The organism is Bradyrhizobium sp. CIR48, assembly GCF_014198315.1.
Taxonomy (GTDB): domain Bacteria; phylum Pseudomonadota; class Alphaproteobacteria; order Rhizobiales; family Xanthobacteraceae; genus Bradyrhizobium.
Genome location: NZ_JACIHG010000001.1, coordinates 55695 through 503270 on the forward strand (window position 1 = coordinate 55695; position 447576 = coordinate 503270).

General features: G+C 64.4%; 448 protein-coding genes, 1 tRNA gene and 7 pseudogenes (2 of these 456 running past the window's edge). 268 read left to right on the forward strand and 188 right to left on the reverse strand.

Annotated elements, in window-relative coordinates:
- The 3 genes from GGD66_RS00275 to GGD66_RS00285 form a co-directional block, all read left to right on the forward strand.
- Positions 1-388, forward strand: partial view of a phosphatidylserine decarboxylase gene (locus GGD66_RS00275; RefSeq protein ID WP_256375108.1) — the 3' portion only. Its footprint begins 335 nt before the window's first position; only the last 388 of its 723 coding nucleotides appear in the window; its start codon lies beyond the left edge, outside the window; it ends in the stop codon at positions 386-388.
- A gap of 87 nt (positions 389-475) precedes the next feature.
- Complete coding sequence (locus GGD66_RS00280; RefSeq protein ID WP_018320936.1) at positions 476-1360, forward strand: phosphatidylcholine/phosphatidylserine synthase; 885 nt, start codon at positions 476-478, stop codon at positions 1358-1360.
- A gap of 122 nt (positions 1361-1482) precedes the next feature.
- Positions 1483-2202 (forward strand): RraA family protein, encoded by a 720-nt coding sequence (locus tag GGD66_RS00285; protein ID WP_028145264.1) that lies wholly within the window; start codon positions 1483-1485, stop codon positions 2200-2202.
- A 16-nt stretch (positions 2203-2218) separates the two neighbouring features.
- Here GGD66_RS00285 and GGD66_RS00290 read toward each other — a convergent pair whose 3' ends face one another.
- Entirely contained in the window at positions 2219-2512 is a 294-nt protein-coding gene (locus GGD66_RS00290; RefSeq protein ID WP_018320938.1) for a hypothetical protein, read from the reverse strand.
- A 99-nt stretch (positions 2513-2611) separates the two neighbouring features.
- On the opposite strand from GGD66_RS00290, the gene GGD66_RS00295 reads away from it, so the two are divergent.
- The 8 genes from GGD66_RS00295 to GGD66_RS00330 all read left to right on the forward strand — a co-directional run bounded on the left by GGD66_RS00295 (position 2612) and on the right by GGD66_RS00330 (position 12207).
- The gene (locus GGD66_RS00295; RefSeq protein ID WP_092252437.1) at positions 2612-3436 is read left to right on the forward strand and encodes an SDR family NAD(P)-dependent oxidoreductase; all 825 of its coding nucleotides are present in this window, start codon (positions 2612-2614) and stop codon (positions 3434-3436) included.
- Positions 3437-3649: 213 nt separating this feature from the next.
- Positions 3650-4423, forward strand: coding sequence for a motility protein A (locus GGD66_RS00300; protein ID WP_018320941.1), 774 nt, complete (start codon positions 3650-3652; stop codon positions 4421-4423).
- 23 nt (positions 4424-4446) lie between these two features.
- On the forward strand, positions 4447-5277 hold the full coding sequence (locus tag GGD66_RS00305) for a flagellar motor protein MotB (RefSeq protein ID WP_018320942.1): 831 nt from the start codon (positions 4447-4449) through the stop codon (positions 5275-5277).
- A gap of 173 nt (positions 5278-5450) precedes the next feature.
- On the forward strand, positions 5451-7349 hold the full coding sequence (locus tag GGD66_RS00310) for a potassium transporter Kup (RefSeq protein ID WP_183256577.1): 1899 nt from the start codon (positions 5451-5453) through the stop codon (positions 7347-7349).
- A 140-nt stretch (positions 7350-7489) separates the two neighbouring features.
- A complete protein-coding gene (locus tag GGD66_RS00315; RefSeq protein ID WP_018320944.1) occupies positions 7490-9418 on the forward strand; it encodes a potassium transporter Kup in 1929 nt (642 codons plus the stop codon).
- Positions 9419-9576: 158 nt separating this feature from the next.
- Positions 9577-9903, forward strand: a complete 327-nt coding sequence (locus GGD66_RS00320; RefSeq protein ID WP_183256578.1) for a rhodanese-like domain-containing protein — start codon at positions 9577-9579, stop codon at positions 9901-9903.
- A gap of 7 nt (positions 9904-9910) precedes the next feature.
- A complete protein-coding gene (locus GGD66_RS00325) occupies positions 9911-11092 on the forward strand; it encodes an aminotransferase (RefSeq protein ID WP_092253042.1) in 1182 nt (393 codons plus the stop codon).
- A 2-nt stretch (positions 11093-11094) separates the two neighbouring features.
- Positions 11095-12207 (forward strand): polyamine ABC transporter substrate-binding protein, encoded by a 1113-nt coding sequence (locus GGD66_RS00330; RefSeq protein ID WP_183256579.1) that lies wholly within the window; start codon positions 11095-11097, stop codon positions 12205-12207.
- A 39-nt stretch (positions 12208-12246) separates the two neighbouring features.
- Here GGD66_RS00330 and GGD66_RS00335 read toward each other — a convergent pair whose 3' ends face one another.
- The 6 genes from GGD66_RS00335 to GGD66_RS00360 all read right to left on the reverse strand — a co-directional run bounded on the left by GGD66_RS00335 (position 12247) and on the right by GGD66_RS00360 (position 17019).
- Entirely contained in the window at positions 12247-13179 is a 933-nt protein-coding gene (locus GGD66_RS00335; RefSeq protein ID WP_183256580.1) for a lipid A biosynthesis lauroyl acyltransferase, read from the reverse strand.
- Between the two features lie 8 nt (positions 13180-13187).
- Positions 13188-14465, reverse strand: coding sequence for a beta-ketoacyl-ACP synthase (locus GGD66_RS00340; protein WP_018320949.1), 1278 nt, complete (start codon positions 14463-14465; stop codon positions 13188-13190).
- An 18-nt stretch (positions 14466-14483) separates the two neighbouring features.
- Positions 14484-15689 carry a beta-ketoacyl-ACP synthase gene (locus GGD66_RS00345; protein WP_183256581.1) on the reverse strand — a complete coding sequence of 402 codons (1206 nt, stop codon included), beginning with the start codon at positions 15687-15689 and terminating at the stop codon, positions 14484-14486.
- Positions 15686-16156 carry a 3-hydroxyacyl-ACP dehydratase FabZ family protein gene (locus GGD66_RS00350; RefSeq protein WP_183256582.1) on the reverse strand — a complete coding sequence of 157 codons (471 nt, stop codon included), beginning with the start codon at positions 16154-16156 and terminating at the stop codon, positions 15686-15688. The genes GGD66_RS00345 and GGD66_RS00350 overlap by 4 nt, the downstream gene beginning before the upstream one ends.
- A gap of 10 nt (positions 16157-16166) precedes the next feature.
- Complete coding sequence (locus GGD66_RS00355) at positions 16167-16454, reverse strand: acyl carrier protein (RefSeq protein ID WP_007592476.1); 288 nt, start codon at positions 16452-16454, stop codon at positions 16167-16169.
- A 223-nt stretch (positions 16455-16677) separates the two neighbouring features.
- On the reverse strand, positions 16678-17019 hold the full coding sequence (locus GGD66_RS00360; RefSeq protein WP_018320952.1) for a hypothetical protein: 342 nt from the start codon (positions 17017-17019) through the stop codon (positions 16678-16680).
- 339 nt (positions 17020-17358) lie between these two features.
- Between GGD66_RS00360 and GGD66_RS00365 the strand changes: the two genes are divergently transcribed.
- Both GGD66_RS00365 and GGD66_RS00370 read left to right on the forward strand, forming a co-directional pair.
- Positions 17359-17988 carry a ParB-like protein gene (locus GGD66_RS00365; protein WP_092252451.1) on the forward strand — a complete coding sequence of 210 codons (630 nt, stop codon included), beginning with the start codon at positions 17359-17361 and terminating at the stop codon, positions 17986-17988.
- Between the two features lie 11 nt (positions 17989-17999).
- Positions 18000-18698, forward strand: a complete 699-nt coding sequence (locus tag GGD66_RS00370; RefSeq protein WP_183256583.1) for a hypothetical protein — start codon at positions 18000-18002, stop codon at positions 18696-18698.
- 24 nt (positions 18699-18722) lie between these two features.
- Here the strand turns inward: GGD66_RS00370 and GGD66_RS00375 are convergent, their stop codons facing one another.
- A complete protein-coding gene (locus GGD66_RS00375; protein ID WP_183256584.1) occupies positions 18723-18878 on the reverse strand; it encodes a hypothetical protein in 156 nt (51 codons plus the stop codon).
- A gap of 266 nt (positions 18879-19144) precedes the next feature.
- On the opposite strand from GGD66_RS00375, the gene GGD66_RS00380 reads away from it, so the two are divergent.
- The 6 genes from GGD66_RS00380 to GGD66_RS00405 all read left to right on the forward strand — a co-directional run bounded on the left by GGD66_RS00380 (position 19145) and on the right by GGD66_RS00405 (position 26112).
- A complete protein-coding gene (locus tag GGD66_RS00380) occupies positions 19145-19288 on the forward strand; it encodes a hypothetical protein (RefSeq protein ID WP_162832236.1) in 144 nt (47 codons plus the stop codon).
- 197 nt (positions 19289-19485) lie between these two features.
- Positions 19486-19653, forward strand: a complete 168-nt coding sequence (locus GGD66_RS00385) for a hypothetical protein (protein WP_177236920.1) — start codon at positions 19486-19488, stop codon at positions 19651-19653.
- Entirely contained in the window at positions 19650-22226 is a 2577-nt protein-coding gene (locus GGD66_RS00390; RefSeq protein WP_183256585.1) for an HAD-IC family P-type ATPase, read from the forward strand. The genes GGD66_RS00385 and GGD66_RS00390 overlap by 4 nt, the downstream gene beginning before the upstream one ends.
- Positions 22227-22678: 452 nt before the next feature.
- A complete protein-coding gene (locus GGD66_RS00395; protein ID WP_312014028.1) occupies positions 22679-24748 on the forward strand; it encodes a TonB-dependent siderophore receptor in 2070 nt (689 codons plus the stop codon).
- Positions 24749-24753: 5 nt separating this feature from the next.
- Positions 24754-25899, forward strand: a complete 1146-nt coding sequence (locus tag GGD66_RS00400; protein ID WP_183256586.1) for a PepSY domain-containing protein — start codon at positions 24754-24756, stop codon at positions 25897-25899.
- Between the two features lie 3 nt (positions 25900-25902).
- The gene (locus GGD66_RS00405; protein WP_183235889.1) at positions 25903-26112 is read left to right on the forward strand and encodes a hypothetical protein; all 210 of its coding nucleotides are present in this window, start codon (positions 25903-25905) and stop codon (positions 26110-26112) included.
- A 3-nt stretch (positions 26113-26115) separates the two neighbouring features.
- Here the strand turns inward: GGD66_RS00405 and GGD66_RS00410 are convergent, their stop codons facing one another.
- Both GGD66_RS00410 and GGD66_RS00415 read right to left on the reverse strand, forming a co-directional pair.
- Entirely contained in the window at positions 26116-26631 is a 516-nt protein-coding gene (locus tag GGD66_RS00410; protein ID WP_183235888.1) for an MgtC/SapB family protein, read from the reverse strand.
- Between the two features lie 291 nt (positions 26632-26922).
- Complete coding sequence (locus GGD66_RS00415) at positions 26923-28662, reverse strand: ATP-binding protein (RefSeq protein WP_026202466.1); 1740 nt, start codon at positions 28660-28662, stop codon at positions 26923-26925.
- A 416-nt stretch (positions 28663-29078) separates the two neighbouring features.
- On the opposite strand from GGD66_RS00415, the gene GGD66_RS00420 reads away from it, so the two are divergent.
- A complete protein-coding gene (locus tag GGD66_RS00420; RefSeq protein ID WP_183256587.1) occupies positions 29079-30047 on the forward strand; it encodes a catechol 2,3-dioxygenase in 969 nt (322 codons plus the stop codon).
- Here the strand turns inward: GGD66_RS00420 and GGD66_RS00425 are convergent.
- Together GGD66_RS00425 and GGD66_RS00430 are read right to left on the reverse strand one after the other, a co-directional pair.
- Positions 30044-33565, reverse strand: a complete 3522-nt coding sequence (locus tag GGD66_RS00425; protein ID WP_183256588.1) for a molybdopterin cofactor-binding domain-containing protein — start codon at positions 33563-33565, stop codon at positions 30044-30046. The two genes, GGD66_RS00420 and GGD66_RS00425, sit on opposite strands and share 4 nt — an antisense overlap.
- Positions 33565-34047, reverse strand: a complete 483-nt coding sequence (locus GGD66_RS00430) for a (2Fe-2S)-binding protein (protein WP_183256589.1) — start codon at positions 34045-34047, stop codon at positions 33565-33567. The genes GGD66_RS00425 and GGD66_RS00430 overlap by 1 nt, the downstream gene beginning before the upstream one ends.
- Before the next feature lie 250 nt (positions 34048-34297).
- Here GGD66_RS00430 and GGD66_RS00435 point away from each other — a divergent pair, with 250 nt between their 5' ends.
- The 9 genes from GGD66_RS00435 to GGD66_RS00475 all read left to right on the forward strand — a co-directional run bounded on the left by GGD66_RS00435 (position 34298) and on the right by GGD66_RS00475 (position 43118).
- Positions 34298-35755: a 6-hydroxynicotinate reductase gene (locus GGD66_RS00435; RefSeq protein ID WP_183256590.1), complete on the forward strand. Its 1458-nt coding sequence runs from the start codon at positions 34298-34300 to the stop codon at positions 35753-35755.
- On the forward strand, positions 35752-36648 hold the full coding sequence (locus GGD66_RS00440) for a UPF0280 family protein (protein ID WP_183256591.1): 897 nt from the start codon (positions 35752-35754) through the stop codon (positions 36646-36648). The genes GGD66_RS00435 and GGD66_RS00440 overlap by 4 nt, the downstream gene beginning before the upstream one ends.
- A 15-nt stretch (positions 36649-36663) precedes the next feature.
- Positions 36664-37248, forward strand: a complete 585-nt coding sequence (locus GGD66_RS00445; RefSeq protein ID WP_018320970.1) for an amino acid synthesis family protein — start codon at positions 36664-36666, stop codon at positions 37246-37248.
- 79 nt (positions 37249-37327) lie between these two features.
- Positions 37328-38530 carry an ABC transporter substrate-binding protein gene (locus tag GGD66_RS00450; RefSeq protein ID WP_183256592.1) on the forward strand — a complete coding sequence of 401 codons (1203 nt, stop codon included), beginning with the start codon at positions 37328-37330 and terminating at the stop codon, positions 38528-38530.
- 189 nt (positions 38531-38719) lie between these two features.
- Positions 38720-40609 carry an ABC transporter permease gene (locus GGD66_RS00455; protein WP_092252474.1) on the forward strand — a complete coding sequence of 630 codons (1890 nt, stop codon included), beginning with the start codon at positions 38720-38722 and terminating at the stop codon, positions 40607-40609.
- Positions 40606-41397: an ABC transporter ATP-binding protein gene (locus tag GGD66_RS00460; protein WP_018320973.1), complete on the forward strand. Its 792-nt coding sequence runs from the start codon at positions 40606-40608 to the stop codon at positions 41395-41397. Before GGD66_RS00455 ends, GGD66_RS00460 begins: the two co-directional genes overlap by 4 nt.
- Entirely contained in the window at positions 41394-42098 is a 705-nt protein-coding gene (locus GGD66_RS00465; protein ID WP_183256593.1) for an ABC transporter ATP-binding protein, read from the forward strand. The genes GGD66_RS00460 and GGD66_RS00465 overlap by 4 nt, the downstream gene beginning before the upstream one ends.
- A 14-nt stretch (positions 42099-42112) precedes the next feature.
- Positions 42113-42568 carry a MarR family winged helix-turn-helix transcriptional regulator gene (locus tag GGD66_RS00470; protein ID WP_018320975.1) on the forward strand — a complete coding sequence of 152 codons (456 nt, stop codon included), beginning with the start codon at positions 42113-42115 and terminating at the stop codon, positions 42566-42568.
- Between the two features lie 160 nt (positions 42569-42728).
- Positions 42729-43118, forward strand: coding sequence for a hypothetical protein (locus tag GGD66_RS00475; protein WP_018320976.1), 390 nt, complete (start codon positions 42729-42731; stop codon positions 43116-43118).
- Positions 43119-43128: 10 nt separating this feature from the next.
- Here the strand turns inward: GGD66_RS00475 and GGD66_RS00480 are convergent, their stop codons facing one another.
- Positions 43129-43818 carry a hypothetical protein gene (locus tag GGD66_RS00480; RefSeq protein WP_183256594.1) on the reverse strand — a complete coding sequence of 230 codons (690 nt, stop codon included), beginning with the start codon at positions 43816-43818 and terminating at the stop codon, positions 43129-43131.
- A gap of 125 nt (positions 43819-43943) precedes the next feature.
- Positions 43944-45140, reverse strand: a complete 1197-nt coding sequence (locus GGD66_RS00485; protein ID WP_183256595.1) for an amidohydrolase family protein — start codon at positions 45138-45140, stop codon at positions 43944-43946.
- Positions 45141-45297: 157 nt separating this feature from the next.
- Here GGD66_RS00485 and GGD66_RS00490 point away from each other — a divergent pair, with 157 nt between their 5' ends.
- The 7 genes from GGD66_RS00490 (at position 45298) to GGD66_RS00520 (ending at position 48950) form a co-directional block, all read left to right on the forward strand.
- On the forward strand, positions 45298-46071 hold the full coding sequence (locus GGD66_RS00490) for a ferredoxin--NADP reductase (RefSeq protein WP_018320979.1): 774 nt from the start codon (positions 45298-45300) through the stop codon (positions 46069-46071).
- Positions 46072-46176: 105 nt separating this feature from the next.
- Positions 46177-46503, forward strand: coding sequence for a hypothetical protein (locus GGD66_RS00495; RefSeq protein ID WP_018320980.1), 327 nt, complete (start codon positions 46177-46179; stop codon positions 46501-46503).
- A gap of 88 nt (positions 46504-46591) precedes the next feature.
- Positions 46592-47860, forward strand: coding sequence for a cytochrome P450 (locus GGD66_RS00500; protein ID WP_183256596.1), 1269 nt, complete (start codon positions 46592-46594; stop codon positions 47858-47860).
- A gap of 140 nt (positions 47861-48000) precedes the next feature.
- Positions 48001-48186 (forward strand): hypothetical protein, encoded by a 186-nt coding sequence (locus tag GGD66_RS00505; protein ID WP_092252488.1) that lies wholly within the window; start codon positions 48001-48003, stop codon positions 48184-48186.
- 13 nt (positions 48187-48199) lie between these two features.
- Complete coding sequence (locus GGD66_RS00510; protein WP_018320983.1) at positions 48200-48400, forward strand: hypothetical protein; 201 nt, start codon at positions 48200-48202, stop codon at positions 48398-48400.
- A gap of 15 nt (positions 48401-48415) precedes the next feature.
- On the forward strand, positions 48416-48679 hold the full coding sequence (locus GGD66_RS00515) for a hypothetical protein (RefSeq protein ID WP_183256597.1): 264 nt from the start codon (positions 48416-48418) through the stop codon (positions 48677-48679).
- Between the two features lie 28 nt (positions 48680-48707).
- Entirely contained in the window at positions 48708-48950 is a 243-nt protein-coding gene (locus tag GGD66_RS00520) for a hypothetical protein (RefSeq protein WP_018320985.1), read from the forward strand.
- Positions 48951-48987: 37 nt separating this feature from the next.
- Here GGD66_RS00520 and GGD66_RS00525 read toward each other — a convergent pair whose 3' ends face one another.
- Positions 48988-50238 carry a DUF763 domain-containing protein gene (locus GGD66_RS00525; RefSeq protein WP_183256598.1) on the reverse strand — a complete coding sequence of 417 codons (1251 nt, stop codon included), beginning with the start codon at positions 50236-50238 and terminating at the stop codon, positions 48988-48990.
- A gap of 128 nt (positions 50239-50366) precedes the next feature.
- On the opposite strand from GGD66_RS00525, the gene GGD66_RS00530 reads away from it, so the two are divergent.
- Entirely contained in the window at positions 50367-51509 is a 1143-nt protein-coding gene (locus GGD66_RS00530; protein WP_092252494.1) for a mechanosensitive ion channel family protein, read from the forward strand.
- 12 nt (positions 51510-51521) lie between these two features.
- Here GGD66_RS00530 and GGD66_RS00535 read toward each other — a convergent pair whose 3' ends face one another.
- The 3 genes from GGD66_RS00535 to GGD66_RS00545 all read right to left on the reverse strand — a co-directional run bounded on the left by GGD66_RS00535 (position 51522) and on the right by GGD66_RS00545 (position 54426).
- On the reverse strand, positions 51522-52445 hold the full coding sequence (locus GGD66_RS00535; protein WP_183256599.1) for a PepSY domain-containing protein: 924 nt from the start codon (positions 52443-52445) through the stop codon (positions 51522-51524).
- Between the two features lie 189 nt (positions 52446-52634).
- A complete protein-coding gene (locus tag GGD66_RS00540; RefSeq protein WP_183256600.1) occupies positions 52635-53435 on the reverse strand; it encodes an ABC transporter substrate-binding protein in 801 nt (266 codons plus the stop codon).
- A gap of 10 nt (positions 53436-53445) precedes the next feature.
- Complete coding sequence (locus GGD66_RS00545) at positions 53446-54426, reverse strand: tripartite tricarboxylate transporter substrate binding protein (RefSeq protein WP_183256601.1); 981 nt, start codon at positions 54424-54426, stop codon at positions 53446-53448.
- Between the two features lie 116 nt (positions 54427-54542).
- Here GGD66_RS00545 and GGD66_RS00550 point away from each other — a divergent pair, with 116 nt between their 5' ends.
- The 8 genes and pseudogenes from GGD66_RS00550 (at position 54543) to GGD66_RS00585 (ending at position 61732) form a co-directional block, all read left to right on the forward strand.
- Positions 54543-55253: a TetR/AcrR family transcriptional regulator gene (locus GGD66_RS00550; RefSeq protein ID WP_183256602.1), complete on the forward strand. Its 711-nt coding sequence runs from the start codon at positions 54543-54545 to the stop codon at positions 55251-55253.
- A 74-nt stretch (positions 55254-55327) separates the two neighbouring features.
- Positions 55328-56287 (forward strand): amidohydrolase, encoded by a 960-nt coding sequence (locus tag GGD66_RS00555; protein WP_183256603.1) that lies wholly within the window; start codon positions 55328-55330, stop codon positions 56285-56287.
- The gene (locus GGD66_RS00560) at positions 56287-57171 is read left to right on the forward strand and encodes an amidohydrolase (protein WP_183257125.1); all 885 of its coding nucleotides are present in this window, start codon (positions 56287-56289) and stop codon (positions 57169-57171) included. The genes GGD66_RS00555 and GGD66_RS00560 overlap by 1 nt, the downstream gene beginning before the upstream one ends.
- The gene (gene dctA / locus GGD66_RS00565; RefSeq protein ID WP_183256604.1) at positions 57168-58472 is read left to right on the forward strand and encodes a C4-dicarboxylate transporter DctA; all 1305 of its coding nucleotides are present in this window, start codon (positions 57168-57170) and stop codon (positions 58470-58472) included. The genes GGD66_RS00560 and dctA overlap by 4 nt, the downstream gene beginning before the upstream one ends.
- Before the next feature lie 64 nt (positions 58473-58536).
- Positions 58537-59250, forward strand: coding sequence for a PIG-L deacetylase family protein (locus GGD66_RS00570; RefSeq protein ID WP_183256605.1), 714 nt, complete (start codon positions 58537-58539; stop codon positions 59248-59250).
- Positions 59247-59929: pseudogene (locus GGD66_RS00575) on the forward strand (4-carboxy-4-hydroxy-2-oxoadipate aldolase/oxaloacetate decarboxylase). The gene GGD66_RS00570 and the pseudogene GGD66_RS00575 overlap by 4 nt, the downstream one beginning before the upstream one ends.
- 19 nt (positions 59930-59948) lie before the next feature.
- On the forward strand, positions 59949-60818 hold the full coding sequence (locus tag GGD66_RS00580) for a hypothetical protein (protein ID WP_183256606.1): 870 nt from the start codon (positions 59949-59951) through the stop codon (positions 60816-60818).
- Complete coding sequence (locus tag GGD66_RS00585) at positions 60815-61732, forward strand: DUF1932 domain-containing protein (RefSeq protein WP_183257126.1); 918 nt, start codon at positions 60815-60817, stop codon at positions 61730-61732. Before GGD66_RS00580 ends, GGD66_RS00585 begins: the two co-directional genes overlap by 4 nt.
- On the opposite strand, the gene GGD66_RS00590 is transcribed toward GGD66_RS00585, so the two are convergent.
- Together GGD66_RS00590 and GGD66_RS00595 are read right to left on the reverse strand one after the other, a co-directional pair.
- On the reverse strand, positions 61722-62069 hold the full coding sequence (locus GGD66_RS00590) for a hypothetical protein (RefSeq protein ID WP_183256607.1): 348 nt from the start codon (positions 62067-62069) through the stop codon (positions 61722-61724). The two genes, GGD66_RS00585 and GGD66_RS00590, sit on opposite strands and share 11 nt — an antisense overlap.
- A gap of 207 nt (positions 62070-62276) precedes the next feature.
- Complete coding sequence (locus GGD66_RS00595; RefSeq protein WP_183256608.1) at positions 62277-63518, reverse strand: amidohydrolase family protein; 1242 nt, start codon at positions 63516-63518, stop codon at positions 62277-62279.
- 143 nt (positions 63519-63661) lie between these two features.
- Here GGD66_RS00595 and GGD66_RS00600 point away from each other — a divergent pair, with 143 nt between their 5' ends.
- From GGD66_RS00600 to GGD66_RS00610, 3 genes are all read left to right on the forward strand, one after another.
- Complete coding sequence (locus tag GGD66_RS00600; protein WP_183256609.1) at positions 63662-64081, forward strand: nuclear transport factor 2 family protein; 420 nt, start codon at positions 63662-63664, stop codon at positions 64079-64081.
- A 160-nt stretch (positions 64082-64241) separates the two neighbouring features.
- Positions 64242-65150: an amino acid ABC transporter substrate-binding protein gene (locus tag GGD66_RS00605; RefSeq protein WP_018321001.1), complete on the forward strand. Its 909-nt coding sequence runs from the start codon at positions 64242-64244 to the stop codon at positions 65148-65150.
- Between the two features lie 127 nt (positions 65151-65277).
- Positions 65278-66237: an IS5 family transposase gene (locus GGD66_RS00610; protein WP_183256610.1), complete on the forward strand. Its 960-nt coding sequence runs from the start codon at positions 65278-65280 to the stop codon at positions 66235-66237.
- A gap of 257 nt (positions 66238-66494) precedes the next feature.
- Here GGD66_RS00610 and GGD66_RS00615 read toward each other — a convergent pair whose 3' ends face one another.
- The 3 genes from GGD66_RS00615 to GGD66_RS00625 form a co-directional block, all read right to left on the reverse strand.
- On the reverse strand, positions 66495-67706 hold the full coding sequence (locus GGD66_RS00615) for an acyl-CoA dehydrogenase family protein (protein ID WP_183256611.1): 1212 nt from the start codon (positions 67704-67706) through the stop codon (positions 66495-66497).
- Positions 67707-67737: 31 nt separating this feature from the next.
- Complete coding sequence (locus GGD66_RS00620) at positions 67738-68850, reverse strand: glycoside hydrolase family 172 protein (protein WP_092252524.1); 1113 nt, start codon at positions 68848-68850, stop codon at positions 67738-67740.
- 106 nt (positions 68851-68956) lie between these two features.
- Positions 68957-70582 carry a long-chain fatty acid--CoA ligase gene (locus tag GGD66_RS00625; protein WP_183256612.1) on the reverse strand — a complete coding sequence of 542 codons (1626 nt, stop codon included), beginning with the start codon at positions 70580-70582 and terminating at the stop codon, positions 68957-68959.
- Between the two features lie 176 nt (positions 70583-70758).
- Between GGD66_RS00625 and GGD66_RS00630 the strand changes: the two genes are divergently transcribed.
- The 15 genes from GGD66_RS00630 to GGD66_RS00700 all read left to right on the forward strand — a co-directional run bounded on the left by GGD66_RS00630 (position 70759) and on the right by GGD66_RS00700 (position 83695).
- Positions 70759-72618, forward strand: a complete 1860-nt coding sequence (locus GGD66_RS00630; RefSeq protein WP_183256613.1) for an NAD(P)/FAD-dependent oxidoreductase — start codon at positions 70759-70761, stop codon at positions 72616-72618.
- A gap of 5 nt (positions 72619-72623) precedes the next feature.
- Complete coding sequence (locus GGD66_RS00635) at positions 72624-73373, forward strand: shikimate dehydrogenase (protein WP_183256614.1); 750 nt, start codon at positions 72624-72626, stop codon at positions 73371-73373.
- Between the two features lie 171 nt (positions 73374-73544).
- Positions 73545-74363 (forward strand): lytic transglycosylase domain-containing protein, encoded by an 819-nt coding sequence (locus GGD66_RS00640; protein WP_018319782.1) that lies wholly within the window; start codon positions 73545-73547, stop codon positions 74361-74363.
- 141 nt (positions 74364-74504) lie between these two features.
- Complete coding sequence (locus GGD66_RS00645) at positions 74505-74726, forward strand: hypothetical protein (RefSeq protein WP_018319783.1); 222 nt, start codon at positions 74505-74507, stop codon at positions 74724-74726.
- Positions 74727-74738: 12 nt separating this feature from the next.
- Positions 74739-75161 carry a hypothetical protein gene (locus GGD66_RS00650; protein ID WP_018319784.1) on the forward strand — a complete coding sequence of 141 codons (423 nt, stop codon included), beginning with the start codon at positions 74739-74741 and terminating at the stop codon, positions 75159-75161.
- A 387-nt stretch (positions 75162-75548) separates the two neighbouring features.
- Complete coding sequence (locus tag GGD66_RS00655; protein ID WP_018319786.1) at positions 75549-75995, forward strand: MaoC family dehydratase; 447 nt, start codon at positions 75549-75551, stop codon at positions 75993-75995.
- Between the two features lie 91 nt (positions 75996-76086).
- Positions 76087-76587 carry a hypothetical protein gene (locus GGD66_RS00660; RefSeq protein ID WP_183231885.1) on the forward strand — a complete coding sequence of 167 codons (501 nt, stop codon included), beginning with the start codon at positions 76087-76089 and terminating at the stop codon, positions 76585-76587.
- Positions 76588-76891: 304 nt separating this feature from the next.
- A complete protein-coding gene (locus GGD66_RS00665) occupies positions 76892-78043 on the forward strand; it encodes a LuxR C-terminal-related transcriptional regulator (RefSeq protein ID WP_183256615.1) in 1152 nt (383 codons plus the stop codon).
- A 237-nt stretch (positions 78044-78280) separates the two neighbouring features.
- Positions 78281-79246: an AraC family transcriptional regulator gene (locus GGD66_RS00670; RefSeq protein WP_177236939.1), complete on the forward strand. Its 966-nt coding sequence runs from the start codon at positions 78281-78283 to the stop codon at positions 79244-79246.
- A gap of 122 nt (positions 79247-79368) precedes the next feature.
- Positions 79369-79617, forward strand: coding sequence for a DUF6894 family protein (locus GGD66_RS00675; RefSeq protein ID WP_092252538.1), 249 nt, complete (start codon positions 79369-79371; stop codon positions 79615-79617).
- Positions 79614-79805, forward strand: coding sequence for a hypothetical protein (locus tag GGD66_RS00680; protein WP_183256616.1), 192 nt, complete (start codon positions 79614-79616; stop codon positions 79803-79805). Before GGD66_RS00675 ends, GGD66_RS00680 begins: the two co-directional genes overlap by 4 nt.
- A 145-nt stretch (positions 79806-79950) precedes the next feature.
- Complete coding sequence (locus GGD66_RS00685; protein WP_183256617.1) at positions 79951-81069, forward strand: helix-turn-helix transcriptional regulator; 1119 nt, start codon at positions 79951-79953, stop codon at positions 81067-81069.
- A 104-nt stretch (positions 81070-81173) separates the two neighbouring features.
- The gene (locus tag GGD66_RS00690) at positions 81174-82292 is read left to right on the forward strand and encodes a helix-turn-helix transcriptional regulator (RefSeq protein ID WP_179730883.1); all 1119 of its coding nucleotides are present in this window, start codon (positions 81174-81176) and stop codon (positions 82290-82292) included.
- A 251-nt stretch (positions 82293-82543) separates the two neighbouring features.
- Positions 82544-82780 (forward strand): hypothetical protein, encoded by a 237-nt coding sequence (locus GGD66_RS00695; RefSeq protein ID WP_246788749.1) that lies wholly within the window; start codon positions 82544-82546, stop codon positions 82778-82780.
- 186 nt (positions 82781-82966) lie between these two features.
- Complete coding sequence (locus GGD66_RS00700) at positions 82967-83695, forward strand: sulfite exporter TauE/SafE family protein (RefSeq protein ID WP_018319795.1); 729 nt, start codon at positions 82967-82969, stop codon at positions 83693-83695.
- Here the strand turns inward: GGD66_RS00700 and GGD66_RS00705 are convergent.
- Both GGD66_RS00705 and GGD66_RS00710 read right to left on the reverse strand, forming a co-directional pair.
- On the reverse strand, positions 83692-86892 hold the full coding sequence (locus tag GGD66_RS00705; protein ID WP_183256619.1) for an efflux RND transporter permease subunit: 3201 nt from the start codon (positions 86890-86892) through the stop codon (positions 83692-83694). The two genes, GGD66_RS00700 and GGD66_RS00705, sit on opposite strands and share 4 nt — an antisense overlap.
- 166 nt (positions 86893-87058) lie before the next feature.
- Positions 87059-88300, reverse strand: a complete 1242-nt coding sequence (locus GGD66_RS00710; RefSeq protein ID WP_092252551.1) for an efflux RND transporter periplasmic adaptor subunit — start codon at positions 88298-88300, stop codon at positions 87059-87061.
- A 198-nt stretch (positions 88301-88498) separates the two neighbouring features.
- Here GGD66_RS00710 and GGD66_RS00715 point away from each other — a divergent pair, with 198 nt between their 5' ends.
- Positions 88499-89104 carry a TetR/AcrR family transcriptional regulator gene (locus GGD66_RS00715; protein ID WP_092252553.1) on the forward strand — a complete coding sequence of 202 codons (606 nt, stop codon included), beginning with the start codon at positions 88499-88501 and terminating at the stop codon, positions 89102-89104.
- Positions 89105-89138: 34 nt separating this feature from the next.
- Here GGD66_RS00715 and GGD66_RS00720 read toward each other — a convergent pair whose 3' ends face one another.
- The gene (locus GGD66_RS00720; RefSeq protein ID WP_183256620.1) at positions 89139-90620 is read right to left on the reverse strand and encodes an amidase; all 1482 of its coding nucleotides are present in this window, start codon (positions 90618-90620) and stop codon (positions 89139-89141) included.
- A 520-nt stretch (positions 90621-91140) separates the two neighbouring features.
- Here GGD66_RS00720 and GGD66_RS00725 point away from each other — a divergent pair.
- The 4 genes from GGD66_RS00725 to rnz are packed head-to-tail and all read left to right on the forward strand — an operon-like array spanning position 91141 to position 95726.
- Positions 91141-92376: a multidrug effflux MFS transporter gene (locus GGD66_RS00725; RefSeq protein ID WP_183256621.1), complete on the forward strand. Its 1236-nt coding sequence runs from the start codon at positions 91141-91143 to the stop codon at positions 92374-92376.
- Positions 92373-93770, forward strand: coding sequence for a guanine deaminase (gene guaD, locus GGD66_RS00730; RefSeq protein WP_183256622.1), 1398 nt, complete (start codon positions 92373-92375; stop codon positions 93768-93770). The genes GGD66_RS00725 and guaD overlap by 4 nt, the downstream gene beginning before the upstream one ends.
- A gap of 14 nt (positions 93771-93784) precedes the next feature.
- The gene (locus GGD66_RS00735) at positions 93785-94768 is read left to right on the forward strand and encodes an antibiotic biosynthesis monooxygenase (protein WP_183256623.1); all 984 of its coding nucleotides are present in this window, start codon (positions 93785-93787) and stop codon (positions 94766-94768) included.
- 52 nt (positions 94769-94820) lie between these two features.
- Positions 94821-95726 (forward strand): ribonuclease Z, encoded by a 906-nt coding sequence (gene rnz / locus GGD66_RS00740; RefSeq protein ID WP_183256624.1) that lies wholly within the window; start codon positions 94821-94823, stop codon positions 95724-95726.
- A 41-nt stretch (positions 95727-95767) separates the two neighbouring features.
- On the opposite strand, the gene GGD66_RS00745 is transcribed toward rnz, so the two are convergent.
- The gene (locus GGD66_RS00745) at positions 95768-96499 is read right to left on the reverse strand and encodes a DUF3750 domain-containing protein (RefSeq protein WP_183256625.1); all 732 of its coding nucleotides are present in this window, start codon (positions 96497-96499) and stop codon (positions 95768-95770) included.
- A 134-nt stretch (positions 96500-96633) separates the two neighbouring features.
- Complete coding sequence (locus GGD66_RS00750; RefSeq protein WP_246788750.1) at positions 96634-97485, reverse strand: IclR family transcriptional regulator; 852 nt, start codon at positions 97483-97485, stop codon at positions 96634-96636.
- A 103-nt stretch (positions 97486-97588) separates the two neighbouring features.
- Here GGD66_RS00750 and GGD66_RS00755 point away from each other — a divergent pair, with 103 nt between their 5' ends.
- From GGD66_RS00755 to GGD66_RS00795, 9 genes are all read left to right on the forward strand, one after another.
- Positions 97589-98509: a dihydrodipicolinate synthase family protein gene (locus tag GGD66_RS00755; protein WP_177236923.1), complete on the forward strand. Its 921-nt coding sequence runs from the start codon at positions 97589-97591 to the stop codon at positions 98507-98509.
- Positions 98510-98533: 24 nt separating this feature from the next.
- Entirely contained in the window at positions 98534-99973 is a 1440-nt protein-coding gene (locus tag GGD66_RS00760; RefSeq protein ID WP_183256626.1) for an FAD-binding oxidoreductase, read from the forward strand.
- A gap of 2 nt (positions 99974-99975) precedes the next feature.
- The gene (locus tag GGD66_RS00765) at positions 99976-101082 is read left to right on the forward strand and encodes a four-carbon acid sugar kinase family protein (protein WP_183256627.1); all 1107 of its coding nucleotides are present in this window, start codon (positions 99976-99978) and stop codon (positions 101080-101082) included.
- Entirely contained in the window at positions 101079-102116 is a 1038-nt protein-coding gene (pdxA, locus tag GGD66_RS00770) for a 4-hydroxythreonine-4-phosphate dehydrogenase PdxA (RefSeq protein ID WP_092252572.1), read from the forward strand. The genes GGD66_RS00765 and pdxA (GGD66_RS00770) overlap by 4 nt, the downstream gene beginning before the upstream one ends.
- Complete coding sequence (locus GGD66_RS00775) at positions 102073-103260, forward strand: iron-containing alcohol dehydrogenase (protein WP_183256628.1); 1188 nt, start codon at positions 102073-102075, stop codon at positions 103258-103260. Before pdxA (GGD66_RS00770) ends, GGD66_RS00775 begins: the two co-directional genes overlap by 44 nt.
- Before the next feature lie 60 nt (positions 103261-103320).
- Positions 103321-104292 carry a tripartite tricarboxylate transporter substrate binding protein gene (locus GGD66_RS00780; protein WP_183256629.1) on the forward strand — a complete coding sequence of 324 codons (972 nt, stop codon included), beginning with the start codon at positions 103321-103323 and terminating at the stop codon, positions 104290-104292.
- Positions 104293-104397: 105 nt separating this feature from the next.
- Positions 104398-105441, forward strand: a complete 1044-nt coding sequence (locus tag GGD66_RS00785) for an acyltransferase (protein WP_183256630.1) — start codon at positions 104398-104400, stop codon at positions 105439-105441.
- A gap of 175 nt (positions 105442-105616) precedes the next feature.
- Positions 105617-105690, forward strand: a tRNA-Gln gene (locus tag GGD66_RS00790).
- A gap of 168 nt (positions 105691-105858) precedes the next feature.
- Positions 105859-106221: a DUF1428 domain-containing protein gene (locus GGD66_RS00795; RefSeq protein WP_026202257.1), complete on the forward strand. Its 363-nt coding sequence runs from the start codon at positions 105859-105861 to the stop codon at positions 106219-106221.
- A 210-nt stretch (positions 106222-106431) separates the two neighbouring features.
- Here the strand turns inward: GGD66_RS00795 and GGD66_RS00800 are convergent, their stop codons facing one another.
- The 3 genes from GGD66_RS00800 to GGD66_RS00810 all read right to left on the reverse strand — a co-directional run bounded on the left by GGD66_RS00800 (position 106432) and on the right by GGD66_RS00810 (position 111388).
- Positions 106432-106998: an invasion associated locus B family protein gene (locus GGD66_RS00800; protein WP_018319814.1), complete on the reverse strand. Its 567-nt coding sequence runs from the start codon at positions 106996-106998 to the stop codon at positions 106432-106434.
- A gap of 65 nt (positions 106999-107063) precedes the next feature.
- Entirely contained in the window at positions 107064-110210 is a 3147-nt protein-coding gene (locus GGD66_RS00805) for a multidrug efflux RND transporter permease subunit (protein WP_092252580.1), read from the reverse strand.
- Positions 110207-111388 (reverse strand): efflux RND transporter periplasmic adaptor subunit, encoded by a 1182-nt coding sequence (locus GGD66_RS00810; RefSeq protein WP_183256631.1) that lies wholly within the window; start codon positions 111386-111388, stop codon positions 110207-110209. The genes GGD66_RS00805 and GGD66_RS00810 overlap by 4 nt, the downstream gene beginning before the upstream one ends.
- Before the next feature lie 377 nt (positions 111389-111765).
- Between GGD66_RS00810 and GGD66_RS00815 the strand changes: the two genes are divergently transcribed.
- The 6 genes from GGD66_RS00815 to GGD66_RS00840 all read left to right on the forward strand — a co-directional run bounded on the left by GGD66_RS00815 (position 111766) and on the right by GGD66_RS00840 (position 117593).
- Positions 111766-112005, forward strand: a complete 240-nt coding sequence (locus tag GGD66_RS00815; protein ID WP_018319817.1) for a hypothetical protein — start codon at positions 111766-111768, stop codon at positions 112003-112005.
- 226 nt (positions 112006-112231) lie between these two features.
- Positions 112232-114631 (forward strand): TonB-dependent siderophore receptor, encoded by a 2400-nt coding sequence (locus GGD66_RS00820; RefSeq protein WP_183257128.1) that lies wholly within the window; start codon positions 112232-112234, stop codon positions 114629-114631.
- Between the two features lie 2 nt (positions 114632-114633).
- The gene (locus GGD66_RS00825; RefSeq protein WP_183256632.1) at positions 114634-115323 is read left to right on the forward strand and encodes a Fe2+-dependent dioxygenase; all 690 of its coding nucleotides are present in this window, start codon (positions 114634-114636) and stop codon (positions 115321-115323) included.
- Complete coding sequence (gene exbB / locus GGD66_RS00830) at positions 115320-116309, forward strand: tonB-system energizer ExbB (protein WP_183256633.1); 990 nt, start codon at positions 115320-115322, stop codon at positions 116307-116309. Before GGD66_RS00825 ends, exbB begins: the two co-directional genes overlap by 4 nt.
- 3 nt (positions 116310-116312) lie before the next feature.
- Positions 116313-116771, forward strand: a complete 459-nt coding sequence (gene exbD / locus GGD66_RS00835) for a TonB system transport protein ExbD (protein ID WP_092252590.1) — start codon at positions 116313-116315, stop codon at positions 116769-116771.
- A 9-nt stretch (positions 116772-116780) separates the two neighbouring features.
- Positions 116781-117593: an energy transducer TonB gene (locus GGD66_RS00840; RefSeq protein WP_028145170.1), complete on the forward strand. Its 813-nt coding sequence runs from the start codon at positions 116781-116783 to the stop codon at positions 117591-117593.
- Here the strand turns inward: GGD66_RS00840 and GGD66_RS00845 are convergent.
- The 3 genes from GGD66_RS00845 to GGD66_RS00855 all read right to left on the reverse strand — a co-directional run bounded on the left by GGD66_RS00845 (position 117581) and on the right by GGD66_RS00855 (position 119687).
- Positions 117581-118003, reverse strand: a complete 423-nt coding sequence (locus GGD66_RS00845) for a hypothetical protein (protein WP_183257129.1) — start codon at positions 118001-118003, stop codon at positions 117581-117583. The genes GGD66_RS00840 and GGD66_RS00845 overlap by 13 nt on opposite strands.
- 64 nt (positions 118004-118067) lie before the next feature.
- Positions 118068-118748: a site-2 protease family protein gene (locus GGD66_RS00850; protein ID WP_026202259.1), complete on the reverse strand. Its 681-nt coding sequence runs from the start codon at positions 118746-118748 to the stop codon at positions 118068-118070.
- Between the two features lie 75 nt (positions 118749-118823).
- Positions 118824-119687 (reverse strand): LysR family transcriptional regulator, encoded by an 864-nt coding sequence (locus GGD66_RS00855; RefSeq protein ID WP_092252594.1) that lies wholly within the window; start codon positions 119685-119687, stop codon positions 118824-118826.
- Positions 119688-119776: 89 nt separating this feature from the next.
- Here GGD66_RS00855 and GGD66_RS00860 point away from each other — a divergent pair, with 89 nt between their 5' ends.
- A complete protein-coding gene (locus tag GGD66_RS00860; RefSeq protein WP_183231873.1) occupies positions 119777-120688 on the forward strand; it encodes a DMT family transporter in 912 nt (303 codons plus the stop codon).
- 2 nt (positions 120689-120690) lie between these two features.
- Here GGD66_RS00860 and GGD66_RS00865 read toward each other — a convergent pair whose 3' ends face one another.
- The 5 genes from GGD66_RS00865 to GGD66_RS00885 form a co-directional block, all read right to left on the reverse strand.
- On the reverse strand, positions 120691-121083 hold the full coding sequence (locus tag GGD66_RS00865) for a GFA family protein (RefSeq protein ID WP_092252598.1): 393 nt from the start codon (positions 121081-121083) through the stop codon (positions 120691-120693).
- Between the two features lie 7 nt (positions 121084-121090).
- Positions 121091-121837, reverse strand: a complete 747-nt coding sequence (locus GGD66_RS00870; RefSeq protein WP_183256634.1) for an SDR family NAD(P)-dependent oxidoreductase — start codon at positions 121835-121837, stop codon at positions 121091-121093.
- A gap of 17 nt (positions 121838-121854) precedes the next feature.
- Positions 121855-122586 carry an SDR family oxidoreductase gene (locus GGD66_RS00875; protein ID WP_018319829.1) on the reverse strand — a complete coding sequence of 244 codons (732 nt, stop codon included), beginning with the start codon at positions 122584-122586 and terminating at the stop codon, positions 121855-121857.
- 135 nt (positions 122587-122721) lie between these two features.
- The gene (locus tag GGD66_RS00880; protein WP_018319830.1) at positions 122722-124551 is read right to left on the reverse strand and encodes an IlvD/Edd family dehydratase; all 1830 of its coding nucleotides are present in this window, start codon (positions 124549-124551) and stop codon (positions 122722-122724) included.
- A gap of 122 nt (positions 124552-124673) precedes the next feature.
- Complete coding sequence (locus GGD66_RS00885; protein WP_092252602.1) at positions 124674-125774, reverse strand: LacI family DNA-binding transcriptional regulator; 1101 nt, start codon at positions 125772-125774, stop codon at positions 124674-124676.
- A 202-nt stretch (positions 125775-125976) separates the two neighbouring features.
- Here GGD66_RS00885 and GGD66_RS00890 point away from each other — a divergent pair, with 202 nt between their 5' ends.
- From GGD66_RS00890 to GGD66_RS00955, 14 genes are all read left to right on the forward strand, one after another.
- Complete coding sequence (locus tag GGD66_RS00890; protein ID WP_091954325.1) at positions 125977-127044, forward strand: ABC transporter ATP-binding protein; 1068 nt, start codon at positions 125977-125979, stop codon at positions 127042-127044.
- A gap of 46 nt (positions 127045-127090) precedes the next feature.
- Positions 127091-128410, forward strand: a complete 1320-nt coding sequence (locus GGD66_RS00895) for an ABC transporter substrate-binding protein (protein ID WP_018319833.1) — start codon at positions 127091-127093, stop codon at positions 128408-128410.
- A 100-nt stretch (positions 128411-128510) separates the two neighbouring features.
- A complete protein-coding gene (locus GGD66_RS00900) occupies positions 128511-129428 on the forward strand; it encodes a carbohydrate ABC transporter permease (protein WP_177236940.1) in 918 nt (305 codons plus the stop codon).
- Positions 129421-130356, forward strand: coding sequence for a carbohydrate ABC transporter permease (locus tag GGD66_RS00905; RefSeq protein WP_018319835.1), 936 nt, complete (start codon positions 129421-129423; stop codon positions 130354-130356). Before GGD66_RS00900 ends, GGD66_RS00905 begins: the two co-directional genes overlap by 8 nt.
- 67 nt (positions 130357-130423) lie before the next feature.
- Entirely contained in the window at positions 130424-131410 is a 987-nt protein-coding gene (gene denD, locus GGD66_RS00910; RefSeq protein WP_092252606.1) for a D-erythronate dehydrogenase, read from the forward strand.
- Between the two features lie 24 nt (positions 131411-131434).
- Complete coding sequence (locus GGD66_RS00915) at positions 131435-132409, forward strand: sugar kinase (RefSeq protein WP_183256635.1); 975 nt, start codon at positions 131435-131437, stop codon at positions 132407-132409.
- A 26-nt stretch (positions 132410-132435) separates the two neighbouring features.
- On the forward strand, positions 132436-133086 hold the full coding sequence (gene eda / locus GGD66_RS00920) for a bifunctional 4-hydroxy-2-oxoglutarate aldolase/2-dehydro-3-deoxy-phosphogluconate aldolase (protein WP_092252610.1): 651 nt from the start codon (positions 132436-132438) through the stop codon (positions 133084-133086).
- A gap of 61 nt (positions 133087-133147) precedes the next feature.
- Positions 133148-134317, forward strand: a complete 1170-nt coding sequence (locus GGD66_RS00925) for an acetyl-CoA acetyltransferase (protein WP_092253057.1) — start codon at positions 133148-133150, stop codon at positions 134315-134317.
- A gap of 123 nt (positions 134318-134440) precedes the next feature.
- Positions 134441-134647: a hypothetical protein gene (locus tag GGD66_RS00930; RefSeq protein WP_018319840.1), complete on the forward strand. Its 207-nt coding sequence runs from the start codon at positions 134441-134443 to the stop codon at positions 134645-134647.
- 126 nt (positions 134648-134773) lie between these two features.
- Complete coding sequence (locus GGD66_RS00935; protein WP_183256636.1) at positions 134774-135988, forward strand: CaiB/BaiF CoA-transferase family protein; 1215 nt, start codon at positions 134774-134776, stop codon at positions 135986-135988.
- On the forward strand, positions 135985-137121 hold the full coding sequence (locus tag GGD66_RS00940) for a thiolase family protein (protein WP_183256637.1): 1137 nt from the start codon (positions 135985-135987) through the stop codon (positions 137119-137121). The genes GGD66_RS00935 and GGD66_RS00940 overlap by 4 nt, the downstream gene beginning before the upstream one ends.
- Entirely contained in the window at positions 137118-137477 is a 360-nt protein-coding gene (locus GGD66_RS00945; RefSeq protein ID WP_183256638.1) for a Zn-ribbon domain-containing OB-fold protein, read from the forward strand. The genes GGD66_RS00940 and GGD66_RS00945 overlap by 4 nt, the downstream gene beginning before the upstream one ends.
- A gap of 481 nt (positions 137478-137958) precedes the next feature.
- Complete coding sequence (locus tag GGD66_RS00950; protein ID WP_183256639.1) at positions 137959-138486, forward strand: carboxymuconolactone decarboxylase family protein; 528 nt, start codon at positions 137959-137961, stop codon at positions 138484-138486.
- Between the two features lie 26 nt (positions 138487-138512).
- Complete coding sequence (locus GGD66_RS00955) at positions 138513-138815, forward strand: nucleoside triphosphate pyrophosphohydrolase family protein (protein ID WP_028145149.1); 303 nt, start codon at positions 138513-138515, stop codon at positions 138813-138815.
- A gap of 6 nt (positions 138816-138821) precedes the next feature.
- Here the strand turns inward: GGD66_RS00955 and glsA are convergent, their stop codons facing one another.
- The 4 genes from glsA to GGD66_RS00975 form a co-directional block, all read right to left on the reverse strand.
- Positions 138822-140669, reverse strand: coding sequence for a glutaminase A (gene glsA / locus GGD66_RS00960; RefSeq protein WP_183256640.1), 1848 nt, complete (start codon positions 140667-140669; stop codon positions 138822-138824).
- A 21-nt stretch (positions 140670-140690) separates the two neighbouring features.
- The gene (locus tag GGD66_RS00965; RefSeq protein WP_183256641.1) at positions 140691-142766 is read right to left on the reverse strand and encodes a TRAP transporter permease; all 2076 of its coding nucleotides are present in this window, start codon (positions 142764-142766) and stop codon (positions 140691-140693) included.
- Positions 142767-143006: 240 nt separating this feature from the next.
- On the reverse strand, positions 143007-144173 hold the full coding sequence (locus tag GGD66_RS00970) for a TAXI family TRAP transporter solute-binding subunit (RefSeq protein WP_183256642.1): 1167 nt from the start codon (positions 144171-144173) through the stop codon (positions 143007-143009).
- 168 nt (positions 144174-144341) lie between these two features.
- Positions 144342-144563: an acetyl-CoA carboxylase biotin carboxyl carrier protein subunit gene (locus GGD66_RS00975; protein ID WP_091954359.1), complete on the reverse strand. Its 222-nt coding sequence runs from the start codon at positions 144561-144563 to the stop codon at positions 144342-144344.
- A 94-nt stretch (positions 144564-144657) separates the two neighbouring features.
- On the opposite strand from GGD66_RS00975, the gene GGD66_RS00980 reads away from it, so the two are divergent.
- From GGD66_RS00980 to GGD66_RS00995, 4 genes are all read left to right on the forward strand, one after another.
- The gene (locus tag GGD66_RS00980; protein WP_092252623.1) at positions 144658-145632 is read left to right on the forward strand and encodes an IclR family transcriptional regulator; all 975 of its coding nucleotides are present in this window, start codon (positions 144658-144660) and stop codon (positions 145630-145632) included.
- Positions 145562-147121, forward strand: a complete 1560-nt coding sequence (locus GGD66_RS00985) for an acyl-CoA carboxylase subunit beta (protein ID WP_183256643.1) — start codon at positions 145562-145564, stop codon at positions 147119-147121. Before GGD66_RS00980 ends, GGD66_RS00985 begins: the two co-directional genes overlap by 71 nt.
- 107 nt (positions 147122-147228) lie before the next feature.
- Positions 147229-148926: a GMC oxidoreductase gene (locus GGD66_RS00990; RefSeq protein ID WP_183256644.1), complete on the forward strand. Its 1698-nt coding sequence runs from the start codon at positions 147229-147231 to the stop codon at positions 148924-148926.
- A 287-nt stretch (positions 148927-149213) separates the two neighbouring features.
- Positions 149214-149807: a hypothetical protein gene (locus GGD66_RS00995; RefSeq protein ID WP_183256645.1), complete on the forward strand. Its 594-nt coding sequence runs from the start codon at positions 149214-149216 to the stop codon at positions 149805-149807.
- Between the two features lie 99 nt (positions 149808-149906).
- Here GGD66_RS00995 and GGD66_RS01000 read toward each other — a convergent pair whose 3' ends face one another.
- Positions 149907-151382: an FAD-binding oxidoreductase gene (locus GGD66_RS01000; RefSeq protein ID WP_183256646.1), complete on the reverse strand. Its 1476-nt coding sequence runs from the start codon at positions 151380-151382 to the stop codon at positions 149907-149909.
- Between the two features lie 191 nt (positions 151383-151573).
- On the opposite strand from GGD66_RS01000, the gene GGD66_RS01005 reads away from it, so the two are divergent.
- The 6 genes from GGD66_RS01005 to GGD66_RS01030 all read left to right on the forward strand — a co-directional run bounded on the left by GGD66_RS01005 (position 151574) and on the right by GGD66_RS01030 (position 156567).
- Positions 151574-152260, forward strand: a complete 687-nt coding sequence (locus GGD66_RS01005) for a TetR/AcrR family transcriptional regulator (RefSeq protein WP_183256647.1) — start codon at positions 151574-151576, stop codon at positions 152258-152260.
- 4 nt (positions 152261-152264) lie between these two features.
- A complete protein-coding gene (locus tag GGD66_RS01010; RefSeq protein WP_092252634.1) occupies positions 152265-152840 on the forward strand; it encodes a peroxidase-related enzyme in 576 nt (191 codons plus the stop codon).
- Between the two features lie 56 nt (positions 152841-152896).
- Positions 152897-154111 carry a 3-sulfinopropanoyl-CoA desulfinase gene (gene acdA, locus GGD66_RS01015; protein ID WP_183256648.1) on the forward strand — a complete coding sequence of 405 codons (1215 nt, stop codon included), beginning with the start codon at positions 152897-152899 and terminating at the stop codon, positions 154109-154111.
- Positions 154112-154166: 55 nt separating this feature from the next.
- Positions 154167-154973, forward strand: a complete 807-nt coding sequence (locus tag GGD66_RS01020; RefSeq protein ID WP_183256649.1) for a CoA transferase subunit A — start codon at positions 154167-154169, stop codon at positions 154971-154973.
- Positions 154970-155716: a CoA-transferase gene (locus tag GGD66_RS01025; protein WP_183256650.1), complete on the forward strand. Its 747-nt coding sequence runs from the start codon at positions 154970-154972 to the stop codon at positions 155714-155716. Before GGD66_RS01020 ends, GGD66_RS01025 begins: the two co-directional genes overlap by 4 nt.
- A gap of 356 nt (positions 155717-156072) precedes the next feature.
- Positions 156073-156567: a hypothetical protein gene (locus GGD66_RS01030; RefSeq protein ID WP_183256651.1), complete on the forward strand. Its 495-nt coding sequence runs from the start codon at positions 156073-156075 to the stop codon at positions 156565-156567.
- A 52-nt stretch (positions 156568-156619) separates the two neighbouring features.
- Here the strand turns inward: GGD66_RS01030 and GGD66_RS01035 are convergent, their stop codons facing one another.
- From GGD66_RS01035 to GGD66_RS01055, 5 genes are all read right to left on the reverse strand, one after another.
- Positions 156620-157387, reverse strand: coding sequence for an amino acid ABC transporter ATP-binding protein (locus GGD66_RS01035; RefSeq protein ID WP_210321456.1), 768 nt, complete (start codon positions 157385-157387; stop codon positions 156620-156622).
- Positions 157388-157410: 23 nt separating this feature from the next.
- The gene (locus GGD66_RS01040; RefSeq protein WP_018319862.1) at positions 157411-158103 is read right to left on the reverse strand and encodes an amino acid ABC transporter permease; all 693 of its coding nucleotides are present in this window, start codon (positions 158101-158103) and stop codon (positions 157411-157413) included.
- A complete protein-coding gene (locus tag GGD66_RS01045; protein WP_183256652.1) occupies positions 158100-158894 on the reverse strand; it encodes an amino acid ABC transporter permease in 795 nt (264 codons plus the stop codon). Before GGD66_RS01045 ends, GGD66_RS01040 begins: the two co-directional genes overlap by 4 nt.
- Positions 158895-158956: 62 nt before the next feature.
- Positions 158957-159853 (reverse strand): amino acid ABC transporter substrate-binding protein, encoded by an 897-nt coding sequence (locus GGD66_RS01050; RefSeq protein ID WP_183256653.1) that lies wholly within the window; start codon positions 159851-159853, stop codon positions 158957-158959.
- Positions 159854-159882: 29 nt separating this feature from the next.
- Positions 159883-161043, reverse strand: coding sequence for an aminotransferase class V-fold PLP-dependent enzyme (locus GGD66_RS01055; protein ID WP_183256654.1), 1161 nt, complete (start codon positions 161041-161043; stop codon positions 159883-159885).
- A 234-nt stretch (positions 161044-161277) separates the two neighbouring features.
- Here GGD66_RS01055 and GGD66_RS01060 point away from each other — a divergent pair, with 234 nt between their 5' ends.
- Positions 161278-162072 (forward strand): IclR family transcriptional regulator, encoded by a 795-nt coding sequence (locus GGD66_RS01060; protein ID WP_183256655.1) that lies wholly within the window; start codon positions 161278-161280, stop codon positions 162070-162072.
- A gap of 293 nt (positions 162073-162365) precedes the next feature.
- On the opposite strand, the gene GGD66_RS01065 is transcribed toward GGD66_RS01060, so the two are convergent.
- The 3 genes and pseudogenes from GGD66_RS01065 to GGD66_RS01075 all read right to left on the reverse strand — a co-directional run bounded on the left by GGD66_RS01065 (position 162366) and on the right by GGD66_RS01075 (position 165458).
- The gene (locus GGD66_RS01065; RefSeq protein WP_018319867.1) at positions 162366-162641 is read right to left on the reverse strand and encodes a DUF3303 domain-containing protein; all 276 of its coding nucleotides are present in this window, start codon (positions 162639-162641) and stop codon (positions 162366-162368) included.
- Between the two features lie 265 nt (positions 162642-162906).
- A pseudogene (locus tag GGD66_RS42150) lies at positions 162907-163302 on the reverse strand (YybH family protein); the annotation flags it as partial.
- Between the two features lie 980 nt (positions 163303-164282).
- Positions 164283-165458, reverse strand: coding sequence for a patatin-like phospholipase family protein (locus tag GGD66_RS01075; RefSeq protein WP_018319870.1), 1176 nt, complete (start codon positions 165456-165458; stop codon positions 164283-164285).
- A 198-nt stretch (positions 165459-165656) separates the two neighbouring features.
- On the opposite strand from GGD66_RS01075, the gene GGD66_RS01080 reads away from it, so the two are divergent.
- The 3 genes from GGD66_RS01080 to GGD66_RS01090 all read left to right on the forward strand — a co-directional run bounded on the left by GGD66_RS01080 (position 165657) and on the right by GGD66_RS01090 (position 168963).
- The gene (locus GGD66_RS01080; RefSeq protein ID WP_092252657.1) at positions 165657-166436 is read left to right on the forward strand and encodes an acetoacetate decarboxylase; all 780 of its coding nucleotides are present in this window, start codon (positions 165657-165659) and stop codon (positions 166434-166436) included.
- Positions 166437-166545: 109 nt separating this feature from the next.
- Complete coding sequence (locus GGD66_RS01085; RefSeq protein WP_092252659.1) at positions 166546-167562, forward strand: transporter; 1017 nt, start codon at positions 166546-166548, stop codon at positions 167560-167562.
- A 54-nt stretch (positions 167563-167616) separates the two neighbouring features.
- Positions 167617-168963 (forward strand): carbohydrate porin, encoded by a 1347-nt coding sequence (locus tag GGD66_RS01090; RefSeq protein ID WP_246788751.1) that lies wholly within the window; start codon positions 167617-167619, stop codon positions 168961-168963.
- Here the strand turns inward: GGD66_RS01090 and GGD66_RS01095 are convergent.
- The 3 genes from GGD66_RS01095 to GGD66_RS01105 all read right to left on the reverse strand — a co-directional run bounded on the left by GGD66_RS01095 (position 168960) and on the right by GGD66_RS01105 (position 172656).
- On the reverse strand, positions 168960-170255 hold the full coding sequence (locus tag GGD66_RS01095) for an MFS transporter (protein WP_092252663.1): 1296 nt from the start codon (positions 170253-170255) through the stop codon (positions 168960-168962). The two genes, GGD66_RS01090 and GGD66_RS01095, sit on opposite strands and share 4 nt — an antisense overlap.
- A gap of 114 nt (positions 170256-170369) precedes the next feature.
- On the reverse strand, positions 170370-171566 hold the full coding sequence (locus GGD66_RS01100; protein WP_183256656.1) for an acetyl-CoA C-acyltransferase: 1197 nt from the start codon (positions 171564-171566) through the stop codon (positions 170370-170372).
- 319 nt (positions 171567-171885) lie between these two features.
- Positions 171886-172656 carry an enoyl-CoA hydratase gene (locus GGD66_RS01105; protein WP_183256657.1) on the reverse strand — a complete coding sequence of 257 codons (771 nt, stop codon included), beginning with the start codon at positions 172654-172656 and terminating at the stop codon, positions 171886-171888.
- A gap of 154 nt (positions 172657-172810) precedes the next feature.
- Between GGD66_RS01105 and GGD66_RS01110 the strand changes: the two genes are divergently transcribed.
- Both GGD66_RS01110 and GGD66_RS01115 read left to right on the forward strand, forming a co-directional pair.
- A complete protein-coding gene (locus tag GGD66_RS01110; RefSeq protein ID WP_183256658.1) occupies positions 172811-173344 on the forward strand; it encodes a PaaI family thioesterase in 534 nt (177 codons plus the stop codon).
- A 64-nt stretch (positions 173345-173408) separates the two neighbouring features.
- Positions 173409-174029: a TetR/AcrR family transcriptional regulator gene (locus tag GGD66_RS01115; RefSeq protein ID WP_183256659.1), complete on the forward strand. Its 621-nt coding sequence runs from the start codon at positions 173409-173411 to the stop codon at positions 174027-174029.
- Between the two features lie 110 nt (positions 174030-174139).
- Here the strand turns inward: GGD66_RS01115 and GGD66_RS01120 are convergent, their stop codons facing one another.
- Positions 174140-175048: a LysR family transcriptional regulator gene (locus GGD66_RS01120; protein WP_018319879.1), complete on the reverse strand. Its 909-nt coding sequence runs from the start codon at positions 175046-175048 to the stop codon at positions 174140-174142.
- A gap of 102 nt (positions 175049-175150) precedes the next feature.
- Between GGD66_RS01120 and GGD66_RS01125 the strand changes: the two genes are divergently transcribed.
- The 8 genes from GGD66_RS01125 to GGD66_RS01160 all read left to right on the forward strand — a co-directional run bounded on the left by GGD66_RS01125 (position 175151) and on the right by GGD66_RS01160 (position 184474).
- On the forward strand, positions 175151-176647 hold the full coding sequence (locus tag GGD66_RS01125; RefSeq protein WP_183256660.1) for a CoA-acylating methylmalonate-semialdehyde dehydrogenase: 1497 nt from the start codon (positions 175151-175153) through the stop codon (positions 176645-176647).
- A 22-nt stretch (positions 176648-176669) separates the two neighbouring features.
- Positions 176670-177815 carry an isobutyryl-CoA dehydrogenase gene (locus tag GGD66_RS01130; protein ID WP_183256661.1) on the forward strand — a complete coding sequence of 382 codons (1146 nt, stop codon included), beginning with the start codon at positions 176670-176672 and terminating at the stop codon, positions 177813-177815.
- A complete protein-coding gene (locus GGD66_RS01135) occupies positions 177812-178879 on the forward strand; it encodes an enoyl-CoA hydratase/isomerase family protein (RefSeq protein WP_183256662.1) in 1068 nt (355 codons plus the stop codon). The genes GGD66_RS01130 and GGD66_RS01135 overlap by 4 nt, the downstream gene beginning before the upstream one ends.
- A gap of 6 nt (positions 178880-178885) precedes the next feature.
- Positions 178886-179794, forward strand: coding sequence for a 3-hydroxyisobutyrate dehydrogenase (mmsB, locus tag GGD66_RS01140; RefSeq protein ID WP_304489545.1), 909 nt, complete (start codon positions 178886-178888; stop codon positions 179792-179794).
- 128 nt (positions 179795-179922) lie between these two features.
- The gene (locus GGD66_RS01145; protein ID WP_183256663.1) at positions 179923-181638 is read left to right on the forward strand and encodes an AMP-binding protein; all 1716 of its coding nucleotides are present in this window, start codon (positions 179923-179925) and stop codon (positions 181636-181638) included.
- Complete coding sequence (locus GGD66_RS01150) at positions 181639-182118, forward strand: MaoC family dehydratase (protein WP_028145119.1); 480 nt, start codon at positions 181639-181641, stop codon at positions 182116-182118.
- Between the two features lie 221 nt (positions 182119-182339).
- Positions 182340-183257, forward strand: a complete 918-nt coding sequence (locus GGD66_RS01155) for an SDR family NAD(P)-dependent oxidoreductase (RefSeq protein WP_018319886.1) — start codon at positions 182340-182342, stop codon at positions 183255-183257.
- The gene (locus GGD66_RS01160) at positions 183254-184474 is read left to right on the forward strand and encodes a TIGR03862 family flavoprotein (protein WP_183257132.1); all 1221 of its coding nucleotides are present in this window, start codon (positions 183254-183256) and stop codon (positions 184472-184474) included. The genes GGD66_RS01155 and GGD66_RS01160 overlap by 4 nt, the downstream gene beginning before the upstream one ends.
- Before the next feature lie 97 nt (positions 184475-184571).
- On the opposite strand, the gene GGD66_RS01165 is transcribed toward GGD66_RS01160, so the two are convergent.
- From GGD66_RS01165 to GGD66_RS01175, 3 genes are all read right to left on the reverse strand, one after another.
- On the reverse strand, positions 184572-185651 hold the full coding sequence (locus tag GGD66_RS01165) for a D-TA family PLP-dependent enzyme (RefSeq protein WP_092252684.1): 1080 nt from the start codon (positions 185649-185651) through the stop codon (positions 184572-184574).
- A 67-nt stretch (positions 185652-185718) separates the two neighbouring features.
- Complete coding sequence (locus GGD66_RS01170; RefSeq protein ID WP_183256664.1) at positions 185719-187530, reverse strand: ABC-F family ATP-binding cassette domain-containing protein; 1812 nt, start codon at positions 187528-187530, stop codon at positions 185719-185721.
- Position 187531: 1 nt separating this feature from the next.
- The gene (locus tag GGD66_RS01175) at positions 187532-188035 is read right to left on the reverse strand and encodes a YaiI/YqxD family protein (protein ID WP_018319890.1); all 504 of its coding nucleotides are present in this window, start codon (positions 188033-188035) and stop codon (positions 187532-187534) included.
- 104 nt (positions 188036-188139) lie between these two features.
- On the opposite strand from GGD66_RS01175, the gene GGD66_RS01180 reads away from it, so the two are divergent.
- Positions 188140-188937 (forward strand): hypothetical protein, encoded by a 798-nt coding sequence (locus GGD66_RS01180; protein ID WP_183256665.1) that lies wholly within the window; start codon positions 188140-188142, stop codon positions 188935-188937.
- Positions 188938-189101: 164 nt separating this feature from the next.
- On the opposite strand, the gene GGD66_RS01185 is transcribed toward GGD66_RS01180, so the two are convergent.
- On the reverse strand, positions 189102-191474 hold the full coding sequence (locus tag GGD66_RS01185; protein WP_183256666.1) for a xanthine dehydrogenase family protein molybdopterin-binding subunit: 2373 nt from the start codon (positions 191472-191474) through the stop codon (positions 189102-189104).
- Positions 191475-191684: 210 nt separating this feature from the next.
- On the opposite strand from GGD66_RS01185, the gene GGD66_RS01190 reads away from it, so the two are divergent.
- The 3 genes from GGD66_RS01190 to GGD66_RS01200 all read left to right on the forward strand — a co-directional run bounded on the left by GGD66_RS01190 (position 191685) and on the right by GGD66_RS01200 (position 194613).
- Positions 191685-192758, forward strand: coding sequence for a Ppx/GppA phosphatase family protein (locus GGD66_RS01190; RefSeq protein WP_183256667.1), 1074 nt, complete (start codon positions 191685-191687; stop codon positions 192756-192758).
- A 1-nt stretch (position 192759) separates the two neighbouring features.
- Complete coding sequence (locus GGD66_RS01195) at positions 192760-193440, forward strand: RlmE family RNA methyltransferase (protein WP_183256668.1); 681 nt, start codon at positions 192760-192762, stop codon at positions 193438-193440.
- A gap of 84 nt (positions 193441-193524) precedes the next feature.
- The gene (locus GGD66_RS01200; RefSeq protein WP_183256669.1) at positions 193525-194613 is read left to right on the forward strand and encodes a hypothetical protein; all 1089 of its coding nucleotides are present in this window, start codon (positions 193525-193527) and stop codon (positions 194611-194613) included.
- Positions 194614-195108: 495 nt separating this feature from the next.
- Here GGD66_RS01200 and GGD66_RS01205 read toward each other — a convergent pair whose 3' ends face one another.
- Complete coding sequence (locus tag GGD66_RS01205; protein ID WP_183256670.1) at positions 195109-196599, reverse strand: MFS transporter; 1491 nt, start codon at positions 196597-196599, stop codon at positions 195109-195111.
- 450 nt (positions 196600-197049) lie between these two features.
- On the opposite strand from GGD66_RS01205, the gene guaB reads away from it, so the two are divergent.
- The 3 genes from guaB to GGD66_RS01220 all read left to right on the forward strand — a co-directional run bounded on the left by guaB (position 197050) and on the right by GGD66_RS01220 (position 200280).
- Positions 197050-198543: an IMP dehydrogenase gene (guaB, locus tag GGD66_RS01210; RefSeq protein WP_018317668.1), complete on the forward strand. Its 1494-nt coding sequence runs from the start codon at positions 197050-197052 to the stop codon at positions 198541-198543.
- A gap of 244 nt (positions 198544-198787) precedes the next feature.
- Entirely contained in the window at positions 198788-199810 is a 1023-nt protein-coding gene (locus GGD66_RS01215) for an NADP-dependent oxidoreductase (protein ID WP_092252698.1), read from the forward strand.
- Positions 199811-199980: 170 nt separating this feature from the next.
- Positions 199981-200280: a hypothetical protein gene (locus tag GGD66_RS01220; RefSeq protein WP_092252700.1), complete on the forward strand. Its 300-nt coding sequence runs from the start codon at positions 199981-199983 to the stop codon at positions 200278-200280.
- Positions 200281-200295: 15 nt separating this feature from the next.
- Here GGD66_RS01220 and GGD66_RS01225 read toward each other — a convergent pair whose 3' ends face one another.
- Both GGD66_RS01225 and GGD66_RS01230 read right to left on the reverse strand, forming a co-directional pair.
- On the reverse strand, positions 200296-201138 hold the full coding sequence (locus GGD66_RS01225) for a metallophosphoesterase (RefSeq protein WP_092252703.1): 843 nt from the start codon (positions 201136-201138) through the stop codon (positions 200296-200298).
- A gap of 69 nt (positions 201139-201207) precedes the next feature.
- Positions 201208-201822, reverse strand: coding sequence for an acriflavin resistance protein (locus GGD66_RS01230; RefSeq protein ID WP_177236928.1), 615 nt, complete (start codon positions 201820-201822; stop codon positions 201208-201210).
- 170 nt (positions 201823-201992) lie between these two features.
- On the opposite strand from GGD66_RS01230, the gene GGD66_RS01235 reads away from it, so the two are divergent.
- Positions 201993-202415 (forward strand): MAPEG family protein, encoded by a 423-nt coding sequence (locus GGD66_RS01235; RefSeq protein ID WP_092252705.1) that lies wholly within the window; start codon positions 201993-201995, stop codon positions 202413-202415.
- A gap of 32 nt (positions 202416-202447) precedes the next feature.
- The gene (locus GGD66_RS01240) at positions 202448-203749 is read left to right on the forward strand and encodes an RsmB/NOP family class I SAM-dependent RNA methyltransferase (protein ID WP_183256671.1); all 1302 of its coding nucleotides are present in this window, start codon (positions 202448-202450) and stop codon (positions 203747-203749) included.
- Between the two features lie 212 nt (positions 203750-203961).
- On the opposite strand, the gene GGD66_RS01245 is transcribed toward GGD66_RS01240, so the two are convergent.
- From GGD66_RS01245 to GGD66_RS01255, 3 genes are all read right to left on the reverse strand, one after another.
- On the reverse strand, positions 203962-204171 hold the full coding sequence (locus GGD66_RS01245) for a cold-shock protein (protein ID WP_008141931.1): 210 nt from the start codon (positions 204169-204171) through the stop codon (positions 203962-203964).
- 266 nt (positions 204172-204437) lie between these two features.
- Positions 204438-204770 carry a DHCW motif cupin fold protein gene (locus GGD66_RS01250; protein WP_183256672.1) on the reverse strand — a complete coding sequence of 111 codons (333 nt, stop codon included), beginning with the start codon at positions 204768-204770 and terminating at the stop codon, positions 204438-204440.
- A 174-nt stretch (positions 204771-204944) separates the two neighbouring features.
- On the reverse strand, positions 204945-205316 hold the full coding sequence (locus GGD66_RS01255) for a nuclear transport factor 2 family protein (RefSeq protein WP_183256673.1): 372 nt from the start codon (positions 205314-205316) through the stop codon (positions 204945-204947).
- Between the two features lie 147 nt (positions 205317-205463).
- On the opposite strand from GGD66_RS01255, the gene guaA reads away from it, so the two are divergent.
- On the forward strand, positions 205464-207062 hold the full coding sequence (gene guaA, locus GGD66_RS01260; protein ID WP_092253065.1) for a glutamine-hydrolyzing GMP synthase: 1599 nt from the start codon (positions 205464-205466) through the stop codon (positions 207060-207062).
- Positions 207063-207099: 37 nt separating this feature from the next.
- On the opposite strand, the gene GGD66_RS01265 is transcribed toward guaA, so the two are convergent.
- Complete coding sequence (locus GGD66_RS01265) at positions 207100-208134, reverse strand: hypothetical protein (RefSeq protein WP_183256674.1); 1035 nt, start codon at positions 208132-208134, stop codon at positions 207100-207102.
- A gap of 171 nt (positions 208135-208305) precedes the next feature.
- On the opposite strand from GGD66_RS01265, the pseudogene GGD66_RS41245 reads away from it, so the two are divergent.
- Positions 208306-208601: pseudogene (locus GGD66_RS41245) on the forward strand (6-aminohexanoate hydrolase); the annotation flags it as partial.
- A 16-nt stretch (positions 208602-208617) separates the two neighbouring features.
- Here GGD66_RS41245 and GGD66_RS01275 read toward each other — a convergent pair.
- On the reverse strand, positions 208618-209172 hold the full coding sequence (locus GGD66_RS01275) for a YdeI family protein (RefSeq protein WP_183256676.1): 555 nt from the start codon (positions 209170-209172) through the stop codon (positions 208618-208620).
- A 75-nt stretch (positions 209173-209247) separates the two neighbouring features.
- On the opposite strand from GGD66_RS01275, the gene GGD66_RS01280 reads away from it, so the two are divergent.
- The 3 genes from GGD66_RS01280 to GGD66_RS01290 all read left to right on the forward strand — a co-directional run bounded on the left by GGD66_RS01280 (position 209248) and on the right by GGD66_RS01290 (position 211624).
- Positions 209248-210501, forward strand: a complete 1254-nt coding sequence (locus GGD66_RS01280) for a serine hydrolase (RefSeq protein ID WP_183256677.1) — start codon at positions 209248-209250, stop codon at positions 210499-210501.
- A gap of 98 nt (positions 210502-210599) precedes the next feature.
- Positions 210600-211262, forward strand: a complete 663-nt coding sequence (locus GGD66_RS01285; RefSeq protein ID WP_183256678.1) for an SRPBCC family protein — start codon at positions 210600-210602, stop codon at positions 211260-211262.
- Complete coding sequence (locus tag GGD66_RS01290; protein WP_183256679.1) at positions 211262-211624, forward strand: helix-turn-helix transcriptional regulator; 363 nt, start codon at positions 211262-211264, stop codon at positions 211622-211624. Before GGD66_RS01285 ends, GGD66_RS01290 begins: the two co-directional genes overlap by 1 nt.
- Before the next feature lie 273 nt (positions 211625-211897).
- Here the strand turns inward: GGD66_RS01290 and GGD66_RS01295 are convergent, their stop codons facing one another.
- Together GGD66_RS01295 and GGD66_RS42335 are read right to left on the reverse strand one after the other, a co-directional pair.
- Positions 211898-212398, reverse strand: a complete 501-nt coding sequence (locus GGD66_RS01295; RefSeq protein ID WP_092253067.1) for a peptide deformylase — start codon at positions 212396-212398, stop codon at positions 211898-211900.
- 17 nt (positions 212399-212415) lie between these two features.
- Positions 212416-212852, reverse strand: a pseudogene (locus GGD66_RS42335) (MAPEG family protein).
- Between the two features lie 240 nt (positions 212853-213092).
- Here GGD66_RS42335 and GGD66_RS01305 point away from each other — a divergent pair.
- Positions 213093-214313, forward strand: coding sequence for an MFS transporter (locus GGD66_RS01305; protein ID WP_183256680.1), 1221 nt, complete (start codon positions 213093-213095; stop codon positions 214311-214313).
- 24 nt (positions 214314-214337) lie between these two features.
- Here GGD66_RS01305 and GGD66_RS01310 read toward each other — a convergent pair whose 3' ends face one another.
- Positions 214338-214724: an ester cyclase gene (locus GGD66_RS01310; RefSeq protein ID WP_183256681.1), complete on the reverse strand. Its 387-nt coding sequence runs from the start codon at positions 214722-214724 to the stop codon at positions 214338-214340.
- A gap of 16 nt (positions 214725-214740) precedes the next feature.
- Complete coding sequence (locus tag GGD66_RS01315; protein ID WP_183256682.1) at positions 214741-215631, reverse strand: LysR family transcriptional regulator; 891 nt, start codon at positions 215629-215631, stop codon at positions 214741-214743.
- 104 nt (positions 215632-215735) lie between these two features.
- On the opposite strand from GGD66_RS01315, the gene GGD66_RS01320 reads away from it, so the two are divergent.
- Positions 215736-216461, forward strand: coding sequence for an SDR family oxidoreductase (locus GGD66_RS01320; RefSeq protein WP_183256683.1), 726 nt, complete (start codon positions 215736-215738; stop codon positions 216459-216461).
- 15 nt (positions 216462-216476) lie between these two features.
- Here GGD66_RS01320 and GGD66_RS01325 read toward each other — a convergent pair whose 3' ends face one another.
- From GGD66_RS01325 to GGD66_RS01355, 7 genes are all read right to left on the reverse strand, one after another.
- Complete coding sequence (locus tag GGD66_RS01325; protein WP_183237200.1) at positions 216477-217349, reverse strand: bifunctional helix-turn-helix transcriptional regulator/GNAT family N-acetyltransferase; 873 nt, start codon at positions 217347-217349, stop codon at positions 216477-216479.
- Positions 217350-217414: 65 nt separating this feature from the next.
- Complete coding sequence (locus GGD66_RS01330; protein WP_183237199.1) at positions 217415-218596, reverse strand: VWA domain-containing protein; 1182 nt, start codon at positions 218594-218596, stop codon at positions 217415-217417.
- Positions 218593-220818 carry a DUF5682 family protein gene (locus GGD66_RS01335; RefSeq protein ID WP_183256684.1) on the reverse strand — a complete coding sequence of 742 codons (2226 nt, stop codon included), beginning with the start codon at positions 220816-220818 and terminating at the stop codon, positions 218593-218595. The genes GGD66_RS01330 and GGD66_RS01335 overlap by 4 nt, the downstream gene beginning before the upstream one ends.
- 14 nt (positions 220819-220832) lie before the next feature.
- A complete protein-coding gene (locus GGD66_RS01340) occupies positions 220833-221909 on the reverse strand; it encodes an AAA family ATPase (RefSeq protein ID WP_018317638.1) in 1077 nt (358 codons plus the stop codon).
- Positions 221906-223270, reverse strand: a complete 1365-nt coding sequence (locus tag GGD66_RS01345; RefSeq protein WP_246788754.1) for a DUF5691 domain-containing protein — start codon at positions 223268-223270, stop codon at positions 221906-221908. The genes GGD66_RS01340 and GGD66_RS01345 overlap by 4 nt, the downstream gene beginning before the upstream one ends.
- A 58-nt stretch (positions 223271-223328) precedes the next feature.
- Positions 223329-224717: an SWIM zinc finger family protein gene (locus tag GGD66_RS01350; RefSeq protein ID WP_183256686.1), complete on the reverse strand. Its 1389-nt coding sequence runs from the start codon at positions 224715-224717 to the stop codon at positions 223329-223331.
- A gap of 101 nt (positions 224718-224818) precedes the next feature.
- Entirely contained in the window at positions 224819-225184 is a 366-nt protein-coding gene (locus GGD66_RS01355) for an MmcQ/YjbR family DNA-binding protein (protein ID WP_183256687.1), read from the reverse strand.
- 203 nt (positions 225185-225387) lie between these two features.
- Here GGD66_RS01355 and GGD66_RS01360 point away from each other — a divergent pair, with 203 nt between their 5' ends.
- The 7 genes and pseudogenes from GGD66_RS01360 (at position 225388) to GGD66_RS01390 (ending at position 232135) form a co-directional block, all read left to right on the forward strand.
- Positions 225388-227043 (forward strand): acetolactate synthase large subunit, encoded by a 1656-nt coding sequence (locus GGD66_RS01360; RefSeq protein WP_183256688.1) that lies wholly within the window; start codon positions 225388-225390, stop codon positions 227041-227043.
- Between the two features lie 119 nt (positions 227044-227162).
- Entirely contained in the window at positions 227163-228965 is a 1803-nt protein-coding gene (locus GGD66_RS01365) for a chloride channel protein (protein ID WP_183256689.1), read from the forward strand.
- A 48-nt stretch (positions 228966-229013) separates the two neighbouring features.
- Entirely contained in the window at positions 229014-229361 is a 348-nt protein-coding gene (locus tag GGD66_RS01370; RefSeq protein ID WP_092253069.1) for a Lin0512 family protein, read from the forward strand.
- Positions 229362-229365: 4 nt separating this feature from the next.
- Positions 229366-230058 carry a GNAT family N-acetyltransferase gene (locus tag GGD66_RS01375; protein WP_183256690.1) on the forward strand — a complete coding sequence of 231 codons (693 nt, stop codon included), beginning with the start codon at positions 229366-229368 and terminating at the stop codon, positions 230056-230058.
- A gap of 66 nt (positions 230059-230124) precedes the next feature.
- Positions 230125-231311, forward strand: a pseudogene (locus tag GGD66_RS01380) (serine hydrolase domain-containing protein).
- A gap of 96 nt (positions 231312-231407) precedes the next feature.
- Complete coding sequence (locus GGD66_RS01385; RefSeq protein ID WP_183256691.1) at positions 231408-231617, forward strand: DUF2892 domain-containing protein; 210 nt, start codon at positions 231408-231410, stop codon at positions 231615-231617.
- Positions 231614-232135 (forward strand): RNA polymerase sigma factor, encoded by a 522-nt coding sequence (locus GGD66_RS01390; protein WP_092252748.1) that lies wholly within the window; start codon positions 231614-231616, stop codon positions 232133-232135. The genes GGD66_RS01385 and GGD66_RS01390 overlap by 4 nt, the downstream gene beginning before the upstream one ends.
- Before the next feature lie 73 nt (positions 232136-232208).
- Here GGD66_RS01390 and GGD66_RS01395 read toward each other — a convergent pair whose 3' ends face one another.
- Entirely contained in the window at positions 232209-233549 is a 1341-nt protein-coding gene (locus GGD66_RS01395; RefSeq protein ID WP_183256692.1) for an RtcB family protein, read from the reverse strand.
- Between the two features lie 116 nt (positions 233550-233665).
- Positions 233666-234991 carry a TROVE domain-containing protein gene (locus tag GGD66_RS01400; RefSeq protein WP_183256693.1) on the reverse strand — a complete coding sequence of 442 codons (1326 nt, stop codon included), beginning with the start codon at positions 234989-234991 and terminating at the stop codon, positions 233666-233668.
- A 1172-nt stretch (positions 234992-236163) separates the two neighbouring features.
- Here GGD66_RS01400 and GGD66_RS01405 point away from each other — a divergent pair.
- From GGD66_RS01405 to GGD66_RS01415, 3 genes are all read left to right on the forward strand, one after another.
- A complete protein-coding gene (locus GGD66_RS01405) occupies positions 236164-236829 on the forward strand; it encodes a DUF429 domain-containing protein (protein WP_183256694.1) in 666 nt (221 codons plus the stop codon).
- A 369-nt stretch (positions 236830-237198) separates the two neighbouring features.
- Positions 237199-237345 (forward strand): hypothetical protein, encoded by a 147-nt coding sequence (locus GGD66_RS01410; RefSeq protein ID WP_183256695.1) that lies wholly within the window; start codon positions 237199-237201, stop codon positions 237343-237345.
- Between the two features lie 125 nt (positions 237346-237470).
- Positions 237471-238175 (forward strand): glutathione S-transferase family protein, encoded by a 705-nt coding sequence (locus GGD66_RS01415; protein ID WP_018317625.1) that lies wholly within the window; start codon positions 237471-237473, stop codon positions 238173-238175.
- 2 nt (positions 238176-238177) lie between these two features.
- Here the strand turns inward: GGD66_RS01415 and GGD66_RS01420 are convergent.
- The 3 genes and pseudogenes from GGD66_RS01420 to GGD66_RS01430 all read right to left on the reverse strand — a co-directional run bounded on the left by GGD66_RS01420 (position 238178) and on the right by GGD66_RS01430 (position 240181).
- A pseudogene (locus GGD66_RS01420) lies at positions 238178-238959 on the reverse strand (sulfite exporter TauE/SafE family protein).
- A gap of 3 nt (positions 238960-238962) precedes the next feature.
- The gene (locus GGD66_RS01425; RefSeq protein WP_183256696.1) at positions 238963-239595 is read right to left on the reverse strand and encodes a TetR/AcrR family transcriptional regulator; all 633 of its coding nucleotides are present in this window, start codon (positions 239593-239595) and stop codon (positions 238963-238965) included.
- A gap of 214 nt (positions 239596-239809) precedes the next feature.
- Positions 239810-240181 carry a tRNA-binding protein gene (locus tag GGD66_RS01430; protein ID WP_183237186.1) on the reverse strand — a complete coding sequence of 124 codons (372 nt, stop codon included), beginning with the start codon at positions 240179-240181 and terminating at the stop codon, positions 239810-239812.
- Between the two features lie 104 nt (positions 240182-240285).
- Between GGD66_RS01430 and GGD66_RS01435 the strand changes: the two genes are divergently transcribed.
- Positions 240286-240645, forward strand: coding sequence for an ArsC family reductase (locus GGD66_RS01435; RefSeq protein WP_018317620.1), 360 nt, complete (start codon positions 240286-240288; stop codon positions 240643-240645).
- A 3-nt stretch (positions 240646-240648) separates the two neighbouring features.
- Here GGD66_RS01435 and GGD66_RS01440 read toward each other — a convergent pair whose 3' ends face one another.
- Entirely contained in the window at positions 240649-241296 is a 648-nt protein-coding gene (locus tag GGD66_RS01440; RefSeq protein WP_183256697.1) for a hypothetical protein, read from the reverse strand.
- A 355-nt stretch (positions 241297-241651) separates the two neighbouring features.
- On the opposite strand from GGD66_RS01440, the gene GGD66_RS01445 reads away from it, so the two are divergent.
- From GGD66_RS01445 to GGD66_RS01480, 8 genes are all read left to right on the forward strand, one after another.
- Positions 241652-242407, forward strand: a complete 756-nt coding sequence (locus GGD66_RS01445; protein WP_018317619.1) for an ABC transporter ATP-binding protein — start codon at positions 241652-241654, stop codon at positions 242405-242407.
- The gene (locus tag GGD66_RS01450; protein ID WP_018317618.1) at positions 242400-243146 is read left to right on the forward strand and encodes an ABC transporter ATP-binding protein; all 747 of its coding nucleotides are present in this window, start codon (positions 242400-242402) and stop codon (positions 243144-243146) included. The genes GGD66_RS01445 and GGD66_RS01450 overlap by 8 nt, the downstream gene beginning before the upstream one ends.
- Positions 243147-243201: 55 nt before the next feature.
- Positions 243202-244422, forward strand: coding sequence for an ABC transporter substrate-binding protein (locus GGD66_RS01455; RefSeq protein ID WP_092252766.1), 1221 nt, complete (start codon positions 243202-243204; stop codon positions 244420-244422).
- A 76-nt stretch (positions 244423-244498) separates the two neighbouring features.
- Positions 244499-245362 (forward strand): branched-chain amino acid ABC transporter permease, encoded by an 864-nt coding sequence (locus tag GGD66_RS01460; RefSeq protein WP_018317616.1) that lies wholly within the window; start codon positions 244499-244501, stop codon positions 245360-245362.
- 1 nt (position 245363) lies between these two features.
- Entirely contained in the window at positions 245364-246332 is a 969-nt protein-coding gene (locus tag GGD66_RS01465) for a branched-chain amino acid ABC transporter permease (protein ID WP_092252768.1), read from the forward strand.
- Positions 246333-246488: 156 nt separating this feature from the next.
- Positions 246489-247133, forward strand: coding sequence for a DUF47 domain-containing protein (locus GGD66_RS01470; protein ID WP_018317614.1), 645 nt, complete (start codon positions 246489-246491; stop codon positions 247131-247133).
- 11 nt (positions 247134-247144) lie between these two features.
- Entirely contained in the window at positions 247145-248149 is a 1005-nt protein-coding gene (locus GGD66_RS01475; protein WP_183256698.1) for an inorganic phosphate transporter, read from the forward strand.
- Positions 248150-248230: 81 nt separating this feature from the next.
- Entirely contained in the window at positions 248231-249265 is a 1035-nt protein-coding gene (locus GGD66_RS01480) for a restriction endonuclease (RefSeq protein ID WP_183256699.1), read from the forward strand.
- A 36-nt stretch (positions 249266-249301) separates the two neighbouring features.
- On the opposite strand, the gene sugE is transcribed toward GGD66_RS01480, so the two are convergent.
- Positions 249302-249616: a quaternary ammonium compound efflux SMR transporter SugE gene (sugE, locus tag GGD66_RS01485; RefSeq protein WP_183256700.1), complete on the reverse strand. Its 315-nt coding sequence runs from the start codon at positions 249614-249616 to the stop codon at positions 249302-249304.
- Positions 249617-249781: 165 nt separating this feature from the next.
- Between sugE and GGD66_RS01490 the strand changes: the two genes are divergently transcribed.
- From GGD66_RS01490 to GGD66_RS01525, 8 genes are all read left to right on the forward strand, one after another.
- The gene (locus GGD66_RS01490) at positions 249782-251404 is read left to right on the forward strand and encodes a peptide chain release factor 3 (protein WP_018317611.1); all 1623 of its coding nucleotides are present in this window, start codon (positions 249782-249784) and stop codon (positions 251402-251404) included.
- A 98-nt stretch (positions 251405-251502) separates the two neighbouring features.
- Positions 251503-252081 carry a hypothetical protein gene (locus GGD66_RS01495; protein ID WP_183256701.1) on the forward strand — a complete coding sequence of 193 codons (579 nt, stop codon included), beginning with the start codon at positions 251503-251505 and terminating at the stop codon, positions 252079-252081.
- Between the two features lie 70 nt (positions 252082-252151).
- Positions 252152-252736 (forward strand): NnrU family protein, encoded by a 585-nt coding sequence (locus tag GGD66_RS01500; protein ID WP_092252774.1) that lies wholly within the window; start codon positions 252152-252154, stop codon positions 252734-252736.
- A 73-nt stretch (positions 252737-252809) separates the two neighbouring features.
- Positions 252810-254402 carry a class I adenylate-forming enzyme family protein gene (locus tag GGD66_RS01505; RefSeq protein WP_183256702.1) on the forward strand — a complete coding sequence of 531 codons (1593 nt, stop codon included), beginning with the start codon at positions 252810-252812 and terminating at the stop codon, positions 254400-254402.
- 168 nt (positions 254403-254570) lie between these two features.
- Complete coding sequence (locus GGD66_RS01510) at positions 254571-255224, forward strand: tetratricopeptide repeat protein (RefSeq protein WP_183256703.1); 654 nt, start codon at positions 254571-254573, stop codon at positions 255222-255224.
- 59 nt (positions 255225-255283) lie between these two features.
- Entirely contained in the window at positions 255284-255835 is a 552-nt protein-coding gene (locus GGD66_RS01515) for a hypothetical protein (protein WP_183256704.1), read from the forward strand.
- Between the two features lie 49 nt (positions 255836-255884).
- Entirely contained in the window at positions 255885-257267 is a 1383-nt protein-coding gene (der, locus tag GGD66_RS01520) for a ribosome biogenesis GTPase Der (RefSeq protein WP_018317605.1), read from the forward strand.
- Complete coding sequence (locus GGD66_RS01525) at positions 257264-258520, forward strand: TCR/Tet family MFS transporter (protein WP_183256705.1); 1257 nt, start codon at positions 257264-257266, stop codon at positions 258518-258520. Before der ends, GGD66_RS01525 begins: the two co-directional genes overlap by 4 nt.
- Before the next feature lie 154 nt (positions 258521-258674).
- Here GGD66_RS01525 and GGD66_RS01530 read toward each other — a convergent pair whose 3' ends face one another.
- The 15 genes and pseudogenes from GGD66_RS01530 to GGD66_RS01600 all read right to left on the reverse strand — a co-directional run bounded on the left by GGD66_RS01530 (position 258675) and on the right by GGD66_RS01600 (position 272868).
- The gene (locus GGD66_RS01530; protein WP_018317603.1) at positions 258675-259901 is read right to left on the reverse strand and encodes an ABC transporter substrate-binding protein; all 1227 of its coding nucleotides are present in this window, start codon (positions 259899-259901) and stop codon (positions 258675-258677) included.
- 169 nt (positions 259902-260070) lie between these two features.
- Positions 260071-261213, reverse strand: a complete 1143-nt coding sequence (locus GGD66_RS01535) for a hypothetical protein (protein ID WP_183256706.1) — start codon at positions 261211-261213, stop codon at positions 260071-260073.
- A 79-nt stretch (positions 261214-261292) separates the two neighbouring features.
- Positions 261293-262033: an SDR family NAD(P)-dependent oxidoreductase gene (locus tag GGD66_RS01540; RefSeq protein WP_183256707.1), complete on the reverse strand. Its 741-nt coding sequence runs from the start codon at positions 262031-262033 to the stop codon at positions 261293-261295.
- A 154-nt stretch (positions 262034-262187) separates the two neighbouring features.
- The gene (purF, locus tag GGD66_RS01545; RefSeq protein ID WP_018317600.1) at positions 262188-263711 is read right to left on the reverse strand and encodes an amidophosphoribosyltransferase; all 1524 of its coding nucleotides are present in this window, start codon (positions 263709-263711) and stop codon (positions 262188-262190) included.
- Between the two features lie 27 nt (positions 263712-263738).
- Positions 263739-264368, reverse strand: coding sequence for a CvpA family protein (locus GGD66_RS01550; protein WP_018317599.1), 630 nt, complete (start codon positions 264366-264368; stop codon positions 263739-263741).
- A 167-nt stretch (positions 264369-264535) separates the two neighbouring features.
- A complete protein-coding gene (radA, locus tag GGD66_RS01555; RefSeq protein ID WP_183256708.1) occupies positions 264536-265984 on the reverse strand; it encodes a DNA repair protein RadA in 1449 nt (482 codons plus the stop codon).
- Positions 265985-266000: 16 nt separating this feature from the next.
- The gene (locus tag GGD66_RS01560; protein ID WP_183256709.1) at positions 266001-266729 is read right to left on the reverse strand and encodes a sulfite exporter TauE/SafE family protein; all 729 of its coding nucleotides are present in this window, start codon (positions 266727-266729) and stop codon (positions 266001-266003) included.
- A gap of 57 nt (positions 266730-266786) precedes the next feature.
- On the reverse strand, positions 266787-267704 hold the full coding sequence (locus tag GGD66_RS01565; protein WP_183256710.1) for a ribokinase: 918 nt from the start codon (positions 267702-267704) through the stop codon (positions 266787-266789).
- 13 nt (positions 267705-267717) lie between these two features.
- Positions 267718-268164 (reverse strand): ribose 5-phosphate isomerase B, encoded by a 447-nt coding sequence (rpiB, locus tag GGD66_RS01570; protein ID WP_018317596.1) that lies wholly within the window; start codon positions 268162-268164, stop codon positions 267718-267720.
- A 67-nt stretch (positions 268165-268231) separates the two neighbouring features.
- Positions 268232-269026 carry a transporter substrate-binding domain-containing protein gene (locus GGD66_RS01575; RefSeq protein ID WP_183256711.1) on the reverse strand — a complete coding sequence of 265 codons (795 nt, stop codon included), beginning with the start codon at positions 269024-269026 and terminating at the stop codon, positions 268232-268234.
- A gap of 20 nt (positions 269027-269046) precedes the next feature.
- Positions 269047-269802, reverse strand: a complete 756-nt coding sequence (locus tag GGD66_RS01580) for an amino acid ABC transporter ATP-binding protein (protein ID WP_092252798.1) — start codon at positions 269800-269802, stop codon at positions 269047-269049.
- Position 269803: 1 nt separating this feature from the next.
- Positions 269804-270472 (reverse strand): amino acid ABC transporter permease, encoded by a 669-nt coding sequence (locus GGD66_RS01585; protein WP_026201880.1) that lies wholly within the window; start codon positions 270470-270472, stop codon positions 269804-269806.
- Positions 270473-270479: 7 nt separating this feature from the next.
- Positions 270480-271163: an amino acid ABC transporter permease gene (locus tag GGD66_RS01590; RefSeq protein WP_018317592.1), complete on the reverse strand. Its 684-nt coding sequence runs from the start codon at positions 271161-271163 to the stop codon at positions 270480-270482.
- A 10-nt stretch (positions 271164-271173) separates the two neighbouring features.
- A pseudogene (locus tag GGD66_RS01595) lies at positions 271174-272076 on the reverse strand (NAD(P)-dependent oxidoreductase); the annotation flags it as partial.
- A 51-nt stretch (positions 272077-272127) separates the two neighbouring features.
- Entirely contained in the window at positions 272128-272868 is a 741-nt protein-coding gene (locus GGD66_RS01600; protein ID WP_018317590.1) for a FadR/GntR family transcriptional regulator, read from the reverse strand.
- A 462-nt stretch (positions 272869-273330) separates the two neighbouring features.
- On the opposite strand from GGD66_RS01600, the gene GGD66_RS01605 reads away from it, so the two are divergent.
- On the forward strand, positions 273331-274107 hold the full coding sequence (locus GGD66_RS01605; protein WP_092253073.1) for a potassium channel family protein: 777 nt from the start codon (positions 273331-273333) through the stop codon (positions 274105-274107).
- Between the two features lie 203 nt (positions 274108-274310).
- Positions 274311-274679: a GFA family protein gene (locus tag GGD66_RS01610; protein WP_038946492.1), complete on the forward strand. Its 369-nt coding sequence runs from the start codon at positions 274311-274313 to the stop codon at positions 274677-274679.
- A 277-nt stretch (positions 274680-274956) separates the two neighbouring features.
- On the opposite strand, the gene GGD66_RS01615 is transcribed toward GGD66_RS01610, so the two are convergent.
- Positions 274957-275727 carry an exodeoxyribonuclease III gene (locus GGD66_RS01615; protein ID WP_092252806.1) on the reverse strand — a complete coding sequence of 257 codons (771 nt, stop codon included), beginning with the start codon at positions 275725-275727 and terminating at the stop codon, positions 274957-274959.
- Positions 275728-275767: 40 nt separating this feature from the next.
- On the opposite strand from GGD66_RS01615, the gene GGD66_RS01620 reads away from it, so the two are divergent.
- On the forward strand, positions 275768-275989 hold the full coding sequence (locus GGD66_RS01620; protein ID WP_092252808.1) for a cysteine rich repeat-containing protein: 222 nt from the start codon (positions 275768-275770) through the stop codon (positions 275987-275989).
- Positions 275990-276127: 138 nt separating this feature from the next.
- Here the strand turns inward: GGD66_RS01620 and alr are convergent, their stop codons facing one another.
- From alr to GGD66_RS01635, 3 genes are all read right to left on the reverse strand, one after another.
- Positions 276128-277411: an alanine racemase gene (gene alr / locus GGD66_RS01625; RefSeq protein ID WP_409362354.1), complete on the reverse strand. Its 1284-nt coding sequence runs from the start codon at positions 277409-277411 to the stop codon at positions 276128-276130.
- 40 nt (positions 277412-277451) lie between these two features.
- Positions 277452-278960 carry a replicative DNA helicase gene (locus GGD66_RS01630; protein ID WP_018317583.1) on the reverse strand — a complete coding sequence of 503 codons (1509 nt, stop codon included), beginning with the start codon at positions 278958-278960 and terminating at the stop codon, positions 277452-277454.
- Positions 278961-279752: 792 nt separating this feature from the next.
- Complete coding sequence (locus GGD66_RS01635; RefSeq protein WP_183256713.1) at positions 279753-281003, reverse strand: cyclopropane-fatty-acyl-phospholipid synthase family protein; 1251 nt, start codon at positions 281001-281003, stop codon at positions 279753-279755.
- 278 nt (positions 281004-281281) lie between these two features.
- Between GGD66_RS01635 and GGD66_RS01640 the strand changes: the two genes are divergently transcribed.
- From GGD66_RS01640 to GGD66_RS01650, 3 genes are all read left to right on the forward strand, one after another.
- Entirely contained in the window at positions 281282-282253 is a 972-nt protein-coding gene (locus tag GGD66_RS01640; RefSeq protein ID WP_183256714.1) for a hypothetical protein, read from the forward strand.
- A gap of 108 nt (positions 282254-282361) precedes the next feature.
- Positions 282362-282958 (forward strand): TetR/AcrR family transcriptional regulator, encoded by a 597-nt coding sequence (locus GGD66_RS01645; protein ID WP_183256715.1) that lies wholly within the window; start codon positions 282362-282364, stop codon positions 282956-282958.
- Between the two features lie 11 nt (positions 282959-282969).
- Positions 282970-283437, forward strand: coding sequence for a PaaI family thioesterase (locus tag GGD66_RS01650; protein WP_018317578.1), 468 nt, complete (start codon positions 282970-282972; stop codon positions 283435-283437).
- 111 nt (positions 283438-283548) lie between these two features.
- Here the strand turns inward: GGD66_RS01650 and rplI are convergent, their stop codons facing one another.
- The 4 genes from rplI to rpsF all read right to left on the reverse strand — a co-directional run bounded on the left by rplI (position 283549) and on the right by rpsF (position 286072).
- Positions 283549-284148 (reverse strand): 50S ribosomal protein L9, encoded by a 600-nt coding sequence (gene rplI, locus GGD66_RS01655; protein ID WP_183256716.1) that lies wholly within the window; start codon positions 284146-284148, stop codon positions 283549-283551.
- Positions 284149-284204: 56 nt separating this feature from the next.
- Positions 284205-285191, reverse strand: a complete 987-nt coding sequence (locus GGD66_RS01660) for a hypothetical protein (protein WP_183256717.1) — start codon at positions 285189-285191, stop codon at positions 284205-284207.
- A 132-nt stretch (positions 285192-285323) separates the two neighbouring features.
- Positions 285324-285563, reverse strand: coding sequence for a 30S ribosomal protein S18 (gene rpsR / locus GGD66_RS01665; protein ID WP_007592020.1), 240 nt, complete (start codon positions 285561-285563; stop codon positions 285324-285326).
- 5 nt (positions 285564-285568) lie between these two features.
- Positions 285569-286072, reverse strand: coding sequence for a 30S ribosomal protein S6 (gene rpsF / locus GGD66_RS01670; RefSeq protein ID WP_026201876.1), 504 nt, complete (start codon positions 286070-286072; stop codon positions 285569-285571).
- Positions 286073-286408: 336 nt separating this feature from the next.
- On the opposite strand from rpsF, the gene GGD66_RS01675 reads away from it, so the two are divergent.
- The 9 genes from GGD66_RS01675 to gmk all read left to right on the forward strand — a co-directional run bounded on the left by GGD66_RS01675 (position 286409) and on the right by gmk (position 295102).
- The gene (locus tag GGD66_RS01675; protein WP_092253091.1) at positions 286409-287113 is read left to right on the forward strand and encodes a TetR/AcrR family transcriptional regulator C-terminal domain-containing protein; all 705 of its coding nucleotides are present in this window, start codon (positions 286409-286411) and stop codon (positions 287111-287113) included.
- A gap of 3 nt (positions 287114-287116) precedes the next feature.
- Positions 287117-288142 (forward strand): fatty acid desaturase family protein, encoded by a 1026-nt coding sequence (locus GGD66_RS01680; RefSeq protein WP_183256718.1) that lies wholly within the window; start codon positions 287117-287119, stop codon positions 288140-288142.
- 173 nt (positions 288143-288315) lie between these two features.
- Entirely contained in the window at positions 288316-289275 is a 960-nt protein-coding gene (fabD, locus tag GGD66_RS01685) for an ACP S-malonyltransferase (RefSeq protein ID WP_026201874.1), read from the forward strand.
- A gap of 97 nt (positions 289276-289372) precedes the next feature.
- Positions 289373-290110 carry a 3-oxoacyl-[acyl-carrier-protein] reductase gene (gene fabG, locus GGD66_RS01690; RefSeq protein ID WP_026201873.1) on the forward strand — a complete coding sequence of 246 codons (738 nt, stop codon included), beginning with the start codon at positions 289373-289375 and terminating at the stop codon, positions 290108-290110.
- A gap of 313 nt (positions 290111-290423) precedes the next feature.
- On the forward strand, positions 290424-290663 hold the full coding sequence (locus tag GGD66_RS01695; RefSeq protein WP_008130699.1) for an acyl carrier protein: 240 nt from the start codon (positions 290424-290426) through the stop codon (positions 290661-290663).
- Positions 290664-290771: 108 nt separating this feature from the next.
- Complete coding sequence (gene fabF, locus GGD66_RS01700) at positions 290772-292037, forward strand: beta-ketoacyl-ACP synthase II (protein WP_183256719.1); 1266 nt, start codon at positions 290772-290774, stop codon at positions 292035-292037.
- A gap of 125 nt (positions 292038-292162) precedes the next feature.
- On the forward strand, positions 292163-293437 hold the full coding sequence (gene mltG / locus GGD66_RS01705; protein WP_018317569.1) for an endolytic transglycosylase MltG: 1275 nt from the start codon (positions 292163-292165) through the stop codon (positions 293435-293437).
- A 114-nt stretch (positions 293438-293551) separates the two neighbouring features.
- Positions 293552-294439: a YicC/YloC family endoribonuclease gene (locus GGD66_RS01710; RefSeq protein WP_183256720.1), complete on the forward strand. Its 888-nt coding sequence runs from the start codon at positions 293552-293554 to the stop codon at positions 294437-294439.
- A 3-nt stretch (positions 294440-294442) separates the two neighbouring features.
- Entirely contained in the window at positions 294443-295102 is a 660-nt protein-coding gene (gene gmk, locus GGD66_RS01715) for a guanylate kinase (protein ID WP_183256721.1), read from the forward strand.
- Here the strand turns inward: gmk and GGD66_RS01720 are convergent.
- A complete protein-coding gene (locus GGD66_RS01720) occupies positions 295035-296267 on the reverse strand; it encodes a hypothetical protein (protein ID WP_183256722.1) in 1233 nt (410 codons plus the stop codon). The genes gmk and GGD66_RS01720 overlap by 68 nt on opposite strands.
- A 1351-nt stretch (positions 296268-297618) precedes the next feature.
- Between GGD66_RS01720 and GGD66_RS01725 the strand changes: the two genes are divergently transcribed.
- Together GGD66_RS01725 and GGD66_RS01730 are read left to right on the forward strand one after the other, a co-directional pair.
- Entirely contained in the window at positions 297619-299241 is a 1623-nt protein-coding gene (locus GGD66_RS01725) for a hypothetical protein (RefSeq protein WP_246788755.1), read from the forward strand.
- A gap of 129 nt (positions 299242-299370) precedes the next feature.
- Positions 299371-299985: a cupin domain-containing protein gene (locus GGD66_RS01730; protein WP_183256723.1), complete on the forward strand. Its 615-nt coding sequence runs from the start codon at positions 299371-299373 to the stop codon at positions 299983-299985.
- Between the two features lie 51 nt (positions 299986-300036).
- On the opposite strand, the gene GGD66_RS01735 is transcribed toward GGD66_RS01730, so the two are convergent.
- Complete coding sequence (locus GGD66_RS01735) at positions 300037-300738, reverse strand: Crp/Fnr family transcriptional regulator (protein WP_183256724.1); 702 nt, start codon at positions 300736-300738, stop codon at positions 300037-300039.
- A gap of 17 nt (positions 300739-300755) precedes the next feature.
- On the reverse strand, positions 300756-300989 hold the full coding sequence (locus GGD66_RS01740; protein ID WP_183256725.1) for a hypothetical protein: 234 nt from the start codon (positions 300987-300989) through the stop codon (positions 300756-300758).
- A gap of 159 nt (positions 300990-301148) precedes the next feature.
- On the opposite strand from GGD66_RS01740, the gene GGD66_RS01745 reads away from it, so the two are divergent.
- Positions 301149-301886 carry a Crp/Fnr family transcriptional regulator gene (locus GGD66_RS01745; protein ID WP_018317561.1) on the forward strand — a complete coding sequence of 246 codons (738 nt, stop codon included), beginning with the start codon at positions 301149-301151 and terminating at the stop codon, positions 301884-301886.
- Positions 301887-302000: 114 nt separating this feature from the next.
- On the opposite strand, the gene GGD66_RS01750 is transcribed toward GGD66_RS01745, so the two are convergent.
- The 9 genes from GGD66_RS01750 to lptF form a co-directional block, all read right to left on the reverse strand.
- The gene (locus GGD66_RS01750; RefSeq protein ID WP_092252913.1) at positions 302001-302720 is read right to left on the reverse strand and encodes a Crp/Fnr family transcriptional regulator; all 720 of its coding nucleotides are present in this window, start codon (positions 302718-302720) and stop codon (positions 302001-302003) included.
- A 342-nt stretch (positions 302721-303062) separates the two neighbouring features.
- The gene (locus GGD66_RS01755) at positions 303063-303299 is read right to left on the reverse strand and encodes a hypothetical protein (protein WP_018317559.1); all 237 of its coding nucleotides are present in this window, start codon (positions 303297-303299) and stop codon (positions 303063-303065) included.
- A gap of 69 nt (positions 303300-303368) precedes the next feature.
- The gene (locus GGD66_RS01760) at positions 303369-304427 is read right to left on the reverse strand and encodes an alcohol dehydrogenase (protein ID WP_183256726.1); all 1059 of its coding nucleotides are present in this window, start codon (positions 304425-304427) and stop codon (positions 303369-303371) included.
- Between the two features lie 72 nt (positions 304428-304499).
- Positions 304500-305357: a 16S rRNA (adenine(1518)-N(6)/adenine(1519)-N(6))-dimethyltransferase RsmA gene (gene rsmA / locus GGD66_RS01765; protein ID WP_183256727.1), complete on the reverse strand. Its 858-nt coding sequence runs from the start codon at positions 305355-305357 to the stop codon at positions 304500-304502.
- Positions 305354-306394 (reverse strand): 4-hydroxythreonine-4-phosphate dehydrogenase PdxA, encoded by a 1041-nt coding sequence (gene pdxA / locus GGD66_RS01770; RefSeq protein WP_183256728.1) that lies wholly within the window; start codon positions 306392-306394, stop codon positions 305354-305356. The genes rsmA and pdxA (GGD66_RS01770) overlap by 4 nt, the downstream gene beginning before the upstream one ends.
- Positions 306394-307329: a SurA N-terminal domain-containing protein gene (locus tag GGD66_RS01775; protein ID WP_177236934.1), complete on the reverse strand. Its 936-nt coding sequence runs from the start codon at positions 307327-307329 to the stop codon at positions 306394-306396. Before GGD66_RS01775 ends, pdxA (GGD66_RS01770) begins: the two co-directional genes overlap by 1 nt.
- Positions 307330-307398: 69 nt before the next feature.
- On the reverse strand, positions 307399-309888 hold the full coding sequence (locus GGD66_RS01780) for an LPS-assembly protein LptD (RefSeq protein WP_183256729.1): 2490 nt from the start codon (positions 309886-309888) through the stop codon (positions 307399-307401).
- The gene (gene lptG / locus GGD66_RS01785) at positions 309888-310985 is read right to left on the reverse strand and encodes an LPS export ABC transporter permease LptG (protein ID WP_018317553.1); all 1098 of its coding nucleotides are present in this window, start codon (positions 310983-310985) and stop codon (positions 309888-309890) included. The genes GGD66_RS01780 and lptG overlap by 1 nt, the downstream gene beginning before the upstream one ends.
- Positions 310982-312151: an LPS export ABC transporter permease LptF gene (gene lptF, locus GGD66_RS01790; protein WP_092252926.1), complete on the reverse strand. Its 1170-nt coding sequence runs from the start codon at positions 312149-312151 to the stop codon at positions 310982-310984. The genes lptG and lptF overlap by 4 nt, the downstream gene beginning before the upstream one ends.
- A 338-nt stretch (positions 312152-312489) precedes the next feature.
- Here lptF and GGD66_RS01795 point away from each other — a divergent pair, with 338 nt between their 5' ends.
- The 3 genes from GGD66_RS01795 (at position 312490) to GGD66_RS01805 (ending at position 315100) form a co-directional block, all read left to right on the forward strand.
- Positions 312490-313989, forward strand: a complete 1500-nt coding sequence (locus tag GGD66_RS01795) for a leucyl aminopeptidase (RefSeq protein ID WP_183256730.1) — start codon at positions 312490-312492, stop codon at positions 313987-313989.
- A 6-nt stretch (positions 313990-313995) separates the two neighbouring features.
- Complete coding sequence (locus GGD66_RS01800; RefSeq protein ID WP_018317550.1) at positions 313996-314448, forward strand: DNA polymerase III subunit chi; 453 nt, start codon at positions 313996-313998, stop codon at positions 314446-314448.
- A 166-nt stretch (positions 314449-314614) separates the two neighbouring features.
- Positions 314615-315100 carry a hypothetical protein gene (locus tag GGD66_RS01805; RefSeq protein WP_018317549.1) on the forward strand — a complete coding sequence of 162 codons (486 nt, stop codon included), beginning with the start codon at positions 314615-314617 and terminating at the stop codon, positions 315098-315100.
- A 56-nt stretch (positions 315101-315156) separates the two neighbouring features.
- Here the strand turns inward: GGD66_RS01805 and GGD66_RS01810 are convergent, their stop codons facing one another.
- Positions 315157-315621, reverse strand: coding sequence for a hypothetical protein (locus GGD66_RS01810; RefSeq protein WP_183256731.1), 465 nt, complete (start codon positions 315619-315621; stop codon positions 315157-315159).
- A gap of 25 nt (positions 315622-315646) precedes the next feature.
- Positions 315647-316015 (reverse strand): antibiotic biosynthesis monooxygenase, encoded by a 369-nt coding sequence (locus GGD66_RS01815; protein ID WP_092252934.1) that lies wholly within the window; start codon positions 316013-316015, stop codon positions 315647-315649.
- A 99-nt stretch (positions 316016-316114) separates the two neighbouring features.
- Between GGD66_RS01815 and GGD66_RS01820 the strand changes: the two genes are divergently transcribed.
- Together GGD66_RS01820 and GGD66_RS01825 are read left to right on the forward strand one after the other, a co-directional pair.
- On the forward strand, positions 316115-316585 hold the full coding sequence (locus tag GGD66_RS01820) for a MarR family winged helix-turn-helix transcriptional regulator (protein WP_183256732.1): 471 nt from the start codon (positions 316115-316117) through the stop codon (positions 316583-316585).
- A 160-nt stretch (positions 316586-316745) separates the two neighbouring features.
- Positions 316746-317714 (forward strand): tripartite tricarboxylate transporter substrate-binding protein, encoded by a 969-nt coding sequence (locus GGD66_RS01825; protein WP_018317545.1) that lies wholly within the window; start codon positions 316746-316748, stop codon positions 317712-317714.
- Positions 317715-317809: 95 nt separating this feature from the next.
- Here the strand turns inward: GGD66_RS01825 and GGD66_RS01830 are convergent, their stop codons facing one another.
- The 3 genes from GGD66_RS01830 to GGD66_RS01840 all read right to left on the reverse strand — a co-directional run bounded on the left by GGD66_RS01830 (position 317810) and on the right by GGD66_RS01840 (position 320375).
- On the reverse strand, positions 317810-319672 hold the full coding sequence (locus GGD66_RS01830; RefSeq protein ID WP_183256733.1) for an ABC-F family ATP-binding cassette domain-containing protein: 1863 nt from the start codon (positions 319670-319672) through the stop codon (positions 317810-317812).
- Positions 319673-319724: 52 nt separating this feature from the next.
- On the reverse strand, positions 319725-319898 hold the full coding sequence (locus tag GGD66_RS01835; protein WP_018317543.1) for a hypothetical protein: 174 nt from the start codon (positions 319896-319898) through the stop codon (positions 319725-319727).
- Positions 319899-320117: 219 nt separating this feature from the next.
- A complete protein-coding gene (locus tag GGD66_RS01840; protein ID WP_018317542.1) occupies positions 320118-320375 on the reverse strand; it encodes a hypothetical protein in 258 nt (85 codons plus the stop codon).
- A gap of 313 nt (positions 320376-320688) precedes the next feature.
- Here GGD66_RS01840 and ndk point away from each other — a divergent pair, with 313 nt between their 5' ends.
- Both ndk and GGD66_RS01850 read left to right on the forward strand, forming a co-directional pair.
- Positions 320689-321111 (forward strand): nucleoside-diphosphate kinase, encoded by a 423-nt coding sequence (ndk, locus tag GGD66_RS01845; protein ID WP_018317541.1) that lies wholly within the window; start codon positions 320689-320691, stop codon positions 321109-321111.
- A gap of 41 nt (positions 321112-321152) precedes the next feature.
- On the forward strand, positions 321153-322013 hold the full coding sequence (locus GGD66_RS01850) for a TerC family protein (RefSeq protein WP_092252940.1): 861 nt from the start codon (positions 321153-321155) through the stop codon (positions 322011-322013).
- A 44-nt stretch (positions 322014-322057) separates the two neighbouring features.
- On the opposite strand, the gene ppx is transcribed toward GGD66_RS01850, so the two are convergent.
- The 4 genes from ppx to GGD66_RS01870 all read right to left on the reverse strand — a co-directional run bounded on the left by ppx (position 322058) and on the right by GGD66_RS01870 (position 327238).
- Positions 322058-323560 carry an exopolyphosphatase gene (ppx, locus tag GGD66_RS01855; RefSeq protein WP_092253093.1) on the reverse strand — a complete coding sequence of 501 codons (1503 nt, stop codon included), beginning with the start codon at positions 323558-323560 and terminating at the stop codon, positions 322058-322060.
- A gap of 15 nt (positions 323561-323575) precedes the next feature.
- Positions 323576-325768, reverse strand: coding sequence for an RNA degradosome polyphosphate kinase (locus tag GGD66_RS01860; RefSeq protein ID WP_018317534.1), 2193 nt, complete (start codon positions 325766-325768; stop codon positions 323576-323578).
- Between the two features lie 157 nt (positions 325769-325925).
- Positions 325926-326603, reverse strand: coding sequence for a DnaA ATPase domain-containing protein (locus GGD66_RS01865; RefSeq protein ID WP_183256734.1), 678 nt, complete (start codon positions 326601-326603; stop codon positions 325926-325928).
- A gap of 92 nt (positions 326604-326695) precedes the next feature.
- On the reverse strand, positions 326696-327238 hold the full coding sequence (locus GGD66_RS01870; protein WP_025035876.1) for a CDP-alcohol phosphatidyltransferase family protein: 543 nt from the start codon (positions 327236-327238) through the stop codon (positions 326696-326698).
- Positions 327239-327395: 157 nt separating this feature from the next.
- Between GGD66_RS01870 and purM the strand changes: the two genes are divergently transcribed.
- Complete coding sequence (gene purM, locus GGD66_RS01875; protein ID WP_179730688.1) at positions 327396-328469, forward strand: phosphoribosylformylglycinamidine cyclo-ligase; 1074 nt, start codon at positions 327396-327398, stop codon at positions 328467-328469.
- Between the two features lie 14 nt (positions 328470-328483).
- A complete protein-coding gene (gene purN, locus GGD66_RS01880; protein WP_183257135.1) occupies positions 328484-329137 on the forward strand; it encodes a phosphoribosylglycinamide formyltransferase in 654 nt (217 codons plus the stop codon).
- Between the two features lie 92 nt (positions 329138-329229).
- Here the strand turns inward: purN and GGD66_RS01885 are convergent, their stop codons facing one another.
- Entirely contained in the window at positions 329230-329436 is a 207-nt protein-coding gene (locus GGD66_RS01885) for a cold-shock protein (protein WP_007591938.1), read from the reverse strand.
- Positions 329437-329815: 379 nt separating this feature from the next.
- Between GGD66_RS01885 and GGD66_RS01890 the strand changes: the two genes are divergently transcribed.
- On the forward strand, positions 329816-330958 hold the full coding sequence (locus GGD66_RS01890; RefSeq protein WP_183256735.1) for an autotransporter outer membrane beta-barrel domain-containing protein: 1143 nt from the start codon (positions 329816-329818) through the stop codon (positions 330956-330958).
- Between the two features lie 111 nt (positions 330959-331069).
- Here GGD66_RS01890 and GGD66_RS01895 read toward each other — a convergent pair whose 3' ends face one another.
- Entirely contained in the window at positions 331070-332110 is a 1041-nt protein-coding gene (locus GGD66_RS01895; protein WP_018317524.1) for a LysR family transcriptional regulator, read from the reverse strand.
- A 71-nt stretch (positions 332111-332181) separates the two neighbouring features.
- On the opposite strand from GGD66_RS01895, the gene GGD66_RS01900 reads away from it, so the two are divergent.
- The 5 genes from GGD66_RS01900 to GGD66_RS01920 all read left to right on the forward strand — a co-directional run bounded on the left by GGD66_RS01900 (position 332182) and on the right by GGD66_RS01920 (position 335797).
- Positions 332182-332799 (forward strand): hypothetical protein, encoded by a 618-nt coding sequence (locus GGD66_RS01900; RefSeq protein ID WP_018317523.1) that lies wholly within the window; start codon positions 332182-332184, stop codon positions 332797-332799.
- The gene (locus GGD66_RS01905) at positions 332786-333406 is read left to right on the forward strand and encodes a GNAT family N-acetyltransferase (protein WP_183256736.1); all 621 of its coding nucleotides are present in this window, start codon (positions 332786-332788) and stop codon (positions 333404-333406) included. The genes GGD66_RS01900 and GGD66_RS01905 overlap by 14 nt, the downstream gene beginning before the upstream one ends.
- A gap of 25 nt (positions 333407-333431) precedes the next feature.
- The gene (locus tag GGD66_RS01910) at positions 333432-333995 is read left to right on the forward strand and encodes an isochorismatase family protein (RefSeq protein WP_183256737.1); all 564 of its coding nucleotides are present in this window, start codon (positions 333432-333434) and stop codon (positions 333993-333995) included.
- A gap of 30 nt (positions 333996-334025) precedes the next feature.
- Entirely contained in the window at positions 334026-334196 is a 171-nt protein-coding gene (locus GGD66_RS01915; protein WP_162832232.1) for a hypothetical protein, read from the forward strand.
- 218 nt (positions 334197-334414) lie between these two features.
- The gene (locus GGD66_RS01920) at positions 334415-335797 is read left to right on the forward strand and encodes an aspartate aminotransferase family protein (protein WP_183256738.1); all 1383 of its coding nucleotides are present in this window, start codon (positions 334415-334417) and stop codon (positions 335795-335797) included.
- Between the two features lie 185 nt (positions 335798-335982).
- On the opposite strand, the gene rnd is transcribed toward GGD66_RS01920, so the two are convergent.
- Positions 335983-337131 carry a ribonuclease D gene (gene rnd, locus GGD66_RS01925; protein WP_183256739.1) on the reverse strand — a complete coding sequence of 383 codons (1149 nt, stop codon included), beginning with the start codon at positions 337129-337131 and terminating at the stop codon, positions 335983-335985.
- A 473-nt stretch (positions 337132-337604) separates the two neighbouring features.
- Between rnd and GGD66_RS01930 the strand changes: the two genes are divergently transcribed.
- On the forward strand, positions 337605-338021 hold the full coding sequence (locus tag GGD66_RS01930) for a hypothetical protein (RefSeq protein WP_183256740.1): 417 nt from the start codon (positions 337605-337607) through the stop codon (positions 338019-338021).
- Positions 338022-339784: 1763 nt separating this feature from the next.
- Here the strand turns inward: GGD66_RS01930 and GGD66_RS01935 are convergent.
- From GGD66_RS01935 to GGD66_RS01960, 6 genes are all read right to left on the reverse strand, one after another.
- Complete coding sequence (locus tag GGD66_RS01935; protein ID WP_183256741.1) at positions 339785-341119, reverse strand: ABC transporter substrate-binding protein; 1335 nt, start codon at positions 341117-341119, stop codon at positions 339785-339787.
- Between the two features lie 11 nt (positions 341120-341130).
- On the reverse strand, positions 341131-342000 hold the full coding sequence (locus tag GGD66_RS01940; protein ID WP_092252965.1) for a carbohydrate ABC transporter permease: 870 nt from the start codon (positions 341998-342000) through the stop codon (positions 341131-341133).
- Positions 341997-342947 (reverse strand): carbohydrate ABC transporter permease, encoded by a 951-nt coding sequence (locus GGD66_RS01945; protein ID WP_018317512.1) that lies wholly within the window; start codon positions 342945-342947, stop codon positions 341997-341999. The genes GGD66_RS01940 and GGD66_RS01945 overlap by 4 nt, the downstream gene beginning before the upstream one ends.
- 1 nt (position 342948) lies before the next feature.
- Positions 342949-343797, reverse strand: a complete 849-nt coding sequence (locus GGD66_RS01950; protein ID WP_092252967.1) for a phosphodiesterase — start codon at positions 343795-343797, stop codon at positions 342949-342951.
- 238 nt (positions 343798-344035) lie between these two features.
- Positions 344036-344293, reverse strand: a complete 258-nt coding sequence (locus tag GGD66_RS01955; RefSeq protein ID WP_092252969.1) for a hypothetical protein — start codon at positions 344291-344293, stop codon at positions 344036-344038.
- A gap of 19 nt (positions 344294-344312) precedes the next feature.
- Positions 344313-345785, reverse strand: coding sequence for a YdiU family protein (locus GGD66_RS01960; protein ID WP_092252971.1), 1473 nt, complete (start codon positions 345783-345785; stop codon positions 344313-344315).
- 196 nt (positions 345786-345981) lie between these two features.
- On the opposite strand from GGD66_RS01960, the gene aspS reads away from it, so the two are divergent.
- Positions 345982-347754 (forward strand): aspartate--tRNA ligase, encoded by a 1773-nt coding sequence (aspS, locus tag GGD66_RS01965; protein ID WP_183256742.1) that lies wholly within the window; start codon positions 345982-345984, stop codon positions 347752-347754.
- A 170-nt stretch (positions 347755-347924) separates the two neighbouring features.
- Here aspS and GGD66_RS01970 read toward each other — a convergent pair whose 3' ends face one another.
- Complete coding sequence (locus GGD66_RS01970; RefSeq protein ID WP_183256743.1) at positions 347925-349895, reverse strand: hypothetical protein; 1971 nt, start codon at positions 349893-349895, stop codon at positions 347925-347927.
- Positions 349896-350142: 247 nt separating this feature from the next.
- Between GGD66_RS01970 and GGD66_RS01975 the strand changes: the two genes are divergently transcribed.
- Both GGD66_RS01975 and GGD66_RS01980 read left to right on the forward strand, forming a co-directional pair.
- On the forward strand, positions 350143-352449 hold the full coding sequence (locus GGD66_RS01975) for an NADP-dependent malic enzyme (RefSeq protein ID WP_183256744.1): 2307 nt from the start codon (positions 350143-350145) through the stop codon (positions 352447-352449).
- A 294-nt stretch (positions 352450-352743) separates the two neighbouring features.
- Positions 352744-353196: a DoxX family protein gene (locus tag GGD66_RS01980; protein ID WP_018317505.1), complete on the forward strand. Its 453-nt coding sequence runs from the start codon at positions 352744-352746 to the stop codon at positions 353194-353196.
- Between the two features lie 4 nt (positions 353197-353200).
- Here the strand turns inward: GGD66_RS01980 and GGD66_RS01985 are convergent, their stop codons facing one another.
- From GGD66_RS01985 to GGD66_RS02000, 4 genes are all read right to left on the reverse strand, one after another.
- Positions 353201-353752 carry a dihydrofolate reductase gene (locus tag GGD66_RS01985; RefSeq protein WP_183256745.1) on the reverse strand — a complete coding sequence of 184 codons (552 nt, stop codon included), beginning with the start codon at positions 353750-353752 and terminating at the stop codon, positions 353201-353203.
- Positions 353753-353759: 7 nt separating this feature from the next.
- Positions 353760-354785, reverse strand: coding sequence for a polysaccharide deacetylase family protein (locus tag GGD66_RS01990; protein ID WP_183256746.1), 1026 nt, complete (start codon positions 354783-354785; stop codon positions 353760-353762).
- 166 nt (positions 354786-354951) lie between these two features.
- Positions 354952-355521 carry a glutathione peroxidase gene (locus GGD66_RS01995; protein WP_183256747.1) on the reverse strand — a complete coding sequence of 190 codons (570 nt, stop codon included), beginning with the start codon at positions 355519-355521 and terminating at the stop codon, positions 354952-354954.
- Between the two features lie 93 nt (positions 355522-355614).
- Positions 355615-357198: a L,D-transpeptidase gene (locus GGD66_RS02000; RefSeq protein ID WP_183256748.1), complete on the reverse strand. Its 1584-nt coding sequence runs from the start codon at positions 357196-357198 to the stop codon at positions 355615-355617.
- A 208-nt stretch (positions 357199-357406) separates the two neighbouring features.
- Here GGD66_RS02000 and GGD66_RS02005 point away from each other — a divergent pair, with 208 nt between their 5' ends.
- The 3 genes from GGD66_RS02005 (at position 357407) to GGD66_RS02015 (ending at position 359140) form a co-directional block, all read left to right on the forward strand.
- Complete coding sequence (locus GGD66_RS02005) at positions 357407-357955, forward strand: CreA family protein (protein ID WP_179730672.1); 549 nt, start codon at positions 357407-357409, stop codon at positions 357953-357955.
- 524 nt (positions 357956-358479) lie between these two features.
- Complete coding sequence (locus GGD66_RS02010; RefSeq protein ID WP_018317499.1) at positions 358480-358740, forward strand: hypothetical protein; 261 nt, start codon at positions 358480-358482, stop codon at positions 358738-358740.
- A gap of 34 nt (positions 358741-358774) precedes the next feature.
- Positions 358775-359140 carry a hypothetical protein gene (locus GGD66_RS02015; RefSeq protein ID WP_183256749.1) on the forward strand — a complete coding sequence of 122 codons (366 nt, stop codon included), beginning with the start codon at positions 358775-358777 and terminating at the stop codon, positions 359138-359140.
- On the opposite strand, the gene GGD66_RS02020 is transcribed toward GGD66_RS02015, so the two are convergent.
- Positions 359141-359386, reverse strand: a complete 246-nt coding sequence (locus GGD66_RS02020; protein ID WP_183256750.1) for a DUF6719 family protein — start codon at positions 359384-359386, stop codon at positions 359141-359143.
- Positions 359387-359453: 67 nt separating this feature from the next.
- Positions 359454-360944 (reverse strand): PLP-dependent aminotransferase family protein, encoded by a 1491-nt coding sequence (locus GGD66_RS02025; RefSeq protein WP_183256751.1) that lies wholly within the window; start codon positions 360942-360944, stop codon positions 359454-359456.
- Positions 360945-361020: 76 nt separating this feature from the next.
- Here GGD66_RS02025 and GGD66_RS02030 point away from each other — a divergent pair, with 76 nt between their 5' ends.
- The 5 genes from GGD66_RS02030 (at position 361021) to kynU (ending at position 366235) form a co-directional block, all read left to right on the forward strand.
- A complete protein-coding gene (locus tag GGD66_RS02030) occupies positions 361021-361746 on the forward strand; it encodes a pyridoxamine 5'-phosphate oxidase family protein (RefSeq protein ID WP_183256752.1) in 726 nt (241 codons plus the stop codon).
- Between the two features lie 54 nt (positions 361747-361800).
- Entirely contained in the window at positions 361801-363078 is a 1278-nt protein-coding gene (locus GGD66_RS02035) for an ArgE/DapE family deacylase (RefSeq protein ID WP_092262999.1), read from the forward strand.
- A gap of 248 nt (positions 363079-363326) precedes the next feature.
- Positions 363327-364136 carry an alpha/beta hydrolase gene (locus tag GGD66_RS02040; protein WP_183256753.1) on the forward strand — a complete coding sequence of 270 codons (810 nt, stop codon included), beginning with the start codon at positions 363327-363329 and terminating at the stop codon, positions 364134-364136.
- A gap of 36 nt (positions 364137-364172) precedes the next feature.
- Positions 364173-365012 (forward strand): tryptophan 2,3-dioxygenase, encoded by an 840-nt coding sequence (gene kynA, locus GGD66_RS02045; protein WP_018317492.1) that lies wholly within the window; start codon positions 364173-364175, stop codon positions 365010-365012.
- Positions 365013-365032: 20 nt separating this feature from the next.
- Positions 365033-366235, forward strand: a complete 1203-nt coding sequence (gene kynU / locus GGD66_RS02050) for a kynureninase (RefSeq protein WP_177237532.1) — start codon at positions 365033-365035, stop codon at positions 366233-366235.
- 141 nt (positions 366236-366376) lie between these two features.
- On the opposite strand, the gene GGD66_RS02055 is transcribed toward kynU, so the two are convergent.
- Positions 366377-367186 (reverse strand): cobalamin-binding protein, encoded by an 810-nt coding sequence (locus GGD66_RS02055; protein WP_183256754.1) that lies wholly within the window; start codon positions 367184-367186, stop codon positions 366377-366379.
- 116 nt (positions 367187-367302) lie between these two features.
- Here GGD66_RS02055 and GGD66_RS02060 point away from each other — a divergent pair, with 116 nt between their 5' ends.
- Positions 367303-367701, forward strand: coding sequence for a PaaI family thioesterase (locus tag GGD66_RS02060; RefSeq protein ID WP_092263008.1), 399 nt, complete (start codon positions 367303-367305; stop codon positions 367699-367701).
- 152 nt (positions 367702-367853) lie between these two features.
- Positions 367854-368465 (forward strand): GNAT family N-acetyltransferase, encoded by a 612-nt coding sequence (locus GGD66_RS02065; protein ID WP_018317489.1) that lies wholly within the window; start codon positions 367854-367856, stop codon positions 368463-368465.
- A 78-nt stretch (positions 368466-368543) separates the two neighbouring features.
- Here GGD66_RS02065 and GGD66_RS02070 read toward each other — a convergent pair whose 3' ends face one another.
- The 4 genes from GGD66_RS02070 to GGD66_RS02085 form a co-directional block, all read right to left on the reverse strand.
- Positions 368544-368849, reverse strand: a complete 306-nt coding sequence (locus GGD66_RS02070; RefSeq protein WP_018317488.1) for a hypothetical protein — start codon at positions 368847-368849, stop codon at positions 368544-368546.
- Between the two features lie 96 nt (positions 368850-368945).
- The gene (locus GGD66_RS02075; protein ID WP_092263010.1) at positions 368946-369632 is read right to left on the reverse strand and encodes a DUF2161 domain-containing phosphodiesterase; all 687 of its coding nucleotides are present in this window, start codon (positions 369630-369632) and stop codon (positions 368946-368948) included.
- A 99-nt stretch (positions 369633-369731) separates the two neighbouring features.
- Positions 369732-370412 carry an SDR family oxidoreductase gene (locus tag GGD66_RS02080; protein WP_092263038.1) on the reverse strand — a complete coding sequence of 227 codons (681 nt, stop codon included), beginning with the start codon at positions 370410-370412 and terminating at the stop codon, positions 369732-369734.
- Between the two features lie 23 nt (positions 370413-370435).
- Positions 370436-371179 (reverse strand): tyrosine-protein phosphatase, encoded by a 744-nt coding sequence (locus GGD66_RS02085; protein ID WP_092263013.1) that lies wholly within the window; start codon positions 371177-371179, stop codon positions 370436-370438.
- 71 nt (positions 371180-371250) lie between these two features.
- Between GGD66_RS02085 and GGD66_RS02090 the strand changes: the two genes are divergently transcribed.
- Entirely contained in the window at positions 371251-371562 is a 312-nt protein-coding gene (locus GGD66_RS02090; protein WP_092263016.1) for an MliC family protein, read from the forward strand.
- A gap of 113 nt (positions 371563-371675) precedes the next feature.
- Here the strand turns inward: GGD66_RS02090 and GGD66_RS02095 are convergent, their stop codons facing one another.
- Positions 371676-371879, reverse strand: a complete 204-nt coding sequence (locus GGD66_RS02095) for a DUF2735 domain-containing protein (RefSeq protein WP_018317483.1) — start codon at positions 371877-371879, stop codon at positions 371676-371678.
- A 540-nt stretch (positions 371880-372419) separates the two neighbouring features.
- Between GGD66_RS02095 and GGD66_RS02100 the strand changes: the two genes are divergently transcribed.
- The 11 genes from GGD66_RS02100 (at position 372420) to GGD66_RS02150 (ending at position 382641) form a co-directional block, all read left to right on the forward strand.
- On the forward strand, positions 372420-373454 hold the full coding sequence (locus GGD66_RS02100) for a glutamine synthetase beta-grasp domain-containing protein (protein WP_018317482.1): 1035 nt from the start codon (positions 372420-372422) through the stop codon (positions 373452-373454).
- Positions 373455-373651: 197 nt separating this feature from the next.
- The gene (locus GGD66_RS02105) at positions 373652-374353 is read left to right on the forward strand and encodes a GrlR family regulatory protein (protein ID WP_092263019.1); all 702 of its coding nucleotides are present in this window, start codon (positions 373652-373654) and stop codon (positions 374351-374353) included.
- 18 nt (positions 374354-374371) lie between these two features.
- On the forward strand, positions 374372-375055 hold the full coding sequence (locus GGD66_RS02110) for a substrate-binding domain-containing protein (RefSeq protein WP_092263022.1): 684 nt from the start codon (positions 374372-374374) through the stop codon (positions 375053-375055).
- 32 nt (positions 375056-375087) lie between these two features.
- Positions 375088-375909, forward strand: coding sequence for a tetratricopeptide repeat protein (locus GGD66_RS02115; RefSeq protein ID WP_177237533.1), 822 nt, complete (start codon positions 375088-375090; stop codon positions 375907-375909).
- A 70-nt stretch (positions 375910-375979) separates the two neighbouring features.
- Positions 375980-376129, forward strand: a complete 150-nt coding sequence (locus GGD66_RS02120; RefSeq protein ID WP_007591825.1) for a hypothetical protein — start codon at positions 375980-375982, stop codon at positions 376127-376129.
- 262 nt (positions 376130-376391) lie between these two features.
- A complete protein-coding gene (locus GGD66_RS02125; protein WP_092263027.1) occupies positions 376392-377096 on the forward strand; it encodes a hypothetical protein in 705 nt (234 codons plus the stop codon).
- A gap of 220 nt (positions 377097-377316) precedes the next feature.
- Positions 377317-377703 carry a nuclear transport factor 2 family protein gene (locus tag GGD66_RS02130; RefSeq protein ID WP_092262065.1) on the forward strand — a complete coding sequence of 129 codons (387 nt, stop codon included), beginning with the start codon at positions 377317-377319 and terminating at the stop codon, positions 377701-377703.
- Positions 377704-377984: 281 nt separating this feature from the next.
- Positions 377985-378959 (forward strand): ABC transporter substrate-binding protein, encoded by a 975-nt coding sequence (locus tag GGD66_RS02135; RefSeq protein WP_183256755.1) that lies wholly within the window; start codon positions 377985-377987, stop codon positions 378957-378959.
- 282 nt (positions 378960-379241) lie between these two features.
- Complete coding sequence (locus GGD66_RS02140; protein WP_183256756.1) at positions 379242-379928, forward strand: hypothetical protein; 687 nt, start codon at positions 379242-379244, stop codon at positions 379926-379928.
- 467 nt (positions 379929-380395) lie between these two features.
- Positions 380396-381475 (forward strand): glycosyltransferase, encoded by a 1080-nt coding sequence (locus GGD66_RS02145; RefSeq protein WP_246788756.1) that lies wholly within the window; start codon positions 380396-380398, stop codon positions 381473-381475.
- 206 nt (positions 381476-381681) lie between these two features.
- Positions 381682-382641 carry an ABC transporter substrate-binding protein gene (locus GGD66_RS02150; protein ID WP_092261974.1) on the forward strand — a complete coding sequence of 320 codons (960 nt, stop codon included), beginning with the start codon at positions 381682-381684 and terminating at the stop codon, positions 382639-382641.
- A gap of 722 nt (positions 382642-383363) precedes the next feature.
- Here GGD66_RS02150 and GGD66_RS02155 read toward each other — a convergent pair.
- Positions 383364-383606: a hypothetical protein gene (locus tag GGD66_RS02155; RefSeq protein ID WP_051056887.1), complete on the reverse strand. Its 243-nt coding sequence runs from the start codon at positions 383604-383606 to the stop codon at positions 383364-383366.
- Between the two features lie 505 nt (positions 383607-384111).
- On the opposite strand from GGD66_RS02155, the gene GGD66_RS02160 reads away from it, so the two are divergent.
- Positions 384112-384507, forward strand: a complete 396-nt coding sequence (locus GGD66_RS02160; protein ID WP_177237470.1) for a cupin domain-containing protein — start codon at positions 384112-384114, stop codon at positions 384505-384507.
- A gap of 308 nt (positions 384508-384815) precedes the next feature.
- Positions 384816-385112, forward strand: a complete 297-nt coding sequence (locus GGD66_RS02165; RefSeq protein ID WP_092261977.1) for a hypothetical protein — start codon at positions 384816-384818, stop codon at positions 385110-385112.
- Between the two features lie 187 nt (positions 385113-385299).
- Here the strand turns inward: GGD66_RS02165 and GGD66_RS02170 are convergent, their stop codons facing one another.
- The gene (locus tag GGD66_RS02170; protein WP_183256757.1) at positions 385300-385716 is read right to left on the reverse strand and encodes an SRPBCC family protein; all 417 of its coding nucleotides are present in this window, start codon (positions 385714-385716) and stop codon (positions 385300-385302) included.
- 278 nt (positions 385717-385994) lie between these two features.
- On the opposite strand from GGD66_RS02170, the gene GGD66_RS02175 reads away from it, so the two are divergent.
- The 5 genes from GGD66_RS02175 to GGD66_RS02195 all read left to right on the forward strand — a co-directional run bounded on the left by GGD66_RS02175 (position 385995) and on the right by GGD66_RS02195 (position 392126).
- Positions 385995-386261: a hypothetical protein gene (locus GGD66_RS02175; protein ID WP_018317469.1), complete on the forward strand. Its 267-nt coding sequence runs from the start codon at positions 385995-385997 to the stop codon at positions 386259-386261.
- A gap of 199 nt (positions 386262-386460) precedes the next feature.
- Positions 386461-386844 carry a hypothetical protein gene (locus tag GGD66_RS02180; RefSeq protein WP_183256758.1) on the forward strand — a complete coding sequence of 128 codons (384 nt, stop codon included), beginning with the start codon at positions 386461-386463 and terminating at the stop codon, positions 386842-386844.
- A gap of 49 nt (positions 386845-386893) precedes the next feature.
- Positions 386894-388600 carry an efflux RND transporter periplasmic adaptor subunit gene (locus GGD66_RS02185; protein ID WP_246788757.1) on the forward strand — a complete coding sequence of 569 codons (1707 nt, stop codon included), beginning with the start codon at positions 386894-386896 and terminating at the stop codon, positions 388598-388600.
- Positions 388601-388606: 6 nt separating this feature from the next.
- Positions 388607-391726, forward strand: coding sequence for an efflux RND transporter permease subunit (locus GGD66_RS02190; protein ID WP_183256759.1), 3120 nt, complete (start codon positions 388607-388609; stop codon positions 391724-391726).
- A 28-nt stretch (positions 391727-391754) separates the two neighbouring features.
- On the forward strand, positions 391755-392126 hold the full coding sequence (locus GGD66_RS02195) for a hypothetical protein (RefSeq protein WP_246788758.1): 372 nt from the start codon (positions 391755-391757) through the stop codon (positions 392124-392126).
- Positions 392127-392225: 99 nt separating this feature from the next.
- Here the strand turns inward: GGD66_RS02195 and GGD66_RS02200 are convergent, their stop codons facing one another.
- From GGD66_RS02200 to GGD66_RS02220, 5 genes are all read right to left on the reverse strand, one after another.
- Positions 392226-392396 carry a hypothetical protein gene (locus tag GGD66_RS02200; RefSeq protein WP_018322909.1) on the reverse strand — a complete coding sequence of 57 codons (171 nt, stop codon included), beginning with the start codon at positions 392394-392396 and terminating at the stop codon, positions 392226-392228.
- Positions 392393-393790, reverse strand: a complete 1398-nt coding sequence (locus tag GGD66_RS02205; protein ID WP_183256760.1) for an amidase — start codon at positions 393788-393790, stop codon at positions 392393-392395. The genes GGD66_RS02200 and GGD66_RS02205 overlap by 4 nt, the downstream gene beginning before the upstream one ends.
- Before the next feature lie 31 nt (positions 393791-393821).
- The gene (locus GGD66_RS02210; protein WP_092261981.1) at positions 393822-395171 is read right to left on the reverse strand and encodes a TRAP transporter large permease subunit; all 1350 of its coding nucleotides are present in this window, start codon (positions 395169-395171) and stop codon (positions 393822-393824) included.
- Positions 395168-395770 carry a TRAP transporter small permease subunit gene (locus tag GGD66_RS02215; RefSeq protein ID WP_183256761.1) on the reverse strand — a complete coding sequence of 201 codons (603 nt, stop codon included), beginning with the start codon at positions 395768-395770 and terminating at the stop codon, positions 395168-395170. The genes GGD66_RS02210 and GGD66_RS02215 overlap by 4 nt, the downstream gene beginning before the upstream one ends.
- A gap of 111 nt (positions 395771-395881) precedes the next feature.
- A complete protein-coding gene (locus tag GGD66_RS02220; protein ID WP_018322913.1) occupies positions 395882-397009 on the reverse strand; it encodes a TRAP transporter substrate-binding protein in 1128 nt (375 codons plus the stop codon).
- A gap of 619 nt (positions 397010-397628) precedes the next feature.
- Between GGD66_RS02220 and GGD66_RS02225 the strand changes: the two genes are divergently transcribed.
- The gene (locus GGD66_RS02225) at positions 397629-399251 is read left to right on the forward strand and encodes an ABC-F family ATP-binding cassette domain-containing protein (protein WP_028144936.1); all 1623 of its coding nucleotides are present in this window, start codon (positions 397629-397631) and stop codon (positions 399249-399251) included.
- A 295-nt stretch (positions 399252-399546) separates the two neighbouring features.
- On the opposite strand, the gene GGD66_RS02230 is transcribed toward GGD66_RS02225, so the two are convergent.
- Positions 399547-400074: an REP-associated tyrosine transposase gene (locus tag GGD66_RS02230; protein ID WP_183256762.1), complete on the reverse strand. Its 528-nt coding sequence runs from the start codon at positions 400072-400074 to the stop codon at positions 399547-399549.
- A 130-nt stretch (positions 400075-400204) separates the two neighbouring features.
- On the opposite strand from GGD66_RS02230, the gene GGD66_RS02235 reads away from it, so the two are divergent.
- Complete coding sequence (locus GGD66_RS02235) at positions 400205-401080, forward strand: MBL fold metallo-hydrolase (RefSeq protein ID WP_183256763.1); 876 nt, start codon at positions 400205-400207, stop codon at positions 401078-401080.
- 166 nt (positions 401081-401246) lie between these two features.
- On the opposite strand, the gene GGD66_RS02240 is transcribed toward GGD66_RS02235, so the two are convergent.
- Entirely contained in the window at positions 401247-401495 is a 249-nt protein-coding gene (locus tag GGD66_RS02240; protein WP_183256764.1) for a hypothetical protein, read from the reverse strand.
- A gap of 205 nt (positions 401496-401700) precedes the next feature.
- Here GGD66_RS02240 and GGD66_RS02245 point away from each other — a divergent pair, with 205 nt between their 5' ends.
- Entirely contained in the window at positions 401701-402168 is a 468-nt protein-coding gene (locus GGD66_RS02245) for a cupin domain-containing protein (RefSeq protein ID WP_092261985.1), read from the forward strand.
- Positions 402169-402183: 15 nt separating this feature from the next.
- Here the strand turns inward: GGD66_RS02245 and GGD66_RS02250 are convergent, their stop codons facing one another.
- Positions 402184-402747, reverse strand: a complete 564-nt coding sequence (locus GGD66_RS02250; RefSeq protein WP_183256765.1) for a TetR/AcrR family transcriptional regulator — start codon at positions 402745-402747, stop codon at positions 402184-402186.
- An 87-nt stretch (positions 402748-402834) separates the two neighbouring features.
- On the opposite strand from GGD66_RS02250, the gene GGD66_RS02255 reads away from it, so the two are divergent.
- On the forward strand, positions 402835-403206 hold the full coding sequence (locus GGD66_RS02255; RefSeq protein ID WP_183256766.1) for a nuclear transport factor 2 family protein: 372 nt from the start codon (positions 402835-402837) through the stop codon (positions 403204-403206).
- Positions 403207-403253: 47 nt separating this feature from the next.
- Here the strand turns inward: GGD66_RS02255 and GGD66_RS02260 are convergent, their stop codons facing one another.
- Entirely contained in the window at positions 403254-404216 is a 963-nt protein-coding gene (locus GGD66_RS02260) for an alpha/beta hydrolase (RefSeq protein WP_183256767.1), read from the reverse strand.
- A 266-nt stretch (positions 404217-404482) separates the two neighbouring features.
- Between GGD66_RS02260 and GGD66_RS02265 the strand changes: the two genes are divergently transcribed.
- Positions 404483-404647, forward strand: coding sequence for a hypothetical protein (locus tag GGD66_RS02265; RefSeq protein WP_246788759.1), 165 nt, complete (start codon positions 404483-404485; stop codon positions 404645-404647).
- 133 nt (positions 404648-404780) lie between these two features.
- Positions 404781-404984, forward strand: coding sequence for a hypothetical protein (locus GGD66_RS02270; RefSeq protein WP_018322924.1), 204 nt, complete (start codon positions 404781-404783; stop codon positions 404982-404984).
- A 27-nt stretch (positions 404985-405011) separates the two neighbouring features.
- Here GGD66_RS02270 and GGD66_RS02275 read toward each other — a convergent pair whose 3' ends face one another.
- The 3 genes from GGD66_RS02275 to GGD66_RS02285 are packed head-to-tail and all read right to left on the reverse strand — an operon-like array spanning position 405012 to position 407621.
- Complete coding sequence (locus tag GGD66_RS02275) at positions 405012-406130, reverse strand: HD-GYP domain-containing protein (RefSeq protein WP_183256768.1); 1119 nt, start codon at positions 406128-406130, stop codon at positions 405012-405014.
- A 51-nt stretch (positions 406131-406181) separates the two neighbouring features.
- Entirely contained in the window at positions 406182-406514 is a 333-nt protein-coding gene (locus tag GGD66_RS02280; protein ID WP_028144927.1) for a PilZ domain-containing protein, read from the reverse strand.
- Between the two features lie 3 nt (positions 406515-406517).
- Positions 406518-407621, reverse strand: coding sequence for a DUF2336 domain-containing protein (locus GGD66_RS02285; RefSeq protein ID WP_183256769.1), 1104 nt, complete (start codon positions 407619-407621; stop codon positions 406518-406520).
- 297 nt (positions 407622-407918) lie between these two features.
- Here GGD66_RS02285 and GGD66_RS02290 point away from each other — a divergent pair, with 297 nt between their 5' ends.
- On the forward strand, positions 407919-408866 hold the full coding sequence (locus tag GGD66_RS02290; protein ID WP_183256770.1) for an AraC family transcriptional regulator: 948 nt from the start codon (positions 407919-407921) through the stop codon (positions 408864-408866).
- A gap of 49 nt (positions 408867-408915) precedes the next feature.
- The gene (locus GGD66_RS02295) at positions 408916-409506 is read left to right on the forward strand and encodes an NADPH-dependent FMN reductase (RefSeq protein WP_092261990.1); all 591 of its coding nucleotides are present in this window, start codon (positions 408916-408918) and stop codon (positions 409504-409506) included.
- A gap of 6 nt (positions 409507-409512) precedes the next feature.
- Here the strand turns inward: GGD66_RS02295 and GGD66_RS02300 are convergent, their stop codons facing one another.
- Positions 409513-411594, reverse strand: a complete 2082-nt coding sequence (locus tag GGD66_RS02300) for a methyl-accepting chemotaxis protein (RefSeq protein ID WP_183256771.1) — start codon at positions 411592-411594, stop codon at positions 409513-409515.
- Between the two features lie 105 nt (positions 411595-411699).
- On the reverse strand, positions 411700-412131 hold the full coding sequence (locus GGD66_RS02305) for a DUF1810 domain-containing protein (RefSeq protein ID WP_018322931.1): 432 nt from the start codon (positions 412129-412131) through the stop codon (positions 411700-411702).
- Positions 412132-412320: 189 nt separating this feature from the next.
- Here GGD66_RS02305 and GGD66_RS02310 point away from each other — a divergent pair, with 189 nt between their 5' ends.
- The 3 genes from GGD66_RS02310 (at position 412321) to GGD66_RS02320 (ending at position 414918) form a co-directional block, all read left to right on the forward strand.
- Positions 412321-413286: a DUF2778 domain-containing protein gene (locus tag GGD66_RS02310; protein WP_092262069.1), complete on the forward strand. Its 966-nt coding sequence runs from the start codon at positions 412321-412323 to the stop codon at positions 413284-413286.
- A 67-nt stretch (positions 413287-413353) separates the two neighbouring features.
- Positions 413354-413611: a hypothetical protein gene (locus tag GGD66_RS02315; protein WP_018322933.1), complete on the forward strand. Its 258-nt coding sequence runs from the start codon at positions 413354-413356 to the stop codon at positions 413609-413611.
- Positions 413612-413826: 215 nt separating this feature from the next.
- On the forward strand, positions 413827-414918 hold the full coding sequence (locus tag GGD66_RS02320; RefSeq protein WP_183256772.1) for a TRAP transporter substrate-binding protein: 1092 nt from the start codon (positions 413827-413829) through the stop codon (positions 414916-414918).
- A 147-nt stretch (positions 414919-415065) separates the two neighbouring features.
- Here the strand turns inward: GGD66_RS02320 and GGD66_RS02325 are convergent, their stop codons facing one another.
- From GGD66_RS02325 to GGD66_RS02350, 6 genes are all read right to left on the reverse strand, one after another.
- Positions 415066-415839, reverse strand: a complete 774-nt coding sequence (locus GGD66_RS02325; protein ID WP_183256773.1) for an ABC transporter ATP-binding protein — start codon at positions 415837-415839, stop codon at positions 415066-415068.
- Entirely contained in the window at positions 415836-416891 is a 1056-nt protein-coding gene (locus tag GGD66_RS02330; protein WP_183256774.1) for a dihydrodipicolinate synthase family protein, read from the reverse strand. The genes GGD66_RS02325 and GGD66_RS02330 overlap by 4 nt, the downstream gene beginning before the upstream one ends.
- A 6-nt stretch (positions 416892-416897) precedes the next feature.
- A complete protein-coding gene (locus GGD66_RS02335) occupies positions 416898-417719 on the reverse strand; it encodes a GNAT family N-acetyltransferase (RefSeq protein WP_183256775.1) in 822 nt (273 codons plus the stop codon).
- Positions 417706-418743 carry an NAD(P)-dependent oxidoreductase gene (locus tag GGD66_RS02340; protein ID WP_183256776.1) on the reverse strand — a complete coding sequence of 346 codons (1038 nt, stop codon included), beginning with the start codon at positions 418741-418743 and terminating at the stop codon, positions 417706-417708. The genes GGD66_RS02335 and GGD66_RS02340 overlap by 14 nt, the downstream gene beginning before the upstream one ends.
- A gap of 26 nt (positions 418744-418769) precedes the next feature.
- Positions 418770-419540, reverse strand: a complete 771-nt coding sequence (locus tag GGD66_RS02345) for an ABC transporter permease (protein WP_091956929.1) — start codon at positions 419538-419540, stop codon at positions 418770-418772.
- Between the two features lie 83 nt (positions 419541-419623).
- Positions 419624-420271, reverse strand: a complete 648-nt coding sequence (locus tag GGD66_RS02350) for a TetR/AcrR family transcriptional regulator (RefSeq protein WP_018322940.1) — start codon at positions 420269-420271, stop codon at positions 419624-419626.
- Positions 420272-420371: 100 nt separating this feature from the next.
- On the opposite strand from GGD66_RS02350, the gene GGD66_RS02355 reads away from it, so the two are divergent.
- The 5 genes from GGD66_RS02355 (at position 420372) to GGD66_RS02375 (ending at position 423787) form a co-directional block, all read left to right on the forward strand.
- Positions 420372-421388 carry an ABC transporter substrate-binding protein gene (locus GGD66_RS02355; RefSeq protein WP_179730631.1) on the forward strand — a complete coding sequence of 339 codons (1017 nt, stop codon included), beginning with the start codon at positions 420372-420374 and terminating at the stop codon, positions 421386-421388.
- 224 nt (positions 421389-421612) lie between these two features.
- Positions 421613-422311, forward strand: a complete 699-nt coding sequence (gene minC / locus GGD66_RS02360; RefSeq protein ID WP_183256777.1) for a septum site-determining protein MinC — start codon at positions 421613-421615, stop codon at positions 422309-422311.
- A gap of 19 nt (positions 422312-422330) precedes the next feature.
- Positions 422331-423146, forward strand: coding sequence for a septum site-determining protein MinD (minD, locus tag GGD66_RS02365; protein WP_018322943.1), 816 nt, complete (start codon positions 422331-422333; stop codon positions 423144-423146).
- Positions 423143-423424 (forward strand): cell division topological specificity factor MinE, encoded by a 282-nt coding sequence (gene minE / locus GGD66_RS02370; protein ID WP_018322944.1) that lies wholly within the window; start codon positions 423143-423145, stop codon positions 423422-423424. The genes minD and minE overlap by 4 nt, the downstream gene beginning before the upstream one ends.
- 177 nt (positions 423425-423601) lie before the next feature.
- Complete coding sequence (locus GGD66_RS02375; protein WP_091956924.1) at positions 423602-423787, forward strand: hypothetical protein; 186 nt, start codon at positions 423602-423604, stop codon at positions 423785-423787.
- A 19-nt stretch (positions 423788-423806) separates the two neighbouring features.
- On the opposite strand, the gene GGD66_RS02380 is transcribed toward GGD66_RS02375, so the two are convergent.
- Entirely contained in the window at positions 423807-424058 is a 252-nt protein-coding gene (locus tag GGD66_RS02380; RefSeq protein WP_092261999.1) for a hypothetical protein, read from the reverse strand.
- Positions 424059-424165: 107 nt separating this feature from the next.
- Complete coding sequence (locus GGD66_RS02385) at positions 424166-424555, reverse strand: hypothetical protein (RefSeq protein WP_092262000.1); 390 nt, start codon at positions 424553-424555, stop codon at positions 424166-424168.
- A 129-nt stretch (positions 424556-424684) separates the two neighbouring features.
- Here GGD66_RS02385 and GGD66_RS02390 point away from each other — a divergent pair, with 129 nt between their 5' ends.
- A complete protein-coding gene (locus tag GGD66_RS02390) occupies positions 424685-425470 on the forward strand; it encodes an SDR family NAD(P)-dependent oxidoreductase (protein ID WP_183256778.1) in 786 nt (261 codons plus the stop codon).
- Here GGD66_RS02390 and GGD66_RS02395 read toward each other — a convergent pair whose 3' ends face one another.
- Both GGD66_RS02395 and GGD66_RS02400 read right to left on the reverse strand, forming a co-directional pair.
- A complete protein-coding gene (locus GGD66_RS02395; protein WP_183256779.1) occupies positions 425471-425701 on the reverse strand; it encodes a DUF6894 family protein in 231 nt (76 codons plus the stop codon).
- Positions 425702-426075: 374 nt separating this feature from the next.
- Positions 426076-427119 (reverse strand): hypothetical protein, encoded by a 1044-nt coding sequence (locus GGD66_RS02400; protein WP_183256780.1) that lies wholly within the window; start codon positions 427117-427119, stop codon positions 426076-426078.
- 370 nt (positions 427120-427489) lie between these two features.
- On the opposite strand from GGD66_RS02400, the gene GGD66_RS02405 reads away from it, so the two are divergent.
- The 3 genes from GGD66_RS02405 to GGD66_RS02415 all read left to right on the forward strand — a co-directional run bounded on the left by GGD66_RS02405 (position 427490) and on the right by GGD66_RS02415 (position 429384).
- Positions 427490-428086, forward strand: coding sequence for a L,D-transpeptidase (locus tag GGD66_RS02405; RefSeq protein ID WP_177237477.1), 597 nt, complete (start codon positions 427490-427492; stop codon positions 428084-428086).
- A gap of 111 nt (positions 428087-428197) precedes the next feature.
- Positions 428198-429184, forward strand: coding sequence for a hypothetical protein (locus GGD66_RS02410; protein ID WP_183256781.1), 987 nt, complete (start codon positions 428198-428200; stop codon positions 429182-429184).
- A 17-nt stretch (positions 429185-429201) separates the two neighbouring features.
- Positions 429202-429384 (forward strand): hypothetical protein, encoded by a 183-nt coding sequence (locus GGD66_RS02415; RefSeq protein ID WP_018322952.1) that lies wholly within the window; start codon positions 429202-429204, stop codon positions 429382-429384.
- Positions 429385-429394: 10 nt separating this feature from the next.
- Here GGD66_RS02415 and GGD66_RS02420 read toward each other — a convergent pair whose 3' ends face one another.
- The gene (locus GGD66_RS02420; RefSeq protein WP_018322953.1) at positions 429395-429826 is read right to left on the reverse strand and encodes a hypothetical protein; all 432 of its coding nucleotides are present in this window, start codon (positions 429824-429826) and stop codon (positions 429395-429397) included.
- Between the two features lie 119 nt (positions 429827-429945).
- Complete coding sequence (locus GGD66_RS02425; protein ID WP_183256782.1) at positions 429946-430410, reverse strand: MarR family winged helix-turn-helix transcriptional regulator; 465 nt, start codon at positions 430408-430410, stop codon at positions 429946-429948.
- Between the two features lie 98 nt (positions 430411-430508).
- On the opposite strand from GGD66_RS02425, the gene GGD66_RS02430 reads away from it, so the two are divergent.
- From GGD66_RS02430 to GGD66_RS02450, 5 genes are all read left to right on the forward strand, one after another.
- Complete coding sequence (locus tag GGD66_RS02430; protein ID WP_183256783.1) at positions 430509-432431, forward strand: FAD-binding monooxygenase; 1923 nt, start codon at positions 430509-430511, stop codon at positions 432429-432431.
- 170 nt (positions 432432-432601) lie between these two features.
- Positions 432602-433618 carry an SH3 domain-containing protein gene (locus tag GGD66_RS02435; RefSeq protein WP_183256784.1) on the forward strand — a complete coding sequence of 339 codons (1017 nt, stop codon included), beginning with the start codon at positions 432602-432604 and terminating at the stop codon, positions 433616-433618.
- 212 nt (positions 433619-433830) lie between these two features.
- Positions 433831-434058 (forward strand): hypothetical protein, encoded by a 228-nt coding sequence (locus tag GGD66_RS02440; protein WP_244550826.1) that lies wholly within the window; start codon positions 433831-433833, stop codon positions 434056-434058.
- Positions 434059-434325: 267 nt separating this feature from the next.
- Positions 434326-434532 (forward strand): hypothetical protein, encoded by a 207-nt coding sequence (locus GGD66_RS02445; protein ID WP_018322958.1) that lies wholly within the window; start codon positions 434326-434328, stop codon positions 434530-434532.
- Between the two features lie 71 nt (positions 434533-434603).
- A complete protein-coding gene (locus tag GGD66_RS02450; RefSeq protein ID WP_092262007.1) occupies positions 434604-434924 on the forward strand; it encodes a hypothetical protein in 321 nt (106 codons plus the stop codon).
- A gap of 14 nt (positions 434925-434938) precedes the next feature.
- On the opposite strand, the gene GGD66_RS02455 is transcribed toward GGD66_RS02450, so the two are convergent.
- The 3 genes from GGD66_RS02455 to GGD66_RS02465 form a co-directional block, all read right to left on the reverse strand.
- A complete protein-coding gene (locus GGD66_RS02455; RefSeq protein WP_183256785.1) occupies positions 434939-435508 on the reverse strand; it encodes a TetR family transcriptional regulator in 570 nt (189 codons plus the stop codon).
- Positions 435508-435852 (reverse strand): multidrug efflux SMR transporter, encoded by a 345-nt coding sequence (locus tag GGD66_RS02460; RefSeq protein WP_183256786.1) that lies wholly within the window; start codon positions 435850-435852, stop codon positions 435508-435510. Before GGD66_RS02460 ends, GGD66_RS02455 begins: the two co-directional genes overlap by 1 nt.
- A 187-nt stretch (positions 435853-436039) precedes the next feature.
- On the reverse strand, positions 436040-436705 hold the full coding sequence (locus GGD66_RS02465) for an O-methyltransferase (RefSeq protein ID WP_183256787.1): 666 nt from the start codon (positions 436703-436705) through the stop codon (positions 436040-436042).
- A 97-nt stretch (positions 436706-436802) separates the two neighbouring features.
- On the opposite strand from GGD66_RS02465, the gene GGD66_RS02470 reads away from it, so the two are divergent.
- Complete coding sequence (locus GGD66_RS02470; protein WP_183256788.1) at positions 436803-437435, forward strand: TetR family transcriptional regulator; 633 nt, start codon at positions 436803-436805, stop codon at positions 437433-437435.
- Positions 437436-437480: 45 nt separating this feature from the next.
- Complete coding sequence (pdxY, locus tag GGD66_RS02475) at positions 437481-438299, forward strand: pyridoxal kinase (protein ID WP_183256789.1); 819 nt, start codon at positions 437481-437483, stop codon at positions 438297-438299.
- A 5-nt stretch (positions 438300-438304) separates the two neighbouring features.
- Here pdxY and GGD66_RS02480 read toward each other — a convergent pair whose 3' ends face one another.
- Positions 438305-439609 carry a hypothetical protein gene (locus GGD66_RS02480; RefSeq protein ID WP_183256790.1) on the reverse strand — a complete coding sequence of 435 codons (1305 nt, stop codon included), beginning with the start codon at positions 439607-439609 and terminating at the stop codon, positions 438305-438307.
- Between the two features lie 333 nt (positions 439610-439942).
- Between GGD66_RS02480 and GGD66_RS02485 the strand changes: the two genes are divergently transcribed.
- The 4 genes from GGD66_RS02485 to GGD66_RS02500 all read left to right on the forward strand — a co-directional run bounded on the left by GGD66_RS02485 (position 439943) and on the right by GGD66_RS02500 (position 441285).
- Positions 439943-440107: a Flp family type IVb pilin gene (locus tag GGD66_RS02485; protein WP_028144887.1), complete on the forward strand. Its 165-nt coding sequence runs from the start codon at positions 439943-439945 to the stop codon at positions 440105-440107.
- A 63-nt stretch (positions 440108-440170) separates the two neighbouring features.
- Positions 440171-440425: a hypothetical protein gene (locus GGD66_RS02490; RefSeq protein WP_246784235.1), complete on the forward strand. Its 255-nt coding sequence runs from the start codon at positions 440171-440173 to the stop codon at positions 440423-440425.
- Positions 440426-440597: 172 nt separating this feature from the next.
- A complete protein-coding gene (locus GGD66_RS02495) occupies positions 440598-440846 on the forward strand; it encodes a hypothetical protein (protein ID WP_179730619.1) in 249 nt (82 codons plus the stop codon).
- 292 nt (positions 440847-441138) lie between these two features.
- Entirely contained in the window at positions 441139-441285 is a 147-nt protein-coding gene (locus GGD66_RS02500) for a hypothetical protein (protein ID WP_183256791.1), read from the forward strand.
- An 18-nt stretch (positions 441286-441303) separates the two neighbouring features.
- On the opposite strand, the gene GGD66_RS02505 is transcribed toward GGD66_RS02500, so the two are convergent.
- Complete coding sequence (locus GGD66_RS02505) at positions 441304-441864, reverse strand: bifunctional transcriptional activator/DNA repair enzyme AdaA (RefSeq protein WP_092262073.1); 561 nt, start codon at positions 441862-441864, stop codon at positions 441304-441306.
- A gap of 125 nt (positions 441865-441989) precedes the next feature.
- Here GGD66_RS02505 and GGD66_RS02510 point away from each other — a divergent pair, with 125 nt between their 5' ends.
- Both GGD66_RS02510 and GGD66_RS02515 read left to right on the forward strand, forming a co-directional pair.
- Positions 441990-442412 carry a nuclear transport factor 2 family protein gene (locus tag GGD66_RS02510; RefSeq protein ID WP_183256792.1) on the forward strand — a complete coding sequence of 141 codons (423 nt, stop codon included), beginning with the start codon at positions 441990-441992 and terminating at the stop codon, positions 442410-442412.
- Positions 442413-442492: 80 nt separating this feature from the next.
- Positions 442493-443413: a DMT family transporter gene (locus GGD66_RS02515; protein WP_183256793.1), complete on the forward strand. Its 921-nt coding sequence runs from the start codon at positions 442493-442495 to the stop codon at positions 443411-443413.
- A 7-nt stretch (positions 443414-443420) separates the two neighbouring features.
- Here the strand turns inward: GGD66_RS02515 and GGD66_RS02520 are convergent, their stop codons facing one another.
- Entirely contained in the window at positions 443421-443771 is a 351-nt protein-coding gene (locus tag GGD66_RS02520; RefSeq protein ID WP_183256794.1) for a zinc ribbon domain-containing protein YjdM, read from the reverse strand.
- Between the two features lie 115 nt (positions 443772-443886).
- Positions 443887-444060, reverse strand: coding sequence for a hypothetical protein (locus GGD66_RS02525; RefSeq protein ID WP_177237474.1), 174 nt, complete (start codon positions 444058-444060; stop codon positions 443887-443889).
- 390 nt (positions 444061-444450) lie between these two features.
- Here GGD66_RS02525 and GGD66_RS02530 point away from each other — a divergent pair, with 390 nt between their 5' ends.
- The 4 genes from GGD66_RS02530 to GGD66_RS02545 all read left to right on the forward strand — a co-directional run bounded on the left by GGD66_RS02530 (position 444451) and on the right by GGD66_RS02545 (position 447285).
- Complete coding sequence (locus GGD66_RS02530; RefSeq protein WP_183256795.1) at positions 444451-445098, forward strand: cell envelope biogenesis protein TolA; 648 nt, start codon at positions 444451-444453, stop codon at positions 445096-445098.
- Between the two features lie 162 nt (positions 445099-445260).
- Positions 445261-445797 carry a helix-turn-helix domain-containing protein gene (locus tag GGD66_RS02535; protein ID WP_183256796.1) on the forward strand — a complete coding sequence of 179 codons (537 nt, stop codon included), beginning with the start codon at positions 445261-445263 and terminating at the stop codon, positions 445795-445797.
- Positions 445798-446047: 250 nt separating this feature from the next.
- On the forward strand, positions 446048-446329 hold the full coding sequence (locus tag GGD66_RS02540) for a hypothetical protein (RefSeq protein ID WP_018322975.1): 282 nt from the start codon (positions 446048-446050) through the stop codon (positions 446327-446329).
- Between the two features lie 410 nt (positions 446330-446739).
- Positions 446740-447285: a hypothetical protein gene (locus GGD66_RS02545; RefSeq protein ID WP_018322976.1), complete on the forward strand. Its 546-nt coding sequence runs from the start codon at positions 446740-446742 to the stop codon at positions 447283-447285.
- Positions 447286-447442: 157 nt separating this feature from the next.
- Here the strand turns inward: GGD66_RS02545 and GGD66_RS02550 are convergent, their stop codons facing one another.
- A protein-coding gene (locus GGD66_RS02550) for a hypothetical protein (RefSeq protein WP_183257139.1) crosses the window boundary here: on the reverse strand, positions 447443-447576 show its end. Its footprint extends 868 nt past the window's final position; only the last 134 of its 1002 coding nucleotides appear in the window; its start codon lies beyond the right edge, outside the window; it ends in the stop codon at positions 447443-447445.

Below are 447576 nucleotides of genomic sequence, written 5' to 3' on the forward strand. Positions count from 1 at the left end.
GTTCAACTGCCACGTGAACCGCGCTCCCGTAGCGGGCAGGGTGGACCGCATCGCCTACCGGCCCGGCCTTTTCATCAATGCCGAGCTCGACAAGGCCAGCGAGGACAATGAGCGCAACTCGCTGGTCATCTCGACAGCGACGGCGCGGATCGGCGTGGTGCAGATCGCAGGGCTCGTCGCCAAGCGCATCGTCTGCTTCGTCAGGGAGGGCCAGGCGATCGGCGCCGGCGAGCGCTTCGGCCTGATCCGCTTCGGCTCCCGGCTCGATGTCTATCTGCCTGTGGGGAGCAAGGCGCTGGTCTCGGAAGGGCAGACCGCGATCGCCGGCGAGACGATTTTGGCCGACCTTTCCGGAGACGACCCCAGCCGCGCCTTCCGCGCCAATTAACCAATAAGTCGGTCTGTGGGGGCCTTCCGCCGCAATGGCGGAGGGGGACGCGGCTTGCTATATCTCGCCTTGAGGTGAGGACCCGCGATGACGCCCTATGACTTCAAATACCCCGATACGCGCCGCCGGCGGTTCCGCCCGATTCCGGTGCGGATGCTGGTGCCCAACGTCATCACGCTGCTGGCGATCTGCGCCGGCCTGACCTCCATCCGGCTGTCGATCGAGGGGCGGATGTCGCTCGCGGTCTATGCCATCGTGTTCGCGGCCGCGCTCGACGGTATCGACGGGCGCATCGCGCGCATGATCAAGGGCCAGTCCAAGTTCGGCGCCGAGCTCGACAGCCTCGCCGATTTCGTCAATTTCGGCGTCGCGCCAGGGTTGATGCTGTATTTCTGGCAGCTGCACGAGCTCGGCAATGCCGGCTGGATCGCTGCCATGGTGTTCGCGATTTCCGGCGGCCTGCGCCTGGCGCGCTTCAATGCCACCATGGACGACCCGAACAAGCCGGCCTTCGCTGCCAATTTCTTCACCGGCGTGCCGGCGCCGGCCGGCGCGATCACCGTGCTGCTGCCGATCTATGTCGCGTTCCTCGATCTCGGCCGCTGGCCCGCAGGGTTGACTGCCGCCTACACACTGCTGATCGCCTTCCTGATGGTGTCGCGCCTGCCGGTGTTCTCCGGGAAGACCAAGCGCATGCGCGTGCCGCCGGAGCTGGTGCTGCCGGCGTTCGTCGCGGTGATCGTCTTCATCGCGCTGCTGATCGCCTATCCCTGGCACGTGCTATCGATTGGCACGGTGCTGTATCTTCTCGCTTTGCCGCTCGGCTACAAATCCTATCGCGACCAGGCCCGCGCGATGGACGCCACCGCGCCGTCGGGAGGCGAGGTCACGTCACCGCCGTCGGCGCCGACGCTGGCGAATTTGTCGGAGCCGCCCAACGACGACGACGACCGGCCCGGACGGCTGCACTGAGCGGCCACGCGCGGATATCTGCCATGAGGCCCCCCGAGTTGGGTTGAGGCCTGATCTCGGCTATATCGCCCTGTGCCGGCGGCATCGCGCCAACAGCGACCGCCAATCTGGGAGAGAACGCCGTGACTGATAAAGCGACCGGGCCGCTGCCCGCTTCCGTCCTCGAAGCGCTGGGCCGCTATGACACGCCGACGATCTGCAATGCCATGGAGATCGTGGCGCCCGAGCGCCGACTGATCGGCTACACCACCAAGCAACTGGTCTGCCCGTTTCCCGACCTGCCGCCGATCGTCGGCTATGCCCGCACGGTCGCGATCCGCTCGGTGCTGAAATCCTCGCTTCCGGCCGAAGAGCAGTCCAGGCGCCGCATCGAGTATTACGAATATGTCGGCACCGGCCATGGTCCGCGCATCTCGGTGATCCAGGACATCGACGGTCCCGACGTCGGCTACGGCGCGTTCTGGGGCGAAGTGCAGAGCAACGTGCACAAGGCGCTCGGTTGTCTCGGCGTCATCACCGACGGCTCGATCCGCGACATTCCGCAATGGGCACCGGGCTTCCAGGCGCTGGCCGGCTCGATCGGCCCGTCGCATGCCTGGGTGCATGCGGAAAGCTTTGGCGGCGAGGTTCGCGTTGCCGGCATGACCGTGAAGTCCGACGACCTGATCCACGCCGACCAGCACGGTGCGATCGTGATCCCGCTCGACATCGCCGCAAAGCTGCCGGAGGCCGCCGAGCTCTGCGGCCGCCGCGAGACGCCGATCCTGGAGATCGCCCGCAGTCCCGACTTCTCGCTCGAGAAGCTGAAGGCCGCGCTGAAGCGCTCGGCGGAGATTCACTGAGGGGTGATGGGGCGGCCTAAGGCTGCGACACCGGCCGTGGGCCCCCCTGTTCCGTCAGAAACAGGGCGGCCTGATCCGGCTCGCCGAACACTGCAGCGGCGCACCCGATCAGGGTGAAGCCGCCTGCAAGGTCCCAGAGCGTGATGTCCTCCGCATTGTCCGGAAGGTGGATCAAGCGCGCTGCGATCACCGCGAAGGCGGCCTCGGCAAAGAGCACGAGGCTGAAGGCCGGTAGAACGAGTTCCGGCTCGAGCAGGTGGAGCGCCAACACCGCAGGCAGCGCGGTGAGAAGACTGAACAGCGTCAACATTGCAAAACGGCTCCCGCGATGGAGCATGCTGCAGGGCTAGAATAGCAGTCATCCCTGGTTCCGCCCCCGTGGCGCAGGGCCGCAGCCGGAGGACGCACGATGAAGATGAATGGCAAGACGATCCTGGTAACCGGCTCGACCGACGGCGTCGGCCGCTACGTCGCGCGCCGGCTGGCCGAAGACGGTGCAAGGGTCCTGATCCATGGCCGCGATGCGGCGCGTGCGAAGGTGTTGAGCGACGAGATCGCGAAAGCCGGCGGTGCCGCGCCGACCTTCTATCAGGCCGATCTGTCGTCGATGTCGGGTACGCGTGCGCTCGCCGAAGCGCTCATCCGCGATCACCAGCGTCTCGACGTCTTCGTCAGCAACGCCGGCATCGGTTCGCAGAACGACGGCCCGCAGCGGCAAGTTAGCGCCGACGGTCACGAGCTGCGGTTTGCCGTAAACTATCTCTCGGGTTTCTTGCTGGCCCATCTGTTGCTGCCGCTGCTGAAGTCCGCGGCGCCGTCGCGGATCGTCAACGTCGCCTCCCTCGGCCAGCATCCGATCGATTTCGATGACGTCATGATCACGCAGGGCTACAGCGGTTCGCGTGCCTATGCACAGAGCAAGCTCTCCCAGATCATGTTCACCATCGATCTCGCGGACGAACTGAAGGGCGCGGGCATCACCGTGAATGCGCTGCATCCGGCGACCTACATGAACACCACGATGGTGCGCGCCGGCGGCGTCACGCCGATCTCGACGGTGGAGCAGGGCGGCGCGGCGATCCTGCGCCTCGTCGAGGGTGACGATGTCGCAGGCAAGAGCGGGCTGTTCTTCAACGGCATGAACGAGGCGCGTGCCAATCCGCAGGCCTACGATGCAGCTGCCCGCAAGCGCCTGCGCGAACTGAGCCTGAAGCTGACGGGCCTGGCACGCTAGCGCGCCGCAATCATGGTTAGCAAAGTGTTGAAATTCGTGTCGGCCATCGGCAAAGCCGGCCTCATCCCGATGCGCTACGCCGGTCTGGCGCGCCGGCTCAACTTAACCTTTACGCGGCTTTAAGGGCGGCACTCTAGGGTTTCCGATGCGGTTCGGGGTTGGGCCGCGCCAGCGGCCAGGACGGCCGTTGTTGCGTACGCGTTGGAGTATCCCATGGATATCATGACGAGCGTCGGGCTCATTGCGGGCATCATCGTCATCACGATGATGATCTTCATGGGCGGCGACCTTCACATGTTCATCTCCGAACATGCCATGATCATCATCTTCGGCGGCTCGATCTCCGCCACCATGATCCGCTTTCCGCTCTCGGCGCTCCTGCACGGCCTTCCGCTCGGCGCCAAGTTCGCCTTCACCATGAGCCGCCTGTCGGCGCACGACCTCGTCGACGAGCTCGCCCGCATCGCCGAGATCGCCCGCAAGCAGGGCCCGGTGGGTCTGGAAAAGGTCGAGACCGACGAGCCCTTCCTCGCCAAGGGCATCCGCTACGTCGCCGACGGCTACGACCTCGACTTCATCCGCGACAATCTCGAGCGCGACCGCGACAACTTCCTCATGCACCTCGACGAGGGCAGCAAGATCTATCGCGCCATCGGCGACTGCGCTCCGGCCTTCGGCATGATCGGCACCCTGATCGGCATGGTGCAGATGTTCGCCAACATGACCGACCCTTCCAAGCTCGGCCCGTTCATGGCGACCGCGCTGCTCGCCACGCTCTACGGCGCGCTGGTTGCGAACCTGTTCTGTCTGCCGATCGCCGACAAGCTGCACGGCAAGCTGCTGGACGAGGAGACCAACCGCACGCTGATCATCGACGGCATCCTGATGATCCGCGACTCCAAGAGCCCGACCCTGGTGCGCGAAATGCTGCTGGCCTACCTGCCGGAGAAGCACCGCCACGCCGAGGGCGAGCCGGTGCCGGCGTAAGTCCGCCCGCCGGGATTTGAGACATGGCCAAGAAGAAACGCGGCGATGCCCATGGAGGCGGTCACGGCTGGTTCGTGACCTTCGCCGACCTCATGGGCCTGATGATGAGCTTCTTCGTGATGCTCGTGGCGTTCTCGACGCAGGACGCCAACAAGCTGAAGATCGTCGCGGGATCGATGCGCGACGCCTTCGGCGTGCAGAGCGAAGCGCGCTATGCCGGTATCGTCGAGTCCGACGGTTTGCCGACCCGCCCGCGGCTGAAGAACGTCGACCATATCCAGCCCGAGGATGCCTCCAACACGCCGACGCCGGACCAGGAGGATCGCGACCGCACGTCGGGCGCGAAGATCAAGGTCGACCGCAATTTCGCGCTCGCCGCAGCCTCGCTGCGCCAGGCGTTGCAGGACATGCCGGAGCTGACCGAGATGTCCAAGCACATCATGTTCGAGGAGACCAAGCAGGGTCTCAATCTGGAGATTGTCGACCAGGACGGCCGTTCGATGTTCGCCGACGGCTCCAAGGTGCCCTATGATCGCACCCGCCGTCTGGTCGAGAAGCTCGCGATCCCGCTCAAGGCCACGCCGCTGCGCGTCTCCATCGCCGGCCACACTGCGGCCGGCTTCGTGCCGACCCGCAGCGACTACGGCGCCTTCGATCTGTCGGCCGATCGCGCCAATGCCGTGCGCCAGATCCTCGAACGCGAGGGCCTGCCGCCGTCGCACATCTTCGCCGTCTCCGGCAAGGCGGACACCCAGCCGCTGTTTCCGGACGATCCTTCGCTCGCGGCCAACCGGCGGGTGACCATCACCCTGATGCGCGAAGATCCGCCGCTGCCGCCGAATCTGAAGCCCTAACCCCCTTGCGCTACCATCTTACCTGAGGCATGTCGTCGCGCTGGCGATGAGCGTGGCTGCGGCGTCACAGCATCCAGCTCGGCGCCTGCTATGGTGGTGCGCCGATTGACAGGCGCGCCGGAAGAGTCAAAAGGCGCCGGATCAATTCCAGGGAAGAAGCGTTTTCCACCCTCATGACGGCGAGCATCACACAGGCCGAGACCCAGGACGGGCCGGTCACTTCAGGCTTTTGGTCCCTTACGCTCGGGAGCATCGGCGTCGTCTTCGGCGATATCGGCACTTCGCCGCTCTACGCATTCCACGAGGCTGTCAGGGGCGCCGCCCATGGCGAGCCGGTCTCGCGGGTCATGGTTCTCGGCGTGCTCTCCCTGATCCTGTGGGCGCTGCTGATCGTCGTCACCGCCAAATACGTGCTGCTGCTGCTGCGCGCCGACAACAACGGGGAGGGCGGCACGCTCTCGCTGATGGCGCTCGGGCAGCGCGCGCTCGGGCGGCGGAGCTGGTTCCTGCTCGCCCTCGGCGTGGTCGGCGCTTCCATGTTCATCGGCGATTCCATGATCACGCCGGCGATCTCAGTGCTATCGGCGGTCGAAGGCCTGAAGCTCGCAACCCCTGCGTTCGAGCATTACGTCGTGCCGCTCACGGTCCTTATTCTGGCGTTGCTGTTCGCGGTCCAGAGCAAGGGGACCGCGCTGGTCGCCTCGGCCTTCGGGCCGGTGATGGTGATCTGGTTCACCGTCATCGCCGTGATGGGAGCCGTCCACATCGCCGACGATCCGTCCGTGCTGGCGGCGATCAATCCCTATTACGCCGTGCAGTTCGTGCTGTCGCACGGCACGATTGGCCTTGTCACCCTCGGCGCCGTGTTCCTGGCGGTGACCGGGGGCGAGGCGCTCTATGCCGATCTCGGCCATTTCGGCCGCAAGCCGATCCAGTCGGCCTGGATGTTCTTCGTGCTGCCTGCGCTCTTGATCAATTATTTCGGGCAGGGCGCGCTGGTGCTGTCCGATCCCAGCGCGATCGAGCACTCGTTCTATCGCATGGTGCCCGAGAGCCTGGTGCTGCCGCTGGTCGGGCTTGCGACCGCCGCGACCGTGATCGCGAGCCAGGCGGTGATCACCGGCGCCTATTCGCTGGTCTATCAGGCGGTGCAGCTCGGCCTCTTGCCGCGCTTCGAGGTCCGCTACACCTCCGAGACTCACGCCGGTCAGATCTACCTGCCACGGGTGAACCGGCTACTGCTGATCGGCGTGATGCTGCTGGTGCTATTGTTCCACACCCCCAGCAATCTGGCCTCGGCCTACGGCATCGCAGTCTCCACCACCATGGTCGCCGACGGCATCATGGGCTTCATCGTGATCTGGAAATTGTGGAATTGGCGCGCTGCCACGGCTGCGGCCGTGATCATGCCCTTCGTCATCGTCGATCTGAGCTTCTTCAGCGCCAATCTCTTGAAGCTGCTTGAGGGCGCCTGGGTGCCGCTGCTGTTCGGCGTGGCCATGGCGGGAACGATCTGGACCTGGCGGAAGGGCTCCGGAATCCTGATCCAGAAGACGCGCCGGATCGAGGTGCCGCTGGACGATCTGATCCGCAGCCTGGAGAAGCGGCCCCCGCACATCGTCAAGGGCACCGCGGTGTTCCTGACCAGCGATCCCTCCTTTGTGCCGACCGCGCTGCTGCACAATCTCAAGCACAACAAGGTGCTGCACGAGCACAACGTGATCCTGACCATCGAGACCGCGCATACGCCCCGGGTCGATCTGGCGGAGCGTTTCCGCATGGAGAAGATCAGCGACAAGTTCTCGAAAGTCCGCCTGCGCTTCGGCTACATGGAGCAGCCGAACGTGCCCAAGGCACTTGCGATCGCGCGCAAGCAGGGATGGCAGTTCGACATCATGTCGACGTCGTTCTTCGTGTCCCGGAGGTCGCTGAAGGCGTCGGCGCAGTCGGGCATGCCGCTCTGGCAGGACCATTTGTTCATTGCGCTGAGCCGGTCCGCCAACGACGCCACGGACTACTTCCAGATCCCCACGGGACGGGTGGTTGAAGTCGGAACTCAAGTCATCATCTAGAACGCAACTGCCTTAGTCATGCAAATTTGCATGGCTAAGCCCCGGAATCGGGCTAGGCTATGCCGATAGCGCAGGACTATAAGCCGCGCGCTCTTCCGCCGTTGTGCAGTGAAGCATTTTAGAGGCCACTGGGCTCTCCCATGACAAGCGATGTAGTGATTTCCGCCCCGGAAACGGCGGCGGCCAATGGCCATGGCGAGGCCCACACCACCGCCCGTTTCGGTGCGCTGACCCTCGGCAGCATCGGCGTCGTCTACGGCGACATCGGCACCAGCCCGCTCTACGCGTTCCGCGAGGCGGTGACGGCGGCCTCGGGCACCGAAGGGCTCGCGACGCCCGCGGCCGTGCTGGGCGTGCTCTCGCTGATCCTGTGGGCGCTCATCGTCGTGGTGACGCTCAAATATGTCGTGATCCTGCTCCGCGCCGACAACAACGGCGAGGGCGGCACGCTGGCGCTGATGGCGCTGGCCCAGCGCGCGGTCGGCACGGGCGGCACCACCATCGTCCTGCTCGGCATCATTTCCGGCGCCCTGTTCTACGGCGACGCCGTGATCACGCCGGCGCAATCGGTGCTGTCGGCCGTCGAAGGCATGAAGGACATCACGCTCACATTCGAGCCTTACATTGTTCCGCTGACTTTGGTGATCCTTGTCTGCCTGTTCGCCGTGCAATCGCGCGGCACGGCGAGCGTCGCGGCGTTCTTCGGTCCGGTCATGTGCGTCTGGTTCGCGGCGATCGCGATCGCCGCGGTCGGTCCGATCATGCGGCAGCCGCAGGTGCTGCTGGCGCTGAACCCGCTCTACGCCGTGTCGTTCATGATCCACCACGGCATCATCGGCTTCGTAACGCTGGGCGCGGTGTTCCTGGCGGTGACCGGCGCCGAGGCGCTCTATGCCGACCTCGGCCATTTCGGCAAGCGGCCGATCCAGACCGCCTGGCTGTTCGTCGTGCTGCCGTCGCTGGCGCTGAACTATCTGGGGCAGGGGGCACTCGTCCTGGATGATCCCGGCGCGATCGTGAGCCCGTTCTTCCAGTTGTTTCCGCAAGGCTGGATCCGGGGCGCAATGGTCCTGCTTGCTATCATGGCCACCGTGATCGCGAGCCAGGCGGTCATTACCGGCGCCTATTCGCTGACGCGCCAAGCGATCCAGCTCGGGCTGCTGCCGCGCTTTGAAATTCGCCATACATCCGAAGCCCATTCCGGCCAGATCTTCATCCCGCGCATCAACCAGCTGCTGCTGGTCGCCGTGATACTGATGGTGCTCTTGTTCCGTTCCTCCAGTGCGCTGGCGTCCGCATATGGCATCGCCGTCACGGGGACCATGGTGGTGACGGCGATGATGGGCTTCGTCGTGATCTGGAAGGTCTGGCGATGGTCGCCGTTCACCGCGGCCGCTCTGATTGCGCCGTTCCTGTTCCTCGACCTGACCTTCCTCGCCGCCAATTTGCTGAAGGTATTCGAGGGCGGATGGGTGCCGCTCGCGCTCGGCACGCTCATGATCATCCTGATGTACACGTGGCGGCGCGGCAGCCGGCTCTTGTTCGAGAAGTCGCGCAAGCTCGAATTCCCGCTGGCCGACCTCGTCGCGATGCTGGAGAAGCGGCCGCCGCAGCGGGTGCCGGGAACCGCCGTGTTCCTGACCTCCGACCCGCTCAGCGCGCCGACGGCGCTGATGCATAGTCTGAAGCACTACAAGGTGCTCCATGAGAAGAACGTCATTCTCACCATCGAAACCGCGCAGACCCCCCGCATCGATCCGGCCGAGCGGGTCAAGCTGGAGCAGATCTCGCCGACCTTCTCCAAGGTGACGCTGAAGTTCGGCTTCATGGAATCGCCCAACGTGCCGAAGGCGCTGGCGATCGCCCGCAAGCTCGGCTGGCAGTTCGACATCATGTCGACCTCGTTCTTCCTGTCGCGCAGAGCGCTGAAGCCTGCCGTCCATTCCGGAATGCCGCGCTGGCAGGACCGGCTGTTCATCTCGCTCAGCCGCTCGGCCAACGACGCCACCGACTATTTCCAGATCCCCTCTGGCCGCGTGGTCGAGGTCGGAACGCAGGTGACGATCTAGGCGGCCGAACCAACGCCGCACTTCAAGTCGCTGCGATTTAGCTTTAACTTGCGCCGCGCGGCTCAAGCCTTTGTAGCGCTTGATTTTCGTGAGCCGAGAGGCGAGGTTGCCGCCGGCCGGGATAGGTCCGGCTGGCACGCGCGACGTTGGAGGATGATGTGGCAAACCAGGTGCAGGATCTGACCCCGGACGAGGTTTCCAAGGGTGTCGCGGACGGCCGCTATCTCCTCGTCGATGTGCGCGAGCCGAACGAGGTCGAGGCCGAGGCCTACCCTTACGGCGTCGTGGTTCCGCTCTCGACCTTCGATCCCAAGGCGATCCCCGATCCCCAAGGCAAGCAGGTCGTGTTCGCCTGCCGCTCGGGCAAGCGCTCGGTGACCGCCTCCCTCGCGGCGCAGGCGGCGGGCCTGCCTTACGACAAGCATCTGGCCGGCGGCATGCTCGGCTGGAAGGCGGCGGGGCTTCCCAGCAAGGTCGGTGGCTGACCTCGCGATGACGTCCAAGAGCTCCTCGCTGAACAAGGTCTTCGCCGACCTTCCCGTCACCATCTTTGAGGCGATGTCGCAGGCCGCGCGCGACAATGCTGCCATCAATCTCGGCCAGGGCTTTCCTGACGATCCGGGCCCCGAGGACATCCGCCGCGCCGCGGCCGAGGCCTCGCTGAACGGCTACAACCAGTACCCCTCGATGATGGGCCTGCCGGAACTGCGCCAGGCGATCGCGACCCATTACGGCCATTGGCACGGCCTCAAGCTCGATCCGATGAGCGAGGTGATGGTGACCTCCGGCGGCACCGAGGCGCTGACCTCGGCCATCCTCGCGGTGGTCCAGCCCGGCGACGAGGTGGTCTGCTTCCAGCCGGTCTACGATTCCTATCTGCCGATCATCCGCCAGGCCGGTGGCATTCCGCGCCTCGTACGGCTCGAGCCGCCGCACTGGCGGCTGAATGAGGACATGCTGAAAAGCGTCTTCAATTCAAAGACCAAGGCGGTGCTGTTCAACAACCCCTTGAATCCTAGCGCGGTGGTTTTTCCGCGCGAGGACCTCGAGCTGCTCGCACGCTACTGTCAGGAGTTCGACGTCATCGCGATCTGCGACGAGGTCTGGGAGCACGTCACCTTCGACGAGCACAAGCACATCCCGCTGATCACCATTCCCGGCATGCGCGAGCGCACCATCAAGGTCGGCTCGGCCGGCAAGATCTTCTCGCTGACGGGCTGGAAGATCGGCTTCGTCTGCGCCGCGCCGCCGCTCTTGCGCGTCGCAGCCAAGGTGCACCAGTTCCTGACCTTCACCACGGCGCCGAACCTGCAGGCCGCCGTCGCCTACGGCCTCGGCAAGCCGGACGAATATTTCCTGTCGATGCGGAAAGACCTGACGCGGAGCAGGGACCGCCTGACCAAGGGTCTCGAAAGCCTCGGCTTCCCCGTGCTGAAGTCGCAAGGCACCTACTTCCTCACCGTGGACCTGTCGCCGCTCGGGCTCAACGAGAGCGACACCGAATTCTGCTGGCGGATCGTGAAGGACTACAAGGTGGCGGCGATCCCGGTGTCGGCCTTCTACGAGCAGGACCCCGTGACCTCAGTGGTGCGCTTCTGCTTTGCCAAGAAGGACGAGACGCTCGACACCGCGCTGGAGCGGCTGTCGGACGCGGTGCGTGGACGCAAGAGGTAGAGATGACCAATGTCGGCCGCTCCGGGCTTTGCCGTGCTTTTGCAATCGCCGCCGCGCTGACGTTGCTTTCCGCTCCCGTCAGGGCCGAGGAGCGGGTCGTCAACTTCTACAACTGGTCCAACTATATGGCGCCGGATGTCCTCGAGGCCTTCACCAAGGAGACCGGCATCAAGGTCGTCTACGACACGTTCGATGCCAACGAGACGCTGGAGACGCGCCTGATGGCCGGCAAGTCCGGCTACGACGTCGTGGTGCCCACGGCCTATTTCCTGCAGCGCCAGATCAAGGCCAACATCTTCCAGAAGCTCGACAAGGCGAAGCTGCCGAACCTGGAAAATGCCTGGCCGATGGTGACCAAGAACCTTGCGACCTACGATCCCGGCAACAACTACGCCGCCAACTACATGTGGGGCACGACGGGCATCGGCTACAACGTCGCCAAGGTGAAGCAGATCCTGGGGCCGGATGCCAAGATCGACAGCTGGGACATCGTCTTCAAGCCGGAGAACCTCGCCAAGTTCAAAGACTGCGGCGTGCACATGCTCGACTCCGCCGACGACATCTTCCCGGCGGCGCTGAATTATCTCGGGCTCGATCCGAACTCGACCAAGCAGGCGGACCTCGATAAGGCCGCCGATATCGTCGCAAAAGTCCGCCCCTTCGTGCGCAAGTTCCACTCGTCCGAATATCTCAGCGCGCTCGCGACCGGCGAGATCTGCTTCGTGGTCGGCTGGTCCGGCGACATCATGCAGGCCCGCGCGCGTGCTGCCGAGGCGAAGAGTGGCATCGAGATCGGCTACGCCATTCCGAAGGAGGGCGCACAGATGTTCTTCGACAATCTCGCGATCCCCGCGGATGCGAAGAACGTGAGGGAAGCCTACGAGCTGATCAACTATCTCTATCGGCCCGATGTCGCCGCCAAGAACTCGGACTTCCTGTCCTACGCGAGCGGCAACCTCGCCAGCCAGAAGCTGGTCGATCCGAAGATTTTGAACGACAAGAACATCTATCCGGACGAGGCGACGCTCGCAAAACTGTTCGTCATCACGGCGCGCGAGCCGGCGACCCAGCGCATCATCAACCGGCTCTGGACCAAGGTGAAGACGGGGCGGTGAGGGGCATTCGTCGCTCCGCTCTTCGCAATGACGGCGTAACTACCGCCACCTGCGATGCAGCCAGAGCCACTGCTCGGGATGCTCGCGCACCCAGCCTTCCACGACGCTGGTGATTGCCTGGGTCGTGCCCTGGATGTCGATCTTGCCGTCGGCGTCGCGCACCGGCTGGACTTCCTCGGTGAGCTCGCCGCGAAAGCGGCCATCGGGCAGGCGGATGATGCGGACGCCGTGGATCGGGCATTCGACCTGGCGCAAGAGGCGCGCCAGCATCGGGTTGGCGCGGGTCTTGCGGCCGAAGAAGGTGACCTCGACGCCGGCGGTCAGATACTGGTCGATCAGCATGGCGACATGCTTGCCGTCCTTGAGCGCCTGCGCGAGCCGCAGCGGCGCGTCGCGGCCCGCCGGGATCAGCGTGCCCATGTTGACCTGGCGCATCTCCTGGATGATGCGGTCGGCGGAGGCGATGTTCGGCCGGCGATAGAGGATCGCGGTATCCAGCTCATGCGCGACGGCAGCGAGCGCTGGCAGCTCCCAATTGGCGAGATGCGCGGCAAAGATCAGCGCCGGCTTGCCGTCGTCGCGAATCTGGTCGAACAGCTCGATGCTGCGCGGCGACAATTCGATCCGGCTTTTTTCCGGATGGTCGCGATCGTAATCCCAGACATGGTCGATATGGGCGAATTCGGCGCCGACGCGGCCGAGATTGTCCCAGACGCCCATCAGGATCTGTTCGATCTCCTCGGGCGACTTCTCGGGAAACGCCGCGGTGAGGTTGGCGCGGCCGATGCGGTGCTCGCGCAGGCGCGGTCCGATCTTCTTCACGACGCGCGCGAAGAAGTCCGAGGTCTTGGCCGGATCGAAATAGCGCGTGGTGCGCAGCATGCCCACGGTGGCGGCGCCGATCAGGCTGCCGCCGATCGATTTTGCAGCCTCCCGCGCGCGGGCCTTCGTCCTCGCAGGAAGCAGCGCCATGCGTCCGGTCAGGCCGGTTCGCGGGTCAGGATCAGCGAGGCGTTCTGGCCGCCGAAGCCGAACGAGTTCGACATCACCGCGGTGACACGGGCGTCGCGCGCCTTGTTGCCGACGACGTTGAACAGGATCGTGGGATCCGGCGTCTCGTAATTGATCGTCGGCGGGATGCGCTGATGCTCGAGCGTCAGCAGCGAGAAGATCGCCTCGACCGCGCCGGCCGCCGAGATGGTGTGGCCGACCATCGACTTGTTGGAGGTGACCGGAATCTTCTGCGCGAGCTCGCCGAACACGGCCGATGTCGTGTTGAACTCCATCTTGTCGTTCTCGGGCGTCGCAGTGCCGTGCGCGTTGATGTGGTCGATCTGGTCCGGCGTCATGCCGGCATCGGCCAGCGTCTTGTTCATGCAGCCAATGATCGGCTTGCCGTCGGGCGAAGAGCGGGTGCGATGGAAGGAATCGGTGAGCTCGCCGCAGCCGGCGATCACGCCGAGGATCTTCGCGCCGCGCGCGGTGGCGGCCTCAAAGCTTTCCAGCACGAGCGCGCCGGCGCCTTCGGCCATGACGAAGCCGTCGCGGTTCTTGGAGAAGGGGCGGGAGGCCGCCTGCGGCGGATCGTTCTGGGTCGACAGCGCCGAAAGCAGCGAGAAGCGTACCAGGGCTTCCGGATTCACGGTGCCGTCGGTCGCGACGCACAGCGCAGCGTCGGTCTCGCCGCGGCGGATCGCCTCGACGCCGAGCTGGATCGAGGTGGCTCCGGACGCGCAGGCCGTCGACAGCGAGATCGGCGAGCCCTTGGTGCCGAAGGTCTCGGCGAGATGTGCGGCTACCGAGCCGAACATGAAGCGGTGATGATAGGCGCTGTACTTGCCGCCGCCGGAGATGCGCAAGAGATCGTCATAGTTGAAGTCGAGCGCGCCGACGGCGCGGCCGAGCTCGCGGCGCTGCGGCCATTCGACCTCGACCGGCGCAACCGCGAGGAAGAGGGGTCCCGGGAAATCGGCCTTGGCGCCGATGCCGGCCTGCTCGAGCGCTTCCTCCGTCACGAGCTCAGCCATCCGCTCGGACAGGCCGGTGGAGGAGAACGGATCGACGCTGACGAAATCGACGGTGCCGGCCATCGTGGTCTTCAGTCCGTCGACCGGAAAGCGCGTGATGGTGCGGATGCCGGATTCACCAGCAACGAGCTTGGCCCAATTGTCGGCCTTGCCGGCACCGAGCGAGGTCATGATTCCCATGCCGGTGACGACGACGACGGGGCGCCCGAGTTTGTCGCGTGGTGCAGTCATGTCGATCCCCCGGGTGAGCTAGCTAACTGCCTCGACCAGCGCCATGCCTTCGCCGCGCCAGTGTCCGGCTCCCACCACCACAATCTGGGTGGGAGCTCCCTGCATTTCAATCTCGGTGCCGGTGGAATCGTTCGGCGGGAACAGCGCACCGCGCGAGATCGACAGCGCGGCGAGCGCGATGCCGAGCGGGAATTGCGTCTCCATGGTGTGGCCGAACATCGTGCCGGTCGAACGCACCGGAAAGTCGGCATGGCCTTTCAGGAAGTCGCGCTCTTCGCTTGTCGCGGGCTCTGCACCGGTCGCGCCTGAAATGATCGCGCCTTTGCCTTCGCGCCTGGGCAGCTTGGTCCACAGCTGCTCCAGCGTCGCGGCCATGTCGCCGGCCTGCTTGCGCCGGGCGAGGTCGGCGACCACGCTCGACAGTCTTGCGAACGGCTTTGCGCCGCGCGCTTGCGCGTGCGCTTTCGACTCCAGCACCAGGAAGGCGCCGGCAGACCCCAGCGCGAAGCCGGCGTGGTCCTTGCGCGCCCAGACCGGAGCGAACTTGTCCTTGAGGTTGAAATCGCCGAATTCGTAGAGGACGAGCAAATCCTTGCGCTCGCCATTATGCGAGCCGCCGACCAGCGCGATGTCGCTCTCGCCCGAGGCGATGCGGGCCAGCGCGATGCGGGCGGCATCGGCGCCGGCGACCTCTTCGCCCATGAAGGTGCGCGAGGTGCCGCCAAGTCCGTGCACGATGGCGATGTTGCCTGCGAGCAGGTTGGAGAGCTGCGCCAGGAACAGCGTCGGCCTGAGATCGCTCATCAGGCGCTCGTTGAGGAAGCCGGGCGCGTTCGCCCCCTTGGCCTCGGCCGTCAAGACGCCGGTGTCGACGTTGAGATCGCGCTCGCCGCCGCCGGCGGCCACCACCATGTCGATCTTCGACAGGATGTCCTTGTTGCCCTTGATCCCGGCGGAATCGAGCGCAAGGCCGGCGGCATAGGTGCCGATGCGCTGCCAGGCTTCCATCTGGCGCTGGTCGCCCTTCTTCGGGATCTGGCTGTCGAAGCTAACAGGCGTCAAGGGATGCACGACGTAGGGCGCAAAGCCCTTCTCGTCGACATTGATGCGCTTCTCGGCAAGCGCGGCCCAGTTGGCGTCCAGGCCCTCGCCGAGCGAGGTCGCGAGTCCAATGCCGGTGATCCAGACTTCGGTCTGGCCGGGCTTCGAAGCAGTGTCAGTCATGGCGATACGGCCTGTTGCGGAAAGCCGACGCGCTCGGCGACTTTCGTCATGTAGCCGCGCATATCCGCATTGGGGAAGGGGATCAGCGTGAAGGTCAGCGCCGAGTTCGCGCGCAGCTTGCCGCCGACCCTGATCTTGGCTTCGGTCATGGCATAGCCGGAGCCTTCATGGACGAGGCTCGCCTCGATGCTCATGAGATCGCCTGGGAAGACCGAGCCGCGGACCTTGGCCTCCTTCACGGCGGCAAGGATCGGCATGCGCTCGAACTTGAACACGCCGAGCTGAAGCCAGCCCGAGGCCTGCGCCATCGATTCGATCAGGAGCACGCCGGGCATCAAGGGGTAACCCGGGAAGTGCCCCTCGAAGATGGTGCTCTCCTTCGGGACCTGCGCTTCGACGACGATCGTCTTCTCGTCGACCTTGAGGTCGACGATGCGATCGATCAAGTGGAAGTATTCGAGTTGCATGACCGCGCGCTTAGGCGCTCGCGCCCTTGGCCGCAACCAGTTCGTCGATGCGGGCGCACAGATTCTTCAGCACGAAATACTGCTCGGTGGTCGCCTTGCCGTCGTTGACCTCCTGGGTCCACTTTTCCAGCGGGAGCTTGATGCCGAACTGCTTGTCGATCGCAAACGCGATATCAAGGAAATCGAGGCTGTCGATGCCGAGATCGTCAATGGCATGACTATCCGGCGTGATCGTGTCGCGCGGGATGTCGCAGGTTTCAGCGATGATCGTGGCGACCTGATCGAATGTGGAAGACATCACTAAGCCTTTGATATATTGCGGATATTTGTCAGATTATCCAGAGTGGCACGGTGGGTGGGCATCGCGCCCCTGATGACGCCCTCAAACCCCCCTCTGGCCGGGTCGAAAGCCCGTATATCGGAGCGCCGCCCTGAGTTCAATGGAGCCGGGCAGGCGGCGAGAGAGGGCTGGGGATGCCCCACTGGAGTCCCTTGCCCGCCGGGGCCGGGGCGAGGCGGGCCTAGATATGTGGCGTCGTGATCTTGACGCAGTCGCGACGGCCCATCAGCACGCAATCCTGGGTCCGGCGCAGGTCGGCGATGCTGACCGCGAGCCAAATTCCGATTGCGGTCAGCGCGATGGTAAAGGCCAGCGCCGCGATGTTGGCGAGCATGCGATGGCGGAAATCGTCCGGCTCGGCGCGGGGCTTCTCGTAGCGCGACAGGTCGAGTGGTTCGGGGGCGACTCGCAACGGCTGCACGGTGCCGCTACCGCGGTGGACCGTCGGGGAAGGCGAGGTGCGCGGCCTGAACTGGAGCACCCGGTGCTCGTCGTCAGAGCTTATGGGCCGCTGGGTAGTCATGGGGCGGGGATCACTCCGAAGCAGCGATTTTAGATAGCACACGGGATGAACGTGTTGCAGAAAATCTTCGCAATGCCAGCGTGCATTTGTGCGCTCGCACTATTTGTGCATGGACGGTGGGGAGCGACCGCGGAACCGGCCGTCGTGTCGGCGGCAGGGATGCAAGGGTTGCGTTGCAAAAACGGAGGTAGCAAGGGCCAAGGGCTTCACGCCTTCGTTCCCCTCTACATCGGCTTGTGATCTCCGTGTCCTTCCGAACACGTTTTGCCGCCGCAAGGCCCATGTCATAGTCGGGGGAACCTGAACCGTCAGCTGCATCCATGCGAGGGGCCTTCGACCATGACCACGACCAACGCGCGTGAGCCGAGAGTGCACCCGGTCCCGATCCTGTCGCTCCGGCCGACGCAGATGACGGTCGGCATGCGCGAGGTCAAGGAGAAGCGCAAGCGCTGGCGCGAGCATGACAAGAAGAAGCAGGCCGATCTTCTCGGCAAGCACATGATCCCCGTCGTCTACGGCCCCGACGCGCGGTACTATGTGATCGACCATCATCATCTCGGCCGCGCACTGCACGACGAAGGCGTCAAGGAGGTGCTGGTGACCATCGTCGGCGACCTCCGCATGGTCGAGCGCGAGGCTTTCTGGGGCGTGATGGACAACAAGCGTTGGGTCTATCCTTACGACGCCAAGGGCGAACGGCGACAGTTCCGCGACCTGCCGAAATCGGTTGCCGATCTCAAGGACGATCCGTTCCGCAGCCTTGCCGGCGAATTGCGCCGCCTGGGCGGCTTCGCCAAGGACACCACGCCGTTCTCCGAATTCCTCTGGGCCGATTTCCTGCGCCGAAAAGTCTCGCGCAAGGCGGTGGAGGCAGATTTCGACAAGGCGATCGAGAAGGCGATGTCGGCGGCCAAGAGCAAGGATGCGATTTACCTGCCCGGCTGGTGCGGTCCGGAGGACGATGATTAGGGCAGCGGGAATTGCGTGCTGTAATGCCTCAGCAGGGCGTTTTCATCTTCACGATGATGGCGGCAATCGCGCCGCTCATTGCCCTTCTCCGTCGGGATGGGCGGGCGCTGGGCTGGAGCTTGCTGGCCGTCGTTCTGGTGTGCTGGCTGGCCAGCTATCCATACTTGGTGCCCGTTGCGATCCTGCTCATCATTGCGTCGTTCGGATTGGCGTGCGGAGGATTGAGCTTGCGCCTGCCGGCCGTCTCAGCGGAGACGTCTCTCTGGATACGGACCATAGCGCTCTATTCGCTGTTCTTCGCCATCACCGGATATGCGCTGAATCTATTCCTCAGCTACAACTGGGCGCCTCCAAGAATCCTGGCGGAGCCGCTTGCCTCGCCTCTGAATGACCGTGACGGTCCAATGACGGCGACCCTGAATGCGCAGTTCCCAGAAGGGACCGACGAGGCAGTGTTGAGAGCATCCTTGCTGAAAGATGGTTTTTCGGACGTCGCGCAGCCGCGCCCGTTGTGCAGGTTGCCGGAGATACGGCCGGGATCGATGCGCCGCTACGGATCATGCCCTGCGGGTTCACGGGAGATGACTTACGAGTACCGCGGGCCGGTCAATTTCGTCTGCGGATCTATGCACGTCTCGGTGAAATGGTCGGCCAATCCAGATGGAAAGATCGTGGGGCTCCAGGCGACCGGATATACCCCGTGCCTCTGAACGGAATAGGCGCCTGCGCTCCCGTCAGTCGCGCTGGAAGATCCTGGCGCCGGGATAGGCGCGGCGGGCGTAAGTCACCACCAGCGCGCGGTCCTGGGTGTCCAGGAAGGGCGTTCGGATCTGGCACGACCCGACGATGAGGTGCCACAGGCCATTGAGTTTCTGGATCACGATATTCATTTGAATAGTCCTTGATGACTCCCATTCCAGCGAATGCTGCTGGTCGCCGCAGTGCTTAGGATCGTGTCCGCGGATGTAGAATTCCCAACACGGCCGCGCTCCTCTGCAAAATACGTCGACCATTGTTAGTTGGTTACGGAATGCGTCCAGATAAGCCGGGCCCATCACAGGCGCTTGAGTGAAATCAATTTCCGCGCCCACGAAACCGTCCTGAAACAGAGCCGTCCCATCTCTATGGGGTAGTCGAGCTCACACAGGAGGCGAACATGCGCCGTCTGGCTTTCGTAATTGCGTTGCTCGCGGTCGCTTCGGCAGGAATTTCGGCATCGTTTGCCGCAGTTCACCACGCCAAGTCGTTGACGTTCGCGGAGCGCTTTGCTCCGGCGCTCGAGTTGATGGCGAAGCGTTAGCGGCTGATCACTTCGACGCGGACATCAGGTCGCACCCGTCGACCGGCCGGGTGCGGCGATGGCCGAGTGAGGTTTGACCTGCCGCAAATCTGCGTCGCTCCGACCGGCTAAAGTCTGCCTGCATGGTTGCAGAAGCAGCGTTGTGCCCCGACGTCGCGGGCCCGGGCTCCAAGTCATGCAAGACTGGAGGCACGGCCGTGAGCATCATCTTTCGCATCGTCTTTATCGTCGCCGGCGCGGTCACCGCGCTGTTCGTCGCGCGAGATGCCCTGAACTTCACCATCATCCAGACCTTCGTCGCCGTCCTGCTGGTGACAGCCGTCGTGGGGGCTGGAAGTCTCTGGAGCATGCGGCGGAAGACGTGAGCAAGACAGAAAGCGGCGGTTCGCCCGGGCTCAGCGAAACCGAGGCCGGGCTGCGGCTGCAGCAGGAAGGTTACAACGAACTGCCTCGGCCCGAACGGCGCACGCCGCTGCGCATCGTGCTCGAGGTGCTGCGCGAGCCGATGCTCGCCCTCCTTCTGTGCGGCGGGCTGGTCTACCTGCTGCTAGGTGACCTCCGCGAGGCGCTGCTTCTGCTGGCATTCGGCGCCATCTCCGTCGTGATCACGATCGTGCAGGAAACCCGCACCGAGCGCGTGCTGGAGGCGTTGCGAGAGTTGACCAGTCCGCGAGCGCTCGTGGTCAGGGACGGGGAGCGCCGGCGCATCGCCGGCCGGGACGTCGTCCGCGGCGATCTCCTCGTCCTGGCCGAGGGCGATCGGATTCCGGCGGATGCGGTGCTCGTCAGCGCGCGTGATCTGGCGGTCGATGAGTCCCTGCTGACCGGAGAATCGTTCCCGGTTCGCAAGCAGGCCCTCAACGCGCCGGTCGCCAAAGCTTCCTTGACTGAAAAGGCCGGCTTGGCTGAGCATCGCCCGGGCGGCGATGATTTGCCTTTCGTGTATTCGGGCTCGCTGGTCGTGCGAGGCGAGGGCCTCGCCGAGGTCAAGGCCACCGGCCCTCGCAGCGAGATCGGGAAGATCGGACTGTCGCTGCATGGCTTGCAGCCGGAGCCGCCGCGGCTGCAGCAGCAGACCGCACGGCTCGTCCGGCTTTGCTTTCTCGGCGGCGCGATGATCAGCCTGGCGGCCGTCCTGCTTTACGGAACGCTGCGCGGGGATTGGCTGCAGGCGATGCTCGGAGGCATCGCGATCGGCATGTCCATGCTGCCTGAGGAGTTCGCCGTCGTCCTCACGGTGTTCATGGCCATGGGCGCCTGGCGGATCTCGAAGGCGCGGGTGCTGACGCGGCGCGCGGCCGCGATCGAGGTGCTCGGCTCCGCTACAGTGCTGTGCACCGACAAGACCGGCACGCTGACGCAGAACCGGATGTCGGTTGCGGAGCTGAGGCTACGCGACGGGACGAGCGTGCGCCTCGTGTCTTCGCAGCCGGCGTCCGTCGGAGCGGAGTTTTTCGAGCTGGCGCGTTGCAGTGCTCTGGCGAGCTCGCCCCAACCATTCGATCCAATGGAGAAGGCCCTGCACGCGTTCGCGCAGGCGAGCCTGCCGGAGGGTGATGAATTCCCGGGTGCTCGAACCTTGATCCGCACCTACGGCCTGCGTCCCGAGCTGCTGGCGATGACCGAGGTTTGGCAATCGTCCCAGGGATTGTTCGCCTCGGCCAAAGGTGCTCCCGAAGCGATTGCGCGCCTCTGTAAATTGGACGGTGCGGACCAGGACGCGCTGCGGGATGCGGTCGCGGCGATGGCGAAGGACGGTCTTCGCGTGCTGGGCGTGGCCGCCGCGACCTGCGAGGCTGAGATCCTGCCGAGCTCGCAGGAAGGTTTTTCGTTTCGCTTCCTCGGTCTGGTCGGGTTGGCCGATCCGCTGCGTCCGCACGTCCCCGAGGCGGTGGCCGAATGTCGTTCGGCCGGCATCCGCGTCGTCATGATCACGGGCGACTATCCGGCGACCGCCATGGCGATCGCCGGGCAAGCCGGGCTCGACGTCAATGAGGTCACGACCGGCGAGCAGATCAGGCTCGCGGACGAGAGCGGGCTGGAGGCCCTCGTCAGGAACGTGAACGTGTTCGCGCGGGTCCTGCCGGAGCAGAAGCTGCGGATCGTTCAGGCGATGAAGCGCAACGGCGAGATCGTCGCGATGACCGGCGACGGCGTCAACGACGCGCCGTCCCTGAAGGCGGCCCATATCGGGATCGCGATGGGCGGCCGCGGCACCGATGTCGCCCGCGAGGCATCCTCGATCGTCCTGCTCGACGACGATTTCGGCTCCATCGTCGCATCGATCCGGCTGGGGCGCCGGATCTACGACAATCTCCGCAAGGCGATGGCCTTCATTTTCGCCGTCCACGTTCCGATCGCGGGGCTCGCCCTGCTTCCGCTGGTTTTCGGGCTGCCTCTGATTCTCGGACCCGTTCACATTGCGTTTCTGGAGCTGATCATCGATCCGGTCTGCTCGCTCGTGTTCGAAGCCGAGCGGGAGGAGCGCGATGTCATGACGCGCCCGCCACGGCGTGCCGATGCGGAATTGTTCTCGTGGGCCTTGGTCGGCTGGAGCATCCTTCAAGGCGTCATGGCATTTGCCTTGATCGCCATGATCTTCGTCGTTGCGCTTCGTACCGGTATTCCACCCGACGAGGCGCGCACGCTGGCTTTCATCGCGCTGGTCGTCTGCATCGTCGCGCTGGTGCTGGTCAACCGGTCCTTCAGCGCGTCGTTCTTGTCAGCCTTCTTCCGTCCGAACCCGGCATTGCTCTGGATATTCCTGTCGATCGCGCTCGTTCTCGCCACGGCTTTGTTCTGGCCGCCAGCGTCCAGCCTGTTTCGTTTCGGTCCCCTGCACCTCGACGATCTCATGGTCACGCTCGGCGCGGGATTGCTGGTGCTCACGGTGCTCGAACTGCTGAAACCCATATGGGCACGACGCTTGCGATTCTAGATCGTGACGCGGCAGGTCGATCGCTCATCGCGGCGCGCGGCGGAATTCGTTCAGCGTCGGGAATTCGTGCAGCCAACGGAAGACGCCTGCGAGATGCTGACGTCGTTTCATTAGAACAGGTCTAGTCTACATAGATTCTACGACCTGAATGTCCGAAAGACTTTGATTGTGCGTTCGGAGTCTTTGCATGGTCGTCCCCGTAAATTCGGGGACTGGGAATGCTGGAATTTGTGTTTCACGCACGCGCAACGAAGCGCGGATGCGTGTCGACGTTGTGCGGTCTTTTCGTGCTTCCTCCGGCCATCGCCTTTGGCGGCAACGCGCAAGCCCAGGGCGTGAGTGGAGCATCGGATCTTCCGCCCGTCGTGGTCGAGCAAGGCCGCGCGAACAAGCGTCAGGTCACGACATCGCGCAGCTCGCGATCTGCGAGTGTCCGACGTGCGCGATCACACGTGGCAGGACAGGCTGCCGAGGCCGGTTCTCAGCCGGCCTCCGCTGCGGTGGAACGCGGTACGGATCCGGTGAAGGGGTTTGTGCCCGTCGTCAGCTCGGCTGCAATGAAGTCCGACACACCTATTCTTGAGACACCTCAATCCGTTTCGGTGGTCAGCCGCGATCAGCTCGATGCGCGCTCGGCCACGACGCTTGTGGAAGGATTGCAGTATGTCGCAGGTCTCGCCATCCAGCCGGGCGGCAAAGACCCGCGCTTCGACAACGTCTTCATCCGCGGCTTCGACAACAATGGCTACGGTGCCTATCGCGACGGGCTTCGTGAGGTCGGCGATCCCAACTTCTTGTCGCTGTTCCGCAACGAGCCCTACGGCTTCGAACGCATCGACGTCATCAAGGGACCGAGCTCGGTCATGTATGGGCAGGGCGCGCCGGGCGGCCTCGTTGACGTCATCAGCAAGCGGCCGCCCGAACGGGCCTTCGGCGAGATCGTCGGCCAGTTCGGCAATTACGACCGCTTCCAGGGCGCTTTCGATTTCGGCGGTCCCGCGACCAAGGACGGCACGCTGCTCTATCGGCTGACCGGCGTGTTCAGGGATTCCGATGCGCAGATCGCGAACTTCTCGAATTTCGTGAAGGACAACCGGACCTATATCGCTCCGGCCGTGACCTGGAAGCCGACCAACGATACGACGCTGACCATTCTCGCCGACTACACGCACGATGTGACTGGAAATGCCTTTCCGCTGTCGATGGTCCATGTGACGGGCGGGAAGGTCACCGGCATCACGGCGTTGCCGGTGTTTCTCGGCGACCCCAGCTTCAACAAATTCGACCAGGAGCAGGAGCGCGTCGGCTACCAGCTCGAGCACCGCTTCAGCAACAACCTGATCTTCGAATCCAAGGCTCGTTATGGTCACACCGAACTCGACTATCGGTATCTGACGTTCATCGGAACTCCGCTCGATACGACCGCGGTTTTTCCGCGACGTTCGATGCGTATCCAGGAGCAGATCGACACACTGTCGACCGACAACCACCTGATCAGCAAGTTCAGCACCGGGCCGCTCCAACATACGGTGGTCTCCGGCGTCGACTATCTGACGTTCAACATGACGGACCGGACCTATTTCGGAGTTGCACCGCCGCTGAGCAAGATCAATCCCGTCTATGACCAGGCCATTGCGGTTCCGACTGCGCTCACTGCCCCCTCAGCGAACCAGACGATCGACCAAGTTGGCGTCTATGCGCAGGACCAGATGAAGATCCAGAACTGGATCTTCACGTTGGGCGGACGTTACGACGCCTCGGAACAGAACACCTACGTCTTGGCGACCAACAAGACCACCGATACCAAGGACACGGCCTTCACCAAGCGAGGAGCCGTCTCCTACGTGTTCGATTCCGGAGTGGCGCCTTACTACAGCTATTCGGAATCGTTTCTGCCGACGCCGGGCACGGACTTTGCGGGCAGCCCGTTCAAGCCGACGAGGGCGCAGCAGCATGAGGTCGGCGTCAAGTACCAACCGTCGCGGACCTTGTTGATGACGGTGGCGCTGTATGACTTGACGCGTCAAAACTCGCTCACGAGCGATCCATCGCATCTCGGCTTCTCGGTCCAGCTCGGCGAGGTGAATTCGCGCGGCTTCGAGTTCGAGACGCTGGCGCAGATCATTCCCGGGCTGAACCTGGTGGCGACCTACACCAACCAGGATGTGAAGGTGACGCAGAGCACTGGCACCGACCTCGGCAAGGTGCCGACGCTGGTCGCCCGCCAGCTGGCGTCGGCCTATCTCGACTACACTGTTCAGGGCGGCACATGGGACGGCTGGGGTCTTGGCGGCGGCGTCCGCTACAACGGGCCGACCTTCGCCGATATCACCAACACCATCGTCAACGAGGGCTACGTCGTGTTCGATGCCGGCCTGCATTATCGCCAGCCGAAGGGCGTCAACCTGGCGCTCAACGTGAAGAACATCGCCGATCGCGTCACGCTTGCCTGCACGGCGAACGGCGGCTGCCAATATACCAGCCCGCGCACCATCACGGGCACCGTCAGCTATCGCTGGTAGAGATCATGGTTCAGGCACGCACGATCCGGCTATGGTCGCGCATTCACACCTGGACGTCGCTGGTGTGCATGCTGTTCCTGCTGATGCTGTGCGTGACCGGGCTTCCGCTGGTCTTCCACGACGAGATCGACGATCTGCTCGAGGATGAGATCGCGGCGCCCGCCATGCCGGAGGGAACGCCGCGTCTCTCGCTCGACCGGATGATCGCTGCGGCTCAAGCGCGCTTTCCGGGGCACTACGTCCTGCTTCTCAATCTCAAGCAGACGGATCCGCTGGTGACGGTCGCGGTGTCTCCGACCGCTGTCCCGGCGCCGGGTAACTTCCATCGTCTAACGTTCGATGCGCGGACGGCCGAAATGCTCGGGGAGGAGGCTCCACATCAGAGCGTCATGGATTTCGTGTTGCGGATTCACAAGGACATGTTCGCAGGCCTGCCCGGCGAATTGTTTCTCGGCGCGATGGGTCTCGTGTTCGCCGCGTCGATCATGTCCGGTGTGGTCGTCTATTGGCCGTTCATGCGGCGGCTCGATTTCGGCACGATCCGCCGGCGATCGTCTCCGCGCGCCAAATGGCTCGATACCCATAATCTCTTCGGCATCGTCACCGTGACCTGGGCGATGGTTGTGGGTCTCACCGGCATGATCAACACGCTGGCGACGCCGCTGTTCGACCTGTGGCGCGCGCAGTTGATCCCGGTCTTGCTGGCGCCTCATCTCGGCAAGCCCGTGGCTCCGATCCCGTCGGTTCAGACTGCCGTCGAGCTCGTCCGCGCAAGATTTCCGGATCGTCTGGTCACCTCGGTGACGATGCCGACATCGGCACGCTTCGGCAGCCCGCAGCATCTGGTCGTCTGGACCAAGGGCGCGACGCCCTTCACGGCGCGCATGCTCCAGCCGATGCTCGTCGACGCCAATGACGGCAAGACCATCGTGGCCCCCGAGGTGCCCTGGTATTTGAAGACGCTTCAGGTCTCCCGCCCGCTGCATTTCGGCGACTATGGTGGGCTTCCGCTGAAGATCATCTGGGCGCTGCTGGACATCATCACGATCATCATTCTCGTCAGCGGGATCTATCTCTGGGCGGCGCGGCGAAAGTCACCGGCCCGCCGCAAGTCGCTCGACGCGGGCCGCACCGCGGCAGTCGGCACATAGCCCATGGTCACTCCCGTCTCGAACCAGCCTCGGGTTCACAGAAGCGTGTGGGACGTCTTCCGCTGGCCTCTCCTCGTCGGCATCGTCTGCGGCGCAGGGCTCGGCCTTGCGCTGGTCGGAGACGATGTCTGGGACGCGCTTTCGTGGCTGGCGTTGTCGCTGCCGGTCGTTCTGGCGATTGTCTGCTGGCGCCGCGCAGGTGAGCCGCGCTGAGAATTATGGACGACGATCGGCCTCTGACGGATGGCGCGCTTCGATATCGTGGCCGATGTCATGTCTCTCATCCTTGCCGCCAAGCATCCGATGCAGCCAGCGTTCGACGCGGCGGCCGATCGTGAGCAGAACGAAAGTGAACGCCAGCGCGACCATGACGATCTTCCATTGCCCGGCGCCGCACGCAATGCCGAGACAGGCGGCGAGGAAGGTGCAGGCCGCGCTGGTCAGGCCGCGCACGCGAAAACGGTCGCTCTCGTGGACGATGACGCCGGCTCCGAGGAAGCCGATGCCGGTCAGGATGCCCTGGATCACACGGCTCGTCGCATCGGTGATCTTGCCGGGCTCGGCGAACTGGACCGCGAGCAGCACGACGGCCGCGGTGGAGAGCCCGACGATGCCGAGCGTCTTCAGCCCGATCGGCTTGCCGTGCAGGTCGCGGTTCAAGCCGATCGCGCTACCGGCGAGCGTCGCGGTGCCGAGGCGCAGCAGGATTTCGGGCCAGTCCATTTCGGTCATCTAGTCACTTCTTCGGCACGCGTCCCATGCGTTCGAGCGAGGGTTCGTCATGTGTAGAACGCCGGCTTCGTACCGGCAAAACATAGTCGATGCGGGCGAGAGGCTCCAGAGGAGTCGCTACGTCTCGTGCCCCGGACGCAGCGCGGCGCTCCCGGCGATGCGAAGCATCGTCCGTTGCAGTGCGCTGCTGAGCCGGGGCCCAGAATGTCGGAGAGGAGGGTGTGCGCGGCGTGGGTCCCGGCTGTGCGCAGCAGCGTTTCACGCTGCAGCGCGCCCGGGACAGGAGAGTCCTTACCGCAGCGGCTTCTTCAGCAGCGAGAAGCGGTCCGGATCGAGCCCCATCGAGGGCTGCAGCATCGGGGCCTCGACATTGGAGAGCGTCTTGGCGGGCGGAGCCGAGAACACAGGGTCATTCGGCACGTCGCGCTGCGAGGTGGCGCCGCGCCAGCGTTCGAGTACGGCGCTGACGAAATGCATGTCGTGGCCGGAGGTGACCGAAGGCACGCTGCTGATGGTAGCCTCGCCGCGCGGCAATTGGTGCGGTGGCACCTCCTTGAAGCGCAACCGGGTCGGTAGTGCGACGCCTTCGCCGAAGGCCAGCACTTCACGCGTGCCGAGCGAGGGCACGAAGGAGAGCAGGTTCGCGGCGGCGTCCGACACAGCGGCGCGCAGCAGCGCCTGGTCGCGCTCGTTGGCAAGACGCATCGTGAACAGCGTATTGCACTGGGAGATGATGGTGGCGTCGAGCTCGGCCGGACGCTGGGTGATAAGGCCGAGATAGACGCCGTATTTGCGGCCTTCCTTGGCGATGCGCGACACCGCCTTGCGGGTCGGGCCGAAGCCGATATTGCGGTCGGCGGAGGCGTAGCGATGCGCTTCCTCGCAGACGAACAGCAGTGGCGAGACGCCGTCGCTCCACAGGCCGAAATCGAAGGCCATGCGGCACAGCACCGAGACGACGGAATCGATGACCTCGGCGGGGAAGCCCGCGAGCTGCATCACCGTCATCGGCTTGCCATTCGCCGGCAGGCGGAACAGATGGCTGATGACCTCGGCCATGGTGTCGCCGCCGACATTGGCGTTGTCGAACATGAAGGCGTAGCGGGGGTCGTTGCGCACCGCTTCGATGCGCGAGATCAGCTTGTGATAGATGATGCGCGAGGAGCGGTTCTCGAGCTTGCCCATGCGCTCGTCGATCAGCGACATCAGGTCGACCAGGCGGTACGGCACCGGGGTGTCGACGGTGTAGCCGATCTGCTTGGGATCGATGCGCTTGAGGCCGATGCGGTCGGCGTTCTGATATTGGGTGTAGACGCCCTTGGCGAGCGGGATCACCTCGGCCAGGATGTCGAGCTCCTCGGGCACGCCGGCGCGGCCGCCGAACAGCACGTCGACGATTTCCTCGAAATTGAACAGCCAGAACGGCAGCTTCAGGTTTCGCGGGTTGAGCACCAGCGCCCGGTCGCCGAAGCAGCGACCGTATTCGTTGTGCACGTCCAGCAGGAAGATGCGCAGGTTCGGGCGCGCCTTCAGGATCTCGTTGAGCAGCAGCGACACGCCGGTGGATTTGCCGACGCCGGTCGATCCCAGCACTGCAAAATGCTTGGACAGCATTTCCTCGACATCGACATAGGCGACGACCGAGCGATCCTGCTGGAGGAAGCCGACATTGATCTGGTCCGAGCCGGTCGGCGCGTAGATCGTGCGCAGCTCCTGGCTGGTAATCAGATCGACGGAATCGCCGATGGTCGGATAGTTAGTGACGCCGCGCTGGAATTTCGGCTTGTCGCTGGCGTTGAGGATCTCGCCGAGCAGGTCGACCGAGGCAACCGCGATATAACTGTCGCTGCTCGACAGGTTCTCGCAGGACACCTCGGTGATCATCGCGACGATGACCGAGCTGGCGCTGCGAATACTGACGAAGCGGCCGACGGTCGCCCGAACTTCCGAGATCGGCATCTGGCTTTCTGCCAGCAGCCCGACCCGGGCCAGCGATCCGCGAACCGAAATCACGCGTCCAAAGGATGTCACGATGAATGAACCTGGCGAGAGCGAGGGATTTGCCCGGACTATGCGCGGCCGTGGCTGCACAAACGGTTAAGCGCCAGGCGCGGGCACTTCGTTAAATCCACGACAATTCGGCCGGGAGGTTTGTTCCGATTGCATACTTGCGGGCGGAAACGGCGGGAAATCAGCGCTATTTCAGGCCGTTGGAGCCGAATGGCAATTAAGGAACATTTTACCATCCGGCCAGTCAGTCCACCCTTCGGGGGAACGTTCTCCTTCGATCCAGGGTGTTTGATTTGTTGACGGGACCTAATCATTTGTACATTAGTACAAATAGGCCAGGGGCCTCGTGACCGTCTCCCGGGGGCTGAGCGCGTTGCGCCTTGCTCCCGATGATGCGATCCGGTCGACGGATCGCCAGCTGTGCCCCGGAGGAAAGCATGCAACCCGAACCGATCCTCGATCTCGCTCATCTCGGCCATATGGAGCTGCTGACGCCCAAGCCCGATGAGAGCCTGAAATTCTTCGTCGACGTCATGGGCATGACTGTCAGCGGCCAGAAGGGTGAGTCGGTCTACTTGCGCGGCTGGGACGATTACGAACGCTATTCGCTCAAGCTGACGGCATCGAAGACTTCGGGCATGGAACACATGGCACTGCGCGCGCGCAGCCAGCAGGCGCTGGAGCGCCGCGTCGCCGCGCTCAAGGGTTCCGGTTTCGACATCGGCTGGATCGACGGCGACATGGGGCAGGGGCCGACCTTCCGCTGCCGCGATCCCGACGGTCACATCGTCGAGCTCTATTACGAGACCGAGTGGTATCAGGCGCCGCCCGAGCTGAAGCCGGCGCTGAAGAACCAGGCGCAGCGCTTTCCCGCGCGCGGCGTCAATGTCCGCCGGCTCGATCATCTCAACTGCCTCGCCGTCGACATCAAGGCCAACCGCGAGTTCTTCGAGAATTACCTCGGCTGCCGCCTCACCGAGCAGATCGTGCTCAATGACGGCCGGGAAGCTGCGATGTGGTTGACGATGTCGAACAAGAGCTACGACTTCGCCTATTCGCTCGACCATTCAGGCGTGCCGGGCCGCTTCCACCACGTCACCTACGCGCTCGACAGCCGCGAGGAGATTCTGCGCGCTGCCGACGTCTTCCTGGAGAACGGCATCCACATCGAGACCGGCCCGCACAAGCACGCGATCCAGCAGACCTTCTTCCTCTACGTCTACGAGCCCGGCGGCAACCGCGTCGAAGTCGCCAATGCCGGCGCACGCCTGATCCTCGCGCCGGACTGGAAGCCGATCGTGTGGACCGAGGAGGAGCGCAAGAAGGGCCAGGCGTGGGGGCTGAAGACGATCGAGTCCTTCCACACCCACGGCACGCCGCCGGTGGAGGCGAAGAAGCACGGTTAGTGGATTGAATTGCGCACCCGCGCGATCGTCTCGCGGACGCCTGACCATGCCGGCTTGCCCGGCGCGAATTGCTGGCGCAGGAAGTTGACGAGCTCCTCCACCTGTGCGTCGCTCATGCTGTTCCGGAACGCCGGCATGTAGCCCAGATCGCTCGACACGGGCTCGGCGATGCCGTGGAGGATCACCTGCACGAGATTGTCCGATGTGGCGCTGTGCAGATTGCTGTTGAGCGCGAGCGAGGGCCGGCTGCCGAACAACGGCAGGCCGCCGACCTCGTGGCAGACGGCGCAGGCTCCCTGATAGAGCCGCGCGCCGGTGGACGAGGCGACGGTGACTTGCGTTGCGCCCTCGAGTTTTACCGCGAGCGCAGGCGCATCGACCGCGGCATCGTTGAACGAATTGAGATAGACCGCCATCGCGCGGATGTCCTGGTCGGGCAGGGCCTTGAGATCCCTGACAACGGGTGCCATCGGGCCGGCGGCGACGCCGTGATAGCGTGAATGGCCGGTGCGCAAATAGGCGAACAGCTCATCCTCGCTCCACGCGATCGGGGCGTGAGAGAGCGAGGTCAGCGGCGGCGCCTCCCAGCCTTCGGCGAAGCCACCGGCGAGATAGGCATTGCGCTGCTCGGCGCCGAGCGCATTGCGCGGCGAGTGGCAGCCGCTGCAATGGCCGAGGCCCTCGACGAGATAGGCGCCGCGATTCCAGGCCTCGGACTTGGTGGGGTCGGGCTTGAATTCCTTTGCCTGGTGGAAGAGCGCATTCCAACCCGCGAGCAGCGGGCGCAGGTTGAACGGGAAGGCGAGCGTGTTCGCCGGCGCCGTCGCGCGCACTGCAGGCTGCGCCATCAGATAGGCATAGAGCGCCTGAAGGTCGGCTTCGCTGGTCCTGGTAAAATGCGTGTAGGGGAAGGCGGGATAGAGCTGCCGGCCGTCGCGATGCAAGCCATCGCGCATCGCGCGCTCGAAGGCGGGATAGGACCAGGCGCCGATGCCGGTCTCGACATCGGGCGTGATGTTGGTTGAATAGATCGTGCCGAATGGCGTCTCCAATGCGCGGCCGCCGGCATTGAGTACGCCGCCGATATTGGTGTGGCACTCCGCGCAATTGCCGAGCGCAGCAAGCTGCTCTCCCCGTGCGATCGTCGCGGCGGAATAGACCGATGCGTCGGGCCGGGCGATCGGCGCAATCGCGCGCCCCGGCAGCAGCCCCGCGCCGATGCCGATTGCGGCAGTGCAGACCGCCGCAATCGTCGCGTAGATGCCGGCGCGTTTGGCGAACGGATTCTCCCAGATGCGCGACGGCGGCGGCGCGGCGGGCGCGGGCAAGGCCCGCGGCATGGGCGATGTTTCACCGTGCAATCCCCTCAGGATGCGTTCGGGCGTAAAGGGCGGCTCGCGAAAGCGCACACCGGTGGCATCGAAGATCGCGTTCGCTATCGCCGCCGCGCTCGGGACCGAGGCGGATTCGCCGACGCCGAGCGGCGGGTGATCCTGTCGCGGCAGCATCAGCACGTCGATCTTGGGCACGTCGGGGAACGGGATGATGGGATAGGCGCCCCATTCCCGTGCCGCGACCGCGCCGCGCTCGAACGAGACTTCCTCCATCAGCGCGCGGCTGGTGGACTGGATGACGTTGCCGTGGATCTGGTGGCGGACGCCGTCCGGATTGATCATCAATCCGGAATCCTGTCCCGCAACCACGCGCGTCACGCTGACATCGCCGGTCGATTTGTTCACCGCGACGTCGGCGATCCACGCCGACCACGCCGCGCCGTAGCCGGGAAACTTGCTGTGGACGTAGAGCGCATAGGCAAAGCCGCGGCCGTGCACGATCTCGCCGTCCTTCTCTTCGCGCACCGGTCGCGGCGCCCAGCCCGCGCGTTCGGCCACGGCATTGACGAGATCGACGGCGCGCTGGTCCTTGAGGTAGCGCAGGCGGTATTCGATCGGATCGACGCCGGCCTCGGTCGCGGCTTCGTCGATGTAGGATTCGTGCGCAAACGTGTTCGGCAGCGCGGAGACGCCGCGGAACCAGGAGGCGCGCACGATCGGCGGCATGTCATGGGCGACGACGCGCATGTGGTCGTAATCGTAGGGCGGGATCGCCGTGCGGTCGCCCATCTGCAGCACGGCGGGCTCGGATGGAATGCGACCGGTGAGCAGCAGCGCCAGCGTCGGCGCAGCGTTCGAGGGATAACGCGTGGCGAGATCATACGCCGCGATACCGCCGTCCGCATCCAGACCGCCATTGACGTCGATGAGCTGCGCGGTGCCCTTGGGCTCCCAGGCGTGCTCCTGCTCGCGTGTCAGCTGCACGCGGACGGGCCGGCCGACGGCGCGCGACAGCAGTAGTGCATCCGCGGTGACATCGTCAGCGCAATTGCGTCCGTAGCAGCCGGCGGCCTCCAGCCGGATCACCTCGACCTCGCTCTCGGGGCGCTCGACCAACAATGCGAGGTCGCTGCGCAGCACGTGCGGATTTTGCGTGCCCGACCAGACCCGGATGTTGCCGTCCTGAAAATCCGCGACGGCGCAGGATGGGCCGATCGAGGCGTGCATCTGATACGGCCACACGTAAGTGCGCTGCATCGGCTTGGCCGCGCCTGATATCGCCGCATCGACGTCGCCCTTGTCGATCAGCGTGCGCGGCGTCGATGGATTGGCGCGCAGCGCGGTCTCGACGTCGGCGAGATCGGTGAGGGTAGGCGTCGGCTTCCAGCTCACCTTGAGCTGCTCCGCCGCGCGGATCGCATTTTCCTCACGTTCGGCGACGATTCCGACGAAGTCGCCGATGCGCACCACAGCCACGAGGCCAGGAATGTCGCGTACTGACGCTTCATCGACCGCGATCAGGCTGGTGCCGACGAACGGCCCGGCATCGACACCGGCATAGGGCGGTCGCACCACGCGGCCGTGCAGCATGCCGGGGACGCGGATATCGTGCACGAAGGTCAATTCGCCCGTGGCCTTGGCGGGTAGGTCGACGCGCGGCGTCGACCGACCGACGATGGCATAATCGCCGACCGCTTTGACGGTGACGTCGTCGGCCAACTCCAGGCGGATCGTCTCGTCGCCGATCAATTCGCCGTAGCTGACGCTGCGGTTGTCGTGCCCGCGCACCAGGCCGTCTTCGATTCTGAGGCCTGCCGCCGGCAGCTCCAGCCGCTCGGCCGCGCGCGCGATCAGGAAGTGACGTGCTTGCGCCGCGGCCTTGCGCAGGGGCACGGCGGTGATCTGGATGGTCTCGCTCGCGATCGTCGCGCCCTGGTTCGGCACCACCGCAGTGTCGCCGAGCACCACGACGACGCGCGCAAAGGACACATCCAGCTCTTCGGCGACGATCTGGCCGAGCGCGGTGCGGATGCCGGTGCCGAGATCGACATGGCCGTTATACGCGCTGACCGATCCATCCGCGGTGATGCGGATGAAAGTCTCGGACGTGAGTTCATCCACGGTGCGGACGACGACGAGCGAACCGGATTGGCGCTCAGCTCCATCAGGGGCAGGGGAGGCCATCAATCAACGGCCTCGGTGAGCTGGCCTGAAGCGCGCATCACGGCGCGCAGGATTTCGACATGCGTGCCGCAGCGGCAGAGATTGTAGCGCAGCGCCGCCAGCGCTTCCTGCTCGGTCGGCCGCGGGTTGATCGCGAGCAGCGCCTTGGTGGTCATGATCATGCCGTTGAGGCAATAGCCGCATTGCGCGGCCTGCTCGTCGATGAAGGCCTGCTGCACGAGGTCAGACTTGTCGCGCGTGCCGAGCCCTTCGAGCGTCACGATGTCGCGGCCGGCGCAGCCACCGACGGGAATCACGCAGGAGCGGGCCGCCGTCCCGTCGATCAGGACAGTGCAGGTGCCGCATTCGCCGAGGCCGCATCCATATTTCGGGCCGTTGAGCGCGAGATCGTTGCGCAGCACGTAGAGCAGCGGCGTCTCCGGCGCTGCAGCGACCTCGTGGATCCCCCCGTTCACGGTGAGGCGGATCGGTGTCTGCGTCATCCTCGTTTCCAAGCGCTCGGCCAAGTCATGGCGAAAATCTACGTCGCGACGATACCGTTTGTACACAAACGTGCAAGCCATGCATGCCGCACTGCAGCGCGACTGCCTTCTTTGTGGACAGAGCGGATAGGCAAATGAGGTTTTATGCAGCAGCCGCATCTTTTGCGCTGCACCGCCGCTTGACAGCCATCCGGGGCGCGCGCACCATCGTTCGTATACGAATGATAACCGCGGTCTCGCTGGCTCTGACATGGTGATGGAAACGACGAGCGCTGCTATCGACAAGATCCGCTGCGATGCTTGTCCGGTGATGTGCTACATCAAGCCGGGCGCGGCGGGCGCCTGCGATCGCTACGCCAACCACGACGGCAAGCTCGTCCGCGTCGATCCGCATGTGATCCTGGAGCGCACGGTCTCGCATGGCGGCAAGCTGGTCCCGTTCAGCCGCACCGAAGACTGGGACGGCAAGATCGTCCACGAACCTTCGACCTTTGTGACTGCGATCGGTGCGGGCACGACCTATCCCGATTACAAGCCGGCGCCGTTCATCGTCTCCGCGGAGGTCGACGGCGTCGACATGGTGACTGTCGTCACCGAAGGCATCTTCTCCTATTGCGGCATCAAGGTGAAGATCGACACCGACCGCTATCTGGGGCCGGAGACCGCGACCGTGCGCGCGCAGGGCGAGGCGGTCGGCCATGTCACCACGAGCGAATACGGCTCGCAGATGCTGTCGCTGGGCGGCGTGCATCATCTCACCGGCGGCTCCAAGAAGGAGGGCCGCATCACCTGTGACACGCTGATGGATCTGGCCAATTGTAAGGCGGTCGAGCTGACCATCGACGGCGGCGCGAGCGTCGTCGTCCAGGCCGGCCAACCGCCGATCGTCAACGGCATGAAAGAAGAGCGCATGCGCGTCGGCTGCGGCTCGGCGACGATCGGCATGTTCGCCAAGCAATGGCACGGCAAGGTCGACGAAGTCGTCGTGGTCGACGACCACATCACCGGCGTGCTCTCGGAGCATCAGGCTGGCAAGCTGCTCGACATCGCCGACACCGGCATCAAGATGAAGGGCCGCCGCTCGACGCCCGGCCGCTATTTCCAGGTCGCAGATCCCGGCACGGGGTGGGGTGGCACCAACATCTCCGATCCGCTGGCCATCCTTGGGCCGTTCGATGCCAAGGAGGCAAAACCGGGTCTCTCGATGCTGATGGTCTCCACGACCGGCGAGCATTCGTCTTACTACGTGCTCGACGAGTCCCTGAAGCCGGTCGAGACCGAGATGCCGGATGATCTGAAATTCTCGGTCGAGCGCATCCAGGAGAATTGCGAGCCGGCGCTGTGCACGGTGCTGTTCATGGCCGGTGCCGGCGGCTCGCTGCGCGCCGGTGTCACCGACAATCCGGTGCGGCTGACGCGCTCGGTGAAGGACGCGCTGACGCGCGTCACCAGCGGCGGCGCACCGGTCTATGTCTGGCCGGGGGGCGGCATCACCTACATGGTCGATGTGACGCAGATGCCGGCGGGTGCGTTCGGCTACGTGCCGACGCCGGCGCTGGTCGCGCCGATCGAGTTCACGATGAAGCTGTCCGACTACGCCGCGCTCGGCGGGCACATGGATTATGTGAAGCCGCTCTCCGAGGTCCAGAACGGCGACGACGTCCGCCAGCTGCCCTGGCAGAACCCGATCCCGGGGCCTCGGGCATGACAAGGCTCCCGCAAATCGCATGGCTGTCTGATGGCCGGCGGCTGCATTTGCAGGATGGACCGATTGATCTGGTCGTTGAGGCGAGGGGGCGCACGGACGATGTGCGTGCAGCCTATGAGGCGGCTGTGCGCCGCTTCACCGGACTGCTCGACGAGCTCTGCGCCGAATTGCCGGAGCTGCGCACGGCCGCCGGGAATCGGACTTCGCTGACGGGCGTGGTCGCGCGCCGTATGCACACTGCGGTCGCGCCTTACGCCGCTGATTGCTTCATCACGCCGATGGCGGCCGTTGCCGGCAGCGTAGCCGAGGAGATCCTGGGCGCCATGCTGGGCGCTGCGACGCTGGATCAGGCCTATGTCAACAATGGCGGCGATATCGCGCTTCATCTCGGCAAGGGCGAGCATTTTTCGGTCGGCCTGATGGACCGGCCCGATCGCGCCGGCGTGATGCGGACGATGAGGGTTGACGCGGATGACCCCGTGCGGGGCATCGCGACAAGCGGCCGGCACGGCCGCAGCTTTTCGCTCGGCATTGCCGATGCCGTGACGGTGCTGGCGGCAACGGCGTCGCAGGCCGATGCGGCTGCCACGATCATCGGCAACGCTGTCGATCTGCCCGGGCATCCCGCCATTATCCGGACGCCTGCAAACGAGCTGCAGCCCGACAGCGATCTCGGCGAACGTCTTGTGACGCGCGACGTCGGCGAGTTGTCGCAGGACGAGATCGCCGTCGCGCTCGAATCTGGCGCGGAATGTGCACGCCAATTGTTCGATCGCGGATTGATCGAGGGTGCCGTGGTGCGGCTTTGTGGTGATATGCTTGTCATCGGACCTAAGGATATAGAAGAGCAACGAACGCGCCCGCTTGTGCTGGAGAACGCGGTCTGTGCCTGAACGGGGAAGCGAAACATGAGCGCGATCATCCGCAAGATCGTCACCGTCGTCGAAGAGACGCAGATGGAGATGGGCCGCCAGGTCTCGCCGCCGACCCGGCGTGCCGCGGCGATCGCAGTCATCGAAAATCCTTTTGCCGGACAGTATGTCGAGGATCTCTCGCCGCTGATCGCGATCGGCGAGGAGCTGGGCGAGCTGCTGTCGAAGCGCGCCGTGGCGGCGCTCGGCATCGATGGCGCGAAGGCGCAGAGCTATGGCAAGGCCGCCGCCGTCGGCGAGAATGGTGAGCTGGAACATGCCGCCGCGATCCTTCACCCCAAGATGGGCGCGCCGGTTCGCAAGGTGCTGAGCAAGGGCGCAGCATTGATCCCGTCGTCGAAAAAGCGCAGCGGGCCGGGCACGACGCTCGACATCCCGCTGGGGCACAAGGACGCCGCGTTCGTGCGCAGCCATTTCGACGGCATGGAAGTGCAGATCAACGACGCGCCGCGTGCCAACGAGATCATGGTCGCGGTCGCCGTTACCGACAGCGGCCGTCCGCTGCCGCGCGTCGGCGGGCTCACGGTTGCGGAAGTGAAGGGCGAGGACGGTCTGAGATAGGGCTCGAAGCGGGAGGCGGGCACAGCCTCTCGGATGAGATCACGCAGAAGACGTAAAGAGTTCAAAACTGGAGGTTGGGATGCGAGCAAGAAATTACTTCGTCGGCGCGGCCTTCGCGCTTCTGGCGGGCGGCATGGCTCATTCGGCCCTGGCGCAGGACATCAAGATAGGCGAGATCAACAGCTATTCGCTGCTGCCGGCGTTCACCGAACCCTATCGCAAGGGCTGGCAGCTTGCGGTCGAAGAGATCAACGCGGCCGGCGGCATCAACGGCAAGAAGCTGGTTGTGGTCTCGAAGGACGACGGCGGCAAGCCGGCGGACGCGCAGACTGCGGCGAATGAGCTGGTGTCGAGCGAGGGCGTCGCGATGCTGACGGGTACGTTCCTGTCGAACATCGGCCTCGCCGTCAGCGATTTCGCCAACCAGAAGAAGGTGTTTTTCCTCGCGGCCGAGCCGCTGACGGATGCCGTGACCTGGTCCAAGGGCAACAAATACACCTTCCGCCTGCGTCCCTCCAACTACATGCAGGCGGCGATGCTGGTGGAAGCAGCCGCAAAGCTGCCGGCCAAGCGCTGGGCGACGATCGCGCCAAACTATGAGTATGGCCAGTCCGCCGTTGCCGTGTTCAAGAAGCTGATGTCGGAGAAGCGCCCTGACATCCAGTGGGTCGACGAGCAGTGGCCGCCGCAGGGCAAGATCGACGCGGGCCCCGTGGTGCAGGCGGTTGCCGCCGCCAATCCCGAAGCGATCCTCAACGTCACCTTCGGTGCCGACCTCGTCAAGCTCGTGCGCGAAGGCAACACCCGCGGCCTGTTCAAGGGGCGCGAGGTCGTCTCCTTCCTGACCGGCGAGCCGGAGTATCTTGATCCGCTCAAGGATGAGACGCCCGAGGGCTGGATCGTCACCGGGTATCCCTGGTACTCGATCAAGACGCCCGAGCATGACGCGTTCCTGAAGGCGTACCAGGCCAAGTACAACGACTATCCGCGCCTCGGCTCCATCGTCGGTTACCAAACCATCAAGGCGGCCGCCGCGATCCTGGCGAAGGCGGGCTCGACCGATCCGGAGAAGCTGATCGCTGCCGCGGAGGGCTTGTCGATGCCTTCGCCATTCGGCGAGATCACCTTCCGCAAGATCGACCATCAGTCGACGCTCGGTGCCTTCGTCGGCAAGACCGCACTGAAGGACGGCAAGGGCGTGATGGTGGATTCGGCTTACAAGAAGGGCGCGGACTATCTGCCCAGCGATGCCGAAGTCGAGAAGCTGCGTCCGAAGGATTGATGTCTTCCTTCTCCCTCGCCCCGCTTGCGGGGAGAGGGGGAGCCTCCGCGAGGGAGGTGACAGCGAGCCTTGCGGAGACTCCCCCTCACCCGAACTTGCGCATCGCGCAAATTCGACCTCTCCCCGCAAGCGGGGAGAGGTGAACCAAGACCCGCGTGCCGCGGCATGCAACCCCAACCCGGACCGCCGATGGCCTTTTACGTCGTACAGTTTCTGACCGGTCTCGCCAGCGCGGCGTCGCTGTTCCTGGTGGCCTCGGGCCTGTCGATCATCTTCGGCGTGACGCGGATCGTGAATTTCGCGCATGGCGCCTTCTACATGATCGGCGCCTACATCGCCTTCACGCTGACGGAGCGCCTGTCGGGTGCCTTCGGCTTCTGGGGCGGCATCGTGCTCGCGGCGATTGCCGTGGCGCTGATCGGTGTGCTGGTCGAGATGGTGCTGCTCCGGCGCATCTATCACGCGCCGGAGCTGTTCCAGCTGCTCGCAACCTTCGGCCTGACCTTGATGGTCGAGGATCTCGTGGTGCTGATCTGGGGGCCTGACGATCTCGTCGGCCGTCGTGCGCCCGGATTCAAGGGGGCGATCGATTTCTTCGGCCAGAACATCCCGAGCTACGACCTGTTCCTGATCGTGCTGGGCCCCGTCGTGCTCGGCATTCTCTGGCTGCTGTTCCAGCGCACGCGCTGGGGCGTTTTGGTGCGCGCGGCGACGCAGGACCGCGACATGGTCGCAGCCCTCGGCGTCAATCAGAAATGGCTGTTCACGTCCGTGTTCGCGGTCGGTGTCTTCCTCGCCGCGCTGGGCGGCGCGCTTCAGATCCCGCGCGATGCCGTGCATCACGCGATGGATCTGCGCATCATCGTCGAAGTCTTCGTCGTGGTCGTGATCGGCGGCCTCGGCAGCATCGTCGGCGCGTTCGTCGCGGCGGTGCTGGTCTCCGAGCTCAATGCCTTCGGCATCCTGATCTTCCCGAAGATCTCCATCATCCTGGTCTTCCTGGTGATGGCGGTGGTGCTGATCGTGCGCCCCTGGGGCCTATTCGGCAAGCCGGAGGCGCCCGCGCGCAAGACGCCCGGTCTCACCGTCAATCCGTGGCGGCCGCTGACGCAGAACGAGCGGCTGATGGCGCTTGCCGCGCTCGTGATTGCAGCGACGCTGCCGCTGTTCGCCGGTAACTACGCGCTGACCGTCGGCTCGGAGATCGCGATCTTCGTCATCTTCGCCGTCAGCCTGCACTTCCTGATGTCGGTCGGCGGGCTCGCGTCCTTCGGCCATGCTGCTTATTTCGGGCTCGGTGCCTATGGCGTCGCTTTCCTCGCCAAGATGGCGGGGTTGCCGATGATCGTGTGCCTGTTGCTCGGGCCGCTGCTCGGCTGCATGGGCGCCGCCGTGTTCGGCTTCTTCGCCGTGCAGCTCTCCGGCGTCTACTTCGCCATGCTGACGCTCGCCTTCGCGCAGATCGTCTGGTCGATCGCGTTCCAATGGGTGAGCGTCACCGGCGGCGACAACGGCATATTGGGCGTCTGGCCGGAAAAATGGGCGGCGAGCCCGTCGCACTTCTACTGGTTGGCGCTCGGCGTTGCTACGCTGGTGACCATCGCGCTGCGGGCGATGGTGTTCTCGCCATTCGGCTACGCGCTAAGGGCGACGCGCGACTCTTTACTGCGTACCGAGGCGATCGGCATCAATGCCAAGCGCATCCAGTGGACGGCCTTCGTGATCGCAGGGACGACCGCCGGCATCGGCGGCGCGCTGTTTGCCTACCTCAAGGGCAGTGTCTTCCCAGACAATCTCGGCATTTCGCTCTCGGTCGATGCGCTGGTGATGGTGTTGCTCGGCGGTGTCGAGACGGTGTCCGGCGCGGTGATCGGCGCCATCGTCTACAAGGCCTTGAACATCTGGCTGGTCAGCCAGACCGATTTGTCGAAGCTCGTGCTCGGCGGCTTCATCATGTTGATCGTCGTCGTCTTCCCCAAGGGCATTGTCGGCATGCTGGAGATGCTGGCGCAGCGCCGCAGGAAGGCATCGCCGCCGGGGTCTCCCTTGCTTGCCAAGCCGATCGAGTCTGCCGAATGAGTGTTGCACCTCCACTTCTCGCCGTTGAAGGCTTGACCAAATCGTATGGCGGCATCCACGCCGTGCGCGGCGTGTCGTTCTCGCTGCGCGCCGGCGAGATTCTGGCGCTGATCGGGCCGAACGGCGCGGGAAAAAGCACCTGCTTCGACATGCTCAACGGCCAGAACAAGCCCGATACCGGCCATGTTCGCCTGCTCGGTGAAGAGATCACGGGCAGGAAGCCGCGGGAGGTCTGGCGGCTCGGCGTCGGGCGCACCTTCCAGATCACCGCGACCTTCGCCACCATGACCGTGCGCGAGAACGTGCAGGTCGCACTAATTTCGCACGGGAAGCAGCTGTTCAATCTGTTCGGTTCGGCACCGAAGTTCGACCGCGGCGAGGCCGGCCGCCTGCTCGAATTGGTCGGCATGGGCGGCTATGCCGATCGGCCCTGCGGTGAGCTTGCCTATGGCGACCTCAAGCGGCTCGAGCTTGCGGTGGCGCTCGCCAACCAGCCCAAGCTGCTGTTGATGGACGAGCCGACCGCCGGCATGGCGCCGCGCGAACGGGTCGACCTGATGCGGCTGACCGCGAGCATTGCGCGGGAGAAATCGATCGGCGTGCTCTTCACCGAGCACGACATGGACGTGGTGTTCGAGCACGCCGACCGCATCATCGTGTTGAATCGAGGGACGTTGATCGCCGAGGGCACGCCAGCCGAGGTGCGCGGCAATCCGCAGGTGCAGGCGGTCTATCTCGGCGAGGGCCTGGTCTACGATGCCCGCCATCGCGAGGGAGCATCAACATGAAGCTCACCGTCGAGGGCCTCAACAGCCATTATGGCCCGGCGCATATCCTGTTCGACATCGGCTTCGAGGTCGGCGAGGGCGAGGTGGTGGCGCTGCTCGGGCGCAACGGTGCCGGCAAGTCGACGACGTTCCGCTCGATCGTCGGCCTGGTCGCGCAACGAACCGGCCGCATCATGTTCGAGGGCAAGGACGTCTCGGCCAAGCCGACCCACGAGATCGTGCGCGAGGGGCTCGGCTATGTGCCGGAGGAGCGCCGGATATTCACTGACCTGACCGTCGAGGAAAATCTCGAAGTGGGCAAGCAGCCCAAGCGTCCGAACGCGCCGCATTGGACGCGCGAAAAGCTAATCGCGCTGTTTCCAAATCTCGGCGAGATGAAGAACCGTCCCGGCGGCCGCATGAGCGGCGGCGAGCAGCAGATGCTGACGATTGCGCGCACGCTGATGGGCAATCCGTCGCTGGTGCTGCTGGACGAGCCCTCGGAGGGCCTGTCGCCGAAGATCGTGGAGCAGATGGTCGACGCCATCCTGACCATGAAGAAGGAGGGCGTCAGCATCGTCGTCTCCGAGCAAAATCTGCATTTCGCGCGGTTGATTTCCGATCGCGCCTACATCATCGAGCGCGGCCGCATCTGCTTCGGCGGCACCATGGCCGAGCTCGATGCGCGTCCGGATATCCGCGACGCGCATCTGTCGTTGTGAGAGGCGGGGGACGGATGGCGAGAAGTGTCGCGGTGAAGAAGGGCGTCAAACCGGCAAAACCGCCTTATGTGCTCGACGAGCAGGTCGGTTTCATCCTGCGCCAGGTCTGGCAGCGCCACAGCTCGATCTTCTCCCGCGATATCGGCACCAATTTGACGCCGACGCAGTGGGCGGCATTGTCGAAGCTCGCCGAGACCGGGCCGTGCTCGCAGAACCAGCTCGGCCGGCTGACGGCGATGGACGTCGCGACGATCAAGGGCGTGATCGATCGGCTCACGGCGCGCGGGTTGACGGAAACCAGCCAGGATCCCGAGGACGGTCGGCGGCTGCTGGTCAGCCTGACGCGCGCCGGTCAGCAGCTTTCGGAGAAGGTCGCGCCGAACGCGCTCGCCATCACCCGCGAGACGCTGGCACCGCTCGACACGAAAGAGCGCGAGATGCTGATGGCGCTGTTGAACAAGCTGCGGTGAGGGTGCCGTAGAAGGTCTCGTAGGGTGGGCAAAGGCGCGAAGCGCCGTGCCCACCACTTCTCAATGGTGGGCACGCTTCGCTTTGCCCACCCTACGGCAGTTGAACAAGGTGCGGGGACGGGCGACTAACCTCGATGAGGGACTTGTCGAGGTATTAGTCATGAGAGTCGCGGCGAAGTTTACGATGCTCCTCACTCTCGGTGCGGTGCTGGCGGGCAGTTGCGCGCCTGCCTTTGCCGCGCAGCCCTACGAGGGCTTCTGGGCGTCCACCAAAAAGGACTGCCGCGATGACGACAGCCCCAACCGCATGAGCATCGAAGGCGGCAACCGCCTCTACTGGTACGAGACGCGCTGCCGCGCCGGCGAGATCACCGCTGACGGAAAGCTTGGCTGGAAAATGAAGCTCGCCTGCGAAGGCGAGGGCGAGAAGTTTCGCTCCAATCCCCGGGTCTCCATCGCTGTGGACGGCAAGCTGGTGATGGACAACGGACCGGTCGGGCAGGCCAAGCGCCAGACCTATGTGCGATGTGAGATCGCGAAGAAGCGCTGATCTCGAACGCTTACGTCTTGCCCGGCCATTTGGCGCGGTAGCGAATTTCGCTACCGTCGGCGAGCCGCCGCCAGGTCCCGAACTCCGGCGTATGCGGCGCCCGGGCCGTCAAGTCGATCGGGTAGATGCGGCTCGGCTGGCCCTGGATATTGATGGCGAGCTGCCGGTGCGAGGTTCGAAACGCGAGCTCGACTTCGCCTGCGATGACGGGCTGGTCGCCGTCACGATAGAAGGCGGCCGGGGTCACTTCGCCCGGCATCGTGTTGAGGTCGGTCTGCAATTCGATGGTGATGCCCTGGGCCGATGTCGGCACCGCGACCCCGGCCGGAAAACGGACCTCAAATACGAGCAGGGGATTGCCGCCGTTCCGGTTGAGCCATGGCGTCGCAGTCGCATAGGCGTAAGCGATGTAGATGCCGATCCCGGCGACGCAGAGCAGGACGACGACGCCGAGAGACTTCAGGCTGTTGCGCGCGATGCTGCCATTGCCCGCGTCCCGGCCTGAACGCCTCACCAGCCAGTTGGCAACCACCGCGCCGGCGATCGCGCCGATGGGGGAGTAAACGAACAGTCCCAATAGACCCGAGGTGATCGGGTCCGCGCGGTTGCCGAAATCGAACAGGGAAAACAGCACAAAGATCGCGACATAGCCCGCCACCGCGCCAGCAACGCCGACGGCTATTCGCGATGAGTTCTTCATGTTTCCCTCGATGGTCCAGCAATGAAATGCCGCCGCCGGGGGCTGCCTGCGTTAGACGCAGCAGGTCGCAGACTTGTTCAACGCCATCGAGGGGCGATGCCGAGCGGTGTGCCGCTCCGGCTGCGTCACTTCGCCACCACCTCCGGCACTTTCCCCGCGGGCGGCGTGTTCCGGCTGCGCTGGGTGCGCACGATGCCGTCGATGATGGTCATGCCGATGCCCGGGAGGTCGCCGAGCTGGACGCTCTCCAGGATGTTCTTGCCGGGCGAGTGCTGGGCCTTGTCCATGATGACGAAGTCGGCGGATCGCCCCACTTCAATGAGGCCGCAATCGAGCTCGCGCATCCGGGCGGTGTTGCCGGTGGCGAGACAAAACGCGATCTCGGCCGGCAGCTCGCCGAGCGAAGACAGCATCGAGACCATGCGCAAAATGCCGAGCGGCTGCACGCCGGAGCCGGCGGGCGCGTCGGTGCCGAGGATGACCCGGTGCAGATCGCCCATCTCGCGCGCGGTGCGCAGCGTGAACAGAGCGGAGCGCTCGTTGCCGTTATGCACGAGCTCGAGGCCGCGTTTGCAGCCCTCGCAGATGCAGCGGATCTGATCGTCGGGCAGGGCGGTGTGGCCGCCATTGATGTGGCCGACCACGTCGGTATCGGCCTCCAGCACCACGTCCTTGTCGATCAGACCGGAGCCGGGGATCGAGGGGCCGCCGGTGTGGATGGTGCTCTGAATGCCGTATTTGCGCGCCCAGCCGACCATCTTGCGTGCAGTGGGACCGTCCTTGACGCCGCCGAGGCCGACCTCGCCGAGCAGCTTGACGCCGGCGGCGGCCAGCTCCTTGAAGTCCTCCTCGACCATCTCGCATTCGATCACCGGCGCACCGGCGTGAACCTTCACGCCGCCGGGGCGCAAATTCCAGAATGCGCGCTGCGCAAAGATCGCCATCGCCTTCAGTCCGACGACGTCGCGGGGGCGGCCGGGCATGTGCACCTCTCCGGCGGAGATCATGGTGGTAACGCCGCCGTGGAGGTTGCTGTCGATCCACCCGATCTGGTTCTGACGCGGCGTCCAGTCGCCCGCAACGGGGTGGACGTGGCTGTCGATCAGGCCCGGCGCGACCGTGGTCCCGTTGGCCTCGACGATCGTGGTCGCGCCTTCGATGTCGATGTCCTTGAAGCGGCCGATCGCGGTGATCTTGCCGTTCTCGGCGACGATGGTGTCGCCATCCAGGATCGGCTTTTCCAGGGCGCCGGACAGGATCAGGCCGATATTCCGGATCACGAGCTTCGAGGGTCCGGTGGCCTGGGGTGCGTCATGCGCCATGGAAGGGGCTCCTTATTCCTAACTGCAACGCTTTCGATCTTGGGCAGCCTTGACCGCGGGATCAAGCAGGATTATTCATTAGTATACGAATGATCGTGTACAAACGACGCATAGCTGCCCGCCTCGGAACCGCATTGGAAGCGACAGGGAAGGTGAGATGAGCAATTTCAATCAGGAAAGCGTTTTGAGCGTCCACCACTGGACCGATACGCTGTTCTCCTTCAAGACCACGCGCAGCCCGACCTTCCGCTTCCGCAACGGCGAATTCACCATGATCGGGCTCAAGGTCGGCGAGAAGCCGCTGCTGCGGGCCTATAGCGTCGCCAGCGCCAATTACGAGGACACGCTGGAGTTCTTCTCGATCAAGGTGCCGGACGGTCCGCTGACCTCGCGGCTCCAGCATTTGAGGGAAGGCGACGAGATCATCGTCAGCCGCAAGGCCACCGGCACGCTGGTGATCGACAATTTGGAGGAGGGGCGCAACCTCTACCTCATCGGCACCGGCACGGGCCTTGCGCCGTTCCTGAGCGTGATCAAGGACCCCGAGACCTATGAGCGGTTCGAGAAGGTCGTGCTGTTGCATGGCTGCCGGCACGTCAAGGAGCTCGCCTATGGCGAGATGATCACCGAGACGCTGCCGAAGGACGAACTGATCGGCGAGTACATTCAGAATCAGCTGATCTATTATCCGACCGTGACGCGTGATCCCTTCCGCAACCGCGGCCGCATCACCGACCTCATCACCACAGGCAAGCTGTTCGCCGATATTGGCCTGCCGGCGCTGGAGGCCGCCCACGACCGCGTCATGATTTGCGGCAGCCCGGCACTGGTCGCTGATACCCGCGTGCTCCTGGGAGAGCGCGGCTTTGTCGAGGGCAATCACGGCGAGCCGGCCCAATTCGTGGTCGAAAAGGCCTTTGCCGAGCGCTAACGCGCAATTCTAGCTTGAGAAGACCGCATTTTCGCCGCGTGGGGCCCGTTGCGGCGCCGATTCGGCGCTTGATACACTGTGGGAACGAATCAGCGGAGTTCCCACATGGTTGCGGACAGCGACAGCAACATCGCCTGGCACCGGGTCCAGTTGAAGAAGAATCGCGCCGAGTTGAAGGCGCTGGAGACCGCGCGCTTCACGATGGGCGAGATCGCCTCCTCGAAGCGGAACGGCCAGACCCAGAAGGCGATCGCGGAACTCAAGCGCAAGATCGCCCAGTCCGAGCGCGTGATCGCCGATCACGACAAGCGCACGCGCCGTCCGCTCGGCACCGACATGCAGAGCCTCAGCAACGGCAGCTGGAGCCATTGGGACGCCTATACCAACCAGCAGCAGCGCAAGACCGGCCAGCGCTCGCCGGGGCGTGGATAGATCGCCGTCTCCTCGCGCGGGTTCCGACTTGCGGGTTGGCCCGCGCATACCATCTGGGTGAGACGCCAACAATCACTCCGGTGATCCCATGACAGCGCGCCTCGATTTTACCAGCGAGGCCTTCTTTCGCGATCCGCCCAAGGCGATCGCGGCGTTGCGCATGTCCGGTCCTCTCGTCGCGACGCGATTTCCTCTGGTCGGCGATGTCTGGATCACCACGACCCATGACGCGACGGCTCAGGTGCTGAAGGACGGCGCTACCTTCACGCTGCGCAAGGAGGATGGTGACGTCGCGGGTCTGCGCTGGTGGATGCCGAGCTTCGTCAGGACCATCGCCAACAACATGCTGACGATGGACGAGCCTGACCATACCAGGCTCCGCAGCATCGTGGACGAGGCCTTTCGCCGTCGTGCCATCGTCGCGATGGAGCCGCGCATCCGTGCCATTGCCGACGGCTTGGCCGACGAGCTGTTCGCGGAGGGACGGCCAGCCGATCTGGTCCAGCGCTACGCGCGCATCCTGCCGCTCGCAGTGATCTCCGAGCTTCTGGGATTGCCTCTGGCCGACCGGCCCAAATTCATCGCCTGGGGCAACGCGATGTCCTCGCTGACGAATGTCGTCAGCTTCTTCCGCTTGCTGTGGGCGTTCCGAAAGATGCGGAGCTACCTGGAGCAGCAATTGCAGGCCGCGCGCGTGCAGGGCGGCGAAGGCCTGATCGCCGAACTGGTCCAGGTCGAGCGCGAGGGTGCCCGGATCACGCCGGATGAAATGGTCTCGATGGTGTTTCTGCTGCTTGCAGCCGGCTCTGAGACGACCACGCATCTCATCAGCGGTTCCGCCTACGAGCTGCTCAGAAGTCCTGGCCTCCGCAATTGGCTGGAGCAGGATTGGAGCCGCGCCGGTCTCGCCGTCGAGGAGTTCCTGCGTTTCGTCTCCCCGGTGCAATTTTCAAAACCGCGCTATGTGCGGCGGGACGTCGAGGTCGAAGGCGTGCGTCTGAAGAAGGGCGACCGTGTCATGGTGATGCTCGCCGCCGCCAATATGGATCCGGCGATGCATGATCGTCCCGAAAGCCTCGATCTCGAGCGCAAGCCGAACCGTCACCTCTCGTTCGGGACGGGAATCCATTTCTGCCTCGGCCATCAGCTTGCGCGGATCGAGGCGGCCTGCGCGCTGGAAGCGCTGTTCGTGCGCTGGCCGAAACTTGGTCTGGCCGTCGACCCCTCGCAGATCCATTGGCGCAAGCGCCCGGGGATTCGCATGATTGCGAAGCTTCCCGTCACGGCCGAGATCCACGGAACATTTGCCGCTGCGGCGCCAGCGATGGCTGATCGTTCTCCCGTGCGGGCGGAGTGAAGCTCTCTCCTTCGGCAAATCGTCGCTGACCATGATCCGCTCGGAACGGCCTGCGGCGCTTGCTGTTGTCCACCGGGACCTGAGGCACGGGACGGAACAGTTCCGGGCCCAGAAGTCCCATCTCTCGAAGAGGTTGGATCATGACCAGCAAAATGCCGAATGTTCCGCCGGCCAATCAGAGCCGGAAGGGAACTGGCGACACCAAGCAAACATCGGCCGATCAGACTCCGCGCGGTCAGCAGCGCGCGGAAAATCCGGACCAACAGGGACAGCAAGGCAACATCAGGCAGAACACGACCAATCAGGGATACCAGCAAGACCGTTGAGGAGGCGACATTCATGTCGACATCCACCAAGACACCCAACAGTATTCGCCAGGGCGGCCCCGGCGCATCGCATGAGAACGCGAAGGCGCCGCTGGAAGTGAAGAAGCCGCCTGCGGACGATGAGCAGCGAAGCCACAGCCGCGTCTCCGGTGGTGGAGGCGAGCAGGATTCCCATCACCGCCACGACGCGGCCGGCAAGGGCGGCGGCAGGTGACGATTGGAGATCAGAATGCAAGGCAGAAAGACCCACGAACAGCAGGTTCGCATTCTCGAGCGCAAGCCTGACGTTCCCGATGCGAGGGAGCTCGATCAGGCATCCGGCCGCAACGTCGAGGGTACCGCTGCTCATCGCGCGCGGCCGGAAGCTCGACACAGCGAATTTCCGGTGAGCCGCGGCGGTCTCAACCAGGAAAGCGACCACAACAAGCACAACGACTCCGGCCAGAGCGGCCACAAGCAGCCGAAACCGACAGCGGCGCAACAGAAGCACTAGAGAAGATCACGGCCAAGAGGAGAGACTGATGCCAGGTGGGCACGGCAGCAAGACGCACTTCAGATCCGGCATGCATGGCAAGGGCGACGGCACCGGTGCATTGACCGATGTGCCCAAGGAGAAGATCGGCGATAACATGGTCCTGTCCAACCGCGACAAGGCCCAGCATTCGGACATTCGCGGCATGGACGGCAAGTCCATTCAGACCGAACAGTATCAGGATCACGCAGCCAACCGGCTCGACGAGACGCCGGAGACTGACGAGACCTGAGAGGGGCGTTCCTCCCGCTGAACTCGCGGACCGGTCTTCAGCCGGTCCGCTTTTTTGTCGGCACGAGGTCGCGCTCCCAGCCGAACACGGAGCGGCCGTCGAGGTCGGGTGAGGCCGCGCGCTCGCCGGCGATATAGGTCTCGACCGACGGGCCGCGCGCGGTGCGTTCCAGCCGACGCGCCTGGTCGTCGAGGCGCCTGATCGCCTGCATCTCTTCGTCACGTCCGAGCTTGGCGCTCTGGATCGCGCCCTTCAGCACGCGAATGGTCTCGTCGTAGACCTTGATCGGGACGGGGTAAGGATGCCGGTCCTTGCCGCCATGGGCGAGCGAGAAGCGCGCGGGATCCTTGAAGCGATAGGGCGCGCCGTGCACGACCTCGGCGACCATCGCCAGTGAGCGCACGGTGCGCGCGCCGACGCCGGGCGTCAGCAGCAGCTCCGGAAAATCGATCGGGCCGCGTTCGGCGGCTGCGGCGAGGGTGCCGTGCAGGCGCCGCGCGAACACATCCTTCGGCCGGACATCATGATGCGCGGGCATGATCAGATGCGGCAGCATGGCCTGCGCAGGCTCAGGCGCAGTCCCGGTGAGCCGCTCGAATTCAGTGAGGATGCGATCGGGGCCGAGATAGCTGAGGAGCTCGAGCTGCGCGTTGCGCGAGACATCGGCGCGGTGGTCGGTCAGATTGAGGATCTCGCCTTGTTGCGGACCGTCGATCGCGCTGTGCGGCGTATCGACGAAGCTCTTCAGCGCCTCGGAATGCCAGTGATAGCGGCGGGCCTGCCGCTTGTCGCCGTTCATTCCTTGTTGCACCACCGTCCATTTGCCGTCGGCGGTCACGAAGAAGCCGTGGAGATAGAGATCGAAGCCGTCCTGCACGGCCGCGCTGTCGACCTTCGCCACCAGGCGGCTGGCGCGGGTGAGCCTTGCGCCGTCGAAGCCGACGCGGTCGCCGAGCTGCATCAACTCGTCCGGCGTCTTGCGCGAATGCTGGCCGCGGCCGCCGCAGACATAAATGCCGAGCTCATCCTGGAGCGGCCCGAGCCCGCGCTTCAGCGCGCCGATCACGGACGTGGTGATGCCGGAGGAGTGCCAATCCATTCCCATCACGGCGCCGAACGACTGGAACCAGAACGGATGCGACAGCCGCTGGAGAAACGCATCGCGGCCGTAATGATGCACGATCGCCTGCGTGACGATCGATCCGAGCGAAGCCATGCGGCTCGCAAGCCACGGCGGAACCCGCCCGTTGTGCAAGGGAAGATCGGCGCTGCCGGTACGTCTGGTCATCGTGCCCCCAAATTAGCGCAGTTCGGCGACGGTTGCATCTGCGGAATGCTGCGTTGCACGAGAGAGGGGAGCCAAGCCGGCCGGGAGGCGTTGAGCGGGCTACGCGAATGCAATGACGGGGACAATCGATGAATCTGCAGGCCCTGATGGCCGACATCGACAGGATGTTCGGCTGGATACCGTCGTGGTTTGTCGGCCTCGGTCTGGTTCTCGGCGCGATCTTGCTTGCGCTGTTCGTCTATCGGGTCGCCGTATGGCTGCTCGCGCGCGCCTTCGGAACCCGCCTTCCGCTGCTGAGCGTGTTCATTGACCGCACCGCGGGGCCGGCCCAGCTGGCGCTTTGCCTGGCGGCCGTCGCATTGGTCCTGCCGCTTGCCCCGCTCGACGACATGATCCGCACGCCACTGATGCGCCTGTTCGTCGTGGCCGTCATTGCCCTGATCGGCTGGATCTCGATCCGGGTCGTTGACATGAGCGCGGCGCGGTACTTGCAGAATTTCCGCGATGTCACCGAGAATTTCGTCGCGCGCAAGCACGTCACGCAAGTTCGCGTGTTCAAGCGCGTCACCGATACCATCATCGTCGTCATTACGGTGTCCACCGCGCTGATGACGTTCGATTCGGTGAGGCAATACGGCGTCAGCCTGTTCGCCTCCGCCGGCGCGGCCGGCATCATCGTCGGTCTTGCCGCACGGCCGCTGCTCAGCAACCTGATCGCCGGCCTGCAGATTGCGATCACGCAGCCGATCCGCATCGAGGATGCCGTGATCATCGAGAACGAATGGGGCTGGGTGGAGGACATCGCCTCGACCTATGTCGTGATCCGGCTGTGGGACTGGCGCCGCATGGTGGTACCGCTGTCCTACTTCATCGAAAAGCCGTTCCAGAACTGGACCCGCGACACCGCCTCCCTGATCGGCGTGATCGCGCTGCACGTCGATTATCGCGCCGACGTGCCGCGCATCCGGCGTTGGCTGGAGGATGCCGTGAAGCAGTCCAAGCTCTGGGATGGCGCGGTGGTCAATCTCCAGGTGATCGACGCGGACTCCCGGACCATCGAGCTACGTGCGCTGGTCAGCGCAAGAAACGCGCCGCAATCCTGGGACCTGCGCTGCGAGATCAGGGAAAAGCTCGTCGCCTTCATCCGCGACGAGATGCCGGAGGCGCTGCCGCGCGAGCGCGCGATCCTGATCCCGTCGGCCGACGATGATGCCGATCTCCTGCGGCCCGTCGCGCGGCCGGAGAAGATGCGGGCGAGCGCGCATAATTGACCGTCCGAGCGATCAGCGGGCGCCGACCACGGCCGCGCCAGCCTGGCGGTCGGAGCGCGGTCGCCGCTTGCGCAGTTTACGTCGGGCCCAGATCAGGAGACCGGTCGACAGCAGCGTGAGCAGCGCGATCGACGTCACCACATTGAGCGACGAGGCGATCAGGGCCGACCAGTTTCCCTCATGGATCAGGCGCGGCCAATTGCGTGGCAGTGGCGTGACCTCCGATGAATTGACGGCATAGGCGCGTAGTTCTCCTCCGTCATAGATTCGCGCCATCATGTGGCCACCGCGCATACCGATCGAGATCACGTGCGTGAGATCGTGGGAGGCCGCGACCATGCGTATCGCGTCGGGCAGGGCGAGGGGACGGCCGCTGCCGGCCGGAACGCCTCCGCTCTGAAACGTCAGGCCGAACGCCATGCAGAGGCCGGTCAGCGGGCTCAACAGGACGAGCGGCAGCGCGAACCAGGCCGTGCCCTTGTGCCATCCGGAGAGCGTGTTGCGCAGCCGCGGCAGTCCCATGAGGCTGCCGAGCAGGATCAGGATGACCATGGCGATGGTCGAGCTTGTCACCAGCCACGCCTGGCCGAGCAGCCGTTCATGCGTGATCCGCGCCCACCGGAAGAGATCGGTCGGGCCGGAGCTGGCCGCAGCGGGTGCGCCGGTCACGAGGTCGATGGCCGGCGCGCCGGAGCCTAGCAGCGTCATCCGCTGGCTAGCCGCATTGATCGAAAGCCCGCGCGCCTTGTTGTGTGCATCGTACGTCTTCACCAGCTCGACGACGCGCGCGGCATCGATCGCCGGACCGCCGATGCCATTGACTTGCATCAGCGGCTCGAACGCCAGGATCAGGCCGGTGGTGATGATCGCGAACAGGGGAAGCGCAAAGACCAGCGTGATCCAGCGATGGAGTGTCAACAACAGGGGTTTGTTCATTCTTCGGTCTCCGGCGATCTTGGCACTGGTCGCCTAGCGCAGCCCCGAAGACAAATGACGCTTTGTCCACCTTGCCGCGTTGATTTGCAGCAAATGGACGCGAGGCTATCGCGATGCTGCGATCGCCAATCGTTCGCAGGTTTTCGAGAGACTGCAGCAGCTGCGTCGTGCGGTCTCGCTCGGCGAGACCTACTCGCGCGTTACCTTCATCGCGCCGCGCAAGCCAGCCTGACGTTGGATCGTCTCCAACGCGCCGGACGACTGTTTCTCCGCAACGAAGCTGTTGAGCAGGGACAGCGCCTCTTCGCGTCCTCTGGGGATCGCGATGGCCATGTGCTCCAGGCCCCAATTGCCGTCGAGAATCCTTGCGCCCGGCATCTGGTCGGACATTTCGAACAGCGTCGGCTTGTTGGTCGCGTAGAGATCGATCTCACTGCTCCCGAACATCGCGATGGCGGCCTTGACGCTTGCGGCGGGAACGATGGTCGCGTTCTTGAATTTTGTCGGCAGCGTGCGCTCGGAGGTCGAGCCTTTGGTGACGCCGATCTTCACACCGGGCTTGTCGATGTCCTCGACCTCTCTGATCGGCGAATTCGCCGGGACGAGAAAGCCGAGCTCGATTGCCAGCACGGGCCGGCTGAAGCTCACCTCGTTGGCGCGGGCCGGCGTGGCGTTGGTCACGGTGAAGTCGATCTTGCCATCGTGGATCGCGCTGACGATGTCGGCAACGCGCTCGAACCTGACATAATCGACGCCAACGCCGAGCCGCTGGGCGAGCTCGGCGCCGAGATCATAGGCGAGGCCGTGCGGCTTGCCGACGGCATCCGTCACCATCGAGGTCGGGCTGCCCGGATAGATGCCGACGCGCAAGCTGCCGCTCGGCGCCAGCAGCTTTGCCTCGCCGTCGGCGCGCGCGGACGCGCCGAACAGGCTGATGAGTGCAACGGCGAGCAAGGCGGTGCGCGCAAGGCACCGGGAAAAGGTCCTCATCTGAAGAGCCTCACTGCGCGCGGATGTTGGCCGCCTTCAGCACCGGCTCCCATTTGGTCGCCTCGGCGTGCATATAGGCGTCAAACTCCTTGGCGGAGGAGCCGACCGGAGCGGCGCCGATCTTGCCGAGCGTCGACAGCACGTTCGGATCCTGCAGCGCCGCCTTGAGATCGGTTTCGAGCTTCGCCACGATCTCCGGCGGCATTTTTGCCGGACCAAGTACGCCCCACCAGACCGAGACGTCATAGCCGGAGACGCCGGACTCGGCGACGGTCGGGACGTCAGGCAGCGCCTTGGAGCGTTCAGCCGAGGTCACCGCGAGCGCGCGCACCGGACCGCCTTCGAGCTGACCGATCGCTTCCGCAAGCGGATTGATGCTGAGCGGGATCTCGCCGGCGATGACAGCGGTCAATGCCGGCGCGCCGCCCTTATAGGGGATCGCGACGATCTTGCTGCCGGACATGTGTTTCAGCAGTTCGCCGGCCAGATGCGCCGAGGTACCGTTTCCGGACATGCCGTAAGATAGCTTGTCCGGATCTTTCTTCGCCGCAGCCAGGAGATCGCTGAGCGTCTTGTAGGGACTGTCCTTGGCCACCACGATCGCGAGCGGTGAGGAGGCGACTTCGGTGATTGCGGTAAAATCCCTGAACGTGTCGTAGGGCACGCTCGGATAGATGAACTGGTTGAGCGGATGGCCGCTCGCGACCAGGATCAGCGTGTAGCCGTCGGGCGCGGCCTGCGTCAGCGCCTGCGAGGCAACGATGCCGCCGGCGCCGGGACGATTGTCGACTACCGGCTGCTGACCCCAGGACTTGGCCAGCGCCTGGCTCAACGTGCGCGCGAGCACGTCGACCGCGCCACCGGCCGCGTAAGGTACGAGGATGTGAACCGGCTTGCTCGGATAAGTGTCGGCGGCCTGCGCGGCGCTGCCCGCGAGCAGCAAACCGGCGCCCAGCATCAATCCGCCGATTGTCTTGTTCAAACCCAGCATTTTCCCAGCACTCCTTGCGGGCGCACGCATCCTTGCATCGGTCTTCCAGGCCGTCCGGATGCCGCCCATGGTTTTTGTTGACGAGACCTGATCTTTTGTACGATAGTACAAATCACATGGTACGCAAGCCCACCAGCAAGGAAACGGCCCGCAAGCCGAACATGCGCGAGGCAATCCTCGCCGCGGCCGAGGAGCTGTTCGCCACCAACGGCTTCAACGCCGTCTCGGTGCGCGACATCGCGCAGGCTGCCGGAGCCAATCCCGGCAGCGTGACCTATCATTTCAAGACCAAGGACGGCCTGCTGCTGGAGATCTACCGGCGCCATTGCGGGCCGATGAATTTGCGCCGTTCGGAGCTGCTCGCCGCCGCCAGGCGGGTGCGCGATCTCCAGGACCGGCTGGAGGCTGTGGTGCGGGCCTACGTCGTGCCGGCTTTCACCTCGGGCAGCGACCTTGCCGGCGGCGGTGCGCGCTTCACGCGGCTGCGCGCCGTGATGTCGGCCGAGGGCAACGAGGTCGCGCGAAAAATCATCGCGCAGACTTTTGACGACACCAGTCACGCCTTCATCGATGCGATCCACGAGAGCCTGCCGCACATTCCGCGCACCGACATCGTCTGGCGCAGTCACTTCCTGCTCGGCGCACTCTATTACTCGCTGGTGACGCCGGATCGCGTCTCGCGCCTGTCGCGCGGCGAGGCCGATGGCGGCGATGCCGCCAGCGCTATCGAGCAGCTGGTGCAGGCCACGGTCGCCTCATTCCAGGCGCCGCCGCTCGATCATGCCGCGCCGGCGCGGCGGCGGCCGGTCGTCAGCAGCAAGACTTGAAAGAAGCCACCCGAGGGGAGGCGCGTAACAGCGCTTCCGCTCGCAGGCGGACGATGTGACGGGGTGTTGGGAACATGAACAGGCGGGAGTGCTTGCATCTCTTGACCGGACTGGCCGGTACGGCGCTTGCGAGCGAGGCGTGTGCGCAAGGCGCAGAGCCGAAAGCGATGTCGACGATCACGCCGCCGGACCCAAATCCCACGACGCCGTCGTTCAAGCTGCCGGCAAAATCCTGCGACAGCCATACCCACATCTTCGGGCCGGCGTCGCGTTACCCCTTCGCGGAAAAGCGTCCCTACAACACGGCTGATGCGCCACTGGAGGCGTTCCGCCGCGTCCACGAGACGATCGGCGTCGAGCGCTGCGTCATCGTGAATGCGACCGTGCACGGCACCGACAATCGCGTCGTCACCGACGCCATCGCCCAGAGCGAGGGGGCCTATAGGGGCATCGCCAACGTCAATGACGAGATGACCGAGAAGGAGCTGGCGGCGCTCGACAAGGCCGGCATCTGCGGCTGCCGTTTTGCCTTCCTCAGGCGTCTCGGCGGCGTCGGCGATATGGGTAAGTTCCAGCGCATCGTGCACCGCGTTGCCGAGCTCGGCTGGCACATCGACGTCTATCTTGAGCCGGGCACGATCGCCGAGTTCGCAGGCCTCCTGACTGCGCTGCCGACGCCTTATGTGATCGATCACATGGGCACGGTGCAGGCCGGGAAGGGGCATGACGATCCCGGCTTCACCGCGCTGCTCGACCTTCAGAAAAAGGACGAGAAGTGCTGGGTCAAGATCACCGGCCTCGAGCGCGCCTCCGCCGTCGGCAAGCCGTTCCACGATGCGGTGCCGTTTGCCAAGGCGCTGATCGACAACGCGCCCGATCGCGTGCTCTGGGGCACCGATTGGCCGCACCCTAACGTCAAGGTCATGCCGAACGACGGCGAGATCGTTGACCTGATTCCCCTCTACGCGCCCGACGCAAAGGTCCGGCAAAAGCTGCTGGTCGACAATCCCGCATGCCTGTTCAAGTTCACCTGATGACGATGATGTACACACCCACCATTCCGCCGCCCGATCCGAACACGCGCACGCCGAAGTTCAAGCTGCCAAAACTGTCCTGCGATGCGCACTGCCACATCTTCGGGCCCGGTGCGAAATACCCTTATGCGCCGGACCGATCCTACACGCCGCCGGATGCGCCGCTGGAGGATTTCCGCACGCTGCATGCCAAGATCAGTGTCGAGCGCGCCGTCATCGTCAATGCCAGCGTGCACGGCACTGACAACAGTGTGGCGCTCGATGCCATCGCGCAGAGTAGCGGCGCCTACCGCGCCGTCGCCAATATCGACGACACCATCACCGAAAGCGGGCTTCGTGCGCTGCACGAGGGCGGTTTTCGCGGCTGCCGCTTCAATTTCGTCCGCCATCTCGGTGGCGTCCCTGACAAGGGCGTGTTCGATCGCGTCATCGCCATGGTCGCGCCGCTCGGCTGGCACATCGACCTGCATTTCGATGCGATCGACCTGCCTGATTATGCCGACATGCTGGCAAGGCTGCCGCTGAGCTACACCATCGATCATATGGGACGGGTGAAGGCCTCCGAGGGGCTCGACCAGTTGCCGTTCAAGATTTTGATCGAGCTGATGCAGCGCGACGAAAAATGCTGGGTCAAGATTTGTGGCTCGGAGCGGGTGTCCTCCAGCGGTCCGCCCTTTACCGACGCGGTGCCGTTCGCGCGAAAGATCGTCGAGACCGCGCCCGACCGCGTCATCTGGGGCACCGACTGGCCGCATCCCAACGTCAAGGTGATGCCGAATGACGGCGACCTTGTCGATCTGATCCCGTTGTTCGCGCCGGAGCCGGAGTTCCAGCAGAAGATCCTCGTCGACAATCCGGCGCGCCTGTTCGAGTTCGACCGATGACGGCGATCGCGATCGACAAGCCGCGCGGGCGGCCCTGGTGGAGGGAGCTCTGGATCCAGGTGCTCATCGCCATGGCGGCCGGCATCGCGCTTGGGATCGCCAGTCCGGAGGCGGGCGCCAAGATGCAGCCGCTCGGGGATGCCTTCATCAAGGCGATCCGGATGCTGATCGCGCCGATCATCTTCTGCACCGTCGTGCACGGCATCGCGCACATGGCCGACATGGCGCGGGTCGGGCGCGTCGCGGTGAAGGCGATAGTTTATTTCGAGATCATGACCACGATCGCGCTGATCATCGGCCTCATTGCGATCAATTTTCTCAAGCCCGGCGTCGGCATGAACATCGATCCCGCCAGCATCAATGCCAGCGCGATCGAGCCTTACGTCAAGCAGACCAGCGTCATCGGCTTCGTGCCATTCCTGATGAACATCGTGCCCGCGACGTTCATCGGCGCCTTCGCCGAAGGCAACATCCTCCAGGTGCTGTTCATCTCGGTCCTTTGCGGCTTTGCGCTGGTGCAGCTCGGCGAACGGGCCGCGCCGCTGGTCCATCTGATCGATATCGCCGCCAAGATGGTGTTCGCCGTCGTCGGCTTCGTGATGTGGGCGGCGCCGATCGGTGCATTCGGCGCCATCGCCTTCACGGTCGGCAAGTTCGGCGTGGGATCGCTGGCCTCGCTCGGCAAGCTCCTCGGCGGCTTCTATCTCACCTGCCTGGTCTTCATCGTCGTGGCGCTCGGCCCGGTCGCGCGGCTCTGCGGCTTCTCGCTGCTCAAGCTGATCCGTTACATCTGGGAAGAGCTGCTGATCTGCATCGCTACGACGTCGTCGGAGACGGTGCTGCCGCGGATGCTGACTAAGCTGGAGAAGGCGGGCTGCGAGAAGAGCGTGGTCGGGCTCGTGATCCCGACCGGCTACTCCTTCAATCTCGACGGCACCTGCCTCTACCTTGCCGCCGCCTCGGTGTTCCTGGCGCAGGCGACCAACACGCCGTTCGGGCTTGCCGAGCAGATCGAGCTCTTGCTGATCCTGCTGGTGACCTCCAAGGGCGCGGCGGGGATCGCGGGCGCCGCCTTCGTCGTGCTGGCGGCGACGCTGTCGGCGACCGGTACCATCCCGGTGACGAGCGTGGCACTGGTGCTCGGCATCCATCGCCTGATGTCGCAGGGGCTGACGCCGACCAATCTGATCGGGAACGCGGTCGCGACCATCGCGATTGCCAAATGGGAAGGCGCGCTCGACGGCGAACGGCTGAGGCGCGTGCTCGACGGCGAGGAACACGTGGCCGCTGCGATCCGATGAATTGGCTTCCGGCGCGACGCAGGCGGCTTATGATGCTTACGAACAAGAGAGGGGAGTTTCTCCCATGAAGACAGGTCTCGTCATCACCGCCCATCCCGGCGATTTCGTCTGGCGCGCCGGCGGCGCGATCGCGCTGCATGCGAAGAAGGGCCATCGCATGAAGATCGTCTGCCTGTCCTTTGGCGAGCGCGGCGAGAGCCAGTTTGCCTGGAAGGAAAAGGGCGCGACGCTGGAATCGGTCAAGGCCGGCCGCAAGGACGAGGCGGAGCGGGCGGCAAAGCTGCTAGGCGCGGAGATCGAGTTCTTCGACTGCGGCGACTATCCGCTGAAGCTCACCGAGGCGCATTTCGACCGCATGGTCGACATCTACCGCGAGCTCAATCCCAGCTTCGTGCTGACCCACGCGCTGGAAGACCCTTATAATTTCGACCACCCGAACGCAGCGCATTTCGCCCAGGAGACGCGTGTGGTCGCGCAGGCGATGGGTCACAAGCCCGGCGCGCAGTACAAATATTCGGCGCCGCCGGTGTTCCTGTTCGAGCCGCATCAGCCTGAGCAGTGCAACTACAAGCCGGATCTGCTCCTCAAGATCGATGAGGTCTGGAAGGAGAAGTACGAGGCATTCCAGATCCTCGCCGCGCAAAAACATCTCTGGGGTTATTACGAGCGCGTCGCGCTCAACCGCGGCATTCAGGGCAGCCGCAACACCGGCGTGCCCATGACCTATGGCGAGGCCTATCAGCGCCTGTTCCCGACGGTTGCGGAGGAGCTGGCATGAAGCCGGTCGTCGTTCGCAATATCAAGCGTGCCGATCCCGCCGGAATGGCGGCGTACGGCGTCTCGACCGTGCACGAGGCTTACGGGCGCGTGGGTCTGATGAAGCCCTATTTGCGCCCGGTCTGGGCGGGCGCGTCGATCGCCGGGCCCGCCGTCACCGTGCTGGCGCAGCCCGGCGACAATTGGATGATCCATGTCGCCGTCGAGCAGTGCAAAAAGGGCGACATCCTCGTCGTCGGCTGCACCACCGACAATACCGATGGCATGTTCGGCGAATTGCTGGCGACCTCGCTGCAGGCACGCGGCGTGCAGGGGCTGATCATCGATGCCGGATGCCGCGACGTCAATGCGCTGCATGAGATGAATTTCCGGTATGGTCGCGCGCTGTCTCGGCCAAGGGCACAGTCAAGGCAACGCTCGGCTCGGTCAACATTCCCGTGGTCTGTGCCGGCGTCAATGTCGATCCCGGCGACATCGTCGTCGCCGATGACGATGGCGTCGTCGTGGTCCCGAAGCGCTACGCCGCCGAGGTTGCCGAGAAGGCGAGGAAGCGCAACGCTGACGAAGGCGGCAAGCGCAAGCGCCTTGCCTCGGGCGAACTGGGTCTCGACATGTACGGCATGCGCGAGGCGCTGGCGAAGGCCGGGCTCGTCTATGTCGACAATCCCGAGGACGTCTGAAGATTAGCGGAGCGGGCGGATGGATCGTCTCAAGCTGAAGGCCGTGCTCGGCAATCATCCCCACGTGCAGGCGGTGAAGAGCGGCGCGCTCCGCTCCGATCTTTTCGATCTCGACTTCATCACGTACACGCCGACCAACACCGCGTTCAAGCCGATGGTCCGGGAGCAGGCCTTCGATGTCTGCGAGATGGCGATTGTCACCTACCTGATGGCGAAAGCCCACGGCAAGCCGCTGGTGCTGCTGCCGGCGACCATGCTCGGCCGCTTCCAGCATTCCTATGCGCTCTACAATCCCACGAAGGGAACGCTCGGGCCGTCCGATCTCGAAGGCAAGCGCGTCGGCATCCGCTCGTTCACGACGACGACCGGCGCTTGGATCAGGGGCATTCTCGCCAACGATTACGGCGTCAATCTCGACAAGATCCGCTGGGTCACCTTCGAGGATCCGCACGTGGCCGAATATGTCGACACCACCGAACGCGCCCCGAAGGACAAGAAGATTCTGCAGATGCTGCTCGACGGTGAGCTCGACGCAGTCCTCGGCGAGACCTCTGATAGTCCCAGGTTGAAGCCTCTATTCCCGGATCCGGCCGCGGAGGCCGCCAGATGGTACGCCCGGCGCGGTGTCGTACCGGTCAATCATCTCGTGGTCGTGACCGAGCAACTGGCGAGAACGCGTCCCGAGATCGTTGCGGGTGTCTATGATCTCCTCAAGCAGGACAAGGTGCAGGTGGGGCCTGCGGCAGCGCCCGACCTTGTCCCGTTCGGGATCGAGGCCAACCGGAAGCCGCTGGAGTTGATCGTCGACTACGCATTCCAGCAGGCGCTGATCCCGCGCCGCTATGCGATCGAGGAGCTGTTCGACGAGACGACACGAGGATTGAACTGATGGTGGATCCGAAACGATGGCAGATCGGGCTTATCGGCTATGGCGAAGTCGGCAGGATCCTGGCCGAGGATTTGCGCCAGCAGGATATCAAGGTCTCGGCCTATGACATCAAGCTCGGTGGCGAGCAGGGCGCGCCGCTGAAGGAGCATGCGGCGAAACACGGTGTGACGCTGGCAGTATCTCATGCTGAGCTGACCGCGAAATCAGATTTCATTATCTCCGCTGTCACCGCCAGCCAGGCCGTGCCGGTGGCGAAGGCCTGCGCCGCTGCGATCAACCAGGGCACCTGGTTCCTCGATTTCAATTCGGCCTCTCCGGGCGCCAAGCAGCGCGCCGCGGCGCTGATCGACGGCGCCGCCGGCCGCTATGTCGAAGGTGCCGTGATGACCTCGGTTCCGCCCTATCGCATCAAGGTGCCGCTGCTGCTTGGCGGGCCCGGCGCCAGGGAGATCGAGCCGCTGCTGAACGCGATCGGCTTTGCCGCCAAGGTTGCGAGCGACGAACTCGGCGTGTCCTCGGCGGTGAAGATGTGCCGCAGCATCATGATCAAGGGCCTGGAGGCCATGGTCATCGAGAGTTTTACGACCGCGCGGGCCTATGGGGTCGAGGATGCCGTGCTGGCCTCGCTCGCGGAAACCTTTCCCGCGATCAACTGGGAGAAGCAGGGCACCTATTTCTTCCAGCGCGTCATCGAGCACGGTCGCCGACGCGCCGAGGAGGTGCGTGAGGTCGCCGAGACCGTGCGTGAGGCGGGACTGACACCATGGTCCGCGCAGGGCACAGCCGAGCGTCAGGCCTGGGTCGCTGATCTCGCCGATGAAGGGCTGTTCGGCGCCAGGGGCACCAAGGAGTTTGCGCGCAGCGCTGATTGGCGTACCGAGGCAGACCGAATCCTGAGCAAGATCAAACGCTGACGCCGAACGCGTAGGTTGAGCTCAAAACCCTGCCGCGGTCGCGATAGTTCGAGATTTCGTCACGGGCGAGCTCGATCAGGTCGACCAGGCGCTTGGCCTCGCGGACGACTTGCTCCTGGGCGGGCGCGGTGCGGAACTCGGTGAGAATCATGCGGATGCACTTGTCGGCAGTATCCAGCGTCCAGAGCGCGCGGGTCATGTCGTCCTGCGTCTGGATCGCCGAGATATCGAGGCCAGATAGGACTTCGCCGATTCCCTTTAGGCGCTTGACGGCCGTTTCCGCCGGCGAGTCGGCCCGAATGGAGCGATAATCCATGCTACTGAATGCGCTGAACATATACATGCTTCCCCACTGAACGCAGATCGTTCAGTGCGCCCCTTTAATATGATCCGGGCGGCCTGTTGTGCAATGCGCACAGCTACGGTCCGGGATTCTACCGGGCTCGGATCTGAGGACGGATCGGCCGCAAATTGGTACGAAACGGTCCGACGATCAATCGTGTTCCCGACGATTTTACCGTTGGAGCTTCGACCGGAAACGCGTTCAGGCCCCAGGCCGGAACAGCGCGGGCCGCTGCCGTGCGAACGTCTGCCGGCCATCCTTGAAGCCCATCATGACGTCGGGCAGCTCGGCGATGGCGAAGCGGCTGTCTTGCGTATCAAGCACGATGAGATCGGCGGGATTGCCGACCTTGATGCCGTAATCGTCGAGGTTCATCAGCCGCGCCGGCAGCTCGGTCACGAGATCGAGGCAGGTGTCGAAATCCCCCACCGAGGCGTGCGCGACATTGGCGTAGAAGTTCGCCATCCGCAGCAGCGAGGCATCGCCGAACGGCGTGAAGGGATTGAGGACGTTGTTGGTGGCGACCGAGCAAACCACGCCGCCGCCCGCGAGCTTGTGGGCGAGGGTCAGCCCGCGTGGCGCGTTGTGGGTGGCGTCGCGTCCCATCAGATAGAGATCGGTCGCGGGCAGCACGGTGACGGCGACGCCGGCTTTCGCCAGTTGCGCGGTGGCAGCCTTCATCCGCTCCGGCGGCAATGCCGAGAGCTTTGTCGCATGGCCGATCGCGACCCGTCCATGATAGTTGCGCCGCTCGGTCTGGCGGCAGACCTCATCGAGATGCCACCAGGAAGGATCGAGATCAAAGTCGAGATGGAGATCGACGTCGACGTCGAACTCCTGGGCGAGATCGAAGATGCGCGCAAGATGCGCGGTCGGATCGGTGTCGGTATAGGGACAGCCGCCGATCGTCTCGCCGCCGTCGCGCAGCGCCTGGACCAGCAGCTCCTCAGCTCCGGGATCGTTGGTTAGCCCCTCCTGCGGGAACACGCAGAGCGACAGGTCGAGCGCCCATGCATAGTTGCGCTTCAGCGCCTTCACCGCCTCGAAGCTTCGCAGACCAATCCGCGGATCGATTTCCACATGCGTGCGCATGCGCGTCGTGCCGTTCACGATCGCACGTTCGAGCACCTTGGCGCCGCGTGCGTAAACATCCTCGACTGTGAAGTCGCGTTTCATGGCTGACACAGCCCGGATGGCGTCACCGAGACTGCCGCGATCGTGGCCACAGCGGTCGAGCAGACAGGCCTTGTCGAGATGGATGTGGGTGTCGACGAAACCGGGCAGGGCGAGGTGACCGCCGATATCGACCTCGACCGCTTCGCAGGCGAGCTTTGGCTCGATCGCGGCGATCCGGCCGGCTTTCACGCCGATGTCGACAGGCGCGGCGGATGATCGCAACAGTGCGTTACGGAAGATCAGGTCGAAGGCGGGCTGGGTGATCATGGCTCTTGCGGACGGAATTTAGAGCAATCAGCCGGGATCGGCGGCTCCAGATTGTCGGCAGTGTAGCGAGGCAGATGTTCAAAATATATGCATGGATTCGGCGACAGTGGCGGTAATATTCCGCGAATCCGGGAGAGCCTGCCATGTCCGTTGCCGCCAAAGCCGAAACTGCTCAATTGTCCGATGCCGCGATCGTGGAGGCCTATCTCACGGCATCGATGATCCCCGATCCCGACGCTGCGGCCGCCTATATGGCGCCGGGCACCGTGATCACCTTCACCGGCGGGCGCGAGTTCGATCATCCGCGCGGCCCGACCGGATTCAACGCCAAGCGCTACCGCTGGGTCAAGAAGAGGATGGACCGGTTCGATGTCTGCCCCGGCGACGGCGAGACCGTGGTTTACAGCGTCGGCACCCTCTACGGCGAATGGAAGGACGGCACTTCGTTCGAGGGCAACCGTTACGTCGACCGCTTCGTGGTGCGCAACGGCAAGATCACCAAGATGGATGTCTGGAACGATAGCGCCGAACGCATCCTGGTCCAACGCGGCATCGACGCGTAATATTCGTCTCGGCAAAGGCGGAGCCGAACGGCCGCTCGTCATATCGAAAGCTGCGATAGCTGATAGGCGCGAGCCCGTCTGGCGGCTGGCCTGCGCCTGCGCTATCAAATCCCGCGATTGCGCCCGGGATGGAGGCGCGAGCCCCCTTTAGGAGCAGCCGATGCGTCTACCCACCGTTATCCTGGCCCTGACATGTCTTGCGGGCGCAGCTTCAGCCGAAGATCTGTCGGGCACGCTCCAGAAGGTCAAGGAGACCAAAAAGATCACCCTGGGCTATCAGGAAGCCTCGGTCCCGTTCAGCTATCTTGACGGCAACCAGAAGCCGGTCGGCTTCGCCATGGACATCTGCCTCAAGATCGTCGACGTCGTGAAGAAACAGCTGGGCATGCCCGACATCGTCGTCGACACGCTCGCCGTGACCTCGTCGAACCGGATCCCCTTGATGGTGAACGGCACGCTCGACCTGCACTGCTCGGCGACCACCAACAACGCCGACCGCCAGAAGCAGGTCGCCTTCACCAACACGCATTTCCTCAGTGCGACGCGGTTCGCCGCCAAGAAGGCCGCAAAGATCAACACCATCGACGATCTCAAGGGCAAGGCGGTCACGGCGGTCGCCGGCTCGGTCAACCTGACGCAGCTCGCCAAGGTCAATACGGAACGCAATCTCGGCATCAGTCTGATGCCGGCGAAGGATCAGGCCGAAGCCTTCCTGCTCTTGGAAACCGACCGCGCCCAGGCCTACGCACTCGACGACGTGCAGCTCGCGGTCGCGATCGCGCGCTCGAAGGAGCCGCAAGCCTTCATGATCAGCGAGGAGGCGTTCTCCAAGCCGGAGCCTTACGGCATCATGCTGCGGCGGGAGGATGCGCCGTTCAAGGCGCTCGCCGACCGCGCGACTGCGGAGCTCTATGCAAGCCCGGAGATCGAGGTGCTCTACAAGAAATGGCTGCAGTCCCCGACGCCGCCGAACGGCCTCAACTACAACGTCCCGATGTCGCCTGCCCTGCGCAACGCCTTCAAGAAGCCGAGCTGGAGCGCCGATCCGGACGTGTATCTGGCGAACTGAGGCGAGGGCGCCGAGGCGCCAGCAGATCGCGGGCTTCGCGCTGCCCATTATTGTGCCCTCTCCCCTTGTGGGCCTGTTGCGTAATCCGCCAGTTGTGATTCCCTAGGGCAAAGCCTTGGAGGTATCGATGGCGGTGAAGCGGACAGGACAGCCGAGCTTTGTAGAAGCGCTGATGCCGAAGGGCGCCGGCGCCAATGCGGCGCTGGATCGGTTGGCTGGCCTGGTCAAGTGGTACCGGTTCGAGAAGCTGATCGGCCATTTGCGGGATGAAGGGAGCCCCGGTCGTCCAGGCTATCCGGTGCTGGTGCTGTTTCGCGCGGTGCTGCTGCAGTCGCTCTACGGTCTTTCGGAGCGCGAACTGGAGGAGGCGCTGGGCGACCGGTTGTCATTCAAGCGCTTCGTTGGTTTGAGCCTCGAGGATGCCGCGCCCGATCATACGGTCCTGAACCGCTTCCGGAACCAGCTCGTTGAACAAGGCCTGCTGGAGAAGCTGTTTGGCGAACTGGATCGCCAGCTTGAGAATGCCGGCGTCATCCTCAAGCGCGGCACGATGCTGGATGCAACCTTGATCCAGGCGGTGTCAGCTCCTCCGAGGGAGGATCGCCCCTCAAACGATCCCGACGCCCGCTTCACCAAGCGGCAGGGCAAGAGCGGCTCGACCTTCGGTTACAAGGCGCATGTGGGGGTCGACGAGGGGTCCGGCCTGATCCGCGCGGTGTTGACCACGCCTGCCAACATCAACGACACCACACCAGCCGATGCTTTGATCCGCGGCGACGAAGCCGCGGTGTGGGCCGATGCGGCCTACGACACCCATGCCAGACGGGCCCGGTTGAAAGCGGAAGGCAAAAAGCCCCGCATCGCGTTCCGTCCCAACAGACATCATCCGGAACTGCCGCCAAGGCTCAAACGCTACAACCGCCTCATCGCGCGCCGGCGAGCCCAGGTCGAGACCACCTTCGCCACTCTCAAACGCCGCATGCGACTGACCTGCATCCGCTACGTTGGTCTGATGAAGGCAAGCGGGCAGGTCCTGCTCGCCTCGATCGCCTTCAACATGAGGCGGTGGGCCACGATCGCGGCCTGAACCGCCCGCCGAGGGCGAACACTACAGACTTGGCTGGCAATTGCCGTAACCACGGCCCTTCTCCTGCTGTCCTCAACCACAAAAGCCGATAACGCAACAGGCCCCTTGTGGGAGAGGGCATCTCCGCTGTTGAGGCGCGTTCATTCGGGTGAGGGGTCTGTCTCCATGGATGCAGACCCCTCATCCGGCGCTTCGCGCCACCTTCTCCCACAAGGGGAGAAGGGAAGATCGCACCGTGCTCTCGGTGAGTAAGCGCTCTAAGCGTTCGAATATTTCTTCAGCTCGAACCGGGCGATCTGGTTCCGGTGGACCTCATCCGGTCCATCGGCAAGCCGCAGCAAACGCGCGGTGGCATAGGCCTGGGTCAAGCCGAAATCGTTCGAGGTGCCGCCGCCGCCATGGGCCTGGATCGCCCAGTCGATGATCTGGCAGGCCATGTTGGGCACGGCGACCTTGATCATCGCGATCTCGGCCTTCGCGACCTTGTTGCCGACCGTGTCCATCGCGTAGGCCGCGTTCAGCGTGAGCAGCCGGGCCTGCTCGATCATGATGCGGGATTCTGCAATGCGCTCTTGCGTCACCGTCTGTTCGGAGACCGGCTTGCCGAAGGCGACGCGGCTGCGCACGCGGCGGCACATCTTCTCCAGCGTGCGTTCGGCAAGGCCGATCAGCCGCATGCAGTGATGGATGCGGCCGGGCCCCAGGCGGCCCTGTGCGATCTCGAAGCCACGGCCTTCGCCGAGCAGCATGTTCTCCTTGGGGACCCGCACATTGGTGAAGATGACTTCGGACGCCCGGTCAGGCACGCCGTAGAAGCCGAACACGGGCAGGGGACGTTTCACCTCGATGCCAGGCGTGTCCATCGGCACCAGGATCATCGATTGCTGCTTGTGGCGGTCCGGATTGTCGGGATCGGTCTTGCCCATGAAGATGCAGATCTTGCAGCGCGGGTCGGTCGCATTGGTCGTATACCATTTACGGCCGTTGATGACGTAATGGTCGCCATCGCGCAGGATCGAACTCTCGATGTTGGTCGCATCGGATGAGGCGACCGCAGGCTCCGTCATGGCGAAGCAGGAGCGGATTTCACCTGCGAGCAGCGGCTTCAGCCAGCGCTCCTTGTCCTTCTCCGAACCGTAGCGCTCCAGCACTTCCATGTTGCCGGTATCGGGCGCCGAGCAGTTGAACACTTCGGGCGCCAGATGCGATCGGCCCATCACCTCGCAGAGCGGGGCATATTCGAGATTGGTCAGGCCTGCGCCATGGCCGGACTCCGGCAGGAACAGATTCCAGAGACCTTCCGCACGCGCGAGCGGCTTCAACTCCTCGACGACCGGATAGACCTTCCAGGGTCCCAGCTCTTCCGCCTCGCGATAGAAGCGCTCCTCGTTCGGGTAGATGTGCCGGTCCATGAAGCTCTTGAGCTTGCGCTTGAGCTCGACGACTTTTGGCGACATCGGGTAGAGCATCTCTGGTCTCCTTGATTGATCGGCGGCAGGATCAGCCGATTTCGAGATAATCCGGGCCGGGCAGTTTCGGGAAAGGCGCCGTCGGCAGGGTCTGATACCAGAACGCGACGGAGGCGATATCGTCCTGCAGCGGAAGGTATTTGGCTTCCTTGGTGCCCGGCAACCAGCCCAGCGCCTGGATCGTCACGCGCAGATCGGAGCGGAAGCGCACGGGATCGGGGATGTGCCAGCGATACATGCCGAAGCGTTGCTGCGATTTGTAGACGCCGTCGGGGCGGATCACCTGGGGCAGGCCGGCATAGGGCGTGGTGAATTCCTGGTAGCGCGATTGCTGGCCCTGGCCGGAATGGGCGACATAGGGATCGAAATTATAGGCACCGCAGAAATAGTCCTCGGTGCCGGTGCCGCAGATCGTCGGGAAGTCACCGTCGCCGTCGATGTAGAACTTGATTTCGCCTTCTCCCCACCAGCCGTTGTTGTTGACGCCCCAGGCCATGTAGGTGCCGACATAGTGGCCCGCGCCGCTGATGCCGTCGAGGATGGTATAGACCGCCTTGTAAGGCAGCGGGTTGGTGCGGCGGAACTGGGCATGGAAGTAGGCGCAATCCTCCGGCACGTCGGTCAGGGTGTAGTTGATCTGGTAGTAGACGGTGAGTTGCTCCTCGCTGCGGTTCTCCAGCGTGACGCGCGCGCGCTTGCGAAACGGCATCTCCCAATAGCAGTTGAAGGCGCGGCCGGGATTGACGCAGACCGCGAGGGAGGACACCTGCGCGAACTCCTCCCATCCGCAGGCGAAGAAATCGCCGGCCGGGCACTCGACGCTCGGCAGCGTTTGGTCGTCCCAGTAGATGCGCAGGATCGAATGCCGCAGCCGTCCGCGCGCCAGCGTCATCCAGATCTGCTGGATCGCGCCTTGCCCGGCGATGTCGCCGAGCGCGAAGGTCGTGCCCGGTTCGATGACGACATAGGGCGAGACCTTCCAGCCCTGTCCGAGATCGCGCGCCTGGCGGGCGGCGGGGCCATCGACGGACATGCCGCCCTTGCCCTTCTCGCCGGTGAAGTTCTCGGGGCTGATCGAACGCGTCTGCGCGTTCGACAGGCGCGACAGATTGCCGAGATGCAGGCCCAATCCGGAAAACGCCATGATGTCCTCGATGAGCGATTAGCGACGTTTCGCTATATCGCCCCCAAATCCACCAAAAGATGAAGACGATCGGATACGGAACGGCCCGCATGTGATCGCGTGCCGTTCATGCGACGCGATACTCCCTGAACTTCTCGCGCAGAGCCGATTTCAACACCTTGCCGGTCCCCGTCATCGGGAATTCGTCGAGGAATTCGACGGCGTCCGGCATCCACCAGCTCGCGACCTTCGGGCGCATGTGGTCGAGCAGCGTCTTGCCGTCGACGGTCGCGCCCTTCTTGCGGACGACGAGGAGGAGGGGACGCTCCTGCCATTTCTCATGGTTGATCGCGACCACGGCTGCCTGAAGCACATCGGGGTGAGACAAGGCGACGTCCTCGAGCTGGATCGAGGAGATCCATTCGCCGCCGGACTTGATCACGTCCTTGGAGCGGTCGGTGAGCGTGACGTGGCCCTGCGGGTCGATCACCGCCATGTCGCCGGTGATCAGCCAGCCGTCGCGGTCGAGGCCTTCCTCCAACTTCATGTAGCCGGAGGCGACCCAGGGACCGCGGGCGCGCAAATGGCCGACGGACTTGCCGTCGCGTGGCAGCTCGACGCCGCTGTCGTCGACGATGCGAAGAGCTGTACCGAAACAGGCGCGGCCGGAGACCTGGCGCCGGTCGAACTTCTCCTTCTCGGTGAGGTGCTCCGAGCCCGGCCGCAAGCCCGGCATGGAGCAGCCCAGGGCCTCGGTCATGCCCCAGGCCTGGATGTAGTCGATATTGTAGTCGCGCTTCAGCTTCTCGACCATCGCGCGCGGCGGCGCCGAGCCCGACGACAGCGTTGCCCGCAGCGTGGAGAATTTGTTGCCGGTGCGCCCCAGCCAGTCGAGCAGGATCAGCCAGAAGCTCGGCACGCCCGCCGACAGCGTCACCTTCTCGCCTTCGAGCAATTCGTAGAGCTTGTCGGGCTCGTAGTTGCGGCCGGGCAGCACCAGCTTCGAGCCGGTATAGGGGGCGGTGAACGGCATGTTCCAGCCATTGCCGTGGAACAGCGGCGCCATCGGCATCATCACCTCGCGCACGCCTTCGACATGCCCCGGCAGGAAGTCGAAATTGCAGCACGTCATGGTCTGCAGGATCGCGGCGCGGTGCGAATAGATCACGCCCTTGGGATTGCCCGTCGTGCCTGAGGTGTAGCAGATGGTCGAGGCGGACTTTTCGTCGAACTCCGGCCAGACGAAGCCGGCGTCGTTCTCTTTTTCCAGAAGCTCCTCGTAGCAATGCACGTTGGCGAGCTTGGTTTCGGGCATCCGCTCGCGCGACGACATCACGACATAGGCTTCGATCGTCTTGAGCTGCGGCGCGATCGCCTCGACCAGCGGCAGCGTGGCGCGGTCGATGAACAGCAGGCGGTCTTCGGCGTGGTTGATGATGTAGATGAGCTGCTCGGGAAACAGTCGCGGGTTGACGGTGTGCAGCACATAGCCCATGCCCGGCGCGGCATAGAACATCTCGAAATGACGATGCGTATTCCAGGCCAGCGTGCCGACGCGATCGCCGGGATTCATGCCGAGCCGCTTCAGCGCCAGCGCCATGCGCTTGATGCGCGGATGGGCGTCGGCATAGGTGTAGCGATGGATGTCGCCTTCGATCTCGCGCGCGACGATCTCGGCCTCGCCGTGATAGTCCGCGGCATACTGGATCAGGCCGCTGATCAGAAGCGGCATGTCCATCATCAATCCCTGCATGGTCTCCTCCACGGCCACGTCGTTGCGTGGCGTTGTGCTTGTGATTTGCGCGTGAGGTTAGCGGAACGTCGCGCGGCGTTCACGCAAAAAACATTGGACGCGATTGCATGCGTCACTTTTTCAGGGCTAACTGATCCGAGCTGCCGGCGAAGCAGCGTTCTCCGTGGAGGAAATGCATGTCAGCGGAAAGACACAAGACCGGTGCAGCCGGCGAACCTACCGTCGATATTGCAGCCCTCCGCGCGCGCTATCGCGACGAGCGCGACCGCCGTTTGCGTGCCGAGGGCAAGGCCCAGTATGTCGAGGTAACAGGGGAATTCGGCCGCTACCTCGACGACCCCTGGGCCGATCCCGGATTTGCGCGCGCAGCTGTCAGTGAAGAGACTGAAGTGCTCGTCGTTGGTGGCGGCTTTGGCGGGCTTCTCTGTGCCGCGCGTTTGCGCGAAGCCGGCATCGATGATTTCCGCATCGTGGAAAAGGCTGCCGACTTCGGCGGCACCTGGTACTGGAATCGCTATCCTGGCGCCGCCTGCGATACCGAGAGCTACATCTATCTGCCGCTGCTGGAAGAGACCGGCTACATGCCGGTGCGCAAATATGCGCGCGCGCCGGAAATCTACGAGCACTCCCGCCGCATCGGCCGCCATTTCGGCCTCTACGACCGCGCGCTGTTTCAGACCGTCATCTCGCGGATGGCATGGCAGGAGCAGGAGGCGCGTTGGCTGGTCGAGACCGATCGGGGCGATCGCATCCGTGCGCGCTTCGTCATTCTCGCCGGAGGTCCGCTCAGCAGACCGAAGCTGCCGGGCATTCCAGGCATCGAGACCTTCAAGGGTCACAGCTTCCATACCAGTCGTTGGGACTACGGCTACACTGGCGGCAATGCGGATGGTGGACTAACCGGCCTTGCCGACAAGCGCGTCGGCATCATCGGCACCGGTGCCACCGCCGTGCAATGCGTGCCGGATCTCGGCCGCGCTGCGAAGGAGCTCTACGTCTTCCAGCGCACACCGTCGGCGATCGGCGTGCGCGACGACCGGTCGACGGATCAAGACTGGGCGCAGAGCCTCAGGCCCGGCTGGCAGCGCGAGCGCATGGACAATTTCACCGCCGTGATCTCCGGCGAGCCGGTCGAACGGGACCTGGTGCAGGACGGCTGGACCGGCCTGCTCGGCGAGATCCTGCTGGCGCCGCGCCGTCAGCCGCAGCCGGTGACCTCGATGGAAGAGGCGCTGAAAGTCATCGAGCAGGCCGATTACCGCAAGATGGAGGAGATCCGCGCCCGCGTCGATGCGGTGGTCAAGGACACGGCGACCGCGGACGCGCTCAAGCCCTGGTACAAGGCGTTCTGCAAGCGGCCGTGCTTCCACGACGAATATCTCGATGTCTTCAATCGTCCCAGTGTGCATCTCGTCGACACCAAAGGGCAGGGCGTCGAGCGCATCACCGAGAACGCCGTCGTGGCTGGCGGCAAGGCTTACGAGCTCGACTGCCTGATCTATGCCAGCGGCTTCGAGGTCGGCACCGATTACGCCCGCCGCATGGGCTTCGAGGTCTACGGCCGCGACGGCATGAGCCTGACCGAGCGCTGGCAGGGCGGCGTCAAGACGATGCATGGATTCTACAGCCGCGGCTTTCCGAACTGCTTCCTGATCGTTACGGTGCAGGCTGGCCAGAGCGCCAACTTCCCGCACATCATCGACGAGCAGTCGCAGCACATCGCCTATGTGATCGCCGAAGCGCGCAAGCGCAAAGCCCGAACGCTGGAGCCGACGCTGGCCGCGGAAAACGCCTGGGTCGAGGAGGTCGTCAAGGCCGCGCTCGGCCGCCAGACCTATCTCGCCGAATGCACGCCCGGTTACTACAACAACGAGGGCGTGTTCGATCCGATCGCGGCAAGAAACAGCCAATATTGGCGCGGGCCGGTGGCGTTCCTGCGGCTGCTCGACAAATGGCGGAAGGAGGGCAATCTGGACGGACTGGAGTTGACCTATGGGACCGCGGCGGAGGCAGGCGGCTCTCCGTTGTCGGCTTGAGCGGCATGATCCCGCCACCCACGGGCGCCACGCGCCTCTATGTCATCGTCGGCGATCCCATCGCCCAGGTGCGCTCGCCCGCAGGCGCGACCGCAGCCTTCGCGGCCCGCGGCCATGACGGCATTCTCGTTCCGGTTCAGGTCTCGGTCGCGGATCTGCCGGATTTCCTCTCATTGGCACCGCGCCTGAAGAATCTCGACGGCCTCGTCGTGACCATCCCGCACAAATTCACCTGCTACCAGGCTTGCACGAGTGCGACGGAGCGCGCTCACTTCCTGCGCAGCGTCAACCTCATGCGCCGGCGCGCCGACGGCGCATGGCATGGCGACATGGTCGACGGCCTTGGCTTCGTCGGTGCCGCGCGGGCGAAAGGGGTCAACCCTGCGGGCCTGCGGGCGCTGCTCATCGGCGCTGGCGGCGCGGGCTCGGCCATCGCGCTCGCGCTCGTGGAGGCCGGCGTGAGCGAGCTCGCCATTCACGATAGCGCAACTGAGCGCCGCGACGCGCTGATCGGGCAACTCAACGGGCTCGGCAAGGCGCTAGTGCGGGCCGGCACCACGGATCCCACCGGCTTTGAATTTGTCGCCAATGCGACACCGGCAGGGATGAAAGAAGGCGATCCGCCGCCGGTCGATGTCGCTCGGCTTGCGCCCTCGGCCTATTGCGGCTGCGTCATCACCAAGCCCGAAATCTCGCCCTTTATCGCGGCGGCCCGAAAGGCCGGCTGCGTGACCGGGACCGGCACGGACATGTAGGAGCAGCACCAGGGGATCATGGTGGATTTCCTGCTCGGCCGTGGCGAAGGGCGGTGATCCGCCCGGATGTCAAGGCGCCCGTTGCGCTCCGCAGGGCTTGAGCGATCAAAGCCGACGTAGGATCATGCGCTCGCGCGAGCCGGTCGCGTATTTGAGGAGAGGATAAGAGGAATGACCAAGGGCAGGACCGTTGCGACGGCCATGATCGGCGCCACAGCGCTGGTGCTCTCTCTGGCGCCCCGCGCCGAGGCCGCCACCTGCGGCAACGGGCCGGGCGGGTTCGAGGCCTGGAAGCGCGAGTTCAGCGCGGAGGCGCAAGGCAAGGGCATCGGCCAGACCGCGCTCTCGGCGCTGATGCAGACCAACTACGCCAGTGCCACCATCGCGGCCGACCGCGGCCAGCGCAGCTTTTCGCTGACGCTCGACCAGTTTCTCGCCAAGCGCGGCGCCACCACTATCGTCGCCAAGGGGCGCCAGCTCAAGCAGTCGCAGGCTGCCTTGTTCGCCTCCATCCAGCAACGCTATGGCGTCCCGCCCGGCCCGCTGATCGCGATCTGGGGCATGGAGACCGGTTTCGGCAGCCAGCGCGGCAACCAGAACATGCTGTCGTCGATCGCAACCCTGGCCTATGACTGCCGGCGTCCTGAATTCTTCACCGACCAGCTCTACGCGGCCTTGAAGCTGGTCGACCGCGGCACGCTGTCGGGGGCGACCCGCGGCTCCATGCATGGCGAGGTCGGCCAGACCCAGTTCATGCCCAAGAACATCCTGGCCTATGGCACCGGCAACCTCGAGGTGGCCGCCAACGCGCTGAACTCGACGGCGAATTTCCTCAAAGGTCATGGCTGGAAAGCAGGAGCCGGTTACCAGCCGGGCGAGCCGAATTTCGCCGCCATCGAGGCCTGGAATGCGGCCGGTGTTTATCAGAAGGCGATCGCGCTGATGGGCCGGCAGATCGACGAGGGCGGCGGAGCGGCGGCCTCGCGCTGACGAAAACCCGTCCACTTCGCTCGAAAACGCTCTTGCTCAGCAAGGCGTGATGGGCCGGCATGAGAAAGTTGTTGCCATCAGGAACCGAGGGCACGAGGTTTGCTTTGATCAGATTCAGGGCTGGGCATGAGGAGACTCAACATGGCAACCCAGATCGTGATGGACCAGACTGGCGATACGCGCCACGAGTTTGATCCTGGCAATGCCGAAGCGCTGGCGCGAGCCGAACGGCGCTTTCGGGAGCTGACCGGAGCCGGCTTCACCGCGGCCCTTCGCAACGGACCCGGCGAAGTCACTCGTATCAGATCGTTCGACCCGACCGCGCAGGAAACGCTGTTCTATCCCCGCCTGGTCGGCGGTTGATCTGAGCTGCTCATGATTACGGCGGTTTGGCTCCGCGCGCCGGCGCGTGCGCGTCTGCATGCGCTGCGTGAACTGTACCGGCGCTTCTTCGGCGAGAACACGCCGGATGCCCGTGGTCGCCGGCTGCTCTTCGATTGGCTCTCGCCCGCACAGCGCGCCCAATTCGAAGAGCACCGGTATTTCGACGTCATCGGATGCGACACCGGCAAGACCTACCGCATTCACTACGGCACCGCCGCCAATGTCCACGAAATCGACGGCGAAGGCCGCGCGACGATGGGATGGTGCTTCGTCCCGTCAGGCTTCCTGGTGCCGGGCGACGTCATGCTGGCGCAGAAGATCGCGCTCGAGACGGATGAGACAGGCGCGCTCTCTCTCGCCAACCGGTTTCCGCCGGCAACGCATTCGGAGCACTTCTACCGGCGGCCTTTCTAGCGGCTGAAACAGCGAAGCGGTCGGTGGTTAGTGGTGCGTGGTGCGGTAGGCGTCCAGCGCGTGCGCCGCGAAGACACCGGCGCTGCAAAGGGCGAGCAGGCCCGAGATCAGCTCGATCATAGCTCGTCCTCCCGTAGTGAATGGGCAACGAGGTTGCGGCAGCAGGAATAGTCGTAGATCAGGTTGAGAAGGAATTGCATGGTAGCCGTCCCTGTATTTATTTTGACAACGACTTAAGCGGCGATCTGTTTCAGCGGTGTTTCGTCGCCTCGGGAAAGGGGTTTCGCGGGGAACCTCGGGGCCGGTTTTGTGCGCTGCGGTCCCGCTATTGCTGGAGCCCTTTGGCCGCCTCTTCGAAGGCGGCGCAAGACATTGCGAGGCAAAATCATGGCGCAGGTCGAATGGTTCGATGATCTGGCGATCGGAATGCGGTTTAGGTCCCCCGAGGTCGTGGTCACCGAAGCCGACATCAAGCGCTTCGCGGCCGAGTTCGATCCCCAGCCGATGCATCTCGACCACGAGGCGGCCAAGGCGACCCTGTTCAAGGGCCTTGCTGCATCGGGATGGCACACCGCGGCGATTGCCATGAACCTCGCGATCCAGACCCGCCCATTCGGCCCGCACCCGCTGATCGGCGCCGGCGTCGACGGCCTGCGCTGGACGATGCCGGTACGGCCCAATGACCGCCTGCATCTGGTTGGGGAGGTCATGAGCCTGACGCCCTCGAAGTCGAAGCCGCAGGGTATCGCGCTGGTGAAATGGACCATGTTCAACCAGAGCGGCGAGGAGGTTTACACCTTCACCCCCATCGCGATCGTGCCGCGACGAGGATAGGCACAGGCGCCGCCGTTCTGTCCCGGGTAAGCCCTTGCGGCCCTCCCGCGGAGGTGGTCATCTCGGCCCGGGGAACGCGCTGGAGGCTGACATGAAACGATTCCTTCTTGCCGCTTTGCTGATCGCGACGGGCGCCTTAAGCGCCGGGCCGGCGCATGCGCAACAATCCAGGGTCGGCGACTGGACCATCGAAAAGCGCACGCAGGACACGCATTGCAATGCAAGCCGCGGCTACAAGGACAAGGATGACGAGAACCGCGACTACGTCATCGTGATCACCTATTCCGAGAAGGCGATCGTGATCGTGATGATCTACGATGGCTGGGAATGGGAGAATGTCGGCGAGATCCTTCGGGCCGATGTCGGCACTGATGATGCGGACATCATGAAGAAGGCGAAGTGGGAGGTCATGGACAAGACCACCGTGCGCGGCATCTTCGAGTACGACCAGTCGATGATGGACCGCCTGTCGAAGGCGAGGCGCCTGACGCTCGATTTCGAGGACGATGACGACGACAGTATCGAGATGCAGGTACCGCGTGCCGGCGAAGCGCTGGCGGCGTTGAAGTTCTGCGAGGAGAACCGGAAATAAGTTGCCGCTGCCGGCCGTGAAAGCGGCAGGACGTCGGCAACGAAGTGGGTGGCAGCGAACCGGCGCGTGACTCATCGCACACAGTCCGCGCGCTGTTCGCATTTATCCTAGTCTTTGGCGAAACAGTCCAAGCCGCACCCTGCGGTTGACGTTACGCAAGGACGATGTTCGATATTCCAGCATCTGGCTGCAAAGTTTTTTCCTCGTCGAAGGCGGCAATTGACCGGCCCGTCTTCTCCGTCAGTTCCCGGATCGCGGGCTCTCCGTCCCGGACGGGCCGCACGCTGATGGCGTCGTCCGTCCGATGACGACCCATCAGGCAAATCGGTTCTCGTCTCTGATCGGCGAGATCTACGACGCGGCGGTTGACCCCGCCTTGCGCAGCGGCGCGTTGGAGCAGGTTTCGCAGTTCGTCGGTGGTTGCGCCGCGATGATCCTGTCCAGGGACTCAGCGCGGCTTTCGATCGAGATTCACCAGCATTTTGGAACCGACGCCCGCTTCCGTCAGCTTTATCGCGACCGGTATGTGGAGCTCGATCCTCTGCTCGACCGTCATCTCACCCTCGCGCCCGAACAGACGATCGGCGTGACCGACATCATGCCCCATGCGGACTTCCTCGAGACGAGCTTCCACCGCGAGTGGGTGGAGCCGCAAGGGGCGATAGACCTTGCGACCGTCGCGCTCGAGAAGACGGCCGCGCGCACCACGATCCTGCAGGTGTTGCGCCATCGCTCCCGCGGAACCGTCGACGAGGCGATGCGCGAGCGCATGCGGCTGCTTGCTCCGCACATCCATCGGTCGCAGATCATGGGCCGGCAGATCAGGGCGCGCTCGCACACGGTGGACGACCTTGCCGACGTCCTCGACGGATTGAACACGGCGATCTGCCTGCTCGACGCGGACGGCCGGGTCGTCCATGCCAATGCGGCATGCCGTCAGTTGTTCGCCGATGCCAATCTGCTTGCGATCGTCGGCGACCGGATCGTGGCCCGCAACACCCGAACCGACAAAATATTCCGCGGCCTGTGCGAATTCGATGAAGGCACACATTCCGCGGCTCGTCGTCAGATCGAACTTGCGACGTCGGCCGATGGGCAGCATTATTTGCTCCATGCTTTTCCGCTGAAGCGGGATCGCAGCCTGCCGCGGGACATTGCAGCCACGATGCTCTTCGTTCAAAGAGCTTCCATGCTGCCGCTGCTCGCAGTCGACGCGATCGCCGCAGCCTTCAGGCTGACGCCGTCCGAATTGCGCGTGCTGATGGCGATCATCGAGATCGGCGGTGTCCCCGACATCGCCGCAAAACTCGGCATCGCCGAGACGACGGTGAAGACGCATCTCGGTCGCCTGTTCGAGAAGACGGGCGCCGGCAGGCAGGCTGATCTGGTGAAGATCGCCGCCGGCTTTGCCGTGCCGTTCGCGCGGCGAACGAGCGGCGATGACGGCGCCGCGTGATTCATTTCACATGCCTCGATGTTACGTGCCGCGTTCTCAATCCATTGTGATGATCGGCGCTCGCGGGTCATCCGAATGCAGGACGCGAGTCATTCAGGACTTTCGTATATCGCGCTTCGGATGATTGAAGAGCAGCGAGCGCCGCGAAGCTTGCCACAACGGCACCGAACGCGCGTCTGAGGAAACGACAGCGTGTGGCCGGTCTGCTCGTCGGCTGGAGAGATTGCAGTGAGCAGCATGGTTGATTTTTCCGTTCTCAATGTTTCAACGAACGAAATTCCCGAAAACGAGCGCATCCCGTTGCTCCGCGATTTCTATTGCCGCGGGGTGCTGAAGGCGGAGGTCGAGGCAAGGGATGGAAAGCCGGCCGCGGCGAGCTTCACCTCTCATGTCTTGCCCGAAGCCCAGTTGTTGATCGGGGGCCTGTGCGGAGCGCGGGTCATTCGCACCAAGCAACTGGTGGCCGATGGCGACGACAGCCTCGCCCTGATCGTGAACAGGTCCGGCGTTCTCGGCATATCCGAGCGGGGGCACGATCTGAGGCTTCATGCAGGGGAGGCGGTGCTGACGAGCGCGGAGGACGTCACGACGTTCGAGCGGCTGTCGCTGGGAAGCTGCTTCTCGCTGCGCGTGCCGAGGCGCGTGCTGGCGCCGATGATCGTGGACGTCGACGATGCCGTAATGCGCGTCATGCCGGAAAGCTCCGCCGGATTGAGGCTGCTGGTCGACTACGCGGTAACGCTGGTGCGGGAGAAGGCGTTCGTGACGCCTTTGCTGCGGCAGCTCGGGGTCGGGCATCTGCACGATCTACTGGCGCTCGTCCTCGGTGCCACCGGTGAAGCGCGGGAGCTGGCCGGACGGCGTGGCGTCAAGGCGGCGCGGCTCCAGAAGGCGAAAGTCTCCATCGCCAACAATTGCTGGCGGCAGGATCTGTCGGTGGCCTCGGTCGCCCAGGAACTCGGCGTGACGCCGCGCTATCTGCAGCGCCTGTTCGAGGCCGACGGCAAGACGTTCTCCTCATTCCTGATCGAACAACGCGTCAAGCGCGCGCATCGCATGCTGCGGGAGCCCGGATACGCCGAGCGAACGGTGAGCTCGATCGCCTACGACGTCGGCTTCGGCGATCTCTCTTATTTCAACCGCTGTTTCCGGCGGACCTATAACGCGACGCCGAGCGACATCAGGAGCGGCGAAATGTCGTGACCGCGCGCGACTGAATTGCAGCCAACTGCCGATTTCAGCCAGCAGACAGGGGTCCGACATGATCCTTGATTGCGAAGCCATGACCCAAGCGTTGCGTGCGGCATCCGCAGCCGGAGTATTGAATGCGCCGTTTCTTTTTCGACCTCCTGGTCGGCAACATCGTGAAGATCGACCCGGGCGGCATGGTGTTCGAATGTGCGGAAGCGACATTCGTGGTGGCCAACGAGATGGCAAACCATCTGTTCGTCTGGCGTGATGATCTGCGTGACCGCGACGCCTGGATCCGCGTCAGGGACAACAGCGGCCGCGAAATCTATCGCGCCCCGGTCTGGTCGGAATGCGCGGAGAAGCGGGGCTGGGACCAGGCGTGAGCGCCGCTTCGGTGCAGCAACTCTGCACCGGTGCGACGCGAGGCGCATTCATCGGCGCGGTGGCCGGCCTCGGCTTCGACTACCGCACCGGGGCCAATTTGTCCGTGTTCGGCGCGGTCGAGGGCATGATGATGTCCGACCAGAGCCGCACCGGCACCGCCAAGGGTGGCGTTCGCGTCGCGTTCTGAGCCGGCATCAGCCCTGGCGGCTCGAACGCGATGCCCGCCGGCCGGGCTCCATCCGCCCGGCCGGCGCCTCCTCCGATCGGAGGATGTCGCATGCTACGGTTGTGTTAGGCTCGCCGGCATTGATCATTCAGTGCCATTTTGAGCCATGCACGGATCGCAAAAGCTGCCAGATCTCGTCGAGTCCATCTACGATGCCGGGCTCGATCCCTCGCTGTGGAATAACGCGGTGGCCGGCATCCGGGATTTCGTCGGCGGCCAGGCCTGCGGGCTGTTCTCGAAGGATTCGATCAGCAAATCCGGTGTCACGCATTACTATTGCGGAGCGGACCCGCACTACATCCAGCTCTATGCCGAGACCCATTCGAAGTTCGATCCGCTGACGGTGCTGCCGCCACACGGCAAGATTGTGAGCATTCCGGATCTCGTCAATTTCGAAGAGTACCGGCGCGGGCGCTTCTACCAGGAATGGATGCAGCCGCAGGGGTGCAGCGATGCGGCCAATGTCGTGCTCGAGATATCGAATGCGAGCTGCCCGGTGATGATGACCGTGCTGTCGGGCCGCCGCATGGTCGATCGGGGCATGAAGCAGCGCCTCTCGCTGCTGGTGCCGCACGCCAGCCGCGCGCTGCTGATCAACCGCGCCATGACCGCGCAATTGACGCTGGCGACGGCACTGGCTGATGTCCTCGACAGTTTGACGGTCGGGATCTTCCTGCTCGATGGCTTCTGCCGTCTGGTGCATGCGAATTCGGCCGGTCAGATCCTGCTCGCGGCCGATGACGTGGTCCGGTCCGTTGCCGGGCAACTCGTGACCGGCAGCGCTGAAGCCAATCAGACCCTTCGCAAGGCGTTTGCGGACCATCGCGACGGTGCAGTGCGTGCCGCAGGCGGCCATGCGATTCCACTGTTGTCCGCCACCGGCGAGCGTTACGTCGCTCACATGCTGCCGTTGTTGTCCTTGCTGCGCAACGGCAGCGAGCGCGTGGCCGACGCCGCCGGTGCGCTGCTTGTGCGCAAGGTATCGCTCGGCGGACAGTCCTGTGGCGAATTGATCGCGCGGACTTTCGAGCTGACGCCGGCGGAGCTCCGTGTGTTCCTGTCGATCGTCGACGTCGGCGGCATTCCCGAGACGGCAGCAGCGCTCGGTATCGCAGAGACGACGGCGAAAACGCATCTGCATCGCGTCTTTGCCAAGACTGGCGTGTCCCGGCAGGCCGATCTCGTCAAGCTCGCCGCGGGTTTTGCAAATCCGCTCGTCCACTGAAGATCGCCGTCGGCGTTGAACCTTTTTCTCCCGCGACAGACTCACAGGAGCCGCCGGGCACGAAGAAATCCGCAAATCTTCGAATTTGACCATTGGCTCTTCCGATGCCCCGACTTCCAAGACATTCCGAGCTGATCGAGAGCATCTATGATGCCGGGCTCCACCCTGAGTTGTGGACCGAGGTCGTCGTCATGCTCAATGCCTTCATCGGCAGCCAGGCCTGCGGCCTGATTTCGAAGGATACGGTCAGCAAGTCCGGAGCGACCCATTATTATTGCGGGGTCGATCCGCACTACATCCAGCTCTATTCAGAAACCTACTCCCGGTACGATCCACTCGCCCGGCTTCCTGGGTATGGCGAGGTGCGCAACATCCCGGACCTCGTGAATTTCGACGAGTACCGCCGCGGGCGATTCTACCAGGAATGGCTGCAGCCCCAGGGCTGCGTCGACGTCGCCAACGTGGTGCTGGAGCAATCGAAGTCGCCGTGCCCGATGTTGCTGACCGTCATCCCGGGCAGGGAGATGCTCGATGCCGAGCAGCGCGCGCGAATGCAGTTCCTGGTCCCGCATGCGAGCCGGGCGCTGATGATCAACCGCGCGATCGAGCGGAAGCAGCAACGCGCGACCGCACTGGCCGACGTCGTGGATCGCCTGAATGCCGGCGTCATCCTGCTCGATGCAGCCTGTCGGATCGTCCACAGCAATCCGGCGGCCGAGACGATCCTGGCCGCAGACGATGTCCTGCGCTCCATCTCGGGCCGGCTGGTGACGAGATCCTCCGAGGCCAATCTGGCCCTCCGCAATATCTTCCGCGATCCGGGAGAGGTGGCTCTGGCTGCGGCCGAAGGTCGAAAGATCCCTCTGACGTCGCACGACGGTTCGCACTACGTCGCGCACGTGATTGCGCTGCCCTCGCTGCTGCGTGATGGCGCGGCCGAGCGCACCTCAGCCGTTGGAGCCTTGCTGGTCTGGAAGGCGGAACTCGACAGCCGCTCATGTGCCGGCCTGATCGACCGCACGTTCGAACTGACGCCCGCGGAACTGAGGGTTCTGCAATCGATCGTCGAGGTCGGCGGTGTGCCGGAGACCGCGGCCGCCCTCGGGATCGCCGAGACCACGGTGAAGACGCATCTGCATCGTGTCTTCGCCAAGACCGGCGTGTCCCGTCAGGCCGATCTGGTCAAGCTTGCGGCGGGATTCTCCAATCCGCTTCTGCACTGACAGGCATGCGCGTCGCGGGCTCTTCGCTGTAGCACGCCGACAGGTTCAAACAGAGACATCATTAGAAAGTTATCGCGCGTCATTCGATCGAATGACGCGTTTTTTTGCGTTTCCTTCTACAGACGCGTCACACGATTTCTTGTTCGACGTATCAGGCTTCTTTGTGAAGCAACTCACAGCAGGCTGGGTGAATCTCACCATTCTCGCGCACAGGTTGAGAGGAGGTCGTCATGCGAAGGACGTCACTTGCGATGGCCGATAGGTTCCGCGACATCGTCGCTCGCGTCGGCGCCGTTTTCCGTGAGCAGCGCAAGATCGACGCGCAACGCGCATTGCAACGCTATCACCACTTGCTGTCCCAGCCCGGCGAAACATTGCCTTTGAACGAAATCATTCCGGTCAGCAAGCAAGAGGATGTTTCAGGAAATGCCCACGGATTTGATGCGCGCGAGCGCGCCGCCGGCGAGCCCGCCTACGAGCGCGCGTAATTTCAACATCGTCGCGATCGCGCTGACCGGGGCGCTCGTCGCTCTTCAGCTGGTCGGGCTGGCGCTTCTGGAACGATCCCACGCTCATGCGATGCAAATGTCGTTTCAGCGCGAGGCGGCCGCCTGCACCGAGAACCCGGATGCTGTCGTTCCGCAGATCCCCTATGATTGACCGGAGGACGGTCCGTGCCTGACGTCACGACTCTGATTCTGCTTAGCGTTGCCGTCTTCGCCGGCGCCTTCGTATCAGGACTCTCGGGTTTCGCGTTTTCGGCCGTCGCGGGCGCGATCCTGCTGCGGGTGTTTCAGCCGCTCGAAGCCGTGCCGCTGATGATGGCGTGCAGCATCGGCGTGCAGGCGACCAATCTGTGGGCGCTCCGGCGCAGCATCCGCTGGGAAGGCAGTCTGCTGCTGATCGTCGGCGGATTGATCGGTGTGCCCATCGCGGTGTCGCTGTTGCAGAGCGCGGATACGCATCTGCTCAGGCGCGGCTTCGGCATCATCGTCGCGCTCTATGCGGCCTATATGCTGCTGCGGCCGACGCTGGTGACGGCAGGCGAGGCGGTCGGCCGGCACTGGGTGGCGCTGATCGGATTTGGGGGAGGGCTCGTCGGCGGGCTCACCGCGATGCCGGGCGCGATCCCGACGATCTGGTGCGACATGCGCGGCATGCCCAAGAGCGAGCAGCGCGGCCTGGTGCAGCCCTTCATCGCGGCAATGCAGCTATTTGCCATCGCGCTGCTGGTCGGGCATCAGGACCTGTCGTCAAAGGTCTTCGTCGACCTTGCCGTCAGCCTGCCGGCGTTGTTCGCCGGCTCGGCGCTCGGCGTGATCGCTTTCCACCGGGTCAACGAGACGGTCTTTCGCAAGACCGTGCTCGTTCTGTTGCTCGTGTCGGGGATATCCCTGATCTAGTGTCCTTGGACTTCGTGAAGTCCCTGGACCGGCGCCGCGCTGATGTCGCTGCCGTGATGCACCAGCGGCTTGTTACCGGTCACGGTCCGCAGCAGCACATAGAACACCGGCGTCAGGAACAGGCCGAAAACGGTGACGCCGATCATGCCGGAGAACACGGCCACGCCCATGGCTCGCCGCATCTCCGAGCCCGCGCCGGTCGACAGCACCAGCGGCAGCACGCCCATGATGAAGGCCATCGACGTCATCAGGATCGGGCGAAGCCTTAAGCGGCTCGCCTCGATCGCGGCGCGGATCGGCGTGCGCCCGGCGAATTCGAGCTCACGCGCGAACTCGACGATCAGGATCGCGTTCTTGGCCGAGAGTCCCACGAGAACGATCAGGCCGATCTGGGTGAAGACGTTGTTGTCGCCCTTGGAGATCCAGACGCCGAACATGGCGGCAAGCAGGCCCATCGGCACGATCATGATGATCGAAAGCGGCAGGGTCAGGCTCTCGTAGAGCGCGGCCAGCACCAGGAACACCAGCAGGATCGCCAGCGGAAACACCCAGAGACCGGAATTGCCCGCGATGAACTCCTGATAGGTCAGGTCGGTCCACTCGAAGGCAAAGCCGGGTGGCAACGTCTCCGCCGCGATCCGGGTTGCTGCCTCCTGCGCTTGGCCCGACGAGAAGCCGGGCGCGGCGGCGGCGTTGATGTCGGACGACAGGAATCCGTTGTAGCGGATCGCGCGCTCCGGTCCCGCGCTCTGGCGGATATTGAGCAGCGCCGACAACGGCACCATGTCGCCCGAGGACGAGCGCACCTTCAACTGCCTGATGTCATCGGCGCGTGCACGGAACGGCGCGTCGGCCTGCACATAGACCGAATAGGTGCGGCCGAACTTGTTGAAGTCGTTGACGTAGTAGGACCCCAGATAAATCTGCAGCGTGTTGAACACCTCAGTCACCGGCACGCCAAGCTGCAGCGCCTTGGTGCGGTCGATGTCGGCGAAGAGCTGGGGCACGTTGACCTGGAAGCTCGAGAACACGCCGGCGATCTCCGGCGCCTTCTGCATCGCCGCCATGAACGCTTTCGTCGCTTCGTTCAGCGCCTCATAGCCGAGGCCGGCACGGTCCTCGATCTGGAGCTTGAAGCCGCCGATGGTGCCGAGGCCGTTGACCGGCGGCGGCGGGAACATGGCGATGAAGGCCTCCTGGATGCCGGCATATTTCTTGTTCAGGTCGGCCGCGATGGCATTCCCGCTCAGGGCCGGGCCCTTGCGCTCGTCGAATGGCTTCAGCGTCGAGAACACGATGCCGGCATTGGACGAGTTGGTGAATCCGGAGATCGACAGGCCAGGGAAGGCCACGGAGCTCTCGACGCCAGGCTGGGTCAGCGCGACGTCGCTCATCTTGCGGATGACCTCTTCGGTGCGGTCGAGCGTTGCGCCATCGGGCAGGCGCGCAAAGCCGACCAGATATTGCTTGTCCTGGCCCGGCACGAAGCCGCTCGGCACCTGCTGGAACAAGAGGGCGGTGAGGCCGACCAGGACCACGTAGAGCCCCATCACCGCGGCCTTGCCCGAGATCACCTTGGTGACGGTGCCGCTGTAATTGTCCGAGGAGCGCGTGAAGGCCTTGTTGAAGCCGCGGAAGAACCAGCCAAGGCTCTTTTCCATGATGAGCGTCAGCCGGTCCTTCGGCTCGTTGTGGCCCTTGAGCAGCAGCGCTGACAGCGCCGGCGACAGTGTCAGCGAGTTGACCGCCGAGATCACGGTCGAGATCGCGATCGTCAGTGCGAACTGCTTGTAGAACTGCCCGGTGAGGCCGGAGATGAAGGCCAGCGGCACGAACACCGCGATCAGCACCATGGCGATGGCGATGATCGGACCCGATACCTCGCGCATGGCCTGATAGGTGGCGTCGCGCGGCGACAGCCCGGCCTCGATGTTGCGCTCGACATTCTCGACCACGACGATGGCGTCGTCGACGACGATGCCGATGGCGAGTACGAGGCCGAACAGGCTGAGCGCGTTGATGGAGAAGCCGAACACGTGCATCACCGCGAACGTGCCGACGATTGACACCGGCACGGCCAGTAGCGGGATGATCGAGGCCCGCCAGGTCTGGAGGAACAGGATCACCACCAGCACCACCAGCGCGATCGCTTCGAGCAGCGTGTGGATGACGGCCTCGATCGAGGAGCGTACGAACTGGGTGGGGTCGTAGACGATCTGGTAGGACACGCCTTCCGGCATGTTCTTCTTGATCTCGGCCATGGTGGCGCGGACGTTGTCGGAAATCTGCAGCGCATTGGAGCCCGGCGCCTGGAAGATCGGAATCGCGACCGCCTGCTTGTTGTCGAGCAGCGAGCGCAGGCCATATTGCGAGGCGCCGAGCTCGATCCGCGCGACGTCGCGCAGCCGCACGACCTCGCCGCGCGTGCCGGTCTTGACCACGATGTCGCCGAACTGCTCTTCGCTGGACAGCCGGCCTTCCGCATTGACGGACAGTTGCAGGTCGATGCCCTGCACGTTCGGGGAGGAGCCGACAACTCCGGCGGCGGCCTCGACGTTCTGCGCCTGGATCGATTTGACGATGTCGCTCGCGGTCAGGCCGTGCTCGGCCGCCTTCTGCGGATCAACCCAGACCCGCATCGAATAGTCGCCGGCGCCGTAGAGCTGGACGTCGCCGACGCCGTCGATCCGCGCCAGCCGGTCCTTGACGTTGAGTACCGCGTAGTTGCGCAAATACGTCATGTCGTAGCGGCCGTTGGGCGACAACAGATGCACGACCATGGTGAGGTCGGGCGAGGACTTCTTGGTGACGATGCCGAGCTGACGCACCACGGCGGGCAGGCGCGGCTCGGCCTGCTGCACGCGGTTCTGCACCAGCTGCGTCGCCTTGTCGGGGTCGGTGCCAAGCCGGAACGTCACCGTCAGCGTCATCGCGCCGTCGGTGGTCGCCTGGCTCGACATGTAAAGCATGTTCTCGACGCCGTTGATCTGCTCCTCGATCGGGGTCGCGACCGTCTCCGCGATCACCTTGGGATTGGCGCCGGGATAGGTGGCGCGCACCACGACGGAGGGCGGCACCACGTCCGGATATTCCGAGATCGGCATCGCGAACAGCGAGATCAGGCCGGCAAGGAAAATCAGGACCGACAGCACGCCGGCAAAAATTGGACGATCGATGAAGAACTTTGAGAGATTCATGGCTTTGCCCCTGGGCAATATCCTGCGTGTCTCCGCCAACTCACCCCGTCATTCCGAGGCGCGCGCTCAGCGCGCGAACCCGGAATTCGGAGGTGAGATGGATCGGAGTTTCCAAACTGCTGGATTCCGGGTTCGCGCTACGCGCGCCCCGGAATGACAGAGAACACTAGCGTTGCACGACGTCCTGGTTGCTGTGGTTCGAAGCCTGCTGCCCACGCGCGCCCATCGCTGCGACCTCCGTCTTGAGGAGGGCGCCGGGACGCACGCGCTGCAGGCCGTTGACGACGATACGATCGCCGGACTTCAGGCCCGAGGTGACGATGCGAAGCCCGTCGACGGCGCTGCCGAGCGTGATCGGACGGTAGACCGCGCGGCTGTCGTCGCCGACCGCCATCACGAACTTCTTGTCCTGATCGGTCCCGATCGCGCGCTCGTCGATCATCACCAGCGTCTGTTGCTTCGGCTGGCCCATGCGCACGCGGGCGAACTGGCCGGGGATCAGACGCCCGTCCTCGTTCCGGAACACCGCACGCACCCGGATGGTGCCGCTCTGGCCGTTGACCTGGTTGTCGATGAGCTGGATGTGGCCTTTTGCCGAGAGGCCGCCGGAGGTCGCCATCTCAACCGGGATCTGGTCGAGCTTGCCGCGTCCGCCCTTGGCGTCCGCGATCGAGTTCAGCGCACGCAGCACGACCTCTTCGTCCGCATCGAATGACGCATAGATCGGATTGACCGAGACCAGCGAGGTCAGCACCGGGGAGGCGGTGCCCGCAGCGACGAGATTGCCGACGGTGATCTCGATCTTGCCGACGCGACCGTCCACGGGCGCGCGCACCTCGGTGTAGTCGAGATTGAGCTTTGCAGTCTGGAGCGTTGCCTCGGCCGCCTTCACGCTGGCGATCGCTTCGCGGTTGGCGTTCTCGCGCTGGTCGAAATCGCGGCGTGTCACGACGGCGTTGCCGACCAGCTGCGCGCCGCGTTCGACCTCGCTGGTGGTGAATACCACGCGCGCCTTTGCGGCCTCGAGTTGGGCGTTGGCCTTGTCGACCTCGGCGGCGTAAGGCGCCGGATCGATCTTGAACAGCACGTCGCCAGCCTTCACCAGCGCGCCTTCGGTGAAGTTGGTGGAAAGGATCGCACCGGCAACGCGCGGGCGGAGCTCGACACGGTGGATGGCTTCCAGCCGGCCGGAGAAATCGTCCCACAGCGCGGTCTGCCGCGGCTCGATCATGGCGACGGTGACGGGCACCGCCTGTTCAGCCGCGACGGCCGTTGCAGTTGCCTGGGCGGAACGAAGATAGTGGCCGGTCGCAATTGTACCGGCTACGGCGAGGGCGCCCACGATGGCGACGCCGCCAAGAAGGCGGCGAAGGCGGCCGGCACGGGAGGTATTTTGGGAGGGGGGCATTTGCGCGCTCCAGATATGTAGTGTTCACTACAGATGTGGAGCTGGATCTCGCAGTGCAAGATACTTATGTACCATTCACTAAGAAAAATGTACGCCGATACCGCGACGATTGAAAGACACAAGAAAAAGAAAGCCAGAACAAATAGATAGGACCGGCGTTAAGCTGATACAGGCCGCCGATTCCGAGGAGACAGGCACATGCGCATGGGACGCCCCCGCGAATTCAACGCCGAAACGGCGTTGGACCAGGCGATGGAAGTGTTTTGGCGCCATGGCTATGAGGGCGCCACGATCGCGCAGCTGACCGAGGCCATGGGCATCAATCCGCCCAGCCTCTATGCCTGTTTTGGCAACAAGGAAGGTCTGCTGAAGGCTGCGCTCGATCGCTACACCAAGCTGCGCGGCGTCTGGATGGACGAGGTGGTGGCCGCGTCCACCGCCCGCGACGTCGCCGAACGGATGCTGATGGGCATCGCCGAGAAGCAGACCGATCCCGCCAATCCGCCCGGCTGCCTGCTCGTGCAGGGCGGCATCGCCTGCGGCACCGGCTCCGAAAACGTCCCGTTCGAGCTCGCCGCCCGCCGCGCCCAGAACGAGGACCAACTCCGGGACCGTTTTGTCCGTGCCAAGGCCGATGGCGATCTCAAGGAGAGCGCCGATCCCGCCGCGCTCGCGCGCTACGTCTCGGCCGTCGCGGTCGGCATGGGCGTGATGGCATCCTCGGGCGCAGATCGCGAAGCGCTGCGGCAGGTGGCGAGCGTCGCCGTGCAGGCGGTCGAGGCGCAGTCGGCCGACCGAGCGTGATGGCCGTAAGCGCCGGCGGCTGTCATCCCGCAGCTTATGCAGACAGCGCCGGCGGCGGCACGAAGCCGCCGAACTCGCGTTCGATCAAGTCGGCCAGCGCAATCGTCGTACGATCCTCCAGATAGGGCCCGATGATCTGGACGCCGACCGGGAGACCCGTCGCTGTGCGCTCGATCGGAACGGCGGTTGCCGGCAAACCGCAGGTCGACGCGGGGTCGGCCCAGATGAAGCACGCATCGGAGTAGTTGTAGAGCTTGCCATCGATGTCGAGCTGCCGTGCGTCGAACGGTTCGGAATGGTCATGCGGAAAGGCCGGCACGGCGGCGGCCGGGTAGATCACGGCGTCGAACTCACGGAATAGCTGCTGCCACCGTCGTTGCAGCTGCAAGCGCGCCGCATCGGTCGCGAGCCATTCGCGATGGATCATGCCCCAGCCGCGGGCGCGCTCGGCCTGCAGGCTGCGGTCGTCGGGGGAGAGTGCGGCGGCAGCTTCTTGCGCCTTGGCGAGGGCGATCGCTGTCAGGCGCGGGCTTCGCGCGGCGTTGAGCAGCTTCATGTAGAGCCGCGCAGACTCGGCGAGATCGGGCAGCAGCGTGCTCGAGCGTCCCACCTGCGCGCCCGAACTGCCGAGCCGCTCGGCCAATCGTCCAATGGCTGAACGCACGGCCTCGCCCGTCGGCATCAACGGGTGCGTGTCGACCACGAGGATCCTGAAATCCCCGAGATGATCATGGCGCGGGGCGGGCAGCGCAAGCCGATAGCCGATCCCGTCGCGCGTCTCGTCCGGGCCGGCGATCACGTCGAGTGCCAGTGCAAGGTCCGAAGCTGTACGCGCCATCGGTCCAACGACCGCGAGATCGCCCTGGCTGGGGACGGGCGGTGCCGGCGGCAGGCCGTATCCGCGGAGCGGGACCAGGCCGAGGCTCGGCTTGTGTCCGAACACGCCGCAGAAATGCGAGGGGACCCGGATCGAGCCGCCGATATCCGAGCCGATCGAGAGCGGACCGAAGCCTGCGGCCAGCGCCGCGCCGCATCCGCCGGAGGAGCCGCCGGGCGACCGGCCGAGGTCCCACGGGTTGTTAGTCGTCCCGTAGATCTCGTTGTAGCTCTGGAAATCCCTGAGGCCGATCGGGATATTGGTCTTGCCGATGACGATGGCGCCGGCCGCCTTCAACCGCGAGACGACGAGGGCATCCTCCGCCGGCTGGAAATCCCTGAAATGCGGAAAGCCCCAATTCGTCGGCAGGCCCGCGACGTTGAAGGGCTCTTTCAAGGTCACGGGGATGCCGAGCAACGGCCGTTGCTCGCCGCCGCCAAGCGCGGCATCGGCAGCGCGCGCCGCCGCTCTCGCGCGGTCGAAATCGCGCACGATGACCGCGTTGATCTGACCGTCGAGTGCCTCGATGCGCGCGATCGTGTGTTCGAGCAGTTCCAACGCAGATATCTTGCGCGCGTGCAGGGCGCTCGCCAGTGCTCTGATCGAGCCGTAGTTCAAGTCAGCAGCATCTGCGGTCATCACGAACTCCAATGTACCTCATCGCGGCATCCACACTATCTCCGCCGCAGATCGTTCGGGGCACCGAACATGCGATTTTGAAAGGGGGATGAGGAGGCGGCGCAACGGGCACCAGATCTGCTTGCCGGGGGCACCGGTTCGGAGGCCGGGCTTCGAAACGCTATGCCTTCCGACCCGTTAACGGACTGGCGCGCTGGCGGGATTCACAATCGGCCATCAGGCGAGTCAGCGCCTGCTTTGCCCGACGTGTCAAACGTCCGCGCGGGCAGGCCTTCGACGTGCGGTGCGAAATTCTTCAATGATTTGTACTTTGCATGGGGTTGTTTTCGCGTTTTTTGTTTGGGCGTCCCCCGGGCCAGGGCATCAGCCGTCAAAGGCCGTATCGATACGGGCGCTCCTAAGAATTCTTACACACAGTTCTGGCACGCTCCCGCGCGTCAAAGTTCCCGCAACCTGCATCGTCGCGTCTCATTGCGCGCACGAAAAGATGGGGCCCGCGGAGATCAAAGGGGCGTTGCTCATGACCGCATTTGCTTCGGACGCCGGTTGCGCGAAGCGGGGGATCGTGCCGATCCTGCTGTGCGTCGTGCCGTTTAGCCAAATTCCGCTCGATGCCTATACGCCCGGCCTGCCGCAGATGGTGGTGGATCTCGCCGCCGATCCCGCCTCGATGCAGAACACCGTCACCGCCTACATGCTCGGCATGAGTCTGGCGCTGGTGCCGGTCGGCATCGCCTCCGACACGCTGGGCCGCCGCAACGTCCTGCTCGCAGGCCTTTCGGTGCTGATCGCGATGAGCATCGCCTGCGCGCTCGCCACCAGCGCCTCGCTGCTGCTCGGCTTGCGTTTCCTGCAAGGGATCGGCGGCTGCACCTGCCTCGTCGTCGCCTATGCGGTTGCGGCCGATTGCTATCGCGGCCGTGAGCTCACCGCGATCTCCGGCCTGCTGGGCGCTGCCTGGGGACTCGCGCCGGTGCTAGCGCCCGCGGCCGGCGGCTTCATCGTCGAGTTGACGTCATGGCGTGGTGTCTTCGTCATCATTGCGATTGCTGCGGTCATCGTTGCTGCGATCGTCGTGTTTCTTCTGCCCGAGACGTTGCCGGCCGAGCGGCGCGCGCCGTTCGATCCGCGCCGCACGGCGGGTATCTTGCGCGAGGCGGTGGTCCGTCCGGGCTTCCTGGCTTTCGTGCTGGTGTTCGCTGCGGCCGCGAGCGCGCAGCTGGCATTCGGCGTCGTCGCACCGTTCTTCTACCAGACCGGCCTCGGTTACTCGGCGGCGATCTACGGCCTCGTCGCGCTCGGCCTCGGCGGGGTCAACCTCGCCGGCGAGCTCGGCTGCGCGCATTTTGCGCGCTTCATGCCGGCCCGCATGCTGGGCTTCGGCGCCTTCGCGCTGTTTCTCGCCGGCTCCGCGGTGCTGACCGTGACAGGCATGGCCGTCGGTCTCGATTTCGCGTCGATCACGATCGGCGGCGCGCTGGTGCTCGGCGGCTGCGGCGTGCTGTGTCCGATGATGTACGGCATGGCGCTCGGCCTGTTCGAACGCGACCACGGCCTGATCGGCGGCCTCATCAGCGCGCTCTGCTATCTCGCCGTGAGCGGCGCCATGGCGATCGCGGCGGTGTTGCCTGAAGCAACGCAGGCGCCGATCGGATGGCTCTATCTCGGCCTCTGCGCCATCGCGGGCACGCTGCTCGCGATCTCCTTGCCGTCAGTGCGCCAGCCAAACAGTCTTAAGGAAGGGACCCAATCATGACCACGGTCGGTATTCGCGGCACGTTCTTCGACTTCGTCGACGATCCCTGGAAGCACGTCGGCAACGAGCAGGCCGCCGCGCGCTTTCATCACGACGGCCTCATGATCGTCACGGACGGCGTCATCAAGGCATTCGGTCCTTACGAGACGATCGCCGCCCGCCATCCGGGCGTTGAGATCACCCGTATCAAGGACCGGATCATCGTCCCCGGCTTCATCGACGGCCACATCCATCTGCCGCAGACCCGCGTGCTCGGGGCCTATGGCGAGCAGCTGTTGCCGTGGCTGCAGAAATGGGTCTATCCGGAAGAGTTCAAATACCGGGATCGCAACTACGCGCGCGAGGGCGTCAAGCGTTTCCTCGACGCGCTGCTGGCCTCCGGCACCACCACCTGCCAGGCCTTCACGAGCTCCTCGCCAGTTTCAACCGAGGAGTTGTTCGAGGAAGCGGCCCGCCGCAACATGCGCGTGATCGCGGGCCTCACCGGCATCGATCGCAACGCGCCGGCGGACTTCATTGATACCCCGGAGAATTTCTATCGCGACAGCAAGCGGCTGATCGCAGAGTATCACAACAAGGGCCGCAACCTCTACGCCATCACGCCGCGCTTCGCCTTCGGCGCCTCACCGGAATTGCTCAAGGCCTGCCAGCGCCTCAAGCACGAGCATCCGGATTGCTGGGTCAATACCCACATCTCCGAGAACCCGGCTGAATGCAGTGGCGTGCTGGTCGAGCACCCGGACTGCCAGGACTATCTTGGCGTCTACGAGAAGTTCGATCTGGTCGGGCCGAAGTTCTCAGGCGGTCACGGCGTCTATCTCTCGAACAACGAATTCCGGCGCATGTCGAAGAAGGGCGCGGCGGTGGTGTTCTGCCCGTGTTCCAACCTGTTCCTCGGCAGCGGTCTGTTCCGCCTCGGCCGCGCCACCGATCCCGAGCATCGCGTGAAGATGTCGTTCGGTACCGACGTCGGCGGCGGCAACCGCTTCTCGATGATCTCCGTGCTCGACGACGCCTACAAGGTCGGCATGTGCAACAACACGCTGCTCGACGGAAGCATCGATCCCACGCGGAAGGACCTTGCGGAAGCCGAGCGCAACAAGCTCTCGCCCTATCGCGGCTTCTGGTCGATCACGCTCGGCGGCGCCGAGGGCCTCTACATCGACGACAAGCTCGGCAATTTCGAGCCCGGCAAGGAAGCTGATTTCGTCGCGCTTGATCCGAACGGCGGGCAGATCGCCCAAGCGTGGCACCAATCGCTGATCGCCGAGGGCGCCGGCCCGCGCACGATGGACGAGGCCGCGAGCATGCTGTTCGCGGTGATGATGGTCGGCGACGATCGCTGCGTCGACGAGACCTGGGTGATGGGCAAGCGGCTCTACAAGAAGAGCTGAAGCGGACCGCGACGATGAGCACGTCTCCGGATACAGCCGGCAAGCCGGTCGCCCTCGTCATCCAGCGTCGCATCGCTGACGAGGGCTTTGCCGCGTTCGCGCGATGGAACGGCGAGGTGGGCGAGGCGCTCAAGGCCTGGCCCGGTTTCCTGGGGCAGGAGGTGGTGCCGCCACAGCCGCCGGCGCATGTCGACTGGGTGACGATCCTGCGCTTCGCCAGCCCGGCCGCGGCGCGCGCCTGGCTCCAGAGCGAGGTGCGGGCGAAGCTGATCGGAGAGGTGCAGCGCTTCTTCGTCGGTTCGGAGGATGTTCATATCCTGCCCGACACCGGCGTCCAGCGCGACAGCGCGGTGTCGGCCGTCATCTCCTTCAAGGTGCCGGATGGACTCGAGGACGCGTTTCTGAAATGGCAGCAGCGCATCCAGGCTGCCGAGGCCGAGTTCAAGGGGTTCTTGCGCCACAAGATCGAGCGGCCGATTCCGGGCTTGCGCGACGAATGGATCGTCATCCTGTCGTTCGACAGCGATGCCAACCTCAATGCATGGCTGGGCTCGCCCGTCCGGCAGACCCTGCTGAAGGAGGGCGAGCGCTTTAACGCGGGCATGAACGTGAAGCGCGCAAGCTACGGCTTCAATTTTTGGTTTCCCGCCGGCAAAGCCCAGGCGCCGGAGCAGGGCCCGGCCCTGATCTGGAAGAGCAACCTCATCGTCCTCTTGGTGCTCTATCCCGTGGTTTATCTCTGGGGCACTTTCATCAGCCGACCGCTGATCGACAGTCATGGCGTGCCGATCTGGCTGTCGCTGTTCGTCGGCAATCTCGTCAGCACCCAGTTGCTCGGCTGGTGGCTGGTGCCCGCCGCCTTCAAGGCACTCGACTGGTGGGTCGCGCCGAAGGCGGCGATCAGTCGCCAAATCGCGGGCTACGCACTTCTTGCCGCACTCTACGCCGCGTCGATGGGGCTGTACGCGCTGTTGCTCGCGTGGCATTGGGGACGGTGAGACCGTTCACCGTACCGTCGCGGAGAGGGGCGGTCGCTGGACATCGACGACCATGTTTGCCCTGACATTCCTCGGCACCTCGGCGAGCGTTCCTTCCGCGGAGCGCAACCATCCGGCCCTGCTGATCGAGGCCGCCGGACATCGCATGCTGGTCGATTGCGGCGAGGGCACGCAGCGCCAGTTACTGCGCAGTGGCGCAGGTTTTCGACGGCTCGACCGCATTCTGCTGACGCATGCGCATCTCGATCATGTGCTCGGCATCCCCGGCCTGTTCTCGACGCTGCGCTTGCGGCAGAGCGCCGAGGTGATGATGGTTCATGGCGGTCCAGCGACGCTCGAGACGGTCATTCAGATGCTTGCCGGCTTGTGGGGTGCGGGCAGGGCGCCGCTTCCGGTGGAGTTCGCCTCGTTGGCCGCAGGACGGTTCGTCGACGCCGGCGACTTCACCATCGACTGCTTTCCGGTCCGCCACCGCGACACCGACAGTTTTGGCTTCGTCTTCCAAAGCCCCGCTCGTCGCCACCTTCAGCCGGATCGGCTGGCGGCGCTGGGCGTTCCCGACGGTCCCTTGCGCGGCGAGCTGGCCGCAGGCCGGTCAGTCGTGATCGACGGCGATCGAACGATCGATCCGGAAGATGTCCTGGGACCGCCGAGCGGCGGCAGGAAACTTGTCGTGATCGGCGACACCGAAACCACCGAGGGGCTGGCGCAACACGTCGTTGATGCCGACATGCTGGTGATCGAGGCAACGTTCCTCGATCGTGACGCCTCGACCGCGCGGGATTACGGCCATCTCACCGCGGCAGAAGCGGCGTCGTTTGCGGCAGCGAGCAATGTGAAGCAGCTCGTGCTGACCCATATGTCGGGACGCTATGAGGACGAAGAGATTCTCGCCGAGGCGGCGAGGATCTTTCCGAACACCCGGATCGCCGCCGACTTCGATCACATCGTGGTCTAGCCGTCGCGACGAAACATCGCCAGTCGCGGTCTCGTCCGGCTCTACAGACCGGCGGCAACACCGAGGCGGCCGATGCCCGGCAGCTTGACGGCGGGCCGGCGGATGTCGAGGCCGAGCACGGCGCCGAAGAAGTTGATCTCGAGGCCTTCGACCCAGCCGAGGGTCAGGCCGAGATAGCCGAAGAGCGAGGCATAGAAGCCGGTGCGCGAGGCGGTCAGCCCAATCCATTCCCCGGAATAGGGATAATCCTTGCCGATCGCGGTCGGCGGCAGAACCGCGCGAAGTTCCGGCACGGCATCAAGAGCGGCTTGAACGAAGGTGTTTGAATTCGGTCCCGGCCAGGCGCTGTAGTCGCCGTAGGTTCGAAACTTGTAGGTCTCGATCACAGTCCGAATCCTGGGAATGAGGAACTCGGCCCGTGACCCATCTACGGCGACGACGGTTTTCGGCAGGGCGCCGAACCACCTTCCATCGGGGGCGAAGCCGTTGCTCCGGATCGGTTCGCCCCAGGCGGTGTAGTCGTATCGGCTGTAGCTGGTCGCATCCTTTTCCTTGACGACGATCCACGTGTGGACGGCGAAGATGCTTCGCCATCGGACCGTTCGGGCCGCATAAACCCGGATCAGGGCATCGGGATGGGAAGAAGCCGGCGGCAGCAGGCCTGCGCTGGAACGGTCAGCCGTCTGCCAATTGCCGCGGCTATCTCCAAGCCAATAGTACCGCGCGGCCGATAGGCCGATCGGCACGAACAGGAGCAGGAAGAAAATGAGCACGGCTCTTCGCAAGGGGAAATCGGGTTTCGGAAGGAAGCCTTGACGATATAGGTCGCGAAAGCGTTTTCACAATGATCTTCGAATGCAGATCGTCAGCTGTGACGTCGCACGGGACACGCCCGCGAAGAGATCGCTCAGCTCGTCAATCCCGACTTGATCGCGAGATCCTGTACCTGGCTGGTCAGCTCCATCAGCCGCGGCAGCGCCTGGTCGTGGAAGGCTGCCATGTCCATGCGCATGGCATCGACCGTGATGCTCAATCCCCCGATCACCGAGCCCTGGGCGTCGAAGATCGGCGTTGCCAGCGTGCGCAGGCCATAGGCGTTCTCGCCGTCGGAGACGGCATGGCCTTTTCTCTTCACCTGATCGAGCCGGGCGAGCAAGGCATCGAGATCGGTCAGCGTCCGCTCCGACAGTTTGACGCGAGGGCGCGATTCCAGTCGCTCGATCTGCTCGTCCCGCGCCAGATGCGCCAGCATGACGTGACCGAGCGCGGCGCTGTAGGCTGGAATGCGCGTGCCGGGCCGGCGATCCATCTTGTGGCGGTCGAGGCCGGCGCCGACGCGCGCGAGATAGACCACGTCACCGCCGTCGAGGATGCCGAGCGAAGCCGCATCGCCGACATCGGGCACGAGATCGCGCAGCAACGGCTCGACCATTGGGCGCAACGATCCATGCGATAGCACGGTGTAACCGAGGTCGAGGCAGGCAACGCCGAGGCGGAACCGGCGGCTCTGCGGCACCGCCTGGAGATAGCCGAGTTCGGTCAGGGTCTGGATCAGCCGAAACGCCGTTCCGCGATCGAGATCGGCCCGTGCGGCAATCTCACTCAGGGTGAGCTCGAAGGCCTCGCTGCTGAAACTCTTGAGCACGGCAAAGGCCTTGCCGACGGACGCCACATGATTCTTGGGGTTTTTCGGGGGCGATTCCGATTTGCGCTTTGTGGCCTTCTTTTCGACCTTGGCCATGCCCGAATGCCTTGCCATGACAGCCACCGCCCTTGACGCGGCGGCAAGCTGATTTTACGACTGGTCAAGCCAATAACAAATGTTCGCATTCCGAACAACTGATTTGACGATCGGAGGAAGTTTGTCGACACCATCGCTGCACCCTCATGGCGTGTTTTCCGCCGCGCTGACCCCGCTCGACGCCCAGCTCGCTCCCGATCATGCGCGCTTCATCGCGCATTGCCGCTATCTCCTCGATGAGGGCTGCGACGGTATCGCGCTGCTCGGCACGACGGGCGAGGCGAACTCCTTCTCCGCGGCGGAGCGCATGGCGCTGCTCGAGGCGGTGGTGGCTGCCGGCATCGCGCCGCAACGTCTTCTGCCGGGCACCGGCGTGGCCGCGCTCAGCGAGACCATTGTCCTGACGCGCCACGCACTCTCGGTCGGCGTCGACACCGTCGTGATGCTGCCGCCGTTCTATTACAAGGGTGTCACGGACGACGGCGTTTACGCGTCCTATAGCGAAATCGTGCAGCGCATTGGCGATGCCAGGCTCAAGGTCGTGCTCTATCACATCCCGCAGATGTCGGCGCAGCCGATCTCGCATGCGCTGATCGAGCGGCTGCGAACGGCTTATCCGGCAACGTTCGTGGGTATCAAGGATTCCTCCGGTGACTTCGCGAACATGACCGCGATGGTCGAGCGCTTCCCCGGCTTTTCGGTTCTGGTCGGAGCCGATCCGTTGCTGCTGCCGCTGCTGCGCAAGGGCGGCGCCGGCTGCATCACGGCGTCCTCCAATCTGGTCGCGCGGGACCTTGCCTATGTCTACAAGCATTTTCGCGATAGCGACGACGACGCGGCGCTCAAGACGGCGCAGGCGCGCATCGTGAAAGCGCGCGAGCTGGTCTCGCGCTTCCCGCAGATGGCCTCGCTGAAGACATTGGTGGCAGAGCGCACTGGCCACGCAGGATGGCAGCGCCTGCGACCGCCGCTGGAGTCGTTGCCGCCCGAGCAGGTGAAAGAGCTGCTCGCGAATGCTGCGGCATTCGCAGCCGCTTTGTAGCCGGCGCGACGACGAGGCGATCCGATGTCGGACTCCTTCCAGGACGCGCTTTCCGGGCTTGCCGCGATCGTCGGCGACGAGCAAATCATCGCGTCCGGACCCGACCAGGAGCCTTATGTGGTGGACTGGCGCGGGCGTTATCACGGCCGCGCGGTTGCGGTGGTGAAGCCCGGCTCCACCGCCGAGGTCGCCGCAGTCGTCAAATTCTGTGCGGCACGGCAGCTCGCAATTGTGCCGCAGGGCGGCAACACCGGCATGTGCGGGGCGGCAACGCCGGACGATCGGGCCGGCAATGTGGTGATCCGGCTCGACCGGATGCGTGGCGTGCGCGATGTCAGTCCGCTCGCCAACACGATCACAGTCGAGGCCGGCTGCATCCTCGCGGAGGTGCAGAATGCGGCGCGCGAGGTCGATCGCTACTTTCCCTTGAGCCTGGGTGCCGAAGGCTCCTGCCAGATCGGCGGCAATATCTCGACGAATGCCGGCGGCACGGCGGTGCTGCGTTACGGGCCGACGCGCGATCTCGTGCTCGGGCTGGAGGTCGTGCTGCCCGACGGGCGAATCTTCAACGGCCTACGCGCACTGCGTAAGGACAACACGGGTTATGCGCTGAAGCAGCTCTTCATCGGGGCGGAGGGGACGCTCGGCATCGTCACCGCGGCGGTGTTGAAGCTGTTCGCGCCGCCGCGCAGCTCGGCGCTGGCGCTGCTGAAATTGCAGGGTGTGGAGCAGGCGCTTGAGATCATGCAGCGCCTGCGCGGCGCGGTCGGCGACCGGCTCGGCAGCCTCGAGATCATGTCGCGCGCGCAGATCGAGGCGATCGCAGAGTCCGTGCCGCATGTCACGATCCCCTTCGAGCTGACGACGCCGTGGTATCTGATCGTCGAACTGACCGACACGTTCGCCGGCGTCGACCTCGATGAGCCGCTCGCCACGGTGCTGGCGGATGCGATGGAGGCCGGCCTTGCCGACGACGTGATCCTGGCCTCCAACCTCGCACAGGCCAAGGCGATCTGGGCTGTCAGGCACAGCGTGTCCGAAGGCAACAAGCGCAGCGGCTATGTCGTGTCGCATGACAGCGTGGTGCCGCTTGAGCGTCAGGCCGCCTTCGTCACGAATGTCGAGGCCCGGATCAACGCCGCGGTGCCGCACGCGCGGGTCGTGATGCATGGCCATATCGGCGACGGCAACATCCACGTCATCGCCCTGATCGACCGCGCGCGTTGCCAGGACCCGGCGGCGACCGCTGCGCTCGTGGCTGAAATCAACGAGATCGTTGACGACGAGACCGCAGCGCAGGGCGGTGCGATCAGTGCCGAGCACGGCATCGGCATCACCAATCGCGGCCGGCTTGCCCGTGTGGCCGATCCTCTCGACATCGAGCTGATGCGCGATATCAAGAAATTGCTCGATCCGAAGGGCTTGATGAATCCCGGCAAGATTTTTGGTGCGGGAGCGGCATAACCATGACGAGCGTCCGCCTGCTTGCCGACGATCTCACCGGTGCGCTCGACACCGCGGCGGAATTCGTCGGCCTGTGCGGTCCGTTCGATGTCGTCTGGTCGGGCGCGCTTGCGCCGCTGGAGTCCGGGAGCCTGGCAATCGATAGCGGCACCCGTGAGCGGTCGAAGGCCGAGAGCGTCGAAATCGTTGGGCGACTGGCGCCCCACCTTCAGGGCGGGACGATCGCCTACAAGAAGGTCGATAGCCTCCTTCGGGGCGCGTGGGCGGCTGAGCTCGACGCCTGCCTGCGCAGCGGCCATTGGGCTTCTTGCGTGGTCGCGCCGGCGTTCGATTATCAGGGACGCCGCACCGTCGGTGGCCAGCAATTCGCCCGCACCGTGCATGGCGATTGGCACAGGGTCGGCGACAATTTGCTGGATCAGTTGCGGCAAGACGGCATCGAAGCACGACAGGGCACGGCCGAAACGCTCTCGCAAGGCGGCGTTCAGGTGTTCGATGCGGAGAGCGACCTCGACCTCGATCGCGTCGTCGAAATGGCGCGGCGCATGCCGGGGCCCGTGTTGTGGTGTGGCAGCGGCGGCCTGGCCGGTGCGCTTGCCCGCGGTCAGGGCGCCGCTGCGCCGTCGCAACTGAAGCGGCCGGTGCTGGGGCTGTTCGGCTCCGACCAGGCTGCCACCGCATCCCAGCTCGCGGCATGTGGTCACGCCACCATCGCGCTGGCCGAGGGGGAGGGTGGCGCGGGCGTTCGGCGCAAGCTGGCCGACGACGGCGTGGCGCTGGTCAAATTCGCCCTCGCTGACGGCTTGACGCGGGCCGAGGCGGCGCGGCGGATCGCGCACGAGATGACGCGGCTGATCGCAGCACTCGAACCACCGGGCACGCTGGTTGTTGCCGGTGGAGAAACACTGAAGGCCGCTTGCGTTGCCCTCGGCGCGCATGCGCTCGAGGTGACAGGACGTATCGTGCCCGGATTGCCGCGCTCGACCTTGCAAGGCGGCCGCTGGGCCGGCGTCGATGTCATCTCGAAGTCCGGCGCGTTCGGTCCCAGCGAGCTGTGGCGCGACCTGCTTCGGGATAATCATTTGCTCAGCAAGGGGAGTCCGACATGACCTCTCGTCATCTTGCCATCACCATGGGCGATCCCGCCGGGATCGGGCCGGAGATCATCGTCAAGGCCTGCGTCGGGCTGAAGGACCGGATCGCGAAAGGCGATCTGCGGATCCTCATCATCGGCAACGGCGCGGCGCTCGATGGCGCGAAAGCCGCGCTCGGTGCCGGCATTGCGATTCCCGAAGTGCGCGCCGAGGATCGCGACTGGCCGAACCTCTGCTTCCTCCAGGCCGACATCGAGGGCGACCCGATCAAGCCCGGAGTGCTCAGCGCCGATGGCGGCCGCTTTGCCTACAAGGCGATCGAGCAGGGCGTGCGCCTGACGCAGGCGGGCCGGACCGCGGCGATCGTCACGGCGCCGCTCAACAAGGAAGCGCTCAACAAGGCTGGCTATCATTTCCCTGGTCATACCGAGATGCTGGCGCATCTCACCGGCGTGCGCGGCTCGGTGATGCTGCTCGCCCATGGCAACATGCGTGTCAGCCATGTTTCGACCCATGTGGCGCTGGAGGACGTGCCGAAGCGCCTGACGCCGGAGCGTCTGCGCATGGTGATCGACCTCACCAACGATGCCCTGCTGCGGCTCGGAATCGCCAAACCGAAGATCGCGATCGCGGCGCTCAATCCGCATGCCGGCGAGGGCGGCCTGTTCGGCCGGCAGGACATCGACGTGTCTGCACCGACGATCGCGAAAGCCGTTGCCGACGGCCTCGACGTCGTCGGGCCCGTGCCGGGCGATACCATCTTCGTCAAGCTGCGCGCCGGCCAGTACGATGCCGCGGTCGCGATGTATCACGACCAGGGGCACATTCCGGTCAAGCTGCTCGGCTTCCAGGTCGATCCCGCGACCGGCCGCTGGCAGGAATTGTCCGGCGTCAACATCACGCTGGGCTTGCCGATCATCCGCACTTCCGTCGATCACGGCACCGCTTTCGACATTGCGGGCAAGGGCATCGCCAACGAGCACAGCCTGATCGAGGCCATCGACTATGCCGAGCGGCTCGCCGCTGGCGCCTCCGTATCCAAATCATGAGTTCGAACGCACGATGACCAACGCCTTCACGCCCATCGAAATCCAGCGTCCCACCATCCTCGAGTTCGGCAATGGCACGATCGGCGCTGCGGCGCGCTACGCCGAGCGGATCGGCGCCAGGCGGCCGCTGGTGATCTCCGATCCGTTCAACGCACGCCGGGTCGACATGCTGGCGCTGCCGGGTGCGGTGAAGGTGTTCGGCGACGTCAAGCCCGAGCCGGACCTGCCTAATCTCGAGAAGGCGGTGGCGATGGCGAAGGACGTCAAGCCCGATCTCGTCGTCGGCTTCGGCGGCGGCAGCGCGATGGATCTCGCCAAGCTGGTCGCGGTGATGTGCACGAGCGACGTGCCCTTTGCCGACATCGTCGGGCCGGAGAAGGTGGCCGGCCGCAGCGTCGCGCTGATGCAGATTCCGACGACGTCGGGCACCGGCAGCGAAGCGGGCACCCGTGCGCTCGTCACCGATCCCGTCAGCCAGAACAAGCAGGCGGTGCAGAGCCGCTTCATGCTGGCCGACATCGCCATCGTCGATCCGGATCTGACGATGACCGTGCCGAAGGAGGTCACCGCGGCGACCGGGGTCGATGCACTGGCGCATTGCGTCGAGGCCTATACCAGCCGCAAGGCGCATCCGACGATCGACCTCTACGCGCTTGAAGGCGCGCGGCTGGTCGGACGTTATCTCAAACGCGCGGTGGCCGATGGCGGCGATCGCGAGGCGCGTGCGGGCCTCGCGCTGGCCTCGCTCTATGGCGGCTATTGCCTGGGACCGGTGAACACGACAGCCGGCCACGCGGTGGCGTATCCGCTCGGCACGCGGCACCACGTGGCACATGGCCTCGCCTGTGCGGTGATCTTCCCGCATACGCTGGCGTTCAACATGCCGGCGGTGGAAGCGAAGACGATCGCGGTGCTCCAGGCGCTCGGCCTGCCGGAGCAGGGCGATCCGAAGCTCGCGTTCGAGGCAAGCTACAAGTTCTGCAGCGATCTCGGCATCGACATGCGGCTGTCCGCGCTCGGCGTGCCTCGGGACGATTTCGGCGTGATGGCCGACGAGGCGCACGCCATTCGCCGCCTGCTCGACAACAATCCGCGCGACCTCGGCCGGGATGCGATCCTGAACATGTACGAGGTCGCGTTCTGACCGTCTCCGCGGCTCGCGCGCGGCAACCAATCAACAACACGGAAAACAGAGGAAACTTCTATGAGATCGATGTGGCTTGTCCTTGCCTCAGCCTTGGTGCTGGCGGCCTCACCCGCAAAGGCGCAGGACGGCTATCCGTCCAAGCAGGTGACGGTGGTCGTTCCCTTCGCCGCCGGCGGCACCGCGGACATCTTCGCGCGGATGGTCTCCAACCATTTGCAGGCGAAGTTCGGCAAGCCCTTCGTAGTCGAGAATGTCGGCGGTGCCGGCTCGATCCTCGGCGTGACGCGGGTGGCGAAATCGACGCCGGATGGCATCACGCTCGGCCTTGCCAGCACGTCCGCGCTTGCGATCAACCCGTCGCTCTACGGGCCGAAGCTCAGCTACCAGCCGGACAAGGATCTGGTGCCGGTCGCCCAGATCAGCGTCGTGCCCAATGTTCTCGTCGTCAATCCCAACAAGATCAAGGCGCGTACCGTGCCGGAGCTGATTGCCTATCTGAAGGCGAATCCGGACAAGGTCTCGTTCGGCTCGGCCGGCGTCGGCACCTCGCAGCACCTTGCCAGCGAGCTATTCCAGCAGATGACGGGCACCAAGATGGTGCACGTGCCCTACAAGGGCTCCAGCCAGATGCTGACGGATCTGCTGAGCGGACAGATTGATCTCGCCTTCGACAACGTCCCGCTGCTGCTGCCGCAGGTGAAGACCGGCCAGCTCGCGCTGCTCGCGACCGCAACGCCGAAGCGCGCCGCCTTCGATCCGGAGGCGCCGGCCGTGGCCGAATTCCTGCCCGGCTTCGAGGCGGTGGCCTGGCACGGTTTCATTGTGCCCGCGGGCACGCCCAAGCCGATCGTCGAAAAGCTCTCGGCCGAGATTCGCGCCTTCATGGCGCAGCCGGAGACGGTGCAGAAGATGGCCGAACTCGGTGCCACCGCGGTCGCCGTGGATTCCGAACCGTTCGCGGCCTACATCAACGCCGAGACGGCGCGCTGGAAGAAGGTGATCGAGGCCGCCAACATCAAGCTGGAGTAGGGCGGCACGCGAAGAGATGAGCGGCCGCCGCATGCAGATGGGGCGGCCGCTTGTTCAGCGCCGGTCGCCGGTCTAAGTTCGCATCAGCCAACGGGTGCGGGGCTGATGGGGACTGTTCGTTTTCTGCTGGCGGCGATCGTCGTTGGATTTCATTGCCAATTTGGCGTCATTCACCAGACAATCGGAGGTTTGGCCGCTGTAGAAGTCTTCTACATCATCAGTGGCTTCTACATGGCCGCCGCCTATGAGCGGCACTATCCGGGACGGCCTGCTGCATTCTTCGCCAGCCGCTTCGCGAGGCTTTATCCGTTCTACCTAGCTGTTCTGGTAGCTACGTTCGCGCTACACCTGTGGAACCCGGCGAACGAGAGCGGCATCTTCAATTCCCTCCGAACGGAAGAGCGGCCCTATGTGATCAACCTGTCGCTGCTGGGTCTCGATCTCTATTCGGCCATGCACAGCACCACGTATCTCCTGGTTCCGCAGGCGTGGTCGATCAGCGCGGAGATCGTCTTCTACGCGTTGCTGCCTGCCTTGCTTCTCCTGAACAGAAAATGGCTCGCCGGGTTGGTGGTCGCCGCCTTCGCGATCAAGATGACCATTCTGCACGTCTACGAATGGAAATGGGCTTACTTCCCGTTTTACAGCCAGATCGGCTATTTCGGCACCGGCGTTGTGCTCTTCTCGTTGCGAGATCGCCTGACATGGTCGACGCGTGCGGGCTACTGGCTCGCGGCTCTCTACTGCCTCTATCTCCTCGCCGACGTCTATGCCGACGTCGACTATCACGGGGGCATCGTTCAGGGCGTGCCGCTGGTTATCGCAACCTGCATCGTTATTCCGACGCTCTTCTCAAGGATCAACGGACCCCTGTCGACCGCGTTGGGCGATGCCTCCTATGGCGTCTATCTCTCGCATTTTCTCTTCATCCAGATCGCGATCAATCTGCAGGTCTTTGATCCGATCACGCTGACCAATCCGCACATTGTGAGCCATTGGCGAATTCTGTTTCAGACCTTGGGCATCCTGCTCGCATCCACGGTCGTCGCGCTCGCCTTCGAGTTCACGGTGCAGCGATGGATCGATCGGGCGCGCCGATCGCTGTTCTACAACCGCAAAGGGCCGCAGGATTCCTTCGGGAAGGCTTGAGACAGTCCGTCTGTCGGTGCGAACGCAGCCAGAACAAGCCGAGATGTTCACAGAAGGGCTGGACCGCGAAGGTCAGCGCGGCTATATGAGCGGCCTGCGAGCCGCTGATTTGCAAAGCTGTCAGCCCGCCCTCGCAGAACTTCCGAAGAAAGCTTAGCGATTTCAAGCGCTTCGGTGGGGAATGGTGTAACGGTAGCACAACAGACTCTGACTCTGTTTGTCTTGGTTCGAATCCAGGTTCCCCAGCCAGTTCCGGGCATGCTCAAAGGTCCAGAGCTTCAGGTCCTTCGGTGACAGTGACGGTCCACGGGCCGCGCCGCCGGTCGCGACCGTTTGCCTCATCTGAAATCGCATTTCCCCGGTCGGATCGCCGTGCTCTGCATCGTCCTTGGGTCACGCAACTCAAGGAGATTCCTGATGCCCTATGTCGATGGTTTCGTTCTGGCCGTGCCGAAGGACAAGATCGAGGCCTACAAGACGCTGTCGACGACCGCCTGCGCGCTCTGGATGGAGCACGGCGCGCTCGACTATGTCGAATGCGTCGCTGACGATGTCCCCTATGGCGAGCTCACCTCGTTTCCGCGCGCGGTGATGGCGAAGGAGGACGAGGTCGTGGTGTTCGCCTGGATCGTCTACCGCGACCGGGAGACCCGCGATGCCGTCAACAAGAAGGTGATGGAGGACCCGCGGCTGAAGATGGAGGGCATGCCGTTCGACGGCAAGCGCATGATCTATGGCGGCTTCACGACCTTGCTCCGGGCGAGCGACGTCGTCAGCTGACAGGCGGGGGAGAAAGCCTATCTCGGAGGCGCGCGGTCGACTTCGGCCTGCAGCAGCAGCAACAGGCAGCCGGCGAGCTGCGCCTCCATCACCGAATACACGCTGCTGATCGACGGGGCTGCTGCACGCCGTCACCATCACAATGACCAGCGGCTCGATGGCGATGCCGTCGGCAACGCGCAGATGGCGAGGCAGTAACGGGGACTTGCGTTACTTGATCTTGTCGTAAGCGGAAGCGAAATCGCCCAGCGGCATCGGAATCGCGATCGTCTCCTTGGCCATGTTCTGGAAGGAGACTTTGAGCTGCTTGCCCGACCGCAACGCGGCAAGCAGATCCGGCGCGATCGGCGCCGAGGCGTAGCAGCCGCGGTTCTCGCAGGTCTGGATCTGGAGATCGACCGTCTTGCCCTCGTCGACCTGGAGCTTGGCGCCGATGGGAAGGTTGAGGCCGAGCGGCAATTGCAGCAGCGCCACCGGCGTGCGGGTGTCGGGCGCGATGCGGATGTTGATCAGCACGATGGTCTGGCCGGTCTTTGTCAGCACCGCGTTCTGCTCCATCGCACATTCGAGCGGCGCGTCACGGCTGGCGCTGGTGCAGCGCACGATCCAACCGGGCTGTTGCGCCGGCGCGCCGTCAGCCTGTGGCTGCGTCGGAGCCGGTGCCGGCTGCGCCGCCGGAGCGGGGGCGTTCTTCTTGGCGGCCTGTTGGGCATACGCGGCGCCCAAGGGCAACAGGACAGCTGCGGCGAGGGCGACAAGTCTGGATTGCATGAGCATGGCGAAACCGCGTTGGCGTGAACCGGGGCCTCGCTGTAGCGTCGCCGGAAGCGCCGTGCAAGCCGCTACTCGGCAGCTTCCTTAACGGTGCCGTGCTCCACCGCCTCGCCGCCTTCGCCGTCACCCGAACGGCCCCAGCCCGAGAACCAGTTGTTGAGCTCGTCGAGATAGAGATAGACCACCGGCGTGGTGAACAGCGTCAGCGCCTGGCTGACGATCAGGCCGCCGACCATGGCGTAGCCGAGCGGCTGGCGGATCTCGGCGCCGGTGCCGTGACCGAGCATCAGCGGCACGCCGCCGAGCAGCGCGGCCATCGTCGTCATCATGATCGGGCGGAAGCGGAGCAGGGCGGCCTGGCGGATCGATTCCGCCGGCGTCTTGTGCTCGTCGCGTTCGGCGGCGATGGCGAAGTCGACCATCATGATGCCGTTCTTCTTCACGATGCCGATCAGGAGAATGATTCCGATCAAGGCAATCAGGCTGAAGTCGAACCCGGCCGCCATCAGGATCGCGAGCGCGCCGACGCCGGCCGAGGGCAGCGTCGACAGAATCGTGATCGGATGGATATAGCTCTCGTAGAGGATGCCGAGGATCAGGTAGACCACGACGAGCGCGGCAAGGATCAGCAGCGGCACGGTGCCGAGCGATTGCTGGAACGCCTGCGCCGTGCCCTGGAAGCTCGAGTTCAGCGTCGGCGGCGCGCCGAGCTCGGCCATCGCCTTCTGCACGGCTTCCGTCGCCTGGCCGAGCGCGACGCCCTGGCCGAGGTTGAAGCTGATGGTGATCGCCGGGAATTGGCCCTGGTGGCTGATCGAAAGCGGACGGACCGGATCGGTGGTCCAGGTCGCGAAGGTCGACAGCGGCACCTGGTCGCCGGTCAGCGGCGACTTCAGATAGAGCTTGTTCAGGCTGTCGAGATTGCCCTGCATCTCCGGCAGGATCTCCAGGATCACCTTGTAGGTGTTGAGCTGGGTGAAATACTGCGTGACCTGCCGCTGGCCGAAGGCGTCATACAGCGTGTCGTCGATCAGCTGCGGCTGGATGCCGTAGCGCGCGGCGGTGTCGCGGTTGATCTTGAGCTGGACCGTGGTGCCCTGGGTCTGCTGGTCGGTCGCGACGTCGCGCAGCTCCGGCAGCGTCTGCATCTTGGCGAGGATTTTCGGCGCCCACTCGTTGAGCTCGGCGAGGTCGGCGTCCTGCAAGGTGAACTCGAATTGGGTGCGCGTCGGCCGGCCGCCGAGCCGGACGTCCTGGGCCGCCTGCATGTAGACGCGGGCGCCCTCGACCTTGTCGAACTGCGGACGCAGTCGCGCGATGATCTGCTGAGCCGAGGCATCGCGCTTGTCGCGAGCCTTCAGCGTGATGAATATGTTGCCGTTGTTGCCGGCGCGGCCGCTGCCGCCGATCGACATGGCGACGCTGGCAACATCGGGATCGGCGAGGATGATCTTGCCGAGCTGTTCCTGACGCCGGGTCATCTCCTTGAACGAAATGTCCTGCGAGGCTTCGGAGGTGGCGGTGATCAGGCCGACATCCTGCTGCGGGAAGAAACCCTTCGGGATCAGGACGAACAAATAGATCGACAGTCCGAGCGTGGCGAAGAAGATCGCCAGCGTGGTGCGCCGCCAAGCCAGGGCGTGATCGAGAACGTATTCGTAGCCGCGCAGCATCGCATCGAAGGCGCGCTCGCTCCATTGATAGAAGCGGCCGTGGCGCACCTCGCCATGGGCGCGCAGGAAGCGCGAAGCCATCATCGGCGTCAGGGTCAGCGACACGAACATCGAGACGAAGATGGTCATCGCCAGCACGACGGCGAATTCGCGGAACAGGCGTCCGATGATGCCGCCCATCAAGAGCAGCGGGATCAGCACCGCGACCAGCGAGATGCTGATCGACACGATGGTGAAGCCGATTTCCTTCGAGCCACGGAAGGCAGCCGCCATCGGCGATTCGCCTTCCTCGATGTAGCGCGTGATGTTCTCGAGCATCACGATGGCATCGTCGACGACGAATCCGACCGCGATGGTGAGCGCCATCAGCGACAGATTGTCGAGCGAATAGCCGACGACCCACATCAGCGCGCAGGCGCCGAGCAGCGCCAGCGGAACCGTGATGGCGGGAATGACGGTGGCCCAGAAGCTGCGCAGGAAGATGAAGATGACCATGACCACGAGCGCGATGGTCAGCAGCAAGGTGAACTGGACGTCCTCGACCGCGGCGCGGATGGTCGTGGTACGGTCGCTGATGAGCTCGATCTTGATGGCGGGCGGGATCGCCGCCACGAGGCGGGGCAGGGTCGCCTTGATCCGATCGACGGTCTCGATGACGTTGGCGCCCGGCTGCTTGAAGATCACCAGGAACACGCCGCGCTTGCCGTTGGCCCAGGCCGCCTGCTTGGCGTCTTCAGCGGCGCTGACCGCCTGGCCGATGTCGCGGATTCGCAACGGAGCGCCGTTGCGATAGGCGATGATGACGTCGTTCCAGTCCTTCGCGTGCGTGAGCTGGTCGTTGGCGTAGATCGTGTAGGCGCGCTTCTCGCCGTCGATATTGCCCTTCGGACTGTCGACCGTGGTGATCGCGATCTGGCTGCGTACGTCCTCCATCGACAGGCCCTTGGCGACCAGCTTCGCGGGATCGACCTGAACGCGGATGGAGGGTTTCTGCTGGCCGCCGATGAAGACCTGGGCGACGCCGGAGAGCTGGCTGATCTGCTGGGCGAGCTGGGCGTCGACCGCGTCGCTGACGCTGGTCAGAGGTAACGTCTCCGATGTCGCCGACAGCAGCAGGATCGGCGCATCGGCCGGGTTGACCTTGCGGTAGGTCGGCGGCGAGGGAAGATTCTTCGGCAACTGGCCGCTGGCGGCGTTGATGGCGCCCTGCACGTCATTGGCAGCGCCATCGATGCTGCGGTTGAGATCGAACTGGATGGTGATCGACGCGGTGCCCAGATAGCTCGTCGAGGTCATCTGCGCGATGCCGGGAATCTGGGCGAACTGCCGCTCCAGCGGCTGCGCCACCGACGAAGCCATCGTCTCCGGGCTGCCGCCCGGCAAATTGGCGGTGATCTGGATGGTCGGGAAGTCGACCTGCGGCAGCGGTGCGACCGGGAGCAGGGGATAGGCGACGAGACCGACGAAGAGGATGCCGGCCATCAGCAGCGAGGTGCCGATGGGATAACGGATGAAAGGTGCCGAAATCCCGCCCTCGGTCATTCCTGTCGTACCTTGTTCTGGGCGTTCTGGGCCGGGTTCGAACTCGCCACCGCCGTCGAGACGAGGCTTCCGGGCTGCACCTTGAACTGGCCGCCGGTGATCACCTGCTGACCGGGGCTCAGCCCTTCTTCGATGACCGAATGTCCATCGATAGCGTAGGTGACCTTGACCTTGTGCACCTCGGCCTTGTTGTCCTGATTGACGGTATAAGCGTAGAGGCCGTTGGTCGAATGCTGGACCGCGTCATCCGGAACCACGGTCGCATCCTTCAGCGTCCGCACCAGAAGCCGCGTCGAGACCGACTGGCCCGGCCACAGCGTGTGGTCCTTGTTGTCGAACACCGCCTTGAGCCGGATCGTTCCGCTGCTGGTATCGACCTGGTTGTTGATGACCGCAAGCTTGCCCTCGGCCAGCGTCTTCTTGCCGTCGGTGGTGAAGGCGATCACCTTGAGCGCGCCGCTCCTCTGGCCTTCGGTGATATAGGGCAGCTGGTCCTCCGGCGCGGTGAAGATCACGGAGATCGGCTCGACTTGCGAGATCGTGACGATGCCCGTTTGCGTCGAGGCGTTGACGATGTTGCCGATGTCGACCTGGCGCAGGCCGGCGACGCCGGTGATCGGCGCCTTGACCTGGGTGTAGTCGAGCTGGGTCTGGGCGTTGGCGATCGCGGCGTCATCGGCGGCGATCTGGGCGGTGAGCTGGGCGACGGTCGTGCGCTGGGTGTCGACCCGCTGGGCGGTCGCGAATTCGCCGAGCTTCGTGGCGCGCTGAAGTTCGAGATTGGCGTTGGCCAGACTAGCCTCGTCTTGCGCCTTCTTGGCCTTGGCTTGGTCGAGCGTGGCTTGATAGGGACGGGGATCGATCGAGACCAGAAGCTCGCCCTGCTGGACGATCTGGCCTTCGCGGAAGGCGAGCTTGTCGATCTGGCCATCCACGCGGGTGCGGACTTGCACGGTGTTGAACCCCTGAACCGTGCCGAGACCGGTCAGATAGACCGGGAAATCGACCTTCTGGACCGGGGCAACGCTGACGGGGACGGCGGGCGGGCGGGGTGGACCCTTCTGGGCGGTCTGGGTTTTTCCAGCCTGGGAGGCGTCGAATTTCTGCCAACCATAGTAACCCGCGGAGGCCACGGCCGCGATGATCAGAATCCAGAGGATCGGCCGGGACTTTTTCATATCGTCTCGTGTCGGCTCTTGTGCCCTCAGCTACGAATTATGGGGCAATCGTAGGGTTCCAGAGCGTTTGTATAATACACGCCAAGTTCCAGTGTAAACAGCACTATCAGTTGAGAATCCTAAACAATTGGAAAGCTTTGCACCGTCTGGGCAGTGGTCTGGCGCGGCGGTGTGCAGTGTTGCATTTTCCCGGCAGGCGCGATCGGCGAACACACCTCAAGCAGCACTCCCGGACGGTGTGCTCGGGCCGAATGGCGCCGGGTCGAGCCGCCGGTCGGTATCGGTAACAAGAATGGTTCTAAGTCGGGCGGAAGCCGTTTCGGTTGTCAGGAATTTCAGCATCGTCCATATCGGCGCCGCCACAACGGGAGCGCAGGATGGACGAGCTGAACGGCAAGCTGATCGCGTGTCAGATTCTGATCACGGGATTGATCGCGCGTGTCGCCAATGAGCAGCGTGATCCCTTGCGCTTCCTCACCGACTTCCGGGACGAGATCAAAGCGGTCGTGAACGGCGTCAACATCGCCGGCATGGACTCAACCGATCGCGTGCGCGCTGTTGCGCTGAAAACCGTCGACGAATTGTTTTCGCTGATGAAGCCGCCGAGCAGCGATTGATGCTGTGAGCGAGCCATCGATTGCCCGGCATTCGGCGCGCTGTCTTTTAGAACGAGTCCAATATCAGTTTAGAACGATTTCAAACTGTAGTTTAGAATTGTTTTGAACTGGACCGATTCAAGGGTTCTTGCGAGGCGCTCGCATTGACCCGCTATTTTGCGGCCGATACCAACAACTCATCGTTCGTCAAAGTGAGTGAGCGAACAGGAAGATGGGGCGTTTGGTAATGGGGCAGGTGGTCGCACCGAAGTCGTTGCGTTCGGTCGCAGCATTCGGTCTGGTGGATGAAAAGTTCGCAGGTGTTTCCGGCAAGAAGGTCTCGGCAGTTGCGAGCTTGATCGCGGTGGCGTCGGTGTCGAGTGGCGCGCAGGCGCAGCAGTCCAACCTGCCGCCGGTAACGGTCGATGCTCCCGTCGAACGTCCGCGTCCAACGTCGTCGAAGCCTTCGCCGGAGCAGGTCCGCGCCCGCAATGCGATTCGCCGCGCCGCGCAGCGCGAGCAGGCGGCACAGCAGACGGCGCCGACCACGCCGTCAGGCGCTCCCGACGGCAATCCCTATGCCGATCCGGCCGCGCCCTACAAGGTCGACCACGTCCAGGCCAGCGGCAAGTTTCCCGAGAAGATGCTGAACACGCCCAAGTCGATCACGGTGCTCAGCAAGGAAGTGCTCGAAGACAAGAACGCGACGACGTTGAAGGAGATCGGGCGCTCGACCGCGGGCGTGACGCTCGGCTCGGGCGAGGGCGGCAACGCGTTCGGCGACCGTTTCTTCATCCGCGGCTTCGACGCGCGCAACGACGTGTTCATCGACGGCATCCGCGATCCCGCGGTTTCCATCCGCGAGAACTTCTTCACCGAGCAGATCGAGATCCTGCGCGGGCCGGCATCCTCCTACGCCGGCCGCGGCACTGCCGGCGGTGCCATCAACATCGTCACCAAGCAGGCTGGCGACGTCAACTTCAAGCGCATGGACTCCGAGTTCGGCACCGATCAGACCAAGCGCGTCACGCTCGACGTCAACCAGGTCATCGACCCGACCTTCTCGGTGCGCACCGGCGGCCTGTTCCAGGATGCCAATGTCGCCGGCCGCGATTATGTGACCGACAATCGCTGGGGCACCTTCATCTCGACCAAGTACACCCCGACCAACGACATCAAGATCACCACGAACTACGTCCACACCGATCTCAGCGGCCTGCCGGATTTCGGCGTACCCTATTACAAGCAGGGCAACGTGCCGGTGACCTCGGCCGGCATTCCGCGCGGCAACTGGTACGGCTTCCTCAATCGCGACTTCCAGACGGCGCGGCAGGATTTCGGTACCGGCACGATCGAGTACAAGGTCAACGAGGCCATCACGCTGACCAGCAAGGTGCGCGGCGAGCACTCGGTGCTCAACTATATCGGCACGCTGCCGCAGAATCCGAATACGACCAGCCCCAATCCGCTGCTCTGGACCACGACGGCGAGCGCGCAGAGCCGCTACCAGACCGTGGACGTGTGGGCCAACCAGAACGAGGCCACGTTCAAGCTCGACACCGGCGGGGTCAAGCACACCGCCGTGTTCGGCGTCGAATATTCGAACGAGAACATCTCGATCGACCGCTACGCCGGCCTCGCGTCGGAGCTGTCCGGCTCGCCCTTCACGAGCAACGGTGCCGTGACAGGGGTCAATCTCTACTCCCCGCAATACACCAACATTCCCTTCGGCATTCCGTCACTCCTCGGAAACCCGACGCGCTACGGCGTCAACACCAGCAGCGTCTATGTCATGGACACCGCGAACTGGCAGGACACGATCATCGTCAATGGCGGCGTGCGCTACGACGGCTACAGCCAGAGCGCGTCGAACAATTCGAGCTTCGTGAAGCAGAACGCGGATCTCGTGAATTACAACGTCGGCCTGGTCTACAAGCCGATGTCGATCGGCAGCATCTATGCAGCCTATGCGACCTCGGCCAATCCGTTCGGTTCGGAGCTTGACGCGACCGGCACCGATTACGGCGGCGTTCCGCCCAACTCGACCCTCTTGCTCGGGCCCGAGCGCAACAAGGCGGTCGAGCTCGGCACCAAATGGGAACTCGCCGACCGCCACCTGCTGGTGACCGGCGCGCTGTTCCAGACCACCAAGGACAACGCGCGCGAGACCGTCAACGGCCTGCTGACCTCGGGCGCTGCCTACAGGATCCAGGGCATCGACATCGAAGCCGAGGGCAAGATCACCGATCGTTGGAGCATCTTCGGCGGCCTGGTGCTGATGCAGTCCAAGGTCACCCAGAGCGGGGTTGCCTCCAATCTCGGCCTGCAGCTCGCCAACATTGCCCACCAGTCGTTCAGCATGCTGACCAAGTACAAGTTCGATGACGGCTGGGAGCTCGGCGGGCAGGCGGTGTACCGCTCGAAGGTTTACGGCGGCACGTTCGCGGCCAACACCAACGAGCTGCCGAGCTATTGGCGCTTCGATGCCTTCGTCGAGAAGAAGATCGACAAGAACTGGACCATGAAGTTCTACGCTCAGAACCTGACCAACAAGCTCTATTACGACTCGTTCTATCGCAGCAACGTACCGTTCGTAGCGGTCGCGCCCGGGCGCGCGTTCTATGTCGTGACGACAGCGAAGTTCTGATCATGTTGACGTGCCTGCCAGGCGTTCTCAGCAAGGATGATGTGGCGGATTTCCGCCGCATCATGGACGCCAGCGAATGGGAGGATGGCCGGTCCACCGCCGGCGCGCAGTCGGCGATGGTCAAGCGCAACGAGCAATTGCCGCCCGATAGCGAAGTCGCGCGAAAACTCGGCAACCGCATCATCTCGGCGCTGACATCGAACCCGCGCTTCATCGCGGCGGCTATACCGCTCCAGATCTTCCCGCCGCTGTTCAACCGCTATGCGGCGGATAGCGGCCACCATTTCGGCCTGCATGTCGACAATGCGATCCGCGGCGACCGTCTGACCGGCCTTCGCATCCGCACGGACCTCTCGGTGACGCTGTTCCTCGCCGAGCCGGAAGAGTACGACGGTGGCGAACTTGTGATCGAGGACACTTACGGCTCGCACGAAGTCAAGTTGCCAGCCGGCGACTGCGTGCTCTACCCCTCGACCAGCCTCCACCTCGTCACGCCGGTGACCAGGGGAACACGGGTTGCGTCTTTCTTCTGGCTTCAGAGCATGATACGGGACGGTCAAGCCCGGAGCATGATCTTCGACCTCGACACCGCGATTCAGGCGCTGGTGGACCGGCTCGGGCGTGACGATCCCGAAACGGTCAAATTGACGGGTATCTATCACAACCTCATTCGCTACTGGGCCGAAGTATGAAGACCATGACCTTCCAAGCAAGCCTTGCCGCAGCCTTGATGCTGGCGGCCGCCTGGCTCGCATCCCCCGTTTCCGCCCAGACACAACCCCCCTCGGCACCGGCGCAGTCGACGGCTCAGCCGGCCCCGGTCGCTCCGGCTCCGGCGGCGCCCGCGGCGACCACGCCTGCGGTCCCGGCGCCTTCGGCTTCGACGGCAGCCACCCCGGTCCCTCCGACGGCGCCCTCCGCGGCCGCCGTTTCGACCACCGCCAAGCCTGATGCCAGGTCCGATGCCGCGGCCGGCATCGCGCCGGCGATGAAGGAATTGTCGCCCTGGGTGATGTTCATGTCGGCGGACGTCATCGTGAAGGCGGTGATGATCGGGCTCGCCTTCGCATCGCTGATGACATGGACCGTCTTCATCGCCAAGTCGATCGAGCTGTCGGTCGCATCCTCCAAGCTTCGTTCTGCGCTGAAGAAGGTTGCGGAGACGCGCTCCCTCGCCGAAGCGCAGATGGCGCTCGGAGCCAAGGAGGGTATCCTGCCGTCGTTCCTGACGGCGGCCCTGCGTGAGGCGCGGATGTCGGCCGGCCTGTCCAGCGACGCCGGTATCAAGGAGCGCGCAGCCTCCAGCTTTTCCGAGATCGTGCGCGCCGAGGCGCGGCGGATCCGCATCGGCATGGGCGTGCTTGCGACCATCGGCTCGACCTCGCCCTTCGTCGGCCTGTTCGGCACGGTCTGGGGCATCATGAACAGCTTCATCGGCATCTCGAAGTCGCAGACCACGAACCTTGCCGTCGTCGCGCCCGGCATCGCCGAAGCGCTGCTCGCCACGGCGATCGGCCTCGTCGCCGCCATTCCCGCCGTCATCATCTACAATCACTTCTCGCGCGTGACGAAGGGCTATCTCGAGCTCGTCAGCCGCGCCTCGGGTGCGGCGGCGCGGCTGCTCTCGCGCGATCTCGACCGCAGCCACGGCAGCGTGCATTCGCGCGCAGCGGAGTGAGCCATGGGCGTTTCGCTCGCAGACAACGACGGCGACGACGACGATTTCTCGGAAACGCATGACATCAACGTCACGCCGTTCATCGACGTCATCCTGGTGCTGCTGATCATCTTCATGGTCGCAGCGCCGCTCTCCACGGTCGACCTGCCGATCGATTTGCCGACGTCGAGCGCGACGCCGCAGAAGAAGCCGGACAAGCCGACCTATCTCAGCATCAAGCCCGATCTGACGCTTGCCCTCGGGGAGAACCCCGTTCACCGGGCCGAGCTGATCGGGACGCTCGACGGACTGTCCGACATGAGCAAGGACAAGTACGTCTTCCTGCGCGCCGATCGTTCGGTGCCGTACGGGGAGTTGATGGGCGTCATGGAGCTCCTGCGCTCAGGCGGCTATACGCGGGTGAAACTGGTGGCGCTGGAAGGCGCACCGGGAGCGCCTGCGGCAGGCACCGCTCAGCCTTAGAGGCCCGCTATGTCGGACGAACACAGACCATCCCGGAAGCTCTGGATCCTGGCGGCGGTGGCCGCGCTCGTGCTCCATCTGGGCGGTGCTGCGCTCGCGCTGGCTCATTTGCGTGCTGACGACGACGGCGATGGCCTCGGTGCGAACGGTGCGGAATTCGCCGTGGAGATGGCATCGCCCAAGGCGCCCGAAACCGATCTGCCGCCCGGGCCCGACAGCGAAGCGATGCAGGAGCAGCAGGCGCTTCCCGAGCAAAAGGCCGAGACCAAGGAGACGGAGCTTCCGAAGGACCAGTCGCAGCAGGTCGAGGATCCCGATCGCGTCGTGACCGAGAACAACGCGAAGAAGCCGACGGAAGACGATCCGAAGATTCAGGCGGTCGAAACGCCGGCCGCCGAGGCCTCGCCGAAATCGGTTGCGACGGCACGGCAGACGCTCGAGGAGGACGCGCGCGAGGCCGAGAAGGCGCTGGCGCCCGTCATCGGCATCGGCAAGGACATCCTGAAGCTGACCGCCGACTGGAACCGCAAGATCAGCGCGCATTTGTCGCTGCACAAGATCAATCCGGAAGGCAAGCAGCCCAATAACCAGAAGGTCAAGGTGAGCTTCGCGATCAACCGGAAGGGCAACGTGCTGTCGGTGGATGTCGTGGAGTCATCCGGGGATTCAGCCTACGACGCGGCCGCGGTCTCGATTGTCCGCAAGTCCGATCCGATCCCGCAGCCGCCTGCCGGGCTGACCGAGGATCGGTTCGAGCGGACCGTCGATATCATCTTCACGCCGGCCGACGCGAAAAAGAAGAAGACGGCTCAGCGCCAGTAGAGCCGGATCCCGACATAGACGACGACGAGGCAGGCGAAGATCAGCGCCACCGGAAGCGGCCGTTTCTGGGTTCCAGCTGCCGCGCCAGCCCCGAAAAAGCTGGTCGTCTTTGGCTTCGGCGCCGGGCGGCGGAAAGCGGTAACATTGTCCGCCGCTGCTTCAGGCGGGCGAGGGCGGACGTCGGGTGCCGTTCCCGCGCCGCCCATCTCGGCATAATAGGCATTGTAGATCGCACCGATGGTCGCCTCGGTGGCCTCGCCCTCGCTCATCTGCGCCAGCAGGTTCTGGTAGCTCGCCAGAAACTCCTGGGCCTCCGGTGGGAGCGCGGACGCCCCATTGAGCTTGGCCATCATCTTCCAGGTGGCAAAATCGGCGCGGGCGCGGGTGTCCGCGCGTCGCGCGATCAGCATATCGGCAGCTTTGACCAAGTCGGCCTCTGGCCCTTCGGCTTAAAGTTCGGGTGCGGTTGTTCAACTACGCATTGCCGGTCAGGAAGAGAACAGCCTGAATCACATAACCGGTCAACGTTCGCAGTATTACTGAAATAACATCAAGATTTAGACCGAACTGGGAACCTGCAAGGGGCAGCAGGATCAACAGGCCGATCAGGATCAGCATCCCGAACGGCTCGAGCCGGGCCAGCGGCATGGCGAGCGGGCGCGGCAACAGCCCGACCGCGACGCGCCCGCCATCGAGCGGCGGGATCGGCATCATGTTGAAGACCGCGAGGATGGCGTTGATGATGAGCGCATTCTTGAGGTTGTCGGCGACCCATTTCGCCGAGCTTGCGGGGACAAGGGGCAGGGCGTGGAAGGCGAGGGCCACTGCAAGCGCCAGCAGTATGTTGGTGACAGGCCCCGCCAATGCCACCCAGACCATGTCCAGTTTGGGGTTGTTCAGCTTGCGGAAGTTGACCGGCACCGGCTTGGCATAGCCGAACAGGAACGGCGAGTGCGCGAACAGCAGCATCGCCGGCAGGATCAGGGTGCCGAACGGGTCAATATGCCTGATGGGGTTGAAGCTGACGCGGCCGAGCTGTGCGGCTGTGTTGTCGCCAAGCCGGTCGGCGACGAAGGCGTGCGCGGCCTCGTGGAAGGTGATGGCAAGCACCAGCGGCAGCACCCAGACGGAAAGGTCATAAAAGGAAATGTTCACGGCTCGTCCGTCCTGGTTTGCCTGCGCGCTTCGCAAAGCAGGCCGTATAGGGCCACAATCCTTCACGATCTAGCGTTATATGGCGCCCAATTCCGAAATTGCCCGTTGCAAATGATCTGCAAGGAGGGCGCCTGCGGTCGACAGGTCGTTCGCGCGGTGGAGGCGGATCTCCGCCGCCGGCAACGGCGGCATGCCGTCACGATCGGACAGCGCACGAAGGCTCGGCGGCAAGGTCCCGGCCTTTACCACCGTCACTGCGAGACCTTGAGCCGCGATCGTCTCGACCGCAGCGAGCGTCCGGCTGACATAGGCGAGACGCCAGGGCAGGTCCGCGGCGTCGAGCGCTTCCGCAGCCCACTGGCGAAACAGACAGCCCGGCGGGTAGAGCGCCATGGGAAGGGGACACTGCGCCGCTGTCCGATAGGATGGGGCGGCGGCCCAGACCGCCTGTTCGCGCCTCAATAACTCGCCATCGCCGCATCCTTGTGGATGCATGGCGATGACGAGGTCGTAGGCCTCGCCGAGCCGCGCCGGCATCGTCGCGGTCAATCCCGTCTCGATCTCGACCCTGACCAGTGGATGGTGCCTGGCAAAGCTCGCCAGCAGGGGCGGAATGACGATGGTGCCGTAATCGTCCATCACGCCGAGACGGACGACGGCGTCGGCCTTGCGTGCGCGGAGCGCCCCGACGGCCTCCGCGTTGAGTGCGAGAATGCGCCGCGCATAAGCGCGCAACTCTTCGCCCGTCGCGGTCGGCACGACCCCAGCCCTGGTGCGCTGAAACAGCTTGGTGCCAAGCCGCTCCTCCAGCCGCCTGATCTGGACGCTCACCGCCGATTGCGTGCGATTGAGCACATCGGCCGCGCGCGTGAACGAACGATGCTCGTCGACCGCGAGAAACGCCTTCAGCAGCTCGGGATCGAGATCGGGTGCGCTCATGACGAAAACTTATCCCAGCATCACGGAAATTCCATTCCCTGTTTCGGCGTGCCTCGTATGCTGCCTTCGAAGTATCGACGGGAGGAAGCGTGGGCGAAATCTCCGGCGTTCTGGCCGCCATGCTGTCGAGCGGTCTTGGCGGCACCTCGATCGGCGCCACGCGCTATCTCGTGAGCAACCTCGACCCGCTGGCGATCGGTTCGTTCCGCTTCGGCATCGGCTTTCTCCTGCTGTTACCACTGACGCTGCTGCGCGCAGATCGCTGGCCACTGCGAGGGGACTGGGCCGCCGCAATCGGGCTCGGCATGCTGTTCTTCGTTTTGTTTCCGATCCTGTTCAATGCATCGTTGATCTTCACGACTGCCGCGCGCGGGGCGCTCGCCTTATCCACGCTGCCGCTGTTATCCCTCGTGATCGGCGCCGCGCTCGGTGCCGAAGCGCTGACCTGGCGCAAATCGATCGGCGTGGTGATTGCGACATTGGGTGTTGCTGTAGCGCTTCTCTCCGACCTGACCTCGGCACCGCCGGGCGCCTGGCGCGGTGATCTCCTGATGATGGCGGCCGCACTGTGCATGGCACTGTATGGTATCTGGTCGAAGCCACTGATCCGGCGCTCCAGCCCGATCGCCTTCACCACCATGAGCATGGCGGCGGGCGCTGCCTGCCTCATCCTGCTCTCTTGGATCCGCGGTAGCTTTGCGCCGGTCGCGGGCTTCGGCGCGCCGCAATGGCTGGCGGCTCTCTATCTCGGTGCATTCGGCGCGGCGCTGACCTTCTATCTCTGGGCTTTCGCGCTGGAGCGGACGACGCCGACGCGTGTCGCGATCTCGGTGACGGTCAACCCGATCACGGCGTCGCTGGTCGGCGCTTGGCTGCTGAACGAGCCGTTGCGCTGGAATCTGGCGGCCGGCATCGTCGCGGTGTTTGGCGGGATCTGGATCGCGACGACAACGGGCCGGCGGGCGCCGGCGGCAAGCGCGTCTGCGTCAGGCCAAGCCTGACATCACGCCGGGATCGTTCCCGGATATTGCACCAGGCCGTCGTCGAGCTTCAGCCAGATCGGCTTCTCCGAGACCCAGATGTGCTCGGTCGGCGCGAAGGCATTGCGATCATCGAACACGGAGAGGGCGACGCCCGCGAGCGTGCCGTTGCGCCGCCAGGCGAACAGGCGGGTGCCGCAGCGTTTGCAGAACACGCGGTCGATCGCCTCGGACGATGCATAGCGCTCGGTCTCGCCTTCGACGCTCAGCGCGCGCTGGTCGAACTGCGCGCGGGCGAAGAAGGGCGAGCCCATCGCCTTCTGACAGTTGCGGCAATGGCAGACGCGAACGTTGAGCGGCTCGCCCTCCGCCTTGAACCGGACCGCGCCGCACAGGCATCCGCCTTCCCGGATCATGCTGCCCTCAATAGGTTGCGCGTCCGCCCGAGATGTCGAACACCGCGCCGGTCGAGAAGGCGCAGTCCTCGGACGCGAGCCAGGCCACCATCGCGGCGAGCTCTTCGACCAGCACGAAGCGCCCCTTCGGGATCTTCGACAGCATGAAGTCGATATGCTGCTGCGTCATCTGGTCGAAGATCGCGGTCTTGGCCGCGGCCGGCGTCACCGCGTTGACGAGGATGTCATGCGCGGCGAGCTCCTTGCCGAGCGACTTTGTCAGCGCGATCAGGCCGGCCTTGGACGCCGAATAGTGCGAGGCGTTCGGGTTGCCTTCCTTGCCGGCGATCGAGGCGATGTTCACGATGCGCCCGTATTTCTGCTTGAGCATCGCGGGCACGATGGCCTTGCAGACGATGAAGGGACCGTCGAGGTTGATGCGCAGCACCTTGCGCCATTCCTCGAGGTCGGTTTCCCAGACCGGCTTGTTGACGCCGGCGATGCCGGCATTGTTGACGAGGATGTCGATCTTGCCGAACGCGGCGAGCGTCGCATCGCGCGCCTGCTCGACGGCCGCGGTGTCGGTGACATCGACCTTGAAGACCTTGGTCTTGCCGCCGATCTCTTTCGCCGTCTTCTCGGCCAGCGCGGAGTCAAAATCCCAGATCGCGACCTTGGCGCCGGAGGCGGTGAGGCGCTCGGTGATGGCGCGGCCAAAGCCCTGCGCGCCGCCGGTGACGATGGCGACGCGGCCGTTGAGGTCGATCTTGTTCATGCCGGGTGCCTCTGGGATCAGAGCATGTAGCCGCCGTCGACGACGAGGTCGACGCCGGTGGTGAAGGCGCTCTCGTCGCTGCCGAGATAGACCGCCATGGATGCGATCTCGTCGGCGGTGCCGAGCCGGCCCATCTTCTGGCGGGAGATGAACATCTCCTTGCCTTGCGGTCCCTGCGCGGCGGCGCGGTCGAGCATCGAGGGCGTCTCGACGGTGCCGGGGCAGATCGAGTTGCAGCGGATGCCCTTGGTGATGAAATCGAGCGCGACCGCACGCGATAGCAGCGACACTGCCGCCTTCGACGAGCTGTAGACGTAGCGGTTCGCCGGCGGCCTCAAGGCCGCGCAGGAGGAGATGTTGACGATGCTGCCGCCGCCGCCCGCGATCATGTCGGGCAGGAAGGCCCTGATGGTCCGGTGCATCGATTTGACGTTGAGGTCGAACGAGAAATCGAAATCCTCTTCCGAGCATTCCAGGATGGTGCCGTGATGCACGAAGCCGGCCGCGTTGAGCAGGATGTCGATTTTGCCGATACGCTTGGCGAAGGCGTTGACGTCGGCGGTGTTGCGGACGTCGAGCTTTGCGACCTCGGCGATGCCTTCCTTGGTCAGGCCGGCGATGCCGGCTTCATTGATGTCGGTGGCGATGACGGTTGCGCCTTCACGCGCGAATGCGAGGGCGCATGCGCGCCCGATGCCGGCGGCCGCAGCCGTGACGACGGCGCGTTTGCCCTTGAGGCGGTCTGCCATTTTCTTGTTCTCCTCGATTTCTTCATTGCCGTGACGCCGTAGCCCGGATGGAGCGCCAGCGTAATCCGGGATCCTGCGTTCGCGGATGGTGAACCCGGATTTCGCTACGCTCCATCCGGGCTACGGGTGCCCAGTTCAGTGATTATCCCGCGCCACACCAAACGTGCCGGCGACGTTCTGGTAGCGTGTGGCGAGTTCCATGCAGGCGCCGGTCGATTGCTGGCCGACAGTGTTGCGATAGATCTCCTGCCACGGCGTCTGGTTCTGCGGATGCTTGAAGCCGCCATTGGCCTTGAGCTCGGCGTGACGCTTCTTCAGCTCCTCGTCCGAGATCAGGATGTTGGCGCTGCCCTTGTTGAGGTCGACGCGGACCTTGTCGCCGGTCTTGAGGACCGCAAGCCCGCCATTGGCGGCAGCTTCCGGCGAGGCGTTCAGGATCGAGGGCGAGCCCGAGGTGCCGGACTGGCGGCCGTCGCCTATGCAGGGCAGGGACAGGATACCGCGTTTGATCAGCGCTGCCGGGGGCTGCATGTTCACGACCTCGGCTCCACCAGGATAGCCGATCGGCCCGGTGCCGCGGATGAACAACACGCAGTGCTCGTCGATATCGAGCGAGGCGTCGTCGATCCGCTCGTGATAGTCCTCCGGACCCTCGAACACGATGGCGCGGCCCTCGAATGCGTTGGGGTCTTTCGGATTGCTGAGATAGCGATCGCGGAATTCCTTGGAGATCACTGAGGTCTTCATGATCGCGGAATCGAACAGATTGCCCTTCAGCACCAGGAAGCCGGCGTCCTTCACCAGCGGCTTGTCGTAAGCCCAGATCACGTCGTTGTCGGGGACCGGCGCGTCCTTGCAGTTCTCGCCGATGCCGCGGCCGTTGACGGTGACGGCGTCCTCATGGATGCGCTTGTGCTTCATCAACTCGCGCACCACCGCAGGTACGCCGCCGGCACGGTGGAATTCCTCGCCGAGATAGAAGCCGGCCGGCTGCATGTTGACCAGGAGCGGCACGTCGTGGCCGACCTTCTGCCAGTCCTCGATGGTGAGCTCGACGCCGATGTGGCGGGCCAGCGCGTTGATGTGGATCGGCGCGTTGGTCGAGCCGCCGATCGCCGAATTGATCACGATGCAGTTCTCGAACGCCTTGCGGGTCAGGATGTCCGAGGGCTTGAGGTCTTCCCAGACCATCTCGACGGCGCGCTTGCCGGTTTCGTAGGCGATCTGGCCGCGCTCGCGGTAGGGGGCGGGGATCGCCGCGCACCCCGGCAGCGAGAAGCCGAGCGCTTCGGCAAGACCGTTCATGGTCGAGGCGGTGCCCATGGTGTTGCAATGGCCGACCGAGGGTGCCGACGAGGCCACGATCTCCATGAACTCTTCATAGTCGATCTCGCCCGCGGCGAGCCGCTCGCGCGACTTCCAGACGATGGTGCCCGAGCCGGTGCGTTCGCCGGCATGCCAGCCGTTGAGCATCGGGCCGCCCGACAGCACGATCGCGGGCAGGTTGACGGTCGCAGCCGCCATCATGCAGGCCGGCGTGGTCTTGTCGCAGCCGGTGGTGAGCACGACGCCGTCGAGCGGATAGCCGTAGAGGATCTCGACCAGGCCGAGATAGGCGAGGTTGCGGTCGAGCGCGGCGGTCGGGCGCTTGCCGGTCTCCTGGATCGGATGGGTCGGGAATTCCATCGCGATGCCGCCGGCCTCGCGGATGCCCTCGCGGACGCGGTGGGCCAGCTCGATATGGTGGCGGTTGCAGGGAGAGAGGTCGTTGCCGGTCTGGGCGATGCCGATGATCGGCTTGCCGGATTGCAGCTCGGCACGGGTGAGGCCGTAATTGAGGTAGCGCTCCATGTAGAGCGCCGTCATGCCCGGATTATGCGGGTTGTTGAACCATTCCTGGGAGCGAAGGTGGCGTCGGGAGCCGTTGCCGGCGGGCGCATGCCCATTGGTCGGTTTTTTTGTCATTGGTTTCTCCTGCAATGCAAACGCACTGGCGTCCGTCCTAGGGTGTCGGCTTGTGCGATGCCCAACGGCGCGAATGACGGATCGCTGGCCCGCTGGCGGGTCGTTTCCTCACAAATGCGATACTAGTCATGGCTACTTGGTAACGCTACCATTTTGTTCGCCGTGCCCACGCCCGAGACAGTCGGCCGGCTGTCTGAATGGCGCGGCGACGAGCTTTGCCGCTCGATCACCCGGAAGCCGAGATCGAGCACCGGCTGCTCCGGGCGCCGTCCGTCGATCGCCTCGATCAGCATGGTGGCGGCCGTTTTGCCCATCTCGTAGCGGTTGGTGCGCACGCTGGTAAGGGTGGGGACGGCGGAGGCCATGAATTCGAGGTCGTTGAAGCCGACGATCGCGATCTGCTCGGGGACAGCGATCTCCCGGCGCCGGCATTCGAACAGCACGCCGAGCGCAAGGTCGTCATTGGCACAGAACACCGCATCGAGATTCGGCTCGCGCGCCAGGAGATCGGTGAACAGCGCGCCGCCCAGCGTCACCGAGGTCGGTGTCGCCGTGGTGACGACGAGGCGCTGCTCGAACAGTGCGGCATCCTTCATCGCCGAGACATATCCGTCCAGCCGCCGCTGCACCCGCGGGTCCATGCGCGCACCGACGAAGCCGATCTTGCGGCGGCCCTGCTCGAACAGGTGCGCAACCGCTGCGCGGGCTGCATCATAGTGCGAAAAGCCGATCATCATGTCGACCGGGTCGGGGCCGATCTCCATGATCTGCACGATCGGGCAATCGGCGGCCTCCAGCATGGCGCGCGATTCCGTGGTCTGGTCGATGCCGGTGACGATCAGCCCGGCCGGCTTCTGCGCCAGAAACAGTCGCAGCAGCTTCTCTTCCTGGAGGATGCTGTAGCGCGTGTTGGACAGCTGGATCGAGTAACGGCTGCCTTCGGACGCGTCGTAGATGCCGCGCAGCACGTCCGAGAACACGTTGTTGGTGAGGGAGGGGATCAAGACACCGATCACCTCGGTGCGTTGCGAGGCCAGCGCGCGGGCCGCAAGGTTCGGCACATAGCCGAGCTCCTTGGCGGCGCTCTCGACCCGTGTCCGCTTGGCAACCGAGAGGGCCTCCGGATTACGGAAGAAGCGGGACGCCGTAATCGGGCTGACGCCGGCAAGCTCGGCGACTTCCGCCAGCCGGATCTTGCCTGACTTGGTGCGTTTTCGACCCATTTGCTGCTCTTAACACAGTCAGTCCCGCAAACAAAGGAACGTTGACAGCGCTACCAGCAACGACTAACCAAAGACAAATTGCCAAAACCGCACAAACTGCCGACAATGTTGCCCGCTAAGATCGGGCCGAGTTCGGTGAAGTCTGAAAAAACAAGACGGTCGCGGCGCTAGAGGCGCCGTGGACTTTCGAGGAGGGAGCTAGATGTCGTCTGTGCAAATCCGCGACGTGCGGAAATCGTTCGGCAATTTTGAAGTCCTGCACGGCGTGACTGTACCGATTGAGGACGGCCAGTTCGTCGTTCTGGTCGGCCCCTCCGGCTGCGGCAAGTCGACGCTTCTGCGCATGCTCGCCGGTCTCGAGAACATCACCTCCGGCACGATCTCGATCGGCGACCGCGTCGTCAACAATGTCCAGCCCAAGGAGCGGGACATTGCGATGGTGTTCCAGAACTACGCGCTCTATCCGCACATGACGGTCGCCGACAACATGGGCTTCTCGCTGAAGCTGCGGAATGCGGGCGCCGACGAGATCAACAAGCGCGTCAAGCGCGCCGCCGAGATCCTCGCGCTGTCGCCGCTGCTCGATCGCTATCCGCGCCAGCTCTCCGGCGGCCAGCGGCAGCGCGTCGCGATGGGCCGCGCCATCGTGCGCGACCCGCAGGTCTTCCTGTTCGACGAGCCCTTGTCCAACCTCGACGCCAAGCTGCGCGTCGCCATGCGCACCGAGATCAAGGAGCTGCACCAGCGGCTGAAGACGACGACCGTCTACGTCACCCACGACCAGATCGAAGCCATGACCATGGCCGACAAGATCGTCGTCATGCATGACGGCATCGTCGAGCAGATGGGCACGCCGCTCGAGCTCTATGACAAGCCCGACAACCAGTTCGTCGCCGGCTTCATCGGCTCGCCCGCGATGAACTTCCTGAAGGGACATGTGCGCGTCAACGGCGTTGCGACCTTCGAGGGGCCGAACGGCGTCAAGCTGCCGCTCAAGACCGCGCCCGCGGCCTCCGACGGCCGTCCCGCTGTCTACGGCGTGCGGCCCGAACATTTCACCATTGCCGACGACGGCGCCGAAGCCGAGATCATCGTGGTCGAGCCGACCGGCTCGGAGACGCAGGTGTTCGCCAAGATCGGCGGCGAGCAGGTCGTCGCGGTCTTCCGCGAACGCCACCAGTTCAATCCGGGCGACAAGGTCCGGCTGAAGCCGGACCCGTCACTGGTGCATCTGTTCGACGAGGCGACGGGCAAGCGCCTGAACGCGTAGCGTAAGTTTAAGTCAAGACAATAAAAAGCATCACAGGGAGGACGACATGCAAGACTTTACCCGCCGGACTCTGCTTCAAGGCGGAACGGCACTGGCTGCGACCGGCATGCTGACCGGGCCGGCACTGTTCGATTTCGCCAAGGCCTGGGCGCAGAGCGCGCCCTGGAAGGCGGAGCCTGGCGCCAAGCTGACCGTGATGCGGTGGAAGCGCTTCGTGCCGGCTGAGGACGATGCGTTCAACGCAATGGTCGCGGCGTTCAAGGCGGCCACCGGCACCGAGATGAACGTGTTCAGCGAATCCTTCGAGGATGTGCAGCCGAAGGCTTCGGTTGCGGCCAATACCGGCTCCGGGCTCGATCTCGCCTGGGGCCTGCACACGCTGCCGCAGCTGTTCCCCACCAAAGTGCTGAAGATGAACGACGTCGCCGATTATCTCGGCAAGAAATACGGCGGCTGGACCGATGCGGCCGCCAAGACCTGCAAGCAAGGCAATGACTGGCTCGGCATTCCCGTCGCCACCAACGGCGGTTACATGACGTACCGCAAGTCGGCGCTCGACAAGGCGGGGTTCAAGGAATTCCCGAAGGACTTCCCCAGCTTCCTCGAGATGTGCAAGGCGCTGAAGGCGAACAACACGCCGGCCGGCTTCGCTCTCGGGCACGCCTCGGGCGACGGCAATTCGTGGCTGCACTGGGTGCTGTGGGGCCACGGCGCCTACACGGTCGACCAGAACGACAAGATCATCATCAATTCGCCGGAGACGGCAAAGGCGCTTGAATATTGCAAGTCGCTGTACGATGCCTTCATCCCGGGCACCGCGTCCTGGAACGATTCCTCCAACAACAAGGCGTTCCTCGCCGGCGAGCTCTATTGCACGGCGAACGGCATCTCGATCTACGTCGCCGCCAAGACCGATGCGAGCAAGAAGGAGCTCGCCGAGGACACCTATCACGCGCTCTGGCCGGTCGGACCGGTCGGCAAGCCGACCGAGCTGCAGCTTGCGCTGCCGATCCTCGCCTTCAACTTCACCAAATATCCGAATGCGGCGAAGGCCTTCGTCGCCTTCATGCTGGAGAAGGAGAACTACGAGAAGTGGCTGGACGGCGCGCAGGGCTATCTCACGCAGACCTTGAACGCTTATGAGTCGGCGCCGATCTGGACGGCGGATCCCAAGAATGCCGTGTTCTCGCAGGCCTCCAAGCGCACTCTCCCGGCGGCCGGTATCGGTTCGGTCGGCGAAAAGGCGGCGACGGCCATCGCCGACTTCATCGTCGTCGACATGTTCGCCAACTACTGCACCGGCACCAAGGATGCGAAGGGCGCGATGGCGGAAGCCGAGCGCCAGCTGAAGCGCATCTACCGCTGAGCGTCACGGGGCGGGCGGCCATTCGGCCGCCCGCTCGTCAACATTTCGATCAGGGATATCGGGCATGGCTGATGTCGCAATTCCCCGGGCCAAGCCTCAGATGAGCGAGGACAGCGCCTGGACCCAGCTCAAACACAATCGCAACTGGCTCGGCTTCTGGTTCATGGTGCCGGCCATGGCCTTCCTGATCTTTTTCCTGGCTTATCCGCTGGGCCTAGGCATCTGGTTGTCCTTCACCGACACCCGCATCGGCAGGGTCGGGCACTTCGTCGCCACCGAGAACTATGAGTGGTTGTGGGATGATTCCATCTTCTGGCTGTCGGTGTTCAACACGCTGCTCTACACCTTCATCGCCAGCGCTCTCAAATTCGCGATCGGACTTTATCTCGCGCTGCTGCTGAACGAGAACATGCCGTTCAAGGCGATGTTGCGCGCGATGGTCCTGATCCCCTTCATCGTGCCGACGGTGCTCTCGGCGCTGGCGTTCTGGTGGATCTTCGATTCGCAATTCTCCATCATCTCCTGGTCGCTGAGGCATCTCGGCCTGATCGACCAGAACATCAACTTCCTCGGCGACACGACCTGGGCACGCATTTGCGTGATATTCGCCAATATCTGGCGCGGCGTGCCGTTCGTCGCGATCACGCTGCTGGCCGGCTTGCAGACGGTGTCGCCCTCGCTCTATGAAGCCGCAACGCTCGACGGCGCCACGCGCTGGCAGAATTTCCGCTTCATCACCTATCCGCTGCTGACGCCGATCATCGCCGTCGTGATGACCTTCTCGGTGCTGTTCACCTTCACCGACTTCCAGCTGATCTGGGCGATGACGCGCGGCGGACCGGTCAACGCCACCCATCTGATGGCGACGCTGTCCTACCAGCGCGCGATCATCGCCGGGCAGCTGGGCGAGGGCGCCGCGATCTCGAGCGCCATGATCCCGTTCCTGCTCGCCGCAATCATGGTCTCGTGGTTCGGCCTCCAGCGCAGGAAATGGCAGCAGGGAGAGAACAATGACTGATCTGCCCACCAGGTCCGTTGATCTCAAGGCCGTGCTATCGGGATCCTCTCCCACGGTGGCGAAGGACGATCACAGCGAGGGCATGAGCTATCTGCAGTCGGTGCCGCGCCGGATGGTGACGCTGTACCTGCCGCTCGCGATCATCGTCATCGTTCTGCTGTTCCCGTTCTACTGGATGGCGCTGACCTCGGTGAAGCCGGACGAGCAGTTGCTCGATCTCGACAGGTACAACCCGTTCTGGACCTGGAATCCGACCTTCAAGCATTTCCACAAGCTGCTGTTCGAGAGCTACTACCCGTACTGGCTCTGGAACACGATGTACGTGGCCGTCTGCGCGACGGTGCTTTCGATCATCGCGTCGGTGTTGGCTGCCTACGCCATCGTGCGCTTGCGCTACAAGGGCGCCAATCTCGTCGGCGGGCTGATCTTCCTCGCTTATCTGGTGCCGCCGTCGATCCTGTTCATCCCGCTCGCCACCGTCGTGTTCCAGTACGGGCTGTTCGACTCGCCGCTGGCGTTGATCCTGACCTATCCGACCATCCTGATCCCGTTCTCGACCTGGCTGCTGATGGGCTATTTCAAGACCATCCCGTTCGAGCTCGAGGAATGCGCGCTGATCGACGGGGCGAGCCGCTGGCAGATCCTGGTCAAGATCGTTCTGCCGCTCGCAATCCCCGGCCTGATCTCGGCCTTCATCTTCTGCTTCACGCTGTGCTGGAACGAGTTCATCTACGCGTTGACCTTCCTGCAGTCGACCAGCAACAAGACGGTGCCGGTCGCGATCGTCAACGAGTTCGTGGACGGTGACATCTACCGCTGGGGTTCGCTGATGGCCGGAGCCTTGGCCGGCTCGCTGCCGCTCGTCATCCTTTACGCCTTCTTCGTGGAGCATTATGTGTCCGCGATGACCGGCGCCGTGAAGGAATAATCGCGGGGTCTGCCACGGAGCGCGCCGGAGGCTGCGCGCTCCGGCCAATAACCAAGGAGTTAAGCTCTTGCACGTTCTGGTTCTGGGCGCCGCCGGCATGGTCGGCCGCAAATTGTGTGAACGGCTGTTGCGTGACGGCCGGCTGGGCAAGAGCGACATCACCAAGCTCACCATGCATGACGTGGTCGAGCCGAAGAAGCCGGAGAAGGCCGGTTTTCCCGTCGAGACGGTGTCGGGCGATTTCGCGGTGCCGGGCGCTGCCGAAAAGCTGATCGCCGGCCGCCCGGACGTGATCTTCCATCTCGCCGCGATCGTCTCGGGCGAGGCCGAGCTCGATTTCGACAAGGGTTACCGCATCAATCTCGATGGCACGCGAATGCTGCTCGATGCCATTCGGTTGGTCGGTGGCGGCTACAAGCCGCGCGTGGTGTTCACGTCCTCGATCGCGGTGTTCGGCGCGCCGTTCCCGGATGCGATTGGCGACGAGTTCTTCCACACCCCGCTGCTCAGCTACGGCGCTCAGAAGGCGATCGGCGAATTGCTGCTGGCCGACTATTCGCGCCGCGGCTTCCTCGACGGCATCGGCATCCGGCTGCCGACCATCTGCATCCGGCCCGGCCTGCCCAACAAGGCGGCATCAGGCTTCTTCTCCAGCATCCTGCGCGAGCCGCTGGCCGGCAAGGACGTGATCCTCCCGGTGTCCGAGGACGTCCGCCACTGGCACGCCACGCCGCGCTCGGCCGTCGGCTTCCTGCTCCATGCCGGCACCATGGATCTTGCCGCGGTGGGCCCGCGACGCAATCTGACCATGCCGGGACTTTCGGCAACGGTCGGCGAGCAGATCGCCGCCCTGAAGCGGGTTGCGGGCGAGAAGGTCGCCGCGCGCATCAAGCGCGAGCCCGATCCCTTCATCGTCGGCATCGTCGGCGGTTGGCCGCGCAATTTCAATGCGAAGCGGTCGCTCGAGCTCGGCTTCACCACTGCCGAGAAGACCTTCGACGACATCATCCGCATTCACATCGAAGACGAGCTCGGCGGCAACTTCGTCGCATGATCTCCGACTGAGCGGGCCCTGGTGATGGCGAGCGTTGCTTGCATCGGCGAATGCATGGTCGAGCTCAGGCAGGCGCAAGGCGGCGCGTCTGCCGGGCAAGGGCAGGGCGGCGGGCTGTATTCGCGCGGCTTCGGCGGTGACACCCTCAACACCGCCGTCTATTTGGCGCGGCTCGAGGTCAAGGTCGATTATTTCACCGCGCTCGGCGATGACGGCCTCAGCGACGAGATGATCGCGGCCTGGAACGCGGAGAATGTCGGCACGAGGCGTGTCATGCGGCTGGCCGGCAAGCTGCCCGGCCTCTACATGATCCAGCTGGATGCGAAGGGCGAGCGTCAGTTTTTTCACTGGCGCGACAGCGCGGCGGCGCGCCAGCTGATGAACCTGCCAGAGACCGACGAGCTGCTCAACTCGCTGATGAGCTACGACATCGTCTATCTCTCCGCGATCACGCTCTCGATCTACGATGCGCCCGGCCGCGAGCGGCTGTTCGCGGCAATCAAGCGCGCACGCCTGCTCGGCACTCGCTTCGTGTTCGACACCAATTTTCGCGCGCGGGGGTGGCCGGACCGCGACGTCGCGCGCGAGGTATTTGCGGCTGCTTTCACCGCCGCCGACATCGTGCTGACCTCCACCGAGGATCTGCTCGCGCTCTATCCCGACGAGAGCAACGATCAGCTGATGGCACGTATCCCGACGCCCGAGCTGGTGTTCCGGCTCGCCGAGCCCGTGAGCCTGCTGCGCTTCCCCGGCGGAACGAGCGAGGTCCGTGCCGAACCGATGACCAAGCCCGTCGTCGACACCACGGCGGCCGGAGACAGCTTTGCCGCGGCCTATATCGCGGCCCGGCTCGCCGGTTCCGATCCGGTCGAGGCCGCCCAGGCCGGGCATCGCCTCGCCAGCCTCGTGATCTGCTATTCCGGTGCCATTATTCCGGGCTATGCCATGCCGCCGAAGAAACGACACCGGCCGGCGACCTCCCGCCAGGCGACCAAGTAGAAGCGACCAAGTAAAGATCGAGACCTATGACCACGACCGCCCAACAGAACCATCTCGCCGCGCTGTTCAAGGCAGCGACCGTCATTCCCGTGCTCACCATCGAGCGCATCCAGGATGCCGTGCCGCTGGCGCGCGCGCTGGTTGCCGGCGGCGTCCGCACGCTGGAGGTGACCATGCGCACCCCGGTTGCGATCGAGGCGGCGAGGGCGATGATGGCCGAAGTCCCGGAGGCGGTCGTCGGCATCGGCACGATCCTCAATCCGGCCGACTTCACCCGTGTCGAGAAGCTCGGCGTCGCCTTCGGCATCAGCCCCGGCCTGACCCCCGATCTCCTGAAGGCCGCCGCCCACAGCTCCCTGCCGTTCGCGCCGGGCATCGCCACGGCGTCCGAGCTGATGCTGGCGCTGTCGCACGGCCTCGACGTCGCAAAATTCTTCCCGGCCGAGCAGGCCGGCGGCATCAAGGGCCTGCGTTCGCTCGGCGGACCGTTCCCGAACGTGCGGTTCTGCCCGACCGGCGGCATCGGTGAGGCCAACGCGGCGAGCTGGCTCGCCGAGCCCAACGTGGTCGCGGTCGGCGGTTCCTGGCTGTGCCCGACGGCCGAGATCAGGGCCGGGAACTGGGCCGGCATAACTGCCATCTGCCAGCGCACCCTCAAGGCCCTGAAACCTGCGTGAAGTCTTGCCATCCCTGCGCTAAGACTTAGCTCAGGAAGAGAGACCCCAGGGAGACATGACCATGACCGCCAGCATCGTCGGATGGGCGCATACGCCGTTCGGCAAGTTCGACACCGAAACCGTCGAAAGCCTCGTCACCCGCGTCGCCAATGAGGCGATGGCCGATGCCGGCATTTCGGCCGGCGATGTCGACGAGATCGTGCTCGGCCATTTCAACGCCGGCTTCTCGGCGCAGGATTTTACCGCCTCGCTGGTGCTCCAGGCCGACCCGAAGCTGCGCTTCAAGCCGGCGACCCGTGTCGAGAACGCCTGCGCCACCGGTTCTGCCGCCGTGCACCAGGGCCTGCGCGCGATTGCCGCAGGCGCCGCCAAGATCGTCCTGGTCGTCGGCGTCGAGCAGATGACCCGCACCCCGGGCGCCGAGATCGGCAAGAACCTGCTGAAGGCGTCCTACCTGCCCGAGGACGGCGACACCGTCGGCGGCTTTGCCGGTGTGTTCGGCAAGATCGCCAGCTCCTATTTCCAGAAATACGGCGACCAGTCCGACGCTCTGGCGCTGATCGCGGCCAAGAACCACAAGAACGGCGTCGCTAATCCCTTCGCCCAGATGCGCAAGGATTTCGGTTTCGACTTCTGCCGCGCCGAGAGCGAGAAGAACCCCTACGTCGCCGGCCCCCTGAAGCGCACCGATTGCTCGTTGGTCTCCGACGGCGCCGCCGCGCTGGTGCTGGCCGACGCCGAGACCGCCAAGGGCATGGCCAAGTCGATCGGCTTCCGCGCCACCGCGCACGCCCAGGATTTCCTGCCCATGAGCAAGCGCGACATCCTCCAGTTCGAGGGCTGCACCGTCGCCTGGCAGCGTGCGCTGGAGAAGGCGGGGGTCACGCTGTCCGATCTCTCCTTCGTCGAGACCCATGACTGCTTCACCGTGGCCGAGCTGATCGAATACGAAGCGATGGGCCTGACGCCGCGGGGGCAGGGCGCCCGCGCCATCAAGGAAGGCTGGACGCTGAAGGACGGCAAGCTGCCGGTCAATCCGTCCGGCGGCCTCAAGGCCAAGGGCCATCCGATCGGCGCCACCGGCGTCTCCATGCACGTGATGACCGCGATGCAGCTCGCAGGCCAGGCGCCCGAGGGCATGCAGCTCAAGAACGCCAAGCTCGGCGGCATCTTCAACATGGGCGGCGCCGCTGTCGCCAACTACGTCTCGGTGCTGGAGCCGCTGAAGTAGGCTCTCGTAGGGTGGGCAAAGGCGCGAAGGCGCCGTGCCCACCATCTTCCTTGCGTTAGATCATGGTGGGCCCGCTTCGCCTGGCCCACCCTATGGCTCCTGATTGATTGGCGGAAGAGCATCATGAGCACTGACTACGAAGACTCGCTGTCGATGGACGCACTCAACGGTCGGATTGCGATCCTCGAGGACAATATAAGGCAGCTTATCGAACAGGCCGCGGCCGCCTCAGGCGAGCAGAACGAGTCGCGCATCGCCGATCGGATCAACCAGCAGAACGAAGAGCTCGACCGGCTCCTCAAGATCCGCGAATCCCGCCAGAAGAAATAGCCGTCGATATCACCGCACGGCGCATGCGGCCATACGCCGGCCGCCCTTGTGCGCGCGGCTTTGCTGCCTTTAGCTGGACCGAAATCGCGGGGCCGCGCCTGGCCCCCGCGCAATCGGGAGCGAATGATGGGGCCGCTGAAGGGCATCAAGGTCATCGACATGACCACCGTGCTGATGGGGCCTTATGCGACCCAGATGCTCGGTGATTACGGCGCCGACGTCATCAAGGTGGAATCGCTCGATGGTGACGTCACCCGCCTGATCGGCCCGATGCGCCATGCCGGCATGGGGCCGGTGTTCCTCAACACCAACCGCAGCAAGCGCTCGATCTGCCTGGATCTGAAAAAGCCGGCGGGCCGCGAGGCCGTGTTGCGGCTGCTGAAGGACGCCGACGTTCTCGTCTACAACGTCCGCCCGCAGGCGATGGCGCGGCTGCAGCTCGGCTACGACGTCGTCTCGAAAATCAATCCGCGCCTGGTCTATGCCGGCGTGTTCGGCTTTGGCCAGGATGGCCCGTATGCCGCAAAGCCCGCCTATGACGATCTGATCCAGGGCGCCACCGCGCTGCCGGCGCTGATGGCGCAGACCGGCGACGGTGTGCCGCGCTATGTGCCGAACGCGCTGGTCGACCGCATCGTCGGCCTTACCGCCGTCGGCGCGATCTGCGCCAGTCTCGTGCATCGCGACCGCACCGGACGCGGCCAGCGGGTCGATATCCCGATGTTCGAGACCATGGCCGGCTTCGTCATGGGCGATCACATGGGCGGGCTCACCTATGAGCCGCCGCTCGACAAGGGCGGCTATGCCCGCCACCTCTCGCGCGATCGCAGGCCCTACAAGACCTCGGACGGCTATCTCAGCGTCATCGTCTACAACGACAAGCAGTGGGACAATTTCTTCAAGGCGACCGCGCGCGACGATCTGCGCGCCGATCCCAAATTCGCGACTTTCGCGGGGCGCGCCGCCAATATCGATGTGGTCTATGCCGAGCTCGCGCGCATCTTCGAGACGCGCACGACCGCCGAATGGATCGATCTGCTGACCAAGGCCGATGTTCCCGTGATGCCGATGCACGACCTCGCCTCGATCCTGCACGACGAGCATCTGGCGGCTACGAATTTCTTCCCCGTCGTGACCCATCCGACCGAGGGGCCGATCCGCAGTATGAAGGTGACGGCGACCTGGTCGGAGACGGAGGCCGAGCCGGTGCGGCTGGCCCCGCGTCTCAACGAGCACGGCGCGGAGATTCTTCGCGAGATCGGATACGCCGCCGACGACATCGCCGCCATGGTGCGAGACGGCGTCACGCGCTCGGCGCCGGAGTGGGGAGAGGCACCATGAGCTTCATCACCGGCGTCGGCCTCACGCCCTTCGGCAAGCATGAAGGCTCGTCCTCGCTCGACCTGATGAGCCAGGCCGCGCAAGCCGCGCTCGACGATGCCGGGCTGAAGCGTGCGGACATCGACGGCATCCTCTGCGGCTATTCCACCGTCTCGCCGCACATCATGCTGGCGACCGTGTTCGCCGAGCACTTTGGCATTCGCCCGTCTTACGCCCACGCCGTGCAGGTCGGCGGCGCCACGGGGCTGGCGATGACGATGCTGGCGCATCACCTCGTCACCTCGGGCGTCGCGCGCAATGTGCTCGTCGTCGCCGGCGAGAACCGCCTCACCGGGCAGAGCCGCGATGCCTCGATCCAGGCGCTGGCGCAGGTCGGCCATCCCGATTACGAGGTGCCGCTGGGGCCGACCATTCCCGCCTATTACGGCCTCGTCGCCAACAGGTACATGCACGAATACGGCGTCACCGAAGAGGATCTCGCCGAATTCGCCGTGCTGATGCGCAGCCACGCCTGCACCCATCCCGGCGCGCAATTCCACGAGCCCATCACGGTTGCCGACGTCATGGCCTCGAAGCCGGTGGCGATGCCGCTCAAGCTGCTCGACTGCTGCCCGGTGTCCGACGGCGGCGCCGCCTTCGTCATCAGCCGCGAGCGGACCGGGGAGGCGGGCGTGCGCATCCGCGGCTGCGCGCAGGCGCATACCCATCAGCATGTCACGGCCGCGCCCGCGCTCAGTGAACTCGGCGCCGAGATCTCCATCGCCCGCGCCAAGAAGGCCACGGGCCTTGCGATCTCCGACGTGCGCTACGCCGCGATCTACGACAGTTTTACCATCACGCTCGCGATGCTGCTGGAAGACCTCGGCCTTGTCGGCCGCGGTGAGGCCGCAGCCCGCGTGCGATCAGGCCATTTCAGCCGCGACGGCGCGATGCCGCTGAACACGCATGGCGGCCTGCTCAGCTACGGTCATTGCGGCGTTGGCGGCGCCATGGCGCATCTGGTCGAGGCGCATTTGCAGATGACGGGGCGGGCGGCGAGCCGCCAGGTGCGCGACGCCTCGATTGCGCTGCTGCATGGCGACGGCGGCGTGCTGTCGTCGCATGTGAGCATGTTCCTGGAGCGAGTGCGATGAGTGGGCGTCTGGCAGACTGGACCAAGGGCGAAGCGGCCATCACCTACCAGACCTGCAACTCATGCGGGCATGTGCAGTACTTCCACCGCGCCTTCTGCGCGGCTTGTGGCGAATCGGATCCGCGCGAACAGCGCGCCAGCGGCAAGGGCAGGGTCTATGCCACCTCGCTGGTCTGCCGCGCCGCGACGCCCGAGACGAGCGCGCACGTGCCCTACAACATCTTGCTGGTCGATTGCGCCGAGGGCTTTCGCATGATGGCGCATGGCGACAACGGACTCGCGATCGGCGATTCGGTCGTCGCGAGCTTCAAGCCGTTCGCCGGGAAGCTCGTGCCGTTCTTCACGAAGGAAACGTAACGGGATTCGTCATTCGGGGGCGGTCATGGACCGAGCCTGGAACGGGTATTCTGGGCCTGGCCTGTGCGAGGGGCCACCCCGGAATGACGAAAACTCTAGAACTCCAACTAACGCCCGTAGAACAAGATGCTGGCGATGACGAGCATCGCCGTCACCGCCAGCATATGCGCGAGCGCTCCCGAGGCCGCCCCCTTGGTGGCTTCCTTCATGCCTTTTTCTCCCTAGACTTGGGCGTGACTCATCATTGTGCGGCTAGCGCACCCGATGGCCAATTGTTTTACTCGGAACACCCCATTTGCGAGTACTCACCGCGATTTGTCCCCACGCGGCGAATATCGACTGTGTCAGGGTCGATCAGCAATGCGGCGGCAATTTGACTCGATAATGTTGCTCCTGCGTCCTCGCGCGAATAGAGTCTTTGGGAACTTGCGCGGACGACGACAAAAAGCATCAAAAAATCAGGGAAAACTTCAGGAAAATCATGGCCCGCATCAGCTACAGCGACCCGTCCAAGGCATCCGACCGCACCCGCGAAATTCTCGACAAGAACCGCAACGCCAACATCTTCCGCATGATGGCGCACTCGCCGAGCTATTTCGAGCAGTACTGCCGCTTGGGGGGCGCCATCCGTCACAAGGGCGAGCTCGATCCGGTCGTGCGCGAGCTTGCGATCACCCGCACCGGAATCTTGTGCGAGGCGCCGTACGAGATCGTCGCGCACAAGCGGATCGGCAAGAATGTCGGCGTCACCGACGCGCAGAACGAGGCGCTGGAAAACTGGCAGGCGGCGCCGTGCTTCAACGAGGTGCAGCGCGCCGCGCTCGCCTTCACCGACGAGATCGTGAAGCTCAGGAAGCCGACGGATGCGACCTTCAAGGCGATCGCAGCGAAGCTGACGCCGGCCGCGCTGGTCGAGCTCCAGCTCTCGGTCGGCTTCTACATCATGACCTCGAAATTCCTGGAGACGTTCGAGATCGATCTCCAGCCCGTCACCGAAGTGGTGGGCTGATCGAAGCACCGCGGCGAGGGATGCCAATGACGATCGATGAATATGCGGCCTGGGCCGCGAGCGTTGCGAAAGTCGATGAACATCCGTCCAACGAGCGGCTCTCCTATCTCGGTCTCGGCCTCGCGGGCGAGGCCGGCGAGGTGGCCGAGCACATCAAGAAGCTGTTGCGCGATGACTGGCTCGACAAGGCTGGCCTCGTCGATGAGCTCGGCGACGTCATCTATTATTGGGCCTGCCTCTGCGCGACGACCGGCCAGAAACCGTCCGAGCTGCTCGAAAGGAGCGCGGCAAAGATCAAGCGGCGGCTGAGCGAGGCGGCGAGCCGGTAGGCTCGCTCACGTCGACGTCAAAATATCCACCTTCGCGTTCGCCACGATCAGGCGATCGGCGAGGAGCTGGGCGAGGTTGCGCATGATGCGCTCGCTGGCGTGCGGGTGCTGCTGGCGGAAGCGTTCGAAATCCTGCAGTGGAGCCTCATAGGCGGTCGCCGCCATGTCGGCGAAGACGTCGGCCGAGCGCGTGGACTCCAGCAGCGCCATCTCGCCGAACGCCATGCCCGCGGTCAGCGTCGCGAGCCGCACGCCGTCAGGCAGCGTGACGTGCACGGCGCCGCTGCGCAGGAAGAACAGGGAATCGGCGCGATCGCCCGTGGTGAGAATCTTCGCGCCGGACTGATAGGTGCGGATGGTGCAGATCGAGGCGAGATCCGCCAGCTCGTTCTCGCCGAGGCCCTCGAGCAGCGGCTGCTCGGCAAGCTCGGTGGTCTCGTGGAAGTCGATCGAGCCGCCGTAGCGGTAGACGATCTGATCTTCGGCCCATTCGATCGCGGTGTCGAGCAGGTAGAAGTCGCGGACGTTCTTCAGCTCGGCCGTCCATTCCCGCAACGTGTCCCACTCCCTGGATGCGCGCTTGACGCCCGACAGCACCACCGTGACATTCAGTGCTGCGAGCTCCTCGAACGCTTCGGCGACCAGCCGCGCGCCGGCGCGCGTGGTGGAGGTGACGCGGTGCAGATCGAAGATCACGAATTGGGGGCGGGGCCGCCCCGCGAGCCGCCGGGAGACGTAGTCGACCGCGGACAGCGACAGCGTGCCGACCAGCTCGATGATCCGCACCTCCTGCTCATGCGCGGCGAGAATCTCGCGCTCCTGCGGCCGGCGCACGCGGCGTGACGGGCTCTTGCCGATATCGTAGTCGGCGATGACGGCGTTGCGGGCATCGTCGCTGCGGTTGAGCATGTGCAGATCGTAGTGCGAGGACAGCGCCTCGCAAACCTTGATGCCGCGCACGCTGTTGCCGTGCTTGTCGAGCTTCGGCGAATAGCTGCCGAGCCCGAGGCGGGCGGGGAGCGCGGCGAGGATGCCGCCGCCGACGCCGCTCTTGGCGGGAATGCCGATCCGGTAGATCCATTCGCCGGCATAGTCGTACATGCCCGACGAGGTCATCACCGACAGCGTGCGGGAGATGGCGTAAGGCGTCAGCACCTGCTCGCCCGTGACCGGATTGACGCCGCGATTGGCGAGGGTCGCCGCCATCACCGCGATGTCGCGCGCGGTGACCAGCACGGCGCATTGCCGGAAATAGACGTCGAGCACGGCTGCGACATTGTCCGAGATCACGGCGTTGGTCTTGAGCAGATAACCGATCGCGCGGTTGCGGTCGCCGGTCTGGCTCTCCGAGCCGTAGACAGCCTCGTCCACGGCGAGATCGCGGCCCGCGAAGCGGCTCAGCGCGAGCCGAATTTGCTCGAAGGCATCTGCGCCCTTGCTGTCGTAAATCAGCCCGGTGCAGGCGATCGCGCCGGCATTGACCATCGGGTTGAACGGGTGGTTCTCGGAATTGAGCCGGATCGAGTTGAAGGGATCGCCCGACGGTTCGACGCCGATCGCGCTCTCGACCCGGCCTGCGCCCAGAAGGTCCAGCGCCAGCGCGAACACGAACGGTTTTGACATCGACTGGATGGTGAAGGGCACCCTGGAGTCGCCGACCTCGTAGACGTGGCCATCCAGTGTCGCGAGGCTGATGCCAAAATAGGCAGGATCAGCCTTGCTCAGTTCGGGAATGTAGTCGGCGACGCTGCCCGAGGTTTCGGCGGAGAATTCGTTGAGGCAATTGTCCAGAAACCGCAGCAAGGGCGGCTTCGAGCGGGTCCAGGCGGCGGCGAGAGGCGAGAGCGGAGTCATCGCCTCTCTTGTGCAACGCAATCAGGGCACGCGCAACCCGTTCGGAACCACGGTCTGCCGCCGGACCAGCAGCAGGGCGAGCAAAGCCGTGGGCACAAGGATGGCAAGGCCCAGCAGCGTCACCTGCATCTGCGACAGCGGCATGATCCCGCCGCCCGGTGTCGCCACCACGAAGCCGCCGATCACCAGAAGCACGCGGATCGGCCATTCCAGCGCGCCGGCGCGGCGGAGGTCACCGACGAAGGGCTGATAGCCCTGGATGCCGCCGCAGATGAAGAGCGTGCCGAACGCCGCAAGTCCCATCAGGCCGAGACCGGCGAGATACGGGCTCGGCCCTTGCAGCACCAGCGCCGGATTGAGCACGAAGAAGAACGGGATGAAATAGATGATGCTGCCGACCCACATCGACTCCCAGCCCGTCTTCATCGCCGGCGAGCCGGCAATGCCTGCGGCCGCGAAGGACGCGATCGCGACCGGCGGGGTGATCGACGACAGCATGCCCCAATAGAAGATGAACATATGCACGGCCATCTTGTTCAGCCCGAGCTTCTCCAGCGCGGGCGCGACTAGGATGGCGAGGAAGATGTAGCAGGCCGTCGTCGTCAGCCCGAGGCCGAGGATCAGGCTGGTGAGGGCGCACATGCCGAGCAGCAGGAAGGGATTGTCGCCGGCAATATGCAGGAGGTCGTTGGCAAGGCTCGACACCACGCCGGTCATCGAGAACGCGCCGATCAGGAGACCGCAGCCGGCGAGGATGCCGACCAGCTCGACGAAGGTGCGGCCGTTGACCTCCAGGAATTTGCCGATCGTCGCAAAGGTCCAGCGCGTGTCCTTGGAGAAGAACTGGTTGAGCACCAGCAGCAGCGCGGTGGCGTAGAACGGCGCGTGGCTCTCGCGCTTGAAGTAGAGCAGCATCACGATCAAGAGCGCGATCACGAAGACGTAATACCAGCCGTCCTTGATCGTATCCATGATGCGCGGCAGCTCGGCGCGCGGGATGCCTTTCAGCTTGTGGCGGGCAGCATAGGCGTCGACCTGCATGAACAGGCCGATGTAGTAGAGCACAGCCGGAATGATCGCGGCGAGGGCGACGTCGGCGTAGCTGACATTGAGGAACTGCGCGATCACGAACGCGGTCGCGCCCATCACCGGCGGCGCCAGCACCGCACCTGTCGAGGCGCAGGCTTCGATCGCGCCGGCATAGGAGGCGCGGAAGCCGCTCTTCTTCATCACGGGGATGGTCATGGTGCCGGCGGTCAGCACGTTGGAGATGATCGAGCCCGACATCATGCCGAGCAAGCCGCTGGCGAAGATGCAGACCTTGGCGGCGCCGCCGCGGAAGGTGCCGCACAGCGCGAAGGCAAGGTTGATGAAGAATTTTCCGGCGCCGGTCATCATCAGCGCGGTGCCGAACACGAGGAAGCCGATCACGGTGTCGGCGAAGGCCTGGATCGGAATACCGAGCAGGCTCTCGCCCGACAGCACGTGATAGGCGGTCGCCTGCTCCAGCGTCGATTGCGTGCCGCGGAACGGGCCGAGCCAGCTGGATTCGGCGAACAGCGGATAGACGGTGAAGGGAAGCACGCTCAACAGCAGGCTCCAGCCGCCGGTGCGGCGCAGTGCCTCCATCAGCATCGCCCACATCACGAGGCCCGCCGCGATCACGTTGTTCGGCGCGCCGCCGAACTCCCAGCCGGCCTCCGCCGCCTTGCGCACGTTCGACATCAGCAGCAGCGCTGCGGCGAAAGTCGCGACGAACAAGACGAGGTCGTACCAGGGAATCCGGTCGAGCGGGGCGCGCTCCGTGCCGGGAAAGATCAGGAAGGTGAAGGGCAGCATCAACGCGATCAGGAGATAGAAATACTCCGTGTTGAGCTGCGTGTAGCCGATGAAGAAGCGCAGCGAGAACTGCTGGTTGATGCAGAGCAGGATCGTTGCCGCGGTCGCTGCGACCAGCGTCCAGCGCCAGGCGCCGCGCAAGGTGCGCACGCGCGTTACTTCGGCCTCCTGCATGTTGCCGGCCGCGCCAAGGGGATCGTCGAACACGATCCGCTTGGTCTCGTCTTGCGGGGCAGTGGAGGTGGAAACAGAAGACATCGTCGACCCCGCGCGTGGGCTGGTAACTAACTAAGCGAACGGCCGTTGGTTGAATCGATCAAGCCGCGGGCTCCTCAACCTCTCCCGCTTGTGGGAGAGGTCGGCGCGCAGCGCCGGGTGAGGGCTGTCTCCTCTGGGGGAATCCCACTGCGGAGATACCCTCTCCCCAACCCTCTCCCGCAAGCGGGAGAGGGAGCGCACTTCTCGCGCGGCGGCCATCAAGCCCAACAACATCGTGCTCTAATCCTCGAACCCGTTCGGCATGTCGGCTTTCGCAAGCGCTGTTGCGCGAGCCTTCATCCAGCCATCGAGGAACGCCTTGTCGTCCGACGGCGGGTTGGACTTGCCGTAATCGGCCCACGCGGCTGCCAGCACCTCCTGCCGCTTGATCAGCTTGTTGTTGTGCGCCTCCTGCGCGTCGCTCCATTGCCCGGCTTCCTTCAGCGCCTTCACCGAGCCGGGATGCACCGGCACCACCCAGTTCTTGGTCTGGCGGTCGGCCGCGAGCCCGCCGGCACCGGGCGCCGAATCCTTGTAGGCGTCGTAATTCGTGATCATCGCCTTGGTGATCGCATAGACCTGGTCGGCCGGCTGCGAGGCATAGGCGACGAAGATCGGGTAGGGGTAGTTGCCGAGCTCGACCGGCTTGTCCGGCGAGATGCCGGCCCCGCAGGTCGCCACTTGCGGGAAGAAGAACGATCCGACCTTCTGCATTCGCGCCCAGCCTTCCTTGTCCTTGGCAGGCAGCGGCGGCCAGATCAGGCCGCGCGGCGAGGTCTCGGCTTCCTTGGCGGGGCCGGTGATGGTGGTGCCGAATGCGGCATCGACGTCGTTGTTGATCAGCCCTTTCCACATCGCGCCGTAGCTTGCGAATTCGACGGCCTTGATGTCTTTTTGCGTCAGCCCGGCGAAGGCGAGCACGGCGAGCGAGTTCTGGTTCAGCGCGGGTGAGCCGACCACGAAGCCGACACGCTTGCCCTTGAGGTCCTTCAACTCCTTCACGCCGGTGTCGGCGGCAACGCCGAGCGAACCGCAATTGCAGTCGACGCTCGAAAGCAGGATCTGGAGCGGCTGCGGACCCCATTCCTTCGCGCCGAACTCGAACATGCCTTCCTGCGCGAAGTAGGTGCCGGATCCCATCGCCGAGGACGCCGCGCGCTTGGCGCGCAGCGGCGCGAGACGGGCAACGTCGTTGCCTGCGGGCAGCACGCGCACGTCGGTGCCGTATTTGTCCTTCATCATCTTGCCGACGCCGACCGCGATGTTGAAGCCGGCGGTTCCGGTGTCATAGGCGGTGAACGTCAACGTCGCCGGCAGCTTGATGTCTTCGGCGAACGAATAGCGTGTAGACGCAAAAGAGATGCCCGCCACCAAGGCAGGCGCGAGCACGAGCAGCCCACGAAGCATGTTTCCCTCCAATGATCTTTCGCGTTTGCCGCGAAGATTTTCGTTCTTTGTTTGAAACAGAGTTTTGTTTGCGACGGATCATGTCACCCGCGTCGGGCGATGGCAACGCCGTACCGCGCATGCGGGAACGAGACTGACAGATTGCCGCGGAAGCGACGGATAACGCCGTCAGCACGCGACAATCGCGACCGCCTGTCCCTCCGCAACGACGTCGTCGAGCTTGACGAGAAGCGATGTGATCGTGCCGCTTGCAGGCGAGAGCACCGGTATTTCCATCTTCATGGCTTCCACGATTACAATTTCATCGCCATCCGCAATGGTTCCTCCAACTTGCACGGGAGTTGCGCAGACGCGCCCGGCGACCTCCGTGACGATCTTAATTTCTGGCATGCCATCCCTTTTTGTTGTCGTCGCAAAATGCCTGAGGTAGCGTCGTCTGCAAGTGGAATTTAATTCCGCAGAGCGGAACAACGGTAGGGAACACATGGGACGACGATCGGAGCGGTTGAGTAGGCAAGGCGTGCTCGCTGGCGATGCCGGTGAGGGTGATGTCATCCAGGTGGTCTCGCGCGCGTTCGACGTGTTGCGATGCTTCGAGGGCCACGAGGCAAGGCTCGGCAATCTCGAGATTTCAAATCGCTGCGGCCTGCCGCGCTCGACGGTGTCGCGGCTCACGCATACGCTGACGCGGATGGGCCAGCTCGTCTATCTGCCGCGCGATCAGAAATATCGCATCGGCCCGAGCGCGGTTGCGATGAGCGCTTCGATGATGAAGGGCGCGCAGCTGCGCAGCATGATCCGCCAGCGGCTCCAGGAAGTCGCCGAGCAGCTGCCGGGCACGGTGGGGTTCGTCGTGCCCGACCGCTTTCATCTGGTCTATCTCCAGTTCGCACGCTCACCCTCTGCGCTGGGCCTGCATGAGGGCACCGGCAGTCGCATCTCGATGGCCTCGACCGCCGCGGGCGCGGCCTACACCGCAGCGCTCGCGCCGGAGATCGGCGATGCCTTCATCGCGGACTTCGAACGGGAGGCGCCCGAGGCCGCGAAGATCCTGAAGCCCCGCATCGAGGCCAACCGGCAGATGTTGCGAGAGCGCGGCTATGTCGTGGCCTGCGGCTTGTGGAGCCCGCACATCAACGGCCTCGCGGTGCCGATCTGGTCGCCGCAGTACCAGACCTTCGTGGTCATCACGATCGGCCTGCTCTCGGCGATGTATGACGAGCAGCGTCTGCATGACGAAGTCGCGCCGCTGATGCTTACGCTCGGTCGCTCGCTCGGCAGCCTGATGGAAGGCTCCGAGGGCGATGCCTTCGCCAACCGTATCCCGCGTAAACCGGTCGCAATGGCCGTGCATAACAATAACAAGCCGATCCATTCGGAGGGAGTGAATGAACTGGAAGCCGGAACTCGACGAGCTCGCCCGGCGCGAAGCCTTCGCGCGGGAGATGGGCGGCGTTGACAAGGTCAAGCGACAGCATGACCAGGGCCGGCTGACTGTTCGGGAGCGTATCGACAAGCTGATCGACAAAGGCAGCTTTCACGAGATCGGTGCCGTCTCCGGCATCGGAGAGTACGATTCCAGCGGCGATTTGAAAAAGCTCACGCCGGCGAATTGCGTGTTCGGCCGTGCGCGCGTCGACGGCCGCACCGTGGTCGTGGTCGGCGATGATTTCACGGTGCGCGGCGGTTCGGCTGATGCGTCGATCTCGGCAAAGCCGTTGATGGCGGAGGAGATGGCGCACGATTTCCGTCTGCCCATCGTCCGCATCATCGAAGGCTCCGGCGGCGGCGGCTCGGTCAAGACCATCGAGACCAAGGGCGCGGCGAATCTGCCTGGAGGCATCGGCGGCACGCGCTGGTATCGGTTCACGACGGAGAATTTGTCGCGCGTGCCGGTGGTCGCACTCGGCCTCGGCTCGGTCGCAGGCCTTGGCGCCGCCCGCCTTGCCGCCAGCCACTATTCCATCATGACCCGGAAGTCCGCGATGTTCGTCGCGGGGCCGCCGGTGGTGAAGGCGCTGGGGCAGGACCTCTCGAAGGAGGAGCTCGGCGGCGCCGACATCCAGACCCGCGCCGGCGCGGTCGATCATGCCGTCGACACGGAAGAAGAGGCCTTTGCCTGCGCGCGGCGTTTCCTGTCTTATCTGCCGTCGTCGGTCTACGAGCTGCCGCCGACCTTGCCCTGCACCGACAATCCGGAGCGGAGCGAAGAGGCGCTGATGAATGCGGTGCCGCGCAACCGCAAGCAGGTCTACAAGATGCGCCCCATTATCGAGTCCGTCGTGGACAAGGGCTCGTTCTTCGAGATCGGCAAGAATTTCGGCAAGCCTGTCATCGTCGGCCTTGCGCGGCTGGAGGGCAGGGCGGTGCTGCTGCTCGCCAGCGACAGCTTTCACTATGGCGGCTCCTGGACCGCGGATGCCTGCCAGAAGGTGGTGCGCTGGGTCGACTTCGCCGAGACCTTCCATCTGCCGGTCGTCTATCTCATGGATTGCCCGGGCTTCATGATCGGTCTCGATGCCGAGAAGGCGGCCACGATCCGCCACGGCGTTCGCGCCATGGCTGCGGTGAACCAGACCACCGTGCCCTGGTGTACCGTGATCCTGCGCAACGCGTTTGGTGTTGCAGGTGTCGTGCATCAGCCGGCCGACCGCTTCTCGATCCGCTACGCTTGGCCGTCGGCCTATTGGGGCTCGCTGCCGCTCGAAGGCGGCATCGAGGCCGCCTATCGCGCCGACATCGACGCGGCCGAGGACAAGGCGGAGAAGCTCAAGGAGATCGAGGCGCGCCTCAACAAGCTGCGCTCTCCGTTCCGCTCGGCCGAAAAGTTCTGGGTCGAGGAGATCATCGATCCCCGGAAGACGAGGTCGCTGCTGTGCGAGTTCGCGCGCCTCGCCGAGCCGCTGCGAAAGCCGGGGCCGCCGGAGAACTTTTCGATCAGGCCTTGATATTGGCCATCGCTGCCGCGCGACAAGCTTGTCGCGGCTGCGATGGCGTGACCTCAAAACAATTACGCGCTACGTTCCCCGAACAAGAACAAGAGGACGCGCCAATCGTGTATGACTTCATTATCGTGGGCGGCGGCTCGGCGGGGTCCGTGCTGGCCCACCGGCTCTCCGCGAAGAGTGCCAACAAGGTCCTGTTGTGCGAAGCCGGCCAGGACACGCCGCCCGGTAACGAGCCGGCCGAGATCAGGGACAGCTATCCGGGCACGGCCTATTTCGATCCGCGCTTCCACTGGACCGAGCTCAAGGTCACGACGCAGGTCGTCAGCCACAACAACCCACACGTGGGCCGGCCTCCCTTGCGCAAATACGAGCAGGCGCGCGTGCTCGGTGGCGGCTCGTCGATCAACGGCCAGATGGCCAACCGCGGCGCTCCCACCGATTACGACGAATGGGACGCGCGCGGCGCCGAAGGGTGGACGTGGAACGACGTGCTGCCCTTCTTCAAAAAGGTCGAGCGCGATCTCGATTTCGACGGACCGTACCATGGCAAGGATGGCCGGATCCCGGTCCGCCGCATCCCCAGGGAGCACTGGACGCGGCATTCGCAGGCGTTCGCCGAGGCCTTCCAGCAGGCCGGCCACCGATTCCTGCCGGACCAGAACGGCGAGTTCGTCGACGGCTTCTTCCCGGTGACGCATTCCAACCAGGCCGAGCAACGCGTCTCGGCCGCGATGGGCTATCTCGATCGCGACACCCGCCAGCGCGCCAATCTCACCATCTCCACCAACACGCAAGTGCGCGAGCTGCTGTTCGAGGGCACGCGCTGCGTCGGCGTCAAAGCGATGGTTGACGGACGCGAGCAGGAATTCCGCGGACGCGAGATCATTCTGTCCAGCGGCGCCATCCATTCGCCGGCGCATCTGTTGCGCGCCGGGATCGGGCCGGTCGGCCACCTCAAGGATCTCGGCATTCCTGTGCTGATGGGACTGCCGGGCGTCGGCCAGCGCCTGATGGATCATCCCTCGATCTCGCTGTCGTCCTTTGTCCGCCGCGGCGCGCGCATGAACGAGCACACCAGGCGCCACATGCAGCTGGGCCTGCGCTATTCCTCCGATCTCGCAGGCGTGCCGAAGGGCGACATGTTCGTCGTCCTGCTCTCCAAGTCGGCCTGGCATGCGGTCGGCGAGCAGATCGGCTCGCTGCTGACCTTCGTCAACAAGACCTATTCGGAGACGGGACAGGTCAAGCTCGCCTCGCGCGATCCCTCGGCAGAGCCGGTCGTGGAGTTCAATCTGTTGTCCGACCGGCGCGATCTCGATCGCCTGATGAGCGGCTTCCGCAAGATGGCGGCGGTGCAGATGAGCGACGTGGTGAGGGCGGTGACGGACAAGCCGTTCCCGGCTGCTTACACGGACAAGGTCCGCAAGATCGGCGTGGTCAACACCAAGAACAGGATCTTGACCAAGATCGCCGCGACGCTGATGGACGGGCCGGCGGCGCTGCGCCACTACATGATCGACAATTTCGTGGTCGAAGGTTTCACCTTCGATCAGGTGATGAACGACGACGAGGCGCTGGAGGCCTTCGTGCGCAAGGCGACGATCGGCGTGTGGCACGCCTCCTGCTCATGCCGCATGGGCCGCGCCGACGATCCGATGGCGGTGGTCGACAATCAGGGCCGCGTCAAGGGCATCCAGGGCCTGCGCGTCGTCGACGCCTCGATCTTTCCGGTGGTGCCATGCGCCAACACCAACTTTCCCGTGTTGATGTCGGCGGAGAAGATCGCAGCAGCGATGATGCAGTGAATAGCGGCGTCGCGCCGATCAGGGGCAGCGCAGTGACGAGGAGAGCTTGCCGCAGAAGCCACGACCAATGCGAACCGGACTTGATTGCATGCAGTGCGTTGGACCCGCGGAGCGCTCATTCGTTCTCTGCGAGTTAATCATTTCGCTCGCTATTTGTAGGCTATGATGATTGCAGACAGCGTCGCGCAGATGCAGCCATTTTCAGCCGCTCTTTAGGCCCATTTCAGCCAAACTGTTATTGGTTTCTCGTTGCCTGGGGCAGGACCACTCTATTTTGGAGTCCTGCAATGTACAGGCTAGTAATTTCTGCGTACCTCTTCGTTGCCTTGAGCTCTATCCCTTCGGAAGCGCGACCTTATCGCATTCATCATGCTTCCGAATGCAATGTCACCATGCCCTGCGACTTCTCGTATTCGCAGATGCAGCGCGAGCGGACTTTCAAGTCTTCACTTACTTCCCGATCCTCACTGAATTCCAGGCCATCACTGCAAGCGTACCGCTCGACGCAGCTGACAGTGACTGATGCTGGGGGCGCCGCCACGCCGGCGACCGTCTCCGGTGTTTCCGGGGCTCGCGTTGTCGGCGGTCGTCCGGCAGGCTGCCCTTCGTCCTTCTGCGGCTGCGGCGCGGCTCTGCGCGTGTTCGGTCGTATCGTGCCGGAATTGAATCTTGCGGCCAATTGGCTGCGCTTTCCGCGGACGTCACCCGCGCCGGGAATGGTTGCTGCGCGCCGAGGACACGTTTTCGTTCTGGAGCAGCACCTCGGAGGCGATGTCTGGATGGCCTATGACGCCAACTCGGGCGGACACGCTACGCGAATCCACGCACGTTCATTGCGAGGGTACGCGATCGTGAATCCGCGCGGCGGTTCGGCGGCTTGAGGGTCGCGGACACCACTCTCGACAAGACCGCGGACGGGTCGCAACTTCGTTGCGACCTGCCCACGCTCGATCGATCGTTGACGCGGGGCGCAGCGTCGGTCACAGCCGCAGCACCTTGCCGGGATTCATGATGTTCTGCGGATCGAGTGCGCGCTTGATGGTTCGCATGATGTCGAGCTCGGTCTTCGAGCGGTAATGGCTGAGCTCGTCGAGCTTGTCGATGCCGATGCCGTGTTCCGCCGAGATCGAGCCGCCCATCGAGGTGACGAGATCGTTCACGGCCCGCGTGATGGCGCCCTTGTATTGGGTCAGCGTCTGCTGATCCATACCGGTCGGCCCCATGAACGAAAAATGCAGATTGCCATCGCCGATGTGCCCCAAAGGATAGGGCCGGATGGTCGGGAGAATGTCGAGCACCGCCGTGGTGCCCTTGGCGATGAACTCCGGAATCCCTGAGATCGCCACCGACACATCGAAGCTGAGCCCCGGACCTTCGGCCCGGGAGGCCTCGGCGACACTTTCGCGGATGCGCCACATGTTGCGCGATTGACTGACCGTGTGGGCGATCACCGCATCGAGCACGCGGCCGGCCTCGAGTTGATCGGCGAGAAACTGCTCCATTTTCTCGGACATGCCCTCAGTGCCGTCCTGGCGCGCCCGCGAGGACGACCATTCCAGCAGCAGGTACCACGGCGTGTCGGCCTTGAGAGGATCCTGGGTGCCGGGAATATGGCGCAGCACCATGTCGATCGCGCTGCGGCTCATCAGCTCGCAAGAGCCGACATTGTCTCCGGATGCCGCGTGCGCTTCCGACAGGATCTCAAGGGCCGCGCGTGGATCGCGGATCGCGAGCCATGATGTAGAGACGTCCTTCGGCGCCGGCCACAGCTTGAGCACGGCCTTGGTGATGATGCCCAGCGTGCCTTCGGCACCCATGAAGAGGTGCTTGAGGTCATAGCCGGTGTTGTCCTTCTTGAGCGCGCGCAATCCGTCCCAGACCTCGCCGTTCGGCAGCACCACCTCGAGCCCGAGCACGAGATTGCGGGCATTGCCGTAGCGCAGCACCTGCACGCCGCCGGCGTTGGTCGACAGATTGCCGCCGATCATGCACGAGCCCTGGGCGCCGAGGCTGAGCGGCAGGAACCTGTCGTGCTGGCTTGCCGTCTCCTGAAGCGTCTGCAGCACGCAGCCGGCCTCGACCGTCATCGCGTAGCCGACGGGATCGACGTCCAGCACGCGGTTCATGCGGCCGAGCGACAACACGATGCCGGTGTGTGCAGGCCAGGGCGTCGCCCCACCCATCAGGCCGGTGTTGCCGCCCTGCGGCACGATGGCGACGCCGTGCTCATGGCAAAGCCGGACTACTTTCGAAACTTCCGCGGTGCTGCCAGGACGGACGACGGCGCCGGCACCGCCAACCAGCAATCCCCGCCAATCCGTCACGAACGGTTGCTTGCCGTGCTCATCTTCGATGAGGCCCTTGCCACCCACGATCGCGCGCAACGCATCGCGCATCTCGGCAGTCAAGGGAGCGGTTGGAATAGCGGGTTCGGACGACGGGAAGGCAGCCGGCATTTTCGTTTCCCCTGGCGCATCTTGGTGTGCACTGCGCACGTGACGTGCCCGGGTATTGTCCACGTTTGGCGCAGGGAGTCTAACGGCAAGATGTCTCGAACTGCAGCCGGTGACGAAGGCGGTCCGCGAGAGATCTGAGCCTTGGGAGGAAGAGGGTTGATTTGACAAGACGATCGGTCTAATAAACATTCATGAACAGAGCAGCCTCGGTATCAGAGCCGCGCCGACGGGGCCGTCCTCCCAGGGACCAGTCGCAGCCGAATGCGCCGCGCGCGCGTCTGTTGCGCACGGGCGTTGCGATTCTGACCGAAAAGGGATTCAGCGCCGTCGGCGTCGAGGAGATCCTGGACTCCGCCGACGTGCCGAAGGGTTCGTTCTATCACTACTTCGGCAGCAAGGAGGCTTTCGGCCTCGAACTGATCGATGCTTACGCCGCCTATTTCGCCCGCAAGCTGGATCGATGGTTCGACGATGCAGCGCGGGCTCCGCTGGACCGCCTGCGCGATTTCATCGCGGACGCGCGGTCGGGCATGGCGCGCTACGGCTATCGACGCGGCTGTCTCGTCGGCAATCTCGGGCAGGAGATGGGAGCGCTGCCGGAGCCGTTTCGAAAGCGCCTCGCTGCCGTTCTCAGGGATTGGGAAGCCCGGACCGCCCGCTGCCTCCACGCGGCGCAGCAGGCGGGCCACATTCCGAAAGACGCCGATTGCGACAGCCTCGCGCATTTCTTCTGGATCGGCTGGGAGGGCGCGGTGCTGCGGGCGAAGCTGGAAAGACGCCCCGACGCACTCGACGTCTTCGCGCGAGGATTTATCGCGATGATCCAGGCCAAGGAACGCGTGATCGTACCAACTTCCATCGACGAGTACCGAGGATAACGCCATGACCCAGGCACTTGCAGTCAGCCGCTTCCCTGTCCCTGATCTGGCCGACATGCCAGACGACATCCGCGCCCGCATCGTGGCGGTCCAGGAGAAGTCCGGCTTCATTCCGAACGTCTTTCTCGTGCTGGCGCACCGGCCGGACGAGTTTCGCGCGTTCTTTGCCTATCACGACGCGCTGATGGACAAGCCCGGCAACCTCAGCAAGGCCGAGCGGGAAATGATCGTGGTTGCGACCAGCAACCTAAATCAATGCCAGTATTGCGTTATCGCGCATGGCGCGATCCTGCGCATCCGCGCCAAGGATCCGCTGATTGCCGATCAGGTCGCGGTCAATTACCGCAAGGCGGATATCACCGACCGGCAGAAGGCGATGCTCGACTTCGCCGTGCGCGTTTCGACCGAGGCCTACAAGGTTTCCGAATCCGATTTCGCCACGCTGAAATCGCACGGGTTCACGGAAGACGACATCTGGGACATTGCCGCGATCTCGGCCTTCTTCGGTCTTTCCAACCGGCTTGCCAACGTCACCAGCATGCGTCCGAACCCGGAATTCTATAACATGGGACGCGGCTGATCGGGCTGACTGACCTGTTCGGCAAGCACGCTCGTCCGCGGACATGGAGAACGGACATGGAGCTCTCATCCCAGCAGCTGGCGCTGAAGGAGAGGGCTGCTGCGCTCTCCAACGAGACGATCCGCAAACGCGCCGCCGACATCGACCGGTCGCGTGAATATCCATGGGACGTCGTCGAGGCGCTGAAGGTCGAGCGCTTCATGGGAATGACCATTCCGGTCGAATATGGCGGCCAGGGTCGGAGCTTCCTCGACACGGTGCTGGTCATCGAGGAGATCGCCCGGTCCTGCACCGTGTCTGCGCGCATCGTGGTCGAGGCCAACATGGGCGCCATCTCGACCGTGATGGCCTACGGGACCGACGCGCAGAAAAAGCGCGCGGCCGATCTCGTCCTGGATGGCGACAAGCCGGCCATCTGCATCACGGAGCCGGATGCGGGGAGCGACGCGAGCGGAATGACGACGCGAGCCGACAAGCGCGGCAACCGCTATGTGCTCAACGGCAGGAAGCATTGGATCACCGGCGCCGGGGTGTCTCGTCTCCATTTGATCTTTGCGCGCGTGTTCGACGAGAGCGGAGAGGAGCTGGGCGTCGGCGGCTTCCTGGCGGTGCGCGGCGAGGTGGAAGGGCTCCGCGTCAGCAAGCGCGAGACGACGATGGGGCTGTGCGGCATGCCCGAGGGCGAGCTCGTGTTCGAGGACCTCGAGATCACGCCGGACATGGTGCTGCTGCCGCCGTCGGGCTTCAAGCGGGGCTTCGCCGACCTCATCAATGCCTACAACAGCCAGCGCGTCGGCGCCGGCACGGTTGCCATGGGGATTGCGGCCGGCGCACTCGAGCACGCCATCGCATGGGCCAAGACGCGCGAGCAGTTCGGCCGGCCGATCGGCGAATTTCAGGGGCTGCACTGGATGCTCGCCGATATGCAGACGCAACTGACCGCATCGCGCCTGATGCTGCACGCGGCGGCGGCTTCACGGGGGCCGGGCGGCAGCGCATTCCCCGATCCCATGCTTGCCGCTCAGGCGAAGATCTTTGCCTCGGAAGCCGCCATCAAGATCGTCAACGACGCCCTGCAGGTGTTCGGCGCCCGCGGCTATTCGCGCGACTTTCCGCTCGAACGAATGGTGCGCGATGTCCGCATGTTCACGATCGGCGGCGGCACGGCCCAGGTGCTGCGCACATTGGTTGCCAGCAAGGTCCTGGGCTGGAAGCTGCCGCAGACGCGCGATGGCTACGTCGTATCAAGGGACCTTGCGGCAAAGGACTAGGGCGCTATCGTGCGCGACGCGGTTGTTGATGGGAACCCGAGGAAGAGGTGAAGACATGACAGACTTCGTAACGCCGCGAGAGATGGCGGAGATGATACCCTCCGGGTGTAAACTCGGCCTGGCGCCGGACGACTACGCCGCGGCCCCGGGACTGGTTCGGATGCTGATCGATCGCGGCATTCGCGATCTTCATGTGGTCTGCGCGCCGATCGGCGGCATGCAGGTCGATATGCTCATCGGCGCTGGTGCCGTGGCGACGCTGGAGACGAGCGCCGTCAGTCTCGGCGAAGCGGGCGGCGCGCCTTGTTTCAGCCGGGCTGTGCGCGACGGATCCATTCGCCTGCGTGATGCCACTTGTCCGGCGGTGTTCGCAGGGTTAACGGCCGCGGAGAAGGGGGTGCCGTTCATGCCGATTCGCGGCATCATCGGCAGCGACGTCTTGGAGAAGCGCGACGATTGGAAGGTGACGTCCAATCCGTTCGATGACGCTGAGAAGATCGTCGTGGTCTCGGCGATCCAGCCCGACATCGCCTTGTTTCACGCGCCTGAAGCGGACCGGTTCGGCAATGTCCGGCTGGGGCGCCGGCGCGAAACGATGCTGCTGGCCCATGCGTCGAAGAAGGCCTTTGTGACCGTCGAGCGCATCTCCGACGTGTCGCTGCTCGACGACGAGAAAATGGCCGCGGGCGTGCTGCCCGCAATCTATGTGAGCGCGGTGGCGCAGCTCGAGAAGGGTGGGTGGCCGACGGGGCTTTACGCCGAATATCCCAGGGATGGGCAGGAAATCGAGAAATACGCGCGCGCGGCGCGCTCGCCGGAAGGCTTCCAGGCTTACGTTCGGGGCGCAGGGAGCGCGGCATGAGCGAGGCGTGCACCAGCCGTGAGTTGATGATCTATACGATCTCGCGGCTGCTGAAGGGCGTGCGGCATGTTGCGGTCGGTCAATCCTCGCCGATGCCGGCGGCGGGAGCGATGCTGTTGCGTGCGCTCAACCAGCGTGACGGATTGGAGCACGTGCAGGTCTCGATCCTCGGGTCGGTCAAGCACAATTCCTTCACTGGCGGTGCCGAGGAGCTGTTCGACTGCGCCGCGCAGGGGCGCCTCGACGCCTTCTTTCTCGGTGGCGGCCAGATCGACGGCCGGGGCAACGTCAACCTTGTCGGCACCGGCGACTATCCGAACAATCCGGTCAGATGGCCCGGCTCGTTCGGCTCCGCCTATCTGTATTTCCTGGTGCCGCGGGTCATTCTGTTCCGTGAGGAGCACAGCTTGCGATCCCTGGTGGAGCGCGTGGACTTCGTCTCCGCGCCTGGAGTTACCGACGAGACGGTCTATCGGCGAGGCGGTCCTCATGCGCTGCTGACCAATGCGGCGCTGTTTTCCTTTGACCGGGAGGCGGGACGTTTTCGCCTCGAGAGCAGCCATCCGGGATATGGTTGGCGGGACATTCGAGGCACGACGGGCTTCTCGTATGACAACGAGCAATGCGAGGTCACGACGCCGTTGCCGGACGAGGCAACGCTGTCCTTGATCCGGGGCCGAATTCGCGAGGAGTTGCGGGAGTGCTATCCCCAGTTCGCGGGCAATATGCCCGGTCCGGGGTGAGGCGGGTTTCGCTCCGATCTGCCGCGGCTCTCTCCCGCTTGCGGGCAGGGCAAGCGCCTTTGGCGACTTCTCTGTGGCCATCCTTCGAGACGCCCGCCGTTGGCGGGCCCTCAGGATGAGGACGGAGTGTGCGGCAGCACTCTTAACGAGCTCCGATGCCGCTTAGCCTCATCCTGAGGAGACCGCTGAAAGCGGTCGTCTCGAAGGACGAGCCGCGCGCTCAGGTCGCCAAGTACCAAAATGCGATTGCGGCAACGTTCGGACAATCTCTGCAACGTTTCTATACATCTTCGACAACTTCCCGTGACTGTTCGGGCGTAGAACGCGCTCGGACTTTTCAGATCGGGATTGATGGAATGCGATTGAAGTTTTCGGCGGCGCGCATGGGCATCGGCGCGGCCTGCCTCGTGCTTGGCGGCGTCAGCCCATTGTGCGCAGAGCCGGTGTTCGACAGCTTGGCCGGTGCCTGGTCGGGCATCGGCACCATGAAGCCGTCGGACGGTCCGCGTGAGAAAGTTCGCTGCAAGGTGGCGTACAACGTGACCAGGCCGGGGCGGTCGTTGACACTCGACCTGCGCTGCGCGAGCGATGCGTACAAGATGGTCCTGTCCGCGAACATCGAGCAGAGCGGGACGGAGCTTTCCGGCAACTGGTTCGAGAGCGAGTACCGGCAGGGCGGCAAGGTCTACGGCACCAACAAGGACGGCCTCATCGAGGCGCGAATAGAGGGAAATACGGTGGCCGCGCTGGTGACGATCCAGACCAGGAGCAACCATCAGTCCTTCCTGATGGAGGCACCGGGCTCCTGGATGGCGGAAGTCGCGATCGAATTGAACAGGGATGTGAAGTAGCCAAACACCAAATCAAAGCGCGATGACGATTCATCCTGATCTCATCGCGCCTTTAGTGGATGATCTGGTTCAGAAAGCCCTTCGCTCGTTCCGTGCGAGGGGCCCGAAAGAAGGTTTCTGGATCTGCCTCCTCGACGATGCTTCCGCGATCCATGAAGACCACGCGGTCGGCAACCTCGCGGGCGAAGCCCATCTCGTGTGTCACGCAGACCATTGTCATTCCGTCCCGCGCCAACTCGACCATGGTGTCCAGCACTTCCTTGACCATCTCGGGATCGAGCGCGGATGTCGGTTCGTCGAAAAGCATGATCTTGGGCTGCATGCACAGCGCTCGGGCGATGGCAACGCGTTGCTGCTGGCCGCCTGACAATTGTGCAGGATATTTGTCCGCCTGATCCTGAATGCGAACCTTCCGCAGCAAGCCCAGTGCGCGATCGCGGGCTTCTGCTTGCGAAATGCCGCGAACCTTCATCGGGGCCAGCATGCAGTTCTCGGCGACCGTGAGGTGCGGAAACAGGTTGAAACTCTGAAACACCATCCCGGTTTCGCAGCGCACGCTGTTGATGTCGGCGAGGCGGTTGCTCAGTTCGACGCCGTCCACGATGATCCGGCCTCCGTCGTGCTTCTCGATATGGTTGATGCAGCGGATCAGCGTCGACTTGCCGGAGCCCGAAGGTCCGCACAGCACGATCTTCTCGCCTTTGCCGACCCTGAGATTGACGTCGTTCAGCGCGGTGAATGCGCCGAACCGCTTCACCAAGCTCTCGACGACGACGATCGCACCGGGCTGTGCGGCATTGCTGGAGGTCTCTCGATGCATGTTCGTCTCCCGGATTCGAGGCGTTATCGCGATGTGGCGAGTGCGTATCGTTTGCGAAGGACAGCGACACACTGGGAAGCTGCCGAACTGATGGCGAGATAGGCCACTGCGACGACGAGGTACATTTCGACGAGGCGGCCGTTGAGCTGTGCAAGCTTGGAAGCGGCGCCCAGAAGATCCGTCAGGGAAAGGACGTAAACGAGTGAGGTGTCCTGAAAGAGGATGATCGTCTGGCTGAGGATGATCGGACTGGCCACGCGCAGGACCTGCGGGAGGACGATATGGCGGTAGGTGTCGTAGGTGGACAGCGCGAGCGCCTGGCAGGCCTCGAACTGGCCCTTGTTCACCGCTCGCAGCCCGACACGGATGATCTCGGAGTAGTAGGCGGCCTCGAACAGGCCGAAGGTGATGAAGGCCGTATAGGTGGCGCCGATCGGAATCGGGCGGCCGTTGCCGCTGAGGTGCCCAAGCACGATCGGCACCAGGAAGAAGAACCAGAACAGGACGAGGATCAGCGGAATCGATCGGATGACCGCAACGTAGCCGCGGATGATCTGGGCGAACACTGGAATCTCGAAATGCTGAACGAGCGCCAGGCAGGTTCCGAGAACCATGCCGATGACGAATGCGGCGGCCGTGAGCGCAAGCGAGAAGAGCAGGCCCGACCAGAGATAGGGCCACGATTGCGTTACAATCGAGAAATCGAGGGTGTTCATTTCACGACCTCCATGGCGTTGGGCAGGGCGCCGCCTTGCCGCATCTCAGTGGCCAGATCCTCGTCAGTCCCGGGCTTGACGGGAGCGCTGCCCGGAATGCGGACGGCTTTGTCGATGAGGGTCATGGCCTGATAGGCAAGCAGCGCCAGACAAAGGTAGATGATCGTCGCTGCGCCAAATGCCGTAAATGTCTGGAACGTGGCCTCGCTGATCTGGCGCGCCTGGGCGGTCAGCTCCATCAAGCCGATCGTGAGGGCGACGGAGGTGTTCTTGTAGATGCCCATCACCTCGCTGGTGAGGCTCGGCACGATGAGGCGCAAGGCCTGCGGCACGATGACGTATCGATAAGTGAGATAGCCATTGAGGCCGAGAGCGTTGGCCGCTTCGATCTGTCCCCTTGGGAGCGCTTCGATGCCCGCCCGGACCTGCTCGGCTATTCGGGACGCGGTGTAGAGTCCGAGGCAGAGGAGCGCCGGGAAAAACGACGCCCAGGGTGGCGGGATCTGCTTGATGGCATCGCCCAGCGCGCTGGGCACGACCTCCGGGAAGACGAAGTACCAGAGGAACATCTGCACCAGGACAGGGATGTTCCGGAATATCTCGACATAGAGCCGGGCCGGGACGGAGAAGAAGCGATTCTGCATCGTGCGGCCCACGCCGACGACCACACCGATGCCGAAGGCGATCCACCAACCGAAGAAGGCCAGGGCCAACGTCCAACCGAGACCCGACAGAAGCCAGTCGATATAGCGCTGGCCGTCCGCCGTCTGTTCAAAAAGCACTCCGAACATCGCGAGCCCTCAGGTTGCAGGTGCGAACGAGGATTTCCGTGCGGGACGGTCAGCTCCGTCAATCAGTCGACGGCATCGCTGGGATGCGCGATCCGCGCCATCAACTCGTCCGTGAGCGGGAATGCGAGGTTCTCACCCTTGGGCGGAATCGGCTTGGTGAACCATTTCGCGTAGGTCTTCTCGAACTGGCCGGATGCCATTTGCTTGGAGAGGACGTCGTCGACGAGGCCCTTGAAGCCGGCATCACCCTTCGTGAACATCAATCCATAGTAGATCTTTGCGTAGCCCTCGGGAAGGAACAGGAGCGCGTCCGGATTTGGCGCGGCAGCCTTGAGCCCGGCGAGGAGGATATCGTCCTCCATGAAGGCGGCCGCACGGCCGGTGTTCAACATCAGGAAGGATTCCGCATGGTCCTTGGCCTGGACGATGTTGAGGCCGAGTTGCTCCCTAGCGTTGACGCTCTGCGCGAAACCGACTGCGTTGGAGCCTTGGGTGACGACAATCGTCTTGCCTTTCAGGTCGCCGGCGGTCTTCACGCCGCTGGTGGCCTTGACGAGCCATCGCGGTTGGCTGACGAACGTCGCGACCGAAAACGAGACCTGTTCCTGCCGCTTCTTGTCGTTCGCGGTGCCGCCGCACTCGATGTCGACGGTCCCGCTCTGGATCAGCGGAATCCGGTTCGAGGAGTTCACTGGCGTGTAGTTGACTTTGAGGTTGGGCAACTTCAGCTCCTCCTTGATGCGATCGACGATCGCCGCGCAGAGATCGAGCGAGAAGCCGATGGGCTTCTGATCGGGCCCGAGGTACGAGAACGGTATGGAAGCCTCGCGGTGGCCGATCGTGATTGCGCCGCTGGATTTGATCTTATCGAGCGTCGGGCTGTCGGCTGCCGCGGAGGGACTTGGGCTGACGGCCAGGAGTACTGAGAGGCGTCCGAGCATCTGAACAAGCGTCTTCATGGTTTTTCCCTTCCCATCGGTTCTCGACGTCAAGCTGCGGCGGAAGGGCGTCCGAGCCCTCGCCGGCGGATGACGTCGATCAGGCGATCGATGTCGGTGGCGGTGTTGAACATGCCGAGTGAGACGCGAATGCCATCCCGTTCGGGCGACACGCGCACACCGTTCTCCTCGAAATGGCCAAGCCAGTCCGATGCCGGCAGGGCGATGACGTAGATGTGCGGAGCGCGATGCTTGCGCTCGCGCGGGCCAACGAGACGGACGCCCAACTCGTCCAGGCGCGTGATCAGGTGATCGCCGAGGTCAAAGCAGTGGTTCTGGATGTTCTTGACCCCGATCTGCTCGATCATGTCGAGCGAAGCACTCAGCGCATGGACCGCGGGCAGATTGAAGTTGCCGAGCTCAAAGCGCCTGGCGGCGGGCGAGGGCGCCATTCTGTCGGCACGCGCGATGAGATCATCAGGGACCTCGGCGAGGCTCGCGGCCGCCAGATAGGCCGGCTCCAGCTCTTTGAGCGTCTTGTCCCAATAGAGAAGCCCGAGTCCTTGCGGAACCAGCAATCCCTTATGGCTGCCGGAGCCGATGAAGCTGGCGCCAATCGCCGCCGCGTTGATCGGCACCACGCCGATTGCCTGCATCACGTCCACCACGAAATAGAGCTTCTTCCTGCTGCACATCGCGCCAACGCTCTCGATGTCAAAGCGGTGACCGGCGTGGAAGGTCACGTGCGACATCGAGATCGCACGCGTGTTCTCGTCGATGAAAGGCGCAAAGCTGTCGGCATCGACGACGTCAGTCATCGGGATGAAGCGGACCTCGACGCCCTTCCGTTGCAGATGGAGGAATGCGTAGGCGTTGTTCGGATGATCGCCGTGGATCATCAGGACATTGTCACCGGCCCGGAGCGGCAGTGCGTTTGCCGCGACGTTCATGCTTTCCGACGTGTTTTTCGTGAAGGCGATTTCATCCGCCGTCACGCCGAGGAAGCGAGCGACCTTGGCGCGGGTCTGCTCCACCCGGTCGAGCCAGACGCTCTTCGGTCCGGCCGTCTCGAAGCCCTCGCGAAGGAAGAGCTCGATCGCGGCCTTCACCGGGCGTGCAAGCGGGGTTTGAAACCCGGAGTCCAGATAGACCATCCGCTCGACAGCGGGGAATTCCTTCCTCACGGCGTCCACGTCGTAGTGACGAGACATGCACATCTCCTGTTGGCGCCCCGCCAGCGACTTGGCTCTCGGCTAAGCGGCGGAGCGAGATTCTGGGAACGGCGAGACTGCGTTGCACAATTTCTGGTCAGTCACCGGCCGCGCCGAGAATATGAGCTTTAGGAGTTTCGACAAACTTATTTTTCGATTTTCAATATCTTTCATTCCGAAAAATGATAATATCGCGCGGAATCCTGATTTCGCTAGCTAATTTGGCCGGGGGCAATGACGAAGCGCATTCAGAAGGACGGGCCATTGGATCGTGCTTTCGCGATCGTTCGGCACGTCGCCGACCAGCGCAAAGCCGTCTCGGCGGCCGAGATCGCAAAGGCTCTCTCGCTGCCGCTGCCGACGGCGCACAGGTTGATCGGAAATCTCGAGGACCGCGGACTGCTTCAGAAGGCGTTGGGGACCAAGCGTTACGTTGTCGGAAACCAGCTCGTCACACTGTCCGCGACCGTCATCGGAGCGGCCTTCCGCACCGCGCGACGGCACGCGGTGCTTCGGGCGGTTGCGGGAGAGATCGGCGAACAGTGCGAGATTGGCGTCGTCCGCGACAATGTCGTTGCCTATGTCGACAGCGTTCGCGTTTCGGAGCCGCAAGGCCTTCAGTTCAATCCGGGAGAAGCGGCGCCGCTACACTGCACGTCGACCGGAAAGATCTACATGAGCAGACTGCCTGAGCGGGCGAGGGCGAATTTGTGCCGCGCACTCCCTCTGACCAGATACACGGACACGACGATCGTCGATGTCCACGGACTGATGAAGACCCTCGAGGACACGCGGCAGAAGGGCTGGGCCAAGACAAACGAAGAATACGTCAAGGGCGTTGTGGGGTGCGCCGTCCCCATTCTGTCCCCCGATCGAGAATTGATCGCTTGCCTGGGCGTCTCAGTGCCGGTGGCGCGCGTGAGCTTCGTCGAACTGGACCGGTTCATCGCGCCGCTTCAAAAGGCAGCCGCCCTGCTGTCGGAGACCATTCTGCAGGTTGAGGACGACGATGGCGCAAGTGCCCAATGATGGTTCAGCGGTCTCGCTGGCGCGCTGGTTCTCCTCATGATCTGGCTGGGCCAGCACGAACGGCCGCGCGCCAATCGACCGCCTCGATCAACGGGAGATTCAGCCCCTCTCTAAGCGCTAAAGCATGAGCCGGAAAAGTGCGCAGCGGCTTTTCGAAAAGATCATGCTTAAACAACAACCTAAAGCGCGATGACGATTCACCCATTCGCATCGCGCTTTAGCGGCGACTTCACCACGGTTGAACACGTCACCACCGCCGGTTTCAGCGGCGGCAGCGACGTGAGTATTGATGATCAACGCTTGGGGAGCGACGCCATCACCTCGCCCGCGTCTCCGTCCTCGAGGCAGGGCGTGACGGTCAACGGGAGCAGGTCAGACCATTGCGCGAGCCAACGATACATGGCTTTTGGATCACTCGATTCAGAGATCGCAAATCCCTGTCCGTTCATGCCATGCCAGCGACCCAGCATCTTGACGCCCTCGGGTGGTGCGCCACCGGTCTCGAGAAAGCGGGCGACGGCTGCATTGAAGGTGCCTTGAGGTACGCTCCAGGTGGTTATGAATTTCATGCGATTCTCCCATGACTAGAATTATCGGATGAATGTCGCGGCTGCGCCGCATGCGCACGATAGCGCCTGCGTATCGAATGACAACGGCGAATGAACACGCGCGTCGGTTTGATCCCTCCTGCTTCTGCGCAAGCGCTGGTTTGGAGGTAAGACGGCTACTTGCCGTCGTTCCAGATGTCGGTGGCGAGCTTCCAGTCGTCTCCGAGACCTTCTCCCAGACGACGACATACTTTCCGGTCACGTCCTGCGGTGTCGATCCCTTGGTCTTCAGGACGAACGTGCCGATCTCACGGGCCGCGGAAGAACCGAGTGGCTTGACATCCACCGTTGTGAGCTTCGGATCGGTCACTTGTTCAGCCATGCTTTTCCACATGACCTCGATGGCTGGTCGGCCCTGCACCATCGCGGAGCCGGGCGGGAGCGCGGTCGCATCGGCACTGTAGAGGGACGCAATCCCGGAAAAATCTCCCTTGTTGAACATCTCTATCCATTTCGCGTTGTTTGCTTCGATCTCGGCCTTCTGAGCCAAAGCCGGCGCGCTCAACGAGATCACGATTGCAATCGCCGATGCAATGTTGCGCATGATCATCTCCAGACTCAATGTACGATACAGATACAGGGGCAGTCGTCTGTCTCGAAGTGGATGCATTGAATGGTCCATCCCAGACCGGGGAAGACGCAACAGCAATTCCGGAGAATTACCGTCAGCACCGTTGACGAAGCTGCGCAGTGGAAATTGACGGGCAATTGACCTGACGAGTACTCCATGTCGCGGCTCGAACGCTTGACCAGGCGCGCGCTCGCCGCCCGTCGGGCAAAACACCCCTGTCAATCCCTCGACGCAAAAACATTCCTATTTACCGAATTTCGGATATGTCGTATCAATGGCCCATCCCGCCCGTCGCAAGGGGCGTTTCGCGATCGTCACGAGACGCGGGCCGGGAGGCGGTGGCCGCGACGGCGTCGGCGCGCTGGGCTGGCTGCAGGGCGGGAATCCCGTGAGCAGCAGCACGCGCGATACGACACGGCGCTGACGGCGTCCTCGGTTCGGCCTCGATGGTGAGCGCACGCAAGCCATCGGGGACAGGAACGGGGATGTGCGCGGACGGCAAAATCGTGTGGTCCTGACGCCCGGGGTCTGTGCGTCAAGTGTTGCGGTGATGTTGCGGCCCAACCGGGTTCGTACATCAGTCATCCGCAAGGCGACGGGGGCAATAGTGCATCGCTCCCCGGGGAGAGCGCGACATAAGCCGTAAAGCCATTCGCGCAGGGAAGGCCGGTCGCACGGCTACACCTGTAGTCCACCCCGTGCGCGTCTTGTTCGCACACGGGACCGCGGGTGCCAGCCGGCGCCCGGCCTTCCCTGCGCCCTTTCTGAACAAGAAGGGCAACGAAGAGAGCAAAGCTCAGGCGAAATGAGCCGCGAGATTGCGACAGTGTGTCTTCTGAATGGATCATGTTTTATGGGCAGTTTCGTGCCCCGGACGTAGCGCGGCGTTCCCCTGGCGATGCAAAGCATCGTCCAGAACGACGATGCGGCTGCAGAGCCGGGGCCTATGTTGCGACGGATCGCGCAGTGTCTGGGTCCCGGCTCTGCGCAGCAATGCTACGCATTGCAGCGCGTCCGGGACACGAGCGCTCCTACGCGCTCTCCGTCTCCCGGTGCACGTCGTGCACCACGAGGCCCATGCCTTCCTCCGGCATCTTGATCCAGTCGCGGCGCTTCAGGGTGCGCTTGGTGTCCTCATAGCCGCTGGTCCAGTGCTCGCGCATCGAGGTGCCCGAGAATTCGTGGTCCTTGGCGTCGCCCTCATAGGCCTTCTGCTGGTAGATCAGATGCAGGATCGCGATCTCCGGCATGTGGCACAGGCTCGCCTTCAGCTTGCGCTCCTCGTCGGACAGCTGCTCGTCCGGCAGCTTCGCCAGCGCCTTGTGGAGCAGGACCTTGAGATTGTGGGTGCGGCGATAGACGTCCGTGTTGTGGCGCGTGCGCGAGGAATACATGATGTCCTTGTGGCGGGCCATCACGTCCTGGATCGAGCGCGGCAGCACGCCGCGCGCGCTGAACAGGTCGACCTGGAACACCAGCGAGTTGAGCGCATCCTCCTGGTCGAGCAGATGCTGCAGCGGTGTGTTGGAGACGATGCCGCCGTCCCAGAAATGATCGGTGCCGATCCGCACCATCGGCAGCGCCGGGGGCAGGGCGCCGGAGGCCATGATGTGCTCCGGCTCGATCTCGTCATGGGAATTGTCGAAATAGATGAAATTGCCCGAGAGCACGTTGACTGCGCCGACCGCGAAGCGGACCCTTTTTTCGTTGATGAGATCGAAGTCGACCAGCTCGAGCAGGCTCTCCTTCAGCGGCATCGTGTCGTAATAGCTGGTCGCGGTGCGCGCGCCGACCGGACTGAACCAGGGATTGACCTGGTGCGGGGTGAAGAAGCCGGGCTGGCCCATCGCCGAGGTCATCCAGGCGCTGGTGAGGTTGCGCCACTGGCGGAAGACGTCGCCATCAGGGGTGTAGTGCCAGATCTTGCGGTTGGTGATGCGCTCCCAGAAGATGCGCAGCGCCTCGAGCCGCTTCTCCGGCTTGTTGCCGGCGATGATGGCGGAGTTGATCGCGCCGATCGAGACGCCGCAGACCCAGTCGGGCTCGATGCCGGCCTCGTGCAGCGCCTGATAGACGCCGGCCTGGTAGGCGCCGAGCGCGCCGCCGCCCTGCAGCACCAGCGCGACGCGATCGCAGCGCTCGGGCCGCCAGCCCCGCGAGGGCGCCTGATGTGTCTGATATGTCGGTTGCGACGTGCGGGCGTCCATGGCGATGCCTCCTGCTTGCGCCAGACGATTGCGTCCCGTGGTGACGGCGTGATGACAAGGCGGCACCGATGCAGCGCCGGCAACGCAGACCGACCACGCTGCAACGGCAGGGGTCGTGCGGCTGACGGAAAAGCTTCACATCGCAGTCAATGAGGATCGCTAGCAATTGCCGCCGATCAGGATCACAGGAGACCTGCGATGCGTAGCGAAGACGTGCTGAGACTTCCGTCCATGCCGGCGGCGGGGCCGAGCTATCCGGCCGGGCCGTATCGGTTCGTCAACCGCGAATTCCTCGTCATCACCTACGAGACCGATCCGGAGCTGATCCGCGCCGGCCTGCCCGAGCCGCTGCAGCCGATCGACCAGCCGATCGTGCATTACGAATGGATCAGGATGCCTGACTCCTCCGGCTTCGGCAGCTACACCGAATCCGGCCTCGTCATCCCCGCGCGCCTCAATGGCGAGGAGGTCAATTTCGTCTCGCAGATGTATCTCGACGACGATCCGCCGATCGCCGCCGGCCGCGAGATCTGGGGCTTTCCCAAGAAGTACGCACATCCCAAGCTCGAGATCGTCAAGGACACGCTGACGGGCACGCTGGAATATGCCGGCCAGCTCGTCGCCATGGGCACCATGGGCTACAAGCACGAGAGCATGGCCGGCAACGGCGATCTCACCCGCGCCACGCTGTCGAAGACGCAGATCAATCTGAAGATGATCCCGGGCGTCGACGGCCGTCTCGAGGTCTGCCAGCTGGTCGCGATCAACCTCGTCGACATCGTGCCGAAGGGCTCCTGGATGGGGCCGGGACGGCTGCATCTGGTGCCGCATGTCAACGCGCCGGTCGCGGATTTCCCGGTGCGCCGCTGCCTCGGCGCGCATCACTACATCGCCGATCTGACGCTGCCGTTCGGCCGCGTCGTGCACGACTACATCAGGCAAGCCGAGGCGGCCGCGACCGGGCTGGCGGCGGAATAGGGCGGCATCATCAAACTGTAACACTGGCGTAATTGAGTACCGCCTGGGTCCGGAAGATGCCGTCAGCCATCGTCCGGAATGGGGCAGTTGTTGGCGGTTGGGGTTGGCCATGGCTGAGCCGGCAAAGCTTGTCAGCGCCTTATCGAGCACTGATCCCGCCATTCCCGGCCTGGTCTGGGCCTTTCGCCTGCACAGCGACGGCAGTGCCGAGGCGCTGCCGATCGACCAGCCGATCGAGTTCAGCCATGACGGCCGGCTCTGGCTGCATTTCAACCTGACTGACGCGCGGGCACGGCCTTGGATCGGAGCGTCGCAGCTGCCGCCGCTGGCGCGCGAGCTGCTGCTGTCGAGCGACACCTTCCAGCAGCTTCACGTCATCGACCACTGTGTCTACGGCGTATTCTCCGACCTCGTACGCGAGATCGACAGCGCGACGGAGGAGACCGCGTTCCTCCGCTTTGCCATGACCGAGCGGCTGCTGGTCTCCGGCCGCCACCAGGCACTGTGCTCGGCGGACGCCACGCGGCGGGTGCTCGAAGGCGGCTACCGCGTCGACAACGTCGCTCATCTGCTCGAAAAGATCGTCGACGAGGTCGCCGACACGCTGGACCGGATGGCCGACAAGCTCGGCCAGGAGATCGACGATATCGAGGAGCGCATCCTCGCCGATGACGCCAGGCCCGAGATGCGCCGCAACCTCGGCCGGCTCCGCCGCACCTGCGTGCGGCTGCATCGGCAGCTCACGGGATTGCGCACGCTGTTTCACCGTCTCGATCAGAAGAACACCGATCATTTGTCGCCGGCGTTGCGGATCCAGGCCGGCAAGCTCGCGCAGCGGCTCGATGGCCTCGATCACGACATCGTCGAGCTGCGCGAACGCAGCCGCCTGCTCGAGGAGGAGCTGCGGTTCAAGAACGAGGAGGAGAGCAATCGCCATCTCCACACCCTCTCGATCGTGACCTCGCTGTTGCTGCCGCCGACGCTGATCACCGGCATCTTCGGCATGAACACCAAGGGCCTGCCGTTGACCGAGGTCGAGAGCGGATTCCTCTGGGCAGCGGTGCTGATGGCCTCCTCGGTTGCTGCGGCCTATCTCTTCATGAGGCGCACCGGTATCTTCAAGTAGCGTGTGTCGATGGTGAGTTGGGCGACCCAAATATCCGTAGCGGCCGCGATTGCGATGGCCTGCACGGCGACGAGCGCGCGCGCCGGCGCCAAGGACGAGAGCGCGGCCGCATGGCTGTTTCCCAAATGGTTCAACGCGTGGCATGACGGCCTTGCCGGCAAGGGCCTGAATTTTGGCGCCACCTATATCGCAGACAATATCGCCAATGCCGCCGGCGGCGTGAAGCGCGGCGCCATCCATTTCGGCCGGCTCGATCTGTCGGTCGATGCCGACCTCGACAAGCTGGTCGGCTGGACCGGTGGCCGCTTTTACGCCAATGCCTTCATCATCTACGGCCAGGGCCTTTCCCGCAACTACGTGATGAACCTCGCCACCATCAGCGAGATCGAGGCGCTGCCGGACCAGCGGCTCTACAATGCCTATTTCGAGCAGAGCTTTTTCAATGACCGCCTGAACATCCGGGCCGGCCAGCAGGCCGCCGATGTCGAGTTCTTCGACAGCCAGACCGACGACCTCTTCGTCAACGGCACCTTCGGCTGGCCGGCGATCAAGGCCAGCAACCTTCCGGCCGGCGGCCCGGCGCCGCCGATCGCGGTGCCCGGCATTCGCATCAAGGCCGCGCTGACCGACAAGATCACCGCTTATGGTGCGGTGTTCAACGGCGATCCGTCAGGGCCCGGCGATGTCGATCCGCAGCTGCGCGATCATCATGGCCTGGCATTCCGCATCAACGATCCGCCGTGGGTGATCGGGCAGGTCCGCTTCAACTACGCCATCGATATCGGCGGCCGCCCGCTCGCCGGCAATTTCACGCCGGGTGCGTGGAAGCATTACGGCTCGTTCGACAGCCAGCGCTTGACGGCGGAGGGGATGTCGATCGCCGATCCCGGCGGCAGCGGTATTCCTGCAAGGCTCAAAGGCAATTACGGCATCTTCGCCGTGATCGAGCAGGTGCTCTATCGCCCGCCTGAGGTCACCGAGACCAGCACGTCGGCCTCGCTCCCCGGCATCACCGCGTTCGGCCGCATCGCCTACAGCCCGCCGGACCGCAATCTGATCGATCTCTATATGGACGGCGGCATCGGCTTCGTCGGCTTCACGCCGGGCCGTCCGCTCGACCGGTTCGGCGTGGCGATGGCCTACATGCGGATCTCGAACACTGCGCGCAATCTCGACGTCGATACGCAGGCCTTCACCGGCATCCGCAGCCCGGTGCGCAGCAACGAGACACTGATCGAGATGATCTACGAGGCGCACGTCAAGCCGGGCTGGTTGATCGCGCCATACTTCCAATATGTGTTCCGCCCCTCGGGCGGAATTCAGAACCCGAACGATCCCAGCGGTGTTTCGCGGATCGGTGACGCCGCGGTGTTCGGCGTCACCTCCACGATCCGGTACTAGGCCGAGGCCGCCGCCGGCTGTAGTTTCGGCTGCCGCGACAGCGCCAGCACGATCAGCGAGGCGAACACGCAGAGCGCGCCGGCGATGAAGAACGCGGGCAGGTAGCTCTCATAGACCGTCCGCGAGAGACCAGCGCCGAAGGCGGCGGTCCCGGCGCCGAGCTGGTGGCCCGCAAAGATCCAGCCGAACACCAGATTGGCGCGCTCGGGCCCGAACTTTTGCGCGGTGAGGCGCACCGTCGGCGGTACGGTTGCGATCCAGTCGAGACCGTAGAACATCGCGAAGATTGACAGGCCGTAGAACGAGAAGTCGCTGAAGGGAAGGAAGATCAGCGAGAGCCCGCGCAGGCCGTAATACCAGAACAGGAGATAGCGATTGTCATAGCGGTCCGACAGCCAGCCCGACATGATGGTGCCGAAGAAGTCGAAGATGCCCATGGCCGCAAGCAGGCTCGCGGCCTGCACTTGCGGGATGCCGAAATCGAGGCACATCGGGATCAGGTGCACCTGGACGAGGCCGTTGGTGGAAGCGCCGCACACGAAGAAGGTCGCAAACAGGATCCAGAATGCAGTCGACTTCGAGGCGTCGCGCAGCGTGCCGAGCGCCACGCCCGTGATCGAGCCGTGGCTCACAGGCGGGGCGGGCAGGGGCTCGGTGCCCTCATCGCCGAACGGACGCAGACCGACATCGCTCGGCCGGTCGCGCATCGCGAGCAGGACGGCCAGCGCGGAGACGGCGAGCATGATGCAGACGAAGCCGAGCGCGAGCCGCCAGCCATAGCGTTCGGTGAGGCTTGCGAGCAGCGGCAGGAACACGAGCTGGCCGGTGGCGACGCTCGCGGTCATGATGCCGACGACGAGGCCGCGCCGTGCCGCGAACCAGCGCGTGGCAATGGTTGCGCCGAGCACCAGCGCGGTCATGCCGGTGCCGATGCCGATCACCACGCCCCACAGCGCGACGAGCTGCCAGACCTCGGTCATGCCGAGCGAGAGCACGAGCGCCGAGACAACGATTAGCTGTGCCGCCAGCGTGACGTTGCGCAGGCCGTAGCGGTTGAGCAGGGCGGCCGCGAATGGCGCCATCAGTCCGAATAGGATGAAACGGATCGACAGTGCGGAGGAGATCTGCGCCGTGCTCCAGCCGAACTCCTTTTGAAGCGGAACGATGAACACCCCGGGCGCGCCGACCGTGCCGGCGCTGATCAGCGCGGCGAGGAAGGTCACGCCGACCATCACCCAGCCATAATGAATGTTGCGGCGGGACAATGCTGCCGCGAGCCAGTTCGAGATCATTGGGCCTCAATGTGGTTTGGCGAGCCCGGGTCGGACTCGCGTCATGGTTCCAGTCTGGCATGGGGAAGGGAAGTCTGAAATGACAGACTTCCCTCTATTTCGGACACCCGCGCGTCAGCGCGCCAGCCGCTCCACCGCGATCGCCGTGGCTTCGCCGCCGCCGATGCAGAGCGCGGCGATACCGCGCTTGAGGTTGTTCGCCTCGAGCGCATGCAGCAGCGTCACGATCAGCCGCGCGCCGGTGGCGCCGATGGGATGCCCGAGCGCGCAGGCGCCGCCATTGATGTTCAGCTTATCTCGGGGAATGCCGAGATCGCGCTGTGCCGCCATCGCCACCACGGCAAAGGCCTCGTTGATCTCGAACAGATCGACGTCGGAGGCAGCCCAACCGACCTTGTCGAGCAGCTTGCGGATCGCCGGGATCGGCGCCGTGGTGAACCATTGCGGCTCCTGGCTGTGGGTGGCGTGGCCCTTGATCTCCGCGAGAACGGGCAAGCCGCCCCGATCGGCGAGCGAGCGCTTCGCCAGCACCAGCGCCGCGGCGCCGTCAGCATTGGCGGAGGAGGCGGCCGGCGTGATGGTGCCGTTGGCGCGGAACGCCGGCTTCAGGCCTGGGATCTTGGCCGGATCGACCTTCAGCGGATGCTCATCATTGGCGACGATGCGGGGACCGGCCCTTTCCGCGAGCGTGATCGGCGCAATCTCAGCCTTGAACGCGCCGCCCTCGACCGCCTTGCGGGCGCGGCTCAGCGTCTCCATCGCATAGGCGTCCTGGTCCTTGCGGGTGAACTGGTACGTCTCCGCGGTGGCCTCGCCGAAATCGCCCATGGAACGGCCGGTCTCGTAGGCGTCCTCAAGGCCATCCATCATCATGTGGTCGATGATGCGGTCGTGGCCGACGCGGTAGCCGCCGCGCGCCTTGGCGAGGAGATAGGGCGCGTTGCTCATGCTCTCCATGCCGCCGGAGACGACGATGTCGGCCGAGCCGGCGCGAATGATGTCGTGCGCCAGCATGGTTGCCTTCATGCCGGAACCGCAGACCTTGTTGACCGTGGTCGCGCCGGTGGCGTCGGGCAGCCCGGCCGCGCGCGCCGCCTGCCGCGCGGGTGCCTGGCCCTGGCCGGCCGGCAGCACGCAGCCCATGAAGACCTCGTCGACTTTCTCGGGTGCGAGTCTTGCGCGCTCCAGCGCCGCGCCGATCACGTGTGACCCGAGCTCGTGCGCGGGAAGAGGCGAGAGCTCGCCCATGAAGCGGCCCAGCGGGGTGCGGGCGGCGGAGACGATGACGACGGGATCGGCGGCTTCGGCCATGATGGGACTCCCTGGCGATGATGTGTAGGATTATGATCATCATATGATGCGCCGCAAAAAATGCAACCGCGACAGGGATGAGAAAATCTTGCGGTTCGCATGAGATTTGGTCGTGTGAGACGGGCAGGGAGGTTGGGCCGGGTGCGGATGAAGCTTGGTCGTTCCACACACACCGCTGTCATCGCCCGGCTTGACCGGGCGATCCAGTATTCCAGAGGCGGCTATGATTGAGCCGAGAGGCTGCGGCGTACTGGATGCCCCGGTCAAGCCGGGGCATGACGCCTTTAAAATGGAGAGAGTCTAACCCATCACAGCGCGCCTACCGCTTCCTGTTCACGAACGCCTGCATCAGCCGCGTCGGCTCGTCCGTGAGGAACGACTCGCCGAACACCTTCACGCTCAAATTCACCGACTCCGTCAGCGGCAGTTCCTCCCACTGTCGCAGCAGCGCCTTCTGCGAGCGCAACGCTTCGGGGCCGCATGCGAGCAGTGCGTTCACGAGATGCTCGATCTCGGCATCCAGTCCGCCCTCAAGTGCCACCTTGTCGACCAGCCCCCAGGCGAGCGCGGTGGCTGCGTCGATGTTCTCCGCCGTCATCACCAGCCAGCGCGCCCGGGCCCAGCCGATCAGGCGCGGCAAGAGCGCTGCGTGGATCACCGAGGGGATGCCGACGCGTACCTCCGGCATGCCGAAATGCGCATCATGCGCGGCAATCCGGAAATCGCAGGCGGCCGCCACTTCGAGGCCGCCGCCGAGGCACCAGCCGGGCATGCGGGCGATCACCGGTGCCGGGAATTGGCGCACCGCTTCGCAGAGATCGCGCAGGCGGCTGATGAAGGCCTCCGCCGATTTCTGCTCGAGCTTGGCCATCTCCTTGATGTCGGCGCCGCCGATCATGCTCTTCTCGCTCTGGCCGCGCAGCACCACGACGCGGATGCTGCGGTCGGATGCAAGCCGCTGCAGGCCTTCGCGTACGGCGTCGGTCACCGGCGAGCCGAGAATATTGAGCGGGCCGGCGTTGCAGATCGCGACATGAACGACCCCGCGCGTATCGCGCGTCACGCTGCAGTGGTGGTTGAGCATTTCCATCGTGGCATCTCGAAGGTTTCGTGGACCGGCGCGAGGCGCGCGGGTAGGTGCCACTTCCGGGCCGAAACGTCCTTGTTGTCAAGCGGGGGTGGGGGCGAGTTGCAAGTGCGAAGTCCGTCGCATAGTATGACATATATCATACAAAAGGGATCCCATGACTGAAGCCGACCAACTCGAACTGTTTTCGCCCGCGCAGCGGCGCGAGCGCGTGGTGGACTGGCAGGTGCCGGCGCCGGTCGCGAAAGTCGCGATGGGCCTGTCGGGCATGGACGCCATGCTGGGCATTCGCGACGGCCGGCTGCCGCCGCCGCCTTTTGCAAAACTGATCGGCTTCAATGTGGGGGTGGTCGAGCCGGGTCGGATCGTCCTGGAACTGGAGCCGCGCGAGGATCTCGAAAACACCATCGGACTGATCCACGGCGCGACCGCAGCTGCGCTGCTCGATACCGCGATGGGATGCGCGATCTCGACCCGGTTGGAAGCCGGGCAGAGCTCCGTGACGCTCGACCTGAAAATGACCTTCCTGCGTCCGCTCTCGGTTCGCTCGGGCCTGATCTCGGCCGAAGGCAGGGTGATCAAGCTGGGGCGGCAGACCAGCTACACCGAAGGCTTCGTCCGGGACGGCAAGGGCGCCCTTGCGGTGCACGCAACTGCAACGTTTTCCATGATCGGAAGCAACTTAACATGAATTAATGCACCCTTTTCGTCATTTGCGTGTTATGAGATGACCATCGACATTCAATGAGAACCGCATGCGCTACTCCCGGGAACACAAGCAGGAAACCCACGACCGCATCGTGAGGAAGGCCTCCGTGCGGCTGCGCGAAAAGGGCGCCCATGGCATCGGCGTCGCCGACCTCATGAAGGAGGCAGGTCTGACCCATGGCGGCTTCTACGCGCATTTCGATTCCCGCGAGGCGCTGGTGATCGAGGCGTTCGGTTATGCGATGGACCGCTCGATGGAGCACTGGCGCAAGATCACCGACGAGGTTTCGCCGGACAAGCGGCTGGCGATAATCGCGGAGGCCTACCTGTCGGCGCTGCATCGCGACAATCCCGGCCATGGCTGCTCGATTCCCGCTCTCGGTGCCGAGATCGCCCGCGAGAGCCCGAAGGCGCGAAAGGCATTTGCCGGCAAGCTCGACGAGATGATCGAGCAGCTGGCGGACAACATTCCGAACATGCCGCGCAAGGCCGCACGCAAGCAGGCGGTCGCGACGCTGGCGACGATGGCCGGCACCATGCTGCTGGCCCGCATTGCCGGGTCGAGCGAGCTGTCCGACGAGGTGTTGAAGGTGGGCCGGGACAGTGCGCTGGAGGGCACGAAGCGCGAGCCGAAGGCGGCGGCGGCGGTGAAGAAGGTGAAGACCTAGGCGAGGTGCCGTAGGGTGGGCAAAGCGAAGCGTGCCCACGACTTCGTCGCTATCGAAGAGAGATGATGGGCACGGCGCTTTGCGCCTTTGCCCACCCTACGGGACCGTCGCTACCGCCCCGCAAACAGCGCCCGTTCGCGCTCGACGATCTCGCCGATGTAATCCGCCACCGCTCTGATCCGCGCCAGATCCTTGCTGTCGGCGTGCATCAGCATCCAGAATGTCCGCGTGATCGAGATCTCCTCGGGCAGCACCGGAACGAGTTGCGGATAATCGCTCGCCATGAAGTGCGGCAGCACCGCGATGCCGAAGCCCGAGAGCGTGGCGTTGAGCTGCGCGATCAGATTGGCGCTGCGGAAGCGCGCGGAGATCCGTGGCGACACCTGCGGCAGATAATCGAGTTCCGGCGTGAACAAGAGCTCTTCGATGTAGCCGACGAAGCGGTGCTGCGGCAGATCCTGCCGCGAGGTGATCGCAGGGAAGCGGTCGAGATAGGCGGGTGCGGCGTAGAGGCCGAGGCGGTAGTCGAGCAGCTTGCGGCCGACGATGCGGCCTTCTTTCGGCATGGTCAGGCTGATGGCGATGTCGGCCTCGCGCTTGGAGAGACTGAACAGCCGCGCGGTGGCCACAAGTTGCAGATCGAGATCGGGATACCGGTCGGCGAAGGGGGCCAGCCGCGGTGCCAGGAAGGCCGTGCCGAACCCGTCGGGCGCGCCGATCCGCACCGTCCCCGTCAGACGCGCCACCGAGCCGCCGACCTGCTCCTGGTTGGCGACGATGGTCGATTCCATGGCTTCCGCGCTGTCGGCAACGCGCTGGCCGGCCTCGGTGAGGAGGTAGCCGGTCTTGCGCCGGTCGAACAGCTTGGCCGACAGGTGCTTTTCCAGCCGGTCGACGCGGCGGATCACCGTGGCATGGTCCACTCCGAGCTGTTTTGCCGCAGCCGACACCGAGCCGCCCCGCACGATGGCCAGCACGAAGCGAAAGTCGTCCCAATCGATAGCGCCTTGATCCAGCATTTTCGCACATCTATGGTGCATTATCTCAGACTTGAATCCTATAAAATGCAGGTCGATAGGATTTGTCAAAGCGTTCAAGCTCGGCCTCAAGGAGATCATTCCATGCGTTCAGTCGGACATTTCATCGGTGGCAAGGAAGTAAAGGGCACCTCTGGCCGCACCGCCGACGTTTTCGAGCCGATGACCGGTGACGTCCAGGCCAAGGTGGCGCTGGCGTCCAAGGCGGAGGTCCGCGCCGCCGTCGAGAACGCCCGCGCGGCACAGCCCGAATGGGCCGCGACCAACCCGCAGCGCCGCGCCCGTGTCATGATGAGATTCGTCGAGCTGGTGCAGCGCGACTACGACAAGCTGGCCGAGCTGCTGGCCCGCGAGCACGGCAAGACCGTGCCGGACGCCAAGGGCGACATCCAGCGCGGCCTCGAGGTCGCCGAGTTCGCCTGCGGCATCCCGCATCTGATGAAGGGCGAATACACCGAAGGCGCCGGCCCCGGGATCGACATCTATTCGATGCGCCAGGCACTCGGTGTCGTCGCCGGTATCACGCCGTTCAACTTCCCGGCAATGATCCCGATGTGGAAGTTCGCGCCCGCGATCGCCTGCGGCAACGCCTTCATCCTCAAGCCCTCCGAGCGCGATCCCGGCGTGCCGATGCTGCTCGCCGAGCTCATGATCGAGGCAGGCCTGCCGGCCGGCATCCTCAACGTCGTCAACGGGGACAAGGAGGCGGTCGACGCCATCCTCGACGATCCCGATATCAAAGCCGTCGGCTTCGTCGGCTCCACGCCGATCGCGCAGTACATCTATGAGCGCGCCGCCCAAACCGGCAAGCGCTGCCAGTGCTTTGGCGGCGCCAAGAACCACGCCATCATCATGCCGGATGCCGACATGGACCAGGCGGTCGACGCGCTGATCGGTGCGGGCTATGGCTCGGCGGGCGAGCGCTGCATGGCCGTCTCGGTCGCGGTCCCCGTCGGCAAGTCCACCGCCGACCGTCTCATGGAAAAGCTGATCCCGCGGGTCGAGAGCCTCAAGATCGGCACCTCGATCGATCCGTCCGCCGATTACGGTCCGCTGGTCACGCGCGAGGCGGTCGAGAAGGTCAAGGGCTACATCGACATCGGCATCAAGGAAGGCGCGACGCTCGCAGTCGATGGCCGCGGCTTCAAGATGCAGGGCTACGAGAACGGCTTTTATCTCGGCGGCTCGCTGTTCGACAACGTCACCAAGGACATGCGGATCTACAAGGAAGAGATCTTCGGCCCCGTGCTCTCGGTCGTCCGCGCGCACGACTACAAGGAAGCGCTGGCACTGCCGTCCGAGCACGACTACGGCAACGGCGTTGCGATCTTCACCCGCGACGGCGACGCCGCCCGCGACTTCGCGGCCAAGGTCAATGTCGGCATGGTCGGCATCAACGTGCCGATCCCGGTGCCGATCGCCTATTACACCTTCGGCGGCTGGAAGAAGTCGGGTTTTGGCGATCTCAACCAGCATGGCCCGGATTCGGTCCGCTTCTACACCAAGACCAAGACGGTGACTTCGCGCTGGCCGTCCGGCGTCAAGGAAGGTGCGGAGTTCTCGATCCCGCTGATGAAGTGATCCCCTTGAGAGCGAGGCTCATATGCAGTTCGCTCTGAACGAGGATCAGATCGCGGTTCGCGACATGGCGTTGGCGTTTGCGGCGGAGAAGATCGCGCCGCATGCGTTGCGCTGGGACGAGGAGAAGCATTTCCCCGTCGACGTGATGCGCGAGGCCGCGACGCTGGGCATGGGCGGCATCTACATTCGCGAGGATGTCGGGGGATCCGCAATGACACGGTTCGACGCGGCGCTGATCTTCGAGGCGCTGGCGACGGGCTGTCCGACCACCTCCGCCTTCATCTCGATCCACAACATGGCGAGCTGGATGATCGATGCCTTCGGCAGCGACACCCAGCGCCACACATGGCTGCCAAAACTCTGCACCATGGAGCTGATCGCCAGCTACTGCCTGACCGAGCCGGGCGCGGGCTCGGATGCCGCGGCGCTGCGTACGCGCGCCGTGCGCGATGGCGATCACTACGTGCTCAACGGCCAGAAGCAGTTCATCTCCGGCGCCGGCGGCACCGATCTCCTGGTCGCGATGGTGCGCACCGGCGGCGATGGCCCGGGCGGCATCTCGACCCTCGTCATCGACGGCAAGACGCCGGGCGTCTCCTTCGGCGTCAATGAGCGCAAGATGGGGTGGAACGCGCAGCCGACCCGCGCCGTGACGTTCGAGAATGCCCGCGTGCCAGTCGCCAATCGCCTCGGCGAGGAGGGCATCGGCTTCAAGATCGCGATGGCGGGCCTCGATGGCGGCCGCCTCAACATCACCGCATGCTCGCTCGGTGGCGCGCAGACTGCGCTCGACAAGGCGCGCGCCTACATGAAGGAGCGCAAGGCGTTCGGAAAGCGTCTCGACGAATTCCAGGCGCTGCAATTCCGTCTCGCCGACATGGCGATCGAGCTGGAGGCCGCGCGTACCTTCCTGTGGCGTGCCGCCGCGGCGCTGGACCGCAAGGACCCTGATGCCACCATGCTGTGTGCGATGGCAAAACGCTTCGGCACAGATGTCGGCTTCGAGGTCGCCAACCATGCGCTGCAGCTTCACGGCGGCTACGGGTACTTGAGCGAATATGGGATCGAGAAGATCGTGCGCGATCTGCGCGTGCATCAAATCCTCGAAGGGACTAATGAAATCATGCGGCTCATCGTGGCGCGCAAACTGATCGAGGGTGCGCGATGAGTTCAGTGGAAGAGGGCGATCTCGTTGCCCGCGTCGAGGGCGCAGCCGGAATCATCAGGCTCAATCGTCCGAAGGCCATCAACGCCGTCACGCTGGAGATGTTTCGCGACATCGACAAGGCGCTCGACCGCTTCGAGGTCGATCCGGCCGTCGCCGTGATCGTGCTGGAAGGCTCCGGCGAGCGCGGCCTCTGTGCCGGCGGCGACATCCGCACGCTCTGGGAGAGCTCGAAGGTCAACGGCGACCTCGGCAAGATCCTCTGGCGCGAGGAATACATCCTCAACGCCCGGATCAAGAAATTCCCAAAGCCGTATATCGCTTTCATGGACGGCATCGTGATGGGGGGCGGCGTCGGACTCTCCGCACATGCCAGCCATCGCATCGTCACTGATCGCACGAAGCTGGCGATGCCCGAAGTCGGGCTCGGCTTCTTCCCCGACGTTGGCGGCACCTATCTGTTGTCGCGCTCGCCGGGCGAGGTCGGCACTTACTTCGGCCTGACCGGCCAGACCATGAACGGGCCCGACGCGATCCACGCGAAATTCGCCGACGCCGTGGTGCCGGCGGCCAAATGGCCGGCGCTGCGCGAGACGCTGACCATGCTCCGTCAGGGCGTGGCCGCGGCTGAGGTGACCAAGCTCATCAACAGTTTTGCGACTGGTGAGAGTGCGGGCCCGGTGGCCGCAAAAGAGCCTGCTATCGACGCATTGTTCGGCTTCGACCGGATGGAAGATATCTTTGCTGCCCTGAAACGGGACGGCTCCGAATTCGCGCTGGCGACGCTGAAGACGCTCAACGAGAAATCGCCGCGCGGCATGGTGGTGACGCTGAAACTGTTGCGACTGGCGCGCACCGCGTCGAGCCTGGAGGAATGCCTGGTGCGCGAATACCGCGCCGCGCTGGAGGTGTTTCGCAGCGATGATTTTCGCGAGGGCGTGCGCGCGGCCGTGATCGACAAAGACCGCAACCCGATCTGGTCGCCGCCACGAATTGAGGATGTGACGCCGCAAATGCTTGCACCGTATCTCGCCGAGATCGGCGCCGACGAGCTGAAGTTCAACTAATCAACGATTGAAGCGGAGGAAACGACAATGGCCACGATCGCATTCATCGGTCTCGGCAACATGGGCGGCCCTATGGCGGCCAACCTCGTCAAGGCCGGCCACAAGGTCGTCGCGTTCGACCTCGTCGAAGCCTCGCGCAATCAGGCCAAGGCCGACGGCGCCGGCATCGCCGACAGCGCCGCGGGTGCAGTGAAGGGCGCCGATGTCGTCGTCACCATGTTGCCGGCCGGCAAGCATGTGCTCGGCGTCTGGAATGAAATCCTTCCCGCAATGACCAAGGGCGCGCTGGTCATCGACAGCTCCACCATCGACGTCGAGAGTGCGCGGCAGGCGCATGCGCTCGCCGGCAAGCACGGCGTGCTCTCGGTGGATGCGCCGGTCTCCGGCGGCACCGGCGGCGCCAAGGGCGCGACGCTCACCTTCATGTGCGGCGGCGAGGAGAGCGCATTCGCGGCGGCAAAGCCCGTGCTGGAGAACATGGGCAAGAAGATCGTGCATTGCGGCGGCGCCGGCGCAGGGCAGGCGGCCAAGATCTGCAACAACATGATCCTCGGCATTTCCATGATCGCGGTGAGCGAAGCTTTCGCGCTCGGCGAGAAGCTCGGCCTCTCGCACCAGGCGCTGTTCGACGTCGCCTCGACCTCGTCGGGCCAGTGCTGGTCGCTGACGACCTATTGCCCGGTGCCGGGTCCGGTGCCGACCTCGCCGGCCAACAACGACTACAAGCCGGGATTCGCCTCGGCGCTGATGGTGAAGGATCTGACGCTGGCGCAGGACGCCGCGAAGGCTGCGGGCGCGGCCACCCCGCTCGGCAAGCATGCGCAGGAGATCTATCAGTCTTTCGACGCAGCCGGGCAAGGCGGGGTGGATTTTTCCGGAATTATCAAGCACGTTCGCAGCCTCGCTGGAAAATAGCGAGGCTTCGTAGCCCGGATGGAGCGAAGCGACATCCGGGACAGCTGCTTCCAATGGCGTAGCCGGCCCCGGATTGCGCTTCGCTCCATCCGGGCTACGTTCGAAGATCAATTCGACGGGCCCGGAACATGACGACATTTCAGGACGCGCGCGCGTTTCTGCTCAAGCACCGCACGGATTACGAGAAGGCGGTCAAGGGATTCCGTTGGCCGGATCCGGTTCCCTTCAACTGGGCGCTCGACTGGTTCGACGAGCTGGCGAAGGACGCCGAAGCCAAGGACCGGCCCGCGCTCTGGATCGTCGACGCCGCGCAGGATCGCCAGACAAAACTGTCCTTTGCGGCGCTCTCCAAGCGCTCGAACCAGGTCGCGAATTTTCTCCGCGCGCAGGGCCTCAAGCGCGGCGATCATCTCCTGTTGCTGCTCGGCAATGTGGTTCCGCTGTGGGAGACGATGCTGGCGGCGATGAAGCTCGGCGTCGTCGTGATCCCCGCGACCACGCTGCTCACCGCGGATGAGCTGCGCGATCGCCTCGATCGCGGCAAGGCGAGGGCGGTGGTGGCCGCCGAGGACCAGGTCGCGAAATTCGCAAGCCTTGGTGCCGAGAACATCGTTCGCATCGTGGTCGGCACGGCTCACGACGGATGGCTCTCCTATGATGAGGCCGCAAAGGCCCCGGAGAGTTTTAGCGCCGATGGGCCGACTAATGCCGACGACCCGATGCTGCTCTATTTCACCTCGGGGACCACTGCAAAACCAAAACTTGTCCGGCACAGCCAGCGCAGCTATCCGGTCGGGCATCTGTCGACCATGTACTGGATCGGGCTGCAGCCCGGTGACGTCCATCTCAACATCTCCTCGCCCGGCTGGGCCAAGCATGCCTGGAGCTGTTTCTTCGCGCCGTGGAACGCGGGCGCCACCGTGTTCGTGGTCAACCAGCCGCGCTTCGACGCCAAGAGCCTGCTTGCCACCATCGGCCGCTGCGGCGTCACCACGCTGTGCGCGCCGCCGACGGTGTGGCGGCTGTTCATCCAGGAGGACCTGGCGTCCTTCAAGGTGAGCTTGCGCGAGGTCTGCGGCGCCGGCGAGCCGCTCAATCCTGAAGTGATTGACCAGGTGCGGGCGGCCTGGGGGCTCACCATCCGTGACGGATACGGCCAGACCGAAACCACGGCGCTGGCCGGCAACTCGCCGGGCCAGAACATCAAGATCGGCTCGATGGGCCGGCCGCTGCCTGGCTATCGCGTGCAGATCAGCGATGCCGACGGCAACAAGGCGAAGGAAGGCGAGGTCACGCTGGTGCTCGGCGCCGAGCGGCCCGCCGGCCTGATGCAGGGTTATCAGAGCGACGACGGCAAGCTCGCCGGTGCCGAAGGCGAGCTCTATCGCAGCGGCGATGTCGTGTTCGAAGACGACGAGGGCTATCTTACCTTTGTCGGCCGCTCCGACGACGTGTTCAAGTCGTCGGATTACCGCATCAGCCCGTTCGAGCTGGAGAGCGTGCTGCTCGAGCACGAGCTGGTGGCCGAAGCCGCGGTGGTGCCGAGCCCGGACCCGATCCGGCTCGCGATCCCCAAGGCGTTCGTCCTGCTGACCTCGGGCGCGGAGCGGACGCCGGAGACCGCGCTGTCGATCTTCCAGCACCTGCACACGCGGCTCGCCCCGTTCAAGCGCATCCGTCGCCTCGAAATCGTCACCGAGCTGCCGAAGACGATCTCTGGCAAAATCCGCCGGGTGCAGCTACGCAGGCTGGAGCGGGACGATGATCGCAACGATCCGCTGCGCGGCCGGGAATTCCGTGAGGAGGATTTTCCGGAACTGCCGAAAACACGGAGTGAGACCTAAGTGAACGAAGTCTGGAAGAAGCCGCCGATTTCCTTGGAAGCCTATCAGGCCATGGTCGGCAAGGAGATCGGCGTGTCGTCGTGGCACCTGATCGATCAGCCGCGCATCGACACCTACGCCGACGTGATCGAGGATCACCAGTTCATCCACGTCGATCCTGAACGTGCCAAGAAGGAGACCGCCTTCGGCACCACCATCGCGCACGGCTTCCTGACGATGTCGCTGCTGTCGATCATGTCCTATGAGGTGATGCCCGTGATCGCGGGGACCACGATGGGCGTCAATTATGGCTTCGACAAGCTGCGCTTCATCTCGCCGGTCCGCTCGGGCAAGCGCGTCCGCGGCCGTTTCGTGCTGGCCGAAGCCAAGCTCCGTAAGCCCAACGAACTGCAGTCCCGCACCAATGTCACCGTGGAGATCGAAGGCGAGGACAAGCCGGCGCTGGTCGCGGAGTGGCTGGGTCTGATCTATTTCGCGTAGGCCGGGCCGGGCTTGACCCGGCCAGCCATCGCTGCTCAAAAAGGCAACCCAGAGCGGGGTTTTACCCTCTCTCCTTGTGGGAGAGGGTGCCTCGCGGAACGCGAGGCGGGTGAGGGGTCTCTCTCCGCGAGCGCATCTGTCGAGAGAGACCCCTCATCCGGCGCTGCGCGCCACCTTCTCCCACAAGGGGAGAAGGGAAGAAGAAATAGAGACCTTCACTCATGGCAATCAGGTTCGACGGACGCGTCGCCATCGTCACCGGCGCGGGCAATGGTCTGGGGCGCGCGCATGCGCTGGGGCTGGCCAGCCGCGGCGCGAAAGTGGTCGTCAACGATTTCGGCGGCGCGCGTGACGGCACCGGTGGCTCGCTGTCGCCGGCCGAGACCGTGGTCGAGGAAATCCGCAAGGCCGGCGGCACCGCGATGGCGGATGGCGCCGACGTCTCCAATTTCGAGCAGGTCACCGCCATGGTCGAGCGCGCCACCAAGGAGTGGGGCAGCGTCGACCTCTTGTGCGCCAATGCGGGCATTTTGCGCGACAAGTCGTTCGGCAAGATGGAAGCGGCCGACTTCCAAAAGGTGCTCGACGTGCATCTCGTCGGCACCTTCTATTGCTGCAAGGCGGCCTGGGCCGGCATGCGCGACCGCAACTATGGCCGCATCGTGCTGACGACGTCGTCCTCCGGCCTCTACGGCAATTTCGGCCAGGCCAATTACGGCGCGGCCAAGTCCGGCATGGTCGGCTTGATGAACGTGCTCGCCGAGGAAGGCCGCAAGTCCGACATCCGCGTCAACATCATCTCGCCGACGGCCGCTACCCGCATGACGGAAGAGCTGTTGCCGCCGCAGGCGCTGCAACTGATGAAGCCGAACGCGATCACGCCCGCGGTCGAGTACATGCTCAGCGAGGACGCGCCGACCCGCACCATCATGGGCGCCGGCGCAGGATCGTTCGCCGTGATCAAGATCGTGGAGAGCGAGGGCATCAACCTGCCGGAATCCGAATGGACGCCGGACGCCGTCGCCGCGCATTTCGCCGAGATCAGCGACATGTCGAAAGCCAAGGCGCTGACCGGGGCGTTCGAGCAGACCCAGAAATACGTGGCGCAGGCCGCGGCGCGGGCGGGGATCAAGCTCTGACTGACATCGCCGTCATCGGGGCCGGTCCCGCCGGGCTGATGGCGGCGGAGATGCTGGCGCAGGGCGGCGCGCGCGTCACCGTGTACGACGCGATGCCGTCCGCGGGCCGAAAATTCCTGATGGCCGGCCGCGGCGGGCTCAACCTCACCCACAGCGAGCCGCTGCTGGATTTCATGGCGCGCTATCGCGAGGCCGCACCGAAGCTGCAGGCGGCGGTCGAGGCGTTTTCGCCTGAGGCGTTGCGCGCGTGGAGCGAAGCGCTGGGCGAGCCGACCTTCGTCGGCAGCAGCGGGCGGGTGTTTCCAAAGGCGTTCAAGGCTTCGCCCTTGCTGCGCGCCTGGTTGCGGCGCCTCGATGCCAGCGGCGTGCGGTTTGCGTTTCGTCATCGCTGGACCGGCTGGGACGGTGAGGGGCGGCTGGTGTTTCGAGCGCCCGATGGCGCAGCGGCCGTCACTGCCAGCGCCACCGTGCTCGCGCTTGGCGGCGCCAGCTGGCCGCGGCTGGGGTCGGATGGCAGTTGGGCCGACATCCTTGCCGCGAAGGGTGTTGCCATCTCAAAGCTGCGGCCAGCCAATTCCGGCTTCACGGTCGCCTGGTCCGATGTGTTCCGCGATCGTTTCGAGGGCCAGCCGCTCAAGGGCGTGGCGCTGACGATCGGCGCGCATACGGTGCGGGGCGAAGCCATGATCACGCGGAGCGGCATCGAAGGCGGCGCGATCTACGCGCTGTCGGCGGAGTTGCGGGAGGAGGTGCTCAGTCTCGGGCAGGCGACGCTTTCGATCGCATTGCGGCCCGACCTCGACGCCGCCGCTCTGACCACGCGGCTGTCAGGGACACGCGGCAAGCAATCGCTCGCGAACTTCCTGCGCAAGGCGGCGCAATTGTCGCCGGTCGGCATCGGCCTGATGCAGGAGGCCGCCATTGCGTCCGGCCGGCCGCTGGCCGCGTTCTCGCCGGCCGAGCTTGCGCATCTGATCAACACCATTCCGGTGCAGCTCACGGGCGTTGCACCGATCGATCGCGCGATCTCGACTGCGGGCGGTATCACCTTCGACGAGATCGACAACTACTTCATGCTGCGCAAGCTGCCCGCCGTGTTTGCCGCGGGCGAGATGCTAGATTGGGAGGCGCCCACGGGCGGATATCTGCTGCAGGCGTCGTTTGCCACCGGCGCTGCGGCGGGCAGGGGCGTGCTGACCTGGCTCAAGAAATCGTAGGGTGGGCAAAGGCGCGAAGCGCCGTGCCCACGATCTTTCGCAGTTACGACGAGAAGTCGTGGGCACGCTTCGCTTTGCCCACCTTACGGCAGCTCGTCTACCGCAGCTTGCCCCGTGCCGCCACCGGCAGCGTGCCGATGATCTCCTCGCCGCGGACCATCACCACCTCGTCCATCATGTTGACGACGACGCAAACGTGGTTCGGCACGATGCGGACGACGTCGCCGACGTTCGGGCGCGTGTTGCTGCGGGACAGATCGAGGAAGCCGTGCTCCTCGGCGAAGCGCGCGATCTTGGCTTCGGGATGCTCCAGGATCAGGCCGTGTCCGTCGAGACCGCCGGTATCAGTGGTGAGCGTCTTCGAGCCGGCATCGAGGATGCCGCGCTCGGGCGCGGCGCGGCTCACCACGGTCGAATAGATGTGCAGCGCGCAGTCGTCCCAGGTCGCGGAGCCCGCCGCGACCTGCATGCGGTCGTTGTAGATGTAGGTGCCGAAGCGATGCTCGGTGCCGCCCTTGAGCTTGCCGATGTTCTTCAGGTTCGGCGTGCCGCCGGTCGAGACGATTTTTGCGTCCAGCCCGTGCGCGCGCACGCCGACCAGCGCCTCGTCGTAGAATTTCTGCGCGTCCGCCCAGCCGGTCTCGGTCGGATACAGCATGAAGCCGGCGAACCGCAGCCCCTTGGATGCGGCGATCTCGCGCGCCAGCGCGATCGCCTCCGCCGGGGTCTCGACGCCGGCGCGCTTGCGCCCCGTATCGCATTCGACCACGACCGAGAGCGGACGGCCCGACGCCGCAGCAGCCTTGGGCAGGCCGGCGACGACGGTCGAATTGTCGGCGGCCACCGTCATGTTGGCCTTCGCCTGCAGCGCGCCGAGCCGCGCCATCTTCTCTTCGCCGAGGAGGTTGTAGCTGATCAGGATGTCGTCGATGCCGGCGTTGGCCATGATCTCGGCTTCGCCGAGCTTCTGGCAGGTGATGCCTTTGGCGCCGGCCGCAACCTGCATCTTGGCGATGGTCGGGTTCTTGTGGGTCTTGATGTGCGGACGGTTGGCGACACCGGCCTCGTCGCAGGCTTTCTGGATCCGCGCGATGTTGCGCTCGACCCTGTCCATGTCGATGACGGCGCAGGGTGTGCCGTATTCGCGGGCGATTTTTGCAGCGAGGGGAGTTGTCATGGGAGTCGTCTCTTAGTTGGCGCGCATTCTGGTCGCAAAACCGGTGCCCACTTTTGCGGAATGCGCGCTAGGCCTGCTCTATTTCTTCCCGAAGCATTTCAAGTTCGAGCCAGCGCTCTTCAGCGGCAGACAGTTCATCGTGCGCCTTGGCGATAGCGGCGGAGGTGTCGTCGAATTTCTTGCGATCTTTCGCATAGAGATTGGGATCGTCGAGCACGCGCTGCAGTTTTGCAATATCGGCCTGCAGCGTTTCCATTTTCTTCGGCAGCGTTTCCAGCGCGTGTTTCTCGTTAAAGCTCAGCTTGCGTTTCGGTGCGGAGGCGGGAGCAGCGGCGCGCTCTTCCCGCTTCTCCGCAACCGGCTGGGCCTTCGTCGTCTCGCGCTTCAGATCCGCACCGCGCTGGGTCAGCATGTCGCTGTAGCCGCCGGCATATTCGGTCCACTTGCCGTTGCCCTCAGGCGCGATCACCGAGGTGACGACGCGGTCGAGGAAGTCGCGGTCATGGCTGATCAGGATGACGGTGCCCTCGTAGTCGCCGAGCATATCCTCGAGGACGTCGAGGGTTTCGAGATCGAGGTCGTTGGTCGGCTCGTCCAGCACCAGCAGGTTCGAGGGTTTTGCCAGCGCGCGCGCCAGCATCAGCCGACCGCGCTCACCGCCCGAGAGCACTTCCACCGGCGTGCCCCGCTGCTCCTGCGCGAACAGAAAGTCCTTCATGTAGCCGACGACGTGCTTCGGCTTGCCGCCGACCATGATCTGGTCGCCACGACCGCCGGTCAGTGCTTCGGCCAGCGTCGATTTGGGATCGAGGCTTTCGCGGTGCTGATCGAGGGTCGCTATCTCCAAATTGGCCCCGAGGCGCACCGTTCCGGAATCCGGCTCTGCGCCGCCGGTGAGCAGATTGACCAGCGTGGTCTTGCCGGCGCCATTGGGGCCGATGATGCCGAGCCGGTCGCCGCGCTGGATGCGGGTCGAGAAATTCTCGACGATCTTGCGCTCGCCATAGGCCTTGGTGACGCCCTTGGCCTCGATCACCAGCTTGCCCGACTGCTCCGCTTCGGCCGCCGCGAGGCTGGCGGTGCCGGCCGTGCCGCGGTAGTTGCGGCGCTGGTCGCGCAGCGTATGCAGATTGGCGAGGCGCTTGACGTTGCGCTTGCGCCGGCCGGAGACGCCGTGGCGCAGCCAGTGCTCTTCGTCGACGATCTTGCGGTCGAGCTTGTGCTGGTCGCGCTCTTCTTCCGCCAGCACCTCGTCGCGCCAGCTCTCGAACGAGGCAAAGCCGCGGTCGATCTGCTTGATCTTGCCGCGGTCGAGCCACGCGGTGGCGCGCGAGAGATTGGTGAGGAAGCGGCGGTCGTGGCTGATGATCACCAGTGCGCTGCGCCTGGAGTCGAGCTCCTGCTCCAGCCATTCGATGGTGGCGAGATCGAGATGGTTGGTCGGCTCGTCCAGCAGCAAAATGTCCGGCGAGGGCGCCAGCACATAGGCCAGCGCCGCGCGGCGGGCCTCGCCGCCGGAGAGATTATGCGGGTTCTCGTCACCGGTCAGGCCAAGCTGCTCCAGCAGGTAGCGCGCCTGGTGCTGATCGTCGCCGGGCGCGAGACCGGACTCGACATAGGCCAGCGTGGTCTTGTGCTCGCCGAAGTCGGGCTCCTGCGGCAGGTAACGCACGGTGGCGCCGGGCTGCACGAAGCGCGTGCCGCCGTCGGGCTCCACCAGGCCGGCCGCGATCTTCAGCAGGGTCGACTTGCCCGAGCCGTTGCGACCGATCAGGCAGACGCGCTCGGATGGCGCGACGTTGAGCTCGACGCCCGACAACAGCGGCGTGCCGCCAAAGGTCAGCCTGATGTCTTTCAGTTGGATCAGCGGCGGCGCCATGTCAGCCCTGACTCAAATTCTGGCTCGTTGCGGCCTGATCGGCGCGGCGGCGCTGGATCCGGCGCAGCGTTTGGTCGAGCGCCGAGAGGAAGGCGGAGCGGTCGCGCGGCGCGAATGATCGCGGGCCGCCGGTGACTTCGCCGGCCGAGCGCAGATCCGTCATCAGATTGCGCACCGCCAGCGTCATGCCGATCGACTCCTCCGTGAACGGCTTGCCGTTCGGCGCGATTACGTCGGCGCCAGCCTTGACGCAGCGGCTGGCCAGCGGAATGTCGGAGGTCACGACGACGTCGCCGGGCTTGACGCGTTCGACGATCCAGTCGTCGGCGGCGTCCATGCCGGCGCCTGCGGCGATGCGCTCGATCAGCGGATCGTGCGGCACGCGGATGAAATTGCCGGCGACCACGCTCACGGGCACGCCGTGCCGGAGCGCGACGCGATAGATCTCGTCCTTTACCGGGCAGGCGTCGGCGTCGACATAGATGCGGGTGGGGGTGTCAGTCATTCGCCGCGTGGTACCCCATTCGGGCTGCAAAGGCGAGGGGATTGACCGGTGTTCCCTGGGGCCTACGATCCGTCCGAAACAACAAGAACAGGGAAGATGACCCCATGCCGAACCGGCTCGAAACCTGGCGCGTCGAGGCCTACAACACCGCCAAGCAATCCGAAAACAAGATGCATGACGACACGGTGGCGCGCCGCTTCGGCTTTTCCGGCGGGCTGGTCCCGGGCGTCGATGTCTTCGCCTACATGATGCACGTGCCGGTGGCGCGCTGGGGCCGCGATTTCCTGTCCCGCGGGCTGGTTGAGGCCCGCTTCATCAAGCCGGTCTATGATGGCGAGACCGCCGATGTCGATGCGACCGAGCACAACGGCTTGCTGACGATCGAGGTGTTCAGCCGTACCGAGCTCTGCGCGACAGGCACGGCCTCGCTGCCGGCGGCCGCGCCTGTGGTGTCGCCGAGCGACTATGTCGCGATGCCCGTGGTGGCCGAGCGCAAGCCGGTCAGTCCCGCGACGTTCGAGACCGGCAAATGGCTGGGCACGACGCCCCGGCGCTGGGCCGGGCAGGATGCGGCTGACTATCTCGCCGACATCAGGGAAACCGATCCGATCTTCGCGCGCGAAGGACTCGGCCATCCCGGCCTGATCCAGCGCGTCATGAACCGCGTGCTGGTCGACAACACCATTCTCGGCCCGTGGATCCATGTCGGCAGCCGCATGCAATTGCTGTCGGCGGTACGCACCGGCGACGAGATCACCGCGCGGGCGAAGGTCACGGCCAATTACGAGAAGAAGGGCCACCGCTTCGTCGAGCTCGACGCGCTCGTCGTCGCCAACGGCACCACGCCGCTCGCCCACTGCCAGCACATTGCGATCTACCAGCCGCGCGAGCAGGCGGTGTAGGGCGGGAAGGGCGAAGCTGCCGCTCCGAAAATGCTGTCATGCCCCGCGGAGGCGGGGCATCCAGTACGCCGCGGCCTCTCGGTCGACAACTACTGTCTCGGAGTACTGGATCACCCGCTTTCGCGGGTGATGACAGTTGTATGTGGAGAAGCAGTGTGTACCCCTTACGCCGCCTTCGCCTTACCATCCTGGATCGCCCGCCACACGCGCTCCGGGGTCAGCGGCATGTCGATGTGCTTGACGCCGTAATCCGAGAGCGCGTCGAGCACCGCGTTCACCACCGTCGACAGGCTGCCGGCGCATCCCGCTTCGCCGCAGCCCTTGCTGCCGAGCGGATTGGTCGTGGCAGGCACTGGGTGATCGCCAACCGTCATGTTGGGAACGTCCTCGGCGCGGGGCAGGGCGTAGTCCATCAGCGAGCCCGTGATCGGCTGGCCGCTCTCGTCGTAGCGGATGTGCTCCATCAGGGCTTGCCCGATGCCCTGGACGACGCCGCCATGGAGCTGGCCTGCGACCAGCAGCGGGTTGATCACCGTGCCGAAATCGTTGACCGCGCTGTAGCGCACGATCTGCACCACGCCAGTCTCAGGATCGATCTCGACCTCGGCGACGTGACAGCCGTTCGGGAACGCCGAGGCGACCGGTTCGCTGGTGTGATCGACGTCGAGGCTATCGGGCACGCCTTCCGGCGTCTTGCCGTCGTGCAGCTTCTTGGCGAGCTCCATGATGTCGATGCTGCGGTCGGTGCCGGCGATGGTGAAGCTGCCGCCTTCGAATTCGATGTCCGCTTCGGACGCCTCCAGCATATGCGCCGCTGCGCGCTTGCCTTTCTCGATGACGAGCTTGGCAGCCCCCACGATGGCCTGGCCGGTTGCCGTGATCGAGCGCGAACCGCCGGTGCCGTTGCCGGTGTGGACGATGTCGCTGTCGCCCTGCACCAGCTTGACGCTCTCGAAGGGAACACCGAGCTGCTCGCTCAGCACCTGCGCGAACGGGGTGGCATGGCCCTGGCCGTAATCGAGCGTGCCGGTGATGAGCTGCACGGAGCCGTCAGCGTCGAACACGATCTTGCCGAGCTCGGGGCTCGGCGGCGCGGTGACCTCGAGATAGGAGCCGACCGCGATGCCGCGCAGCTTGCCGGCCTTCTTGCTCTCTTTCTTGCGCTTGGCGAAATTCTCGTGGTCGGAGATCTCGAGCGCCTTGTTGAACACGGCCTGGAAGTCGCCGCTGTCATAGGTGACGCCGGAGGAGGCCGCGAACGGGATCTGGTTCGGCTTGATGAAGTTGCGCTTGCGCAAGGTCAGCCGGTTGACGCCCATCTCGTCGGCGGCGCGATCGATCAACCGCTCCATGTAGTAGTTCGCCTCCGGCCGGCCGGCGCCGCGATAGGCGCCCATCAGCGTGGTGTTGGTCAGCACCACCTTGATGTCGACGGCCATCAGCGGCGTGCGGTAGACGCTGGAAAAATTCTTGCCGGTGTTGAGCGAGAGCGGCCCCGGCGCGACGCCGGTGATGTAGGCGCCGAGATTGCCGTAGCCGGACAGCTTGGCCGCGAGGAAATGCCCCTCGGCGTCGAGCGCGAGCTCGGCATGGATCTTTTGCGCACGTCCATGGCTGTCGGAGAGGAAGGCAGTCGAGCGCTCGTCGAGCCATTTCACCGGGCGGCCCAGCACTTTCGCCGCGTACAGGATGCACATGTACTCGGGATAGTTGATGTTCTTCATGCCGAAGGAGCCGCCGACATTGGCGGTGAGGATGCGCACCTTCTCGTTCGGCACTTTCAGGTTCTTGGCGAGGTTGGCGCGGTTGCCGGCGACGCCCTGCGTCGGCACCTGAAGCGTGTAGCGCTCGGTTGTCTTGTCGTAGGAGGCAAGGCCGACGCGCGGCTCCATCGAGACCACGGCGACGCGGGTGTTCTCGATGTCCATCCTGGTGACATGGGCGGCGCTGGCAAAGGCCGCGTTGACCTTGTCCATGTCGCCGTAATGGTAGTCGAGCGCCACGTTGTGGGGAATGTGCTCATAGAGCTGCGGCGCGCCGGGCTTGGCAGCTTCTTCAGGGTCGGTCACAGCCGGCAGCGGCTCGATATCGAGCTCGACCGCCTCGGCCGCGTCGCGCGCCTGCGCCAGCGTCTCGGCCACGACGAAGGCGACGGGATCGCCGACGAAGCGGACCTTGTCGGTCGCCAGCGGCTGGCGGTTGGTCTGGAGCAAAGGCGAGCCGTCGCGGCTCTTCAGCGGCAGGCCGCAGGTGAAGGGGCCATAGCCGGCGGCATCGAGATCCCTGCCGGTCCACACGCCGAGCACGCCCGGCATCGCCTTGGCGGCATCAATGCCGATGCCGCGGATGGTGCCATGGGCGTGGGTGGAACGGATGACCACGGCATAGGCCTGGCCGGGCAGGTTGAAATCGTCGGTATAGCGGCCCTTGCCGCGCACCAGCGTGTCGTCCTCCTTGCGGCGGACGGGCTGTCCGACGCCATATTTTTGCAGTGCAATAGCGTTTTCGAGCGTGGACGATTTGGTGTGTTCTTGCATGGGAAATGACCTGAAAAGCCGGCATTTGCGCATTTTCGCGGCAGCGGGGCACCGGACCCCATTGAGATAACCCACCACCCCGTTCACGACAACGCACGAATGGGCATGGTCCCATGTGATGCGTTGTTGCGCAGGCCGGCTGCGCTGCTAATGTTTCAGGCGAAAAATCAATTCCAGACCGGCCCGACCGGCCGCGGAAAGACAGTTTGTATGAATGACCACACGCGGCTCCGCGACGGCCATGCGCCGCACGGTGAGCTGGAGGGGTCGATGGCGGCGGTGGCGTTGGCCACCGAACCGGCTGTCGGCGCGCAGGCGTCGGGAACCGGCGTCTATGCGGCGCTGGACCTCGGCACCAACAATTGCAGGCTGCTGATCGCCTGTCCGACCCAGGACGGCTTTCGCGTCGTCGATTCCTTCTCGCGCATCATCCGGCTCGGGGAGGGGGTCTCGGCGACCGGCTGTATCAGCGAGGCCGCGATCGAGCGTGCCATCGCCGCGCTCAGCATCTGCCGTGACAAGATCAATTTGCGCAAAGCGCGCCGGTTGCGGCTGATCGCGACCGAAGCTTGCCGAGCCGCGTCGAATGCGGAGGGGTTCCGCAGCCGCGTCGCGGCCGAAACTGGCATCGAGCTCGAAGTGATCGACCGCGAGACCGAGGCCGCGCTCGCCGTGCTCGGCTGCTCGCCGCTGGTCGATCCCAGGGGCCGCGGTGCGATCCTGTTCGACATCGGCGGCGGCTCGACCGAGCTGGTGCGGATCGAGCGCGACGCGGACAATCCGGAGCCGCGGATCAAGGCCTGGATGTCGATCCCGTACGGTGTGGTCACGCTCGCCGAGCAGTTCGGCGGCCGTGACGTGACGCCGGAGATCTACGCCGCGATGGAGCACGAGGTCGCGAACCACGTCGCGCCGTTCGCCGAAGTCCACGGCGGCGATCTCGCCGACATGCATCTGCTCGGCACGTCAGGCACGGTGACGACACTCGCCGGCATCCATCTCAACCTCGCGCGCTATGACCGCCGCCGCATCGACAGCATCTGGATGAACGATTCCGACATCACCGCGACCATCAACAAGCTGCTCGGCATGAGCTACGAGGAGCGCGCCGGCAACAGCTGCATCAGCGTCGAGCGCGCCGATCTCGTGCTCGCCGGCTGCGCCATCCTCGATGCTATCAGGCGCGCCTTTCCGCTGCCGCGCCTGCGCGTCGCCGACCGGGGCCTGCGCGAGGGCATGCTGGTCGAGATGATGCGCGAGGACGGCGCGCTCAGGAGCTGGTGAGATGGCCAAGGACACCACCGGCCGCTTGCACGTCCAGGTCAAGACCGGCGGCAAGCGCAAATTGTCGTCGAAGCTGTGGCTGGAACGTCAGCTCAACGATCCCTATGTCGTGAAGGCCAAGGCGGCGGGCTATCGCTCGCGCGCCGCGTTCAAGCTTCTGGAGATCGACGACAAATTCCGGCTCTTGAAGCCCGGCATGGCCGTGGTCGACCTTGGCGCGGCGCCCGGCGGCTGGAGCCAGATCGCGGCCAAGCGCGTCGGATCGGTAGAGGGCAAGGGCAAGGTCGTCGCCATCGACCTGTTGGAAATGCCCGAGATTCCCGGCGTCGATTTCGCGCAGCTCGACTTCATGGCCAACGATGCGCCGGACAAGCTGACCGCGATGCTGGGCGGCGGCGCCGATTTCGTGATGTCCGACATGGCCGCCAACACCACCGGCCACCGCAAGACCGACCAGCTCCGTATCGTCGGCCTGGTCGAGACCGCCGCGGCGTTTGCCTGCGACGTGCTCAAACCCGGCGGCGCGTTTCTGGCCAAGACGTTCCAGAGCGGCGCCGACGCCGATCTGCTCGCCCAGCTCAAGCGCGATTTCGCGACGGTGCGCCATGTCAAGCCGGCAGCCAGTCGGCAGGATTCGTCGGAGCGTTATGTGCTGGCGACGGGATTTCGGGGCGGGTTGTAACGGGTTGCAACGTCCCGTTTTGCTCTAGTGCTGCAGTGCATTGTTCGGCTAGTTTCATCGCGGGATTCCCGGGGTGGGGCCAAAATGAAGTGTCGAGCATTTTCGAGCGTTGCGGCAGCAGCTTTCACACTGATGGTGGCGCAGCCGGCCGCAGCGCAGTCCGGCGGCATCAGCATCTATCAGGAAATCAACAACAACGTAGTGCAGAACATTCTGCAGAACGTTCGTGACCAGTTGCGCCGGCGAGACATTGTTCTGCCGTCCTCCGGCAGACTCGCGTTCGGTGTAGGCGGATCGGATTTCGACAACCGTGATCCGTTCGCTGCCCGTGGCGTCGATGATCCCTTCCGGGCTCTTGCTTACGCGAAAGCGCCGGGCGCGGTCCCTGCTGTCGCTTCAGGCTGGCTCTACAGCGGCAATTTGATCGGCGGCGTAGACCGCTCCATGACCGCTGGTATCGTGGCCGACACCTCGTCAGTCACCGGAGCATTCGATGTGACGAAGATCGGGATTTTCGCCGGTGACGACGCGCTTACGTTCATCGGGACGGGGGGTGGCTCCTGGTCCCACCAGGGCGGTCTGTTGACGGTCGACACCACCGCACCTTCGACCTCGGTCACGGTCGCATATCTGAGGGGAGGCCTTTCCGCCGATCTGACCAGCTTCGTCGGCTGGACTAGAAGCACGCTGTCAGGCTCCGGATTCGCCCCAGCGGTCATTGAGGGTAACTCGCTCGGCTTCACCGGAAACGTGCAATACCGGTTTGATTTTCCCTTTTCGGTGTTCATCGAGCCCGGGATCGGAATGACCTACTCCGAAGGCTACTCGGAGAACTTCGGGACCAAAATTTCCGATACGACGGAGGTGCACGGCGGGGCCCGGTTTGGTACCCAAATGAGATGGATGGATTATACGGTTCAGCCATCCGTCTCCTTGTTCGCCTATCAGATCACCGACTCGAGCGCGCTCGGAGTTGTCGGGCCAATCATTCCCACAAGTGCAATCGGCTATCGCGGGTCCGGCAAGATTGCCGTTGTCTGGAGCCCGAGTTTCACCTCCTATATCGAGGTGCACGCGATCGGACCGGCCGGCGGTCCCAGCAAGCCGCTCGCAGGATACAGCCCGACCCAGACCACGGGAGTTCAAGCCGGCCTCCGCTACACGTGGAATTGAGCAGCCATCGCGTCTGGAGCACGGCCCCAAGCCCTTGATCGGCCTCGAGGGGTGTGCTCCACTTTAGGTCGAATATTTTGAGGATAGCCACAATGCATATCGGAACGCTTTCCGGCGTAGCTGCGACGCTTGTACTCGGCACCGTCCTGATGCCCGCCTTGGCAAATGCCCAGAATGTACAGAGGCCCAACGTCGGGACCGGCGTGACGTCCCGCACATTGCCCAACTCCAATACGCCAAGGGTTCAGCCTCAGGGATTGCAGACCGGAAGCTACGCCAATCCTGCCGCAAACCGTTTCAACACTCCTCCGTCGCAACCGGACTTTGCCTTGTCCGGTCCTTATGTGGGAATGAAGTATATCGGGAATGTCCGGTAGAGGTTTGTTCTCCGGCTTCTGAACCTGGCGTCCGCGCTGTTCTCGCCGCCGCGGCGAATGCTGACGCGCGGGCGCAGTTAGAAGTCACGATGCTGTGCATGACATCGCGAGCCTCTGATTATCCAAGCCGCTGATCCCGCACGTCCTGCGTATCCTCGCTCGCCGCCTTGACCGCCGCCTTCTCCGCACCCTTGCCGGCGCCCCTGCGGCTTGCGATCTCCACCGCCTTGCGGCCGGATATCTCGTGGCCGGCGTCGACGGGCATCTGCCAGAAGAACCAGCTCGATGCCGCCGAGGTCAGCGCGACCACGAGGAAGGCGGGGGCGAACACGGTGGCGTCGATTTCGCTGACATGGTTGAACCACATCGTCGTTTCCACGCAGGCCGCGCCGACGGCGACGCCGGCGGAGACCGCGAGTTGCTGGTTGACGCTGACGAGGGTGGTGGCGCGGCTCATCTGCGCGGTCTCGACGTCGGCATAGGCGACGGTGTTGATCGCGGTGAACTCGAGCGAGCGGAAGAAGCCGCCGACGACCAGGATGACCATGATGATGAGCAGCGGCGTCGTCACCGTGAACAGCGCGCAGACGGCGAGGAAGAACGCGCTGACGATCGCGTTCACCGTCATCAGGTTGCGAAAGCCGAAGGTGCGGATGATGCGCGCGGCAAGCGTCTTCATGCCCATGGCGCCGAGCGAGGAGGCGAAGGTGACGAGGCCGGAATGGAACGGCGACAGGCCGAAGCCGATCTGCATCAGGAGCGGCAGCAGGAACGGCAGCGCGCCGATGCCGAGCCGGAACAGGAAGCCGCCGAACACGGCCGCGCGCAGCGTCGGCAGCTTCAGGAGCGAGAAATCGAGCACCGGCGAGCCCGTGCGCCGGGCGTGAATGGCGTAGAGCGTCATCGAGATCGCGCCGCCCGCGATCAGTGCGGCGACGGTGCTCCACGGCAGCAGGTTGAGACCGGCAACCGACAGGCCGAAGGCGATGCCGGCAAGGCCAATGCCCGCCAGCACCATGCCGTAGAGGTCGAACGGCTCGCGTTCCTCGCTCTTGATCGGGTCGATGAACTTCAGCGCCATGAAGATGCCGAGCAGCCCGATCGGAATGTTGATCAGGAAGATCCAGTGCCACGACGCGTAGGTGGTGATGAAGCCGCCGAGCGGTGGTCCGATCACAGGACCTATGAGGGCAGGGACCGTTACCCACGCCATGGCGTTGACCAGAGCGCTCTTGTCCACTGACCGCAGCAGCACGAGGCGCCCGACCGGTGTCATCATCGCGCCGCCCATGCCTTGCAGGATGCGCGCGAACACGAAATCGGTGACCGAGGAGGAGAGCGCGCAGCCGACCGAGCCCACCATGAACACGCCGACCGCGATCGCAAATACCATTCGCGCGCCGAACCGGTCGGCGGTCCATCCGCTCGCCGGGATGAACACCGCGAGCGACAGCAGATAGGATGTGATCGCGAGCTTCAGCGTCAGCGGGCTGGTGCCGATGTCGGCCGCTATCGCCGGCAGCGAGGTGGCGATCACCGTCGAGTCCATGTTCTCCATGAAAAGCGCGGTGGCCACGATCAGCGGAATGATGCGTTGCTTGTCGACCATGACGGATTGGTAATGAAAATCGGAAGTGGGTGGAGTTGCGGCTTATCACCGCCACTGGTCCCCGACCATTGCGGATCGACGCATAGCACCTAAGTCCCGCGTAACAACGGTGTGACCCTCCGCCACCGTCGTTCCGGGGCGCGCCCTTGGCGCGAACCCGAGATCCATTGGGCCGCAGGGCCGGCTGCGTGATGGATTCCGGGTTCGCGACTTTGCCGCGCCCGGGGAATGACAGTGGGAGGGTGGGCTGCCGCTCGGCTGAATCGGCCAAAAAAGCCTGTGCATGGCTGGCCAGCGGTCCGAATTGCTTTGATTCGTCACGCGGCCGTGCTATCGACCCGCGTCAACCCCACCGATGGGCTCCGATTCTCAAGGCGATGCCGCAAGGTACGCCGAGGGCGGCGCTCATCCATTAGCATTTGCGGCAAGGCCGCAGGAAGGAGTTGGCAAATGGCCACGGTGCAACTTCAGGGCATCCGCGAAGCCTTTACGTTCGACGACGTGTTGCTGAAGCCGGGCCTGTCGGACGTCATGCCGGGCGAGGTCGACATCCGCTCGCGCGTCACCCGCGCCATTCCGCTCAACATCCCGATCATGGCCTCGGCCATGGACACCGTCACCGAGGCCCGCATGGCGATCGCCATGGCGCAGGCCGGCGGCCTCGGCGTCATCCACCGCAATTTCGACCCCGAAGGGCAGGCCGCCCAGGTGCGGCAGGTCAAGCGCTACGAGTCGGGCATGGTGGTGAACCCGCTCACCATCAGCCCCGAGGCCACGCTCGACGACGCGCTCAAGCTGATGAGCGATCACGGCATCTCCGGCATTCCCGTCGTCACCGGCGCCGGCAAGAATACGCCGGGCAAGCTGGTCGGTATCCTCACCAACCGCGACGTGCGCTTTGCCACCGACCGCCGGCAAAAAGTCTCCGAGCTGATGACGCATGAAGGCCTCGTCACGGTGCGCGAGAATGTCAGCCAGGACGAGGCGCGGCGGATGCTGCATCAGCATCGCATCGAGAAGCTGCTCGTGGTCGACGAGCAATATCGCTGCGTCGGCCTCATCACCGTCAAGGACATGGAGAAGGCGGTCGCCCATCCGCTCGCCTGCAAGGACGCGCAGGGGCGCCTGCGCGTCGCCGCCGCCACCACGGTCGGCGACACCGGCTTCGAGCGCACCGAGCGGCTGATCGATGCCGGCGTCGATCTCGTCGTCGTCGACACCGCGCACGGCCATTCCCGTCACGTGCTGCACGCCGTCAACCGCATCAAGCGACTGTCCAACTCCGTGCAGGTCGTCGCGGGCAACGTCGCCACCACCGAGGGCACGCAGGCTTTGATCGACGCGGGCGCGGACTGCATCAAGGTCGGCATTGGCCCGGGCTCGATCTGCACCACGCGCATCGTCGCCGGCGTCGGCGTGCCCCAGCTCACCGCGATCATGGATGCGGTGGAAGCTGCAAAGAAGGCCGACATCCCCGTCATCGCCGACGGCGGCATCAAGTTCTCCGGCGACCTCGCCAAGGCGCTCGCCGCCGGCGCCGACATCGCGATGGTCGGCTCGCTGCTCGCCGGCACCGACGAGACACCAGGCGAAGTGTTCCTGTGGCAGGGCCGTTCCTACAAGGCCTATCGCGGTATGGGCTCGGTCGGCGCGATGGCGCGCGGCTCGGCCGATCGCTACTTCCAGCAGGACATCAAGGACACGCTCAAGCTCGTGCCTGAGGGCATCGAGGGCCAGGTGCCCTACAAGGGCCCGGTCGGCAACGTCATGCACCAGCTCGCCGGCGGCCTTCGCGCCGCGATGGGCTATGTCGGCGCACGCGACATGAAGGAACTGCACGACAAGGCCCAGTTCGTCCGCATCACCGGTGCAGGCCTGCGCGAAAGCCACGTCCACGACGTCACCATTACGCGCGAGAGCCCGAACTATCCGGGCGGGGGTTAGTCTCGCTCCGATCTCGCGAGCGCGTGAGTTTCGACGCGCTTGCCTCAACGACGGTGTCATGCCCCGGCTTGACCGGGGCATCCAGTACGCCGCGGCTTCTCGGCTCAATTACGACCGTCTCTGGAATACTGGATCGCCCGATCAAGTCGGGCGATGACAGCGAGTGTGTGGCTCGGCCGCTTTTGTATTGACGCGCCTCGCTCCCTCCGCTTCCGTTCATGTCGAAAAACAATCGGAGGAAGCCATGTCCCAAGCCAAGCGCATCGTTCTCGCCGCGCGTCCCGTCGGCGAACCCAAAGCATCTGATTTTCGCCTGGAGGAATTCGCGGTCCCGACGCCTGCGGCAGGCGAGGTCCTGCTGCGCACGATCTGGCTGTCGCTCGATCCCTATATGCGCGGGCGCATGAGTGATGGTCCGTCTTATGCCGCGCCGGTGCCGGTTGGCGGCGTGATGGAAGGCGAGGCGGTTAGCGAGGTCGCGGTCTCCGACAATCCGGATTTCGCCAAGGGCGACATCGTCCGTGCACGAACCGGTTGGCAGTCTCACGCGATCTCGAACGGCAAGGGCCTGATCAAGGTCGATCCGAAGCTCGGTCCGATCTCGACCTCGATCGGCGTGCTCGGCATGCCCGGCATGACGGCGTATACGGGCCTCCTCGACATCGGCAAGCCGCAAGCAGGCGAGACCGTCGTCGTTGCCGGCGCCTCCGGTGCGGTCGGCTCGGCCGTGGGGCAGATCGCCAAGATCAAGGGCGCACGCGCGGTCGGCATCGCCGGAGGCAAGGACAAGTGCGCCTACGTGGTGAAGGAACTCGGCTTCGATGAGTGTCTCGATCATCGCGAAACTGATTTTCCGGCCAAGCTAAAATTCGCCTGCCCGAAGGGAATCGACGTGTATTTCGAGAATGTCGGCGGCGCCGTGTTCGAGGCGGTGTTCCCGTTGCTCAATCCGTTCGCGCGCGTGCCGGTTTGCGGCCTGATCGCGCACTACAACGACACCGAAGCCAAGGCGCCGAAATGGGCGGCCAGCATGATGCGCGCGACGCTGACCAAGCGGCTGACCTTCCGCGGCTTCATCGTCTCCGACTTCGCCTCCCGCCATGGCGACTTCCTGCGCGACATGTCGGGATGGGTCCGCGACGGCAAGGTCAAGTACAAGGAGTTCGTCACCGAGGGCCTGGACAGCGCGCCCGGCGCCTTCATGGGCCTCTTGAAGGGCGCCAATTTCGGCAAGCAGCTGGTCCGCGTCGGGCCGGACAAGGCCTAGCGCGACAGAGACTTGGACTCACGTGGTTACAGAGCCACAGGCCTCGTGGGGATAGTTAAGAAAGAGTCACCAAATGGTCACACCTGCCCGCAAAAGCCGCAGGTGTGACCGGCTGTTCATTGACGGGATCGCGAAGGCATTGAATCATCGGGCATATTTTAGGTGCTGCGATGTTAGAGATCAGTGTTTTCTGCGTTATCCTGCTTGCTGCCGGCTATTGGCTGGCCATGTTCGTCATGGGCCGCCACGACGACGTCATCCATGGCAAGTTCGTCCATGTCGACGAGGAGGGCGATCTTGCTCGCCCCTCGATGCCGGCGCCGCCCCCGCCGTTCCCGAAGCGCCCGGTCAAGGCCGCGCAGCCTGTCAGGCAGCCGCCTGCCAATGATCTCGCGGCCAAGCCGGTGAACAGCGAGGCGCTGCAATCCTTGCTCGCCGCGATCCAGCAGGACCTCAAGAGCGTCGCCTGAGCCGATCGGCGCGCCTTAATGCTCGCCGCCCATCTGGGCGAGCAACTCCTCGATGTCGACATCGACCTGGCCCGCGGCCCTGACGTGGCGGACTTCAAAACTGTCGGGCCGGAAGCGGTATTCCACCAGCCCGACCTCCTTGATCGCGATCCGGTCCTGGCGCTGATCGTTGATGACGAAGCCGGCCGACGGCGCCCAGACATGGCGGGTATGGCAATAGGTGAAGTCGCGCCGCTGGTGCACGTGGCCACTGGCGATGAGGCGCAGATCGATCGTCCCGAGCATCTCGATCAGCCGGGCCCGGGCCGGCTGCGGCACGTAGCGGATCGCGGTCTCCGGCGTTTCGGGATCGTCAGGCAGGTTGAGAAATAGCGGCTTGTGCAGGAACAGCGCGACCGGTCTGCCCTTCGTGCGAGATATCTCCTGCGACAGCCAGTCGAACTGCTCGGCCTCGAAGGCGAGCCCGGAGTTCATCACCAGCGAGTTGAGGCCAATGAAGCGCCAGCCTCCAGCCTCGAACGCCCAATGGTCTTCGCCGATCAGGTCACAGAATTGCCGGCGATGCGCTTCCGTGACCGGCGGCTTCGGCGCCGGGCCGACCGCGGTCGGATTATCGCCGATGTCGTGATTGCCGGGGAGGTAGCGGCAGGCGACGGGCAGGGCGTCGTGCAGGTCTTTTGCGAAGACGACATCGTCGCGGCCGGTCGGCCCGTCGAAGGCGACATCGCCGGTGTTGATCACGAGGTCGGGCCGGTTGCCGTCGATATGCTCGCTGATCGCCTGGAAGTTGGCGATCAGGCCGGGGAAGCGCCGGCCGAGATGGGTGTCGGAAATCTGCGTCAGGCGAAATTCGGGCATGCGATCATCGTACCCGTGCTCGCGCGTCGGAACGATGACGGCGCGGGCATAGATCGCAACGAACAAAGTTTAAAGCACGCGGTAGCGGATCGTGTAGGCGTCCTGCGGCGCGACGGTGTCGGCGAGCGGCGAGGCGATGCGGTCGGCGAGGTGCCAGGGGCCGAACTCTTGGGAGCGATGCGGCTCGGCGGGCAGACGGAGGCGGAACTCGAAAATGCCCTTGCCGGGCAGGTTCACGACCAGCACGCGATCCGCGGTGCGGTGGTTGAGCGCGACCGCGCCGCGCAGCAGCGCGCGGCCGCCCGAGAGGTCGCGCACGCCCTCGACCAGCGCCAGCGTCTGGTTGCGGTCGGTATGCAGCTCGATCTGGCTGTCGGTCACCGCCGTCAGCATCGCCCGGGGCATGCGGATTTCGAACTCGACGGCGGGCTTGGACGGATTGAGACCGAGATAGGCGAGCGCGGCGTGGCGCATGTCGTAGGCGGCAAAGGCGAACAAAGCCGTCGCGGCCAGAGCGGCGAGGCCATGCCTGACGACATCGCGCCAGGTTCGGTAGCTCAGGCGAAAGTAAACCGTCATCGCCAGCGCGACCGCAAGCGCCATCGCGATACCCGAGAGGGCCGACATCAGGATACCGAGCCGGCCGTCGGCGGATTCGCTCCAAAGGCTGGACAGGGTGGTCATGGCGCCATCTCGCCTCGATCTCGCCTTGGGCCCGAAAAGGGGCCGAAATCGCTTTAACTATCGGTGGTTGGTCGCGAGAGCGGGAACGCCGGTTCAACTCGTTGATTGTCAGGACGAGGAGCGGCAGCTAATGGACGGTCCGGCGCCGCCCGCCGGATGGGAAAGTTCCGATGTCCGTTCAAATGGTCTTGCTGCCGGTCTTCGTCCAGATCGGCCTCACCTTCGCGCTGCTGATCGGCATGGTTTTCGCGCGCCGCAAGACGCTGGTCTCCGGCGAGACCAAGATCCGCGACATTGCGCTCGGCGAGCCGAACTGGCCGAAGGGCGCCACGCAGATCGCCAATTGCTACCGCAACCAGTTCGAGCTGCCGGTCCTGCTCTACGTTCTGATCGCGCTGGCGCTGCCCCTGCGCCATGCCGATCTCTTCATCGTGCTGATGTCCTGGGTGTTCGTGGTGACGCGCTTTGTCCATGCCGGCGTGTTCGTCTCCTCGAACGATCTCGGCCGGCGCTCCACGGTCTGGCTCGCCGGCGTGCTGGTGCTGCTGGCGATGTGGATCTACTTCGCGCTGAAAATGCTGTTGCTGATCTAGGCGCATCCGCCAATGCCATCTGAAAGATTCAAATGACTCCCGCTGCCCGGCTCTCCGCAGCCATCGAACTGATCGACACCATCGAGAAAGACCGCGTGCCCGCGGCCAAGGCGCTGAAGGAGTGGGGTACCGCGCACCGCTTTGCCGGCTCGGGCGACCGCGCCGCCATCGCCGGCCTCGTCTGGGACGTGCTGCGCCGCTACGCCTCGAGCGCGTTCCTGATGGATTCCGATACCGCGCGTGCCAGGCTGATCGGCATGCTCCGGCTCGAGCGCGACATGGACACGGCCACCATGGGCGCCTTGTTCGACGGCAGCCGCTTTGCGCCGGCGCCGCTGACCGAGGCTGAGCAGGCGGCGCTCAGCCAGCGGTCCCTGAAGGACGCGCCGGCCGCGATCGCCGGCGACTATCCCGAATGGCTGGATCCGCACCTGGCCAAAGTTTTCGGCGAGGACCGCGCCGCGGAGGCCGCCGCAATGGCGAGCCGGGCGCCGCTCGACCTGCGCGTCAACACGCTAAAGTCCAATCGCGACAAGGCGCTGCAGTCGCTTGCTCATCTTCATGCGAAACCGACGCCTTGGTCGGCAACCGGCCTGCGCATCGCGCTTTCGGCCGATGCGCGCAACCCCGGGATCCAGGCCGAAGAGGATTTCATCAAGGGCGGGATTGAAGTGCAGGATGAGGGATCGCAGCTGGCGGCCCAATTCACCGCGGCAAAGCCCGGCGAGCAGGTGATCGACCTCTGCGCCGGCGCCGGCGGCAAGACCCTGGCGCTCGCCGCCCTGATGCAGGGCAAGGGCCGGCTGATCGCGACCGACAGCGACAAGCGCCAGCTCGCGCCGATCCACGAACGGCTGTCGCGCGCGGGCGTGCACAATGCCGATGTCCGCACGCCCAAGGGCGAGGCCGATCCGCTGGCCGATATCCGCAGCACCGCCGACCTCGTCGTGATCGATGCGCCCTGCACGGGAACCGGAACCTGGCGCCGTAACCCCGACGCGAAATGGCGCATGCGTCCGGGCGCGCTGGAGATTCGCCTGCGCGACCAGGCCGAGGTGCTGGAGCGCGCGGTGCCGCTGGTGAAGCCGGGCGGCCGCATCGCCTACATCACCTGCTCGGTGCTGTCGGAAGAAAACGGCGAACAGGTGAGGGCGTTCGTCGCGCGCCACCCCGAGTTCGCGCCCGTGCCACCCGAGCAGACCGCGAGCGCGCTGTGGGACAAGGCGGAGGCGTTTGGCGAGGCCGCGCTGCAATCGCCCGAGGGCTTGCTGATGACGCCGCGGCGGACCGGGACGGATGGGTTCTTCGTCTCGATCCTGAAAAAAGTCTCGTAGGGTGGGCAAAGGCGCGAAAGCGCCGTGCCCACGACCTCTCCGTGGTTGCGATTGAAATGGTGGGCACGCTTCGCTTTGCCCACCCTACGGCACCGCATCTGCCGCGCCACAGTTCCCCCCAAAACAAAAACCCCGCAGACCGGATCCCGGTCGCGGGGTTTTCTAACTTGACGTTCTGCCGGTACGTCCGTGGTCAGAACGGTGCGCGGGCGTTAGCCGACGCGGAGATTGTCAGCCGAGGACTTGCCGCTGCGACGATCGGCGACGATGTCGAACGAGACCTTCTGACCCTCGTTGAGGGAAGAGAGGCCAGCGCGCTCGACGGCGCTGATGTGCACGAACACGTCCTTCTGGCCGTCATCCGGCTGGATGAAACCATAACCCTTTTGGGTGTTGAACCACTTCACGGTGCCCATAGCCATGGGAATTTCCTTTAGTTAGTTAGATTGAGTACGCACGCGGACCGGTACGCAGCATTGCGCCCATAGTCCCTGATGAGTCGATGTTTGGAGAATTCATCTGAAGCGTGCGCGCCCGTCAGCAACGAAGCGAAGCGGCCCAGTCGTTCGGCCAAGTATCGATGATCACAATATAGCGAGAATTTGGGGCCAGTTCAAGGCACCACCCGTGACCCGGCGCGTCGCGCGACTTTGCTATTTTGCGGTGCAAATTAACCGCCCGGCGGATCTCAGTCCACGATGAAAAGGGTCGCCCCGGTCGCGGTCGAGGACCGGTGCGCGGCGTCGCCGTAGTCCGAGACCTGGTAGCTCATCCCCGCCGTGAGCTTGAATTTGCGCCCGTCGCGCAGCTCACTGTCGAGCTCGCCCTTGAGCACGTAGAGCACGTGGCCGCGATCGCACCAATGGTCGGCCAAATAGCCCGGCGAATATTCCACCATCCGCACCCGGAGCTCGCCGATATCGAGCGTGCGCCACAACGCCTGCCCGGTCTCGCCGGGATGCGTGGTCGCCTCGACCTTGCTCCAGTCGGTGACGGTAAAGGGAGAGGCGGGGAGTTTCATGGGGAAGGTCCTGTTTCAGAGCCGGCAGTCTCGTAGGGTGGGCAAAGCTTCCGCTCGAGGAGCGAAGCGGATGCGTTCCCTCCATATCTCGCGATCTTGAAAGAGATCGTGGGCACGGCGCAAGCGCGCCTTTGCCCACCCTACGAGAGCTGCGCTCGCAATGACGAGGATGGGCTAGTGGGGCAAATGGTTCGCCGAGCCCTGCACGATCAGGCCCGCGTCATTCACCCGCAGATATTCGCAGATCTTCTTGCCGCGCTCGTTCGCGTAGAACACCACGACGCTATCAGGGCTGACGAACAATTCGATCAGCGAAAAATGCAGCTCCGGCACCAGCCCGAGCGCTTTCCCCCAATAGGCGCGCAAAGCGTCCTTGCCGCGCACGGTGCCGCTCGCGTCGAAGCCCAGCATGGGGATCCGGTCCGAGGTCATCAATGCGGCCTCGTCATAGAGCGCGAGCACGCACTCGAGATCGCGCGCGTTCCAGGCCTCGACCCAGGTCCGGCCGAGGGCGGCAAGCGTTGATGGCTGATGATGCTGTGGCATGGCGTTCTCCCTGATCTGCCCATGTTTGAGAGTGGGCATAATAGGTCAATAGTACTTACCTATATCGATTTGTCCATGCCCAAAGAAGCATGTGGGCGCGCCGCCACCGCGGTTGCGGCTGGCCCGCGCGTCGCGTATCTGCTGGCCATGACAGCAGCACAGAACGACCGCTCCGCGTCGACGCCCTCGGTGGCCTCGGCGCACGACAAGATTCTCATCGTCGACTTCGGCAGCCAGGTGACGCAGCTGATCGCGCGTCGCGTGCGCGAGGACGGCGTCTATTGCGAGATCGTCCCTTTCAACAAGGCCGAAGCCGCCTTCAATGAGATGAAGCCGAAAGCGGTGATCCTCTCGGGCGGCCCCGAGTCGGTCCACGAGGCCGGCTCGCCTCGCGCCCCGCAAGCGATCTTCGATTCCGGCGTGCCCGTGATGGGCATCTGCTACGGCCAGATGACCATGGCGGCCCAGCTCGGCGGCGAGGTCGAGGGTGGCCATCACCGCGAATTCGGCCGCGCCGATGTCGAGGTGAAGGCGCCGAGCAAGCTGTTCGAGGACGTCTGGTCATCGGGCGGCAAGAACCAGGTCTGGATGAGCCACGGCGACCGCATCACCAAGATGCCGCCGGGCTTCTCGGTCGCCGGCACCTCGCCGAACGCGCCGTTCGCGATCATCCAGGACGAGAAGCGCAAATATTACGGCCTGATGTTCCACCCCGAAGTGGTGCACACGCCCGACGGCGCAAAACTCATCCGCAACTTCGTACGCAAGATCGCAGGGCTCACCGGCGACTGGACCATGCGCGCCTTCCGCGAGGAGGAGATCGCCAAGATCCGCGCCCAGGTCGGCAAGGGCAAGGTGATCTGCGGCCTCTCCGGCGGCGTCGATTCCGCGGTCGCTGCCGTGCTGATCCATGAGGCGATCGGCGACCAGCTCACCTGCGTCTTCGTCGATCACGGCCTGCTCCGCCTCGACGAAGCCAAGACCGTGGTCGACCTGTTCCGCCACCACTACAACATCCCGCTCGTGCACGTGGATGCCTCGAAGCAATTCCTCGGCGAGCTCGAAGGCGTCACCGATCCCGAAACCAAGCGCAAGACCATCGGCCGCCTCTTCATCGAGGTGTTCGAGCAGGAAGCCAAGAAGATCGGCGGCGCCGACTTCCTCGCGCAAGGAACGCTCTACCCTGATGTGATCGAGAGCGTCTCCTTCACCGGCGGCCCTTCGGTCACCATCAAGTCGCACCACAATGTCGGCGGTCTGCCCGAGCGCATGAACATGAAGCTCGTCGAGCCCCTGCGCGAGCTGTTCAAGGACGAGGTGCGCAAGCTCGGCCGCGAGCTCGGCCTGCCCGAAATCTTCGTCGGCCGCCACCCGTTCCCGGGCCCGGGCCTCGCCATCCGCTGCCCCGGCGACATCACCAGGGACAAGCTCGACATCCTGCGCAAAGCCGATGCCGTCTACATCGACCAGATCCGCAAGCACGGCCTCTACGACGAGATCTGGCAGGCCTTTGCCGTGCTGCTCCCGGTGAAGACGGTGGGCGTCATGGGCGACGGCCGCACGTATGACTACGTGGTCGGCCTGCGCGCCGTGACTTCAACCGACGGCATGACCGCGGACTTCTACCAGTTCGACATGAAGTTCTTAGGCGAAACCGCCACGCGCATCATCAACGAGGTGAAGGGCGTGAACCGGGTGGTGTATGACGTGACCAGCAAGCCGCCTGGGACGATTGAGTGGGAGTAGGGGGAGGGGTCTGGGTTCGCAGGCCTTACAAGTCGGGTTACGGGGCTGGATGATCCAGTGTGAGTCCACGGATGAAGTTCAGATGTTTCTCCGCTAGGCGGACAAAATGAATCCCGATGTCGCGGGTCTTTGGCGAGAAAACGAGAGCGGTCATATGTCCTTCGCGCTCCTCCAGGGATATTAGCGCGCCCGCGAATGCTTCCCCATTTGGGATTTGATCCATGACATAGTAGCGCGACTTGTTAGTTGCGCGTTGCAATTGGAGATGTCCGTTAATTGTGACTAAGTCGATTTTGCAGATGCCACTTCCCGTCTCAACGTGGACGTCGTCTCCGTGAACATCGAGCGAATGAGTGTGTGGCCATGCTGGTCCAGCAGGAACGGTACCGTCAGAAGCGGTATGCGGGACGGGGAATGTACGTGAAATGGTCGTCGCTGGCTCTAGCGGAAAGAGTACCTCCGTTGAGCGCAGCAGCAACTCGCTTTGATAGTCGGCAAAAGTTTCAAATTTTGGATGTGCATTGCGCGCGCTGTCGTAAAGTTTGTCAGTAGACTGCACTGAAAACGATCCTTTTGCTTGCCGCGCGACAATCGAAAGTTGCATATTAGTCCAGCAAAGAAGGACTTGGCTCATTGGAAAGCATTCTTCGGCTGTGCCTTCCATAGTGAGGGCCGGGAATTGTTCTTGCAGTGGCCGCGTCCATGGTCGGAGTTCATAGAGGGTGACCCCATGTCGAGCTGCTTTGGATTGAGCGCTCGATGTGAAACCCGACGCCGACACGATGGCTCTGTGGGTCACTGACGGCATATCCAGTAACTTCATGCACAATTGCTCGACCGCAGTGACGTCGAGCGGACTATTCTCGTGCTTCACCTCGTAGGCTTTGAAGGCGTGGGTTACACTTTCAGACTCCGAAACTGTGACCGTGACATCGACATCTCGTTCTTTGTTGGCCGCGGGATCTAGCACCATATCGCCGATCGTGACGTTGACCGCGTTTGGATGCCATTTCAGGCAGCACAAACCGATTAAGTATTGAACGAGCATCGGTGAAAGAGGAAGTTTTGGCATTGTCGAAGCCCCAACTTGGAGAAGTCGGCCGTTTCTTTGGCTCGCTGTACGAGTCGCAAATTCACTATGCCATGCCTGCTGGGAGGTCACAGCCCCTGTGGGAGTGGGCGATCTACGGGCGCGCAATCGTGTAGGTCGCGTACTTCTGACCGCCGCCTGAGTCGTCGCGCAGGTGCCAAGCGCAGCTTCCCCGAACTGCATTGGGCCCTAGAGCAACATCCGCCAACTGGTGCCGACCGTGAACGTCTGGCGCGGGGCGGGGCCAGTATCACCCCTGCCGCGCGCGGACCACGACATCGGCGCGGTCGCCTCGACCACGATGGACGGCCGGCCCATGACCTTCGCAAACATGCTGGAGGAGACCTACACCCGACGGCATCGCCGTGCTGCATCGGGGCAAGCTGATCTACGAGCGCTATTTCGGCGCGTTGAAGCCGCACAAGCCGCATATGGCGATGTCGGTGACGCCCTACGGTCTTCGATCTATCGCCGCTCCTGAAACCCTCGTCCTTCGAAGATCGCAGGCATCGCCCTCTCGATCCGCGCAGTCCTCGTCGCGGATTGCTTCGCGCCGGTGAAGTGAAACAAATATCCCCGTTGCCGGCCCGGCGTCAGCGCCTCGAACGCGCGCTTGAACTTCGGGTCTTTGCGGAACTTGTCTTTTAGCTCGTCAGGGACGGGTAACTCCCGGGGTTTCGTCTCGACCTTCAGTTCGGCCTTCGCCGCCGCCATGGCCTCGCGCAAATAGGCCTTGATGGTGGATGTCTTCGCTGCGATCTCCTCGACGCCGGTGAACTTCATCACCCGGCCGGCCTGAACCTGCCCGAGCTGCACCAGCAGCTTCTTCGGGTCCTTCAGCAGCGCACCCTGGAAGAAGCCCAATGCGCAATATTCCTTGAAGTCCTGGATGATGACGACGTTTTTCCCATCCAGAGTGTAGCAGGGCTTTCCCCACTTCCGCTCCTCTTTCAAGTCGAACCCGGACAGGATCGCTTGCAGCTCGGCAATCTCGGCCTGCCACCGCTCTCGATACGCCATCTCCAAGCTGCACCTCCGTTGTTGCACCACGCCGTCTGATGATACGACGATCCATCGCCTCCGGAGCAAGTGTTCATGTCAGTTCCCGCCACCGCCAGCCAGCAGCCCGCACCCGCCACCGACCCCGAAACCCTGGGCTGGATGCAGGGCTTCCCGCCGGCCCCCGACCGCACCATCACATTCCAGGACGGCTCGTTCCGCAGCTTCCCAGAGCTGCGCTGGGCCTGGAGCAACATCCGCCAGTTGGTGCCGACGGTGAACGTCTGGCGCGGGGCGGGGCCGGCGTCGGTGCTGCCGCGCCAGGACCACGACATCGGCGCGGTCGCCTCGACCACGATGGACGGGCGGCCCATGACGTTCGCAAAAATGCTGGAGGAGACCTACACCGACGGCATCGCCGTGCTGCATCGGGGCAGGCTGATCTATGAGCGCTACTTTGGCGCATTGAAGCCGCACAAGCCGCATATCGCGATGTCGGTGACGAAGTCGTTCACCGGCGTGCTTGCGGGCATGCTGGTCGCGGAGGGCAAGATCGATCCGCAGGCGCCCGTGACGGAGTATGTGCCGGAGCTGAAGGCGAGCGCGTTCGCCGACGCGCGGGTGCACGAGGTCATGGATATGACCACGGGGCTGCTCTACACCGAGGTCTATACCGACAAGAATTCGGATGTGTGGGGCCTGCGGCGCGCCAACGGCATGGCGCCGATCCCGCCGGATTACGAAGGCGCGACCACGATCTTTGACTTTCTCGTCGCGCAGAAGAAGCAGGGCGAGCACGGCAAGGCCTTTGCCTACAAGACCGTCAACACCGACGTGCTGGCCTGGATCGTCAGGCGCGCCAGCGGCATGACGCTGTCCGATCTGCTCTCCGAGCGCATCTGGCAGCCGATGGGTGCGGAGGAGGACGCGCATTATCACGTCGACCGCATCGGCACCGAGAGCGGCGGGGGCGGTCTCTCCACGACACTGCGCGATCTCGCCCGCTTCGGCGAGACCATGCGCAATCACGGCCGCTTCAACGGCCGCCAGATCGTGCCGCTGAGGGTGGTCGAGGACATCGCGCGCGGCGGCGACCCCGAAAAGTTCAAGCCGGCCGGCTACACCACGCTGCCGGGCGCGTCCTATCGCAATCAATGGTGGGTCAGCCACAACGCCCACGGCGCCTACATGGCGCGCGGCGTCCACGGCCAGGGCATCTACATCGATCCCAGGGCAGAGATGGTGATCGCGCGCTACGCCTCGCATCCCATGGCCGGCAACGCCGCCAACGACCCCGTCACGCTGCCAGCCTACATGACGCTGGCGAAGGCGCTGATGGCGGGCGGGTAGGGCGTCGCACCGCCGACGCAGCTTCTCAAATATAAGGGTTGACTTATATTAGCGATGGCCGGTATTCCTCCTCGACCGCAATGATCGGGAGGAATGCCATGCAGATCGACGTCGCCAGGGTGTTGGGGCTTGTCACGCGTTCGGTGCGCAACTTCGAGAAAGACGGCAAGCCCGCGAGTGCCGTGACCTTGACGCGGCTCTATGACACCGATGTCGACGATCTCTGGGACGCCGTGACCAGCAGGGAACGCATTCCGCGCTGGTTCTTGGCCGTCGAGGGCGACCTCGAGCTCGGCGGACGCTACCAGCTCAAGGGCAATGCCGGCGGCACCATCACGGCGTGCACGCCGCCGACGCATTTTGCAGCGACGTGGGAATTTGCAGGTGCGGTGAGCTGGATCGACGTCAGGCTGGCGGCCGAACGAGGTCAGGCGCGTTTGACGCTTGAGCACATTGCGATCATCGAGGATCATTGGAATCAGTTCGGCCCTGGTGCGGTGGGAATCGGTTGGGATCTCGCCCTCGCGGGACTGGAGCGATATGTTGCGACCGGCGCATCGGTCGACCATGAGACGGCCGAGGCATGGATGGCATCGCCGGAGGGCAAGGACTTCATGACGAGCAGCGGCGAGTTTTGGCGCGCGGCGCATGTCGCAAGCGGGGTCGAACCTGATGAGGCGAAGCAGCGCTCGGATCGCACCATCGCGTTCTATCGCGGCGAGATGCCGCCCGACATCGCTCATCCCGGCGCAGGAAGCTGATGCAAATCTTCGAGGTCCTCGCCGATCCCGTGCGCCGCCGCATCCTCGAGCTGCTCGGCCAAACCGAAATGGCGTCCGGTGAGGTCGTCGACGCGATCGGCGCCGAGTTCGGCATCACCCAGGCGGCGGTCTCGCAGCACCTCAAGGTGCTGCGCGAGAGTGGCTTTGCGACGGTTCGGGCGGAGGCGCAAAGGCGCCTCTATTCGGTCGACGTCGCCGGGCTGCGCGCGGTGGATGCGTGGATCGGCCAGTTCCGGAATTTCTGGGAGCCGAAGCTCGACGCGCTGGCAACCGAGATCGCGCGCGGCAAGCGCGAGCGTCGTCACGCGCCCATCACCAAGCGGGGTGGCAAGAGGGCGTGAACACGCGATGCGCGGAGTGGAAGCCACTTCGCCCTTGGCCATCCTTCGAGACGCCCGCCATTGGCGGGCCCTCAGGATGAGGACCGAATGCGTTACGCTCGTTTCAACGGGCACCCATGCCGATTAGCCTCATCCTGAGGGACCGCCACCGGGTCCGCGCAAGGCGCGGCCCGATGACAGGCTCCGCGGTCGTCTCGAAGGACGAGGCGTGCGCCGAGGTCGCAGTAACCGGCTTACACGCCATAGCCGCCGCGCGAGCGAGCAGCGCAACCATTACGAATTCCGCGCCATCTTCTCGTACTTCTTCACCAGCCGTTCCCGCTTCAGCCGCGACAGCCGCTGGATCCAGAACAGGCCGTCGAGCTGATCGATCTCGTGCTGGTGGCACACGGCGCGCAAGCCCTCCGAGTCCTCGCTTTGCGCGTTGCCGTCGAGATCGTGATAGCTGATCCGCACGCGCGCGTGGCGCTGTACCTCGTCGTTGACCCCCGGCATCGAGACGCTGCCTTCGCGGTGCTGGATCATCTCGGGTGAAGCCCATTCAATGACCGGATTGACGTAGGTGAGGGGGCCGTCCCTGGCGTCGAGCTCGAGCACGACGAGGCGCAAGGGCACGCCGATATGCGGCGCGGTGATGCCGATGCCGGGCGCAGCACGCATGGTCTCCAGCAGGTCCGCCGCCAGCTCGCGCAAGCCGTCGTCGAATGCGGTGACGGGGCGTGCCGGCATTGCCAGCCGGCGGTCGGGATAGCGGATGATGGGACGGATGGTCACGATCGGATCCCGCCGCTTCAACGCGCCACGAAAGGGGCGACCAGGACGCCAAGCATGCCAAAGCTGGCGATGTTCCAGAACAGTGAGCGGATGAGGGGGATGCCGGAGATGTAAAGCACGGTGTAGCCGATGCGTCCGCCGAGATAGGCGATCGATCCCCAATAGGTCAGCCCGTTGTGAACGCCTGCAACGAGAGCGATGAGGTCGCGGCCGCAAAGAACGGAAATGTCTCCATGTAGTTGCGGAAATTCCGGTTGATGCGGCCGGGGACGGGATTGAGCGGCGGCATCTCGATATCGCGCGGGCTCGCAGCCCATTTGAGGCCGTACTGCACGTTTGCAGCCTGTGCGGCCGCAACGAGTTGGACAAAGCCCCAAACGATCGCGGCCGCCAGCATGCACGCTTCGAAGCTGATCCCCATTGTGTCCTCTTTCAATGCTGTCCTGGCTACCATGAGTGCTGCCGGGATGCCGGTGTTTTGCCCGACGAGTCAAATCGCGGCTTGCCGTCGAGAGCCACCGGCAGCTCGTTTCATGCGCCCGTTAAGTCCTTGATCCCGCAGGGGCCGGCTACTGTGCATGGGGTTGTTTTCGCGATTTTTGTTGGTGGCTCCCGTAAAAACTTCCGTGATGCTGTCGGTGGCCGCGGTTCCCATTCGTCTTCCACTCAGACAAGATGATCTCGGGAGACAAAGATGACCCAATCCCACTATCGCTGGGTGATCGTCGCCGCCGGCGGCCTGCTTGGCTGCGTCGCGATCGGCGGCATGTTCTCGCTGCCGGTGTTCTTGCAGCCGATCGCCAAGGACACCGGCTGGTCGGTGACCGGCATCTCCAGCGCGATGACGATTGGCTTTCTGGCAATGGCCTTCACCAGCATGGTCTGGGGCACGCTGTCCGACAGGTTCGGGCCGCTGCCGGTGGTGCTGACGGGATCGACGGTGCTGGCGCTCAGCCTGTTCGCGGCGAGCCATGCGACCTCCCTGATCGTGTTCCAGTTCGTGTTCGGCCTTCTGGTCGGCGCCTCCTGTGCGGCGATCTTCGCGCCGATGATGGCGACCGTGACCGGCTGGTTCGATACCCATCGCAGCCTTGCCGTGTCGCTGGTGTCGGCCGGCATGGGCGTGGCGCCGATGACGATGGCGCCGCTCGCGGCCTGGCTCGTCTCGAACCATGACTGGCGCACCTCGATGCAGATCATCGCGCTCGTCGTCGGTGCCATCATGATTCCGGTCTCGTTCCTGGTGCGCCGCCCGCCGGCGCTCACTAATGCGGCGGTCGCACCGACAGGCGAGGGGGCCGCGCAGAGCGAAATGTCGATGGGCGAGGCGCTGCGCTCGCCGCAATTCCTGATTCTGCTCGCGACCAACTTCTTCTGCTGCGCCACCCATTCCGGTCCGATCATCCACACCGTCAGCTATGCCGTGAGTTGCGGCATCCCGCTGGTCGCGGCGGTGACGATCTACAGCATCGAGGGTTTTGCCGGTCTCGGCGGGCGCATCGCGTTCGGCCTGATGGGCGACCGCTTCGGGGCCAAGCGCGTGCTGGTCTCGGGGCTGCTGCTCCAGTCGTTCGGCGCGCTCGCCTACGTCTTCGCCCATCAGCTCGCGACCTTCTACGCCGTCGGCGCCGTGTTCGGCTTCATCTATGCCGGCACCATGCCGCTCTATGCCGTGCTGATCCGCGAAAACTTTCCGCTGCGGATGATGGGCACGGTGATCGGCGGCACGGCGATGGCCGGCAGCCTCGGCATGGCGACGGGCCCGCTCGCCGGCGGCCTGATCTACGACGCCTTCTCCAGCTACGCCTGGCTCTACATCGCTTCCTGGGCGATGGGCCTGGGTGCCTTCCTGATGGCGATGAATTTCAGGCCGTTTGCGAAGCCGCAAGGCGAGGTGGCGCCGGCGGCGGCGTAGGTTCGACATCGAGGCGCCGCAAGGTCAGAGCTGCGCCTCGATCGCGGTCTTGTCGATCACCGACCAGACCTGCCGGATCTTGTCGTTGCCGAATTCGTAGAACACGTTCTCGCAAAACGACACGCGCCTTCCGTTGACGGCAAGCCTAAGGAACGTCCCGACCGGCGTGCAATCGAACTTCAGTCGTGTCGCGATGCGGGGTGGATCGATGATGAGCATCTCGATGTGGAATTGCAGGTCGGGTATCTCCCGAAAATCCTGCTCCAGCATCGCGCGATAGCCGGAGAGCCCGAGCGGCCGCGCATTGTGGGCGACCTCATCATGCACGAACTGACCGAGCGCCGGCCAATCCTGCCGGTTCAGGCAGGCGATGTAGGCACGGTAGATGCCGGCGAGCTCTTCTCTCTCCATGCGGGCTCCTTCCGGTTCACGCGCGCCGCCGCAGCTGCTCGATCAGCGCGCGCAGCTTTGGTGCGATGTTGCGGCGGCTCGGGTAGTAGAGATAGAATCCGGCGAAGCGGGGGCAATAGTCCTCCAGGATCGGCACCAGCTCGCCGCGCGCGATCGCGGGGCGAAAGCTCGCCTCCATGCCGAAGGTGATGCCGGCGCCGGCCACCGCCAGCTTGATCATCAGCGCCATGTCGTTGGTCGTGATCTCGGGCGCGACCGCGACGCTGAACTCCTTGCCGCCGTCGGCAAACTCCCAGCGATAGGGCGGAGCGTTTGGCGCCGGACGCCAGCCGATACAGCGAAAGGACGCCAACTCGGACGGATGAGCGGGCACGCCGAAGCGGTCGCGGAAGTCCGGCGCGCAGACGGCGAGCTGGCGTTCCTCGCCGGCGATCGGCACCGCAATCATGTCCTGCTCGATGACCTCGCCAAGGCGGACGCCGGCGTCATAGCCGGCGGCGACGATGTCGAATTCCGCATCCGTCACTGTGATGTCGAGCTGCACTTCCGGGTTGGCGTCGGTGAAGGCTGCAAGGAAACGTCCCGAGAGAAAATGCTCGGCGATCGAGGAGACGGCGAGGCGCAGCAATCCGCGCGGCCGCCCGCGCAGTGCCTCGGTGCCGTCGAGCGCGGCGCGCATGTCCGCGATCGCGGGCGCGACCTCCGCATGCAGCCGCTCGCCGGCTTCGGTCAGGCTGACGCTGCGCGTCGTGCGCTGGACCAGCGCGATGCCGAGCGTTTCCTCCAGCCGCCGGATCGTCTGGCTCACCGCCGAGCGTGTCACGCCGAGACGATCGGCGGCGGCGCGGAAATTCCGCTCTTCGGCGACCAGCGCGAAGACGGCGAGGGCGTTGAGGTCTGGTTCCATCGGTTAGCGTAGCTTGTCAGTGTGGTTAGGGATCGTCGTCTTATCACAGCGATGGCGCCGGTCCATCTTCCCGCAATCACTCCGAAAGCAACGGGAAGAACCTCATGCCAATCGACAAAGTCATTCTCATCACCGGTGCCTCCAGCGGAATCGGCGCAGGCATTGCCCGCGAGCTGGCCGCGGCCGGCGCAAAGGTTCTGCTCGGCGCGCGGCGCACCGACCATTTGAACGCGCTCGCGGCCGAGTTGAACGGTTGGGGCGGAACGGCGCTCGCGCATCCGCTCGACGTCACCGACCGCGCCAGCGTTGCCGCCTTTGCGGATCCCGCGCGCGGGGTCTGGGGCCGTGTCGACGTCATCGTCAACAATGCCGGCGTGATGCCGCTGTCGCTGATGGCCTCGCTCAAGGTCGAGGAGTGGGACCGGATGGTCGACGTCAACATCAAGGGCGTGCTCTACGGCATCGCCGCCGTGCTGCCGGAGATGGTGGCGCGCGGCTCCGGCCAAATCGTCAACATCGCCTCGGTCGGAGCGCTGAGCGTGTCGCCGACGGCAGCCGTCTACTGCGCCACCAAATATGCTGTGCGGGCGATCTCGGATGGCCTGCGCCGGGAGCACGACAAGATCCGCGTCACCTGCATCCATCCCGGCGTGGTCGAAAGCGAACTCGCGGGCACTATCACCGATCCCGTGGCCGCCGATGCCATGAAGACGTATCGGGCGATTGCGCTTCAGCCCGACGCCATTGCCCGCGCGGTGCGATTCGCCATCGAGCAGCCCGATGACGTCGACGTCAACGAGATCGTAGTGCGCCCGACGCGGACGAGGTGACGATACCCGTCCGCATCAGATGCGCTTCTCGAAAAACAGGTCCGGATAGGGATCGTCATTGTAGCGACGGATCTCGCGCCAGCCCGTGGTGCGGTAGAGCTGGCCGGCCTCGGGCAGCGCGCTGTTGGTGTCGAGCCGCAGCAGCGTGATGCCGAGCTCGCGCGCGGCGTTCTCGGCCGCGTCCATCAGGCGCCGGCCGAGCCGCAACCCGCGCGCGGCGGGCGCCACCCACAGCCGCTTGATCTCGGCGTAACCGTGATCGGTTCCCTTCAGGCCCACGCAGCCGATCGGCAGCGTGTCCGACATCGCGACGATGAAGCTGCCGCGCGGGCGGCGCATGTCCTTGGCGTCAGGGTCGCGCGACAGCGAGACGTCGAAGCCTTGGCTGAAGCGGCGGCCGAGCTCGGCATAATACTCGCCGAGGCAGTAGCGCGCTTGTTCGCTTCGCGGATCCATCTCCTCCAGCGCAACACGCTCGCGCGTCAATGCGGACGCGATCAGGTCCATCGCCGCCAGCAGGACGTCAGCCTGCGAATGCTGTGCGAGCAAGCCCTCGGCCTGCGTGTTCGACAGCGCCTCATAGGCCGCGAACTCGCGCCGGCCCGCACGCGTCAATGTCGCGACCCGGCGGCGGGCATCGTCCTCATGCGCGGCGGTCTCGACCAGACCGTCCTCTTCCAGGCTGCGGAGCAGCCGGCTCATCAGACCGGAATCCAGGCCGAGATAGTCGCGGATATCGGCCACGTCCGAACGCCCGTGCCCGATCGCATTGAGCACACGCGCCGCGCCGAGCGGGCGGCCGCGCCCAAGAAACGAGGTATCGAGCGCGCCGACGGCGGAGGTGACGGCACGGTTGAAGCGGCGAACGCGGGAAACGGGGTCGAGCATGATGTCTGACTTTAGTCAGATATCATGCTCTGTCAATCGGGCGGGGAGCTGATAGGGCCTGGATGCTAGGTTTCCGGCCGGATCAGCTTGATGTCCTGGTCGGCGGCCCAACCAGCAACATCCTCGCGCTTCAGCGCGGTTGCCATCAGATCCGGAAACTGATCCGGCGTGCAGGCGAACACGGGAATGCCGAGACTTGCGACCTTCGCAGACAGCGCGGGATTGTATGAGGGGTGGCCGGTGTCGGTCAGCGCCAGCAGCACGATCACGTTGATGCCGCGCGTTGCGAGCCGCGCCAGCCGGTCGACCAGCGCGTCTGCATCGCCGCCCTCATAGAGGTCGGTGATCAGGATCAGATGCGCTTTCGCCGGCCGTTCGATGCGCTCCTCGCAATAGGCGACGGCGCGGTTGATGTCGGTGCCACCGCCGAGCTGGACGCCGAACAGCACCTCGACGGGATCGGCGAGCTCTTCGGTGAGGTCGACGATCGCGGTGTCGAAACAGACGAGCTTGGTCGCGACCACCGGCAGCGAGGCCATCACCGCCGCGAAGATCGAGGCATAGACGACCGAGGTTGCCATCGAGCCCGACTGGTCGACGCACAGGGTGACCTCGTCGAGATCAACGATGCGACGCTGCTGGCGCAGGAAGCCGATCAGTCGCTCGGGCACGACCGTGCGATGTTCCGCCTGATAATGGCGCAGATTGGCCTTGATGGTGCGCGGCCAGTCGATGTCGGCAAAGCGCGGGCGATGGGTGCGCAGCGAGCGATTCAACGCGCCGCGGACCGCGTCCGCGGTGCGTCGCTCGAGCCGTTCCATCAGCTCGGCCACCACCTTGGCGATCACGATGCGGGCGGTGTCCTTGGTCTTCTCCGGCATCACGCCGCGCAGCGCGACCAGATCGGCGATCAGGCCCACATCCGCCTCGACGGTCGCGAGGAATTCGGGCTCGAGCAGCATCTGGCGCAGGCCCTTGCGCTCGAAGGCGTCTTTCTGGATCACCTGCACCACGGGCGCGGGGAAGAACTCCCTGATGTCGCCGAGCCATTTTGCGACACGCGGCGCCGAGCCTCCGAGCCCGCCGCGGCCCTTCTTCGGTGCCTCCTCGCCGTCGCCATAGAGCGCCGTCAACGCCTCGGACATGCGGCGGTCGCTGGCGGACAGGGCAGGGCCGCCCTCGGCGCCTTCGGCGTCAACGCCGAGGGCGAGCGTCCAGCGGCGGCTGCGTTCATCGGCTTCACTCATCGCGCAGCTCCCGGGATAAGAAGCTCGAGCACGCGGGCCTGATGCGCGGGCCAGATATCGCCTGCGCCGGCGAGCAGCCGATATCCCTTGGCGGCATCGGTGCGGCGCGCGAACAGCGCGTCCATCAATCGCCTGCGCTCGGTCCGGTCCAGCGCCGAGAACACGCGGCGGAACAGCGGCAGGCTGGCGGCGAAGGCTTCCTCGTCCAGCGCCATCAACCAGGCGTCGACGGCGCCGCGCAGCGTGGCATCGTGGATCAGCCGCTGGCCGGCCCCCTCGAAAAAGCCCTCGAAGAACCCGGCGGCTTCCGCGACGGGCGTGCCGGGCGAGAGCATCCGCGTCAGCAGGTCGGCCGCGCGATCGGCCGTCAAGAGCTCGGCCTCGTAGAGCAGCCGTGCCGCGGTGCCGGCGATCAACCGGGTCGCCTGATCGTCGTTCAGCAGCGCGCTCAGCGCGTCGCGCCAGCTGGCTACGATTTCGGGCTCGATCTGGGCAAGCTGGATCGCGGCGTCGGCTGCGAGCAGCGCGCCGCGCAGCTTGGCCGCCGCGGGCCCGTCCAGATTGCGCGCCGCATAGGGCAAAGCGAGCGCGGCCTGCACCACAATGCGCGGCATCAGCACCGCCAGATGCTCCACCGTGCCGGCGCGTGCCTCGCCATAGCGCAGGATGTCGGCCATCGGCGGCAGCGCACCGAGCAGAGACTGTCCGTCGCTGGTCAGCGCCGCCTTGGTCTCCAGGGCCGCGATGCCGAACGCGGTGGCACGGGACAGGTCGGCGATCATGGCGTTGCGCACCAGCGTCGCGAGCGGAGCAAGCTCGGCCTCCTTGCCCATCGCTTCGATCAGGCGTCCCCCGGCAGCCTCGGCGATGGTCGATCCATAGAGCAGATTCTCCACGAGCCTGACTGCGAATTCCGGCTCCCAGCGCAGCTGCCAGTTCTCGCGAAACGTCCCGCGGCTGCGCCCCGCATCGGTCAGCCGTCCCCAGGGCACGTCGAGCGCGTTCAGCCGGTGCAGCAGCGTGGAGCGCATCAGCCCGCTTTCGCTGCGCAGATCGAGCGTCAGCGGTCGATCGAGCGCCTCCGGCTTGAGCCGCGTCGCCTTCTGCTGGCGCTGGAGATCTTCGAGCAGCGGCGCGAGCGGTGTCGCCGCCGGGATCGCGCCGACACCTGCGCCGATCAGCAACTCGGCCGAAATGTCGTCCCACATGGCGCGTTCGCCGTTGCACAGGCAGGCGATCGCCGCCTCGCGCAGCTCCGCGAAACCCGCTGCCGGGCGGCCGCGCAGCGCCGCAAGCGCCGTGCCCAGCCGCTGCGCCTCGATCACCGAAGCGGTCGAGACGAAGTGACCGCGATCGCGCAGCACGCGCGTCGCCTTGGCAAGCCACTCCGCGGCACGATCGCGATCGCGCGTGTCCCAGACATGTGCGCACCATCCCGGCGCCACCACGCCCGCGCCATAGCCGCTCGCGCGCGCCAGGCGCGGCGCGGTCCAAGGCGCCCAGGTCGCCTTGATCTTCGTCTTGGGCCGGCCCTTGAGCAATTCCCGATCCGCGGCGAGGCTGCGACGTTCGGCGAGCGCCGGCACGTGCCAGGCGCCGCAGACGACCGCGATGGCGCCGTCGTATTCCTTTGCCGCCTTCGCGATCTCGATCCGCATATGAGCTTCGCGCGCGGCCTCGCGGGCCGACAGCGATTTTTCGTCCGCGCGCAGCGCCGTCATCGCGTCGGCGACGGCTGCGAACACCGGCCCCGTCGCGGGGTTCTCCTCGATGACGTCGGACCACCAGGACTCGCCGTCATCATAGCCTGCGGCGGTCGCGAGCGCCCCGATCGGGTCGTGGCTGATTGGATCGGCCTCGGCCCTTGCCGCAATTTCCTCCGCAATGTCACCGTCGGTGGCACCCAGCCGGTCCGACGCCGGCAGGTCGATGAAGCGCAGGGTCGCGCCGTGGCGCACTGCCCAGCGTGCGGCCTGGTATTCCGGTGAATAGTCGGCAAAGGGAAAGAAGCTGGCGTTGGCCGGATTGTCCTCGGCGTAGGTGAGCAAGGCCACCGGCGTCACCATGTCAGGGTCGGCGAGCATCGGCAGCAGCTCGGATGCATCCGCCGGGCCCTCGATCAGCACTGCGGCGGGCTTCAGCGCGTCGAGCGCTTCCACCAGCCGCCGCGCCGATCCGGGGCCGTGATGCCGGATGCCGAACAGAGAGACCTGGCCTGCCATCGGGCGCCGTGCCGTCAGATCAGGTCGGTCAGCGAAGCATAATAGCCTTCGAAACCGCGCCGCTTCTTCAGCACGGTTTCGAGATATTCGCCGAGCACGGCCGTATCCTGCACCGGATCCTTCACGACCGCGCCGATCATGTTGCTGGCGAGCGTTTCCGGTGTCAGCTTGCCGTCGTTGAAGAAGGTCGCCTGGCTGATGCCGCCGACCATCACCGCGATCGCTTCGGCTGTCGACAGCCCGCCCGAGGGCGACTTCAGCGCGACCTTGCCGTCCTCGGTCGAACCCGAACGCAGCTCACGGAAGATCGAGACCACGCGCGCGACCTCGTCGGCGACGTTCTTCGGTGCCGGCAAATCGAGGTTCTGCGCCATCTCGCCGACCCGCTTGACGATGATCGCCACTTCCTCCTCGGCGCTGTCGGGCAGGGGCAGCACGACGACGTTGAAGCGGCGCTTGAGCGCGGAGGACAATTCGTTGACGCCCTTGTCGCGGTTATTGGCGGTGGCGATGATGTTGAAGCCGCGCTGGGCATAGACGGCAGTGTTGAGCTCCGGGACCGGCATCATCTTTTCGGACAGCACGGTGATCAGCGTGTCCTGCACGTCGCTGCCCATCCGCGTCAGTTCCTCGAAACGGCAGAGCTTGCCGCTCTCCATGGCACGCATCAGCGGGGTGGGGACCAGCGCCTCGCGGCTCGGCCCGTGTGCGAGCAATTGGGCATAGTTCCAGCCGTAGCGGATCTGGTTCTCGTCGGTCCCCGCCGTGCACTGGATTACGAGTGTGGAGTCGCCGGTGATGCCCGCGGCGAGATGCTCGGACACCCACGATTTGGCGGTGCCCGGCACGCCCAGCAGCAATAATGCGCGATCGGTCGCAAGGGTCGCAACCGCGGTCTCGATCAGCCGCTTGTCTCCGACATATTTCGGCGTGATCACGCTTCCGTCGGCGGCCTTGCCGCCCATGAGGTAGGTCACGACCTGCCGCGGCGAGAGTGCCCAGCCCGGCGGACGATGCCCGTCGCCCGCGGCAAGCGCCTTCAACTCGGCGGCATAGCTATCCTCGGCGGGCAAGCGCAGTTTCTCGCTCATGGTTTCGCTCCGTTGTCGTCCAACGCGGCGTTGAGCCGCAGCATGTCGAGGCGCGGGTCGCCCTGCAGCAGGCCCACAGCCGTCAGTCGTTGCAGTGATCGTTGCGCGCCGTCGCGCGAGGCGATGAGGCCCAGCGCGTGAAGCTCCGAGACCTGATCGCCGGGCCTCGCGTCATCGCGCTGAAGCTCGGCGAGCAGGGTCTTGCCGGCGGGCGCGGAGAGCGGATCGTCCAGCCGTGCCGCTGCGCCTGCTAGTTGTTGGGCCAGTTCGAAGCTGATGCCGTGGGTGCGCAGCGCCGCCTCGGCATGCCTTGTGCGTTCGGCGGGCGCAAGTCGCGGCGCGAGCGCGGTAACGAGGCCGGCGGCATCGCGTTCGCCGATGGTATCCGCCGCTTGCGTGACCAGCGCATCCGTCCCGGTTGCGACGATCAGGTTGATCAGTGACATGTCGGCGGCGTGGTCCACGGTCCAGTCCCAGGCGGCGATCAGATCCTGCGGCGCAAGCCCCAGCGCTGCGGAAAACGAGGCGAGGTCGGCGCCGTCGAACAGCGCCTTGCGGCGTTGCACTTGCGCTGGTGTCTTGAGTGGTTCGGCCTGGATCACGCGCGAGCGGCGCAGAATCCCCTTGGTCTTGACCGAAAAGAAGCGGGCAAGTTCGGCGACGTCCTCGCCGGCCGCAGGGCCTCGGCCAAGACGCGCGAGCAGCGAGGCCGCAAGCGCCTTGACCTTGGGGGCGCGATCATCAGTCGCGATGCGTTCGAGAAAGGCGACGTCGTCGTCGGATAGCCGCTCCGACAGCAGCAACAGGAGGCGCAAGCGTGCGTCGGCAGTCTCGCTCGCGAGCTTGGCCTCGAGCACCGCGCGTGCAGCGGACGGGTCGCGCCGCCTAAGTTCGGCCAGTGCCGCCTTTCGCGCAGCGGGCCAGAAATCGTCCCAGTTCTCGGCGGTGAGATCGTCGCTGGTCTGCTGCCGCGCGGCGCCGTCGGAGTTTGCAAGCGCTGCCCAGTCGCGCCAGGTGGCATAGATATCGGGTGCGTCATCGTCGTCAGCGGCGGGCATCCAGTCGGCTGGATGGGTTGTCCAGCCGCGCGCCGCGAGGAAGTGGACGAGTTCGGTCCCGGCCTGCGCCTGCTTCTTCGCCGCGAGGATCCGGCGCACGAGTGGACGCAGCTGTTCGGGCACCGTCGGCAATGCAAGCGTCGGGATATCGGGCAGGACGCGGAGCACCGAGGCCGGCTCCATTGTCACCGAGGTGCCGAGAAACTGGCCTGAAAGCGCAAGCAGCCGCAATTCCGCTTCGGCGGGATCATCGCCGAGTTCGGTACGCCAGAAATTGGCTGCGGGCACGGCCGCCGATCCCATGGTCCAGCGCGTCAGGACTGCGCTCATGGCATCAAAGATTGCTTCGGCCCTTGTCGCCTCAGTCATGGCCGCCGATCCGCCCCCAAGGGGTCTGCGCGGCGAGGATCGCGAGCCGATTGCCCGACCAGATCGCAGCGGTGCGCGTGAGATCGGTGCCGCACAGAATGCCGTTGACTTCGGAGGCGACCGGCAGCGTCGCAAGGCCATCGGCCGATCGCCACCATGTGTGTCCGGCAGCGTCGCGCGCGATGCGCCCCTGCGGCAGCAGCAGCGGAATGTCGATCATCCAGGGCTCTGCCAGCAACGGTCGTGTCAACGCCTCGGAGAGTGTGTCATCCGGCGCGGGCCATGCCGGCGCCGGCATCTCGTGCGCGGCGTCGCGCCGGACGAGCAAAGCGCGAAGCGGCTGCGCCGACGGATAGAAGACGAGCTCGCCGTGAAAGCGCTCGCCGGGCGTGAAGACTGAACCGCGCCTTCCCGCGCTGGCCGGGAAAAAATCCAGCAGCATAGCGAAGCGTGGACCGGCCGCGGCGAGGTTGAGCAGCCATGTGGTCTGCGATACCAAGCCGTCGCGGCGCGTCTGCACCTGCTCGGCAAGAACCTCCCAATCCGCATCGACCCGTAGCGCATCTGGATCGACCAGCACCGTCTCGCGGGTCTCCGAGGCGGCGACCGCGCGCCGGATCTCTGTATTGCGCGGGGTGGCGCGGAAGGCGCGCGCGAGCAGAACAAGTTTGCCGAGCTCGACCACGGCGCCGCGCGGGCGGTCGCCTGCGGAGAGCGCGAGGAGGCGGGACGGCAGCTCGTCGATCCGGCCGGCGAGCACCGCGGCCTTGCCATCGACAAGCCGCGCCGCGATCCGCCGGCATCGCGCCGTGGCATCATCGATGAAGCCTGATAATCCCATGCGAAGCTGATCGCCGATCCATTGCTCGAGTGCATCCAGCGCATCGAAAATGGCGCGCTCGGTCTCCTCATTACGTTTGGCTGCCTGGGCCTCGCGCCGCGCCACGTCCTTCGGGTCGTCTGCGACCTCAGGCTCGGCGGCGCGCGCGGCACCCAGATCCTTGTCGCCGCCGGGCGGCGCATTGGTCGCAGGCTTTGCCGCGGACGAGCCGCGCCGGCGGCCGAGCCAATCGCTGACCCAGGCCGGCGTGTCGGCGGGTGTGAACGGCACGACCGCTTCCGCATTCAGCCACAACAGGCCGAGCACGTGCTTGCAGGGGAATTTGCGTGAGGGGCAGGTGCACTTGTTGCCGAGGTCGCGCAGATCGGCCATCACGCGGTACGGATTGGCGCCGGAGCCCGCGCATTCGCCCCAGATCAGCGCGGCATCACGGCTCGTGCCGACACCAGACCATTTGGCGGGCTTGGCAAGGCCGGCGGCGGCCTTGAGCGAGGATTGATCGGTAGCGAGTTGCTCGACCGCCTTCAGATCAATCGCCACGCCGATGTCCTAAATCGAATCCAGAACCGGCAGTATAACGGGGAACAATGAAAGCTCAATGTCGCCGCGAGCGATCCGTGTGCTGCACGCGGGAATGGTCATCATTGCCCTGGTGAGGCGAGGCCGAGTTCCTTGCGTGTCTTCCGCGTCAGCTTTGCCGCGATCAGCGCGTGCGCCTGCGCCAGATACAGGGTGAGCTCAGCATCGGGTAGGGCGTTGTTGCTGACGAGTTGCACCCATTTGGCGCGCGCCAAATACGGCGCAGGCCGGGCCAGGCCGTGCTCGATCAGCATGGCATAGACCATGTCCGAGACCTTGAACATGTAGCCGCCGGAGCGCGCGGCAAAGCCGCCGCCGAGCGCGAACATCTTGCCGCCGACCTTGAAGACGGAGGTGCCCTCCCACTGCACCACCTTGGTGACGGCGGGCAGGCGCAGGCAGCGGGTTTCGAAGGATTTGGGTGTCATTGCCGGAGCGATAGCAGGTTGCGCGCGGCTTGCAACGTGGATGCTGGCGGCCGCGCGGAAGAAGTTCGATTGTTTCGCTCGGTTCGCACGGTGATGGCGAAGTTGATGCCGTGTGCCGCCCTTTGTGAGTTGTGCCGGCGCCGCAGGCCGCTACCATGTGCTAACTGCCGTGGAACACGGGAGCGAGCACAAGCGGAGGCGACATGAGCGGACAGGAGCGCAAGGTGAAGGGATCGGATCTGTTTGTCGCGGCGCTTGAGAACGAAGGCGTCGACCGCATCTTCGGCGTTCCCGGCGAAGAGAATCTCGATCTCGTGGAATCGCTGCGCACCTCCAAGATCGAGCTGGTCCTGACCCGTCACGAGCAGGCTGCCGCCTTCATGGCCGCCACGCATGGGCGGTTGACCGGCAAGCCCGGCGTTTGCCTCTCGACGCTCGGGCCCGGCGCGCTCAATCTGTCAACGGGCGCGGCCTATGCGCATCTCGGCGCGATGCCGATGATCCTGATCACCGGCCAGAAGCCGATCATGAGCAGCCGTCAGGCGCGCTTCCAGATCGTGGACGTGGTCGCGACCATGAAGCCGCTGACCAAACTGTCGCGGCAGATCGTCAGCGCCTCCAGCATTCCGACCGTGGTGCGCGATGCCTTTCGCGTCGCGATGGAGGAGCGGCCGGGGCCGGTGCATCTTGAATTGCCCGAGGACATCGCGGGTGACGAAGTGCCTGATGTCCCCGTGATCCCGGTCCATCCGATCGAAATCCCAGTCGCCCATCGCGCCGCGCTCGACCGTGCCGCCGAGATGATTCTGTCGGCGAGACATCCGCTGGTCATGATGGGCGCCGCGACCAGCCGGCCGCGCGCGACCCACGGTATCGCCAGCTTCGTGCGGCGGACCGGCATTCCGTTCTTCACCACGCAGATGGGCAAGGGCACCGTGCCAGGCGGCACCAATCTCTACATGGGGACCGCCGCTCTGTCCGAACGCGACTACGTTCATGACGCGATCGATGGCGCCGACCTGATCATTGCGATCGGTCACGACCCCGTCGAGAAGCCGCCTTTCATCATGGGGCCCTCAGGGCCGAAGGTCATTCACGTCAGCTACACATCGGCCAGCGTCGAGCTGGTCTATTTTCCCGACGCGGAGGTCATTGGCGACGTCGGCCCCAGCCTGGAGCTGCTCGCAGACCGGCTCGAAGGCAAGCTGCCGCAGGCTGCGGCGCTGCTGCCGTTGCGTGAGCAGATTCTTGGCCACATCGCCGACCGCGCCACCGAGGCGCGCTGGCCGCCGACGCCGCAGCGGATCGTGCACGACATCCGCCAGGTCATCCCGGAGAACGGCATCGTCGCGCTCGACAACGGCATGTACAAGATCTGGTTCGCGCGCAACTACCGGACCCGCGTCGCCAACACGCTGCTGCTCGACAATGCGCTGGCGACCATGGGCGCCGGGCTGCCGTCGGCGATGATGGCCGCGATGCTCTATCCCGACCGCCGCGTGCTCGCGGTCGCCGGCGACGGCGGCTTCATGATGAACAGCCAGGAAATGGAGACCGCCGTCCGCCTCAAGCTCAATTTGGTCGTGCTGGTGCTGGAGGACAATGCCTACGGCATGATCCGCTGGAAGCAGGCCGTCGATCATTTCGCCGATTACGGCATGACCTTTGGCAATCCCGATTTCGTCCTCTACGCGAAGGCCTACGGGGCGAAGGGGCATCGGATCGAGAGCATCGACAGCTTTGGCCCGACGCTGGATACCGCTTTCAAAGAGGGCGGCGTGCATCTGGTCGTGATCCCGATCGACTATTCGGAGAACGTGCGGGTGCTCGTAGACGAGCTGCGGGCGCGCGAGAGGTAGCGCTCCGGCCGACATTTGCCCGGAGGATCATACCAGCCATTCCTTGATATATATCGTGACACGATATATTGGCAGGCGCCAAGGACCCTCCCGCCAAAATCTCCCAACAAGAGCTATCCATGCGCCAGACCCTGGACATCACCGGCGGCCTCCCGCGTCCTCGCGGCAAGCCCGGAGACTTCACCGCCGACCGCCGCGTATTGATCCTGATCGGCATGGCCCTGCTGGTCGGCAGCCTCGGGGCGGGCGCCGCATGGGTGCTGCTGAAGCTCATCGCGCTCGTCACCAATCTGGTCTGGTTCGGTCATTTCAGCAACGAGAACGTTTCGCTGGCGAATGCTCGTCCCGGGATCTGGATGGTGCTGGCGCCGGCGCTCGGTGGTCTCGTGATCGGGCTGATGGCGCGCTTCGGCTCGGAGAAGATCCGGGGACACGGTATCCCCGAGGCGATCGAGGCGATCCTGATCGGCGGAAGCCGCATGCAGCCGAAGGTCGCGGTCCTGAAGCCGCTGTCCTCGGCGGTGTCGATCGGGAGCGGCGGTCCGTTCGGCGCCGAGGGGCCGATCATCATGACCGGCGGCGCGATCGGGTCGATCTTCGCCCAGTGCTTTCATCTCACCGCCGCCGAGCGCAAGACGCTGCTGGTCGCGGGTGCTGCGGCCGGCATGACGGCGATCTTCGGCACGCCGATCGCGGCCGTCCTGCTCGCGGTCGAACTGCTGCTGTTTGAATGGAAACCGCGCAGCTTCCTGCCCGTGGTGACGGGGGCGTTGGTCTCGGCGGCGTGGCGGCCGTTGCTGTTCGGGACGGGGCCGCTGTTTCCGTTTGCCGAGCGGCCGGATCTGCCGTGGTGGGGGCTGGCGGCAGCGATCGGCGTTGGCATCGTCGCCGGCCTGCAATCCGGGCTGATGACGCGGCTGCTCTACGCGATCGAAGACCTGTTCGACCGTCTGCCGGTGCACTGGATGTGGTGGCCGATGCTTGGCGGCGTGATCGTCGGCCTCGGCGGTCTCGTCGATCCGCGCGCGCTTGGCGTCGGCTACGACGTCATCGCCGATCTCTTGTCCGGCCACATGGCGCGCGATGAGGCGATCCGGCTGCTGCTGGTGAAATCCGCGATCTGGGTGATTGCGCTCGGCTCAGGCACATCGGGCGGCGTGCTGGCGCCGCTGCTGATCCTCGGCGGCACGGCTGGCTGGATGGAGGGGCTGGCGCTGCCCGGTGGCGCGTCATTCTGGGCGTTGGTCGGCATGGCCGCGATGATGGGCGGCACGATGCGCTCGCCGCTGACAGGCGTAATGTTCGCCATCGAGCTGACCGGCAATATCGACATGTTGCTGCCGCTGCTGGCGGCGACCGGCGCAGCGCATGCCGTCACTGTGCTGCTGCTGAAGCGCTCGATCCTGACCGAGAAGATCGCGCGCCGCGGCCAGCATATCACGCGCGAATACGCGATCGATCCGTTCGAGTTGCTACGCGCCGCCGATGTCATGGTCACTGATGTCGACACGCTGCCGGTCGGAATGCCCATCGACGAAGCGGTCGCGTTCTTCACCTCGGACCAGCGCCGTCACAAATCCTATCCCGTCGTCACTGCCGATGGACGGCTGACCGGCATGGTCACGCGCGCCGATGTGCTGCGCTGGCGCACCGAGGGCGATCACCAGGCGGCAACGCTCGACGACGTGGTCTCGGACTCATCGGCCGTGATGGCATATCCCGACGACGTGCTGGGGCGTGTCGCCGACCTCATGGTCGCCTCCGATCTCGGGCGCCTGCCGGTGGTCGAACGCAGCACTCATCGCGTGGTGGGCCTGGTTGCGCGCAAGGATTTGTTGCGAATTCGCGCGGTCGTGAACGCGCAGGAGGAGGACCGCAACGCATATTTCCTGCGCGAAAAGGCGCTTGTGCCGGAGGCGTAGATCGCGGAAGGTCGGGCCTCTAGAACTCCAGCACTGATGGGAATGAACATGACTCGTGTTCGCTGCGTCACCGAGATGGGTATGGGCGTCGATGTCCACGGCAGGGACGCCACCAAGGCGGCCAGGCGCGCGGTGGCGGATGCCATCAGGCATTCGAGCCTTGGCTTCTTCCGGATGATCGGCAAGACTGCGAACGACATGTTCGTCGATGTCACGATCGCGGTGCCCAATCCGGAAGCCGTCGACAAGGAGGCTGTGGCCAAGGAGCTTCCTTACGGCACCGTGACCGTCACCGCCGTCAAGGGCGGGCTGGAGATTCCCTCGGCAACCGAAGTGGCCAACGATCCCATCCTGATCGCCAATGCTGCCGTCATCGTCAGCTTCGACAAGGACTAGGCCGGTGTCCGACAGCGATGAGGCGCTGCTGGATCGTCCGATCTGGAGCGCGCTGACGACCAGCCACAAGCATCTGGCCGAAGGCGGCCCGCGGGCGCTGCGCTATCCCGTCGACATGACGCCGTTCGCCGACATGGCCGACATGTCCGCGGCAAGCTTTGCCGCGCTCGGTGATCTCCTGTCGGGCTCGCAGGTCGCCGCATTATTCACACCGGATCCGGTCGACGTACCCGCCGGTTTCAAGGTCGTGATCGCCGGGCCTTGCGAGCAGATGATCGGCTCGCCCGCGGCCAGTCCGCTCCGCGATGTCGAGATCGTCACGCTGGGGGCCCATGATGTCCCCGCGATGATGGCGCTGACGGAGCTGACGAAGCCCGGTCCGTTCGCGCGGCGGACCCATGAGCTCGGCACGTTCCTCGGCATCCGCGCCGGGGACCAATTGGTCGCGATGACGGGCGAGCGCATGAAGCCGGGTAAGTTCGTGGAGATGACGGCCGTGTGCGTGCATCCCGACTATCGCGGCCGCGGCTATGCGCAGGCGCTGCTTGCGGCCGTCGCCCGCGGGATCGAGGCGCGCGGGGAAATTCCGTTCCTGCACGTGTTTTCCAGCAACGTCTCGGCGATCGCGCTGTACCAGCGGCAGGGCATGCGCATCCGGCGCTGCTTGCACGTCACCGCGTTCATGAAGCAGCAATAGGCGCTGCGGCCTTCATTTCCCGCGAAAGCGCGCTATATCCGTCCGAACCACAATTGGGGGAGACTCATGGACGCCAAGGTTACGGAATTTTCCGCCGCACGGACGGCGATGCAGCGCTACGTCGATCAGGAGATCATTCCGGGCGCATCCTGGGCCGTGCTGCGCGGGGGCGAGGTGGTCGACCAGCAATGCGTCGGCTTTGCCGACCGCGAAGCCAAGACCGCGCTTCGTCCCGACCATATCTTCCGCGCGTTCTCCAACACCAAGATCTTCGTCACTTGCGCGATCATGCTGCTGGTCGAGGAGGGCCGCATCGGGCTCGACGAGCCGATCGAGAAATTCCTGCCGCAGCTCGCTGACCGCAAGGTGCTGAAGCCGGACGCTTCGAGCCTTGCCGATGTCGAGCCGGCGAAGAACCCGATCACGATCCGCCAACTCCTGACCCACACCTCCGGCCTCAGCTATGGCATCTTCGATCCCGGCACGGTGCTGTTCAAAGCCTACAATGAGGCGCGCGTGCTCAATCCGCTGACGCCGCTCGCCGACATGATCGACCAGCTCGCCAGCCTGCCGCTGTCCTATCACCCGGGGACGTCCTGGGAATATTCGGTTGCCACCGACGTGCTCGGCCGTGTCGTGGAGGTCGTCTCCGGCCAGACGCTCGATACCTTCCTCAAGGCGCGCATCTTCGATCCGCTCGGCATGACCGACACCGGCTTCCTCGTTCCGGAAGCGCAGCAGGGCAGGCTGGTTGCGCTCTACAATGGCGCTGATGTGCTCGATCCGATGAAGCCCGGCCTCACGCGGGCTGACAATCTGCCGTTTCCGCAAGCCTATCGGCGGCCGTTCCCGCGGCTCTCGGGCGGTGGTGGTCTGGTCTCGACCTTGCCCGACATGCTCGCGCACTGGTCCGCGCGCTGCTGCCCGGTTCGGATGCACTGCTGAAGCCGGAGACGCTGCGGCAGATGATGACGAACCAGCTCCCGGCAGGGCAGACCATCCGCTTCGCCAATCTCGGTCCGATCCCCGGCAAGGGCTTTGGCCTCGGCGGCGCCGTCACCTTCGCGCCGACGCCGTTCGATCCGCCGAACTCGACCGGGGAATTCCAGTGGGGCGGGCTCGCCGGCACCCATTGGTGGATCTGCCCTGAGGCCAATACCGCGGGGGTCCTGATGGCCCAGCGTTACATGGGCTTCTGGAATCCATACTTCTTCGAGTTCAAACGCCTAGCCTATCAGGCCGCCGGAGGCTGACCCGCGAAAAAATTGCACGCGCCCGCGAATCCTTTTCGGCCGGGGCGTCCTCTTAGTGGTCGAGGCATTTTGCCTCGGCCTAACTCGGAGGATGAGATGGCGTTTTACAGGAAGAACATCGGCGGCCTGCATCAGGCAGTGCGGATCGCCTTGGGCGTCGCGGTGATGGTCGCGGCATTGGTCTATCTGGCGGGTACGACGGCCTGGCTGGTCGCGCTGGGCGGCGCCGGCTTCGCGCTGACCGGCTTCGTCGGCTATTGCCCGATGTGCGCGATGGCGGGGATCGGGCGAGGGAGCGTCTCGTGAGTGCGGCTGCGATCTCGCCAAACCTGTTCGAAGCCGCGCGGCTCGGCGATCCCCACGCGATCGCCTCGCTGCTCGAGACGGCGCAGCCGGATATCCGCCGCTACGCGCGCGCCACCTGTCGTAGCTCGGCGGATGCCGAGGATGCGACGCAGGAGGCGCTGTGGATCCTGTTCCGCCATGTCGGCACGATCCGCTCGCTGCTGGCGTTTTCGGCCTGGCTGTTCAGCGTCGTTCGCCGCGAATGCCTGCGGCTGGCGCGTCGGGCCGGTGTCGTCGCCGCCATCGACGACGGCGAGGCCGAAGCGCTGCTGCTGGCTCGCCCCGAAGCCGATCTGCGGCTCGATGTGGCCGCGGCGTTCGAGGCGCTGCCGCCGCACTACCGCGATGTCGCCCTGATGCGCGACGTCAAGGAAATGACCATCGACGAAATCTCCACCGCGCTCGGCGCGTCCCGGCAGACCGTGAAGGCGCGACTGCACCGCGCCCGCGCCTTGATGCGCGAGTATCTGACGAGATGAGACATAGTGAATACCGGAGGAGGAGAATCGAATGATGCGGGCGGGAGGTGGTGCCTCCCGCCCGCTGCTTGTGTCAGTCCTTCCACGGATCGAATTCGCCTTCGCCGGCCATGGCGACGGCGAATGGCCGCAGAGTGTGCAGCACGCGCACGGTGCCGGCGTGTTGCGCCAGCACGTCCGGCAGGCGGCGATAGGCCATCGGGCTCTCGTCGAGGTCGGCACCGATCAAGGTGACGCCGCGCTCGTTGAGCCAATGGTCCATTTCCGCGCGCGAGAAGCGCCGCTTCGCCTCCTTGCGTCCGAACAGGCGGCCGGCGCCGTGCACGGTCGAATAGAGCGAAGCCTTGGCTTCCGGACTGTCGACGCCTTCGAGAATGACGGCGTCGTCGCCCATCGAGCCGCCGACGAATCCCTTCTGGCCGGGAAACACCGGCGTCGCGCCCTTGCGCACCACCCACAGATCCTTGCCGTCGTGGGTCTCACGCCAGGCATAGTTGTGGTGGTTGTGCACGCTCTCGGTGACGCTGCCGCCGATGATCTGGCGGACGCGCTCGACGACCCACTCGCGGCCCGCATAGGCATAACGCCCGGCGAGCTGCATCGCCGCGATGTAGCGGCGGCCGAGCTCGGAATCCTCGTCGACGACCGCGGGCGGGACGTTCATACCGTCCTTGCCCCTGGCGGCCTTGAGGTAGCGCGTCGCGGAGGTGTGCCCGAGACCGCGGCTTCCGAAGTGGACGCCGATCCAGACAAAGCCTTCCTCGTCGCGCATGAGGTCGACATAGTGGTTGCCCGATCCGACCGTGCCGAGCTGACTCACCGCCTTCTGACGGTAGGCCTCCATGTCGCTTTCGCGCCAGGCATCTGCGTCGTCGAACAGGTCGTGCTCGGCCCGCTCGGCATTGGCGCGGCCCACTCCGAACGAGATCACCGTAGCGACGTCGCGGATGATCGTGGGGACGAGGCCTGCAATGTCGTCGAAGCGCGTGTCGAGCCGGGCGGCCATGTTGCCGCAGCCGATGTCGAAGCCGACGCCGGAGATGCTGATCTGCTTCTCATAGGCGATGACCCCGCCGACCGGCTGGGCGTAGCCGAGATGGCCGTCGGCGCAGATGACGCCGGATACGACGTTGCCGACCGCCATGCAGTTGCGCATCTGCGCGATCGTCGCTTCCTCGTGCGGGCCGAAAATCTTCAGCGGCGCATTCTGGAAGCGGGCGTCCTGCATCCGGAACTCGGCGATCGAGTTCGCGGTCGCATTGGCCTCGCGGGCAAGATGCTCCTTGCGCGCGGCGTCCTTGTACAGGCACCAGGCGGGCTGGCCGCGTCCTTCGCCGACGCGCGAGTCGGGATCGATGCCGGCGGCGAGGCAGAGCTCGCGGGCGCGTTCCATGTAGGGATCGGATCGTCGCATGGTCGTGTGTCCTGCTTTGCATTCCGCACGCACCATAGCCGGGCGGACGGATCATTTCAGAGATTTTGAAAACCCCGGGCGCAGTACCCTGCGTCCGGGGCCGTTGTCGTTGCGCATCAGTTCAACGCCGTTTCCGACGCCGCGATCCACGCGACCACGGCCTCAGAGAAGCCGTTGACGCGGGTCCAGGCGCCGTGACCGACACCGTGCTGATACGAGGCCACGTTCACGATGGTGCCGCGCGCCCTGGGCTCGGGCACCTGGTCGTGGCTCTGCTCGTCGGTGAAGACGATGAGGCGATCGCCCTTGCGGTCGATCTCCGCCACCGCCTTGCCGAGCCAGGTTCCGCTATGCGGCTGCGAGTTGATGATCGCATCTCGAAGCGCGAAGCCGCGGCGGGGAGGGGCCTTCACCACCCTGTCGGAGAAGGTGAAGATCTCGACCTCGTCGCAGATCTCGCGGGCGAGGATGGCCAGGCCACACGCCGCCTCCGCGCGCGTCATTTCCGACTGCGCGGAGAGCGTCGCGAACATCGAGCCCGACACGTCGATCAGGAGCCGGGTGCGGCCCGGGAGCCGCACATGATCCTTGACCGACTTGAGCATCGCAGCCTCGAGCTCGGGCTCGAAGTCCGGCGCATAGCGCGCCGCCGTGATGAAGCGATAGGGAAGGATACGATCCGTCCGCATCGCGTCGATCGCGCCTGCGATGGTCTCGCGCGGGACCTGCGCGTTCTGCATCAGCCGCAGATTGCGCATGAGCGCCAGCCCGCCGAGCTTGCGCTCGGCGATCAACCGCTCGAAGGTCTCGCGCTTGTTCTTGCCGGCCGAGAGCGAAACCTCCCAGGTGTCGGGGGAGGCGAGCTCGCCATCGACGAGCTGCTTCCACACCTTGGCCTGGTCGGCGTCCTTCGGCTTGGCGTGCACCAGGAATAGCACGTCCCTGATCCGCACCGCGCCGTCGCGGTCCCACTTGGCGAGCTGGTACGCGTCGAACTTGGTCAGCGCGCGGGCAAGGCCCTTCTTGACCTGCGCCGAGACCGGCTGACGCTTGCGCTGCTGCTGAGGGCCGAGCGCATCCGCCCAGTAGATCGCAAGCAGCTCCGTCATCTCGTCGGGACGCTGGATCACCCGGTGAAGTGTGTCGGCCACGAGGGCGCGGTGCTTCTCGCTCCGCGCCATCTCCCGGATGACGAGCAGCGGCGCGTGCCGCAGCTTCATCACCTCGCGCGCCTCGATTGCAAGCTGTGCCACGCGCGCCGAAGCAACCTTCGGCACCAGGGCCCTGATGCGATCGGCGATCGCGACGCCGTCCTCGTAGAACTGGTCCTCCCACAGGAGGCAGTTCATCAGCGCGCGCTTCAGCTCCATCTCGGGCGTGAAGCGCACGGCACGGGCGCCCTGACGCGTGAAGGCGCGAACGATCTTGTTGAGCCTGACCATGACGGCCTCCTCTTGGGTTGATGATGGAATGGAAGCGGGTGCCGGGGAACAAGCGGGCTGAACGTGCTCTACCAACTGAGATACGGACTGATGTCCGGGAGGGTTCGAACCTCCGACCGCGAAGTAACAGCGCTCTTCACCACCGGCGGTGGCGACGAAGGGACACGATCCGGGAACAGGCGATTCTGTGACCCAGCGAGCGAAAGCCCGCCGGAAAGCGCTCTGGCCACTGAGCTACCGGTGCATCGTACACCGGGCGGGATTCGAACCCGCGACCTCTCGCGTGATAGGCGAAGTAACAGAAATCTTCACCACGGACCGTGATGGTTTGGCGGGGAACGAGCGATGCTGTTGCTGCCCTTGCGGGCGATCCGCCCCTTGCTCTTGCAGGAGTCGAACCTGCGCGGTCCGAAGTAACAGACATCTTCACCACCGCCAGGCCGACGCTCTCGCGTCGGCCGTTGATGGGTACGCTGGGGAACGGGCGATCTCGGCTTTCAGTGACGACAACACAGGACCCTCCTTGCGAACGGATCCTGCGCCGGGCCGCGTGCGAACCTTTTCCGAGGCCGCATCCCGGTGCGTGTGTCAAAGGCGGGAGGCATACCCGCTTTGCCGTGTGGAGAAGTATCCGAGATCTTCACCACCAGCGTCGGTTGAGCCGCGACGACAGCGGCAAACCGAACTACAAAAATTCTATCGCGGCGCTGTCGACGCGCCGCATGTTGCGAACCATCAGGGTTCGCTCTGCCATCGGTGTCCGGCTCATCGCCTCGTTCCCTCCGGCAGGCCCCGCGCGCTTGGGCACGCGCCTCTCTAGCGCGAGCCCCGAGATCCGGGTCTCTCGTTCCGGCGATTGCCGGGATGTTCGGTTGGGCCGCGCGGCGAGCAATAAAAAACCCTCCGGAGCGGCAGGCTCGGGAGGGTCCGTGAGAAGCGGACTGTCGATCTTGCGGTCAGGCAAGATCGCTCCCATGAGCCGGGCATGCGACGTCGAATAGCTTTGAGCTATTCGGCATGCGGGCAATTCTTTCGTAGCGGTGTGACATCGCTCGGTTCATGGTGTGCTTGTCGCAAACGGAAGTGTTCTGCGAGGGCGCGGGACATACGCCCGCAACTTGCGGATGTCAAGCGACGCGCGCGTGGAAAAATGAAAATGATGGACGGATGACGTGCCAAACTATCTCGGCCTCGACGGATTTCGTTTCGGCTGGGTCGCGGCCTGGATCGACGAGCGCGGCAATCATGGCTTCGACTATTCGCCGGGCCTGACACGTTTGCTTGCGTTGCCGCATGCGCGCGCGATGATCGACATGCCGATCGGATTGAATCCGGCCGGCTGTCGCCTGTGCGACCTGCGTGCGCGCGAGCTGATTGGCCCCGCCGTGTTTCTCGGTGCGCGCCGCGATCTCTGGACATTTCCCGATATGGCGGCGGCCAATCGTCACTACTGGAAGCATGAAGGCAACGGCAGGGGCGTGTCGGCGCAGCTCTGGAATATCAGGGACAAGATCAGGGACGTCGATGAGATCATGACTCCGGCGCGGCAGGCGACGATCGGCGAAGCGCATCCGGAATTGGTGTTCTGGAATCTCGCAGGGCGAGTGCGGCTTGAACCGAAGACGTCGGCGCAAGGCCGCGAGCAGCGCGTCGCGTTGCTGATAGCTCGGGGTTTCACCAAGGTCGAAAGATGGCTGACGCTTCGCCACGGCACCGGCATCGGCCGCGACGATCTCATCGACGCCTGTGCCTGCGCGGTGGCGGCGCGCGACAGCACGCAGCGTGTCGGCGGCGAGGAGATCGATCCACGCGGATTGCGGATGGAGATCAACTACTGACCGGATCAACTCTGCCGATCGCTTGTACCGGCAAGGTGACCACGACCACAATGGCTCGGCTTCAAGGAGCCACCCTCATCGTCCAGCCTTGCTGCTCGCGCTTCGTACACATCGGCCATTGCTCGCAGCCTTCGTGCGGCTTCGCGATGGGCGAGATCGTCCGCGACGCGGCGACAGCGCTGAGCGTGATCGAGCAGGGCGCGCTTCTCAATGTTCATCCCGTCACAACGCGCAAGTTGCTCGATGGTCCCTCGAAACAACGCAACGTCTCGTCTGCGACAACGGGAAAAACCGGCAAAATCTTCCTGCCAAGTTGGAACACGGCATGTCAGCGGGCGTTTAAGCCACAGGAGTTGAGGGACAAATACCATGTACGATGTCTGCCAATGGGCGACCGCGACCCTCGCGATTGCCTTCACGGCTGCGCTGCTGATCACGGGTCAATGGTTCATCCAGTATCGACTGCAGCATGAAGCCATGACGCCGGTCGTCAAGATCGCGACGCTGCCGCTCTAGTCGCTTCAAGGGCGTCAATTGCTAATCCACGCCTTCCCCTGATCTTCCAGATAATCGGCTGGCCTTGCGCCGTTCGCTTGCTCGCCTAGATTAGGCGGCATCTCACCAACGCTGCCGGAGTGCCGATGTCTGATCTGTCCGCCTTTCCCATCACCAAACGCTGGCCGGCCAAGCATCCCGAACTGCTTCAGCTCTATTCGCTGCCGACGCCGAACGGCGTCAAGGTCTCGATCATGCTGGAGGAGATCGGACTTCCCTACGAGGTCCATCTCGTCGATTTCGGCAAGGACGATCAGAAGACGGCTGAATTCCTCTCGCTCAATCCGAACGGCAAGATCCCGGCGATCCTCGATCCCAATGGTCCGGGCGGCAGGCCGCTGCCGCTGTTCGAGTCCGGGGCGATCCTGCAATACCTCGCCGAGAAGACAGGCAAGCTGCTGCCCGAGGATGCCGCGCGCCGCTACCAGACCATCCAGTGGGTGCACTTCCAGATGGGCGGCATCGGACCGATGTTCGGCCAGGTTGGCTTCTTCCATAAATTCGCCGGCAAGGATTTTGAGGACAAGCGGCCCCGTGACCGCTACGTCGCCGAGGCCAAGCGCCTGCTCGGCGTGATGGAGACGCATCTTTCGGGGCGGCAATGGTTCATGGATGACGACTACACCATCGCCGACATCTCGATGCTCGGCTGGGTGCGCAATCTCATCGGCTTCTACGGTGCCGGCGATCTCGTCGAATTCACCCAGTTCAAATCGGTCGGTGCCTGGCTCGAACGCGGCCTCGCGCGTCCGGCGGTGCAGCGCGGGCTGAACATTCCGCCGCGGCCGTAAGATCAGGTTAGCGCCTTGTGGGTCATGTAGAGCGCCATCAGGGAGACGAAGGCGATCATGACCCGGCGCAGTACCGATTTGCTGACGCCATTGGCCAGGCGTGCGCCGAGATCGGTGCCGATCCAGAGGCCGGCCAGAATGCCTGTGATGGCCGGCCAGCCGACCAGCAGGCCCTTGCTCCAGTAGATCCAGGCCGCCGGAAGGTTGGTCGGGAGGATCGAGAAGACGAGGCTGACAAGCTGCGCCTGATGCTGCGGCACGCGCAGGCCTGCAGCAAGGCCGACGGTGATCGCAAGGCCGCCGCCGATGCCCATGAAGCCGGAGGAAAATCCGGCAAGCAGGCCGATGAGCAGCAGCGGTAACCGGGGCAGTTGGTCCTGGTCGCCGGGCTCACGGCCGCCGTCCTTGCGATCGCGACGCAGGATCAGCAGGACGATCAGCGCGACGAGATAGACGACATAAGTCCATTGCAAGACCTGGTCGGAAACCGCCGCCGCGGCGTAGCCGCCACCAGCGCCGCCGACGAGAAATCCGATGCCGATCCAGATAATCCACGGCAAGGGGCTGCGATTGCCGCTCTGCCAATAGCGGCGCGCGCCGGCAAGGCCCGTCGGCGGACCTGTGTGATCAGTGACGTCCCTTGTGCGACGTGCTGTTCCGCGCCGAGCAGCAGCACGCTGAAGATCACGAGCCCGCCCCCCGGGCTCGTCCCCGTGAAGCCTGATGCCAGGCCGCTGATCAGGCCGACGCCGGCGCCAGCAAGCAGGTCGTGGATCCCTGACATCGCTTACGTCCTGCTTCGCCGCTTGATGTCGGGCCTGGTCGTGCGAAAGCCGTCGATCACCCCGGCCACGGCCGCCATGCAGGCCTCGACGTCGAATGCGTCGCCCCAGCATTTTTGCAGCACAAATCCCTGGAAGATCGCGATCAGCACGCGTGCGATCGCTTCCGCACCGAGGTCGCGCCTGAGGAGGCCGTCATGCTGGCCGCGCTCGACCAACGCGACGATCAGAGCGCGCGGCATGTCGATGCCCTCGACGGCGCTGGTGCGGACGCGGCGGTTGCGCAGGGCTTCGGCCCAGCCGTGGATGCCGACACGGCGGCGCGCTTCCCCGGCGGGGTCGGTCAGCCATTGCGCGTAAACGCGGATCAGCGCGTGAAGCCCTTCGATCGGATCGCCGGATCCTTGCGCGACCGAATTGAGCACGGCTTCGCGGCGATGCCGGTCGTCGGCGAGCGCCTCGATCAGATCGTCCTTGCTCTGGAAGTAGAGATAGACCGCGCCGTGGCTCAGTCCGGACCGTTTCACGATGTCGGCCATGCCGGTCTGGTGAAAACCGTCTTCAGAGAAGCAGGCGAGGGCAGCTTCGAGAATTTGCTGCCGTCGACTTTCGCGCTGCTTGTCGCTGATCTTGGGCATCTCGCCGTCCTTAAATAACTGACAGGTCGATCGTTTTATCCTCGATCCATATTGGGCCGAGAACAAGCCGATGATGATAAAAAACGATCAGTCAGTCATTTTTATTGTAGAAGAGGATTTTGGTCAAGTCTGGCCGGTCTCGGGCCGGGAAGGAGGAGATGAAGTCCGTTGCGAATGCGTCGACAGAAGCGACGCTGCACTCGATCGCGCGCGGCTAGAACAGCCGTCCGCCGTTCGGCACTGGCCTGCTCGGCTGCACCAGCACGACCTTGCCGTCGGCATCGGGGAAGCCGAGCGTCAGCACCTCCGAGATGACGGGTCCGATCTGGCGCGGCGGGAAATTGACGACGGCCGCGACCTGTTGTCCCACCAAAGTCTCGAGCGGATGGTTTTCGGTGATCTGGGCCGAGCTCTTGCGCACGCCGATCACCGGGCCAAAGTCGATCCACAGTCGAAAGGCCGGCTTGCGCGCTTCCGGAAACGGTTTTGCCTCGACGATGGTCCCGACACGGATATCGACCGCGAGGAAGCTGTTGAAGTCGATGGTCGGCGTGGCGGTGGCTGCGGGATCGTGAGTGACGTGCATAAAGTGTCCGTTCGGAGAGTTGGCTTCGTTCGCAATATTGTCGCGCGAAGCGGAGTTTCGTACAACGCCGCGAACATCACGATACGGCATGCGCGAGGAACATCTTGCCCAACACCATCTACGGCATCAAGAACTGCGACACCATGAAGAAGGCGCGCGCCTGGCTCGATACCCATGGCGTCGCGTATGAATTCCACGACTACAAGGCGGCGGGCGTCGAGAAGGACAAGCTCAAGCAGTGGAGCGACAAGGTCGGCTGGGAGACGCTGCTCAATCGCGCCGGCACGACCTTCAAGAAGCTGCCCGATTCCGACAAGGAAGGCTTGAGTGAGACGAAGGCGCTGGCGCTGATGCTAGCGCAACCATCGATGATCAAGCGGCCGGTGCTGGAAATCGGCGGCAAGCTGCTGGTCGGCTTCAAGCCGGACATCTATGCCAAGGAAGTCGGCGCCAAGACGCGTTAGAGATTAGTTCAGCTCGATGATCTCGTTGGTGACGCCGGGAGCCGGCTGGTCCGCGAATTCGACCACGTCGGCCGTCGCGATGCGGCCAGGCGCGCGATGGAAGAGATCGCGATCGATCACGGCACGCAGTTTCGGGCGCGGCAGCGCGTCATTTCCGCGCATCAGATTCTTGATCTCGAAGCCGCCGTCCTCGCAGAAGGTCTTGACCGAGGCGATGACGTGGCAGACTTGGCCGCCGGTCTGGAAAGGCAGCAGCAGCCGTTCATACGCGACGATGCGTCCGTAGATGTCGTCGACATAGGCAACGCTGTAGACGGGCAGCCCGCGTGCCACGCATTCATAGTAAACCGGCATCACGAAGGGGGCGAGCCGCGGCCCGAGATAATCGTCGAGCAGAACACCCTTGCCGGTATGCCCATAAGCACGGGAGATGCGCGTGCCTTCGCTCTGGATGGTGAGGCGTGGCGCCGGCGTCGAAGCGTCCACCGTATAATAGATGAGATCGGACAGCTCTTCCTCGAGCCGCGCAGGCTGATATTCCCAAACCGCCGGCGCGATCTGCTGGCTCGCGTAAAGTCGCAGCCACGTGTTCAGGAGATCACGCTGCCTGATCGACTTGACGACGGACGGAGCGGCGCTTGCGAAATCCAAAACGATAATCCCGGAACGTCAAAACCCGCACATGATGCGGCGTGCGGGAAAATTTTCTATGAAGGCTGGCGTGCCGGACGAAAGACCGTTAACGACGGCTTGATGACCGGTGCCTTGCGAACCGGGAGGCCGGGCAGGCACGACATCAAAACATCTCCGACTAAGGGAGCATTTGTATCCCAGCCGGAGACCTGATCTGCTCAGCTTTCCGCCTTGCCTAACCCCCGTCACCTCCGGCATATTCCGCGCCCGGAGGCGGCGTTCCGGATGGGCTCCAAGGATAGGCTCCAAGGCCCCCGGAAAGCCGAAGCAACAAGGATAGCCACGCGGCTCGCGCGGGCAGGGGGAAATCTGTTTGGCCGATGAGTTTATTCTCGAAACGGAAGGCTTGACCAAGGAGTTCGCGGGCTTCTTCGCCGTCCGCGACGTTGCGCTCAAGGTTCGCCGTGGGAGCATTCATGCGTTGATCGGCCCGAACGGGGCCGGCAAGACGACCTGCTTCAATCTTCTGACCAAGTTCCTGAAACCGTCCGCCGGAAAAATCCTCTACAAGGGCCAGGACATCACCGCGATGGCGCCGGCCGACGTGGCCCGCATGGGGCTGGTTCGCTCGTTCCAGATTTCGGCGGTGTTTCCGCATCTCACGGCGCTGGAAAACGTCCGTGTCGCGCTTCAGCGCCAGCACGGCTCTTCGTTCGATTTCTGGCGCTCCAAGTCGGTGCTCAACCGCTTCAACGACCGCGCGCGCGAATTGTTGAACGATGTCGGCCTGAACGAGTTTGCCAACACACCCGCGGTCGAGATGCCCTATGGACGCAAGCGTGCACTGGAGATCGCAACCACGCTCGCGCTCGACCCGGAGATGATGCTGCTGGACGAGCCGATGGCGGGCATGGGCCACGAGGACATCGACAAGATCGCGGCGCTGATCAAGCGCATCTCGGCGAAATACACCATCCTGATGGTGGAGCATAATTTAAGCGTCGTGGCCAACCTGTCCGACATCATCACCGTGCTGACGCGCGGCCAGGTGCTCGCGCAGGGCCATTACTCGGAGCTCACCAAGGACGAGCGCGTCAAGGAAGCCTATCTGGGAGCCGGTCATGCCTGACACTGCGATCGCCGAGGCTCCGGCCAAGGCTGCGACCGGCGGAAACATCCTTCAAATCCGCAACCTGGAAGCCTGGTACGGCGAGTCTCACATCCTGCACGGGATCAACTTCGACGTGAACGCGGGCGAGGTCGTCACCCTGCTCGGGCGTAACGGCGCCGGCAAGACGACCACGCTGAAGTCGATCATGGGCATCATCGGCAAGCGTACCGGCTCGGTGAAGTTCAACAACCAGGAGATCATCCGCGCGACCTCCGACAAGATCGCGCGCATGGGCATCGCATTCTGCCCGGAAGAGCGGGGCATATTCTCCAGTCTCGACGTGCGGGAGAATTTGATGCTGCCGCCGGTGGTCCGCGAAGGCGGGCTGCCGCTCGATCAGATCTTCGAGCTGTTTCCGAACCTGAAGGAGCGGCTCAACAGCCAGGGCACCAAGCTGTCCGGTGGCGAGCAGCAGATGCTCGCGATCGCGCGCATCCTGCGCACCGGTGCGAGCTTCCTGATGCTGGACGAGCCGACCGAGGGCCTTGCGCCGGTCATCATCCAGCAGATCGGCCACACCATTGCGCGGCTCAAGAAGGAGGGTTTCACGATCCTCCTGGTCGAGCAGAATTTCCGCTTCGCATCCACCGTCGCCGACCGTTACTACGTGGTCGAGCACGGCAAGATCATTGACGGATTTTCCAATGCGGATCTTGCCGCCAACATGGACAAGCTCCACACCTATCTCGGTGTGTAGCCGAGCAGACCGGACGTGCAAGAGTAACTATCAAAGGAATATTGGGAGGCGGATTATGAAGCACAGCATTTCGGCAATGTTGCTCGGGACGGCCCTGGCGCTCGGCGCGGCAGGTGGCGCAGTCGCGCAGGACAAGAACATCAAGATCGGCGTGCTGACCGACAATTCGGGACTCTATGCCGATCTCGGTGGCTCTGGCTCGACCGTCGCCGCACAGATGGCGATCGAGGATTCCGGGCTCGCTGCCAAGGGCTGGAAGCTCGACCTGATCTCCGCCGACCATCAGAACAAGCCCGACATCGGCTCCACGATTGCTCGGCAATGGATCGACGTCGAGAAGGTCGACATCTTCATGGATGTCCTGAACTCCGGCGTCGCGCTCGCGGTCAACAATGTCGTCAAGGAGAAGAATTCGATCCTGATCGACACGGGTGCGGCGACGTCGGATCTCACCAACGCGCAATGCTCACCGAACACGATCCACTGGGTCTATGATACCTATATGCTGGCCAACAGTACCGGGCAGGCGCTGGTGAAGGCGGGCGGCGACACATGGTATTTTCTCACCGCGGACTACGCCTTTGGCCATGCCCTCGAGCGCGACACCGCCGCGGTCGTGGTGAAGTCGGGCGGCAAGGTGATCGGCAATGTCAAGCATCCCCTGAATACTGCCGACTTCTCGTCGTTCCTGCTTCAGGCGCAGGCCTCCAAAGCCAAGATCATCGGCATGGCGAATGCCGGCGGCGACACCACCAACACCATCAAGCAGGCGGCGGAGTTCGGCATCGTCTCGGGCGGCCAGAAGCTTGCGGGCCTGCTGCTCTTCATCACCGACGTGCACTCGCTCGGTCTGAAGGTGGCGCAGGGCCTGAACTTCACCGAGACCTTCTATTGGGACATGAACGACGGTACGCGCGCGTTCTCCAAGCGCTTTTCCGAGCGCATGAAGAACAAGGCGATGCCCTCGATGGTGCAGGCCGGCGTCTACTCGGGTCTGCTGCACTATTTCAAGGCGCTGGAGGCGATGGGCGGCAATCCGCATGATGGGGCCAAGGTGGTCGCCAAGATGAAGGAGATGCCGACGGACGATCCGCTGTTCGGCAAGGGAACGATCCGCGAGGACGGTCGCAAGCTGCATCCCGCCTATCTGTTCGAGGTCAAGAAGCCCGAGGAATCCAAAGGGCCCTGGGACTATTACAAGCTGATCGGCACGACGGCCGCGGATCAGGCGTTCCGGCCGCTGTCCGAGAGCGTCTGTCCGCTCGTGAAGAAGTAAGTGTGACGATGCAAGCCGGCGCAACGGCGCCGGCTTGCTCTTGGGGAACGACGAGAAGGGACCGGGTGCGGGATCGATGCAGGCTCTATACGCTCAGCTACTGGTGGGACTGATCAACGGCTCGTTCTACGCGCTGCTCAGTCTCGGGCTTGCCGTGATTTTCGGCATGCTCAACATCATCAATTTCGCCCATGGCGCGCTCTACATGATGGGCGCCTTCGTTGCCTATTTCCTGTTGAGCCTCGGTGGCATCAACTACTGGTGGGCACTGCTGATCGCACCCGTGATCGTCGGCATCTTCGGCATGATCCTGGAAAGGACCATGCTGCAATGGCTGACCGGGCTCGACCATCTCTACGGCCTGCTCCTGACCTTCGGCATCGCGCTGATCGTGCAGGGCGTGTTCCAGAATTATTTCGGCTCCTCCGGTCTGCCTTACGCCATTCCGGACCAGCTCAAGGGCGGCATGAATCTGGGCTTCATGTTCTTGCCGATCTATCGCGGCTGGGTGGTCGTGTTCTCGCTGGTCGTGTGTCTGGCGACATGGTTCCTGATCGAGAAGACCCAGCTCGGCGCTTACCTGCGCGCCGCCACCGAAAATCCGACGCTGGTGCGCGCCTTCGGTATCAACGTGCCGCGCATGATCACGCTGACCTATGGTCTCGGCGTCGGCCTTGCCGCGCTCGCGGGCGTGCTGTCGGCGCCGATCAACCAGGTGCGACCGCTGATGGGCGCCGACCTGATTATCGTGGTGTTCGCGGTGGTCGTGATCGGCGGCATGGGTTCGATCATGGGCTCCATCATCACCGGCTTCGCGCTCGGCGTGATCGAGGGTCTGACCAAGTATTTCTATCCCGAGGCCTCCAACACCGTCGTGTTCGTGCTGATGGTGCTGGTGCTCTTGGTGAAGCCAACGGGATTGACGGGAAGGGCGGCCTGATATGACAACCCTGACGGACGACACGCTGCCGGTGACCCCTCGCGCGATGCGCGACGAGATGATCGCTTTCGTAGTGATGGCGCTGCTGCTGGCGTCGGTACCATTCACGGGCGTCTACCCGTTCTTCGTGATGCAGGCGCTGTGCTTTGCGCTGCTCGCCTGCGCCTTCAATCTGCTGGTCGGCTATGGCGGCCTGCTGTCGTTCGGCCACGCCATGTTCCTGGGGACCGCCGGCTATTGCTGCGCGCATGCGCTGAAAGTGTGGGCGTTGCCGCCTGAGCTCGGCATCCTCGTCGGCATCGCCGCGGCTTTCGTGCTCTCGATCATCACCGGCTACATCTCGATCCGCCGCCAGGGCATCTATTTCTCGATGATCACCCTGGCTCTGTCACAACTCCTGTACTTCATCTACCTCCAGGCCCCGTTCACCCACGGTGAGGACGGCATCCAGGGCATCCCGCAGGGACGCATGTTCGGCGTCTTCGACCTCTCCAAGCCGACGGTGCTCTATTACGTCGTGCTGGTCGGGTTTCTTGCCGGTTTCCTGTTGATCTACCGCATCATCAACTCGCCGTTCGGCGAGGTGCTGAAGTCGATCCGGGAGAACGAGCAGCGCGCGATTTCGCTCGGCTACCGCACCGACCAGTACAAGTTCCTGGCCTTCGTGCTGTCGGGAACGCTGGCCGGTTTTGCCGGTGCGCTGAAGGTCTTTGTGGCGCAGAACGCCTCGCTCACCGACGTCCATTGGTCGATGTCGGGCGAGGTCGTGCTGATGACGCTGGTTGGCGGCCTCGGAACCATCTTCGGCCCCGTGGTCGGTGCCTTCGCGATCATCGCCATGCAGCAATATCTCGCCGGCTTCGGCCAATGGGTGACGGTGATCCAGGGCTCGATCTTCGTGGTCTGCGTGCTCACCTTCCGCCGCGGCGTCATCGGCGAAATCGCGCATTACTTCCGGAGATCGCTCTAACTGGTTGATTTGAAATCGGTTTGCCGGCCGCTTGAAAGCGGTGGATGATCCGGCTCCGCGGGCGTGAGATCACACGCGCGCGGATCGAAAATGGTCTATGACAGTTTCATGACGGCCTGACAGGGCCGGGCCATTTCCAACCGGTAGCCTACCCCCATGATGCGATGGTTTCGTGCTTTCCTTCCCAAGGAAGAACGGTTCTTTGACCTGTTCGACCGGCATGCCCAGACGGTGATCCAGGGCTCCATCGCGCTCCAGGGCATGCTCAACGGGGGCGAGGAGACGCCGGTCTATTGCCAGCGCGTCAACCAGTTCGAGAATGATGCCGACAACATCACCCGAGAGGTGCTGACGGCGGTGCGCCGCACCTTCATCACCCCGTTCGACCGCGGCGACATCAAGAACCTGATCACGTCGATGGACGACGCCATCGACCAGATGCAGCAGACGGCCAAGGCGGTGATGCTGTTCGAGGTCCGCACCTTCGAGCCGCCCATGCGCGAGATCGGCGGGCTTCTGATCGAGTGCGCCAATCTGGTCGGCCGCGCGCTGCCGCTCATGCAGTCGATCGGCCCGAACGTCGCCATGCTGACCGCGATCACGGAGGAACTCGGCAAGCTCGAGGGCCGCGTCGACGATCTCCACGACATCGGTCTGAAGGAGCTGTTCCTCAAGCATCGCGACGGCAATGCAATGGACTTCATCGTGGGCGTCGAGATCTACGACCACCTCGAGAAGGTGGCGGATCGCTTCGACGACGTCGCGAACGAGATCAACAGCATCGTCATCGAGCAAGTTTAGGGCAGGCCGCTGTGGATGCCGCGTTGGGTCTTCCCGTCCTGGTCGGCTTGATCGCCGTCGCGCTGCTGTTCGATTTCCTGAACGGCCTGCACGACGCCGCCAATTCGATCGCGACCATCGTCTCGACCCGCGTGCTACGGCCGCAATTCGCGGTGTTCTGGGCCGCGTTCTTCAATTTCGTCGCCTTCATGGTGTTCGGCCTGCACGTCGCCCAGACCATCGGCACCGGCATCATCGATCCCTCGATCGTCGACGCCCAGGTGATCTTCGCAGCCCTGGTCGGCGCCATCGTCTGGAACCTCGTGACCTGGGCGCTCGGCATCCCGTCCTCGTCGTCGCATGCGCTGATCGGCGGGCTCGTCGGCGGCGGCATGGCCAAAGCCGGGATCTCGGCTGCGGTGTGGAGCGGATTGAGCAAGACGGTGCTGGCGATCGTGCTGTCGCCGCTGATCGGCTTCCTGCTGGCGATGATGCTGGTGGCGATCGTGTCCTGGGCCTCGGTGCGCTCGACGCCATTCGCGGTCGATCGCGCCTTCCGCATCCTGCAATTCGCCTCCGCCTCGCTCTATTCGCTCGGCCATGGCGGCAACGACGCGCAGAAGACCATGGGCATCATCGCGGTGCTGCTCTATTCGCAGGGCCATCTCGGCAGCGACTTCTCGGTGCCGTTCTGGGTGGTGCTGTCCTGCCAGGCGGCGATGGCGCTGGGCACGCTGATGGGCGGCTGGCGCATCGTCCGCACCATGGGCCTGCGCATCACCAAATTGACTCCGATGCAGGGCTTTTGCGCCGAGACCGGCGGGGCCGCGACTTTGTTCATGGCGACCTATCTCGGGGTTCCGGTCTCCACCACGCACACCATCACCGGCGCCATCGTCGGCGTCGGCGCCGCCCGCCGCGTCTCGGCGGTGCGCTGGAACGTTGCCAGTTCGATCGTCTACGCCTGGGTAATCACGATCCCGGCCTCGGCCATCGTGGCGGCGCTGACGTGGTGGGCGGTCAAGCTTTTGCGCTGACGCCTTATAGCAGTTTCAATATCGGCGCTGTTTTGTATCTTTCAATTGCGCGAGAGTTGTTAGTCGCTATAAAGTGGCGGAATGAGCATTTCAACAACTAGTGGTAGCATGACTCGTCTCGGCTTTCTTGCCGAGGATTGGGCCGCCGATCTGTTGCGCGACTTAGGGTACAGCGTGGTTCAAAACCCTCTAGTTGGAGGCGTGCAAGTCGATCTAATAGTAGAGCGCGACGGACTGCAATCTCCGGTTGAAGTCATATTCCGCTCTTCACTTGTCCCTCTTAGCTCCATCAGAGAAAAGGTGCTTCGGTTTCTACCTTTGATTGACAGTGGAAACTACGTTAGTCCTCTAGTCCTAGTTCTAGGCAAGACCACTCAACAGGCGAAGGAATTTGCTTCGACCATGTTCGGTACTCGCGTGTGGGATTTGGAGGTTCTGCGGCAAAGAGCAAAGCCATTCCCCAGACTCTTGGATCGGCTTGAACAGCTCCTGACAGAGAAACACGAGAGCAGGTCGAAAAACCAGTCTGACCAAAATGATGTGCCAGAGGAACGTCAAAACACAGCGAATGAGCGAAAAACCGAGACCGAGAACCTCACCGAGAGATTGCGGCTCCACAAAGAGCAGGGCGAACTAACGCCTCGAGAATATGAGGAGCTATGCCAAGAGACTGTTACATTTCTATTTGACCCAGATCTGTACGGTTTCGAAAAACAGGCGCAAACCTCCGACGGTGGCAACCGATACGATTTCATTTGCCGAATAAGGCCAGGCAACCCATTTTGGGACTCTATAAGAGCTGATTTCCGAACCCGATCCGTTTTGTTCGAATGTAAAAACTACAGCGCTGCGATTTCGGCGGATCAGGTGTATTCAACCGAGCGTTATCTCTTTTCTGGTGCTCTGCGGACGGTCTGCTTTCTAATTTCCCGCCACGGGCCTGATGATGGCTGTAAGCGCGCAGCGCAAGGAGCCCTGCGCGAGGCGGGCAAATTGATCTTACTTCTGTCCAACGACGATCTGATCGAGATGTTGCGGCTTAAAGAAGACAAAGAGGGGCCGACCAGTTTCCTCGATGAGAGGATTTGGCAATTCATAATCACTCTACCTCGATAACCTCTTAGGCCACCTTTTAGTCGTGGAGAGGCCCGATTAAGTAACCAGCTTCAGCCCGACGATTCCGGCGACGATCAGCCCGATGCTGGCGAGGCGGAGCGCCGTGGCCGGCTCCCCGAACAGGACAATGCCGAGGGTCGCGGTGCCGACCGCGCCGATGCCGGTCCACACCGCATAGGCGGTTCCGACGGGCAGCGATTTGAGGGCGAATCCGAGCAGGATGACGCTGCCGGCCATGGCCACGAGCGTGACGACGGACGGAACAAGCCTGCTAAAGCCCTCGGTGTATTTCAGGCCGATCGCCCAGGTGATCTCGAGAAGACCCGCGACGAACAGGATGCTCCAGGCCATGACGACCCTCCCTTCAAGGCAGGGTCGTCCCCGCGGCTGATGGGCGGGGAGGCCGTCCTCCCCCAAGGCCAGTATGGCCAAGGCCGATATGGGGCTGGCCGGAAGGCTCCGCAATCACCAAATGAGGCTTGATCAGGCCCGTTTTCCCTGCCACACGCTCCCACCATGTCCGACATCGCCACCACCACAGCCGAATCGCCGGCCCGTTCCCCGCTTGCCGCTGAAGTGGCGCGGCGGCGCACGTTTGCGATCATCTCCCATCCCGACGCCGGCAAGACCACGCTGACCGAAAAGCTGCTGCTGTTCGGCGGCGCCATCAACCTGGCCGGCCAGGTCAAGGCCAAGGGCGAGCGGCGCAACACGCGCTCGGACTGGATGAAGATCGAGCGCGAGCGCGGCATCTCTGTCGTGACCTCGGTGATGACCTTCGAGTTCGAGGGCCTTGTCTTCAACCTGCTGGACACGCCGGGCCACGAGGACTTTTCGGAAGACACCTATCGCACGCTGACCGCGGTCGATTCCGCCGTGATGGTGATCGACGCCGCCAAGGGCATCGAGGCGCGCACCCGAAAGCTGTTCGAGGTGTGTCGTCTTCGTGATATCCCGATCATCACCTTCATCAACAAGATGGATCGCGAGAGCCGCGACGTGTTCGAGCTGCTCGACGAGATCGAGAAGACGCTGGCGCTCGACACCACGCCGATGACCTGGCCGGTCGGCCGCGGCCGCGACTTCCTCGGCACTTACGACGTCGCCAATGGCGGCGTGCGCCTGCTCGAAGGCGGCGGTGCCAAGACCGGCGCGGCGCAGCAGATCGAGATCGCCGAGCTCGCCAAGCTCAATGCCAATCTCGATGTCTCCGCGGTCAAGGACGAGCTCGAGCTCGTCACCGAAGCGTCAAAACCGTTCGAGCTCGACGCGTTCCGCGAGGGCCATCTGACGCCGGTCTATTTCGGCAGCGCGCTGCGCAATTTCGGCGTCGGCGACCTGCTGGAAGGCCTCGGCAAGTTCGCGCCCGAGCCGCGCGCGCAGGACAGCGACCAGCGCAAGGTCGAGGCCACCGATCCGCGCATGAGCGCCTTCGTGTTCAAGATCCAGGCCAATATGGATCCGAACCACCGCGACCGCATCGCCTTCGCGCGTCTCTGCTCGGGCAAGCTGAGCCGCGGCATGAAGGCCAAGCTCGTGCGCACCGGCAAGAGCATGCCGCTGTCGAGCCCGCAATTCTTCTTCGCCCAGGACCGTTCGGTCGCGGATGAAGCCTTCGCCGGCGACGTCGTCGGCATTCCCAATCACGGCACGCTGCGCATCGGCGACACGCTGACCGAGGGCGAGGATTTCAACTTCGTCGGCGTGCCGAGTTTCGCGCCGGAAATCGTCCGCCGCGTCCGTCTCACCGACGCGATGAAGGCCAAGAAGCTGAAGGAAGCGCTGCAGCAGATGTCGGAAGAGGGCGTGGTGCAGGTGTTCCGCCCGCGCGACGGAGCGCCGGCGCTGGTGGGTGTCGTCGGCGCGCTCCAGCTCGACGTGCTGAAGGCACGGCTGGAGGCGGAATATTCACTGCCGGTCGAGTTCGAGGTCAGCGAATTCCAGCTCGCGCGCTGGGTCTCCTCGGAGGACCGCAAGAAGCTCGACACCTTCATCGCCGCCAACACCTCCAGCATAGCCGACGACGTCGACGGCGATCCCGTGTATCTGGCGCGGAACGAATTCTATCTCGGCTACACCAAAGAACGCGCCGAGGGCATCGAATTCACCAACGTCAAGGACGTCAAGAAGAAGGGGTAGGGTGGGCCTGCCGCTCGCGCGCGAGCATGTGAACGCGCGCGGACTTGACGCATTCATGGACAATGCCACCTTTTCTGGTGGCATTGCGAGCTCACTCCATGTGGCGCGGCTTCCTTGTTTTTCTCCTGCTGACGATCTCGACGATCGCCGCCGACGCGCAGCGACGCCAGATCAATCCAATCCCGTTTGCGCACGAGCCGTGCAGCGTGCTCGACTATCGGCCCTGCACGCCGTCCTATTGCAGCCCGCTCGAGCCCGGCCCCTGCATTCCCGAGATCGACTATCCCTATGGGCAAAATCTTCAGCTGACGATCGAGAGCGTGCCCTCCGAAGCCGATCGCGCCAAGTATCGGAAGCCGGATCACGATCTCGACACGATCGGCGATCTCTTCGCCGAGCTACGCACCTGCTGGTCGCCGCCATCAGACGGTGCGCGCGCGGGCATGCAGATGTCGGTGCGCTTCAGTTTCAACAAGGCGGGCGGCCTGATCGGTCCGCCGCGCCTGACATTCGCAACCACCGGCGTTCCGGCCGACACCCGCGCGACCTATCTGAAGGCGATCAACGCCTCGCTGAACGCCTGCCTGCCGCTGAAATTCACTGGCGGACTCGCCGGTGCCCTGGCCGGGCGGCCGATCGCGATCCGATATGTCGACAATCGGCAGGTCGGCCAGTAGCGCACGAGTTGCGAGCAGCCGCCAATCGATGATACCTCAGAGGCGGGGGCTGCATTGCGGGGAGGATGTCGTGGGTCTGCTGGTCATGATCCTGGGGCTGGTGCTGTTCTTCGCCACCCATGTTTTCACCACCAAACGTGAGGCGCGTGCGCAGGCAATCGCAAGGCTGGGCGAGGGGACCTACAAGATCCTCTATACCGTGGTCTCGCTCGCGGGTCTCGCGTTGATCATCTGGGGCTTTGCGCATTACCGCAGCTCCGGCTGGATCGACGTCTGGTATCCGCCGAAGGCGATGAAGCACATCACGCTCGCGCTGATGCTGCCCGCGGTCATCCTGGTGGTCGCCTCTTATCTGCGCGGCCGCATCTACGCGACGCTGAAGCATCCGATGCTGGCCGGCATCAAGCTGTGGGCGGCGGCGCATCTTTTGGCCAACGGCGATCTCGGCTCCATCATTCTGTTCGGCTCGTTCCTGGGCTGGGCGGTGTATGACCGCATTTCGCTCAAGCATCGCACCGACGCCGGCGGCCCCCCGATCCCGGTGGGCGGCGTCAGCAATGATCTGATTGCGGTCGTCGTCGGCGTCGTCGCCTATCTCGCGCTGGCCTTCGCGTTCCATCCGGTCGTGATCGGTGTTCCCGTGATCGGGGTCTAGCCGGTCAGCACAAGACGAAACCCCGATGTCCATGCGCGGAAGCTGATAAGAGCAACAAACCGAGGGCCCTTCGATGGACTGGTCGCAATCTCAGATCCCGCCGATGCGGTTCGAGGCGCGCTTCGGCGACCGGGTGGTGCCGGCATTTTCGGATCGGCCGGCGAGCGTGTGGGCGATGATCGCGGAGGCGCGCGATCGCAATGCCGAAGGCGAGGCACTGATCGCAGGCAATGTCCGGCTGAGCTGGCGGCAGGCCGTGGAGCAGGCTGCGCGGATCGCCGCGGGCTTCCGCAAGCTTGGCCTGCAACGGGGCGACCGCGTCGCGATCCTGCTCGGCAACCGCATCGAATTCCCGCTGCTGCTGTTTGCCGCCGCGCATGAGGGGCTGGTCACCGTGTTGCTCAGCACGCGCCAGCAGAAGCCGGAGATCGCCTATGTCCTCGCCGATTGCGGCGCCAAGATCCTGATCCACGAAGCAGGCCTCGCAGAGCGGCTGCCCGATGCGGAGGAGGTGCCCGATGTGATCCATCGCATCGCCGTCGACGACGATCCGGCTCGCTCGCGCTTCGCCGCGCTCGCCGACAACCCGCCGGCGCCTGCGTCGATCGAGGTGAGCGAAGAGGACACCGCGATGATCCTCTACACCTCGGGCACGACAGGCAGGCCGAAGGGCGCGATGCTGGCCCATTGCAACATCGTCCATTCCTCGATGGTGTTCGTGTCCTGCCTGCAATTGACGCAAACCGATCGCTCGATCGCGGCGGTACCGCTCGGTCATGTCACCGGTGTCGTCGCCAACATCACGACGATGATCCGCTGCGGCGGGGCGCTGATCATCATGCCCGAGTTCAAGGCCGCCGATTACCTCAAGCTCGCCGCGCGCGAGCGCGTCACCTACACGGTGATGGTGCCGGCGATGTACAATCTCTGCCTGCTGCAGCCGGATTTCGACAGCTACGATCTGTCGAGCTGGCGCATCGGCGGCTTTGGCGGGGCGCCGATGCCGGTCGCGACCATCGAGAAGCTCAAGGCGACAATTCCCGGCCTGAAGCTGATGAACTGCTACGGCGCGACCGAGACGACGTCGCCCTCGACGATCATGCCGGGCGAGCTGACCGAGAGCCATATCGACAGCGTCGGCCTGCCGTGCCCCGGCGCGCGCATCGTCGCGATGGATCCGGACGGGCGCGAGCTGCCCCACGGGGAGATCGGTGAGCTCTGGATCCAGAGCGCCTCCGTCATCAAGGGCTATTGGAATAACCCCAAAGCCACCGCCGAGAGCTTCACCAGCGGGTTCTGGCACTCCGGCGATCTCGGCTCGGTCGATGCGGAAGGGTTCGTCCGCGTGTTCGACCGCCAGAAGGACATGATCAATCGCGGCGGCCTGAAGATCTATTCGGCCGAGGTGGAATCCGTGCTGGCCGGCCATCCCGCCGTGATCGAGAGCGCGATCATCGCCAAGGCGTGCCCGGTGCTGGGCGAGCGCGTCCACGCCGTGGTGGTGACGCGCGCGCCGGTCGCCGGCGAGGCCCTGCGCGCCTGGTGCGCGGAGCGTCTGTCCGACTACAAGGTTCCCGAGACCCTGGCGATCACACCTGAGCCGCTGCCGCGCAACGCCAACGGCAAGGTGCTGAAGCGGCAGCTCCGGGAGCTCCTGGGCCCTTGAGCCGGGCAGGGCCATCCGGGCTCTCCCGGGTGGTTAACGCCTTGATCGGGCTCGCTTTGCCTTGCCACCGCCATATCGTTAGGGTACCTCGCACGCCACGTGGGGGACGGGGATTCCTGACGCGAACGCTTCGGCGCGCGTACCCGGACGGGCATGGGATTAGCATAAGTGTCTGAATTATTTGACGAAGTCGACGAGGAAGTACGTCGCGAACAGCTCAAGAAGCTGTGGGATAGATATTCGGTTTACTTCATCGCCCTGATGGTGCTGGTCGTTGCCGGCGTCGGCGGCTGGCGCGGTTATCAATATCTGGAGGCCAAGAAGGCCGCCGAGGCCGGCGCCGCCTTCGAGAAGGCGGCGGAGCTGTCCGACCAGGACAAGCATGCCGAAGCCGAGGCCGCCTTCACCGAGCTCGCCGCCAAGGCGCCCTCGGGTTATCGCACCCTGGCGCGGCTGCGCGCCGCGGCCGAGGCGGCGCCCCGTGACGCCAAGGCTGCTGCCAAGATGTATGACGACATCGCTGCCGACCGCAGCGTCGGTGGTGAGTGGCAGGATCTGGCCAAGATCCGCGCCGCCGGCCTGGTGCTCGACAGCGCCAGCTATGCCGACATGCAGCAGCGGCTGGAGCCTTCCGCCGCCCCCAAATCGACCTTCCGCCACACCGCCCGCGAGATGCTGGCGCTGTCGGCCTGGCGCAACAACGACATGACGGCGGCCCGCAAATGGCTCGACGCGATTGGTGAAGACGGCGAAACGCCGCCCGGCCTGCGCTCGCGCGCCGAGGCGCTCCAGGCCCTGCTGCCGCCCGTCGCCAAGAGCTGAGCAAAAAGAGCTGAGCAAGAAGAGCTGACGACGGCTCCCTGACCTAGACGAGACACGATATGCGCCGCACGCCACGCTTGATCGCAGCCGCCGTCCTGATCGCCTTCACGGGCGTCCTGGGCGGCTGCTCCAGCTTCGATCCAAGCGACATGCTCGACTTCCTCGACACCAAGAAGAAGCTGCCGGGCGACCGCAAGCCGGTCTTCCCGGAGGGCGTGCCGGGTCTCGAGCAGGGCGTCCCGAAGGACATGTACAAGGGCGCGCAGCAGCAGCCCGATCCGAACGCGCCTGCCGTCGCGGCTCTGCCCGCCGAGCCGCCGCCCGAGCCGGCCAAGCCGGCGAAGGGTGCCAAGGCGAAGCACACGAGGCAGCCGGCCGCCGCAGCGGCAGCGCCGACTGAAGCGCCCGCCGGCGAAGTCGACGGCGAGGCTCAGCCGGAGGCGGCGCCGGCCACGGCCGCTCCGCCGCCCAAGCACAAGATCGTCCGCAAGCGCACCACTGCGCCGCCGCCGGATCAGCCGGTCCAGCAGGCGCAACCGACCCAGACCTCGCAGCAGCAGACGCAGGGCGGCTTCCCGGCGCCGCTGCCGAGCGGCAGCTTCTCGCGCTAATTTTTTCCTTTGATTGACAGGCGCAGCCCCGGCAGCGCACGAATGACCGATGTCCTTCACGATCGCCATCATCGGCCGGCCCAATGTCGGCAAATCGACGCTGTTCAACCGCCTGGTCGGACAGAAGCTCGCGCTCGTCGACGACCTGCCGGGCGTCACCCGCGACCGCCGCGAGGGTGAGGCGAGGCTCGGCGATCTCGAATTCACCATCATCGATACCGCAGGCCTCGACGAGGGCGCCAAGGGCTCGCTGACCGCGCGCATGCAGGAGCAGACCGAGACCGCGATCGCGCAGGCCGACGCGCTGTTCTTCGTCATCGATGCCCGCGTCGGCCTCACGCCCACCGACCGCGCCTTCGCCGATTTCGCCCGCAAGGCCAACAAGCCCGTGCTGCTGGTCGCCAACAAGAGCGAGGGCAAGCACGGCGATGCCGGCGCGATGGAATCCTTCGCGCTCGGCCTTGGCGATCCCATCCAGATCTCGGCCGAGCATGGCGAGGGCATGGGCGAGCTCTACGATGAGCTCGCCAAGCTGATGCCGGAGCCTGTCGACGACGACGAGACCGAGGACGACGAGCCGCTCACCGAGGAAGAGGCCGCGACGCGCCCGATCAGGGTCGCCATCGTCGGCCGGCCCAATGCCGGCAAGTCGACGCTGATCAACCATCTGCTCGGCGAGGAACGCCTGCTGACGAGCCCGGAGGCCGGCACCACGCGCGACTCCATCGCGGTCGAGATCAACTGGAAGGGCCGCGAGTTTCGCGTGTTCGACACAGCAGGTCTCCGCCGGCGCTCCCGCATCGAGGAGAAGCTGGAAAAGCTCTCGGTCGCCGACGCCCTGCGCGCGGTCCGTTTTGCCGAAGTCGTCGTGATGATGATGGATTCGCAGAACCGCTTCGAGGAGCAGGATTTGCGCATCGCCGATCTGATCGAGCGCGAGGGCCGCGCGGTGGTGCTCGCCGTCAACAAATGGGACCTGATGGAGAGCAAGGGGGGCGGTGCGATCTCGGGTCTGCGTCGCGATGCCGACCATTGGCTGCCGCAGATCAAGGGCGTGCCGATCGTCGCGGTTTCGGGCCTGATGGGCGAGGGCATCGATCGGCTGATGCAGGCGATCCAGGACGCCTACGCGCTTTGGAACCGGCGCGTGTCGACGTCGGCATTGAACCGCTGGTTCGAGCAGGCGGTTCAGGCCAATCCGCCGCCGGCCGTGTCCGGCCGACGGCTCAAGCTCAATTACATCACGCAGACCAAGGCGCGCCCGCCGAGCTTCGTGCTGTTCTGCTCGCGCGCTGATGCGGTGCCGCAGTCTTATTTGCGCTACCTCATCAATTCCATGCGCGAGACCTTCGAGCTGCCGGGCACGCCGGTGCGCATCACCTTGCGCGAGAAGGCCAATCCCTTCGCGCACAAGCGCAAGCGGCCGTCGTGAGTGACGGCGCCAGCGAGGCGGCGGCGCAAGGCGCTGTGCCGGTCCAGCGCGGCGCGGTCGCCTTCATCTTCGTCACCATCCTCCTGGACATGCTCGCGCTCGGCGTCATCATGCCGATCCTGCCGAAGCTGATCGAGAGCTTCGTCGACAACGATACCGCCCACGCCGCCCGCATCTTCGGCCTGTTCGGTACCGCCTGGGCGCTGATGCAGTTCGTGTTCTCGCCGTTGCTCGGCGCGCTGTCGGATCGTTTCGGGCGGCGGCCGGTGGTATTGCTGTCGAATTTCGGGCTCGCGGCCGACTACGTGCTGATGGCGCTGGCGCCGTCCCTGGTGTGGTTGTTCGTCGGCCGCGTCATCTCGGGGATCACTTCGGCCAGCATCTCGACGGCGTTTACCTATATCGCCGACATCACGCCGCCGGAGCGGCGCGCGGCGGTCTTCGGCCGGATTGGAGCGGCGTTCGGCGCCGGCTTCATCCTGGGGCCAGCGCTCGGCGGTCTGCTCGGCGACATCGATCCGCGCCTGCCGTTCTGGGCGTCGGCGGCCCTCAGCTTCGCCAATGCCCTCTACGGTCTGTTCGTCCTGCCGGAATCGCTCGCGCCCGACAAGCGCGCGCCGTTCCGCTGGCGAAGTGCCAGTCCGCTCGGCGCGCTCCGCCTGCTGCGCTCCAATGCGGTGCTCGCTGCGTTGTCCGTCGTCAATTTCATCGCGCAGGTCGCGCATGTCGTGCTGCCCTCGACCTTCGTGCTCTATGCGACCTATCGCTACGGCTGGGATTCCAAGACCGTGGGACTGACGCTGGCGATGGTCGGCATCTGCGCCATGGTGGTGCAGGGGCTTGCGATCGGCCCGATCGTGCGCGTGCTCGGCGAGCGGAACGCGCTGTTGCTGGGCCTGTGTTGTGGCGCGCTCGGCTTCGTCGTCCTGGGCGCTGCGCCGACCGGGCCGCTGTCCTGGATCGGGATTCCCATTCTGGCGCTGTGGGGCATCTCGGGTGCCGCCTCGCAAGCATTGATGACGCGGCTGGTCGCGGCCGAGCAGCAGGGCCAGCTCCAGGGCGCAACCGCGAGCGTGCAGAGCGTGTCGCAGCTCGTCGGCCCGTTCCTGTTCACGCTGACCTTTTCCTATTTCATCAGCGCCGGCGCGCCGCTGCATCTGCCCGGCGCACCGTTCCTGCTCGCGGCAGCGCTCATGGTGGTCTGCGTGGCGATCGCGGTGCGGACGCTGGGTGGGGCGAAGACGGGATCGTAGGGTGGGCAAAGGCGCGCAGCGCCGTGCCCACCATCTGTTCGTGATAGCAAGAAGTCGTGGGCACGCTTCGCTTTGCCCACCCTACGGCAGCGGAGAATGCCGCGCGAGATCCCGGGTTCGATGCTTCGCATCGCCCCGGGATGCCGCTACACTCTTACTTTTTCACCAGCGGACAATCGCTGTCCTTGAGCGGCTTTGCTGCGTCTTCGGCGGAGATCGTGGCGATCTGCTTGTAATAGTCCCACGGCCCCTTCGACTCCTCGGGCTTCTTCACCTCGAACAGGTAGGCCGGGATGAGGCGGCGGCCGTCCTGGCGCAGCGGGCCGTTGCCGAACAGCGGATCGTCGGTCGGCAGCTCCTTCATCTTGGCGACGACCTTGGCGCCGTCATGCGGATTGCCGCCGAGCGCGTCCATCGCCTTGAGATAGTGCAGCACCATCGCGTAGTTGCCGGCCTGGGTCATCGACGGCATCGCGTTCTTGCTGGCCAGCGCCGAGAAGCGCTTGGACCATTCGCGGGTCTTGTCGTTCAGGTCCCAGTAGAACGATTCGGTGAAGGTCAGGCCCTGCGCGGTCTTGAGCCCCAGCGAGTGCACGTCGTTGATGAACAGCAGCAGCGCCGCGAGCTTCTGGCCGCCCTGGACGATGCCGAACTCGGCCGCCTGCTTGATGGCGTTGGTGGTGTCGCCGCCGGCGTTGGCGAGGCCGATGATCTTGGCCTTCGACGATTGCGCCTGGAGCAGGAAGGAGGAGAAGTCCGCGGTGTTGAGCGGGTGCTTGACGCCGCCGAGCAGCTTGCCGCCATTGGCGGTGACGACGGCGCTGGTGTCGCGCTCCAGCGCGTGACCGAACGCGTAGTCGGCGGTGAGGAAGAACCAGCTGTCGCCGCCGGCCTTGGTCAGCGCCTTGCCGGTGCCGTTGGCGAGCATGTAGGTGTCATAGGTGTAGGAGACCGTGTTGGGCGTGCAGGCCTTGCCGGTGAGATCCGCGGTGGCAGCGCCCGAATTGAGCAGCACTGCATTCTTTTCCTTGACGAGGTTGCTGACCGCCAGCGCGACGCCGGAGCTCGGCGTGTCCGCGATCGCATCGACCTTGTCGTTGTCGATCCACTGCCGGGCGATGTTGACGCCGACGTCGGGCTTGTTCTGGTGATCGCCGCTCAGCACCTCGATCTTCCAGCCCTTCTTGAGCAAGCCGGAATCCTCGACCGCCATCTTGATCGCAACCACGGAATTGGGGCCGCCGATGTCGGCATAGAGGCTCGACATGTCGTTGAGCACGCCGATCTTGACGGTCTTGTCCTGCGCGTAGGCGGATGTTGCAAAACCGAAGGCGGCACAGGCCAGAAGGGCCGCGGAGCGGCGCGCGAACGTCGTCGTCATAAAAGGTTTCCTCCATTGTCAAATATGCGGACGGCTCTCTTGCGGAGCCTTGTTCCGGCTGATTGGCTCTAGCCTGTCCCAGGGCTGGCGGCAATGCGCCTAAAGCCGGATGACGCTGCGTCGTAGCGTCATCCGTCGGTTAACTTTTTGGGAAAAATGCGTTGAGACGCTATTTGAGCGCGTCCGATGTCAGCTTGAATTTCTGGATGCGCTTTCCGGTATCGACCTCGGCGGTATAGACGTTACCCCTCGCGTCGATCGCCATGGCGTGCACCCAGTGGAATTGACCGGCGTTGCGGCCGTTGTGCCCGAAGCTGCCGACCACGCTGCCGTCTTCGCGCTTGATGACCCGGATCTCGTTGTTCTCGCCGTCGGCGCTGAGCAGATAGGTCTGCTTCGGATCGGGCCAGATCGCGATGTCCCACACCGCGCCGTTGCCGAGCGTGTTCTTCTCGAAGAAGAACTCCTTCACGAAGCTGCCGTCCTTCTTGAACACCTGGATACGGTTGTTGATGCGGTCGCAGACATAGACGAGGCCGTCATTGGCGAGCTTCACGCAGTGGACCGGATTGCCGAATTGCTGCGAGACTGGCGCCTTGGGATCGTAGGGCGCCTGCTTGGCGTCGTCGGGCTTGTTGCCATAGGCGCCCCAGTGCCGCTTGTAGGCGAGCGTCGTCGCATCGAACACGATGACGCGGCGGTTGCCATAGCCGTCAGCGACGTAGATTTCGTTGGCCTCCTTGTCGAGCGCGGTCTCGGCGGGTTTGCCGAGCTGCGTCGTATCGTTGCTGCCCAGGCTCGGGGCGAACTTGCCGATCTGGGCGACGAATTTGCCGTCGAGCGTGAACTTCACGATGGCGTTGTCGTTGTCGGCATTGCCGCCGACCCAGACGAAGCCGCGCTCGTCGACCTCGATGCCGTGCTCGCGGCCGACCCATTCATAGCCCTGCCCGGGACCGCCCCATGAGCGCAGCAGATTGCCGTCGACGTCGAACTCGAGCACGGGCGGCGCCGACACGCAGCATTTCGAGCGCGGCGGATTGAGGCTTGCGCCTTTCTCGTCGTCGGTAAGCGAGCGCGGGCGATGGATCACCCAGATATGGCCCTGCCAGTCGACGGTGATGCCGCCGACCTGGCCGAGGATCCAGTTGTTCGGCAGCTGCTTTGGCCAGGAGGGATCGACCGCAAAAGTCGGGACGTCGCCAGCATTCGACGCAACCGGAAGAGCAAAGGCGACGGCTGCGATCAGAATGGAGAGAGCGTGACGTGCGAGCGCGGACGCAGAGCCTGCGCGATCGTGCCATGGCGCCATGGCAACCTCCCTTTTGTTGGCGTGCGGCTTGCTGCCGCTTACGCGCGGGCAGTCAATCGCGGGGAGGCAGTCAAGTCAATCAGGCCGGGGAGCGGAAGCTCATCAGGCTGCGGGTCTTGTAGTCGTAGAACTTGCCGGTCTCGGTCCAGTCAGGCGCGCACATCGGCACGATGAATTCGGCGACCTGCTCGGCGGTGTCGAGCGTCGCCGGGTCTTCGCCCGGCATCAGCGTCGCGCGCATGCGGGTGCGGACCGGACCCGGATTGAACAGATTGACGCGCAGCTTCGTGTTCGCGGTCTCCTGCGCCCAGGCGCGAGCCAGCGTCTCCAGCGCGGCCTTGGACGCCGCGTAGGGGCTGACATAGGCGGTCGCCTTGTTGGCGGCGCCCGAGGTGATGAACACGGCGCGCCCGGCATCGGATTGCTTGAGCAGCGGCTCCATGCAGCGGATCAGCTGGAAGTTCGCGGAGACATTGAGGGCCATCACGTCGGTGAAGGTCTTCAGCTCGATATGGCCGATCGGCGAGGAGGGGCCGAGCACGCCGGCATTGCCGACGAGGATGTCGAGCTTGCCGTAGCGTTCGTGCAGGCCGGCGCCCAGCCGCGCGATGCCGTCGGAATCGGTGAGGTTGAGCGGCACCAAGGTGGCGCTGCCGCCGAGTTTCCGGATCTCGTCGTCGAGCTCTTCCAACCCGCCCTGCGTGCGCGCCACCGCCACGATATGCGCGCCGGCCTTGGCGAGCGCGATGGCGGTGGCATAGCCGATGCCGCGCGAGGCGCCGGTGACGAGAGCGATGCGGTCAGCGAGGGGATTTGTCATGGCGGGGTTTTACAGGGGTGGATGGCCGGGACAAGCCCCCATCACGCCGTCATTCCGGGGCGATGCGAAGCATCGAACCCGGAATCCAGAGCTTACAGGACTACGTCGAGATTCCGGGATCGCGCTGCGCACGCCCCGGAATGACGGCAGAGGGTCAGCTCGCCTCCGCCAGCAGAGACAGCTGCCGGGGCTGCTGCTCGGTCTGGGTCTGGTCGGTGAGGTGGGTCGGATAGGCCCCGGTAAAGCAGTGATCCGAGAATTTTGGATTGGCAGGATCGCGGCCGGGTTCGCCCATGGCGCGGTACATGCCGTCGATCGACAGGAAGGCGAGCGAGTCGGCGCCGATGATCTCGCGCATCTCCTCCAGCGAATGCGTCGCCGCGAGAAGACCGCCGCGATCGGGCAGGTCGATGCCGTAATAATCGGGATAGAGGATCGGCGGTGAGGCGAGACGGAAGTGCACTTCCTTGGCGCCGGCATCGCGCATCATGCGCACGATCTTCTTCGAGGTGGTGCCGCGCACCAGCGAGTCGTCGATCAGGATGATGCGCTTGCCTTCGATCGCGGCACGGTTGGCCGAATGCTTCATGCGCACGCCGGATTCGCGGATCGCCTGCGTCGGCTGGATGAAGGTGCGGCCGACATAATGGTTGCGGATGATGCCGAGCTCGAACGGCACACCGGAATACTGGCTGTAGCCGACCGCGGCGGGGACGCCGGAATCCGGCACCGGCACGACGACGTCGATCGGCACGTGGCTCTCGCGCGCGAGCTGCGCACCGAAGGCCTTGCGCACCTCGTAGACCGAGCGGCCGTGGACGATGGAATCCGGGCGGGCGAAATAGATGTATTCGAAGATGCAGGGACGCGGCGCCATCGGCGGGAACGGCTTGTGGATGTCCTGGCCGTTCTCGTCGAACACGATGACTTCGCCCGGCTCGATGTCGCGGATGAAGCGCGCGCCGATGATATCGAGCGCGCAGGTCTCCGAGGTCAGGATCGGGCAGCCGTCGAGCTCGCCGAGCACCAGGGGACGGATGCCGCGCGGATCGCGCGCGCCGACCAGCTTCTTGTTGGTGAGCGAGACCAGCGCATAGGCGCCCTCGATCTCGCGCAGCGCGTCGATATAGCGCTCGATGAAGCGGGCGCGCCTGGAGCGCGCGACCAGATGCAGGATCACCTCGGTGTCGGTGGTCGACTGCATCATCGCGCCGTGCTTCACGAGTTCGCGGCGCAGCGTCAGGCCGTTGGTGAGGTTGCCGTTATGGGCGACCGCGAGACCACCGGCATTGAGCTCGGCGAACAGCGGCTGCACGTTGCGCAGGATGGTGGCGCCGGTGGTGGAATAGCGGACATGGCCGACGGCCATATTGCCGGGCAGGCGGTCGATCACCTCGCGGCGGGAGAAGGTGTCGCCGACGAGCCCGAGGCGGCGTTCACTGTGGAAGCGGCTGCCGTCGTAGGAGACGATGCCGGCGGCCTCCTGGCCGCGATGCTGAAGGGCGTGAAGGCCGAGCGCGGTGATGGCGGCGGCGTCCGGGTGGCCATAGATGCCGAAGACGCCGCATTCCTCGCGCAGCGTATCTCCCTCCAGGTCGTCCTGAACCTCTAGCGCGGCCGGGCCCGGGCCGGCGTTTGGATCGAGATCAAGTTGGGCGTCCTGGTCAGGGTGTCGCATCTCGTCCGCGCCTCTCTTTAAGGGCAATCAACGCGCCGCAGGTTTCTCGATCAGTTTCTTCAAACTGTCACGAGCAGGTTTACTGTATCCGTCACCACTGCCCGAAGGCTGCTGCTCGGATTCAGCTTGATCATCATCTGGTTTGTTTTTCTTGAATCTCTTCAAGATGGTGTTCTCGGGGTCGTCCGGCAAGAGGGCCATCAGCCAATCCCCGGTTCCCTGGAGCACGACGCGGGATTTGGCCCCCGTCACCCAGTCCGGGCGCTGCTTGTCCGGAACCAGCCAGGTGAAGAACAGGAAGGCGACCACGACGATCAAAAGCCCGCGAGCCAGGCCAAACAGGAAGCCGAGGGTGCGGTCCAGCGCGCCGATCCTGGAATCCAGGATCATGTCGGAGATCCGGACTGTGATCACGGAAACCACGACCAGGGTGCCCACGAACACGCCGGCGACGACGACCACGCTCGCGACGGTGTCGTTGTTGAAATAGGTCTTGGCGGTCGGCAGCAGCTTCGAGAACGAGTACAGCGTCACGATCGCCGCGGCGCCCCAGGCCGCGATCGACAGGATTTCGCGCATGAAGCCGCGGACCATGGCAAGCAGGCCCGAGATCAGCATCACACCGAGCAGGATCAGGTCGAGGAGTGTTACTGGCATCGGCTGGTCTGGTCCGCTCGTACGTCGAAGGTGCTCTAGCGAATCGGTGTTTGGCCGCTGCCCTAAAAGAGGGGCAGACGGCGTTCCCGGCAAGGCCGCAACCACGCAATCCCATGCTGCTTTTGTGACGGCTGTATAGCGGCGGGGGCCTCCGACGTCACCTCCACCTAACCCTCTCCACGGCGGAATCTTGCCGGTGTGGCATTTTTCTCTGCCGGCGCGTTCGATTCGCCCCGGCGGGAGCCCTTGGCGGCAATCTCTGCGACCAATGTCGTCAGGCTGTTGACCGCATTCAGGGCCAGTCCGGCGTCACCGCCGGCATCCCCGCCTCGGGCCGATTCGGGCAGCACGGCGCGCTTGAAGCCCAGCTTGGCCGCCTCCTTGAGCCGGGCCGGGGTCTGCGCCACCGGCCGGATCACGCCAGAAAGTGAAATCTCGCCGAAATAGACCGCATCGGTGGGTAACTGCGCATTAACCAGGGAGGACACCAGCGCGGCCGCGGCGGCCATGTCGGCCGCGGGCTCGTGGATGCGCAGGCCTCCCGCCACGTTCAGATAGACGTCGTGGCCCGACAGCTTGACCCCGCAATGGGCCTCCAGCACCGCCAGCACCATCGAGAGCCGACTCTGATCCCAGCCTACCACCGCGCGCCGCGGCGTGCCGAGCGAGGTCGGCGCCACCAGCGCCTGCAATTCGACCAGGACGGGCCGCGTGCCCTCGATTCCCGCGAACACTGCGGTGCCGGGCGTGCCGAGATCGCGCTCGGACAGGAACAGCTCGGAGGGATTGGTGACCTCGCGCAGGCCAAGGCCCGTCATCTCGAACACGCCGATCTCGTCGGTCGGGCCGAAACGGTTCTTCACGGCGCGCAGGATGCGGAATTGCTGCGAGCCTTCGCCCTCGAACGACAGCACGGCATCGACCATGTGCTCGACCACGCGGGGGCCGGCGATCTGGCCGTCCTTGGTGACATGGCCAACCAGGATGATGGCAGCGCCGGTCTTCTTGGCGAAACGTATCAGCGCCTGTGCCGAGGCGCGCACCTGGGTCACCGTGCCGGGCGCGGATTCCACCGTGTCGGTCCACATGGTTTGGATCGAATCGATCACGATCAGCCGCGGGACCGCGCCCTCCGACAGCGTCGAGACGATGTCCTCGACCGAGGTTTCGGCGGCGAGCTGCACCGGCGCATCCGACAGCCCCAGCCGTTCGGCGCGCAGCCGCACCTGCGCGACCGCCTCTTCGCCGGAGATGTAGACGATGCGGTGGCCGGCGCGTGCCATCATGCTGGTGGCCTGCGTCAGCAATGTCGACTTGCCAATGCCGGGGTCGCCGCCCACCAGCAGCACGGAGCCGCGGACAAAACCGCCGCCGGTGACGCGGTCGAGCTCGGTCATCCCGGAGGACAGGCGAGGCGCATCCTGGGTTTTCCCCGAGAGGCTCTCCAGCGCAAACGTTCGTCCCTTGCGCTTGGAGCGGATCGACACCGGCACGCTGCCGCTGGTGTCTTCTTCCGCGAGCGTATTCCACTCGCCGCAGGATTCGCACTTGCCCTGCCAGCGGTTATAGGCCGCGCCGCAGTTCTGGCAGACGAAGGAAAGGGTGTTCTTGGCCATGGGGCGTCAATCGTGCTCAGGGAGATTGCGTCGCGTTCCATAGCATGGAGAGCCCGGCCGCGACCATGATCGCGTCCATCAGCAGGCGGAACACGTCCGGCTTCAGGTGCAGCACGAAGCGTTTTGCGATGAAGGCGCCCGACATCAGCGAGGCGCCCGCGATCAGCCCCTTCATGAAGACATCGCCGGTCAACGCGCCGAAGCGCTCGAAGGTCACGGATTTTGCGAAGTAGAGACCGAGCGAGGAGGCCGCCTCGGTGGCGAGGAAAGCGCCCTTGCTGAGTCCGTAGAACAGGAACAGCGGCACGCTGAGCGGGCCGGTCGAGACTACGATGCCGGTGAGATAGCCGATCACGGCGCCGCCGACGGCGAGATGCCAGAGATTGGCCTTGAGGTCGTGCCGCGCCAGCCAGTGCCGCACCGGCACCATCGCGATCAGGAAGATGCCGATGGCGAGGTCCACCGCATGCGATGGCAGCGCCAGCAGCGTCCGTGCGCCGAGCACGGCCGCCGGAATGCCCGTGACCGAATAGGCCGCACAGGCCCGCCAGTCGACCTCGCGCCACCAGGCCAGGATCCGCGAAAAGTTCGCCATCACGGACGCCACCGCCATGATCGGCACAGCCTCCTTCGGCCCATAGGCGTAGACCAGCACCGGCATCAGCATGATCGACGAGCCGGTGCCGACGATGCCTGAGATGGTGCCGGCGACGAGGCCGACGGTGAGGACGAAGAGGAAGGCCAAAACGCTCTCCACGAATCGGGAGAGTTTAGCCGCGGGCAGCGATATGGGCGATTCGTGCTAGGCGAGGGAACCTATTGCGCTGCGCATCGGCATGCCGGTCTGGGCGCCGGCTTTGAGGCATTTCAATGCGGCCGCTTCGCAGCTCACATCGAGCGCAATCTGCAGCGACACGCCTTCGCTCAGCATGGCCGCAAACGCGCCGACAAAGGTGTCGCCGGCGCCGGTCGTGTCCACCGGCGTGATGCGCGGGGCGGGCGCACGCAGGCGGGTGCCGTCGGCCGTCACGGCCAGCGCGCCTTGCGCACCGGCGGTCACGATGCAGGTGAGGTCGCCGGCCCTGGCGAGGTCCGCGGCAGCGGCCTCGTAGCTGGACGTAGCGAGGTCGATGGCTGCGGCGGCGTCCAGCGCCTCGTGCTCGTTGACGAGGAGATGGTCGGTCACGGCAAGAAGCTTTGTCACCATCTCGCGGGTCATCCTCTCCGGGACGGGCGCGAGATTCCAGACGACGGTGCCGGCGGCCAATGTCGTCCTGCGCGCAGCCTCGAGCGCCTGCGCGAAGGGCACTTCCATCTGAAGCACCAGCACCGTATCGGGCGTGAAGAGTGCGGCACCAAGATCTCCGGCACTCGCGGCCATGTTGGCGCCGCTCGCCACCGTGATCGCATTCTCGCCGGCCTGATCGACCGTGATGAAGGCGCAGCCGGTCGGCTCGTCGGCCCTGGCGATGAGATCGGCGTCGACACCGTTGGTCCTGAGGTTCTCGATCGCGCTGTCGCCAAACCCGTCCCGGCCGACGCGGCCCGCCATCCGGACTTGTCCCGGTCCCGCGATCCGCGCGGCGGCAACGGCCTGGTTGGCACCCTTGCCGCCGAAATGGGTCTGGTAGGACGGCGCGAGCACCGTCCGGCCGGGGCCGGGAATGATCGGGACCTTCGCGACGAGATCGATGTTGAGCGATCCGAACACCAGGATCATGGCGGAGAGGCCTTCAGCCTTGCTCGTCCATGACGCGCAGTTTCTCGACCCGGCGGCGGAAATCCTCGTCGGTCGAGAATTCCGCGGAGAGGTAGGACGAGACGAGATCCACGGCGAGCCAGGCGCCGACGATCTGCGCGCCGATGCACATGACGTTGACATCGTCGTGCTCGACGCTCTGATGGGCGGAATGAACGTCGTGGCAGACCGCGGCGCGGATGCCCTTCATCTTGTTGGCCGCGATCGAGGCTCCGACCCCGGTGCCGCAGACCATGATGCCCCGCGCGGCTTCGCCCGACGTCACCTTCTGCGCCACGGCCCGCGCGATGTCGGGGAAGTCCACCGGCTTGTCGTCATGGGAGCCGACATCGACGATGTCGTGGCCGAGCTTGCGGATGTGGTCGATGACGGTCTGCTTGAGCGGCCAGCCGGCGTGGTCGGATCCGATGACGAGACGCATGTGGTGTCCTTCTTGATTTTGCATTGACCGTGACAGCCGGAAAGCGGCTGTCACGGCTTCTCTTCGTTCAGCTACGCATGTCGGGCGGCAGCTCGACCCCGTGGAATTTCTTGTAGATCGCGTTGAGCTTGCCGTTCTTGACGTTCTCGGTGATCCAGCCGTTGAGCTTGTCCATCAGGCGCTGCTCGCCCTTCTTCAGGCCGATGGCGAGGTCGAAGGTTGCGAGCGGAATCTTCGACTCGAAGATGCGGGCGGGATTCTTGACGCCGATCTGGTTGATGATCGCGGCCGATGTGCCGACGCAATCGACCTGACCGGAGACGGCCGCCGTGACTTCCGTGGCGTCGTCGTCATAGCGGGCGATCGTCAGCTCCTTGTCCTTCATGTTGGACAGGGTGGTATCCTGCGTGGTTCCACGCGAGACGCCGATGGTCTTGCCTTTCAGGTCGGGCCAGTCCTTGACGTTCATCGACTTGAGGCAGCCGACGTCGGATTGCAGCGTCGCATAGCGCTTGGTGAAGTCGATGACCTTGGCGCGCTCTGGCGTCACCGACAGGGTCGAGATGATGATGTCGGCCTTGCCGGTCAGGACGTTCGGGATGCGGGTCGCGCCGGTGGTCTGGATGAATTCGAGCTCGAGGCCCCAGTCCTTGGCGAGCAGCTGAGCCACCTCGACGTCGGAGCCGGTCGGCTTCATGCCGGAATCCATCATGCCCGAGGGCGGAATCGCAAGGTCGGTTGAAATGCGAATCTTCTTGGCCTTCATCACGTCGTCGAGCAGGTCGGCCGATGCCGGCGTGGTGGACAAAATGACGAGGCCGAGCAGCGCGGCGGCGGTCCCAAGCAGTGTCTTGTTGGTCATTCCTAGTTCTCCTCTCCCTGTTATGATTTTAGATTTCCGGTGCCCACGAATTGCGTGAGTTCCGGCGTCGTCGGCGATGTCAGGATCGAGGCGGGGCCGGTCTCGTGAACCTTGCCGCGATGCATGAACACGATCCGGTCGGCGATCCCTTTGGCAAAGCCCATCTCGTGCGTGACCATCACCATGGTCATGCCGTCCGCCGCCAGCTGCTCGATCACCTTCAGCACTTCGGCGGTGAGCTCGGGGTCGAGCGCAGAGGTGACCTCGTCGAACAGCATCACCTTCGGCTGCATGGCGAGGGAGCGCGCGATCGCGGCGCGCTGCTGCTGGCCGCCCGACAATTGCTCGGGATAGGCGTGCAGTTTCTCCTCGAGCCCGACCTGCGCCAGCACCTTTCGCGCGAGGTCCTTGGCCTGCGAGTGCGCCAGGCCCTTCACCGCGCAGGGTGCCAGCGTGATGTTCTGCTCGATTGTCAGGTGTGGAAACAGGTTATAGCTCTGGAACACGATGCCGACGTCCTGGCGTAGCGCGCGCAGATCGACGTCAGGACGGTCGACCCGATGTCCGCAAACGACGATCTCGCCGCCGTCGACCTTCTCGAAACGGTCGATGCAGCGCAGCGCTGTGCTTTTGCCGGAGCCTGAGCGGCCGATCAGCGCCAGCACTTCGCCGCGCTCGACCGCGAAGCTGACGCCATCGAGGACCCGGAGCGAGCCAAAGCTCTTTTGCACGTCGCGGAGCGACACGATTGAATCGGAGGAGGGGTTCTGTTGCATGTCAGGCCGGCGCGAGGTTGGATCTGCCACGCCCCATCCGCCGTTCCAGCCTCTGGCTGAACAGCGACAGCGGATAGCACATGGCGAAATAGATGACGGCGATGATGGCGTAGATGGCGAACGGCTCGAACAGCGAGTTGTTGACGATCTGGCCCGAGCGCATCAGCTCGACGAAGCCGACGACGGAGGCGAGCGAGGTGTTCTTGACGATCTGCACCATGAAGCCGACGGTGGGCGGCGTCGCGATGCGAATGGCTTGTGGCAGGATAACTTTCATCATGCGCTGGGTCCGGCTCAGCGCCAGGCCTTCGGCGGCCTCCCATTGCGGCTTCGGCACCGACTGAATGCAGCCGCGCCAGATCTCGCCGAGATAAGCGGCGACGTACAGCGTCAGCGAGGCGCCGGCCGCAGCGAGCGGCGAGACCTTGAGGCCGATCGCGGCGAGACCGAAATAGCCCAGGAACAGGATGACGAGCAGCGGCGTGCCCTGGATGAGCTGGACATAGACGGCGCTGGCGATCCGCACCGATTTGAGCGGCGAGATCCGCGCGAGCGCGATCACGAAGCCGACGATGCCGCCGCCGATCAGCGCGATCACCGACAGGCCAATGGTCCACAGCGCGCCCTGGCCGAGGAACATCAGATGATTGATGTTGAGATGTCCGCCCATGATCATCTCACAATGGCGTGCCGAGCCGGCGACGGCGCGGAAACAGCACGAGGCCGAGGCCCCAGAAGCCGGCGCGCATCACCAGCGACAGGATGACGTAGAGCACGGCGACGATGATGTAGGTCTCGAACGCGCGATAGGTGTCCGACTGGATGTAGTTGGCGACGGCGGTGAGCTCCTCGGCCGAGATCTGCGAGCAGACCGAAGAGGCCAGCATCAGCAGCACGAACTGGCTGGTCAGCGCCGGATAGACCTTCTCGATCGCCGGCAGCAGGATGATGTGCCAGTAGATCTGGAGGCGCGACAGCGCCAGGCCCTCGGCCGCCTCGATCTGTCCGCGCGGGATCGCCTCGAAGCCGGCGCGCATGATCTCGGCGGTGTAGGCGCCGACATTGATCGTCAGCGCGGCCACGGCCACGGCGAAAGCGGAGAATTTCAGCCCCAGACTGGCAAGGCCGAAATAGACCAGGAAGATCTGCACCAAGAGCGGCGTGTTGCGAATGGTCTCGACATAGACCTTGCAGGCCCCTGATATCAGCGCGTTGTGCGTTCCGCGCCCGACCGCCGCGAGCGTGCCGAGGAGGGCGCCGAGCACCGTCGCGAAGGCGGCAAGCTCCAACGTGAGGACGGCGCCGGCGAGAAAACTCGGCCAACGCTCCAGCACTGCGGGAAAGTCGAGTTGCAGGCTCATCGTATCAGGTTCAGCCGGTGGTCTGGTTGGTCATGCGGTCATAGACGCGGAACAGCGCCTGGTTGCCGTTGCTTCCTTCGCCGTGGGCGCGCGCATCGACATATTGGCTGGTCACGAGCGCGGTGCCGGGCAGCGGCACGCTGAGCGCCTGCGCGTGCTCCTGGACGAGGCGAAGGTCCTTGAGCTGGAGATCGATCCGGAAGCCGGCGGAGACGTCGCCGGCGATCATCTGGGGGCCGAGCTTGTCGAGCATCCAGGAGGCGGCGGAGCCACCGAGCAGCACCCGGCGCAGCAGATTGAGGTCGAGGCCCGAGGCGCGGCCAAGCGCCAGCGCCTCGCAGATCGCCTGGATGTTGATGCCGCAGATCAGCTGGTTGCAGAGCTTGACGGTCTGGCCGGCGCCCGATGCGCCGACATGCGTGATGGTGGTGCCCATCGCACGAAAGAACGGCTCGGCCTTGGCGAACGCGTCGGCGTCGCCGCCGGCCATGATCGAGAGCGCGGCATTCTTGGCGCCCACCGGCCCGCCCGAGACCGGCGCGTCGACGAAGCTGACGCCGCCCTTTTGCAGGTCGGCGTGGATCTTGCGGACCGCGACCGGCGAAATCGTGCTCATGTCGACGATGAGCTTGCCTGATGGCGGCGACTTCAGCACGCCGTGCTCGCCGTAGATGGTCGCCTCGACATGGGGCGTGTCGGGCAGCATGGTGATGACGATGTCGGCGCCTTGCGCGGCATCGGCAGGGCTGTCGGCGCGAGTCGCGCCTTCCCTGGCGCTGTCGGCAAGTGCCGCCTCATTGAGATCGAACACGCGAACTGCGTGGCCGGCCCTCAGCAAGTTGCGCACCATCTCTCGGCCCATCGTGCCGATGCCGATGAAGCCGACATTGCCCTTGTCGTTCCGTCCCATGTGATCAGTCCGTTTCTTGGTTGATTGGCTTCTTGGTTGACCGCGCTGCCGCGATCATCCCGAGGCGCTGGTCTTGTCGATGTCGCCGACGATGGCGCGCCGCCGGTACTCGTCGCCGATCGCAAAATGCTTGCGCAGGGTCGCGTCCGCCCGCTCCGGGTCGCGCGCAATCACGGCCTCGAAGATGCGGCGGTGATCGTCGATCAGATAGGTCTTCATCGACGGGAAGGCTTGCACCAGCTCACGGCGGCTGCGATGCGAATGCGTCAACAGGCCGGCCAACGAACCATGCAGGACCGTCAGCGTCTCCGAATGCGAGGCGACGACGATGGCACGGTGGAAGTCGAAGTCGGCCATGCCGCCGGCATCGGCCTCGTCGATCGTCTCGCCGATCTTCGCGAGCGCGCGCTGCAGGCGTTCGAAATCGGCAATGTTGGCGCGCTCGCAGGCGAGGCGGATCGCCTGGCATTCGATCGCGACGCGCGCCTGCATGACGTCGTCGAGCATGTCGGCCTGCTGGGCCAGCGCGAAGGTGAAGAAGTCGTTCAGCACCGAGACATCCGGCCGGGTCACCACTGTGCCGATGCGGTCGCGGATCTCGACGATGCCGAGCACCGTGAGGGCGCGCAGCGCCTCGCGCACGATCGGCCGGCTGACGCCCAGGAGAGTTGCCAGCTCGCGTTCCGAGATGAGGCGGTCGCCGGGCTTGAGCGAGCCCGCAAGCAGGCGTTCGCGCAGGAAGGCGAACACCTTCTCGAACCCTTTTTCGCCTTCGGTGGCCCGCTTCAGCTCCATTCCCGTCCCACTGGTCTGATCTTGGTCAGACCAGTATGCTGACCAATGGGCTGAGGTCAAGAGGTTCGGCTCTCAAGCCGGCCTCGGTTCCGGCCTTGGTCCACCGGCGGAGCGGCTTTTGGCCGTCGATGTCGACATCGCCCAGTCCGTGATCGGGTCGTCAGGGCGGCATCGAGGCGGCGCTCGCGGCAAACTGGACGGCGAAGCTCGACTATCTCCACATCGACCTTGGCAGCACCTATTCGACGAAGACGTTCATTCTCGACAACGACGAGTTACCGATCCGACATCCGCAACAATGTCGATCGCGTCGGCTTCAACTCAGCGGACGATCCTCGCAGCGATACTGACACCCATTGCGGTCGGAGTTTCGGAAAACGCATCTTGAAGAAATGGTCATTGGTCACGTTGCGGCGCGCTCTCCGGGTTGCCATCATTCGTGCAAACCGCGATCATGATGCCGTGACCCTCACTTCTCTCAGAAGCAATGTCCGTCGCCTCTACGAGGGCGCAACGCCGAGCGGCGTGCGCTTCCGCTACGCGCTGCTCGCCTTCGACATCGTGACGGTGCTGTTCATCATTGCAACCTCGTTCCTGCCTCCCAGTGAGATCGTTGAAACGCTCGACGTCCTGTTCGGCGTCACGTTACTTGCCGACTTCTCGGCGCGGCTTCTGGTCGATCGGCATCCGTTTCGAAAATTCAGTCAACTCGCGACTTGGGCTGACATGGTTGCGATCGTGTCGTTCCTGGCACCGCTTGCCGGCGAGGCGGGCGGCTTTTTCCGGATCCTGCGAACGTTGGGCCTGCTTCGCGACTACCAGATGCTGGTGAGATTGCGCATCGATTCTCCGTTCTTCCGTCGCAACGAAGACGTCATCTTCGCCGTCACGAACCTGGCCGTTTTCATCTTCGTCATGACCGGGATCGTTTACGAGACTCAGAAGTTTCGCAACGATGAGATCCGGAACTATGCCGATGCCCTGTATTTCACCGTCACGGCGCTGACAACGACCGGCTTTGGCGACATTACCCTGCCGGGCACGCTCGGTCGTCTCATCACCGTCGTGATCATGATCTTCGGCGTGACGCTGTTCTTCAATCTCGCACGCGCTCTCCTCAGTCCCCACAAGGTGCGATTTCCGTGCCCGGCTTGCGGGCTCCAGAGGCACGATGCCGACGCCGTGCATTGCAAGGCCTGTGGCGTTGTTCTCAATATTCCCGACGAAGGCGCCACCTGAATCCCCGACGGAGGCATCGTGCCGGTGTTTTGCCCGACGGCAGGCAGGTCGAATTGCGGAATCAGTAACTCATTGATCCGACAGCGGTCGGCTACTGTGTATGGGGTTGTTTTTCATATTTTGGTTGAGGCGTCCTGCTGCTGACAGCATGTTGGCAGCAGGAGCTGGCTATGCCCCAGCTCTGACACAACGGGGAGCGGGTCATGCCGATCGAGGCAAGTTGTCATTGCGGTGAGACGGTGTTCGAGGTGACGGAGGTGCCTTCGAGCGTGACGCGCTGCACCTGCTCGCTCTGTGCCAAGCGCGGCGCGCTGTGGGCCTATTACACGCCGGCGCAGTTTCGTCTGCTGTCACCGCCGGACAATGTCGCGACCTATCTTTGGGGTAGCCGCACCGTCAAACATCATTTCTGTGCAAGCTGCGGCTGCGGCACCTATTCGGAGTCGCCGGACTGGTCGACCGGCAAGCCGGATTTCGACAATCCCAAGGTCGCGGTGAACGCGCGCCTGTTCGACGATTTCGATCTGGAGGCGGTGCCAGTCAACATGATCGACGGCAAGAACTTGTGGTGAGCATGCATGCGCGCCGATGTCCGCAGCACGTTCGTGCTCTTGTCGACAGTTCCTACACCATGGGGCTGGATGCGGGGACGGCGCAGCTTCTGCAAAAGGCGGCGTGGGAGACGGTGTGGACTATTACGGGCGCTGAACTCGCGTGATCTCGTAGGGTGGGCAAAGGCGCACTTGCGCCGTGCCCACCATCTGTCTCCGTAAGCCGGGATTGCGTGGGCACGCTTCCGCCTTCGCTCGTCGAGCTACGGCGGACAAGTCGCTTTGCCCACCATTGAGGTTACTTCAACACCACCCATGCCGGCGCGTGATCGCTGGCGCCATCCTCGCCACGGATCTTCTTGTCGACGCCGGACTTGGCCAGGCGCGGGGCGAGAGCAGGGCTGAGCAGGAGATGATCGAGCCGCAGCCCGGCATCGCGCGGCCAGCGGTTCCGCTTGTAGTCCCAGAACGTGTAGATGCGCTGGTCCGGATGCAGCTCGCGGATCGCATCGCACCAGCCTTGCTCGACCAGCGAAGCAAAAGCTGCGCGGCTCTTTGGCTGGATCAGCGCATCCTTGTCCCATGAGCGCGTCGGATAGATGTCGATCTCTGTAGGCGCGACGTTGTAGTCGCCGGCGAGCACGACCGGCAGATCCTGCTTGATGAAGCTCTTGGCGTGGCGCCTGAGGCGCGCGAACCAGTCCAGCTTGTAGTCGAATTTCGGTCCCGGCTGCGGATTGCCGTTCGGCAGGTAGATGCTCGTGACGATGATCCCGCGCACGGCGGCTTCGATGTAGCGGGCTTCGAGATCGCTCGGTTTTCCCGGCAGGCGGTCGCGGGTCAGAATGGGCTCTGCATTGCGGGCGAGGATCGCGACACCATTCCAGGCCTTCTGTCCGCGCCACACCGCGCCATAGCCGGCCTTTTCGATCGCGGCCGCCGGAAATTCGCCATCACTTGCCTTCAATTCCTGAAGCGCGACGACATCGGGCTTTGCGGCGCGCAGCCATGCCAACAGATTGGGCAGGCGGCGGTTGACGTTGTTGATGTTGAATGTCGCGATCTTCATGTAGAGCTACCGGCTCCTGCCTTCCGTACCCGGAGATACAATGTCCAAGTTGAACTTTGCCGCCATCATCGTCGCCCTCGCGTTCTCCGGGGCCGCGTCGGCACAATCGTCCGACCCGCGCGGCGCGTGCAAGGCAGACTATGACAAATTCTGCGCCGGCATCGCGCCGGGTGGAGGGCGCGTCGTCGCCTGCCTCACCGACAAGCACGACCAGCTCAGCGCGACCTGCAAGGCGGCGCTGGACAACAGGAAGAAGAAGTAAGCGATCCCTTCCGTGTCCCGGACGCGCGCAGCGCGAGCCGGGACCTAGAAGTCGACACGGTCAGATGTAGAGAGATAGGCCCCGGCTCTGCAGTGCATGTGAAGTGCGGCGCGCGCGCCGCGTCCGGGGCACGAGAGTTCAGCCCGGCAGCGGCGGCGGGGCCGCCGGCTGCTCGACCGGCGGCGGGGAGGGCGGCTGCTCGGCGGTCTGCGCGGCTGCCGGCTTCACCTGCGGCTCCTCCACATTGCCGCCCTTGTAGAGGCGGGCGTAGCGGTGGCCGAGGCTGGTCAACACCTCATAACCGATGGTGCCGAAATGATGCGCGAGTTCGTCAACGGTGATGCCCTCGCCGAGCAGCGTCACCATGTGGCCGCGCCGCGCTGCGTTCGGCGGCAGATCGGTGATGTCGATCGCGATCAGATCCATGGAGACGCGGCCGGCGACCGGGCAGCGCTTGCCGGCGACGATAACCTCGGCGCCGCGGGTGCCGTCATTGGAGCTGGCGGCGCGGAAATAGCCGTCGGCATAACCGACAGCGATGATCGCCAGTTTCGTCGGCCGCCGCGCGGTCCAGGTGCCGCCATAGCCGACGGTCTCGCCGCGTTCGATGGTGCGGATCTGCACGATGCGCGCCTTGAGGTCGACCACCGGCTGCATCGGATTGTCGGCCTCCGGCGTAGGGTTGACGCCATAGAGCGCAGCGCCCGGCCGCACCATATCGAACTGGAAGGGCGCGCCGAGGAAGATGCCGGAGGAATTGGCGAGCGCCGCGGGCACGCCGGAGAATTCGCTGGCGATGCCGCGGAAGGCCGCCAGCTGCTTGGCGTTCACCGGGCTGTTGAGCTGCTCGGCCGAGACCAGATGGCTCATCACCAGCGTGATGCCGTGATCGCCGGCATTGATGCGGGGGATGATGGCCTGCGCTTCCGATAACGTCAGGCCGAGCCGGTTCATGCCGGTGTCGATGTGAACGGCCGTGCCCCCGGTCCAGCCGGTGCGGCGGCAGAACACGTCCCATTCGGCGAGCTCGTTGAGATCGCCGATGACAGGACGGCAATTGATCTTGGCGTAGTGCTCGCCGGTATTCTGGAAATAGCCGCCGAGCACGTAGATCGTAGGTTCCGGCACGGCTGCGCGCACCTTGCGCGCTTCCTCGATGGTGGCGACGAAAAAGGTCGTGCAGCCGGCCTTGCTCAGCGCGCGCGCGACCTCGGCGGCGCCGCAGCCATAGGCGTCGGCCTTGATCACCGCCGAGCATTCGGCCGGCACCGCGGTCTTCTCGAGCTTGCGCCAATTGGCAATGATGGCGTCGAGATCGACGGTCAGCACGCCGCCATAGGCAGCGAGCGTGGCAGCCTGGTTGGCCTCCGCGGAGAAAAGGCCGGATTGTGAGATGGTTTTCGGGTCGGACGCCATTGTCATGACGCCGTTTTACGCAAGAGGCAGGTCCTGTTCAAGGAACTCAGTAGTCGTTGCCGCTGCGAACCGGAAGCTGACTGTCGGGGGCGAGGTCGCCAAACCGCGTGACCGAGGCTTCGAAGGCCAGGTCGACGGTGCCTGTGGGGCCGTGACGCTGCTTGCCGATGATGACCTCGGCCTTTCCGTGCGCAAGACTCATGTCAAGCTGCCACTTCTCGTGTTCAGGCGTGCCCGGGCGCGGCTCCTTCATGGCGAGGTAATATTCTTCACGATACACGAACAGCACGACGTCGGCGTCCTGCTCGATCGAGCCGGATTCACGAAGGTCCGAGAGCTGCGGCCGCTTGTCGTCGCGGGATTCGACCTGTCGTGAAAGCTGCGACAGCGCGATGACGGGAACGTTGAGTTCCTTCGCCAGCGCCTTCAGGCTGGTCGTGATCTCCGTGATTTCCTGCACGCGATTATCGCTCCGCTTGCCCGAGCCCGACAGCAGCTGAATGTAGTCGATCACAAGCAGGTCGAGGCCCTTCTGCCGTTTCAGCCGGCGCGCGCGCGCCATCAGCTGCGCGATCGAAAGGCCGCCGGTCGCGTCGACATAGAACGGCAGCGATTGCAGCTCGATCGAGACCTCCCGGATCTTTTCGAAATCGGCTTCCGAGATGCCGCCGCGGCGGATGTGGGAGGAGGGAACGCCGGTGCGCTCGGCCACGATACGGGTCGCGAGCTGGTCGGCCGACATTTCACAGGAGAAGAAGCCGATCACGCCGCCATTGGCGGCCTTCGTGGTGCCGTCGGCCTGGAGTTCCGGCACATAGGCTTGCGCGACATTGTAGGCGATGTTGGTCGCCAGCGAAGTCTTGCCCATGCCGGGACGGCCCGCGACGATGATGAGGTCGGAGTGCTGCAGGCCGCCCATCTTGGTGTCGAGGTCGCGCATGCCCGTCGAGATGCCGGACAGCTTGCCGTCGCGCTGGAACGCCTTCGCAGCGAGATCGACCGCGACCGCCAGCGCCTGCGAGAATTTCTGGAATCCGCCGTCATAGCGGCCGGACTCGGCGAGTTCGTAGAGGCGGCGCTCGGCATCCTCGATCTGCGCCCGCGGCGCGAAATCGACCGGGGCGTCATAGGCGACATTGACCATGTCCTCGCCGATGCCGATGAGGTCGCGTCGCAGCGCCAGGTCATAGATGGTGCGGCCGTAGTCCTGGGCATTGATGATGGTGGTCGCTTCGGCCGCGAGGCGCGCCAGATACTGCCCGATGGTCATACCGCCGACATCGGTGTCGGCGGGCAGGAACGTCTTCAGCGTCACGGGCGTGGCGATCTTGCCCATCCGGATCAGGCTGCCGGCGGTCTCGTAGATGGTCTGGTGCAGCGGCTCGAAATAATGCTTCGGCTCGAGGAAGTCGGAGACACGGTAGAACGCATCGTTGTTGACCAGGATCGCGCCCAGAAGGCTCTGTTCCGCTTCGATATTATGCGGCGCGCTCCGATAGGCGGGAGTTCCGGGCTCGGGTGCGAGTTTGAGGACGTTCGAATCAGTCAGGGCCATGGTCGGACGTGCTTAGCAATTTTCTTGGGCGGATGCGGGGCCGGGATAAAGCGCCGCCTCGGTGCAAAGCGGAAGCGAAAGCTGACCGCTATCAACCGCTCAGTTAAAATGGTGGATGATTAGCGCTCGCAGCACGCGTCGCGCTTGACGGATTTTTGCGGAACTCGCCCCGGCCAGGAAAGCGGCCGCGACCGCGCCATGGAAAAATCCTGAAACCATGAACCTTATGGCATGAACCTGATGGATGGGCGCGCAGACGAATCCAGAGGCGCGCGAAATGACGCACGCTGGCGGCCTTGGGCTCGCCTTCAGACCAGCAGGAGGTAGACCAGCGCAACCAGAGCCGCCCCGACGCCGGTAACGATCAGGGCGTAATCGGTGCGGAGGTCGTCCTGCACGTCGAATGAGGTTTGGGTCTCTTTGCTCATGGCGACGGTCTAGGCCAGGCCCGACCAGACTTATGTGAATTGGATCACATCTCCCCGGAATCTTTCGGGGGTAAGACGGGAACAGGCAGGCGGGGGAGGGAATTGTCTCCCGCGACCCGTCAACAGGGAACGAGGCAGGCGATGCGGCCAGAACGGCAGCACCAGATTTGGCGGAGCGAGGCAGGTAGCCGGCTTTGGCTCTCAGGGCTGATTGCGGCCATGGAGCACGCGGAACGGCCCGAAATACGTCGCCAGCCTGTCGCCCCGGAAATCCTGGCCGCGCTGAGGGCGCAACTGGCGTTAACGGCCAGTTTCCGCTGCTCCCAGATTTCGGCCCTGCGGCACTAGGATCTATTCACCAGACCTATTCACCAGCCAATTTCAGCCTGGGCTTGCTCGTGCGTTCGCGCGCTCGCAGCCGGGCTTCTTCACGCGGCATGTAGTCGCGGGTCATCGGCACCACGCCCTGGCGCCGGGTGAGCTGGATCTGGAAGTTCATCATGGCTTGCTTGCGGAACGTCATCTCGCAGGCCGCCAGGTAGAATTCCCACATCAGTGCGAAGCGCTCGTCGTAGAGCTGCACGGCCTCCTCGCGCCGCGCCATGAAACGTTCCCGCCAGGCCTTCAGCGTTTCCGCGTAATGCAGGCGCAGGATCTCGATATCGCAGACCAGGAGGCCGGCGCGCTCGATCGCCGGCAGCACCTCCGACAGCGCCGGGATGTAGCCGCCGGGGAAGATGTATTTGGCGATCCAGGGATTGGTCGAGTCCGGGCCCTGCGAACGGCCGATCGCGTGTAGCAGCATGATGCCGTTTTCGCTCAACAGCTTGGCGCAGCGTTGGAAGTAGGTGTCGTAGAAGCGGGCGCCGACATGCTCGAGCATGCCGACCGAGACGATGCGGTCGAACGGGCCTTCGACGTCGCGATAGTCCTGGAGCAGGAATCTGGCCGAGCCGGTCAGGCGCTTTTCGGCCGCGCGCGCGTTGGCGAGCTGCAACTGCTCGCTCGACAGCGTCACGCCGGTGACGTCGGCGCCGGCGATCTCGGCGAGATAGAGCCCGAGCCCGCCCCAGCCCGAGCCGATGTCGAGGACGCGCTGGCCGGGCCTGACCAGCAGCTTTGCGGCGATGTGCCGTTTCTTGGCGAGCTGCGCGTCGTCGAGCGTCGCGTCCTGCGTCTCGAAATAGGCGCAGCTATATTGCTTGTCAGCGTCCAGGAAGAGCGAATAGAGCCGGGCATCGAGATCATAATGATGCGCGACGTTGTGGCGGGAGCGCGAGCGCGGATTGAATTGCTTCAGATGCCGCGTCAGATAGCGCAGGCGCCACCAGGGTTTTGCCCACTGCGGCAATAGGTCGGGTTGATCGAGCAGGATCGCGAGGGCATCAGCTATGGTGCCGCGCTCGACGACGAACTCGCCGTCCATATAGGCCTCGCCAAGCCCGAGCTCGGGATTAACGAGGATCTTCCGCTCCGCCTCCGCGGTGACGAAGCGCACCGCGACCGGCTCGCCAGTGGCGTCGCCGACGGTGAACTTCGATCCGCGCGAGCCGGTCACCGTCATCGTGCCGCGGCGGATGAATTGAGACAGAAATCTACGCAACAAGAGGTCCATCGACACCTTCCTCTCGAGCGAACCCGAAGGGATGCGACTAACCCGGCCTTCACTTCTGACGCCCAGGTGACGCGGCGGTTCCTATGCGCTTGCATCCAAATTTAGGGAGGCAGGATCGGCTACGCTAATGCGCTGAGTTCACAGCCGATATTCGCAAACCGCTTAATCACATCCTTGCGCGTGGTGCCTGCTTCCATTCGTGGCTCAATCGGATAAAAGGTGACCGCGCCGCGCCGGACGCCGGCTGCACCTCTCGGAATTCAATGGAGATGATGGGAATGTCGAGCCGAGCGCTCAGCCTCGCGACGGTATTGCTTCTGATCGGCTTCGGCGCGGCCGATACCGTTTTTGCGCAGGTGACCAATCTCGAAGCCGGCAAAACCCCGTCCCAGCTGTTCGCGCAGACCTGCAATGCGTGCCACAAGAGCCCGCGCGGACTTCTGAAGTCCGTCGCGCCGGGCTCGCTGCCGGGCTTCCTGCGCCAGCACTACACCACGAGCTCGGACATGGCGGGCATCCTCGCCTCCTATCTCGTCTCCAACGGTGCCACCGACACCCGCTACCAGGCCAAGGACGGCAAGAAGGACGGCGCCAGGGAGAAGGACGCGAGCACCAATCCCGAGCATCAGGGCCGCCGCCCGCGCGCCCAGGACGCGGCCAGGCCGGACGGCGAGGCTGTTGCTCCCGCAGCCGAGGGTGCGCGCCAGAAGCGCGCTGCGCGGCCGGCCGAGGAGGGCACGAAGCCCGAGGGACAGGCTGCGCCCGAGGGACGCAAGAGCAAGCGCCGCGCCAAGCCCGGCACCGAGGAGGCGCCGAAGATCGATGCCGCCGCGCCAGCCACTGACGAGAAGAAGAGCGAGCCCAAGCCTGAATCCAAGTCCGAATCCAAGCCTGAGTCCAAGCCCGACGCGGCGAAGGTCGAGCCCGGTCGCGACGAGGCCAAGCCCGACAGCAGCAAGGCATCCGAGAAGCCCGTTGAGACGAGGCCCGATAGCGCCAGGGTCGAGCCCCGCGGCAGTGACGCTCCGGCGCTGCGGCCCGATCCGGTCCCGGCGGTAACGCCGGCTGCGAAGCCTGCCGAGCCAGTCGCGCCCAAACCGGCGGAAGAGGCTGCTCCCAAGCCGGCCGCGCCTGCGGCCAGCTCCGAACCGGCGGCCAAGCCGCAGCCCGCACCGCCCGCGACCGCTGCAGCCCCACCTGCTGCGCCGGCCGAGCAGTCCGGTCCGCCAACGCCGCCTATCTCGCGCTAAGCCAGCGACGTTTTTGATCGACATGCGGAGGCCGCGTTCATCGCGGCCTCCGCATTGCATTGACCGCGCCTAGAGTATTGCTCTAGAGTGCTACTCTAGGAGGCCTCAATGACGGCGAGCGTGCGGGACGACCTGTTGGCAGCCGGGCTGATCGTGTTCGACCGCGTCGGCTTCGAAGCCGCGACGGTGGCGGCGATCCGCACCCGGGCGCGCGCCTCCAATGGCAGCTTCTTTCACGCCTTCGGCTCGAAGAAGGAGCTTGCCGGTGCGCTGTTTCTTGAGGTCTTGCGGCACTATCACGCCGCGGTGCTGGCGGCGCTCGATCCCGTGCCCGATGCGGAGCAGGGCATCGACCGGCTGATCCGGGCACATCTTGAGTGGGTCGTGACCAGCCGGCGCGAGGCGCGCTACCTGTTCGAGATTTCGCGGAGCGAGTGGGGCGAGGAAGTTCGCGACGCCCAGCGCGCGCAGAATGCGCGGCTCGCCGACGGCATCGAGCGCTGGCGCGCGCCGCTGGTTGCAAATGGCGGGCTCTTGCCGATGACGCCGGTGATGTTCGTCAGCCAGCTCATCGGTCCCGCGCAGATCTTCTGCCGTGCGTTCCTGTCGGGACGCGACCGCGCCGATCCGCGCGTCGAGGCCGATACGCTGATCGCCTGCGCAATCCGCGCGCTGGTCCCGCCCGATCGCATCAACAAACAATAAGGAGAGGCCGCATGCGCAACGACGCAGATCCTGAATTTGCACCGATCGCCGAGCACATCCATGCCAATGTCGGCCGGCAGGGTTTCATGAACCTGGTCGGCGCCGAGCTCTCGGAATTGTCGCGCGGCACCTGCACGATCGCCGTGGACCGCCGGCCGGAGCTGCTGCAGCAGCACGGCTTCTTCCACGGCGGGGTCACCGCCTTCCTGGTCGACAACGCCACGACGATCGCAGCCGCGACCTCGCGCGGCCAGCCGGCGCTGACGGCGGAATACAAGCTCAACCTGCTGTCGCCCGCGGTCGGCGAGAAGCTGATCTGCCGCGCGAGGGTGATCAAGCCGGGCCGCCAGGTGTCGGTGGTCGCGGCCGACGTGTTCTGTGTCAGCGGCGGTGTCGAGAAGCACACGGCAACGGCGCTGGCCTCGATCGCGATGTTGAGCGAGGACGTCGCCGCCAAAACGAAAAGCCCGGCCGCCTGAGGCGACCGGGCCTTAATCGCGCCCGTCATTCCGGGATGGGGCGCAAGCGCCAGACCCGGAATCTCGAGATTCCGGGTCTGGTCCTTCGGACCATCCCGGAATGACGACCGCTTACTTCTCTTCCGCGGCCGGCGCCGGCGCGACGTCGTCGTGCTCGGCTTCGGGATCGAAGAACTCGCCGGCGGCGGCGATCGCCTCGGCGGCTGCGTCGCGGTCCTCGTTGCGGGTCGAGATGTCCTCGCCGCGGTTGATGCGCTCGGCCTCGTCCTGGCTGCGCGCGACCGTCACGGTGATCTCGACCTCGACCTCGGGGTGGACGGCGACGGTGATCGCGTGCTTGCCGATGGTCTTGATCGGCGCGTCGAGCTGGATCTGCGGGCGGGCGAGCGAAACGCCATCAGCCTCGAACGCGATGACGATGTCACGCACGTTGACCGAGCCGAACAGCTGGCCGGCTTCCGAGGCCTGACGGATCACGATGATGTTCTTGCCTGCGATCTTCTCGGCGACCTTGGCAGCTTCGCCCTTCGAGGCGAGGTTGCGGGCCTCGAGCTCGGCCTTCATGCCGTCATACTTGGCACGGTTGTCGGCGGTGGCGCGCAACGCCTTGCCGCGCTTGAGCAGGAAATTGCGGGCATAGCCGTCCCGAACCTTCACGACTTCGCCCATCTGGCCGAGCTTGTTGACGCGTTCCAGCAAAATGACTTCCATATTCGTTCTCCTTTTGAAGTGCTCTGTAAGGTTTCGGTTTCGGTTTCGGGTTGAACTCAAGGGGTCGGCAGCGGCGGCGGTTGCCGGCTGCGCAGGAAGCGTTCGCGGAAGCCGAACACGGCATCCGCAAGGCCGAGGATCACCATCGCGATCACGGGCCATCCGAACACGACCACGGCGGCATAGGCCGAGCCGAGCCAGAAGGTGCGGCTCTTCAGTGCCAGCGTGAGCGTATGCAGCACGGCAAAGCCGGTTACCGCATAGCCCATCATGAGCGCGGCCGCGGTGATCTGGGCGAGGATCGCGAGCAGCCCGCCGGTGAAGCAGAAGGCGAGCGCGATGCACAGCGCCACCAGCGTCATCGGCGGCAGCTCGGCCGTCCTCATATCCGGCCACGGGCGTCGCAACCGGCCCGACGTCGCCGTGACCTTGGCGCTGAGCCAGAGGTTGAGGGTCAGCGTCATCATCGCGATGATGGTGGCTCCGGCTGGTGCGATCCGCACCAGCGCGTCGACGAACTGTCCGGCTTCGCCGGAGCTTTGCGGGTCGGTGGCCCGGAGCAGGCGCATCAGGCCGCGCCTGAGCGTACCGATGATGGTCTCGGCGTCGGTCCCGAGCGTGAGCAGGGCGGCGATTGTGGTCAGCGTGGCGAAGCCCGCGAGCCACAGCAGGATGCGGCCGACCGGATACCATTCGAGCTCGGGCTCGGCGGGCGCGGTGGCGTCAGGCGCGACATGTCCCACGGCAACCTTTCCCACAGGACGGCTGAGCAGCACGAGATGGCCGAGCCACCACGCCGGCAGCGCGACGGTGAGGGCGAATGCGATGCAATAGGGCAGGCCGAACAGGGCACCGAGGCCGATCGCAGCAGCGATGCCGCCGAGGCTTGCGCAAAGCGGTCCCCAGCCGATCGCGGCGACCATCAGCGGCAGCGGTGCGAGATAGAACAGGACGAGCGAGATCAGCGCGCCCGAAATGATCGAGGCGAACATCAGGGCCGACGCAGCGCCGGCGATCAAGGCTATCAGCACAAAGGCCATCATCAGCTGTCCCGCTCCCTTCGAGCGGTTAGAGGCATCTCGCCCCAACCATCGGCGACCGGACGATCCGGAAGCCTTATGAGTTCAGAAAAGTCGCGACCGGCGGCTTGGCGCCGCCGGTCGAAATTGGTCGTATCAGCGAATGACGTAGGGCAACAGGCCCAGGAACCGCGCGCGCTTGATGGCGCGGGCGAGCTCACGCTGCTTCTTCGCAGACACCGCGGTGATGCGGCTCGGCACGATCTTGCCGCGCTCGGAGACGTAACGCATCAAGAGCTTGGAGTCCTTGTAGTCGATCTTGGGAGCATTGGCGCCCGTGAACGGGCAGCTCTTGCGACGACGGAAAAACGGGCGACGTGCACCAGCTTCAGCCATTGTTCTTACTCCCCATCCGTCGTGGTGGTTTCAGCTTCTTCGCGTGGACGGCGCGGGCCGCGGTCGCCACGGAAGCCACCGCCTTCACGATCGCCACCACGGAAACCACCCTCGCGGTCACCGCGGAAGCCGCCTTCACGCTCGCCGCGGAAGCCGCCGCCACGATCGTCACGCTCGCGGTCACGGTCGGCCTTGCGCATCATCGCAGACGGGCCTTCCTCAAGTTCCTCGACGCGGACGCTGAGATAGCGGATGACGTCTTCGCTGATGCGCTCCTGGCGCTCGATCTCGGCGATCGCCGCGGACGGCGCGTCGATGTTGAGCAGCACGAAGTGCGCCTTGCGGTTCTTGTTCATGCGGTAGGTGAGGGAGCGTACGCCCCAATTCTCGGTCTTGGTGACCTTGCCGCCGAGACCCTCGACGATACCGGTCATCTGCGCAGTCAGCTCTTCGACCTGCTGCGTGCTCGCGTCCTGACGCGCGAGAAAGACATGCTCATAAAGAGCCATGGTGGTCCTTTCCTCATGTTGGCGCATCGCCCGGCGTCAAGCCCTTAAGAGGCCTTCGGAAAGGACTCTGGGATTAAGCTCAGAAGGCGGAAACACGGGACGACGGGCCGACTGGCCCTGCCACACCAAAATCACGAATGACTTGCTGAGACCGTCCGTTCAGCTCCCGGCCGGGGTCTGCGGATGCGCGCCTTATACGGATTTTGGCTGACTTGGCAAGGTTGGAGCGCCTCGTTTTCGGCCAGACGGTGCTGACAGGCGCGTCCAAACCACCCTCCCGTACCAGCTTGACCTATTTGTTTGTATGTCATACAAATAATGGATCGGGAGGTGCTGATGGCGGGTGAATCGGTCCAGGCTCCGCTTGAGGCGTCGGCGGGTGATCCGAAGCACGCTGCGCGGGCCACACGGTCGGCCGGCCGCAAGATGCGCTCGCTGCTGCTGGATGCAGCAAGTCCGCTGTTCCGGGAGCGCGGGCTGTCGGGCACGGCGATCACCGACATCGCGGCCGCCGCGGACGCCTTCCCAAGCCAGATCACCTACTACTTCCGCACCAAGGAGGCGCTGTTCGTCGAATGCGCCTGCCGCGACCTCTTGTATCTGGCGCGTGCGACCGAGCAGGCGGCGCTGAAGGCGCGCACGCCACGGGAATACACGCATGCGCTGGCGGAGACCGTGACGGCGAGCGATTCGGTGGCTTTCTTCGCCGAGGCGCTGACATTGACGCGGCGCCGCCAGGATCTTGCACCGCTCGTCGAGCGCACGATCGAGCGCCTGCACGGCGAAGGCGCGCGCGCCTATGCGAGCCAGGTGGCGCGGCACGGCTGGCGCTCCCTGCGCGCGCCCGACGAAAGCTCGCGGCGGTTCTGGGCCGTCGCTATCGGCGTCATTCTCGAAGGCTACGCCATGGGCCGTTCGCCCGAGGCGCTCTGTGCCGAGATGCTGCGCGTGCTGGGCGAGCAAGCGAAATCTGATGACGCAGCGCGCCTGCGTCTTGTCGAGGGCCGCGAGGCATCAAGCAATTCGAACGAGGAAGGCTAGGCCATGACCGCTCTTCGCATGCGTGCCCGCGATTTCCTGACCGACGACCAGCTTGCCGACGTGCGAGAGCGTGTGACCTGGAAAGGTGTTGCTCTGATCGTGCACGCCTGGGCGCTGATCATTGGCGCGATCGCCCTGGTCGCGTGGTGGCCCAATCCGGTCACCTATGTCCTTGCCGTTGCAATCATCGGCTCGCGCCAGCTGGGCCTCGCGATCCTGATGCATGATGGAGCACATGGCTGCCTGTCCGCCGACGAGAAAACCAATCTGGCCCTGAGCCAGTGGCTCTGTGCCTATCCGCTGTTTGCGGAGACGCGCAGCTACCGGCGTTACCACCTGCAGCACCATGCGCGCACGCAGCAGGAGGATGATCCCGATCTCGTGCTGTCGGCACCGTTTCCGATTACGAAGCTGAGCTATCGCCGCAAGTTCATTCGCGACATCACCGGACAGACCGGCTACCAGCAGCGCAAGGCGCAGCTGCTCAATGCGCTCGGTCCGAAGGACTGGCCGTGGCGGCAGCGTCTGGCGCATTTCTGGGACAAGCTAGGCCCGCAATGCCTCCTCAACGCCGCGATGTTCGCCGCGCTCGCGGCGGCCGGCATATGGTGGGCCTATCCGCTGCTCTGGCTGGTGCCGCTCCTGACCTGGATGATGGTCATCACCCGCATCCGCAACATTGCAGAGCATGCCGTCGTCCCCGACAGCAGCGATCCCCTGCGCAACACCCGCACCACGCATGCCAATGTTCTCGAGCGCCTGTTCATCGCGCCGTACTACGTGAACTATCATCTCGAGCATCATCTGCTGTTCTACGTGCCCTGCTACAATCTGCCGAAGGTCCATCGCCTGCTGAGCGAGAGCCGGCACGCCGGCCGCATGGAGGTGCAGCCGAACTACGCGGCGGTGCTGCGGCTGGCGACGGCAAAGCCTGACAGGGAGGATCGGCCGGGGCAGTTGGCGAGCAGCGCGCGCCGTGCGCAGGCCGGAGCGGAGGTCGACGCCAACCAGACCGCCGGTGGGTTTTGAGGGGGCGCATCCCCAGTTGAGTGCTGCTCGAAGTTCCCATCTCGGCTTGACAGTCCGGCCCCGGACAGTGTCTACGGCCCCCTTTGGAGCACGATCCGGAACCATGGCCTAACGCCGTGCGTAATCGGCTGCCGGTTCTCGCGGGGATCGTGTCCGACAAGCAGGGAGCGCCGATGACGGCTGCATTCACATTTCCTGGGCAGGGTTCCCAGGCGGTCGGCATGGGCAAGGCCCTGGCCGATGCCTTTCCGGTGGCGCGCGCCGTGTTCGACGAGGTCGATGCCGCGCTCGGGGAAAAGCTGACGGCGATCATCTGGGATGGTCCGGCCGAAACCCTCCAGCTCACCGAAAACGCCCAGCCGGCGCTGATGGCGGTGTCCGTCGCCACCCTGCGCGTGCTGGAGGCTGAGGCTGGATTTTCCGTGGGACGAGATGCGGCCTTCGTCGCCGGCCACTCGCTCGGTGAATATTCGGCGCTGGCCGCGGCCGGCAGTCTGACGGTCTCGGATACCGCCCGCCTGCTTCGCACCCGCGGTCTCGCAATGCAAAAGGCCGTTCCGGTCGGCGCGGGCGCGATGGCCGCACTGCTCGGTCTCGACTACGAGGCCGCCATGGAGGTCGCCAAGGAGGCGGCGCAGGGGCAGGTCTGCCAGGCCGCCAACGACAATGGCGGCGGGCAGGTTGTCGTCTCGGGCGACAAGGCCGCGGTCGATCGCGCCGTCGAGATCGCCAAGACCAAGGGCGCCAAGCGCGCGATGCTGCTGCCGGTGTCCGCCCCGTTCCATTGCAAGCTGATGCAGCCCGCTGCCGACGCCATGGCCGAAGCGCTGTCGAAGGTCACGATCAAGGCCCCGGCTTCGCCGCTGGTGTCGAACGTGCTGGCGAGCGCCATCACCGATCCCGACGAGATCCGTCGCCGCCTGGTCGAGCAGGTCACCGGCACCGTGCGCTGGCGCGAGTCGGTTGCCTATATGGCGGGGCAGGGCGTCACCCGGTTCTTCGAGATCGGCGCCGGCAAGGTGCTATCCGGTCTCGTCAAGCGCATCGCGGACGGCGCCGTCGGCGTTTCGGTCGGTGGCCCGAACGACATTGCCGCCGCCAAGGATGCATTGGCCGCTGCCAAGCAGGGCTAAAGCGCGATTTCTCGTCGCGCTTGAGTTTTTCAGTTTACGCACGATCTTCGGAAAACCGCTGCGCACTTTTCCGGATCGTGCTTTGGAGGAGTTTTCGATGTTCGATCTGACTGGCAAAAAGGCGCTCGTCACCGGCGCGACCGGCGGTATCGGCGGCGCGATCGCGCAGGCGCTGCACGCGCAGGGCGCGACCGTTGCGATATCAGGAACGCGCAAGGAGGTGCTGGACGAGCTTGCCGGCAAGCTCGGCGAGCGCACCCATGTGCTGCCCTGCAATCTCTCCAAGTCCGACGAGGTCGAGGCGCTGGTGCCCGCTGCGGAAGCGGCAATGGGCCAGGTCGACATCCTCATCGCCAATGCCGGCATCACCCGCGACAATCTCTTCGTGCAGCTCCGTGACGAGGATTGGGAGGAGGTCATCAACGTCAATCTGACCGCGACCTTCCGCCTGGCGCGCGCCGCCACCAAGCTGATGATGCGCAAGCGCTTCGGCCGCATCATCGCCATCACCTCGGTGGTCGGCGTCACCGGAAATCCCGGGCAGGGCAATTACACGGCGTCGAAAGCGGGCCTGATCGGCATGATCAAGACGCTTGGTGCCGAATACGCCAAGCGCGGCGTCACCGCCAACTGCATCGCACCGGGCTTCATCAAGACGCCGATGACCGATGCGCTCAACGACAAGCAGCGCGAAACGATTCTGACCAAGGTTCCGGCCGCCCGCCTGGGGACGCCCGAGGATATCGCGGCGGCCGCCGTCTACCTGAGTTCGAACGAAGCAGCCTACGTCACCGGCCAGACCATTCACGTCAACGGCGGCATGGCCATGATCTGAAGCGCTCGTTCCGCACTGCCCACATGGGCTGTGCGGATGCGGCAAACGGCCGTTTCCGGAGGGAAATGAGGCTTATAGTCAAGGCAGTTGAAGTATGATAACCGGACGCTCAACGGATGGGCAAAGAACGCCATTGCAGGTTTTTGAAACCCTGTATATTGGCGATGCGGAGCCTTGGCCGTCGTTCGCCGGGCCCTGTATCGGTTAGGATGGGGCCAAATCAAAGTTCGTAAGCGAAGGCAAGTAACACGACCACGACGGCTCGTATCGTCCCGGGGGGTCGGGTCTACAGGGAACAACACGAGGTTATGCAATGAGTGACATTGGCGAACGGGTTAAGAAGATCGTGGTCGAACACCTTGGTGTTGAACCCGAGAAGGTTGTCGACGCCGCGAGCTTCATCGACGACCTCGGCGCCGACAGTCTGGACACCGTCGAGCTGGTGATGGCGTTCGAAGAAGAATTCGGTTGCGAGATTCCGGACGACGCTGCGGAAACGATTCTCACCGTCGGCGACGCCACGAAGTTTCTCGAGAAGAACGCGAAGAGCTAAGGCTCTTCATTTTCGCGGGGACAACATTGAAACCGGACGGGCCGCTTCCCAGCGGTCAGCCGGTTTCTTGTTATTGGCCGTGAATCTTTCGATGCGGAGTTTTCGGATATGAGGCGGGTTGTCGTCACTGGTCTCGGCATGGTGTCGCCACTCGGCTGCGGCGTCGAGCCAACCTGGAAGCGCATCCTCAACGGCGAGAGCGGTGCGCGCAGGATCGAGAGCTTCGATGTCTCCGATCTTCAGACCAAATACGCCTGCACGGTCGTGCGCGGCGACGGCAGCAACGATACCTTCAATCCCGACAAGTGGATGGAGCCGAAGGACCAGCGCAAGGTCGACGACTTCATTATCTTCGGCATGGCCGCCGCCGGCCAGGCGCTCGACGATGCCAACTGGCATCCCGAGACCGAAGAGGACAAATGCGCGACCGGCACCATGATCGGATCGGGCATCGGCGGCCTCAACGGCATTGCCGAGACCGCGATCCTGCTCAAGGAGCGCGGACCGCGCCGGGTGTCGCCGTTCTTCATTCCGGGCCGCCTGATCAACTTGGCTTCCGGCTACGTCTCGATCGCGCACGGGCTGAAGGGGCCGAACCATTCGGTGGTCACGGCCTGCTCGACCGGTGCGCATGCCGTCGGCGATGCCGCCCGCCTGATCGCGCTGGGCGACGCCGACGTGATGGTCGCCGGCGGCGCCGAATCGCCGATCAGCCGCATCGGGATTGCCGGCTTCAACGCCGCGCGCGCGTTGTCGACCGGTTTCAACGAGACACCCGAAAAGGCCTCGCGTCCCTACGACAAGGACCGCGACGGTTTCGTGATGGGCGAGGGCGCCGGCGTCCTCGTGCTGGAAGAGTTCGAGCACGCCCGGCGCCGTGGCGCCAGGATCTACGCCGAGGTGATCGGTTACGGTCTTTCGGGTGATGCCTATCACATTACCTCGCCGTCGCCCGATGGCGATGGCGGCTTCCGCAGTATGTCGGCCGCGCTCAAGCGCGCTGGCCTCACCGCCTCCGATCTCGACTACATCAACGCGCACGGCACCTCGACGCCGCTCGGCGACGAGATCGAGCTCGGTGCCGTCGAGCGTCTGCTCGGCAATGCCGCCTCCAAGGTTGCGATGTCCTCGACCAAATCGTCGACGGGCCATCTCCTGGGTGCGGCGGGGGCGATCGAGGCGATCTTCGCCATTCTCGCGATTCGCGATAATGTCGTGCCGCCGACGATCAACCTCGACAATCCGTCGGTGGAGACTGCGATCGATCTCGTGCCGCATACGGCGAAGAAGCGAGAGGTCAACGTCGCCTTGTCGAACTCGTTTGGTTTTGGCGGTACCAATGCGTCGGTGATCGTGCGGCGCCTCGCCAGTTAGTTTAAGTTTGAGACGAATCCACCGTTTTGCCGTATTCGGCGATAGTCATGGAAGTGGGCGCGTGCATTTGGCAGGGCAAGCGATTGTCGGGCCGCGATTGAACCGGCAGGATTCAGGTTGTTTCGATGAGTGAAAGGCCGCCCATTTCGCCCCGGAGTCCGCGGGCAGCGCTCGAGCCCGAGCAGGTCCCGCCGCCGCCGAAGCGATCGGACCGTGCGCGCAATCCCTTCGTGATCGTCGGCAACGCCATCATCACCCTCCTGCTGATCGCCATGCTCGGCGCCGGCGGCGTCTATTATTACGGCCGGCAGGTGCTCGAGGCGCCCGGGCCGCTCAAGGATGACAAGATCGTCAACATCCCCCAGCGTGCGGGCAAGCGCGACATCGCCGAGACGCTGAACCGGGAAGGCGTGACCGACATCAACCCGTGGGTGTTCATCGCCAGCGTTGCCGCGTTGAAGGCGAGCTCGGACCTCAAGCCGGGTGAATATTCGTTCCAGAAGAACGCCTCGCTCCGCGACGTCATCGCCACCATCGTCGAGGGCAAGGTGGTGCAGCACGCCGTCACGATTCCGGAAGGGCTCACCTCCGAGCAGATCGTGGCGCGCCTGTCCGACAACGACATCTTCACCGGCAGCGTGCGCGAGCTGCCGCGCGAGGGCACGTTGCTGCCCGAGACCTACAAATTCCCGCGCGGCACCCCGCGCGAGCAGGTGGTCCAGCGCATGCAGCAGGCGCACAAGCGCGTGCTCGCCGAGATCTGGGAACGCCGCAATCAGGACATTCCGGTCAAGTCGCCGGAGCAGCTGGTGACGCTCGCTTCCATCGTCGAGAAAGAAACCGGCAAGCCCGACGAGCGCAGCCGCGTCGCCGCCGTGTTCGTCAACCGCCTGAAGCAGCGGATCAAGCTGCAGTCGGATCCGACCATCATCTACGGCCTCGTCGGCGGCAAGGGCACGCTGGGCCGGCCGATCAAGCGCAGCGAGATCACGCAGCCTTCGCCCTACAACACCTATGTGATCGAAGGGCTGCCGCCGGGCCCGATCTCCAACCCCGGCCGCGCCTCGCTGGAGGCCGCCGCCAATCCGGCCCGCACCCGCGACCTCTATTTCGTCGCCGACGGTACCGGCGGGCACGCCTTCACCGAGACTTACGACGCCCATCAGAAGAACGTCGCCAAGCTCCGCGCCATGGAAAAGCAGATCCAGAATGACACGGTGGAGCCGGCCGAGGATGCGCCGCCGCCCGCCGCCGTCGCGCCCGGAGCCGCCGATACGCCGACGGCGACCACGCCGGCCCGGCCCAATCAGCAGAAAAAGCCGCCGGCGGCACGCCCCGCTGCTCCAGCACCGGCGCGGCAGGGCGCGGTGCAACCCTCGCCGCCGGTGGTCCAGCGCTAGGCGCGTTGCAGACCTGCTTGCCGGCTTTGCGGATTCCACTTTCCTGCAAAATAGTCTTAAGATTCGCGTGGCTTGATGCCTCGCGAATCCCGTGTTTCTGGAGAATTTGACCTGATGGCGCTGTCGTCCATGACCGGCTTTGCGAGATGCCACGGCGCAAGCGGGCCGTATACGTTCGAATGGGAATTGAAGTCGGTCAACGCCAAGGGCTTTGACCTCAGGGTGCGGCTGCCGCAGGGGTTTGACGAGCTCGAGGCCCACGCCAAGAAATGCGCCGGCGAGCTGCTGTCGCGCGGCACCGTCTACGCCAATCTCACCGTCAAGCGCGCCAACGCCGCGGCCACGGTTCGCGTCAACGAGGACGTGCTCAACGCCGTGCTCAAGGCCGCCGCCGTCATCGCCGGCAAGGTCGATGCGGTGGCGCCGAGCATCGACGGCCTGCTCGCCATCAAGGGCGTCGTCGAGGTCGCCGAGCCCGAGGGCGACGAGGAGGAGGACAAGGCCGCGCGCGCTGCCGCAGCCGAAGCCTTCGACAAGGCGCTCGCCGATCTCGTCGAGATGCGCAAGCGCGAGGGCACCTCGCTCGGGCAGATCCTGACCCAGCGGGTCGACGAGGTCGAGCAACTCGCGAAGAAAGCCGAAGTCGCACCGGGGCGCAAGCCGGAGGCGATCAAGGCGAGGCTCGCCGAGCAGATCGCGAGCCTGCTCGACACCTCCGACCGTTTCGATTCCGACCGCCTGATGCAGGAGGCGATTCTGATCGCCACCAGGGCCGACATCCGCGAGGAGCTCGACCGCATCGCTTCCCACATCGCGCAGGCGCGCGAGCTGATCGGCAAGGGCGGCCCGATCGGCCGCAAGCTCGACTTCCTGGCGCAGGAGTTTCACCGCGAGGTCAACACCTGCTGCTCGAAGTCGAACGACATCGAGCTGACCAATACGGGCCTCGCCATGAAGAACGTGGTCGAGCAGTTCCGCGAGCAGGTCCAGAATCTGGAGTGATCGATGACGAGCGGCGGTCACGGAACTGACGGTGTCGAGCGGCGCGGATTGATGTTCGTGCTGTCCTCGCCCTCGGGCGCGGGCAAGACGACGCTGTCGCGTCTTTTGATCGACCGGATGTCCGGCCTGAAAATGTCGGTGTCCGCGACCACGCGCCCGATGCGGCCGGGCGAGGTCAACGGCAAGGATTATCTGTTCGTCGACAAGCCGCGCTTCGAGGCGATGGTGAAAGGTGACGAGCTGTTGGAATGGGCCACCGTGTTCGAGAACAGCTACGGCACGCCGCGTGGCCCCGTCGAAGCCGCGCTATCGTCCGGGCAGGACGTGCTGTTCGACATCGACTGGCAGGGCACGCAGCAGCTGCGCGAAAAAGCCCGCGCCGACGTCGTCAGCGTCTTCATCCTGCCGCCCTCGGCGGCGGATCTCGAAAAGCGTCTGCACTCGCGCGCGCAGGATTCCGACGAGGTGATCCGCAAGCGCATGAGCCGCGCCAGCCACGAGATGAGTCACTGGCCCGAGTACGACTACATCGTGATCAACCACGACGTCGACGAGGCCTTTGCCGAGGTGCAGTCGATCCTGAAAGCCGAGCGCCTCAAGCGCGAGCGGCGGATTGGCCTCGTTGGCTTCGTGCGAGGTTTGCAAGGGCAGCTGCAGGGCTAGGCTGCGGCAGCCGCGGCCCTTGCTTCGCCAGCCGTTCCAGCATTGCGGTGATCACGTCGACGTCGACGGCATCTCCGGCCTGCGCATCTACCGGCGCATCTTCTTGGTGATCGACGGCCTTTTCGTCGCCGATGTCCTTGGCCGCGAGCCGCGGGGGCGATGCCTCGATCTCGAACTTTCCGTTGAAGATGTCGGCCTTGTCGAGTTCGGCGGCCTTGTTGCGAATGGACGCGGATTGCGCCGCGATCCTGCCGATCTCCCTGGTGAAGGCTGCGATTTGCGCGGTCTGCGGCGGCCGAACTTCATCGAAGTCGACGGGGCCCTGCTGTGCGCGCGGCGTGACGGCGGGCTCCGCACCGAGCCAGGGTGCGCGGCTTCCGTCCTGGTCCTGCGGCGCCCAATCGTCCCAATGCCCGCGGCGGTCGGCGGCGGCCTGGACGCGTACGCGTCCGCCGGCGAAGCGGTAGATGATGCTGGCGAGGATGCCGGCGAGCGCCAGCGCGCCGCCGATCACGAGCAGCAGCATCTGCACCGAGCCGGCCGGCTTGTCGGCGGTGCCGTCTGCCCCGGCCAGCGCCATCGGCGCGGGAGGCTTTGCCGGCTTCGCGCTCGGTGGCGCGGTGGCTGCAACGGGAGCTGGCCGCGGCGCAGACGCGGCGGAGGCCGGGGAGGCCTCGGGCCAGCGCGCGGTCACGGCCGGCTGCTGCGCGTTGGTCTCGGGCGCGCCGCTTGGTGGTTGCTGGGCGACCGGCTGCGCATTGGTTGCGGCGGGCGCGGGCGCGCTCGTGTTGGGCATGCCAGGTGCGGCACTCGTCTGCGGAGCGATGTATTCGGCGCGCGCGTTCTGCATCGTTTGCGGCGCGGCTGAATCTGCCTCGGGTGCGTCGGTCGTCGCCTGCGCGGTCTGGGAGGATTTGCCGCCTGCGGCGCGCAGATACCAGCATTGCCGCTTGGTGGTGCGGTCGAGACGATAGTACCAGTGTTGCCCCTGCGGCGCGGCACCCTTCGGGGAGGCGAGGCAGTCGGCGGCCGCGTTGGCTGTGCTCGATGGCGCCGGCGCATTCTGCGACACGGCAGCCAGTGGTGCGCCAGCAATGATGCTGCCGACCAGCGCGGATACGAATTTTGCGGTGCGGTTGCCCATCCTGGTCTCCCGGTTACGCATGACGCAACTCTCAACCAGCCCTTTGTCATCAAAGACTTGGGTGGCAATGAGCCGCAAATCCGGAGAGGATGTGGCTTGAATTGGGCTCGCAGCGCATTCGTTCCGGCGCGAGATCAGGCATTTTCCTGGGCGTTACTGCTTCGCCGAGCTCCAGGTTCCGCCGCAACCATCGGAGCGCCCCCCGGTTCCGGAGCCGCTGCGGGCGCCGAGACAGCCAGAGCCGGTGAAAGTCACACCGTCGCCTTCGCCCGACCGTGCGAGCCGCTCGGACTGACGGTTCCAGTGACGGGGCGAAAGGTGCGTGAGAGAGGGGCGGCGCAGACCGGGCGGTGGAGGGGCACGAGAGCCGACTTCGGTAGGATGGGTAGAGCGAAGCGAAACCCATCGTGCTCTTGCTTGCGCCGATACATGATGGGTTTCGCAAGTGCTCTACCCATCGTACGGCTCTTCCTCATCAGCACACACGCCTTCGCAGTCTCGCGGCGCGTTTCGCCCGAGGCTTGCTGTCGTCGCGCCCCATGAAGACCAAAGGGCGCAGGGAAGGCCGGGCGCCGGCGGCACCCGAGATCCGTGCGCGACGAAGATGCACACGGGGTGGACCACAGGTGATGCCGGTCGCCCGGCCTTCCCTGCGCGGCTGGTTTTAACGGTGTCCTTCGTGCTCTCCCCGGGGAGCGATGCACTATTGCCCCCGTCGCCTTGCGGGAATGATCGATGCAGTGCCCGGTCGGACCGCCGCATCACCGCAAGCCTTGACGCACAGACCCCGGGCGTCAGGACCACACGACTTCTCCGTCCGCGGACGATCCCGCCGGAATATCCGGAAGCTTGCGTGTGCTCGCCCTCGGGCATCGACGAAACCGCTGTGACTGCGCCGGGTCGTATCGCGTCGCCTGAGGACTCACGGTTGCCCGCCCTGTCATCAGGCTGATCGCGCCGGCGCTACCGCGTCCACCGCCACCCGGCCCGCATCTCGTGACGATCGCGAAGCGCCCCTTTGGCAGGGCCGGGATAAGGCGTCTATGCCACAAATCCGAAATTCGGGAAAGTGGAATATTTTTACGCGGAGGGCTTGACCGGGTGTTTTGCCCGACGCCTCTCAAGGAACCGCCGTCAGCTCCGTTTGTCGTGTACATCGCGGAAACGCGCCCCATCACCGCAAATGACCCAAGCGGCCTAGCGGACCAGCGTTCCCTAGTTCCAAACCTTTACCTCTGCGACTGCCCAAGGGAAACCTGAATTTCAAGCCTTGCAGTCACCGACTGTTAGGAAGGCTAAGATAAACCGCAGGATGTGGGAATGGACCCCGGCAAGGCGTCAATCGTAATCGAGCGACTGACAGGGGAGTGTGATGGCTGTCGTCGATCAATGCGATTGCCCCGACAAGACAGGCAGGGCGTCGTCGGGACAATTGGGTACCGATACCTGGATTCAACCCTCAACTGCAGCCATACTCGTTTGGCTGGGATTGCTTGCGATGGAGCTCATCGCAGTCCTGGCGCTGTGCGACTTCAGGCTCTTCTTCACCCTGGACGATGCGTATATTCACCTTGCGGTCGCCGACCAGATCCTGTCCGGCGGATATGGGGTCAACGCCGGGGAATATTCATCGCCTAGCTCATCGATCATCTGGCCATATTGTCTGGCTCTGACGGAAGCGCTTCATCTCGGTGCATTTGGTCCGTTGTTGATCAATGTTGCAGCCGCAGGTGCGACAATCTTGGCTATCATACGCCTCTTGGAGGCGAATGGCCTGTTCGATGGTGTGGGCGAGCTTCCGTTCGCTTGCGTGATCGCGCTGCTCCTCATCTTCAGTGTCAGCGCCGTCGCGCTGCCCATGACCGGCATGGAGCACAGTATTCACGTCTGGGCCTCAATCGTGACCTTTGCTGGTCTCGTGGCGGCTGCGCGCGGGTTCGCACCAACATCACTCCATTTCCTCGCCCTGGTGCTGCTTCCGCTCATCCGCTTCGAAGGGATCGCATTCGCCGGTGCCGCAATCGCGGCGTTCACGCTGCTGGACCAGCGCCGCTTCGCGGCCGGCGCAGCGCTAGTCATTGTCGTCACTCTATCGGGCTATGCCGTTCTCATGGCCTCGCGTGGCCTGCCGTTGCTGCCGAGCTCCGTCTTGTTGAAGGGCTATCTGACGACTCTTGATCAGCCCGCGAGCGAGCTACCCGCTATCGTCAGAAACATGCTGCGGAGCGTGATGACGTCGTATGGATTGCGGCTCATCGCACTCGGTCTCGTTGTTGCCTGGTGCGCCAGTCTGCTACGCGCCGATCGCAAGGTACTGATCGTCCTTCTGGCTGTTCTTGTTGCCGTCGGAGCCCATCTGGTGTGCGGTCAATACGGTTGGTTCAATCGGTATGAGGTATACATCATGGCTCTCGCGGCAGCCGCGTTGCTGTGGGGCATCGCACAACTCAAGCCACGGCTCTCTGCGCTGCAATGGTCTCGTGTGAAGGTCGGCGTGGTCTTCGGGCTCGGCACCGCGGCGATTCCCTACATGACAGCGGCAGTGGTCTCGCCGCTAGGCGCAAGCGATATCTACGAGCAGCAATACCAGATGGCTCGTTTCGCCCAATCGTTTTACAGAGATGCGGTTGGGGTCAACGATCTCGGCTTGGTTGCATATCGCAATACCAACTATACGCTCGATCTCTGGGGCCTTGGTTCGGAGCAGGTGCGCAAGGCGAGAATGGCGGGAGATTATGGGCCGGCAGAGATGGCGGCCCTTGCCCACGATCACGACGTCGGTCTCGTCATGATTTACGAGGGCTGGTTCGAGAAAGGCGTGCCATCGAGCTGGACGAAGGTCGCCGTGCTCCAAACAAGAAGCGTAACCTTGTCGCGGCAGAACGTCGATTTCTACCGCACGCCGCTGGCCGATGCGGCGGCGGTTGACGCCGCGCTTCGGGCCTTCAAGGCAACGCTCCCGTCGCGGGACAGGCTGGATATCATCACGCCGTAGCGCGATCTCAGGAGGTGCAAGGCATCGCTAGAGAGATCATCCGCAGGACGGAGTGGGGCCTGCCGATCAAGCCCGTTCGCCTGAAACTTCTCACCTCCAGCGTCGTTGAACCGTGGCTGAGGACAGGCCATGCCGATCAAGGACCAGATCAAGAATCTCGCCAAGAAGCTCGTGGAGGAGCATCCCGATGCGGCAACGCTGCGGGCGCTGGTGCGGGCCCGGAAGCCGGCAGCCATCCGTTTTCGCGACGATGGCATCGTGCCGAACAATCCGCGTTTTCCGGTGTTGCTCTATCGCGGCGCGGTCAATCTGAAGTCCAGGCGCTATCCCCCTGAGGTCATCATCGACACGCTGTTCGATACAAACGGCTGGGGCCGGTCGTGGCGGGACACCGTGTATGACTTCGTCCACTATCATTCGCAGGTCCACGAAGTGATGGGCGTGGCGCGCGGCACGGCCAGGCTCGAGTGCGGCGGCGTCAAGGGACGCGTCCTCCGCGTGAAAGCCGGCGACGTTCTGGTGCTGCCCGCCGGTACCGGACACAGGCTGATCGAGTCCAGCCGGGACTTTGGGGTCGTCGGAGCGTATCCGCACGACGGAACGTACGACGAGTGCACCGACACGCGCGAGCGTCCCGATGCCGTCAAGCGCATCGCCAAGGTCCGCAGGCCGAAAACGGATCCCGTCCTCGGCCGCGGTGGTCCGCTGCTCACATCATGGCGGACCGCGCGGCCGCGATCGTGACGCGAGGGAGAGCGGTCCGCTCACCCATTCCTCTGCGCTCGCCCTCCGCGCTCAGGTCAGATAGTCGGGCGTGAAATCGGCAAGCCTGCGCAATTCTTCAGGCTGCAGCAGCTCGATCTCGCTGCCCTCCCATGCGATCAACCCGCGATGCCGTAGTTCCTGAATGGTGCGGTTGACGTGCACGATCGACAGGCCACAGGCATCGGCGACGTGCCGCTGCGTCATCGGCATCTGGAAGCAGGCGTCCTTGACAAGGCCGACGATCTCCAGCCGCGCCGCGAGCTCGCAGATCAGATGCGCGACCTTCGGCAGGGCCGCCTGCGCGCCGAGACGGGCGATCCATTGCCGCGAGATCGCCGCATCGATCAGCGTCTCGCGCCAGAACGCGCGGGTCAGATGGATCGAGCCGTCGAGCAGCTGGCGGAGCTGGCTGTGCCCGACGTAGCCGACGATGGTCGGACCGAGGCCGACGAGATCCGCATCCATCGGCGTGACCAGGAGCGTGTGCAGGCAGGGCATGTCGCCGGGAACGTGGAACGCGAGGATCTGGCTGCGATCGCCGACGATGCGGGCCTGGTAGAGAAAGCCGCTGACGACGAAGACGCAGCGCGAGGCGGCCTCGCCCTGACGCAGCACGATCTCGCCGTCCGCGACCTGGCGTAGCGTGGACGGCAGGCCCGCGATCTGCTGGCGTTCGTCCTCGGACAGGCCTTCGATGGCCTGGAGACGCGCGATGAACTTCGGATGCGGCATGAGTCTCGTGGCGCGCTTCAGCTGTCTCGCGGCGCGTCGATGAAGCGCCGCGAGAGCTTTGCGATGGTCCAGTCGGAGACCTCAGTGCTGCGGAACTCGCGGATGGCGTGGGCGAGTTCCTGATCCGACATCGGATGCGCCGGCTCGCGCAGCGTGCCGTTCTTGAAGGCATCGCTGATGCAGTCGAGGTGTTCGCTGGTATCGGATGCGAACAGGCCGCGGATGCGCTCCAGGATCGTCGTAGGACTCATGAGAAAGGCGGGCTCGGTTGGTGGTCGAGGTGATGGTGTGAGTGCGACCCGAATGATCGCAAACGGATTAGCAACCAGTGCGTCCGTCTCGCGTTCTAGTCCGCTGAACCAGGGCCAGAAGTATCATTTGATAGATCCGGCGCGATTTTTGGTGGTCTCATGGAAAAAGCCCACGACGTGCTGATCCGGAACCTGAGCGAGCACACCGCGCTCACCGGGGAGGATCTCGACGAGATCCGCGCGCTCACCTTCACGCAGCGCGATGTCGCGCCCAACGAGGATTTCATCCGCCAGGGCGAGGAGCCTGAACATTCGGCGCTGGTCGTCTCCGGCATGGTGGCGCGTTACCATCTGCTCGGCAGCGGGGGACGGCAATATCTCGCGTTCCATATCTCCGGTGACCTCCCGGACTCCCAGGGGCTGTTCATCGACCAGATGGACCATGGGCTCTCCGCGCTCGGGCACGCCTCGGTCGCCTTCATCCCGCATCGCGAATTGTTCATAGCCTTCCGGCGCCGGCCCACTTTCGCGCTCTCGGTCTGGCGCGAGACGCTGCTCGATGCCTCGATCTTTCGCGAGGCCATCACCAACAACAGCGCCCGGCCGATGCAGGCGCGCATGGCGCACCTGTTCTGCGAGCTGTTCTACCGCGCCCGCGCCGCGCAGCTCGTCCGCGGCAATCGCTTCCGCCTGCCGATCAGCCTGGTGCAGCTCGGCGAGACGCTCGGCATGGCGATCGCGACCGTGAACCGGACGCTCGCTGACCTCAGGCGGGGCGGCACCATGGATCTGCGCGACGGGGAGCTCATCGTCCTGAAATGGCGCGAGCTGCAGCGGCTCGGCGATTTCAGCCCGGCCTATCTGCATCTGAAACGCCAGTCGCCACCGGAGGGGTGAGGCCGCAAAGATGCTAGAGCATAATCCGGAAAAGTGCGCAGCGGTTTTCCGAAAAGATCATGATTGAACAACAACCTAAAGCGGGATGACGATGCATCCTGATCGCATCGCGCTTTAGCCATCGGCAGGTGACGCTCCGCCCAGCACCTCGTCAAAGTGCTTCCTCACCCAATCATTGCAGCAGCAGGCTCTGGCTTCGAGCGCTGTCCCGTCGAGGATCAGGATGGCGCCGCGGCGGGTCGCGAGGATGCGCCTTGCCTTGAACATCTGGATGACGCGGCTGGCATAGCTGCGGGAGACGCCGAGCATGCCGGCGAGCTGCTCGTGGGTGAGGGGGATCTCGGCGCCGCCGATACTCTCCTTCGCGGAGATGATCCACTTGGCGGCGCGCTGCTCGATCGAATGCGCCGCGTTGCAGGCCGCCGTCTGCAGCAGCTGCGCGAATTGGCAGTCGGCGTAGCGCGAAAAGACCTCGTGGAGCGTGGCTGACCGCTGCTGTGCCTGCTCAAGCGCGCGCAGCGGCAGACGGACGAGGCTGCCGCCCAGCTTCACGACGATGCGTGAATAAGCCAGCGAAGGGTTGCGGCCTGCGGCAATGCCCACCGCACCCTCGCGGCCCACCAGCAGGCTTTCGACCTCGCGATCGTCCTCGACCGGCACGGCGAACGACACGAGTGCGGGACCGCAGGGAAAATGCACCGCCGCCACGTCGTCGCCGGCGTGATGCAAAACGTGGCTCGCCGCGAGTTCGACCGGCTGAAGGTGAGGCGCGAGCAGTTCGAAATCCTGGTGGGTGAGCTGCCGGAGCAGATCGTTCGGGGGCCGACCGGTCACAGTTGCGTCTCTGGGCTGGCCGGGAATCGGCGCCAGCCAGAACCCTACGTTTCCATGGCGGAACCGACGGTTCCAAAGTGCACACAAGCGGCCGTTGCATAGTTGAGATGCTGGCGCGCGGTCTTTGCGGACTTCCGGAAAGTTGGGAGCGAGGCTGCATGCGTGCGCTGCCCGGCAGCGTTGATCTGGCGAGGTCTGTTCAGGAGTGAACATAGCGGGCTTGCGGATTGGCGTAGCGTGTGGCGCCGAGCGCCGTACTCCGTGCGCTTTGCCCGAGGACCGCCGGCCTCAATCCGCCAAAAAACGCCGCTGGGCCGGCGGCCCGAGGGGCGGCGAAGATCATCAGCCGAAGCGTGCTTCGCGATCCCACGAGGATCGGCGCAGCGCCGCGTGCGCGCGATAGGCGTCGATCGCCTTGTTGGCGAGCATCAGCTGCCGGCGTTCGCCGGTTTTGAGCTGACCTTCGATGGCGTCGAGAATGACGTTGGCGCTCTCGTCCGGCGGGCCGAGCTCGCCGCTCTGCTCCAGGCAGCTCCAGGCGATGAAGAATGCGCTTTCGACGGTGCAGCGAATGGACATGCGCTGCCAACGCGGCGGGGCCGCAGGCGTTCCGTTACGCGGGCCCAACTTGGGGCCCGCGCGCGCGGCTCAGTTCTTCAGCACGATGCGGCCGACGACCTTGCCGGCGCGAAGCTCGTCGATCCATTTCTGGACATCGCCCATCGGCTCCTCGCGCATCGGCGTCGGCTTGATTTTGCCGGCACGCGCCAGCGCCATCAGCTCCTGGGCCTCTGCTAGCGTTCCGACCATGAAACCCTCGATGGTCATGCGCTTGTAGACCCATTGCACCATCGGCAATGTGAACTGGCCGCCCATCAGGCCGGAGACCACGATCTTGCCGCCGCGCGCGGCGACCGCGACCGCGAAGGCCATCGACTTCTCGTTGCCGGCGAAATCGACGATCTCGTCGAAGCCGCCTTCGGTCTCCTTCAGGATGCGCTTGATCACGTCGGGCTCGGACGGATCATAGGCATTGGCGGCGCCGTTGTTCAGCGCGGTCTCGCGCGCGGCCGGCGAGAGGTCGGCGACCGTGATCGGCTGCTTGAACATCGCCTGCGCGAACGACAGGCCCATCATGCCGACGCCGCCGAGGCCGATCAGCAGCAGGTTGCGCTGGCGCGGGCGGTCGACCAGGCGCTTGAGCGCGCCATAGGCGGTGACGCCGGAGCACATCAAGGTCGCGGCCTGGTTGACGGGCAGGGGATCGTAGTCGAGCAGATATTTCGCGTCGGGCACCAGCACGTGGGTGGCGAAGCCGCCGTCGATGGAGACGCCGAGGAAGCGCTGCTTCACGCAGAGATTCTCGTCGCCATTGGCGCAGTCGCGGCACTGGCCGCAGCCGATCCAGGGGAAGACGGCCTTCTTCGCGCCAATGAGGCCGGCCGGCACGTCGGGGCCGACTTCGTCGACGATGCCGGCGATCTCGTGGCCGAGCGTGAAGGGCAGCGTCATGCCGCGCGTGGTGTCGAGCTTCTTGCCGCCGCCGAGATCGGCGTAGCCGTCCTGGATGTGCAGGTCGGAATGGCAGAGGCCGCAACGCTCGATGCGCACCAGCACTTCGGTGCCTTTCGGCTTCGGCGTGTCGACGATGGTCTCGCACAGCGGGGCATCGAACTTGACCAGGGACTGCCGACGCATCAACGCCATATTTCTTCCTCCGAAATTATCTCATTGTTTGAGCATGATCTCGTTCGGAAAACCGCTTCACACTTTTCCGGATCATGCTTCTTCGGTTCGTATATTGGCCAATTCACAGGCCATGGCAACAAAGCCGGATATCGGAACGGTCTCGGCGCGCCGCGTCGCATCGACGCCGGCGGCGGCGGCCAGCCGCGCCGGATCGGCGCCGAGCGATTTCAGGCTCTGCCGCAACATTTTCCGGCGCTGACCGAAGGCGGCGGCGGCGACCTGTTCGAGCAGCCTGCGATCGCAAGGGAGAGGCTCGGCGCGCGGCGTGAGGCGCACGACGGAGGAGGTGACCTTCGGCGGCGGCACGAAGGCGGACGGCGCAATGTCGAACAGGATCTTGGTCTCGCAGCGCCAATTGGCGAGCACGCCGAGCCGGCCATAGGCCTCCTCGTCCTCGCGCGCGACGATGCGCTCGCCGACCTCGCGCTGGAACATCAGCACCATCATGTCGTACCAGGGCGGCCAGGGCTCGGTGGTGAGCCAGCCGATCAGGAGCTGGGTCGCGATGTTGTAGGGCAGGTTGGCGACGATCTTCGCGCGTTCGCCATTGAGCAGCGGGCGGGGATCGAAGGTCATCGCATCGCCATGCACGATCTCGAGCCTGTCAGGGTAGCGCGCGGAAATATCCTGCAAGGCCGGGATCGCCCGCTCGTCGTGCTCGATGGCGATGACGCGCTTCGCGCCGAGCGCGAGCAAAGCGCGCGTCAGCCCGCCCGGGCCGGGGCCGATCTCGACGATGGTGGAATCGTCGAGCGGCGCTGCGGCGCGCGCGATGCGGGCGGTGAGATTGAGGTCGAGCAGGAAATTCTGGCCGAGCGATTTGCGCGCCGACAGCGCGTGCTGGCGAATGACCTCGCGGAGCGGCGGGAGGTCGTCGATCGCGCTCATCGGCTTTGCGAAGCCGCCATGCGGCTGGCCAGCTGAAGCGCCGCGATCAGGCTGGCCGGATTGGCCTTGCCGGTGCCGGCGATGTCGAAGGCGGTGCCGTGATCGGGCGAGGTGCGGATGAAGGGCAGGCCGAGCGTGACGTTGACGGCGTCGTCGAAGGCGACGGTCTTGATCGGGATCAGCGCCTGGTCGTGATACATGCAGATTGCGCAGTCATAGGTGCTGCGCGCGGCCTCGTGGAACATGGTGTCGGCGGGCAGCGGCCCCCTGGTCTCGATGCCGTCGCCACGCAACACCTTAAGCGCCGGGGCGATGATTGTCTGCTCCTCGTGGCCGAGCGAGCCGTCCTCGCCGGCATGCGGATTGAGGCCGGAGACCGCGATACGCGGCTGCGCGATGCCGAAGCGCGATTTCAGCTCGGCTGCGACGATGCGCACGGTCGAGACGATTAGCTCGCTGGTGAGCTCTGCCAGCGCATCGCGGATCGAGACGTGGATGGTCACGGGCACCACGGCAAGCCGGGGCGACCACAGCATCATCACCGGCTGCGGCACGCGGCCGCCTTCCGCGGCGAGCTCGGCGAGGAATTCGGTGTGGCCGGGATGACGGAAGCCTGAGCGGTAGAGCACGCTCTTGGCGATCGGATTGGTGACGACGGCGCCGGCGCGGCCCTCGCGGACATCGGTGACCGCCTGCCGGATCGAGGCGAGCGCGGCCGGCGCGCTCGATGCGTCGGGCTTGCCGGGCTCGGCGGTCGCGCGCTCGCCGGTGGCGACCACGGGGAGGGCATCGGTGAAGGCGGAAGCGGCCTCTCCGGGGCTCACCGCCGCGGTCCTCACGTCGGCCCCCAGTGCGGCGGCTAGCGCCTTGGCGCGCCGGGCGATCAGCGCCTCATCGCCGAGCAGATAGAACGCGGGCAGGTTCAGTTCACGGCGCCGGAGCCAGGCTGCGATCGTGATGTCGGGGCCGATGCCGGCGGGCTCTCCCAGGGTCAGGGCAAGGGGAAGGCTATGCGGTTTGGCTGCGCGATTGGCCATCAGCGGTTGCGATATTCGATCATCGCCGCCTTGCGGAGCTCGTCGAGATAGGCCTTCTGGGTCTTCTCGTACTTCTCCTGATACATCTTCTCGCGGACCTCGCGCTTCTTCGGCGTGTCGATCATGGTCGGCTTGCGCGAGCACAGCACCACCATCTCGATGCCGTTCTTGGTCATCTCGGGCGCGGTCAAATGGCCGATCGGGGTGTCGTCGAGCACCTTGCGCAGCGCTTCCGGCAGCTCTGCGGTAGTCTTGGTGACGCTGTCGCGGATGGTGGCGTTCGGCGTCGAGCGGAACAGCGAGTTGGCTTCCTCGCAGCTTCCGACGCGCGCGCGATAGCTCTCGGCTTCCTTCTTGCGTGTTTCCAGGAACGCCGCGGACGAGCCGCGCGGCACGATCAGCACGATCGGCTGCATCTTGTATTCGGTGCCCTCGATCTGGAGCTTGTCGCCGGTCTGGGCCTGCACGGCCTGCGCGACGTCGCGCTCGCCGACCAGCAGCTTCTCCTTGAAGCGGCCGCGCACCAGGCTGGTCCAGACCATCTCGGCCTTCATGCGGCCCTTCAGCGTCTCGGGACGGACGCCTTTGGATTCGAGCGACTTGGTGAGCTGGTCCGGCGTGATGCGCATACGCTGCGCCATGCCTTCGTAGGACTGGTTGATGTCGGAGATGCCGGGGTCGACCCCGTACTTCTTGCCCTCCTTCATCTTCACCTTGTCGTCGATCAGCTCGTTGATGACCTCCTGCCGGCTCGGGGTCTTCTGCGTCGTCAGCTGGTCGAGCTTGGAGCGCTGCTCGATGTCGAAATCGGTGATCGGGTCGCCGTTGACCATGACGACGATGTTCTGCGCGCGCGACGGCGAGGGCAGTCCGGTCAGGACCAGTCCGGCAGCGATGGCGAGGAGGAGGCGGAAGACGGGCAATGGGGTCGTCATGATTGTCGCTCGCATGTCAGCCGCGTCGAGCCTGTGATGGGGGCAAGCGCGGCCGGCACTTCAAACCGTTCACTGGAGGCCGGCGGAACTGCTGGTCGTCGACGAGGTCGCCAGCGTGCGCAGGCCGATCTGGAACATGAACGCATGGCTCAGCACGGGCGGCGCGGTGCCCGCCGAATAGCTATACGAAGTTACGTAGTTCGCCGCCAGCACGAAGCAATCGTCGACATAGCCGGCACCGAGCACATACTGGTTGATCTTGTTGGCCTCGAGGTCCCACCGCGCCGAGCCCGACACCACCCAGTTGGTCGCGACCTTTATGGAGCCCGAGGTCAGGATGCCCTCGCGGCGGGTCAGATAGCCAAGCTCCGGCTGCGCCGCGTAACTGCCGTACAGCACGCTGACCGCCCAGCGATTGAAGTTGGCGCGGCCTTCCGCCTCGAAGCGCTGCACGTTCCAGGTCTGCTCGTCCATGCGGGAGCGGACGCTGAACGTGTAGGTGCTGTTGGGCGAGTAGCTGGCGCTCGCGACGTAATCGGAACGCGGCTTGTCCAGGCCGGAATTGAGGCCGGTATTGATGGGGTCCTGGACCGCGAAGGAGTTCATGCCGAACAGCTGGTAGGACTGGCCGAACAAGGCCTTGACGGCGCCGCCCTTGTCGAACTGCGTGGTCGACTGCACGCCGACATTGGCGCGGCCGCCGCCCTCGACGCGGTCGTAGCCGGAGAACTTGTCGACGCTGAACAGGTTCGAGGCGTCGAACACCATGCTCTGGGCGTCCTCGTTCGGGAGCTTGCCGGCATAGGTCTCGTTCGGCCGGATGATGATCTGCGCGATCGGCTCGACGGTGGTCGAGCCCCAGGGCTGAACGTTGATGAAGGGGTAGCGGTATTCCAGGCCCACGGTCGGCATCAGGCGGAACGCCTGGGTGTCGCCGATGGGAAGATAGTTCGACACGCCCGGCTGGTTGGAGACCGAGGAGTTGATAGCGTCGGCGCGCAGGCTGGCGAACGGCGTCCAGATCTGGCCGAGCGGATCGGTAAAGGATTTGCGCCACTGCGCCTCGGCCGTGAGGCGGGTGTAGGTGCCGGGGAAGCCGCGCAGCAGGCACTGCGACGGCGTGCGGGCGAGCGGATCGGCCGACGCCGTCGTGCACAGGCTGTTGGTGTTCGCGATCGTGGTGATCGGATCGAACACCGCCTGGTCACGCGACAGGTTCACGAAATTGGTCTTGTAGCTGAACTCGCCGCCGAACACCGGGTAGTTGAGCACGTTGGAGTAGTCGATCACCGGATAGACGATCGGCACCTGGCTCTGGTTACCCGAATAGCTCAGCCAGTACATCGTGCGCGCGTCGAAGAAGCTGCGGTTGCCGACGCCGGTCAGATAGAGCTGCGACAGCGCCTCCGTCGGCAGCAGCAGGAACGAGCCGAGCGGATCGCGGTACTGGTAGAGCCGGTAGTCCGAGAAGAAATAGTAGTCGGACATCAGGACGCCGTCCCAACCCCAGACCCATTTGTCGTTCAGCGCGAACTGACCCTTGGTGTCGACGGCGCCGCGGAACTGCTTGTCGCCCGGCTGCCCGGCAAACGCGCCGGGATCGAGCTGGTCGATGCCATAGGCGCGGATCTGGTAGGCGCCGTCGATCAGGCGCTGCCGGAATTCTCCCTGCAGCAGCACGCCTTGCCGCGACAAGAAGCGGGGGTTGATGGTCGCGTCCATGTCGGGCGCGATCGCCCAATAATAGGGAACCTCGACGCCATAGCCCGTGTTCGACGTGCCGGAAACATAGCCCGGCATCAGGAAGCCGCTCTTGCGCTTCACGGTCGGGTCGGGCGTCGAGAAATACGGCATGTAGGCGAGCGGCACACCGAAGAATTCGATCTGCGCCGTCTCGAAATACAGCATCTTCTCCTGCTGGTCGTGGATGATGCGGGCACCCTTGACCTGCCACAGCGGCGGTTTCTTCGGATCGTCCTTACACGGCGCGCAGGCCGTGTAGACGCCGTTCTCGAACACCGTGTAATTGCCGCTGGAGCGGTCGGCGCGGCTCGCGGCCATGCGGGTCTGGTCGGCGGTGTCCACACGCAGCGAATCGACGAAACCGTCGCGGTAATCGTCGGAGAGATCCATGATCTCGGCATAGGTGATCTTGCCGTCGGCATCCGTCATGCGGATGTTGCCTTCGGCATGCAGCCGCTTGGTCTTCTGGTCGTAGATGACCTTGTCGGCCTCGACGCTGGTGCCGTTGTAGAACAGCTGGACGTTACCGACCGCGGAGACGCGCGAATTGTTGTAGTCGTAGTCGACCTCGGTCGCCTGAACCAGCATCTGGTTGTCGTTAGCGGCTTTCGGCGGCTTCGGACGCGGCGGCAGCGGATTATAGGTGAAGCTCTGGGCCGAGGCGGGGGCCAGGGCGGCAACATCGATCAGCGCGCCGAGCGATGCCACGGCAGCGACAGCCATCATGAGCTTGCGAAGAGACAAGCCGGACCTGTTCGCGCGCATCACGATGCGGCGCGTCAAACGAGACACGGGTCCTCGATGGACGGCAGTCACTAACCGTCCTCCTGGTACAACAAGGCCAAAAAGCCGGTGAGGCCGCCCACCACTACGGGCAACCACGCCGCAGCGATCGGATGCATCAACTCAGCCTTGCTCAAGTCTTCAGTCACTTTCGACAGAACGTAGAGCAGAAAGCCTGCGCCCACGCCACTCAAAACCATCTTCTGCACGCCGCCCATCCGGAAGAAGCGCAACGACACGGAGGCCGCGAGCATCACCATTGCCGCAAGCAAAAACGGCTGTGCCAGAAGCTTCTGATACTGGAGTCGGTATCCGGCTGTCGCGAAGCCTGAGCTTTCGGATGAGCGGATGTAGCTCGGTAGTTGCCAAAAGGACACAGTCTCGGGGGTGGAAAAGCTGTTGCGGACCTGCGCCTCGGTGAGCGTCGTTGGAATCTCCAAGGTGGCCTGGTCGATCGGCGGGGAGTCCAGCGAGAAGCGGCGAACGGATTTGAACAGCCAATGGCCGGACTCCAGTGTCGCCTCGCGCGCCTCGATCCGCTCCTTGAAGTGACTGTCTGTGTCAAAGCGGAACAGCGTCAGGCCGGTGAGTCGGACGCCCTGCTGCTCGCTGCGCGCGGCGTTGATGATGGTCTGGCCGTCGCTGGTCACCTGATTGAGCCAGAAGCCGGAGGCGTCCTGGATGCCGCCCCCGGGCGCCGAGCCGAACAGCTCGGCTTCCATGCGCTTGGAGAGTTCACGCAGATTGGCCGACATGGGATTGTAGGCGACGGTTGCGATCACCCCGATCAGGAGCGCGCTGCCGAGCGCCGGTGAGATGAACTGCCATGCGGAGATGCCGGCGGCGCGCGCAACCACGAGCTCGAGCCGGCGGGAGAGGGCGAGATAGCAGGTCATGGCGCCGATCAGCATGCAGAACGGCGTCAGCTTCTCCAGCAGTTGCGGCACCCTGAACAGCGAGGTCTCGGCCACCATGAGCGCCGAGGCGGACGCCAGCCCCGAGGTCTTGCGCACCATCTCGATGTAGTCGACCAGCACCAGTAGCAGGAAAATGCCCAAGAACACGCCGAGCGCCGCGACCACGAAGCGGCCGGCGAAATAGCGTCCGAGTGTGTTGGTAAGCATGCTCATGCGGTGGCCGGCCGTCCGAACAGCCGCGCGATGCGCGCGTTCGACCTGTTGATGGCCTCCATGAGGCCAGGGGGCGGCTCGACCACAACGCCGCGGATGATCATCCACAGCCCGACGCCAATGGCGCCCATGACCATCGCATATTGCACCAGCACCGGGCTCGGCGACTTCACCGCCATCACCGAGCAGGCAAAGCCGGCCATGCGCAGGCCAAACACCGCAACGACCGAAGTGCCGATCGAGAAATTACGGCTCTGGCGGGTGGTGCGGGGCGCACCGAGGAAGGCGAAGGTCAGCACGGCGAAGGCGAAGGGATAGATCGGCGCGAGCAGGCTGTCATGCAGGGCCGAGCGGAACTGGCCGGGAATCTGCTTGTAGACGGGGTCGTTATCGGACGGCGCAAGCAGCTCCCAGAGATAGCGCTCGCGGATGCCGAGGGTGACGTCGCGGCCCTGGTTGGAGAACTTCGACATGTCGAAGCCGTAGCGGCCGAAGGCCACCAGCGCGGGATCGCGCTTGCCCGCCTCGAAGCGCTGGAGATTGCCGGTCTCCAGCACGAGGAACGAGCCGGTCTCGTTCTTCACGACCTCGCCGTGCTCGGCGACGATCGAGACGCGCTCGTTCGGATCGCGGCGGTCGTCGATGAAGATGCCGGCAAGGATGCCGCCGGGCTGGCGTTCGCGAATCCGGATCGTGAGGTTCTTGTCGAGCTGGGCGAAGCGGCCGGGCTGCAGGATGTTGGTGAGCACGTCCGCGGTGATCTCGGCATCCCACTGCTTGATCCGCCGCATGCCGTCGGGGGCGAGATAGGCCGCGATGAAGGCAACCAGCAGCGCCACCACGCAGGTGGCGTAAAAGAACGGATAGAACAGCCGGAACGGCGACAGGCCGGCGGCATTCATCACGATGATTTCGGAATCGGTCGCGAGCTTGTTCAGCGTGTGCGAGATCGCGATCATCAGCGCGATCGGCGAGATGATCAGGACCAGGGCCGGCACGACGAGGCTGGTGATGCCCAGGAAAGTGAGGATGGTCTGACCCTGGCTCGTCATCAGGTCGATGCCGCGCAACGCCTGCGTAATCCAGATCACGCCAGTGAGGCTGACCAGGATCAGCGCAAACGACGCCAGCGTCGTGCGGAAGATATACCTATCGATCGACCCCATGCGCTACCGCACGAATCCCACCAAGTCCCCAATGTCGGCCGAAACTCCGCTGTCCAACCAATCCCCGATCAGGGGATCCCCAAGGTTGGCCAGCGCCTCTTCCGCCAGCTCACTCTCTCACTACCATCCCTTTGATCCGTCAACAAAATGGCTGCCCCGTGGCACCCTCAATATATGGTTAATATTTCGCTCGTTGTGGCCTTGAGGCCACGGGGGTGCTTGGCATCTGCCGGGGCGCTGGCCCATAGTGCAGATGGCTCAGTGAATCGCCGTTCATGTCCGGCCCTGGCCAGGGACCGTGAGCAGCAAAAAGACCAAGATTTTTGAAGGAGTTACCCATGTCCGATGCCATCAAGGTCGGCTTTGTCCCGTTGTCTGCCGCCGCCCGTGGCATCATGGTCGTGTTCTGCGACGATAGTCTGAAGGTTGGTCCGGCGACGGCCAAGGCGCTGGGCGGCGGTATCGAACTCGTGAAGCGTGCGGCCGCCGCAGCCGCCTTCAAGGGCAAGAGCGGGGCAGCGCTCGACATCCTGGCGCCGGAAGGGGTGAAGGCCACCCGTCTGCTCGTGATCGGCGCCGGCAAGGCGGCTGGCCTAAAGGCGAACGATTTCCTCAAATTCGGCGGTGTGGCGGCGGGTAAGCTTGCCGCCGGGGCGGCCGCCATGACGATCATGGCGGAACTGCCCGGTGGTGCCATGACGAGCGAGCAGGCGGTCGCGATCGCCTCGGGTCTGCGCCTGCGCGCCTACAAGTTCGACCGCTACAAGACGAAAAAGAAGGACGGCGAGGAGGGCGGCTCGCGTGCCGACATCTCGCTGGCGGTCGGCGATGCCGCTGCCGCGAAGAAGGCATTTGCCTCGGCCGGCCACGTCGTCGACGGCGTGATCATCGCGCGCGACCTCGTCAACGAACCGCCGAACGTACTCTTCCCCGAGGAATTCGCGCGCCGCGCCGGTCAGCTCCGCAAGCTCGGCGTCAAGGTCGAGGTGCTCGACGTCAGGGCGATGCAGAAGCTCGGCATGGGCGCGCTGCTCGGCGTCGGCCAGGGCTCGGCGCGGCCGAGCCGCACCGTGATCATGCGCTGGGACGGCGGCAAGAAGGGCGAGGCGCCCGTGAGCTTCGTCGGCAAGGGCGTCTGCTTCGACACCGGCGGCATCTCGATCAAGCCAGCCGGCAGCATGGAGGACATGAAGGGCGACATGGGAGGCGCGGCCTGCGTCGTCGGCCTGATGCACGCGCTTGCCGCGCGCAAGGCCAAGGTCAATGTGGTCGGCGCCATCGGCCTCGTCGAGAACATGCCCGACGGCAATGCGCAGCGGCCGGGCGACATCGTCACCTCGATGTCGGGCCAGACCATCGAGATCATCAACACCGACGCGGAAGGCCGCCTCGTGCTGGCCGACGTGCTCTGGTACGTCGCCAAGAAGGTGAAGCCGAAATTCATGGTGGATCTGGCGACGCTGACCGGCGCGATCGTGGTCGCGCTCGGCACCGAGCATGCCGGCATGTTCTCCAACAATGATGAGCTCGCCGAACGCCTGCTGGCGGCCGGCATCGAGAGCGGCGACAAGGTCTGGCGCATGCCGCTCGGTCCCGAATACGACAAGCTGATCGATTCCCAGTTCGCCGACATGAAGAACACCGGCGGTCGCCACGGCGGCTCGATCACCGCCGCGCAGTTCCTGCAGCGTTTCGTCGATGGCACGCCCTGGGCCCATCTCGACATCGCCGGCACCGCCATGGGCGCGCCGAAGACCGACATCAACCAGAGCTGGGCAAGCGGCTATGGCGTCCGCCTGCTCGACCGTCTCGTCGCCGACCATTACGAGCGCAAATGATCTGAGATGACCGAAGTCCTGTTCTATCATCTGCAAAACATGACGGTGGAGAACGTGTTGCCGCCGCTTCTCGAGAAATCGCTCGAGCGCGGATGGCGCGTCGTGGTGCAGTCGACCTCGGAAGAGCGCGCCGATGCGCTCGACGCGCATTTATGGACCTACCGCGACGATTCCTTCCTGCCGCATGCGACATGGCGCGTGAATGATGCCGCCGATCAGCCGATCGTGCTGGCGATCGAGGAGGGCAATCCCAACGGCGCCCATGTCCGATTCCTGGTCGACAATGCGGCCTTGCCGCAGGACGCGCAGGGTTATGCGCGCATGGTGCTGCTGTTCAATGGCGACGATCCGGATGCACTCGCGCTTGCCCGCAGCGCCTGGACGGATTGCAAGGAGCGGGGATTTGATGTCACCTATTGGCAGGCCGACGAGCGGGGCCGGTGGCAGCGTCGGAATTAGGGGTCCTTCGCAATTAATGATAATTTGCACTTTTCGGGCGATGCTGGCTTTTGTCACCTTCGTGCCGCAAAGTGATGTTGGGACAATCGCTTAGGGCTGGTCCTTCACGCGGGGAATTTGGTTTATCGTGCGACATCAAAAGCTTCCCAGGTCGCTTCTTGTTGCTTTGGCTGCCGCGGCTCCGCTGCTCGCCGGCTGCTCGGGCGCGTCCGATCTGCTGTCGAAGGACGCACAATGGTTCAACACGCCGAGCCGGCTGTTCATCAAGAACATCTCGATCGAATCCCCGCCGCTGACCCCCGACAAGCCGGTCGGAGCTGAGGATCTCGTCAGCGCTGACGGCGCCTGTCCCGGCATGGCGCCGCCTCCCGGGCCGGCCGATGCCAACGCATCGACGACGGCTCCGGCGCCGATGGGCGGTACGGTCGCGCTGGGCCATACCGAATGCGACGTGGTGCGCGGCATCGGCGCGCCATCGAACATCAATCTCTCCAATGACGCCGCCGGTCGCCGCGTTGCCGTCGTCACTTGGGCCACGGGACCGCGCGCCGGCATCTACACCTTCACGGCTGGACGTCTGTCGTCAATCGAGGGCAATCCCGATCCGCAGCCAGCGCCGAGGGCGGTGAAGCCGAAGAAGAAGCACGCGTAGGCGGGACCGCCTGCGAGCGTGGCGGACCCGATCGAAAGCCGGGTTCGCGCGCGCCGTCAGAGCACCGGCAAGCGATCGGGCTGGCGAACGCGGAACCGGCTCTTCATCTTGAAGCCGTCGCGCATATTGAGGCCGAGAAGAGCGATGTTCATCGCGCCGGCCAACAATTCGAGAGTCTGTACCGCATAGAACGTGGTGTCGAACTCCGCGGCCTTCGCCTTGAACGCAAGAAACAACGCGGCAGGAATGAGAAGCAGGATGCCGTTGCCGGCGATGAACGGCATGCGCTTGATCTTCGCGCCGATCACGCCACCACGTCGTCCCTTTGCCAGGAAAAATCCTGAGCCTCCCGTCACCGCCAACGCCGGAACCAGCAACAGGAAGCCCCAGGGTATGGCCATTTTCACCGTGGCTATGCTCGCGTGCGACGCAAATAGCTCGGTGAGAGCCGTGGAGAGCCAGAAGGTCGCAATCGTCGTCAGCACGACCGCGCCCGCGACTGGGTGGATGATCCTGGTCATCGGGGTCCTGCCGTTTCGAAGCGCGCTACGCCACACAGATGCCGGGCACGGCGACCTTTTCGAACAGGTGCGGAGAGGCGACGGCAGATGAGGGATAGGCTGCGATCTTCGATCTGAACTCAGGATGCGTGAATGCAGCCCGGAAGTGGGCCGTCGATTCCCAGACGGCATAGTTCAGATATGTCGGGCTATCGCCGATCGCGCGGTGAAGCTGGGTGGCAATGAAGCCCGGCTGCCGCTTCATGAAGGCTGCATCGTCCTGCCAAACCTGGAGGAAGCTCTGCTCGTCGGTCTTGTCGAGCGTGAACACATTCACGAGCACCACGGGGCTGGTGTCGATGCCAAGCTGACGTTCGATGGGAAAGTCAGGATCCAGGGGACGCAGGTGCGTCATGGGTAGGCTCCGTTCGTTGTGGTATTATGATGTCAATATGGTACTATGAACAATTTACTGATTTGACATTATGATGTCAATAACGGTTTATGGTGACGAATGCCGAAATCCTTGCGAACGCCGGCCGGTGATGCGCTGTCGAACCTCGTGCTCGACCTGTTCCGGCTGAATAGCCTGCTCCTGACCGCAGGGGACCGCTTGGTCGCCCGGCTCGGGCTCACGAGTGCCCGCTGGCAGATTCTCGGCGCCATCGTGCACGCGGAGCGCCCCCAGCCGGTGGCTTGGCTTGCCCGCGATCTGGGGGCCAATCGCCAGAACGTGCAGCGGATCGTCAATGACCTGCACGCGGAAGGCCTCGTTGCTTTCGAGGCCAACCCGCATCACCGCCGAGCGCAGCTTGTCGTTCTGACTGACAAGGGACGGCATGCTTTCGATGCCGCCATGGCTTTGCAGGCGCCGTGGGTCAACGGCCTTTCGGAGGGGCTTCCGGTCAAGGATCTGCAAACCGTACATCGCATTGTCGCGGCCCTGCGGACGAAGCTCGAGAACGGGACAGAGAGCCAGACCTAGCGCAGGGCGAGCGGGCGGAATTGACGGCAGCTCTTAGCGACATGTTCCCGGAACGCCGCTGCGGCCGAACAATTGCAGCACGCTTCTGATGAGCCGCTTTCCTGATGGTCTTGCGGCCAGGAATGCGCTCATATGGAGCCATAAAAATCTGGAGGAGACTATGCGGTTCTCGATTGCCCTCGTATCGGCTCTGCTTCTGCCGCTTGGCGCGGCCGTTGCCCAGGATTATCCGACGAGGCCCATCACCATGCTGGTTCCATTCGCGGCGGGCGGGCCGACCGACACCATCGCGCGCCTGACGGCCGCAGGCATGGGGAAGTCGCTGGGACAGCAAATCGTTGTCGAGAACGCGACCGGCGCCGGCGGCACCATCGGCACGACCCGCGCCGCGCGCGCCCAGCCCGACGGCTACACACTGCTGATCCATCACGTCGGCATCTCGACCGCAGCGACGCTGTACCGCAATCTCAGCTATGACACGAAGACGGCGTTTGCGCCGATCGGCCTCGTGACCAACGCGCCGATGACGATCATTGCGCGTCCGGATTTTCCGGCCAACACGCTCAAGGAGCTGGTCGCCTACGCCCAGCAGCAGGGCGACAAGCTGACCTACGCCAATGCCGGGTTAGGTGCGGCATCGCATCTCTGCGGCATGCTGTTCATGACCGCGATCCAGAAGCAGCTCACCACGGTGCCCTATAAGGGCAACGGCCCGATCATGAACGATCTGCTCGGCAAGCAGATCGATCTCACCTGCGACCAGGCGACCAACACCACCGGGCCGATCACGGCCAAGCAGGTCAAGGCCTATGCGATCACCACCAAGGAGCGGCTGAAGAGCCTGCCCGATCTGCCGACGGCCGATGAGGCGGGCCTCAAGGGGTTCGAGCTCGGCGTCTGGCACGGCCTCTATGCTCCCAAGGGCACTCCGCCCGCGGTCGTGCAGAAGCTGACGGCCGCGCTGCAGACGGCGCTCAAGGATCCGGCGCTGATCGCCCGGTTCAACGACATCAACACCGAGCCGGTGCCGCAAGACAAGGCGACGCCTGAGGCGCTGGGCGCGATGCTGACGAGCGAAGTCGACCGCTGGGCTCCGATCATCAAGGCGGCGGGGCAGTTCGCGGACTGAGCGGACAATCCCATGAAGAGTAGCTTGGCCAGCTACTTGATGCAGGGTAATTTATTACCGCTACTGTGCATGGGGTTGTTTTCCCAGATTTGGATTCAGCCCGCAGCCTCGTCGAACTGCGTGCTCGCCTCGAGCCACTGCTCCTCCGCGCGCGCCAGCGCATCGGCGGCATTGGCGCGCGCCTTTGACAGCTGTGCGGCCTGCTTGGGATCGCGCGTAAAAATGTCGGGCAAGGCGAGGGCGGTGTCGATCTTGGTGATGATGTCGCTGACGCGGGCGATCTCGGCTTCGGCTTCGGTGATGCGTTTCTTCAGCGAGCCGCGATTGTCGGGCCGCGCGCGCTGCGGTTTCTCGCTCGCGACACTGCGCTCGCGCGGGGCGGGCTCGGCGTTGCGCGTGGACAGCACCAGGCGGCGATATTCGTCGAGGTCGCCGTCGTAATTGGTGACGGTGCGGTCGGCGACGATCCAGAGCCGGTCGGCGCAGGCCTCGATCAGATAGCGGTCGTGCGAGACCATGATCACGGCGCCCGGAAATTCGTTGATGGCTTCGGCCAGCGCAGCACGGCTGTCGATGTCGAGATGGTTGGTCGGCTCGTCCAGGATGATCATGTTGGGGCCGAAGAAAGTCGCAAGGCCCAGCAGCAGCCGCGCCTTCTCGCCGCCCGACAATTTGCCGGCCTTGGTGTCGGCCGCCTTGCCCGAAAAACCGATCGCGCCGACGCGGGCGCGCACCTTGGCTTCGGGCGCATCGCCCATCAGCTTGCGGACGTGGTCATAGGCCGAGGCGTCCTCGTTCAGCTCGTCGAGCTGATGCTGCGCGAAATAGGCGATCGAGAGCTTGTCCGCGCGCGTCACCTTGCCGGAGAACGGCGCGAGCCTTCCGGCGAGCAGCTTGACGAGCGTCGACTTGCCGTTGCCGTTGGCACCCAGCAGCGCGATGCGATCGTCATTGTCGATGCGCAGCGTGACGCGGCCGAGCACGGGCGCCGCGGGATCGTAGCCGACGGAAGCGTTGTCCACCGCGATGATCGGCGGCGACAGGATCTTCTCCGGCGCCGGAAAGCTGATCTCGCGCACGTCCTCGGTGACCAGCGCCGTGATCGGCTTCAGCCGCTCCAGCATTTTCACGCGAGACTGTGCCTGGCGGGCTTTCGAAGCCTTGGCCTTGAAGCGGTCGACGAAAGCTTGCAGCCGGGCGCGCTCGGCTTCCTGGCGCTTGACCTGCTTGGCATCGAGCAGCTCGCGCGCGGCGCGCTGCTCCTCGAACGAGGAATAGGTGCCCTTGTAGAGCGTGAGCTTGCCGCGCTCCAGATGCAGGATCTGGTCGACCGAGCTTTCGAGGAGGTCGCGGTCGTGGCTGATCACGATCACCGTGCGCGGATAATGCGCGAGGTGATCCTCCAGCCACAACGTTCCCTCGAGGTCGAGATAGTTGGTGGGCTCGTCGAGCAGCAACAAATCGGGGGCTGCGAACAGCGTCGCGGCGAGCGCGACGCGCATGCGCCAGCCGCCGGAGAACTCGGCGCAGGGGCGGAGCTGATCGGCGGCGGAGAAGCCGAGACCGGAGAGGATCGCGGCGGCGCGACTCGGCGCCGAATGCGCGTCGATGTCGACCAGCCGGGTCTGGATCTCGGCGATCCGGTGCGGGTCGGTCGCGCTCTCGGCTTCCGCGAGCAGCGCGTCACGTTCGAGGTCGGCCTTGAGCACGACGGAGATCAGGCTGTCGGGTCCGTTCGGGGCTTCCTGGGCGAGGCTGCCGACGCTCCAGCGCGGCGGCAGGGTCACCGAGCCGTGCTCGGCCGCGAGCTCCCCGCGGATCACCTTGAACAGCGTCGACTTGCCGGTGCCGTTGCGTCCGACCAGGCCGACGCGCGATCCCGGCGTGATCTGCACGGAACTCTGGTCAATCAGAAGGCGTCCGGCGAGGCGGAGGGAGAGATCGGTGATGACAAGCATGCGGCCTTGTCACCGCAAGGCGCGTCGAACGCAACCCGTTTTTCTTAGCCGCTCAATGCGAGTCGCGGTCGCGCTGCCTCAGCTCGTTCATGAGCTGCTCGAGGTGGGTCGGGAGCTGAGGTTCGGGACGCAGGCTCTGCTGAAGCCGTTCGCCCACCGCATCGCAAATCGAGCGGCTGGTCCGCCGATCGATCTGTTCGCTGTCATTGGCAAAAAGGCCAGCCATCGCGCAGGTTCCGTGTGCTCAAAGTAAGGACACGGTACCAAGTCATTGGCCCCCAAAATGGTTTCGCGGTTTTTGGGGGAATGCCGGCATTCTCGTCAAAATTGTATGAATCCCGCAACATCCGCCCAAAATGCGAAGCCCCGGCGGGGGGATCGCCGGGGCTTCTCTTGGAAGGCAACCGTGGGGGGCGGTAGCCTTTAACTTAAGGTGCTGTCGGGCTCAGTAGCAGCGGTTGATCATCCGCCAGCGGGGTCCCCAGGGGGTCGGGACCAGCCGGCGCACATAGCAGCCGCCATAACCGTAGGAGACGGGGGCATAGAAGCGCGGTCCGCCCCAGCCGTGGCCGCGGTGCCAGCCTCCGCCGCCGCCGTGCCAGCCCGGGCCGCCACCGTGCCAGTGGGCGGAAGCCGAGGTCGGCGCCAGCGCGGCACCCAGCGCAACCGCAGCGACAGCGGCAAGCGAAAGTTTCCTCAACATGGTGATCTCCTCAAAACTGCCGGCGCGGGGGCATCCGCGTCGATGGAAAGGCCGCCGAAACGGTCCGCCCAGTGATCGGGCTCGGTTTCGATGGGGCCAACCCTACGCCGGCGAGGCTGAACCGAATCCTGACAGGGGCTTCAGATTGGGTTCATCTGGGTGAAATTGTCGTAATCCAGATTGAAACTGCAGGGGTCCGGTCCTGCGGCGAAGCGTCTGTGACGTCATACCGGCGGTCGCTTGCCGGATGGCAAAGGCGCCGATATAAGCCCCGCAACTCGACAACCACCGCTTTTCTTCCAAGGACAAGATTATGGCCATCGAACGCACTTTCTCGATCATCAAGCCCGACGCGACCGCGCGTAACCTGACCGGCGCCGTCAACGCCGTGATCGAAAAGGCGGGCCTGCGCATCGTCGCGCAGAAGCGCATCCGCATGACCAAGGAACAGGCCGAGACCTTCTATGCCGTCCACAAGGCGCGGCCGTTCTTCGGCGAGCTCGTCGAGTTCATGACCTCGGGCCCGGTCGTTGTCCAGGTGCTGGAAGCCGAGAACGCCATCGCCAAGTACCGCGACGCGATGGGCGCGACCGATCCGTCCAAGGCCGCCGACGGCACCATCCGCAAGCTCTACGCCAAGTCGATCGGCGAGAATTCCGCACACGGCTCGGATGCGCCGGAGACCGCCGCGATCGAGATCGCGCAGTTCTTCTCGGGCAACGAGATCGTCGGCTGATCGGCCGGCCGTAATTTAGAGACTGGGCGAGGGGACCTATTGTGAGCTGGCTCTGGCAGATCTTCGATCCCGCGACGATCGGGGCATTCTTCACCCAGTTTCGCAACGAGATGGCCGAACCGACCTTCTGGATTGCGGTCGGCAAGATCATCTGGATCAACATCCTTCTGTCCGGTGACAACGCGCTGGTGATCGCGCTCGCCTGCCGCGGCCTCTCGCCGCGACACCGCCTGTGGGGCATGATCTTCGGTGCCGGCGCCGCAGTGCTGCTGCGCATCATCTTCACCGGCATCGTCGCGACGCTGATGGAGCTGCCCTATCTCAAGCTGATCGGCGGTCTCGCCCTGATCGTGATCGCGGCCAAGCTCCTTGTGCCGGAGCATGACGAGGACGACGACGTCGACGCGGCCTCGCATCTGTGGCAGGCCATCCAGATCGTCGTGGTCGCCGACATCGTCATGTCGCTCGACAACGTCATTGCGGTCGCAGCCGCCGCCAATGGCAGCGTGCCGCTCCTGATCCTCGGCCTTGCCATCAGCGTGCCGCTGATCGTCGCCGGTGCGGCGCTGATCATGGCGCTGCTCGAAAAGCTGCCGGTGCTGGTCTGGGCCGGTGCTGCGCTGCTCGGCTGGATCGCGGGCGAGGTGATGGCGACCGATCCCGGCGTCGCGCCGAAGCTGCACACGCTGTTCGACGGTCCGTTCGGCGCCTCGCTGGACAGCATGCTCGGCGCCTTGCGCATCCCGCCGCAATTCGGCCATGGCGGGGCGGGCGGCGAATATTTCTGCGCCGCGCTCGGCGTCATCGTCGTGCTGGTGGTCGGCACCATCTGGCGCCGCCGCAAGCTGACCGCCGCGGCCCTGGAATCGTCCGAGCGGCACGCCCGGGCGTCGGCGGAGTAACGTCACCTCTCCCGGCGGGGAGATGAGCAATTCCTCAGTCGATGCTAGCGCCGCACGATAGAGCCGGCGCGGCTGACCAGGCGGGCGAGTGCGCGGAAGCGGCTGCCGACGCGGTCGGCGACGAGGTCGCCGAGGCGATGCTCGAACACCAGCATCAGCTTGCGGCCCTGGCTGCGGAAATGCGTGGCCGGCAGCACGCCAGGGCGCGCCGCCGAGATCAGATGCGCGACGCGGAACGCAGCGCCCAAGAGGCGCGCGCGCTCGAGCTGCGCCGGCGTCAGCAGCTCCTGCATGGTAACCGGCGGCTGGTTTTCCTCGCTCAGGCCCGCATAGCGATAGAACACCGACAGGCCGACGAAGGCGCGCTCGGTGTGGGTGATCGCGCCGAAATTGCCGTTGACGACAAGGCTCAGCGTCTGCTCGCCGCGGTGATCGGGATGCACGCGCCAGCCGATATCGGACAGCAGGCACGCGGTGTGGCGCAAGCGGCGGTCCTCCTCGCTCTCGCGCAGCTTCACCACGCGCGCGAGGCGGTCGGTCCAGGCGATCAGCTCGTGGGCGTGCTTGGCCGAGCGCGACAGCAGCTGGTTCAGCTCTTCCGCGGCGCAGATCAGGCCGTCCTTGTTGCGTTCCGGCTCCGACAGCTTCTCGTGCAGCAGGCCCTCGCGGACGCCGAAGGTCGAGAACACGATCGTCTTCGGCTTTGCCACCCGGATGATGTGCTCGAGCACCAACGCCGCATAGGTGAGGAGCGGGCGCCGCGCATCGGCGACGATCTCGATGTCGGCGAGCATGTCCGCGGCCGCAAGGCGACGCAGACGACGCGAAAAGTCGAGCGCTTCAGCCGCGGACAGCGAATAGCCGTGCATCACCTGGAGCGGATAGCCGCTCTGGATGATGTGGATGCGCGCCAGCGCACGCCAGGTGCCGCCGACCGCATAGAAAGTGCGGCCGCGGCCCGCAGTGAGCTGTGGCACCTCGTCGATCGCCTCGCGCACGATGCGGTCGGCGCGCTTGAGCGATTTGTGCGCGAGGTCCTGGAGCGCGAGCCCGCCGAGCGGCAACGTCACGCCGCTACGCACGCTGTTCCTGCGTACGTCGATCAGTTCGAGCGAGCCGCCGCCGAGGTCGCCGACGATGCCGTCGGGATGATGGATGCCGGAGATCACGCCGAGCGCCGACAGCCGCGCCTCGCGCGGACCCGACAGGATCTCGATCTTCACCGCGCAAATGCGCTCGGCCTTCGCGATGAAGTCGGGGCCGTTGGAGGCGTCGCGGCAGGCCGCGGTCGCGATCGCGAACACGCGCCCGACCTGCATCACACGGCACAGCGCGCGAAAGCGCCTCAACGAGGTCAACGCCTTGTCGACAGCGTCGGGCGCGAGCAGGCCGGTGCTCTGCACCTCGCGTCCGAGGCCGCACAGCGTCTTCTCGTTGAAGATCGGAATGAGGCTCCGCGTCAGCCCCTCGTAGACGACGAGACGGACCGAGTTGGAACCGATATCGATGACCGCGACGCTCGAGCCGCGCTTGCGCGGCCGCTTCACGCCGAACATCCCCGATCAGGATTGATGGCGTTCGTTCCGGCGCGTGAGACGACGCGGCGAGGATTCCTTGAGCGACTTTCCACGGCCAGACAGACTCGGATTTGTCATGAAGTAGTTGTGGACGTTGAAAGGCTCTTCGCCCTTCGCGGTCTTCATACGCGTTGAGGACCCGTCCGGCAACAATTGCCAGCTCTGCTCATTGTCCTTGAGATTCGCGACCATGATCTGTTCGAGAACCTGCTGATGCACCGTGGGATTTTGCAGCGGACACAGCACCTCGACGCGGCGGTCGAGGTTGCGCGGCATCATGTCGGCGGAGGAGATATACACAGCCGCTTTGGCGCTCGGCAGACCCTGGCCCATGCCGAAGCAGTAGATTCGGCCGTGTTCCAGGAAGCGTCCGATGATCGACTTGACGCGGATGTTCTCTGACAGGCCGGGAATGCCGGGGCGCAGGCAACAGATACCGCGCACCACGAGCTCGACCTGCACGCCGGCCTGGGAGGCCTCGTAGAGCGCGTCGATGATGTCGGGGTCGACCAGCGCATTCATCTTCATCCAGACCGCGCCGTGGCGGCCGTGGCGCGCATGCGCGGTCTCGCCCTGGATGTGCTCGATGATGCGCTTGCGCAAGGTCAGCGGTGACACCGCCATTTTTTCCAGATCGCTCGGCGCGGCGTAGCCGGTGATGAAATTGAACACGCGCGCGGCATCGCGGCCGATGGTCGGATCGGAGGTGAAGTAGGAGAGGTCGGTGTAGATGCGCGCGGTGACCGGATGATAATTGCCGGTGCCGGTATGGACGTAAGTCGTGAGGCTGCCGCCCTCGCGACGCACCACCATCGAGAGTTTTGCGTGCGTCTTCAGTTCGAGGAAGCCGTAGACGACCTGCACGCCGGCGCGTTCGAGATCGCGCGCCCAGCGGATGTTGGCTTCCTCGTCGAAGCGCGCCTTCAGCTCGATCAACGCGGTGACGGATTTGCCGGCCTCGGCGGCTTCCGCCAGCGCGCGCACGATCGGCGAGTTGTTGGAGGTGCGGTAGAGCGTCTGCTTGATCGCGACGACATCGGGGTCGCGCGTCGCCTGCTGCAGGAACTGCACCACCACGTCGAAGGATTCGTAGGGGTGATGGACGACGAGATCCTTCTGCCGGATCGCGGCAAAGATGTCGCCGCCATGCTCGCGCACGCGCTCGGGATGACGCGGCACGTAAGGGGTGAATTCGAGATCGGGCCGGTCGAGGCGAGTGAGCTGCGAGAGCTCGTTCATCGCCTGCACGCCGTCGACCAGGAACACCTCGTCGTCGGCGGCCGACAGCGCGTGCTGCACGAAGCTGCGCAGCTCCTCCGGCATCTTGGCATCGATCTCGAGCCGGATCACCGACCCGCGGCGGCGGCGCTTCAGCGCGGTCTCGAACAGGCGGACGAGGTCTTCCGCCTCTTCCTCGATTTCGAGCTCGGAGTCGCGGATGATGCGGAAAGCGCCCTGGCCGTGCAGATTGTAGCCGGGGAACAGGCGGTTGATGAACAGGGCGGTCGCCTGCTCCAGCGAGATCAGCCGGACCACCTTGCCGTCGGCCGGCAGGCGGATGAAGCGGTCGATCTTGCCGGGCATGCGGATCAACGCGTTCATCTGCTTGCCATCGGCGGCGCGCGTGAGCTGGAGCGCGATGGTGAAGCCGAGGCTCGGGATGAACGGGAAGGGGTGGGCCGGGTCGATCGCCAGCGGCGTCAGCAGCGGGAACACGTTGCTGAGGAAATAGTCCTCGATCCAGGTCCGTTCCGCCTTGGTGACGTCCTTGCCGTCGACCAGGACGATGCCGACATCGGCCAGAGTGCCGCGCAAATCGCGCCAGATCGCCTGCTGGTCGGAGGCGAGTTCGGAGACGGTGCGGTTGATCAGGGCGAGCTGCTCGGATGGCGTCAGGCCGTCGGGGCTGCGTTCGGCAATGCCCTCGCGCACCTGCGCCTTGATTCCGGCGACGCGAACCATGAAGAACTCGTCGAGGTTATTTGCGGAAATCGACAGGAATCGCACCCGCTCCAGCATGGGATGGCTGGGATTGACCGATTCCTCCAGGACGCGGCGGTTGAAATGCAGCCAGGAAAGCTCGCGGTTGATGAATCGCTCGGGACTCGATGCGATCGCCGGCAGGCTCTCGGTCTCTGGGGCTTTTTCTTTAGTTTCAACAGCTTGCGCAGAGTCCATCAGAAGTCGGTCCATCCAGTTCGCCCCAATTTGCGACTTATGCGCAAAACCGGCCGGAGCATGTGTTAGAGCGATGACGTTTCGATGACATTGATGTTCCGCCGCTTCGCCGCGTCAAGCGGGCTTGCGTAGGCCTTGGGCGCGGCCGCGTGGCCGATCAAGCGTCCCGCAGCAGCTCGGCGGCCAGCGCCCGGGTGACCGGGCGGCCAAGTCGCAGGGCTTCGCTGTCGAGCAATTCCACGGCTTGGCGGGCGGCGGCCGAGGACCGCTCCAGGCGCGTGGCGAGGTAGCCGACCACGCTCTCATCCACGGTGAGCTGGCGGTCGGCGCAGAATTTGACGATCAGGCCGCGGAAGAGCTGGTCGTCGGGCGGCAGCAGCGCGACCACTGGAACGGCGCGCAGACGCGAGCGCAGGTCGCGAAGCTCGATCTCCAGCGAGGCCGGCACCTCGCGTCCGGTGAACAGAACGTAGGCGCCATCCTCGCGGGCGAGGTTCATCAGGTGGAAGAGGGCGCGTTCGTCAAATTCCCTGGCCTTGAGATCCTCGATCACCAGCGCACCGGTGGCGAGCGTGCCCGGAACGCCCGCAGCTGTCAGCGCATTGGCCGTGGTGGAGCGGGCGCCGGCCTCCTCGGCCCAGATCGCGGCGAGATGGCTCTTGCCGCTTCCTTCCGGGCCGGCCAGCCACATGATCCGGTTCGGCCATTCCGGCCAGCTGTCGATCAGGCCGAGGCCGGCTGCATTGGCCGGTCCCTCGAGGAAATTGTCCCGGCTGAGGCTCTCCGCATGCGGAAGCGAAAACGCCAATTGTCGGGGGTGAACGCGGCCTGGCACGCTTGCTTTGCTCCATGCCGGCGCGCCGGCGTCATTTGAAGAGGTCGGACGTATCGAGCGGGAGTTGGCCTTTTACGGGGCCGCATCCCCTCTCATTTGGCCTCGATCGTACTCATGTGCCGCAGCCACTCGACCAGATAGAGCGACACGGAGGAGAGCGTGAAGACCGTGACGAGGCCCATCAGGATGATATCATAAGGGGCCGGCTTGAAGCCGAAGGCAAGCGCCGCCAGCACGAGCGCCGCGAACGCCACTTGTGCAACCGTGTTGAGCTTGGACACTTTCGACGGCTTCATCTCGACGGGCCGGTCGAACAGCCAGGACACGATCACGGCGGCGACGATCATGATGTCGCGCGAGACCACCAGGATCACGATCCAGCGCGGAATTGCGCCCCAGATGCCGAGCGCCATGTAGATCGAGACCAGCAGCGCCTTGTCCGCGAGCGGGTCGAGCAGGGCGCCGAGCTCGCTCGTCATGTTGAAGCGCTTGGCCAGGAAGCCGTCCACGGCGTCGCTGATACCGGCGATCAGGAAGACGGCGAACGCGACCTCCATTTGGCTCGACACGATGGCCCAGACGATGATCGGGACCAGCATGATGCGGCCCAGGGTAATGATGTTCGGAATACTCACGAAAGCGCTTCCCGGCACCCGGTCTGACCTCGAATCCGGCCTCTCGGGAGGCTGAACCGGTTGATATCTCTACATAGTATACGGCGGTGCGCCATGCGAGCCATTGCGCGTCCCCGGAATTCGACGTAACCAGCCGCGAACCCACTGGAAATCGGGCATGACCGACCGCAAAAACGGCCTCACTTACGCCGATTCAGGCGTCGATATCGATGCGGGCAACCGCCTGGTCGACCTGATCAAGCCGATGGTGCGCGCCACCGCACGGCCGGGCGCCGACGCCGAGATCGGCGGTTTCGGCGGCCTGTTCGACCTCAAGGCGGCCGGTTTCAAGGATCCGGTCCTCGTGGCCGCGACCGACGGCGTCGGCACCAAGGTCAAGATCGCGATCGAGACCGGCCTGCATGGCGGGATCGGCATCGACCTCGTCGCCATGAGCGTCAACGACCTCGTGGTGCAGGGCGCCGAGCCGCTGTTCTTCCTGGATTATTTCGCCTGCGGCAAGCTCGATCCGGAAGCCACGGCCTCGATCGTCGCAGGCGTCGCCGAAGGCTGCCGCGAATCCGGCTGCGCCCTGATCGGCGGCGAGACCGCCGAGATGCCCGGCCTGTACAAGGACGGCGATTACGACCTCGGCGGCTTTGCCGTCGGTGCCGCGGAGCGGGGGACGTTGCTGCCGCGCAAGGACATCGCGGCCGGCGACGCCGTCATTGGCCTCGCCTCATCGGGGGTGCATTCGAACGGCTTCTCGCTGGTGCGCAAGATCGTGGAACAATCGGGCCTTGGCTTCGAGGCGCCAGCGCCGTTCGCCCCGGTCATGACCCTTGGCGGCGCGCTGCTGACGCCGACGAAGCTCTACGTCAAATCCTGCCTGCGCGCGATCCGCGAGACCGGCGCGGTGAAGGGCCTTGCCCACATCACCGGCGGCGGCTTCACCGACAACATTCCGCGCGTGCTGCCGAGCAACCTCGGCGTCGGCATCGATCTGGCCCGCCTTCCGGTGCTGCCGGTGTTCAAATGGCTGGCGGCGCAGGCCGGCATCGCCGAGCTGGAGATGCTGCGCACCTTCAACTGCGGCATCGGCATGATCGCGATCGTCGAGCCCGACAAGGTCGACCAGGTCATGCAGGTCTTCACCGATGCCGGCGAGACGGTGGCGCAGCTCGGCACCGTGATCCCGGCCGAGGGCGAGCACCGCGTCGTCTATAACGGCCATCTCGACATGGCGCTGTGATGACTGGCGCTGTGATGAAGCGCCGCGTCGCCATCCTGATCTCCGGCCGCGGCTCCAACATGTCCGCGCTGATCAGGGCCGCCACTGCCGCGGATTTCCCGGCGGATATCTCGCTCGTCATTTCGAACAAAGCCGATGCGCTCGGGCTCGAGCGGGCCAAGGCGGCCGGCGTGAACACGCTGGTGATCGAGAGCAAGCCGTTCGGCAAGGACCGCGCCGGCTTCGAAAAGGTGCTGCAGGCGGCGCTCGACCAGCACGGCATCGAGCTGATTTGTCTCGGCGGCTTCATGCGCCTGTTCACGGCCGAGTTCACCAGGGCCTGGTACGGGCGGATGCTCAACATCCATCCGTCGCTGCTGCCGTCCTTCCCCGGCCTCGATCCGCACGGCCAGGCGCTGCGCGCCGGCGTCAAGCTATCAGGCGCGACGGTGCACTTCGTGATCCCCGAGACCGATGCTGGCCCGATCGTGATGCAGGGCGCGGTTCCCGTCGGCGATCACGACACGGGGGATACGCTGTCGGAGCGCATCCTCGAAGTCGAGCACCGCATCTATCCCGAAGCGCTGCGGCTGCTCGCGACCGGCAAGGTCCGGATCGAGGGCGATGTGTGCAAGACGGACGGAAGCTCCGCGTCGGAGAATTTTCTGGTTGCGCCGGTGGTGAGCTGAAGCGCCGTCCTCGCGGCGGTCTTCACAAACAAAATCCCCCGGCAGAGCCGGGGGCAACGTCATGATCTCTCGCGCTTTGGCTTTGAGAGAATTCAGGAGACCTTGAGGTTCTCCGCGGATGCCTTGCCGCGGTTCTCCACGAGGTCGTATTCAACCACCTGGTTCTCGTTGAGGGTCGAAAGTCCGGCACGCTCGACGGCGGAGATGTGGACGAACACGTCCTTGTCGCTGCCGTTCGGCTTGATGAACCCATAGCCCTTGGTCGGGTTGAACCATTTGACGGTGCCCTTTTGCGGCATCCTCAGTCTCCTCCACTAGATATAAAAAAGACGCGGCCGCTTTTCGCGTGCCACGCCACAAACGGGCTTCCGGGAGTCTGTTCGAGTCTTGAATCTCAATGTCGCGAAACGCACAGCAGAGCGGCCAATTCCGATTGTGTCCAACATTGCAACATGAAAATCGCCCGTTAGCAAGCTGCGGTTAAATTTCAAGGGCGGGCGGATTGTGCCGTTCTGCAATTTCCGACCTGTGGCCGCGGAACCACAATCGAGGGCAATAGCCTCGGTGACCGCGGGCTAAGCGGTTGACCCTCCGTAGCAGTTCGGCACAAATCGCGACATGCGTGCGCCGCGCGTGTTGCATTTTTGCGCGCCGCCATTTGCTTCGGGATTTGTCGTCATGTGCTGCACATCGCAGCCCTCCGGGACACGGCGGACGATCGGGCTGGACCGCGTCCGCAGGGTCGCGGCAGCGATCGCGGCGGCGTTTGCGATCGTCGTGATGATGTCGGCCACGTCGCCGGTCTTCGCGCAAAGCCCGACGCCTACGCCGACCCCGACACCGACGCCCACGCCGTCACCCACCCCGATCCCGTCCCCGTCGGCCGGCAACGCTGCGCTCGATCTCGGCTCGAACTTCCTGGAGCGGCTCGGCAACCAGGCGTCGAACGGTTTCAACCGGACATTCCGCACCAATCCCGGCGGCGGCGGCGCGTCCGCCAGCACTGAAGATCCGCGCTACCGCACCTGGTTCGAGGGCTACGGCATCTCGGTCCGGACCGATGCGCAAGGCGACTTCGTCGGCGACCGGCGCAAGACGGTTGGCGGCGTCGCCGGCTTCGGCGCGCGCGTGGCCCCGGGCGTCAATCTCGGCTTTTCCGTCGACCAGAGCCATACCGACATCGACGTGCCGCTGGCGCTGCAATCGGCCACGCTCGACCTGACGCAAATCGGCTTCAACGGCTCGGTCGACAAGGGGCCATGGACCTGGGCTTTTGCCGTGGTGCACGGTTTCGGCAAGGTCCGTTCCAGCCGCGACACCGGCCTTGGCCTTGCGACCGCGGGCTATCGCGCCGCGGTCGACGGCGCGCTGACCGAGATCAGCTATTACTGGACCAAGGACCAGATGCGCATCGTGCCCAAAGGCGCACTGGAATATGTGCGTGCCACCAGTGCGGCGTTCCAGGAGGTCGGCGGCCTCGATCCGCTCAACGTCGGCTCGACGGCGCTCTCACGCGCACGCATCATGATCGGGGCCGAGATCGGCCGCTACTTCATCATCGACCAGAAGATCCTGGACCTGTCCGGCTACGGCAAGTTCGTCGACAATTTCCACCAGGATCTGGGCTCAGTCCAGGTCAGCCTCGGCGCTCAGAACATCGTCGTTCCCGGCATCGGCGAGAGCCGTTACGGCGTGGATGCCGGTGCCTCGGCTTCGCTCAGCTTGACCAGCGTGGCGCGGCTTTACGTCAATTACGACGGCAAGTTCCGCAACGAGCTGACCTCGCACCAGGGCACGGTCGGCTTCGAATATCGCTGGTAGGCGCAGCCTCCTAAAGCGCGATGCGATTAGGATGAATCGCCATCGCGCTTTAGGTTGTTGTTTGAGCATGATCTTTTCGGAAAACCGCTGCGCACTTTTCCGGATCATGCTTTAGGTCGGCGTCGCCGCGACATATCCCGTCAATCCAAAACCCTCGCGCGCCGCCGTCATCATCGGCACCAGCGCGTTCGGATGGATGAACTCGTCGCGGAAGCAGGGATAGGTCTTGGGATCGAAGATCTTCTTCAGCCAGTCGACCACGATCTTGTGGCGCTCGGAGGTGCGGAATTCCCGGTGATAGGTGAGCCAGAGATCGGCGTGGTGGCTGACGCCGAGATCGACGGCGATCAGCGGCGCGCCGAGCGCGGTCGAGACCGTCGGCAGGAAGCCGATGCCGGCGCCGCGCTCGACTGCATAGAGCACGCCGACCGAGGAATTGGTCTTGATCCCAACGATGCCCTCGAGCGACTTCAGTCCGAGCACGCGCGCGTAGGCGCCGTCGTCGACCTGCGGCGCGCTCTGCTTGATGATGCGGTGGTTCTTCAGGTCGGCCAGGGTCGCCGGCACGCCGTAGAGATTTTCGTACTCCTTGGAGACGAAGGGATAGATGTGCAGACGCCCGAGCTTGGCGACGATCAGATCCGGATTGGTCGGCGGCTCGAGCTGGATCGCGATGTCCGATTCAAGCCGTGCGACGTCGGCCTGCTCCATCGCGCAGCGCAGATCGACGGTGATCCTGCGGTAGGTCTTCTGGAAGTCGATCAGTCGCGGCAGGATCCAGAAATTGCCCGGGCCTTCCGTCACCGCGACGCGCACTGTGCCTGATGTGTCGTTCGACGACCGCGCGGCGCGCCGGAAGACGTTGAAGGCATGACGCTCCATATGCGCAACGTCGGCGATCATCGCGATGCCTTCATCGCTGAGCGTGAGCCCGCTCTGGTCGCGCAGGAACAGCTTGCAGCCGATGCTCTCTTCGAGCCGGTCGACGCGGCGCATCAGCGTGGTCGAGGTGAGCCCGAGCTCCTCGGCGGCATTGCGAAAACTTTTATACTTTGCGCACGCTAAAAACAGTTTCAAATCGTCCCAGGACGCGCCCAGGACTTCTTCACGGTGCTGCGTCATCGCAGCACCCCGGTGCAATAACTGCTGCATACTCCTGATCCCCAGCCGCTAAGCTCGTCGGCGTAGCGGGGCACGAAAGTCTCGAACGATAGAGGCGTGACATGGGTATGGAAAGGGGCTCGTTTGCCGCAAGGCATGATTTCGACGCCTTGCCGCTGAGCCCGGATGTGGATGTCCGCTGCGCGCAATTGTCCGAAATTGCACCGCTTTCGCAGATGGCGCACCGGCTGGTGCCGGGCGTGCGGATCGGGACAGCCGAGCTTGCGCATTACTTCACGTTCGATCCCCAGAGCATCCTGACGTTCAGCCGGAAGGGCGATCTCGTCGGCGGCATGGCCTTCCTGTTTCTCAATGACCGCGGGCACGATGCGTTGCTCCTCGACGAGATCTGCCTCACCGCGCCCGAGACGCGCTATCTCGCTTCCGCGAACGAAGAGGTCGCTGCCATCTATATCTGGGCGATCGCGGCGACGGGACGCGGTATCGCCGGTCTCGGCAAGGCTGCAGCACATCTGCGACAGCTAAGGTTCCGCAGCGCCGATTGCTATGCGCAGCCGTCAACCGTGGCCGGACGCGACATCATGAAGGCGACCGGCTTTGCGCCGGTCCCGAGCTTCCAGCCCGACCTCTGGTGCTACGAGCGGCCCTGGCATCGCCAGCCGCTGCGCATGCCGGGCGCGATCATCCAAGCAAGGAGTTTTGCAGATGCACGGTACTAGGATCCCTGTCGCCCAGCCCTGTTCCCGCGCCATCACCATCCGCCTTGCGCGCGATCCAAGCGATCTCATGCTGGTCACCGCCATTCGCTCGGCGGTCTATCTCGCCGAGCAGGATTGTCCGTTCGAGGAGGAGTTCGACGGCAACGACATGGTCGCGGCCCATTTCATCGGCTTCGTCGGCAACGAGCCCGCAGGCTGCCTGCGGGTGCGCTTCTTCGGCGATTTCGCCAAGGTGGAGCGGCTCGCGGTCCGTCACCAATACCGGCGCTCGCGCGTCTCGTTCAAGCTGGTGCAGGCCAGCGTCGACTATGTGAAGCGCAAGGGCTTTCGCAAGATCTACGGCCAGGCACAGGACAGGCTGGTCGATTTCTGGGCCCATTTCGGCGCCAAGCCGCTCGGCCACAATCGCAAGATCACCTTCTCGGATTTTGCCTACACGGAAATGCTGCTGGAGATCGAGCCGGGCCCGGACGCGATCACGCTGGACAGCGATCCCTACGTGATCATCCGCCCCGAAGGTGATTGGGACCGGCCGGGCGTGCTTGATGCCTCGGCGGGGCGGGCGGTGACTTCACCGCTGCGGGACCTCGCGCTCGCCGACCGTTGAAACTGGTGCAGCTCTGCGCAAGACAATGCTGGCTTCTATCCACGATGATCCGCCGATCCTGGTCTGCGCGGATCTCCAGGTCGAGTATCTGACCCCTGGGCGACGCCACGTCGTCCTCGACGGCGACGCTGTGACGGCGCGCTGCCTGGAACTGCTGACCTTGTGGCGGGGCCATCTCTGGCCGGTGATGCATCTGAAGCGCATCGCGCAGGCGGCGTGGTTCAATCCGGCATCGAGGCTGACCGATTGGATCGCGGAGACCAAGCCGCGGCCGGGAGAGATGACGTTCGACCATCCGCTGCCGTCGGCCTACAGCTCGTCGCGGTTTGTGGACTACATGTCCAATATCCGGACTGTACGCTGCATTTTGATCGGTTTTTCCCTGGACGAGACCATCCTGGCCACGGCTACCGACGGGTTTCACCGCAGCCATCGCTATCAGGTCGTCGCTGACGCCGTGGCCTGCCGGCAGCCGGGTACGGGCGATGCCGCCGCCTATAAGCATGCGGTAGTGAATGTCATCGGGAATTTTGCTACAATCCAGTCCAGCGCCGAACTGATCAGAACCAGCGGCGCCGTTGCGGTGTAGGCGGCCGCGGCCGGCGGATGGGGTGAGAGATTGTCACGGGGAGACGAGCTCAAGGAGCTGGCGAGTGATCTGTCGCGTGCGGCCGAGAGGGCGCGCGGGCTTGGTTTGCCGACGACGGTCTATCTGCTCTCGATGGCGCTGGTGGAGGTGAGGGAGGCCGCTGCCGGCACTGACGACGGGCATGACGACGACGCGGCATGAGAGATGCTCCACATGTTGCTTCGTCATGAGCGGATTTGTCACGTGCGGCAATGTCACGTGCAGCTTTGTCGCGTGCATCTTTGTGCATCGCTGCTGAGCGCTTGCTGCCGACGAATTGGCGTTGCAAGTTCTGCGCTGTCGCAATAGCCAAGGTACTTGATCATCGAGTGATGACGCCGGCTATGCCTGCGACGTGACGCTTTCAAGGATCTTCGCAAATGTCCATGCTGCCCAATTCGCAAGAGGCCCGGGATGTAGCCTATCAGCTCCATCCCTACACCAACGCGCGCACCCATCAGCAGGCAGGTCCCCTGGTGATCGAGCGCGGCGAGGGTCCTTACGTCTTCGATGCGTCGGGCAAGCGCTATTTCGAGGCGATGGCCGGCCTGTGGAGCGTTGGGCTGGGCTTCAACGAGAAGCGGCTGGTCGAGGCCGCGCACAAGCAGATGCAGGCGCTGCCGTTCTATCACACGTTCTCCGCCAAATCGCACGGGCCCTCGATCGACCTTGCCGAGAAGCTGGTCGCGCTCGCGCCTGTGCCGATGAGCAAGGTGTTCTTCACCAATTCCGGCTCGGAAGCCAACGACACCGTCCTCAAGCTGATCGCCTATCGCTCCAACGCGCTCGGCCAGCCGCAGCGCAAGAAGGTGATCAGCCGGATGCGCGCCTATCACGGCGTCACCATTGCCTCGGCGAGCCTCACCGGCCTGCCGAACAACCACCGCTCGTTCGACCTGCCGCTGCCGAACATCCTGCATACGGGCTCGCCGCATTTCTACAAGGACGGCGCGCCCGGCGAGAGCGAGGAAGCCTTTGCGACGCGCCGGGCCGAGGAGCTCGACGCGCTGATCCAGAAGGAAGGGCCCGATACGATCGCGGCGTTCTTCGGCGAGCCGGTGATGGGCGCGGGCGGCGTCATCGTGCCGCCGGCGACCTATTGGGACAAGATCCAGGCGGTCCTGAACAAGTACGACATCCTGCTGGTCGCCGACGAGGTGATCTGCGGCTTCGGCCGCACCGGCAAGATGTTCGGCTGCGAGACCTACGGCATCAAGCCCGACGTGCTCGTGGTCTCCAAGCAGATCACCTCGAGCTATTTCCCGTTCTCGGCGATCATCATGAACGACCGCATGTTCGAGCCGATCGCGGACGAGAGCAACAAGATCGGCGTGCTCGGCCACGGCTTCACTGCGGGCGGTCATCCGGTCGGTTCGGCGGTTGCGCTGGAAAACCTCAGGATCATCGAGGAGCGCGGCTTGGTCGCACATGCCGCCGAGCTCGGCGCTTACATGCAGGGCAGACTGCGCGAGCTCACCAGCCATCCGCTGGTCGGCGAGGTTCGCGGCGTCGGCATGATCGCGGCGATCGAGCTCGTGCTCGACAAGGGCCGCAAGACCGCAGCGGCGACGCCGGGCGCCGTCGGCGGCATCGCCAGCCGCATGCTCCAGGAGCGCGGCGTGATCTCGCGCAACATGCTGGACGCCATCGCCATCTGCCCGCCGCTGATCGTCACCAAGGCGGACATCGACGGGCTGGTGGACGCGATCTCCGGCGTGTTGAACGACATGAAGGCGGAAGTGGCCAAGCTGACGCCGGCGTAGGGCAAGCCGCCTCAAATCTATCACCGTCACCCTGAGGTGGCCGCTTCTTCAGAGGCCCTCGAAGGGCGACGGCCCGGCTGCTACTGCGCGGGCGTTCATCCTTCGAGGCTCATCGTGCGGTGCGTTGCACCGCCCGCCTCGCACCTCAGGATGACGAGCTAACAGTTGATCCGCTCAGCTGAACATTACGCCCGCTGAACTCCGATCACGCGGCCCTTCTCGATCGCCAGCGCCAGCTCGCCGCGCTTGAGCTTCAAGGCAGCGTCGCCGAACAGCTCGCGGCGCCAGCCGCGCAGTGCCGGCACGTCGGCTTCGTCGTCGGCCGCGATCTCCTCGAGATCGTCGACGGTCGCGATCACCTTGCTGGCGACCGCATGCTTCTCGGCGGTCATGCGCAGCAGCACCTTCAAGAGCTCGACGATGGCGGCGCCGTTGTTGTTGTTGCGCGGCTTCTCCAGCTTCGGCAGCGTCGCAAAATCCCGTGCCAGCCCGCGCTCGACCGCGGCGACGATGTCCGCGCCCCATTTGGATTTTTCAAAACCCTTCGGCACCGAGCGCAGATGGGCGAGCTTTTCCAGCGTGTTCGGCGCGTGGGTCGCGATATCGCTGATGGCCTCGTCGCGCAGCACGCGGCCGCGCGGCACGTCGCGGCTCTGCGCTTCCTGCTCGCGCCAAGCGGCGACCTCCATCAGGACCGCGAGATCCTTCGGCTTGCGCACGCGCGTCTTGAGCCGCTCCCAGGCCCGCTCGGGGTGGAAGTCGTAGGTCCGGGGGGAGGTCAGGACCTCCATCTCGATGGAGACCCATTCGCTGCGACGGCGCTTCTTGAGGTCGGCATCGAGCGCTGCGAACACGTCGCGCAAATGCGTGACGTCGGACACGGCGTAGTGCATCTGCTCCTTGGTCAGCGGCCGGCGCGACCAGTCGGTGAAGCGGTGGGTCTTGTCCGGGCGGTGGCCGGTGACTTTCTCGACCAGCGCGTCGTAGGCGATGCTGTCGCCGTATCCGAGCACCATCGCAGCAACCTGGGTGTCGAACACCGGATGAGGGATGATGTTGGCCTGGTGCCAGATGATCTCGATGTCCTGACGGGCGGCGTGGAAGACCTTCAGCACGCTCTCATCGGCCATCAGTTCGAAGAACGGCTTGAGGTCAATCCCCTCGGCCAGGGTATCGACGACGACGGCTTCCTCGGCGCTGGCCATCTGCACCACGCATAGCAGCGGGTAGTAGGTGGTCTCGCGCAGGAACTCGGTATCGACGGTAATGACGGGGTGCTTAGCCAGCCGGCTGCAGGCAGCCGCGAGGTCAGCGGTGGTGGTAATCAAATCCATGAACGGCCCATGACACTTGATATCAGCCGTTCTGCCGAAAGCGCTGTGATGTCAAGGGGCTCGATGCGAATTCGAGCCTTGTATTTGAACGGAAATCGCTTTTTCCGACGAAATTCCTATTCGTAGCGGACCCGGTGCGAGGATTTGCGGGCGCAGGGCAACGCCACCACGACCACGCACATGGCGACCAGCGCCAGCCCCAGGAACTCGAAAACCAACAGATCCACGGCGAATATCTCCAGAAACATTGATAGATTTGTCGGGGGTGCGTTGAGGGTCTGTTAATTGCGATGGTTACCGGCGGCGGGGTGGGCCGGATGGTGGATGGCGGGTTAACGTGGCAGGTGAACGGTGGCTCGACTGTTGAACTGCGCGGCCGCATGTTCGCCTTCTATCTGCCCGAAGGTTGCTCCGACAAAACTGGTACTGGAGCAATTGAACAACCTCGCCCTCTTTGGGACCAAGGATAAACAGTGAAACTGGGCGCCAACAAACCCGGCAACTCGGCTGCTCCCATATGCTGGAGCGATGCATCAGCGTCATCTAATGAATTCGGCGGCGTAGTCGACGATCGCGCCCGACTTGGTCGATCTGCCGCCGTCGAAACCGTCGCCGCGGCTGTGCCGATCAAGGACGAGATGGATGCGCCGGGGCTCGTCGACAGAGTATGTCCCGCCGAGAAAACGCGGCCATCCGCAATGCTCAAGAGTAAACCGGCAATGCCGCGCGTGACCGTGGTGCCCGATTCGGAGCTGCACCGATTACCGAGACCGGTGCAGCTAGGGATTTTAGAAAAGATCGGAATTGTCTCGCTCGGACTTGAAAGCTGCGCCGTCGAGTCCATCAGGCTTTTTCAATCCTGGCCCCAGATTAGGAGGCGATCCGGCTGACCCACCTGAGCCTGATCCACCTCCGTTCACGCACTCGAAAGGCTTCGAGCCGCCGCCTCCACCTGGCCCGCCGCCTCCCGGAGAGCCCGGCATTCCAACTGCACCACTCTTGCCCCCAGTTTGGGATATCTCGATCCTAGGCGTCTTGTTCAGCTCAGCTAGTGGCCCAAGAAAGAAAATCGATCCACCTGCGCCGCCTCTTCCGCTGTCTCCGCCTTTACCCCCCGAACCGCCATCTCCGCCGTTGCCGCCATTTCCAGGTCCAGCAGTGCAATAGCAAACGCCCGGCAGCGGGCAATTTCGATCTCCCGGCGTACCGCGACTGCCCGGGCCTCCCGGTCCCCCGTCTCCGCCTCGACCGCCGGCACCGCCCGCTAGACCTACTGATTCAATTCGGAGGGCCGAGGTAATGGCTGGGTTGGCCGTGTTGATCTCCAAGCTTTGGAAAACGATATAGATCGCGGGAAAGGTATACGCTCCCCCGTTACCTCCGGTAGGACCATTTCCTCCTCGGCCGCCGTTGGCTCCATCGTCGGTCCCAGAAGTCCAGCCTTGCGGACCGGGACGGCTGTCGGACCCTTTTAGGTCCGCAGACGAAAGATGAGGGTTTACGACCAAGCGTGCAAGCTCAGAGAGCTGTGCTGGTGTATTGAGAACAAGCTTCTTGGCCGCTAGCACCACGTAGTTTCCGTCGTTGCTCCGGTCCGGTATACTCCAGGTGAGTACACCCTTAGGATTAAAGACGACTTCGTTGAAGCGAAGGATGGGTTCTGTGACCGATCTATTGCCAGTTACCGTGAGCAAATCTCGGAGCGGGGTTGCTAGCACCTCTGTTACGATCTGCGATGGCATTGCCGCTTTGCCGATCACATAAAATGTTTGGTTGTCTTGCCGCTGCTGGCGAACATCGAAGCCGAATTCTTTCAGAAATTCCGGCAACGCCTTAGTTGTGGGCGCTTGTTGTGCTGCAATCTGATCTTCCGCGCGAGCTGATGTTGCGAAGGCCGCAGCAGCGAGAAAAATGGCGAAGAGCCTAATCACAAAATACCTCCTCTGTTGAAAATGGTCATAGGAGGCCAACAACTTTTGAGCGAGTCAATACCAAAGGTTGTGTGACGTCAAAATTGCACCACGCCAAAGTGTCGCATGTTAGGTCGGCGAAGAAGCAGGCGGAGATGCATAAGCGCGTCCGACGCACCTCACCTCTGAAGACAAGTCCATATAGTCGAAATCAGCATTGCGCGGGTGCTGGTCGAGGGCGAGGCGCCTAGAACAGGCCGCCTATAGAGTTGCTAGGCGCCAGAGTCAGTTGCAACGGTGAGGATTCCTTCGCCTTCGTCAAAGCCAGATCGGCTACCTAGATGCGTATGTTGCCTCGCTGCGATCCAAATCGCTGGCCTGTCCGGAAACCGATCTATTTCAAGTTCTGAAGGCAGAGATAAGGATGTCCGCGAAGGCCGAAATCGATGACCTAACTCGCGACCTCGTCCACAGAACAACAGGGCGAGCCGGCATCCGTTCCAGATGTCGCGCGGCGTTTAGGCGAGTTTGACGCTATCATCGCGTACACCGACGACCTCGCGCACAATAACGGTATCACTGCGGTACTGAGCTAACCTATGCTGACGACGTCATCGCCTGCTGCTGTCCAGCAGATGCTTGGCCGCCACTACACTCTGCGCGGCCGGCATCGTTCGATTGCTAGCGCACAGTCCTTCCGGCGCCCCATATGGCGGAGCGCCGAGGGCCGTTTGCAACCGTTCTTACGGCAGCTTCAGCGACGTCTCTGCATTGTACGGCTTCAGCGTCTCATCCGCGGCCTTCTGCGCGGCGATCAGGGCTTCCTTCGGCTGCTTCTTGCCGTTGAGGACCAGCATCACCTCGTCCTCGAGGTTCTTGCGCACCGGCACGGTCTTGTAGGTCGCGAACCAGGGCTTTGCGACGTCGAGTTGCTCGACGGCAGTCTTGGCGTCGGGGTTCTTGTTGAGGAAGTCGACCATCTCGGGCGTTTTGTAGGCGGCCATGTTGGGCGCGAAATAGCCGGTGGCGCGGCTCCACCAGCCGGTCTTCTCGGGCGAGGTCATCCACTTGATCAGCGTCCATGCAGCCTTCTGCTTGTCGGCCTCGAGGCCGGCCGGAACGATCAGCGAGGCGCCGCCGATCGGCACGGCGTTGCGGACGTTGCGCGGGATGAAGGCGACCTTGTAGGCGAACTTGGCGTTGTCGCGCACGAAAGTGAGCGAGCCCGTCGACAGCATCATCATCGCGGCGTTGCCGGAGATGAAGGAAGTGCTGACGGCAGGGCCAGGCGTGGCGCCGGGGGCGTGGACCTTGTGCTTGTAGACGAGGTCATTCCACCAGGTCAGTGCGCCGAGCATCGAAGGCGTGTCGTAATAGACCTCGCCGCCGAACTCCTCGTTGTAGTAGCGCCCGCCATTGCTCATGGTGAGCGTTTCCATCATCCAGCCGCAATAGTCGTAGGCGCAGGGGATCGCGATGCCCCATTGGGTCACCTTGTCGCCCTCGCGCTTGGTGAGCTTCTTGGCCCAGTCGGTGAGCTCGGCCCAGGTCTGCGGCGGCTTGCTCGGATCGAGGCCGGCTTCCTTGGCCTTGTCGGCGTTGATGTAGAGCAGCGGCGTCGAATTATGGAAGGGCACGCCGTAGACCGAGCGGTTGATCACCGCGTTGCCCTGCAGCGCCGGGAAGAACTGGCCGAGGAACTGCTCCTTGGTGGTGCCGTCGGCCTTGATCAGGGCATCGAGATTGGTGAGCTCGTTCTCGATCTGCATGTCGAGCAGGAAGTTCGCCGACATGATCACGGCGGACGGCGGCTTGCCGGCCTTGATTGCGGCGCGCGTCTTGATCAGCGTGTCGTCATAGGAGCCGGTGTAGACCGCGGTCGCCTTGACGTCCGGATGGGTCTCGTTGAACTCCTTGATCAAGGTGCCCATGTCGCGGGCGAGCTTGCCGTCGACGGGGACGGGGAAAAACAGATCGATCTCGGTCGGGCCTTCGCCGGCGAGCGCCGGAAGGGCGAGGGCACTTGCCATGGAGCCTGCCATGGCAAGGCCGAGCATGAGCCTGCGGGAAAACAGCATCGAAGAATCTCCTATTTGATTCCTGAGGTGACGAAAGAGCTGATGAAGCGCTTCTGGAAGATCAGGAAGGTGATGAGCAGCGGGCCGATCACCATCAGCGTGCCGGCGGCGATGGTGCCCCAGGCCTGCGTGCCTTCGGCGGTCTTGGTGAAGACGGAGAGCCCGACCGTGAGCGGCCGCTTGTCCGGCGAGTTGATCACCATCAGCGGCCACAGGAAGTCGTTCCAGTGGCTGGTCACGGAGATGATGGCGAAGGCGGAGAAGCTCGGCATCGACAGCGGCACGTAGATATGGCGGATGCGCTGGAGCAGGCTGGCGCCGTCGATCAGGGCTGCGTCTTCCAGCTCGGTCGGAATCGCCTCGAACGCCTGGCGCATCAGGAAGGTGCCGAAGGCGGAGGCGAAGAACGGCATCATCACGCCGGTGAGCGTGTCGTAGAGGCCGAGTTGCGCCACCAGCGACAGGTTCGGCACGATCAGCAGCACCGGCACCAGCATCAGCTGCATCAGGAACAGATAGAAGATCGGCGTCTTGCCGAGGAAGTCGAGGCGCGCGAAGGCAAAGCCCGCCAGCGTGATCGTGACGAATTGCACCAGCAAAATGCCGGCACAGATGATCGTGGTGTTGAGCGTGTAGCGCGGGAAATCGCCGATCTCCCAGGCATCCCTGACATTGTCGAGCGTCGGCTTCAGGCTCGGCATCAGCTCGGCCATGGCATTGATGCCGTCGGAGGCCGGGCGCAGCGTCGCCACGACCATCCACAGGAACGGAATGAGCCAGACGATCGCGAGCAGCACGGTCAGCAGGAAGCCGAGCTTGGGCGTGATCTCGCCCCGTGTGGCGAGCGGGGCGTCCTTGTAGAGGGCGTCGATCAGCTTCATGGCCCGCCCTCGCGGTTGGCCATGGTGCGGAAGGAAAGCGCGGTGAGGCCCATCAGCGCGGCGAGCGTCAGCAGCGTCGCGGCCGAGGCCTTGCCGACGTCGTAATGCTCGACCGCCTGCTGGTAGATGTAGAACAGCACGAGGTTGGTCGAATTGGATGGCCCGCCCTGGGTCATGACGAAGACGTGGTCGACCTGCGTCACCGCGTTGAGCGTGGCGATCACGATGACGAACAGGAAGGTGGGCTTGAGCTCGGGCAAGATGATGTGGCGGAAGCGCATGTAAGGCCCGGCGCCGTCGAGATGCGCGGCCTCCATGACGTCCTCAGGCACGGCCTGGAGACCGGCGAGGAAGAACAGCATGTAATAGCCGGCGTTCTTCCAGATCGTGATGATCATGATCGCATACAGCGCGATGTCGGGATCGCCGAGCCAGTTCGGCAGCACCGGAAGCAGGCGGCCGATATAGAAGTCGAGCAGGCCGACATTGGGCAGGAAGATGAACATGAACAGCGCCGAGGCCGCGACCATCGGGATCAGCACCGGCAGGAACAGCGCCGCCCGCAGCGCGCTGCTGACGGCGTTTGTGCGCGACAGCGCCAGCGCAAACAGCAGCGCGAGGCCGATGCTCGGGATCGCCGTGCCGATGGCATAGACGAGATTGTTGACGACCGCGCCGGTGAAGGCGGGGTCGGCCAGCACCGCGCTGATATTGTCGAGGCCGACGAAGCGGACCGGCGCCTTCGGCGTGGCGCGCTGGTAGAGCGCATCGATGAACACGCGGCCCATCGCGCCATAGGTGAACAGCGCGAGAAAGACCAGCGAGGGCAGCAACAGGAGATAGGCGGGCAGCGAAGCTTTGAAGCGCGTGCCGAGGCGCTTCAGGACGTCCAGGCGCGGCGCCGCCGAGGTCGCGACCGGAAGAGCCGCGGGTTCGGCGAGGCTCATCTCACCGCGCCGGGAAATTGAGCGCATAGTCGCGGCCGTCCGTTCCCACGGGTGGTTCGAAGGGAAAGCGCAGACTGGTGTCGAGGAAGTCGTGGCTGTGCACGACGAGGTTTTCGTCGTCGATCAGCACGACGCCATAGGCGGGGGGCTCGTGGCTGGCCAGATGCGGCGCGTCAGCGTCGAGCTCGAACCAGACCTGGTGGTTGGTGCCGCGTAGGGTGGAGAACGGGATCTTGCCGTAGCTGCCGAAGATCGGCCGGTGCACATGGCCGAAGAAGAGGTGGCGGATGCGCGCGCGATAGGGCGCGATCACCTCGGCGAACTCCGCGCTCTGTTTCAGCCCGATCTCGTCCATCGCATGGACGCCGATCGGGAAGGGCGGGTGATGCATGAACACGACGAACTGCTGGTCGGCGGGTGCAGCCGCGAGCGTCTTCGCGAGCCAGTCGAAGCGCTTGGCGCACATCTCGCCGGCGTGGCTGGTCTCGTCCAGCGTGTCGAGGAAGACGAACAGGCCATGGTCGGTGGTGCGCGTGCCCTGCACGAAGCCGTTTGAATCGCGCGGCGCGGCCTTCAGCGCGTCGAGGCAGGTGACGCGGCGGTCGTGATTGCCGACCATGGCGATGTAGGGGATTTTCAGCGCTGACATCGCGTCGGCGAAATTGGCGTAGGATTCCGGCTCGCCCCAATGGGTGAGGTCGCCGGTCACGACCGCGAAGGCGGCGTCGGACTGGTGCGTGTTGATGTCGGCGATCGCAGCATCCAGCCGGGTGCGCGGATCGAGGCCGTAGAGCTTCAATCCCGGGTTCGCGAGATGCGTGTCGGTGAGGTGGATGAATTTGAAGGGCATGGCGCGCTTTGTCGGGACGGTTGGAGGATGGGTGCCTCCGGCAGGACGACCCTGACAGGCGGTTAGAGCGCGTGTGTTTCAGTTTGATGACAGTGGTTCCCGTGTCCACAGCAGCGCGCTGCGCACGGTGGATTAGCCGAAGGGGTAATTCAAAGTTCCGGCTTACCTTGAGTTGCGGTGCTGCGCGGAGCAGAGCTAATCTAAGCGCGCAAACTTGGTTCTTGTCCCGCGGATCGAGCTAACGGTCGATCGCGCGCAGGCGCTTGATCTCGGCGATCAATCTCGGAATGTCCTGTCGCGCGTTGGCGATGAATTCCTGATCGGCGAGCGTCGCGCCAGTGAGGTAGATGTCTTCGCCTCCGGTCTGGACGAAGTCCGATCCGCTTAGTTCATCGCGCTTCTCGATGAACGATTTCCAAGGACCCGCGGTCGCCTGCTCGCAGCGCGCCTTGATCGCTTCGATCTCGTCATCTGTCAGGGCCGAGAGCTGCGTCATCTTGCAATCCAGAACAGGTTTACGTCCCACAAAACGTCTGCAACACCCGCTGGTCCGGCAGCGGCGGATCGGCGTAGGCCGCATATGCCGGCTGGTCCTCGTATGGCTTCGCCAGCACCTTCACCAGCTCTTCGAACGGCGCGTAGTCGTCGTCATTCACCGCAGCCTGGATCACAGCCTCGACGCGGTGGTTGCGCGGGATGAACATGGGATTGACGGCGTGCATGGCGGCTTGTCGGTCGGCAGCGCTCTGCGGCTCCAGCGCGATGCGTGCGCGCCAGCGGCCGGACCACTCGTCGAAGGCTGCGGGCTCCATGAACTGCGCACGCGCATCCGCGCTGTCATCAACGGCGGAATCGCCGAGCTTGCGGAAGGTGAGGGTGAAGTCGGCCTGGTTCTTGGCCATGGCTTCGAGCAGGTCCTGGATCAGGGCGTCGTCGCCTTCACGCTCCGTGAACAGGCCGACCTTTTCGCGCAAGCCGGCTTGATAAGCCGTGCTGAAAATCTCGGAGAAGGCGCCGAGAATGTCCTGGGCTTCGGCCACCGCCTTCTCCTGCTCGTCGGAGAACAACGGCAGCAGGCACTCGGCGAGGCGGGTCAAATTCCACAGCGCGATACGCGGCTGGTTGGCATAGGCGTAGCGGCCCATCTCGTCGATCGAGGAGAACACCTGCGCGGGGTTGTAGGCGTCCATGAAGGCGCAGGGGCCGTAGTCGATGGTCTCGCCCGAGATGGAGCTGTTGTCGGTGTTCATCACGCCGTGGATGAAGCCGACCAGCAGCCAGCGCGCGACGAGCTCGGCCTGGCGGGCGACGACGCCGGCGAGCAGTTCGTGATAGGGCCGCTCCGCATCGCGCAGTTCCGGATAGTGCCTGGCGATGACGTGATCGGCGAGCCGGCGGATCGCCTCGGTGTCACGCCGCACGGCGAAGAACTGGAAGGTGCCGACGCGGATATGGCTGGAGGCGATACGCGTCAGCACGGCGCCCGGCAGCGCGGTCTCGCGGATGACGTGCTCGCCGGTGACGACGGCGGCGAGCGAGCGGGTGGTCGGGATGCCCAGCGCATACATCGCTTCGCTGACGATGTATTCGCGCAGGACCGGTCCGAGCGCGGCGCGGCCGTCGCCGCGGCGGGAGAACGGGGTGGGACCGCTGCCCTTGAGCTGGATGTCCCGGCGGACGCCGTCTTTGTCGATGACCTCGCCGAGCAGGATGGCGCGGCCGTCGCCGAGCTGCGGGACGAACTGCCCGAACTGGTGGCCGGCATAGGCCATGGCGATCGGATCGGCGCCGTCGGGAACCGTCTTCCCCGCCAGGATCGCCGCGCCTTCCGCCGTCTCCAGCAGGTCAGGATCGAGCCCGAGCTGGACCGCCAGCGGCCGGTTCAGCTTGATCAGCCGGGGGGCGGCGACAGGGGTCGGCGCGACGCGGGCAAAGAAGCTGTCGGGCAGCGCCGAATAAGAGTTCTGGAAGGGGAAATGCACCGTCATGCCCTCAAGATAGGGCTGGAACGCCTGATGGCAAAGGGATGGGCCCAGATCGGGCAAAAATGGGCGCTTCCGGCCCAAAACAGGCCGTTCCCTTGGTTGCCGCCCCCGGCCTCGTCGGGTAAACCCTGCCGCAATCTCGGACCGGCCGTGACAGGCGGTCCGATTCGCTTCCACCGACATCATTTTTGGGACGACCATGCATCGCTACCGGTCACATACATGCGGCGCGCTCCGCGAGAGCAACATCGGCGAGACGGTCCGCCTGTCAGGCTGGGTCCATCGCGTCCGCGACCATGGCGGCGTGCTGTTCATCGACCTGCGCGACCATTACGGCCTGACCCAGTGCGTGGTCGACCCGGACTCGCCGGCGTTCTCGCTGGCCGAAAAGCTGCGCTCGGAATTCGTGGTGCGGATGGACGGCAAGGCCCGCCGCCGCCCCGAAGGCACCGACAATGACGATCTGCCGACCGGCAAGATCGAGATCTATGTCACCGAGATCGAGGTGCTGGGTCCGGCCGGCGATCTGCCGCTGCCTGTGTTCGGCGACCAGGAATATCCTGAAGACATCCGCCTGAAGTACCGCTTCCTCGACCTGCGTCGCGAAAAGCTGCACCAGAACATCATGACGCGCGTCGAGATCATCAAGTCGATGCGCCGGCGCATGGAGGGGCAGGGCTTCTTCGAGTTCAACACCCCGATCCTGACCGCGTCCTCGCCGGAAGGCGCGCGCGACTTCCTGGTGCCCTCGCGCATCCATCCCGGCAAATTCTACGCACTGCCGCAGGCGCCGCAGCAGTACAAGCAGCTGCTCATGATGAGCGGCTTCGACCGCTACTTCCAGATCGCGCCCTGTTTTCGCGACGAGGACCCGCGTGCCGACCGTCTGCCGGGCGAGTTCTACCAGCTCGACGTCGAGATGAGCTTTGTGACGCAGGAAGACGTCTTTGCGGCGATGGAGCCCGTGATCACGGGCGTGTTCGAGGAGTTCGCCAAGGGCAAGCCGGTCACGAAGGGCTGGCGCCGGATTCCGTTCGCCGAGGCGCTACGCAAGTATGGCAGTGACAAGCCGGATCTGCGCAACCCCATCGAGATGCAGGACGTCTCCGAGCATTTCCGCGGCTCCGGCTTCAAGGTCTTTGCGCGCATGCTCGAAGACCCCAAGAACGAGGTCTGGGCGATCCCCGCGCCGGGCGGCGGCAGCCGCGCCTTCTGCGATCGCATGAATTCGTGGGCGCAGGGCGAGGGCCAGCCCGGCCTCGGCTACATCATGTGGCGCGAGGGCGGCGAGGGGGCCGGTCCCCTTGCGAACAACATCGGGCCTGAGCGCACGGCTGCGATCCGTGCGCAGATCGGCGTGAAGGAAGGCGATGCCGCCTTCTTCGTCGCCGGTGATCCCGACAAATTCTGGAAGTTCTCAGGCCTTGCCCGCAACAAGGTCGGCGAGGAATTGAACCTCACCGACAAGGAGCGGTTCGAGCTCGCCTGGATCGTCGACTTCCCGATGTACGAGTACAACGAGGACGACAAGAAGGTCGACTTCTCGCACAACCCGTTCTCGATGCCGCAGGGCGGCCTCGATGCGCTGAAGGGCCAGGACCCGCTCACCATCAAGGCGTTCCAGTACGACATCACCTGCAACGGCTACGAGATCGCCTCGGGCGGCATCCGCAACCACGTGCCGGAAGCGATGGTGAAGGCGTTCGAGATCGCAGGCTACGGCGAGCAGGAAGTGGTCGACCGCTTCGGCGGCATGTACCGCGCGTTCCAGTACGGCGCGCCGCCGCACGGCGGCATGGCCGCCGGCGTCGACCGCATCGTGATGCTGCTGTGTGGCACCACGAATCTGCGCGAGATCTCGCTGTTCCCGATGAACCAGCAGGCCATGGACCTCTTGATGGGGGCCCCGTCGGAGGCCACGACGAAGCAGCTCCGCGAGCTGCATGTGCGGGTGAACCTGCCGCAGAAGTGAGTGTGCTTTGCCTCTCCCCGCATGCGGGGAGAGGCCGCCTCGCATCGAAGATGCGAGGCGGGTGAGGGGGACTCTCCGCGAGTCTAACTCTCACCGTGATTGCGGAGGCGGCCCCTCACCCAACCCTCTCACCGTAAGAACGGGGCGAGGGAGCGCACCGCCGCCGTCAACTACAACCCCGTCGACGCCTCGATCCTGAACTGCGCCAGCGCGATGATCGGCTCGTTGTCGAGGACGTCCATGAGCTGAAGTACCGGCAGCTTGCCGAGCGGCGTCAGCTTGATGGTCAGCGTCTGGCCTGATGCCTCGACGAAGCCGGCCAGCGCATCGACCGCGGCCTTGGCATCGAGATTTGAGGCGGCGATCTTCTCGCCCTGCGCCCGGATCATCGCAACGAGGGCGCTGCGCGCGGCATCACGGCTGACATTCTGCACGCGCGCAAACTGGGCCACGACAAGATCGACAACGCCGCGATCGCGCAACGACAGCTCGATTGCGCCGGTCTCGACCTGCGCCAACTGGCCCATAGCCTCGAGCGGGTCCGTCGTGGTGAAGAGGTCGCGCGGCACCTTGGCGAGCGCCACGCTTACCTGCGCTTTGGCGAGGTTGCCGAGATCTAGCGTGGCCGGCGCCAGCGCGAATGCGCCTGACGCTTCCGTCCAGGCCGCGCCGAGATCGAGGTCGATCGCGAGCTTGTCCACGCCTGCCACGATCAGCGGCTGTAGCGCCGGATTGGCGGGATCGGTCGGCGTGACCATCTTCACGACCAGACTGGCCTTGCTTGGGATCGATCCCACCAGCTGGCCCCAGTTCAGGCTGATCGTGTCGACGGTGATCGGCTGCCGCGCGTTCTTATGCGGCGCAACCATGCCCCTGACCTCCGCGCCTTCGAGCACCCGGAACAGGCCCAGCATCTGATAGGGCGAGGGCGGTTGCCCGGGATTGGTGAGACCCGAGGCCCAGCGCATCAGGTTCGGCATGCTGAAGGATTTGAGCGCGAAGCGCTCCATCTTGAACTGACCCTGCGGCGAGGGTGCATCGACGCCCTCGATCGCGAATTCGCCCTGCCGGTAGCGGATCGCGTTGATCCTCCCTGTTCCCTGCGGTGTGCCAATCGAGGTCTTGCCGATCTCGGCCTTGCCGATGCGAATAGCGTCGTAGAATCCGGCGACCTTCTCCATCAGCTCGCGCGTTTGCGTCGGCATTGGCGAGGCCGACTTATCCTGCGGCAGCATGGCAAACATCTCGAACAAATGGAGCTTCGACGGCTGCACGTCGATGTCTTCCATGGCGAAGCTGTCGATATCCATACGCAGGCCCAGCGCGGACTTGAGTACATAAGGGCCGGCGGAGATTTGTCGGTAGACCCGGCGGTAGCTGTCGTCACCGCTCGTCTGCGGATCGAGTGCGGCGAGGATCGGGGTCGAGTCGAAATCATTGACGATCATGCCGGAGATCTCGCCAGTCAGCTTGTCCGCCTTGCCCGGCTGCGTAACGTTGATCGTGAAGGTGGCGCGGTCCATCTTCATTGCATCGACTTTGCCGCGGCCGAGGTTTTGGAGCGCGAGGCCCGAATAGACCACTTCACCGCTGCCGCCGCTGCTGCCGGCGTCGAAACTGATGTTGATGGACGGGATCATCACGGACGTTGCCGTCAGGCTCGCGAACTGGTCGAGCACGAACCGGTACATGTCGCTCAAGGAGCTCGATGCCGGCACGTTTTCAACGCGCAGGGGGCCCGCATAGTCGCGCAGCGTCACCTGCGGGATCTTGTAGGCCACTTTCAGCTTGCCGGGGCTGACTTCATCCAACGCAATCTCGACACCCGAGATGTCGATGCCGTCAGCGGCAAAGCGAGTCTCGCCGATCTGGCGGACGCCCGAGCTCTTGAAGGCGCCGATCTTGACGTGCCCCTGCAACGGGTTGCCGGGATCGATTGCAATGTCCTCGATCGTCAGCGTCCGGCTCGACCGCTCGAAGGCGATCTTGCCGTGGCTGGCTTTGCTGCCGCCGGCGCGAAGCCGCTCGAACGCCGCCTCGACCTCGCTGGTCATCCGATGCTGGACATAGAGGTTGAAGCCGAACCATCCGCCCGCGCCGAGTACGGCTGCCACGATCAGGCCGATCAGGATTCGCTTCATTCCCAGCTCCAGTTGCTCGTTTTGCGCCGCGCAACCTGCCATATTCGCGAAACGCCGCGCGGTCCAGGGAAAGCTATGGTTTTCAAATATTTGACCGCGCGCCCTGTTGATGGGCGCGCAATCGGATGTTGCCACCGGGGCGCCCGGCGTGCTTCATCCCGTTTCCATGACCCGGAAATACGGTCCGCTTGGACCGCGGCTTCGGATCGTGCATTTTTGAGGCCGGTAACGCGAGGCGAGACACCGCATGTCGTCCTATTCTGATGATCTCCACCAGGCGGCGCTCGCCTACCATCGTCTGCCGCGCCCTGGGAAGCTCGAGATCCAGGCAAGCAAGCCGCTTGCCAACCAGCGTGACCTCGCGCTGGCCTATTCGCCGGGCGTCGCCGCGGCCTGCACCGAGATCGCCAAGAACCCGGCGGAAGCCGCCACGCTGACCACCCGCGCCAATCTGGTCGCCGTGGTCTCCAACGGCACCGCCGTGCTCGGCCTCGGCAATATCGGACCGCTGGCCTCCAAGCCGGTGATGGAGGGCAAGGCCGTCCTGTTCAAGAAATTCGCCGGCATCGACGTGTTCGACATCGAGATCGCCGCCGACACCATCGACCGCGTGGTCGAGACCGTGGCGGCGCTCGAGCCGACCTTCGGCGGCATCAATCTGGAAGACATCCGTGGACCGGAGTGCTTCGAGATCGAGGCGCAGCTCAAGGAACGCATGAAGATCCCGGTCTTCCATGACGACCAGCACGGCACCGCGATCATCGTCGCCGCCGCCATCACCAACGGGCTCAGGCTGAACGGCAAGAAGCTGTCGGACGTCAAGATCGTCGCCTCCGGCGCAGGGGCCGCGGCCATCGCCACGCTGAACCTGCTGGTGTCGATGGGCGCACAGCGCAAGAACATCTGGGTTTGCGACATCGACGGCCTCGTGCATGAGGGCCGCAACACCACGATGGACCGCTGGAAGGCGGTCTATGCGCAGAAGACCGACAAGCGCACGCTCGGCGACGTCATCGGCGGCGCCGACATCTTCATCGGTCTCTCGGCGCCGGGCGTGCTCAAGCCCGAGATGGCCAAGGCAATGGCCGACAAACCGCTGATCATGGCGCTCGCCAACCCGACCCCGGAAATCATGCCGGAGGAGGCGCGCAAGGTGCGCCCTGACGCCATGATCTGCACCGGCCGCTCCGACTATCCGAACCAGGTCAACAACGTCCTGTGCTTTCCGTTCATCTTCCGCGGCGCGCTCGATGTCGGCGCCAGCGCTATCAACGAGGAGATGAAGCACGCTGCCGTCGAGGCCATCGCGCAGCTCGCGCGCGAGGCGCCCTCGGATGCGGTCGCGCAGGGTTTTGACACCGGCGAGACGCAGGGGTTCGGCCCGGGCTCGCTGATCCCGAGTCCCTTTGATCCCCGGTTGATTCTACGCATCGCGCCGGCGGTGGCGAAGGCGGCGATGGAGTCGGGCGTGGCGACGCGGCCCATCACCAATTTCGACGAATACACCGCACTGCTCGAGCGCTTCGCCTTCCGCTCCGGCCTCGTCATGAAGCCGATGTTCGCCAAGGCCAAGACCCAGCCGGTGCGCGTGATCTATGCCGAAGGCGAGGACGAGCGCGTGCTGCGCGCCACGCAGGTGGTGCTGGAGGAGAATTTGGCGCGGCCGATCCTGGTCGGCCGTCCTTCGGTCGTCGAGGCGCGCATCAAGCGCTTCGGTCTTTCGATCCGCGCCGGCAAGGATTTCGACCTGGTCAATCCCGAGGACGATCCGCGCTATCGCTCCTATGTGCAATCCTATGTCGAGGTCGCCGGTCGCCGCGGCGTGACGCCGGATGCGGCGCGCACCGTGGTGCGCACCAACAACACGGTGATCGCTGCGCTCGCGGTGACGCGCGGGGAGGCGGATGCCATGCTCTGCGGCGTCGAGGGCCGCTACATGAGCCATCTGCGCCATGTCCGCGAGATCGTCGGTTTTTGTCCGGGCATTAGCGACTACGCGGCGCTGGCGCTGCTGATCACCAGCAAGGGCGCCTTCTTCATCGCCGACACGCAGGTTCGCCCCAATCCGAGCGCGGAGGAGCTCGCCGAGATCGCATCGCTCGCAGCGGTCCACGTCCAGCGCTTCAACATCAAGCCGAAGATCGCCTTCGTCTCGCACTCGGATTTCGGCAGCTACGACACCGATTCCTCGCGCAAGATGCGCCGCGCGACCCAGCTGTTGAAGGATAAGCATCCGGAGATCGAGGCCGACGGCGAGATGCAGGGTGACACGGCACTTTCGGCTGCGGCGCGAAAAATGGTGCTGCCGCACTCCAATCTCGAGGGCGAGGCCAACATCCTGATCATGCCGGCGCTGGACACCGCCAACGTCGCCTATCAGATGATCAAGTCGCTGGCGGACGCGCTCCCCGTCGGCCCGATCCTGGTCGGCCCGGCGCGCCCGGCGCATATCCTCACCCCCTCGGTGACGGCGCGCGGCATCCTCAACATGACGGCCGTCGCGGTCGTCGAAGCGCAGGAGCGCGCGGCACGGCAGCCGACGTTGTTCACGTAGGCATCTAGCGTCATCGGCGCTGCCATCCCTTCTCCCTTGTGGGAGAAGGTGGCGCGAAGCGCCGGATGAGGGGTTGTTTCCGCGCCTCGGGATCTCGCGAGTTTCCGCGCCGATAGATACCCCTCATCCGTCTCGCCGCTTTGCGGCGAGCCACCTCCTCCCACAAGGGGAGAAGGGAAGAGACCGCAAATCTTGAATTACTTTCAGTTCGCCATTTCCCCGTTTGTAAAGCGGCGCGCGACTCTTCATAATCCTCACGCGTTCCGTGCTTAGCGCTTTGCCAAGAGGCCGATCATGCCAGCGTTCGTGACTTTCGGGCGAATCCTGTTCGCCGTGCTGTTCATCTACACGGGCGCGACCAAGCTCTTTGCCATTCAGGCGACCGCCGACTTCATCGCCACCAAGGTCGTGGTGCCCGACATCGTCGCGCCCTACGCCAAGCAGGTGGAGACGGCCACCGCCATGACCACGCCGCAGCTGCTGGCGATCGCCGTCGGCGCGCTCGAGATCATCGCGGGGCTGATGATCGCACTGAATTTCGGCGCGCGGTTCTTCGCGATGCTGCTGATCATCTACGTCGCGGTCGCGACCGTGCTGTTCGACGATTTCTGGAACCAGGCGCCGCCCGACAACGCGAAGATGGTGGTCGACGCGCTGAAGAACCTCTCGATCATCGGCGCCTTGTTCATGATCATGGGATACGGCCGCACCACGCGTCCGGCCGAAGCGGCGTACGGGGACGTCTGAGGGCCTACGTTCGGCGCCAGGGTGTCACGGTCACCTCATGCGCCGCATCGAGCAAGTACGGTGTGCCCGGCTTCAGGCCGTGCGATGCCAGCACCTGCTGCGGCGACCGTGCCGGCACGCCGACGAAACAGCCTTCGCCGCCGGGCAGGCGCACATGCGGGGCTTCCGACAGCCAGAACGTATCGTAGCGGCCCATGAACATCTCGAACACGGCTGGGCCGCCGATGATGGCGACCATGCCGGAGGCGACATCGGCAAAGGCACAGGCCTCCTCGAAGCTCGCCTGTTCCGGATTCCACAGCGTCGCGTTCGGCATCTCCGGATCGACGGTGAGCGCCTTGATCTTGCGGGTCAGGATCAGCCGCTTGCGCTTCGGCGAGTTCGGCTGCTGCTCGTGCGAGTGGCGGCCATGCACGGTCAGCGCGGCGCGATCGAGCGCCTGCTCGAAGAACAGCTTGTCGCCGTCGAACTTCAGGCTGTCGGGCATGACGTGGCCGGCGTCGGCGAGCATGCCGTCCGCTGAGACGATGACGTAGCCTTCGATACGGAAAGACAATGGCCGTCTATTCGGAAACGGTCGTCACCACGGAATTGACCGGGCGCTGGCTCACCGTCGGCAGCTTGGCGTCCTTGAGCAGCTCCTGGTCGTATTCGGGCAGCGACGAGGCCGGGAATTTGGCGCGCATCGCCACCACTTTGTAGCCGCCGGCCTTCAGGCGCTTGAGCAGCTCGGGCAGGGCTTCCGCGGTGTGCTTCTGGAAGTCGTGCATCAGAATGATGCCCTTGCCCTTGGTGTCGAGCTTCTTCATCACGGTCTCGACCACCTTCTCGGGCTTTGAAGCCTTGAAGTCGAAGGAGTCGATATCGCAGGAGAAGATCGCGGTGTTGCGGTTGCCGAGATAGGTGACCATCTCCGGCGGATGCTGAAGCGCCGGGAAGCGGAAGAACGGCGAGGGCGAGATGCCGCCGAGCGCCCACTTCACCGCGGACAGGCCCTTCTCGATCTCTTCCTTGCGCTGCGCTTCGGTGAGCTTCTTGTTGTTGAGATTGGCGTGCGACCAGGTGTGGGTGCCGACGGTGTGGCCGGCGTTGTAGACCTGCTTCAGGATCTCGGGCTCATAGGTCGCGTGCTTGCCGATCGAGAAGAAGATGCCGGTGGTGCATTCGTCGGCGAGCGCCTTCAGCACGGCGGGCGTGTTCTTCGGCCAGGGGCCATCGTCGAAGGTCAGCACCACCTCCTTGTCGCGCAGGAAGTCGAGGTCCTTGAAGTGCTCGAAGCCGAAACCGGGACCGCCCGTGGTATCGATCTCGACGGTGCGGGCGACACCGAGCGCGCCCGGCGTGCTGCAGGCCGCGCGGGCCGGCTGCGGCGCCTGCTTGGGCGGAGGCGGATTGACGAAGCCTGCCGGCGCGGCGGCTGCCGCGGGAGCTGCTGGCGGAGCCGCAGCAGGCGCGGCCGCGGCCGGCGTCGCCGCGGGTGCGGCTTGCGTCGCAGCCGCGGGCTTTCCGGCCGGGGTCTGCGACCATGCTGCGCCGGTCATTGCAACCGACATTGCGCTTGCCAAAATCAGTCCTGCCGCCACACGCATGGTGTTGTCCTCGAGATTGATCCCGTTGTTCCGCCGCGGCTTTTTCGCCGCGAGCAAAACCCATCCTGCCCCAAACGATCCTAGCCTAGATGGTGGGCCATCGCCATTGCAACGGCTGTTTGGCATCCCGCCACAATTGTGCCCAGCCGGATTGGGGCGCCGCGCGTCAACTGTTGGCTAGCGTCCTGGCAATGGCCGTCTTGATCCGCGTGTCAGCGGGTTCGACCGCGGACGGAAAGACCTCGGCGATATAACCGTCGCGGCCGATCAGGTACTTGTGGAAGTTCCAGCGCGGAACTTCCCGCGGCCGTGCGTCGGCGGCCCATTTGTAGAAGGGATGTGCCTTCGCGCCGACGACGTTCGCCTTGGCCGCGACGGGGAAGGTAACACCATATTGGTGGTGCGCGGTCTCCGTGATCTCGCTAGTGCCGCCCGGCTCCTGGCCGCCGAAATCGTTGGAGGGCACGCCGATCACGGCGAGCCCGCGCGCGCGAAACTCGTTCCATATCTCCTGCAGGCCGGCATATTGCGGCGTGTAGCCACAGAGCGAGGCGGTGTTGACCACCAGCAGTGGCTTGCCGGTGAAAGCGGCAAGGCGGATGTCGTCACCGGACAAAGCGGGGAAGGAGAAGGCATAGGCCGAGATCCGGCTCATGCCGCCATCGGCGAGCGCGCGTGTTGCCGGCGCGAGCATGCCTGCAAGCGCCGCGGTGAGCATGGTTCTGCGATTCATCATGACGGCGTCCCCCGAAATGATCCGGGCCGCATGTTACTCTGCCGGTGCGACCTGCCTCGTCAACACCGCGTTATCGGGGCGCCGTGAAACAGGTCAGTACAGGCGGACGATGAAATCGGTGCCTTCGCCGGTCTCGCCCTGGTTGATGCCCTGGTCCGAGATGATGATCGAGCCGCCTGATGTCAGCATCTCGTTGATCTTCGCCATGGTGTCGGCGGGGATCGAGATGCGGTCGAGGGCCGCAGCCGGGCCGTCCGGCGTGACCACGGGCTTGGCAGGCACAGGCTTGGCGGCGACGGGGATCACCGCAGCGCCACCCTTGCGGCGCGTGAGGCGGCTGTCGTCCTCGCGGGCCGCGGAACGGGCGGAGACCGGCAGCGACACCACCGACCAACGCAGCGCATTGGAATCGGTCTTGTCGAGCTCGGCGGTGAATATGTGCGTGCCGAGCGGACGGTCGCTCGTGGCGATCGTGACCGGGACCTCGAACAGCGGCGCAAAATTCTGCCGCACGTAGAGCTTGGAATCCTTGCGGCTGATGAAGACGGCGATCTGGCCGGCCCGCTTGGGCGCTTCCGGCTTGGCGGCCGGCGCCGGTTCGGCGACGCGGCCGTCATCCTTCTTCGCGTCGGGCGAGGCGGCGAGCGCAGGTGCAGTGGCCGGCGCATCGGGTGTCTTCGCGGAGTCCGCAGCTTCCGTCTTGACCGGCTCGGTCTTGATAGCTTCGACCTTGTCGGCAGCCGGCTTGTCGTCGCTAGCCGGCTTGGCGGCTTCCTCCGATTGAGGCTTGGCCGCGTCGGATGCCTCGGCCGTTTTGGTCTTGTCGGCCGGCACGTCGGCTTCCTCGCGGGCTGACGCATTGCCCGTGGTCACATCCGACATCACGACGTGTCCGACGGACGTGCGCAGCTCGAGCACGCTGTCGGCGCTGGCAGTTTTGGTTTCGGCTTTGGTCAGCGCGGCGCCCTTGTCGGCCTTGTCGCCGACATTGGTCTGCGGCTCGAGGCTGGCCGCAGGCTGCGGCGGCACGCGCATGGAGGCGAGCAGGGGATGGGAGAAGCTATGCGGCGTCATCTCGCCGGGCGCGACGATGACGCGCGCGCCCATCCTGGTCCAGTTCCACATCTTCACCGCGAACGCCATCGGCATCCGGATGCAGCCATGCGAAGCCGGATATCCCGGCAGCACGCCGGCATGCATGGCAACGCCGGACCAGGTGATCCGCTGCATGTACGGCATCGGCGCGCCGCTATAGATGTTGGAGTGGTGGAATTTGTGCTTCTGGATGACGCTGAACACACCCATCGGCGTCGAATGGCCCTTCATGCCTGTCGACACCGGAGATTCCGCGAACACGCCGTTGGTGTCGTAGACCGTGACCTTCTGCCGGTCGATCGAGACGACGATGACCAGCGGCCCTTGTGGCTTGGTCCCGGCTTCCTTCCCGGCGACAGCTTCCTTCTTGACCGCAGCGCCGCGCTTCTGCGGCTTCTGGCGCGGTATTTCGGGATGCCGGTCAGGCCGGGCGTAATAGGACCCGTCGGAATAATCCGTCCAATAATAATATGCTGCGTCTGCCTGGCTGGTCGCGCCGATCACACCCGCCGCCGTCAAAATGGCGACCTGCCATAGTCGCGCCGGCTTGGCAGAAAAACCCGACCCGTTCACGCTGTTCATCCTCGAATCCATAATCCAAATCAGACGTTAGTCTCGCAGAGGGGATACGCGTTCACCAGCAAGGCGGTTCTGCCATCAGCTACATTTGTCCAAGCCGTAGCAAAAAAGCCTCACGGAGCGGTAAACGGCGGCCGCGCCCGTGTGTCCGTCGTCTTCCTGAGCGGCTGCCACATGCCTACATTGTGGCGACTTGTTACCGGAGAACTTCATGTCATCTCGTTTCCTCGGTCTTTCCAGCATCCACTTGAAAGGCTTTGCTTTCTTCCTCCTGGCCCTGGTCGTGCCGGCGGCGTCCGTTTCGGCCGCCGACGAGCCCGATCTGATCTTTCGCCGGTCCACCGTGTTCAAATGGATGAGCCCGAACGACAAGCTTGCGACCTATGGTCTCGACGATCCCGAAGTCGAGGGCGTCGCCTGTCATTTCACCGTGCCGGAAAAGGGCGGCTTCAAGGGCTGGCTGGGCCTTGCCGAGGAGGTCTCGGATATCTCACTGGCGTGCCGCCAGGTCGGCCCGATCAAGTTCAAGAGCAAGATGGAGCAGGGCGACGACATGTTCCGCCAGCGCCGCTCGCTGTTCTTCAAGAAGATGCAGATCGTGCGCGGCTGTGACACCAAGCGCAACGTGCTGGTCTACATGGTCTATTCGGACAGGCTGATCGAGGGCTCGCCGAAGAACTCGACCTCGACCGTGCCGATCATGCCGTGGGGACCGGCGGACGCAAATGTCCAGAAGTGCGGCGAGTTCTTCACTCAGTGACGCGTCAGCGTTTCACTCAGCGCGACTGGCCCGCGGTTTGACAAGGTGCGAGCCGGTCAGCCGCACGAACGCTTGTGGCGCGGCTTCAAAGCCGCGGCCAGACTGCAACGACATTGCGCCGGCTGCGGCGACGCGATTCGACTGTTGATCTCCGCGGTCCGTCCGTTGGTCCGCCTCGCGCGGCATTGCGCGATCTTGCGCCGCCATAATGGCCATCCCTCAAGTGAACGCGCCCGGTGATCCGGGCGTCCTGGCTTCGATGGCTTGGGTCGCAGCCGATGTGACCTCGGTTCGACCCAGCCCTCGTTTGCCGCTCCATTCAGCAGAAAAACGTAAAATGCGTGTGAAGCGGGTGAGGCGGGAGCATGACGGCGGCAGCGCCGGTGTGTTCGCGCATCGCAAACGGAACTTGGCAGGCGACTTTGAGCTGCGGCGGAACCTACCTGAAATGATTGGGTCTTTTTGGAGAATTGTGTCGTCGTCCCGGATCGGACGAAACAATTCTCACGCAAGATGAAACCATTTTGCGCTTTTGGCGCATCACGCGCGAAACCGCCCATGGTTATCAGCTTCACAACGACGAACGGCGCACCGCCGGCCACGAATTCGGAGACAAGACCATGCGCGCGCTGAGCTTCATCCTTGCCTTCGGTTTCGTGATCGCCGGCTCTTCGTTCGCGGGCGCGCCGGACGGCAATCTCCCCGGTGTCGGCACCTTCCAGTACAGCGGTTCGCCGATCACCCCCACGACGTCGCAGTCGATCGTGGTTGCCGCGCGCTTCTAATCGATAACAAGAAAATCAGCCGATAAAGGCCATCATGATCGTTCGATTTTGCGCCGCTGCCTTCGTGTCCGTTCTGACGATCAAGGCCGCCCAGGCGCAGGTGCGTGCGCCCTCAAGGTTACCGGATCCCCGCACTGAGTTCGTGCGCCAATGCGCGCCGCGGATGCTCGGCCGGTGGGAACATCCCGAGGAAGTCTGCGGCTGCCTGCACGATCATGCCGCAGCCGCCGTCGAGGACCGCGATCTGCGCGAAGCGCTGTTGCGCGGCATCAGCGAGACCGGCGTGCCCACCATCGAGACCGACTGGGTGCCGGCGTCCAAGCAGGGCGAGATCGGCCCGACCTTCACCAAGATCGCCAAGCCGACCTTGCAGTGCATGTTCGATCCGGCCAAGCAGTAACTATTTCGTCTTCGGACCGTAGCGCGGCACGCAGGCGGCGGTGCGCGCGACGCCCTTGTCGGTCATCTTTGTTCCGCGGACTTCCTTGACCTGTCCGGCGGGACAGGTTCCGTCATCCACCTGCACGCGCTGGCCCAGCTTCAGATCGATAATGTCCTGCTCGCGTCCGACCGTGACGGCGTGCGCCGTCGTCACGAGCGCGGCGGAGATCAGGAGCGAGAGGCAAGCTGCACGGCGGAAAAGCATGGTGAAAGATCCCGGCATTGATACCGCAATGTAAGGACGGGCTCGCGATTCTGATAGTGAACCTTTGTCAGCCCCGCCGGGCCGATCTGTTCCTCGTGCGCAGCGCGGCGCGCGATTCCCGCGCGAGCCGTTCGGCGGAGGCGACGAGCTGTGGAACCGCATGGCCGGAAAATCCCAGCACGAAGCCGGGCAGAGGGCGCGCGCGCGAATAGGTGTCGGCCAATAGCCAGCCTTCCGCGCCGGCCGCCTGCTTGGCCCGCGCTGCCACCGCCAGGTCGACCGAGGGATCGAACCGGGCGACGAGATGCAGGCCTTGCGATGGCACCGGTACCAACAGCGCGCCATCGGATGCGGTTTCCAGCGTTTCGGCCAGCGCATCGCGGGCGTCGCGATAGAGTTTTCGTACGCGCTTGAGGTTTGCGGCGAAGGCGCCCGAATTGAGCATGTCGGCCACCGCGCCTTCCATCAGCGTGCCGGGGAAGCGGTCGAGCGCCGCGCGCGCGGCCGTCACCTCGGCGATCAGGCGTTCGGGCAGGGCGCAATAGCCGATGCGGAGGCCGGGAAACAGCGTCTTGGCGAACGTGCCGAGGTAGATCACGCGCTGGAGGCGATCGATGCCGGCGAGCGACATTAGCGGTGCGCCGTCATAGCGAAACTCGCTGTCGTAATCGTCCTCCAGCACGAAAGCGCCGGCCTGCTTGGCCCAGTCCAGAAGCTCGAGCCGCCGCGGCATAGACATCTGCACGCCCAGCGGAAACTGGTGCGACGGCGTGACACAGGCCGCGCGCGCGTTGGGGCCGGCAGAGCGTCCCTTGGCGACCTGCATCCCGTGCTCGTCGACCGGAACCGGCACGGCGCGATAGCCGCAATGCGCGATGGTTTTTAGCGCGGCGGGGTAACCTGGGTCTTCGCACCAGACCTGGTCGTTCGGCTTCAAGATCGCGCTCAGCACGATGCGCAGCGCATGCAGCGTGCCTGATGTGAGCATGATCTGATCGGGGTCGCAGCGCAGGCCTCGCGCCGACAACAGGTGATCGGCGATTGCCGCGCGCAGCTCGCGGCTGCCGCGGGGATCGCCATAATACAAGTGCTCGGGCCCGAAGGCGCGCATGCGCCGGCCGACGAAGGCGCGAAAACGCTGCAGCGCCCGCTCGTCGATATGGGTGCAGCCGAGCGCGAACGCGCCTTGCCCCGGCGTTTCGACAATGACCTTCGGCTTGTTCGGCTCGGCCGTGCGCGCAGGAATGCGCGCGGCGACGAACGTTCCGGAGCCGACGGTCGCCTCGGCGAAGCCGTCGGTGATCAGGCGCTCATAGGCGATGACGACGGCGTTGCGCCGAAAGCCGGTCTGCTTGGCCAGCGTGCGCGACGGCGGCAGCGGCTCGCCGGGCTTGACGAGGCCGGAGACGATCATCTCGCACAGCGCCTGGTAGAGCCGGTGCGCGGCGGAGGCGCCTGGCGTGACATGCGGTCCGGTGAGGTCGAGCGGCAGCTCGGCCTTTGTCGGCAAAGAAGGCTTGGCCGGTGCGAGGAGAGAATTGGTCGGAATATTTCGCATGGAATTGGAACTATCGCAGACCAAATGCGCCGCTACAACTGCTTCCAGATTTCTTCCAATCCGAGCAGGAGCGGCCGTGAGCCAGACCGAGACCTCAAATTCCTATCCGACCTCAGTGCGCAACCAGGTCAAGCGCCGGTACGACCGCGGCTTCTACGACCACGCCACGGTTCATCGCATCCTGGATTCCTCGATGCTGTGCCACGTCGCCTACGTGATCGACGGCCAGCCCTATTGCACGCCGACGTTCTTCTGGCGCGAGGGCACCAAGCTGTACTGGCACGGCTCGAGCGCGAGCCGGATGCTGCGCAGCCAGACCAAAGGCGAGCGCGTGTGTCTCACGGTCGCCCATCTCGACAGCCTCGTGCTGGCGCGCTGTGGCTTCAATCACTCCGCAGACTACCGTGCGGTGATGGCGTTCGGCACCGCCTATCTCGTCACCGACCCCGAGGAGAAGGAGCGCGCGGTGATCGCGATGGTCGACCGCTTCTTCCCGGACCGCACGGCGAGCCTGCGGGCCAGCAACACGCAGGAGATCAAGGCGACCTCCTTCATCGCGATGGAGATCGAGGAAGCCTCGGCCAAGGTCCGCGCCAAGGGTGTTGCTGACGACGACGAGGACTATGCGCTGCCGATCTATGCCGAGCGCATCCCGGTGCGCACCGTGCTCGGCGCGCCGGAGCCATGCCCGCGCCTGCTCGACGGCGTCAGCCGGCCTGCGACGCTGAATGGCTATTCGGAAGGCCGCCTGCTCGAAGATGCATTGCGGGATGCTTATTTTGTGGAGTACCCGAACGGCTGAAATCGGCTAGCTTGCGCGCTCCTTGGGAACCATTGGAATGCCGGGAGTTGCCTGATGAATGCCGAAACGCAGCAGAGGATTCTTGACGCCGTCGATGCCGGCTTCGAGGCCCAGCTCGCCACCACACGCGATTTTGTTGCAATCCCTTCGACCCGCGGGGCGGAGGGGCCGTGCCAGGACATGATCGGCGACCTCCTGCGCGCGCGCGGCTACGAGGTCGACGACTGGCACATCGATGTCGACGACCTCAAGGATCTGCGCGGCTTCGGTCCGATCGAGCACGACTTCTCCAAGGCGCGTTCGGTGGTGGGCACCTACCGTCCGCAAACGAATGGCGGTAAATCGCTGATCCTGCAGGGCCACTGCGACGTGGTGCCCGCCGGCCCCCTGGAACTGTGGGACACGCCGCCGTTCTCGCCCGTCATCAAGGACGGCAAGATGTTTGGCCGCGGAGCCTGCGACATGAAGTCGGGCACCATCGGTGCGCTCTATGCGCTCGATGCGATCAAGGCCGCCGGTCTCAAGCCGACGGCGCGGATCCATTTCCAGTCGGTGATCGAGGAGGAGAGCACCGGCGTTGGTGCGCTGTCGACGCTGCAGCGCGGCTATCGCGCGGACGCCTGCTTCATTCCGGAGCCGACCGGCGGCAAGATGGTGCGCTCGCAGGTCGGCGTGATCTGGTTTCGCCTGCGGGTGAAGGGGCACCCGACCCATGTCGCCTTTGCCGGCTCCGGCGCGAACGCGATCATGGCCGCCTATCATTTGATCCAGGCGCTGCAAAAGCTCGAGATCGAGTGGAACGAGCGGGCCAAGGCTGACAGGCACTTCAAGACGCTGAACCATCCCATCAACTTCAACCCCGGCATCATCAAGGGTGGTGATTGGGCCTCCAGCGTGCCGGCCTGGTGCGATGTCGATTGCCGGATCGCGGTGCTGCCGGGCTGGTCGATTGCCGATCACCAGAAGGAGATCACGGCCTGCGTCGCCGCTGCCGCGCGCAACCACCGCTTCCTCGCCAACAATCCGCCGGAGATTGAATGGTCGGGCTTCCTGTCGGAGGGCTATGAGCTGACCGACGCGGCGGCACCGGAAGCCGCGTTCGGCAAGGCGTTCGGCAAAGTCTACGGCGGCACGCCTGAGGATCTGGTCTTCACCGCGCTCACCGACACCCGATTTTATGGCCTCAATCACGGCATCCCCAGCCTGTGCTTTGGCGCCAGCGGCGGCGAGATGCACGGCTTCAACGAATATGTCGAGCTGGAGTCGCTGAAGAAGACGACCAAGGCGATGGCGTTGTTCATCGCGGAATGGTGCGGGGTGGAGAAGGGGTAGTCGTCGCCCCATCGCTGCTTTCGTAGGGTGGGCAAAGGCGCCCTTGCGCCGTGCCCACCAGTTTTCCCCGACATGATAAAGATCGTGGGCACGCTCCGCTTTGCCCACCCTACGGCTCTCGGCTGGAGCGCGATCCGCCCGAAACACGCACTGATCCAAATCCTTTAAGCTTAAAAGAAAGACTAGGCTGCCGGGCCTCCCGGTGGCAGACTGGCGTCCGGTTTGTGGACGAGTCCTTGGGAGCGACAATGCGCGATTGGGATGATGCTTACGCCAATTCGGCCCATATCCCCGGCTCGGACAAGATGCCTGGACAATGGGCGGAGCGGGCGGCGGCTTACCGCGCCGGGCTGAAGGACTTTCGCGCCGACATCGCCTATGGGGCCGGCGTGCGTCAGCGCCTCGACCTGATCCTGCCCGACGGCGACAGCAAGGGCCTCGTCGTCTTTGTCCACGGCGGCTACTGGATGCGCTTCGACAAATCGACCTGGACCGATCTCGCCGCAGGCGCGCGCCACCATGGCTGGGCGGTGGCGTTGCCGAGCTACACGCTGACGCCGGCCGCACGGATCTGCGACATCACCACCGAGATCGCTGCGGCGATCGCCAAGGCGGCCTCGCTCGTCCCCGGGCCGATCCGGCTCGCCGGCCACTCCGCTGGCGGCCATCTCGTCACGCGCATGCTGTGCGACGACAGCCGGCTGGAGCCCGTTGTCTATAACCGCATCGCCGGCACGCTCTCGATCAGCGGCCTGCATGATTTGCGTCCGCTGCTCAAGACGAAGATGAACGAGACGCTGCGCATGACGATGGAGGAGGCGACGCTCGAAAGCGCGGCCCTGCATCTGCCACGCGGGCATTCACCCGTCACCGCCTGGGTCGGCGGCAGCGAGCGGCCGGAATTCATCCGCCAGTCCGATCTGATGGCCAATGTCTGGACCGGATTCGACGTGCCGACCCGCCTCGTCGTCGATCCCGGACTGAACCATTTTACCGTGATCGACGGACTGAAGGATCCGTCATCGCCGATCACCGCGCGCCTGATCGGGCTCGACTGAGCAAAGCCGGGGAAGATCGATCGAAAGGGCCTGTCCATGACGTCCAGCGATTACGATCCCACGAGAGAAGGCGCCGAGACCGATTTCGCCCGGCGGATGTCGTACGGCGACTACCTGGCGCTGGATGCGATCCTGGGCGCGCAGCATCCGTTGTCGGAAGCGCATGACGAGATGCTGTTCATCATCCAGCATCAGACCACGGAGCTGTGGATGCGCCTGGCCATCCACGAACTGAGCGCCGCACGCCGTGCCATCGCTGGGGACGAGGTGCAGCCCGCCATGAAGATGCTGGCGCGGATGTCGCGGATCTTCGAGCAGCTCAACAACGCCTGGGACGTTCTGCGCACGATGACGCCGAGCGAGTATACGCGCTTCCGCTCGCAGCTCGGACAGTCCTCCGGTTTCCAGTCGCGCCAATACCGGCTGATCGAATTCCTGCTCGGCAACCGCAACCACGCCATGCTCAAGCCGCACGCGCACGACGTGGAGACGACGAAACTGCTGGAAGCCGAGCTTGCGACCCCAAGCCTCTATGACGAAGTGCTCAGGCTCGCCGACCGCAACGGGCTGAAGATGCCGGCGGCGGTGCTCGCGCGCGATGTTCGCGAGACCCACAGCTTCAACGAAGGCGTGCTGCAGGCGTGGCGCGTCGTCTACGAGGCGCCGGAGACGCATTGGATGCTCTACGAGCTGGCTGAGAAGCTGGTCGATTTCGAGGATTACTTCCGCCGCTGGCGCTTCAACCACGTGACGACGGTCGAGCGCGTCATCGGCTTCAAGCGCGGCACCGGCGGCACTGGGGGCGTCAGCTATCTCAAGCGCATGCTGGAGGTCGAACTATTCCCCGAACTCTGGCGCGTCCGCACCATTCTGTAGAAATGCCCAAAGAAATGTCTATGACCAGATATCGCGTCTATGACGACACCAAAGCGCTGTTCCATCTGCCTGACGGCGTGATCTATCTCGACGGCAATTCGCTCGGCGCGCTGCCGGCGGGCGTGGCCGAGCGCGTCAACCGCGTCATCACGACCGAGTGGGGCAATGAGTTGATCCGGGCCTGGAACACCGCCGGCTGGTACGCCCAGCCGCGCCACGTCGGCGATCGCATCGCGCGACTGATCGGCGCGGAAGCCGGCTCGGTGATGGTGGGTGATACGTTGTCACTCAAGGTCTATCAGGCGCTGGCTGCTGCGCTCGACATGAACGCGTCCCGCAAGGTCGTCCTGTCCGACACCGGCAATTTCCCGACCGACCTCTACATGGCCGAAGGCCTGATCGCCACGCTCGGGCGCGGCCATCAATTGCGTCTGGTGGCGCCGGAGGAGATCGACGCCGCACTCTCGGACGAGATCGCGGTGCTCTACATCACAGAGGTCGATTACCGCACCGGCCGGCGTCACGACATGGCGAAGCTCACCGCAAAGGCGCATGCGCTCGGCATCGTCACGGTCTGGGATCTCGCGCATTCCGCCGGCGCGCTGCCGGTCGATCTTGCCGGCTGCGGCGCCGATTTCGCGGCGGGGTGCACCTACAAATATCTCAACGCCGGCCCCGGCGCGCCAGCGTTCCTCTACGTCGCCCCGCGCCATGCCGACAGCGCGCGCGCCGCGCTGTCGGGTTGGATGGGCCACGCAAAGCCGTTCGCATTTGAGCTTGGCTATGCGGCCGCAGGTGGCGTCGAGCGTATGCGCGTCGGCACACCCCCGGTGCTGGCAATGGCGGCGCTGGAGGCCTCGCTCGACATCTGGGACCGCGTCGAAATGGCAGAGGTCCGTGCGCGTTCGTTGGCGCTCGGTGACTTGCTGATCGCCGAAGTCGAGCGCCGCTGTCCGTCTCTGAAGCTCGTTACCCCGCTCGCCCATGAGCGCCGCGGCTCGCAAGTTTCCTTCGCCTTCGATGGCGGCTACGCAGCGATGCAAGCCCTGATCGCCCGCGGCGTCATCGGCGACTTCCGCGCGCCTGACATCATGCGGTTCGGGATTACGCCGCTGTACATTGGCGAGAGCGAGATCGTCCGGGCGGCCGCGATCATCGAGGAGGTGATCGCGGGCGAGATCTGGCGGCAGCCGGAATATCAGGTGGTGAATGCGGTGACGTGAAAATCCCCGTCACCCTGAGGCGCGAGCCTGGCGGCGCGAAGCGTCGCTGGGCGAGCCTCGAAGGGCGACGGCCCGGCTCCATCGGGGCCGTTCATCCTTCGAGGCTCCCCATGGGACGCGTTGCGTCCCATGCCTCGCACCTCAAGATGACGGGGTAGGCAGTTTCGAGTCCTGTCCCCACAACGTCGTCACGATCGCTTCAAGCCCATCCGTAAGTGCGGCCGGTCCAGGCTGGAGGATGATCGGCGACTTGATCTCGACGATGCGGTTGTCGCGGACGGCCGGAATTTCACTCCAACCCTCACGCTGCTTGATGCGGGCCGGCACGACCTTCTTGCCGCACCATGATGCGAGAATGACATCGGGCGCGGTCTTGCGTACTGCCTCCGCCGAGACGATGCGATCCTTCGCGGCCTGCCGATGGCGCAGCTCCGGAAACACATCCTCACCACCGGCGATCTCGATCAACTCGGACACCCAGCCGATCCCGGAGATCAGCGGGTCATCCCATTCCTCGAAATAAACTCTCGGCCGCGGCGAGGGGCGGGGTGTCGCGGCAATCGCGGCCAAGCGCCGCTCAAGACCTTGCGCAAGTTCCGCCGCGCGTTCCGTCGCGCCGACCAGCGCGCCGAGCGTCCGGATCATCGCAAGAATCCCGGCGATGTCGCGCTGGTTGAAGACGTGGACGTCGATGCCTGCGCGGACCAGATCGGCGACGATGCCGGCTTGGAGATCGGAGAAGGCCAGCACGAGGTCCGGTTCCAGCGTCAGGATTTTCGGGATGTCCGCGGAGACAAAGGCTGACACCCGTGGCTTCTCGCGCCGCACCTGTGGCGGACGAACCGCGTAGCCGGAGACGCCGACGATGCGGTCCTGCTCGCCAAGCAGGTAGAGCGTTTCGACCGTCTCTTCGGTCAGGCAGACGATGCGGCGTGGCGGGAAGCGGCGCATGGCGTTTCATATGCGCAAATGCGGGGCGATGTCACGGCGGCCATTACCTCAGACGTCATTGCTTTGCCGCCCGAAGCAATTCACGCTGGGACAACAATCGATTGGGAGGACTTTTGATGACGCCGCTCGAGAAACTTAAAGCGATGAAGATGCCGTTCGCCGAGCTCAAGGGCGTCGAGTTCGTCGAGGCCGGGAAGGACCGCGTGGTGGCGCGGATGACGGTCCGCCCCGATCTCTGCACGCTGCACCACACTATCCATGGCGGCGCGGTGATGGCACTGGCCGATTCCGTCGGTGCGGCCGCGACCGTGATCAATCTGCCTGAAGACGCCAAGGGCACGACCACGCTGGAGAGCAAGACCAATTTCATCGGCGGGGCCAAGGAGGGAACCACGGTGATTGCCACGGCGACCCCGGTTCATCGGGGCCGAAAGACCCAGGTCTGGACCACGCGGCTGGAAACCGAGGATGGCAAGCTAGTGGCGGTGGTGACCCAGACTCAGCTGGTTCTGTAAGACTACGGCGCCTTGATTTTGTTAACGAATTAGTTGTTCCCGATGCCGCTAAGTTAGGCAGGTTCCCTCCTTGAAAAGAATGGTGCGATGCACAATATAGGGGGCCTAGGGATTCGAACGCCTCCTCGAGGGACACCAAGAGGAGTTTTGACGTGGTACTTGAAGACACCGTTCGCGCGCCGTCCGTTCCGGGCTATGTGCGGACCTTGAGCCAGCAGGAAGAATTGCCGCTCCTGCGCGATCATCTGCTCAGACTCGATGCCGGAAGCCGACACGACCGTTTCAACGGCTTTCTCGACGACTCATTTATCGAGCGTTACGCCGCCCGCTGCGCCGAGGACGGCACCGTGATCGTCGCCTATATCGTCGACGGCGTGGTCCGTGGTGCTGCCGAGCTGCATCCGCCGGAAGATGGTTCGCTGCCTGAAGTTGCCTTCAGTGTGGAAGCCTCCGCGCGCCGCCAGGGCGTCGGCACGGTCTTGTTCAGCCGCCTGATCGCTGAAGCGCGCTGGAAAGGCTATAAGAGCCTGCGCATCACCACGGGCGCCGAGAATCACGCCATGCGGGCGCTCGCCAGGAAGTTCGGCGCGCATCTGGCTTTCCGCCACGGCGAATCGACTGGCACTATCGACCTCGCCAAGACGCCTGAGGCCGAACTTGCCGATCTCGCGGCCTCGCCGTTCAGGGCTGGCCGCGCTTTGCTCAGCCTCAACTCGACCTGCTGGAAGATCATCTCCAGCATGTACGACAATCGCGCCGCCTGACCTCAAATAGCGGACTGAATCAAAAAGCGGACCGGCGTGGCCGGTCCGCTTTCGTATTCTGGGGCGCGAAATGAACGCTCAGGTGCCGGTGCGCTTGTCGTTGCCGAAACGGCGGACGACGCGGCGTTCGACCACCACGGAGCGCTGTGCGCCCTGTTCGCCGGCGATCACGCGGGTGGCGGTGATGCGGCTATTGGTGCGCGCCTGCTTCTTCACTTCGGCCTGCACGACATCGAGCGGCATCCCCATCAAGGCTGCGGCGATCTCGGCCTGCTGCTCATGATCGTCGGTAATGCCGATGGCGGCGAAGATCGCCTCGTCCAGGGTGGGCGGATCGTGGCGCACGCGCCGCGTGCCATATTTGGTATTCCAGTCTGCGCTCATAACGGCCTCGTTTTGATGCCGGGATACCTAGTGCCCCAAATGTTGCATTGCAATATGAAATTGCTATGGCATCTCAGCTATGCACCGGTCGGGGTGTCAGGGCGGTGACGCGACACCGGCATCGATTTCGATCCGTTGTTGCGGCCAGCGCTTCAGGGCGGCATGCCCGGCCTCGGTGAGCCCGTAGATTCCCCGGTCGGCCCGTTCGAACCAGCCATACACATTGTTAAGCAAGATCTTGCCGGCGTCAGGGCAGCGCTCGCGCAATTCGCGCACGGGCCGCGGCCCGTCGGCGAGCGCTGAGGCGCAGGCCAGAGCCTGCTGCCGATAGGCCGTCATGATCGGGGCGCGCGTGCTGCCGCCGAGCACGGGATCGCCCTGGCGGCGCTGGTGTTCGGCAACGAGGCGCGACCGCACTTTCGGCTCGCGGCGGGGCGCTGCGGTCGGCGGCTTCACCAGCACCTCGACCTGGCCGCGGTCGGTCACGCCGAGCATGCCGAAGCCGAGACGGCGGCAGAGATTGCGATAGCGCGCGTCGCTCTCGCGCCCCTTGCCCCGGATCGACATCTTGGCCGCGATCCAGACCTCGTCGCCGGCCGGCGCGCGGTCGACCGCCTGGAGGATCAGCTCGAGATTGAAGGCGAGCTTGAGTTCGCCAATCACCACCACGGGCGGATCGCCGGCGCTGAGGCCCACGAGATCACAGCCGCCGATCTCGCCTTTCACGGTGAAGCCGAGCTCTTCGAGGAAGCGTTTGACGGGCAGGTAGAGCGTAGTTTCCAAGGGGACGTCCGGTCGGAGAATCAGTTGCGGGCAGTCTAGAGCGTTCTGGGGTCCGATTGAATCAGAGCTCCCGCGCAGGAGGATCCGAACGCAACGCGTTTACACCCGTCCTCCGACCGGGATCAGCGCGCCGGTGACGCCGCTTGCGGCGTCGCCGGCCAGGAAGAGGATGACCTCGGCGAGTTCCCGCGGCGTCACCCATTTGGAGAAATCCGCCTTCGGCATATCGGCGCGGTTGGCGGCAGTGTCGATGATCGACGGCAGCACGGCATTCACCGTGACCTTGCCTTTCCACTCGCTGGCCAGCGACTCGGTAAGCCGATGCACACCCGCTTTCGAGGCCGCATAGGGACCCATGCCGGAGCCTGCCTGCAGCGCGCCCATGGCGCCGATATTGACGATGCGGCCGGCCCTGGACGCTGCGAGATGCGGCAGCGCCGCGCGCGAGGTGTTGAGCGCGGTGAGGACGTTCAGCGCGTACATGCGCTGCCAGGTCTTGACGTCGCCATCGCCCACGGTTTCGAAAGCGAAGCCGCCGGCGATGTTGATCAGCGCATCGAGCCGGCCGAAATGCTTGGCCGCCGCGTCAACCGCCGTCTTCGCCTGGGCCGCGTCGGAGAGGTCGACGCCGCCGATCTCGATGCTCTCGGGCTTTGCGGGAATCTGCGATGGCGCGTGATCGATGCCGGCCACGCGCGCGCCGCGCGATCGTGCGATCTCCGCAACCACCTTGCCGAGCGCGCCGTGTGCGCCTGTCACGATCAGGACCTTGTCTTGCATCATCGTTCTCCGGGCACGGCTGTCTATGCTTGCAGATAGCGCGCCTGCAGCGCGGCTCGCTCCGCCGTGCCAAGCTTGAGGGCGTCGCGCAGATAGGTTTCGAGATCGCCATATTCACTGCCGATGGCTTCGAATGCAGCGGCAAGGTACGAGGCTTCGACGCTCCCGATGGCATTGCGTACGTCCTCCGGCAGGTCGAAGGCGGCCGTCGCATCGCGCTTGTAATGCTGGTTGGTGAGCAGGTAGTCCTCGGCGATGATTTCATCGGGTACGCCGAGCGCATGCAGGATCAGCGCGCTGGCAAAGCCGGTGCGGTCCTTGCCCGCCGTGCAGTGAATCACCAGCGGCGCGCGATCTTCGAGGAGATGGCCGAACAGGTTGCGAAAGCTGTTCGTGTGGTAGCGAACGTAGTTGCGATAAGATTCGCGCATGAGCTCCAGCGCGACCGGTGCCGTCAGCGTGCCTCTCGCGAGTTCAGTCCGCAGCGCAGCCACGACGCTCGGCTCGATCGGCAGCGAATGCACCGTGATCTCGCTGACGACGCAGACACCGGCCGCGCGCTCCTCAACCCCACGGAAATCGAAAGCGCTTCGCACTCCCAGCGCCCTGACGATCTCGATATCGGCAGCGGTGAGCTGGCCGAGATGGTTGGAGCGGAAGATGTGCCGCCAGCGCGTGGTGCGGCCATCGATGGTCGGGTAGCCGCCGAGATCGCGAAAATTGCTGGCGCCTTGCAAGGCGAGGTGACGGGCGGGGGAATCTGACATGGGATCGGCTTCGGTTATGGTTCCATTGGACGCACGAGGGGCGTCCTTGAAAGCTATTACAGGGGGCGATCATGGGCCGGCACAAGGCCATTCTTTTGACGACCGCCATGCTGGCAGCTGGAATGACCAGTGCGCGGCAGACTGAAGCGCAGACGTTCCAGACCTATCGCTGCGCCGATGGTACGCAGTTCATCGTTGCATTTTATGACGCCGACAAGCGGGCCTTTCTCCAGATCGACGGCGAGCCGGTCACGCTCGCCAAGCGGCTGTCGGTCGCCGGAAAACGCTATTCGGGCGCGGGTATCACGCTGACCATCGGCAAGACCGGGGCCACCACGGTCAAGCATCTGAAGCGGCCGGTGACGGCCTGCGCGGTGATCTGAACGGCGTGGTTCACCCGAGAATCAAAAAGGGCCGAAACATCGCTGTTTCGACCCTTTTCGAACGGCCGCCGGGCGCCTGCGAGAGCGCGGCGGTTTCAAACCAACCACAGGCATCAGCGATCCCATTTCGGCTTGGCGTCGTCGACCGCCTCTTGGTGGTACCAGCTGTCGCTGCAGATCGAGACATTCGCCGGAAGCGAAGCGTGATCGGCAGGAAGGCGGGTCTCGCCATAGCGGCGTCCCGCGAGAGCCGCGCGGCCCCCGACCGGGAATTGGTAGATCGTTGCCGATCCGTGACTCAGACCATTGTTCATCATTGCGATTTCTCCTTGGTCGAAGCGCCTTGGCCTCCATGGTGCGCCCGACTCGTTCGATTGTGGTTACTGGAATCCCCATATCGGCCGCGCGTCCCGAATTGCAAAGTGCTGAAAACGAAATCAGTTTCCGCCCAATTTGTAGGCATGTGGCCCACTGCTTCCCCTAAGGCATGGTGTCGGTGGCTAACGGCTGGGCCATTCCAAAGGTTGCTAGGCAGGGGCGTGGAGCTTTGCGAAAATTGCTGGACGTTGATGCGCGTTTCATCGGCAACCTCCGGCACGGGCCGGCCTGCTTCAGAATCGGGCGTTTTTCGCCGGATTTTTGCGGTGCAGCTACACGCAATGGTGCGCCGCTATGACGCACGACGCCGTCGACATCGCGTGGACACCGGGCCGGGGACAGCCGCGGTGGAGAACCTCCCGCGCTGCGGCCTTTTGGCACGTTAAATGCTTGTAAGGGGCCGGCCGATGATGGCCGGGTACAAAACGTTCGGGGGCCGCCAGGCCCCCAACCTTTCGCATCATCTACAGAGAGGCTCAATGACCAAGTATAAGCTCGAGTACATCTGGCTCGACGGATATACGCCGACTCCGAACCTGCGCGGCAAAACTCAGATCAAGGAATTCGCGTCGTTCCCGACGCTCGAGCAGCTTCCGCTCTGGGGCTTCGATGGCTCCTCCACCCAGCAGGCCGAAGGCCACAGCTCCGATTGCGTGCTGAAGCCGGTCGCCGTCTTCCCGGACGCTGCGCGCACCAACGGCGTGCTCGTGATGTGCGAAGTCATGATGCCCGATGGCAAGACCCCGCACGCCTCCAACAAGCGCGCCACCATTCTCGACGATGCCGGCGCCTGGTTCGGCTTCGAGCAGGAATACTTCTTCTACAAGGACGGCCGTCCGCTCGGCTTCCCGACCTCGGGTTATCCGGCGCCGCAGGGCCCGTACTACACCGGCGTCGGCTTCTCGAACGTCGGCGACGTCGCCCGCAAGATCGTCGAAGAGCATCTCGACCTTTGCCTCGCTGCCGGCATCAACCATGAAGGCATCAACGCGGAAGTTGCCAAGGGCCAGTGGGAATTCCAGATCTTCGGCAAGGGCTCCAAGACCGCCGCTGACCAGATGTGGATGGCCCGCTATCTGATGCTGCGCCTCACCGAAAAGTACGGCATCGACATCGAATTCCACTGCAAGCCGCTCGGCGACACCGACTGGAACGGCTCCGGCATGCACGCCAACTTCTCGACCGAGTACATGCGCACGGTCGGCGGCAAGGAGTATTTCGAGGCCCTGATGGCCGCCTTCGACAAGAACCTGATGGACCACATCGCCGTCTACGGCCCGGACAACGACAAGCGTCTGACCGGCAAGCACGAGACCGCGCCGTGGAACAAGTTCAGCTACGGCGTTGCCGACCGCGGCGCTTCGATCCGCGTGCCGCACTCCTTCGTCAACAACGGCTACAAGGGCTATCTGGAAGACCGTCGTCCGAATTCGCAAGGCGACCCATACCAGATCGCTTCGCAGATCCTGAAGACGATCGCCTCCGTGCCGGCCGACAAGAAGGCCGCAGCCTAAGATCCTCCCGGCCCGGGCTGGGGGCTGGCCCGGGTTGGCTTTCAATCCGCCGGAGCTGAAAGGCGCCGGCGGATTTTTAGCATCTTGATGACAGCCATTCCCGTGATGCAGCAGGGTTGCGTTGCGTGAAGCCTGTCCATGTCGGCCCAAAGCGGGATAGAGTGCCCGCAGGATGCGCGCAGGGCCGGGGACGGCTGGTGTTTGAAGGCTTCTACAAGGTGAAATTTCAGCTCGGCGACGCCGTCGGCCGGAGCGTGATGCATGCCGGCAACGGCAAGATGCTCGGCGGCAATTCGGCCTTCGCCCATATCGGCACCTACGAGAAGACCGACAGCGGCGTCGACGTCGTGATCAGCACCGTCCGCCATAACCCCGATCCGAACTATCGCGCCATGGCGGGCACCGATGATGCGACCTTGCTCGCCAAGGGCTGGGCGGATGGCGATCTCTATCGCTTCAAGGGCGAACTGAAGGAGTTGCCCGGCATTCCCTTCCAATCGGTGATGACGCCGATCACGGAAGACGAGGTGCCGATCGCCGGCGGCATCGGCGAAGGGGGCATCGCCGACGGTCTCTACTCCATCCATCTGCGGATGCTCGACGGTCTCGACGGCGGCCTTACCGGCGTGATGCTGCTGAACCGGGGCCGCATCCTTGGCGGCGATGCGGCATTCTACTATCTCGGCAGCTACACCGCCGCGAACGGGCGCTGGAAGGGCCAGATTCTCAACCAGGAGCACACGCCGGCCAAGGATGACCCGATCTTCGGCGGCCACGAGGTCGGTATCGGCTTCTCGGGCCGCTACGACGCGGAAGAGGCGGTACTGGAGGCGACCGCGCTTGCCGGCAAGCGCAGCCTGCGCCTGACCGCGGCGCTCAAGCTGATGCATCGCGCCTGATCGCGACGGAAATCGCTCATGGAAAACCTTCGCATGCTCTCGACGCTCGGCCTGATGGGCGCGATGCGCAGCCTGTCGTCCGCGTATGAGGCCGCAACCGGCGTCCGTATCGACGCCGACTTCGCGCCGACCCTCGCTTTGCTGAAGCGCCTGCGCGACGGCGAGGCCGCCGATCTCGTGATCCTCACGCGCGAAGGGCTGGACGAGGTGATCGCGGAGGGCCGCGTGCTCGCCGGGAGCGCGGCCGACCTGGCGCGCTCCTATGTCGGCATTGCCGTGCGGGCAGGGCAGGCGCATCCCGATATCGGAAGCGAAGCGGCGCTGCGCAGGACGCTGCTCGCAGCGCGGTCCATCGCCTATTCGCGGCTGGGCGCGAGCGGTGTCTACTTCGGCCAGCTGATCGTGCGGATGGGGATCGCAGCCGAGATCAATGCCAAGGCCACCATCGTCGAGCAGGGGTTTACGGCAGAGCGTCTCGTCAGCGGCGAGGCCGACCTCGCTGTGCAGCAGATCAGCGAGCTGAAGCAGGTTAGCGGCATCGAGGTGGTCGGTCCGATCCCGCACGAGCTGCAGACACCGGCGGTGTTCTCCGCCGGCCGCATGGCAGGGGCGAAGCATGCTGACGCCGCGGACCGGCTGCTGCGCTATCTGGCATCGCCCGAGGTCGTACCCGTCCTGCGCCAATCGGGACTCGAGCCTTGAATTTGCCGGGGCGGGGACGCAACGTGATGACCATGCGGACTTGTCTCCTTGCCATCGTCCTGGTGCTCGCCGCGCCCTTGGCAGCGCGCGCGCAATCGGCCGATCTCGTGTTGTGCGACCGGGTCGCGGCCGATCCCAGCGACCCCGACAAGCCGGCTGACGTGAGGGGCGTCGCGGAGGTCGCTGCCTCCGACGTCGCGACGGCGATCAGGTTCTGCAAGCAGGCCGCGCCGTCCTCGCGCCGTGCGATGTTCGCGCTCGGCCGCGCCTACGCCGCCAACCGGCAGACGGCGGAGGCGATCGCCGCCTGGCGCAAGGCCGCCGACAAGGGATCAAGCGCCGCCATGGTCGAGCTCGGTGTTGCCTATGGCACCGGCTCCGGCATCGCCAAGGACGAGGCGCAGGCGCGAAAACTGTTCGAGAAGGCGGCGCAATCAGGCAATCCCCGCGGCGTCAGCAACCTCGCTGCGCTCGGCGGCGCAGGTGGCGCCGCGCCGGCCGATCCCGCGCAGGCGCGCGCGCTGCTCGGCAAGGCTGCCGAGACCAATGCGGAGGCGCAGTACCAGCTCGGCCTGATGCTCTCCGAAGGCACGGGCGGCGCGAAGGACGACGTCGCGGCGCGTGGGCTGTTCGAGAAGGCGGCGGCGCAAAACCATCCCGGCGCGCTGGAGCGAATGGGGGCCTTCGCGGAAGGCGGCCGCGGCGGCGCAAAGGACAAGGACGCCGCCAAGGCCTATTACGAGCGCGCCACAGCGCTTGGCGACGAGGACGCCAAGAAGGCGCTGGAGCGGCTGCGCTGCCCCTATGCGATCAAGGACAAGCAGGGCAAGCTCGTCACCACGCTGTGCTTCTGAGCAGAGCCACACGCGACGGAACCTCAATCGCGTGGACGCCGTTGATCTCAAGACACAACGGAGCGCGATCATGATCCGCAAACTGGCATCCGGCGAATACCGCCTCTATTCACGCAAGGTGAATCCGAAGACCGGCAAGCGTCGTAACCTCGGGACCTTCCGGAGCCGTGCGGCCGCCGAGAAACACGAGCGCGAGGTGCAGTATTTCAAGCGTCACTGACGCCTGATGAGCCCGCGGCAAGCAAAAAACGCGAAAACAACCCCATGCACAGTAGCCAAGCCTTTGAAATAACAGATCAAACGAAAACGTCGCCTGCGGATTAAGCGAAATGAATGATTGACCCGTCGGGCAAATCAGGGGCAAGATGGCATCGTGGCGGCGGAGGTTCCGCAAGGCCCTGCGCGGAAAAGCCGGATGGCCGAGGTGCGGCGGCAATGCTAGGTAGCCCGCGATTCTTTTCCGATTTTGCGGGTTCATTGCGTTGCTGGACGGACTCTACAAGGTTGAATACGGCGTCAATGATGCGTTCGGGCGCAGCATCATGTGCCTGCATGACGGCAAGATGCTGGGCGGCAATTCGGCCTTCGCGCATCTCGGCACCTATGTCGAGCGCGATGGCGAGATCGTCGCCGAGGTGATTACCGAGCGGCATAACGAGGATCCCCATTACAAGCCGCTGATGGGCGCCGACGTCGCCAGGATCGGCGCACGCGGCCGGCTGCACGGCAACCAGATCCGTCTTACGGGCGGCGCGGACACCATGCCGGGCGCCGGTTTCTGGGCCAACCTGACGCGGCTCGATGACGGGGCGCTGCCGCCACGCGGCACGATCGGGCAGGGCGGCATCGCCAACGGGCTTTACGGGATGGGTCTGCGCGCGCTCGACGGCGTCGATGCTGGGCTCTCCGGCGTCATGCTGCTGATCGACGGCCGCATCCTCGGCGGCGATGCGTTCTTCTACTATCTCGGCTCTTACTCTTCGGCAGACGGCCGCTGGAAGGGAGAGATGCTCAACCAGGAGCACACGCCGGCCAAAGGCGAGAACCCCGTGTTCGGCGGCTATGAGGTCGGGATCGGCTTCTCCGGGACCTGCAACGAGGACAGCGGTGAGCTCGAAGGCATCGCACTCGCCGGCAAGCGCAGTCTGCGCCTTGCGGCCTCGCTGAGGCTGATGAGAAGGGCTTAAGGACTAGTGCTCGCAAGGGCGGATGTCCGGATGCTGAAGTGAAGCGGCCAGGCTCGCGCAACTCATGTCCGCTTATGGCCCTCAGCGGACCAATCGCAGCATGGCGCGCCACGGCAGCTTTTGACCCGAAGGCGACATCGACCAGACGTATAATCGATCCCCTCAGCTCGCGCGTGTGTCCTTATGCTATTGTATCCACTTCGAGATGAGGGAGGGAAGGATGGACATTCGATCGAAATTAACGTTGCTGTGCGAAGCGTTCAACGCGCACGACCTGGATTCCATCATGGACTTCTTTGCTAACGATTGTGTCTTGGAGATGCCGAGGGGAGCCGAGCCATGGGGCTCGCGCTTTGAGGGGAAACGCAAAGTACGAGACGGGCTCGCGACGCGCTTTGAAGGCCTGCCGGACGTTCACTACGGCGACGTCGAACACTTTGTGGATGCGATGGCAAACACGGGCATTTCAAAATGGACACTAACGGGCACTACACGCGAAGGAAAAGCGATCGAGGTCCGAGGATGTGACTTTTACACGTTTCGCGCGGGCGAGGTGATCCGCAAGGACTCCTATTGGAAGATTGTTGAGGGCCCTTCGTCAGCCTAGCGATGCAAGAGTCCAAGTATGACCCATACAGACGAAATTCGGCATTCGTTCATCGGTCAGTTCGCGGGGGTAAACCGAACCTGATCACGCAAGGGCAAGATCGACGCGAATGACCCACCCCGGACATCGGGGACTGCGCCGCCTCTACTCAAGAGGCTCGCCGTTCAACGAAATCCGCCCCCAACGTGAATGTCAGTTCCATGCGGGACTCGTCGCCGAGATCTGCCTTTTTCCAAGTTGCGGGCGCATATTGTAGCGATAGCGCACCGCGAGATGGCTCAATGAAACGCCGCGATTTTATCACGCTTCTCGGCGCTGCGATGGCAGCCTTGCCCCTCGCAGCCCAAGCGCAGCAACCTGTGGTGCCGCGGGTCGGCTACGTCTGGAGCGGCGTTCGCGGGACGGACGTGTACTACCAGACCGGATTCCGTCAGGGACTTGCGGACCTGGGATATGTAGTGGGGCGCAACCTGCTGCTCGAAGAACGCTATGCCGAGGGCAAGCCGGAGCGCGTTCCTGTGCTGATCGCTGAACTCCTCTCGCTCAACGTTGATGTACTCGTGACTCCAGGCACACCCGCTTCGCAGGCCGCGCAACGTGCAACATCCACGGTGCCGATCGTCTGCATGAGCGGAGATCCCGTCAGAGCCGGTCTTGTGGCAAGCCTCGCCCGGCCAGGCGGCAACATCACCGGGCTGTCGCAGCTCTCCGGCGATTACGGCGTCAAGTGGCTGGAGCTGCTGAAGGAGGCGGCACCGAAAGTGCATCGTGTCGCCGTGTTGTGGAATCCTGACAATCCGACGACTGCCAACCAAGTCGAACTCATGCAAAGAGCGGCACCCGGGCTCGGTCTCGAGTTGACTGCCCTCTCGGTGCGGCTCGCGGAAATCGATAACAGCTTCGCCGCTCTGGGAGAGAACGGCCTCGACGGCCTCGTCGTCACCGACGATCCATCGCTGATACCCCTCGTTCCCCGGCTGATCGCGCTCACCGCAGAGCGGCGAATGCCGGCGATCTATCCATTCCGCGACTCGACTCAGAGAGGAGGACTGATGTCGTACTCGGCCAACCTTTTCAAACTATGGCAACGCGCCGCAGGCTATGTTGATCGCATTCTGAAAGGGGCACGTCCGGCGGAGCTTCCCGTCCAGCAGACGACGGACGTGACCCTGAATATCAACCTCAAGACCGCTAAGGCGCTCGGTCTCGACATTCCAATCACGCTGCTCGCCGGTGCCGACGAGGTGATCGAATAGATAATTGCGGCGGTGCATGAGTCCGTTCCTGGCCCTTGGCTGACTTCAGCCCTGAGAGCGGCGATGTCCGCTTCCCAGATATGACCTGCCCAAGGTCATGCTGACTGCCGAGGGCAGCTTTTGACCCGGACCGGAAGCTGACCGAGTTCGTGGATGAACCACTTGAATTGTGTCCCCGACCAAGGGTCGGAAGGGGGTTCGGGAAAATAGCGATAGACTATCCCCGGCCGCTCCCGACGCCCCAGAAGCGATCGGGCGAGTGAAGAAAGCTTTGAGCCCAAAATGATGAGCAATCGAGCCAGGCAGAAGCGCTCAGCCTTCAATGTAAGGCAATTCGGAGTTGATGGTCGAAAGACGCTCTTCTTGCTGCTTCTCCTTTTCGCGATCCCCGCGCACGACTGCTCCGCGCAGACACCGCCGCCGCGAGTCGACGAACATGCGTTCGAGCGCGTGTCGCCGACGGTCGTGAAGAGATTGGCGACCCGCTTTTCGCTGGGCGCATTCGCCGGCCGCTTCGAGGAGACGCCGCTCGGCGCGGTCCGCGAAGCCGTGGGCGAAGGGACCATCCAACACCAGGGCCACGCTGGAGATAGCATCTATTGGCTGTGTTATAGACGCGCGCAGCATCGATTGTGGGTCGTGTCCAGCGGAGAGATGGGCGGCCCGGACCATCTCGTCACAGAGATCGTTGAAGAGCTCACCGAGAAAGACGCCGAGACCTCGACCGATTGCGCCAACATCCCGGAAAAGTTCGCGCCCCTCGTCTTCGACGGCAAGCTGCATTTAGGCATGTCGCGTTCGGAGGTGGTCACGGCGCTGGGACCGCCGTCGAAGTCGAAAGCTGCTCAGATGGTGTATTCTCACCACGGAAAGCTCGCAGACGGTTTCGATGAGACCGCATGGCTCATTCTCCGATTTCGTGAGGAAAAGCTCGTGTCCATGCGCGGCGGCAAGACCACGACGAATTGAAGTGGCCGCTAGCAGCGTTCATGCTTCACAGCGTGATGCGAGCGAGTCACGCCCGCTCGCGCAAGATCCCCATCACATAACCCAGCTTCACCACCACCTTTCGGCGAAAGCAAGCCAAGGGCACTTGGTCATCCACTTTGGCTACGATGCCCCCGAAGCTGCGCCCGAACTGACCCAAGGTGATGGGCAGCGGGGGCCAATAGTTCGACGTTTGCGGATGCGACTGAATCCGCCTGTCGCCTCATGTCGCCTTTGAAGGGTAGATCGGACTTGCCTAGAGCGGTCCAAAACGACGTGATTGGCCCGTGGGTGACCTCAGCCCAGAGCGCGGCGATGTCCGCTTCCCAGAGATGACCTGACCCAGGTCATGCTGACTGCCGAGCGCAGCTTTTGACCCGTTGCGGACTCGGGGAGTTAAGGAGCGGATTTGATCGGCAGCGTTGAAAGGAGCCGATGAACTACCGGCCATGGAAGCCGACAGGAACCCATTCAATCCGTATTTTGTTGAACAGATAGATCTCGACGCTTTTTGTAAGTCGGTGGAATCCGACAAAATGAGCTCCGTAGACGTCGTTGTTCCCTGCTTCCGGTACGGGCACTTCCTGCGAGAGTGCGTCGAGAGCGTTTTGACGCAATCCGGTCCCGAATTGCGCGTGCTCATCATCGATGATGCGTCGCCCGACAATACTGCGGAAGTTGCGAAAGAGTTGGTTGGCTCCGATCTCCGCGTCAATTACCGCAGGCACACCTCGAATCAAGGTCTCATCGCTACCGCCAACGAAGGCATCGCCTGGGTGAAAGCCAACTACATGCTTTTGTTGTCTGCGGACGATTACCTGCTGCCCGGTGCCCTCAACAGATCGGCCGATCTGATGGACGATCATCCTTCTGTCGCTTTCACCTTCGGAGGCGCGGTTGTCGTGGATCAACGGGGGAAGCGTTCGCGCCATAGAACAGGAGTGGGATCCAGAACCCACGTTTTGTCCGGACTTGATTTCATTGCGCTTAGCGGCGCAAGAAATATCGTGCTGTCACCCACCGTAGTGGTCCGCACGAGCCTGCAGAAAAGAGTAGGCGGGTATTTGGCTGACTTGCCCTACGCCTCTGACATGGAGATGTGGTTACGGCTCGCCGCACATGGCGACGTGGGGGTCATTGCTGCTGATCAAGCTGTGTATCGATCGCACTCGGCCAATATGTCAAGCGAGCCTTCGCGGGAGCAAGACCTGCTCCAACGCAAGGCGGCGATAGATCACTTCCTGAATAGTTGCGCCGCCAGGTTGACGAACGCTGATGATCTTCGTGCCTGGTTGATCCACATGTCGGCTCTTGAAGCGATCGGCTGCGCAAGCGCCGCCTTCAATGAAGGAGCGATGGAAAGCTCAGCACGCCTTTCTAAGCTTGCGGTGAGTATCGATCCGAGCGTTCAACGAACGCGGCGGTGGTGGTTTCTCGCCTGCAAGAAGGCTCTTGGGTTGCGAGGATGGCTGCTGGTGCGGCCTTCAGTTGAGTGGTTTAGGTCAATCTTCCAGAATCAGCGCCGCTGAGGCTGCTAAAGCGACTGGGCCGTCATATTCGCTTTTGACCCCAAAGCTGACCTGTCGAGACATCCGCCGATTTGCCCGCTTGTGACCCGAAGCGGGCATGCGCCATCTCGCCGCATTTGCAACGCGGCAGTTGCATTCGCAGCAAGTGCGACGACCATTGACACCTGATACTCTGCACCTGTCCCCCCAGCTGCGATGAGGATCGAATGAAGCGGCGGGAGTTCATGGCGACTGCTGCGGCGCTGGTCGTTTCGCCACGGCGGTTGCGGGCGCAAGGAATGCCTCGCCGAATCGGTTTCTTCGGTTTCTTAGATCCGATAGCTCGCGAAGCGTGGCGCGCCGGCTTACGCGAAAGGGGTTGGATCGAGGGCAAGAACCTGCTCATCGAATATCGTAATTATGCAGACCCCTCGGATCGCTTGCAAACCTTTGCTGCGGAGTTGGTAGCCCTAGCTCCCGATCTGATAGTTGCCGCCGGGCCGCAAGCAGCCTCCGCCCTGAAATCGGCCACCATTCCAATTGTCTTCGTGGTCGTTGCCGATCCCGTTGGACTTGGCCTGGTTCAAAGCCTCTCGCGCCCAGGCGGCAACATGACCGGTCTTACCTCGTGGGTTCCGGGAGATTGGTTTGGAAAACAAATCGAAATCCTCCGCGAACTGATACCCCATGCCGCAAAAATTGCGCTCTTAGTCAATCGCGACAACCCAATGCACAGGCTGCTGTTAGCTGAGGAGGTACCAAGCACAGCCCGGAAGCGCGGGGTCGCTCTGTCTATAGTCGAGGCGACTAAGACCGAGGAACTCGACACCGCCTTTGCTTCAGCAGCTGCCCAGCGCGCCGATGCAATGATTGTTTTTGGCGACATTCTGACCATTCGCCAAGCCCCACGAGTTGTCGGGCTCGCGGCGGAGTACCATTTGCCCGCGATTTACTTCTTCCGACAATTCGCCGATGGCGGATTGGTCGTCTATGGCCCCGATATAGCCGATCTATTCCGCCGTGCAGGCGGCTACGTCGATAAGATCCTCAAGGGCACCAAGCCTGCCGATCTGCCGGTAGAGCAGCCGACCAAGTTCGAGCTAGTCATCAACATGAAAACGGCCAAAGCGCTCGACCTCACTGTGCCGCCCTCGTTACTCGTTCGTGCCGATGAGGTGATCGAATAGAGATGGTATTTGCTGCGATGCATGAGTCCGATTTTGGCCCTTGGCTGACTTCAGCCCTGAGAGCGGCGATGTCAGCTTCCCAGAGATGACCTGACCAAGGTCATGCTGACTGCCGAGGGCAGCTTTTGACCCATATCGGACTTACTGCCGTTCTCAATTTGTATATCCGATGGACTAGGCTTACCCGGTAGGGGAACCGATCTTACCTTTTCCAGTTTGGAGTGGTCGGAAACTTTTCGAGGAGCCGCGCCATGGGAGATCGCCGCAAAAGAGTGAAGCAAACTCGCTCCCTTGAAGAACGAATGGCCGAACAGGCCATTACGCTCAAGAGCGGGCCCAGCCACTTGCCCGCTGGTGCGGAACGTGAGGGCTTGCTTAAGCGAGCCAGGATTGCTGAGACCGGCGCGCATCTAAGCGATTGGTTGACCTCGCCGGGCTTGCAGCCACCCAAGTAAGGGTTTCGGGAAAACCGTCCAATTTGATACTTAGCGGCATTGACAGAGCACGCGGTGTTTCGATGCTCCAAATGATTTTGATAATGTTCGGGGTCGGGACCGTGCTGGTCGGCAGCATAGTCCTCATATTCGAGTGGCGCGCGCTGGTAGGTTATTGGCGCTAACCCGCAAATCTCCCAATGGACGTGAAGTAAGACCGGACAGAGGCCGCCGAGCTAAGCTTGACCTGTGCGCGCGAGGGCGGCAGAGCGCGCAGGCAGAACGCTTTCATACATTTCCTTTCCAGATCAGCCATCGGTAGACGCCGAACACGTTGATAAGTGTCACCACGACGTTTTGCACCATCAGCGCATATTCCGCCGTTAGATAGCCGACGACGATCCAGATCACCGATGCACCGCTCAGTACGACGAAGGCCCAGCCGGTAATGAGTGGCCGCGCCCGGGCAGCTAGGATCAGCCCGGCGCCGATCGTGCCGACTGTCGCCACCCAACGCAGGATTTCATCCATGACGCGTGTGCTCCCCGAAAGCCGACGTCGGAGCGTCGCTCCGCGATTTGCCTATACGGACGCAGTCACAGGCAGGCCGCCGGAGTGGAACTTTCCGTCTCGTGCGCCGACCACCATGCGACCCCCGCCCGAGCGACTTGGCCCCACAGTGGCGGCGGAAGGTCAGGGTACCACTGTGGTGATCCCGTGCGGTATCAACTCCGCTGCGCCGAGTTTCCATCAACCGGCGTGCTGGCACATTGCCCCGGGCTGCCGAACTGAAATCTGAGCCAAGGACTTATCTGCGCAACGAGATGATCGAATGAGCGCGGCTTCCGCTGTTGGCCCTTAGCTGACCAATCTCGGCATGTTGCGTGATGGCAGCTTCTGACCCTAAACGGGCATTAGTTTGCGCTAGCCACCCGCCTGCAAGTCTTTGGTTGCGCTTCGGCTGAACATCCAGTGTAGTTTGCACACCAAGGCCCTAAGGATAGGCCTGCGGGCCGAAACGCCCAAAGGAGCAGCGATGACGAAGATCAACAGAAGATCAGCGCTATCACTGGGTTTTGCAACCGCTGCGGTGCTCGCGGCGGGAACATCAGCCTCCGCACAAACTAAGCCACCACAAGGCGTAAGCATCCAACCTTGGGGTAAACGCGAGTCGATGATCCCGGGCTACAAAACAGTCTCAATGCGCGATGTCGTTTATCAGCCAGGTGCGAAGACTTCCAACCCGTCCATGCCCAATGACATGGTTTGCCACGTGCCCGAGGGCGAACTCCGGGTGAAACAAACCGACGGCATGGAATTTGTTGCGAAGAAGGGTGATGTTTGGACTTGCAAGAAAGGCATCGGCGAAGATCTCGAGAATGTCGGTTCAACTGTCGCGATCATGCGCATTATCGACCTGCTACCGGCATGATCATCCGCGCTTCCAGGGTCGGGGATTGATATTCGCCGATACGGAGGATTGCGGAAATTTGGGCTGCCCGAAAGATCGTCGCAGCCAGCGCTCGCGGGGCTGCGACGACCGACCAGTGGCGACTTCCGCTTTGACCCTCAGCGGACCAATCGCAACATGGTGCGCCACGGCAGCTTTTGACCCTCAGCAGACTTCGTGCGCATCGCGCCCAGTTAGGGAACCAATATCGCAATCGATAAACTTCGATCTGCTCGGCAAGCCCTTCTCTAGCCTAGCCAGTACAAACTAGGGAGCAAAGGATTGTGGCCATGTACTTCCTCACTGCTTGCCTGATGGTGGTCGTCTTGAGTGCCGCAGTGGCGTACCGTCGAGCTGGATCTCTACCACGAAACCTTCAGGGACGGCTCGACCGTCAGCAGCGGCGTGCGGCGATGTGGCCCGCTATGTGCGCAGGAATTTGCGCACTGCGGCTGCTTGGACTTCACTATGTTCGAGGCTGGCAAGAATCCGGTCCCCTCGAAACGGACTATCTCCTCATGCTTCTCCTGCTTATCACCTCTTTCTTTGGTGGTTGGTTTCTTGGCATCATTGGCTGGATTGATTGACCGCCGACAAGCTGCCATGACCTTGGCATCGTCCTGTTGATGTCCGGTTTTGGCCCGTGGCTGACCTCGGTCGCCGCCTGTCGGATGTCAGCAAGCGCCCCCAGGGCGGACCATTCAGTTTCCGTCTGGTACCCCGCGGAATTCCGACCACGCCTGTCAGGATCTCCATCTCCTGCTACACACGGCGTCACGACTTATTCTGTTTTGTCTCCACATATCGTGCGAAGCTGTCGAGGATCGCCTGCCAACCGCCTTGCTGCTGCTCGACCGAGTGCGTCGGTTCGCTGTCGAAGACGACGCGGACGACAACGGCTTTTGGGCCGGGCACGAACTCGACTTCGGCCTTTCGATCGCCGAACGCGTATTCGATCCGCTTGTGTTCAACGATCTTCGTGTAGGTGCCGGCGAAGTCGAAACCCATGCTGCCGTCCTTGGCTTCCATGCGCGACGAGAAGGCGCCGCCGTCACGCAGGTCGACCGTAGCCCTGGTCGTATGCCAGTCGTCGGAGGCGGCGTTCCACTTCACGATGTCGGAAGGTGTCGTATAGGCACGCCAGACCTGATCGACGGGGGCGGCTACGTTGGTCTCGACGGTAATTCTCATGGGCATTGCTCCAGGTTCGTTTTGACGGCTTGAGGTGATGACATCACTTCACGTGCACGGGTCCATACACGGCCCTTCCGAGCAGTGTCCACCGGAGGACGATCGAGACTGGTCCCTGCCGACATGGTCGCGCCGTTAATGCGTAAAAAAGAAAGGGGTGTCACCAGAACGCCTTTGGGCCATCCGCGACCGATGCCTGAAACGGTAATTGCTCTCGACGGTCGAGGAACGGCCTCCGGCGCAGCTTGTTGGTCCGCCAAGCACCAGGAGGCGTGACCATGGAACGCATCAGCAAGGGCCAGATCCTCCTGCTCGCCGTTTTGGCCATGATCCTGATCTTGACCGGTGTCTGGGCCGTTTCGGTATGGAATGCCAGCAGCGGGGTCGAGATCGGCAGGCACGGCTGGATCGCGCTAGGCCTTGGCACATTTTTCTCCTTGCTGATCGGATGCGGACTGATGGCGCTGATGTTCTTCAGCAGCCGCAGCGGTCACGATGACAGCGCCGATCCCTTCCGGCACAAGCAAGACAAATCGGCCGAGTGATGTTCGAGGCCGCTTCTGGCCGCACGCGGCGCTGGCGGCCTCGGATTGAGCCGAGAGATGATGGACCGAGACGCCGGCAAGCTCTCGCCGATGGACGATGCGCGCGCACCGTCGCCTTGAAATCGCGGCGCGGATGGCCTAGGTCTTTGCCGTGCAGCACGGTGTTGTCCAACGACTTCGTCAACTCGCCAGAACGGCCATGTTCGTGGCGATATGGGCCTTTGTGATTCAGGTGACCCTGATCTCGGTTTCGCAGGTGCAGGCGGCCGTTGGCGCGATGCCTGCACCTTCGGTCACGTTAAGTGGTTCCCTGCATTTTCACGATCAGCTGGCGGGCCATGTGCATTCCCATGGCGGTGACGACGCCGAAGGCCACGTTCATGATGGGCCCGATCACGACGACGAGGGCGCTCCAGGCGTGGTTTGGGACATGTTTGGCACCTCCATCGCCTCACCGCAGTTCATCGACCTGCTCGGTTCCTTTGAAGTGCTCGGCGCTGTCGAACTGCCGGTTACGCGGGTCATTATCGGGGTAAGTCCCGAGGCACTCATCCGGCCACCAAGTACCTTCAGCATCGCGTGATCCCGGCGGCCTTCGGCCGCCGCCTTTTGCATGTCTGAAGGATCTTTCCATGTTCATGAATCAGCGCTGCCCGAAAGGGCGGCCAACAACTCTTTGGCTGACCGGTCTTGGCTGGTTGGCAAGCCTGTTCTTTGGTCTATCAGGCGCCTTTGCCCATGAGGGGCACGATCACGGCGATGCCGACAAGCCGGCGGCTGTCTCATCAGCCTATCCGAGGGTTGTCGCGCGCTCCGAGCTTTATGAGATCGTCGGCATCGTGAAAGACGGCAAGCTTTCCGTTTTCATTGACGATGCAGCTACGAACGAACCGGTTTCGGATGCTGGCTTGCAAGTCACGATCGGCGATTCCGCCCCAATCGAGGCTCCAAGCAACGGAGAAGGTGTCTACACGGCGACGATCCCGAATGGCACACCGCCTGGATCGGTTGAAGTCATCTTCTCGGTTGGCGCCAGGAAGGGGAATGATCTGCTGGTCGACTCCTTCATACCGACGCGTGCCGGCGATGCCCGACTCCCGGAACAGAAGCATGAGCGTGGCTGGCTTTTCTCAAGCCGAATTGCCATCGCTGCCTCCGCGCTAGCTGCCTTGGGTCTCGGCCTTCTCTTCGCCTATTGGAGGCGACGTGGCCGCAGCATGGCCGCCTCCGTTTCCGCCGCGATGGCAGGGGCGCTCGTCATTCTGGCCGCCATCATGTTCGGCGAGGACCGGACGAACCCAACGCCACCGAATCCGCCGGATGCTCCCGCACTGAGCGATGCGCCGCGGCGCCTGCAAGACGGCACCGTCTTCGCGGCCAAACCGACGCAGCGGTTACTCGATGTACGAACCGCCGCAGCCGAGCCGCAGACGATTCATCCCGCGGTTACGTTGATCGGCCGCGTCATGGCCGACCCCAACCGGAGCAGCATCGTGCAGAGCGTCTACGGGGGCCGCGTCGTTCCGAGCAATGGAGGCATACCTCGCATTGGACAGACCGTTCGCAAGGGCGATCTGCTCATCCAGATCGAGCCGCATCTGCCGGTCGCAGACCGCACGACGATCCTCGAGAAGGTGGGTGAGATCGAACAGTTGATGGCGGTCACGGAAAACAAGCTGCGACGGCTGAGGCCGTTGGCCGAACGCGGCGCGGTACCGCAAGGGCAGGTCAACGACCTCGAAAGTGAATTGGAGGGTCTGCGGGCGCGCCGCGAAACGGTCCGAAATTCCCGCACCGGCTTCGAGGAGCTGCGGGCATCAACCGACGGCATCATCACGTCCGCGAAAGTCGTGCCGGGCCAGGTCATTCAGCCGCAAGACATCCTGTTTCAGATCGCGGACCCAAGCAGCCTTTGGGTCGAGGCATTGGCCTATGACGATATCGGCTTGAAGCAGCCGGAAACCGCAACGGCGATGGCCCCGAATGGGCAGCAGATTGTGCTGACCTTCATCGGAACCAGCCGGGCTTTGCGCCAGCATGCATCCGTCGTTCAGTTTGCGATGCCGGAGCCGCCAACGGGCCTCAATATCGGTCAGCCGCTCAATGTGATGGTCCAGACCGGCGCACCCGTAACGGGCCTGCTCTTTCCGCGCAATGCCGTCGTTCGGAGCGGTAACGGCGAGAATATCGTCTGGCTGCACTCCGGACCCGAGCGCTTCGAGCCGAAGCCCGTTCGCGTGCTGCCGGTCGACGCGGCCCACGTGATTGTGGCGGTCGGTATCAACGAGGGCGAGCGCATCGTCGTTCGCGGCACCGACCTCATCAACCAGATCCGGTAGACGCTCATGTTCAAGCTCATCGTGCGAGCAAGTCTGCGCAATCGCCTGTTCGTGCTGGCAGTAGCCGCCGTGCTGGTCGGCTACGGCCTGTTTGTCCTGCCGAGCATTTCTGTTGACGTCCTGCCGGATATCAACCGCCCGACCGTCAACATTCTGACCGAGGCAGAGGGACTGGCGCCTCAGGAGGTCGAACAGCTGGTAACGTTCCCGATCGAGACGTCGATGAACGGCATGCCCGGCGTGATCCGGGTGCGCTCGGTCTCGGGCGTTGGTCTGTCGGTCGTTTACGTCGAATTCGACTGGGGTATCGACGTCTACCGCGCCCGGCAATTCGTCTCGGAGCGGCTGGCGCTGATCCGCGAACAATTGCCCTCTTCGGTCAATCCCCAGATGGGGCCGGTGACGTCGATCATGGGCGAGATCATGCTCATCGCGCTGACGAGCGATGGCACAGCTTCGCCCATGGAAGTGCGCGAGATCGCCGACTTCGTCGTCAGGCCGCAGCTCCTTGCCATTCCCGGTGTCGCCCAGGTGATACCCATCGGCGGCGAGGTCCGGCAATACCGGGTGACGCCGAACGTTGCGACGATGCAGGCGCTCGGCGTCACTCACGACCAGATCGAGCAGGCGGTCGCAAAGTTCGGCACCAACAGCGGCGGCGGCTTTGTTGACCAGCATGGCCGCGAATATTTGATCCGCAATGTCGGACTCACCAGGAAAATCGAGGACCTCGGCAACACCGTCATTGCCACCCGCGACCGGCAACCGATCCTGCTGAAGCAGGTCTCCGCCGTTGATTTCGCCGCGCGCACCAAGCGGGGCGATGCCGGGTACAACGGGAAGCCCGCCGTCATCGTCAGCGTCATGAAGCAGCCTGCCGCGGATACCGTGGCGTTGACGCGCAGTGTCGAAGCCATGCTCAATGAGCTGCAACGCACCATGCGCAGTGGGATTAACGTCACCAACGTGCAATTCCGCCAGGCCACCTTCATCGAGACATCGATAAGCAACGTTGAGCGCGTTCTGGTCGAGGCCGCCATCGTGGTCGCCATGGTCCTGTTCGTCTTCCTGATGAACGGACGCGCCGCGCTCGTTTCGCTGACGGCCATTCCAATATCGATCCTCGTGACGGTCCTGGTGTTCCGCGCCTTGGGCCTCACGATCAACACGATGACGCTGGGTGGCCTTGCCATCGCCATCGGCGAACTGGTCGACGATGCCGTGGTGGATGTTGAAAACATCCTGCGGCGCTTGCGGGAGAACGCCGCGTCGAGCACGCCGCGTCATGTTCTGGACGTGATCTCCGGGGCGAGCCAGGAGGTTCGTTCCAGCATCGTCTATGCAACGATGATCATCGTTCTCGTCTTTGTGCCGCTATTCGCCCTGCCGGGCATCGAAGGACGGCTGTTCACGCCGCTTGGTGTGGCCTATGTGGTCTCGATCCTCGCTTCGCTGCTGACGTCGATCACGGTGACGCCGGTTCTGTCCTACTATCTGCTTTCGGGGCGGACCGATTCAGGCGACGGCGAAAGCCTTGTTGTCACCAGGCTGAAGCAGGCCAATCGGCTGGTGCTCGGATGGGCTTTCGAGCGGCCGGGTCTCGTGCTGAGCTCAGTCGCGGCGGCGGTCGTCGTGGCAGGCTACGCCGCGAGCCAGATGCCCCGCAGTTTTCTTCCCCCCTTCAATGAAGGGACGCTGGTGCTGTCGCTGCAATACAATCCGGGAATCTCGCTCGCGGAGTCGAACCGTCTTGGACTCCTGGCGGAGCAGTTGCTCGCAAAGGTGCCCGAGGTGAAATCGGTCGGGCGCCGCACCGGCCGCGCGGAGCTCGATGAGCACGCCGAAGGCGTGCACTACAGCGAGATCGATGTCGATCTCGTTTCGTCCGGCCGGCAGAAGGTGGACATTTATGCGAGCATCCGAGAGGCCCTGTCCGCGCTGCCGGCGGCGGTCACCATCGGACAGCCGATCAGCCACCGCCTGGATCATCTCCAGTCGGGTATTCGTGCCCAGATCGTGCTCAAGATCTTTGGACAGGACATCGAGATGTTGCGCCGCCTGTCCGAAACCGTGCGGCAACGTCTATCGACGATCCCCGGTCTGGTCGATCTCCAGGTCGAAAAGCAGGTGCTCATTCCGCAGGTGCGGGTTCAGGTCGACCATGCTCGCGCCGCACTTCATGGTCTGACGCCGGCCGCGATCACCCAGGCACTCGACACGCTTTCCAATGGCCGGAAGGTCTCCCAGATCGTCGATGGTAACCGCCGCTTCGACGTCGTCATGCGCCTGTCGGAGCAAGACCGTTCGACAACCGGGCTGCAAAACCTGCTTATTCCGACCGGCCTGGAATTCGTTCCGCTGAGCGCTTTGGCTGAAGTCGTCGAGACAGATGGACCGAACCAGATTCAGCGGGAGGGGACCCAGCGCAGGATCGTCGTCTATGGCAACGGGGACGGGCGCCGCGACATCGCCGATATCGCTGCCGACATTCAGAAGGCGGTTCGGGAACTCGATTTTCCGCAAGGCTACACCACCAACCTCGAAGGTGCCTTTCAAGCCCAGCAGGAGGCCTCGTGGCGCATCGGCATTCTGTCGCTGGCATCCCTGACCCTGATCTTCATCGTCCTCTACAGTCGTTACCGATCAACCGCGCTGTCGCTGATCATCATGGGCGGCATACCGCTCGCCCTGATCGGCAGCGTTGCGGCGCTGAAGATCTCCGGCCAACCCTTGTCGGTTGCGTCGATGATCGGCTTCATCACGCTTGCCGGCATTTCGGCGCGTAATGGGATCCTGAAGATCTCGCACTATATCAATCTCGCCATTCATGAGGGGGAGCGTTTCGGGACCGGGCTTGTCGTTCGTGGCAGCATGGAGCGCCTCAGCCCCGTTCTGATGACGGCGCTCTGCGCAGGACTTGCCCTGACGCCGCTTTTGATCGGCGCGGATCAACCGGGCAGGGAAATCCTGCACCCCGTGGCCGTGACGATCTTCGGCGGCCTGCTCAGCGCCACGATGCTCGACACCATCGTGACCCCAATTTTGTTTCTGATGTTCGGCCAGCCGCCGTTGGACCGCCTGGCGGCCGGACATGCCGCAACCTTCACCCCCGCGGAAGCCTATTGAACCCCGCACAAGCCCCGAGGAGCTACCGATGAGAAAATTTGCGTTCCTTGCCCTGATCGCTGTGATCGCCGCTGCCCCGAGTTCTGCCACGGCGCAGGCTAAAGGCAGCAACGGCGGTCCCGTCGTCAAGTCGCAAGGACATCCGATCGAGTTTGTCCGCAAGGGCACGGAAATTGTCTTCTATGTGGGCGACGACGATGGTTCTCCGTTGTCGACCAAGGACATGCGGGGGCGAGCAACGATTCAGGACGGCGGCAAGACCGTCACCGTTCCGCTCGCGCCGGCCAATCCCAACCTGATGGCGGGAAAGCTGCAGGCCGAGCTGTCGCCAAAGGCCATTGTGGTGTTTTCCGCGAGTTTGCACGGTCATTCGCTGACGGCGAGATACACCGTGGAATAGTTGGCGCGCAATAGGTGGCCATGATGCAGGCCGATGGCCTGCAAGCGCCTGGATTTCTGGTGAATCGATGGAGACGCGGCGGTCTTGCCAGCCCGGCAGTCAGCGAAGCCCGCCGTTCGTCCGCAGGGATCGCACGAAATCGATCACTGCCAGAATCATGACGCTGACAACAATGATGATGAGCGGGATGGCCTTGATCCAAACCACCAGGATTCCAAGAAATGTCACCACGAGCGCGAGGCCGATGAGTCCGGTGATCGCATTGGTCATCGCACGTTCCTTTTCTCCGCACCGGGAGCCGATTTCGCCCCGCTCGCGACTTTGCGCCGAGTGCCACGACCGGTGCGTCCGATGGTCCTGACAAGCCAGTGCGCCGTGCGCAGGAGGCGGGCATCGTTGTCGCGGCGGCCGACGAGCTGAACGCCGAGCGGAAGGCCGGTTTCGGAGCTCATCAACGGCAGGCTGATGGCGGGCACGCCGAGATAGGTCCAAAGCGTGCAGAAAATCGGGTTGCCCGTCGTCTCAATTCCGGGCGCCGGGCCCGGCGCTGCGGGCGTCAGGATCGCGTCATATTCGTCAAAGATATGGTCCAGCGCCTGATTGAGCGGCGCAATCCCGGACAGTGCGTTGCGATAATCCAGCGCGAGATGCGTGCGGCCGCGCTCGATCGCCTGACGCAGCGGTGTGCTCAGCCTGTCGGCGCCCCGCTGGTAGTCGCGCCGCAGATTGTGCGCCATATCGACTTCCATGATGATGCGGTGCATATCGACGGCCATGTCGAAGCTGGGCCCAAGCTCGACTTCGCTCGACGCGTCACCCAAAACCTCGACGAGCTCGGCAAAGGCATCATGCGTCACCGGCTCGGCCTGATCCCAGACCGGAGAGCGTACGAAGGCAAATCGCGGCGGTAACGGCGGCTCGCTCGCCGCGACCGTGGAGAATGGCGGACACGCAACAGACCGGGTGTCCGGATCCTCCTGGTCGAAGCCGGCGAGGGCCTCGGCGAGCAGGGCCACGTCCTCGACGCTGCGCCCAAACACGCCGACATGATCGAGCGTGCGCGACAATTCAAGCGCGCCGGTGCGCGGAATGATGCCGTGCGTGGGCTTGAAACCGACCACGCCGCAGAAGGCGGCGGGACGGATTACCGAGCCGTTGGTCTGCGAGCCGATGGCACCTGGCACCATCAGCGCCGCAACGGCCGCGGCGGAGCCCGAGGACGATCCGCCGGGCGTGTGAGCCGTGTCGTGCGGATTTCGAGTCTTGCCGGGATTGTAGTACGCGTACTCGGTGGTCACCGTCTTGCCGAGGATCACAGCGCCAGCCGCCCGCAGACGCGCCACGGCCGCCGCATCGCGGCGCGGCGTGCGTCCGGCCCACAGATCTGAGCCGAATTCCGTCGGCATGTCGCCGGTGTCGAAGATATCCTTGATGCCGACGGGCACGCCATGCAGCGGGCCTAAAGCCTTCCCGTGCTTGCGATGATCGTCGGCGGCCTCTGCCTGCCGCATCGCGTGGTCGGGATCGAGGAATGCCCACGCATGGATATCGCGATCGACCTCATCGATGCGCCTGAGGCAGTCGCCGACAAGCTCGGTCGAACTGAGGCGGCCATCGCGGATGCCGGTCGCAGCTTCCGTGAGACCGAGCGCGTTGAGACTCATGCGCCGACTTTCTGCGGTTTACCGGGTCCGCTCATCGGGATCCATAGAGATAGGTGGGCAGCCACAATGCGATCTCCGGGAAGATGTAGACCAACGCCATGGTGAGGAAGACGAGGCCGACAAAGGGAAGCGCGCCGGAGAAGATGTCGGTTAGCTTCACCTGAGGCGGCGCCACGCCCTTCAGATAGAAGGCGGCCATCGCGACCGGCGGCGTGTTGAACGCCGTCTGCGTGTTCAGTGCCACCAGGATGCCGAAGAAGATCGGATCGATGCCGTATTGGGGAAGCAGCGGCAGGAAAATCGGCACGAAGATGATGATGATCTCGGTCCATTCCAGTGGCCAACCGAGCAGAAAGATGATCAGCTGGGTCAGCAGCAGGAACTGGATCGGCGAAAGGTCCATCGAGGTGAAGAACTGCTCCACCACCGACTGTCCGCCAAGGACGGCAAACACCGCGGAAAACGTCCACGACCCGATGAACAGGTAGCAAACCATCGCGGTGGCGCGCACGGTCAGATACACGGATTCGCGCAGCATCTCGTAGTTGAGCGAACGATAGGCGGCCGCCAGAACCATGCTCATGAGGGCACCCACCGCGGCCGCCTCGGATGGCGTTGCCAAGCCAAACAGAATCGCGCCGAGCACCGAAACGATAAGCAACGCAAGTGGCAGGAATGACGTGGCAAGTGCCCAGACGACCTTGGACGTCGGCACGTCGGTCTGCTCGCGCGGCAGCTTCGGCGCGAGCGCGGGATTGATGATCGCGCGGGTCATCGCATAGAGGACGTAGAAGCCAGCGAGCAAGAATCCCGGAAAGAACGCGGCCGCATAAAGCTTGACCGCTGAAACGCCGGCGGTCGCCGCATAGACAATCAGGAGAATGCTCGGCGGAATCAGGATGCCGAGGCAGCCACCGGCGCAGACCACGCCTGCCGACAGCTTGGTGTCGTAGCCCGCTCGCAACATCGCGGGCAGGGCCAGCAGGCCCATCAGCGTGACAACGGCGCCGACAATGCCGGTGGCGGTCGCGAACATCGCGCAGGTGATCAGCGTGGCCACCGCAAGCGCGCCCGGCACGTTCTTCATCGACAATTGCAGCGAGTAGAACAGGCGGTCGAGAATGTTGGCGCGTTCGATCAAATAGCCCATGAACAGGAAGAGCGGAACCGCGACTAGAACGTCGCTGGACGTGACCTCGAACGTCTTCTGCACCAGCAGCGTGAAGATGCGATTCTGGAAGAAGTCCTGACCGGGGGTGTAGTAGGCATAGTAGCCGAACGAGACGCCCATCGCCATCAGCGTGAAGGCTATCGGGAATCCGAGCATGATGATGAAGATGAAGAGGCCCAACATCAGCATGCCGAGTTGAGGATCGGTCATGCGCCTGGTCCCTTCTCGCGCTGCGGCTCAACCGCCTGCTGTTGATGCTCGCGGATGACGAGGCTCTCGGTTTCTTCCACGTCGTGCAGGCGTTGCGGCCATCGGCCGGTGCGGATGCAAAGCACACAGCGAATGATTTCGGCGATCCCTTGCAGGAACAGAAGGAAGCCGGTGAGCGGGATCAGCGCCTTCAGCGGAAACACCGGCACGCCGGCCGGACTGAAGATGCTGACCTCGCGGAACCGCACCGACATCTGGGCGTAATTCCAGCCCGCATACATCAGCGCCCCGATCGCCGGCAGGAAGAACAGGATATACAGGACGAGGTCCATCGTTGCCTGGGTGCGCGGCGACCAGAGGCGGTAGACCACGTCGGCGCGGACATGGCCGTTGCGGGAGAGCGTATATGCGCCGGCCATCAGAAACATCGCGCCATAGGTGATGTAGCTGATGTCGAAAGCCCAAGTGGTCGGCGCACGCAGCACGTAGCGCACGAACACCTCGTAGCTGATCCCCAGCGTAAGGACGAGAATCAGCCATGCAAACGCCTTGCCGACCCACGTGCTCAGCTCGTCGATGAAGAACAGAAATTTCGTCATGCGAGCCGAACTCGCTGCGAGCAATACATCCGGACGTCCCCCTAATTCGTGGGCGGCGCTTCGATCGCGCCGTCCCTCTATACGGCCTCACGCCAAGCGCCGCGACAGCCCTCAGACCTTGAGCACGCCAGGAAAGTGATGCTCGAAGGCGCCGCGGTAGTCCGTCGCGTTATTCGTGTTGTAGTAGACCACGCGGCGCACCCATTCCTTCTGCGAGTCCATGACTTTCTTCATGAACGGATCGGAGCCGAGCTGGGCGATCAGACCGTCCCATGCCTTGATCTGCGCGTCGAACACCGACTTCGGCGTCCGCGCGACGTTGACCTTGTCCTTGTTAATCAGCTCCTGCAGGTCCTTCGAATAATAATCCATGGCTTTCCATTCGTTGGCGGAGGACACAGCTTCGGCGGCGTATTGCAGGATCGCCTGCTGTTCCTTCGGCAGCGCGTTGAATTTCGTCCGGTTGAACATGATCTCGAAATATTCCGTCGCCTGATGATGGCTGCCCATCATGTAGTTCTTGGCGACATCCTGCGCGCCGAAGCGCCGGTCCGAGGTCGGATTGTTGAATTCGAACCCGTCGATCACGCCGCGCTCCATCGCGGGCACGATCTCGCCACCGGGTAGCTGCGCGACGGATGCACCCATCGCCTGGAAGAGATCGGCGGCCAGGCCCACCGTGCGATACTTCAAGCCCTTGAGGTCATCCGCGCTGGTGATGGGCTTCTTGAACCAACCGAGCGGCTGGGTCGGCATCGGCATGGCGAAGAAGCTCTTGATGTTGACGTTCATGATCTTGGTCTGGAGCTCCTCAAACAGCTCCTTGCCGCCGCCGTTGTGGATCCAGCCGAGGCCTTCGTTGGCGTTGAAGCCGAACACGGGGCCTGTACCGAACAGCGAGGCGGCCTTGTGCTTGCCATACCAGTAGACAGTGACCGTGTGTGCGGCGTCGATCTGGCCGCCATGAACGCCATCGAATACCTGGAACGGATGCACGACCGAGCCGCCGACCAGATAGTCGATGCGCAGTCGACCTCCGGCCATCTCGTTGACGCGCTTCACATAGTCTTCGGCCATTTCGTTGAAGACATCGGCCTTGCCCCACGAGCCCTGCATCTTCAGGGTCGCCGTTTGCGCGCGGCTGACTTGCGGCATGGCGATGGTGGCAGCGCCGGCGGCGCCGGCCGTCAGCAAGAATTTGCGACGAGTGGTTCTGGTCTTTTCAGACTTTACAGTCATGGACGTCCTCCCTGGCGGCTTCGTCGTTCGAACGCGTTTCGGTGCGCTTTTCGTTGATAACCGCTGGAGGTAGGCCGCATTCCAGCGACTTTGATCGAAGTTTGGACGTATTGCCGGCATCCGACAAGCTACCCGATGTCGCATTCCTTAGTCTTAGGCGATCCCATTCGAGCGTTCAGTAGTGAGATACTCACGGGCCTGTCGCGGCGCAGCAAAGACGAAGGCGAACGTCTGCATCGCGGCGTTCGCATGTTGAGTCTCGACAGGAATGTTGTGGCCGAGCCGGCTGACCGTCACGAGACTATGCCAACTCCAGTCGCCGGATGTGTGGAAGTCATCTAGACCACGGCATAGGCCAATGACCTTCCAAAGATCGGAGGGGGCGGAAACGCTCGGCGCAAGCTCCCGCATGATGTGGAGCACAAGCCGCGAGTGACAGCGGGGCTGGCCGCCGGCAGCCCGCTCCGGGGCTGTCGGTCGCGGTTTAGTTGCCCTGAGCGGTCGGGCCCATGACAGGAGGCGGCATCGGCCTAGTCCGATTTCGTACCCCGCCGGGCTTCCCCTCAGCGCCGGCATGCCCTATGACGCTGCAACGCAAAAATCCCCCCAAAAGATAGTCATGATCCGCCTCGACAACGTCAGCAAGCAAGCCGGCCACCAGATCCTTTTCATTGAAGCCTCCGCGGCCCTCAACAAGGGGGAGAAGATCGGCCTGGTCGGGCCGAACGGCGCCGGCAAGACCACGCTGTTCCGGATGATCGCCGGTGAGGAACTGCCCGACGAGGGGCAGGTTTCGACCGATCGCGGTATCACCATCGGCTATTTCAACCAGGACGTCGGCGAGATGTCGGGCCGCAGTGCCGTGGCCGAGGTGATGGACGGGGCCGGCCCCGTCAGCGAGGTCGCGGCCGAGCTGCGCGAGCTCGAGGCCGCCATGGCCGATCCTGACAAAGCCGACCAGATGGACGAGATCATCACCCGCTACGGCGAGGTGCAGCACCGTTTCGAGGAGCTCGACGGCTACGCGCTTGACGGCCGCGCGCGCGAAGCGCTGTCCGGCCTCGGCTTCAGCCAGGAGATGATGGACGGCGACGTCGGAAAACTCTCCGGCGGCTGGAAGATGCGCGTAGCGCTGGCGCGTATTCTTTTGATGCGCCCGGACGTGATGCTGCTCGACGAGCCGAGCAACCATCTCGATCTCGAAAGCCTGATCTGGCTGGAAAAATTCCTGCACGATTACGAAGGCACGCTGCTGATGACTTCGCATGATCGCGAGTTCATCAACCGCGTGATCTCAAAAGTGATCGAGATCGATAGCGGCTCGCTCACCACCTATACCGGCGACTACGAATTCTACGAGCAGCAGCGCGCGCAGAACGAGAAGCAGCAGCAGGCGCAGTTCGAGCGCCAGCAGGCGATGCTCGCCAAGGAGATCAAGTTCATCGAGCGCTTCAAGGCGCGCGCCTCGCATGCCGCCCAGGTGCAGAGCCGGGTGAAGAAGCTCGACAAGATCGAGCGGGTCGAGCCGCCGCGCCGCCGCCAGAGCGTGGCATTCGATTTTCCGCCGGCACCGCGTTCGGGCGAGGACGTCGTGGCGCTCAAGAACGTGCACAAGGGCTACGGAGCCAAGCGCATCTATGACGGGCTCGATTTCATGATCCGGCGCAGGGAGCGCTGGTGCGTGATGGGCGTCAACGGCGCCGGCAAGTCGACGCTGCTCAAGCTCGTTGCGGGCGCGAGCGAGCCGGACCAAGGCACGGTGGCGGTCGGCGGCAGCGTCAAGATGGGCTATTTCGCCCAGCACGCGATGGACCTGCTCGACGGCGAGCAGACGGTGTTTCAGTCGCTCGAATACGCGTTTCCGACCGCCGGGCAGGGAAGCCTGCGCGCGCTCGCCGGCTGCTTCGGCTTCTCCGGCGACGACGTCGAGAAGCGCTGCCGCGTGCTGTCAGGCGGCGAGAAGGCGCGGCTGGTGATGGCCAAGATGCTGTTCGACCCGCCGAACTTCCTGGTGCTGGACGAGCCGACCAACCATCTCGACCTCGCCACCAAGGAAATGCTGATCACGGCGCTTTCGGATTTCGAGGGCACCATGCTGTTCGTCTCGCATGACCGGCATTTTCTGGCGACATTGTCGAACCGGGTGCTGGAGCTGACACCGGAAGGCATCCACCAGTTCGGCGGCGGCTACACGGAATATGTTGCGCGCACCGGGCAGGAGGCGCCGGGGTTGCGGTCGTAATTGGGGGGCGGGTAGCCCGGATGGAGCGCAGCGCAATCCGGGATTCGTGCCACATGGGCAGTCGTGCGATGCGGATGGTCGCCCCGGATTACGCTTCGCTCCATCCAGGCTACGAAGTGCAGGTCGTTGGACCCGTAGCCCGGATGAAGCGCAGCGCAATCCGGGATTCGTGCCACATGGGCAGTCGTGCGATGCGGATGGTCGCCCCGGATTACGCTTCGTTCCATCCAGGCTACGAAGTGCAGGTTGTTGGGCCCGTAGCCCGGATGAAGCGCAGCGCAATCCGGGGTTAGTCTCAACGTTCGCCGAAATTGCCTGTGATCTCGCCAACGCCTCCCCAATCGGGAGCGAGCATACCAGCCCGAACGTAGCGATGGAGCGATGAGTACGGCCAATCGACCGGTGACGCGACGAGCCCGTGCTTGACCGGGTTATAATGAATGTAATCGGCGCATCGTTCGAAATCCGCATCGTCGCGGACGGTGTGCTCCCAGAAACGCTTTTGACACAAAGCGAATTCGCCACGGTCGTTGCGGGAGATCGGGGCGCCGGACGACGCCAGCCGGTGAGTGAATAGGCTCTTGATCCGCCGCCATCTCCCGGAGAAGTCAGCGTCTTCGTCCGGGAGCGTCATGATGACGTGCAGGTGATCGGGCAGGATCACGATCGCGTCGATCTCGAATGGTCGTTCGGCCCGTGTGACGCGGAATGCACCGCGCAGTTGGTCGACATGATCGATCAGCGCGGACGATGTTCGATCGTCCAGCGTCACGGTGAAGAAGAAGGTGCCGCCGGGAAGAAGATTGCGCCGATAGCGAACCATGCAGACCGTCCCGGATTACGCTTCGCTTCATCCGGGCTACAACCAGATCGAGAGATTTGCAATCAATTCGCTCGCTTGAACGCCCCGGCCGCCCTCGCTACGCTTTTGAAAAAAGGGGAGTGAAACGGCGATGAAGCAACTCCGGATCGGCGACATCACCATCGACGCCGTGATTGAGCGGGAAGGGCCGTGGCGGCGGCCGCGGGATTTCTTCCCGGCCTATGACGAGGGCGTGTTCGGCCGTCATCGGCCGACGATGGAGCCCGAGGTGTTCGACGCCGCGCGCGGCATGATGGTCATCACCTACCAGACCTTTGTCGTGCGCACGCCCCGCTACACCATTTTGGTCGATACCTGCACCGGCGAGGACAAGGGCCATCCGCCGCCGTTCGATTTTCCGAGCAAGGAGCGCTGGCGCAACGGGCTGTTCGCGCTCGGCATCGGTTTTGAGCAGATCGACTACGTGTTCTGCACGCATCTGCATATCGATCACACCGGCTGGAACACGAGTTTGCGCGACGGCCGCTGGGTGCCGACATTTCCGAATGCGAAATACGTCTTTCACAAGGGTGAATACGCGGCCTGGGAAGCGGAGAACGCCAAGGGCAGCAATCCGCCCGGCACCGTGTTTCGCGACAATTGCCTGCCGATCGTCGAAGCGGGGCAGGCGCTCTTGGTCGACGACGATTACGCGCTCGACGACACCATCACGCTGACGCCGACGCCGGGGCACTCGCCCTGTCATTGCTGCGTGAACATTGTCTCGAAGGGCCAGCGCGCGGTGGTCGCGGGCGACCTCATGCATCACCAGATCCAGTGCCGTGAGCCGGACTGGTCGGCGAAGCCGGATTGGGACCCGAAGCAATCGGCGCTCTCGCGGCGAAAATTCTTCGCCTCCGTGGCGGACACCGACACGCTGATTTTGCCGGTTCATTTCCCGGCGCCGACGGCGGGGCTGATCAAGCCGCTGGGCGACGCGTTTGATTATAAGTTCAAGCGGGAGTGAACCTCTTCACCTCGCCCCGCTTGCGGGGAGAGGTCGAATTTGCGCGAAGCGCAAATTCGGGTGAGGGGGACTCTCCTCCGGCTCAGCTGTCGCCGCCCCCGCGGAGACTCCCCCTCACCCCAACCCTCTCCCCGCAAGCGGGGCGAGGGGGTAGACCGAGCGCGCCTTATGCGCTGACCTCGCACTTCTTCATAAAGCTGTTCTTGGCAGCGCCGGCGAGCGGCTTGCCGTCGGCGCTGACGGCCTTGGGCGTGCAGGCGTCGGCCTTGCACTTCTTCAGGAACGAGGTCTTGGCGGCGCCGGCGAGCGGCTTGCCGTCCTTGCCGACCGCCTTGCTCTCGCAGGTTTCTTGCGCGAAGGCCGAGCCTGCTGCAAAGGTGGCAACGATTGCAGCCAGGATAATCCGCTTCATCATAGGTGTCTCCGTAAACCAGAAATGGCGGAGAGATTGGAGCCGGGAATCGTGGCGCAATCAAGCTGGATGAGGGCCTGCCGTCCGGTCCGGCTGGCGATTTTTTCGAGTGGGAGTTGGCAACAGGCTCGCTTCCTGTTGCACTGCTCGCTGACCGCGGCGGGCAATGCTGCTAGGCTTGGCCAGCTCAGCTGGATGGAGCATCGTGATGGACGCCGTGATCCCGAAACACTGGGAAGCCGCCGATCAGCATTCGCACCTGGTTCGGCCGCAAGACATGGATTGGCAGACGACGCGCTTTCCGGGGTGCGAGGCCAAGACACTGCTGTTCGATCGCCGCACCGGCCTGATGACCGCCTTGATGCGGTTTGCGCCGGGATCGGTGCTGCCCGACCACGAGCATGTCGGCATCGAGCAGAGCTGGGTGATCGAAGGCGCACTCGTCGACAAGGAGGGGCCGGCCAAGGGCATCGCCTGCAAGGCCGGCGAATTCATCTGGCGCGAGGCAGGCAGCCGGCATGCCGCCTGGTGTCCGGACGGGGCCCTGATCCTCGCGATCTTCCAGGTGCCGAACAAGTTCTTCGAAGCCGACGGCCGCGTGGTCGACGCCGCCGGCCAGGATTGGGACGAGACTTGGGGGCACACCGGCGCAGAGGGAACGCGGAGCGCGCGATAGGCCGCTCTGCACAGTCTAAACCTTGCCGTCGATGCTTCTGACGAGCATGGCGACCTGAACGGCGATCAAGCGCCGCATCTCCTTGCCGCTCCTGGCTGTTTCCCGCAGTCCGCGCATGCCGAACACGAGGCAGCGCGCCAAAACTTCGGGCTCGTCCGCTCCCCTTGCGGACCGCACCTGATCCCCGATGAGCTCGACGACCAGGGACTGGAAATTGTCATAGACCTGTCGGACTGCGGGGAAGCGGAGGTCGAAGAGATCGGCCGAATCCGGATGCGCCTCGACCAGGTCGAAGCCATGACATCCCCAGGATTTGCAAGCGTGGAGCAGCTTGGCGTGAAGCCCGTCGAGGCGGGCGATCGCGGCCCTGATCTCGCGATGCTTCTGCTCGTCCATTCCCTGGATGACTGCCGCGAACGCCGCGTCCTTGTCGGGGAAGAGCAGGTAGAGCGCGGGCCGCGAAATCCCCGCCTCAGAGGCGATGTCGCCCATCGTCGTTCGGGCATAGCCGTAGCGCGAAAAGACCGTGGTCGCAGCCGCGACGGCAAGCTGTTCTTTCGAGGCGCGGGATTGAACCATGATCTCCCCATCAATCGTCCGCATCTTGACAAAATGTCGATAATTGTCAATTTGTCATGATCAGGAAAAGCAAGAGGGTGTTGCGAGATGAACGACGAAGCGCGACTGGGGACGTGGAACGCCTATCAGGCCGCATGGGGGCCCGTTGAGGAGAGCGAACGGCGTCGGCTGCTCGAACAGAGCGTGGCCGCCGATTGCGTGTACACGGATCCGGGCTCGCAGGTGGCGGGGCGGGAAGCCTTGATGGCCCGCATCGGGCAGACGCAGCAAAAATTTCCGGGCGCCTACTTCAGGAACGACAGCTTCCTCGAACACCACGAGCAGGCGCTTTTCCGCTGGACCATGTACGACGGCGCCGGCCGCGTCTTCGTCAAGGGCGAGAGCTTCGGCCGCTTTGGCGAAGATGGTCGCCTGGTTCAGGCGACCGGCTTCTTCGATGTGGCGGCGGCCACCGGCTGACCGTCCGCTGCCGCTAGAGATCGGGTCCGCCGTGTCTCGGCTCTGCGTCAGGTCCCGCGCGCCAGCAGGGCCTTGAAGTCGGCTCGCGCGCGCTGCGCCTCGGCACGCGCCACGTCCGAGGCGTCGCCCATGCCGAAATAGCCGTGGATCAGGCCGGGGCCCTCATGGTGCTTGACCCGCACGCCGGCGGCCTCCAGCGCCCGCGCATAGGCAGCGCCCTCGTCGCGCAGGGGATCGAACCAGGCGGTGGTCACGACCGCGGGTGCAAGGCCCGCAAGTGAGGCGGCCCGCAGCGGCGAGACGCGCCAATCAAGGGCGTGATCGGGCTCGGCGAGATAATGGCCGCAAAACCATTCCATCGTGGCACGCGTCAGAAAGTAGCCCTCGGCATTCTCGGCGCGTGAGGGATAGCGCGCGTTCTCGCGCACGTCGGCGTAAGCGCCGAGGACGTCGGTCACGGGGTAGACCAGCAATTGCGCGGCGAGCTTGATGCCAGCATCGCGGCAGGCGATCGCAGTGGTCGCGGCGAGATTGCCGCCGGCGCTGTCGCCGGCAACGCCGAGGCGTTTTGCGTCGCCGCCAAATTCCGCGACGCGGTCGAAGATATCACTCACGGCGGCGAAGGCGTCCTCGAACGCGCCCGGAAAGCGCGTCTCCGGCGGGCGGCGATAGTCGACGGAGATGACGACAGCGCCGGTCTCGATCGCAAGATTGCGCGCCTGCCGGTCATGGGTCTCGAGGTCGCCCGCGACCCAGCCGCCGCCGTGGAAGAACACCACGGTTGGCGCGGGCGTGCTGCCGATCCGGTAGACGCGTGCAGGAAGCGGGCCGGCGCCACCTTTCACCTTGATGTCCTCGACGCTGGCGACGGGCGGCGGCGCAATGGCGGCGCGCGAGGCAGCCAGTGCGCGCAAGGAATCGCGGGCGGTCGGTGGCGTCATGACCGTGGGATCGCGCATCGGCATGAGCGGAATGATCTGGGCGATGACGGGATCGAGTGGCGCGGCCATGGTTGCGGTCCTCCAGGGTTCTTGGTCTTGCTTGCCGCTTAGCATAGATTTTGCGCGCCGCATCGGCAACCGGCGCCGTGTCGTCACGCCGGTGGATGAAGGGCAGGGAGGCTTTAGAGGGTGGACTTCGAAACGCTGGTCCAGTCACGCCGCAGCCGTGCGTAGCTTCAAGAACGAGCCAGGTCGATCTCGGTCCGCTCTGCTACGGCATCGTGCTCGCGGCGTGGGACCGCGGTCTCGGGTCTGTCATCAACGGGCAGGGCATCATGCGCTCCGACATCGTGCGCGAGGTCGCGAAAAATTCCGGAGGACGAGGTGATCATGACCTGCGTCGCGATGGGCTATCCCGACGACGACTTGCCGCGAACGCCGTTCGCTCGGACCGCGAGCATAACGAAGAGTTCGTGCGCTACGTGGGTTTTGCCGATTAGCATCATGAAGAGGAGATTATTCTCTCGCAAAATTTTTTTGGTGCGGAGTCGTTCGCGGCCTCTTGCAATCTCGAAGATGCGGGAGGAACAATATGCAGACTGAGAGGTTTGTTGCTGGCGCGAGGGAATTGACATGCGGCGGCTGGCTAGCCTGGTTCGATGGTTCTTCGGCCCGCGGCTGCGGCGCCCCATCGATGCTGATCCAAGTCTTCCTTTCACACCCGAAGAGTTCGGCCGGCTGATACGCAGCGGCAGGCATGAGGACATGAAGCTGCTGGCCGACGGCCTGGCCTGCCGGTCCATCCCGCACCGCGCCAGCCATCGCGCGACCCATTAGGGTGCGTTCGAGACGGGTCTGTCGCGCTCACCGCGTGAGCGCGACCTGCTTGAATGAGTGGACCAGAGCCTTCTCCAGCTTCCCATTCATCCCGCACAAGACGTTGTAGGCCTCCGCGCGCGGCATGGTCGGCTTGTAGTGCCGGCGCTCGATCAGCGCCGCGAAGATGTCCGAGATGGTCAAAATCCGCACGATGTCGCCAATGCTCTCGGCGCAGAGCGCATCGGGATAGCCGCTGCCGTCGAGGTACTCGTGATGATGACGAACGGCATCGAGAATTTCCGGTGAAATCTTGTCGTGCCCTTTCAGAAACGCGTGGCCCGCGGCTGGATGGGTCTCGATCTGGGCACGTTCTTCCGCATCGAGGCGGCCCGGCTTGTCGAGAATGGCCAGCGGAATCTGCGCCTTGCCGATGTCGTGGAACATGGCTGCCGAGTACAGACGCTCCAGATCGGCTCTTCCGACACCGAGGCTCAGGCCGAAGTCGATGGCGAGGCCGGTCACGAGCAGGCAGTGCTGATAGGTTCCCTCGTGGTGGCGCCGTACCGTCGAGAGCCATTCCGAAAGACCTCGCTCGACTATGCGATCGGCGATCTGGCGGCCGGCCTCCTTGGTGCCGTCTATGTCAAGAGGTTGGCCCAGGGTCACAGCCGTGAACATCGATGCGACAGCGGTCGCCGCCGCCTCGACGGCGTTGTCCGGTTGCAGTGTGTCGCCTGACGCAGCGGACGATCCGTCGGCCGGATCGGTTAGTGCCGCCAGCAGTTTGGTCCGGCCGACAGTGCTGGGAAGGACCAGCGTCGCCCCGAGCGCGTAGGCTTGCGAGATACCAACGTGAGAGCTGTGCTCGAGGAGAAATATCCGCTTCTTCGCCTTGGCGAGCTTGCCAGCCCGTCTCTTGAGGGCAGCGATATTGTCGACGTCGCGCAGGTCCGCGCGGATGACGATGGCGGCGGGCACCTGCGACAGCTTGGCTTCGGCGTCCAGCCGTTCGCCGGCGACGGCGAAACGGTCCTCAAGGATCGTGCAGACGCCGGCCAGCCTGTCGGACGTATCCGCCAGCACATGCACGAAGGAGCGGGCCGCTTCCTTCTCGCGGATGCCGTCCGCGTTGACGGGGCTGAGGATGGTTCGCGCGTTCTGCACGGCTCGACCTGGACTATCGTGGATTGCAATAATTGGGATGAATTTGTAGGCCTATTTGCTTCGGGCGACGGTCTGCGTAGCAGCCGAGGGTGCGCTCGCCGGCTTCTTTTTGCCGTCAGCGGTGACGAAGTGAATGCCGGCCGTGGTGCCATCGATCCAGACCAACTCGCAGCGCCGATAGGCGAGCCCGGTCGACGACAGCAGCATGAAGAATTCCTTGGCCTGCAGCACGTCCAGCGTGCCCTCGACCTCGACCTTTGCGCCTGTCTGCGACACGTCGAGCAGAACGCAGCTGCGCCGCCATGTGCCGTCAGAGCCCATCAGATTGACGGCCTGCCTGTGGTCCATCCGCACGCGCGCCGCCTTGCGGCCGTCGAACTTCATCGGCTACCCCCCCGTTTTTGCGCGGCGATCTCGCCGACTGCTCTCCTTGACGCTTGCGGCGATTTCCCCCCAACGCACCGTCCACTGACTGGTCGACAGCAGCAGCGTCTCGAAAACGTGTTGTGCGCGTTCGCGCTCGGTAAAGGAAAGCCTGGTGCCGCTGCGGTTGCTCAGGATGGCAAGCGTGGTCTGCCAGTTTAGCCGCGACGCCCGGCAGGCCATCACCAGGCCTTCGCAATCGCCGTCGGTCATGACGTGCTCGACGATCTCGATGGGGGTCCCCGAAAGCACCGACAAGGCGGTGAACAAATTGGCGGTCTCGCCGCGGATCGCGAAGCGGTTCACCGCAGAATCGTTGAGCTTGCCGATGCGGTTGAGCGCGATGATCTCCGGCCGTGCGCTTGCATAGGCGGCCGCGCTAGGCAGCTTGGGCACGATCGGCGCTGCCGCTCGAGGACACGAGACGGTGGAAGCCTTTGGCTCCGCGCGAGCGTCGGGGGCCGGCGAGGCCGGCAGCAATTTCCGCAGGACCGGATCTGGCGTGCCTGGTCTGAGCGCCAGGGCCTTCGTGAGTTCGTCATCGCTTGCGCACGTTTCAACGAGCGCGACGTAGGCGGCATCGGAGAACCGCGCCCCTGCGTTGCTGATCAGCGCAAGGTGAACGGCGCGGCCGCCGCGCTTGATGAGCGTCTCGGTCAATCGGGGTTCGATGCGCGCTCGGACAGCGATCGCGAGTTGCTGCGGTTCGCCGCTCGAGATCGCGATTGTTTCGAGATCGGACGTGGAGAGCGCCTGCGATTTGAGCAGAACGGGGCAGGCCACGCCGGGATCGTCGTGTAAGGCAAGACGTTGCAGGGTCTTCGGCGGAGCCACTTTGAGCTCGGCAAGCGCCGCGCCGAGTTGAATCAATGCGCTGGCCTCGACCCGCTCCGTCAATCGAAGCAGGACGCCGTCGACCACACTGGCCAGCAATTCCTGAGGCCGGTCGCGGCCGCCGGTGAGCAGCTGCAAAATGCCTTCGAGGATGCGAGCGCAGCGGTCCAGCGGGCAAGTTGCGACCGCATCCTCCAACTCGACCAAAATATCAGCAGGCGAATTTGCCATCATGGCAGGAGCCTGAAATAAAATAGCTATCGATTTAACGAGCTTTATTGGGCCTCAAAGATGTTAATTTTTAATTTTGAGAATTAAATCCCAGGGTTTTATACACCGCGGCATTTCGGGAAATGCTATCGAAAATCGGCAAGGCTCGACGTCCCGGCTTGTCCTTTCAGTTGGACCCTTCCCAATTGATCAGGACACGTTAGGATTGATTCTTCAGGTCCGACGAGAAACCACAAAGGGGAAGCGGATCGGCACCGTTGCCGGATGCGCGTCGATTGCGACACCGGGTTTCGTATTTTCATGAACAGCATTGATGACGTGCCCAGGCTGGCACTCAAGACATTTCGTTTTTCAGACGTCGACGAATTTCGAAGCGCCATACGCGGGCTGAATTTCGAGTTCACGCCTTTCGTACGGAAGATTTCGTCTGAGCAGACAATTCTGTCGTTGCCCGGGTGCGACGTGAATTTGACGTGCGCGTTTCCCCGGGTCGTTGATGCACAGCTCGTCGGGAATTGCACGGCGATCGGCTTCACGATGGACGACCTCAACGTCCCCATTCGCTTCAATGGCTCGCAACGTGCGCGCCCGGCCGTGGTCATTGGCAGCGGCGGCGCGGCCTACACCGTCATCGAGGAGGTGCAGCGGCAAATCGCCTCAGTGGTTTTCAGCCCGGAGGTGAGGGACCGCGGCTGGCCCACAGCTTCCCAGACCTTCAAGATTTTCGAAACGAGTGCCGCTGGCCTGGACCGGCTGCGCAGTGTGGTGCGTGAGGTGCTGGCCGCGGCCTCAGAGCCCGTCGAGGCGTCAGATCTCCCGGTCAAGGCAAGGGCAATGAAGGAATCCCTGCTCGCGGCCGTCGACCACGTGTTGGGAGATGTCGTTTCGGTCCGCTGGACGCTGCGCCCCAATGACGAGCGGAACTTCAGGATGTTCCGGGATATCAGTGCGCTACTGTCCGATGACCTCTCGCAGCCGATCTACAGCGAGGAGATTGCCCGCAAGCTCGGACTGTCCGTCCGCACCATGCACGACGTCATCCGCCGCTATCGCGGCATGAGCCTGCACCGTTACTTGCGCCTGCGCCGGCTGTGGCTGGTGCGCCGACGGCTGCTCGCCGGCGCCGACAGCGTCAAGGCGGTGGCGCTTGCGTTCGGCTTCTGGCATCTCAGCGATTTCTCCCGAAGTTACCGCGACCAGTTTGGCGAGACGCCGTCGCAAACGCTGGAGCGCGGACGCGGGCGATAGTTGACGGATCGAGTAGGGCCGGACGCCGGTTTTGTGCTACCATCCGGCCATGAGCAATCGCATCCTCGTCCTCTACGGTTCCTACCGTTCCGACCGCATGGGCATCCGCCTTGCGAATTTCGTCATCAACCGGCTGCGCGCGCGGGGCGACGATGTCACCTTGATCGACGCCAAGGCGATCGGCCTGCCGATGCTCGATCGCATGTACAAGGAGTATCCGAAGGGGTCGGCACCCGAAGCGTTGGAGATTCTGGCCGGACAGATCCGCGACGCCGACGGATTCGTCTTCGTCACCGGCGAGTACAATTGGGGCATCCAGCCCGGCCTGAAGAATCTCACCGACCACTTCCTCGAAGAGTGGTTCTGGCGTCCGGCCGCGATCGTGAGCTATTCCGCCGGCCGCTTCTCGGGCGCGCGCGCCGCGACCGCCTGGCACGGCACGCTGTCGGAGATGGGCATGGTGGTGGTGTCGAGCACCATCGGGGTCGGCCCGATCGCACAGACATTGTCGGCCGACGGCGAGCCGATCGGTGATGGCGGCAAGGCCCTGGAGCGCGCGTTCCCGCGCTTTGCCGACGATCTCGCCTGGTGGATCGAGGCGGCGAAGGCGCAGCGGGCGCGCAAGGCGCCGCCTTATTGAACTTGTCTACGCCGCCCTGACTTCGCCGAGGAAGCGGTCGAACTGGCCGGCGAGATCGCGCGACTGGGTCGAGAGCTGCTCGGCGGCGCCGAGCACTTCCCTTGCGGCCGCGCCGGTGTCGTCGGCAGCGCGCTGCACGCCTGCGATGTTGGTGTTCACCTCCTGGGTGCCGCGGGCGGCCTCCTGGACGCTGCGGGCGATCTCCTTGGTCGCCGAGCCCTGTTGCTCGATCGCCGCGGCGATCGCGGTGCCGATCTGGTCGATCTCGCCGATGACGTCGGCCACGTTGCGGATCGCGGCCACGGTCTCGTCGCTCGCGGTCTGGATCGCCGTGATCTGCTCAGAGATTTCGGTGGTGGCCTTGGCGGTCTGGCCCGCCAGCGATTTCACCTCGGAGGCGACCACGGCAAAGCCGCGGCCGGCCTCACCGGCGCGGGCGGCCTCGATGGTCGCGTTCAGCGCGAGCAGATTGGTCTGCTCGGCAATGCTCTGGATCAGCGTGACGACGTCACCGATCTTCTGCGCGCCCTCGGCGAGGGTGCGTGCGGTGTCGCCGGTGCGGCGGGCGTTCTCGACGGCGCGGGCCGCGATCTCGGTGGATTGCGCGACCTGACGACCAATCTCTGAGATCGAGGAGGTCAGCTCCTCGGTGGCGCTGGCGACGGTCTGCACGTTGGTCGAGGTCTGCTCGGAGGCTGTGGCGACGACCGCGGCCTGGCTGTTGGTCTGGGCCGCCGTCGAAGTCATCGACTGGGCCGTGCTTTCCATGGTCGAGGAGGCCCGGGACAGGCCGCCGACGAGCTCGGTGACCTTGGCCTCGAACGCGCGGGTGAGTTCGTCGAGCGCCTGGGCGCGGCGCATCTTGCCGTCGTTCTCGGCCTGCTTCTCGGCCGCGAGCCGGTCGGCCCGGATCATGTTGTCCTTGAAGACCTGGACGGCGGCAGCCATCGCCCCGATCTCGTCGGAGCGCTCGGCGCCCGGGATGCTGTCCGCAACCTCGCCCTCGGCAAGCCGCGACATCCGGCTCGTCAGGCCGACGATCGGCGCGCAGACGCGGCGGCGAACCATCACGATGAGGCCGACGCTCGCGACGAGCACGGCGGCAAGGCCTGCAAGCGCGATGGTGAAGCTGGTGCGCGCGGCCGAGGAGGCGCCGGCGAGGATCTGCTCGGCATTGTCATAGAACGCGTCGCGGACCTCGATGATGGTGCCGAGGCCGCGCTGCGTGGCGGCGTAATAGGTGTCCATATCGTGTTCGTACTTGCCGCTGACGGCGCCGTCCTTGACGAGCTTGAGCTCGCGGCCGAATTCCTCGACATAGATCGAATTGAACTTTTCCAGCGCGGTGGCGACGTTCGCCGGCGTTGCCGGATTGCCGCGCAATTCCAGAAGGGCCATCACGAGTTGGTCGTTGCGGCCCTGCGAGCGGCCGATGTCAGCCTTCTCGGCATCGGTCGCCGGCTTCTTGCCGCCGACGAGGTTCTTGTGCAGGCTCGAGTTGAAGCCGCCGACGTCGCGCAGCGTCATGGCGGTATTGGCGTAGCTGGCCTGCCGGTAGGCGTCGCCGTTCAGGATCGCCATGCGGCGGACCTGCTCGTTCAGCAGCGCGGTCACGCCGCTGTTGAGCACGGCATTGTCTGCGACGATCTTCTTGGCTGCGTCCTTGCGGGCCTCCGCCGGCCCGGTGAGCGCCTTGTCGATGGCCTCGCGCAAGGCGGTGAATTTCGCATTGATTCCATCGATGTTGCTGCCGACGCTGTTGCCGTCGTCGAACGAGCCGGGCAGCTCCTTGCGCAGCGCGTTCATCCTGTCGCGGGCGCCGTCGGTCTGCTTGCGCAGCTTGTTCTGTTCGGCGAGCAGTGCAGGGTCGATCGTGGCGGGGCCGTAGAGGATGTTGGTGGAGAAGCCGCGCTCGGGGTTGAGATAGCGCGGGATATCGCTGGCGGCGCGGACGATCGCCAGGCGGCCTTGCGCCTCGCCGATCCGCTCCATCGTTTGGTACTTGGTCACGGCGACGTAGACGGCGAGGCCGCCACCCACGGTCGAGAGCGAGACGATGGCGGTGGTCAGCAGCGTTCCGATTTTCATGATCTGTCCGGCAATTGGCGCGGGGAGAAAGATATTCTCCGGAAAATAGACAGACCGTATTAATCGCGGGTTTACGCTGGTGGATGCCGCGGGTGCGCGCCTGGCTTAGCGACCGAGGGTGGCAAGGATTTCCAGCGTCGCGGCGTCGCGTTCGCCTGCGAAATAGCGGGCGAGCGCCTCGCCGAACACGGGCTCATCGGAGACCGCGCCGAACAGCGTCATCGACGAGCGGAATTTGGAATCGTCCGGCGCGCCGAGGATCGCGTTGATGCTCCGGCCCTGAACCGCGAGCACCAGCCCGGTGCATTCGATCAGGCGCGCCCCGAGCACGGGATGGGCGAGATAGGCCTTGGCCTCCGCGGGGGAGCCGATGGCGTAGCGCTGCGACATGGCGCTGAAGCCGAGGCCGGCGATCTGAGGGAAGACGAACCACATCCAGTGAGTCTGCTTCCGGCCCCGGGCCAGCTCCGCCTGGACGGCGCGAAAAACCGGGTTCTGGGCCGTTACGAAGCGCTCTAGATCGAAAGGATCGGTCATTGGATACCTTAGGAGGGCTTGCCGGCCGCGATTATGCCTAACTTTTGGCTCCCAATGTGGTAGCTGGTATAGAGTCTCCGGGCGGGGGTTGGGCCCCCCGGGGGTCGATTTGGGGATCTGATGGTTTCCGACGCAGCACATGCCGAGAGGCTGTTGTCGCGCCGCCGTGTCGGGCGAGCCGAGAGAATTCTGCTGTCTCTGGCCGCAGTCGCGATGGCGCTTGGCGCCGCCGCCTGGGTCACTGACATCGGGAATTCGAATTTTGGCAATTCGACCCCGCTAATCACTGCTGCGCTGCCGCCGGCCAATGCCCCTTCTTTCGAGGATCGTTTCGCGTCGGCGTCCGGCAACCCGCCCGCCCGCGAGCTCGGCCTGCGGACGATGGAGCGTTCCGCCCTGAGTGCGGTCCAGCTCAAGCTCCGCGACGCCAAGGCAATGCTCGCCCAGAAGCTCCAGGGCGACGATTGGCGCACGACCCTGACCGATGATGACCGGCACGTGGTCGACGAGACGAGGCCCTCGCAGCGTGCCGACGCCATCCCGATGCCGCGCTCGCGCCCGACCCAGGCGGACCTCTCCGCCCAGATCGCCTCCAGCCAGGCCTATGCGGAGACCAACCCCAGGGTCGACAACCGCAACTTCTTCGAAAAATTCACCGACAAGATCAGGCTCGCCTCGCTGACGCCCAGCGACGGCCTGTTCGCCAAGGCGCCGGATCTGGCCGCCCTCGGCTACGATTCGCGGACGGCGGTCTATGACATCAAGGCCAAGGCACTTTACCTGCCGAGCGGCGTCGCGCTGGAAGCCCATTCCGGCATGGGCGCGCTGATGGACGACCCCAATCATGTCGACCAGCGCATGGTCGGCGCGACCCCGCCCGCAACCTACGACCTGAAGCCGCGCGAGAAGCTGTTCCACGGTGTCCGCGCGCTGCGCCTGACTCCCACCGATGGCACCAGCGCGCTCGGCCGCGTCGGCCTTCTCACCCACAATTACATGCTCGGGCCGCGCGGCGATTCCAACGGCTGCGTCTCGATCAAGGACTATGATCGCTTCCTCAAGGCTTACGACAATGGCGAGTTCAACCGCCTGGTCGTGGTGCCGAGCCTGAGCGGATCTGCGACTGCCTCGCAGCGCGCCAGCACCGACTCCTGATATTCGCCTGCTTTCGGCGGGGCTGCCGTTTCCCCTTCGTTAAGCCGTCATCGTCCAGAAGCAGCCCATGAGTGATCCATCAAGTTCCGAGACCCCGCTGCGTACGACGTTCAAGATCAAGCTGAATGGCGACACGTTGGCGATCGCGACCGTCGGTCAGGCCTATCAATTCCTGACCAACTTCAAGTCGGTCGAATGGATGGAATTCCGCTCCCTCCACGAGGACGCCGTCGAGGCTCTGGAAGGCGCAGCCGGTAACGCGATGCTGGCGGTGCAGGCAACCAACGCCGTGCGCGCGCTGTTCGTCAGCGCCAAGCTGCTCTGAAGCCACCTTAGCTCATAATCTCGCAGCCCGGATAGAGCGCAGCGTAATCCGGGACCCCGTCGCTTGTGGCACGATTCCCGGATTGCGGCGCTCCATCGGGCGACGGGTCTTGTCCTCGCGCATCTTGAACTCCGCTACGGGAACGGGCAAACGGTCCGCGAAGATCGCCGCCGCAAGCCATATGTCTGAAATTTAGTTCAGGGAGAGACCCCATCATGAAACGCCGTACATTTCTGCAGGGCGGCGCGGTCGCCGGCGCGACGACGCTGGTTGCCGCACCTGCGATCGCGCAGAGCGCGCCCGAGATCAAATGGCGCCTGACGTCGAGCTTCCCGAAGTCGCTGGACACCATCTACGGCACGGCGCAGACCTTCGCGAAATACGTCGCTGAGGCCACCGACAACAAATTCCAGATCCAGACCTTCGGCGCCGGCGAGATCGTTCCGGGCCTGCAGGCGCTCGATGCCGTCAGCACCGCATCGGTGGAGATGGCGCAGACCCCGCTCTATTTCTACATCGGCAAGGAGCCGGCGCTGGCCTACGCCACCGGCGCGCCGTTCGGCATGAATCACCGCCATCAGGAATCGTGGTGGCACTTCGGCGGCGGCGCCGATCTCACCAACGAGGCGCTGAAACCGTTCAAGGCGCACGCCATCCTCTGCGGCAATTCCGGCACCCAGATGGGCGGCTGGTTCCGCAAGGAGATCAAGACCGTCGACGACCTCAGGGGCCTCAAATTCCGCATCGCGGGCATGGGCGGCCACGTGCTGGCCAAGCTCGGCGTCGTGCCGCAGCAGATCGCAGGCGGCGACATCTATCCGGCGCTGGAGAAGGGCACGATCGACGCGGTCGAATTCGTCGGCCCCTATGACGACGAGAAGCTCGGCTTCCAGAAGGTCGCTAAGTACTATTACTTCCCGGGCTGGTGGGAAGGCGGCGCGATGCTGCACATGATCGTCAACGACGAGAAATGGGCGTCGCTGCCCAAGCAGTATCAGGCGATCGTCAACCAGGCCGGCGCGGCGGCCGGCGCCTGGATGCTCGAGAAATACGACAGCGTGAATCCGGCGGCGCTGAAGCGGCTGATCGCGAACGGCGCGGAGCTGAGGGCGTTCCCGCAACCGGTGTTGGAGGCTTGCTACAACGCCACCCAGGAGCATCTGAACGAGCTCGCCGCCAAGAGCGACCTGTTCAAGCGGACCAAGGAAAGCCACGACGCGTATATGAAGGAGCTGCTGTTCTATACGCAGATCGCGGAGAACTTCTACGACAACTATCTGCTCAGCAAGATGCGCAACAAGAGCTGATCGTGAGGGGCGTGGTGTTTGTGCCGCGCCCCGCTCTCGTAGGGTGGGCAAAGGCGCCCTTGCGCCGTGCCCACGACTGCCCCGCGTTTCGTAGAATTGGTGGGCACGCTTCGCTTTGCCCACCCTACGGGACCTGAGCAAGCGGTCCTACGCCGCCCCAAGCCCCAGCTTCGCGTAGATCCGCCGTGCATAGGCGCCGAACGCATCGGTCGTCTTCAGCGGCAGGTCGCGCGGGAAGGGCAGGTCGATCGGGAAATAGTCGGCCATCTTCGCAGGTCCCGCCGTCAGCACCGCGCAGTGCGAGGACAGGAACACGGCTTCCTGGATCGAATGCGTGACGAAGATGATGGTCTTGCCGCTCTCGCGCCAGATCCGCAGCATCTCCAGATTCATCTGCTCACGCGTCAGCGCGTCCAGCGCGCCGAACGGCTCGTCCATCAGGATCAGCTTTGGGTCGTGAATGAAGGCGCGCGCGATCGCGGTGCGTTGCTGCATGCCGCCGGAGAGCTGCTGCGGATATTTCTGCTCAAAGCCGGCGAGGCCCACGAGGTTGAGAAGTTCGCGCGCCCGCTCGCGCGCGGCCTTCATCGGCAGGCCGACGATCTCGGCCGGCAGCAGCACATTGTCCAGGATCGTCCGCCATTTCAGCAGCAAGGCCTGCTGGAACACCATGCCGATGTCGCGGGTCGGATCGAACGGGCTGTTGGCGTTGCCGATCTTCACCGTGCCGCCGTCGGCACCGTGCAGGCCGGCCAGGATCTTCATCACGGTGGTCTTGCCGCAGCCGGACGGGCCGACCAGCGAAACCAGCTCGCCTTCCTGCACGTCCATGGTGACGTCGGACACCGCCAGGAATTCGGCGCCGCCGCTGCGATAGACCTTGCGGACGCCCTGCAGGCTGATGAAGGGGGCAGGGCTCATGCCAGCCACTTGTCCCGATTGGCGGCGACGAAGGCATCGTCGCTGAGGTCGGCGTGCGCGCGATAGACGCGGTCGATCTCCTCTTTCTGGCCGGGGCTGAGGCCCTCGTTCGGATCGAGGCACCACAGGCCTTTCATCAGGCCCTGGCGCCGCAGCACTTCGTGGCAGCCGGCGATGCAGCCGTGGAAATTGTTGGCGACGTCGAAGAAGGCGCTGTTGCAGTCGGTGACGCGGGCATCGAGTGCCAGCAGGTCGGCCGGCACGCTGTCGTTGTGCCGCGCCGCCTTGCAGCGCTCGAACTGCTTGATTGCACTGGCCGTCCACACCGACCAATGGCCGAGCAGACCGCCCTTGAAGTAGGTGCGCGTGGTGACGCCGTTGTCGCGCAGATCGAACGGCAGCATCAGATCGAGCAGGATGTGGTCGTCATTGCCGGTGTAGAGCGCGACGCGGTCGAGCGCGCCCGCGGCGGCGACGCCGCGCAGGACGTCGAGGGTGCGATAGCGGTTGAACGGCGCGATCTTGATCGCGATGACGTTGTCTATCGAGGCGAAGCGCTGCCAGAACCGGGTGGAGAGGATGACGCCGCCGACTGCCGGCTGAAGATAGAAGCCGACCAGCGGGATCTCGGCGGCGACCGCCGTGCAGTGCGCGATGATCTCGTCCTCGGAGGCGCTCTTCATCGCGGCGAGGCTGAGCAGGCCGGCATGATAGCCGATGTCGCGCGCGGTACGGGCTTCGGTGACCGCCTGGTTTGTCGGACCCGCGAGGCCTGCGACCATCGCCAGCGGTCGCTTGGTCCAGTTGGCCGCGGTCTCGGCGGCGAGCTCGAGCACCGGACGGTAGAGACCGACGTCGCGGATCGCGAACTGCGTCGTGTGCACGCCGACGGCAAGGCCGCCAGAGCCGGCGTCGATGTAATAGCGCGTCAGCGCACGCTGATGCGTCTTGTCGAGCTGGCGCGCAGCGGTGAGCGCGAGCGGATGCGCCGGGATCACGGTGCCTTCAGTGATCAGGTTGCGGATGTCGCTGTTGATCTGGCTGTGATGCATGATGTCCTATCCGAATTCAGGGCCGGCGACGGCGAATGGCATTTCCTCGCCCGTGACGGTGGCGGGGCCGAACCGCATGCGCTGGAACGGCCGCTCGATGGTCCAGCTGGAGGCGGTCAAGCCTTCCAGGAACGCTGCTTGCGACGCGACGGCGTCGAGCAGGAGCGGGCTGGTCTCGGAACCCACGATCGCGTCAACGAGCGCCAGAGCTGCCGCGGCATTGTCGGCCAACAACGGGCCGATATGACGGGCGGTCCGGCCGTCGCGAACCAGTGCGATGGCGCCGTTCGCACCGACGATGCGCGAGCCAGAACGCTGTGCGAAGGCGGAGAGGAGGGCGGTCCGGTCGAACCCGGTGGCCCGCAGGTCCCGCGCACGAAGCGCTTCGATGGTCCCGGATGACGATGGCGGCGCTTCGGCCCGCGCAGGCTTCATCAGCTTCAGGCGGCGCAATTGCACGGTCGGAGTAAACCCCAGCGGTCCGTAAACGGCGGCGCCGTCCGGCGTGGCATCGAGCCAGCTGGTCAGGCCGTTCTGACGCGCCGTCTCCAGGCAGGCGTCGACGAGACGGGTGGCAAGGCCACGGCGGCGATGCGTGCCTGATACCAGCACCATGCTGATCCAGGCGTTGTTGCCGGAATAGGGCAGCAGTGCTGCGGTTGCGACCAGCCGCATGCCGTCGCGAATGCCGAACACGACGCCGTCGCGCAGGAAGATGCGCCAATCCTCGTCGGTCTGGTTCCAGTGCGCTTCCGTCGACAACGCCAGCCCCGCGATCGCGTCGTCGACGCCGAGCTGGACGATGTGCGGGGCGTCAGTAACGGCCATCACGCACCTCGTATTTGGTGGGCTTGCCGAGGTTCGGCATGGCGCGCGAGACCCAATCGGCGGTCCAGGCGATCAACTGCTCGGTGTCGACGACCGGAAGGCCGAACAGCTTGACCGCCTTCGACGTGTCGGTCAGCCATGCCGTCGGCTCTTCCTTGCCTGTCAGCACCGGCGCGCGGCCGAACCTTGTGCCGAAACTTTGCGCGAGATCGCGCACCGCCAAAATCTCGTGGCCGCTGACATTGATCGGCGATGTGGGCGCGGTGCAGTGCGCAAGGCAGCGCAGTGCCTGCGCGGAGGCATCGCCCTGCCAGATGAAATTGACATGACCGAGGCTGACGTCGATCGGCGTGCCCGTGAGCACCTTCGTCGCGATGTCGTGCAGCACGCCATAGCGCATGTCGATTGCGTAATTGAGACGGAACAGCCGGCCCGGCGTTGCGAATTTGTGCGAGAAATACTCAAACATCCGCTCGCGGCCGACACAGGATTGCGCGTATTCGCCGGGCGGGTTCGGCGCCATGTCCTCGGTCGAGCCTTTGCCGTCGACGGGGACGAAGGGATAGATGCAGCCGGTCGAGAACGCCACGATGCGCGAGGACGGGAAGGCCTGTGCCACCAGCGCCGGCACATGCGCGTTCATCGCCCAGGTCAGCGACAGGTCGCCCTCGGCGCCGAACTTGCGGCCGGCCATGAAGATGATGTTCGGCGCCTTCGGCAGCGCCGCAATTGCCTTCTCGTCCATCAGGTCGCAATTGATCGTTTCGACGCCGCGCGCGTGCAGCCAGTCCTTCACGCCGGCGTCGCTGAAGCGGGCCACGCCGATGATCCGGCGATCGGGCGCGGCGGCCTTGGCGAGCCCGGCCAGCGTCGGGCCCATCTTGCCGCCGACGCCGAGGATCATGATGTCGCCCTCGACCTTGGCGAGGTCGTCGATCAGCGCTTGCGTCGGACGGCACAGCAACTCGTCGAGGGCTGCGATATCGGGGATGGTCTTCGGCAGCGTCTGGCGGGTGAGCAGCATGGATTTGTCCCTTGGTTCTGCCGTTGTCAGGTTTGCCTTGCGTCACCGACCACGAACATGCGTTCGAGGATCAGGACGAGGCCGTAGAGAGCGACCCCGAGCAGCGTCAGCAGCACGACGGCCATCACCATCGCGGGCGTGTCGAGCGCCGATTGCACCTGGATCATGAGGTAGCCGAGCCCGCGCTCGGAGGCGATGAACTCGCCGACGATGGCGCCGGCGACCGCCAGGATGGCGCCGACCTTCATGCCGGAGAACACGTAAGGCAGCGATCCCGGCAGCTGGATCTTGCGGAACAACGTCCAGCGCGAGCCGCGCAGCGATTTGACGAGATCGAGCAGATCCGGCTCGACCTCGCGCAGGCCTCGCGCGGTGGTGAGCAGGATCGGAAAGAAGCAGATGCTGAAGGCGATCAGGATGTTCGGAATGATGCCGTAGGAGAACCAGACGATGAAGAGCGGGCCGAGCGCGACCTTCGGGATCATGTTCAGCGTCACGAACAGCGGCAGCAGCACGAGGCTCAGCAGCGGCGCCCAGCTGAAGATCACGGCAAGCGCAACGCCGACAAAGGCGCCGAGCGCGAAGCCGCCGAGGATCTCGACCGCCGTCACCAGTGTGTTGGCGCCCCAGGCGTAGCTCGCGGTCCCCAGCGTCTGCACCGTCGCCAGCGGCGAGGGCAGGATGAATTTCGGCACGTGGAAGGCATCGACCGCGACCTGCCAGAGCACGAGCACGGCGAGGTGCACGATCAGGATGATCGCAAAGCTGCGCGAGGCGCGTGCGCTGTCTCCTGCCACCGATTGCTCCCTGTTGGCGCGGCGGCGATGCCGCAGGTCGCAAGCCTAGCCGCCTTCCGGGGAAGTTTCAACCATTCGGTTGATTAGGGCCGGAGCGACTGCAGTACCAAATCGGCGACATGGCGGCGGCGGGCGCGCCGTGCGGTGCGGCTCGACAGGTCCTTGCCGAAGATCGCCGACAGCGTCGGCGTGTTGGAGAAGAAGAAATAGCTGAGGCCCGCAATGGAGATATAGAGCTGGACGGGGTCGACGCCCTTGCGGAACACGCCCGCGCGCACCCCCTCGTTGAGAATGTGGGAGACGCTCTTCACCAGCGGGGAGTGCATCGCTTCCAGCCGCGTCGAGCCGCGGACGTGGCGGGCGCCGCCGCGGTTTTCGTCGTTCAAAAGCACGATGAAATCAGGGTGTGCGGCCAGATGGTCGAACGAAGCTTCGATCAGCTTGCGGATCGCTTTCTCCGGCGGCAGGCCTTCGAGATTGAGCTTGCGCTCCTGCTCGCGGATGTCCTCATAGACCCATTCGAGTACGGCGAGGTAGAGCGCGTCCTTGTCGCCGAAATAGTGGTAGACGAGCTGCTTGTTGACGCCGGCGCGCTCGGCGATCTCGTCGACGCGGGCGCCCGCAAAGCCGTGCCGGGCAAATTCCAGGCGCGCCGCGGTCAGCAGCTTGTTGCGGGTGGCGACGGGGTCGCGGCGCTGCGGCACGGTGTCGCCAGATCGTTTTGCGGGCATTTCCAACCAAACAGTTGACAAGTTGAGGGCGGGCTTGTTGCATTGGTATCCTCACAAGGGGAGAGCGACAAGCCGGGTCGCGGCAATGAGGAGAGATGCGATGAAGCGTTTGCAGGCGGCGGGCTCGGCCCTGGTCTTGACCCTGATGCTCGGTGCAGCCGCGGCGCCCGCGCATGCGGGCGAAGCGGTCAATCTGATCCTGAACTGGACGCCGACGGCCGATCACGCGCCGTATTATTATGCGAAGGCGCAAGGCTGGTACGAGAAGGCGGGCATCGACCTCACGATCGAGACCGGAAAGGGCTCGGGCGTTTCCGCCGCCAAGGTCGGCTCCGGCGGCTCGCCGTTCGGCGTCGCCGATCTCGCCACCATGCTGGTGGCCAAGAGCAAGGGCGCCGACACCGTCGCGGTGATGAGCGTCTATGCCAATACCGGGCAAACCTTCTACTGGCTGAAGAGCTACGGCGTGAACGGCGTCAAGGACTTTGCCGGCCACAAGATCGGCAATCCGCCCGGCGATGCCTCGCGCGTGATGTGGCCGGCATTTGCCAAGGCCGCCGGGCTTGCGCCCGATGCCGTCGGCTTCGTCAATGTCGGGCCGACCGCGAAGATCGCGGCATTGAAGAGCCACACCGTCGACATCATCAGCGACTTCTACAACGAGCACGATCTGAAGGTGATCGAGTTCGGCCAGGACCTCGGCTACGTCAACTGGAAGGACATCGGGCTCAACCCTTACGGCAATTCGCTGATCGTCAACGGCGCCTACTTGCAGAAGAATCCGAAGGTCGTCGAAGAGTTCGTGCGCGTCACGCAGAAGGCCTTTGCGGCCTGCGTTGCCGACGTCGCGCCGTGCCTGAAAGCGCTGCTCGACCAGGTCTCCGGTCTCGACCAGGCGAACCAGGAGCGCCAGTGGGAGCGCATCAAGTTCCTGATGACCGACGAGTTCACCACCACCAAGGGTCTCGGCTGGATCGATGGCGAGCGGATGAAGAAGGACTACGAGTTGGTCCAGACCTATCTCGGCATGGAAAAGCCGTTCGATGTGACGACGGCGTTCACGACGAAGATGCTCGATCCGAACATCAAGATGGATGCGAGCAAGGTGAGGAAGTAGGGAGGGCATCTTGGCCCCCACACAGCGGTGTCATGCCCCGGCTTGACCGGGGCATCCAGTACGCCGCGGCCTTTCGACGAACCCATAGGGTCTCTGAGTACTGGATCGCCCGCCTTCACGGGCGATGACAGTTTGGGACGGGTAACCCACGGAGAAATTAACCGGCCGTTAACCATATCCGCCGCATCGTTAACCATTCAATAACAGGGAACGAGTCGGCCGATATGGAGGCTGCAGTCAAACCTCAACGCCAAATGGTGCGCCTGCGCGGGCGCTCTTATGTGGCCTTCGTGTTTACGCCGACGGTTCCGGTGCAGGACTGGCTGCACGAGATCGATGCCACCATTGCGCGCTCGCCGGGCTTCTTTGCCGGCCGGCCCGTGGTGATCGACCTGTCCTCGGTCGACCTCAGCCAGTCCGGTATCGGCCATCTGCTCACCAGCCTTCAGGACCGCAACATCCGCGTGCTCGGCATCGAGGGCGTGGAGGAGGCGAGGCTGACCCCGATGATGCCGCCGCTGCTCTCGGGCGGGCGCAGCTGCGTGATCGAGCCGAACGCGCCGAAGAGGGCCGAGACGAAGTCCGAGGCCAAGCCGACATCGCTGCTGCTGGAGAACCCAATTCGATCGGGCCAGACCGTGATCTTTCCCGAAGGCGACGTCACCATCCTCGGCTCGGTCGGCTCGGGTGCCGAAGTCGTCGCCGGCGGTTCCATCCACGTCTATGGCGCGCTACGCGGCCGCGCCATGGCGGGCGTGAACGGTCGCACGAGCGCGCGCATCTATTGCCAGAAGATCGAAGCCGAACTGCTTGCAATCGATGGGTTTTATCAGACCGCCGACGATATCGACGAGGCCCTGCGCGGCAAGCCGGCCCAGGCCTGGCTGCAGGGCAACACCATGCGAATTACCGCGCTGAACTGACCAGAAGGAGATTTCAGAAATGGCAAAGGTACTGGTCGTGACATCAGGCAAGGGGGGCGTCGGCAAGACCACGACGACCGCCGCGCTGGGGGCCGCGTTGGCGCAACGCGGCGACAAGGTCGTCGTCGTCGACTTCGACGTCGGCCTGCGCAACCTCGACCTCGTGATGGGCGCCGAACGCCGCGTCGTGTTCGACCTCATCAACGTGGTGCAGGGCGTTGCAAAGCTGCCGCAGGCGCTGATCAAGGACAAGCGGCTGGAAAACCTCTGGCTGCTCCCAGCCTCGCAAACCCGCGATAAGGATGCGCTGACGGAAGAGGGCGTCGGCAAGGTCATCGACGATCTGCGCAGCCGTTTCGACTGGGTGATCTGCGACAGCCCCGCCGGCATCGAGCGCGGCGCCTCCATGGCGATGCGCTTTGCCGACGAGGCCGTGATCGTCACCAATCCGGAAGTCTCTTCGGTGCGCGATTCCGACCGCATCATCGGCATGCTCGATTCCAAGACGGTGCGGGCCGAGAAGGGCGAGCGCGTCGAGAAGCACATTCTCATCACCCGCTACGACCCCTCGCGGGCCGCGCGCGGCGAGATGCTGACCATCGACGACATCCTGGAAATCCTCGCAACGCCCTTGCTCGGCATCATCCCCGAGAGCCAGGACGTTTTGAAGGCCTCCAATGTCGGCACACCGGTGACGCTGTCGAACGCGGACGGCGCACCGGCGCGGGCCTATATCGACGCGGCGCGCCGGCTGTGCGGCGACACCGTGCCGATGCAGGTTCCGACTGAGCGCAAGCGTTTTATGGATCGTCTGCTGCGACGGAGGGCTGCATGAGCATGGGTCTGCTTCGGCTTCTCCGCGGCAAAAAGGCCTCTGCACCCGTCGCTCGCGAGCGGCTGCAGATCCTGCTTGCCCATGAACGCGGAATGCGTGGCCAACCCGATCTGCTCGGGGTGCTGCGTGAGGAAATTCTCGCCGTCGTGTCCAAGCATGTCACGCTTGACCCGACCAAGGTCATCGTCCGGCTCGAGCGTGGCGACGACGTATCGACCCTGGAGGTCGATATCGAGGTGCCCAACGACTTCGATCGCAAGAAAGCGGCGGTCGCATAGGGGACGCGGCCGACGAACTCCAGCTTTGGGGTGGGTGAGAAGGCGGTCCGCTGGGCATAGCGGGCCGCCTTTGTTTTGGGACCATAGGGACGGTGCGGAACGAGGTCCCGCCCTCAATCGTTGTGAACGACCGCGGGAGCGATGCGGCCTGCGGTCTGGTCAGACGGGAGAGCGCCCATGATGTCCGAGGTCCAGGTCCACACCGTCGCGCGGCAGATGCTCGAACGGCATGGTTTTGCTGCGATTGCGAAGGCCGCTGAGCAGGCCCAGGCCTGCGAGGGCCGCGGCGAGGCCGATGAGGCCAAGGAATGGCGTCACATCGCCGACGCCATGAAGATCATTCGCGGGCCGGCCCACAGCTGATCGCTGGGCCATAAACGCTTCAGCGTTCCTCGCGATCCGGCCCCCGTGACGGGGATCGATGCTGCGTCTGCGGCTGACCGCGCTCGCCCGCCTCTTTGCAGGGGAGCTGTTCCCACGATCCGTCCGGCGCCTGCTGATAGGCGCTGCACGAGGACGACGAGGTCGATTTGTCCTCGCCCTTTTGGGCGTCGGAATTCTTTGCCTGTGCCGGGGCGGCCACCGTTGCGCTCATCGCGAGCAAGCCGGCGACCATGAGATGCGTCATCCGCATTGGGCTTCTCCTGTGCGAAGGAGCCCGCATGCTGGCGAGGAATGTGACGATTATTGGCCGAAATGAGGGTTCCGTCGCGGTGTGCTTAACGCCACGACAGCCGCTTGCTAGCCGCCCTTGGCCCGGATCAGGCCGGCGAGGTTGGTCTTCTGGGCCTCGCACCAGTTGGGCATGCCGAGGCGGCGCTGGTTGAGATCGGTCGCCTGGGTCGCCACCGCGACCTCGGCCATCAGATCGTCGTCCTGCTTCTCGCCCATCTTGCCGCCGGTATGCATCCAGGCAATCGCCTTGCGCACCTTCTCGGTGGTGCCGTCAGGCAGCTTCATCTGCTGCGCCTTCTGCACGAGATCCTGGTAGACGACGTCCGTGCCCGGACATTCGACCTTGGTGGCAAAGGCCTGCAGGACCAGGGTCACATAGGTCGAGCGTAGATGGTCCTCGGCCTGGGCCGGAGCGGCGATCAGCAACAGGCCAGCCATCAGGAAACCGTAGCGCATCCTTGGTATCTCCTCCATTTTTTGGAAGGCTAGCGTCCGGCGGGCTGCTCCGCAATGGTGCCGGGGCGAATTTGTCGCGCCCGGGCGCGGTGCGCTATCGTGGCCCGCATCCCGGCCTCGGAGAGGGACATGAGCCTGTTCAGCACGCCATTCGATCCTGCCAGTGACACAGCGCTCGTCACCGGCGCGGGCAACGGCATCGGGCGCGCCATCGCGCAGGCCCTGGTCGGCGAGGGCGTCCGGACCGTGTTCGCCGACATCAGCGCGGAGCGGGTGAGCGCCGCGATCGGCGCGAGCAAGAGGCCCGAGCTGGCGGTGCCCTGGGTCGGCGATCTCGCCGAGCTGGATGCGTGCGACGCGCTGCTTGCCGCCGCGGACGCAGCGTTGGGCGGTATCACGCATTTCGTCCACAGCGCTTCGCCGCCGCGGCGGGAGGCCGATCATGCGCTCGCGGTCGATCGCAGGATCTGGCAGCAGATGTATGCCGTCAATCTCGATGCCGGCTTTCACCTGGCGCGCGAACTCGCAAAGCGGCTGATCGCGGCGAAGCGGCCGGGCTCGTTCCTGTTTCTCACCTCGCTGCATGCGGGCACGCCGCGCAACCTGCCGCATTATTCGACGGCGAAGGCGGCGATGGCGATGCTGGTGAAGGAGTTGGCCAAGACGTTCGGCCGCCACGACATCCGCGTCAATGCGCTGGTGCCCGGCGCGATCGCCGCCGGCGGGTTCGTTGCGGACCCCGCGCTGGCGCGGCACATTCCGCTCGGGCGTCTCGGCGAGGCCAATGACCTTGCGCCGATGGCGCTCACCGTATTGTCGAACAAGCTCTCCGCTTACGTCACCGGCGCAGCCTTCGTCGTCGACGGCGGACTGTCGCTGACGAACTGGTTCGAACCGCCCGCGCTTGACGAGTAGTTAGCGGCGCCAGGCCGGCACGGGATCGAGCGGCGTGCGGTAAAGCTCGTTGTCGTCGCGATCGGTGACGCGCACCGCGCAACCCTTCTGCTGCAGCTCCGGCTTCACCTGCGACAGCTCGGTGGCGAGCTGGTCGGCACGCTCGGAGGCAACCTCGATGTCTTCGAGGATGATTCCGCCCTGGTTCCTGAACTCTCCACCAACCACAAGATCGAAAGAGTAGTACGGCATCCGAATTCCCCGGTGTGACGAGATGAGCTTCAGTGGAAGTCTCAACACATGTCGGATGGTACCACTGAGTCGACATCTACCGATGAACGGACCGGGCAATCTCTGTGCTTATGGCGCAGAAATGATGTGCAACGTGTGATGGCCTTAACATTTAATTAAATATGTTGGCGTGATCATAAGGCATGGAATTGCAGCAGAACCGGGCTCCGGGAACCGGCAGCTGCAAGAGAAGGCCGCCGGCATAGATCCCGACGGCCTTTTCTCTTGAGCGAGAAAAATCGCTTTCCGTAATTGTCCGGACTCAACGCATCACATCGACTCGGACAGCGTACGCGAGTGGTCGCAGCGCGCCGTGCTGCTTGCGCGGTCTCAGTCTATCGCAACGGCATCGGCGGACGCACGACCGGTCCGTCGTCATCCGCGACTGCTTGGGTCGTGGTAACAGGTGCGGCCGGCGGCGGCATCGCGGCAGCCTGCGAAGGCGGCGGCGGAGCTGTGAGCGGCGCGGGCGAATAGGCCGGCATGTAGGTGTGCGACACGACCGGTTTCGGTTTGCGAACCGGCGGCGGTGATGGAGCTCGCGGTGGGACCGCAGCAGCACGTGCGCGCGGATCAACAGGCTTGACCTCAGCTACCGGCTTCGGCGCAGGCGGTTTTGCCATCTCGCGCGCCATCTGCTCCTGTCCGGCCTTCAACTCGGCGATGTTGGCCTTGAGCGCTTCGATCTGCTGCGCCATCGCGGCGAGGTCGCGCGTCATCGCTTGCACCGACTGCGCTGCATCGGGCTGCGTCGCTGCGGGCGTGGCGGCCGCGACCTGGACTGCGGGTGGCGTCGCAGATTGATCGGCCGTTTGATCGGTTGCCGGTTGCGCTACGGGCGGGGCGGCCTGTTCCGCGGGCGGCGCGGCCTGTGCGGCAGCGACCGGCGCGGTCTGCGATGTCGACGGCAGCAGCGACGTCAATGCCGGTGTCCATTCGGCGAGCATCTGTTTGGCGGTGTCGCCGTGCTTCTCCCACGCGATGGTGGCGGCCGCACTGCCGCCCGCAAACAGAAACGTGACGAAAGCGCCGCGCAGCCACTTGCCCGCGGCGGATCGCTTCCGCGGACCGAGACCATCGCTCGCCGCGACGCGGACGGCCGTGTCGACAGAGGGCGGAGGCGCCGCCTGCGGCTCCGAGACGGGACTGAATTTGGGCTCAATGGAGATTTTGCGATCGAGCAAGGGTTTGGGCTCCGGGGCGAATTTCGGCTCCGGACGCGTCGCGATGTCAGGCGCGAGCGCGGGCGCAACGCTGACGGGGCGCGAGGCCAGCACAATGTCGGGCGAAATCTGAATCGCGTCGTGCGGATCGTTGTCCTTGACCGTGTCCTTCACGATCTCATCGACGATTTGCTTGGGGTTCAGCGTCGCGAGCATCGCAGCTCCTTTGAAGCCCGGTGTTCGAAGGCCGGGCGCTTGAAATACTGGTCGTCCGCATTGGCGCGAGCCGATCTATTGGGGCGAGCCCATCCCAACCGGATGAGCCTCGCATGATGACGCACGAGTCCAGCCGGGTTTGACCAAAGCAAGGCGAGGGGATGGAGATGATGCGACTGTCTTCCGCCGTTTGTGGTGATGGAACCCCTTTTGTTGAACACGCGCACGTGTTCCGCGCTGCCTTGTTTTCAGCACGATTTTGGCAGCATCTGGGGATGCTGGGGGCGCTGCTATCCGCTATCGGGGGCCGGCGGTGCCAAGATCTTTAATCGCTTTGTTCGTCGTTGCCTTGCTGCCGCTGGGCGGCTGCATGCAGGCCACGCTTTCGCCGTCGACCGACGCGAGCATGACGCCGCGCGACCGGCAGTTGCTTGCGCACACGCCTTACGCGCAAGCGAATGTGCCCGAGCAATATCTCCGTCACGTCGTCGACTACCAGCGCAAGGAGCAACCAGGTACCATTCTGGTCGATACCGACGCGCGCTACCTCTATTACGTGCTGCCTGGTGGCAAGGCGATCCGCTACGGGGTCGCGGTCGGCGAGGAAGCCATGGCGTTCTCCGGCGTCGCGCGGGTCGGCCGCCTGGCGGAATGGCCGGACTGGGTTCCGACGGCTGATATCCAGGCACGGCTCGGACCGTATCCGGCGCGCGTTCCCGGCGGTCCCGCCAATCCCTTGGGCGCGCGGGGCATCTATCTCTATTCCGGCAACAAGGACACGCTCTACCGCATCCACGGCACCAACCAGCCGGAATATATCGGGCAGGCGATCTCGTCCGGCTGCATCCGGATGCGCAACGAGGACGTGATCGATCTCTACGACCGGGTGAAGCTCAATTCGATGGTCGTGGTGCTGCCGCCCGGGCAGAACGCGCAGGCCGAGACGGGCGCGCGCTGGCGCGGGTGAAGGTTCGCAGGCGTGCACGTCCGGCGCCCTGCTTGCGGACAATTTTAGCCTTTGTCTTGCGCGGTCTCTAACGTCTCGCGCCTAGCGTGCAGCGAGCAAGGGGTTGCTCGCATGTATCTCGTGAAGAATTCGCCGCGCGCGTTGTTCGCAGCGCTGATTCCGCTGGCCATCGTCGAAGCCGTGCTGCTGGTCTATGCCCTCGCGGGCGGACAGGTGAACGATCCGGTGGGGGTGCCCGCGCCGGATCAGATCCTGGTGCTGTATGCTGGCCGCATGGCGATGAACGCCGCCTTGCTGTTCGCCGGACATATTGTGCTGCGGCAATGGACGGTCTCCAGCCGGCTCGCCTACGGCCTGATGGGCGGCGTCATGGCGGCGGTGAGCTACGGCATTGCGATCCGCAACCACATCCAGCTGACGGCGCCCGGCGACGGCACAGTGATGACGATCGGACTGTTGCCGACCATTGCGGGAATGATCGGTGGCTTCCTCTACGGCCAGTTCGCCAGGCTGAGCCCTGTTGCGCGCGCAGCCGTGGATGCTTCCGCTGCCGACGCGTCAGGAAAGCCGCTGCCGCTGGCGTTCAACGGGCCGGTCCGCGTCCGCACGTCCTTCGCGGGCATCATCATCGCCGCGCTGATACCGACGGTGCTCGCAACTCTGCTGCCCTACACGTTGTTGCCGCTGCTGATGAACGGTTTCGGCGACAAGAGCACCGCACATATCTTCGCGGCGGTGATCCCGGCGCAGACCTTCATGGTCATGATGGTAATCTCTGTCATTCCTTCGAGCATCTTCATGCTCTGCGTTCACCACGCCGCGCGAGCGATGAGCCGCCGCAACGCATGGGAGTACGCGGCGATTGGCGGCGTTGCGGCGTTCGCCTGTATGCTGTTGCTTGCGTTCGCGGTGCCACTGCTTGCCTTTCTCGTGGTGCCGGCAGCATTCTGCGGGACTGTCATGGGCGCGATCTACCGCCGCTTCGCCGGCCTCGAGCCGATGCCGCTACCGGAAGCCGTGATCGCGACCGATCCGAACACGCTGGTCGATGCCGATCATCCGTCGCGCCACCAACATGGCGTCATCCTCAGCAACTGATCGCCTGGGACAGAGACATGAAAGAGCTTGCGGCGCTTGGCGCGGGATTGGCAATCGCGGCCGTGGCGGTGCTCTGGTTCGCGACCGGGCCCGTGGTGGTGGATGCCGAGATCAAGCCGCTTCAGCCGAGCGCAGATATGCCGGCCTTCAGGCCCGTTCCGAACGAACTGGCCGGCCCGACCGGTCGCGACAACCGGTGACGATCTCGCTCTAGTTCTCAGGCCGGGCAACGCGCCATTGCAGCGTCGTCGCATTGCCGTTGGCTTCACCCGGCGTCTTGTCGGCGGGGGAGGTGTAGAGCGGGCGATAGCGGTACGCCCACATCCTGCTGCCGTCGTCGCGGCTGATCACGGTGAAGTCGCCGACCGCCTTGGCGTCGGCCGTCGCGGCGAGCGGCACCCAGCTCTCGGTGCACTTGCCGTTGCAGTTCGACGTCTTTCCCGTGGTGTCGCGCTCGTAGGTGTAGAGCGTCATGCCCTTGAGATCGACGAGCTTGGGTCCCTGCTTGGTCAGAACAACCTTCGCCGGCGCGACCGTCGCTTCGGGCTTGGGCGGAGGAGGGTCGCCGCCGCCATGGCCGTTTGCGAGCGCATGGCCTGACGTGAGTGCGATGGCCGCGGCCGCGATGAGAAACCTGAACATCCGAACCCCCGAAGCGCAAAGTTAATCGCGCGTTAAGCGCAGAATGTTGCGGACCGTAGCAGCCGAAGGTTAGTTCAAGGTTTCGCAGCCCTGCGACAATTGCAGGCAAACATACCGTATCATACCGGAGTTTCGCGCAGCGGTGCGCGGCTCAGATCGTTGCCGGCGGCAATCGCCTTGCGAAGCAGCCGCATCAGATCCTCGCCCTCCTTTGCGCTGAGGCCACGCAGCAGGATGCGCTGGGCCGATTCCACGGCCGGGGTGATCTTGCGCAGCGTGCGCCGGCCTTCGTCGGTGATCTCGAGCTCGTGGGCGCGGCGATCGCGGCTGGAAGCGCGGCGCTCGGCCAGTCCCTTCTGCACGAGGCGGTCGATCACGCCGGTGATGGTGGTGCGGTCATAGGCGATCAAGCCTGCAAGCGTCACCTGGTCGAGCCCCGGATTGGCCTTGATGGTCGCGAGCGCGGCGTATTGCACCGGCGTGAGATCGAAGCCGGCATCCTCGACCTCGGCCAGGAACACCGCGACGGCGATCTGCTGGAACCGGCGCGCCAAATGCCCGGGCATGTCGTTGTTGTCTTTCACCGAATTCTCCTCAAAGGCGGGGCGGTGCGCTATCGTTGACAAGTATACTGATAGTCAGCATACTGAGCAATATCAAAACAGGTTGACGGGAGAGGCTCATGCAATTCCATCTGAATGGATTTCAGCCGGGCGACCCTGACATCGCCGACCCCGCCGAGCGCGTTCAGGCCCCGGGCGCGGCGGGCGCCGTGCCTGGCGAGGTCGATGTCCTCATCGTCGGCTGTGGTCCTGCGGGCCTCACGCTCGCTGCCCAGCTCGCGCAATTCCCCGACATCAAGACCTGCATCGTCGAGCAGAAGCCGGATCGCTTGCTGGTCGGGCAGGCCGATGGCATCGCCTGCCGCACCATGGAAATGTTTCACGCCTACGGCTTCAGCGAGCGCGTGCTGAAGGAGGCCTATTGGGTCAACGAGACGACATTCTGGAAGCCGGACGAGCGCCTGCCCGAGACCATCGTCCGCAGCGGAAGGGTGCAGGACGTCGAGGACGGCCTGTCCGAATTCCCGCATGTCATCCTCAACCAGGCGCGCATCCACGACGGCTTTCTCGACGTGATGCGCAAATCGCCGGCCAAGCTCGCCCCACATTACAGCCGCCGCCTGCTCGACCTCGAGGTCGATCCGGACGCGGGTCCGGCCGACCATGCCGTGACCGCGCGCCTCGAACGCGTCGATGGGGGAAGCGAGGGCAAGGTCGAGACGATCAAGGCGCGCTATGTCGTCGGCTGCGATGGCGCGCGCAGCACCGTGCGCAAGTCGATCGGGCGCGAGCTGCATGGCGATTCCGCCAACCACGCCTGGGGCGTGATGGACGTGCTGGCGGTGACCGATTTTCCGGACATCCGCTTCAAGTCGCTGATCCAATCGGCGAAGGACGGCAGCCTGCTGATCATTCCGCGCGAAGGCGGCTACATGGTCCGCATCTATGTCGAGCTCGCCAAGCTCGATGTCGGCGAGCGCGTCGCCAGCCGCAACATCACCGCCGATGACGTGATCGCGAAAGCGCAGCGGATCCTGAAGCCCCATACGCTGGACGTGAAGGAGATCGCCTGGTGGTCGGTCTACGAGATCGGCCAGCGTCTCACCGACAAGTTCGACGACGTGCCGGAAGCGGAGATCGCAACGCGCCTGCCGCGCATCTTCATCGCCGGCGATGCCTGTCATACCCACAGCCCGAAGGCGGGGCAGGGCATGAACGTCTCGATGCAGGATGCCTTCAATCTCGGCTGGAAGCTTGCCGCCGTCATGCGGAAGCAGTGCGCCCCACACCTGCTGCATTCCTATTCGGCGGAGCGTCAGGCGGTTGCGAAAGAGCTGATCGATTTTGATCGCGAGTGGGCGGGGATTCTGGCTTCGTCAGCAAAAGCGGGTGGCGCCGACGCCGCCAGGACTCAGGACTATTTTGTCAGGCATGGCCGCTACACCGCGGGCACGGCGACACATTACACGCCATCGATCCTCACCGGTGCAGCCTCGCATCAGCACCTCGCGCAAGGCCTCGTCATCGGCAAGCGCTTCCATTCCGCCCCGGTGATCCGGCTGGCGGATGCCAAGCCGTTTCATCTCGGCCACGCCGCGCAGGCTGATGGCCGCTTCCGGATCTATGCGTTTTCGCCTGCTGAAAATCCCGCAGCATCGGACTCGGCCATTCGTAAATTGTGCAGTTTTCTCGCGGAATCCCCGAAATCTCCGATCCGGCGATACACGACCCGAAGCTCCGACATCGACAGCGTGATCGATCTGCGCGCGGTGTTTCAGCAGGATCATCGAGAACTCGCGATCGAGGCGATGCCGCCTATGTTGCTTCCGAGCAAAGGCCGTTACGGCTTGTCCGACTACGAGAAGATGTTCTGTCCGGACTTCAAGAGCGGGCAGGACGTTTTCGCCATGCGCGGCATCGATCGGAAAGCCGGCTGCATGGTCGTGGTGCGCCCGGACCAGTATGTCGCGAACGTGCTGCCGCTCTCTGACTTTGCCGGGCTTGCATCGTACTTCGACGCGTTCATGTTGCAGGTCAACTGATTGCAGTCGACTGACGGTCCGCCAGCGCCGCTTACGCGTTGCGTCGATGAATGGCAGATGAATATTGAACCGCGCGCGGCATGCGTTTCAATCTTTCGATGGATGGGCGCGCCATGCGCGGAACGCCTGTTCTGCCCGCGCGTTCCGACTCGAAAGAGGAGGAACACGCCATGACATTCAAGAGCGTTTTGGTTGCCGCATTGCTGCTCGCGCCAACAGCCGCATTGGCCGCGCCGGGCATCGTCACGGTCTCGACCGGCCTGCGCGCCGGGCCGGGTTCAGGCTTTCCCCTGGTCGATCGCATCCCCGGGGGCGCCCGCGTCAACATCCATGGCTGCCTGCGCGGCAATGCCTGGTGCGACGTCAGCTTCTCCGATGATCGCGGCTGGGTGTCGTCGCAATATCTCGAATATCTCTATCGCAATCACTACGTCTATCTCCCCGACTATGTCGACCAGATCGATGTGCCCGTCGTTCCCTTCGTGCTGACCTCGTATTGGTCGAGTTACTATGGGGGACGTCCCTGGTATCGACGCCATGCCTATTGGAATAACTACTGGACCTCTCATCAGAGCGTCGCGACGCGGATGACGATTGATCTGCGTGCTGCCCGCATCGGCCGCGCGGCAACGCGCGACGCGGCGATCGCACTCGAACGCAGCGGCGTGCGCGGCAAGGGAGCCGCCGCGATCTCAACGCGCGACGCCGCGACTACACAGCGCGATGCGGCGATCGCGAAGCGCGACGCTGCGATCGCGAGGCGGGACGCTGCGGTCGCCAAGCGCGGCGCTGCGGTTACGCCCGACCGGACCCGCGTAGGACCAAGTGAGCGCATCGCGCATGAGCGGACCAATGTGCAGACCCGCAATCCGCGTGATGCACAAGCCCGCATGATGCGTGAGCAGGCCCCGACCCGCGCCCCGGTGCGCGCGCAGCCGATGGCCCGCACGCATGAAGCGCCGCGTGCGTCGGCCGCGCCTTCAGCACGTCCCGCGACGCCGCATGTCGCCCGGCCAAGCGTGAGCCATGGTTCGCCGATGAATGCCCGTGCGCAGATGCCGGCGCCGCGCGCGGCCGCGCCTGCCATGCCGCACGGCGGCGGGGGTGGTGCTCCGCATATCAATGCCGCCCCGCGTGGCGGCGGCGCCCCGGCAGGCGGGCCCGCCGGCGGACATCAGAAGCACTAGCTTCGCAAGGAAAAGCCCGGCCCTGATGCCGGGCTTTTTCTTCGCCGTGCCGAGGCCTTTACAATTTAAGTCAGATCTTCGCGGGCAGATTTCATCGATCGTAACATGTCTACCCAAAGGTGTAAGCATCCACTCGGGGCAGCGGGGCACGGGAGGATGATATGAGACAGAGCCAGGCGGAGACGCGCCGCCAAAATGTCGCGAAGCGTTCGATGACGAAGGAGGCCAAACAGCTGACCGGCCTGATTGCCGGGCTGCGCGAATCCCTCGAAGGGATCCACAAGGAACGGACGAGCACAAAGCTCACCGGCGCCGAGATGGGCATGCTCGACGAGCGTCGCAACAACCTGCTGCTCACCATCGCAGCCCTCGACGACCGCCTCTCCGCGGTGCAGGGGCTGATCGATCTCGGCCGACCCCACATCATCCGCGTGCACTAGCGGGGGCTCGGCCAGGGGACGCTCGGTTCCGTTGCTGCCGTGACGGGCCGCCCCCGGCGGTCGATCCGGCACGCCATGGTCCAGCACGGCTGGTAGACGGCCCCGTCGTCGCAGGGAAAACCTGCGGCGGGCCGGAATCGCATCCCAGCGGGGCACGGCTCGACGCCGGTCGCCGGCGCCGATCATCGGCGCCATGCCTGCGGTTGGCACCAAATTGCCATGCTCCCGGCGAATTGCCGCCAAAGGCCGCTGCCACGAGGAGGCCGGGTGCAGGGCGACGCAAGGGGATGCGAATTGGCCTACAAGATGGTCGCAGAACGCGACAACGAGAAGTACAGTTTCGCCCGCGAGAGCCGGCTGCTCATCGTGGCGAAGGCGAAGGTGTGGGCGAGCGAGGGGTGGCGGGTCGTCATCACCGACCAGGACGGCAAGGCCTACGCACCGCCGGAGTTCGATCAGCTGTCGGCGGCGTGACCGAAGGGCGGGCGAGGGGACGGCATTTGAGATCGCTGTTTCGACCGGGGCGCGATCGGATCGTGCCCGTGATGACTTTTGCAGCCGCCGCTGTTCTGACGGTGACGGTCGCCGCCGCGCAAAATCTCGACGCCGGCAAGCCGCCCGCAAAGCTCTTCGCTGAGGGCTGCGCGACCTGCCATCGCAGCCCGCGCGGCCTTGCCAAGGGTCGCTTCAGCCTGACGTTAACCTGGTTCCTGAAGGACCATTACGCGACCAGCTCGGACTCGGCCAAGGCGCTCGCGGCGTATCTTGAGTCAGTCGATACTCCGCCGCCGCGCGCTGCGGCCAAACCCGCCAAGAAGCCCGCCCGGTCCGCACCGCATCCGCCCAAGCCGGTGCAGAGCCAGTAGGGCGTGCGAGGCCGCTATCTGCGCCGATTGGTCTGCGCGAGCAGCCGTGCGTGCACGGCGCGTAGCTCGGCGCTCATCCGCGTCTGTCCCGTCGTGACATAGGAGAGCCATGCGCCGTCGGCGGCCAGACGCACGATTTGCAGATCGGGCGCGTCGTCGGTCGTGCGATGACGCTTCAGGCGCGCCTTGATCCAGTCGTTCCAGAGCCGGCGCAGCGGCGGATCGGTGACGACGACCATGCTCAACGCCGCCCATGGGGTCGCGAAGCCGAAGGCCTTGCCGGTGAACACGGCATTCACATAGGCCCGCGTGAAGCGGCCGCGAGGCTTCGGATCGGCTTCAATCGCGGCGTCGATCTCGGTATCGACGCGCGCGAGCAGGTCGGCAAACAGGCCCTCGATCAACGCCTGCTTGCTGCCAAAGTGGTGAAACAGCCCGCCCTTGGTGACGCCCGCCGCCACTGCGACCGCCTGCACCGTGACGCCGGCGACGCCGTGGTCCATGGCGATCGCCGCGGCACAGTCGAGCAGGGCGCGCCGGACCTGCTCCGGCCGCTTGGCGCGGGTGTAGCGGCTTTCCGCCATCAATGCACACTGGCCTGCGAGAACAGGTTGATGACCACGACCCCTGACACGATCAGCGCGATGCCCACGAAGGCCGCGGCGTCCAGCATCTGGCGGAACAGCACGAAGGAGACGGTCGCCGTCAGGATGATGCCGACCCCGCCCCAGATCGCATAGGCGATGCTCAAGGGGATGACGCGGATCGCCACCGACAGCGCATAGAACGAGGCGACATAGAACAGGACCATCGCCAGCGTCGGCCACGGGCGGCTGAACTGGGCGGATTGCTGCAGGAAGGCGGACGCCGTGACCTCGAGAACGATGGCGAGGGCGAGCGCTGCGTAGGCACTGAAGGCGGAGGTCATGGTCAGCTCCGGCGGGGCGATAGAAAGATACCGCGCGGTAGGTATGTTTAGCACGCCGTGTCCGGCTTTGGCCAGGACGAGGTATCACGTGTGCGTGACGCGGCTGCGACACCCGGCAACGCAGCAGGACGCCGCCGCGCGATAAATCGCGCAGCGGCTTCAAGCTTTCGCGGCATTTCGACCGGTGTCAGTTGATCCGCACGGAGAGCTCGACGTCGTCGGCGAAGGGCGTGGACATGAAGCCGCTGCCGGGCGCGCGCACGCGCGCCAGATAGTCCGGGCTGTCGTCCGCATTGTCGGCGACGATGATCGCACCCGGTCCGAGATGGCCTTCCAGCAGATCAAGGATATCCGGATAGAGCGCCTTGGCGCCGTCGAGCAGCACGAGGTCGATCGCATCGGGCAGATCGGCGCTGAGCGTCTTCAGCGCGTCGCCTTCACGGATTTCGACCAGATCGATCAAGCCGCCAGCGATCAGGTTCTCCCGCGCCCGCGCGGCCTTGGACGGCTCGAACTCGCTCGTGATGAGGTGGCCGCCGCCATTGTCGCGCAGGCCTGCGGCAAGGTGCAGCGTCGAGATGCCGAACGACGTGCCGAACTCGACGATCACCCGGGCGCGGGAGCTGCGTGCCAGCATGTAGAGCAGGTGGCCTGTCTCGCGCGAGACCGCGAGCGGTACGTCCTTCAGGCGTCCGTAGAGGTCGCGATAGTCGGTCTTGCTGCGCATCAAGCGCGCCCGGTCTGCGTCGGACAAATCGGCGACGGCGGCCCGCGTTGCGCCGTTTGCTGCCTCGGCCTCGTCGAACAGGCGGTCCAGCAGCGGCGCAAGCGATGTGATGGTCGGGGTGGTCATATGAGATCTCCAGAGTTGGCGAAGAAACGCGTGCTTGCGTGCCGAGTGAAATACGACTAATTCGTCGCATTTCCTATTCGCATTGCCTGAGTGAGCCATGGCCGATCGTCGAAGCCGTTCAATTTCTTCACGAAAACAGCCGCAACAGGCCCGCTCCAGCGAGCTTGTCGCGGCCATTCTCGATGCTGCTGTTCAGGTCCTGACCAAGGAGGGCGCGCAGCGTTTCACCACGGCGCGGGTGGCGGAGCGGGCCGGGGTGAGCGTCGGCTCGCTCTATCAATATTTTCCGAACAAGGCCGCGATCCTGTTCCGCCTGCAAAGCGATGAGTGGCGGCGCACGAGTGACCTCTTGCGCGGCATCCTCGAAGACCGGGTGAAGCCACCGCCGGCGCGGCTGCGCGAGCTGGTCCATGCCTTCATTCTGTCCGAGTGCGATGAGGCCGCGATCCGCGGCGCGCTCAGCGATGCCGCGCCGCTCTATCGCGACGCGCCCGAGGCGCAGGACGCGCGCGCCGCCGGCGAGGGGATCATCGCGGCGTTCATGCGGGAAGCGTTGCCCAAAGCCTCCGAGGCGACCCGCGCGCTTGCCGGCGAGTTGATCAAGACGACGCTGAGTGAGGTCGGCAAGCGGTTTTCGGAGACGTCGCGCAGCGAGGCCGAGATCGCGCGTCATGCCGACGGGCTGGCCGACATGTTCTGCGCTTACCTCGGCGAGCTGGCGCGACGCTGAGGCTACTCTTGCCACACACGACGTTTGACCTTACGGACCTCTTTCATGCTCGTGATCTCCATTCAAAGCCAGGTGGTCCACGGCCATGTCGGCAACGGCGCGGCCGCCTACGCCATCCAGGCGGAGGGCGTGAACGTTGCGGCGGTGCCGACGACGCTGCTGTCCAATCATCCGCGCTATCCGAGCCTGCGCGGGCGGGTGCTGGAGACAGAGCTCGTTGCCGATCTTCTGACGGGCGTGGAGGAGCGCGGTCTGGTCGATGAGGCCGCCGTGCTCGTCACCGGCTATCTCGGCTCACCGGGCAACGCTGCCGTCATCGCCGATTTCGTCGAGCGGGCGCTCACGCGGAATTCCAAGCTCGTCTATCTCTGCGATCCCGTGATCGGCGATGATGGCAGCGTCTATGTCGCCGACGGCATTTTGGACGTGGTCCGGCACCGGCTGCTGCCGGCAGCGAAGCTGGCGACGCCGAACCAGTTCGAGCTCGAGCTGCTCTCAGGCCTCAGAACTGCGGATGCGCAGGGCCTGCGCGCGGCGTGTGCGGCGTTGGCGGGGACCGGCCGCATCGAAATCGTCGCCACCGGCTGCACGCTCACCGATACGCCCGAAGGGCAGGTGGAGACGATCCTGTGCGCCGACGGGCAATTGTCGCGCTTTGCGACGTCGCGCCTGCCGATCCGCCCCTACGGCACCGGTGATCTCCTCACCGGCCTGATCGCCGCGCATCTGGCCAAGGGGCAGGCGGCGGAGGCCGCGGTGCGGCTTGCGGTCGAGACCATCTTTGCGGTGCTCGTGCGCACGCAGGGCGCCGGCACGGCCGAGATGCGGCTCGTGCCGCTGCCGACGCTGGGGCGCGCGCCGTAACGGTCTCAGGTCGCGCGCTTGCCGGTCGATTGCGCCGATTTCTGTGGCTTGGCCGGGCTCTTCTGCTCGCGCGCGGCCTGTGCCTTTTGGGCCTTTGACGGCTTGGCGCTCGCAACAGTCCGCGTCTTCTTCGATTTGGCGCTGGCGACTTCCTTGCGCTCGCTCGTGCCACGCTTTGAGATGTATTCAGCGCCGTCGACCGGGCCGACATGCGGCGGATCGCGGCCGAGATAGGGCCGGCCGATTCCGTAGGCCTTGCCGTTGGCGTCGACCCACTTCCACAGAATTTCCGTCGAGACCCAGCGCTGCGCGCGGTTATTGCCCTGGGTGCTGACAATATCCGCCGCCATGCCATGGCCGTAGCCGCCGCGCGTGCTGCCGCCGTGATAGGAGCGGTCGGAGGCGGCCTTCAGGCCGCTCGCGATCGACTGGCGATAATCGTCACGGAACGCGCTGGTGATGCCGGGCGAGAGGCCGGCGGCTTCCGCAGCGAGCAGCGTGCGGAACAGCTTCCGCTTGAAGCTCTTGTCCATGCCGCCGATGACGTAGTCCATCATCGACATGCCGGCGTGCTCGGCGGCCTTCGGATCCTTCCAGGTGAAATCCTGGTCGACCAGCTTGGTGAAGCTGCGCATCACCGTGACCGTCTTGCCCTTGCGCTTGATGGTGACGGCGCGGCGCTCCTGGACCTTGATCGAGTCCTCTTTTGCGGTGCGCTGATAGAGCGTCCAGAGGTAGCGGTCGATGCAGGCATCCATGACGAAGCATTCGTCGAGCACGGCGACGGTGTCGGCCGGCGGCGATGCCTTGCTCGCAGGCGTGACGGGGCCGCTCGCGATCGCCGCGGGGGACAGCGCGTCGGTCGTCACGATCTCGGTTGGATCGGCAGATGCGAGCTTGGCGGGCGCCGGCGCTGCAACTGGAGCAGTCTCGCTGATGACGGGCTCTGGTTCAGGCGATATCTGCGGCGCGGGCGGCGTCTCCGTCGGAAGGATCAGCGCCGGATCTGCCGAGGCGAGCTTGATGGCGGGAGGCTCGGGCACCGCTTCAGTGATCATCGGGGCCGGGGCCGCAGCGACGGCAGCCGCGATGTCGGCGGTCAAGGCGATGCCGTCCTCGATCGTCGCAGCGTGCGGCACGTCCGCGAGGTCGAGCCGGCTGAGATCTTTCGCGCGCGACACGGCAGCGGCATTGGCGCCGCTGTTCTCGATGAGGGCAGGGGCATAGGCGGAGAGGGAAAGTGCCAGCCAGCCGGCGAGAACGGCCGAGGGGCACGCGACCGCCACCAGAAGAGACCGCCGATCGTTCATGATCCCTGCCTCCAAACGGTTCTGTTCGGACACGCTCTGTCGGAACAGTCATGATGCAAAAACAATCTTGCACGGAAAGGCACGCAGCGCCTCGATTGTTCGGAGGACCGTGTGGCGACGCAATGGCGTAATTCGGTGAAATCGGGCTTTTCGCGGAGGTGTTGCCAAGCTGCAACGCGAGTTCCCACCGTAGTTTTCAAGGGAATCGTCGGCAAATGCAGCGTTCATTGTCGTCAACTTGAAGTCATTGGGTTTACTCAATCTTGGATTGTGGTCGCGCAGTTCTCGCCTGCCGGCCGTTCCGGCAGAGTTGGGAAGGACACGATTGTGAAGTTGAAATGCAAATGGGCTGAATTCGTCGCCGATGAATCCGGCGCCACCGCGATCGAATACGGCCTGATCGCAGCCGGCATCGCGCTCGCGATCATCGAGATCATCTATGCGCTCGGCACCAATCTCGTCGCAAAGCTGCAAGCGCTGGCGACCGCGTTGAAATAGGGCGTCGCGCCACGGCATCGATGATGGGGTGCGGAGCGGGCATCCCCGCTTGATGAGGGCGTCTTGCCTGACGCGTTGCCGCAACTTTGCTGCGGCTGGCGCGTTTGGTCGGCCATGACGCATTCCTCGCTTCGTCCCATGGACGCCTTCGATCCCACCGAACCCGCCATCCTGCACGATCGCCTGACGGATACGATCATCACCTGGACCGCTGACCAGGCCGACGATTACCGCCAGGCCAGCCGCCCGGGCGAGGACGGAACCGTGGCCTGGAAGGCCTATCTGTTCGATGGCTGGGGCAATGTGCTCGGTGGCTGAGCACCGTCCATAAAACCGTCATGTCGCGGCCGGCGGTGATTCGGCCAACGCCTTGTACGCATTAAACATATCGCCATGCATAACACGCGCTGTTGCAATGCAACAAAGCATGTCGCATTGCAGCAAAGCGCGCCTAAATATACTCCGACTTTTCCACTCAGGAGCATCACCAATGAACAAGAAGACTCTGTCGATCGCCGCCGCCATCCTGACGATCGCGGGCAGCACCGCGGCCTTCGCCGCCGAACTGCCGACTTACGAGACCAACGGATTTCCGGTCTCGCCCTTGCAGGTTCGCGTCCTCGGCGCCGCGCATGTCGAGCAGCAGACCGCTGCGCCGACCACGCTGGCCTCGGTCCACCAGGCGAAGGCGCTCAGCCCGCGCAAGGTGAAGACCGCGACCGTTGGCGTGGCCCACTAAGCTGACATCGTGAACGGCAGATGGGTTCCGCGGAGAGGCGGGACTCATCTGCATCACGTGATCGAAATCGACGCTGCTCGCGCATCGCGCATCGTGCAAATGTCTCGGCACGATGAATTGACACCGATGCGCTGATTGAGAATCCGGCCGCGAACAAGTTCGCGTGAAGTGCCGGTGATGTATGCCCGTTCATAACGGACTTGATCCTTTTAACAGTTGCTTTGCACGTCGGGTTGCTTGATGCGGCCGCCGCATTGTTGCGGCCAATTTTGAAATCATAATGGAGGCCATTATGCCCGTTGCGCAGAAAGTCGTTGCCCCCACCACGTCGCCGCGTGCGTTCATTCTCAAGCAGACAGCTTTGTTCGCCGCCGCCGCTTTGTTCGTGTTCGTGCTGAGCCTGACCTCCGGCCTCGATCTCAGTCCCGGATTTTTCTGAGCGATCTTCCGCCGTGCGCTAAGCTCTCCGCGCGCGCAGGCTTGACGGCGCGCGGCCGTAGAGCTCGGCGAAGGCGGCGTTGAATCTGCGCAGGCTGCCGAAGCCGGCCTGGAATGCGATATCGGTCATGCTGTCGTCGCCGGCATCGAGCAGGCGCTTGGCGCGCTGGACCCGCAGCGTCCTGGCGAGCTGATGCGGCGTGGCGCCGACGTGGCGCTCGAACAGGCGCGCCAGGTGACGCGAGGAGATGCCGAGCCGCATCGCCAGGTCGACCACCGAGCCTTGGTCGAGCGCGCCGTCATCGATCAGCTTCATGGCCCGCGCCACCGTGGAGCGCGTGCCGTTCCAGGCCGGGCAGAACGGCGCGGTTTCGGGCCGGCAGCGCAGGCAGGGCCGGAAGCCGGCGGCCTCGGCCGCCGCCGCCGTCGGATAATAGGCGACGTTGCGCGTCAGCGGCTGCTTGGCCGGACAGACCGGGCGGCAATAGATGCCCGTGGTCTTCACCGCCGTGAAGAAGCGGCCGTCATACCGGGGATCACGGCGCAGGCGCGCGGCGTTGCAGACATCGAAGCTCAGCATGGCCGGATCATAACGCATGAGGGCAGCGGCGGAAGGGCTGCGGGATGACCGAGTCCGATTGTGGCGAGCTGCAAGGCGCATCGCGGCCTAGAAGGCGCCCCTCAACGAAAACGAGGAAGCGCATCATGTCCAGCCCAAAAGATATCGTCCTGAACGCGTGGAAGATCTTTTCGACGCGCGATGCCGAGCGCATCGCCGCATTGTTCACCGATGACGCCGAATGGATCGCGCCGAAGGGCAATGCCACCGCCGTCGCGCTCGATCACACCGACCACATGGTGGGACCGCACCAGATCGCGCGCTTCATCGCGCAGGAGATGCACAGGATGTTCTCGAACATCGATATCGCGTTCCGCGGCGTCCATGCCGACGGCGATGTCGTGATCGTGGAGGAACGGATGCGCGCCACGCTGCCCGGCGGCAAGCCCTACGAGAACGACTATTGCTTCGTGTTCACGGTGGCGGGCGACCGGATCCGGCAGGTGCGGGAATACATGGATACGCGCAAGGGATGGCAGATGGTCTTCGAACAGGAGGCTGATGCGTGAGCCCCACAATCACCGCCGCGTGCCAGCCCTGCAGCCGCGTGGGTTGAGCCGATATACGCGCTGACATAAGGCTTGACCCCATGGACCAGCGAACGAGCGGCGCCGACGCTCTATCTCAGAACCAGATTGCGGCGCCGGCACTGCTCGGCGTCACTTGCGGCCTTGCCGCGGCGCTGTTCTGGGCGCTCGGCTTTGCCGCCACGCGGCATGGCCTCAAGCTCGGCTTCACGCCGGTCGATCTCCTGGTGCATCGCTATGTCTGGTCGGGGATCGCGTTCCTGCCGCTGGTGTTCCGCGCCGGCATCTCCGATCTCTGCGGCATCGGCTGGAGCAGGGGCCTCGTGCTGATGGTGCTCGGCGGCCCCGTGATGTCGCTGATCTCCTACACCGGCTTCCTGTTCGTGCCGCTCGGCCATGGCAGCGTGATCCAGCCCTCCTGCGCGACGCTGGGCGGCCTGCTGCTCGCGGCGGTCGTGCTGAAGGAGCACATCTCCGCCTCGCGCCTTGCCGGCGCGGTCGTCATCGTCGGCGGCCTCGGCGTGATCGGCGCGGAATCGATCGGCCATATCGGGGCCGACGGCGTGCTCGGCGATTTGATCTTCGTGCTCACCGGATTGATGTTCGCCGGCTTCGGCGCAGCTCTGCGCCACTGGCGCGTCTCGGCCGTGTCGGCTGCGCTGGTGATCAACGTGCTGTCGCTGCTGCTGCTGCCGGTCTACATCGCAACCGTCGGGCTCGCCCACGTTGCGGCGATCGGCGTGACCGAGAACGCGATCCAGGCGCTGGCGCAGGGCGCGCTCGCCGGCCCCGCCGCGCTCTATCTCTACGCCGTCTCGGTCCAGCGCCTCGGCGTTGCCCGCGCGGCGGTGTTTCCGGCCTGCGTGCCGGCGCTGACACTGCTCACCGGCTGGCTGCTGCTCGGCGAGCCGCCGACGATGCTGCAGGCCGCGGGACTGGTGACGGTGCTGTGCGGGTTCTATCTGGCGCAGCGGCAAAGGTAAGCGCGAGCTACGCCTTCTTCACGAACTCCGACTTCAGGTTCATCGCGCCGATTCCGTCGATCTTGCAGGCGATGTTGTGGCCGTCGCTGGCGTCCTGCAGGCGGATGTTGCGCACCTTGGTGCCGCCCTTCACCACCGAGGAAGAGCCCTTGATCTTGAGATCCTTGATCACGATGACGCTGTCGCCGTCAGCGAGCACATTGCCGTTGGCATCGCGCACGCCCGCGTCCTGCGCGGTGTCCGCCGCCGCCTCCGCCGCACCGCTCCATTCATGGCCGCATTCCGGGCAGACCCAGAGATCGCGGTCCTGATAGGCGTGCTCGGAGCTGCAGGCGGCGCATTTCATCGTGTCGGTCATGGCAAGTCTGGTCTAACCCTTCGCTCGTCTCAACGCTTCGTTCGCGGCGCGACCGTAGGGGCAGGATTTGGGAAAGCAAGCGAAAGCTGCGGCCTGCGACGCTGCCGGTGCGATATCACCGAAACAGCGCGACGAAGATCACGTAGAACCAGCCCAGGATGCCGTGGATGATCGCCCACAGGATGGAATGGTTGTTGGTGTAGGAGATCGCGATGGCGAGCGCCGAGCCGAAGCCGACGCCGTATTTCGCGCCCTCGACGCGGACGCCGTAAGAGCGATTGCCGTTCATGGTGATGCCTCCGTGAGTCGTTGACGGGCGCGAGCCTATGCGGTTGCCGCGATCCTGGCGACCGGCTTGATCCATGAGGCAATGTCGCCCTTGCGAGTTGACTGCCTCAACACCTCCGACACATCGAATCGCGAAAACAACCCCATGCACAGTAGAGACAGCCTTGATAAGGCTCGTGTTTTCGGTTGTGCCGAATAATGTTCTGATGCGTCGGGCAAAACAGTGGCATGATGCGATGGTGCCGCTCGTCCGCGAGGCGCTTTGAGCGGAGTGCGCAGCACGGATGGAGCGCAAGCGTAATCCGGGATTTCATCCTTCCGAGACAAGACCCGGATTGCGCTTCGCTCCATCCGGGCTACGCTGCGCCGGCAGTCGAGATAACGGGACCACATGCCGGCAAAACCGAAACGAAAACTGAAGACCTACCAGACCTCGCTCGGCTTCTATGACCAGGCCATCGCCGCGCCCTCGATGAAGGCGGCGCTGGAGGCCTGGGGGGCCAGCTCCAACCTGTTCCATCAGGGCGCGGCGAAAGAGACTGACGATCCCGATATCGTCGCGGCGACCATGGCAAAGCCAGGCGTCGTGCTCAGGCGCCCCGTGGGATCGGACGGGCGGTTCACCGAGAGCGCCGAGCTGCCCACCGATCTCGTCGATGACGACGCCAGGCCCAGACGCAAGGCCAAGAGCAAGACGCGATCGACGAAGGCTCCCTCCAAGGCCGCCAAGAAATCATCCGGCAAGATCGACGATCAGCCCGCCCGCAAGGCGGCTGCGGCATTCGAGAAGGAGGAGCGGCGGCGCGAGGCCGAGCGCCGCAAGGAGGAGGCCGTCCGCGTCAAAGAGCGCGCGCGCCGCGACAAGGCGGTCGCCCTCGCCGAGGCGGCGCTGGACAAAGCGAGACGGGAGCACGATGCGAAGGCGGAGGAGATCGACGCCGAGCGGGCCGCGCTGGATGAGCGCGCGGCGGCGGAGGAGGCGCGTTGGGACAAGCAGCGGGCGAAGCTGGAGCAGAGCCTGCGCCGCGCGCGGGAGTAGGGCCTTGCTACGATCCAAGAGATCGCGAGAGCAATTCCTTTACCATGCCATCCAGTCCCGGCTGAGGCGGCTGCCGGTTAGGAGTTGCAGGAAAGTTCTGCGCTATCTTCGCCCCGATTTCGGCAGCGTTGGAAACGCCGCCGCAAGTTTTCGGGAGCTGTCATGAGCGATCATCGCGCCGCAGTCAGGCATCACACCTTGCGCACCGGCATGGTCGAGTTCGACAACGGCACCGGCAGCATCGTCAGCGTGCCCTGCACGATCCGCGATGTTTCCGGCACCGGCGCGCGCGTGGCTCTGAACAGCTCGGCATGGGTGCCGGAGCAGTTTTCGCTGATCTTCTCGAACGGTCTGCGCAAGGGCTGCCGGCTCGCCTGGCGCAAGGAGCGGCTGATCGGCGGCGCGTTCGCGGACGGCTATGCGAGCGTGGACGAGCAGGCGGCCATGATGACCGCGGACGAGCAGGCCCGGCACCGGCTCGGGATCGGCGCGCGCGTCAAGGCCGCACGCGAGACCCGCGGCTATACCGCGGCCCAGCTCGCCGAGCGCCTCAGCGTCACCCCCGCCTTCGTGTCGCAGGCAGAGCAGGGCGAGGCGGACATTCCGCTGTACCAGCTGATGCACATCGCCGATCTGCTGATGGTCAGTCTCGACGGGCTCGTGGCGGGGCCGGTGCCTGAGGATGTTGATGCGGGGTAGGGTTTCGCAAGCCTCCCGTAGCTCGGATGGAGCGAAGCGCGATCCGGGATGTTGCCACCGGATTCACTGGTCCCGGATTATGCTGCGCTCCATCCGGGCTACGCGCGCTGAAGCGCCCAAGCGCGCGCCTCGTCGCTGAGGAGCCCGCTCTAAGCGGGCGTCTCGAAGCATGGCCGCAGAAAAAGTCGCGCGAAATTCGCTTGCCTTGCCCCGAGTCCTTTTGCACTCTTGCCGCGAAGGAGACCACCGCATGACAAAAATGACCGCCGCCTGCGCGCTCGGAACTGCCCTGGTGCTGAGCAGCCTTGCAACATCAGGCGCGGAAGCGCGGACGCGGAAAGCCGTCGTCGTTCGCGCCCCGCAAGAGCGGCTCATCGTCACGGCGCCGGTGCTGAGGCCGACGCCGTGGGATTACAATGTCGTTCCGCGCTATCGCTATCGCCCCGAGGACGACAAGGTCGACCCCTACGGCCCGCCGCTGGTGCCGTCCTATGTTCGCTATGAGGGATGGCGCTGGCCGTATTGGTGGTAGTGATCGACGCTTCGTCCTTCGTAGCTTCGTAGGGTGGGCAAAGGCGCACTTGCGCCGTGCCCACGTCTTCTCCTCGATCAGCCAAGACGTGGGCACGCTTCCGCCTTCGCTCGTCGAGCTACGGCGGACAAGTCGCTTTGCTCACCCTACGGCACTGCGCGTGCGGCGGCCCTCGATTCCGCCACGCTCGATTGGGGCCCGGCTCGTGCAGCAATTCGGACCGGTTCATTTGTCTTTGACAGGTCCGGAGCTTGAGAAAACGACATCTCCTCCAACTGATACGCCGATAAGTTGAAGTTTGATTGCTCGTCATCTCTGCGTGCAGAGGTGGCGATAGGGAAAAAATGGCAAAGTGGAGACTGTCAAGAGTACATCGAGGTAGAACGACACTTATCCCCGTAATAAACCCGATGCTGTTTGGGGTTCTGGGCGTATCGGGAGGATCAGTCGTGGCAAGTGTTGAACAATTGCACAGACGAGAGGGAGTGAACTTGGTCCAACTCGAAGCGGACATCACGTCGATCCGCTCGGGAAGCTCCATTACTTCAATTAATTTGCCTGATTACGTCGAGCACACCGCGGGCGTGTCGCGCGTCGGTGCGCTCAGTGCAGAGGCGGTCGTTCGCGACTATGAGTCCGCTGCAAAAGAGATCGAGGCCATGGGCACCGAGTTGATCGACGCCGCGCGAAAATGCGAGGCGCTGACGGCCCAGGTTCATGATGCGATCGCCTTCATGCGAGAAACGGCGGCGGGGTATCGTGAAGAGGGACGGAAGATCTTCCAACGCATCGAAGAATGCGCGCTGTTCACCGAAGACGTGCGCAAGACCTGCGAACAGGTCAAACGCAGAATGGCTGGAGTCTCGTTTGGCCCATCTTCCGATGAGGAGCTTGCGCCGCAAGATCCCGAGCTGACGGGGATCGCGGCCAAGGTGACGATGAGCGAGATACGGTAAGGCGAGCGGAGAGCATAGTAGCTTCGTAGGGTGGGCAAAGGCGCACTTGCGCCGTGCCCACGTCTTCTCCTCGATCAGCCAAGACGTGGGCACGCTTCCGCCTTCGCTCTTCGAGCTACGGCGGACAAGTCGCTTTGCCTACCCTACGGCAGCTCGCTCACCAATCCGGATCGCCGTAATAAGGATCGTAGGGCGGCGGCATCCACGGGCCTCGCGGCGGCGGCCTCGGCCGCCGTGGCGCGGCGTCTGGTACGTGCGCCCGGGCACGCGCAGCCGCATCGTTGTTCACAC

What these genes read in the sequence shown, in the direction of transcription:
- GGD66_RS00280 (WP_018320936.1), top strand. Translation starts at nt 476, where the DNA reads ATGACGCCCTATGACTTCAAATACCCCGATACGCGCCGCCGGCGGTTC.
- GGD66_RS00290 (WP_018320938.1), bottom strand. Translation starts at nt 2,512, where the DNA reads ATGTTGACGCTGTTCAGTCTTCTCACCGCGCTGCCTGCGGTGTTGGCG.
- GGD66_RS00295 (WP_092252437.1), top strand. Translation starts at nt 2,612, where the DNA reads ATGAAGATGAATGGCAAGACGATCCTGGTAACCGGCTCGACCGACGGC.
- GGD66_RS00300 (WP_018320941.1), top strand. Translation starts at nt 3,650, where the DNA reads ATGGATATCATGACGAGCGTCGGGCTCATTGCGGGCATCATCGTCATC.
- GGD66_RS00305 (WP_018320942.1), top strand. Translation starts at nt 4,447, where the DNA reads ATGGCCAAGAAGAAACGCGGCGATGCCCATGGAGGCGGTCACGGCTGG.
- GGD66_RS00310 (WP_183256577.1), top strand. Translation starts at nt 5,451, where the DNA reads ATGACGGCGAGCATCACACAGGCCGAGACCCAGGACGGGCCGGTCACT.
- GGD66_RS00315 (WP_018320944.1), top strand. Translation starts at nt 7,490, where the DNA reads ATGACAAGCGATGTAGTGATTTCCGCCCCGGAAACGGCGGCGGCCAAT.
- GGD66_RS00325 (WP_092253042.1), top strand. Translation starts at nt 9,911, where the DNA reads ATGACGTCCAAGAGCTCCTCGCTGAACAAGGTCTTCGCCGACCTTCCC.
- GGD66_RS00330 (WP_183256579.1), top strand. Translation starts at nt 11,095, where the DNA reads ATGACCAATGTCGGCCGCTCCGGGCTTTGCCGTGCTTTTGCAATCGCC.
- GGD66_RS00335 (WP_183256580.1), bottom strand. Translation starts at nt 13,179, where the DNA reads ATGGCGCTGCTTCCTGCGAGGACGAAGGCCCGCGCGCGGGAGGCTGCA.
- GGD66_RS00340 (WP_018320949.1), bottom strand. Translation starts at nt 14,465, where the DNA reads ATGACTGCACCACGCGACAAACTCGGGCGCCCCGTCGTCGTCGTCACC.
- GGD66_RS00345 (WP_183256581.1), bottom strand. Translation starts at nt 15,689, where the DNA reads ATGACTGACACTGCTTCGAAGCCCGGCCAGACCGAAGTCTGGATCACC.
- GGD66_RS00350 (WP_183256582.1), bottom strand. Translation starts at nt 16,156, where the DNA reads ATGCAACTCGAATACTTCCACTTGATCGATCGCATCGTCGACCTCAAG.
- GGD66_RS00355 (WP_007592476.1), bottom strand. Translation starts at nt 16,454, where the DNA reads ATGTCTTCCACATTCGATCAGGTCGCCACGATCATCGCTGAAACCTGC.
- GGD66_RS00360 (WP_018320952.1), bottom strand. Translation starts at nt 17,019, where the DNA reads ATGACTACCCAGCGGCCCATAAGCTCTGACGACGAGCACCGGGTGCTC.
- GGD66_RS00365 (WP_092252451.1), top strand. Translation starts at nt 17,359, where the DNA reads ATGACCACGACCAACGCGCGTGAGCCGAGAGTGCACCCGGTCCCGATC.
- GGD66_RS00375 (WP_183256584.1), bottom strand. Translation starts at nt 18,878, where the DNA reads ATGAATATCGTGATCCAGAAACTCAATGGCCTGTGGCACCTCATCGTC.
- GGD66_RS00380 (WP_162832236.1), top strand. Translation starts at nt 19,145, where the DNA reads ATGCGCCGTCTGGCTTTCGTAATTGCGTTGCTCGCGGTCGCTTCGGCA.
- GGD66_RS00400 (WP_183256586.1), top strand. Translation starts at nt 24,754, where the DNA reads ATGGTTCAGGCACGCACGATCCGGCTATGGTCGCGCATTCACACCTGG.
- GGD66_RS00405 (WP_183235889.1), top strand. Translation starts at nt 25,903, where the DNA reads ATGGTCACTCCCGTCTCGAACCAGCCTCGGGTTCACAGAAGCGTGTGG.
- GGD66_RS00410 (WP_183235888.1), bottom strand. Translation starts at nt 26,631, where the DNA reads ATGACCGAAATGGACTGGCCCGAAATCCTGCTGCGCCTCGGCACCGCG.
- GGD66_RS00420 (WP_183256587.1), top strand. Translation starts at nt 29,079, where the DNA reads ATGCAACCCGAACCGATCCTCGATCTCGCTCATCTCGGCCATATGGAG.
- GGD66_RS00425 (WP_183256588.1), bottom strand. Translation starts at nt 33,565, where the DNA reads ATGGCCTCCCCTGCCCCTGATGGAGCTGAGCGCCAATCCGGTTCGCTC.
- GGD66_RS00430 (WP_183256589.1), bottom strand. Translation starts at nt 34,047, where the DNA reads ATGACGCAGACACCGATCCGCCTCACCGTGAACGGGGGGATCCACGAG.
- GGD66_RS00435 (WP_183256590.1), top strand. Translation starts at nt 34,298, where the DNA reads ATGGTGATGGAAACGACGAGCGCTGCTATCGACAAGATCCGCTGCGAT.
- GGD66_RS00440 (WP_183256591.1), top strand. Translation starts at nt 35,752, where the DNA reads ATGACAAGGCTCCCGCAAATCGCATGGCTGTCTGATGGCCGGCGGCTG.
- GGD66_RS00445 (WP_018320970.1), top strand. Translation starts at nt 36,664, where the DNA reads ATGAGCGCGATCATCCGCAAGATCGTCACCGTCGTCGAAGAGACGCAG.
- GGD66_RS00450 (WP_183256592.1), top strand. Translation starts at nt 37,328, where the DNA reads ATGCGAGCAAGAAATTACTTCGTCGGCGCGGCCTTCGCGCTTCTGGCG.
- GGD66_RS00455 (WP_092252474.1), top strand. Translation starts at nt 38,720, where the DNA reads ATGGCCTTTTACGTCGTACAGTTTCTGACCGGTCTCGCCAGCGCGGCG.
- GGD66_RS00460 (WP_018320973.1), top strand. Translation starts at nt 40,606, where the DNA reads ATGAGTGTTGCACCTCCACTTCTCGCCGTTGAAGGCTTGACCAAATCG.
- GGD66_RS00465 (WP_183256593.1), top strand. Translation starts at nt 41,394, where the DNA reads ATGAAGCTCACCGTCGAGGGCCTCAACAGCCATTATGGCCCGGCGCAT.
- GGD66_RS00470 (WP_018320975.1), top strand. Translation starts at nt 42,113, where the DNA reads ATGGCGAGAAGTGTCGCGGTGAAGAAGGGCGTCAAACCGGCAAAACCG.
- GGD66_RS00475 (WP_018320976.1), top strand. Translation starts at nt 42,729, where the DNA reads ATGAGAGTCGCGGCGAAGTTTACGATGCTCCTCACTCTCGGTGCGGTG.
- GGD66_RS00480 (WP_183256594.1), bottom strand. Translation starts at nt 43,818, where the DNA reads ATGAAGAACTCATCGCGAATAGCCGTCGGCGTTGCTGGCGCGGTGGCG.
- GGD66_RS00485 (WP_183256595.1), bottom strand. Translation starts at nt 45,140, where the DNA reads ATGGCGCATGACGCACCCCAGGCCACCGGACCCTCGAAGCTCGTGATC.
- GGD66_RS00490 (WP_018320979.1), top strand. Translation starts at nt 45,298, where the DNA reads ATGAGCAATTTCAATCAGGAAAGCGTTTTGAGCGTCCACCACTGGACC.
- GGD66_RS00495 (WP_018320980.1), top strand. Translation starts at nt 46,177, where the DNA reads ATGGTTGCGGACAGCGACAGCAACATCGCCTGGCACCGGGTCCAGTTG.
- GGD66_RS00500 (WP_183256596.1), top strand. Translation starts at nt 46,592, where the DNA reads ATGACAGCGCGCCTCGATTTTACCAGCGAGGCCTTCTTTCGCGATCCG.
- GGD66_RS00505 (WP_092252488.1), top strand. Translation starts at nt 48,001, where the DNA reads ATGACCAGCAAAATGCCGAATGTTCCGCCGGCCAATCAGAGCCGGAAG.
- GGD66_RS00510 (WP_018320983.1), top strand. Translation starts at nt 48,200, where the DNA reads ATGTCGACATCCACCAAGACACCCAACAGTATTCGCCAGGGCGGCCCC.
- GGD66_RS00515 (WP_183256597.1), top strand. Translation starts at nt 48,416, where the DNA reads ATGCAAGGCAGAAAGACCCACGAACAGCAGGTTCGCATTCTCGAGCGC.
- GGD66_RS00520 (WP_018320985.1), top strand. Translation starts at nt 48,708, where the DNA reads ATGCCAGGTGGGCACGGCAGCAAGACGCACTTCAGATCCGGCATGCAT.
- GGD66_RS00525 (WP_183256598.1), bottom strand. Translation starts at nt 50,238, where the DNA reads ATGACCAGACGTACCGGCAGCGCCGATCTTCCCTTGCACAACGGGCGG.
- GGD66_RS00530 (WP_092252494.1), top strand. Translation starts at nt 50,367, where the DNA reads ATGAATCTGCAGGCCCTGATGGCCGACATCGACAGGATGTTCGGCTGG.
- GGD66_RS00535 (WP_183256599.1), bottom strand. Translation starts at nt 52,445, where the DNA reads ATGAACAAACCCCTGTTGTTGACACTCCATCGCTGGATCACGCTGGTC.
- GGD66_RS00540 (WP_183256600.1), bottom strand. Translation starts at nt 53,435, where the DNA reads ATGAGGACCTTTTCCCGGTGCCTTGCGCGCACCGCCTTGCTCGCCGTT.
- GGD66_RS00545 (WP_183256601.1), bottom strand. Translation starts at nt 54,426, where the DNA reads ATGCTGGGTTTGAACAAGACAATCGGCGGATTGATGCTGGGCGCCGGT.
- GGD66_RS00550 (WP_183256602.1), top strand. Translation starts at nt 54,543, where the DNA reads ATGGTACGCAAGCCCACCAGCAAGGAAACGGCCCGCAAGCCGAACATG.
- GGD66_RS00555 (WP_183256603.1), top strand. Translation starts at nt 55,328, where the DNA reads ATGAACAGGCGGGAGTGCTTGCATCTCTTGACCGGACTGGCCGGTACG.
- GGD66_RS00560 (WP_183257125.1), top strand. Translation starts at nt 56,287, where the DNA reads ATGACGATGATGTACACACCCACCATTCCGCCGCCCGATCCGAACACG.
- dctA (WP_183256604.1), top strand. Translation starts at nt 57,168, where the DNA reads ATGACGGCGATCGCGATCGACAAGCCGCGCGGGCGGCCCTGGTGGAGG.
- GGD66_RS00570 (WP_183256605.1), top strand. Translation starts at nt 58,537, where the DNA reads ATGAAGACAGGTCTCGTCATCACCGCCCATCCCGGCGATTTCGTCTGG.
- GGD66_RS00580 (WP_183256606.1), top strand. Translation starts at nt 59,949, where the DNA reads ATGGATCGTCTCAAGCTGAAGGCCGTGCTCGGCAATCATCCCCACGTG.
- GGD66_RS00590 (WP_183256607.1), bottom strand. Translation starts at nt 62,069, where the DNA reads ATGTTCAGCGCATTCAGTAGCATGGATTATCGCTCCATTCGGGCCGAC.
- GGD66_RS00595 (WP_183256608.1), bottom strand. Translation starts at nt 63,518, where the DNA reads ATGATCACCCAGCCCGCCTTCGACCTGATCTTCCGTAACGCACTGTTG.
- GGD66_RS00600 (WP_183256609.1), top strand. Translation starts at nt 63,662, where the DNA reads ATGTCCGTTGCCGCCAAAGCCGAAACTGCTCAATTGTCCGATGCCGCG.
- GGD66_RS00605 (WP_018321001.1), top strand. Translation starts at nt 64,242, where the DNA reads ATGCGTCTACCCACCGTTATCCTGGCCCTGACATGTCTTGCGGGCGCA.
- GGD66_RS00610 (WP_183256610.1), top strand. Translation starts at nt 65,278, where the DNA reads ATGGCGGTGAAGCGGACAGGACAGCCGAGCTTTGTAGAAGCGCTGATG.
- GGD66_RS00615 (WP_183256611.1), bottom strand. Translation starts at nt 67,706, where the DNA reads ATGCTCTACCCGATGTCGCCAAAAGTCGTCGAGCTCAAGCGCAAGCTC.
- GGD66_RS00620 (WP_092252524.1), bottom strand. Translation starts at nt 68,850, where the DNA reads ATGGCGTTTTCCGGATTGGGCCTGCATCTCGGCAATCTGTCGCGCCTG.
- GGD66_RS00625 (WP_183256612.1), bottom strand. Translation starts at nt 70,582, where the DNA reads ATGCAGGGATTGATGATGGACATGCCGCTTCTGATCAGCGGCCTGATC.
- GGD66_RS00630 (WP_183256613.1), top strand. Translation starts at nt 70,759, where the DNA reads ATGTCAGCGGAAAGACACAAGACCGGTGCAGCCGGCGAACCTACCGTC.
- GGD66_RS00635 (WP_183256614.1), top strand. Translation starts at nt 72,624, where the DNA reads ATGATCCCGCCACCCACGGGCGCCACGCGCCTCTATGTCATCGTCGGC.
- GGD66_RS00640 (WP_018319782.1), top strand. Translation starts at nt 73,545, where the DNA reads ATGACCAAGGGCAGGACCGTTGCGACGGCCATGATCGGCGCCACAGCG.
- GGD66_RS00645 (WP_018319783.1), top strand. Translation starts at nt 74,505, where the DNA reads ATGGCAACCCAGATCGTGATGGACCAGACTGGCGATACGCGCCACGAG.
- GGD66_RS00650 (WP_018319784.1), top strand. Translation starts at nt 74,739, where the DNA reads ATGATTACGGCGGTTTGGCTCCGCGCGCCGGCGCGTGCGCGTCTGCAT.
- GGD66_RS00655 (WP_018319786.1), top strand. Translation starts at nt 75,549, where the DNA reads ATGGCGCAGGTCGAATGGTTCGATGATCTGGCGATCGGAATGCGGTTT.
- GGD66_RS00660 (WP_183231885.1), top strand. Translation starts at nt 76,087, where the DNA reads ATGAAACGATTCCTTCTTGCCGCTTTGCTGATCGCGACGGGCGCCTTA.
- GGD66_RS00665 (WP_183256615.1), top strand. Translation starts at nt 76,892, where the DNA reads ATGACGACCCATCAGGCAAATCGGTTCTCGTCTCTGATCGGCGAGATC.
- GGD66_RS00670 (WP_177236939.1), top strand. Translation starts at nt 78,281, where the DNA reads ATGGTTGATTTTTCCGTTCTCAATGTTTCAACGAACGAAATTCCCGAA.
- GGD66_RS00675 (WP_092252538.1), top strand. Translation starts at nt 79,369, where the DNA reads ATGCGCCGTTTCTTTTTCGACCTCCTGGTCGGCAACATCGTGAAGATC.
- GGD66_RS00685 (WP_183256617.1), top strand. Translation starts at nt 79,951, where the DNA reads ATGCACGGATCGCAAAAGCTGCCAGATCTCGTCGAGTCCATCTACGAT.
- GGD66_RS00690 (WP_179730883.1), top strand. Translation starts at nt 81,174, where the DNA reads ATGCCCCGACTTCCAAGACATTCCGAGCTGATCGAGAGCATCTATGAT.
- GGD66_RS00695 (WP_246788749.1), top strand. Translation starts at nt 82,544, where the DNA reads ATGGCCGATAGGTTCCGCGACATCGTCGCTCGCGTCGGCGCCGTTTTC.
- GGD66_RS00705 (WP_183256619.1), bottom strand. Translation starts at nt 86,892, where the DNA reads ATGAATCTCTCAAAGTTCTTCATCGATCGTCCAATTTTTGCCGGCGTG.
- GGD66_RS00710 (WP_092252551.1), bottom strand. Translation starts at nt 88,300, where the DNA reads ATGCCCCCCTCCCAAAATACCTCCCGTGCCGGCCGCCTTCGCCGCCTT.
- GGD66_RS00715 (WP_092252553.1), top strand. Translation starts at nt 88,499, where the DNA reads ATGCGCATGGGACGCCCCCGCGAATTCAACGCCGAAACGGCGTTGGAC.
- GGD66_RS00720 (WP_183256620.1), bottom strand. Translation starts at nt 90,620, where the DNA reads ATGACCGCAGATGCTGCTGACTTGAACTACGGCTCGATCAGAGCACTG.
- GGD66_RS00725 (WP_183256621.1), top strand. Translation starts at nt 91,141, where the DNA reads ATGACCGCATTTGCTTCGGACGCCGGTTGCGCGAAGCGGGGGATCGTG.
- guaD (WP_183256622.1), top strand. Translation starts at nt 92,373, where the DNA reads ATGACCACGGTCGGTATTCGCGGCACGTTCTTCGACTTCGTCGACGAT.
- GGD66_RS00735 (WP_183256623.1), top strand. Translation starts at nt 93,785, where the DNA reads ATGAGCACGTCTCCGGATACAGCCGGCAAGCCGGTCGCCCTCGTCATC.
- rnz (WP_183256624.1), top strand. Translation starts at nt 94,821, where the DNA reads ATGTTTGCCCTGACATTCCTCGGCACCTCGGCGAGCGTTCCTTCCGCG.
- GGD66_RS00750 (WP_246788750.1), bottom strand. Translation starts at nt 97,485, where the DNA reads ATGGCAAGGCATTCGGGCATGGCCAAGGTCGAAAAGAAGGCCACAAAG.
- GGD66_RS00760 (WP_183256626.1), top strand. Translation starts at nt 98,534, where the DNA reads ATGTCGGACTCCTTCCAGGACGCGCTTTCCGGGCTTGCCGCGATCGTC.
- GGD66_RS00765 (WP_183256627.1), top strand. Translation starts at nt 99,976, where the DNA reads ATGACGAGCGTCCGCCTGCTTGCCGACGATCTCACCGGTGCGCTCGAC.
- pdxA (WP_092252572.1), top strand. Translation starts at nt 101,079, where the DNA reads ATGACCTCTCGTCATCTTGCCATCACCATGGGCGATCCCGCCGGGATC.
- GGD66_RS00775 (WP_183256628.1), top strand. Translation starts at nt 102,073, where the DNA reads ATGCCGAGCGGCTCGCCGCTGGCGCCTCCGTATCCAAATCATGAGTTC.
- GGD66_RS00780 (WP_183256629.1), top strand. Translation starts at nt 103,321, where the DNA reads ATGAGATCGATGTGGCTTGTCCTTGCCTCAGCCTTGGTGCTGGCGGCC.
- GGD66_RS00785 (WP_183256630.1), top strand. Translation starts at nt 104,398, where the DNA reads ATGGGGACTGTTCGTTTTCTGCTGGCGGCGATCGTCGTTGGATTTCAT.
- GGD66_RS00795 (WP_026202257.1), top strand. Translation starts at nt 105,859, where the DNA reads ATGCCCTATGTCGATGGTTTCGTTCTGGCCGTGCCGAAGGACAAGATC.
- GGD66_RS00800 (WP_018319814.1), bottom strand. Translation starts at nt 106,998, where the DNA reads ATGCTCATGCAATCCAGACTTGTCGCCCTCGCCGCAGCTGTCCTGTTG.
- GGD66_RS00805 (WP_092252580.1), bottom strand. Translation starts at nt 110,210, where the DNA reads ATGACCGAGGGCGGGATTTCGGCACCTTTCATCCGTTATCCCATCGGC.
- GGD66_RS00810 (WP_183256631.1), bottom strand. Translation starts at nt 111,388, where the DNA reads ATGAAAAAGTCCCGGCCGATCCTCTGGATTCTGATCATCGCGGCCGTG.
- GGD66_RS00815 (WP_018319817.1), top strand. Translation starts at nt 111,766, where the DNA reads ATGGACGAGCTGAACGGCAAGCTGATCGCGTGTCAGATTCTGATCACG.
- GGD66_RS00820 (WP_183257128.1), top strand. Translation starts at nt 112,232, where the DNA reads ATGGGGCAGGTGGTCGCACCGAAGTCGTTGCGTTCGGTCGCAGCATTC.
- GGD66_RS00825 (WP_183256632.1), top strand. Translation starts at nt 114,634, where the DNA reads ATGTTGACGTGCCTGCCAGGCGTTCTCAGCAAGGATGATGTGGCGGAT.
- exbB (WP_183256633.1), top strand. Translation starts at nt 115,320, where the DNA reads ATGAAGACCATGACCTTCCAAGCAAGCCTTGCCGCAGCCTTGATGCTG.
- exbD (WP_092252590.1), top strand. Translation starts at nt 116,313, where the DNA reads ATGGGCGTTTCGCTCGCAGACAACGACGGCGACGACGACGATTTCTCG.
- GGD66_RS00840 (WP_028145170.1), top strand. Translation starts at nt 116,781, where the DNA reads ATGTCGGACGAACACAGACCATCCCGGAAGCTCTGGATCCTGGCGGCG.
- GGD66_RS00845 (WP_183257129.1), bottom strand. Translation starts at nt 118,003, where the DNA reads ATGCTGATCGCGCGACGCGCGGACACCCGCGCCCGCGCCGATTTTGCC.
- GGD66_RS00855 (WP_092252594.1), bottom strand. Translation starts at nt 119,687, where the DNA reads ATGAGCGCACCCGATCTCGATCCCGAGCTGCTGAAGGCGTTTCTCGCG.
- GGD66_RS00865 (WP_092252598.1), bottom strand. Translation starts at nt 121,083, where the DNA reads ATGATCCGGGAAGGCGGATGCCTGTGCGGCGCGGTCCGGTTCAAGGCG.
- GGD66_RS00870 (WP_183256634.1), bottom strand. Translation starts at nt 121,837, where the DNA reads ATGAACAAGATCGACCTCAACGGCCGCGTCGCCATCGTCACCGGCGGC.
- GGD66_RS00875 (WP_018319829.1), bottom strand. Translation starts at nt 122,586, where the DNA reads ATGGCAGACCGCCTCAAGGGCAAACGCGCCGTCGTCACGGCTGCGGCC.
- GGD66_RS00880 (WP_018319830.1), bottom strand. Translation starts at nt 124,551, where the DNA reads ATGACAAAAAAACCGACCAATGGGCATGCGCCCGCCGGCAACGGCTCC.
- GGD66_RS00885 (WP_092252602.1), bottom strand. Translation starts at nt 125,774, where the DNA reads ATGGGTCGAAAACGCACCAAGTCAGGCAAGATCCGGCTGGCGGAAGTC.
- GGD66_RS00890 (WP_091954325.1), top strand. Translation starts at nt 125,977, where the DNA reads ATGTCGTCTGTGCAAATCCGCGACGTGCGGAAATCGTTCGGCAATTTT.
- GGD66_RS00895 (WP_018319833.1), top strand. Translation starts at nt 127,091, where the DNA reads ATGCAAGACTTTACCCGCCGGACTCTGCTTCAAGGCGGAACGGCACTG.
- GGD66_RS00900 (WP_177236940.1), top strand. Translation starts at nt 128,511, where the DNA reads ATGAGCGAGGACAGCGCCTGGACCCAGCTCAAACACAATCGCAACTGG.
- GGD66_RS00905 (WP_018319835.1), top strand. Translation starts at nt 129,421, where the DNA reads ATGACTGATCTGCCCACCAGGTCCGTTGATCTCAAGGCCGTGCTATCG.
- GGD66_RS00915 (WP_183256635.1), top strand. Translation starts at nt 131,435, where the DNA reads ATGGCGAGCGTTGCTTGCATCGGCGAATGCATGGTCGAGCTCAGGCAG.
- eda (WP_092252610.1), top strand. Translation starts at nt 132,436, where the DNA reads ATGACCACGACCGCCCAACAGAACCATCTCGCCGCGCTGTTCAAGGCA.
- GGD66_RS00925 (WP_092253057.1), top strand. Translation starts at nt 133,148, where the DNA reads ATGACCGCCAGCATCGTCGGATGGGCGCATACGCCGTTCGGCAAGTTC.
- GGD66_RS00930 (WP_018319840.1), top strand. Translation starts at nt 134,441, where the DNA reads ATGAGCACTGACTACGAAGACTCGCTGTCGATGGACGCACTCAACGGT.
- GGD66_RS00935 (WP_183256636.1), top strand. Translation starts at nt 134,774, where the DNA reads ATGGGGCCGCTGAAGGGCATCAAGGTCATCGACATGACCACCGTGCTG.
- GGD66_RS00940 (WP_183256637.1), top strand. Translation starts at nt 135,985, where the DNA reads ATGAGCTTCATCACCGGCGTCGGCCTCACGCCCTTCGGCAAGCATGAA.
- GGD66_RS00945 (WP_183256638.1), top strand. Translation starts at nt 137,118, where the DNA reads ATGAGTGGGCGTCTGGCAGACTGGACCAAGGGCGAAGCGGCCATCACC.
- GGD66_RS00950 (WP_183256639.1), top strand. Translation starts at nt 137,959, where the DNA reads ATGGCCCGCATCAGCTACAGCGACCCGTCCAAGGCATCCGACCGCACC.
- GGD66_RS00955 (WP_028145149.1), top strand. Translation starts at nt 138,513, where the DNA reads ATGACGATCGATGAATATGCGGCCTGGGCCGCGAGCGTTGCGAAAGTC.
- glsA (WP_183256640.1), bottom strand. Translation starts at nt 140,669, where the DNA reads ATGACTCCGCTCTCGCCTCTCGCCGCCGCCTGGACCCGCTCGAAGCCG.
- GGD66_RS00965 (WP_183256641.1), bottom strand. Translation starts at nt 142,766, where the DNA reads ATGTCTTCTGTTTCCACCTCCACTGCCCCGCAAGACGAGACCAAGCGG.
- GGD66_RS00970 (WP_183256642.1), bottom strand. Translation starts at nt 144,173, where the DNA reads ATGCTTCGTGGGCTGCTCGTGCTCGCGCCTGCCTTGGTGGCGGGCATC.
- GGD66_RS00975 (WP_091954359.1), bottom strand. Translation starts at nt 144,563, where the DNA reads ATGCCAGAAATTAAGATCGTCACGGAGGTCGCCGGGCGCGTCTGCGCA.
- GGD66_RS00980 (WP_092252623.1), top strand. Translation starts at nt 144,658, where the DNA reads ATGGGACGACGATCGGAGCGGTTGAGTAGGCAAGGCGTGCTCGCTGGC.
- GGD66_RS00985 (WP_183256643.1), top strand. Translation starts at nt 145,562, where the DNA reads ATGAACTGGAAGCCGGAACTCGACGAGCTCGCCCGGCGCGAAGCCTTC.
- GGD66_RS00995 (WP_183256645.1), top strand. Translation starts at nt 149,214, where the DNA reads ATGTACAGGCTAGTAATTTCTGCGTACCTCTTCGTTGCCTTGAGCTCT.
- GGD66_RS01000 (WP_183256646.1), bottom strand. Translation starts at nt 151,382, where the DNA reads ATGCCGGCTGCCTTCCCGTCGTCCGAACCCGCTATTCCAACCGCTCCC.
- GGD66_RS01005 (WP_183256647.1), top strand. Translation starts at nt 151,574, where the DNA reads ATGAACAGAGCAGCCTCGGTATCAGAGCCGCGCCGACGGGGCCGTCCT.
- GGD66_RS01010 (WP_092252634.1), top strand. Translation starts at nt 152,265, where the DNA reads ATGACCCAGGCACTTGCAGTCAGCCGCTTCCCTGTCCCTGATCTGGCC.
- acdA (WP_183256648.1), top strand. Translation starts at nt 152,897, where the DNA reads ATGGAGCTCTCATCCCAGCAGCTGGCGCTGAAGGAGAGGGCTGCTGCG.
- GGD66_RS01020 (WP_183256649.1), top strand. Translation starts at nt 154,167, where the DNA reads ATGACAGACTTCGTAACGCCGCGAGAGATGGCGGAGATGATACCCTCC.
- GGD66_RS01025 (WP_183256650.1), top strand. Translation starts at nt 154,970, where the DNA reads ATGAGCGAGGCGTGCACCAGCCGTGAGTTGATGATCTATACGATCTCG.
- GGD66_RS01030 (WP_183256651.1), top strand. Translation starts at nt 156,073, where the DNA reads ATGCGATTGAAGTTTTCGGCGGCGCGCATGGGCATCGGCGCGGCCTGC.
- GGD66_RS01035 (WP_210321456.1), bottom strand. Translation starts at nt 157,387, where the DNA reads ATGCATCGAGAGACCTCCAGCAATGCCGCACAGCCCGGTGCGATCGTC.
- GGD66_RS01040 (WP_018319862.1), bottom strand. Translation starts at nt 158,103, where the DNA reads ATGAACACCCTCGATTTCTCGATTGTAACGCAATCGTGGCCCTATCTC.
- GGD66_RS01045 (WP_183256652.1), bottom strand. Translation starts at nt 158,894, where the DNA reads ATGTTCGGAGTGCTTTTTGAACAGACGGCGGACGGCCAGCGCTATATC.
- GGD66_RS01050 (WP_183256653.1), bottom strand. Translation starts at nt 159,853, where the DNA reads ATGAAGACGCTTGTTCAGATGCTCGGACGCCTCTCAGTACTCCTGGCC.
- GGD66_RS01055 (WP_183256654.1), bottom strand. Translation starts at nt 161,043, where the DNA reads ATGTCTCGTCACTACGACGTGGACGCCGTGAGGAAGGAATTCCCCGCT.
- GGD66_RS01060 (WP_183256655.1), top strand. Translation starts at nt 161,278, where the DNA reads ATGACGAAGCGCATTCAGAAGGACGGGCCATTGGATCGTGCTTTCGCG.
- GGD66_RS01065 (WP_018319867.1), bottom strand. Translation starts at nt 162,641, where the DNA reads ATGAAATTCATAACCACCTGGAGCGTACCTCAAGGCACCTTCAATGCA.
- GGD66_RS01075 (WP_018319870.1), bottom strand. Translation starts at nt 165,458, where the DNA reads ATGGACGCCCGCACGTCGCAACCGACATATCAGACACATCAGGCGCCC.
- GGD66_RS01080 (WP_092252657.1), top strand. Translation starts at nt 165,657, where the DNA reads ATGCGTAGCGAAGACGTGCTGAGACTTCCGTCCATGCCGGCGGCGGGG.
- GGD66_RS01085 (WP_092252659.1), top strand. Translation starts at nt 166,546, where the DNA reads ATGGCTGAGCCGGCAAAGCTTGTCAGCGCCTTATCGAGCACTGATCCC.
- GGD66_RS01090 (WP_246788751.1), top strand. Translation starts at nt 167,617, where the DNA reads ATGGCCTGCACGGCGACGAGCGCGCGCGCCGGCGCCAAGGACGAGAGC.
- GGD66_RS01095 (WP_092252663.1), bottom strand. Translation starts at nt 170,255, where the DNA reads ATGATCTCGAACTGGCTCGCGGCAGCATTGTCCCGCCGCAACATTCAT.
- GGD66_RS01100 (WP_183256656.1), bottom strand. Translation starts at nt 171,566, where the DNA reads ATGGCCGAAGCCGCCGATCCCGTCGTCATCGTCTCCGCCGCCCGCACC.
- GGD66_RS01105 (WP_183256657.1), bottom strand. Translation starts at nt 172,656, where the DNA reads ATGGAAATGCTCAACCACCACTGCAGCGTGACGCGCGATACGCGCGGG.
- GGD66_RS01110 (WP_183256658.1), top strand. Translation starts at nt 172,811, where the DNA reads ATGACTGAAGCCGACCAACTCGAACTGTTTTCGCCCGCGCAGCGGCGC.
- GGD66_RS01115 (WP_183256659.1), top strand. Translation starts at nt 173,409, where the DNA reads ATGCGCTACTCCCGGGAACACAAGCAGGAAACCCACGACCGCATCGTG.
- GGD66_RS01120 (WP_018319879.1), bottom strand. Translation starts at nt 175,048, where the DNA reads ATGCTGGATCAAGGCGCTATCGATTGGGACGACTTTCGCTTCGTGCTG.
- GGD66_RS01125 (WP_183256660.1), top strand. Translation starts at nt 175,151, where the DNA reads ATGCGTTCAGTCGGACATTTCATCGGTGGCAAGGAAGTAAAGGGCACC.
- GGD66_RS01130 (WP_183256661.1), top strand. Translation starts at nt 176,670, where the DNA reads ATGCAGTTCGCTCTGAACGAGGATCAGATCGCGGTTCGCGACATGGCG.
- GGD66_RS01135 (WP_183256662.1), top strand. Translation starts at nt 177,812, where the DNA reads ATGAGTTCAGTGGAAGAGGGCGATCTCGTTGCCCGCGTCGAGGGCGCA.
- GGD66_RS01145 (WP_183256663.1), top strand. Translation starts at nt 179,923, where the DNA reads ATGACGACATTTCAGGACGCGCGCGCGTTTCTGCTCAAGCACCGCACG.
- GGD66_RS01155 (WP_018319886.1), top strand. Translation starts at nt 182,340, where the DNA reads ATGGCAATCAGGTTCGACGGACGCGTCGCCATCGTCACCGGCGCGGGC.
- GGD66_RS01165 (WP_092252684.1), bottom strand. Translation starts at nt 185,651, where the DNA reads ATGACAACTCCCCTCGCTGCAAAAATCGCCCGCGAATACGGCACACCC.
- GGD66_RS01170 (WP_183256664.1), bottom strand. Translation starts at nt 187,530, where the DNA reads ATGGCGCCGCCGCTGATCCAACTGAAAGACATCAGGCTGACCTTTGGC.
- GGD66_RS01175 (WP_018319890.1), bottom strand. Translation starts at nt 188,035, where the DNA reads ATGACTGACACCCCCACCCGCATCTATGTCGACGCCGACGCCTGCCCG.
- GGD66_RS01180 (WP_183256665.1), top strand. Translation starts at nt 188,140, where the DNA reads ATGCCGAACCGGCTCGAAACCTGGCGCGTCGAGGCCTACAACACCGCC.
- GGD66_RS01185 (WP_183256666.1), bottom strand. Translation starts at nt 191,474, where the DNA reads ATGCAAGAACACACCAAATCGTCCACGCTCGAAAACGCTATTGCACTG.
- GGD66_RS01190 (WP_183256667.1), top strand. Translation starts at nt 191,685, where the DNA reads ATGAATGACCACACGCGGCTCCGCGACGGCCATGCGCCGCACGGTGAG.
- GGD66_RS01195 (WP_183256668.1), top strand. Translation starts at nt 192,760, where the DNA reads ATGGCCAAGGACACCACCGGCCGCTTGCACGTCCAGGTCAAGACCGGC.
- GGD66_RS01200 (WP_183256669.1), top strand. Translation starts at nt 193,525, where the DNA reads ATGAAGTGTCGAGCATTTTCGAGCGTTGCGGCAGCAGCTTTCACACTG.
- GGD66_RS01205 (WP_183256670.1), bottom strand. Translation starts at nt 196,599, where the DNA reads ATGGTCGACAAGCAACGCATCATTCCGCTGATCGTGGCCACCGCGCTT.
- guaB (WP_018317668.1), top strand. Translation starts at nt 197,050, where the DNA reads ATGGCCACGGTGCAACTTCAGGGCATCCGCGAAGCCTTTACGTTCGAC.
- GGD66_RS01215 (WP_092252698.1), top strand. Translation starts at nt 198,788, where the DNA reads ATGTCCCAAGCCAAGCGCATCGTTCTCGCCGCGCGTCCCGTCGGCGAA.
- GGD66_RS01220 (WP_092252700.1), top strand. Translation starts at nt 199,981, where the DNA reads ATGTTAGAGATCAGTGTTTTCTGCGTTATCCTGCTTGCTGCCGGCTAT.
- GGD66_RS01225 (WP_092252703.1), bottom strand. Translation starts at nt 201,138, where the DNA reads ATGCCCGAATTTCGCCTGACGCAGATTTCCGACACCCATCTCGGCCGG.
- GGD66_RS01230 (WP_177236928.1), bottom strand. Translation starts at nt 201,822, where the DNA reads ATGACCACCCTGTCCAGCCTTTGGAGCGAATCCGCCGACGGCCGGCTC.
- GGD66_RS01235 (WP_092252705.1), top strand. Translation starts at nt 201,993, where the DNA reads ATGTCCGTTCAAATGGTCTTGCTGCCGGTCTTCGTCCAGATCGGCCTC.
- GGD66_RS01240 (WP_183256671.1), top strand. Translation starts at nt 202,448, where the DNA reads ATGACTCCCGCTGCCCGGCTCTCCGCAGCCATCGAACTGATCGACACC.
- GGD66_RS01245 (WP_008141931.1), bottom strand. Translation starts at nt 204,171, where the DNA reads ATGGCTATGGGCACCGTGAAGTGGTTCAACACCCAAAAGGGTTATGGT.
- GGD66_RS01250 (WP_183256672.1), bottom strand. Translation starts at nt 204,770, where the DNA reads ATGAAACTCCCCGCCTCTCCCTTTACCGTCACCGACTGGAGCAAGGTC.
- GGD66_RS01255 (WP_183256673.1), bottom strand. Translation starts at nt 205,316, where the DNA reads ATGCCACAGCATCATCAGCCATCAACGCTTGCCGCCCTCGGCCGGACC.
- guaA (WP_092253065.1), top strand. Translation starts at nt 205,464, where the DNA reads ATGACAGCAGCACAGAACGACCGCTCCGCGTCGACGCCCTCGGTGGCC.
- GGD66_RS01265 (WP_183256674.1), bottom strand. Translation starts at nt 208,134, where the DNA reads ATGCCAAAACTTCCTCTTTCACCGATGCTCGTTCAATACTTAATCGGT.
- GGD66_RS01275 (WP_183256676.1), bottom strand. Translation starts at nt 209,172, where the DNA reads ATGGCGTATCGAGAGCGGTGGCAGGCCGAGATTGCCGAGCTGCAAGCG.
- GGD66_RS01280 (WP_183256677.1), top strand. Translation starts at nt 209,248, where the DNA reads ATGTCAGTTCCCGCCACCGCCAGCCAGCAGCCCGCACCCGCCACCGAC.
- GGD66_RS01285 (WP_183256678.1), top strand. Translation starts at nt 210,600, where the DNA reads ATGCAGATCGACGTCGCCAGGGTGTTGGGGCTTGTCACGCGTTCGGTG.
- GGD66_RS01290 (WP_183256679.1), top strand. Translation starts at nt 211,262, where the DNA reads ATGCAAATCTTCGAGGTCCTCGCCGATCCCGTGCGCCGCCGCATCCTC.
- GGD66_RS01305 (WP_183256680.1), top strand. Translation starts at nt 213,093, where the DNA reads ATGACCCAATCCCACTATCGCTGGGTGATCGTCGCCGCCGGCGGCCTG.
- GGD66_RS01310 (WP_183256681.1), bottom strand. Translation starts at nt 214,724, where the DNA reads ATGGAGAGAGAAGAGCTCGCCGGCATCTACCGTGCCTACATCGCCTGC.
- GGD66_RS01315 (WP_183256682.1), bottom strand. Translation starts at nt 215,631, where the DNA reads ATGGAACCAGACCTCAACGCCCTCGCCGTCTTCGCGCTGGTCGCCGAA.
- GGD66_RS01320 (WP_183256683.1), top strand. Translation starts at nt 215,736, where the DNA reads ATGCCAATCGACAAAGTCATTCTCATCACCGGTGCCTCCAGCGGAATC.
- GGD66_RS01325 (WP_183237200.1), bottom strand. Translation starts at nt 217,349, where the DNA reads ATGCTCGACCCCGTTTCCCGCGTTCGCCGCTTCAACCGTGCCGTCACC.
- GGD66_RS01330 (WP_183237199.1), bottom strand. Translation starts at nt 218,596, where the DNA reads ATGAGTGAAGCCGATGAACGCAGCCGCCGCTGGACGCTCGCCCTCGGC.
- GGD66_RS01335 (WP_183256684.1), bottom strand. Translation starts at nt 220,818, where the DNA reads ATGGCAGGCCAGGTCTCTCTGTTCGGCATCCGGCATCACGGCCCCGGA.
- GGD66_RS01340 (WP_018317638.1), bottom strand. Translation starts at nt 221,909, where the DNA reads ATGAGCGAGAAACTGCGCTTGCCCGCCGAGGATAGCTATGCCGCCGAG.
- GGD66_RS01345 (WP_246788754.1), bottom strand. Translation starts at nt 223,270, where the DNA reads ATGGGATCGGCGGCCGTGCCCGCAGCCAATTTCTGGCGTACCGAACTC.
- GGD66_RS01355 (WP_183256687.1), bottom strand. Translation starts at nt 225,184, where the DNA reads ATGACACCCAAATCCTTCGAAACCCGCTGCCTGCGCCTGCCCGCCGTC.
- GGD66_RS01360 (WP_183256688.1), top strand. Translation starts at nt 225,388, where the DNA reads ATGAGCGGACAGGAGCGCAAGGTGAAGGGATCGGATCTGTTTGTCGCG.
- GGD66_RS01365 (WP_183256689.1), top strand. Translation starts at nt 227,163, where the DNA reads ATGCGCCAGACCCTGGACATCACCGGCGGCCTCCCGCGTCCTCGCGGC.
- GGD66_RS01370 (WP_092253069.1), top strand. Translation starts at nt 229,014, where the DNA reads ATGACTCGTGTTCGCTGCGTCACCGAGATGGGTATGGGCGTCGATGTC.
- GGD66_RS01385 (WP_183256691.1), top strand. Translation starts at nt 231,408, where the DNA reads ATGGCGTTTTACAGGAAGAACATCGGCGGCCTGCATCAGGCAGTGCGG.
- GGD66_RS01395 (WP_183256692.1), bottom strand. Translation starts at nt 233,549, where the DNA reads ATGCGACGATCCGATCCCTACATGGAACGCGCCCGCGAGCTCTGCCTC.
- GGD66_RS01400 (WP_183256693.1), bottom strand. Translation starts at nt 234,991, where the DNA reads ATGGTCAGGCTCAACAAGATCGTTCGCGCCTTCACGCGTCAGGGCGCC.
- GGD66_RS01410 (WP_183256695.1), top strand. Translation starts at nt 237,199, where the DNA reads ATGTACGATGTCTGCCAATGGGCGACCGCGACCCTCGCGATTGCCTTC.
- GGD66_RS01415 (WP_018317625.1), top strand. Translation starts at nt 237,471, where the DNA reads ATGTCTGATCTGTCCGCCTTTCCCATCACCAAACGCTGGCCGGCCAAG.
- GGD66_RS01425 (WP_183256696.1), bottom strand. Translation starts at nt 239,595, where the DNA reads ATGCCCAAGATCAGCGACAAGCAGCGCGAAAGTCGACGGCAGCAAATT.
- GGD66_RS01430 (WP_183237186.1), bottom strand. Translation starts at nt 240,181, where the DNA reads ATGCACGTCACTCACGATCCCGCAGCCACCGCCACGCCGACCATCGAC.
- GGD66_RS01450 (WP_018317618.1), top strand. Translation starts at nt 242,400, where the DNA reads ATGCCTGACACTGCGATCGCCGAGGCTCCGGCCAAGGCTGCGACCGGC.
- GGD66_RS01455 (WP_092252766.1), top strand. Translation starts at nt 243,202, where the DNA reads ATGAAGCACAGCATTTCGGCAATGTTGCTCGGGACGGCCCTGGCGCTC.
- GGD66_RS01460 (WP_018317616.1), top strand. Translation starts at nt 244,499, where the DNA reads ATGCAGGCTCTATACGCTCAGCTACTGGTGGGACTGATCAACGGCTCG.
- GGD66_RS01465 (WP_092252768.1), top strand. Translation starts at nt 245,364, where the DNA reads ATGACAACCCTGACGGACGACACGCTGCCGGTGACCCCTCGCGCGATG.
- GGD66_RS01470 (WP_018317614.1), top strand. Translation starts at nt 246,489, where the DNA reads ATGATGCGATGGTTTCGTGCTTTCCTTCCCAAGGAAGAACGGTTCTTT.
- GGD66_RS01480 (WP_183256699.1), top strand. Translation starts at nt 248,231, where the DNA reads ATGAGCATTTCAACAACTAGTGGTAGCATGACTCGTCTCGGCTTTCTT.
- sugE (WP_183256700.1), bottom strand. Translation starts at nt 249,616, where the DNA reads ATGGCCTGGAGCATCCTGTTCGTCGCGGGTCTTCTCGAGATCACCTGG.
- GGD66_RS01490 (WP_018317611.1), top strand. Translation starts at nt 249,782, where the DNA reads ATGTCCGACATCGCCACCACCACAGCCGAATCGCCGGCCCGTTCCCCG.
- GGD66_RS01495 (WP_183256701.1), top strand. Translation starts at nt 251,503, where the DNA reads ATGTGGCGCGGCTTCCTTGTTTTTCTCCTGCTGACGATCTCGACGATC.
- GGD66_RS01505 (WP_183256702.1), top strand. Translation starts at nt 252,810, where the DNA reads ATGGACTGGTCGCAATCTCAGATCCCGCCGATGCGGTTCGAGGCGCGC.
- GGD66_RS01515 (WP_183256704.1), top strand. Translation starts at nt 255,284, where the DNA reads ATGCGCCGCACGCCACGCTTGATCGCAGCCGCCGTCCTGATCGCCTTC.
- der (WP_018317605.1), top strand. Translation starts at nt 255,885, where the DNA reads ATGTCCTTCACGATCGCCATCATCGGCCGGCCCAATGTCGGCAAATCG.
- GGD66_RS01530 (WP_018317603.1), bottom strand. Translation starts at nt 259,901, where the DNA reads ATGACGACGACGTTCGCGCGCCGCTCCGCGGCCCTTCTGGCCTGTGCC.
- GGD66_RS01535 (WP_183256706.1), bottom strand. Translation starts at nt 261,213, where the DNA reads ATGGCGCCATGGCACGATCGCGCAGGCTCTGCGTCCGCGCTCGCACGT.
- GGD66_RS01540 (WP_183256707.1), bottom strand. Translation starts at nt 262,033, where the DNA reads ATGACAAATCCCCTCGCTGACCGCATCGCTCTCGTCACCGGCGCCTCG.
- purF (WP_018317600.1), bottom strand. Translation starts at nt 263,711, where the DNA reads ATGCGACACCCTGACCAGGACGCCCAACTTGATCTCGATCCAAACGCC.
- GGD66_RS01550 (WP_018317599.1), bottom strand. Translation starts at nt 264,368, where the DNA reads ATGCCAGTAACACTCCTCGACCTGATCCTGCTCGGTGTGATGCTGATC.
- radA (WP_183256708.1), bottom strand. Translation starts at nt 265,984, where the DNA reads ATGGCCAAGAACACCCTTTCCTTCGTCTGCCAGAACTGCGGCGCGGCC.
- GGD66_RS01565 (WP_183256710.1), bottom strand. Translation starts at nt 267,704, where the DNA reads ATGATCCTGGTGTTCGGATCGCTCAACATCGATCTCGTCGCGAAGGTC.
- rpiB (WP_018317596.1), bottom strand. Translation starts at nt 268,164, where the DNA reads ATGCGTCTCGTCATCGGATCCGACCACGCCGGCTGGCCGCTCAAGCAG.
- GGD66_RS01575 (WP_183256711.1), bottom strand. Translation starts at nt 269,026, where the DNA reads ATGACCAACAAGACACTGCTTGGGACCGCCGCCGCGCTGCTCGGCCTC.
- GGD66_RS01580 (WP_092252798.1), bottom strand. Translation starts at nt 269,802, where the DNA reads ATGCAACAGAACCCCTCCTCCGATTCAATCGTGTCGCTCCGCGACGTG.
- GGD66_RS01585 (WP_026201880.1), bottom strand. Translation starts at nt 270,472, where the DNA reads ATGGGCGGACATCTCAACATCAATCATCTGATGTTCCTCGGCCAGGGC.
- GGD66_RS01590 (WP_018317592.1), bottom strand. Translation starts at nt 271,163, where the DNA reads ATGAGCCTGCAACTCGACTTTCCCGCAGTGCTGGAGCGTTGGCCGAGT.
- GGD66_RS01600 (WP_018317590.1), bottom strand. Translation starts at nt 272,868, where the DNA reads ATGGAGCTGAAGCGGGCCACCGAAGGCGAAAAAGGGTTCGAGAAGGTG.
- GGD66_RS01610 (WP_038946492.1), top strand. Translation starts at nt 274,311, where the DNA reads ATGCCGATCGAGGCAAGTTGTCATTGCGGTGAGACGGTGTTCGAGGTG.
- GGD66_RS01615 (WP_092252806.1), bottom strand. Translation starts at nt 275,727, where the DNA reads ATGAAGATCGCGACATTCAACATCAACAACGTCAACCGCCGCCTGCCC.
- GGD66_RS01620 (WP_092252808.1), top strand. Translation starts at nt 275,768, where the DNA reads ATGTCCAAGTTGAACTTTGCCGCCATCATCGTCGCCCTCGCGTTCTCC.
- alr (WP_409362354.1), bottom strand. Translation starts at nt 277,411, where the DNA reads ATGACAATGGCGTCCGACCCGAAAACCATCTCACAATCCGGCCTTTTC.
- GGD66_RS01630 (WP_018317583.1), bottom strand. Translation starts at nt 278,960, where the DNA reads ATGGCCCTGACTGATTCGAACGTCCTCAAACTCGCACCCGAGCCCGGA.
- GGD66_RS01635 (WP_183256713.1), bottom strand. Translation starts at nt 281,003, where the DNA reads ATGGACCTCTTGTTGCGTAGATTTCTGTCTCAATTCATCCGCCGCGGC.
- GGD66_RS01640 (WP_183256714.1), top strand. Translation starts at nt 281,282, where the DNA reads ATGTCGAGCCGAGCGCTCAGCCTCGCGACGGTATTGCTTCTGATCGGC.
- GGD66_RS01645 (WP_183256715.1), top strand. Translation starts at nt 282,362, where the DNA reads ATGACGGCGAGCGTGCGGGACGACCTGTTGGCAGCCGGGCTGATCGTG.
- GGD66_RS01650 (WP_018317578.1), top strand. Translation starts at nt 282,970, where the DNA reads ATGCGCAACGACGCAGATCCTGAATTTGCACCGATCGCCGAGCACATC.
- rplI (WP_183256716.1), bottom strand. Translation starts at nt 284,148, where the DNA reads ATGGAAGTCATTTTGCTGGAACGCGTCAACAAGCTCGGCCAGATGGGC.
- GGD66_RS01660 (WP_183256717.1), bottom strand. Translation starts at nt 285,191, where the DNA reads ATGATGGCCTTTGTGCTGATAGCCTTGATCGCCGGCGCTGCGTCGGCC.
- rpsR (WP_007592020.1), bottom strand. Translation starts at nt 285,563, where the DNA reads ATGGCTGAAGCTGGTGCACGTCGCCCGTTTTTCCGTCGTCGCAAGAGC.
- rpsF (WP_026201876.1), bottom strand. Translation starts at nt 286,072, where the DNA reads ATGGCTCTTTATGAGCATGTCTTTCTCGCGCGTCAGGACGCGAGCACG.
- GGD66_RS01675 (WP_092253091.1), top strand. Translation starts at nt 286,409, where the DNA reads ATGGCGGGTGAATCGGTCCAGGCTCCGCTTGAGGCGTCGGCGGGTGAT.
- GGD66_RS01680 (WP_183256718.1), top strand. Translation starts at nt 287,117, where the DNA reads ATGACCGCTCTTCGCATGCGTGCCCGCGATTTCCTGACCGACGACCAG.
- fabD (WP_026201874.1), top strand. Translation starts at nt 288,316, where the DNA reads ATGACGGCTGCATTCACATTTCCTGGGCAGGGTTCCCAGGCGGTCGGC.
- fabG (WP_026201873.1), top strand. Translation starts at nt 289,373, where the DNA reads ATGTTCGATCTGACTGGCAAAAAGGCGCTCGTCACCGGCGCGACCGGC.
- GGD66_RS01695 (WP_008130699.1), top strand. Translation starts at nt 290,424, where the DNA reads ATGAGTGACATTGGCGAACGGGTTAAGAAGATCGTGGTCGAACACCTT.
- fabF (WP_183256719.1), top strand. Translation starts at nt 290,772, where the DNA reads ATGAGGCGGGTTGTCGTCACTGGTCTCGGCATGGTGTCGCCACTCGGC.
- mltG (WP_018317569.1), top strand. Translation starts at nt 292,163, where the DNA reads ATGAGTGAAAGGCCGCCCATTTCGCCCCGGAGTCCGCGGGCAGCGCTC.
- GGD66_RS01710 (WP_183256720.1), top strand. Translation starts at nt 293,552, where the DNA reads ATGGCGCTGTCGTCCATGACCGGCTTTGCGAGATGCCACGGCGCAAGC.
- gmk (WP_183256721.1), top strand. Translation starts at nt 294,443, where the DNA reads ATGACGAGCGGCGGTCACGGAACTGACGGTGTCGAGCGGCGCGGATTG.
- GGD66_RS01720 (WP_183256722.1), bottom strand. Translation starts at nt 296,267, where the DNA reads ATGCGTAACCGGGAGACCAGGATGGGCAACCGCACCGCAAAATTCGTA.
- GGD66_RS01725 (WP_246788755.1), top strand. Translation starts at nt 297,619, where the DNA reads ATGGCTGTCGTCGATCAATGCGATTGCCCCGACAAGACAGGCAGGGCG.
- GGD66_RS01730 (WP_183256723.1), top strand. Translation starts at nt 299,371, where the DNA reads ATGCCGATCAAGGACCAGATCAAGAATCTCGCCAAGAAGCTCGTGGAG.
- GGD66_RS01735 (WP_183256724.1), bottom strand. Translation starts at nt 300,738, where the DNA reads ATGCCGCATCCGAAGTTCATCGCGCGTCTCCAGGCCATCGAAGGCCTG.
- GGD66_RS01740 (WP_183256725.1), bottom strand. Translation starts at nt 300,989, where the DNA reads ATGAGTCCTACGACGATCCTGGAGCGCATCCGCGGCCTGTTCGCATCC.
- GGD66_RS01745 (WP_018317561.1), top strand. Translation starts at nt 301,149, where the DNA reads ATGGAAAAAGCCCACGACGTGCTGATCCGGAACCTGAGCGAGCACACC.
- GGD66_RS01755 (WP_018317559.1), bottom strand. Translation starts at nt 303,299, where the DNA reads ATGTCCATTCGCTGCACCGTCGAAAGCGCATTCTTCATCGCCTGGAGC.
- GGD66_RS01760 (WP_183256726.1), bottom strand. Translation starts at nt 304,427, where the DNA reads ATGGCGTTGATGCGTCGGCAGTCCCTGGTCAAGTTCGATGCCCCGCTG.
- rsmA (WP_183256727.1), bottom strand. Translation starts at nt 305,357, where the DNA reads ATGAGCGCGATCGACGACCTCCCGCCGCTCCGCGAGGTCATTCGCCAG.
- pdxA (WP_183256728.1), bottom strand. Translation starts at nt 306,394, where the DNA reads ATGGCCAATCGCGCAGCCAAACCGCATAGCCTTCCCCTTGCCCTGACC.
- GGD66_RS01775 (WP_177236934.1), bottom strand. Translation starts at nt 307,329, where the DNA reads ATGACGACCCCATTGCCCGTCTTCCGCCTCCTCCTCGCCATCGCTGCC.
- lptG (WP_018317553.1), bottom strand. Translation starts at nt 310,985, where the DNA reads ATGAGCATGCTTACCAACACACTCGGACGCTATTTCGCCGGCCGCTTC.
- lptF (WP_092252926.1), bottom strand. Translation starts at nt 312,151, where the DNA reads ATGGGGTCGATCGATAGGTATATCTTCCGCACGACGCTGGCGTCGTTT.
- GGD66_RS01795 (WP_183256730.1), top strand. Translation starts at nt 312,490, where the DNA reads ATGTCCGATGCCATCAAGGTCGGCTTTGTCCCGTTGTCTGCCGCCGCC.
- GGD66_RS01800 (WP_018317550.1), top strand. Translation starts at nt 313,996, where the DNA reads ATGACCGAAGTCCTGTTCTATCATCTGCAAAACATGACGGTGGAGAAC.
- GGD66_RS01810 (WP_183256731.1), bottom strand. Translation starts at nt 315,621, where the DNA reads ATGACCAGGATCATCCACCCAGTCGCGGGCGCGGTCGTGCTGACGACG.
- GGD66_RS01815 (WP_092252934.1), bottom strand. Translation starts at nt 316,015, where the DNA reads ATGACGCACCTGCGTCCCCTGGATCCTGACTTTCCCATCGAACGTCAG.
- GGD66_RS01820 (WP_183256732.1), top strand. Translation starts at nt 316,115, where the DNA reads ATGCCGAAATCCTTGCGAACGCCGGCCGGTGATGCGCTGTCGAACCTC.
- GGD66_RS01825 (WP_018317545.1), top strand. Translation starts at nt 316,746, where the DNA reads ATGCGGTTCTCGATTGCCCTCGTATCGGCTCTGCTTCTGCCGCTTGGC.
- GGD66_RS01830 (WP_183256733.1), bottom strand. Translation starts at nt 319,672, where the DNA reads ATGCTTGTCATCACCGATCTCTCCCTCCGCCTCGCCGGACGCCTTCTG.
- GGD66_RS01835 (WP_018317543.1), bottom strand. Translation starts at nt 319,898, where the DNA reads ATGGCTGGCCTTTTTGCCAATGACAGCGAACAGATCGATCGGCGGACC.
- GGD66_RS01840 (WP_018317542.1), bottom strand. Translation starts at nt 320,375, where the DNA reads ATGTTGAGGAAACTTTCGCTTGCCGCTGTCGCTGCGGTTGCGCTGGGT.
- ndk (WP_018317541.1), top strand. Translation starts at nt 320,689, where the DNA reads ATGGCCATCGAACGCACTTTCTCGATCATCAAGCCCGACGCGACCGCG.
- GGD66_RS01860 (WP_018317534.1), bottom strand. Translation starts at nt 325,768, where the DNA reads ATGGACTCTGCGCAAGCTGTTGAAACTAAAGAAAAAGCCCCAGAGACC.
- purM (WP_179730688.1), top strand. Translation starts at nt 327,396, where the DNA reads ATGACCGACCGCAAAAACGGCCTCACTTACGCCGATTCAGGCGTCGAT.
- purN (WP_183257135.1), top strand. Translation starts at nt 328,484, where the DNA reads ATGAAGCGCCGCGTCGCCATCCTGATCTCCGGCCGCGGCTCCAACATG.
- GGD66_RS01885 (WP_007591938.1), bottom strand. Translation starts at nt 329,436, where the DNA reads ATGCCGCAAAAGGGCACCGTCAAATGGTTCAACCCGACCAAGGGCTAT.
- GGD66_RS01890 (WP_183256735.1), top strand. Translation starts at nt 329,816, where the DNA reads ATGTGCTGCACATCGCAGCCCTCCGGGACACGGCGGACGATCGGGCTG.
- GGD66_RS01895 (WP_018317524.1), bottom strand. Translation starts at nt 332,110, where the DNA reads ATGCAGCAGTTATTGCACCGGGGTGCTGCGATGACGCAGCACCGTGAA.
- GGD66_RS01900 (WP_018317523.1), top strand. Translation starts at nt 332,182, where the DNA reads ATGGGTATGGAAAGGGGCTCGTTTGCCGCAAGGCATGATTTCGACGCC.
- GGD66_RS01905 (WP_183256736.1), top strand. Translation starts at nt 332,786, where the DNA reads ATGCACGGTACTAGGATCCCTGTCGCCCAGCCCTGTTCCCGCGCCATC.
- GGD66_RS01910 (WP_183256737.1), top strand. Translation starts at nt 333,432, where the DNA reads ATGCTGGCTTCTATCCACGATGATCCGCCGATCCTGGTCTGCGCGGAT.
- GGD66_RS01920 (WP_183256738.1), top strand. Translation starts at nt 334,415, where the DNA reads ATGTCCATGCTGCCCAATTCGCAAGAGGCCCGGGATGTAGCCTATCAG.
- rnd (WP_183256739.1), bottom strand. Translation starts at nt 337,131, where the DNA reads ATGGATTTGATTACCACCACCGCTGACCTCGCGGCTGCCTGCAGCCGG.
- GGD66_RS01935 (WP_183256741.1), bottom strand. Translation starts at nt 341,119, where the DNA reads ATGCTGTTTTCCCGCAGGCTCATGCTCGGCCTTGCCATGGCAGGCTCC.
- GGD66_RS01940 (WP_092252965.1), bottom strand. Translation starts at nt 342,000, where the DNA reads ATGAAGCTGATCGACGCCCTCTACAAGGACGCCCCGCTCGCCACACGG.
- GGD66_RS01945 (WP_018317512.1), bottom strand. Translation starts at nt 342,947, where the DNA reads ATGAGCCTCGCCGAACCCGCGGCTCTTCCGGTCGCGACCTCGGCGGCG.
- GGD66_RS01950 (WP_092252967.1), bottom strand. Translation starts at nt 343,797, where the DNA reads ATGCCCTTCAAATTCATCCACCTCACCGACACGCATCTCGCGAACCCG.
- GGD66_RS01955 (WP_092252969.1), bottom strand. Translation starts at nt 344,293, where the DNA reads ATGACGCAGCTCTCGGCCCTGACAGATGACGAGATCGAAGCGATCAAG.
- GGD66_RS01960 (WP_092252971.1), bottom strand. Translation starts at nt 345,785, where the DNA reads ATGACGGTGCATTTCCCCTTCCAGAACTCTTATTCGGCGCTGCCCGAC.
- aspS (WP_183256742.1), top strand. Translation starts at nt 345,982, where the DNA reads ATGCATCGCTACCGGTCACATACATGCGGCGCGCTCCGCGAGAGCAAC.
- GGD66_RS01970 (WP_183256743.1), bottom strand. Translation starts at nt 349,895, where the DNA reads ATGAAGCGAATCCTGATCGGCCTGATCGTGGCAGCCGTACTCGGCGCG.
- GGD66_RS01975 (WP_183256744.1), top strand. Translation starts at nt 350,143, where the DNA reads ATGTCGTCCTATTCTGATGATCTCCACCAGGCGGCGCTCGCCTACCAT.
- GGD66_RS01980 (WP_018317505.1), top strand. Translation starts at nt 352,744, where the DNA reads ATGCCAGCGTTCGTGACTTTCGGGCGAATCCTGTTCGCCGTGCTGTTC.
- GGD66_RS01990 (WP_183256746.1), bottom strand. Translation starts at nt 354,785, where the DNA reads ATGCGTGTGGCGGCAGGACTGATTTTGGCAAGCGCAATGTCGGTTGCA.
- GGD66_RS01995 (WP_183256747.1), bottom strand. Translation starts at nt 355,521, where the DNA reads ATGATGAATCGCAGAACCATGCTCACCGCGGCGCTTGCAGGCATGCTC.
- GGD66_RS02000 (WP_183256748.1), bottom strand. Translation starts at nt 357,198, where the DNA reads ATGAACAGCGTGAACGGGTCGGGTTTTTCTGCCAAGCCGGCGCGACTA.
- GGD66_RS02005 (WP_179730672.1), top strand. Translation starts at nt 357,407, where the DNA reads ATGTCATCTCGTTTCCTCGGTCTTTCCAGCATCCACTTGAAAGGCTTT.
- GGD66_RS02015 (WP_183256749.1), top strand. Translation starts at nt 358,775, where the DNA reads ATGATCGTTCGATTTTGCGCCGCTGCCTTCGTGTCCGTTCTGACGATC.
- GGD66_RS02020 (WP_183256750.1), bottom strand. Translation starts at nt 359,386, where the DNA reads ATGCTTTTCCGCCGTGCAGCTTGCCTCTCGCTCCTGATCTCCGCCGCG.
- GGD66_RS02025 (WP_183256751.1), bottom strand. Translation starts at nt 360,944, where the DNA reads ATGCGAAATATTCCGACCAATTCTCTCCTCGCACCGGCCAAGCCTTCT.
- GGD66_RS02035 (WP_092262999.1), top strand. Translation starts at nt 361,801, where the DNA reads ATGAATGCCGAAACGCAGCAGAGGATTCTTGACGCCGTCGATGCCGGC.
- GGD66_RS02040 (WP_183256753.1), top strand. Translation starts at nt 363,327, where the DNA reads ATGCGCGATTGGGATGATGCTTACGCCAATTCGGCCCATATCCCCGGC.
- kynA (WP_018317492.1), top strand. Translation starts at nt 364,173, where the DNA reads ATGACGTCCAGCGATTACGATCCCACGAGAGAAGGCGCCGAGACCGAT.
- kynU (WP_177237532.1), top strand. Translation starts at nt 365,033, where the DNA reads ATGACCAGATATCGCGTCTATGACGACACCAAAGCGCTGTTCCATCTG.
- GGD66_RS02055 (WP_183256754.1), bottom strand. Translation starts at nt 367,186, where the DNA reads ATGCGCCGCTTCCCGCCACGCCGCATCGTCTGCCTGACCGAAGAGACG.
- GGD66_RS02060 (WP_092263008.1), top strand. Translation starts at nt 367,303, where the DNA reads ATGACGCCGCTCGAGAAACTTAAAGCGATGAAGATGCCGTTCGCCGAG.
- GGD66_RS02070 (WP_018317488.1), bottom strand. Translation starts at nt 368,849, where the DNA reads ATGAGCGCAGACTGGAATACCAAATATGGCACGCGGCGCGTGCGCCAC.
- GGD66_RS02080 (WP_092263038.1), bottom strand. Translation starts at nt 370,412, where the DNA reads ATGCAAGACAAGGTCCTGATCGTGACAGGCGCACACGGCGCGCTCGGC.
- GGD66_RS02085 (WP_092263013.1), bottom strand. Translation starts at nt 371,179, where the DNA reads ATGTCAGATTCCCCCGCCCGTCACCTCGCCTTGCAAGGCGCCAGCAAT.
- GGD66_RS02090 (WP_092263016.1), top strand. Translation starts at nt 371,251, where the DNA reads ATGGGCCGGCACAAGGCCATTCTTTTGACGACCGCCATGCTGGCAGCT.
- GGD66_RS02095 (WP_018317483.1), bottom strand. Translation starts at nt 371,879, where the DNA reads ATGATGAACAATGGTCTGAGTCACGGATCGGCAACGATCTACCAATTC.
- GGD66_RS02100 (WP_018317482.1), top strand. Translation starts at nt 372,420, where the DNA reads ATGACCAAGTATAAGCTCGAGTACATCTGGCTCGACGGATATACGCCG.
- GGD66_RS02110 (WP_092263022.1), top strand. Translation starts at nt 374,372, where the DNA reads ATGGAAAACCTTCGCATGCTCTCGACGCTCGGCCTGATGGGCGCGATG.
- GGD66_RS02115 (WP_177237533.1), top strand. Translation starts at nt 375,088, where the DNA reads ATGCGGACTTGTCTCCTTGCCATCGTCCTGGTGCTCGCCGCGCCCTTG.
- GGD66_RS02120 (WP_007591825.1), top strand. Translation starts at nt 375,980, where the DNA reads ATGATCCGCAAACTGGCATCCGGCGAATACCGCCTCTATTCACGCAAG.
- GGD66_RS02130 (WP_092262065.1), top strand. Translation starts at nt 377,317, where the DNA reads ATGGACATTCGATCGAAATTAACGTTGCTGTGCGAAGCGTTCAACGCG.
- GGD66_RS02135 (WP_183256755.1), top strand. Translation starts at nt 377,985, where the DNA reads ATGAAACGCCGCGATTTTATCACGCTTCTCGGCGCTGCGATGGCAGCC.
- GGD66_RS02140 (WP_183256756.1), top strand. Translation starts at nt 379,242, where the DNA reads ATGATGAGCAATCGAGCCAGGCAGAAGCGCTCAGCCTTCAATGTAAGG.
- GGD66_RS02145 (WP_246788756.1), top strand. Translation starts at nt 380,396, where the DNA reads ATGGAAGCCGACAGGAACCCATTCAATCCGTATTTTGTTGAACAGATA.
- GGD66_RS02150 (WP_092261974.1), top strand. Translation starts at nt 381,682, where the DNA reads ATGAAGCGGCGGGAGTTCATGGCGACTGCTGCGGCGCTGGTCGTTTCG.
- GGD66_RS02155 (WP_051056887.1), bottom strand. Translation starts at nt 383,606, where the DNA reads ATGGATGAAATCCTGCGTTGGGTGGCGACAGTCGGCACGATCGGCGCC.
- GGD66_RS02160 (WP_177237470.1), top strand. Translation starts at nt 384,112, where the DNA reads ATGACGAAGATCAACAGAAGATCAGCGCTATCACTGGGTTTTGCAACC.
- GGD66_RS02165 (WP_092261977.1), top strand. Translation starts at nt 384,816, where the DNA reads ATGTACTTCCTCACTGCTTGCCTGATGGTGGTCGTCTTGAGTGCCGCA.
- GGD66_RS02170 (WP_183256757.1), bottom strand. Translation starts at nt 385,716, where the DNA reads ATGAGAATTACCGTCGAGACCAACGTAGCCGCCCCCGTCGATCAGGTC.
- GGD66_RS02175 (WP_018317469.1), top strand. Translation starts at nt 385,995, where the DNA reads ATGGAACGCATCAGCAAGGGCCAGATCCTCCTGCTCGCCGTTTTGGCC.
- GGD66_RS02180 (WP_183256758.1), top strand. Translation starts at nt 386,461, where the DNA reads ATGTTCGTGGCGATATGGGCCTTTGTGATTCAGGTGACCCTGATCTCG.
- GGD66_RS02185 (WP_246788757.1), top strand. Translation starts at nt 386,894, where the DNA reads ATGTTCATGAATCAGCGCTGCCCGAAAGGGCGGCCAACAACTCTTTGG.
- GGD66_RS02190 (WP_183256759.1), top strand. Translation starts at nt 388,607, where the DNA reads ATGTTCAAGCTCATCGTGCGAGCAAGTCTGCGCAATCGCCTGTTCGTG.
- GGD66_RS02195 (WP_246788758.1), top strand. Translation starts at nt 391,755, where the DNA reads ATGAGAAAATTTGCGTTCCTTGCCCTGATCGCTGTGATCGCCGCTGCC.
- GGD66_RS02200 (WP_018322909.1), bottom strand. Translation starts at nt 392,396, where the DNA reads ATGACCAATGCGATCACCGGACTCATCGGCCTCGCGCTCGTGGTGACA.
- GGD66_RS02205 (WP_183256760.1), bottom strand. Translation starts at nt 393,790, where the DNA reads ATGAGTCTCAACGCGCTCGGTCTCACGGAAGCTGCGACCGGCATCCGC.
- GGD66_RS02210 (WP_092261981.1), bottom strand. Translation starts at nt 395,171, where the DNA reads ATGACCGATCCTCAACTCGGCATGCTGATGTTGGGCCTCTTCATCTTC.
- GGD66_RS02215 (WP_183256761.1), bottom strand. Translation starts at nt 395,770, where the DNA reads ATGACGAAATTTCTGTTCTTCATCGACGAGCTGAGCACGTGGGTCGGC.
- GGD66_RS02220 (WP_018322913.1), bottom strand. Translation starts at nt 397,009, where the DNA reads ATGACTGTAAAGTCTGAAAAGACCAGAACCACTCGTCGCAAATTCTTG.
- GGD66_RS02225 (WP_028144936.1), top strand. Translation starts at nt 397,629, where the DNA reads ATGATCCGCCTCGACAACGTCAGCAAGCAAGCCGGCCACCAGATCCTT.
- GGD66_RS02230 (WP_183256762.1), bottom strand. Translation starts at nt 400,074, where the DNA reads ATGGTTCGCTATCGGCGCAATCTTCTTCCCGGCGGCACCTTCTTCTTC.
- GGD66_RS02235 (WP_183256763.1), top strand. Translation starts at nt 400,205, where the DNA reads ATGAAGCAACTCCGGATCGGCGACATCACCATCGACGCCGTGATTGAG.
- GGD66_RS02240 (WP_183256764.1), bottom strand. Translation starts at nt 401,495, where the DNA reads ATGATGAAGCGGATTATCCTGGCTGCAATCGTTGCCACCTTTGCAGCA.
- GGD66_RS02245 (WP_092261985.1), top strand. Translation starts at nt 401,701, where the DNA reads ATGGACGCCGTGATCCCGAAACACTGGGAAGCCGCCGATCAGCATTCG.
- GGD66_RS02250 (WP_183256765.1), bottom strand. Translation starts at nt 402,747, where the DNA reads ATGGTTCAATCCCGCGCCTCGAAAGAACAGCTTGCCGTCGCGGCTGCG.
- GGD66_RS02255 (WP_183256766.1), top strand. Translation starts at nt 402,835, where the DNA reads ATGAACGACGAAGCGCGACTGGGGACGTGGAACGCCTATCAGGCCGCA.
- GGD66_RS02260 (WP_183256767.1), bottom strand. Translation starts at nt 404,216, where the DNA reads ATGGCCGCGCCACTCGATCCCGTCATCGCCCAGATCATTCCGCTCATG.
- GGD66_RS02265 (WP_246788759.1), top strand. Translation starts at nt 404,483, where the DNA reads ATGCGCTCCGACATCGTGCGCGAGGTCGCGAAAAATTCCGGAGGACGA.
- GGD66_RS02270 (WP_018322924.1), top strand. Translation starts at nt 404,781, where the DNA reads ATGCGGCGGCTGGCTAGCCTGGTTCGATGGTTCTTCGGCCCGCGGCTG.
- GGD66_RS02280 (WP_028144927.1), bottom strand. Translation starts at nt 406,514, where the DNA reads ATGAAGTTCGACGGCCGCAAGGCGGCGCGCGTGCGGATGGACCACAGG.
- GGD66_RS02285 (WP_183256769.1), bottom strand. Translation starts at nt 407,621, where the DNA reads ATGATGGCAAATTCGCCTGCTGATATTTTGGTCGAGTTGGAGGATGCG.
- GGD66_RS02290 (WP_183256770.1), top strand. Translation starts at nt 407,919, where the DNA reads ATGAACAGCATTGATGACGTGCCCAGGCTGGCACTCAAGACATTTCGT.
- GGD66_RS02295 (WP_092261990.1), top strand. Translation starts at nt 408,916, where the DNA reads ATGAGCAATCGCATCCTCGTCCTCTACGGTTCCTACCGTTCCGACCGC.
- GGD66_RS02300 (WP_183256771.1), bottom strand. Translation starts at nt 411,594, where the DNA reads ATGAAAATCGGAACGCTGCTGACCACCGCCATCGTCTCGCTCTCGACC.
- GGD66_RS02305 (WP_018322931.1), bottom strand. Translation starts at nt 412,131, where the DNA reads ATGACCGATCCTTTCGATCTAGAGCGCTTCGTAACGGCCCAGAACCCG.
- GGD66_RS02315 (WP_018322933.1), top strand. Translation starts at nt 413,354, where the DNA reads ATGAGTGATCCATCAAGTTCCGAGACCCCGCTGCGTACGACGTTCAAG.
- GGD66_RS02320 (WP_183256772.1), top strand. Translation starts at nt 413,827, where the DNA reads ATGAAACGCCGTACATTTCTGCAGGGCGGCGCGGTCGCCGGCGCGACG.
- GGD66_RS02325 (WP_183256773.1), bottom strand. Translation starts at nt 415,839, where the DNA reads ATGAGCCCTGCCCCCTTCATCAGCCTGCAGGGCGTCCGCAAGGTCTAT.
- GGD66_RS02330 (WP_183256774.1), bottom strand. Translation starts at nt 416,891, where the DNA reads ATGCATCACAGCCAGATCAACAGCGACATCCGCAACCTGATCACTGAA.
- GGD66_RS02335 (WP_183256775.1), bottom strand. Translation starts at nt 417,719, where the DNA reads ATGGCCGTTACTGACGCCCCGCACATCGTCCAGCTCGGCGTCGACGAC.
- GGD66_RS02340 (WP_183256776.1), bottom strand. Translation starts at nt 418,743, where the DNA reads ATGCTGCTCACCCGCCAGACGCTGCCGAAGACCATCCCCGATATCGCA.
- GGD66_RS02350 (WP_018322940.1), bottom strand. Translation starts at nt 420,271, where the DNA reads ATGCCCGCAAAACGATCTGGCGACACCGTGCCGCAGCGCCGCGACCCC.
- GGD66_RS02355 (WP_179730631.1), top strand. Translation starts at nt 420,372, where the DNA reads ATGAAGCGTTTGCAGGCGGCGGGCTCGGCCCTGGTCTTGACCCTGATG.
- minC (WP_183256777.1), top strand. Translation starts at nt 421,613, where the DNA reads ATGGAGGCTGCAGTCAAACCTCAACGCCAAATGGTGCGCCTGCGCGGG.
- minD (WP_018322943.1), top strand. Translation starts at nt 422,331, where the DNA reads ATGGCAAAGGTACTGGTCGTGACATCAGGCAAGGGGGGCGTCGGCAAG.
- minE (WP_018322944.1), top strand. Translation starts at nt 423,143, where the DNA reads ATGAGCATGGGTCTGCTTCGGCTTCTCCGCGGCAAAAAGGCCTCTGCA.
- GGD66_RS02375 (WP_091956924.1), top strand. Translation starts at nt 423,602, where the DNA reads ATGATGTCCGAGGTCCAGGTCCACACCGTCGCGCGGCAGATGCTCGAA.
- GGD66_RS02380 (WP_092261999.1), bottom strand. Translation starts at nt 424,058, where the DNA reads ATGCGGATGACGCATCTCATGGTCGCCGGCTTGCTCGCGATGAGCGCA.
- GGD66_RS02385 (WP_092262000.1), bottom strand. Translation starts at nt 424,555, where the DNA reads ATGCGCTACGGTTTCCTGATGGCTGGCCTGTTGCTGATCGCCGCTCCG.
- GGD66_RS02390 (WP_183256778.1), top strand. Translation starts at nt 424,685, where the DNA reads ATGAGCCTGTTCAGCACGCCATTCGATCCTGCCAGTGACACAGCGCTC.
- GGD66_RS02395 (WP_183256779.1), bottom strand. Translation starts at nt 425,701, where the DNA reads ATGCCGTACTACTCTTTCGATCTTGTGGTTGGTGGAGAGTTCAGGAAC.
- GGD66_RS02400 (WP_183256780.1), bottom strand. Translation starts at nt 427,119, where the DNA reads ATGCTCGCGACGCTGAACCCCAAGCAAATCGTCGATGAGATCGTGAAG.
- GGD66_RS02405 (WP_177237477.1), top strand. Translation starts at nt 427,490, where the DNA reads ATGCAGGCCACGCTTTCGCCGTCGACCGACGCGAGCATGACGCCGCGC.
- GGD66_RS02410 (WP_183256781.1), top strand. Translation starts at nt 428,198, where the DNA reads ATGTATCTCGTGAAGAATTCGCCGCGCGCGTTGTTCGCAGCGCTGATT.
- GGD66_RS02415 (WP_018322952.1), top strand. Translation starts at nt 429,202, where the DNA reads ATGAAAGAGCTTGCGGCGCTTGGCGCGGGATTGGCAATCGCGGCCGTG.
- GGD66_RS02420 (WP_018322953.1), bottom strand. Translation starts at nt 429,826, where the DNA reads ATGTTCAGGTTTCTCATCGCGGCCGCGGCCATCGCACTCACGTCAGGC.
- GGD66_RS02430 (WP_183256783.1), top strand. Translation starts at nt 430,509, where the DNA reads ATGCAATTCCATCTGAATGGATTTCAGCCGGGCGACCCTGACATCGCC.
- GGD66_RS02435 (WP_183256784.1), top strand. Translation starts at nt 432,602, where the DNA reads ATGACATTCAAGAGCGTTTTGGTTGCCGCATTGCTGCTCGCGCCAACA.
- GGD66_RS02440 (WP_244550826.1), top strand. Translation starts at nt 433,831, where the DNA reads ATGACGAAGGAGGCCAAACAGCTGACCGGCCTGATTGCCGGGCTGCGC.
- GGD66_RS02450 (WP_092262007.1), top strand. Translation starts at nt 434,604, where the DNA reads ATGACTTTTGCAGCCGCCGCTGTTCTGACGGTGACGGTCGCCGCCGCG.
- GGD66_RS02455 (WP_183256785.1), bottom strand. Translation starts at nt 435,508, where the DNA reads ATGGCGGAAAGCCGCTACACCCGCGCCAAGCGGCCGGAGCAGGTCCGG.
- GGD66_RS02460 (WP_183256786.1), bottom strand. Translation starts at nt 435,852, where the DNA reads ATGACCTCCGCCTTCAGTGCCTACGCAGCGCTCGCCCTCGCCATCGTT.
- GGD66_RS02465 (WP_183256787.1), bottom strand. Translation starts at nt 436,705, where the DNA reads ATGACCACCCCGACCATCACATCGCTTGCGCCGCTGCTGGACCGCCTG.
- GGD66_RS02470 (WP_183256788.1), top strand. Translation starts at nt 436,803, where the DNA reads ATGGCCGATCGTCGAAGCCGTTCAATTTCTTCACGAAAACAGCCGCAA.
- pdxY (WP_183256789.1), top strand. Translation starts at nt 437,481, where the DNA reads ATGCTCGTGATCTCCATTCAAAGCCAGGTGGTCCACGGCCATGTCGGC.
- GGD66_RS02480 (WP_183256790.1), bottom strand. Translation starts at nt 439,609, where the DNA reads ATGAACGATCGGCGGTCTCTTCTGGTGGCGGTCGCGTGCCCCTCGGCC.
- GGD66_RS02495 (WP_179730619.1), top strand. Translation starts at nt 440,598, where the DNA reads ATGAACAAGAAGACTCTGTCGATCGCCGCCGCCATCCTGACGATCGCG.
- GGD66_RS02500 (WP_183256791.1), top strand. Translation starts at nt 441,139, where the DNA reads ATGCCCGTTGCGCAGAAAGTCGTTGCCCCCACCACGTCGCCGCGTGCG.
- GGD66_RS02505 (WP_092262073.1), bottom strand. Translation starts at nt 441,864, where the DNA reads ATGCTGAGCTTCGATGTCTGCAACGCCGCGCGCCTGCGCCGTGATCCC.
- GGD66_RS02510 (WP_183256792.1), top strand. Translation starts at nt 441,990, where the DNA reads ATGTCCAGCCCAAAAGATATCGTCCTGAACGCGTGGAAGATCTTTTCG.
- GGD66_RS02515 (WP_183256793.1), top strand. Translation starts at nt 442,493, where the DNA reads ATGGACCAGCGAACGAGCGGCGCCGACGCTCTATCTCAGAACCAGATT.
- GGD66_RS02520 (WP_183256794.1), bottom strand. Translation starts at nt 443,771, where the DNA reads ATGACCGACACGATGAAATGCGCCGCCTGCAGCTCCGAGCACGCCTAT.
- GGD66_RS02525 (WP_177237474.1), bottom strand. Translation starts at nt 444,060, where the DNA reads ATGAACGGCAATCGCTCTTACGGCGTCCGCGTCGAGGGCGCGAAATAC.
- GGD66_RS02530 (WP_183256795.1), top strand. Translation starts at nt 444,451, where the DNA reads ATGCCGGCAAAACCGAAACGAAAACTGAAGACCTACCAGACCTCGCTC.
- GGD66_RS02535 (WP_183256796.1), top strand. Translation starts at nt 445,261, where the DNA reads ATGAGCGATCATCGCGCCGCAGTCAGGCATCACACCTTGCGCACCGGC.
- GGD66_RS02540 (WP_018322975.1), top strand. Translation starts at nt 446,048, where the DNA reads ATGACAAAAATGACCGCCGCCTGCGCGCTCGGAACTGCCCTGGTGCTG.
- GGD66_RS02545 (WP_018322976.1), top strand. Translation starts at nt 446,740, where the DNA reads ATGCTGTTTGGGGTTCTGGGCGTATCGGGAGGATCAGTCGTGGCAAGT.